Annotated in this window: 428 protein-coding genes, 2 tRNA genes, 1 pseudogene, 1 CRISPR repeat array and 1 riboswitch (2 of these 433 only partly in view); of the genes and pseudogenes, 209 read left to right on the top strand and 222 right to left on the bottom strand. The window is 66.6% G+C overall.

Annotated features, from left to right (window positions below):
• The 3 genes in view from QO033_RS02390 to QO033_RS02380 are tightly spaced (at most 12 nt apart) and all read right to left on the bottom strand, a layout consistent with a single transcriptional unit that may run on beyond the window.
• Positions 1–1,232, bottom strand: partial view of a xanthine dehydrogenase family protein molybdopterin-binding subunit gene (locus tag QO033_RS02390; RefSeq protein WP_284479317.1) — the 5' portion only. Its footprint begins 1,096 nt before the window's first position; 1,232 of the gene's 2,328 nt are visible here — the first part of the coding sequence; it begins with the start codon at positions 1,230–1,232; the stop codon falls past the left edge of the window.
• Positions 1,225–1,698 (bottom strand): (2Fe-2S)-binding protein, encoded by a 474-nt coding sequence (locus tag QO033_RS02385; RefSeq protein ID WP_284479316.1) that lies wholly within the window; start codon positions 1,696–1,698, stop codon positions 1,225–1,227. Before QO033_RS02385 ends, QO033_RS02390 begins: the two co-directional genes overlap by 8 nt.
• A 12-nt stretch (positions 1,699–1,710) precedes the next feature.
• Positions 1,711–3,015: a cytochrome c gene (locus QO033_RS02380; RefSeq protein ID WP_284479315.1), complete on the bottom strand. Its 1,305-nt coding sequence runs from the start codon at positions 3,013–3,015 to the stop codon at positions 1,711–1,713.
• Between the two features lie 285 nt (positions 3,016–3,300).
• On the opposite strand from QO033_RS02380, the gene QO033_RS02375 reads away from it, so the two are divergent.
• The 6 genes from QO033_RS02375 (at position 3,301) to QO033_RS02350 (ending at position 10,064) form a co-directional block, all read left to right on the top strand.
• Positions 3,301–4,290 (top strand): helix-turn-helix domain-containing protein, encoded by a 990-nt coding sequence (locus QO033_RS02375; protein WP_284479314.1) that lies wholly within the window; start codon positions 3,301–3,303, stop codon positions 4,288–4,290.
• A gap of 159 nt (positions 4,291–4,449) precedes the next feature.
• A complete protein-coding gene (locus tag QO033_RS02370) occupies positions 4,450–6,540 on the top strand; it encodes an extracellular solute-binding protein (RefSeq protein ID WP_284479313.1) in 2,091 nt (696 codons plus the stop codon).
• Positions 6,541–6,620: 80 nt separating this feature from the next.
• Complete coding sequence (locus QO033_RS02365) at positions 6,621–7,424, top strand: ABC transporter permease (RefSeq protein WP_284479312.1); 804 nt, start codon at positions 6,621–6,623, stop codon at positions 7,422–7,424.
• Between the two features lies 1 nt (position 7,425).
• Positions 7,426–8,217 carry an ABC transporter permease gene (locus QO033_RS02360; RefSeq protein ID WP_284479311.1) on the top strand — a complete coding sequence of 264 codons (792 nt, stop codon included), beginning with the start codon at positions 7,426–7,428 and terminating at the stop codon, positions 8,215–8,217.
• Positions 8,214–9,248 (top strand): ABC transporter ATP-binding protein, encoded by a 1,035-nt coding sequence (locus QO033_RS02355; RefSeq protein WP_284479310.1) that lies wholly within the window; start codon positions 8,214–8,216, stop codon positions 9,246–9,248. Before QO033_RS02360 ends, QO033_RS02355 begins: the two co-directional genes overlap by 4 nt.
• Complete coding sequence (locus QO033_RS02350; RefSeq protein ID WP_284479309.1) at positions 9,249–10,064, top strand: phosphodiesterase; 816 nt, start codon at positions 9,249–9,251, stop codon at positions 10,062–10,064.
• Here the strand turns inward: QO033_RS02350 and QO033_RS02345 are convergent, their stop codons facing one another.
• The 8 genes from QO033_RS02345 to QO033_RS02310 all read right to left on the bottom strand — a co-directional run bounded on the left by QO033_RS02345 (position 10,065) and on the right by QO033_RS02310 (position 20,308).
• Positions 10,065–11,006: an ABC transporter permease gene (locus tag QO033_RS02345; protein ID WP_284479308.1), complete on the bottom strand. Its 942-nt coding sequence runs from the start codon at positions 11,004–11,006 to the stop codon at positions 10,065–10,067.
• Complete coding sequence (locus QO033_RS02340) at positions 11,003–12,055, bottom strand: ABC transporter permease (protein WP_284479307.1); 1,053 nt, start codon at positions 12,053–12,055, stop codon at positions 11,003–11,005. The genes QO033_RS02345 and QO033_RS02340 overlap by 4 nt, the downstream gene beginning before the upstream one ends.
• Positions 12,052–13,590, bottom strand: a complete 1,539-nt coding sequence (locus QO033_RS02335) for an ABC transporter ATP-binding protein (RefSeq protein ID WP_284479306.1) — start codon at positions 13,588–13,590, stop codon at positions 12,052–12,054. Before QO033_RS02335 ends, QO033_RS02340 begins: the two co-directional genes overlap by 4 nt.
• Entirely contained in the window at positions 13,587–15,053 is a 1,467-nt protein-coding gene (locus QO033_RS02330; protein WP_284479305.1) for an amidase, read from the bottom strand. The genes QO033_RS02335 and QO033_RS02330 overlap by 4 nt, the downstream gene beginning before the upstream one ends.
• 4 nt (positions 15,054–15,057) lie before the next feature.
• A complete protein-coding gene (locus QO033_RS02325; RefSeq protein WP_284479304.1) occupies positions 15,058–16,047 on the bottom strand; it encodes a BMP family protein in 990 nt (329 codons plus the stop codon).
• A gap of 175 nt (positions 16,048–16,222) precedes the next feature.
• Entirely contained in the window at positions 16,223–17,515 is a 1,293-nt protein-coding gene (locus tag QO033_RS02320) for an amidohydrolase family protein (RefSeq protein WP_284479303.1), read from the bottom strand.
• A gap of 58 nt (positions 17,516–17,573) precedes the next feature.
• A complete protein-coding gene (locus QO033_RS02315; RefSeq protein WP_284479302.1) occupies positions 17,574–18,398 on the bottom strand; it encodes a putative nucleotide-diphospho-sugar transferase in 825 nt (274 codons plus the stop codon).
• A complete protein-coding gene (locus QO033_RS02310; RefSeq protein ID WP_284479301.1) occupies positions 18,395–20,308 on the bottom strand; it encodes a class I SAM-dependent methyltransferase in 1,914 nt (637 codons plus the stop codon). Before QO033_RS02310 ends, QO033_RS02315 begins: the two co-directional genes overlap by 4 nt.
• A gap of 199 nt (positions 20,309–20,507) precedes the next feature.
• Here QO033_RS02310 and QO033_RS02305 point away from each other — a divergent pair, with 199 nt between their 5' ends.
• Positions 20,508–22,154 (top strand): tetratricopeptide repeat protein, encoded by a 1,647-nt coding sequence (locus QO033_RS02305; RefSeq protein WP_284479300.1) that lies wholly within the window; start codon positions 20,508–20,510, stop codon positions 22,152–22,154.
• Between the two features lie 57 nt (positions 22,155–22,211).
• Here the strand turns inward: QO033_RS02305 and QO033_RS02300 are convergent, their stop codons facing one another.
• Positions 22,212–22,721 carry a PaaI family thioesterase gene (locus tag QO033_RS02300; protein WP_284479299.1) on the bottom strand — a complete coding sequence of 170 codons (510 nt, stop codon included), beginning with the start codon at positions 22,719–22,721 and terminating at the stop codon, positions 22,212–22,214.
• Entirely contained in the window at positions 22,718–23,914 is a 1,197-nt protein-coding gene (locus tag QO033_RS02295; protein WP_407682082.1) for an acetyl-CoA C-acyltransferase, read from the bottom strand. Before QO033_RS02295 ends, QO033_RS02300 begins: the two co-directional genes overlap by 4 nt.
• A 107-nt stretch (positions 23,915–24,021) precedes the next feature.
• Here QO033_RS02295 and QO033_RS02290 point away from each other — a divergent pair, with 107 nt between their 5' ends.
• Complete coding sequence (locus QO033_RS02290) at positions 24,022–24,585, top strand: TetR/AcrR family transcriptional regulator (RefSeq protein WP_284479298.1); 564 nt, start codon at positions 24,022–24,024, stop codon at positions 24,583–24,585.
• Between the two features lie 48 nt (positions 24,586–24,633).
• On the opposite strand, the gene QO033_RS02285 is transcribed toward QO033_RS02290, so the two are convergent.
• Together QO033_RS02285 and QO033_RS02280 are read right to left on the bottom strand one after the other, a co-directional pair.
• The gene (locus QO033_RS02285) at positions 24,634–25,227 is read right to left on the bottom strand and encodes a 2-hydroxychromene-2-carboxylate isomerase (RefSeq protein WP_284479297.1); all 594 of its coding nucleotides are present in this window, start codon (positions 25,225–25,227) and stop codon (positions 24,634–24,636) included.
• A 119-nt stretch (positions 25,228–25,346) separates the two neighbouring features.
• Positions 25,347–26,126: a phosphodiesterase gene (locus QO033_RS02280; protein WP_284479296.1), complete on the bottom strand. Its 780-nt coding sequence runs from the start codon at positions 26,124–26,126 to the stop codon at positions 25,347–25,349.
• 327 nt (positions 26,127–26,453) lie between these two features.
• Here QO033_RS02280 and QO033_RS02275 point away from each other — a divergent pair, with 327 nt between their 5' ends.
• From QO033_RS02275 to hisN, 6 genes are all read left to right on the top strand, one after another.
• Complete coding sequence (locus QO033_RS02275) at positions 26,454–27,758, top strand: ABC transporter substrate-binding protein (RefSeq protein WP_284479295.1); 1,305 nt, start codon at positions 26,454–26,456, stop codon at positions 27,756–27,758.
• A gap of 72 nt (positions 27,759–27,830) precedes the next feature.
• Positions 27,831–28,733, top strand: coding sequence for a carbohydrate ABC transporter permease (locus QO033_RS02270; RefSeq protein WP_284479294.1), 903 nt, complete (start codon positions 27,831–27,833; stop codon positions 28,731–28,733).
• Entirely contained in the window at positions 28,733–29,614 is an 882-nt protein-coding gene (locus QO033_RS02265) for a carbohydrate ABC transporter permease (protein WP_284479293.1), read from the top strand. The genes QO033_RS02270 and QO033_RS02265 overlap by 1 nt, the downstream gene beginning before the upstream one ends.
• Before the next feature lie 22 nt (positions 29,615–29,636).
• Positions 29,637–30,698, top strand: a complete 1,062-nt coding sequence (locus tag QO033_RS02260; RefSeq protein WP_284479292.1) for an ABC transporter ATP-binding protein — start codon at positions 29,637–29,639, stop codon at positions 30,696–30,698.
• An 11-nt stretch (positions 30,699–30,709) separates the two neighbouring features.
• On the top strand, positions 30,710–31,495 hold the full coding sequence (locus QO033_RS02255) for a DeoR/GlpR family DNA-binding transcription regulator (RefSeq protein ID WP_284479291.1): 786 nt from the start codon (positions 30,710–30,712) through the stop codon (positions 31,493–31,495).
• The gene (gene hisN, locus QO033_RS02250) at positions 31,492–32,277 is read left to right on the top strand and encodes a histidinol-phosphatase (RefSeq protein ID WP_284479290.1); all 786 of its coding nucleotides are present in this window, start codon (positions 31,492–31,494) and stop codon (positions 32,275–32,277) included. The genes QO033_RS02255 and hisN overlap by 4 nt, the downstream gene beginning before the upstream one ends.
• A gap of 26 nt (positions 32,278–32,303) precedes the next feature.
• Here the strand turns inward: hisN and QO033_RS02245 are convergent, their stop codons facing one another.
• The 13 genes from QO033_RS02245 to QO033_RS02185 form a co-directional block, all read right to left on the bottom strand.
• Complete coding sequence (locus QO033_RS02245; protein WP_284479289.1) at positions 32,304–32,987, bottom strand: gamma-glutamylcyclotransferase; 684 nt, start codon at positions 32,985–32,987, stop codon at positions 32,304–32,306.
• 201 nt (positions 32,988–33,188) lie between these two features.
• Positions 33,189–33,827: a CRISPR direct-repeat array (repeat unit 29 nt; unit sequence GGGTCTATCCCCGCGTGTGCGGGGGAGCC).
• 64 nt (positions 33,828–33,891) lie between these two features.
• Positions 33,892–34,185 (bottom strand): type I-E CRISPR-associated endoribonuclease Cas2e, encoded by a 294-nt coding sequence (cas2e, locus tag QO033_RS02240; RefSeq protein WP_284479288.1) that lies wholly within the window; start codon positions 34,183–34,185, stop codon positions 33,892–33,894.
• Entirely contained in the window at positions 34,185–35,060 is an 876-nt protein-coding gene (gene cas1e / locus QO033_RS02235; RefSeq protein WP_284479287.1) for a type I-E CRISPR-associated endonuclease Cas1e, read from the bottom strand. Before cas1e ends, cas2e begins: the two co-directional genes overlap by 1 nt.
• A 3-nt stretch (positions 35,061–35,063) precedes the next feature.
• Positions 35,064–35,798 carry a type I-E CRISPR-associated protein Cas6/Cse3/CasE gene (locus tag QO033_RS02230; RefSeq protein ID WP_284479286.1) on the bottom strand — a complete coding sequence of 245 codons (735 nt, stop codon included), beginning with the start codon at positions 35,796–35,798 and terminating at the stop codon, positions 35,064–35,066.
• Entirely contained in the window at positions 35,795–36,484 is a 690-nt protein-coding gene (cas5e, locus tag QO033_RS02225) for a type I-E CRISPR-associated protein Cas5/CasD (RefSeq protein ID WP_284479285.1), read from the bottom strand. The genes QO033_RS02230 and cas5e overlap by 4 nt, the downstream gene beginning before the upstream one ends.
• Entirely contained in the window at positions 36,481–37,620 is a 1,140-nt protein-coding gene (gene cas7e, locus QO033_RS02220) for a type I-E CRISPR-associated protein Cas7/Cse4/CasC (protein WP_284479284.1), read from the bottom strand. Before cas7e ends, cas5e begins: the two co-directional genes overlap by 4 nt.
• Positions 37,613–38,152 carry a type I-E CRISPR-associated protein Cse2/CasB gene (locus tag QO033_RS02215; RefSeq protein WP_284479283.1) on the bottom strand — a complete coding sequence of 180 codons (540 nt, stop codon included), beginning with the start codon at positions 38,150–38,152 and terminating at the stop codon, positions 37,613–37,615. The genes cas7e and QO033_RS02215 overlap by 8 nt, the downstream gene beginning before the upstream one ends.
• Positions 38,145–39,650 carry a hypothetical protein gene (locus QO033_RS02210; RefSeq protein ID WP_284479282.1) on the bottom strand — a complete coding sequence of 502 codons (1,506 nt, stop codon included), beginning with the start codon at positions 39,648–39,650 and terminating at the stop codon, positions 38,145–38,147. Before QO033_RS02210 ends, QO033_RS02215 begins: the two co-directional genes overlap by 8 nt.
• Positions 39,650–42,151, bottom strand: a complete 2,502-nt coding sequence (cas3, locus tag QO033_RS02205) for a CRISPR-associated helicase Cas3' (protein WP_284479281.1) — start codon at positions 42,149–42,151, stop codon at positions 39,650–39,652. Before cas3 ends, QO033_RS02210 begins: the two co-directional genes overlap by 1 nt.
• A 514-nt stretch (positions 42,152–42,665) precedes the next feature.
• Complete coding sequence (locus tag QO033_RS02200) at positions 42,666–43,541, bottom strand: efflux RND transporter periplasmic adaptor subunit (RefSeq protein ID WP_284479280.1); 876 nt, start codon at positions 43,539–43,541, stop codon at positions 42,666–42,668.
• Between the two features lie 8 nt (positions 43,542–43,549).
• Positions 43,550–43,759, bottom strand: coding sequence for a DUF1656 domain-containing protein (locus QO033_RS02195; RefSeq protein WP_284479279.1), 210 nt, complete (start codon positions 43,757–43,759; stop codon positions 43,550–43,552).
• Positions 43,756–45,807 (bottom strand): FUSC family protein, encoded by a 2,052-nt coding sequence (locus QO033_RS02190; RefSeq protein WP_284479278.1) that lies wholly within the window; start codon positions 45,805–45,807, stop codon positions 43,756–43,758. Before QO033_RS02190 ends, QO033_RS02195 begins: the two co-directional genes overlap by 4 nt.
• Before the next feature lie 17 nt (positions 45,808–45,824).
• Entirely contained in the window at positions 45,825–46,286 is a 462-nt protein-coding gene (locus QO033_RS02185; RefSeq protein ID WP_284479277.1) for a MarR family winged helix-turn-helix transcriptional regulator, read from the bottom strand.
• A 1,238-nt stretch (positions 46,287–47,524) separates the two neighbouring features.
• On the opposite strand from QO033_RS02185, the gene QO033_RS02180 reads away from it, so the two are divergent.
• Positions 47,525–49,612: a calcium-binding protein gene (locus tag QO033_RS02180; protein ID WP_284479276.1), complete on the top strand. Its 2,088-nt coding sequence runs from the start codon at positions 47,525–47,527 to the stop codon at positions 49,610–49,612.
• A 364-nt stretch (positions 49,613–49,976) separates the two neighbouring features.
• Here the strand turns inward: QO033_RS02180 and QO033_RS02175 are convergent, their stop codons facing one another.
• Positions 49,977–50,564, bottom strand: coding sequence for an HNH endonuclease (locus tag QO033_RS02175; protein ID WP_284479275.1), 588 nt, complete (start codon positions 50,562–50,564; stop codon positions 49,977–49,979).
• A gap of 214 nt (positions 50,565–50,778) precedes the next feature.
• Here QO033_RS02175 and QO033_RS02170 point away from each other — a divergent pair, with 214 nt between their 5' ends.
• Together QO033_RS02170 and QO033_RS02165 are read left to right on the top strand one after the other, a co-directional pair.
• Positions 50,779–51,378: a pseudouridine synthase gene (locus QO033_RS02170; RefSeq protein ID WP_284479274.1), complete on the top strand. Its 600-nt coding sequence runs from the start codon at positions 50,779–50,781 to the stop codon at positions 51,376–51,378.
• A gap of 12 nt (positions 51,379–51,390) precedes the next feature.
• The gene (locus QO033_RS02165; protein ID WP_284479273.1) at positions 51,391–51,843 is read left to right on the top strand and encodes a VOC family protein; all 453 of its coding nucleotides are present in this window, start codon (positions 51,391–51,393) and stop codon (positions 51,841–51,843) included.
• Between the two features lie 37 nt (positions 51,844–51,880).
• On the opposite strand, the gene QO033_RS02160 is transcribed toward QO033_RS02165, so the two are convergent.
• On the bottom strand, positions 51,881–52,546 hold the full coding sequence (locus QO033_RS02160) for an alpha/beta hydrolase (protein ID WP_284479272.1): 666 nt from the start codon (positions 52,544–52,546) through the stop codon (positions 51,881–51,883).
• Positions 52,543–53,175, bottom strand: a complete 633-nt coding sequence (locus tag QO033_RS02155; RefSeq protein ID WP_284479271.1) for a DNA-3-methyladenine glycosylase family protein — start codon at positions 53,173–53,175, stop codon at positions 52,543–52,545. Before QO033_RS02155 ends, QO033_RS02160 begins: the two co-directional genes overlap by 4 nt.
• Before the next feature lie 76 nt (positions 53,176–53,251).
• On the opposite strand from QO033_RS02155, the gene QO033_RS02150 reads away from it, so the two are divergent.
• Complete coding sequence (locus tag QO033_RS02150) at positions 53,252–54,490, top strand: MFS transporter (RefSeq protein ID WP_284479270.1); 1,239 nt, start codon at positions 53,252–53,254, stop codon at positions 54,488–54,490.
• A 116-nt stretch (positions 54,491–54,606) separates the two neighbouring features.
• On the opposite strand, the gene QO033_RS02145 is transcribed toward QO033_RS02150, so the two are convergent.
• From QO033_RS02145 to cysS, 3 genes are all read right to left on the bottom strand, one after another.
• A complete protein-coding gene (locus tag QO033_RS02145; protein ID WP_284479269.1) occupies positions 54,607–55,407 on the bottom strand; it encodes a squalene/phytoene synthase family protein in 801 nt (266 codons plus the stop codon).
• A 3-nt stretch (positions 55,408–55,410) separates the two neighbouring features.
• On the bottom strand, positions 55,411–57,063 hold the full coding sequence (cimA, locus tag QO033_RS02140) for a citramalate synthase (RefSeq protein WP_284479268.1): 1,653 nt from the start codon (positions 57,061–57,063) through the stop codon (positions 55,411–55,413).
• A 196-nt stretch (positions 57,064–57,259) separates the two neighbouring features.
• The gene (gene cysS, locus QO033_RS02135) at positions 57,260–58,747 is read right to left on the bottom strand and encodes a cysteine--tRNA ligase (RefSeq protein WP_284479267.1); all 1,488 of its coding nucleotides are present in this window, start codon (positions 58,745–58,747) and stop codon (positions 57,260–57,262) included.
• Between the two features lie 405 nt (positions 58,748–59,152).
• On the opposite strand from cysS, the gene QO033_RS02130 reads away from it, so the two are divergent.
• The gene (locus tag QO033_RS02130) at positions 59,153–60,334 is read left to right on the top strand and encodes a pyridoxal phosphate-dependent aminotransferase (RefSeq protein WP_284479266.1); all 1,182 of its coding nucleotides are present in this window, start codon (positions 59,153–59,155) and stop codon (positions 60,332–60,334) included.
• Positions 60,335–60,507: 173 nt separating this feature from the next.
• On the opposite strand, the gene QO033_RS02125 is transcribed toward QO033_RS02130, so the two are convergent.
• The 8 genes from QO033_RS02125 to pdxH form a co-directional block, all read right to left on the bottom strand.
• A complete protein-coding gene (locus tag QO033_RS02125) occupies positions 60,508–60,759 on the bottom strand; it encodes an EF-hand domain-containing protein (protein WP_284479265.1) in 252 nt (83 codons plus the stop codon).
• 3 nt (positions 60,760–60,762) lie between these two features.
• Entirely contained in the window at positions 60,763–61,035 is a 273-nt protein-coding gene (locus tag QO033_RS02120; protein WP_284479264.1) for an EF-hand domain-containing protein, read from the bottom strand.
• A 90-nt stretch (positions 61,036–61,125) separates the two neighbouring features.
• Positions 61,126–61,374: an EF-hand domain-containing protein gene (locus QO033_RS02115; protein ID WP_284479263.1), complete on the bottom strand. Its 249-nt coding sequence runs from the start codon at positions 61,372–61,374 to the stop codon at positions 61,126–61,128.
• Positions 61,375–62,026: 652 nt separating this feature from the next.
• On the bottom strand, positions 62,027–65,674 hold the full coding sequence (locus QO033_RS02110) for a vitamin B12-dependent ribonucleotide reductase (RefSeq protein WP_284479262.1): 3,648 nt from the start codon (positions 65,672–65,674) through the stop codon (positions 62,027–62,029).
• Between the two features lie 555 nt (positions 65,675–66,229).
• A tRNA-Pro gene (locus QO033_RS02105) sits at positions 66,230–66,306 on the bottom strand.
• A 43-nt stretch (positions 66,307–66,349) separates the two neighbouring features.
• Positions 66,350–66,817, bottom strand: a complete 468-nt coding sequence (locus tag QO033_RS02100; RefSeq protein ID WP_284479261.1) for a DUF192 domain-containing protein — start codon at positions 66,815–66,817, stop codon at positions 66,350–66,352.
• Positions 66,814–67,380, bottom strand: coding sequence for a cold-shock protein (locus QO033_RS02095; RefSeq protein ID WP_284479260.1), 567 nt, complete (start codon positions 67,378–67,380; stop codon positions 66,814–66,816). Before QO033_RS02095 ends, QO033_RS02100 begins: the two co-directional genes overlap by 4 nt.
• A gap of 152 nt (positions 67,381–67,532) precedes the next feature.
• On the bottom strand, positions 67,533–68,138 hold the full coding sequence (gene pdxH, locus QO033_RS02090; RefSeq protein WP_284479259.1) for a pyridoxamine 5'-phosphate oxidase: 606 nt from the start codon (positions 68,136–68,138) through the stop codon (positions 67,533–67,535).
• A 226-nt stretch (positions 68,139–68,364) separates the two neighbouring features.
• Here pdxH and fabI point away from each other — a divergent pair, with 226 nt between their 5' ends.
• From fabI to trpE, 5 genes are all read left to right on the top strand, one after another.
• Entirely contained in the window at positions 68,365–69,171 is an 807-nt protein-coding gene (fabI, locus tag QO033_RS02085) for an enoyl-ACP reductase FabI (RefSeq protein ID WP_284479258.1), read from the top strand.
• A gap of 39 nt (positions 69,172–69,210) precedes the next feature.
• Complete coding sequence (gpt, locus tag QO033_RS02080) at positions 69,211–69,711, top strand: xanthine phosphoribosyltransferase (RefSeq protein WP_284479257.1); 501 nt, start codon at positions 69,211–69,213, stop codon at positions 69,709–69,711.
• Between the two features lie 169 nt (positions 69,712–69,880).
• Positions 69,881–71,077, top strand: coding sequence for an aminotransferase (locus tag QO033_RS02075; protein WP_284479256.1), 1,197 nt, complete (start codon positions 69,881–69,883; stop codon positions 71,075–71,077).
• An 83-nt stretch (positions 71,078–71,160) separates the two neighbouring features.
• Positions 71,161–73,005: a peptidylprolyl isomerase gene (locus QO033_RS02070; RefSeq protein WP_284479255.1), complete on the top strand. Its 1,845-nt coding sequence runs from the start codon at positions 71,161–71,163 to the stop codon at positions 73,003–73,005.
• Between the two features lie 22 nt (positions 73,006–73,027).
• On the top strand, positions 73,028–74,539 hold the full coding sequence (gene trpE, locus QO033_RS02065; protein ID WP_284479254.1) for an anthranilate synthase component I: 1,512 nt from the start codon (positions 73,028–73,030) through the stop codon (positions 74,537–74,539).
• 108 nt (positions 74,540–74,647) lie between these two features.
• Here trpE and QO033_RS02060 read toward each other — a convergent pair whose 3' ends face one another.
• A complete protein-coding gene (locus tag QO033_RS02060) occupies positions 74,648–75,598 on the bottom strand; it encodes a PLP-dependent cysteine synthase family protein (RefSeq protein WP_284479253.1) in 951 nt (316 codons plus the stop codon).
• A gap of 84 nt (positions 75,599–75,682) precedes the next feature.
• Here QO033_RS02060 and QO033_RS02055 point away from each other — a divergent pair, with 84 nt between their 5' ends.
• The 5 genes from QO033_RS02055 (at position 75,683) to QO033_RS02035 (ending at position 79,967) form a co-directional block, all read left to right on the top strand.
• On the top strand, positions 75,683–76,060 hold the full coding sequence (locus QO033_RS02055; protein WP_284479252.1) for a winged helix-turn-helix transcriptional regulator: 378 nt from the start codon (positions 75,683–75,685) through the stop codon (positions 76,058–76,060).
• Positions 76,061–76,427: 367 nt separating this feature from the next.
• Positions 76,428–76,769: a DMT family transporter gene (locus QO033_RS02050; RefSeq protein ID WP_284479251.1), complete on the top strand. Its 342-nt coding sequence runs from the start codon at positions 76,428–76,430 to the stop codon at positions 76,767–76,769.
• Positions 76,770–76,999: 230 nt separating this feature from the next.
• The gene (locus tag QO033_RS02045; protein WP_284479377.1) at positions 77,000–77,806 is read left to right on the top strand and encodes a glycoside hydrolase family 25 protein; all 807 of its coding nucleotides are present in this window, start codon (positions 77,000–77,002) and stop codon (positions 77,804–77,806) included.
• Between the two features lie 97 nt (positions 77,807–77,903).
• The gene (locus QO033_RS02040) at positions 77,904–78,383 is read left to right on the top strand and encodes an NUDIX hydrolase (RefSeq protein WP_284479250.1); all 480 of its coding nucleotides are present in this window, start codon (positions 77,904–77,906) and stop codon (positions 78,381–78,383) included.
• Positions 78,384–78,488: 105 nt separating this feature from the next.
• Complete coding sequence (locus tag QO033_RS02035; RefSeq protein ID WP_284479249.1) at positions 78,489–79,967, top strand: inorganic phosphate transporter; 1,479 nt, start codon at positions 78,489–78,491, stop codon at positions 79,965–79,967.
• Between the two features lie 52 nt (positions 79,968–80,019).
• Here QO033_RS02035 and QO033_RS02030 read toward each other — a convergent pair whose 3' ends face one another.
• From QO033_RS02030 to QO033_RS02020, 3 genes are all read right to left on the bottom strand, one after another.
• Positions 80,020–80,568, bottom strand: a complete 549-nt coding sequence (locus QO033_RS02030; RefSeq protein WP_284479248.1) for a YbhB/YbcL family Raf kinase inhibitor-like protein — start codon at positions 80,566–80,568, stop codon at positions 80,020–80,022.
• Positions 80,569–80,665: 97 nt separating this feature from the next.
• Positions 80,666–81,487 (bottom strand): helix-turn-helix transcriptional regulator, encoded by an 822-nt coding sequence (locus QO033_RS02025; RefSeq protein WP_284479247.1) that lies wholly within the window; start codon positions 81,485–81,487, stop codon positions 80,666–80,668.
• Positions 81,488–81,514: 27 nt separating this feature from the next.
• Positions 81,515–82,915 (bottom strand): polysaccharide deacteylase family 2 protein, encoded by a 1,401-nt coding sequence (locus tag QO033_RS02020; protein ID WP_284479246.1) that lies wholly within the window; start codon positions 82,913–82,915, stop codon positions 81,515–81,517.
• 244 nt (positions 82,916–83,159) lie between these two features.
• On the opposite strand from QO033_RS02020, the gene QO033_RS02015 reads away from it, so the two are divergent.
• The 7 genes from QO033_RS02015 (at position 83,160) to lexA (ending at position 88,668) form a co-directional block, all read left to right on the top strand.
• Positions 83,160–83,741, top strand: coding sequence for an anthranilate synthase component II (locus tag QO033_RS02015; protein WP_284479245.1), 582 nt, complete (start codon positions 83,160–83,162; stop codon positions 83,739–83,741).
• Positions 83,738–84,760: an anthranilate phosphoribosyltransferase gene (gene trpD, locus QO033_RS02010; RefSeq protein ID WP_284479244.1), complete on the top strand. Its 1,023-nt coding sequence runs from the start codon at positions 83,738–83,740 to the stop codon at positions 84,758–84,760. Before QO033_RS02015 ends, trpD begins: the two co-directional genes overlap by 4 nt.
• Positions 84,757–85,422: a uracil-DNA glycosylase gene (locus QO033_RS02005; protein ID WP_284479243.1), complete on the top strand. Its 666-nt coding sequence runs from the start codon at positions 84,757–84,759 to the stop codon at positions 85,420–85,422. The genes trpD and QO033_RS02005 overlap by 4 nt, the downstream gene beginning before the upstream one ends.
• The gene (trpC, locus tag QO033_RS02000) at positions 85,419–86,237 is read left to right on the top strand and encodes an indole-3-glycerol phosphate synthase TrpC (RefSeq protein WP_284479242.1); all 819 of its coding nucleotides are present in this window, start codon (positions 85,419–85,421) and stop codon (positions 86,235–86,237) included. Before QO033_RS02005 ends, trpC begins: the two co-directional genes overlap by 4 nt.
• Entirely contained in the window at positions 86,234–86,710 is a 477-nt protein-coding gene (gene moaC, locus QO033_RS01995) for a cyclic pyranopterin monophosphate synthase MoaC (RefSeq protein ID WP_284479241.1), read from the top strand. The genes trpC and moaC overlap by 4 nt, the downstream gene beginning before the upstream one ends.
• Positions 86,707–87,882 carry a molybdopterin molybdotransferase MoeA gene (locus QO033_RS01990; RefSeq protein ID WP_284479240.1) on the top strand — a complete coding sequence of 392 codons (1,176 nt, stop codon included), beginning with the start codon at positions 86,707–86,709 and terminating at the stop codon, positions 87,880–87,882. Before moaC ends, QO033_RS01990 begins: the two co-directional genes overlap by 4 nt.
• 81 nt (positions 87,883–87,963) lie before the next feature.
• Positions 87,964–88,668, top strand: coding sequence for a transcriptional repressor LexA (gene lexA, locus QO033_RS01985; RefSeq protein WP_284479239.1), 705 nt, complete (start codon positions 87,964–87,966; stop codon positions 88,666–88,668).
• Here the strand turns inward: lexA and QO033_RS01980 are convergent.
• Entirely contained in the window at positions 88,662–90,764 is a 2,103-nt protein-coding gene (locus QO033_RS01980) for a ComEC/Rec2 family competence protein (RefSeq protein WP_284479238.1), read from the bottom strand. The two genes, lexA and QO033_RS01980, sit on opposite strands and share 7 nt — an antisense overlap.
• Positions 90,765–90,843: 79 nt before the next feature.
• Here QO033_RS01980 and gltX point away from each other — a divergent pair, with 79 nt between their 5' ends.
• A complete protein-coding gene (gene gltX, locus QO033_RS01975; RefSeq protein WP_284479237.1) occupies positions 90,844–92,262 on the top strand; it encodes a glutamate--tRNA ligase in 1,419 nt (472 codons plus the stop codon).
• 107 nt (positions 92,263–92,369) lie between these two features.
• The gene (gene gltA, locus QO033_RS01970; RefSeq protein WP_284479236.1) at positions 92,370–93,665 is read left to right on the top strand and encodes a citrate synthase; all 1,296 of its coding nucleotides are present in this window, start codon (positions 92,370–92,372) and stop codon (positions 93,663–93,665) included.
• A 114-nt stretch (positions 93,666–93,779) separates the two neighbouring features.
• On the opposite strand, the gene QO033_RS01965 is transcribed toward gltA, so the two are convergent.
• Complete coding sequence (locus QO033_RS01965; RefSeq protein ID WP_284479235.1) at positions 93,780–94,754, bottom strand: DUF808 domain-containing protein; 975 nt, start codon at positions 94,752–94,754, stop codon at positions 93,780–93,782.
• A gap of 188 nt (positions 94,755–94,942) precedes the next feature.
• Here QO033_RS01965 and gap point away from each other — a divergent pair, with 188 nt between their 5' ends.
• Together gap and QO033_RS01955 are read left to right on the top strand one after the other, a co-directional pair.
• On the top strand, positions 94,943–95,944 hold the full coding sequence (gene gap, locus QO033_RS01960; protein WP_284479234.1) for a type I glyceraldehyde-3-phosphate dehydrogenase: 1,002 nt from the start codon (positions 94,943–94,945) through the stop codon (positions 95,942–95,944).
• A gap of 109 nt (positions 95,945–96,053) precedes the next feature.
• Positions 96,054–96,197, top strand: coding sequence for a hypothetical protein (locus QO033_RS01955; RefSeq protein WP_284479233.1), 144 nt, complete (start codon positions 96,054–96,056; stop codon positions 96,195–96,197).
• A 106-nt stretch (positions 96,198–96,303) separates the two neighbouring features.
• Here the strand turns inward: QO033_RS01955 and coaD are convergent, their stop codons facing one another.
• The 3 genes from coaD to QO033_RS01940 form a co-directional block, all read right to left on the bottom strand.
• A complete protein-coding gene (gene coaD, locus QO033_RS01950; RefSeq protein ID WP_284479232.1) occupies positions 96,304–96,801 on the bottom strand; it encodes a pantetheine-phosphate adenylyltransferase in 498 nt (165 codons plus the stop codon).
• A gap of 108 nt (positions 96,802–96,909) precedes the next feature.
• Positions 96,910–97,344 carry a CBS domain-containing protein gene (locus tag QO033_RS01945; protein ID WP_284479231.1) on the bottom strand — a complete coding sequence of 145 codons (435 nt, stop codon included), beginning with the start codon at positions 97,342–97,344 and terminating at the stop codon, positions 96,910–96,912.
• 107 nt (positions 97,345–97,451) lie between these two features.
• A complete protein-coding gene (locus QO033_RS01940; RefSeq protein WP_284479230.1) occupies positions 97,452–98,348 on the bottom strand; it encodes a LysR family transcriptional regulator in 897 nt (298 codons plus the stop codon).
• Between the two features lie 110 nt (positions 98,349–98,458).
• Between QO033_RS01940 and QO033_RS01935 the strand changes: the two genes are divergently transcribed.
• The 3 genes from QO033_RS01935 (at position 98,459) to QO033_RS01925 (ending at position 101,241) form a co-directional block, all read left to right on the top strand.
• Positions 98,459–99,958, top strand: coding sequence for a CoA-acylating methylmalonate-semialdehyde dehydrogenase (locus QO033_RS01935; protein ID WP_284479229.1), 1,500 nt, complete (start codon positions 98,459–98,461; stop codon positions 99,956–99,958).
• Positions 99,959–100,039: 81 nt separating this feature from the next.
• Positions 100,040–100,465, top strand: a complete 426-nt coding sequence (locus QO033_RS01930; RefSeq protein WP_284479228.1) for a hypothetical protein — start codon at positions 100,040–100,042, stop codon at positions 100,463–100,465.
• 176 nt (positions 100,466–100,641) lie between these two features.
• Entirely contained in the window at positions 100,642–101,241 is a 600-nt protein-coding gene (locus QO033_RS01925) for a L,D-transpeptidase (protein ID WP_284479227.1), read from the top strand.
• 142 nt (positions 101,242–101,383) lie between these two features.
• On the opposite strand, the gene QO033_RS01920 is transcribed toward QO033_RS01925, so the two are convergent.
• Positions 101,384–102,244 carry a class I SAM-dependent methyltransferase gene (locus QO033_RS01920; protein WP_284479226.1) on the bottom strand — a complete coding sequence of 287 codons (861 nt, stop codon included), beginning with the start codon at positions 102,242–102,244 and terminating at the stop codon, positions 101,384–101,386.
• A 231-nt stretch (positions 102,245–102,475) separates the two neighbouring features.
• Between QO033_RS01920 and QO033_RS01915 the strand changes: the two genes are divergently transcribed.
• The 6 genes and pseudogenes from QO033_RS01915 to QO033_RS01895 all read left to right on the top strand — a co-directional run bounded on the left by QO033_RS01915 (position 102,476) and on the right by QO033_RS01895 (position 107,808).
• A complete protein-coding gene (locus QO033_RS01915; RefSeq protein ID WP_284479225.1) occupies positions 102,476–103,591 on the top strand; it encodes a carboxylate-amine ligase in 1,116 nt (371 codons plus the stop codon).
• A 221-nt stretch (positions 103,592–103,812) separates the two neighbouring features.
• Entirely contained in the window at positions 103,813–104,955 is a 1,143-nt protein-coding gene (locus QO033_RS01910; protein WP_284479224.1) for an acyl-CoA dehydrogenase family protein, read from the top strand.
• 14 nt (positions 104,956–104,969) lie between these two features.
• Positions 104,970–105,917, top strand: a pseudogene (locus QO033_RS25240) (enoyl-CoA hydratase/isomerase family protein); the annotation flags it as partial.
• A gap of 102 nt (positions 105,918–106,019) precedes the next feature.
• Positions 106,020–106,892: a 3-hydroxyisobutyrate dehydrogenase gene (gene mmsB, locus QO033_RS25235; RefSeq protein ID WP_321170039.1), complete on the top strand. Its 873-nt coding sequence runs from the start codon at positions 106,020–106,022 to the stop codon at positions 106,890–106,892.
• Positions 106,893–107,092: 200 nt separating this feature from the next.
• Positions 107,093–107,464 (top strand): excinuclease ABC subunit A, encoded by a 372-nt coding sequence (locus tag QO033_RS01900; protein WP_284479222.1) that lies wholly within the window; start codon positions 107,093–107,095, stop codon positions 107,462–107,464.
• Positions 107,465–107,607: 143 nt separating this feature from the next.
• The gene (locus QO033_RS01895) at positions 107,608–107,808 is read left to right on the top strand and encodes a YgaP family membrane protein (RefSeq protein WP_284479221.1); all 201 of its coding nucleotides are present in this window, start codon (positions 107,608–107,610) and stop codon (positions 107,806–107,808) included.
• Between the two features lie 52 nt (positions 107,809–107,860).
• Here the strand turns inward: QO033_RS01895 and QO033_RS01890 are convergent, their stop codons facing one another.
• Together QO033_RS01890 and uvrA are read right to left on the bottom strand one after the other, a co-directional pair.
• The gene (locus tag QO033_RS01890; RefSeq protein WP_284479220.1) at positions 107,861–108,757 is read right to left on the bottom strand and encodes a patatin-like phospholipase family protein; all 897 of its coding nucleotides are present in this window, start codon (positions 108,755–108,757) and stop codon (positions 107,861–107,863) included.
• A complete protein-coding gene (gene uvrA, locus QO033_RS01885; protein WP_284479219.1) occupies positions 108,754–111,618 on the bottom strand; it encodes an excinuclease ABC subunit UvrA in 2,865 nt (954 codons plus the stop codon). Before uvrA ends, QO033_RS01890 begins: the two co-directional genes overlap by 4 nt.
• Before the next feature lie 184 nt (positions 111,619–111,802).
• Here uvrA and QO033_RS01880 point away from each other — a divergent pair, with 184 nt between their 5' ends.
• Positions 111,803–112,162 carry a rhodanese-like domain-containing protein gene (locus tag QO033_RS01880; protein ID WP_284479218.1) on the top strand — a complete coding sequence of 120 codons (360 nt, stop codon included), beginning with the start codon at positions 111,803–111,805 and terminating at the stop codon, positions 112,160–112,162.
• A gap of 159 nt (positions 112,163–112,321) precedes the next feature.
• Here the strand turns inward: QO033_RS01880 and lpdA are convergent, their stop codons facing one another.
• Positions 112,322–113,716: a dihydrolipoyl dehydrogenase gene (lpdA, locus tag QO033_RS01875; RefSeq protein WP_284479217.1), complete on the bottom strand. Its 1,395-nt coding sequence runs from the start codon at positions 113,714–113,716 to the stop codon at positions 112,322–112,324.
• A 277-nt stretch (positions 113,717–113,993) separates the two neighbouring features.
• Here lpdA and QO033_RS01870 point away from each other — a divergent pair, with 277 nt between their 5' ends.
• Positions 113,994–114,431 carry a hypothetical protein gene (locus QO033_RS01870; RefSeq protein ID WP_284479216.1) on the top strand — a complete coding sequence of 146 codons (438 nt, stop codon included), beginning with the start codon at positions 113,994–113,996 and terminating at the stop codon, positions 114,429–114,431.
• A 10-nt stretch (positions 114,432–114,441) separates the two neighbouring features.
• On the opposite strand, the gene QO033_RS01865 is transcribed toward QO033_RS01870, so the two are convergent.
• The 4 genes from QO033_RS01865 to QO033_RS01850 all read right to left on the bottom strand — a co-directional run bounded on the left by QO033_RS01865 (position 114,442) and on the right by QO033_RS01850 (position 121,092).
• Positions 114,442–115,020: a DUF924 family protein gene (locus QO033_RS01865; RefSeq protein ID WP_284479215.1), complete on the bottom strand. Its 579-nt coding sequence runs from the start codon at positions 115,018–115,020 to the stop codon at positions 114,442–114,444.
• A gap of 110 nt (positions 115,021–115,130) precedes the next feature.
• Positions 115,131–116,402, bottom strand: coding sequence for an MFS transporter (locus QO033_RS01860; RefSeq protein WP_284479214.1), 1,272 nt, complete (start codon positions 116,400–116,402; stop codon positions 115,131–115,133).
• Between the two features lie 148 nt (positions 116,403–116,550).
• The gene (gene queA / locus QO033_RS01855; protein ID WP_284479213.1) at positions 116,551–117,642 is read right to left on the bottom strand and encodes a tRNA preQ1(34) S-adenosylmethionine ribosyltransferase-isomerase QueA; all 1,092 of its coding nucleotides are present in this window, start codon (positions 117,640–117,642) and stop codon (positions 116,551–116,553) included.
• 42 nt (positions 117,643–117,684) lie between these two features.
• On the bottom strand, positions 117,685–121,092 hold the full coding sequence (locus QO033_RS01850) for an AsmA family protein (RefSeq protein ID WP_284479212.1): 3,408 nt from the start codon (positions 121,090–121,092) through the stop codon (positions 117,685–117,687).
• 101 nt (positions 121,093–121,193) lie between these two features.
• Between QO033_RS01850 and QO033_RS01845 the strand changes: the two genes are divergently transcribed.
• From QO033_RS01845 to QO033_RS01830, 4 genes are all read left to right on the top strand, one after another.
• Positions 121,194–121,673 carry a peroxiredoxin gene (locus QO033_RS01845; RefSeq protein WP_284479211.1) on the top strand — a complete coding sequence of 160 codons (480 nt, stop codon included), beginning with the start codon at positions 121,194–121,196 and terminating at the stop codon, positions 121,671–121,673.
• Between the two features lie 102 nt (positions 121,674–121,775).
• Positions 121,776–122,621, top strand: a complete 846-nt coding sequence (locus QO033_RS01840) for a ferritin-like domain-containing protein (protein ID WP_284479210.1) — start codon at positions 121,776–121,778, stop codon at positions 122,619–122,621.
• 228 nt (positions 122,622–122,849) lie between these two features.
• On the top strand, positions 122,850–124,175 hold the full coding sequence (locus tag QO033_RS01835) for a M23 family metallopeptidase (protein WP_284479209.1): 1,326 nt from the start codon (positions 122,850–122,852) through the stop codon (positions 124,173–124,175).
• On the top strand, positions 124,165–124,662 hold the full coding sequence (locus tag QO033_RS01830; RefSeq protein WP_284479208.1) for a bactofilin family protein: 498 nt from the start codon (positions 124,165–124,167) through the stop codon (positions 124,660–124,662). The genes QO033_RS01835 and QO033_RS01830 overlap by 11 nt, the downstream gene beginning before the upstream one ends.
• Positions 124,663–124,782: 120 nt before the next feature.
• Here the strand turns inward: QO033_RS01830 and QO033_RS01825 are convergent, their stop codons facing one another.
• Genes QO033_RS01825 through QO033_RS01815 form a run of 3 tightly spaced genes read right to left on the bottom strand, consistent with a single transcriptional unit; the run spans position 124,783 to position 126,594 of the window.
• Positions 124,783–125,532, bottom strand: coding sequence for a DUF4336 domain-containing protein (locus QO033_RS01825; protein WP_284479207.1), 750 nt, complete (start codon positions 125,530–125,532; stop codon positions 124,783–124,785).
• On the bottom strand, positions 125,529–126,086 hold the full coding sequence (locus QO033_RS01820; protein WP_284479376.1) for a peptidylprolyl isomerase: 558 nt from the start codon (positions 126,084–126,086) through the stop codon (positions 125,529–125,531). The genes QO033_RS01825 and QO033_RS01820 overlap by 4 nt, the downstream gene beginning before the upstream one ends.
• Positions 126,079–126,594 (bottom strand): peptidylprolyl isomerase, encoded by a 516-nt coding sequence (locus QO033_RS01815; protein ID WP_284479206.1) that lies wholly within the window; start codon positions 126,592–126,594, stop codon positions 126,079–126,081. The genes QO033_RS01820 and QO033_RS01815 overlap by 8 nt, the downstream gene beginning before the upstream one ends.
• A gap of 132 nt (positions 126,595–126,726) precedes the next feature.
• On the opposite strand from QO033_RS01815, the gene QO033_RS01810 reads away from it, so the two are divergent.
• The 3 genes from QO033_RS01810 (at position 126,727) to QO033_RS01800 (ending at position 129,747) form a co-directional block, all read left to right on the top strand.
• Entirely contained in the window at positions 126,727–127,920 is a 1,194-nt protein-coding gene (locus QO033_RS01810) for a phosphoglycerate kinase (RefSeq protein WP_284479205.1), read from the top strand.
• Between the two features lie 212 nt (positions 127,921–128,132).
• Entirely contained in the window at positions 128,133–129,026 is an 894-nt protein-coding gene (locus QO033_RS01805; RefSeq protein WP_284479204.1) for a fructose bisphosphate aldolase, read from the top strand.
• A gap of 139 nt (positions 129,027–129,165) precedes the next feature.
• On the top strand, positions 129,166–129,747 hold the full coding sequence (locus QO033_RS01800) for a retropepsin-like aspartic protease family protein (RefSeq protein ID WP_284479203.1): 582 nt from the start codon (positions 129,166–129,168) through the stop codon (positions 129,745–129,747).
• A gap of 385 nt (positions 129,748–130,132) precedes the next feature.
• Here the strand turns inward: QO033_RS01800 and QO033_RS01795 are convergent, their stop codons facing one another.
• Positions 130,133–130,594 carry a DNA polymerase III subunit chi gene (locus QO033_RS01795; RefSeq protein ID WP_284479202.1) on the bottom strand — a complete coding sequence of 154 codons (462 nt, stop codon included), beginning with the start codon at positions 130,592–130,594 and terminating at the stop codon, positions 130,133–130,135.
• Between the two features lie 4 nt (positions 130,595–130,598).
• On the bottom strand, positions 130,599–132,077 hold the full coding sequence (locus QO033_RS01790; RefSeq protein ID WP_284479201.1) for a leucyl aminopeptidase: 1,479 nt from the start codon (positions 132,075–132,077) through the stop codon (positions 130,599–130,601).
• Positions 132,078–132,342: 265 nt separating this feature from the next.
• Here QO033_RS01790 and lptG point away from each other — a divergent pair, with 265 nt between their 5' ends.
• The 5 genes from lptG (at position 132,343) to rsmA (ending at position 138,778) form a co-directional block, all read left to right on the top strand.
• Positions 132,343–133,443 carry an LPS export ABC transporter permease LptG gene (lptG, locus tag QO033_RS01785; protein ID WP_284479200.1) on the top strand — a complete coding sequence of 367 codons (1,101 nt, stop codon included), beginning with the start codon at positions 132,343–132,345 and terminating at the stop codon, positions 133,441–133,443.
• Positions 133,440–135,611, top strand: coding sequence for an LPS-assembly protein LptD (locus QO033_RS01780; RefSeq protein ID WP_284479199.1), 2,172 nt, complete (start codon positions 133,440–133,442; stop codon positions 135,609–135,611). Before lptG ends, QO033_RS01780 begins: the two co-directional genes overlap by 4 nt.
• Positions 135,596–136,861, top strand: a complete 1,266-nt coding sequence (locus QO033_RS01775) for a peptidylprolyl isomerase (RefSeq protein WP_284479198.1) — start codon at positions 135,596–135,598, stop codon at positions 136,859–136,861. The genes QO033_RS01780 and QO033_RS01775 overlap by 16 nt, the downstream gene beginning before the upstream one ends.
• The gene (gene pdxA / locus QO033_RS01770; protein ID WP_284479197.1) at positions 136,858–137,826 is read left to right on the top strand and encodes a 4-hydroxythreonine-4-phosphate dehydrogenase PdxA; all 969 of its coding nucleotides are present in this window, start codon (positions 136,858–136,860) and stop codon (positions 137,824–137,826) included. The genes QO033_RS01775 and pdxA overlap by 4 nt, the downstream gene beginning before the upstream one ends.
• 109 nt (positions 137,827–137,935) lie before the next feature.
• Positions 137,936–138,778 (top strand): 16S rRNA (adenine(1518)-N(6)/adenine(1519)-N(6))-dimethyltransferase RsmA, encoded by an 843-nt coding sequence (gene rsmA, locus QO033_RS01765; RefSeq protein ID WP_284479196.1) that lies wholly within the window; start codon positions 137,936–137,938, stop codon positions 138,776–138,778.
• Between the two features lie 100 nt (positions 138,779–138,878).
• Here rsmA and QO033_RS01760 read toward each other — a convergent pair whose 3' ends face one another.
• From QO033_RS01760 to prfA, 3 genes are all read right to left on the bottom strand, one after another.
• Positions 138,879–139,544 (bottom strand): DUF4167 domain-containing protein, encoded by a 666-nt coding sequence (locus QO033_RS01760; protein WP_284479195.1) that lies wholly within the window; start codon positions 139,542–139,544, stop codon positions 138,879–138,881.
• Positions 139,545–139,782: 238 nt separating this feature from the next.
• Positions 139,783–140,625, bottom strand: a complete 843-nt coding sequence (gene prmC / locus QO033_RS01755; protein WP_284479194.1) for a peptide chain release factor N(5)-glutamine methyltransferase — start codon at positions 140,623–140,625, stop codon at positions 139,783–139,785.
• Entirely contained in the window at positions 140,622–141,674 is a 1,053-nt protein-coding gene (prfA, locus tag QO033_RS01750; RefSeq protein WP_284479193.1) for a peptide chain release factor 1, read from the bottom strand. Before prfA ends, prmC begins: the two co-directional genes overlap by 4 nt.
• Before the next feature lie 77 nt (positions 141,675–141,751).
• On the opposite strand from prfA, the gene QO033_RS01745 reads away from it, so the two are divergent.
• Positions 141,752–142,069, top strand: coding sequence for a hypothetical protein (locus QO033_RS01745; RefSeq protein WP_284479192.1), 318 nt, complete (start codon positions 141,752–141,754; stop codon positions 142,067–142,069).
• Here the strand turns inward: QO033_RS01745 and QO033_RS01740 are convergent.
• From QO033_RS01740 to QO033_RS01730, 3 genes are read right to left on the bottom strand one after another with little or no spacing between them, the layout of a single operon-like run.
• Positions 142,010–142,423 carry a DUF1499 domain-containing protein gene (locus tag QO033_RS01740; protein ID WP_284479191.1) on the bottom strand — a complete coding sequence of 138 codons (414 nt, stop codon included), beginning with the start codon at positions 142,421–142,423 and terminating at the stop codon, positions 142,010–142,012. The two genes, QO033_RS01745 and QO033_RS01740, sit on opposite strands and share 60 nt — an antisense overlap.
• 54 nt (positions 142,424–142,477) lie before the next feature.
• Positions 142,478–143,440, bottom strand: coding sequence for an agmatinase (gene speB, locus QO033_RS01735; RefSeq protein ID WP_284479190.1), 963 nt, complete (start codon positions 143,438–143,440; stop codon positions 142,478–142,480).
• A 27-nt stretch (positions 143,441–143,467) separates the two neighbouring features.
• Positions 143,468–144,634 (bottom strand): M20 aminoacylase family protein, encoded by a 1,167-nt coding sequence (locus QO033_RS01730; RefSeq protein WP_284479189.1) that lies wholly within the window; start codon positions 144,632–144,634, stop codon positions 143,468–143,470.
• Positions 144,635–144,698: 64 nt separating this feature from the next.
• On the opposite strand from QO033_RS01730, the gene mazG reads away from it, so the two are divergent.
• From mazG to QO033_RS01715, 3 genes are all read left to right on the top strand, one after another.
• On the top strand, positions 144,699–145,529 hold the full coding sequence (gene mazG / locus QO033_RS01725; protein ID WP_284479188.1) for a nucleoside triphosphate pyrophosphohydrolase: 831 nt from the start codon (positions 144,699–144,701) through the stop codon (positions 145,527–145,529).
• Positions 145,530–145,703: 174 nt separating this feature from the next.
• A complete protein-coding gene (locus QO033_RS01720; protein WP_284479187.1) occupies positions 145,704–146,645 on the top strand; it encodes a nucleoside hydrolase in 942 nt (313 codons plus the stop codon).
• On the top strand, positions 146,642–147,091 hold the full coding sequence (locus QO033_RS01715; RefSeq protein ID WP_284479186.1) for a GNAT family N-acetyltransferase: 450 nt from the start codon (positions 146,642–146,644) through the stop codon (positions 147,089–147,091). The genes QO033_RS01720 and QO033_RS01715 overlap by 4 nt, the downstream gene beginning before the upstream one ends.
• Here QO033_RS01715 and QO033_RS01710 read toward each other — a convergent pair.
• The gene (locus QO033_RS01710; protein WP_284479185.1) at positions 147,088–147,600 is read right to left on the bottom strand and encodes a GNAT family N-acetyltransferase; all 513 of its coding nucleotides are present in this window, start codon (positions 147,598–147,600) and stop codon (positions 147,088–147,090) included. The two genes, QO033_RS01715 and QO033_RS01710, sit on opposite strands and share 4 nt — an antisense overlap.
• Positions 147,601–147,784: 184 nt before the next feature.
• Here QO033_RS01710 and QO033_RS01705 point away from each other — a divergent pair, with 184 nt between their 5' ends.
• On the top strand, positions 147,785–148,303 hold the full coding sequence (locus tag QO033_RS01705) for an SRPBCC family protein (RefSeq protein ID WP_284479184.1): 519 nt from the start codon (positions 147,785–147,787) through the stop codon (positions 148,301–148,303).
• 223 nt (positions 148,304–148,526) lie between these two features.
• Here QO033_RS01705 and eno read toward each other — a convergent pair whose 3' ends face one another.
• Positions 148,527–149,804 (bottom strand): phosphopyruvate hydratase, encoded by a 1,278-nt coding sequence (gene eno, locus QO033_RS01700; protein ID WP_284479183.1) that lies wholly within the window; start codon positions 149,802–149,804, stop codon positions 148,527–148,529.
• Positions 149,805–149,871: 67 nt separating this feature from the next.
• Positions 149,872–150,741: a DMT family transporter gene (locus tag QO033_RS01695; protein WP_284479182.1), complete on the bottom strand. Its 870-nt coding sequence runs from the start codon at positions 150,739–150,741 to the stop codon at positions 149,872–149,874.
• A 185-nt stretch (positions 150,742–150,926) separates the two neighbouring features.
• Between QO033_RS01695 and QO033_RS01690 the strand changes: the two genes are divergently transcribed.
• The gene (locus tag QO033_RS01690; protein WP_284479181.1) at positions 150,927–151,979 is read left to right on the top strand and encodes an AbrB family transcriptional regulator; all 1,053 of its coding nucleotides are present in this window, start codon (positions 150,927–150,929) and stop codon (positions 151,977–151,979) included.
• Here the strand turns inward: QO033_RS01690 and QO033_RS01685 are convergent.
• Positions 151,885–153,315: a DEAD/DEAH box helicase gene (locus tag QO033_RS01685; protein ID WP_407682081.1), complete on the bottom strand. Its 1,431-nt coding sequence runs from the start codon at positions 153,313–153,315 to the stop codon at positions 151,885–151,887. The two genes, QO033_RS01690 and QO033_RS01685, sit on opposite strands and share 95 nt — an antisense overlap.
• Before the next feature lie 392 nt (positions 153,316–153,707).
• On the opposite strand from QO033_RS01685, the gene QO033_RS01680 reads away from it, so the two are divergent.
• Positions 153,708–154,130 (top strand): Fur family transcriptional regulator, encoded by a 423-nt coding sequence (locus tag QO033_RS01680; protein WP_284479180.1) that lies wholly within the window; start codon positions 153,708–153,710, stop codon positions 154,128–154,130.
• A 108-nt stretch (positions 154,131–154,238) separates the two neighbouring features.
• On the opposite strand, the gene QO033_RS01675 is transcribed toward QO033_RS01680, so the two are convergent.
• Positions 154,239–154,964 (bottom strand): endonuclease/exonuclease/phosphatase family protein, encoded by a 726-nt coding sequence (locus QO033_RS01675; RefSeq protein WP_284479179.1) that lies wholly within the window; start codon positions 154,962–154,964, stop codon positions 154,239–154,241.
• Positions 154,965–155,128: 164 nt separating this feature from the next.
• Between QO033_RS01675 and QO033_RS01670 the strand changes: the two genes are divergently transcribed.
• Positions 155,129–156,022 carry a DMT family transporter gene (locus QO033_RS01670; protein WP_284479178.1) on the top strand — a complete coding sequence of 298 codons (894 nt, stop codon included), beginning with the start codon at positions 155,129–155,131 and terminating at the stop codon, positions 156,020–156,022.
• An 80-nt stretch (positions 156,023–156,102) separates the two neighbouring features.
• Here the strand turns inward: QO033_RS01670 and QO033_RS01665 are convergent, their stop codons facing one another.
• Entirely contained in the window at positions 156,103–157,521 is a 1,419-nt protein-coding gene (locus QO033_RS01665) for a protein adenylyltransferase SelO (protein ID WP_284479177.1), read from the bottom strand.
• A 70-nt stretch (positions 157,522–157,591) separates the two neighbouring features.
• Between QO033_RS01665 and QO033_RS01660 the strand changes: the two genes are divergently transcribed.
• Positions 157,592–158,014 (top strand): cupin domain-containing protein, encoded by a 423-nt coding sequence (locus QO033_RS01660; RefSeq protein WP_284479176.1) that lies wholly within the window; start codon positions 157,592–157,594, stop codon positions 158,012–158,014.
• A 167-nt stretch (positions 158,015–158,181) separates the two neighbouring features.
• On the opposite strand, the gene QO033_RS01655 is transcribed toward QO033_RS01660, so the two are convergent.
• On the bottom strand, positions 158,182–159,294 hold the full coding sequence (locus QO033_RS01655) for an anhydro-N-acetylmuramic acid kinase (RefSeq protein ID WP_284479175.1): 1,113 nt from the start codon (positions 159,292–159,294) through the stop codon (positions 158,182–158,184).
• Positions 159,295–159,356: 62 nt separating this feature from the next.
• On the opposite strand from QO033_RS01655, the gene tyrS reads away from it, so the two are divergent.
• The 3 genes from tyrS to QO033_RS01640 all read left to right on the top strand — a co-directional run bounded on the left by tyrS (position 159,357) and on the right by QO033_RS01640 (position 163,001).
• Positions 159,357–160,613 (top strand): tyrosine--tRNA ligase, encoded by a 1,257-nt coding sequence (gene tyrS, locus QO033_RS01650; RefSeq protein WP_284479174.1) that lies wholly within the window; start codon positions 159,357–159,359, stop codon positions 160,611–160,613.
• A 255-nt stretch (positions 160,614–160,868) separates the two neighbouring features.
• Positions 160,869–161,624, top strand: a complete 756-nt coding sequence (locus tag QO033_RS01645) for an SDR family NAD(P)-dependent oxidoreductase (RefSeq protein WP_284479173.1) — start codon at positions 160,869–160,871, stop codon at positions 161,622–161,624.
• Positions 161,625–161,789: 165 nt separating this feature from the next.
• Positions 161,790–163,001, top strand: a complete 1,212-nt coding sequence (locus QO033_RS01640; protein ID WP_284479172.1) for an MFS transporter — start codon at positions 161,790–161,792, stop codon at positions 162,999–163,001.
• Positions 163,002–163,016: 15 nt separating this feature from the next.
• On the opposite strand, the gene QO033_RS01635 is transcribed toward QO033_RS01640, so the two are convergent.
• The 3 genes from QO033_RS01635 to QO033_RS01625 all read right to left on the bottom strand — a co-directional run bounded on the left by QO033_RS01635 (position 163,017) and on the right by QO033_RS01625 (position 166,252).
• Entirely contained in the window at positions 163,017–164,825 is a 1,809-nt protein-coding gene (locus tag QO033_RS01635) for an ABC-F family ATP-binding cassette domain-containing protein (RefSeq protein ID WP_284479171.1), read from the bottom strand.
• Between the two features lie 62 nt (positions 164,826–164,887).
• Positions 164,888–165,616, bottom strand: coding sequence for a GNAT family N-acetyltransferase (locus QO033_RS01630; RefSeq protein ID WP_284479170.1), 729 nt, complete (start codon positions 165,614–165,616; stop codon positions 164,888–164,890).
• A gap of 165 nt (positions 165,617–165,781) precedes the next feature.
• Positions 165,782–166,252: an outer membrane protein assembly factor BamE gene (locus tag QO033_RS01625; RefSeq protein WP_284479169.1), complete on the bottom strand. Its 471-nt coding sequence runs from the start codon at positions 166,250–166,252 to the stop codon at positions 165,782–165,784.
• A 110-nt stretch (positions 166,253–166,362) separates the two neighbouring features.
• On the opposite strand from QO033_RS01625, the gene QO033_RS01620 reads away from it, so the two are divergent.
• The 8 genes from QO033_RS01620 to QO033_RS01585 all read left to right on the top strand — a co-directional run bounded on the left by QO033_RS01620 (position 166,363) and on the right by QO033_RS01585 (position 172,184).
• Positions 166,363–166,899: a YceD family protein gene (locus tag QO033_RS01620; protein WP_284479168.1), complete on the top strand. Its 537-nt coding sequence runs from the start codon at positions 166,363–166,365 to the stop codon at positions 166,897–166,899.
• A 272-nt stretch (positions 166,900–167,171) separates the two neighbouring features.
• Complete coding sequence (gene rpmF / locus QO033_RS01615) at positions 167,172–167,378, top strand: 50S ribosomal protein L32 (protein ID WP_284479167.1); 207 nt, start codon at positions 167,172–167,174, stop codon at positions 167,376–167,378.
• A gap of 22 nt (positions 167,379–167,400) precedes the next feature.
• Positions 167,401–168,540, top strand: a complete 1,140-nt coding sequence (plsX, locus tag QO033_RS01610) for a phosphate acyltransferase PlsX (RefSeq protein WP_284479166.1) — start codon at positions 167,401–167,403, stop codon at positions 168,538–168,540.
• 3 nt (positions 168,541–168,543) lie between these two features.
• Positions 168,544–169,515, top strand: coding sequence for a beta-ketoacyl-ACP synthase III (locus QO033_RS01605; RefSeq protein WP_284479165.1), 972 nt, complete (start codon positions 168,544–168,546; stop codon positions 169,513–169,515).
• A 111-nt stretch (positions 169,516–169,626) separates the two neighbouring features.
• Entirely contained in the window at positions 169,627–169,929 is a 303-nt protein-coding gene (gene ihfA, locus QO033_RS01600; protein ID WP_284479164.1) for an integration host factor subunit alpha, read from the top strand.
• 15 nt (positions 169,930–169,944) lie between these two features.
• Positions 169,945–170,916, top strand: coding sequence for a MerR family transcriptional regulator (locus tag QO033_RS01595; protein WP_284479163.1), 972 nt, complete (start codon positions 169,945–169,947; stop codon positions 170,914–170,916).
• A 59-nt stretch (positions 170,917–170,975) separates the two neighbouring features.
• Positions 170,976–171,052 (top strand) — tRNA-Pro (locus QO033_RS01590).
• A gap of 55 nt (positions 171,053–171,107) precedes the next feature.
• Positions 171,108–172,184, top strand: a complete 1,077-nt coding sequence (locus QO033_RS01585; protein ID WP_284479162.1) for a 2'-deoxycytidine 5'-triphosphate deaminase — start codon at positions 171,108–171,110, stop codon at positions 172,182–172,184.
• Between the two features lie 87 nt (positions 172,185–172,271).
• On the opposite strand, the gene QO033_RS01580 is transcribed toward QO033_RS01585, so the two are convergent.
• From QO033_RS01580 to QO033_RS01545, 8 genes are all read right to left on the bottom strand, one after another.
• Positions 172,272–172,538, bottom strand: a complete 267-nt coding sequence (locus tag QO033_RS01580; RefSeq protein ID WP_284479161.1) for a hypothetical protein — start codon at positions 172,536–172,538, stop codon at positions 172,272–172,274.
• Between the two features lie 82 nt (positions 172,539–172,620).
• The gene (scpB, locus tag QO033_RS01575) at positions 172,621–173,235 is read right to left on the bottom strand and encodes an SMC-Scp complex subunit ScpB (protein WP_284479374.1); all 615 of its coding nucleotides are present in this window, start codon (positions 173,233–173,235) and stop codon (positions 172,621–172,623) included.
• Between the two features lie 56 nt (positions 173,236–173,291).
• Complete coding sequence (locus tag QO033_RS01570) at positions 173,292–174,086, bottom strand: segregation and condensation protein A (protein WP_284479160.1); 795 nt, start codon at positions 174,084–174,086, stop codon at positions 173,292–173,294.
• A complete protein-coding gene (nagZ, locus tag QO033_RS01565) occupies positions 174,076–175,083 on the bottom strand; it encodes a beta-N-acetylhexosaminidase (RefSeq protein ID WP_284479159.1) in 1,008 nt (335 codons plus the stop codon). The genes QO033_RS01570 and nagZ overlap by 11 nt, the downstream gene beginning before the upstream one ends.
• A complete protein-coding gene (locus QO033_RS01560; protein WP_284479158.1) occupies positions 175,080–176,126 on the bottom strand; it encodes an SPOR domain-containing protein in 1,047 nt (348 codons plus the stop codon). The genes nagZ and QO033_RS01560 overlap by 4 nt, the downstream gene beginning before the upstream one ends.
• Positions 176,127–176,213: 87 nt before the next feature.
• The gene (gene argS, locus QO033_RS01555; RefSeq protein ID WP_284479157.1) at positions 176,214–177,959 is read right to left on the bottom strand and encodes an arginine--tRNA ligase; all 1,746 of its coding nucleotides are present in this window, start codon (positions 177,957–177,959) and stop codon (positions 176,214–176,216) included.
• Between the two features lie 72 nt (positions 177,960–178,031).
• Complete coding sequence (locus QO033_RS01550) at positions 178,032–179,951, bottom strand: cation:proton antiporter (RefSeq protein WP_284479156.1); 1,920 nt, start codon at positions 179,949–179,951, stop codon at positions 178,032–178,034.
• A gap of 17 nt (positions 179,952–179,968) precedes the next feature.
• Entirely contained in the window at positions 179,969–181,111 is a 1,143-nt protein-coding gene (locus QO033_RS01545) for a deoxyguanosinetriphosphate triphosphohydrolase (RefSeq protein ID WP_284479155.1), read from the bottom strand.
• Positions 181,112–181,190: 79 nt separating this feature from the next.
• Between QO033_RS01545 and QO033_RS01540 the strand changes: the two genes are divergently transcribed.
• Positions 181,191–181,514 (top strand): HesB/IscA family protein, encoded by a 324-nt coding sequence (locus QO033_RS01540; RefSeq protein ID WP_284479154.1) that lies wholly within the window; start codon positions 181,191–181,193, stop codon positions 181,512–181,514.
• Positions 181,515–181,607: 93 nt separating this feature from the next.
• On the opposite strand, the gene QO033_RS01535 is transcribed toward QO033_RS01540, so the two are convergent.
• The 3 genes from QO033_RS01535 to QO033_RS01525 form a co-directional block, all read right to left on the bottom strand.
• Positions 181,608–182,510, bottom strand: a complete 903-nt coding sequence (locus QO033_RS01535; RefSeq protein WP_284479153.1) for a DMT family transporter — start codon at positions 182,508–182,510, stop codon at positions 181,608–181,610.
• Complete coding sequence (locus QO033_RS01530) at positions 182,507–183,586, bottom strand: DUF6902 family protein (RefSeq protein WP_284479152.1); 1,080 nt, start codon at positions 183,584–183,586, stop codon at positions 182,507–182,509. The genes QO033_RS01535 and QO033_RS01530 overlap by 4 nt, the downstream gene beginning before the upstream one ends.
• A gap of 106 nt (positions 183,587–183,692) precedes the next feature.
• Positions 183,693–183,980 (bottom strand): DUF6749 domain-containing protein, encoded by a 288-nt coding sequence (locus QO033_RS01525; protein ID WP_284479151.1) that lies wholly within the window; start codon positions 183,978–183,980, stop codon positions 183,693–183,695.
• A gap of 326 nt (positions 183,981–184,306) precedes the next feature.
• On the opposite strand from QO033_RS01525, the gene xth reads away from it, so the two are divergent.
• A complete protein-coding gene (gene xth, locus QO033_RS01520) occupies positions 184,307–185,089 on the top strand; it encodes an exodeoxyribonuclease III (protein WP_284479150.1) in 783 nt (260 codons plus the stop codon).
• Between the two features lie 36 nt (positions 185,090–185,125).
• Here xth and QO033_RS01515 read toward each other — a convergent pair whose 3' ends face one another.
• Complete coding sequence (locus tag QO033_RS01515) at positions 185,126–186,298, bottom strand: FAD-dependent monooxygenase (RefSeq protein WP_284479149.1); 1,173 nt, start codon at positions 186,296–186,298, stop codon at positions 185,126–185,128.
• A gap of 126 nt (positions 186,299–186,424) precedes the next feature.
• Positions 186,425–186,847 carry an RNA polymerase-binding protein DksA gene (gene dksA / locus QO033_RS01510; protein ID WP_284479148.1) on the bottom strand — a complete coding sequence of 141 codons (423 nt, stop codon included), beginning with the start codon at positions 186,845–186,847 and terminating at the stop codon, positions 186,425–186,427.
• Positions 186,848–187,506: 659 nt separating this feature from the next.
• On the opposite strand from dksA, the gene QO033_RS01505 reads away from it, so the two are divergent.
• The 6 genes from QO033_RS01505 (at position 187,507) to QO033_RS01480 (ending at position 193,277) form a co-directional block, all read left to right on the top strand.
• Entirely contained in the window at positions 187,507–188,355 is an 849-nt protein-coding gene (locus QO033_RS01505) for an AAA family ATPase (protein WP_284479147.1), read from the top strand.
• 277 nt (positions 188,356–188,632) lie between these two features.
• Positions 188,633–190,000, top strand: a complete 1,368-nt coding sequence (locus tag QO033_RS01500; protein ID WP_284479146.1) for a DUF2927 domain-containing protein — start codon at positions 188,633–188,635, stop codon at positions 189,998–190,000.
• A gap of 4 nt (positions 190,001–190,004) precedes the next feature.
• Positions 190,005–190,172, top strand: a complete 168-nt coding sequence (locus QO033_RS01495; RefSeq protein WP_284479145.1) for an apolipoprotein acyltransferase — start codon at positions 190,005–190,007, stop codon at positions 190,170–190,172.
• A gap of 6 nt (positions 190,173–190,178) precedes the next feature.
• Positions 190,179–191,363: a vWA domain-containing protein gene (locus QO033_RS01490; protein ID WP_284479144.1), complete on the top strand. Its 1,185-nt coding sequence runs from the start codon at positions 190,179–190,181 to the stop codon at positions 191,361–191,363.
• A 200-nt stretch (positions 191,364–191,563) separates the two neighbouring features.
• Complete coding sequence (locus QO033_RS01485; protein WP_284479143.1) at positions 191,564–192,253, top strand: M48 family metallopeptidase; 690 nt, start codon at positions 191,564–191,566, stop codon at positions 192,251–192,253.
• A 25-nt stretch (positions 192,254–192,278) separates the two neighbouring features.
• Positions 192,279–193,277 (top strand): LLM class flavin-dependent oxidoreductase, encoded by a 999-nt coding sequence (locus QO033_RS01480; protein WP_284479142.1) that lies wholly within the window; start codon positions 192,279–192,281, stop codon positions 193,275–193,277.
• A 22-nt stretch (positions 193,278–193,299) separates the two neighbouring features.
• Here the strand turns inward: QO033_RS01480 and QO033_RS01475 are convergent, their stop codons facing one another.
• From QO033_RS01475 to QO033_RS01460, 4 genes are all read right to left on the bottom strand, one after another.
• Positions 193,300–193,842, bottom strand: coding sequence for an RSP_2648 family PIN domain-containing protein (locus tag QO033_RS01475; protein WP_284479141.1), 543 nt, complete (start codon positions 193,840–193,842; stop codon positions 193,300–193,302).
• Positions 193,839–195,035, bottom strand: a complete 1,197-nt coding sequence (locus QO033_RS01470) for an RSP_2647 family RNA methyltransferase (RefSeq protein WP_284479140.1) — start codon at positions 195,033–195,035, stop codon at positions 193,839–193,841. Before QO033_RS01470 ends, QO033_RS01475 begins: the two co-directional genes overlap by 4 nt.
• A gap of 155 nt (positions 195,036–195,190) precedes the next feature.
• Entirely contained in the window at positions 195,191–195,463 is a 273-nt protein-coding gene (locus QO033_RS01465; protein WP_284479139.1) for a hypothetical protein, read from the bottom strand.
• Positions 195,460–198,246, bottom strand: a complete 2,787-nt coding sequence (locus QO033_RS01460; RefSeq protein WP_284479138.1) for a [protein-PII] uridylyltransferase family protein — start codon at positions 198,244–198,246, stop codon at positions 195,460–195,462. Before QO033_RS01460 ends, QO033_RS01465 begins: the two co-directional genes overlap by 4 nt.
• A gap of 97 nt (positions 198,247–198,343) precedes the next feature.
• Between QO033_RS01460 and QO033_RS01455 the strand changes: the two genes are divergently transcribed.
• The 5 genes from QO033_RS01455 (at position 198,344) to QO033_RS01435 (ending at position 202,632) form a co-directional block, all read left to right on the top strand.
• Positions 198,344–198,814: a YbaK/EbsC family protein gene (locus QO033_RS01455; protein WP_284479137.1), complete on the top strand. Its 471-nt coding sequence runs from the start codon at positions 198,344–198,346 to the stop codon at positions 198,812–198,814.
• Positions 198,815–198,910: 96 nt separating this feature from the next.
• On the top strand, positions 198,911–200,506 hold the full coding sequence (locus QO033_RS01450) for a serine hydrolase (RefSeq protein ID WP_284479136.1): 1,596 nt from the start codon (positions 198,911–198,913) through the stop codon (positions 200,504–200,506).
• A 139-nt stretch (positions 200,507–200,645) separates the two neighbouring features.
• Entirely contained in the window at positions 200,646–201,152 is a 507-nt protein-coding gene (locus QO033_RS01445; protein WP_284479135.1) for a DUF2852 domain-containing protein, read from the top strand.
• 127 nt (positions 201,153–201,279) lie between these two features.
• On the top strand, positions 201,280–201,717 hold the full coding sequence (locus QO033_RS01440; protein ID WP_284479373.1) for an RDD family protein: 438 nt from the start codon (positions 201,280–201,282) through the stop codon (positions 201,715–201,717).
• A gap of 93 nt (positions 201,718–201,810) precedes the next feature.
• Positions 201,811–202,632 carry an arginyltransferase gene (locus QO033_RS01435; protein ID WP_284479134.1) on the top strand — a complete coding sequence of 274 codons (822 nt, stop codon included), beginning with the start codon at positions 201,811–201,813 and terminating at the stop codon, positions 202,630–202,632.
• A gap of 189 nt (positions 202,633–202,821) precedes the next feature.
• On the opposite strand, the gene QO033_RS01430 is transcribed toward QO033_RS01435, so the two are convergent.
• The 3 genes from QO033_RS01430 to QO033_RS01420 all read right to left on the bottom strand — a co-directional run bounded on the left by QO033_RS01430 (position 202,822) and on the right by QO033_RS01420 (position 207,374).
• A complete protein-coding gene (locus QO033_RS01430) occupies positions 202,822–205,176 on the bottom strand; it encodes a TRAP transporter large permease (protein ID WP_284479133.1) in 2,355 nt (784 codons plus the stop codon).
• 18 nt (positions 205,177–205,194) lie between these two features.
• Positions 205,195–206,130, bottom strand: coding sequence for a TRAP transporter small permease subunit (locus tag QO033_RS01425; RefSeq protein WP_284479132.1), 936 nt, complete (start codon positions 206,128–206,130; stop codon positions 205,195–205,197).
• Between the two features lie 155 nt (positions 206,131–206,285).
• Positions 206,286–207,374, bottom strand: coding sequence for a TRAP transporter substrate-binding protein (locus QO033_RS01420; RefSeq protein ID WP_284479131.1), 1,089 nt, complete (start codon positions 207,372–207,374; stop codon positions 206,286–206,288).
• 235 nt (positions 207,375–207,609) lie between these two features.
• Between QO033_RS01420 and QO033_RS01415 the strand changes: the two genes are divergently transcribed.
• From QO033_RS01415 to ilvN, 4 genes are all read left to right on the top strand, one after another.
• Positions 207,610–209,058 carry a cache domain-containing protein gene (locus QO033_RS01415; protein WP_284479130.1) on the top strand — a complete coding sequence of 483 codons (1,449 nt, stop codon included), beginning with the start codon at positions 207,610–207,612 and terminating at the stop codon, positions 209,056–209,058.
• 13 nt (positions 209,059–209,071) lie between these two features.
• On the top strand, positions 209,072–209,719 hold the full coding sequence (locus QO033_RS01410; protein ID WP_284479129.1) for a response regulator transcription factor: 648 nt from the start codon (positions 209,072–209,074) through the stop codon (positions 209,717–209,719).
• A gap of 326 nt (positions 209,720–210,045) precedes the next feature.
• Positions 210,046–211,797 carry an acetolactate synthase 3 large subunit gene (locus tag QO033_RS01405; RefSeq protein ID WP_284479128.1) on the top strand — a complete coding sequence of 584 codons (1,752 nt, stop codon included), beginning with the start codon at positions 210,046–210,048 and terminating at the stop codon, positions 211,795–211,797.
• 75 nt (positions 211,798–211,872) lie between these two features.
• The gene (gene ilvN / locus QO033_RS01400; RefSeq protein WP_284479127.1) at positions 211,873–212,433 is read left to right on the top strand and encodes an acetolactate synthase small subunit; all 561 of its coding nucleotides are present in this window, start codon (positions 211,873–211,875) and stop codon (positions 212,431–212,433) included.
• A gap of 246 nt (positions 212,434–212,679) precedes the next feature.
• On the opposite strand, the gene QO033_RS01395 is transcribed toward ilvN, so the two are convergent.
• Entirely contained in the window at positions 212,680–213,012 is a 333-nt protein-coding gene (locus QO033_RS01395; protein ID WP_284479126.1) for a hypothetical protein, read from the bottom strand.
• Positions 213,013–213,343: 331 nt separating this feature from the next.
• Here QO033_RS01395 and QO033_RS01390 point away from each other — a divergent pair, with 331 nt between their 5' ends.
• From QO033_RS01390 to QO033_RS01380, 3 genes are all read left to right on the top strand, one after another.
• Positions 213,344–214,102 (top strand): helix-turn-helix domain-containing protein, encoded by a 759-nt coding sequence (locus QO033_RS01390; protein WP_284479125.1) that lies wholly within the window; start codon positions 213,344–213,346, stop codon positions 214,100–214,102.
• Positions 214,103–214,200: 98 nt separating this feature from the next.
• Positions 214,201–215,373 (top strand): aromatic ring-hydroxylating oxygenase subunit alpha, encoded by a 1,173-nt coding sequence (locus QO033_RS01385; protein WP_284479124.1) that lies wholly within the window; start codon positions 214,201–214,203, stop codon positions 215,371–215,373.
• Positions 215,370–215,618, top strand: a complete 249-nt coding sequence (locus tag QO033_RS01380; protein WP_284479123.1) for a hypothetical protein — start codon at positions 215,370–215,372, stop codon at positions 215,616–215,618. Before QO033_RS01385 ends, QO033_RS01380 begins: the two co-directional genes overlap by 4 nt.
• Positions 215,619–215,658: 40 nt before the next feature.
• Here the strand turns inward: QO033_RS01380 and QO033_RS01375 are convergent, their stop codons facing one another.
• The 9 genes from QO033_RS01375 to QO033_RS01335 all read right to left on the bottom strand — a co-directional run bounded on the left by QO033_RS01375 (position 215,659) and on the right by QO033_RS01335 (position 229,797).
• On the bottom strand, positions 215,659–216,465 hold the full coding sequence (locus QO033_RS01375) for a DUF2189 domain-containing protein (protein ID WP_284479122.1): 807 nt from the start codon (positions 216,463–216,465) through the stop codon (positions 215,659–215,661).
• Positions 216,466–216,496: 31 nt separating this feature from the next.
• On the bottom strand, positions 216,497–217,903 hold the full coding sequence (locus QO033_RS01370; protein WP_284479121.1) for an amidase: 1,407 nt from the start codon (positions 217,901–217,903) through the stop codon (positions 216,497–216,499).
• A 104-nt stretch (positions 217,904–218,007) separates the two neighbouring features.
• Complete coding sequence (locus tag QO033_RS01365) at positions 218,008–219,363, bottom strand: calcium-binding protein (protein WP_284479120.1); 1,356 nt, start codon at positions 219,361–219,363, stop codon at positions 218,008–218,010.
• 144 nt (positions 219,364–219,507) lie between these two features.
• Positions 219,508–220,632 (bottom strand): peptide chain release factor 2, encoded by a 1,125-nt coding sequence (gene prfB, locus QO033_RS01360; RefSeq protein WP_284479119.1) that lies wholly within the window; start codon positions 220,630–220,632, stop codon positions 219,508–219,510.
• 139 nt (positions 220,633–220,771) lie between these two features.
• Entirely contained in the window at positions 220,772–222,823 is a 2,052-nt protein-coding gene (locus tag QO033_RS01355; RefSeq protein ID WP_284479118.1) for a calcium-binding protein, read from the bottom strand.
• A 128-nt stretch (positions 222,824–222,951) separates the two neighbouring features.
• Positions 222,952–225,504, bottom strand: coding sequence for a penicillin-binding protein 1A (locus QO033_RS01350; protein ID WP_284479117.1), 2,553 nt, complete (start codon positions 225,502–225,504; stop codon positions 222,952–222,954).
• A 110-nt stretch (positions 225,505–225,614) separates the two neighbouring features.
• Entirely contained in the window at positions 225,615–227,150 is a 1,536-nt protein-coding gene (locus QO033_RS25230) for a sulfotransferase (protein ID WP_321170038.1), read from the bottom strand.
• Between the two features lie 9 nt (positions 227,151–227,159).
• Positions 227,160–228,416: an N-acetylmuramoyl-L-alanine amidase gene (locus tag QO033_RS01340; protein ID WP_284479116.1), complete on the bottom strand. Its 1,257-nt coding sequence runs from the start codon at positions 228,414–228,416 to the stop codon at positions 227,160–227,162.
• Between the two features lie 235 nt (positions 228,417–228,651).
• A complete protein-coding gene (locus QO033_RS01335; RefSeq protein WP_284479115.1) occupies positions 228,652–229,797 on the bottom strand; it encodes a pyridoxal phosphate-dependent aminotransferase in 1,146 nt (381 codons plus the stop codon).
• Here QO033_RS01335 and QO033_RS01330 point away from each other — a divergent pair.
• Together QO033_RS01330 and QO033_RS01325 are read left to right on the top strand one after the other, a co-directional pair.
• Entirely contained in the window at positions 229,796–231,166 is a 1,371-nt protein-coding gene (locus QO033_RS01330) for a M48 family metalloprotease (protein WP_407682080.1), read from the top strand. The genes QO033_RS01335 and QO033_RS01330 overlap by 2 nt on opposite strands.
• Positions 231,163–231,921 carry a DsbA family protein gene (locus tag QO033_RS01325; protein ID WP_284479113.1) on the top strand — a complete coding sequence of 253 codons (759 nt, stop codon included), beginning with the start codon at positions 231,163–231,165 and terminating at the stop codon, positions 231,919–231,921. Before QO033_RS01330 ends, QO033_RS01325 begins: the two co-directional genes overlap by 4 nt.
• 280 nt (positions 231,922–232,201) lie before the next feature.
• Here the strand turns inward: QO033_RS01325 and QO033_RS01320 are convergent, their stop codons facing one another.
• The 8 genes from QO033_RS01320 to QO033_RS01285 form a co-directional block, all read right to left on the bottom strand.
• Complete coding sequence (locus tag QO033_RS01320; protein ID WP_284479112.1) at positions 232,202–233,194, bottom strand: ABC transporter substrate-binding protein; 993 nt, start codon at positions 233,192–233,194, stop codon at positions 232,202–232,204.
• A gap of 202 nt (positions 233,195–233,396) precedes the next feature.
• On the bottom strand, positions 233,397–234,242 hold the full coding sequence (locus QO033_RS01315; RefSeq protein WP_284479111.1) for an ABC transporter permease: 846 nt from the start codon (positions 234,240–234,242) through the stop codon (positions 233,397–233,399).
• Positions 234,243–234,300: 58 nt separating this feature from the next.
• Positions 234,301–235,215: an ABC transporter permease gene (locus tag QO033_RS01310; protein ID WP_284479110.1), complete on the bottom strand. Its 915-nt coding sequence runs from the start codon at positions 235,213–235,215 to the stop codon at positions 234,301–234,303.
• A 27-nt stretch (positions 235,216–235,242) separates the two neighbouring features.
• On the bottom strand, positions 235,243–236,028 hold the full coding sequence (locus QO033_RS01305; protein ID WP_284479109.1) for an ABC transporter ATP-binding protein: 786 nt from the start codon (positions 236,026–236,028) through the stop codon (positions 235,243–235,245).
• The gene (locus tag QO033_RS01300) at positions 236,025–236,729 is read right to left on the bottom strand and encodes an SDR family oxidoreductase (RefSeq protein ID WP_284479372.1); all 705 of its coding nucleotides are present in this window, start codon (positions 236,727–236,729) and stop codon (positions 236,025–236,027) included. Before QO033_RS01300 ends, QO033_RS01305 begins: the two co-directional genes overlap by 4 nt.
• Positions 236,729–238,183, bottom strand: coding sequence for a dihydropyrimidinase (gene hydA / locus QO033_RS01295; RefSeq protein WP_284479108.1), 1,455 nt, complete (start codon positions 238,181–238,183; stop codon positions 236,729–236,731). The genes QO033_RS01300 and hydA overlap by 1 nt, the downstream gene beginning before the upstream one ends.
• Positions 238,184–238,208: 25 nt before the next feature.
• On the bottom strand, positions 238,209–238,532 hold the full coding sequence (locus QO033_RS01290; RefSeq protein ID WP_284479107.1) for a hypothetical protein: 324 nt from the start codon (positions 238,530–238,532) through the stop codon (positions 238,209–238,211).
• Between the two features lie 146 nt (positions 238,533–238,678).
• A complete protein-coding gene (locus QO033_RS01285) occupies positions 238,679–239,929 on the bottom strand; it encodes a Zn-dependent hydrolase (protein ID WP_284479106.1) in 1,251 nt (416 codons plus the stop codon).
• A gap of 189 nt (positions 239,930–240,118) precedes the next feature.
• On the opposite strand from QO033_RS01285, the gene QO033_RS01280 reads away from it, so the two are divergent.
• Positions 240,119–240,730 carry a TetR family transcriptional regulator C-terminal domain-containing protein gene (locus QO033_RS01280; protein ID WP_284479105.1) on the top strand — a complete coding sequence of 204 codons (612 nt, stop codon included), beginning with the start codon at positions 240,119–240,121 and terminating at the stop codon, positions 240,728–240,730.
• A gap of 53 nt (positions 240,731–240,783) precedes the next feature.
• On the opposite strand, the gene QO033_RS01275 is transcribed toward QO033_RS01280, so the two are convergent.
• From QO033_RS01275 to QO033_RS01265, 3 genes are all read right to left on the bottom strand, one after another.
• Positions 240,784–242,172, bottom strand: a complete 1,389-nt coding sequence (locus QO033_RS01275) for an MFS transporter (RefSeq protein ID WP_284479104.1) — start codon at positions 242,170–242,172, stop codon at positions 240,784–240,786.
• A 122-nt stretch (positions 242,173–242,294) separates the two neighbouring features.
• A complete protein-coding gene (gene mfd / locus QO033_RS01270; protein WP_284479103.1) occupies positions 242,295–245,756 on the bottom strand; it encodes a transcription-repair coupling factor in 3,462 nt (1,153 codons plus the stop codon).
• 30 nt (positions 245,757–245,786) lie between these two features.
• On the bottom strand, positions 245,787–246,311 hold the full coding sequence (locus QO033_RS01265; RefSeq protein ID WP_284479102.1) for a component of SufBCD complex: 525 nt from the start codon (positions 246,309–246,311) through the stop codon (positions 245,787–245,789).
• A gap of 118 nt (positions 246,312–246,429) precedes the next feature.
• Between QO033_RS01265 and hemB the strand changes: the two genes are divergently transcribed.
• From hemB to QO033_RS01250, 3 genes are all read left to right on the top strand, one after another.
• A complete protein-coding gene (hemB, locus tag QO033_RS01260; RefSeq protein ID WP_284479101.1) occupies positions 246,430–247,428 on the top strand; it encodes a porphobilinogen synthase in 999 nt (332 codons plus the stop codon).
• A 225-nt stretch (positions 247,429–247,653) separates the two neighbouring features.
• Entirely contained in the window at positions 247,654–248,229 is a 576-nt protein-coding gene (locus QO033_RS01255) for a lipid-binding SYLF domain-containing protein (protein WP_284479100.1), read from the top strand.
• Between the two features lie 147 nt (positions 248,230–248,376).
• Positions 248,377–250,851 (top strand): penicillin acylase family protein, encoded by a 2,475-nt coding sequence (locus QO033_RS01250; protein WP_284479099.1) that lies wholly within the window; start codon positions 248,377–248,379, stop codon positions 250,849–250,851.
• A 61-nt stretch (positions 250,852–250,912) separates the two neighbouring features.
• Here the strand turns inward: QO033_RS01250 and hflX are convergent, their stop codons facing one another.
• The 4 genes from hflX to trkA all read right to left on the bottom strand — a co-directional run bounded on the left by hflX (position 250,913) and on the right by trkA (position 255,469).
• Positions 250,913–252,184, bottom strand: coding sequence for a GTPase HflX (gene hflX, locus QO033_RS01245; protein WP_284479098.1), 1,272 nt, complete (start codon positions 252,182–252,184; stop codon positions 250,913–250,915).
• On the bottom strand, positions 252,184–252,423 hold the full coding sequence (gene hfq, locus QO033_RS01240; RefSeq protein ID WP_008204623.1) for an RNA chaperone Hfq: 240 nt from the start codon (positions 252,421–252,423) through the stop codon (positions 252,184–252,186). Before hfq ends, hflX begins: the two co-directional genes overlap by 1 nt.
• A 134-nt stretch (positions 252,424–252,557) precedes the next feature.
• Positions 252,558–254,060, bottom strand: coding sequence for a TrkH family potassium uptake protein (locus tag QO033_RS01235; RefSeq protein ID WP_284479097.1), 1,503 nt, complete (start codon positions 254,058–254,060; stop codon positions 252,558–252,560).
• 32 nt (positions 254,061–254,092) lie between these two features.
• On the bottom strand, positions 254,093–255,469 hold the full coding sequence (gene trkA, locus QO033_RS01230) for a Trk system potassium transporter TrkA (protein ID WP_284479096.1): 1,377 nt from the start codon (positions 255,467–255,469) through the stop codon (positions 254,093–254,095).
• 124 nt (positions 255,470–255,593) lie between these two features.
• Between trkA and QO033_RS01225 the strand changes: the two genes are divergently transcribed.
• Positions 255,594–256,061: a hypothetical protein gene (locus QO033_RS01225; protein ID WP_284479095.1), complete on the top strand. Its 468-nt coding sequence runs from the start codon at positions 255,594–255,596 to the stop codon at positions 256,059–256,061.
• 37 nt (positions 256,062–256,098) lie between these two features.
• Here the strand turns inward: QO033_RS01225 and ntrX are convergent, their stop codons facing one another.
• The 5 genes from ntrX to dusB all read right to left on the bottom strand — a co-directional run bounded on the left by ntrX (position 256,099) and on the right by dusB (position 263,330).
• Positions 256,099–257,526 carry a nitrogen assimilation response regulator NtrX gene (gene ntrX, locus QO033_RS01220; RefSeq protein ID WP_284479094.1) on the bottom strand — a complete coding sequence of 476 codons (1,428 nt, stop codon included), beginning with the start codon at positions 257,524–257,526 and terminating at the stop codon, positions 256,099–256,101.
• Positions 257,523–259,808 (bottom strand): sensor histidine kinase NtrY-like, encoded by a 2,286-nt coding sequence (locus QO033_RS01215; RefSeq protein WP_284479093.1) that lies wholly within the window; start codon positions 259,806–259,808, stop codon positions 257,523–257,525. The genes ntrX and QO033_RS01215 overlap by 4 nt, the downstream gene beginning before the upstream one ends.
• Before the next feature lie 110 nt (positions 259,809–259,918).
• Positions 259,919–261,289 carry a response regulator gene (locus tag QO033_RS01210; RefSeq protein WP_284479092.1) on the bottom strand — a complete coding sequence of 457 codons (1,371 nt, stop codon included), beginning with the start codon at positions 261,287–261,289 and terminating at the stop codon, positions 259,919–259,921.
• Positions 261,289–262,374, bottom strand: a complete 1,086-nt coding sequence (locus QO033_RS01205) for a two-component system sensor histidine kinase NtrB (RefSeq protein ID WP_284479091.1) — start codon at positions 262,372–262,374, stop codon at positions 261,289–261,291. The genes QO033_RS01210 and QO033_RS01205 overlap by 1 nt, the downstream gene beginning before the upstream one ends.
• On the bottom strand, positions 262,371–263,330 hold the full coding sequence (gene dusB / locus QO033_RS01200) for a tRNA dihydrouridine synthase DusB (RefSeq protein WP_407682079.1): 960 nt from the start codon (positions 263,328–263,330) through the stop codon (positions 262,371–262,373). The genes QO033_RS01205 and dusB overlap by 4 nt, the downstream gene beginning before the upstream one ends.
• 251 nt (positions 263,331–263,581) lie before the next feature.
• Here dusB and QO033_RS01195 point away from each other — a divergent pair, with 251 nt between their 5' ends.
• From QO033_RS01195 to QO033_RS01185, 3 genes are read left to right on the top strand one after another with little or no spacing between them, the layout of a single operon-like run.
• Positions 263,582–264,721, top strand: a complete 1,140-nt coding sequence (locus QO033_RS01195) for a bifunctional 2-C-methyl-D-erythritol 4-phosphate cytidylyltransferase/2-C-methyl-D-erythritol 2,4-cyclodiphosphate synthase (RefSeq protein ID WP_284479089.1) — start codon at positions 263,582–263,584, stop codon at positions 264,719–264,721.
• 4 nt (positions 264,722–264,725) lie between these two features.
• A complete protein-coding gene (locus QO033_RS01190; RefSeq protein WP_284479088.1) occupies positions 264,726–265,211 on the top strand; it encodes a phosphatidylglycerophosphatase A family protein in 486 nt (161 codons plus the stop codon).
• 5 nt (positions 265,212–265,216) lie between these two features.
• Positions 265,217–265,687: a CinA family protein gene (locus QO033_RS01185; protein WP_284479371.1), complete on the top strand. Its 471-nt coding sequence runs from the start codon at positions 265,217–265,219 to the stop codon at positions 265,685–265,687.
• On the opposite strand, the gene QO033_RS01180 is transcribed toward QO033_RS01185, so the two are convergent.
• Positions 265,684–266,139: a type II toxin-antitoxin system RatA family toxin gene (locus tag QO033_RS01180; protein ID WP_284479087.1), complete on the bottom strand. Its 456-nt coding sequence runs from the start codon at positions 266,137–266,139 to the stop codon at positions 265,684–265,686. The two genes, QO033_RS01185 and QO033_RS01180, sit on opposite strands and share 4 nt — an antisense overlap.
• 73 nt (positions 266,140–266,212) lie before the next feature.
• Here QO033_RS01180 and hpt point away from each other — a divergent pair, with 73 nt between their 5' ends.
• The 4 genes from hpt (at position 266,213) to QO033_RS01160 (ending at position 268,395) form a co-directional block, all read left to right on the top strand.
• Positions 266,213–266,752, top strand: a complete 540-nt coding sequence (gene hpt, locus QO033_RS01175) for a hypoxanthine phosphoribosyltransferase (protein WP_284479086.1) — start codon at positions 266,213–266,215, stop codon at positions 266,750–266,752.
• Positions 266,749–266,934, top strand: a complete 186-nt coding sequence (locus QO033_RS01170) for a hypothetical protein (RefSeq protein WP_284479085.1) — start codon at positions 266,749–266,751, stop codon at positions 266,932–266,934. The genes hpt and QO033_RS01170 overlap by 4 nt, the downstream gene beginning before the upstream one ends.
• Before the next feature lie 102 nt (positions 266,935–267,036).
• A complete protein-coding gene (locus tag QO033_RS01165) occupies positions 267,037–267,489 on the top strand; it encodes a c-type cytochrome (RefSeq protein ID WP_284479084.1) in 453 nt (150 codons plus the stop codon).
• Positions 267,490–267,504: 15 nt separating this feature from the next.
• Positions 267,505–268,395: a cytochrome c gene (locus tag QO033_RS01160; protein WP_284479083.1), complete on the top strand. Its 891-nt coding sequence runs from the start codon at positions 267,505–267,507 to the stop codon at positions 268,393–268,395.
• Between the two features lie 11 nt (positions 268,396–268,406).
• Here the strand turns inward: QO033_RS01160 and QO033_RS01155 are convergent, their stop codons facing one another.
• From QO033_RS01155 to QO033_RS01125, 7 genes are all read right to left on the bottom strand, one after another.
• Positions 268,407–269,429: a molybdopterin-binding protein gene (locus QO033_RS01155; protein ID WP_284479082.1), complete on the bottom strand. Its 1,023-nt coding sequence runs from the start codon at positions 269,427–269,429 to the stop codon at positions 268,407–268,409.
• Positions 269,426–270,400, bottom strand: coding sequence for an XdhC family protein (locus QO033_RS01150; protein ID WP_284479081.1), 975 nt, complete (start codon positions 270,398–270,400; stop codon positions 269,426–269,428). Before QO033_RS01150 ends, QO033_RS01155 begins: the two co-directional genes overlap by 4 nt.
• Positions 270,397–270,867, bottom strand: a complete 471-nt coding sequence (locus QO033_RS01145; protein WP_284479080.1) for a DUF1203 domain-containing protein — start codon at positions 270,865–270,867, stop codon at positions 270,397–270,399. The genes QO033_RS01150 and QO033_RS01145 overlap by 4 nt, the downstream gene beginning before the upstream one ends.
• 255 nt (positions 270,868–271,122) lie before the next feature.
• Positions 271,123–271,716: a DUF6691 family protein gene (locus tag QO033_RS01140; RefSeq protein WP_284479079.1), complete on the bottom strand. Its 594-nt coding sequence runs from the start codon at positions 271,714–271,716 to the stop codon at positions 271,123–271,125.
• Between the two features lie 3 nt (positions 271,717–271,719).
• On the bottom strand, positions 271,720–272,271 hold the full coding sequence (locus QO033_RS01135; RefSeq protein ID WP_407682078.1) for a YeeE/YedE thiosulfate transporter family protein: 552 nt from the start codon (positions 272,269–272,271) through the stop codon (positions 271,720–271,722).
• Positions 272,272–272,561: 290 nt separating this feature from the next.
• On the bottom strand, positions 272,562–273,818 hold the full coding sequence (locus QO033_RS01130; RefSeq protein ID WP_284479077.1) for a vWA domain-containing protein: 1,257 nt from the start codon (positions 273,816–273,818) through the stop codon (positions 272,562–272,564).
• A 177-nt stretch (positions 273,819–273,995) separates the two neighbouring features.
• Complete coding sequence (locus tag QO033_RS01125; RefSeq protein WP_284479076.1) at positions 273,996–274,904, bottom strand: AAA family ATPase; 909 nt, start codon at positions 274,902–274,904, stop codon at positions 273,996–273,998.
• A gap of 209 nt (positions 274,905–275,113) precedes the next feature.
• Here QO033_RS01125 and QO033_RS01120 point away from each other — a divergent pair, with 209 nt between their 5' ends.
• Genes QO033_RS01120 through QO033_RS01105 form a run of 4 tightly spaced genes read left to right on the top strand, consistent with a single transcriptional unit; the run spans position 275,114 to position 280,309 of the window.
• Positions 275,114–276,142, top strand: a complete 1,029-nt coding sequence (locus tag QO033_RS01120) for a glycosyltransferase family 2 protein (RefSeq protein ID WP_284479075.1) — start codon at positions 275,114–275,116, stop codon at positions 276,140–276,142.
• The gene (locus tag QO033_RS01115; RefSeq protein ID WP_284479074.1) at positions 276,142–278,505 is read left to right on the top strand and encodes a glycosyltransferase family 2 protein; all 2,364 of its coding nucleotides are present in this window, start codon (positions 276,142–276,144) and stop codon (positions 278,503–278,505) included. The genes QO033_RS01120 and QO033_RS01115 overlap by 1 nt, the downstream gene beginning before the upstream one ends.
• 15 nt (positions 278,506–278,520) lie before the next feature.
• Entirely contained in the window at positions 278,521–279,252 is a 732-nt protein-coding gene (locus tag QO033_RS01110; RefSeq protein ID WP_284479073.1) for an FkbM family methyltransferase, read from the top strand.
• A 1-nt stretch (position 279,253) separates the two neighbouring features.
• On the top strand, positions 279,254–280,309 hold the full coding sequence (locus tag QO033_RS01105) for a glycosyltransferase family 2 protein (protein ID WP_284479072.1): 1,056 nt from the start codon (positions 279,254–279,256) through the stop codon (positions 280,307–280,309).
• Positions 280,310–280,368: 59 nt separating this feature from the next.
• Here the strand turns inward: QO033_RS01105 and QO033_RS01100 are convergent, their stop codons facing one another.
• Positions 280,369–282,441 (bottom strand): TonB-dependent receptor domain-containing protein, encoded by a 2,073-nt coding sequence (locus tag QO033_RS01100; protein ID WP_284479071.1) that lies wholly within the window; start codon positions 282,439–282,441, stop codon positions 280,369–280,371.
• A 101-nt stretch (positions 282,442–282,542) separates the two neighbouring features.
• A complete protein-coding gene (locus tag QO033_RS01095; RefSeq protein ID WP_284479070.1) occupies positions 282,543–282,950 on the bottom strand; it encodes a hypothetical protein in 408 nt (135 codons plus the stop codon).
• Between the two features lie 167 nt (positions 282,951–283,117).
• On the opposite strand from QO033_RS01095, the gene QO033_RS01090 reads away from it, so the two are divergent.
• The 23 genes from QO033_RS01090 to QO033_RS00980 all read left to right on the top strand — a co-directional run bounded on the left by QO033_RS01090 (position 283,118) and on the right by QO033_RS00980 (position 304,716).
• Entirely contained in the window at positions 283,118–283,756 is a 639-nt protein-coding gene (locus QO033_RS01090) for a TetR/AcrR family transcriptional regulator (protein WP_284479069.1), read from the top strand.
• 45 nt (positions 283,757–283,801) lie between these two features.
• Positions 283,802–284,662: a 3-hydroxyacyl-CoA dehydrogenase gene (locus tag QO033_RS01085; RefSeq protein WP_284479068.1), complete on the top strand. Its 861-nt coding sequence runs from the start codon at positions 283,802–283,804 to the stop codon at positions 284,660–284,662.
• Positions 284,663–284,834: 172 nt separating this feature from the next.
• Complete coding sequence (locus QO033_RS01080; protein WP_284479067.1) at positions 284,835–285,020, top strand: hypothetical protein; 186 nt, start codon at positions 284,835–284,837, stop codon at positions 285,018–285,020.
• A 427-nt stretch (positions 285,021–285,447) separates the two neighbouring features.
• Positions 285,448–286,410 carry a phosphoadenosine phosphosulfate reductase gene (locus tag QO033_RS01075; protein ID WP_284479370.1) on the top strand — a complete coding sequence of 321 codons (963 nt, stop codon included), beginning with the start codon at positions 285,448–285,450 and terminating at the stop codon, positions 286,408–286,410.
• Between the two features lie 59 nt (positions 286,411–286,469).
• Positions 286,470–287,507 (top strand): dihydroorotase, encoded by a 1,038-nt coding sequence (pyrC, locus tag QO033_RS01070; RefSeq protein WP_284479066.1) that lies wholly within the window; start codon positions 286,470–286,472, stop codon positions 287,505–287,507.
• A gap of 207 nt (positions 287,508–287,714) precedes the next feature.
• Positions 287,715–289,295, top strand: coding sequence for a calcium-binding protein (locus tag QO033_RS01065; protein WP_284479065.1), 1,581 nt, complete (start codon positions 287,715–287,717; stop codon positions 289,293–289,295).
• A 142-nt stretch (positions 289,296–289,437) separates the two neighbouring features.
• Positions 289,438–290,115 carry an orotate phosphoribosyltransferase gene (locus QO033_RS01060; protein WP_284479064.1) on the top strand — a complete coding sequence of 226 codons (678 nt, stop codon included), beginning with the start codon at positions 289,438–289,440 and terminating at the stop codon, positions 290,113–290,115.
• Between the two features lie 303 nt (positions 290,116–290,418).
• Positions 290,419–291,909: a replicative DNA helicase gene (locus QO033_RS01055; RefSeq protein ID WP_284479063.1), complete on the top strand. Its 1,491-nt coding sequence runs from the start codon at positions 290,419–290,421 to the stop codon at positions 291,907–291,909.
• A gap of 27 nt (positions 291,910–291,936) precedes the next feature.
• Positions 291,937–292,365 carry a nuclear transport factor 2 family protein gene (locus QO033_RS01050; RefSeq protein ID WP_284479062.1) on the top strand — a complete coding sequence of 143 codons (429 nt, stop codon included), beginning with the start codon at positions 291,937–291,939 and terminating at the stop codon, positions 292,363–292,365.
• Positions 292,366–292,445: 80 nt separating this feature from the next.
• Positions 292,446–293,486, top strand: a complete 1,041-nt coding sequence (alr, locus tag QO033_RS01045; RefSeq protein ID WP_284479061.1) for an alanine racemase — start codon at positions 292,446–292,448, stop codon at positions 293,484–293,486.
• Complete coding sequence (locus QO033_RS01040; RefSeq protein ID WP_284479060.1) at positions 293,483–294,268, top strand: MlaE family ABC transporter permease; 786 nt, start codon at positions 293,483–293,485, stop codon at positions 294,266–294,268. Before alr ends, QO033_RS01040 begins: the two co-directional genes overlap by 4 nt.
• On the top strand, positions 294,265–295,011 hold the full coding sequence (locus QO033_RS01035) for an ABC transporter ATP-binding protein (protein ID WP_284479059.1): 747 nt from the start codon (positions 294,265–294,267) through the stop codon (positions 295,009–295,011). The genes QO033_RS01040 and QO033_RS01035 overlap by 4 nt, the downstream gene beginning before the upstream one ends.
• 112 nt (positions 295,012–295,123) lie before the next feature.
• A complete protein-coding gene (locus QO033_RS01030; protein ID WP_284479058.1) occupies positions 295,124–295,594 on the top strand; it encodes a paraquat-inducible protein A in 471 nt (156 codons plus the stop codon).
• Positions 295,595–295,597: 3 nt separating this feature from the next.
• Positions 295,598–296,962, top strand: a complete 1,365-nt coding sequence (gene radA / locus QO033_RS01025; protein ID WP_284479057.1) for a DNA repair protein RadA — start codon at positions 295,598–295,600, stop codon at positions 296,960–296,962.
• 27 nt (positions 296,963–296,989) lie between these two features.
• Entirely contained in the window at positions 296,990–297,550 is a 561-nt protein-coding gene (locus tag QO033_RS01020; protein WP_284479056.1) for a CvpA family protein, read from the top strand.
• Positions 297,551–297,779: 229 nt separating this feature from the next.
• A complete protein-coding gene (locus QO033_RS01015; RefSeq protein WP_284479055.1) occupies positions 297,780–298,607 on the top strand; it encodes a Hint domain-containing protein in 828 nt (275 codons plus the stop codon).
• Between the two features lie 143 nt (positions 298,608–298,750).
• On the top strand, positions 298,751–300,223 hold the full coding sequence (gene purF, locus QO033_RS01010; RefSeq protein WP_284479054.1) for an amidophosphoribosyltransferase: 1,473 nt from the start codon (positions 298,751–298,753) through the stop codon (positions 300,221–300,223).
• Positions 300,224–300,359: 136 nt separating this feature from the next.
• Positions 300,360–300,635 (top strand): hypothetical protein, encoded by a 276-nt coding sequence (locus QO033_RS01005; RefSeq protein ID WP_284479053.1) that lies wholly within the window; start codon positions 300,360–300,362, stop codon positions 300,633–300,635.
• Positions 300,636–300,772: 137 nt separating this feature from the next.
• Positions 300,773–301,408 carry an SDR family NAD(P)-dependent oxidoreductase gene (locus QO033_RS01000; RefSeq protein WP_284479052.1) on the top strand — a complete coding sequence of 212 codons (636 nt, stop codon included), beginning with the start codon at positions 300,773–300,775 and terminating at the stop codon, positions 301,406–301,408.
• Positions 301,409–301,561: 153 nt separating this feature from the next.
• A complete protein-coding gene (surE, locus tag QO033_RS00995; protein ID WP_284479051.1) occupies positions 301,562–302,344 on the top strand; it encodes a 5'/3'-nucleotidase SurE in 783 nt (260 codons plus the stop codon).
• On the top strand, positions 302,341–302,988 hold the full coding sequence (locus QO033_RS00990) for a protein-L-isoaspartate(D-aspartate) O-methyltransferase (protein ID WP_284479050.1): 648 nt from the start codon (positions 302,341–302,343) through the stop codon (positions 302,986–302,988). Before surE ends, QO033_RS00990 begins: the two co-directional genes overlap by 4 nt.
• A 59-nt stretch (positions 302,989–303,047) precedes the next feature.
• Entirely contained in the window at positions 303,048–304,253 is a 1,206-nt protein-coding gene (locus tag QO033_RS00985; RefSeq protein WP_284479049.1) for a LysM peptidoglycan-binding domain-containing protein, read from the top strand.
• Between the two features lie 70 nt (positions 304,254–304,323).
• On the top strand, positions 304,324–304,716 hold the full coding sequence (locus tag QO033_RS00980) for a hypothetical protein (protein ID WP_284479048.1): 393 nt from the start codon (positions 304,324–304,326) through the stop codon (positions 304,714–304,716).
• Positions 304,717–304,731: 15 nt separating this feature from the next.
• On the opposite strand, the gene QO033_RS00975 is transcribed toward QO033_RS00980, so the two are convergent.
• The 4 genes from QO033_RS00975 to QO033_RS00960 form a co-directional block, all read right to left on the bottom strand.
• On the bottom strand, positions 304,732–305,571 hold the full coding sequence (locus QO033_RS00975) for an ATP-binding protein (protein ID WP_284479369.1): 840 nt from the start codon (positions 305,569–305,571) through the stop codon (positions 304,732–304,734).
• A 142-nt stretch (positions 305,572–305,713) separates the two neighbouring features.
• A complete protein-coding gene (tatC, locus tag QO033_RS00970) occupies positions 305,714–306,610 on the bottom strand; it encodes a twin-arginine translocase subunit TatC (RefSeq protein WP_284479047.1) in 897 nt (298 codons plus the stop codon).
• Positions 306,607–307,083: a Sec-independent protein translocase protein TatB gene (gene tatB / locus QO033_RS00965; protein WP_284479046.1), complete on the bottom strand. Its 477-nt coding sequence runs from the start codon at positions 307,081–307,083 to the stop codon at positions 306,607–306,609. Before tatB ends, tatC begins: the two co-directional genes overlap by 4 nt.
• 6 nt (positions 307,084–307,089) lie before the next feature.
• A complete protein-coding gene (locus QO033_RS00960; protein ID WP_284479045.1) occupies positions 307,090–307,311 on the bottom strand; it encodes a twin-arginine translocase TatA/TatE family subunit in 222 nt (73 codons plus the stop codon).
• 216 nt (positions 307,312–307,527) lie between these two features.
• Between QO033_RS00960 and QO033_RS00955 the strand changes: the two genes are divergently transcribed.
• Complete coding sequence (locus tag QO033_RS00955) at positions 307,528–308,199, top strand: helix-turn-helix transcriptional regulator (protein ID WP_284479044.1); 672 nt, start codon at positions 307,528–307,530, stop codon at positions 308,197–308,199.
• A gap of 245 nt (positions 308,200–308,444) precedes the next feature.
• Here QO033_RS00955 and QO033_RS00950 read toward each other — a convergent pair whose 3' ends face one another.
• The 4 genes from QO033_RS00950 to QO033_RS00935 form a co-directional block, all read right to left on the bottom strand.
• Entirely contained in the window at positions 308,445–309,284 is an 840-nt protein-coding gene (locus QO033_RS00950) for a GNAT family N-acetyltransferase (protein WP_284479043.1), read from the bottom strand.
• 82 nt (positions 309,285–309,366) lie between these two features.
• Positions 309,367–310,455: an ABC transporter ATP-binding protein gene (locus tag QO033_RS00945; RefSeq protein ID WP_284479042.1), complete on the bottom strand. Its 1,089-nt coding sequence runs from the start codon at positions 310,453–310,455 to the stop codon at positions 309,367–309,369.
• A 78-nt stretch (positions 310,456–310,533) separates the two neighbouring features.
• A complete protein-coding gene (locus QO033_RS00940) occupies positions 310,534–311,592 on the bottom strand; it encodes a methyltransferase domain-containing protein (protein ID WP_284479041.1) in 1,059 nt (352 codons plus the stop codon).
• A 53-nt stretch (positions 311,593–311,645) separates the two neighbouring features.
• Positions 311,646–312,425 carry an SDR family oxidoreductase gene (locus QO033_RS00935; protein WP_284479040.1) on the bottom strand — a complete coding sequence of 260 codons (780 nt, stop codon included), beginning with the start codon at positions 312,423–312,425 and terminating at the stop codon, positions 311,646–311,648.
• A gap of 206 nt (positions 312,426–312,631) precedes the next feature.
• Here QO033_RS00935 and QO033_RS00930 point away from each other — a divergent pair, with 206 nt between their 5' ends.
• From QO033_RS00930 to QO033_RS00905, 6 genes are all read left to right on the top strand, one after another.
• On the top strand, positions 312,632–313,642 hold the full coding sequence (locus QO033_RS00930) for a Hint domain-containing protein (protein ID WP_284479039.1): 1,011 nt from the start codon (positions 312,632–312,634) through the stop codon (positions 313,640–313,642).
• 48 nt (positions 313,643–313,690) lie between these two features.
• Positions 313,691–315,298 carry a peptide chain release factor 3 gene (locus tag QO033_RS00925; RefSeq protein ID WP_284479038.1) on the top strand — a complete coding sequence of 536 codons (1,608 nt, stop codon included), beginning with the start codon at positions 313,691–313,693 and terminating at the stop codon, positions 315,296–315,298.
• A gap of 6 nt (positions 315,299–315,304) precedes the next feature.
• A complete protein-coding gene (locus QO033_RS00920) occupies positions 315,305–316,297 on the top strand; it encodes a glycosyltransferase family 2 protein (protein ID WP_284479037.1) in 993 nt (330 codons plus the stop codon).
• A 145-nt stretch (positions 316,298–316,442) separates the two neighbouring features.
• Positions 316,443–317,390, top strand: coding sequence for a glycosyltransferase family 2 protein (locus QO033_RS00915; protein WP_284479036.1), 948 nt, complete (start codon positions 316,443–316,445; stop codon positions 317,388–317,390).
• A 187-nt stretch (positions 317,391–317,577) separates the two neighbouring features.
• On the top strand, positions 317,578–319,008 hold the full coding sequence (locus QO033_RS00910) for a DEAD/DEAH box helicase (protein ID WP_284479035.1): 1,431 nt from the start codon (positions 317,578–317,580) through the stop codon (positions 319,006–319,008).
• 132 nt (positions 319,009–319,140) lie between these two features.
• On the top strand, positions 319,141–320,343 hold the full coding sequence (locus QO033_RS00905) for an oxidoreductase (protein WP_284479034.1): 1,203 nt from the start codon (positions 319,141–319,143) through the stop codon (positions 320,341–320,343).
• A 30-nt stretch (positions 320,344–320,373) separates the two neighbouring features.
• Here QO033_RS00905 and QO033_RS00900 read toward each other — a convergent pair whose 3' ends face one another.
• The 24 genes from QO033_RS00900 to QO033_RS00785 all read right to left on the bottom strand — a co-directional run bounded on the left by QO033_RS00900 (position 320,374) and on the right by QO033_RS00785 (position 341,849).
• Entirely contained in the window at positions 320,374–322,041 is a 1,668-nt protein-coding gene (locus QO033_RS00900; protein WP_284479033.1) for a ribonuclease J, read from the bottom strand.
• A complete protein-coding gene (locus QO033_RS00895) occupies positions 322,038–322,817 on the bottom strand; it encodes a type III pantothenate kinase (protein ID WP_284479032.1) in 780 nt (259 codons plus the stop codon). Before QO033_RS00895 ends, QO033_RS00900 begins: the two co-directional genes overlap by 4 nt.
• 22 nt (positions 322,818–322,839) lie before the next feature.
• Positions 322,840–323,589 (bottom strand): biotin--[acetyl-CoA-carboxylase] ligase, encoded by a 750-nt coding sequence (locus tag QO033_RS00890; RefSeq protein ID WP_284479031.1) that lies wholly within the window; start codon positions 323,587–323,589, stop codon positions 322,840–322,842.
• Between the two features lie 67 nt (positions 323,590–323,656).
• The gene (gene nuoN / locus QO033_RS00885) at positions 323,657–325,096 is read right to left on the bottom strand and encodes an NADH-quinone oxidoreductase subunit NuoN (RefSeq protein ID WP_284479030.1); all 1,440 of its coding nucleotides are present in this window, start codon (positions 325,094–325,096) and stop codon (positions 323,657–323,659) included.
• A 13-nt stretch (positions 325,097–325,109) separates the two neighbouring features.
• On the bottom strand, positions 325,110–326,651 hold the full coding sequence (locus QO033_RS00880; RefSeq protein ID WP_284479029.1) for an NADH-quinone oxidoreductase subunit M: 1,542 nt from the start codon (positions 326,649–326,651) through the stop codon (positions 325,110–325,112).
• Complete coding sequence (gene nuoL, locus QO033_RS00875; protein ID WP_284479028.1) at positions 326,651–328,786, bottom strand: NADH-quinone oxidoreductase subunit L; 2,136 nt, start codon at positions 328,784–328,786, stop codon at positions 326,651–326,653. The genes QO033_RS00880 and nuoL overlap by 1 nt, the downstream gene beginning before the upstream one ends.
• Positions 328,787–328,793: 7 nt before the next feature.
• Entirely contained in the window at positions 328,794–329,099 is a 306-nt protein-coding gene (nuoK, locus tag QO033_RS00870) for an NADH-quinone oxidoreductase subunit NuoK (RefSeq protein ID WP_284479027.1), read from the bottom strand.
• A gap of 89 nt (positions 329,100–329,188) precedes the next feature.
• Entirely contained in the window at positions 329,189–329,326 is a 138-nt protein-coding gene (locus QO033_RS00865) for a hypothetical protein (protein ID WP_284479026.1), read from the bottom strand.
• A 3-nt stretch (positions 329,327–329,329) separates the two neighbouring features.
• Positions 329,330–329,932, bottom strand: coding sequence for an NADH-quinone oxidoreductase subunit J (locus tag QO033_RS00860; protein ID WP_284479025.1), 603 nt, complete (start codon positions 329,930–329,932; stop codon positions 329,330–329,332).
• Positions 329,929–330,342: a carboxymuconolactone decarboxylase family protein gene (locus QO033_RS00855; protein WP_284479024.1), complete on the bottom strand. Its 414-nt coding sequence runs from the start codon at positions 330,340–330,342 to the stop codon at positions 329,929–329,931. Before QO033_RS00855 ends, QO033_RS00860 begins: the two co-directional genes overlap by 4 nt.
• Entirely contained in the window at positions 330,339–330,833 is a 495-nt protein-coding gene (gene nuoI, locus QO033_RS00850) for an NADH-quinone oxidoreductase subunit NuoI (RefSeq protein ID WP_284479023.1), read from the bottom strand. The genes QO033_RS00855 and nuoI overlap by 4 nt, the downstream gene beginning before the upstream one ends.
• A gap of 58 nt (positions 330,834–330,891) precedes the next feature.
• On the bottom strand, positions 330,892–331,923 hold the full coding sequence (gene nuoH, locus QO033_RS00845; protein ID WP_284479022.1) for an NADH-quinone oxidoreductase subunit NuoH: 1,032 nt from the start codon (positions 331,921–331,923) through the stop codon (positions 330,892–330,894).
• 6 nt (positions 331,924–331,929) lie between these two features.
• Positions 331,930–332,319, bottom strand: coding sequence for a hypothetical protein (locus tag QO033_RS00840; RefSeq protein ID WP_284479021.1), 390 nt, complete (start codon positions 332,317–332,319; stop codon positions 331,930–331,932).
• Positions 332,316–334,328, bottom strand: a complete 2,013-nt coding sequence (nuoG, locus tag QO033_RS00835; RefSeq protein WP_284479020.1) for an NADH-quinone oxidoreductase subunit NuoG — start codon at positions 334,326–334,328, stop codon at positions 332,316–332,318. Before nuoG ends, QO033_RS00840 begins: the two co-directional genes overlap by 4 nt.
• 3 nt (positions 334,329–334,331) lie before the next feature.
• Positions 334,332–334,751 carry a DUF5333 domain-containing protein gene (locus QO033_RS00830; RefSeq protein ID WP_284479019.1) on the bottom strand — a complete coding sequence of 140 codons (420 nt, stop codon included), beginning with the start codon at positions 334,749–334,751 and terminating at the stop codon, positions 334,332–334,334.
• Between the two features lie 56 nt (positions 334,752–334,807).
• Positions 334,808–335,173, bottom strand: a complete 366-nt coding sequence (locus tag QO033_RS00825; RefSeq protein WP_284479018.1) for a hypothetical protein — start codon at positions 335,171–335,173, stop codon at positions 334,808–334,810.
• Between the two features lie 8 nt (positions 335,174–335,181).
• Positions 335,182–336,477 (bottom strand): NADH-quinone oxidoreductase subunit NuoF, encoded by a 1,296-nt coding sequence (nuoF, locus tag QO033_RS00820; protein ID WP_284479017.1) that lies wholly within the window; start codon positions 336,475–336,477, stop codon positions 335,182–335,184.
• Positions 336,478–336,482: 5 nt separating this feature from the next.
• Entirely contained in the window at positions 336,483–336,707 is a 225-nt protein-coding gene (locus QO033_RS00815; RefSeq protein ID WP_284479016.1) for a DUF5337 domain-containing protein, read from the bottom strand.
• A gap of 45 nt (positions 336,708–336,752) precedes the next feature.
• The gene (gene nuoE / locus QO033_RS00810; RefSeq protein ID WP_284479015.1) at positions 336,753–337,787 is read right to left on the bottom strand and encodes an NADH-quinone oxidoreductase subunit NuoE; all 1,035 of its coding nucleotides are present in this window, start codon (positions 337,785–337,787) and stop codon (positions 336,753–336,755) included.
• A gap of 85 nt (positions 337,788–337,872) precedes the next feature.
• On the bottom strand, positions 337,873–339,102 hold the full coding sequence (locus QO033_RS00805) for an NADH-quinone oxidoreductase subunit D (protein WP_284479014.1): 1,230 nt from the start codon (positions 339,100–339,102) through the stop codon (positions 337,873–337,875).
• Positions 339,102–339,707, bottom strand: coding sequence for an NADH-quinone oxidoreductase subunit C (locus QO033_RS00800; RefSeq protein ID WP_284479013.1), 606 nt, complete (start codon positions 339,705–339,707; stop codon positions 339,102–339,104). Before QO033_RS00800 ends, QO033_RS00805 begins: the two co-directional genes overlap by 1 nt.
• Before the next feature lie 25 nt (positions 339,708–339,732).
• The gene (locus tag QO033_RS00795; protein WP_284479012.1) at positions 339,733–340,266 is read right to left on the bottom strand and encodes a NuoB/complex I 20 kDa subunit family protein; all 534 of its coding nucleotides are present in this window, start codon (positions 340,264–340,266) and stop codon (positions 339,733–339,735) included.
• The gene (locus QO033_RS00790; RefSeq protein ID WP_284479011.1) at positions 340,257–340,622 is read right to left on the bottom strand and encodes an NADH-quinone oxidoreductase subunit A; all 366 of its coding nucleotides are present in this window, start codon (positions 340,620–340,622) and stop codon (positions 340,257–340,259) included. The genes QO033_RS00795 and QO033_RS00790 overlap by 10 nt, the downstream gene beginning before the upstream one ends.
• 333 nt (positions 340,623–340,955) lie before the next feature.
• Positions 340,956–341,849 carry a LysR substrate-binding domain-containing protein gene (locus QO033_RS00785; RefSeq protein WP_284479010.1) on the bottom strand — a complete coding sequence of 298 codons (894 nt, stop codon included), beginning with the start codon at positions 341,847–341,849 and terminating at the stop codon, positions 340,956–340,958.
• Positions 341,850–341,947: 98 nt separating this feature from the next.
• On the opposite strand from QO033_RS00785, the gene QO033_RS00780 reads away from it, so the two are divergent.
• On the top strand, positions 341,948–342,181 hold the full coding sequence (locus QO033_RS00780) for a hypothetical protein (RefSeq protein WP_284479009.1): 234 nt from the start codon (positions 341,948–341,950) through the stop codon (positions 342,179–342,181).
• 2 nt (positions 342,182–342,183) lie between these two features.
• Here the strand turns inward: QO033_RS00780 and QO033_RS00775 are convergent, their stop codons facing one another.
• The 4 genes from QO033_RS00775 to QO033_RS00760 all read right to left on the bottom strand — a co-directional run bounded on the left by QO033_RS00775 (position 342,184) and on the right by QO033_RS00760 (position 347,659).
• Positions 342,184–342,969, bottom strand: coding sequence for a crotonase/enoyl-CoA hydratase family protein (locus QO033_RS00775; RefSeq protein ID WP_284479008.1), 786 nt, complete (start codon positions 342,967–342,969; stop codon positions 342,184–342,186).
• A 3-nt stretch (positions 342,970–342,972) separates the two neighbouring features.
• Positions 342,973–343,836, bottom strand: coding sequence for a hydroxymethylglutaryl-CoA lyase (locus QO033_RS00770; protein WP_284479007.1), 864 nt, complete (start codon positions 343,834–343,836; stop codon positions 342,973–342,975).
• A 150-nt stretch (positions 343,837–343,986) separates the two neighbouring features.
• Positions 343,987–345,927 (bottom strand): acetyl/propionyl/methylcrotonyl-CoA carboxylase subunit alpha, encoded by a 1,941-nt coding sequence (locus QO033_RS00765; RefSeq protein WP_284479006.1) that lies wholly within the window; start codon positions 345,925–345,927, stop codon positions 343,987–343,989.
• A 127-nt stretch (positions 345,928–346,054) separates the two neighbouring features.
• Positions 346,055–347,659, bottom strand: a complete 1,605-nt coding sequence (locus QO033_RS00760; protein WP_284479005.1) for a carboxyl transferase domain-containing protein — start codon at positions 347,657–347,659, stop codon at positions 346,055–346,057.
• Positions 347,660–347,949: 290 nt separating this feature from the next.
• On the opposite strand from QO033_RS00760, the gene QO033_RS00755 reads away from it, so the two are divergent.
• Positions 347,950–348,555, top strand: coding sequence for an OmpW/AlkL family protein (locus tag QO033_RS00755; RefSeq protein ID WP_284479004.1), 606 nt, complete (start codon positions 347,950–347,952; stop codon positions 348,553–348,555).
• A 102-nt stretch (positions 348,556–348,657) separates the two neighbouring features.
• Here QO033_RS00755 and QO033_RS00750 read toward each other — a convergent pair whose 3' ends face one another.
• The 3 genes from QO033_RS00750 to QO033_RS00740 all read right to left on the bottom strand — a co-directional run bounded on the left by QO033_RS00750 (position 348,658) and on the right by QO033_RS00740 (position 352,904).
• Positions 348,658–349,821, bottom strand: coding sequence for an isovaleryl-CoA dehydrogenase (locus QO033_RS00750; protein ID WP_284479003.1), 1,164 nt, complete (start codon positions 349,819–349,821; stop codon positions 348,658–348,660).
• Positions 349,822–349,963: 142 nt separating this feature from the next.
• Positions 349,964–351,469 carry a PAS domain-containing sensor histidine kinase gene (locus tag QO033_RS00745; protein WP_284479002.1) on the bottom strand — a complete coding sequence of 502 codons (1,506 nt, stop codon included), beginning with the start codon at positions 351,467–351,469 and terminating at the stop codon, positions 349,964–349,966.
• Positions 351,470–351,698: 229 nt separating this feature from the next.
• On the bottom strand, positions 351,699–352,904 hold the full coding sequence (locus QO033_RS00740; RefSeq protein WP_284479001.1) for a DegT/DnrJ/EryC1/StrS family aminotransferase: 1,206 nt from the start codon (positions 352,902–352,904) through the stop codon (positions 351,699–351,701).
• A 167-nt stretch (positions 352,905–353,071) separates the two neighbouring features.
• Between QO033_RS00740 and QO033_RS00735 the strand changes: the two genes are divergently transcribed.
• Positions 353,072–354,376: an MmgE/PrpD family protein gene (locus tag QO033_RS00735; protein ID WP_284479000.1), complete on the top strand. Its 1,305-nt coding sequence runs from the start codon at positions 353,072–353,074 to the stop codon at positions 354,374–354,376.
• Here QO033_RS00735 and QO033_RS00730 read toward each other — a convergent pair.
• Positions 354,352–355,023: an HAD-IA family hydrolase gene (locus QO033_RS00730; protein ID WP_284478999.1), complete on the bottom strand. Its 672-nt coding sequence runs from the start codon at positions 355,021–355,023 to the stop codon at positions 354,352–354,354. The genes QO033_RS00735 and QO033_RS00730 overlap by 25 nt on opposite strands.
• Before the next feature lie 145 nt (positions 355,024–355,168).
• Here QO033_RS00730 and glmU point away from each other — a divergent pair, with 145 nt between their 5' ends.
• The 4 genes from glmU to QO033_RS00710 all read left to right on the top strand — a co-directional run bounded on the left by glmU (position 355,169) and on the right by QO033_RS00710 (position 359,744).
• The gene (glmU, locus tag QO033_RS00725; protein ID WP_284478998.1) at positions 355,169–356,524 is read left to right on the top strand and encodes a bifunctional UDP-N-acetylglucosamine diphosphorylase/glucosamine-1-phosphate N-acetyltransferase GlmU; all 1,356 of its coding nucleotides are present in this window, start codon (positions 355,169–355,171) and stop codon (positions 356,522–356,524) included.
• Entirely contained in the window at positions 356,524–358,347 is a 1,824-nt protein-coding gene (gene glmS / locus QO033_RS00720; protein ID WP_284478997.1) for a glutamine--fructose-6-phosphate transaminase (isomerizing), read from the top strand. Before glmU ends, glmS begins: the two co-directional genes overlap by 1 nt.
• A 162-nt stretch (positions 358,348–358,509) precedes the next feature.
• Positions 358,510–359,061: a pyridoxamine 5'-phosphate oxidase family protein gene (locus QO033_RS00715; RefSeq protein WP_284478996.1), complete on the top strand. Its 552-nt coding sequence runs from the start codon at positions 358,510–358,512 to the stop codon at positions 359,059–359,061.
• On the top strand, positions 359,058–359,744 hold the full coding sequence (locus QO033_RS00710; RefSeq protein WP_284478995.1) for a DNA alkylation repair protein: 687 nt from the start codon (positions 359,058–359,060) through the stop codon (positions 359,742–359,744). Before QO033_RS00715 ends, QO033_RS00710 begins: the two co-directional genes overlap by 4 nt.
• Positions 359,745–359,781: 37 nt before the next feature.
• Here the strand turns inward: QO033_RS00710 and QO033_RS00705 are convergent, their stop codons facing one another.
• Entirely contained in the window at positions 359,782–360,279 is a 498-nt protein-coding gene (locus QO033_RS00705; protein ID WP_284478994.1) for a hypothetical protein, read from the bottom strand.
• 113 nt (positions 360,280–360,392) lie between these two features.
• On the opposite strand from QO033_RS00705, the gene moaA reads away from it, so the two are divergent.
• The 3 genes from moaA to QO033_RS00690 are packed head-to-tail and all read left to right on the top strand — an operon-like array spanning position 360,393 to position 363,802.
• Positions 360,393–361,400, top strand: coding sequence for a GTP 3',8-cyclase MoaA (gene moaA, locus QO033_RS00700; protein ID WP_284478993.1), 1,008 nt, complete (start codon positions 360,393–360,395; stop codon positions 361,398–361,400).
• Between the two features lie 2 nt (positions 361,401–361,402).
• Entirely contained in the window at positions 361,403–362,725 is a 1,323-nt protein-coding gene (locus QO033_RS00695; protein WP_284478992.1) for a 3-deoxy-D-manno-octulosonic acid transferase, read from the top strand.
• Between the two features lie 6 nt (positions 362,726–362,731).
• Positions 362,732–363,802 (top strand): glycosyltransferase family 4 protein, encoded by a 1,071-nt coding sequence (locus QO033_RS00690; RefSeq protein ID WP_284478991.1) that lies wholly within the window; start codon positions 362,732–362,734, stop codon positions 363,800–363,802.
• A 39-nt stretch (positions 363,803–363,841) separates the two neighbouring features.
• Here the strand turns inward: QO033_RS00690 and QO033_RS00685 are convergent, their stop codons facing one another.
• The 4 genes from QO033_RS00685 to QO033_RS00670 form a co-directional block, all read right to left on the bottom strand.
• Complete coding sequence (locus QO033_RS00685; RefSeq protein WP_284478990.1) at positions 363,842–365,005, bottom strand: M20 aminoacylase family protein; 1,164 nt, start codon at positions 365,003–365,005, stop codon at positions 363,842–363,844.
• 113 nt (positions 365,006–365,118) lie between these two features.
• Entirely contained in the window at positions 365,119–366,285 is a 1,167-nt protein-coding gene (locus tag QO033_RS00680) for a M20 aminoacylase family protein (RefSeq protein WP_284478989.1), read from the bottom strand.
• A gap of 3 nt (positions 366,286–366,288) precedes the next feature.
• Positions 366,289–367,455: an acetylornithine deacetylase gene (argE, locus tag QO033_RS00675; RefSeq protein WP_284478988.1), complete on the bottom strand. Its 1,167-nt coding sequence runs from the start codon at positions 367,453–367,455 to the stop codon at positions 366,289–366,291.
• Positions 367,456–367,591: 136 nt separating this feature from the next.
• Positions 367,592–369,412, bottom strand: coding sequence for an ABC transporter ATP-binding protein (locus tag QO033_RS00670; RefSeq protein WP_284478987.1), 1,821 nt, complete (start codon positions 369,410–369,412; stop codon positions 367,592–367,594).
• A 284-nt stretch (positions 369,413–369,696) separates the two neighbouring features.
• Between QO033_RS00670 and QO033_RS00665 the strand changes: the two genes are divergently transcribed.
• The 4 genes from QO033_RS00665 to QO033_RS00650 all read left to right on the top strand — a co-directional run bounded on the left by QO033_RS00665 (position 369,697) and on the right by QO033_RS00650 (position 374,772).
• Positions 369,697–371,397, top strand: coding sequence for a peptide ABC transporter substrate-binding protein (locus QO033_RS00665; protein WP_284478986.1), 1,701 nt, complete (start codon positions 369,697–369,699; stop codon positions 371,395–371,397).
• A 107-nt stretch (positions 371,398–371,504) separates the two neighbouring features.
• The gene (locus QO033_RS00660) at positions 371,505–372,512 is read left to right on the top strand and encodes an ABC transporter permease (RefSeq protein ID WP_284478985.1); all 1,008 of its coding nucleotides are present in this window, start codon (positions 371,505–371,507) and stop codon (positions 372,510–372,512) included.
• Positions 372,505–373,479, top strand: coding sequence for an ABC transporter permease (locus tag QO033_RS00655; protein WP_284478984.1), 975 nt, complete (start codon positions 372,505–372,507; stop codon positions 373,477–373,479). The genes QO033_RS00660 and QO033_RS00655 overlap by 8 nt, the downstream gene beginning before the upstream one ends.
• A gap of 219 nt (positions 373,480–373,698) precedes the next feature.
• Complete coding sequence (locus QO033_RS00650) at positions 373,699–374,772, top strand: YeeE/YedE family protein (protein WP_284478983.1); 1,074 nt, start codon at positions 373,699–373,701, stop codon at positions 374,770–374,772.
• On the opposite strand, the gene QO033_RS00645 is transcribed toward QO033_RS00650, so the two are convergent.
• Positions 374,696–375,988, bottom strand: coding sequence for a DUF3422 family protein (locus QO033_RS00645; protein WP_284478982.1), 1,293 nt, complete (start codon positions 375,986–375,988; stop codon positions 374,696–374,698). The two genes, QO033_RS00650 and QO033_RS00645, sit on opposite strands and share 77 nt — an antisense overlap.
• A 412-nt stretch (positions 375,989–376,400) precedes the next feature.
• On the opposite strand from QO033_RS00645, the gene QO033_RS00640 reads away from it, so the two are divergent.
• The 5 genes from QO033_RS00640 to QO033_RS00620 are packed head-to-tail and all read left to right on the top strand — an operon-like array spanning position 376,401 to position 378,598.
• Positions 376,401–376,838 carry an EF-hand domain-containing protein gene (locus QO033_RS00640; RefSeq protein WP_284478981.1) on the top strand — a complete coding sequence of 146 codons (438 nt, stop codon included), beginning with the start codon at positions 376,401–376,403 and terminating at the stop codon, positions 376,836–376,838.
• 40 nt (positions 376,839–376,878) lie between these two features.
• The gene (locus QO033_RS00635; protein ID WP_284478980.1) at positions 376,879–377,178 is read left to right on the top strand and encodes a hypothetical protein; all 300 of its coding nucleotides are present in this window, start codon (positions 376,879–376,881) and stop codon (positions 377,176–377,178) included.
• Between the two features lie 39 nt (positions 377,179–377,217).
• Positions 377,218–377,838, top strand: a complete 621-nt coding sequence (locus tag QO033_RS00630) for an RNA polymerase sigma factor (RefSeq protein WP_284478979.1) — start codon at positions 377,218–377,220, stop codon at positions 377,836–377,838.
• Entirely contained in the window at positions 377,835–378,182 is a 348-nt protein-coding gene (locus QO033_RS00625) for a hypothetical protein (protein ID WP_284478978.1), read from the top strand. Before QO033_RS00630 ends, QO033_RS00625 begins: the two co-directional genes overlap by 4 nt.
• Positions 378,179–378,598 (top strand): hypothetical protein, encoded by a 420-nt coding sequence (locus tag QO033_RS00620; RefSeq protein ID WP_284478977.1) that lies wholly within the window; start codon positions 378,179–378,181, stop codon positions 378,596–378,598. Before QO033_RS00625 ends, QO033_RS00620 begins: the two co-directional genes overlap by 4 nt.
• A 4-nt stretch (positions 378,599–378,602) precedes the next feature.
• On the opposite strand, the gene QO033_RS00615 is transcribed toward QO033_RS00620, so the two are convergent.
• From QO033_RS00615 to QO033_RS00600, 4 genes are all read right to left on the bottom strand, one after another.
• A complete protein-coding gene (locus QO033_RS00615; RefSeq protein ID WP_284478976.1) occupies positions 378,603–380,036 on the bottom strand; it encodes an NAD(P)(+) transhydrogenase (Re/Si-specific) subunit beta in 1,434 nt (477 codons plus the stop codon).
• Between the two features lie 13 nt (positions 380,037–380,049).
• Positions 380,050–381,621 carry a Re/Si-specific NAD(P)(+) transhydrogenase subunit alpha gene (locus tag QO033_RS00610; RefSeq protein WP_284478975.1) on the bottom strand — a complete coding sequence of 524 codons (1,572 nt, stop codon included), beginning with the start codon at positions 381,619–381,621 and terminating at the stop codon, positions 380,050–380,052.
• Between the two features lie 130 nt (positions 381,622–381,751).
• The gene (locus QO033_RS00605) at positions 381,752–382,201 is read right to left on the bottom strand and encodes a methyltransferase family protein (protein WP_284478974.1); all 450 of its coding nucleotides are present in this window, start codon (positions 382,199–382,201) and stop codon (positions 381,752–381,754) included.
• A 74-nt stretch (positions 382,202–382,275) separates the two neighbouring features.
• Positions 382,276–383,262, bottom strand: a complete 987-nt coding sequence (locus QO033_RS00600; protein ID WP_284478973.1) for an MBL fold metallo-hydrolase — start codon at positions 383,260–383,262, stop codon at positions 382,276–382,278.
• Positions 383,263–383,458: 196 nt separating this feature from the next.
• Here QO033_RS00600 and QO033_RS00595 point away from each other — a divergent pair, with 196 nt between their 5' ends.
• Entirely contained in the window at positions 383,459–384,211 is a 753-nt protein-coding gene (locus QO033_RS00595; RefSeq protein ID WP_284478972.1) for an SDR family NAD(P)-dependent oxidoreductase, read from the top strand.
• A gap of 98 nt (positions 384,212–384,309) precedes the next feature.
• On the opposite strand, the gene QO033_RS00590 is transcribed toward QO033_RS00595, so the two are convergent.
• The gene (locus tag QO033_RS00590) at positions 384,310–384,888 is read right to left on the bottom strand and encodes a TetR/AcrR family transcriptional regulator (protein WP_284478971.1); all 579 of its coding nucleotides are present in this window, start codon (positions 384,886–384,888) and stop codon (positions 384,310–384,312) included.
• 100 nt (positions 384,889–384,988) lie between these two features.
• Between QO033_RS00590 and QO033_RS00585 the strand changes: the two genes are divergently transcribed.
• Complete coding sequence (locus QO033_RS00585) at positions 384,989–385,453, top strand: (2Fe-2S)-binding protein (RefSeq protein ID WP_284478970.1); 465 nt, start codon at positions 384,989–384,991, stop codon at positions 385,451–385,453.
• A 4-nt stretch (positions 385,454–385,457) separates the two neighbouring features.
• Positions 385,458–387,698, top strand: a complete 2,241-nt coding sequence (locus tag QO033_RS00580; RefSeq protein WP_284478969.1) for a xanthine dehydrogenase family protein molybdopterin-binding subunit — start codon at positions 385,458–385,460, stop codon at positions 387,696–387,698.
• A gap of 14 nt (positions 387,699–387,712) precedes the next feature.
• Here QO033_RS00580 and QO033_RS00575 read toward each other — a convergent pair whose 3' ends face one another.
• The 4 genes from QO033_RS00575 to QO033_RS00560 all read right to left on the bottom strand — a co-directional run bounded on the left by QO033_RS00575 (position 387,713) and on the right by QO033_RS00560 (position 391,933).
• Entirely contained in the window at positions 387,713–388,246 is a 534-nt protein-coding gene (locus tag QO033_RS00575) for a flavodoxin domain-containing protein (protein WP_284478968.1), read from the bottom strand.
• A gap of 32 nt (positions 388,247–388,278) precedes the next feature.
• Entirely contained in the window at positions 388,279–389,058 is a 780-nt protein-coding gene (locus QO033_RS00570) for a gamma-glutamyl-gamma-aminobutyrate hydrolase family protein (RefSeq protein ID WP_284478967.1), read from the bottom strand.
• A gap of 121 nt (positions 389,059–389,179) precedes the next feature.
• A complete protein-coding gene (locus QO033_RS00565) occupies positions 389,180–389,605 on the bottom strand; it encodes a GlcG/HbpS family heme-binding protein (protein WP_284478966.1) in 426 nt (141 codons plus the stop codon).
• A gap of 174 nt (positions 389,606–389,779) precedes the next feature.
• Positions 389,780–391,933 (bottom strand): malate synthase G, encoded by a 2,154-nt coding sequence (locus QO033_RS00560; protein WP_284478965.1) that lies wholly within the window; start codon positions 391,931–391,933, stop codon positions 389,780–389,782.
• A 216-nt stretch (positions 391,934–392,149) separates the two neighbouring features.
• Here QO033_RS00560 and pepN point away from each other — a divergent pair, with 216 nt between their 5' ends.
• From pepN to gatB, 5 genes are all read left to right on the top strand, one after another.
• The gene (gene pepN / locus QO033_RS00555; protein WP_284478964.1) at positions 392,150–394,702 is read left to right on the top strand and encodes an aminopeptidase N; all 2,553 of its coding nucleotides are present in this window, start codon (positions 392,150–392,152) and stop codon (positions 394,700–394,702) included.
• Between the two features lie 3 nt (positions 394,703–394,705).
• The gene (locus QO033_RS00550) at positions 394,706–395,449 is read left to right on the top strand and encodes an SDR family oxidoreductase (protein ID WP_284478963.1); all 744 of its coding nucleotides are present in this window, start codon (positions 394,706–394,708) and stop codon (positions 395,447–395,449) included.
• The gene (locus tag QO033_RS00545; protein ID WP_284478962.1) at positions 395,430–395,873 is read left to right on the top strand and encodes a hypothetical protein; all 444 of its coding nucleotides are present in this window, start codon (positions 395,430–395,432) and stop codon (positions 395,871–395,873) included. Before QO033_RS00550 ends, QO033_RS00545 begins: the two co-directional genes overlap by 20 nt.
• A gap of 230 nt (positions 395,874–396,103) precedes the next feature.
• A complete protein-coding gene (locus QO033_RS00540; RefSeq protein ID WP_284478961.1) occupies positions 396,104–397,396 on the top strand; it encodes a hypothetical protein in 1,293 nt (430 codons plus the stop codon).
• Between the two features lie 75 nt (positions 397,397–397,471).
• Positions 397,472–398,983 (top strand): Asp-tRNA(Asn)/Glu-tRNA(Gln) amidotransferase subunit GatB, encoded by a 1,512-nt coding sequence (gene gatB / locus QO033_RS00535; protein WP_284478960.1) that lies wholly within the window; start codon positions 397,472–397,474, stop codon positions 398,981–398,983.
• Between the two features lie 138 nt (positions 398,984–399,121).
• Here the strand turns inward: gatB and QO033_RS00530 are convergent, their stop codons facing one another.
• The 5 genes from QO033_RS00530 to metZ form a co-directional block, all read right to left on the bottom strand.
• Complete coding sequence (locus tag QO033_RS00530) at positions 399,122–400,570, bottom strand: TrkH family potassium uptake protein (RefSeq protein ID WP_284478959.1); 1,449 nt, start codon at positions 400,568–400,570, stop codon at positions 399,122–399,124.
• 95 nt (positions 400,571–400,665) lie between these two features.
• Entirely contained in the window at positions 400,666–401,394 is a 729-nt protein-coding gene (locus QO033_RS00525; protein WP_284478958.1) for a hypothetical protein, read from the bottom strand.
• Complete coding sequence (locus QO033_RS00520) at positions 401,391–401,804, bottom strand: hypothetical protein (RefSeq protein WP_284478957.1); 414 nt, start codon at positions 401,802–401,804, stop codon at positions 401,391–401,393. Before QO033_RS00520 ends, QO033_RS00525 begins: the two co-directional genes overlap by 4 nt.
• 150 nt (positions 401,805–401,954) lie before the next feature.
• A complete protein-coding gene (gene folE2, locus QO033_RS00515; protein ID WP_284478956.1) occupies positions 401,955–403,058 on the bottom strand; it encodes a GTP cyclohydrolase FolE2 in 1,104 nt (367 codons plus the stop codon).
• A gap of 128 nt (positions 403,059–403,186) precedes the next feature.
• On the bottom strand, positions 403,187–404,374 hold the full coding sequence (gene metZ / locus QO033_RS00510) for an O-succinylhomoserine sulfhydrylase (protein WP_284478955.1): 1,188 nt from the start codon (positions 404,372–404,374) through the stop codon (positions 403,187–403,189).
• Positions 404,375–404,441: 67 nt separating this feature from the next.
• A riboswitch (SAM riboswitch) is annotated at positions 404,442–404,519 on the bottom strand.
• Positions 404,520–404,659: 140 nt separating this feature from the next.
• Here metZ and QO033_RS00505 point away from each other — a divergent pair.
• Both QO033_RS00505 and QO033_RS00500 read left to right on the top strand, forming a co-directional pair.
• Entirely contained in the window at positions 404,660–405,595 is a 936-nt protein-coding gene (locus tag QO033_RS00505; RefSeq protein WP_284478954.1) for an esterase/lipase family protein, read from the top strand.
• A gap of 21 nt (positions 405,596–405,616) precedes the next feature.
• Complete coding sequence (locus tag QO033_RS00500; RefSeq protein WP_284478953.1) at positions 405,617–406,318, top strand: glutathione S-transferase N-terminal domain-containing protein; 702 nt, start codon at positions 405,617–405,619, stop codon at positions 406,316–406,318.
• Positions 406,319–406,415: 97 nt separating this feature from the next.
• Here the strand turns inward: QO033_RS00500 and QO033_RS00495 are convergent, their stop codons facing one another.
• Positions 406,416–406,937 carry a peptidoglycan-binding domain-containing protein gene (locus QO033_RS00495; protein WP_284478952.1) on the bottom strand — a complete coding sequence of 174 codons (522 nt, stop codon included), beginning with the start codon at positions 406,935–406,937 and terminating at the stop codon, positions 406,416–406,418.
• A gap of 214 nt (positions 406,938–407,151) precedes the next feature.
• Here QO033_RS00495 and QO033_RS00490 point away from each other — a divergent pair, with 214 nt between their 5' ends.
• A complete protein-coding gene (locus QO033_RS00490) occupies positions 407,152–407,475 on the top strand; it encodes a 2Fe-2S iron-sulfur cluster-binding protein (protein WP_284478951.1) in 324 nt (107 codons plus the stop codon).
• Positions 407,475–408,224, top strand: a complete 750-nt coding sequence (locus tag QO033_RS00485; protein WP_284478950.1) for an FG-GAP repeat domain-containing protein — start codon at positions 407,475–407,477, stop codon at positions 408,222–408,224. Before QO033_RS00490 ends, QO033_RS00485 begins: the two co-directional genes overlap by 1 nt.
• Here the strand turns inward: QO033_RS00485 and QO033_RS00480 are convergent.
• The 3 genes from QO033_RS00480 to purD form a co-directional block, all read right to left on the bottom strand.
• A complete protein-coding gene (locus tag QO033_RS00480; protein ID WP_284478949.1) occupies positions 408,208–408,684 on the bottom strand; it encodes a GNAT family N-acetyltransferase in 477 nt (158 codons plus the stop codon). The genes QO033_RS00485 and QO033_RS00480 overlap by 17 nt on opposite strands.
• 1 nt (position 408,685) lies before the next feature.
• Entirely contained in the window at positions 408,686–409,291 is a 606-nt protein-coding gene (locus QO033_RS00475) for a LuxR C-terminal-related transcriptional regulator (RefSeq protein ID WP_284478948.1), read from the bottom strand.
• Positions 409,292–409,447: 156 nt separating this feature from the next.
• Entirely contained in the window at positions 409,448–410,719 is a 1,272-nt protein-coding gene (gene purD, locus QO033_RS00470; RefSeq protein WP_284478947.1) for a phosphoribosylamine--glycine ligase, read from the bottom strand.
• Positions 410,720–410,806: 87 nt separating this feature from the next.
• Here purD and xseA point away from each other — a divergent pair, with 87 nt between their 5' ends.
• Positions 410,807–412,312 (top strand): exodeoxyribonuclease VII large subunit, encoded by a 1,506-nt coding sequence (gene xseA / locus QO033_RS00465; RefSeq protein WP_284478946.1) that lies wholly within the window; start codon positions 410,807–410,809, stop codon positions 412,310–412,312.
• 171 nt (positions 412,313–412,483) lie between these two features.
• Here the strand turns inward: xseA and QO033_RS00460 are convergent, their stop codons facing one another.
• Together QO033_RS00460 and QO033_RS00455 are read right to left on the bottom strand one after the other, a co-directional pair.
• Positions 412,484–412,879, bottom strand: coding sequence for a hypothetical protein (locus QO033_RS00460; RefSeq protein WP_284478945.1), 396 nt, complete (start codon positions 412,877–412,879; stop codon positions 412,484–412,486).
• Positions 412,880–412,922: 43 nt separating this feature from the next.
• The gene (locus QO033_RS00455) at positions 412,923–413,972 is read right to left on the bottom strand and encodes an alkane 1-monooxygenase (RefSeq protein ID WP_284478944.1); all 1,050 of its coding nucleotides are present in this window, start codon (positions 413,970–413,972) and stop codon (positions 412,923–412,925) included.
• Between the two features lie 140 nt (positions 413,973–414,112).
• On the opposite strand from QO033_RS00455, the gene QO033_RS00450 reads away from it, so the two are divergent.
• From QO033_RS00450 to QO033_RS00430, 5 genes are all read left to right on the top strand, one after another.
• Positions 414,113–414,772 carry a lysoplasmalogenase family protein gene (locus QO033_RS00450; protein ID WP_284478943.1) on the top strand — a complete coding sequence of 220 codons (660 nt, stop codon included), beginning with the start codon at positions 414,113–414,115 and terminating at the stop codon, positions 414,770–414,772.
• A 66-nt stretch (positions 414,773–414,838) separates the two neighbouring features.
• A complete protein-coding gene (gene ftsY, locus QO033_RS00445) occupies positions 414,839–416,098 on the top strand; it encodes a signal recognition particle-docking protein FtsY (RefSeq protein WP_284478942.1) in 1,260 nt (419 codons plus the stop codon).
• Positions 416,099–416,198: 100 nt separating this feature from the next.
• Positions 416,199–417,101 (top strand): EamA family transporter, encoded by a 903-nt coding sequence (locus tag QO033_RS00440; RefSeq protein WP_284478941.1) that lies wholly within the window; start codon positions 416,199–416,201, stop codon positions 417,099–417,101.
• Positions 417,102–417,144: 43 nt separating this feature from the next.
• On the top strand, positions 417,145–417,756 hold the full coding sequence (locus QO033_RS00435) for an inner membrane-spanning protein YciB (protein ID WP_284478940.1): 612 nt from the start codon (positions 417,145–417,147) through the stop codon (positions 417,754–417,756).
• Between the two features lie 98 nt (positions 417,757–417,854).
• The gene (locus QO033_RS00430) at positions 417,855–418,529 is read left to right on the top strand and encodes a Crp/Fnr family transcriptional regulator (protein WP_284478939.1); all 675 of its coding nucleotides are present in this window, start codon (positions 417,855–417,857) and stop codon (positions 418,527–418,529) included.
• A gap of 323 nt (positions 418,530–418,852) precedes the next feature.
• On the opposite strand, the gene QO033_RS00425 is transcribed toward QO033_RS00430, so the two are convergent.
• Positions 418,853–419,491, bottom strand: coding sequence for a glutathione S-transferase family protein (locus QO033_RS00425; protein ID WP_284478938.1), 639 nt, complete (start codon positions 419,489–419,491; stop codon positions 418,853–418,855).
• A 93-nt stretch (positions 419,492–419,584) separates the two neighbouring features.
• On the bottom strand, positions 419,585–421,063 hold the full coding sequence (locus QO033_RS00420; RefSeq protein ID WP_407682077.1) for a DegQ family serine endoprotease: 1,479 nt from the start codon (positions 421,061–421,063) through the stop codon (positions 419,585–419,587).
• A 260-nt stretch (positions 421,064–421,323) separates the two neighbouring features.
• Here QO033_RS00420 and QO033_RS00415 point away from each other — a divergent pair, with 260 nt between their 5' ends.
• On the top strand, positions 421,324–421,935 hold the full coding sequence (locus tag QO033_RS00415) for a histidine phosphatase family protein (RefSeq protein WP_284478937.1): 612 nt from the start codon (positions 421,324–421,326) through the stop codon (positions 421,933–421,935).
• 9 nt (positions 421,936–421,944) lie between these two features.
• On the opposite strand, the gene QO033_RS00410 is transcribed toward QO033_RS00415, so the two are convergent.
• The 7 genes from QO033_RS00410 to QO033_RS00380 form a co-directional block, all read right to left on the bottom strand.
• Positions 421,945–422,151: a DUF2065 domain-containing protein gene (locus QO033_RS00410; RefSeq protein ID WP_284478936.1), complete on the bottom strand. Its 207-nt coding sequence runs from the start codon at positions 422,149–422,151 to the stop codon at positions 421,945–421,947.
• Positions 422,151–423,035 (bottom strand): protease modulator HflC, encoded by an 885-nt coding sequence (hflC, locus tag QO033_RS00405; protein WP_284478935.1) that lies wholly within the window; start codon positions 423,033–423,035, stop codon positions 422,151–422,153. The genes QO033_RS00410 and hflC overlap by 1 nt, the downstream gene beginning before the upstream one ends.
• Positions 423,035–424,201 (bottom strand): FtsH protease activity modulator HflK, encoded by a 1,167-nt coding sequence (gene hflK / locus QO033_RS00400; protein WP_284478934.1) that lies wholly within the window; start codon positions 424,199–424,201, stop codon positions 423,035–423,037. Before hflK ends, hflC begins: the two co-directional genes overlap by 1 nt.
• 87 nt (positions 424,202–424,288) lie before the next feature.
• Positions 424,289–425,647 carry a glutathione-disulfide reductase gene (gene gor, locus QO033_RS00395; protein ID WP_284478933.1) on the bottom strand — a complete coding sequence of 453 codons (1,359 nt, stop codon included), beginning with the start codon at positions 425,645–425,647 and terminating at the stop codon, positions 424,289–424,291.
• 308 nt (positions 425,648–425,955) lie between these two features.
• The gene (locus tag QO033_RS00390) at positions 425,956–427,017 is read right to left on the bottom strand and encodes a hypothetical protein (protein ID WP_284478932.1); all 1,062 of its coding nucleotides are present in this window, start codon (positions 427,015–427,017) and stop codon (positions 425,956–425,958) included.
• Between the two features lie 214 nt (positions 427,018–427,231).
• A complete protein-coding gene (gene rpiA / locus QO033_RS00385) occupies positions 427,232–428,020 on the bottom strand; it encodes a ribose-5-phosphate isomerase RpiA (protein WP_284478931.1) in 789 nt (262 codons plus the stop codon).
• Positions 428,021–428,081: 61 nt separating this feature from the next.
• A complete protein-coding gene (locus QO033_RS00380) occupies positions 428,082–428,555 on the bottom strand; it encodes a MarR family winged helix-turn-helix transcriptional regulator (RefSeq protein ID WP_321170037.1) in 474 nt (157 codons plus the stop codon).
• Positions 428,556–428,631: 76 nt separating this feature from the next.
• Here QO033_RS00380 and QO033_RS00375 point away from each other — a divergent pair, with 76 nt between their 5' ends.
• A complete protein-coding gene (locus tag QO033_RS00375; RefSeq protein WP_284478930.1) occupies positions 428,632–429,078 on the top strand; it encodes a hypothetical protein in 447 nt (148 codons plus the stop codon).
• 70 nt (positions 429,079–429,148) lie between these two features.
• Here the strand turns inward: QO033_RS00375 and QO033_RS00370 are convergent, their stop codons facing one another.
• On the bottom strand, positions 429,149–430,294 hold the full coding sequence (locus tag QO033_RS00370; protein ID WP_284478929.1) for an NADH:flavin oxidoreductase/NADH oxidase: 1,146 nt from the start codon (positions 430,292–430,294) through the stop codon (positions 429,149–429,151).
• 175 nt (positions 430,295–430,469) lie between these two features.
• Here QO033_RS00370 and QO033_RS00365 point away from each other — a divergent pair, with 175 nt between their 5' ends.
• The 4 genes from QO033_RS00365 to QO033_RS00350 all read left to right on the top strand — a co-directional run bounded on the left by QO033_RS00365 (position 430,470) and on the right by QO033_RS00350 (position 434,128).
• The gene (locus QO033_RS00365; protein ID WP_284478928.1) at positions 430,470–431,162 is read left to right on the top strand and encodes a glutathione S-transferase family protein; all 693 of its coding nucleotides are present in this window, start codon (positions 430,470–430,472) and stop codon (positions 431,160–431,162) included.
• Complete coding sequence (locus tag QO033_RS00360; protein WP_284478927.1) at positions 431,162–432,535, top strand: L-serine ammonia-lyase; 1,374 nt, start codon at positions 431,162–431,164, stop codon at positions 432,533–432,535. The genes QO033_RS00365 and QO033_RS00360 overlap by 1 nt, the downstream gene beginning before the upstream one ends.
• Before the next feature lie 249 nt (positions 432,536–432,784).
• Positions 432,785–433,045: a YjhX family toxin gene (locus tag QO033_RS00355; protein WP_284478926.1), complete on the top strand. Its 261-nt coding sequence runs from the start codon at positions 432,785–432,787 to the stop codon at positions 433,043–433,045.
• 159 nt (positions 433,046–433,204) lie between these two features.
• Positions 433,205–434,128, top strand: a complete 924-nt coding sequence (locus QO033_RS00350) for a DMT family transporter (RefSeq protein WP_284478925.1) — start codon at positions 433,205–433,207, stop codon at positions 434,126–434,128.
• On the opposite strand, the gene QO033_RS00345 is transcribed toward QO033_RS00350, so the two are convergent.
• Positions 434,112–434,777 carry a thiamine diphosphokinase gene (locus QO033_RS00345; protein ID WP_284478924.1) on the bottom strand — a complete coding sequence of 222 codons (666 nt, stop codon included), beginning with the start codon at positions 434,775–434,777 and terminating at the stop codon, positions 434,112–434,114. The two genes, QO033_RS00350 and QO033_RS00345, sit on opposite strands and share 17 nt — an antisense overlap.
• Positions 434,778–434,915: 138 nt before the next feature.
• On the opposite strand from QO033_RS00345, the gene QO033_RS00340 reads away from it, so the two are divergent.
• Positions 434,916–437,054 (top strand): coiled-coil domain-containing protein, encoded by a 2,139-nt coding sequence (locus tag QO033_RS00340; RefSeq protein ID WP_284478923.1) that lies wholly within the window; start codon positions 434,916–434,918, stop codon positions 437,052–437,054.
• Between the two features lie 192 nt (positions 437,055–437,246).
• A complete protein-coding gene (locus tag QO033_RS00335) occupies positions 437,247–437,717 on the top strand; it encodes a GNAT family N-acetyltransferase (RefSeq protein WP_284478922.1) in 471 nt (156 codons plus the stop codon).
• Positions 437,718–437,720: 3 nt separating this feature from the next.
• On the opposite strand, the gene QO033_RS00330 is transcribed toward QO033_RS00335, so the two are convergent.
• Positions 437,721–437,978 carry a DUF2842 domain-containing protein gene (locus tag QO033_RS00330; RefSeq protein WP_284478921.1) on the bottom strand — a complete coding sequence of 86 codons (258 nt, stop codon included), beginning with the start codon at positions 437,976–437,978 and terminating at the stop codon, positions 437,721–437,723.
• Positions 437,979–437,986: 8 nt separating this feature from the next.
• On the bottom strand, positions 437,987–439,282 hold the full coding sequence (locus QO033_RS00325; protein WP_284478920.1) for an adenylosuccinate synthase: 1,296 nt from the start codon (positions 439,280–439,282) through the stop codon (positions 437,987–437,989).
• Between the two features lie 161 nt (positions 439,283–439,443).
• Here QO033_RS00325 and QO033_RS00320 point away from each other — a divergent pair, with 161 nt between their 5' ends.
• Positions 439,444–439,842 (top strand): DUF6524 family protein, encoded by a 399-nt coding sequence (locus QO033_RS00320; protein ID WP_284478919.1) that lies wholly within the window; start codon positions 439,444–439,446, stop codon positions 439,840–439,842.
• Positions 439,843–439,876: 34 nt separating this feature from the next.
• Here QO033_RS00320 and QO033_RS00315 read toward each other — a convergent pair whose 3' ends face one another.
• Genes QO033_RS00315 through nthA form a run of 3 tightly spaced genes read right to left on the bottom strand, consistent with a single transcriptional unit; the run spans position 439,877 to position 441,497 of the window.
• Positions 439,877–440,203, bottom strand: a complete 327-nt coding sequence (locus tag QO033_RS00315; protein WP_284478918.1) for a nitrile hydratase accessory protein — start codon at positions 440,201–440,203, stop codon at positions 439,877–439,879.
• On the bottom strand, positions 440,200–440,877 hold the full coding sequence (gene nthB, locus QO033_RS00310; protein WP_284478917.1) for a nitrile hydratase subunit beta: 678 nt from the start codon (positions 440,875–440,877) through the stop codon (positions 440,200–440,202). The genes QO033_RS00315 and nthB overlap by 4 nt, the downstream gene beginning before the upstream one ends.
• Positions 440,874–441,497: a nitrile hydratase subunit alpha gene (nthA, locus tag QO033_RS00305; RefSeq protein ID WP_284478916.1), complete on the bottom strand. Its 624-nt coding sequence runs from the start codon at positions 441,495–441,497 to the stop codon at positions 440,874–440,876. The genes nthB and nthA overlap by 4 nt, the downstream gene beginning before the upstream one ends.
• Before the next feature lie 193 nt (positions 441,498–441,690).
• Here nthA and secG point away from each other — a divergent pair, with 193 nt between their 5' ends.
• The 12 genes from secG to QO033_RS00245 all read left to right on the top strand — a co-directional run.
• The gene (gene secG, locus QO033_RS00300) at positions 441,691–442,068 is read left to right on the top strand and encodes a preprotein translocase subunit SecG (RefSeq protein ID WP_284478915.1); all 378 of its coding nucleotides are present in this window, start codon (positions 441,691–441,693) and stop codon (positions 442,066–442,068) included.
• Positions 442,069–442,226: 158 nt separating this feature from the next.
• Positions 442,227–443,870 (top strand): CTP synthase, encoded by a 1,644-nt coding sequence (locus tag QO033_RS00295; protein WP_284478914.1) that lies wholly within the window; start codon positions 442,227–442,229, stop codon positions 443,868–443,870.
• A gap of 85 nt (positions 443,871–443,955) precedes the next feature.
• A complete protein-coding gene (locus tag QO033_RS00290; RefSeq protein ID WP_284478913.1) occupies positions 443,956–444,396 on the top strand; it encodes a tellurite resistance TerB family protein in 441 nt (146 codons plus the stop codon).
• Positions 444,397–444,439: 43 nt separating this feature from the next.
• Entirely contained in the window at positions 444,440–444,877 is a 438-nt protein-coding gene (locus QO033_RS00285) for a tellurite resistance TerB family protein (protein ID WP_284478912.1), read from the top strand.
• Complete coding sequence (locus QO033_RS00280) at positions 444,874–445,611, top strand: phosphate/phosphite/phosphonate ABC transporter substrate-binding protein (RefSeq protein ID WP_284478911.1); 738 nt, start codon at positions 444,874–444,876, stop codon at positions 445,609–445,611. The genes QO033_RS00285 and QO033_RS00280 overlap by 4 nt, the downstream gene beginning before the upstream one ends.
• A 172-nt stretch (positions 445,612–445,783) precedes the next feature.
• Positions 445,784–446,560 (top strand): ABC transporter ATP-binding protein, encoded by a 777-nt coding sequence (locus tag QO033_RS00275; RefSeq protein ID WP_284478910.1) that lies wholly within the window; start codon positions 445,784–445,786, stop codon positions 446,558–446,560.
• Between the two features lie 36 nt (positions 446,561–446,596).
• Positions 446,597–447,319, top strand: coding sequence for a transporter substrate-binding domain-containing protein (locus QO033_RS00270; protein ID WP_284478909.1), 723 nt, complete (start codon positions 446,597–446,599; stop codon positions 447,317–447,319).
• A 45-nt stretch (positions 447,320–447,364) separates the two neighbouring features.
• Complete coding sequence (locus QO033_RS00265) at positions 447,365–448,258, top strand: ABC transporter permease (protein ID WP_284478908.1); 894 nt, start codon at positions 447,365–447,367, stop codon at positions 448,256–448,258.
• Entirely contained in the window at positions 448,255–449,061 is an 807-nt protein-coding gene (locus QO033_RS00260; RefSeq protein ID WP_284478907.1) for an ABC transporter permease, read from the top strand. Before QO033_RS00265 ends, QO033_RS00260 begins: the two co-directional genes overlap by 4 nt.
• Before the next feature lie 184 nt (positions 449,062–449,245).
• Entirely contained in the window at positions 449,246–450,580 is a 1,335-nt protein-coding gene (locus tag QO033_RS00255) for a glutamine synthetase family protein (protein WP_284479366.1), read from the top strand.
• A gap of 71 nt (positions 450,581–450,651) precedes the next feature.
• Positions 450,652–451,332, top strand: a complete 681-nt coding sequence (locus tag QO033_RS00250; RefSeq protein WP_284478906.1) for a type 1 glutamine amidotransferase — start codon at positions 450,652–450,654, stop codon at positions 451,330–451,332.
• Positions 451,332–451,350: the 5' portion of a glutamine synthetase family protein gene (locus QO033_RS00245; RefSeq protein WP_284478905.1), read on the top strand. 1,343 nt of this gene lie beyond the right edge of the window; only the first 19 of its 1,362 coding nucleotides appear in the window; it begins with the start codon at positions 451,332–451,334; its stop codon lies off the right edge, out of view. The genes QO033_RS00250 and QO033_RS00245 overlap by 1 nt, the downstream gene beginning before the upstream one ends.

Here is a 451,350-nt window from a genome sequence, read left to right as displayed (position 1 = left end):
CGCATGATCACCTCGCCGTCGCCGACGCCGAGCGCGGTCTGGATCCACGGCAGGCAGAGCGATTGCCACTGGTTGCCGGTATGGACCTGCCAGACCCCGTCGTCGCCGAGAAACACCAGCGCGTTCAGCGGCTCCAGCTGGAAGTGCAGCACGGTCTGGGTGGCGTATTCCGCCTCAAAGGTATCCGCCGCCGCGGCAAAGACCGGATCGACATCGGTGTTGCCGGTATCGAGGATCGAACCGGTGGCCGGATCGTCGATCAGGCGCCTGTTCTCTGCCTGCAGCTCGGCCTCGCTAGCGCGGGCGGCGGCGCTGGTGTCATAGCTGACCCGGACCAGCCGGGCGGCCTTTTCCGCCGCCCAGTGGCTGTCGGCGATCACCATGACCCAGCCGGGCGCGGTGCCCGAGGGATCCTCCAGCACCAGGCTCTGGCGATAGCCTTTGACCGCCTTGGCGCCGCTGTCGTCGACGCCGGTGACCTTGCAGCCATAGCGGTAGGGCGGCAGGATCGGGGCGCCATGCAGCATCCCCTCGACCCGGGCATCGATGCCGTAGACGGTCTGACCGCTGGTCTTGCCGGCGATGTCGAGCGCCTTCAGCTCGCGCCCCAGCAGCGTCAGCTCCCCATGCGGTTTCAGCGGCAGCGCCGCCAGCTCGTCCTCGGTAAAGCTGCGGCTGATGCCGGCGCTGACCAGCTCGCCGAAACCGGCGCTTCTCTCGCCGGCGGTGACCCTGCCGTTGCCGACGGTGACCTCCTCGACCGTCACGCCCCAGAGCGCGGCGGCGGTCTCGGCCAGGGCGATGCGGCCGGCGGCCCCGGCCTGACGATAGACCGGCCAGCTCATCCACACCGACCAGCTGCCGCCGGTGACCATGAGGCCCCATTTGGGATCGGTATCGACATGGGTGATGTGGACGTCGTCCCAGTTCGCCCCCAGTTCATCGGCCAGAATCCGGGCGATGGCGGTGCCCACGTGCTGGCCCATCTCCGCACGGATGATGTTGACGTTGACCTTGCCGGCGCCGTCGATCCAGTACCAGATCGCCGGCTCGTATCTGGCGCCGGCGGCCTCCACCGGCACCCCGCCGGCCACGGCCGGATCCATCGCCGCCTGCCCCGATCTGGGGAAGCCGAAGACGGCGCCCGAGGCGCACATCGAAATCAGGAACCCGCGACGGCTGAGCTGCGGCAGCGGCGCCTTGTGCGGCGGAAAACGGCGATGCTCAGTCATGGGTCACCTCTTTGCGCAGGGTGGCGGCGGCCTCGCGCACGGCGGCGCGGATCCGGTTATAGGTCATGCAGCGGCAGAGGTTGCCGGTCATCACCGCGTCGATATCGGCATCGGTGGGATCGGGGATGTCGCGCAGCATGGCGGCGGCGGTCATGATCTGGCCCGATTGACAATAGCCGCATTGCGGCACCTGCAGCGCCTGCCAGGCCTGTTGCACCGGGTGCTGACCCTCCGGGTCGAGCCCCTCGATGGTGGTGATCTCGGCGCCGGCGACATCCTTCAGCGGCGTGATGCAGCTGCGGGTCGGACGGCCGCCGACGTGAACGGTGCAGGCACCACACATGCCGATGCCGCAGCCGTATTTGGTGCCGATCAGTCCGATTTCGTCACGGATCGCCCAGAGCAGCGGCATATCCGGATCGGCGTCGAGGCTGACCTGGCGTCCGTTGATGGTAAGCTCGATCATTTCTTAGTCCTCTCAATGGGTTCCGACATGGGCGCGGGTTTCTGCCACGGCCTTGTCGAGATCCGGCCAGGCCGGCAGATCGGTGCGGCTGGCGCGCAAATAGGCGGCGATGGCGGCGATCTGATCGTCGCTGAGCGCCTCGCGATAGGCGGGCATCACCACCCCCGCCGCCCCTTCGTCCGCGGCGACACCGTCCAGGATCACGTGGATCAGGTTCGACGGGTCCTCCATCCGGATGGCGGAGTTGATGCCAAGCTCCGGCCGCTCCGCCGACAGCGTCGAGGCGGAGGCGTTGTAATGGCAGGATGCGCAACTGGAGGCATAGAGCCGTTCGCCCAGATCGCGGCGATAGAGCGGATCGGGCGCCCCGGCCTTCAGGCTCGCCGCCAGAACCGGGCTCGTCGCCGGATCGCTGTCGGGCGCGCCGACGAGGTCGCCCAGGTAGGTGCCGATGGCGGCGATATCGTCCTGAGGCAGTTCGCGGATGCCGGCATGGACCACTGGCCCCATCGGACCGGCGGCCACGCCGTGATAGAGGCCGGCGCCAGCTGTCAGATAGCGGGTGAATTCCGCCGCCGTCCAGGGCAGCCCGGAGGGGTTCTCGGCGGTCAGCGCCGGCGCGGTCCAGGCATCGATGCTGGCGCCGGCGTAGTGCTGGCTGGCGATCTCCGCCCCGACGCGGTTGCGCGGCGTGTGACAGGCGCCGCAGTGGGCCACGCCCTCGGCCAGATAGGCGCCGCGGTTCCACGCCTCGGATTTCGACGGATCGGGCTCATAGCGGCCGAAATCGACGAAGATCAGCGCCCAGCCCGCCTGCAGGATCCGCTGGTTCAGCGGGAAGGGAATGGTCGGCTCGCGGGTCGCTTCGCGCACCGGCGCCACCTCGGACATCAGATAGGCATAGATCGCATCCACGTCCGCATCCGTCATCTTGGTGAAATGGTCGAAGGGGAAGGCCGGGAACAGATGGCGTCCCGCGCGATCGACCCCCTCCTGCATGGCGCGGCGGAAGGCCGTCGGCGACCAGCGCCCGATCCCGGTCTCCGCGTCCGGCGTCAGGTTCGAGGCATAGATGGTTCCGAAATCAGTCACCACGGGGTAGTTCCCCGCATAGGGCGCACCATCCTTGGCGGTGTGGCAGGTGGCACAATAGCCGGCCGCAGCCAGCACACGGCCCTTTTCGATGATCTCCGGGGGGAAGGCCGGTCGGTCGGCGGCGGCCATCTCCGGCAAGGGACTGCGATAGGCATAAACGCCGAACGCCCCCGCCACGACCACCGCTGCCAGGCCGAGAGCAGCGAGTTTGGATTTTAGCATGTGGCATCAATCTCTTCTGAACGTGTGAGCCTTTGGAACAGGCGATCCGTTCTGATGCGCGCCACCGGGGCGGGAAAACAACCGCGCCCCGGGCGGGGCCGCGAACTGTCGCAGAAGCACTGTATCACAAATGAGACGTTTTCGCGATGTTTCTCAACGGTGCCGCTTTTCCGCCGGCCCGCGCGGTGGAAATCCCGCCGCATTCACGCCAGATACCCCGGATAGAGATGACCGCGGGCGCGCGCCGCCTGGCGGAGCCGGCACCGGGGTTGGAGAACGAGGGTCATGGCACAGTTGCTTCTGGGATCGCCCGCTCAGCACGCCGAGATGATCGAAGAGGCCGCACGCTCGTCGCAGCCGGGCCGCTCTGTCATCGCCGCCTCCTGGCGGCGCTCGCTGCTGCACCACCGGCTGGACCCAAAGACCCTGACCCGCCCGCCGCGTCTGGAACAGCCGCTGATCCGCCAGCACCGCGACCGCGCCGAGGCGCTGTTGCAGGCCAGCCTGCCGGTGATGGACCGGCTCGCCGGCGGTATCCTCGATACCGGCAGCTCGCTGCTGCTGGCCGACCGCCACGGGCTGATCCTGGAACAGCGCACCCGCGCCGCAGACGGAGAGCTGTTCGGCCTGGCCGGCTTGTCGGTCGGCGCCGACTGGTCCGAGGCCGCCGAGGGCACCAATGCGATCGGCACCTGCCTGGCCGATGGCCGCGCCACGGTGATCTGGCGCGATCAGCATTTCTTTGCCCGCAACCTGCCGCTGATCTGCATCGGCGCGCCGGTCGAGGCCGCCGATGGCAGCCTGGCGGGGGTGCTGAACATCTCCTCCTCGCGCGAGGATCTCAGCGATGTGCAGGCCCGGCTGATGGCGCTGGCAATTCAGGACGCCGCAGTGCAGGCCAGCACCGCGCTGTTTCACACTGCGTTTTCCGGCGCCCGGATCGTCACGCTGGGGACCGAGCCGGGCAGCGGCCCCAGCCTGCTGGCGGTGGACCGCGACGATCTGGTGATCGGGGCCAACCGCGCCGCGCGCCGGGCGCTGAAGCTCTCCGCCGCCGATCTGGACGACCGCCAGCCGCTCACCGATCTGATGGCCGACCTGCTGGGCGACAGCGCCGATCGCGGCGCCGACCTGGACCGCGCCCTGCGGTCGGAGGTGACCCGCGCGCTGCATCGCGCCCATGGCAATGTGACCCGGGCCGCAGCGGCACTGGGGATCAGCCGTGCCACGCTCTATCGCAAGATGAAGACGCTGGGGATCGCACGGCGCGGCTGAGCCGTCCCGGGGCGCCTCTCTCTGCCTGTGCGGCATCCCGGCCGCGCGGTGCTCATGCCGGGCCCATCCCCGGTGTCGCGGCGATTTCCCCTGAGTGTCACATCCCTGTTTCGAATCGCTGTTATCTCCGCCTGGAAACGTTTCCAAGCAGGCGACCCGATGTCTCAGCCCCCGAAAGTCACCATCAAGGATGTCGCCCGTGCCGCCGGCTGCGGCATCTCGACGGCGAGTCGAGTGCTGAACAATTCCGGCCCTGCCAGCGCCGAGATCCGCGACCGGGTGGAACGGGCCGCGCGCGAGATGGGGTTTTCGTTTTCGGCCATCGGCCGCGCCCTGCAGAGCCGCCGGTCGATGACCGTCGGCTGCCTGGTCCCCTCGCTCGCCAATCCCGTCTTCGCCGAGGCGGTTCAGGGCGCGCAGGAGGATCTGCAGGCGGCCGGCTATCAGCTGCTGGTCGCCAGTTCGAACTACGATGCCGACCGGGACGAGGATCTGCTGCGGATGCTCCTGGGCAAGGAGGTCGACGGGCTGATCGCCACCGTCGCCAGCCCCGCTGCCAACCCGGCGCTGGCACAGGCCCGGGCCCGCGCCCTGCCGGTGGCGCTGATGTTTCACGATCCGCTGCCGGGCTTCGCTTCCGCCTATGTCGACAACCGCGCCGCCGCGCGCGAGGTCGCCCGGCAATTCGCCGCGCTCGGCCATCGCCGCACCGGCTTTCTGGCGCTGCGGTTCTCCAGCTCGGACCGGTCGCGCAACCGCTATGACGGCTTCCGCGCCGAATGCCGGGCCCGCGGCCTGGCCGATCCGGTACTGATCGAGCTGAGCGAAAGCGATGCCGCCCGGCCTGAGGCGCTGGCCCGGACGCTGGCGGCGGAAACCGGGCTGACGGCGATCTTCGCCTCCAACGATTTTCTCGCCATCGCGGTACAGCAGGCGGCCCGGCACCTGGGCTGGCGGGTGCCGCAGGATCTTTCGGTCGCGGGGTTCGACGGCATCGGCATCGGCCGGCTGCTGGAACGCCCGCTGGCCACCATCGAGACCGATCCCGAAGCGATGGGCCGTCAGGCGGCCGCGACGCTTCTGAACGCCATGCAGGGTGGCGAGCTGCAGCAGCAGCCGCCCCTGCCCTTCACTTTTCGCGCCGGCGGCACCCTCGCGCCGCCGCCCGTGGAAAGAAAGGACGACGGCCGGGAGGCCCCCCCGACCGCCGTCTGTTCCCCCCGCCCAAGCCAAAACTCAACCGAGGAAGACCCGATGAAACATACGCTTTTCGCCACCGCCATCGCAACCGCGATCGCCGGTCCGGCCCTGGCTGAAGATGCCATCTGCTACAACTGCCCGCCGCAATGGGCCGATTGGGCCTCGATGCTGCAGGCCATCGACACCGAGATCGGCGTGCGCATGCCGCATGACAACAAGAACTCCGGCCAGACCTTCGCCCAGCTGGTCGCCGAGAAGGCAAGCCCGGTGGCCGACGTCGCCTACTACGGTGTCACCACCGGTATCAAGGCCGGCAAGGAAGGCCTGGTCGAAGCCTATAAGCCCGAAGGCTTCGATGACATCCCCGAAGGTCTGAAGGATCCGGAAGGCAAATGGTTCGCCGTCCATTACGGCACCATCGGCTTCTTCGTGAATGTCGATGCGCTGGCCGGCGCCCCGGTGCCACAGTGTTTCGCCGATCTGACCAAACCCGAGTACAAGGGCATGGTCGGCTATCTCGATCCCTCCTCGGCCTTCGTCGGCTATGCCGGTGCGGTCGGCGCCAACCTCGCCTTCGGCGGCACCCTGGAGAATTTCGACCCGGCCATCGACTATTTCAAGACCCTGGCCGAAAACGATCCGATCGTGCCCAAGCAGACCTCCTTCGCGCGCGTCGTCTCGGGCGAGATCCCGATCCTCTTCGACTATGATTTCAACGCCTATCGCGCCAAATACGAAGAAGACGGCAACTTCGAATTCGTGCTGCCTTGCGAAGGCTCGGTCCGGGTGCCCTATGTGATGAGCCTGGTGAAGAACGCCCCGCATGCCGAGACCGGCAAGAAGGTGCTGGACTTCATCCTGTCGGACGAGGGTCAGGCGATCTGGACCAACGCCTATCTGCAACCCGCCCGCCCGGTCGAATTGCCGGCCGAAGTGGCCGCCAAATTCCTGCCCGCCAGCGATTATGCCCGCGCCCAGGCGGTGAATTACGCCGAAATGGAAAAGGCCCAGTCGGGCTTCGGCGAACGCTACCTCTCCGAGGTGAAGTAACTCTCGCTCTCCCCCATGAGCGATCCGGAGGGGCGATGCGGATGCGTGTCGCCCCTCCCCCCGACAAGGACCTGATTTCCGTGACATCCCGACAGTTCACGCTTCTCTGCCTGCTGCCGCTGGCGATCTTCACGCTGGCCTTTCTGGCGCTGCCGCTGGTGCGGCTGTTTCTCGGCTCCGGCGCCGGAGAGACCGGCTGGGGCATCTATCTGACCATCCTGCGCACGCCGCGCTATCTCTCGACGCTGGCGCAGACCGTCGGCGTGTCGCTGGCGGTGACGGTGGCGGCGCTGGCGATCTCGACCACCGCGGCGCTGTTTCTGGTGCGCAACCGCTTCCCCGGGCGCGACACGCTGCTGGCGGTGTTGACCCTGCCGCTGGCCTTTCCCGGTGTCGTCGTCGGTTTCATGATCATCCTGCTGGGCGGGCGTCAGGGGCTGGTGAACCAGCTGCTGCCCGGTCATGTGGTCTTCGCCTATTCGATCTTCGGGCTGTTTCTGGGTTATCTCTATTTCTCCATCCCGCGAGTGCTGCTGACGGTGATGGCGGCGGCGGAAAAGATCGATCCGGCGCTGGAGGAGGCGGCCCGCAGCCTCGGCGCGCCGCCGCACCGGATCGTGATCGACGTGCTGCTGCCGGCGCTCGGTCCGGCGATGATCGCCGCCGGTGCCATCGCCTTCGCCACCGCCATGGGCGCCTTCGGCACCGCCTTCACCCTGGCCACCGATATCGATGTGCTGCCGATGGTGATCTATACCGAATTCACCCTGTCGGCCAATTTCGCCATGGCCTCGGCGCTCTCCATCCTGCTCGGTCTGGTGACCTGGGGCATTCTGTTGATCGGCCGCAGCCTGTCCGGCGGCACTGTCGCGGCAGGAGGCTGAGATGCTGAAATCACCCGCCAAACTCCTGCAGCTGCTGGTGACGCTGCTGGCCTGTGCCTTTCTCTTCGTCCCGACGGTGCAATCGGTGCTGGCCGGGGTCACCGCGAACTACTTCCGCGGCCTGTCCTCCGGTCTGACGCTGAAATGGATCGGCGAGGTCTGGACGCTCTATTCCGCGTCGATCTTCCTGTCGATCTGGATCGCGCTGGCCTGCCTGGTGGTGACGCTGATCATCGGGGTGCCGGCGGCCTATGCGCTGGCGCGCAATCCCGGCCGGCTGTCGCGGGTGCTGGAGGAATTCATCTCTCTGCCCCTCGCGGTGCCGGGTCTGGCGCTGGCACTGGCGCTGCTGCAGCTCTATGGCGGCTATACCGAGTTCCGCACCAGCTGGGCCTTCATCCTGGTCGGCCACGTGCTCTACACCCTGCCCTTCATGCTGCGGGCCGTGCTGGCGGTGCTGGCCGCCATCGACCTGAAAACGCTTGAGGAAGGCGCCGCCTCGCTCGGTGCCGGCCCGGCGCGGCGCTTCGTCGATGTGGTGGTGCCCAATGCGCTGCCCGGCATCCTCGCCGGCGCGCTGACGGTGGTGACCCTGTCGATCGGCGAATTCAACCTGACCTGGATGCTGCAAACCCCCTTCACCAAGACCCTGCCGGTGGGGCTGGCCGACAGCTATGCCTCGATGCGGCTGGAAATCGCCTCCGCCTATACGCTGGTCTTCTTCGTGATGATCGTGCCGCTGCTGGTGGCCATGCAATGGGCCACCGCCCGCGCCCAGAGGATCCTGCAATGACCCTTACCCTCCGCTCCATCGCCAAGACATTTGCCGGCGGCACCCGGGCGCTGCTGCCCACCGATCTGCAGATCGAACAGGGCGAGATCGTCTCGCTGCTCGGCCCCTCGGGCTGCGGCAAGACCACGCTCTTGCGCATCATCGCCGGGCTGGAAACCCCCGATCCCGGAGCGACGGTCCGTTTCGACGGCGAGGATGTGACCGCGCTGCCGGTCGAGAAACGCCAGGTCGGCATGGTGTTTCAGTCCTATGCGCTCTTTCCCAACATGTCGGTGCGCAAGAACATCGGCTACGGGCTGAAGATGCAGAATCTGCCGAAGGCCGAGATCGCCGCCCGGGTCGAGGAGGTGATCGCGCTCTGCCGGCTGGAGCCCTATGCCGACCGCCCGGTCACCGCCCTCTCCGGCGGTCAGCGGCAGCGGGTGGCACTGGCCCGAGCGGTGGCGCCGCGACCCCGGCTGCTGCTGCTGGACGAGCCGCTCTCGGCGCTCGACGCGGCCCTGCGCGGCCAGCTGCGCGACGAACTGGCGCTGTTGCTGCGCAGCTTCGGCATCACCGCGATCTTCGTCACCCACGATCAGGATGAGGCGATGGCGATCGCCGACCGCGTCGCGGTGATGAGCCATGGCCGCGTCGTCCAGATCGGCACGCCGGAGGCGCTCTACCGCAACCCGGCGACCGCCTTTGTCGCCCGCTTCGTCGGGGCTGCCATGCCGCTCGGCGGCCGGATCGAGGACGACCGGCTGCACCTGCCCGGCGGTGCGCTACCGCTCGCCTCCGCGACCGTCGGTCATCAGGCCTTCGTGCGGGCCGAGGACGTGCGCCTCGATCCCGACGGCGCGCTGGCGGCGCGGGTCGAAACTGTGACCTTCCTCGGCACCCACTACCGCGTCGCGCTTTCCGGCGCGACGGAGCAGCCGCTCTTTGCCCTGCACAGCGGGCTGAGCGCGCCGGCGCCGGGCGACAGCGTTCGCCTCTCCATCGCCCCCGGGGCGATCCTCACCCTGCCCACCGAAGACCGGATTGCCTGAATGCCCAGTTTCCTCCAGATCACCGACACCCATATCGTTGCCGACGGCACCCTCGCCTATGGCCGGTCCGACACCGCCGCGGCGCTGGAGCGCGCGGTGGAGACGATCAACGCCCGGCTGCCGCTGCTCGGCGGCGTAGAATGCGCCATCGTCACCGGCGATCTCACCGATCACGGCAGCGAAGAGGAATACGACCGGTTCAAGGCGATCATGTCGCGGCTGCAGCTGCCCTATCTCGCCATCCCCGGCAATCACGACCTGCGCGGCCCGATGCGGGTGGCTTTCGCCGGAGAGGATTGGATGCCGATGCAGGGCCCGATCCAGTGGCGGCGCGACATCGGCGCCCTGACCGTGATCGGCCTCGACACCCTGCTGGAGGGCGCCCATTACGGCCATCTCTCCGACGCAGGTTTCGCCTTTCTCGACAGCACGCTCAGCAGTCTGGGGCCCCGTCCGGCGGTGATCGCCACCCATCACCCCTGGATGCTGTCGGGCATCGACGCGATGGATCAGGACAATCTGCGCAACGGCGCCCGGCTGATCGAGCGGCTGCAGGCCCATCCCGGACCGGTGCGGATGATCTCGGGCCATGTGCATCGGGCGATCACCGGACAGATCGGCAAGGTCACCTGCCAGATCGGCCCGGCGCCCTGCCACGCGGTGCATCTGGATCATCGCCGGCAGGCGGAGAACGCCCTGATCCTGGAGCCGGGCGCGGTTACCGTCTATTGCCAGCCGGCGACGCAGCCGGGGCTGCTGATCTCGGACCTGCTGCCGGTCGGCAGCTTCGCCGGGCCCTGGCCGTTCTTTCCCTGATCACCGCTCGCCGCGCCGATAGGGCTGCATCAGCGCCTGCGGCACCCGGGCGCGGCGGGCCATGGCGATCAGCGCCAGGATCGAAAGCACGTAAGGCAGCATCAGGAACAGCTGATAGGGCACCCCGTCGACCACCGTCTGCAGCCTGAGCTGGAAAGCGTCGAAGAAGGCGAAGAGCAGCGCCCCCAGCAGCGCCCGGCCCGGCCGCCACAGCGCGAAGACCACCAGCGCCACGCAGATCCAGCCGCGCCCCTGCACCATCGTCGGGAAGAAGGAGTTGAAGGCCGCCAGCGTCAGGAAGGCGCCGCCCATGCCCATCAGCGCCGAGCCCGCCATGATGGTGCCGATCCTCAGCCGGATCGGATCGATCCCCTGCGCGTCCACCGCATGCGGGTTTTCCCCGGTCATCCGCATCGCCAGCCCCAGCGGCGTACGATAGAGCCCATAGGCCAGCACCGCCACCAGCGCCAGCGCCAGATAGGTCGGCGCGGTCTGGGTGAAGAGGATCGGCCCCAGAACCGGGATCTCGGACAGGCCCGGCACCGGATAGGCGCGGAACGGCTCCACCGTCGGGGGGGAGGAAGAGGTCGGCACCGCCAACCGGAACACATAATAGGAGAAGCTGGAGGCAAAGAGCGTGATGCCCAGACCGGTGACATGCTGGCTGAGCCCGAAGACCACCGTCAGCACCGCGTGCAACAGCCCGAAGACCGCGCCCCCCAGCGCCGCCGCCAGCATCCCCAGCCACAGATCGCCACCGGAATAGACCGTCAGCCAGCCCACCATGGCCCCGAAGGTCATGATCCCCTCGATCCCGAGGTTCAGCACCCCCACCCGTTCGCACAGCAGCACACCCAGGGTGCCGAAGATCAGCGGCGTGGCGATGCGCAGCACCGCCTCCCACATGCCGACAGAGCCGAGAATATCGAGAAGAACGCTCATCTGCGGATCCTGTATTGGGTGAGAAACAACGCCACCAGCATGGTCAGAAGCGACAGCGCCACGGTGACATCAGCGATATAGCTGGGGATCCCCAGCGCCCGGGACATCGAATCCGCGCCGACGAACATCACCGCCGAGAACAGCGCCGCGCCGATCACCCCGATCGGGTTCAGGTTGGCCAGCATGGCGATGACGATGCCGGAGTAGCCATAGCTGGGCGACAGATCGGTGGTGACATAGCCCTTGACCCCCATCACCTCGATGGCGCCGGCCAGCCCGGCCAGCCCGCCCGAGAGGCAGGCCACCGCCACCAGCGTCCGGCCCAGCGGCACCCCGGCGAAGGCGGCAGCACGCGGGTTAAGCCCGGCGGCACGCGACCGCAGGCCGAAGACGGTGCGCGCCTGCAGCCACCAGACCGCCAGCGCCATGACCACGGCAATCACCAGACCGGCATGCAGCCGGGTCCGCGCCATCAGCTTGGGCAGCTCCGCCTCGCGCGGCACCGGCACCGATTGCGGCCAGCCGAAGGCCAGCGGATCCTTCATCACCCCTTCGATCATCAGCGACACGAAGAGCACGGCGACAAAGTTCAGAAGCAGCGTGGTCACCACCTCGTCCACCCCGAATTTCAGCCGGAGCCCCAGCGGCAACAGCAACAGGATCATCCCCGCAACCGCGCCCGCGATCAGGCAGAGCAGTATGACCAGCGGCGCCGGCAGCCCGGCCAGCGCCGGGATCATCCCGAAGCCCGCCACCGCCAGCGCGCCCATATAGAATTGCCCCTCGCCGCCGATGTTCCACAGCCGGGCGCGAAAGGCCACCGCCGCGGCCAGCCCGGTCAGGATCAGGGGCGTCGCCCGCGTCAGCGTCTCGGAAAACCCCAACCGTGAACCGAAGGCGCCCTTCAGGATCAGCCCATAGGCCTCAAACACATTGGCGCCGGCGATGGCGATCAGCAGCCCGGCGACGACCAATGCGGCCAGCACCGCGCCAATGGGCGCCAGCAGGGTCAAACTGGCGGAGGGATGCTCGCGTCGTTCAAATCTCATTTCGCTTCGCCTTCCGCCTCGATCCGTTCCGCCGCCGTCCAGTCCCCCGCCATCATCAGCCCCAGCAGTTGCGCATCGGCGCGCTCCGCCGGGATCGCCGGCGACAGCCGGCCGCCGACGATGGCGCGGATCCGGTCGGAGAGTCCGATCACCTCGTCCAGGTCTTCCGAGATCAGCAGCACGCCGGCACCGCGCCCGCGTGCCTCAAGCAGCCGTTCGTGCACCCCGGCAATGGCGCCTTCGTCCAGGCCGCGGCTGGGCTGGGCGGCGATCAGGATGTCGGGCCCGGCGGTCAGCACCCGGCCCAGGATCAGCTTTTGCATGTTACCGCCCGACAACAGCCGGATGCGGCCATCGACACTGGCGCCGCGCACGTCGTAATCGCGGATGATCGCCTCGGTCGCGGCCCGCGCCGCGGCGCGGCGAACCATGCCGCCAGAGGAGAACTCCGGCGCCCAGATGCGTTCCAGCACCGCGTTTTCCCAGGTGCTCATGTCGCCGATGGTGCCCTCGGCATTGCGATCCTCGGGGATGCGGCCGATACCGGCGGCGATGGCGTGGGGCACATCGTAGCGCGCGGGCGCGTGTCCCTTGATCAGCAGCGCGCCGGCGTCCGGCGCATAGAGGCCCGAGACCAGACCGGCCAGCGTCGTCTGGCCGTTGCCGGAAACGCCGATGATCCCCAGCGTCTCACCCGCGTGTAGCCGGAAGCTCACCCCGCGGAGCGAGGCAGCGCCCTTACCGCCCAGGCTCACATCCACCGCCTCCAGCAGTACCGCGCCGGGTCTCGCCGGCAGACGCTCGGGGCGCTGGACGGCGCGCCCCACCATCAGCTCGGCCAGCTCCTCCTTCGAGGTCTCGGCCGTCTCCCGTTCCGCCACCACCCGGCCCCGCCGCAGCACGACAACCCGGTCAGAGGCCGACATCACCTCATGCAGCTTGTGGCTGATGAAGATCAGCGACAGCCCCTTGGCCGCCATCTCGCGCAGGGTGGCGAACAGGCTCTCGGCCTCCTGTGCGGTCAGGACGGCGGTGGGTTCGTCGAGGATCAGCACCTCGGCATCGTTGTAAAGCGCCTTGAGGATCTCCACCCGCTGGCATTCGCCCACCGACAGATCGGCAACCCGCGCCTCAGGATCGACCTTGAGACCGAAGCGCTGCGACAGCTCCATCAGCTTGGCGCGGCCGGCGGCACGATCCGAGCGCAGCTTCCACAGGCTTTCGGTGCCGGTCATCACGTTTTCCAGCACCGTCAGGTTGGGTGCCAGGGCGAAATGCTGGTGCACCATGCCGACACCGGCGCGGATGGCGGCGCGCGATTTCCCGGGCGGCAGCGCCTGCCCCTTGACCCGCACACTGCCCTCATCAGCGGTGTAATGACCGAAGAGGATCGACATCAGCGTGGTCTTGCCGGCGCCGTTCTCACCCAGCAGCGCGACGATCTCACCCTTCTCCAGATGCAGCGAGACATCCTCGTTGGCGGTGACGGCTCCGAAGCGCTTGGTGATGTGATCGAGTTCCAGAACCCGGGTCATGCGTCCTCTCCGAACAGGGGGATCGGGTGGGTCCAGCGGCCGGCACGCTCCAGCGTGGCGCCAAGCGCCAGCAGGCGCAGGTCGCCGCCGATGGGGGCGATCATCTGCACCGGCAGCGGCAGGCCGTCGGCATCGGCGCCAAAGGGCAGCGTCAGCGCCGGCGCGCCAGTGATATTGGCCAGGGCCGCATAGGGGGCGAAGGCCTCCATCCGCGCCAGCTGTGCCTCCGGGTCGCGGTGATCGGTCGGAAAGGTCCCGAGCGGCGGCGGCGCGGTCGAGAGCATCGGCAACAGCAGCACATCGACCTCGTCGAACATCCGCCACAGCCGGTGGGCAGCCGCCACCCCGGCCTCCAGCGCCGCCCAGAGATCAGTGGCCGAGAGCCTGCTCCCCCGCCCGGCGAAGGCCTGGGTCAGCGGTTCGCAGCGGGCGATGTCGAGCCCGCCGGCCGCGAGGGTCGCCAGATTGGCCGACACGATGCGGTCGAAGCCTCGCGCGCTGATCCGACGGATCTCCGCCAACGCTGCCACCGGGATCGGGGCCAACCGGTGACCGGCGGCCTCCAGCTCCTGGCCCGCCGCCTCGATCGCGCCGGCGCGGGCCGGATCGACGCCCTCCCCCCCGGAGATCAGGCCGATGGTCAGCGGTCCCTCCGCGGGCAGCGGTGCGGCATCGGCGAAGGGGCCGCGCGCGGCGCCGGTCAGCAACGGCCAGAGCGCGCGGGCATCGCGGATGCTGCGGGTTACGGCGAATTCGCTGGCGATCCCGCCCAGATGGTTGCCGAAGCCCGGCCCGCCGGGAATGGCCCCGCGCGACGGCTTCAGCCCGATCAGGCCGCAAGCCGCCGCCGGCACCCGGATCGAGCCGCCGGCGTCCGTGGCATGGGCCAGCGGCACTATGCCGGCCGCCACTGCCGCGGCGCTGCCCCCGGAGGAGCCCCCGGCGCTGCGCGTCGGATCGAGCGGATTGCGGCAGAGCGGCCCCACCGCCGGTTCGGATGACAGCGACAGGCCGAATTCCGGCACCGTGGTGGCGCCGAAGGGGCGAAAGCCGGCGGCGCGGAACCGCCGGGCCAGATCGCTGTCTGCGACGCCCTTCTTCTCCGCCAGTGCGGCGGAGCCCGCCCGCATCGGGATGCCTGCAAAGGGTCCGCCCAGATCCTTGACCAGCAGCGGCACCCCGGCGAAGGGGCCATCCGGGGCACCTTGAGGCAGCGACGCCGTCTCCGGCGCCAGCCAGCTGACCGCACCGAGTTCGGCCACCTCGGCGGCGCGGGCCCGGGCGCGGACCATTGCCGCAGCCGGGCTCAGCGCACCGTCGGCGATGGCACGGGCTAGCCCCGTGGCGTCGCCCATCGCCACGGCAACCGGGCTGCTGTCGTCTGTCGGGTGCGGGAAAAGCGGTGGCGTCATGTCGTCGGACATGCCGCGCGCCGAAACGCGCGGCACGATGATGTCGGACACCGGATCAGGCCGGCTCGGCGAAGTTGCGCGGCACTTCGAACTCGCCCGCCATAATGGCGGCGCGGGTTTCCAGCATCGCCTTGACGGCGGCCTCGGGGGCGGCGCCTTCCACGTATTTGATGTCGCTGCCGCCATCCTTCATCAGGCTGAGCGGCGTGTAATTCTTGCCCACCGGCTTGCCCGAAGTGGCATCGGCCAGCGCCGCGTCCAGCAGCGGCCGGAACGACCACATGGCATTGGCAAAGACGGTCTCCGGGTAGCGCGGGGTATAGTCGATCAGCGAACCGATCGCCTTGATGCCACGCTCCTGCGCCGCATCGGCGGTACCGATGCGTTCGCCGAAGAGGATATCGGCGCCGCTGTCGATCTGGGCCAGACCGGCCTCGCGCGCTTTCGGCGGATCGAAGAAGGTGCCGATGAAGCTGACCAGATGCTTGGCCTCCGGGTTCACCGCCTTCACGCCCTCGGCAAAACCGTTGATCAGCATGTTGACCTCGGGGATCGGGATCGCGCCGACCGAGCCAACGGTGCCGGTCTCGGTCATGGCGCCGGCCAGCATGCCGCAGAGATAGGCAGCCTCCCAGTTCCAGGTGCCGTAGACGCCGAAGTTGTCGCCCGAGGCTTCGCCGGAGGAGCCCATCAGGAAGGCGGTGTCGGGGTAATCGGCGGCGACGGTGCGCGCCTCGCGTTCCACCGCGTAGGATTCGCCGACGATCAGCACGTTGCCGGCCTCGGCATATTCGCGCATGGCGCGGGGATAGTCGGTACCTGACACCCCTTCGGAGAAGGTATATTCGATCACCCCCTCTTCATCGGCGGCCAGCATCGCCGCATGCAGGACCGAGTTCCAGGCGTTCTCCACCGGCGAGGCGTGGATGCCGGCCACCTTGACCGGAGCCGCCTGCGCCCGCAGCCCCGGAGCGAAGAGCGTCGAGGCGCCGAGCGCCGCGCCGGTGCCCAGAAGGCGGCGGCGGTTCATCAGAATACGTGTCATGGCATGTCTCCCGTTTCGGCCCGATCCCTCTGTGCCGGGCGCATTGTTATCGCCGCGAGGCGGCAGTGCTGTCAGTCGGCGCGCAGCGCGGCCGCCCTGTCAAGGGCGGCCATGGCCGAGGCTCAGGCTCCGGGCCGCGTTCTGCCGCCGAAATGGGCGATTTCTGACCAAATAGTCAAGACGCGTGACGCGGCGCATAATCCGCCGGATCCACCGTCGACGGGCGGCCGTCCAGCGCCAGCCGGCTGACCTCCGGCGCGGTTTCCGCCAGCACCTTGCCGCGACGGATCACCTTCAGGCGGTTGGGGCGCAACCGGATCGCCTCGGCCGGGTCCTTGGCCTGCAGGATCACCATATCGGCATTGCAACCCGGCGCGATGCCATAGCCCTCAAGCCCCATGATCTTCGCCGAATTCACCGTCACCGCATCGAAGAGCGCGCGTTTGTCGACGCCCGAGCCCATCTGGGTCACATGCAGCGCCATATGCGCCACATCGAGCAGATCGCCGGTGCCCATCGAATACCAGGGGTCGAGCACGCAGTCCTGACCGAACCCGACGGTCAGCCCCGCCTCCATCAACTGCGGGATACGGGTGTGGCCGCGCCGCTTGGGATAGCTGTCGTGCCGGCCCTGCAGCATGATGTTGATCAGCGGATTGGGGATCACCCGCAGATCGGCCTCCGCCATCAGCGGGATCAGCTTGGAGACATAGTAATTGTCCATCGAATGCATCGAGGTCAGATGCGATCCCGCCACCCGGCCCTGCAGCCCGAAGCGCACCGTCTCCGCCGCCAGGGTTTCGACATGGCGCGACATCGGATCGTCGCTTTCGTCGCAATGCATGTCGACCATCAGACCGCGATCCGCCGCGATCCGGCACAGCGCCGCGACCGACCGGGCGCCATCCTCCATGGTGCGTTCGAAATGCGGGATGCCGCCGACGATATCGACGCCCATGTCGAGCGCCCGGGTCAGCGCCGCCTCCGCCTCAGGGCAGCGGTAATAGCCGTCCTGCGGAAAGGCGACCAGCTGCAGGTCGATATAAGGCGCCACCTTCTCGCGCACCTCCAGCAGCGCCTCGGCGGTGACCAGCCGGGGATCGGAGACATCGACATGGCTGCGGATCGCCAGAAGCCCCTTCGACACCGCCAGATCGCAATAGCGGATGGCGCGCTCCACCAGCGCCTCCCGGGTCAGGGTCGGACGCAGCTCGCCCCAGAGCGCGATCCCCTCCAGCAGCGTGCCGGAGACATTCATCCGCGGCAGCCCCAGCGACAGGGTGGCATCCATGTGGAAATGCGGATCGACAAAGGGCGGGCTGACCAGCAGGCCGCCGGCGTCGATCACCTCGGCCGCATCCGCGGTGATGGCGGGCTCCACCGCGGCGATCCTGCCGGCGCTGACCGCGATATCGAGACCACTCCGCCCGTCGGGAAGCGTTGCGTTGCGAATGAGAAGATCGAACATCCTGAGCCCTTTACCTGAGTCTGCGCCGGGCCGACCCTAGGCAGGACCCAGGCGAATGTCACGCGGCGCCCTGCCCAGCGCCGCCCTCCCGATCCGGCTCAGCCGACGAATGCGGGTCGGGATCGGAGCGCGCGTCCCAGATCCCCAACCCGGAGAGACAGACGCGTTTCTCGTCGCAGGTCTTGCCCGAGACCGGATGGGCGACGACCATGTCCGGCGCCAGCCGCTCGACCAGCCGCGGAAAGGCGTGATGCGGCAGCACCGCGATCGAGGGGACATCCTGACGGCCAGCGCGGGGCACCGCCCGGATCGGCGCGCGGGAGGCGACAAAGGTCTTGCCGCGGAACGCGATGTCGTAGGGGTCATCGATCTGCCAGCTGTCGATCATCGCCGAGACGACGCGGTTTACCGCGGCCTGATCGTCCTGATCGGCCTCGATCCGCGCGGCGACCTGATCGATAAAGCTCAGGATCCGCGGGCTGGGCGCCAGGCTGAAGAACCCGCAGCACAGGACCAGCCGCAGACGGTCATGCACATCGGGCGGCCAGATCGTCCCCTGCGAGAACACCGCCTCCGCCTCGCAGGCGGCGAGATGCGGGCGCGGATCGGCCAGCCAGACCGCGTCCGCATCGGAGTGGATGAAGCCGGTGCCGCCCTGCAGCAGTTCGCGGAACACGGCGACGCGATGCAGCCACAGCCCCTCAAGCCCGTCGCCGGCATAGGGCCGGTGCAACACCCGCTCCGGCGGAAAGGCGGCGCGGGTCTCCTCGTCCAGCGTCACCAGCCGGGCCTGATCCTCCAGCCCGATGGCCCGCAAGGCCAGCAGCCAGTTGCGCGCCACCGGGATATAGGCGGCATTGGCGAAGGCGATGATCAGGCTCATTTGCGCCACCCGATGCAGGAGTAGTCGATCTTCTCGCCCGGTGTCGCCATGCCCCGTGCCGCGAAGAAATCGTCGACCGCCCTCGCACATCCGGTCCAATGCCCGTAGCCGTCGATGATGACATAGCCGCCCGGTTCGACCAGATCGTAGAGCCGCGCCAGCGCCGCATCGGTGGGCGCGAAGAGATCGGCATCGATCCGCAGGATGGCGATCTTCTCCGGCGCGATGCCGGGGACCGTCTGCTCCGCCGGCCCTTCGATCAGGAAGAGGTGGTCCGGCGCCACTCCCGCAGCCTCCACACGGCTGCGCACTTCCGGCGCCGAACAGGTCTCCGCCTTGTACTTGCGCAGATCATAGGCCCCGATGGCGACCCCGTTCAGATCGACCTCATCGGGCAGGCCGGGAAGGAACCCGGCAAACGTGTCGTAGAGATAGAAATCCCGGGGGAACTGCCGCGAGGCGGAGAGCCCGGCGATCACGCACGAATGGCCAGCGGCGACGCCGACCTCGACAAAGGCGCCGCTGAGCCCCTGCGCCTCGACATCGCGCATCGCCCGGATCAGATAGTCCGCGCGGCCGGCTCCCTCGGCGCTGCCATCAGTATAGATCGACGGATGGTTCACCCTCGCGTAGATGCGCCGCATCTCAGCCAGAACCTTGCCATTGCGGTCCTGCTCCTCGACACCATAGCGCGCGATCGCGTGGGTCCAGCGGGCACGATGCGACGCAGCGATCATCTCTTCGAACCCGCCGGTCTCAAGCCGGCCGGCTGCGATCCAGCGGTTCACTTCCGCATTCAGCGCCGCGTTCTGGGTATCGTCGATGCAGAGAACATGATCCCGGGCGACCAGCGGCCTCAGCAGCTCCAGATCCGCGGCGATGGTCTTTTCCTTGCCCCCGTCCAGATGGACTAGATCATATTTCTCCTTCGGCAGCCTCGGCAGCACATCGGTGGAGTATCCCTCGATCAGCTCAAGCCGCCCCGGGAACATCGCGTCGAGGTATTTGAAACAGGCGCGGGTATGCACGAATTCCAGCGGATCAACGATCGTTAGCCGCGAAGTCGGATTGGCCAGCAGCATCAGCAGCGCCGAATGCCCCGCGGCAAAGCCCACTTCGAGGATTTCCCCGGCATCGGCGGCGAGCCGTCGCAGATTCTCCCGCTTCCAGTGCAGCGAATGTTCCGGTCGGCCGGCACAAGCCGCCTTGAGCGCGACATAGAACAGGTTGCCGGTGAACTGCTTGCCCATCCGCAGCACGATGGACAGAAGATCCTGCAGATAGGGGCGCGCACGTTCCTCCAGCGCCAGCAGTTCGGCGGAGCGCTCCGGCGCGTGAAACACCTGAAGGTTCCGGCGATGGTTGATGTTGCGCCGGTTGCTCATGTTCCGCGCCAGCAGGGTCAGATGCGGATCGAACCGGCAGCCGCGACGGGTGAACTCCCCGCGCCATTCCAGTTCCGGGCGTTCGGCGACATGGCCGTGTCCGCCCTGCCCGGGCCGGGCCGCGGAAAAGACGATCAGCCGCCCGGCACGGGCGACCAGGAAATCGAAAAGCGCCTCATGCAGGTCGGCCGGCACATGTTCCGCCACCTCGATCGACAGCACCATGTCGAACAGCTGATCCAGCACCCGGGGGGGCGGATCGGTGAGCACGTTGACGTTCAGAAGGTTCAGGTTGTTGTCCAGCGGCGTCTCAAGCACGACATCGGGCTCCAGACAATAGGACGGCTCCAGCGGCACCTGATCCGAGACATACTTGGCAAGCGCGCAGATCCCCGATCCGAATTCCAGCATGTTCCTGGGTTGCACGTGACGGGCAATGAAATCTCCCAGCCCCGAATTCAGGTTTTGACCATACAGCTTTTCATGGGTCTGACGATCCCAGCTGCCGCCTTCCTGCCCTTTCATGAACGTTCCACTTCGCCTTGCAAGATGTCGCCAAAGAATGTGCGCGCACTATCGGGATCGTGCCGCCGAAAGGCAACCGCCGAACCGGTTGCGGAACACAGACGATATTGAGCGCCGGATGTGTTACTCTCCGCCGGGACTCCTCGCGACCGCAACATCCAGCATGCCGGCTGCATGCCCCTAAACGAGAGGACTTCTGATGACACCGACCTTCGATCTGGGCCGCTATTCACGTCCAATCACAACATCCGTGCCGGAGACGCAGGCGCATTTCGACCAAGGGCTGATCTGGCTCTATGGCTACAATCACGAAGCCGCCGCCGAGGCCTTCGCAGCCGGGGCGGCGGCGGATCCCTCCTGCGGGGCGGCGCACTGGGGCCTCGCCCATGCGATCGGGCCCAATTACAACAAGCCTTGGGAATTCTTCGACGCGGAGGAACGGCAGCAGACACTGGCCCGGGCGCATCGCGCACTCGATCAGGCGAGGGCGCTGCGCGACCAGCTCAGCCCGGTGGAGAACGATCTGATCGAGGCGCTCGCAGCGCGCTATCCCGACGATCCCAGCATCGAGGATTACGGCCCCTGGAACGACGGATTCTCGGAGGCGATGCGCCGGGTCTATGCCGCCCATCCCGGGGATCTGGATGTCGTCGCGCTCTTTGCCGAGGCGCTGATGAACAGGACCCCCTGGCTGCTCTGGGATCTGCAGACCGGCGCCCCGCGCGAGGGGGCCTCGACCCGCGAGGCGCAAGCGGCGCTGGAAACCGCCTTCGACCATCTGCCCGGCGCCTGGGACCATCCCGGGCTTCTGCACATGTACATCCACCTGATGGAAATGTCGCCAACGCCGGAAAAGGCGCTGCGGCACGGCGACCGGCTGACCGATCTCGTGCCGGACAGCGGCCATCTGGTGCATATGGCGACCCATATCGACGTGCTGTGCGGCGACTATCACAACGTGGTCACCCGCAACCGCGCGGCGGCGGAGATCGACCGCAAGTACGAGGCCCACGCCGGCGCGCAGAACTTCTATACCGTCTACCGCATCCATAACGTGCATTTCGAAGCCTACGGCGCGATGTTCCTCGGTCAGCCCGAGGTCGCCCTCGCCGCCTCCGACCGGCTCAAGGAGATGCTGCCCGAAGAGGTGCTGCGCTTCATGCCGGAGCTGTTCGAGAGCTTCTATGGCAAGAAGATCCACGTCATGGTCCGCTTTGGCCAGTGGCAGGCCATTCTGGACGAACCGATGCCGGGCGATCCCGCTCTCTACCGCTATACAACTGCCGCCATCCATCAGGCCCGCGCCATCGCCTTCGCCAATCTCGGCCGCCATGTCGAGGCCGCCGCCGCCCGGGCCGAAGCGGTCGCCGCCCGCCAGAGCATCCCCGACGACTGGATGGTCTTCAACAACACCGCCGAAGATGTGCTGCAGGTCGGCGAGGCGATGATGGACGGAGAAATCGCCTTCAAGGCCGGCCGGCAGGAGGAAGGGCTCGACCATCTGCGCCGCTCGGTCGAGCTCGACGACAACCTGCTCTATGACGAACCCTGGGGCTGGATGCAGCCCGCGCGGCACGCGCTCGGCGCGCTATTGATGGAGGCGCAGCATTATGACGAGGCCGAGGCCGTCTATCGGGCCGATCTCGGGCTCGACGATACGCTGCCACGGCCCTGCCAGCACCCGCGCAATATCTGGAGCCTGCATGGCCTGCACGAATGCCTGGTCCGCCGCGGCGCCCTGACTGAGGCCCGGCATCTGAAAATGCCGCTCGATCAGGCGATCGCCCGGGCCACCGTGCCGATCCGGGCCTCCTGCTATTGCCGGCGCCACACGCAGGCCGCCTGAGCCGGACCTGACGGCCAGACGCGGCAACACCCCTGCGCCGCCGCGGGTCCGCCGTTGTCAGCCCACCTGCCGGATGAAACAGGTGGTGGTGCCGGTGGCGAGAATGCGCCCCTCGCGGTCTTCGACCCGGCCGGAGGCGGTGGCGGTGTTGCGCCCCCGGCTCTGCACCTCGGCCAGACAGCGGACCTGCCCGGTGGCGGCCAGCACGGGGCGGATGAATTTCACTTCCGTCCCAAGCGAGGCATAGGTCTCCCCCGGCGCCAGCGTCGTCTGCACCGCGCAGCCCAGGGCGGAATCCAGCAGCGTCATGGTCCAGCCGCCATGCACCAGGCCCATCGGGTTCAGATATTGCGCCGACGGGTTGCCGAGAAACACCATCCGCCCCTCGGCGATCTCATGGATCCACTGATGCATCACGGCGACGATGGGCGGCGCCGGAAACTGCCCTGCCACCACGGCCTGCATCTGTTCCAGACCGCTCATCCCGGCGGCCTGTTTCGGATCGGCAAGACCGAAGCGCAGTTCCGGCATCGGGATCTCGGCGGCAATCGGGGTCTGGTCGGTCATGCCGGCACCTCCACCGCGATGGCCGTGGCCTCACCTCCACCGATGCAGAGACAGGCGATCCCGCGCCGCAGCCCGCGCGCCCGCAGCGCGTGGATCAGGGTGACCAGGATCCGGGCCCCGGTCGCGCCGATGGGATGCCCCAGCGCGCAGGCGCCGCCATTGACGTTCAGCCGGTCACGCGGGATGCCGATGTCCTTGGCCGCCGCCATCGCGACCACCGCGAAGGCTTCGTTGATTTCGTAGAGATCGACGTCCTCCGCCTGCCAGCCGACCTGATCCAGCAGCTTGCGGATCGCCGGGATCGGGGCGGTGGTAAACCAGGCCGGATCCTGGGAATGGGTGGCATGACCCAGAATCCGCGCCAGAACCGGCACCCCTTCCGCCTCCGCCCGGCTCTGCGCCGCCAGCACCAGCGCCGCCGCCCCATCGGCATTTGCCGAGGAACTGGCCGCAGTGATCGTGCCGCCGGCTCCGAAGGCGCTGCGCAGGGTCGGGATCCGCCCGGGGTCGATCTGCTCCGGCCGCTCGTCCCGGGCGATCTCCACCGCGCCCCGGCGAGTGGTCAGGGTGATCGGGGTGGTCTCCGCGTCGAAGGCGCCGGAGGTCACCGCCGCCCGCGCCCGCTCCAGCGTCTCGATGGCATAGGCGTCCTGATCGGCGCGGGTGAACTGATAGCGCTCCGCCGTCGCCTCGCCGAAAGCACCCATCGGCCGGCCACGGTCATAGGCGTCCTCCAGCCCATCGTTCATCATGTGGTCGAGCACCTCGGCGCTGCCCGCCTTGCGGCCGCGGCGCATCTCCGGCAGCAGGAAGGGGGCGGAGGACATCGCCTCCATGCCGCCAGCGACGACGATGCCGGCACTGCCGGCGCGGATCAGGTCGTGGCCCAGCATTACCGCCTTCATCCCCGAACCGCAGACCTTGTTGATCGTGGTGGCGCCCACCGCATCGTCCAGCCCGGCGGCCCGCGCCGCCTGTCGCGCCGGGGCCTGGCCCTGCCCGGCCGGCAGGACGCAGCCCATCAGCACCTCCGACACATCGGAGCCCCCCAGGCCGGCATCGGCAAGGGCGGCCCTGATCGCCGCGGTTCCCAGCGCGGTGGCCGGGGTCTGGGCCAGAGCGCCCATGAAGGCCCCCAGCGGCGTGCGCCGCGCGGCGAGCACGGCAATGGGATCGGTTTCAATGACAGTCATCGTCTTCCTCCTGATGTCCCATTTAGAGTATGACCATAATCCAACTTGTCAACAAAAAGCGCATGACTATAATCCAAACGCGAGAACCGGGAGGGATGAGCATGCGGATGAGCCGGCAGGACGCGGCCCGGAACCGGGACCGCGTCATCACCACAGCAAGCAGGATGTTCCGCGAAGACGGCTATGACGGGGTCGGCATTGCCGCGCTGATGCAGGCGGCCGGGCTGACCAACGGCGCCTTCTACAAGCAGTTCGAGAGCAAGGAGGCGCTGATCGCCGAGGCGACCGCCCATGCGCTGAGCCGCAATGCCGAGGCCTGGAAAGCCGTTCTGGACAGCGCCGGCGGCGATCCGCTGGAGGCCATCGCGCAATGGTATCTGTCGGCGCCGCATGTGCAGCACCGCGGGCTGGGCTGCACCTTCGCGACGCTGGCGGCCGAAGCTCCGCGCCACGACCCGCCGCTGCGCCAGGTCTTCGACACCGGGCTGCGCACCGCCATCCGCCAGATCGTCGCCGCCGGCCAGAACCCCGACGATCCCGACCGCGAGGCGAAGGCGATCCGGTTGCTGAGCCGGCTGGTCGGCGCCCTGACGCTGGCCCGCGCCACCTCGGACCCGGAGCTGGCGGCCCGTATCCTGAGTGCAAACGGCGCCACCGACGCCACCGGCTGAGGCCGACGCCCCGGTGCAGATCGACGGCGGGGCAGCAGGCGAACCGGCTCAGACGCCGCGGCCAGCCCAGGCGATGGCATCCTCCAGCCGGTCATCGCCCCAGAAGATCTCTCCCCCGACCGCAAAGCTCGGCGATCCGAAGACGCCCAGAGCCATCGCCTCCGCCGTGGCATCGGCCAGCGTCGCGACGATCTCCTCCGACCGGGCCACCGCGATCACCCGCGCCGGATCCTGGCCGATCGCGACAAGGCTCTCGCTCAGATTGGGGTCCTCGCCGGCCGGCTCGGCCGCTTCGAACCAGCGCCGGTAGGTCTCACGGGTATAGGCCTCGCCCCAGCCCTCCCGGCCCCCCAGAACCGCTACCTGATTGGCCAGCTCCAGCCCGGCCAGCGGATAGGGCGCCGGAATCTCGGGGGCCAGCCCGTAGCCTTCGGCCCGACGGGCGATATCGCGCCACATGTAGGCGGTCTTCACCGGCTTATCCTTGAAGGGGATGTTGTTCTGGGCGATCATCACGTGACGCACGTTGAACGGTCGCCATCGGAAGTGGGCGCCGGTCTCTGCCGCCACGCCGGGCAATCGCATCACGGTGAGATAGCTGTAGGTGCTGCCGATGGAATACCAGAAATCAATCGCCGTCATATCGGAAATCCGTCTCAAGAGAAAATTGACCGGCGCCGGCGGCCCGCCATGGCGCGCCCCGGCCCGTGGATCACCCTAGCACAGATTGCCGGTCCGGTCGCTCTTGCCGGCGCGGCCGGTCACGCCCCGGTCCCGACCGGAACGATATGGCTGACGATAGGCGTCCCCGGCTGCAGCAGATGCATCATGTATTGCGGCGGCTCATCGGAGAAGGCGAAAGAGGTGCCCTCGCGCAGATCGAAGGCGATCTGATGCGAGGCGGAGGGCGCGACCCGCACCGGTACCCCGCCGCAGGTGCCGAGGATGGCGCGATGCATATGACCGCAGAGGATCGCCTTGACCCGCCCATGCGCCGCCACCAGCCGCGCCAGCTCCTCTCGCCCGCGCAGCAGGCCCATGGAATCCATGTCCTGCATCCCGGTGGTGATTGGCGGGTGATGCATGAAGATCAGCACCTCGCGATCGGCGCAGTGCTGCAGTGTCTCCGACAGCCAGGCCAGACGCTCGGCGCAAAGCTCGCCATGCGGGGCACCCTCCACCAGGGTATCGAGCCCGACGACAGCGATGTCGAACCGGGTATCGCAGAGGCAGAGATGCCCGGCGGGGGTGCGGCCCAGAAACTCCGGCAGGCAGGCCAGCATCGGCGCCCGGGCGTCGTGATTGCCGGGTACCGCCAGCACCGGGCGTCCGAGCCGCCCGAGCCCCGCGGCGACATGACGGTATTCCTCTTCCGTGGCGTCCTCCCCCAGATCGCCTGAGAACAGGATCAGGTCGGGCTGCACCGGCTGCCGGGCCAGACTGTCGATCAGCCGGTCGAAGGCCGCGCCGGTATCGAACCGGCCGGCCAGCCGCTTGCCACCGGCAAGAACGTGGGAATCACTGATTTGAGCGATCAGCATATGTGGCTCTCCTGGATATCTTGCGGGGGCATCCCCCGTTTCCCCGCAGAGTAACGCGGCATTGTCACGAGTTTATGCAAAATTCTCGGGCAAAGACCATATTCCGCCCTGCCAAATGTGTGATTTTACTTTCAATATCCACAATACGCCCAAAGCATACCCACACGACCATCAAGGAGCCGGTCCTCCGCAGTCCCTCGGGTAAAGCTTCATATCACTGTGACTTTTCATCTTTAATTGGTGATTCATGGTCTCACGCCGCAATCCAGGCGCGGCACAGGACACATGACACGCACCTCAAAACCCACACACGGGAGATACAGCCACATGAAATCCACAAAATCCAACATCACACGCCGCCGTCTGCTGGCCTCGGGGCTCGCCGCGCCCTTCGTCAGCATGATGCCGGGTGTGCTGACCCCCGCCCGCGCGAATGAGACGGTGAAGCTGCAGTTCATGTATCCGGTCGGTGTCTCCGGCGACATCAACACCATCATCTCGGGCATGATCGCCGACTTCAACGCCACCCACGACGGCATCGAGGTCGAGGCGATCTATGCCGGCTCCTACGACAACACCGAGCAGAAGGTGATCACCGCGCTCGGCGTGGGCGAGCCGCCGGCGCTGTGGCTGCCGATCAACTCCTCGCTGCAGACCTTCCTCGGGCTCGACGCGCTGGAAGATGTGACCGAACAGGCCAAGTCCGACGACATTTACGACGATTTCATCGGTGGCTTCCTCGATACCGCGGTCTCCGACGGCCGGCTCTACGGTCTGTCCTATCAGCCCTCGACCCCGGTGCTCTATTACAACAAGGACGCCTATGCCCAGGCCGGTATCGACAAGGCGCCGGAAACCTGGGACGAACTGCTGGAAACCGCCAAGGCGCTGACCATCCGCGACGGCGACGAGCTGAAGCGCTGGGGCCTGATCATCGGCGGCGGCTGGCACGACTGGATGTTCGAAGGCTATTGCCGCCAGAACGGCCTGGTGCCGTGGGAAAAGGACAAGGTGCTGTGGGATCGCCCCGAAGCGATCGAGGCGCTGAGCTTCTGGAAAACCATGGTGGACGCGGGCTGCATGGCGCCGGCCTCGACCTGGCAGGGTTCCGCCAACGACTTCATGGCCGGCTCCACCGCGATGCTCTACCACTCGACCGGGTCGCTGACCAACCTGCGCAAGTCCTCTCCCTTCGAGGTCGGCGTCGCCTTCATGCCGAAGAAGAAGCAGTTCGGCGCCTCGCAGGGCGGTGGCCCCATCATGATCGCCAAGAACCAGTCGGACGCCAAGAAAGAGGCCGCCTGGACCTTTGCCCGCTGGATGACCAACACCGAGAACCAGGCCGCCTGGAGCCGCGCCACCGGCTATCTGGCGGTGCGCAAGTCCTCCTGGCAGCAGCCCGAGATGGTCGACTACCTCAAGGAGGTGCCGCAGGCCGAAGTGGCGATGAAGCAGGCCGAATTCTCCGGCGCCTTCCTGCAGGTGCCGGCCTATTCCCGCGCCCGTGACTCGCTGAAAAGCGCCATCGACCGCACCCTGGCCGGCGAGATCGCGCCCGAGGCGGCGCTGACCGACGCCACCGCCGAGGTCAACCGCGAGATCGCCCGCGTTCTGCGCCGTCAGAAGAGCTGATCACCACTGCTTACGGGGGGGACGCGGGCCGGCGCCGGCTCGCGTCCCCTGACGCTTTCACGGGAATTCCTCATGTCGCCAAGTTTCGCCCGCGCGCGCCGCAAAGAGATGCTGCTGGCCTATGCGCTGCTGCTGCCGTCGCTCGTCTTTCTTGCCATCTTCACCTATTGGCCGATCCTGCGATCGGTCTGGTTCAGCCTGCATGACGTGCTGCTGGGCGATCCCGACATCTACTGGCTGGGGGCGGAGAACTATCTACGGCTGCTGGATGACCGGCTGTTCTGGAAAGTGCTGGGCAACACCGCCTTTTATACGCTGACGACGATCCCGCTGTCGATCGCCGTGGCGCTGCTGCTGGCGGTAGCGCTGGACAGCAAGCTGCGCGGCATGGCGATCTATCGCTCGGCCTTCTTCTATCCGGTGATGATCCCCTCGGTCGCTGCCGGCATGGTCTGGGTGTTCCTCTATGCCCCCGGCTACGGCCCGATCAACGAGGCGCTGACCACCCTGGGGCTGCCGCGGCTCGACTGGCTCTATGACAGCCAATGGGCGCTGCCCGCCATCGTCATCATGAGCATCTGGAAATACTCCGGCTACTTCATGCTGATCCTGCTGGCGGCGCTGAAGCTGGTGCCCTCCGATCTCTATGAGGCCGCCCGGCTCGATGGCGTCAGCGGCTGGCACCGGCTGCTGCACATCACCATTCCGCTGGTCTCCCCCACGCTCTATTTCGTCATCATCATCGGCACGCTGCACAGCTACCAGATCTTCGACTACGTCTACGTGATGACCCAGGGCGGCCCCGCCGACAGCACCAATGTGCTGACCTTCTACATCTATCAGAACGGCTTTCAGTATCAGGACATCGGCTATGCCTCGGCGCTGGCCAATGCGCTGCTGGTCTTCGTCCTCGGCCTGATCGGCCTGGTGGCGCTGACGCTGGGCCGCAAGGTCCATTACCTGGGAGAACGCTGATGACCGACGTGATCCAAACCGCCGCGATGCCGGACACCGCCACCGCCCGCCGCCCGCGCTGGAGAAAACAGCTGCGCGAAAACGGCCTGCATCTGATCATGCTGCCGCTGGCGCTGCTCTGGCTCAGCCCGCTGATCTGGATCCTGATCACCTCGCTCAAGACCAATGCCGAGGTGTTCGACCAGGCCGCCGGATTCTGGCCGGACAAGCTCAATTTCTCCAACTATCCCAGCACCCTGTCGGTGGCGCCCTTCGGGACCTATCTGATCAACTCGGTCATCGTCACCACCACCATCCTCGCCGGTCAGTTGATCACCATCACCCTGGCCGCCTATGCCTTTGCGCGGCTGACGTTTCCGGGCAAGAACCTGCTCTTCACCCTGTTCCTGCTGCAGGTGATGTTCCCGATCTACGCGATCTTCCTCACCAACTTCGTCACCCTGCGCGAGATGGGGCTGATCAACACCATCCCGGCGATGATCGTGCCCTTCGTCGCCTCCGGCTACGGCACCTTCATGCTGCGGCAGAGCTTCCGCCAGGTGCCGTCCGAGCTGTCCGACGCCGCGCGGCTCGACGGCTGCGGCCATATGTCGATCCTGTGGCACGTCTATCTGCCGCTGGTGAAGCCGACGCTGATCGCCTTCGGCATCATCTCGGTGGTGACCCACTGGAACGATTACATGTGGCCGCTGCTGGTGACCAACTCGGAAAGCATCCGCACCCTGCCGATCGGGCTCGGGCTATTGGCCAAGGCCGACAGCGGCGCCGACTGGCCGCGGCTGATGGCAGGCACCACCATCGTCGTCTCGCCGCTGCTGCTGCTCTTCGTGATCTTCCAGCGCCGTTTCATCGACAGTTTCATGCACACCGGCGTCAAGTGACGCCACAGACCGGAGACCCAGAATGGCGACCGTCCAACTCAGAAAAGTCAGCAAATCCTACGGCGACCGCAAGACCGTGCATGACATCGACCTAACCATCGAGGACCGCGAGTTCATGGTGATGGTGGGCCCCTCGGGCTGCGGCAAGTCCACGACGCTGCGGATGATCGCGGGGCTGGAGGAGATCACCTCGGGCCAGCTGCTGATCGATGGCCAGGACGTCACCGACGCCCAGCCGCAGAAGCGCGATATCGCGATGGTGTTCCAGTCATATGCGCTCTACCCGCATATGACCGCCTACAAGAACATGGCTTTCGGCCTGATGAAGACGACGAAACTGTCGAAGGCCGAGATTGACGCCCGCATCCGCGAGGCGGCGGAGATCCTGCATATCACCGACCTGCTCGACCGGCGGCCGAAGGAGCTGTCGGGCGGCGAACGCCAGCGCGTTGCCATCGGCCGCGCCCTGGTGCGCCAGCCCAAGGTGTTCCTGTTCGACGAACCGCTGTCGAACCTCGACGCCAAGCTGCGCAACCGGATGCGGGCGGAGCTGAAGCGGCTGCACAGCGAACTGGGGCTGACGGTGATCTATGTCACCCATGACCAGATCGAGGCGATGACGCTCGGCACCCGCGTGGCGATGATGTCCAAGGGCCATCTGCAACAGGTCGGCGCGCCGATGGACATCTACATGAAACCGTCGAACACCTTCGTCGCCACCTTCATTGGCACGCCGGAAATGGCGCTGATCCCCTGCCGGACGGAGAAGGGCGCGGTGGGTCACGCCAGCTTTACCGGCACCCTCGCCCTGCCCGGCAGCCTGCCCCGCGACGTGCTGATCGGCCTGCGCCCGGAGGAGGTGACGCTGTCCTCCGCCGGCATGGCCCGCGGCCGGGTGGCCCGGACCGAGCTGATCGGCGCCGAGGCGCTGGTGGAGGTCGTGCTGGGTGACGACCGCATGGTGGTGAAAAGCCCGGTTCTGGGCGCGCCGGAGGCCGGTGACGAGGTCGGGCTCGACTTCGATCTGGACCGCCTCCGAGTCTTCGATTCCGCCTCCGGGCGCGCTATCGTGGCGCGAGCCTGACGGGAGGGGACATGGCACGCAGTCACAGACAGGATCAGATCCTCGCGCTGCTCAAGGCGCGGGGCAAGGCGGCAATCACCTTTCTGGCGGAGGAGTTCGACGTCTCGGACGAGACCATCCGGCGCGATCTGAAGAGCCTGTCAGGCGACGGGCTGGTGGAGAAATTCCATGGCGGCGTCCGGCTGTCGATGCCACGCTCCGAACCCCCCTTCGAACGCCGGCTGTCGGAGAACGCCGCCGCCAAGGCCGCCATCGCGGCGCGGACCGCCAGCCATATCCGCGAGGGAGCGACGCTGCTGCTGGACAATTCCACCACCGCCTGTTTCCTCGCCCGCGAGCTGACCCGGCGCGAACCGATGACGATCCTGACCATCTCGCTGGAAATCGCGCAGATCCTGAATGCCGGCGGCGGCCAGCACCGGGTGATCCTGCCCGGCGGCGAGCTGCGCAAGGCCGACCGCACCCTGACCGGCGCCGGCACGATCAGCTATCTCTCCGGCTTCTCGCCCAGCTATTTCGTGATGTCGGTGGTCGCCGGATCGGCCCGGGGCTGTCAGGATTTCGACCTGTTCGAAGTCGAGTTCAAACGCGCCATGATCGCGCGCGCCGATGAGACCATCCTGATGATGGATCACGGCAAATTCAGCAAATCCGGCCTGATCCATGTCTGCGACTGGTCCGATGTCGACGTTCTGGTCACCGACGGCGCACCGCCGGAAATCGCCGAGCAGATCGACCATGGACATCTGCTGCTGACCGGCGATCCCGCCGAGCCCCTGGCCGGAGACCGGACATGAACGCGCCCGCCACCCCCGAAGCCTTCGAAGCGATCGCCCTGAGACTGGTCGAAGCCGCGCGGCCGCTGGCCCGCGCCCATTTCCGCGCCCCCCTGACGGTGGAGCGCAAGGCGGATCACAGCCCCGTCACCGAGGCCGACCGCGCCATCGAAAAGGGCATGAAGGCGGTGCTGGAAACCGCCTGCCCCGGTCACGGCATCCTGGGTGAGGAATTCGGCCTCAGCGGTCAGGACGCCCGCCATATCTGGGTGCTGGACCCGATCGACGGCACCAAGAGCTTCATCTCCGGGGTGCCGCTGTTCGGCACGCTGGTGGCGCTGCTGGAGGATGGCGCCCCGATCCTCGGGGTGATCGACATGCCGCTGCTGCAGGAAACCTGGATCGGCCGCGCCGGCGCCGCCACCCGGCTGAACGGAGAGACCTGCCACAGCGCCCGCCGCACCCGGCTGGAGGAGGCGATCCTGTTCGCCACCTCGCCCGATCAGTTCACGCCGCAGGAATTCGCCTGTTTCGAGGCACTCAGCCAGGCCTGCGCCGCGCGGCGCTTCGGCGGCGACTGCTACAGCTACGGGCTGCTGGCCTCGGGCCATGTCGACCTGATCCTGGAGGCCGAGCTGCAGCCCTACGACTACATGGCGCTGGTGCCCGTGGTCACCGGAGCCGGCGGGGTGATCACCGACTGGTCCGGGGCGCCGCTGACGCTCGCCTCCTCAGGTCAGGTGCTGGCCGCCGCGACGCCGGAGCTGCATCGCGCCGCGCTCGACCGTCTCGCCCGGGTCTGAGACCGCCGGCACCGGCACCGGCGGGGTCACCCTCCGTCAGACGGCGGCAACTGGGCCAGGCGGGCGGCGACCAGCGCCTGCAGATGCCACAGATGCGCGTCATGAACCCCGGCGCGGTCCAGTTCGGTCACGGTGTTGAGCAGATACTCCGCCATGGTGCCGACATGGCCGACCGCCGAGGCGAGTATATCCGCCAGCGCCTCCGGTTCCGGCTCCGGCACATAGAGCGGCCAGGACCGCTCGATGGCGAAAACGATGGCGCGCACCGGCCCGTCCACCGTCTCCGCCTCGACCCAGACCGGCGGCAGCGGCGGCTCCGTCTCCAGCAGCGCGACCAGCGCGGCGGAGAGATCGTCGGGTGCCATCCGCAACACCATGCCGGTACAGGCGCCGCCGCGATCCAGCGACATCATCAGCCCCGGCGCCGAAGGGCTGCCGCGAAACCGCTGATCGCTGATGCAAAAGGACCGCTGCCACCCCCGCACATGGGCGGCGCGGCGTTCGGCGACCTCGAACCGCGGGTTCCAGATCAGCGATCCGGCGGCGAAGATCCACAGCGGACCGGACCCGTCGCTCTGTGCCAGGATCGCCTCGGCCATGCGCTCGTGATAACCGGGCTCGGGCTGATGCAGCTTCACCGGACCGCGTTCGTCGGTGCGCGGCGGCAGCCGGTCGACCAGCGCACGGGTCAGGCACAGCGGATCGGTCATGACGGGGCACTCCTTGCAGGGCGGCGGACCCTTCGCCCGCCGCGCCGGACCCTATCACGAAACCGGACCGCCGGCCCATGGTTTATGCCCACCCCCGGTCATCTGGCGCACCAGTTTCAACCGGCGCAGAGCGTGCGGCATCCCCAGCCCCTCCGGCGGCAGCCCAGCACAGCAGCAGCCCCCGACCGTTGACTGCATTCAGCCCTTATCCCCGCGTGTGCGGGGGAGCCGGCGTTGAGGCCATCACGGCCCGGCGTCTTCAAGGTCTATCCCCGCGTGTGCGGGGGAGCCAGGGCGAGGTCTTCGATCGGGCTCAGGCCAATGGGTCTATCCCCGCGTGTGCGGGGGAGCCCGCGGCAGCCTGTTGAAGGCGCCCATATCGTCGGGTCTATCCCCGCGTGTGCGGGGGAGCCGCAAACGGAACCTACGGAAACAGCAACAGTAAGGGTCTATCCCCGCGTGTGCGGGGGAGCCGCCCGTCCTGTTGCCGCAGGGCGGGCTTTTTCGGGTCTATCCCCGCGTGTGCGGGGGAGCCATATCGCATCGACACGCAGATCCATGATCAAGAGGTCTATCCCCGCGTGTGCGGGGGAGCCCACACCACCACCCACGGCAACAGCGCCGGGGCGGGTCTATCCCCGCGTGTGCGGGGGAGCCTCTCGCCGACGTCCATCGTGGGCAGCATTGGCGGGTCTATCCCCGCGTGTGCGGGGGAGCCCTTGGCGACCTGAACCTGATCCTTCTCCGGGAGGGTCTATCCCCGCGTGTGCGGGGGAGCCACCCGCTGCCGGAAAGCAGCGTGACGCAGATCGGGTCTATCCCCGCGTGTGCGGGGGAGCCTCTTGGGCCTAGCGCATTGATCTTATTCAATTGTCAAAGAACGTCGAGGCGAAAGAATCCCCTTTTATTCCCGTTTAACGAGCAAAACCCCATCCGCGTCAACAATCGTTTTCGGGGGATCTCCCAGGGTTTCGATCCTGAGGTGCCCGGTTGCCGAGGGGTCGCGCCACACCAGGACCAGCGAGCCGCGCCCCAAAGTCTGCCACCACGTGCCCAACACCGTCCAGACCCGGCGCCTGACCCCGGCGGACATGTCCGGGGCGACATAGACGCCGGCCGAGATCTCCAGCATCACCGAGGTCAGAAAGCCGCGATAGCGGGCCTCGACATCGCGGGTGACGATCATCGTCAGCGGCATCAGTCTCGCCCCTCGATCAGCGCTTTGATCCGCTCGATCATCGACGGGATCACCTGCTCCTGCGACAGCGCCCGGCCGGTCAGCTGCCGCGTCAGCCGCTCGATATTCTCGACAGGATGTTCGATCGCCCGGCGCGCCGCCCTGAAGGCACAGGGGATGGTGATGCTGTCGCGGAAGAGATCGGCGATATCGAGAACGAAGGACTGCCCCGGATCCTCGTGAATGAAGCCGAGCTGCGGGATCGTCGCGGTGGCGGTCACGGCGATGGCGGCGGCGGCCTCCACCGCGCTGGCGGCATGGTTCAGCGCCTGGTTAGGCAGATCGGCGGCCATCGGGGCGCCGCGATCGTAATGCCGGCCGCGCCAGTCGATGCCGATCCGCCCGGCCCAGAGCGCATAGGTCTCCTTCATCCGGGCCCCCTCGATCCCGCGCAGCACGTCCAGATCGCGGTGCGGCAAGACCTCCCCCAGGCGCAGGGCGTACATGCGCCGGGCGGTCATCAGCCGCAGTTCCTCATCCGCCCAGAGCCGTGCCTGCACCCGGGCGAGGCCCGATCGATCCGGCATCTGCGGCGGTGCTGTATACATGCGCACCCCATCTTCGCCCACTGCCGCCAGCGCGGTACCGGCATGGGCCAGAAGCCGCAGCGCATCGTGGCTGACGGTCGATCCCGGCCCCAGCAGGATGATCGAGACCGCCTGCAGGGGAATGGCATAGTCCCCCGGGCTCAGCGCGTCGGCCGCCGTCGCCGTGCCCTGCCGAAAGGCCAGCGTCCCGTCCCGCGCGGACAGCGCCCCGCGCGCCAGATAGAGACAGCCGGCGCGATCCGTGTGCGGGACCCTGGCGCTGTCGAGACCGAGCCGCCCCTTCAGCATGGCTCAGTTCCGCCGCTGCGGCGGCCGCAGCAGCAACATGCCGTAGCCATAGGCGCGGTGCCGCCCGACCCCGCGCGCCAGCAGGTCGGCGAAGCCGGCCGGATCGGCGATACGCAGCGTACCATGCACGGTGATTTCCGGCCCCTCGACCCGCTTGCCGCCGCGTCGGCTGCGTAACCGGCGGAAGGACGCCATCCGGCTGGTCTCAGGCTCCAGCTCCGCGACCCCCGCCAGGCGCGCCGACAGCCAGTCAAGATAGACCGTCTCACGCGGGCGGGCCGTCCCCAGACGCAGGGTCTCGGCGAGAAAGGCATCGAGTTCGGCACCCTTGGCGAAGCCGGCCCCCTCCCCCCCGATCGCCGAAGCCAGACGCACCACGGGACGCAACCGCACGTCGAACCCCAGCCGCATCCCTTCGGACCAGGTCGCGGCAGGGCGCGGCACGGATCGCAGACGGTCGAGCCGGATCACCCCGGCCTCGGACGGGCCGATCACCGGAGCGGCGGCGCTGCGCAGACCATCGGCGCCCCGGTCGGCATAGCCGTAGAGTGTGCCGCTGCGGGCCCGCGGTGCCACCATCAGCCGAAAGGGCTGCAGCACGGCGGGGCCGAAGACCTCCCCCAGCAGGTGATGCAGCGCCAGCCCCTCGTCGAACCCCTGCCGCCCGATGCCCCGCGCGCCGGCCCAGCGGTTGAGCGCGGCCAGATCCAAAGGGAGTTCGATCAGATGCAGGCTCATGCCAGCTCCCCCTCATAGACGATGCGACTGCCCCCATGCAGACCGCTCTGCCAGTTGCGCAGGTCGGCCAGGTCATAGCGCAGCGCGCCGGGATACGCCCCTCCCTCATCCGGCCAGAGCGCACGGCCCCGGATTCCCAGGGCGGCAAGGGCGTCATGCACGCTGACGCCGCCGACCCAGCCGACGAAGAGGCGAGAGGTCGGCAGGCAGGGCTTGCGTCCGATGAAAAGCGGCCGCGCCGGGCGGTCGAGAGCCGCCGCCAGTTCCTCCAGCCCCGGCCCGTTGCCGTCGCTCAGGCGCAGCACCACCCGGGTTTCGTGATCGGCCAGATAGTCGCGGCGACGCCGGTGGGGGCTGTCATAGGTCGCGCCCGCGCGTCCCTCCGGTTGCCCCCAGGTGGTCCAGCCGCGATCGGATTTTTCCAGCTTGGCATTTTGGGTGTCGGTCACCACCAATGGCACCGTCTCCCCCTTCGGCAGCACCGACAATGCGCCGAAGACCAACCTGTCCTGCAACGCCTGATGCTTTGCGCGATCCTGCCGCCGCCAACCCAGCGCATTGGCGAAAAGCCCGGTGAGCGCAGAGGCCGACGGATACTCCCGCGTCGGCCCGACATGATCGATCGCCACGCCGCCGAAGGCCATCAGCGGCGCGGCGAGCCGCAGGTGCAGCCAACGGTGGGTCATGCCGCAGGAACCACGGCCATTTGCCCCGGCAGCCCCTTGGCGAAGCCTGCCAGATCGGCCAGGGATCCGCGCTCTGCCGCCGGAATATCGGCATTGGCCAACGACATCACCCGCCGCGCCTCTCCGGTCGCATAGGCGGCATCGAGCGCGGCAAGATGGGTGGAGAGCGCCGCCACCGCCTGGCCGGTCTCGGGCGCGGTCGGAACGCGGAACGCCTCGGCCAGCGAGCGCGGCTGGCGGTCGCCCGCCTCCAGCAGCAGCATCGAGGCGCGGCTGTAGGGCGCGGTGGACCCCAGCTTGGCGCCGGGCGAGACCTCGGCGATCAGATAGATCAGATTGTGCAGCACCTCGCCCGCCAATTCCGCATCGCCGCCGAGGTTGGACAAAAGCCCCGGCAGATCGACGACGACATATCCATAGAACAGCCCGGAGGTCAGCTCGGTCTCCTGAATGGTATCGGCACCGGTGTCCTCCTCGCGCGCCAGATCATCGGCTGCGATGAAATAATCGCTCTCTGCCTCCTCGGCATGAACGGTGAAGGCATGGGCGACATGGACAGCGGCGTCGATATTGGCCCGCGGGTCGGAGGTGACCATCCGGCCGAACAGCGCCCCCGTCAGGCCGCCGGGAAGTTTTGCCCCCTCGCTCAGCGCCTTGAGGTTACCCTTGTGTTCCTTGAGCCAGGCCGCGGCGAGGTCCTTTGCCGCTTTTTTGTCGCCGGCGGCCCCGGCCACCAGTGTCTTGGCGGCTTCGGTCAGATAGGCGATCTCGACCGCGCCCAGCAGCAGGGTCTGGCGGGATTTCTTGTCGCCGCCCTTGTCCCCGTAGACCACCTTCAGCAGAGCCTCCTTCACCTCCATGGCGATTTCCTCGTCGACGCCCTCGGCCCAATCGCCGAACACCTTGTGATCGACGATCTCGCGCGAACGCCAGGCCGCGTCGGCACCGTCGATATTGGCCAGCGCATGGGGATCCTCGGCCAGCCGCCAGTGACGTTTCAGACATTGCGAGCTGACCCTTGTCCGCAGGCTGCCGCCATAGGGCAACCGTTTGGCCAGCCCGGCATCGTCCCGGTTCAACAGCGCCGCGGTATAGGGAGCGAGGAAATGGATTTGCAGGAAACGGGGATCAGACATCGGATTTTTCCTCCTGAGGGATATCTTGGCGGCGGTCGAGCCGGGCGTAATAGGCCCGCGCGATGGCGCGCCCGTCTTCGTTCAGAACGGCCCAGGCAAGGCTGGGCACATCGAGTTTCGGGTGGTTGCGCGCCAGCGCGCGAACGGCGCGCTCCAGCGCCTCGAGCCGGGCCGGACCACGGGAAGCCAGCAGCCGCGCCAGGCGTTGCTCAGACAGAACTGGCTGGGTCAAATGCGCCCGGGCGTCGCCGCCGTCGGCCAGCACCGCACCAAAGGGGCGGCCATCGTCATGCAGACTTTGGCTCGCGCTGGCCGGCGTCAGCAGCGCCAGCATCTTGGTGATGCGGCGCCATTTCTCCTCCTCTTGCGCTGCGATGTCATAGCGCGCCACGATGCGCCAGAACAGCGGCGCAGCGCCGGCATCCATCCGTCGGGCCGCAGCCCGTTCACCGGCATCGGCCCGCAGCAGTTCCGCCGCAATTCCCAGGGCGCGCCGGCCCACTTCTGTTCCGTCTGTGCGCGGATCAGACATGTTCCGCCTCCCTTTCGCCCATCTCTCTGAATATCCGCGCCAGCCCGGCCTCCAGCGCCTGTCGCCCGCGCACCTCGGCCCGGGGCCGCATGATCCCAGTACAGGGAATACCCGGCGCGGCGCGGAGGAATTCGGCGCGGGCGGCCCTGGACAGATGCCGTGCAAAATCCAGCTGCGCGGCAACGATGCCTGCCTTGCCGCTGGCCTCCAGCTTGGCCCAGAGCGCGGGGAAAAAAGCCGCATCTGCCACCCGCTGCAACATCGCCCGCGCCGGCTGGCTGCGCGCATATTGCGCCCGTCCGAGCTTGTCACGATCCCCCTCCGCCGCGATCAGGGCCAGCCCGTTGCGCAACGCCTTGTCGACGTCTGAGATCAGCGCAACCTGACCGCGTGCCAGATCCACCGCTCGGGTGGTGAACATCTGTCTCACCGCCGCTTTCGGCACCGGGATCACCCGGGATTTGAAGCCATCGGTCTTCGAGTTGCCGCGGGCAAAGGCCTCGGCGATCAGCAGCATCGGGTCCGTCACTTCCTCCGGTGCGGCTTTCGCCAGGACCGGCATCTCCCAATCCCCCCCGTACAGCAGGGATTCGAGCAGATCGTAGCTCCAGTTCCGTTCTCCCAGCGTCAGCGTCTTGGTCTCGCCCAGATGAACCGGCGCCCAGGGATCGCCGGTGACGCCCCTGGCCTCCTTGGCTTCGATCCGCGCCGCCTTGGAGGTCGCCCGTATCGCCGCCAGCCCCTGCGGCGCCTCGATCAGCCGGACCCGGCGGCACACTTCGATAAACAGCGGATCGAGCCGGTCAAGCGACAGCGCCTGTTTCTCCGGCCAGGGCAGACACCAAAGGAGCGCCGCGCCGCCGTTCCCCTGCCGCCCGGCCAGCAACCGCGTCACGTCACGCCGCCACCAGGCCGAGGGGTCGACCACCCGGCCGCCCTGCGCCGCGGGCGCCAATGCGATCATCGCCCGGGATGACGAGCCGCCATTCATCCGCGCGATGCCGTAGTTACCGGCCCCGCCGAAGCCCTCCATCGTCTGCAGGCTGACGAGGGCGAAGATCCAATCTTGTGGCGTCGCCTGGTGGGCGATCTCACGCTTCAGATCATGGTTGCGCGAGGTGATCACCATATCCAGCAGATCCGGCGTTTCCACCCTGCTCCATTTCACCCCGCCGGGATCGGGCGGCTGCAGGAAGGCGGGGGTGCCGGCGTCCTCGACCACCAGATGCCAGGGAGCATCCTCGGGGAAATCCGGGGTCAGACGACGCAGAGCGGCGCGCCAGTCGTCCTCGGTCTCCGGGATCTCTGCCAGATCGGCGGCAGACAGCGCCAACACCCCGAGCTGAGCCAGAAACATGTGCCACGCCGGGCGCTGATGCGGCCTGAGCGCAGGGAAAGAGGCAACCTCCCCCCGCGCCAGCGCCGCCATCAGCCCCGGCAGGCTGTGCCCGCCGCGATCGGTCTCGATCAGCGGATCGGTCAACACGTTGTATCGCATCACTCCTCCTCCCGCCGCAGGCCGGCGGCATCGTAGAAAAACACCCTGTCACCGACCCGCAGGGTCAACCCCTCGGCGCCGGCATCCACCTGGACCTCTTCCTCTCCTGTCAGCCCGTGCGACCACTGCACCGGCAGGGCCAAGGTTCTGATCGGCGCCCCGAAGGGCCCGAGAGTGCCCTCGGGCAAGGTCAGGACAACACCGAATTCCCCCAGCCGGGTGCGGATCACCTCATCCTCCGGGAACCGGTCAGGGAACGGCGCTGAACGGTCCAGAAGCACCAGCCGCGCCCCCTGCGTTTCTGCAATCGCCTTGCCGCCGACCCGCTGGCGATAGCCCCGCCAGCCCCGCGCCTCGGCGATCAGGTCCAGTGCCTCGGGATGGGTCGCCGCCTCGACCAGCGCCCGGTTCATCGCCGGGATAGACCAGACCGGTTCCGCGACGATCCTCTCCAGCGTCGCGGCCAGCGCAGGCACGTCCAGATAGACGCCGGACAGCGAGGCGGTGCGGCCATAGTTCCCCAGCCCGTTCTCCGCCGTCCGGGTCAGCGGATCGAGGCCTTCGGGCGGGCAGAGAACGACCGACTGCGCCTCTCCATATCCCGCCGGCCGGGCGCGGGTGTGGCGGTGCAGCCGACCGATCCGCTGCAACAGAACATCCATCGGGCAGAGATCGGTGATCAGGTAATCGGCGTCGATATCCAGAGATTGCTCCAGCGTCTGGGTGCCGATCACGAGACAGCCGCCGCCGGTCCCGCCCAGCACCTGTTCGACACGCGCATCGAGGCGCGCGCGATCCTCGGCGGCGAACCGGCTGTGGTGCAGTGTCGCCACCCCGTTGACCGAGAAAACCAGATCAGGCGCCACGGCACGACAGTTGGCAAATGTTTCCTGCGCGCGGGCGACCGTGTTTCGGATCACCAGCACCCGCGCCCCTTCCCGTGCCGCCGCCACGGCCAGACCCGCGGCATCTTCACCGCGCCACCCCTCGTGCAGGGTCAAGCGCACGTCCTTGCCGCGGCTGGCCGCCCCGGTCACGGGAAAACAGCCCGTCCCGGTCCAGACCGCCGGATAGGGCGCGGCCTGCGCCCCGGGCAGATCGGGCAGCGCCTCTCCGCGCCAGGCGGACCGCGCCACCGCACCGAGCGTCGCCGACATCAGCATCGCATGGCCGCCAAGCCGCAGATGAGAGTCGACCAGGGATCGCTGGATTTCCGTCATCCAGGCATCGGAGGCGTGCACCTCGTCAATCACCAGCAGCGACCGGGACAGCGCGCTGCCGCGCAGATGCGCGTGTTTGACCTTCAGACCTCCCAACATCACCTGATCGACGGTTCCCACCGCGATCTGCGCTGCGAGGAAGCGGGTGGCATGTTCCGCCGCCCAGCGGCGGGGCGGCTCAGTGGTGGTATCGTCCCAGCGCATACGGAAATCCGGCAGCCGGACACCATGCGCCTCGCCCGCCAGCGCCTGCCCGGGAATCGCAAGGATCACCTCCGGCGCCGAGGCCCCGAACATCCGGCGCATCGCCTGTTGCACCCGCACCTGCAGCTGTCGCGCCGCCGCCCGGGTTGGCACCGCAAAATAGAGCGCATCAACCAGACCGGCCTGATAGAGCCGGGCGAACCGCCAAAGCGCGGCTTCGGTCTTGCCGGCGCCGGTTTCTGCCTCCAGGATCACCAGAGGGTCGGCCAGCGGCACATCCGCGACCACCTGCTGCGCCGGACGCGGCTGCGGATGGTCCGATAACAGCGCCCAATCTGGCGCCCCCGCGAGAGAGACACCGGAACGGTCCAGGCCGATCTCGCGAAGCCGTCGGCGGGCGTTTTGACGGGCCTGCTGCCAATAGGTTTCCTGGAATTCCCCGACAAAAGGAAACGCCCGGCGATCGGACCCGATCCAATCGGACAACGCGAGAAGCCCTGCGAAGAAATGGGAAAACTCAGGAGAAAGCCGTGGCGGACAAGCGCTGCGGATTTCGGGAAACCAATTCACGAGCGCATTTCCCATGACAGTTTCCTGCGCAGCCGGATCGTATCCCTGTCGCGGTAGAAAGGCGTCCTGCCCCCAGGTCAGGTCGGGAACGGGCACCGGACGGCCATGATGGGCAAACAGGACCTGAAACCAGCCCTGAATCTGATCCCATCTTCCGATCAGCGGTGCATTCCCCGCCAATGCGCTCTCGGCCTCCCCCTGTGCCAGCCATGCCCAGCCGCACTGCACATGTCCACGCGGCGTGATCCCGGCCCCCTCCGGCCAGGCCTTGGCCTGAAAGCCGGTGGCAAGCTTCCCGATATCATGCAGAAAAGCCAACGCAGCCAGACAGGTGACTTGCCCGGGCGTGATGGGATGGCCTGCGGCTGCGTCCGCCCGGGCACGAAAAACCGGGAGATCAAGCAGCTCCATCACCACCGCGGAGACATCTGCACTGTGATGCGCCAGATGATGCCATGCGCCCGTTTCAGGATCGGCTTTCCCCCAAGCCGCTGAAAAAGATGTCATGCGCCCGCTCTAAAAGGAATCCCGTTCTCAGGAAAGCCGTTTACGGCAAGGTGGGCAATAGACTTAATCTATTTCGCATTTGGATTTCGTGAAATTGCGCTCCAACCCCTCGGTCTGTCCATGTCCTCCGAGATATCGCCCAAACCCCGGTTGGAAGATATTCAGAAAGCCGACAGGGGTCGTGGCCCCGATGATGGAAAAACAGACGCCGATCCACTTCTGTTTCCGGCGTTCTTTCACGTCCCAGGTCAGAGGAACGCCGGCTGACCGAGGGGGGCGGACGCTTTTCTATCCAGCGCTAATTTCGCCGCCTCGTCGCCGAGGGATGGCTCGACGAGTGAGAGTCGCCTCCGAGCACAGCCTGCGCGAACCTGAAGATCGCCGCCTGTCGAGACCGAACAGGGCCAAGAACCGAGGCATTCAGACCGCCAAGCAATGCGGGAGGTTCGGGTCGGGGATGCTCAGATCGCGGGCGGACGACATATCTGCCCGGTCGCTGGCGACAGAGCCGGCCCTACTCCCCGCCCGAGGTTTCCTCCACTTCGATACTGGCGGTCATGCCGGCTGCCAGTTCGACCCCCTGCGGGACGGCGTCGAGTCCGATCCGGACCGGGATGCGCTGCGCCAGGCGGACCCAGCTGAACACCGGCTCCACCGCGGGAAGGCCCAGAGCGTCGTTGGACAGGTTGCGGTCGGCGATCCCGCGCCCGAAGCTCTCGACATGTCCCGACAAATCCTCCCTGACCCCCATCAGACCGATGCGGACGGGATCGCCGGCCGCGATCCGGGCCAGCTGCGTTTCGCGGAAATAGCCGGTCACCCGAAAGCTCTCTGCATCGAGGAGCGAAACCGAGGCGTTGCCGGCAACCGCATAATCGCCCTTCCGCAGATGAAGGTTGGTGACATAGCCATCCACCGGCGCCCGCACCGAGGCGCGTTCGAGGTTCAGCCTGGCAAGCTCCAGCGCCACTTCGGCGCTGCGATACTCGGCCCGGGCGGCGGCGGCTTCCTGGTCGGCCTGCTCCGCCGCCTCCTGACTGATCGAGCCCTTTTTCTCCAGCGTCGCATTCCGCGCCGCTCTGGACACCCTGAACTTCATCGTCTCCCGGGTGTTGTCCAGATCCGCCTGCGCCGCCTCCACCGCCAGTTGGAACCGTTCGGCCGATATGTCGAACAGGACGTCGCCTGCGCGCACGAACTGGTTGTCGGTCACATGGACGGTTTCGATCGGGCCGGAGACTTCGGGGGCGACGCGCACCACATCGGCGGTGACTCTGCCATCCCGGGTCCAGGGCGCGTTGACGTAATAGTCCCACAGATGATGCCCCAGCACCAGCGCGCAGACGACCAGCGCAGCCGTCAGGGTGACCCCTCCGGCATTGCGTTTCATTTGAGAAATCATGGTTTTAGTTGCTCCAGGCAAAACACGGCGGCGCCGAGGACCGTAAAATAGAGGGCGACGTCGAAAAGGGCGGGATGCCAGACGCGCCGATAGAGACCGAGGCGCGCCAGCCCGAGATGCAGCAGGCGATAGGCGACGTAGCAGGCCAGCGCGAGGATCAGCAGCGTCGGAACGAAGACGCCGAACAGGTCGATATCCGGTTTCATGCCGAAACCCTCCAGTCAGGAAACGCGAAGGCCGGCGGGGTCTCTCCGGGACAGGCGCCGCCGCGCAGGCCGACGAGCGCATCGCGCAGACGACGCTGGGGCGTTCCGGCGTCGCTCAGCACATCGCCCAGGCACCGGTCGAGACTGCTGGCCAGGGCGCGCCTGCGCTCTGCCGTCCCGGCGGCACCGCTTCGGTAGAGCGTGGCGATCTGGCGCAGCAGGTCGTCGAGCGGCCGTTGCTCCGCCGCCGGCAGCTCCCGCCGGATGCGCTGCAGTTCGAGGATGTTGAGCCCGACCCGAAGATCGCGCAGGATATCGCCTTCCAGCACGGCCGACTCCGGCGGCAGCATGGCCAGACGCGGTGCGATCAGGCCCAGCCGATCTGTCATCCGCCCGGCGATCAACTCGGGATCGATGCGGCGGGACCCGGCGGCGACCTCGGAGACCGCGCGCCAGCCGGACCGCAGCAGCCGGGTGGCGCTCCGCTCGGCACTCACCGCCCGCACCGTGGCGATGGTGATCATCGCCAGGGCAAGCCCCCCGAACGTTGCCAGGCTCGCATTGGCGAAGGCGCTGAAGTCGGTTGAGACCTGATTGTCCAGCATCAGCATGTAGATCAGGTTGACGCTGATCTGGAAGCCCATCAGCCAGGTCGCCGGCACCGCCAGAAGCACCCCGGCCGGAAGCAGCACCAGCCCCAGCGCCGCGACCAGCGCATAGAAGCTTCCGATCAGCGGCATGAGCGCGAATTTGTAGAGAAACGCCGCCGCCAGGGCGAACAACATCAGCGACAGCACCTTGCGCAGCACCGGGGTCGCATTGTCCATGGCCGCCAGGACACAGCACAGGATGGCCCCGATCTGGGCGATCCCGGCACCATAGGACCAGCCGGACCAGATCCAGAAGGCGCAGCCCACCAGGACGACGATGACCACCGACAGCGCCGAGCGCAGCGCCATGCCGTAATCGACATGCAGCGCACGCGCCTGGCGGTGCCGGGTTGCCAGCTCCCGGCGCAGCGCATGGGTTTCCCCCGATGAGATATCCGACCGCAACACCTGGCAATCGGCCCAGACTTCCACGAGCTCCCCCAGCCGTCCGGCCAGGCGCAGCGCCAGCAGATCGTCCCAACTGTGGGCGCTGTCGTCGAGCCTTTGCCTGAGGCGGGCGATCTCGGCGAGAAGCGCGTCGGCCTCGCCCTGCGCCTCGGCTGCGTCATCGGCATCGAAGGCAAGCCATTCCAACACCCGCTCGGTCAGCGGCGCGTGGCTGCCGCCGCGCCCCAGCGCGCCCAGAAGGTCCTCGATCTCGGACAGCAGCGGTAGTACCGCGATCATGCGCTGCTGCAGCGCCCGCATGCGTTCGGCCAGCCCCCGCCCGTGGGCGCCCTCATAGGCGACCTGATCGGTAAACCCGCGCAGGCTCACCGCATCCGCCGCCAGCTTGTGGCGTTCGTTCCGCAGAACCGCGCTCTCGCTGCGGCCCGTCAGGACGTCGCGCGTCAGCGTCGCCGCATTCTGCAACCAGCCCTCAACCCGATGCGCCAGGACCGGACCGGCATGCTGCGGGAACACCACCCGCGAGACGACCGCTGCACAGAGGATGCCGATGGCGATCTCCTCCACCCGCGACACGGCGACATCGAAACTGGTGCCCGGCACATTCACCAGCGTGAAACCGGTGAGCGCGACGGTATAGCCGGCCAACATGAAGACATAGCTGCGCGGTGACCGGTCAAGCAGGCTGACGAAAAGGCAAAACCCGCACCAGAGCGCGATGGCCAGGCTCAGCAACAGCGGGGAAAAGACCAGGTTGGGCACCAGGACAACGATCATCACCGCCCCCAGCGCCGTCCCCGCCAGGCGATAGACCGCCCTGGATGTGGTTCCCCCGGCCAAGGGGTTGACGATGATATAGACGGTTCCGACCGCCCAATAGGGATTGGGCAGACCGCTTTGCAGGGCGATCCAATATGCCAGCATCGCCGCGCCGAATGTCTTCAGGGAAAAGAGCACATGCTCGAACCTGATGCCGCCGGGAACCATCATTTGTCTGCGCGCCCGACCTAGCAGGTTTCCAACACGGCGGAGAGCTTGTGAAGCAGCCGCATCGTCAGGGTCAGCTCCTCCGCCGTCACCTCCGCCAGCAGCTCCCGCCGCAACGCACGGGCTATGCGATCCGCCCGCGCCCCCAGGGCGATGCCGTCATCCGTCAGTTCCAGAAGCTTGGCCCGACGATCGGTGGGGTCCTCGATGCGACGCACCAGCCCCCGGGTCGCCAACGTATCGAGCAGGCGGACAACACCCGAGGTTTCAAGGCCGAGCTGTTGTGCCAGTTCGTTCTGGCGCATGGGGATGTCCTGCGCCCGCCACAGCACCAGAATCGGCATCGCCGTGGCGTCCGACAGGCCTTCGTTGCTCAGCCGCTGGCCAAGGACACGGCGCCAGGACTGGCCGACCGCCGGAATCAGGCGCCCGAGATCGTCGCTCCCCGCCACCTCTAAGCTGTCGTGTTCCCGATCCTGCATCGTTGCTGTCCTGTCCCCTGTCCGAAAACCCGGACTGCCCGGCGCATCTGCCGGGCGATCTGAGTCTGCCCATATTCATGATGTGTCATCGAATGATGTATCATCATTTTCAGGAGAGACAAGTCCCTGCATGCCGCGCTGCGCCCAACCTTGTCAGGAAACACGGAAACCGGCGGACGTGACCGGAAGATTTCCAAACGCTTATCGCCGACAACCAGCCGCATCGCGCAGAACTCGGCTGGACGCGAAGCCCAGTTCTTCAATTTCCAGGAAGGATGTTGACCTCCTATCGCCTTGCCGTCGCAGCCAACGTCAGGCGGGATGGTGCGCGGCCGGTGTTGTCTCTCCGTCGCACTCGCCGGGCCCCGCGCCTCGCGCAAAGCCCCTGTAACGCCCTTCCGCAATTGAGAAATATTCCGCCCGCCGCCTATCACCGGACCCACGAATTCCAGATAGGCACGCTTCCTGCGGATTTTGTGCGCCATCCAATCCGCATCCGCTCCCGCCACAACGCCTGTCTCGCGCAGCTGGCCACATCGAGCGCCTTCGGATGAATGGCCATGAAGAGTGCCCCTGCCCGCGCACGATATCGCGCAAATCACAGAACCGTCATCTCCTCCCGGATCGAGGTCGGCCGCCTGCGCAAAACCGTGGCCATGGCTTTGCCGCGCGATATCTGGTCATGACACTCACGGTCTCACCCGGCAGAGAATTGGGGCAGAAGACACGCTGAAGGCCGCGCTGGAAGCATGCCGACGCGCTGTGCTTGCACCCGATGGAAGGATCGCGGCCGGACTGCGACCGTGGTGAGCCGGATAGGCAAGATTTTTCACCAAAAGCACCGTAGAAGGGATATGGTCGTCTCTGGTCGGCGGACATGCGGGTGGTCTGCAGAGCCGATAGGGCGCAAGAGCAAATCACTTCCCGGGCAGAAAGGAATCGCCTTAGGATCTCATATTCAAAGCTTTGTGGCCCTGTGATGGGTCGCTCTCTGATCGCGGCGCTGCCGAGGGTGCGGGATTGTCTCGCCCCCATGCGTTGGTTCGAGAAGGCCTGATGAACCCGCCGCGGCTCACGTCATGTGCGTCTCTGCAGTCAGTCCCGTGGAGGCGATCAGTCACGCAGGAAATGCGGGCCAGTCGATCACCATACGGCCTTTTGGCAAACCATTCCCCCCGATTAGCCCAACGCGACCAGCCCCACAGGCTATATTTAATTTCTACAAAAGGTAAATAACAATGGCTACTTTTTATCTGTTCAACAATTCACAAGCACAGCAGACACTTGGAGCTGGCGAAGTGGGTTTCATCGCTGAAGGTGCAACCCTCGCGCTTCAGGACGATGCAATTGTCGTGAATGGAAATGCGGACCTCTCGATATTGGGCACAGTCTTCAGCGGAGACGACAACGGCATCAATCAGCAGTCTGCTCAATTCCGCCTGACGATTGGCGCTTCGGGTCAACTCGTATCACAATCGCTTTATGGCCTCTATTCCAGATTCACATCGCTCCTCACCATCGACAATGCAGGATACGTGAGCGGCTACTACTACGGTCTATATGGACGAGTTACCGACGATTTTGGGAACGCCTATGTGACCAACACTGGCACGATTTCCTCGGTGGTCGGAAGTGCCGTTCGCCTTCAGCCTGGAACCGCGAGCGCGTACATAAGCAACTCCGGAACCATCATGGGCTATTCGGGGATTCAGATCGTTGGTTCTTCTTCTCAAATCACCAACAGCGGGACCATCATCGCAGTGGACGAACCAACTGGACTCGGGTGGGCTATTTCCGGGGGCACTGCGCGCGACGCGATTACGAACACAGGTACTATTGTCGGCCAGATCAGCACGAACGATGGCAACGACATTGTCAAGAATTCCGGTAACGTCGGCTCACTCGATCTTGGAACCGGGGATGACACCTATAACGGTCGCCATGGCATCGCTACCGGCTCTGTACTGGGGGGGACCGGAAACGATGTACTGATCGGTGGCGTGGGCGAAGACGATCTTCACGGCGGTGCAGATGATGACACCCTGAAAGGCAAGAACGACGATGACACCCTGGCAGGCGACGATGGCAACGACTTGCTGAACGGCGGCGCCGGGGACGATACGCTGCTGGGTGGGGCTGGTGCTGACACCCTCCGTGGCGGCGCCGGGGACGATACGCTGGATGGCGGCGCCGGCGACGACACGCTTCACGGCGGCCGCGGCGAGGATACCCTGACCGGCGGCACCGGGGATGACACCTATATCGTCAACGACACCGAAGATGACATCATCGAGACCAGCGGTGGCGGCTACGACACGGTGATGACCCGCCTCGCCACTTTTGCCCTGACCTATGACAACGTGGAGCGCCTCTTCGGCACCTCGGACGCGGGTCAGACCCTCACCGGTAACGCGCTGGACAACGTGATCGTCGGAGCCGGCGGCAATGATACGCTCTTCGGTGCGGCCGGGAATGACCAGCTCAACGGCGGGGCCGGGATCGACATCATGGATGGTGGAGCTGGAGATGACGTCTATTTCGTCGACAATGCTGGCGATGTCGTCATCGAGACTGTCGGCAACGGCTATGACTTCGTTGCGACCGGCCTCGCCACGTTCGCCTTGACCTACGACAATGTGGAGGCCCTTCAGGGCCTATCGAACACGGGCCAAACCCTCTCTGGAAACTCGCTCGACAACGCAATCTACGGGAACTCTGGAAACGACAAACTTTATGGCGGCTTCGGCAACGATTACCTCGACGGCGGCACCGGCGCCGACACGATGAACGGGGGGTTTGGCGACGATACCTATATTGCCGACGAGGTCGGCGATGTGGTCACCGAGGCTGTCGGTGCTGGTATCGATACGGTGTGGACCGCGCTGTCGTCCTACAGCCTGGGAACCGTCGCCAATGTCGAAAATCTGACCGGCATTTCCGCAGGCGGTCAGGTGCTGGCCGGCAACACGCTGAACAACACGGTCACAGGCAACGCCGGCAACGATGCGCTCTATGGCGGGCTCGGCGACGACACGCTGCGGGGCAATAGCGGCAATGACACCATGAATGGCGGCGGCGGCAGCGATACCTTCATCTTCGCCGCCAGCTTCGGGCACGACACCATCAATGGCTTCCATGCCGGGACGACCGGGGATGCCGATGTAATCTCGATCGCCAGCGGGCTGATCGCCGATTTCGCCGATCTGCTGAGCCATACCGCCGATGTCGGCGCCAACACCGTGATCACGGTGGACGCGTCCAACACCATCACCCTGCTGGGCGTGCACAAGGCCGATCTGGACGTCTCGGACTTCTCTTTCTTCTAAGCCGACAGTCCCTGCCGACACCGAGTGAAAATGTTGGGGCTGGTGAGAGACCGCAGAAGAAGGGCAAAGGCCCCCAAGACCTCTCATCAGCCCCCCAACAGACCGATCTACCAAGCAGGATTACATCGGACTAGCTCTTCAAGCCCGCCAACCGGCAGTGTCGGACAGCATCGGTTGCGATCCAGATCGACGCCCTCCGCCCATTGCGGAATACTTCCCCATGCCACGTGTCTCCGCACCGTCTGATGCTCGCCATGCGTAATCCGTGCGTCGTGCACATCGCGTTTTCTGACGTCATGGCGCTCGGTCTTGATAGTGCCTCTCGCAGGTATCCAACATGATAACGCCACATGTTGCTGCGACGTTACCCCGCGTCGAGCTCTGCATCCCAGTAGAGGAAATCCATCCAGCTTTCGTGCAGATAGTTGGGCGGGAACTTGCGGCCGGTGTTGCGCAATTCTCCGGCGCCGGGGCGGCGCGGCGGCCGGCGCAGCGCCATGCCCGCCTTGCGCAGGGATTTCGACCCTTTCTTGAGATTGCAAGGCGAACAGGCCGCGACCACGTTTTCCCAGCTGGTCACGCCGCCGGCGGCGCGCGGCACCACGTGATCGAAGGTCAGGTCGCCCTTGGCGCCGCAGTACTGGCAGCGGAATTCGTCCCGCAAGAAAAGATTAAAGCGCGTGAAGGCCACGCGCTTTTGAGGTTTCACATAATCTTTCAGGACCACGACGCTCGGCATCTTTATCCTGGTGGTGGGGCTTCGGACGTATTCGTCGTACTCGGCGACGATGTCCACCCGGTCCAGCCAGGCCGCCTTCACCGCCTCCTGCCAGGACCACAGCGAAAGCGGGTAATAGGAGAGCGGCCGATAATCCGCGTTGAGCACCAGGGCCGGGTGCTGCTTCAGCGCCCCCGGCTCGCGTACAAATTCAGTTCTGAAATCGCCATCCATCGCGTGAGTCACCCCTTGCCCTGACTGCCGGACCCGGCCCCAGGGCGGGGAACCCGCCCCTGCCTGATTTGACTATATCTCGTGGTCGAACTCTGGCAAGCCCATATGATACACCAGATATCGCGGAACCGATACGCCGCTTACGTGACAGGCAGATGACGTTATCCACAAGCCTGCCGGTTCCCTTCGCCGCGGCTTTGGGCTAGGGGGCGATATGGCCCGGCTGATCCGCTTCAACAAACCCTATGACGTGCTGCCGCAGTTCACCGACCGCGGCACCGAAGGCTCTGCCCGCCGCACCCTGTCGGAGTTCATCGACATCCCCCGGGTCTATCCCTGTGGCCGGCTCGATCGCGATAGCGAGGGGCTGATGCTGCTGACCGACGACGGCCAGCTGCAGGCGCGGATCGCGGACCCCAAGCACAAGATGGAAAAGACCTACCTGGTGCAGGTGGAGGGAATTCCCGATGCCGCCGCGCTGACCGCGCTGGCCGAGGGTGTCGATCTGAAGGATGGCCGCACCCGCCCGGCCCGCGCCCGGCGGATTGACGCCCCCGCGGACCTGTGGCCGAGGACTCCGCCGATCCGGGTGCGGAAATCCGTTCCCGATGCCTGGATCGAGCTGACCATTCGCGAAGGCAAGAACCGCCAGGTGCGCCGGATGACCGCCGCGGTGGGCCATCCGACGTTGCGGCTGATCCGCTGGCGCATCGGCGACTGGAGCCTGGACGGGCTGGCGCCGGGCACTTGGCAGGATCTGGCGCTGCCCGTCCGCCCCTCGGGTCCGAGACCTGACAGACGCCCGCGCCGGTGATAGGATCGGGCCATGAGCGATCTGCCCCACCCCTCCGCGCCGCCGCGCGAAGCGGCCCCGGTTCCCGGCGCCATCCTGGAAACCGCGCTCTATGCCCGCGATCTCGACGCGGCGGAGGGCTTCTATGGCGGGGTCATCGGGCTGGAGAAGGCGATGCGGCTGGGCAACCGGCATTTGTTCTTCCGCATCGGCGCGGCCATGCTGCTGATCTTCAACCCGGAGGAGACCGTCCGGCCGCCGCAGGATCCGGCCCTGCCGGTGCCGCCGCATGGGGCCACCGGTGCCGGCCATGTCTGTTTCGCCCTGAGCCGGGACGAAATCGCCCGGATGCGCCGCCGGCTGGTCGACGCCGGCCAGGAGATCGAGGCGGAGTTCGACTGGCCCAATGGCGCCCGCTCGCTCTATCTCCGCGATCCGGCCGGGAACTCGGTGGAATTCGCCGAACCGCGGCTGTGGCAGGGCTGAGCGCCCTGCCCCCTTGCCGCAGAGCGACGCCGCCCGGTCAGAAGCCGAGCTTGTCGCGCAGGAAGGCCAGCGCCACCCCCAGACCGTCCGGCGCGATGCCATGGCCCATGCCCTTGGAGATATGGGCGTAGACTTCCTTGAATCCCGCCTGCTGCAGCGCCTCCGCCGCCTCCGGCAGCGATTGCGGCGGCACCACATCGTCCTGATCGCCATGGATCAGCAGCACCGGCATGCGGCTGACCACCTCGTCCTTCAGCGTCTCCGGGTTCAGCAGCCGGCCGGAGAAGCCGACAATGCCGGCCACCGGGTCCTCGCGCCGCGGGGCGACATGCAGGCTCATCATCGTGCCCTGCGAGAAGCCGATCAGAGCCACCTGTTCGGGCAGCAGATCCTCATCGACCATCAGCGCATCGAGAAAGGCGTTGATATCGGCGACGGCGGCCTGCATGCCCCGCTCTGCCGCCTCGTCCGAGGACCCGTCGAGCCAGGGAATCGGGAACCACTGGAACCCCATCGGCGAGCCGGCGCAGTTCTCCGGCGCATCGGGGGCGACGAACAGCGTGTCGGGCAGATGTTCGCCCAGCGGGTCGGCCAGCCCCAGCAGATCGGCGCCATTGGCGCCATAGCCATGCAGAAACACCACCGCCGAGCGGGTGTCGCCCGAAACCGGGCCCTTGCGGCCGGCGTTCAAAACTCGAGTCATCTGATCCCTTCCCTGTCCTTTGCCACCCGGTAATAGGCCCAGAGCAGCCGCGCGGCAACTGACCGCCAGGGCGCCCAGTCCTCCGCCATCTGCCGCAGGGCCCGCTCGCGCGGGCGCTCCGGAAGATCGAAGAGGATCCGAGCCGCCTCCTGCAAGGCCAGATCGCCCGGTGCGAAGACATCCGCCCGCCCGAGCGAGAACATGGCGTAAATCTCCGCCGTCCAGACCCCGATGCCTGGCACTTCGGTCAGGGTGGCGACCACCTCTTCGGTCGGCGCCTTCCGCAGCGCGCCATAGTCGATCCGCGCCCCGGCCAGGGCGCGGGCATAGCGGATCTTCTGCCGGCTGAGGCCGGCGGCGCGCAGATCGTCGTCGCTGGCCCAGAGGATCTTTCGCGGGCCGGTCAGCCGCGCCTCCCTCATCCGGCCCCAGATCGCATTGGCCGAGGCGACGGAGACCTGCTGGCTGACGATGGCGGAGAGCAGCTGGGCAAAACCGTCGGGCCGGCGGCGCAGCGGCAAGGGGCCCGTCTGCGCCAGAGCCGAGGCCAGCCGGCCATCGCGCGCGGCCAGCCAGGCCGCGCCCTCGGCCACGCAGTCGGGTGTTTCGATGAGACGGCCCACGGTCATGGCCCGCACCATAGGAAATGTACCGATACAGGCAAGCCGTCTTGTCGTGAGACACATTCACAGATAGGCAAGCGTCATGCATGAGATTGACGACAGCAAGGCCCGGCGCAACGTGGCCGTCTTGGTTGCCGCCCAGGCCTTTTTGGGCGCGCAGATGCCGATGATTTTCACCGTGGGCGGGCTGGCCGGCCAGTCGCTGGCCTCGAACGCCTGCCTGGCGACGCTGCCGATCTCGCTGATCGTGCTGGGATCGATGCTGGCCGCCACCCCGATTTCCGCGATCATGCAGAAATGGGGCCGCCGCGCCGGCTTTCTGATCGGCGCCACCGGCGGCGCCCTCGGCGGCGGCATCGGCGCGCTGGGGCTGTATCTGGGCTCCTTCCCGATCTTCCTGCTCGGGTCCTTCTTCACCGGCTTCTACATGAGCGCGCAGGGCTTCTTCCGCTTCGCCGCCGCCGATACCGCCTCTGACGCGTTCCGACCCAAGGCGATTTCCTACGTGATGGCGGGCGGGCTGCTCTCCGCCATCATCGGGCCACAGCTGGTCAAGGCCACCAACGGCATGATCGAATCCCCCGATGCCCGGGTCGCCGCCTTTCTCGGCGCCTATCTGGCGGTGGTGGCGATCAACCTGATCGGCTCCTTCCTCTTCGTCTTCCTCGATATTCCCCGGCCCCGACCGCCCGCCGCCGACGCCCCGCGCGGCCGTACCCGGTGGGAGCTGATCACCACCCCCAGGATCGCGGTGGCGGTGATCTGCGCCATGGTCTCCTACGCGCTGATGAACCTGGTGATGACCTCGACCCCGCTGGCGGTGGTGGGCTGCGGCTTCGATCAGGGGGATGCGGCCAATGTGGTGACCAGCCACGTGCTGGCGATGTATATCCCCTCCTTCTTCACCGGCCACCTGATCGCCCGCTTCGGGGTGGAAAAGGTCGTCGCCGCCGGCCTGTCGATCCTGGCCGGCGCCGGTGCGGTGGCGCTGAGCGGTGTGCAGCTGGAACATTTCTTCGTCGCGCTGGTGCTGCTCGGGCTCGGCTGGAACTTCGGCTTCGTCGGCGCCACCACCATGCTCGCCAGTGCGCATGAGCCGCACGAGCGCGGCCGGATGCAGGGCCTGAACGACCTGCTGGTCTTCGGCGGCGTCACCATGGCCTCGCTCTCTTCCGGCGGGCTGATGAACTGCTCCGGCGGCACCGCGCAGGAAGGCTGGAGCGCGGTGAACATGGCGATGGCGCCCTTCCTGGTGCTGGCCGGCGGCGCGCTGCTGTGGCTGGTGTTCCAGCCCGAAGAGGGCCGCCGCGATCCGATCTGATCCGCGCCCGTTTCCCGGATACAAGAACGGCGGCCCCTCGGCCGCCGTTTGCACATTCGGGGAACCGTTCCGATGAGGCGGGTAGGCAAGCGTGCCCCGGTCTCACCCCTTTCGGGTTACCAGCGGCCGGAGGCGGCCCGTGCCATCAGGCTCAGCCGCTTGCGTGCCTCGCTCTGGCCAAGGCTGCCGGCCCCGACACGCGCCGGTTCCGCCTGCACCTGCCGCAGGATCGTGCCGGCCTGCCAGCCCGCCAGCAGCGCCGGCCGCGCCGCGCGGCTGGCGCCGCCGCGCCGGGCGCGGGCGTCCGACAGCCGGTCCAGCGCCTTTTCCGCCAGCGCCTTCAGCCCGGCGTGGCTGCCGTCGATCAGCGGAATCCGGCCGCGCGCCTCCAGATCGGGCACCGCGCGCAGCCAGTTGGCCACCCCCATGGCATAGCCCAGGTCGCGCAGCACCGGTTCCTCCGCCGCGCCCAGGGCCGAGGCCGCCGCCCAGAGCAGGCTGGCCGCGCTCCGGTCGATATAGCGGTCGAACTCCGCTTCATCCTCGAACGGATCGCGGTAGATGTCCCATTGCCGCACCGCGACATAGTCGTCGAGCGCCGCCGCCTGCGGTGCCGGCAGCACATCGGCCAGCGGCGTCACCACCTCGTGCCGGCGCACCGCGCCACCGGCGGCGATCTCCTCCAGCGCGTCGCGCCACCATTGCAGCCGCATCTCGGCGATGATCGCCTCCTGCGTCACCCAAGGCGCCCGCGACACCTCGACATTCATCGCATAGAGCGGGAACAGCACCCGGCGCGCCGCCACCGGCGCCGCCATCGCCGCCAGAAAACGGTCGGGATCGCCGCGCCGCACCAGATCGGCGCAGGCGTTCAGGTCGGCCCCAGCGGCCCGCGGGTCGGTTACTGCGTCTGCCATCGCTCAGACCGCCTCTGCCGGGGTCTCCTCGGCACTCTGTAGCGTCGCGCCGGTGTCGCGCACCAGCTTCCAGCGGATCGCATCCAGCAGCGCCTCGAACGAGGCATCGACTATGTTCGGGCTGACGCCGACGGTGGACCAGCGCCGGCCCTGATTGTCGATGCTGTCGATGATCACTCGGGTCACCGCCTCGGTGCCGCCCTGGGTGATCCGCACCTTGAAATCGACCAGCCGCATATCGTCGATTATGGCGGAGTACCGCCCCAGGTCCTTGGCCAGCGCCTTCGACAGCGCATTGACCGGGCCGCGGTCAGAGCCGCTGGCATCGACGCTGTCGGAGATCGACATGTGTTTCTGCCCGTCGACCTTGATCACCACCACCGCCTCGGAAAAGCTGACCATCTGGTTGCGCTTGTTCTTCCGCCGCTCGACGGTGACACGATAGCGTTTGACCTCGAAGAACTCCGGCATCAGCCCCAGTTCCTCCCGCGCCAGCAGCTCGAAGCTCGCCTGCGCGGTGTCATAGGCATAGCCTTCGTCCTCGCGCGCCTTGATGCGGTCGAGGATACGGCCAAGCGCCGGATCTCCGGGCGCCACCTCAAGTCCGGCTTCGGCCAGGCGGCGGCGCAGGTTCGACTGGCCGGCCTGGTTCGACATCGGGATGATGCGGGTATTGCCGACCTCGCCCGGATCGATGTGTTCGTAGGTGCTCGGGTCCTTGAGGATGGCGCTGGCATGCAGCCCGGCCTTATGGGCGAAGGCGGAGGCCCCGACATAGGGCGCCTGTTTCATCGGCACCCGGTTCAGGATGTCGTCGAGCGTCCGTGAAATCCGCGTCAGCCCCTGCAGCGCCTCATGGCTGATGCCGGTGTCGAAGCCGCTGGCGAAGGGTTCCTTCAACAACAGCGTCGGGATGATCGAGGTCAGGTTGGCATTGCCGCAGCGCTCGCCCAGCCCGTTCAGCGTGCCCTGCACCTGCCGCACCCCGGCCTCGATCGCGGCGAGCGATCCGGCGACGGCGTTTTCGGTGTCGTTATGGGTGTGGATGCCGAGGTTTGCGCCCGGGATCCCGGCGGCGATCACCGCGCGGACGATGCTGGCGATCTCTTCCGGCAAGGTGCCGCCGTTGGTGTCGCAGAGCACGATCCAGCGGGCGCCGGCCTGATGCGCGGCCTTGAGGCAGCGGATCGCATACTCAGGATTGGCCTTGTAGCCGTCGAAGAAATGCTCCGCATCGAACAGCGCCTCGCGGCCTTGGGCGACGAGATGGGCGATGGAGGCGGCGATATTCTCGAGGTTCTCCTCCAGCGTGATGCCGAGCGCGGCGGTGACATGGAAATCATGGGTCTTGCCGACCAGGCAGACCGCACCGGTGCCGGCGTTCATCACCGCCGCCAGAACATCGTCATTCTCGGCGGAGCGGCCGGCGCGCTTGGTCATGCCGAAGGCGGTCAGCCGCGCGCGGGTTTTCGGGGCGGCCTCGAAAAACGCGCTGTCGGTGGGGTTCGCTCCGGGCCAGCCACCTTCGATGTAATCGACGCCGAGACTGTCGAGCGCCTCGGCGATGCGGATTTTCTCCGGCGTCGAGAATTGCACCCCCTGAGTCTGCTGGCCGTCGCGCAGCGTGGTGTCGTAGATGTAGAGGCGTTCTCTCATTTTCCCCTCCCTTGGACCATGAGTGAGAAGGGCCGCGCCCGACCCTGGGTGGGCGCAGTCCCCATCCATTCAGCCCGCAACGTCGACGCGCTCACCACATCCGTTCGGTGCATGACGCCAACGCTTGCGCCCTCCCTCGGGGAGGGTCGGGCGCGGCCCGGCCTGCGGCCGGGCGAAACGCTTTGATGGACGTGCATCATTCCAGCCCCTCCAGCTTGGCGGCATCGAACCCCGCGCCGGGAACCAGCTCCACCCCCGCCTTGCTCATCCGCACTTCGAGACCTGCGTCAACAAGATTGGCCTTAAGCGCATCGACCTTAGAATAATCCTTCGTGCGCATTGCATCGTCACGCAAATTCCAAAGCTTTTGTTCCCACGACGCCAGCAAAGGGTCTTTGCCTTTGTGCATGACCTCTGAAATGATCCCGAGGTTCGCATCAATGCGCTCCGCCTTATCTTTCGCGGCTTGGTGTGCCTTTAGATCGAAGCCCAACAGCTTCTGCGAGGCATACAGCCCTCCAAGCCATTCGATCTGATTTTCAAGGGATTGCGTTGTGTCCGGTTTCAGGGAACGGACCTTGGTGATCGCCAAGTGAGTGTTGAGATCGTCCGCCAGCGCCTCGACAACTTCCGGAAACGGCTCTTTGGCAGTCAAGCTTTCCAATGCGTCAGTTCCATACTGGCCCAGAGCCGAGGCCATTTCTCTCACGGCCTTTCTTGCTTCGATGGCTTTGCGTCGGGTCCAGTCCATCGGCTTGCGGTAATGGGTCGAGAGAAACACAAAACGGATCACCTCGCCCGGCACCGGCGGCTCGCCGTCATGGCCCGCCAGCAGGTCGTGGACGGTGAAGAAATTGCCCAGGGACTTGGACATCTTCTTGCCCTCGACCTGCAGCATCTCGTTGTGCAGCCAGTAATTGGCGAAATGTCCTTCGGGATGGGCGCAGCAGCTTTGCGCGATCTCGTTCTCATGGTGCGGGAACATCAGATCGTTGCCGCCGCCATGGATGTCGAAGGAGGCGCCCAACAGCTCATAGGACATCGCCGAGCATTCGATATGCCAGCCGGGCCGGCCACGGCCCCAGGGGCTGTCCCAGCCGGGTTCGTCGTCCTTCGCCGGTTTCCACAGCACGAAATCCATCGGGTCGCGCTTGTAGGGTGCGACCTCGACCCTGGCGCCGGCGATCATGTCCTCGACCGAGCGGCCGGAGAGCGCGCCATAGGTCTTGTAGCTGTCGACCGAGAACAGCACATGGCCCTCCGCCGCATAGGCGTGGCCGCCGGCGATCAGCTCTTCGATCATCGCGATCATCTGCGGGATGTATTGCGTCGCCCGTGGCATGGCGTCGGGCTCCAACGCCCCGAGTGCGCCCATGTCGTCCAGGAACCATTGCGTCGTCTCGGTGGTAATGTCCGAGATCGGCCGGCCGCTCTCCTCCGCGCGCGCGATGATCTTGTCGTCGACATCGGTGAAGTTGCGGACATAGGTGACATGATCGGGCCCGTAGACCTGCCGCAGCAACCGGTAGAGCACATCGAAGACCACGACGGGCCGCGCATTGCCCAGATGCGCCCGGTCGTAGACGGTCGGCCCGCAGACATACATACGCACATTGTCGGCATCGATCGGCGTGAAGACCTCTTTCTTACGGGTCTTCGTATTGTGCAGTTTGATCGTCGTCATGACGGACTCCTCACAGGCGCGGCGCTCGGCGCGGGCTTAGCAACTTGTCTCGGAGATGAAAACGACAGAAACCGGCCCGCTGCAGAGATCAGCAGGGAATAATGCAGCAGCAAATGGTGCAGCGGATGCGGTTCATGGGTCCCTGCTAGCATGGCCGCGCCCCCGGGGGAAGCCGGAAAGCGCGGAGGCCTGGGCAGGGTGGCTGAGGGGCGGAGACGGCGAGGCAAGGCGATCAGGGGGCTCTGTCCCCGGCCAGCGGCCTCCCCCGGGATATTTGCGGCCAGAAAAAGAAGCCGGCGGGCGCGCGGGGTCGAAGTCGCGCAGGGTCGCGGACCGGCAGCTGTTGACAATCCCGCCGGCCTCTGCCCCCTTCGCGCCGAGGTTGACTATTCAAGAGGTGCCCCAATGCAGCTGTCCCATCGGATCGAGACCCTGACCCCCGGCGGGTCGAATGGATGGGAGATCTTCCTGAAGGCCAAGGCGATGATCGCCGCCGGCCAGCCGGTGATCGAACTGACCATCGGGGAGCATGACATCCGCACCGATACCGCCATCCTGGGCGCCATGGACCGAAGCGCGCGCGGCGGGCACACCGGCTATGCCGAGATCCCCGGCGTCGCGGCGCTGCGCGATGCGGTGGCGGCGCGGATCACCGAACGCACCGGGGTGGCCACCGGGCGCGACAACGTGCTGATCACCCCGGGCGGTCAGGCCGGGCTGTTCTCCGCCCATTGCGCCACCTGCGATGCCGGCGATGCGGCGCTGTTCATCGATCCCTATTACGTCACCTACCCCGGCACCGTGCGGGCGGCGGGCGCGCGCCCGGTCACCGTGCCGGCCCGCCCCGAGGACGGATTCCGCCCGCGCGGGGCCGATATCCTGGCCGCCGCCGGTGCGGACGCCAAATCGCTGCTGATCAACACCCCCAACAACCCCACCGGCGCCGTCTATGACCGCGAGACGCTGGAAGGGATCGGCCGGGCGGTTCTGGAGCGCGATCTCTGGCTGCTCTCGGACGAGGTCTATGACACCCAGCTGTGGGACGGCAGCCACCTGTCGCCCCGCGCGCTGCCGGAGCTGACCGATCGGACGCTGGTGATCGGGTCGATGTCGAAATCCCATGCGATGACCGGGTCGCGCTGCGGCTGGATCGTCGGGCCGGAGGAGGCGATCGCGCATCTGATCAACCTGGCCACCCATACCACCTATGGGGTGCCGGGCTTCGTGCAGGATGCCGCACTCTTCGCGCTGGAACAGGGCGATGCGCTGGAGGCGGAGGTCGCCGCACCGTTCCGTCGCCGCCGGGCGCTGGCGCTGGAGATCCTGAACCGGCAGAACGTGTTGCGGCTGCTGCCGCCGCAGGGGGCGATGTATGTGATGCTGGATGTGCGCGCCACCGGGATGACCGGGCTGGAATTTGCCGAGGCGCTGCTGGAACAACACCGGATCGCGGTGATGCCGGGGGCGAGTTTCGGGGCCGCCGCCGCCGGTCATATCCGGGTGGCGATGACGGTGGAGGACAGCGCCTTTGCCGCCGCGCTGGAAACGCTCTGCCGCTTCGCGGCCTCCTGCTGCGCCCCGGCGTAAGCGATCCGCCGCAACTGAAACGGCCCGGCCGCCACAGCGGCGACCGGACCTTGTCCGTCTCTGCCCTGCCCGCGCGCGTCCTGGGGTGAAACCGGCCGCCGCGAGGAGACGACCGGCAGGGCCCGGGCGGGCCCCGCGCAGCAGGTGGGATCAGCAGACGGGATCGGCGGCGTCTATCCCCCCGCCGGAGTGAAGAGACCGGCGCGACGGGCGGCGGCGACTTCCTCCGCATCGAGGGTGCCATCGGCATTGGCGTCGAGTTCCAGGAACACCTCCGCAGTGATTTGCGGCGCCACCACCTGAACCTCCGCCAGGTCGAGCACACCGTCGCCATTGGTATCCGCGGGGCCGGCGGCGGCCGCCATCCCGGGCAGCGCCAGCAGGCAGACCAGCGCTGCGGCTCGCAGGGGCATCGTCATCCGCATGGCTCAGCTCCCCGTTTTCGGGGCCGGCGGCAGCAGGCCGTCTTCGCGGGCGACGGTGATCTCATCAGCATCGAGCAGGCCGTCGGCGTTGACGTCGAGTTTCTTGAAGGTTTCCTCGCTGATCTCCGGATGTGCCGCCTGCAGTTCCAGCAAGTTCAGCATGCCGTCATCGTTGCGGTCGGCCTCGGTCGCAGCCATCAGCGCCGCAGGCAAGGCGATGGCGGCGCTGGCCACGAGCAGGGTCACTTTGCGGTCGGGCAGGATATGGGAAAGCATCTTGGCTCCTTTCAAAGGGGGCGGGAGGGAAAAGGCAGACAGATGCCGGGCACACCGCGTGGCGGCGCGGCGCGCCCGGCCCGCTCAACCTCAGCTCTCGTTCGAGGGCAGCTGGCCCGCCAGCTGGGCGGCGGCGATCTCATCGGCGTCGAGCCCGCCATCGGCGTTCAGGTCCATCTTTTCGAACTGGGTTTCCGTCAGATCCGGAAACACCGCCTGAAGCTCTGCTACATCGACCAGCCCGTCGCCATCGGTGTCGGCCTCGCTCAGCGCCCAGAGCATGCCCGGGGCGGCGATGGCGGCTGCGGCGGCAATCAGGGTCAGCGTGTTGGGTTTCATTTTGTGATCCTCCTGGTTTCAGGTCCGTCCGCCCGTTGCGGACCCCCTCAACAAAGACACCCGGCGCGGCGCTGTCACCGGCCCCGGCGCCGCAGTGCGGTTTCCGGCGAAGCGCCGCGGATTTCCGGGTCTGACACTCGCGGGTTTCCGCCCGTGCAACAGCGCGAAAATCCGCTCGGCGATATCTCCCCACCCGGAACCGGGCCGGATGGCGGCCAGCCGCCGGTTTCGCCGCGTATCGCCGGCCGGCGGTTTTCAGCCCGCCGGCCAGAACCGGACATCGGCCACGCCGATATTGATCTCCACGCTCGCCGGAACATCATCTCTGCCGCCGCCGACGCACCGGTCGCCACCAGTGCCACCGATCTGCCATGCAAGGGAGACGCGCAGAACAAAAGACGGGGGGCCGAAGCCCCCCGTTCCAGTTTCGACACTCAGGCTCATCTCGTTGACCGCCCAAAGTCTTTCTGCCTGCGGCCTGAGGTCGTCAGGGGCGAGCGCACCCGCCCCGCGACAGCTTGGGAAGACCCGGAGACCCGGTGCCGCCCAGAGAGGGGGAAAGCAGCACGGAACGCCCTGCCCTCCGATTTCGTCGGGGACGCAAAACCATATGGCTTTCCAATCCCCTACACGTCATTTCTGACGCGATGGATCAACTGCAGCCGCTGGTCGCGCCACAGGTGTTGCACTTCATGCAGGTGCCGTTGCGCACCAGCGTGTAATTTCCGCATTCACCGCAGGCCTCGCCCTCATAGCCCTGCATGCGCGCCTTGGTTCGGGCATCCATCGACACCGTGCCGCTGGCAACCGCAGTGGTGGTCGTCGCGGTCAGAACCGCGGCTTCTGTCGAACCGGTTCCGGCCCTCACCGGGGCACCGGTCGGCAGGCCACCGCCCTGGAACACCATCAGTTCCTGCGGCAGACGCTTGCGCAGATAGCCGGTGGAGCTGATCTGTTTCAGCACCTCCAGCGACCGCGAAGCAGCGCTTTCGCTCAGCTCGCTGACATTCGACACGCCTTCGTTTTCGGCGCCATGACCGAGATCGTCAAAGGTGGTGCCCTCCGGTTTCACATGCGCCAGATCGGTGCGGTCCAGATAGCTCACCGCCAGTTCGCGGAAGATGTAGTCGAGGATCGAGGTGGCGTTCTTGATGCTGTCATTGCCCTGCACCATGCCCGCCGGCTCGAACTTGGTGAAAGTGAAGGCATCGACGAATTCTTCAAGCGGAACACCATATTGCAGGCCGACGCTCACCGCGATTGCGAAGTTGTTCATCATCGCCCGGAAGCCAGCGCCTTCCTTGTGCATGTCGATGAAGATCTCGCCCAGAGAGCCGTCTTCGTATTCCCCGGTCCTAAGATAGACCTTGTGGCCGCCGACGATGGATTTCTGGGTATAGCCCTTGCGGCGCGATGGCATCTTCTGCCGGCCACGGGCGACCTCCTTGATCACCAGCTTCTCGACGATCTTCTCCGCCAGCACCTGGGCCTTTTCCGCCGGGGCGCCGGTTTCCAGCACTTCGGCGGCCTCGTCGTCATCCTCGACCAGCGCGGCAGCCAAGGGTTGGCTGAGCTTGGAGCCGTCGCGATAAAGCGCGTTGGCCTTCACCCCCAGCGACCAGCTGAGTTCATAGGCCTTCTGGCAATCCTCGATGGTGGCATCGTTGGGCATGTTGATGGTCTTGGAAATGGCGCCGGAGATAAAGCTCTGCGCCGCGGCCATCATGGTGATGTGGCTGTTGACCGACAGGAACCGCTTGCCCTTCTTGCCGCAGGGATTGGCGCAGTCGAAGATATGGTAATGCTCTTCGCGCAGATGCGGCGCGCCCTCCAGCGTCATCGTCCCGCAGACGTGATCGTTGGCCGCCTCGATGTCGGCGCGGGAATATCCCAGGTGCCGCAGCAGGTCGAAGGTGGGATCGGTCAGCTTTTCGGGCGCGATCTTCAGCACATTGGTGCAGAATTCCTCTCCTAGCGTCCATTGGTTGAAGACGAAGCGGATGTCGAAGGCGCTTTCCAGCGCGGCGTCGATCTTAGCGAGTTCGTTTTCGCCGAAGCCATGGCCCGCCAGCGTGGTGTGGTTGATCGCCGGCGCATTGCCGATGCTGCCATGGCCCACCGCGAAGGAGACGATCTCCTCGATCTCGGCCGAGGAATAGCCGAGGTTCTCCAGCGCCGCCGGCACCGAGCGATTGATGATCTTGAAATATCCGCCACCGGCGAGCTTCTTGAACTTCACCAGCGCGAAGTCCGGCTCGATCCCGGTGGTGTCGCAATCCATCACCAAACCGATGGTGCCGGTGGGAGCGATCACGCTGGTCTGGGCGTTGCGGAAGCCGTGCCGTTCGCCCAGCTCCAGCGCCTCGTCCCAGGCGGCCATGGCCAGATCGACCAGCCGGCGATCCGGACAGTTGGCGTGATCCAGCGGCACCGGCGGCACCGCCAGCCCGTCGTACCCCGCCGCCTTGCCCTGGGCGGCAGTGCGGTGATTGCGGATCACCCGCAGCATCTGATCAGCGTTGCGGGCATATCCGTCAAAGGCGCCCAGTTCACTGGCGATCTCGGCGCTGGTAGCATAGGCCACCCCGGTCATCAGCGCCGTCAGCGTGCCACAGAGCGCACGGCCCGCGTCGCTGTCATAGCCCAGCCCCATGTTCATCAGCAGGCCGCCGATATTGGCATATCCCAGGCCCAGGGTGCGGAAATCATAGGACAGCTGCGCGATTTCCTTCGACGGGAATTGCGCCATCATCACGCTGATCTCCAGCGTCAGCGTCCACAGCCGGGTGGCATGCATATAGGCCTCGGCCTCGAACTCGCCGTCCTTCAGGAAGGTCAGGAGGTTCATCGAGGCGAGGTTGCAGGCGGTATCGTCCAGGAACATATATTCCGAACAGGGGTTCGAGCCGCGGATCGGACCATCGGCCGGGCAGGTGTGCCAGGCGTTGATGGTGTCGTGGAACTGGATGCCCGGATCGGCGCAGGCCCAGGCGGCATGGCCGACCTTCTCCCACAGATCGCGCGCTTTCACCGTCTTGGCGACGCTGCCATCGACCCGGTTGATCAACTCCCAGTCGGCATCCTCGCGCACCGCCTGCAGAAAGGCATCGGTGACGCGGATGGAGTTGTTGGAGTTCTGGCCGGAGACCGAGCTGTAAGCATCGGAATCCCAGTCGGTGTCATAGGTGGGGAATTCGATGCTGGTATAGCCCTGCTTGGCGTAATCCAGCACCCGCTTCACATACGTCTCCGGGATCGCGGATTTCTTGGCGTCGCGGATCGCCGATTTCAGCCCCGGGTTGGTGGCAGGATCACAGGCGTCCTCGACGCTGCCATCCCAGGATTTGATCGCAGCGAAGATCGCGTTCAGCTTCTGCTCGTGCATCTTGGAGCCGGCGACGATGGAGGCGACCTTCTGCTCCTCGATCACCTTCCAGTCGATGAACTGCTCGATATCGGGGTGATCGGCGTCGACAATCACCATCTTGGCGGCGCGCCTTGTGGTGCCGCCCGATTTGATGGCGCCGGCAGCGCGGTCGCCGATCTTGAGGAACCCCATCAGACCGGAGGATTTACCGCCGCCCGACAGCCGCTCGCCCTCGGCCCGCAGGTGGCTGAAGTTGGTGCCGGTGCCCGAGCCGTATTTGAACAGCCGCGCCTCGCGCACCCAGAGATCCATGATGCCGCCCTCGGTCACCAGATCGTCGGCCACCGACTGGATGAAACAGGCGTGCGGCTGGGGGTGCTCATAGGCGGATTTCGATTTGGTCAGCTTGCCGGTCTTGTAGTCGACATAGAAGTGCCCCTGGCTCGGCCCGTCGATGCCATAGGCCCAATGCAGCCCGGTGTTGAACCACTGCGGCGAATTCGGCGCGGCCATCTGCGTCGCCAGCATGTAGCGCATTTCGTCGTAATAGGCCCGCGCGTCCTCCTCGGTGGAGAAATAGCCGCCCTTCCAGCCCCAGTAGGCCCAGGCCCCGGCCAAACGATCAAACACCTGCTTCGAGGAGGTTTCTCCCGCGGTCTCGGTCTCTTCCGTCGCCGGAACCGAGCGCCAGAGGAAATCGGGCACATCCTTTTCGCGCACCTTCTTCAGGGCGACCGGCACCCCGGCCTTGCGGAAATACTTCTGCGCGATCACGTCGCTCGCCACCTGGCTCCAGCCGGCGGGGATCTCGATACCCTCCAGCCGGAAAACGATGGTGCCGTCGGGGTTGCGGATCTCCGACGTCGCTGTCACGAACTCCAGTTCGGCATAGGCGTCCTGCCCGGCTCTGGTGAATTTTCTTTCGATCTTCATCTGCCTCTGACCTTCCAAGCGTTCCGTTCGCGCCCTGTTCTCCGGGCCGTTCACCCCCCACGGGGTCCCTCGTTCCGGCGGCGCCTCGGCACAGAGCATCCGCCTGCCGCAAAGCCGTGAAGGGGCCCTGCGTCCGGTCCCGAAATCAGACGCTGTACACTGGTTTTTCTGCCGCTCGCTCCCGCCACGAGCCCTAGTGGAGTACACCAGATTTAGTGGGCTTTAGGCTGGCCCACACAATCTGGAGCAAGCCTGCGGCGGGGGTCAACGATTTTATTTCCACCGGTCCGCGAGATTCCCGGTTGACCCGCAAGCGCTCCACAGGCGGGTCACGATTCTTCCACAGGATGCCGCAGAGCAGCACTTCGCGCAGGGCCTGAACCACCGCTGCGAAGCGCTGATTTCCCAAGGCAAAACCCCGCCCCGCCCGGGCCGGCGACTCGGCAGCGCAGCAAGGCGGGTCAATTTATGGGCACTCCCCTGGACCCGGGCACAGATTGCCGGACAGGAACCGCCGCCCCGGCGGCAGGAGTGCAAAAATAGAAGGGAAGAAGATGGTCGGGGCGGCGAGATTCGAACTCACGACCCCCTGTACCCAAAACAGGTGCGCTACCAGACTGCGCCACGCCCCGGACCGTGCGCCTGTCTAGCGACCGGTCAGTGATTTGAAAAGCCCTAACAGGGCCAGGCGGCGGGCCCGCCTGCAAAAACCGGGTGACGCATCACCGTGCCCGGCCCGATGCCGTAGCGGCGGGCGAGCTCGCCATTGATTTCCAGAACCGCAAAGACGCCGTCACCGCCGTCGATCGCAGTCAGATCGCCGGGAATGGCGCCGACATGGACACGCGTCACCACCCCGGTGCGATCGAGAAAGATCATGTCGAGCGGAATCCGCGTGTTCTTCATCCAGAAGGCGACGCGCTGAGGATGGTCGTAGACGAAGAGCATGCCGGCACCGCGCGGCAGGCTATCCCGGAACATCAGCCCGCGGGCGCGTTCCTGTTCGTCATCGGCGACTTCGACGGAAAACCGCGCCTGCCCCCAATCGCCCCTGAGCTCGACCAGATCGGCCCGGCAGACCTCTGCCCGCGCCGCCGTGGCGGCCAGCAACAGCAGCAGGGCGGCGGCAATCCGGCGGATCATGTTTCGGCGGACAGGTCCGCTGCCGGGCGGCGCTCCGTCTCGTCGACGGCGGCCTCCCAGGCCAGCACCTCCGCGGCCATGCGGCCACGGCGCCCGTCGATCACCCGCATCGCCAGGGCTTCGCCCGGCTGCAGATCGGCGAGACCGGACTGGCGCAGCACCTCGATATGCAGGAAAATGTCGTCGTCGCTGCCGAAGACATTGGCGAAGCCAAACCCCTTCGCCTTGTCGAACCACTTCACCCGGGCCGGTTCCAGCGGGTGCCGGCTGATCTCTTCCGGGTCCAGATGGCTGAAATCGGACAGCACCGGGCCTTCGTTGCGCGGCGGCGGTGTGATCGAAATCACCTCGACTGCCTGCACACCGCGATCGGTGCGGTGGGTAATCACCTCAATCCGGGATCCGTCAGCGACCGAGCTCTGACCGAAGTTCCGCAGCACGTTGACGTGCAACAGGATATCCGGGCCGCCCTGATCCGACACGACGAAGCCATAGCCTTTGGCCGGATCGAACCACTTAACCTGACCTTCCACTTGGGACATGCTGCTCAGATCTTCCGCCACTTCTCTTCGTTCCGCGTTCTTGCGTGTTTGCGCGTGTTGGGATTTGCCTGACTGTCTGCGCTGAATCTCAGAGAGGTTTCAAGCAGAAAACATCAAAATGGGCAAAAATCCGCGCTAAATTTCAAGGCCTTGCATTTCACGTGACGTGAATGTCAGGGGTTCAGACGTTGAATTTCCCAAGTGGATTCCGTGTCTTGGCGGCGCCAGACGAACCGATCGTGCAGTCGGAACGCGCCATCTGCCCAAAGCTCGATCTGCACCGGCGTCAGACGGTATCCCCCCCAGAACGGCGGCCGCGGCGGGTTGGTGCCATAGCGCGCGGTGATCTTGGCGACCTCAGCCATCAGCGCCGGGCGGCTCTCCAGCGGCTGGCTCTGTTGCGACGCCCAGGCGCCCAGACGGCTCTTCAGCGACCGCGACGCATAATAGGTGTCCGCCTGCTCGCCGTCTTCCCGGGTGATCAGCCCCCGCACCCGCACCTGCCGGCGCAGCGATTTCCAGTGCATGACGAACGCGGCCTTGCCCGCCTGGTCCAGCTCCTGCGCCTTCGCACTGTTGTAATTGGTGTAGAAGACGAAGGCGTTGTCCTCGATCTCCTTTAGCAGGACCATCCGCACATCCGGCAGCCCGTCCGCATCGACGGTCGCAATCGCGATCGCGTTCGGATCATTTACTTCGCTTGCCTCAGCTTCGGCCAGCCACCTCCGGACGATGACAAACGGGTCATCGCCGGCAAAAATTCCACTTCTGTCGCCCATGGTATCCCCATCATGGTATATATTCGGACCCTAGAGCGGCAGATGCGCCCAAGCAAGCCCGCGCGGGCGTCCGACGCCGCAATTCCCGGCCCCTGCCCGATCCCTCCCGCCGGCGGCGGTCTGGGGCGTGACTTGAGGACAGCGCAGAGGGCTGCATGTACTTGAAGCGGTGATGGCAATCGCCTAAAGGACAGCTTCAGACCGTTCAGACAGGCGGAGGATCTCAATGTCGCAACAGCTGTTGGCCGGAAAACGTGGCCTGATCATGGGCCTGGCCAATGACAAATCCATCGCCTGGGGCATCGCCAAGGCGCTTTCGGGCGCCGGTGCCGAACTGGCCTTCTCTTACATGGGCGACGCGCTGAAGAAGCGGGTGCTGCCTCTGGCCGAAGAACTGGGCAGCGAAATCGTCCTGCCCTGCGACGTCGGTGACGAAGACTCGATCGACGCGCTGTTCGAGGCGCTGAAGGAGAAATGGGGCAAGCTGGACTTCATCGTCCACGCCATCGGTTTCTCCGACAAGAACGAGCTGCGTGGCCGCTATGTCGACACCAGCCGCGCCAATTTCCAGATGAGCATGGATATCTCGGTCTACTCCTTCACCGCGGTGGTGCGGCGGGCCGAGAAGCTGATGTCCGAAGGCAGCACCGCGCTGACGCTGACCTATTACGGCGCCGAGAAGGTGATGCCGCATTACAACGTGATGGGCGTGGCCAAGGCGGCGCTGGAGGCCAGCGTGCGCTATCTGGCCGAGGATCTGGGCAAGGACGGCATCCGCGTCAATGCGATCTCGGCGGGGCCGATCAAGACGCTGGCCGCCTCTGGCATCGGCGATTTCCGCTACATCATGAAGTGGAACGAATACAACTCGCCGCTGCGTCGCAACGTGTCCATCGACGATGTCGGCAACTCGGCGCTGTATCTGCTGTCCGACCTGGGCGCTGGCGTCACCGGCGAGGTGCTGCACGTCGATGCCGGCTATCATGCCATCGGCATGAAGGCCGTCGACGCCCCCGATATCGCCAAGAGCTGAGACCGCATACCGCCACAGCCCGCCTGAGGAGCTTTCGCCATGACCGACCGTCTGCCGCATGAAAAAGGCTTTCTTGTCAGCTGGGACCAGTTGCACCGCGATGCGCGGGCGCTGGCCTGGCGGCTGCAGGGCGAAGCGCCGGAGGACGGCTGGCATGCGGTGGTGGCGATCACCCGCGGCGGCATGGCCCCGGCGATGATCATCGCCCGCGAGCTGGACATTCGCACCGTCGACACCATCAGCGTCAAATCCTACGATCACCAGACCCAGAGCGAGCCGGTGGTGATCAAATCGCCCGATATGGAAATCGTCGGCGAGGGCGAGGGCGTGCTGATCATCGACGACCTGGTCGATACCGGCCGCACGCTGGAAGTGGTGCGCAAGCTGATGCCCAAGGCGCATGTCGCCACCGTCTACGCCAAGCCCAAAGGCCGGGCACAGGTGGACAGCTACATCACCGAAGTGAGCCAGGACACCTGGATCTTCTTCCCCTGGGACACCGCCCTGCAGTACGTCAAACCCTATCGCGCGATGGACTGAGACGCCATCGGGCGGGTCCCGGCCTGCCCGGGGCCGGTCCCGGACCGGGCGGCGGACCTTGAGTATTTGAACAGAGAAGAAGGGGCGCGGGCGGTCCCGGGCCCCGGACGGCGCGGTCGCACCGACGATCCGGATCCCGCAGAAGGTCTACAAAAGGAAGGCGCAGCCGATGACGCAGCCGAAATCCCCGCCCCACCTGTCGCGCACAGACGCCACGTTTTCCGCCCCCATCGTCACCTCGCGCCGCTGGATCGAAGGGGTCAGCTTCCCCGCCGGGCGGCCGCTGATCAACCTCAGCCAGGCCGCGCCGGTCGAGGCGCCGCCCGAAAGCCTGCGTCAGGCGATGGCGGAGTATCTGCTGAGCACACCGCAGGCGCATCTCTACGGCCCGGTGCTGGGCATGCCCGAGCTGCGCGAGGAACTCGCCGCGGAGATCGCTACGCGCTATGACGGCAGCGTCGGCGCGGCGCAGGTCGCCATCACCTCCGGCTGCAACCAGGCCTTCGCCGCGGCAATGGCGGCGCTGACCGGCGAGGGCGACGAGGTGATCCTGCCGACGCCCTGGTATTTCAACCACAAGATGTGGCTGGATATGTCGGGGGTGCGGGCGGTACCGCTGCCGACCGATGCCGCCATGCTGCCCGATCCCGATCAGGCCGCGGCGCTGATCACCCCGCGTACCCGCGCCATCGTGCTGATCACCCCCAACAACCCCAGCGGCGCCGAATATCCCGGCGGGCTGGTACGTGCCTTCTACGAGCTGGCCAAATCGCGCGGGCTGAAGCTGATCGTCGACGAGACCTATCGCGATTTCGACAGCCGCGAGGGGCGGCCGCACGATCTGTTCTCCGATCCCGACTGGGACCGTACCTTCATCCACCTCTATTCCTTCTCCAAGGCCTATCGGCTGACCGGCCACCGGGTCGGCGCCATGGTCACCGCGCCCGAGCTGCTGCTGGGGGTGGAGAAATTCATCGACACCGTCACCATCTGCCCCAGCCAGATCGGCCAGTTCGCGGCGCTGACCGGGATCCGGACGCTGGGCGACTGGGTCCGCGGCGAGCGGGACGAGATTCTGGCCCGCCGCGACGCCCTGGCCGAGGGATTCGGGCGGCTCGCCAATCTGGGCTGGAAGCTCAAGGGGCTCGGCGCCTATTTCGCCTATGTCGAACACCCGTTCGCCGAGGACGCGCAGAGCCTGGCGCAGCGGCTGGTGCACGATGCCTCGCTGCTGACGCTGCCGGCCAGCATGTTCGTGCCGCAGGGCGATCCCACCGGTGCGCGGCATCTGCGGCTCGCCTTCGCCAATACCGACAGCGCCGGTCTCGCAGAGGTGATCGACCGGCTCGCCGCGCTGCCGGTCTGAGCCTGTCTTCGGACCTTGCCCCCTAGGGGCCTGCATCGTATTGAGGGCGCCGGAGCAACGGCATTGCCAGAAGAGGGGGCGCCATGGCCGCTCGGATCAAGAAGCTATCGAAATCCTTTGTCTGGATCCTGATGGGTCTGCTGGTCGCAGGTCTGGCGGGGTTCGGCGCCACCAATCTGACCGGCAACGCCCATACCGTCGCCACGGTGGGGGATCAGACCATCAGCACCGAGGCCTATGCGCGGGAGCTGCAACGCGAGATTCGCGCCATCGAGGCGCAGCGCGGCTCTGCACTGCCGATGACCGAGGTTCAGGCCATGGGGCTGGATCAGCAGGTGCTGGGCCAGCTGATCGCCATTGCCTCCCTCGACAATGAGGTCGACCATCTGGGGCTGTCGATCGGCGATGAGAACCTGCAGAAGGAAATCATCGCCATTCCCGCCTTTCAGGGCGCCGATGGCAAATTCGATCGCGAGGCCTATCGCTATCAGCTGGATCAGGCTGGCCTGAAAGAGGCGGAGTTCGAGGCCGATCTGCGCCGCGAGGCCGCCCGCACGCTGGTACAGAGCGCCATCATCAACGGGGTTTCCATGCCCGACACGCTGACCGACACGCTGACCCATTACATCGCCGCCCGGCGCAGCTTCAGCTTCGCCACCCTGCGGCCCGCAGATCTGACCGCCCCGGTCGAGACCCCGGACGAAGCGGCGCTGAAGGCCTTCTACGATGCCCATCCCGCGCAGTTCACCCTGCCCGAGACCAAGAGCCTGACCTATGCGCTGCTGACACCGGAGATGATCCTCGATCAGGTCGAGGTCGACGAGGCGTCGATCCGCCGGCTCTATGAGGAGCGCGCGGCGGAATACAACGTGCCCGAACGCCGGCTGGTCGAACGCCTGGTCTTTGCCAACGAACAGGCCGCGCAGGAGGCGATGGCGCAGATCGAGGTCGGCGGCACCACCTTCGAGGCGCTGGTCGATGACCGCGGGCTGGCGATGTCCGATGTCGATCTGGGCGATCTGGCCGCCGACGATCTGGGCGCTGCCGCCGATGCCGTCTTCGCCGCCGCCGTGGGCGATGTGGTCGGCCCCCTGCCCTCCGACCTCGGCCCGGCGCTCTACCGGGTAAACGGCACGCTGGAAGCGCAAACCACCCCCTATGAGGAGGCCCGCGACGAGCTGCGCGACGAGCTTGCCTCAGAACGCGCCCGCCGCCTGATCGAGACCCAGGCAGAGACCATCAACGATCTTCTGGCCGGCGGCGCCACGCTGGAAGAGCTCGCCGACGAGACCGACATGACCCTGGGACAGATCGACTGGACCGCCGACAGCGCCGAAGGGGTCGCCGCCTATGACGCCTTCCGCGAGGCCGCCTCGAAGGTCACCGAGGGCGATTTCCCGGAAGCCACCTTCCTCGAGGATGGCGGCATCTTCGCCCTGCGGCTCGATACCCTGCTGGCGCCGCGTCCCGAGCCCTTCGAGGAGGCCCGTCCGCGGGTGGTGACCGGCTGGATCGCCCAGGCCACCAACGAGGCGCTGGTCAAACAGGCCGAGGCGATGGTGGCCGGGATCGGCCAGGACGAGGGACTGGAGGCCACCGGGCTCGACATCCGCAAGGAAGAGGGGCTGACCCGCACCGCATTCCTGGACGATGTGCCGCATGATTTCATGACCGAGGTGTTCCGGATGGAACCCGGCGAAATCCGTATCGTTCCCGGCGATCAGCAGGTCGAGATCGTGCATCTCGACACCACGCTGCCGCCCGAGGAAAGCCCCGACCTGACCGCGATGCGCCGCGCCTTCTCGCAGCAGCTAGACCAGTCGCTGGCGCAGCAGCTGTTCGACGCCTATGTGCGCGACGCCCAGATGCGGGCGCATCCGATGCTGGACCAGCAGGCGCTGAACGCGGTTCAGTCGAACTTCCGCTAACAGACGACAGCTGGACAAGACGATGGCACTGACCCCCGATTTCGAAACCTTCGCCCGCGCCTATGAGGCCGGGCGCAACCAGGTCGTCTACACCCGGCTCGCCGCCGACCTCGACACTCCGGTGTCGCTGATGCTGAAGCTGACCGGCGCCCAGAAGGACGCCTTCATGCTGGAATCGGTGACCGGCGGCGAGGTGCGCGGACGCTATTCGATCATCGGGATGAAACCGGATCTGGTCTGGCGCTGTCACGGCGAAACCGCGGCGCTGAACCGGCAGGCGCGGTTCGATCCCGAAGGGTTCGTGCCGGCTGAGACCGATCCGCTGACCAGCCTGCGGGCGCTGATCGAGGAAAGCCGGATCGACCTGCCCGAGGATCTGCCGCAGGCGGCGGCGGGGCTCTTCGGCTATCTCGGCTATGACATGGTGCGGCTGATCGAATATCTGCCGAACGTGAACCCCGACCCGCTGGGCCTGCCCGATGCGCTGCTGGTGCGGCCCTCGGTGGTGGCCGTGCTCGACGGGGTGAAGGGCGAGGTCACCGTGGTCTCCCCCGCCTGGGTCAATGACGGTCTGTCGGCGCGCGCCGCATATGCCCAGGCCGCCGAACGGGTGATGGATGCAGTCCGCGATCTGGATCGCGGCATGCCGTCGGAATCCCGCGATCTGGGCGAGGCGCAGGAAACCGGCGAACCGACCTCGAACTTCACCCGCGAGAGCTACAAGGCGGCGGTGGAAACCGCCAAGGACTACATCCGCGCCGGCGATATCTTTCAGGTGGTGCCGGCGCAGCGCTGGACCCAAGATTTCCCGCTGCCGCCCTTCGCGCTCTACCGCTCGCTGCGGCGCACCAACCCGTCGCCCTTCATGTTCTATTTCAACTTCGGCGGCTTCCATGTGGTCGGCGCCAGCCCGGAGATCCTGGTCCGCGTCTTCGGTCGCGAGGTGACCATCCGCCCGATCGCCGGCACCCGTCCCCGCGGCGCCACGCCGGAGGAGGATCGCGCGCTGGAAGCCGATCTGCTGGCCGATCAGAAGGAACTGGCCGAACACCTGATGCTGCTCGATCTGGGGCGTAACGATGTGGGGCGCGTCGCCAAGATCGGCACCGTGCGCCCGACAGAGAAATTCATCATCGAACGCTATTCCCACGTCATGCACATCGTGTCGAACGTGGTGGGCGAGCTGGCCGAAGACAAGGACGCCCTCGACGCCTTCTTCGCAGGCATGCCCGCCGGCACCGTCTCGGGTGCGCCGAAGGTGCGGGCGATGGAGATCATCGACGAGCTGGAACCTGAGAAACGCGGCCTTTACGGCGGCGGCGTCGGCTATTTCAGCGCCGGCGGCGACATGGACATGTGCATCGCGCTGCGCACCGCCATCGTCAAGGATCGCAAGCTATATATCCAGGCCGGCGGCGGTGTCGTCTATGACAGCGATCCCGACAGCGAATATATGGAAACCGTCCATAAATCGAACGCCATCCGCCGCGCCGCGGCCGATGCCGCGCGGTTCTCGGGCGGCGGCAACAGCTGAGGCCCCCCGCCTCAGCGGCGGACCGGCCCTACGCTCAGCCCCGCATACCGCGCCGATGCGGCTGGCAGCTTTTCAGCCGATGCAGTCGCCAGCGGGATCGGCCCCCGGCTACCGATACAGGTCATCATTCAGATAGCGCAGGCCGGTGTCGACGATCACGGTCACGACCCGCTTGCCCGGCCCCAGCTCTCTGGCCTTCTGCAGGGCCGCCCAGACATTCGCTCCTGAGGTCACGCCGCCCAGCAGCCCCTCTTGCCGGGCCAGCGACCGGGCGCCCCAATAGGCGTCCTCGTCCTTCACCGGGATCACCGTGTCGATCAGGTCCAGCCGCAGGATCTTCGGCACGAAGGACAGGCCGATCCCTTCCAGCCTATGCGTGCCGCTGGTGTCGCCGCCGGAGACATTGCGCACATAATAGGGTTCCACGGCGACGATCTCGGTCTCGGGGTTGTGCGCCTTTAGCACCTCCGCATTGCCGGAGATACAGCCGCCGCCGCCCGCGGCCATCACAAAAGCATCCACCGAAACGTCCAACTGTCCAAGGATTTCCTGCGCCATGCCGTGATAGCCCAGCTTGTTGTCCATGTTGTTCACCTGATCGGGCCAGAAAGTACCCGGTTCCCCGGTCAGCTCCCGCGCGCGGGCGATCATCCGGTTGATCACATCGGCGGTCAGCACCCCGCCCTCGGCATGAACGATCTCGACCTCCGCCCCGAAGGCGCGCATGGTTTGCAGCTTCTCCGCGGAAAACCCGTTCGACGACACGAAATGGGCCTTATAGCCGCGAGTGGCGCAGACCATCGCCAGCGAGCTGCCGGTGCTGCCGCCGGTGTATTCCACCACCCGTCCGCCGGGCTTCAGCTCACCGCGCCGCTCCGCGCCCTCGATCATCGACAGCGCCATGCGGTCCTTCATGCTGCCGGTGGGGTTCGCCCCCTCCCATTTCACATAGATGTCGGCGTGATCCGGTCCGGTGAGACGGGACAGTTTGACAAGGGGCGTGTTGCCGATGGCGATCATGATACGGGCCTTTCGCTTGGCTGTGCGAGTCACTTCCATAAATTAAGTGGCCTCCTCAGTCAAACTTCCATTTCTTAAGTCACTAAGGTAAACTGCCTGAACCGCACCGACCGAGAGAGTGAAATGACCCAGCCAGAGCATGAATTCCGGTCCCGCTGTTCGATTGCGCGCAGCCTTGAAATCCTTGGGGACAAATGGACCCTGCTGGTGGTGCGCGACCTGATGTGGCACGGCAGGCATACCTTTCAGGAACTGCAGAACAGCGAGGAACACCTGCCGCCAAACCTGCTGTCACAGCGATTGAAGCGACTGATGGACTGGGGGTTGGTCGAAAGGGAAGCCTATCAGGACCGACCGGTGCGCTATCGCTATTCCCTGACCGCGCGGGGGCGCGCGCTTGAACCGGTACTCCTGCAGATCATGGGCTGGGGGCACAGGCATCTGGGCGGCGGCCTCTACGATCCGGAAGCGGGGAAAACGGTCGCCGACGCCACGGGCTGAGGTTTCCCAAATCCCGATTGAGGGCCATGTCGGCCCCGCCCGCCGACGGGGGATGATAACCCACACTCAGGCGCGATGCGGCCGCGTCCCATGCCGGATGCGATTGGCTGCTTTGCGGGCCGAAGCAGACTGCGGGCAAGGGATGCTCTTTCACCCAATGTTGAAAATGTAATGTCCCGCAACTATCCATGCGTTGCCGGTAATAGAGTCGCAGGGTGGTGTCTCCTGCGCCCGTTCTCAACGGGTTCTTCCCAGCCACGGCGTCAAACCTGATCTGGTCAGGAGGGCGCACTGTCTTTGAAGCCGGCCTTCCCGATCACCACCCTCTGGCGGACCGCCATCGAGCGACCGGGAAAGCGTAATCGTCATGCAACTGCATATAGTTTCATATCTTGCCCTCGCCGGGGCGTTCATCTGCGAGGTGACAGGCACGGCGTATCTGCAAAAGTCCGTACAGTTCACCAAATTCGCTCCCACGGCGATCATGGCAGTGTTCTACGTCCTGTCGTTCTATTTGCTGTCGGTCGCACTTCGGACGCTACCACTCGGTGTCGCCTATGCCGTCTGGGGTGGCCTTGGCATTGTCGTGACGGCGATCATCAGCGTCGTCATTTTCCGGCAATCGCTCGACGCGATGGCTATTTTCGGGATTGCAATGATCGTCGGCGGAGTTGTCATCGTAAACGCATTTTCAAACGCGTCTCACTGAAAACCTAAGCGATCCAGAGCGGGCGTAAACATCCGCTCTGGACTCCTTTCAGACCTTCGCAGCAACCGTCGAATGACCGGCCCTCCCCTCGTTTCCCACGTCACCAGCGCCCTCGCAGCCCTTCCCCAAGCGATGCTCCGCGCAGAGGCACCGCAACCGATTGCCAAATCGGCCGGGGCATGAGTTAATCGGCCCATGGTATTTGTGTCTGTTCCAAGGTGTGGCCCGTGCTGAGGCCTCTTGTTCTGTCTTTCTGCACTGCGCTGGCGCTTGCCGCCTGCGGATCCGGTGTGCCGGACTCCGCCCCCGATCCGCGACGGGTAAACAGCGCGCCGCAGACCACGCATCTCAGCTTTCTGTCGCCGCCGCGCTTCGACGATCTCGATCCGCACGACTGGGCCGGCACCACCCCCGCCGCCTATGGGGTGCATGGCATCGACGTCTCCCGCTATCAGGGAGAGATCGACTGGCCGCGGGTGCGGCGCTCCGGCGTCTCCTTCGTCTATATCAAGGCGACGGAGGGCGGCGATCACGACGATCCGAAGTTCCGCGACAACTGGCTCGGTGCCGGGCGCGCCGGGCTGCGGCGCGGTGCCTATCACTATTTCTATTTCTGCCGCCCGGCCGAGGAACAGGCGCGCTGGTTCATCCGCCATGTGCCGCGCGATCCGAATGCCCTGCCGCATGTGCTGGACATGGAATGGAACCACCGGTCGCGCACCTGCCCGGCCCGGCCCGGCGGCGCCCATGTCCGGGCCGAGGCACGCAAGTTCCTGGATATCCTGGAGCGCCACTACGGCAAGCGTCCGGTGATCTACACCACCCCGGATTTCTATCGCGACACCGGCATCGGCCGGCTGCACGGCACCCAGTTCTGGCTGCGGTCGGTCGCCGGCCACCCGTCGGAAACCTACCCCGGGGCGCGCTGGACCTTCTGGCAATATACCGGCACCGGCGTGGTGCCCGGGGTCGACGGGCCGGTGGACATCAATGTCTTCGCCCATCCGCCTGAAATCTGGGCATCCTGGCGCGGATAACCGTGGGTTGAACCGCGCAGATAGGATGACCATTTGTCCATCGCGACAATTTGTCATAATGTCCCCTGACGAACGAGCAGCAAGGCCAAGAAAAAGAATGATCCCCCGCTCCCTCCAGTGGCTGGAAAACGTGAAACTCATGCTCAGCCGCCCCGAACCGGTGCAGCTGGCTGCGCTGTGCTATCGCGTCCGCCCTGGCAAGGGGACAGAGGTTCTTCTGGTGACCAGTTCGCGTGGCCGCTGGCTGTTGCCCAAGGGCTGGCCGATCACCGGGCTCGACAGCTGGGAAACCGCCCTGCAGGAGGCCTGGGAAGAGGCCGGCGTGCGCAGCGGCACCCCCTGGCGCGAGCCGCTCACCAGCTTCAGCACCATCAAGCGCCACGACAACGGCATCGAACAGCGCTGCACCGTCTCGGTCTATCCGGTCGAGGTGCGGGAAATGCGCGAGGACTACCCGGAAGCCGACCGCCGCGAGCGGGCCTGGCTCGGCCTCGCCGAGGCCTGCGAGACCGTCGGAGAGCCCGCCCTGCGTGAGGTTCTGCAACAGTTCGAACAGGAACGCGCAGCGCGCGCTTGATCTGCGGGTCATTCCATCCTATCCGCCGCCCTGATGTAACAGTTTGACGACAGCGCTGCGCCGCCCTTGGGCTGGTGACGCGCGGCGGAAGGAGCCGGAGCCCCCATGCCCGAGGACAGCCACCTCCCCCCCGGCCGGCAGTGGAAGACACTGGACAAGGACCTGGGCCGGATCAGCCAGCTCGAACTTGCCGCGCAATATGTCTCCCGGCCGATGGTGGGCCTGGGCGTTGCGCTCGCCTTCATGGTGATCGTCGGCCTGACCGCCGCGATGCTGACCGGCAGCGGCGCCACCTCGGTGGTGATCGTGGCCGCCGCCGTGCTCGGCGCCTATATGGCGATCAACATCGGTGCCAACGATGTCGCCAACAACATGGGCCCGGCGGTGGGCGCCAACGCCCTGACCATGGGCGGTGCCATCGTCATCGCCGCGCTCTGTGAAAGCGCCGGGGCGCTGCTGGCCGGGGGCGATGTTGTCTCGACCATCTCCAAGGGCATCATCGCCCCCGAGAGCGTCGCCGATCCGCATATCTTCATCTGGGCGATGATGGCGGCACTGACCTCCTCGGCGCTCTGGGTCAATCTGGCGACCTGGATCGGCGCGCCGGTCTCCACCACCCATTCGGTGGTCGGCGGCGTGATGGGCGCCGGTATCGCGGCGGCGGGCTTCGGCGCGGTCAACTGGTCCGGCATGGGGGCGATCGCGCTCAGCTGGGTGGTCTCGCCGGTTCTGGGCGGCGTGGTCGCCGCCGGGTTCCTGGCCTTTATCAAGGCCTATATCATCTATCAGGACGACAAGATCGCCGCCGCGCGCCGCTGGGTGCCGGTTCTGGTCGGCATCATGGCCGGCAGCTTCGCTGCCTATCTGGCGCTGAAGGGGCTGAAAAAGGTCGTGCATATCGACATGGGCAGCGCCATCCTGATCGGCGTCGTCACCGGCGCCTTCAGCTATGCCGCCTCTGCCCCCTATGTGCGGCGCCGTTCCGAAGGGATGGAGAACCGCAACAAGTCGCTGAAGGCACTGTTCGCGCTGCCACTGGTGATCTCCGCCGCGCTGCTGTCCTTTGCCCATGGCGCCAACGACGTCGCCAATGCGGTGGGACCGCTGGCCGCCATCGTGCATGCGGTCGATGCCGGGTCTTTCGCCGGCAAGGTGTCGATCCCGACCTGGGTGATGATCATCGGTGCCTTCGGGATCTCCTTCGGTCTGGTGCTGTTCGGCCCGAAGCTGATCCGCATGGTCGGCAGCCAGATCACCAAGCTGAACCCGATGCGCGCCTTCTGCGTCGCGCTGTCGGCGGCGATCACCGTCATCGTGGCCAGCGCCCTCGGGCTGCCAGTCTCCTCCACCCATATCGCCGTCGGCGCGATCTTCGGTGTCGGCTTCTTCCGCGAGTGGTACAGCGAACGCCGCCGCCCCAAACCCGTCGGCGGGCGCAAGCTGGCGGTCGAGGAGCGCCGCCGCCGCAAACTGGTGCGGCGATCGCATTTCCTGACCATCGTCGCCGCCTGGGTGATCACCGTGCCGGCAGCGGCGCTGATGTCCGCTCTGGTCTTCCTGTTGCTGAACGCGATCTTCGTCTGATCCGGGAAGGGCACGGCAACCGGTCGCGCCGGCTGCCGCGCCAGGTCCCGCCTCAGCGGGTATAGACCGCGGTGATCCGCGCCCGACCGAGCTCTGCGGCATTGACCATGAAGCCGACCAGCGCCGGGCTGGCGGTCTCCGGCAGCTCCAGCGTCTCCACCGGCAGGGCGTGGATGGTGAAGACATAGCGATGCACCTCACCCGGCGGCGGGCAGGCGCCGCCGAAACTGCTCACCCCGTAATCGTTGACGATCTCCCGCGCGCCCGCCGGCATCGCGGCAGTGCCGCTGGCACCCGGCTCCAGCGCGGTCACATCGGCCGGGATATTCACCACCGACCAGTGCCACCAACCCGAGCCGGTGGGGGCATCCGGATCATAGGCGCTGAGGGCAAAGCTCTTGGTGCCTTCCGGTGCGTCGGACCAGCTGAGCTGCGGCGAGAGATTGCCACCGCTGCAGCCGAAGCCGGCAAAGACCTGATCCCGGCCCATCTGGACGCCCTCGGCGATGGTGCTGCTGGACAGGCGGAACGGCGCGGCCCCGGCGGCGGAAGCCATGGCCCCGACGAGCGCCAGGCCCGCGATCAGAGATGTGCGGCGCATGATGATGTCCTTTCTTCAAAGCGTGCTCATGCCCTGGAAATACGCCGACATCGCCGTCTCCGCTTCCGGTCTGCCGTCAAAAACTATCGAAATTCGCTCAAACAGCGGCGGTTCGGATGGCCCGTGGCCGAATCCCGAAACGATGACGGAACGCATCCGAGAAATGCGACGGTGTCTTGAAGCCGCAGTCCAGCGCCACGTCGGAGATCGGCCGCTCCGTGGTCTGCAGCAGCGACAGCCCCAGTTCCAGCCGGGTGTTGAGCAGCAGTCTGGCGAAGCCCTGCCCCGCCTCCGTCAGGCGACGGCGCAACGTGGCCTCGCTCATCGCCAGATGCGCCGCCACCTCGCCGATCCGCCAGGGGTGCGCCGGGTCCGTCTCGATCAGCCCCCGCACACGGTTGAGCGGGGCGTCCTGTTCCAGCCGCGGCAGGTGGACCCCGTGACCGCGCAGCCAGATCAGCGGCTCCAGCAGGCGATGGGACCGGATCTCCGGCGGCAGCGCCGGGTTCGACAGCGTCTCCCGGATCAGGTCCAGCATCTCGGCCGGGCGGTCGGGCTTCGCCCGCAGCAGCTGGATGCCGGGCGCTCTGCGCTCCGCCCCGCACCCGGCGAAGACGGCGTCGATCAGATCATGCGACAGGCACAGACCGGTGGCCCGATAGCTGTCGTTCAGCACCGGTCGGTTCTCCAGCGTCACAAACGACCCCGGCGGAAAGATCATCAGATCGCCCGCGGCGCCGATCAGCTCGCCATTCCGGGGGCAGACCACCCGTTTGGTGCCGGTCTGCACGAAGACCAGAAGCGCCAGCCGCAGGTAGAGATCGGTAAAGGTGACGGCCGTCGCCTGGGTGATCGGCAGCAACCGCACCTCGGGCAGCGCCGCCGTAGCGGCCGGCGCCTCTGTCACCCGCTGATCCATCCGCCTGTCTCCCGCCGCGGCCCTGCGCTATTCGTCGGCCGCCGGAGCCGGCACATGGGTCAGCACCGCCGAGACCGGCGCCAGCGCCACCCGCTGGGCGCGGTCCTGCAGTCCCCAGAGCAGCAGCGCGCTGATGGTGTCGGGCCGCACCCGGCCCAGCATGATCACCGCCCCCTCCTGACCGGCGCGGAACGCCGCCTGGTCAAGGAACCGGCGCATCACCGTCGGGGTCTGCCCGGCGCCGTCGAAATCGCGGAACACCACGGCCGAGGGCACCCCTTCGCGCGCGGCGAGCTTCTGCACGGTGTTGAGCCCCTTCGACTGGGTGATCAGACCCAGTCCCGCCGCCTGGGCGATGGCGGTCACCTGATCCGACAACGCCCGGTTGCCCTGAAACCCGGTGCCGGTGCCTTCGAGGATGGCCACCGCCTCGGGCACCTCGGCACGCCAGACCGACATCGACACTTCGGCATCCTGGGCGGTGGCGGCGGCCGGCAGATCGGCCAGCAGCACCACTTCGAACCCGGCGGCGCGATAGCGTGCCATCTTTTCCGTCGCGTCGGGGGCGGAGGGATCGATGGCGAAGGTCAGCGGATAGGGAAAATCGGCCAGCGCCTCGGCGCCGATGGACCGGGCATCGTCGATCAACAGGATCGACATCAGCGGCCGCGCCTCCGGGTTGGTGAAGGGGGTGGCGTAATCCTCCAGCGGCGTGGTGCCGGCCGGAACCGCCGCCGGCGCCGGATCGATCAGCGGCGTGCCCGGCGTGCCGATGCTGGGCGCCGGCGCCGTGGCGCCGCTGTCGCCGGCCCCGACCTGCGGCAGGGCGGCGATGCGCGGCGCGGTTTCCTCGACCGCCGGCGGGGCTGAGGCCACCGCCATATCGCCGCTGGCAGACGCCTCTGCCGGCGCGTCTTCCTGCGTCTCCTCCGTCATGGCGCCGAAGCCCGAATCCGTCTCGGGCACCGCCGGAGCCATCGGCTGCGCCGGATCGGTGGTGATCGAGACCGTCTCTTCCGCGCCCGGCGCATCCGGTGCCGCCGCCGGCACCTTCGGCAGATCGGTGCTGTCCGCCCCGGTGCTGACCTCGGGCAACGGCGCGGTTTCCGTCGGCCCGGCAAGCATATCGGTCACCGCGCCGACACTGGGTTTCTCCGCCGGGGCGGTATCGGCGTTTTCCATCGGGCCGAGATCGTCGGCGCTGGCCGTTTCGGGATCCGGTGCCTTCGGCATCGCCTCGACCAGATCGGCATCGCCGGTGGCGGTTTCCACCCCGGCATCGGCAGCGGGACCCGCCCCGGTGGCGGCCTGCGCCGGCTCATGCCCGATCTCCGGCCGCTGCGGCAATGGCAGCAGCAGCGACAACGCCGCCCCGCCGGCGACAACGACCACCGCGCCCAGACCGAAACCCCTGATAAATCCGCCCATTGCCGCTCTGCCTCTCTCGTCCTCGATCGGCCGCCTGCGCGGCCCTGTTGCCTGCCCTTTGCGAGCCTGTCCCTTGGCCCTGTCCGTCCACGACCGGCCGCGGACGACCGGAAAGCCCCCACCCGCTACCAGATGTCCCGGCCACTGGCCCTTGACGCTGCCCGCCATCCCTGAGCATGTATGTCGCGACCATTATAATGCTGGCTGTGGCCTCGTCACCAGCCCTCAATCCGCTCCGGACGCCATGCTTCTGCTGATCGACAACTACGACTCCTTCACCTACAACCTCGTGCAATATCTGGGCGATCTCGGCGCCGAGATGGAGATCTGGCGCAACGACGCGCTGGATGTGGAGGCGGCGCTGGCGATGAATCCCGCCGGCATCCTGTTGTCGCCCGGCCCTTGCGATCCCGACCGCGCCGGCATCTGCCTGCCGCTGACGCTCGCCGCGGCAGAGCGCGGCATCCCGCTGCTGGGCGTGTGCCTGGGCCATCAGACCATCGGCCAGGCCTTCGGCGGCAAGGTGGTGCGCGCCAGCGAGATCGTGCATGGCAAGATGGGCCGCATCGAACACAGCGGCAAGGGCGTCTTCGCCGGGCTGCCGTCGCCGTTTCAGGCCACCCGCTATCACTCTCTGGTGGTCGACCGCGACAGCCTGCCCGACTGCCTTGAAATCACCGCCTGGCTGGAGGACGGCACCATCATGGGGCTGCAGCACCGGACGCTGCCGATCCACGGGGTGCAGTTCCACCCCGAGTCGATCGCCTCGGAACACGGCCACGCGCTGCTGAAGAACTTCCTGAACGACATGAAGGTGCCCGCATGAGCGACAGACTGAAACCGCTGATCGGAGCCGCCGCTGACCGCCCCCTCACCCCCGAGGAGGCAGAGACCGCCTTTACCATCCTGTTCGAGGGCGAGGCGACGCCGGCCCAGATCGGCGGGCTGCTGATGGCACTGCGCACCCGGGGCGAAACCGTCGACGAATATACCGCCGCTGCCCGGGCGATGCGCGCCAAATGCCACATGTCCCGGGCGCCAGAGGGGGCAATGGACATCGTCGGCACCGGCGGCGACGGCAAGGGCACGCTGAATATCTCCACCGCCACCGCCTTCGTGGTGGCCGGCGCCGGGGTGCCGGTGGCCAAGCACGGCAACCGCAACCTGTCGTCGAAATCCGGCTCTGCCGACGCGCTGAGCGAGATGGGTATCAAGACCATGGTCGGCCCCGAGGTGGTGGACCGTGCCCTGGCCGAGGCCGGCATCGGCTTCATGATGGCGCCGATGCATCACCCGGCGATGGCCCATGTCGGCCCCGCGCGCACCGAGCTTGGCACCCGGACGATCTTCAACATCCTCGGGCCGCTGACCAACCCTGCCGGCGTCAAACGCCAGCTGACCGGCGCATTTTCCCGCGCCCTGATCCGGCCGATGGCCGAGACGCTGGGCCGGCTCGGGTCCGAACGCGCCTGGCTGGTGCATGGCTCCGACGGCACCGATGAGCTGACGATCACCGGCATCAGCTGGATCGCCGCGCTGGAGGAGGATGGCAGCATCCGCGAGGCCGAGCTGCACCCCGAGGACGCCGGCCTGCCGGTGCATCCCTTCGAGGCGATCGTCGGCGGCACCCCGAAGGAAAATGCCCGCGCCTTCGCCGCCCTGCTGGCGGGCGAGACGTCGGCCTATCGCGATGCGGTGCTCCTGAACGCCGCCGCGGCCCTGGTGATCTCCGGCAAGACCGACGATCTGCGCCAGGCCAGAGAGATCGCCGCCGCAAGCATCGACAGCGGTGCCGCGGCGCGCAAGGTCGAGCAGCTGGCCCGCATCACCCAAGCGGCGGGATGAGCCTCGATCTGACCCGGCTGGGCGGCTGGGCCGATCTGCCGTTCTTCACCCGGGATCTGCCGGCGGTCGAAACCCGGCTGGCGGCGGAGACGGACCCAGTGTTTCCGCCGGCGGAACGCATCTTCGCGGCGCTGGAACGAACCCAACCCGAGGCGGTCAAGGTGCTGATCCTCGGACAGGATCCCTATCACACCGCCGGCAAGGCCGATGGGCTGGCCTTCTCGATCCCTGCGGACTTCGGCGGCCCGCTCGACAGCCTCGGAAATATTTTCAAGGAGTTGGAGAGCGATCTTGGTGCAAAGCGCGAGATCAGCGACCTCTCTGACTGGGCCGATCAGGGGGGGCTGCTGCTCAACACCGCGCTCAGCGTGCCGCAGGGCCGCGCCCATGGTCACAAATCCATCGGCTGGACGCCCTTGATCCACCAGATCCTCGACCGCCTCGATCAGCGCCCGCGGGCGCTGCTGCTCTGGGGCAAGCCGGCGCAGAAACTGGGCGGGCGGATGACCAATCCGGACCACCTCAGGATCGAAACGCCGCATCCTTCGCCACTCTCAGCCTATCGCGGCTTCTTCGGCTCGCGTCCGTTCAGCCGGGTCAATGCATGGTTGCAGGCGCGCGGCGAGACCGCCATAAACTGGGTCAACCAGGAGGGACCATGACCGAAACCGTTCTCGACCGCATCAAGGCCTACAAGCTGGACGAAGTGGCCGCCGACAAGGAGGCCTGTCCGCTCGAAGAGATCGAGGCCGAGGCCCGCGCCGCCAGCCCGGTGCGCCCCTTCGCCGAGGCGCTGCAGATGGCCAGCCGCACCGGCTATGGGCTGATCGCCGAGATCAAGAAGGCCAGCCCCTCCAAAGGGCTGATCCGTCCGGATTTCGATCCGCCGGCGCTGGCCGCCGCCTATGAGACCGGCGGCGCCACCTGCCTGTCGATCTTGACCGACACGCCCAGCTTTCAGGGTGACAAGAGCTTTCTGACAGCGGCCCGCGCCGCCTGTGCGCTGCCGGCGCTGCGCAAGGATTTCATGTACGACCCCTATCAGGTGATCGAGGCCCGCGCGCTTGGCGCCGACTGCATCCTGATCATCATGGCCTCGGTCTCCGACGCCCAGGCGGTGGAACTGGAACAGACCGCGATGGACTGGGGCATGAGCGTGCTGATTGAGGTGCATGACGAGGCCGAGCTGGAGCGCGCCACCCTGCTGAAGAGCCCGCTGATCGGCATCAACAACCGTAACCTGCACACCTTCGAAACCACGCTCGACACCTCGCGCAGATTGTCGAAACTGGTGCCGGCGGATCGCACCATCGTGTCGGAAAGCGGCCTGAACAGCCCCGAGGATCTGGCCGAAATGGCCCGGTACGGCGCCCGCTGCTTCCTGATCGGCGAAAGCCTGATGCGGCAGGAGGATGTGGCCGATGCCACCCGCCACCTGCTGGCCAATCCGCTGACCGCGCCCGGAGGGATGATGTGAGCGGCCTGACCCATTTCGACGCCTCGGGCAACGCCCATATGGTCGATGTCTCTGACAAGCCCGAGACCGCCCGTGTCGCCAGCGCCGAAGGCCACATCAGGATGTCGCCGCAAACCCTTGATCTGATTACAGAAGGTCGTGCAAAGAAGGGCGATGTCATCGGCGTCGCCCAACTGGCCGGCATCATGGGCGCCAAGAAAACGCCGGAACTGATCCCGCTCTGCCACCCGCTGCCGGTCTCCAAGGTCGCGGTGGAGCTTGAGGCCGACCCCGACCTGCCCGGGCTGCGCATTCTCGCCACCGTCAAGACCACCGGCCGCACCGGAGTGGAGATGGAGGCGCTGACCGCCGTCAGCACCGCCGCGCTCACCGTCTATGACATGGTCAAGGCGGTGGATAAGGAGATGCAGATCGGCGGCATTCGCGTCATCCTGAAAGATGGCGGAAAATCAGGACGATACGAGGCAAAATGATCACCGTAGACGAAGCCCGCGCCAAGCTGTTCGACCTGGCCGCGCCGCTGGACGAGGAAGAGGTGCCGCTGACCGAGGCCGCCGGCCGCGTGCTGGCCCGCCCGGTCGCGGCCCGCCGCGATCAGCCGCCCTTCGCGGCCTCCTCGATGGACGGCTACGCGGTCAAGACCACCGAAGTGCAGCTGCATGCGATGTTCAAGGTCATCGGCGAGGCTGCCGCCGGGCGCCGCTTCGACGGCGCCGTCCATGCCGGGCAAGCGGTGCGTATCTTTACCGGCGCGCCCCTGCCTGAGGGCGCGGATTTCGTTGTCATTCAGGAAGATATCAGCCGGACCGGAGATCTGATCACCATCGTCAACGAGCCCGGGAGCAATGACAACGTGCGGCCGCTGGGGGGTGATTTCCGTGCCGGTCTGACGGTGGAGGCCCCGCGCCTGCTGCGCCCCGCCGATCTGGCCCTGCTGGCGGCGATGAACATCGACAGGGTGCCGGTGGTGCGCAAACCCACTGTCGCGCTGATCTCCACCGGCGACGAGCTGGTGATGCCGGGAGAGGCACCCGGACAGGATCAGATCATCGCTTCCAACACCTTCGGGCTGAAGGCAATGCTGGAGGAGAGTGGCGCCGAGGCGCGTATCCTGCCGATCGCACGGGACAGCCATGCCTCGCTCGCCATGGCCTTCGATCTGGCCCGCGGTGCCGATCTGGTGGTGACCATCGGCGGTGCCTCGGTCGGCGATCACGATCTGGTGGGCCAGGTTGCCGAAACGCTGGGGATGGAGCGCTCCTTCTACAAGGTGCTGATGCGACCGGGCAAACCGTTGATGGCCGGACGCTTGCGGGGTGCCGCAATGGTCGGCCTGCCGGGAAATCCCGTTTCCGCAATGGTTTGCGGCCATGTCTTCGTGTTGCCGATGATCCGCGCGATGCTGGGTCTGGGCGCTGCGGCACCGGGGCTGAAACGCGCCGAACTGGCCCGCGACCTGCCTGCCAACGGGCCGCGCGAACACTACATGCGCGCCAGCGTAAACGCACAGGGCTGGCTGACCCCCGCCGACACCCAGGACAGCTCGTTCCTCTCCATCCTCGCCGGCTCCAACGCGCTGCTGCGCCGCCCCATCGGCGACCCGGCCCGCGCCGCCGGTGAAGTTGTGGAATATCTATCTGTTTGAGGGTTTTGCCCACCGCAGCGTTGACACAAAACGAGAACATGCATAGAACAAAACGAAACGCATGTTTGGGAGCTGCCGCCGATGTTGACCCGGAAACAATTGGATCTGCTGGAGTTCATCCACAAACGCGTTCAGCGCGACGGGGTGCCGCCCAGTTTCGATGAAATGAAGGTGGCGCTGGATCTGCGGTCGAAATCGGGCATCCACCGGCTGATCACCGCGCTGGAGGAACGCGGCTTCATCCGCCGGCTGGCGCATCGGGCCCGCGCCATCGAGATCGTCAAGCTGCCCGACAGCTTGGGTGGCGACGCGGCGATGACCGCCGGCTTTACCCCGCGGGTGATCGACGGCGACAGGCAGAGTGCGCCGCGCGCCGCCAATGCCGAACCGGTCGATCACTACGCGGTGGAACTGCCGCTGATGGGCCGGATCGCCGCCGGTGTCCCGATCGAGGCGATCAGCCATGTCACCCAGCAGGTGGCAGTGCCCAGCACCATGCTGTCGCCGCAGGGGGAGCATTACGCACTGGAGGTGAAGGGCGACTCGATGATCGAGGCCGGGATCAACGACGGCGATGTGGTGATCATCCGTGAAACCGCCGCCGCCGATAACGGCGATATCGTGGTGGCGCTGGTGGAGGATCACGAGGCGACGCTGAAACGTTTCTTCCGCCATGGCAAGTCTATCGCGCTGGAGGCCGCCAACCCGGTCTATGAAACCCGCGTCTTTCCCGAAGAGCTGGTCAAGGTGCAGGGCCGTCTGGTGGGACTGATCCGCACTTACTGACCGCCCCTGCCCGGCACCGGCGACCAGAGCCTGCGACCCCCGGAAACCTCGGCCCGGCGCAGCCGCCCCCCGGGTCCCAGCGCCACCGCCCCCAACGCCCGCAGCCGGGGCGGATCGTACACCTGGCAGGGTCCGTCGACCGGCAGCGGCACATTGGCGATCAGCAGATCGGCCCCGGCGCAATCGTCGATCTTCTCGGCGCCGCGCGTGCCGATCACCTGCAACAGCTTCCCGCCGGACCAGGCAGCGCGGCGCAAGCCCGGCGCCGGTTCCCCTTGCGGCCAGCGGCCCGCGGCCGCCGCCTGGTCCGCCCCGTCGCCATCGTTCTCCAGCCAGATGCCGGCCACGAAGCCCGCGCCGCTGGCCCGGCTCAGCGCCCGGCCCTCTGGTGTCATCACCCCGACCAGCGCCCCGTCTTCGGAAATCAGCACCTCCGGACGCTCCGCCCCGGCCCAGAGCGTCAGCGCCACGGCCATCGGCAAAAGCCCGACGCAGCGCCCCCATCCTTGCCAGAGGCAGAGGATCAGCCCGCCCAGGGCCAGCAGCGGCAGCACCGCCGACCCCGGGCTGACCACATGGCCCTGCGCCCCCGACAGCCCCGCCACCCATTGCGCCACCCAGAGGATCCAGCGCAGCCCCAGCCCCATCAGCCGCAGGCCCCAGTCCTCGAGCCCGACCAGCGCCAGCACCGCTGACAGCACCGCACCGGGGATCACCACCAGCCCCATCGCCGGCACCGCCAGCAGATTGGCGATCAGCCCGTACCGTGACAGCGTGTTGAAATGCGCCGCCCCCACCGGCGCGGTCGCCAATCCCGCCACGGCGGAGGAGATCACCAGCCCCGCCAGCGGCGCCAGCCAGCGCAGTCGCCAGCTGCCGCCACGATCCTTGAGCGCGCCGAACACCGCGATCAGCGCGGTGGTGGCGGCAAAGGACATTTGGAACCCCGGCCCCAGCAGGCTTTCCGGCCTGAGAGCCAGCACGATCAGCGCCGCAACCGCCACCGCCCGCAGCGAAAACGCCCGCCGGTCCAGCATCAGCCCGCCCAGCACCACCGCCGTCATCACGAAGGCGCGTTCGGTGGCGACATTGCCGCCCGAGAGCGCCAGATAGACGCTCGCCGCCGCCAGCGCCCCCACCGACGACAGCCGCCGCACCGGCAGCCGCAGCGCCAAGGGCGGCACCAGCGCCAAGGCCAATCTCAGGGCGCCGAAGACGAAACCGGACAGCAGCCCCATATGCAACCCTGAGATCGCCAGCAGATGCGCCAGGTTGCTGGCCCGCAGATCGTCCAGTGTCGCCTGCGCCACGCCGCTGCGGTCCCCGGTCGTCACCGCCGCGGCGAACCCGCCCGCCGGACCCGGCAGCGCTGCCCGCAGCCGGGCCGCCAACCGCAGCCGCAACCCAAGCCACCAGCGCCCCTCGGGCGCCGCGATGGCCAGAACCGGCACCCGGGAGTAGCCCAGACCGCCCAGCCGCAGGAACCAGGCATGGCGACGGAAATCGAAGCCGCCGGGCTCCGCCGCGCCCCCCGGCGGCGCCAGATGCGCGGTGGTCATCACCCGGCCCCCCGGCACCGGCGGCGGCCCCTCGGCGGCGGCACCATGCAGGGCGATCCGCACCCGCGCCGGCACCGCATCGGGCGGCCGCCCGATCAGCCGCACCCGATCCAGCGTCAGCCGAAGCGCATCCGATGCCGATCGGTCGATCGCCACCACCCGGCCTTCGACCGGTCCATAATATCGCCCGCCGAGCACCGGGGCCGCGACCAGATGCGCCCGCAGACCGGCGAGCGCCATGCCGAGCGCGAAGAGCGTGACCGCCCATGCCAGCGCCGGCGTCGCCTCCGGCCGGCGCAGCGCCCGGACCGTCGCCACGCCCCCCAACGCGCAGACCACCATCCAGATCGCCGCCGACGGCTCTCCCGGCCAGAGGAAATAGCCACCGATCCCGGTCCCCAACAGCACCGGCGCCCAGGGAAACAGATGCCCCCTTTGCGCCTCCAGCCCGAGGGCCGGCGGCCACCGCAGCCGCGCGGCCCGGCCCGGCCCACCGCGCCCGGCCCGTTCTGCCGCCGATCTGGCCGGAACGCCCATGCTTGCCCCCCGCCGCCCCTGCCGTTAGACAGGCGGCAACACGCTACCCCCCTTAAGGTTACCAAAAGGTAAACGTCCTATGTCCTCCGATCAGGTCGTCACCCGCTTCGCTCCCTCTCCCACCGGCTTTCTGCATATCGGTGGCGCCCGCACCGCGCTGTTCAACTGGCTCTATGCCCGTGGCCGCGGCGGTAAGTTCCTGCTGCGGATCGAGGATACCGACCGCGAACGCTCCACCCCCGAAGCGACCGCCGCCATCCTGCAGGGTCTGACCTGGCTCGGGCTCGACTGGGACGATGAGCCGATCAGCCAATTCGAACGGGCGCCCCGCCATGCCGAAGTGGCGCAACAGCTGCTGGCCGAGGGCAAGGCCTACAAGTGCTTCTCCACCCAGGAGGAGATCGCCGCCTTTCGCGAGGCGGCCCGGGCCGAGGGCAAGAGCACACTGTTCCGCAGCCCCTGGCGCGACGCCGATCCGGCGACCTATCCGGATGCCCCCTATGTCATCCGCATCAGGGCGCCGCAGGCGGGCAGCACGGTGATCCGCGACCGGGTGCAGGGCGAGGTCACGATTCGCAACGACCAGCTGGACGACATGATCCTGCTGCGCTCCGACGGCACCCCGGTCTATATGCTGGCGGTGGTGGTCGACGATCACGACATGGGGGTGACCCATGTGATCCGCGGCGACGATCACCTGAACAACGCCGCCCGCCAGATGATGATCTACGAGGCGATGGGCTGGGACGTGCCGGTCTGGGCACATATCCCGCTGATCCACGGGCCCGACGGCAAGAAGCTGTCGAAACGCCATGGCGCCTTGGGGGCACAGGAATATCAGGCCATGGGCTTCCCGGCCGCCGGCATGCGCAACTATCTGGCGCGCCTGGGCTGGAGCCATGGCGACGACGAATTCTTTACCGACGATCAGGCCAAGGCCTGGTTCGACCTCGACGGTATCGGCAAGAGCCCGGCGCGGTTCGATATGAAGAAGCTGGAGAATCTCTGCGGCCAACACATTTCCGTTAGCGATGACGCCGCGCTGCGGCAGGAAGCCGAGGCCTACCTGGCCGCGGCCGGCCTGCCGGCCCTGACGGAAGCGCAGGGCAAAGCCTTGGAAACAGCGATGTTTTGCCTCAAGGAGCGGGCCCGTACCTTCCCGGAACTGTTGGAAAAAGCGCATTTTGCCCTGGTCAGCCGGCCGGTTGAGCCGGACGAGAAAGCGGCCAAGGCGCTGGAAACGGTATCCAATGGTATACTGTCCGAATTGACGCCGCAGTTGCAAAGTGCTAGCTGGACGCGAAACGATCTGGAGGCGACTCTGGGCGCTTTCGCCGAAAACCAGGGCACCAAATTCGGCAAGCTGGCAGGCCCCCTCAGGGCCGCTCTGGCCGGCCGCGCGGTGACCCCTTCGGTGTTCGACATGATGCTTGTTCTGGGCCGGGACGAAACCCTGGCCCGTCTCAGGGATGCTGCCGGACGCGTCGGGTCGAACTGACCGGCTCTTCCGCAGCGAATGAAGATCGGCTCTGCACCCGTGGTGCAGAATCCGCTCGCGCGGGGTCTGCGGTTTGCGACCCGTGCCTATAAGAGGAAGGGACTTCAATGACCGAAGAGAAGAAAACCGCCACGCTGACTCTGGAAGGCAATTCCTACGAGTTGCCGGTCCTGTCACCGACGGTTGGCCCTGATGTGCTCGACATCCGCAAGCTCTATGCCCAGGCGGGTGTGTTCACCTACGATCCCGGCTACACCTCGACCGCAAGCTGCGACAGCACCATCACCTTCATTGATGGCGACAAGGGCGAGCTGCTGCACCGCGGCTATCCGATCGACCAGCTGGCCGAGAAATCGCATTATCTCGAAGTCTGCTATCTGCTGCTCTACGGCGAACTGCCGACCGCGACCCAGCTGGAAGATTTCGAAACCCGCGTGACCCGTCACACGATGGTGCACGAGCAGATGCACCGGTTCTTCACCGGCTTCCGCCGCGATGCCCACCCGATGGCGATCATGGTCGGTGTGGTTGGCGCCATGTCCGCCTTCTACCACGACTCGACCGACATCAACGATCCCTGGCAGCGCGAGGTCGCCTCGATCCGCCTGATCGCCAAGATGCCGACGATCGCGGCCATGGCCTACAAATACACCATCGGCCAGCCCTTCGTGTATCCGCGCAACGACATCGACTATGCCTCGAACTTCCTGCGCATGTGCTTCGCCGTGCCGGCCGAGGAATATGAAGTCAACCCGATCCTGGCCCGCGCCATGGACCGGATCTTCACCCTGCATGCGGACCACGAACAGAACGCCTCGACCTCGACCGTGCGTCTGGCGTCCTCTTCCGGGGCAAACCCCTTCGCCTGTATCGCAGCCGGCATCGCCTGTCTCTGGGGTCCGGCCCACGGCGGCGCCAACCAGGCCTGCCTGGAGATGCTGAAGGAAATCGGCAGCGTCGACCGCATTCCGGAATTCATCGCCCGCGCCAAGGACAAGAACGATCCGTTCCGTCTGATGGGCTTCGGCCACCGGGTCTATAAGAACTTCGACCCGCGCGCGAAGGTGATGAAACAGTCCGCCGACGAGGTTCTGGATCTGCTGGGGATCGAAAACAACCCGATCCTGCAGGTCGCCAAGGAACTGGAAAAACAGGCGCTGGAAGATCCGTATTTCGCCGAGAAGAAACTGTTCCCGAACGTCGACTTCTACTCGGGCATCATCCTCGAGGCGATGGGCTTCCCGACCGCGATGTTCACCCCGATCTTCGCGCTGTCGCGCACCGTCGGCTGGATCTCGCAGTGGAAAGAGCAGTTCTCCGATCCGCAGCACAAGATCGGTCGTCCGCGTCAGCTCTATCTGGGCGAGACCATGCGCGACTACGTGGATATCGAAAACCGCTGATTGCGGCTTCGATCCGGATACAGAAAACGCCCCGCGATCTCGCGGGGCGTTTTTCGTTGGCAGTCAGGATGATAAGCGCCCCGGCAGGCGCGCCCGGGATCAATGCGCCCCGGATCAATGCGCAGCAGATTTGCCACCGCTGACACGCCGCCAGAGCGGCGCGATCACCCCGGTCGCCACCGGCAGCAGGACATACCCGAGCGCCAGCCCCAACACCCCGTCGATCGCCGCCTTGACGATCCATTCCACCGCGCCGACCGCCGCCGCCGGGACCAGATGGCCTGCCGCCACGGCGGCCTGATGGATCAGCTCCTCGGGCAGGTGCCAGCCCAGCTCCCCCACCCCGTGCACGATGATCGACCCGCCGACCCAGAGCATCGCCGCAGTGCCGACGGTGCTGAGCAGTTTCATGAACCCCGGCATGCCCCGCACCAGCCCGCGCCCGACCGCCCGGGTCAGACCCAGCCGTCCCATTGCCGCCAGGTGCAGCCCGACGTCGTCGGCCTTCACGATCAGCGCCACCGCGCCATAGACCACCGCGGTGATGCCCACCGCGACCACCGCCAGCGCCGCCGCCTCCGTCGCCAGACCGGCCTGCGGGATTTCCGACAGCGCGATGGTCATGATCTCGGCCGAGAGGATGAAATCCGTCTTGATGGCGCCCTGCGCCTTGGCCTCTTCCAGATGCGCGGGATCGGCGGGCTCCTCCGTCGTCGCGCCGGCGGCCTCGGCGTGGGGACGCAGCGCATGGAGGATCTTTTCCGCCCCCTCGAAGCAGAGATAGCCGCCGCCCAGCATCAGCAGCGGCGCGATCGCCCCGGGTGCGAAGCTCGACAGCGCCAGCGCCGCCGGCAGCAGAAACACCAGCTTGTTCCTCAGCGATCCCTTGGTGATGCGCCAGATGATCGGCAGCTCGCGGCTGGCCTCGAACCCATGCACGTATTTCGGCGTCACCGCGGCATCGTCGATCACTGCGCCGGCCGCCTTGGCCCCGGCCTTGGAGGCATAGGCCGCCACATCGTCGACCGAGGCCGCCGCCACCTTGGCCAGTGCCGCCACATCGTCCAGCAATGCCAGAAGTCCGCTCATCCCGCTTTCCCGTTCCTGCCTGTTTCCCGGAAAGCCTAACTTAATGCCATTGCGCTGCAAGCGTTAGCGCCACCGTGGCGGAACCCGGCCGGTTTTGCGCTAACAGTCTCGAATTCCGCCATATTCCCCCTTTTGGGCCCGCCCCCCGGCAGCTATAGCACGGCCGAGAATTTTCAGTGGAGCTTGTCATGACCATCAAAGTCGGGATCAACGGGTTCGGCCGTATCGGCCGTTGTACCCTGTCGCATATCGCAGCCTCGGGCCGCGACGACATCGAAGTGATCAAGGTGAACGCCACCGGCCCGCTGGACACGGCAGCCCACCTGATCAAATACGACAGCGTGCATGGCCGCTTCCCCGGTGAGATCACCCTGGGCGACGGCACCATGGATCTGGGCCGTGGCCCGATGCAGATGTATTCGACCTACGACATGAACGAGCTCGACTGGGACGGCTGTGACGTCGTGCTGGAATGCACCGGCAAGTTCAACGATGGCGAGAAGGCCAAGACCCACCTGGAGCGCGGCGCCAAGAAAGTGCTGCTGTCGGCCCCGGGCAAGAACGTCGACAAGACCATCGTCTTCGGGGTCAACGACGCCGAGCTGACCGCCGGTGACCTGATGGTGTCGAACGGCTCCTGCACCACCAACTGCCTGGCGCCTCTGGCCAAGGTGCTGGACGAGGGTGTCGGCATCGAAAGCGGCATCATGACCACGATCCACGCCTATACCGGCGACCAGCCGACGCTGGACCGCCGCCACAAGGACCTCTATCGCGCCCGTGCCGCGGCGATGTCGATCATCCCGACCTCGACCGGCGCCGCCAAGGCCCTGGGCGAGGTGCTGCCCAACATGAAGGGCAAGCTGGATGGCTCCGCCCTGCGGGTGCCGGTGCCGAATGTCTCCGCCGTCGACCTGACCTTCCGCGCCGGCCGCGACGTCACCGCCGAAGAGATCAACGAGATCATGAAGGCCGCTGCCGAAGGCCCGATGAAGGGTGTCCTGGGCTATGAGCCGGCGCCGCTGGTCTCCACCGATTTCAACCACAGCTCCGAAAGCTCGATCTTCGCACCGGACCAGACCCGCGTGGTTGGCGGCCGGATGGTGCGCGTGCTCAGCTGGTACGACAACGAATGGGGCTTCTCGGTGCGTATGGCCGATGTGGCCGTCGCCATGGGCAAACTGGGCTGAGCCCCCGGGCCAAGCACACCCCGCGCCTGGACGCCCGCGCCTAGACGCTTGTATGACAGCACCCGGTCAGGCATATCTGACCGGGTGCAGTTCATTTGACGGATCAGCCATGACGGATAAAATCGCCCTGGTGCTGGGCCTGATCATCGTGGCCGCGCTGGTGGTCGACATCTCCGTCTTTGGCACCGTCCACCTGGTGTTTCTGGCCAAGAAATTCGCCGACATGCTGGAGTGGATGGCCTTCTGGCGCTGAGTCCCCGGCACATGCGAAAAGCGGCCCCACGGGGCCGCCTGACGTCTGCATCTGACATCTGCATCTGCACGATGATGAGCCCGGAGCGGGCCCGGGCCCGAAGGGCTCAGACCTTGCCGAGCCGCTTCATCAGCGCATCGTTCACCCGGGGGGTGACGAATTTCGACACGTCGCCGTCGAGCCGGGCGATTTCCTTCACCAGTTTCGAGGCGATCGCCTGACGCCGGGCATCGGCCATCAGAAAGACGGTTTCGACACTGGCATCCAGCGCCCGGTTCATGCCGACCATCTGGAATTCATATTCGAAATCCGCCACCGCGCGCAGCCCCCGCACGATCAGCTGCGCCCCCACATCATGGGCGCAGTCGATCAGCAGGTTTTCAAAGGGATGGACGACGATCTGCGTGCCGGTCTTTTCGGACAGCGCCACGCATTCGTATTCGACCATCTCCACGCGCTCTTCCAGCGTGAAGAGCGGGCCCTTGTCCCGGTTGATCGCAACACCGATCACCAGCTTGTCGACCATCACCGCCGCCCGGCTGATGATGTCGATATGCCCCAAGGTGACCGGGTCGAAGGTTCCCGGATAGAGCGCTACGCGCATGGCGTCCTCCTGCCTTTTTGCTCCTGCAGCGCAAGCAACACGACAGAGCAACAATTTGCAAGGGCGCTCCGGCCCGGTCGCAACAGAATTACCTTCTGTCCACCCCGATCAATGACCCATGATCATGCCCTCAAGGGCGGTTTTCTCCATCGCCAGTTCGGACAGCTGTGCCTTGACCAGGTCGCCGATGGTGACGATGCCGACCAGGGTGCCGTCCTCGACCACCGGCATGTGGCGGAACCGGCCGTCGGTCATCCGCTGCATCACCTCCTCGACGCTGCACTGGCTGGTGCAGGTGACCAGCTTGCGGGTCATGTAGGTGCCCACATCGGCGGTCAGACAGCCGCTGCCGACCCGGGCCAGTTCGCGGACGATATCGCGTTCCGACAGGATCCCCAGCAGCGTGTTGCCGTCATCCGACACCACCACCGAACCGATGTGGTTTTCCGCCAGAAGCTTGGCCGCATCGGACACGCTGGCGTCGGAGCGGATGGACACCACATCGGCGGTGGCCTTGTTCTTGAGGATGGTTTGAACGAGCATTTCCGGCGCCTCCTCTCGCTAGATAATGGTCTATCTGCAAGCGTTGCCGCACAATGAGGTTCTGTCAAGCCGCCGATTACAGACAGGTTTCCACAGCTGCCCCCGGCTCAGCCCCTGCCCTCCAGCCGGGCAACCTCGGCTTTCACCTCCTCGCGCAGCAGCTGGGCGAAGCGGGTCAGCCGGGCGCTGCGTTCCGCCCCCTGATGACGCACCAGATAGAACGCGCGGTCCAGCCCGACCTGATCGGCCAGCACCCGCCGCAGGCCGGGATGGAACGGCAGGCAGAACTCATGCACCACGCTCAGCCCGGCGCCGAGCTCGGTCATCCGGGCCTGAACCGGCACCGAATTGGAGGCCAGCGGCACCCGGCTCACCCCCAGATCGGAGAGGTAGTCCAGCTCTTCGTCAAAAATCATCTCGGGCACGTAGCCAATCATCCGCGCGCTCTTCAGATCGGCGACATCGCGCGGCGCCGGATGATCCGCCAGCCAACGCTCCGAGGCGACCATGATCAGCCGGTAGTCGGTGATCTTCTGCACCAGCAATTGCCCGGCGGTCGGGGCGCTGACGGTAATCGCCATATCGGCCTCGCGCCGCGACAGGTTCACCACCCGCGGCAGCGCCACGATCTGGATATCCAGATCGGGATGCGCGGCGCCGATCCGGGCGCAGACCTGCGGCAGGATGTAGTTGGCACAACCGTCCGGCGCGCCGATCCGCACCTGCCCCGACAGGCTGTCCTCCGGGCCGGCCAGCGCGTCGGTGGCCATGCGCATCGCGGTTTCCACCGCCTCGCCATGACCCATCAGCCGTTCGCCGGCTGCCGTCAGCGTGTAGCCCTGCGGCGATTTGACGAAGAGCGTCGCCCCCAGCGCCTGCTCCAGCCGCGCCACCCGGCGCCCCACCGTGGCCGGGTCGAGCTTCAGCACCCGCCCGGCGCCCGACAGGCTTTCCTCGCGCGCCACCGCCAGAAACACCTTCATATCGTTCCACTGGGGGTCCATCCGCGCTGCCTTCTCTTGCAGAACTGCAAAGCCTTTTTGGCTTCTTGCCCCTGTTCAAGGGATTTTTGCAAGCCTATCTTGCCGCCAGTCTGATACGGAGGAGAGGTCCGATGCAGGAACTCACACATTATATCAACGGCGCCCACGTCAAAGGTCAGTCCGGCCGGTTCGCCGATGTCTTCAACCCCGCCACCGGCGAAGTTCAGGCAAAGGCCCCGCTGGCCAACGTCGAGGAACTGGCCCTGGCCGTCAGCATCGCCGCCGATGCGCAAAAGGGCTGGGCCGCGACCAACCCGCAGCGCCGCGCCCGCGTACTGATGAAATTCGTCGACCTGCTGAACCGCGACATGGACAAGCTGGCCGAAGCGCTGTCGCGCGAACACGGCAAGACCATCCCCGACGCCAAGGGCGACGTGCAGCGCGGTCTGGAAGTGGTCGAATACTGCATCGGCGCACCGCAGATGCTGAAGGGTGAATTCACCGATGGCGCCGGCCCCGGCATCGACATGTATTCGATGCGCCAGCCGCTCGGCGTCTCCGCCGGCATCACCCCGTTCAACTTCCCCGCCATGATCCCGATGTGGATGTTCGCCCCGGCCATCGCCTGCGGCAACGCCTTCATCCTAAAGCCCTCCGAACGCGCGCCCTCGGTGCCGCTGATGCTGGCCGAACTGCTGGAAGAAGCCGGCCTGCCCAAGGGCATCCTGCAGGTGGTCAACGGCGACAAGGAAGCGGTCGACGCGATCCTCGATCACCCGGTGATCCAGTCGGTGGGCTTCGTCGGCTCCACCCCGATCGCCGAATACATCTATGGCCGCGGCTGCTCCAACGGCAAGCGGGTGCAATGCTTCGGCGGCGCCAAGAACCACATGATCATCATGCCCGACGCCGATATGGACCAGGCCGCCGATGCGCTGGTCGGGGCCGGTTACGGTGCCGCTGGCGAACGCTGCATGGCGATCTCGGTCGCGGTGCCGGTGGGCGATGAAACCGCCGACCGCCTGATCGAGAAACTGGTGCCCCGCATCGAGAAGCTGAAAGTCGGCCCCTACACCGCCGGTGACGATGTCGATTATGGCCCGGTGGTGACCGCCGCCGCCAAGGAGAAAATCCTCGGCCTCGTCAACGCCGGCGTTGAGCAAGGCGCGGAACTGGTCGTCGACGGCCGCGATTTCGCGCTGCAGGGCTATGAGGACGGCTTCTTCGTCGGCCCGCACCTGTTCGACAAGGTGACCCCCGACATGGACATCTACAAGCAGGAGATCTTCGGCCCGGTGCTGTCGACCGTCCGCGCCCAGTCCTATGAGGAAGCGCTGAAGCTGGCGATGGATCACGAGATGGGCAACGGCACCGCGATCTTCACCCGCGACGGCGACACCGCCCGCGACTTCGCCAGCCGGATCAACATCGGCATGGTGGGCATCAACGTGCCGATCCCGGTGCCGCTGGCCTATCACACCTTCGGCGGCTGGAAGAAATCTGCCTTCGGCGACCTGAACCAGCATGGCCCCGACGCCTTCAAATTCTACACCCGCACCAAAACGGTCACCGCGCGCTGGCCGAGCGGTCTGAAAGAAGGTGGCGAATTCCACTTCAAGGCGATGGACTGATCTGCGCCATTGACCGGTTGGTCAAACCGTGATTTCTGAAAAGGCCGGCTCTGCCGGCCTTTTTTACGTTCTGGTGTTGCGATGTCCGTTTCGTTCCGCATCTTCCCGGATCGCGGTCTGGTCTATGTCCGCTATTCCGGTTTTGCCCGCCTCGATGAAACGCTCGAGGCTTTCGCCCGATATGCCGCCCTGCCCGACACCCGCCCGGGCCAGAAACAGCTGGTCGATCTGGGGTCGGTGACCGGGTTCGAACAGGATTTCGCCAAGCTGATGCAGGTTCAGGCGCAGAAGGCCGATGTCTTCGCCGCCAATGGCACGCAGACGCTGATGGTCTATTACGCCCCGACGCCGCTGGCGCGCGATTTCGCCCTGCTGGCGCTGCGCTCCTGGGAGCCCTTCGATTCGATGATCGCGCTGATTCAGGACGACGAGGCCCAGGCGCTGGAGCTGCTGGGCCAGCCCGAACGCCGCTTCGCCGACCTGCTGGCGCTGCCGGTTCGCAAGTAACCGTGGCCACCGGCCAGGGCGCGAGAGGGCCGGCCCTGCGAAAACCGGCGGCATTCTGCGCACACAGGCCCTAACAAAGGCGTGAGAACCCGGCGCAGACGCCGCTCGCCTCTGGCCTGCATCGGGGAAATTGAATACATCTTTGCCCGTAACACTATTTCTTGAGGTTCGAGCCCATGTCCAGTTCCCGCATGACCCGCCGCAGCGCGCTGCTCGGCGCCGCCGTGACCCTGGCGACCCCGGCCCTGCTGCGCGCCCAATCCTCCGACGCCTTCCCGCAGGACGAACCTGCGATCCGGGACAAATTCCCGGTACGGCGCAATATCTCCTCCTTCCGCGAACAGCATTGGGAGGATCACTTCGACAGCCTCGGCGTCGGCTGCCTACTGGCCGATATCGACAGCCGCGCGGTGCATTACTGGGGCCCCGATGGCGAGACCTATCGCCTCTACCCCTCCTCCGTGCCGCTGAGCGAAGAGCTGACCCGCCGCGGCTATACCAAGGTCGTGCGCAAGGCCGAGAACCCGGGCTGGACCCCGACGCCATCGATGCGCGAACGCGATCCCAGCCTTCCCGCCCATATGAAGGGCGGCCCCGGCAACCCGCTGGGTACCCGCGCGATGTACCTGGACTGGCCGGCCTATCTGGTGCACGGCACCCATGATACCCGCAAGATCGGCCGCCAGAGCTCGTCCGGCTGCATCGGGCTTTACAACCAGCATGTCGAGGCGCTCTATCCGTTGGTGCAGATCGGCACCCAGGTGCGGCTGCTGTAAGCGCCAGACCCTTTGCGAGAGACGTCGGGGCGGTCCATCGGGCCGCCCTTTGTCTTGCTGGTGCAGCCGCAGAGCCCGACCGGTTCGAATGCGCCTGCGGCGCGTGCCTCCGGCAGGGACATTTACGGCCAGAAAAAGACCCCTACCGCTTGCGCATCCAGAAGCTCTGCGCCCGCCCCTCGGCGAGGAAGGGCAGTGCCGCCACCGCCGCGGCATCGGCCTGTTGCAGGTAATAGCCCGGCCAGAGAATCTCGTATCCGCCGCCCTGCAGCACCCCGTGCAGCATGTATTGCTCCCCCCAGGAAGGGCAGTCGTAGAAGAACCGCTTGGGGTATTCATAGGGCAGGAAGACATCGTGGACGTGGATCACCACCCCCGGTGCCAGCGCCGGCAGGATACGGCAGAAGAGATGCGCCACATCGTTGCCGATCCGCAGCTGGTGGCTGGAATCGATGAACAGGACATCGCCAGCGCCGAGTGCCGCGAAGATCTCCGGATCGGCGGTTTCGACCGGGCTCTGTTCGAAGCGGTCGACCGCATCGGCGATATCGGCGCGCGGCCAGGGGTCGATGGCCAAAAGCTCGGTCTCCAGCCCGCCATCGCGGATCGCCTGGCGGGTGATGCGGGTGGAATGGCCGCAGCCGACCTCCACCACCCGCGTCGGGGCAAAGCGGCGGATCATCAGATAGAGCGCCTCGGCATCCGGCCGGTCGAAATAGCCGTTGCCGGCGCGATAGCCGCTCTCGCTGCCCGCCGCGTCCATCAGCCCCGCCAGCGCCGCGGCATGGGTCCGCGCGCCGGCGATCATCGGCGCCAGATCGACCTCCGCCATGCCCGGTGACAGCGCATAGGCCGGACGGTCGAGCCCGCCGGCAGCCTCGAAGGCGCGCAACCGGGCCTGTTCGGTCTCGGCCTCGGCCAGCGAGCGCGCCAGCCGGCGCCGCCGCGCCGGGTCCAGACGGTCGATCAGCGGACCGATCTCAGGGGGCTGGGGCTTGGGCATGGCTCGGGCTCTCCGTGGTTCCTGCGTCTTTGCCGCGACACTGCCGCGCGGGGGCAGCCATCTGGCCCCGGCTGCTTAGCCTTCCCCGCCCCGGGGCCGCAACCGCCGATGCCGCGCCGCCAGGCTTTTCACCCGGCTTTTCGCTTGGCTTTCGGGCCCGCGCGCGGTTCACTGGATCCGGATCACGGGGTCCCCGAGGACCGCGACCGCAGAGAGGAGCGCCGCGTCCACATGCAGACGAGCTATACCCTGGGCATCGAAGAGGAATACCTGCTGGTCGACCGCGACAGCCTGGATCTGGCCGAGGCGCCCGAGGCGCTGATGCGAGCCTGCCAGGACGATATGGAGGGCCAGGTCAGCCCCGAGTTCCTGCAATGCCAGATCGAGGTCGGCACACGGGTCTGCACCAGTATCGCCGAGGCGCGCGAGGACCTGCGCCGCCTGCGCGCCACCGTGGCGAAACGTGCCGCCGAACACAATCTGGCGCCGCTGGCGGTCAGCTGCCACCCTTTCGCCGACTGGAAGGCGCAGCATCACACCCGCAAGGATCGCTATGACAGCCTTCAGGATGCGCTGGGGGGCGTCGCCCGGCGGATGCTGATCTGCGGCATGCATGTGCATGTGGGGATCGAGGATCCGGCGCTGCGGGTGGCGCTGATGCCGCAGCTCAGCTATTTCCTGCCGCATCTCCTCGCGCTGTCCACCTCGTCGCCGTTCTGGCAGGGGGAGGATACCGGCCTTGCCTCCTACCGGCTGTCGGTCTTCGACAACCTGCCGCGCACCGGCCTGCCACCGCGTTTCGCCAGCTGGGCCGATTACGAGAGCACCACCGGCGCGCTGATCGACCTCGGGGTGATCGAGGATACCACCAAGATCTGGTGGGATCTGCGCCCCTCGCACCGGTTTCCGACGCTTGAGACCCGGATCATGGATGTCTCGCCCCGGCTGGAGGATGCGCTGGCGCTGGCGGCGCTGACCCAGGCGCTGATCCGGATGCTGATGCGGCTGCGGGCGCGCAACGTCGGCTGGCGTGAGTTCGACCGCTTCCTGATCGCGGAAAACCGTTGGCGGGCACAGCGCTATGGCACCAGCGAGGGGCTGATCGATTTCGGCGAACGGCAGATCAAGCCGATGCTGCAGACGATCGAGGAGCTGAGCGGGCTTCTGGCCGAGGATGCCGAGGCGCTGGGAACCCATGCCGAGATCGCCGGGCTGCGCCGGCTGGCCGAAGGTGGCACCAGCGCCGCCCGGCAGCGCCGGGTCCATGCCGAGGCGGCGGCGCGCGGCGCCGATCCGGCCCGGGCCGTGGTGCGCCATCTGATCGAGGAATTCCACGCCGACCTGTGATCCGCGCCCCGGCTGCGCCGCGCCGACGTCAAGTCCCGGGTCGTCAGGAACAACCTTGGCAGCAGTTTTCGACCTTTGCCGCGCCGGCGCTCTGGGTCATGCTGCCGGCGTCGCGACAATTCTGCAAAGGCAATTTGCGGGAATGAGACTTGATGCGGCATTCCTGCAAGAGGTAGGAATAAAACGACCGTTCAATTCACACGACCGAGGGGAGGCGTAGCGTGGATTTTGCACTGACCGAGGAACAGACCGCGATCTTCGACATGGCCCATGCGTTCGGGCAGGAGAAGATTGCACCCTTCGCCCGTGACTGGGAAGCCCAGGGCACGATTCCGAAACAGCTCTGGCCCGAGGTCGGCGAGCTCGGCTTCGGCGGGCTCTATGTCAGCGAGGACGGCGGCGGCGCCGGGCTCAGCCGGCTGGACGCGACGCTGGTGTTCGAGGCGCTCAGCATGGCTTGCCCCTCGGTGGCGGCCTTCCTGTCGATCCACAACATGTGCGCCAAGATGATCGACAGCTTCGCCAGCGAGGCGCTGAAGGCGCGGGTGATGCCCGATGTGCTCAGCCTCAACACGGTGCTGTCCTACTGCCTGACCGAACCGGGATCGGGCTCCGACGCGGCGGCGCTGAAGACCCGGGCGGAGGAGACCAACGAAGGCTATGTGCTCAACGGCACCAAGGCCTTCATCTCCGGCGGCGGCTATTCCGATGCCTATGTCTGCATGGTGCGCACCGGCGGCGACGGTCCCAAGGGGATCTCCAGCCTCTATGTCGAGGACGGCACCCCCGGGCTCAGCTTCGGCGGTCTTGAGGACAAGATGGGATGGCGCAGCCAACCCACCGCCCAAGTGCAGTTCGACGATTGCAAGGTGGCGGCCGACAATCTGATCGGAACCGAGGGCGACGGCTTCAAATACGCGATGATGGGGCTCGACGGTGGCCGGCTCAATATCGCCTCCTGTTCGCTGGGGGCGGCGCAGACCGCGCTGAACCTGACGCTGCAGTACATGTCCGAGCGCAAGGCCTTCGGCCAGCCCATCGATCAGTTCCAGGCGCTGCAGTTCCGGCTGGCGGATATGGAGATCGAGCTGCAGGCCGCCCGCACCTTCCTGCGACAGGCCGCCTGGAAACTGGATCAGGGCACGGCCGACGCCAGCAAATTCTGCGCCATGGCGAAGAAATTCGTCACCGAGGCCGGGTCGAAGGTGGTCGATCAGTGCCTGCAGCTGCACGGTGGCTATGGCTATCTCGCCGACTACGGGATCGAGAAGCTGGTGCGCGATCTTCGGGTCCACCAGATCCTCGAAGGCACCAATGAAATCATGCGCGTGATCGTCGCGCGCCATATGCTGGCCAACCGCTGAAAGGCGCCACTGTCATGAGCAGCGATATCGACATCCGCGTCACCGGCCGCGCCGGGCGCATCACCTTCACCCGTCCGCAGGCGCTGAATGCGCTGAACTACGACATGTGCCTGGCCATCGATGCGGCGATGCGGCAGTGGGAAAGCGACGACGATATCGCCCTGGTGGTGATCGATGCCGAGGGCGACCGGGCGTTCTGCGCCGGCGGCGATGTCGCCGCGCTCTATCGCAGCGGCACCATGGGCAACTACCGCGACGGGCGCGACTTCTGGCGCGACGAATACCGGCTGAACGCCTATATCGCCGAATACCCCAAGCCGGTGGTCAGCCTGATGCAGGGCTTCACCATGGGCGGCGGCGTCGGCATCGGCTGTCACGGCGGTCACCGGGTGGTGTGCGAAACCAGCCAGATCGCCATGCCCGAGGCCGGGATCGGCCTGATCCCCGATGTCGGCGGCACCTATCTGCTGTCGCGGGCGCCGGGGCGGCTGGGCGAATACCTCGGGCTGACGGCGGCCCGGATGGGCCCCGGTGATACGATCCTGGCAGGCTTCGCCGACCACTACATCCCGCGCGACCGCTGGGCCGATCTGATTGAACTGCTCGAAGCCTCCGGCGACGTGGCGCAGGTCGCCGCCCATGCCGAGCCCGCGCCCGCCGCGCCGCTGGCAGAGGCCCGGGACGAGATCGACAGGCTGTTCGCCGCCGAGACGCTGGACGAGGTGCGCGCCACGCTGGAGGCCGCCGACAGCGAGCTGGCGACCAGCGCGCTGAAGGCGGTGCGGCGCAATTCGCCGCTGTCCATGGCCTGCACCCTGGAGATGCTGCGGCGGCTGCGCGCCGAGGCGGCGACGATCCGTCAGGCGCTGGAGCTGGAATACCGCTTCACCTGGCGGTCGATGGAGGATGGCGATTTTCTCGAAGGGGTGCGCGCCCAGCTGATCGACAAGGACCGCAACCCGCAATGGAAACACGCCGATGGCATCCTGCCCGATGCCGCCGTGCGCCACATGCTTGCCCCGCTGGGCGAGGACGGGCTGACTTTCGAAGGGGAGGAGAGAGTGATGAGGATCGGGTTTATCGGTCTGGGCAACATGGGCGCGCCGATGGCTGCCAATCTGGCCACCCCCGGCCATGAGGTGATCGGCTTCGACATGGCGCCGGTAGAGATTGACGGCGTGCAGATGGCCGCCACCGCGGCCGAGGCGGCGACCGGCGCCGATGTGGTGATCACCATGCTGCCGAACGGGCAGATCCTGCGCGATGTGGCCGCTCAGGTGATCCCGGCGATGAAGCCTGGCGCCTGCTTCGCCGATTGCTCCACCGTCGATGTGGACAGCGCCCGCGCCGTCGCGGCCGAGGCCGAGGCCGCCGGGTTGCTGGCGGTGGATGCGCCGGTGTCCGGCGGCGTCGGCGGCGCCCAGGCCGGCACGCTGACCTTCATGGCCGGCGGCTCTGCCCCCGCCTTTGCCGTCGTCAAGCCGCTGTTCGACATCATGGGGCAGAAGGCCGTGCATTGCGGCGGTCCCGGCGCCGGTCAGGCCGCCAAGATCTGCAACAACATGATCCTCGGCGTCACCATGATCGCCACCTGCGAGGCTTTCGCGCTGGCCGACAAGCTGGGCCTCGACCGCGAGAAGATGTTCGATGTGGTCTCCACCTCCTCCGGCTACAGCTGGACGATGAACGCCTATTGCCCGGCCCCCGGAGTCGGCCCCACGAGCCCGGCGGACAACGATTACAAGCCCGGCTTCGCCGCCGAGCTGATGCTGAAGGACCTGCGGCTGAGCCAGCAGGCCGCCGGCAGCGCCGATGCCGACACGCCGATGGGGCAGCTGGCCGAAGCGCTCTATGCCACCTTCGTCGAGGAGGAAGATGGCAGGGGCATGGATTTCAGCGCCATGCTGCCGCGGTTCGAGAAACGTCACCGCAGCTGATCCACGCATCGGGCGGCGACCGGCCGCCCGGCCTGCTCCTCACGGGGTCGTGATCGCCGCCGCGTCCGGGCGGCGGCATTTCGCCGGACCCGCCGCCGGTTTCCGGCGACAGGCCGCGCGTTTGTCTCTATCCCTGCGGCTCGGCTTGGCATCCCCCGCCACTGCCCTCACATCCCAGACAGGCAAAAGGAGGTGCAGCTATGCGCAACAAGTTCCTGATGACCCCGATCCTGGCAGCGGCCACCGCATTGGCCCTGTCCCCCGCCGTGATGCCAGCCGCCGCCCTGGCCGGCGGCCCCAAGGGCTGCCCGCCGGGCCTAGCCAAGAAAGGCAACGGCTGCCAGCCGCCGGGGCACGCAAAACAGCGGTATGATGATGATTACGATCACCATCATGTCTACACCCGCGGCGACTACCTGCGCGGCGACTATATCCTGATCGAACGGCCCGATCGCTACGGCCTCGATCCACGCCAGACCTACTATCGTTCCGGCGACTATATCTATCTGGTCGACCGCGACACCATGAAGGTACTGAACCTGATCGGGGCCGTGGCCGCGATCCTGAACTGACGGCGGCGGGATGATCCGCCCCCGCCCCGGCATGTCGTGAGAATTGTCGCGATTTAGATGAAGGCCCCATGCGGGCCTTCATTCTTCGTTAAGCCGGCCGCCGCCAAGCTGACCCGAGGCAAAGCCAGGCGACGAGGAAACTCATGTTCAACAGTAATCTTGGAAATATCGACCGCATCGGGCGCATCCTGCTGGGGGCCGCGATGCTGATTGCCTATACCGTCTTCTCCGGCACGTCCTACGGCTGGATCTTTCTGCTGGGCCTGCTGCCGATGGCCTCCGGCCTGCTGGGCACCTGCCCGATCTATTCGATGCTGAACGTCAGCACCAACGAGGCCGACTGAGGCCATCACCACCCCCCAGGGACAGAGCGCGCCTGCCTGCAGGACGCCTGCGCTATGGTCCCGCCAGTTCGGCAATCCGGTCGCGCGCCGCTCGGGCGATCCGGTTGCCTTCTGAGATCGCATGACCGGCGCGGTAGAACTCCAGCGTCGACATATCCGTCAGATCCGCCGCCAGCGCCAGATCGGCGGGATCGGCGGCCTCGCGGCTCTTGCGTAGGAACTCGGTGAGCACGTCGATCGAGGTGGAGACCACATCGAAATAATCCGGCTCCTCCGGCCCCTTGTCGGCCTCCGGCAGCCAGCGGCGCAGCGGATCGGGCAGTTTCTCCAACAGTTCCGGCGCCCGCAACGCCGACCACATCCGCCCCTCCGACGGGGTCCAGAGCGGCCCGCCCGCCTTGTCGTTGGGGTTGACCGACAGGATCCGCCGCGCCCCCAGCGCCCGCGCCGCGGACACCGGCACCGGGTTGATCAGCCCGCCATCGAGCAGCCAGCGCCCATCCACCCGATGTGGCCGAAAAATCGCCGGCAACGAAATCGACGCGCGCACCGCATCCACCAACGGCCCTTCGCGCAGCCAGACCTCGCGCCCGGTCTCCATATCGGTAGCGACAGCGGCAAAGGGCACCTCCAGCTCCTCGATGGTCTCGGGCAGCCCCAGATCGCGCAGCAGATCCATGATCGCCGCCCCGCGCATCAGGCCACTGCGGTCGAGCCTGAGATCGATCATCGACATGAAGCTGGTGCTGGTCAGCCCCCGCGCCCAGTCCTCCAGCGCATCGAGCTGCCCGGCCGCCCAGGCGGCCCCCACCAGCGCCCCCATCGAACACCCCGCCACCATCCCGGGACGCACGCCCTGCGCCTCCAGCGCGCGCAGGACGCCGATATGGCACCAGCCGCGGGCCCCGCCCGAGCCGAGCGCCAGCCCCAGGCTGCCGCGATCGCTCATTCCGCCGCCGTGCGTTTCGGATCGAGCAGCGGCTTCAGATAGCGCCCGGTATGACTGCGCGGGTTCTCCGCCACCTGTTCCGGCGTGCCGGTGGCCACGATCTCCCCGCCGCCATCGCCGCCCTCGGGCCCGATATCGATGATATGATCGGCCGTCTTGATGACGTCGAGGTTATGTTCGATCACCACCACCGTATTGCCCTGATCGACCAGCTCGTGCAGCACTTCGAGCAGCTTTTTCACATCCTCGAAATGCAGCCCCGTGGTCGGTTCGTCGAGGATATAGAGGGTGCGGCCGGTTGACCGCCGGCTCAGCTCTTTCGACAGTTTCACCCGCTGCGCCTCGCCCCCCGACAGCGTCGTCGCCTGCTGGCCGACCTTGACGTAATCCAGCCCGACACGCTGCAGAGCATCCATCTTCTCGCGGATCGAGGGCACCGCCTTGAAGAAGGTCTGCGCCTCTTCAACCGTCATATCAAGAACATCGGCGATGCTCTTGCCTTTGAACTGAATTTCCAGGGTTTCCCGGTTATACCGCTTGCCCTTGCAGGTCTCGCAGGTGACATAGACATCGGGCAGGAAGTGCATCTCGATCTTGATCACCCCGTCGCCCTGGCAAGCCTCGCAGCGACCACCCTTGACGTTGAAGCTGAACCGCCCGGGCTTATAGCCACGCGCTTTCGCTTCCGGCAGGCCGGCGAACCAATCGCGGATCGGGGTGAAGGCGCCGGTATAGGTCGCCGGGTTCGACCGTGGCGTCCGCCCGATCGGCCGCTGGTCGATATCGATCACCTTGTCGAGCAGCTCCAGCCCCTTGATCGTCTCGCAGGGCGCCGGCGTCTGGCGGGCGCCGTTCAGCCGCATCGAGGCGGTCTTGAACAACGTCTCCAGCGTCAGCGTCGACTTGCCGCCGCCCGACACGCCGGTGACGCAGACGAATTGCCCCAGCGGGAAATCGGCGGTGACATTCTTCAGGTTGTTGCCGGTGGCCTTGACCACGGTGATCGCCTTGCCGTTGCCCGGGCGCCGCTCTGTTGGCACGGCGATCTCCCGCGCGCCGGACAGATATTGCCCGGTGATCGAGGCCGCATCGGCGGCGATCTGCTGCGGCGTACCATGGGCAACCACCTGGCCGCCATGCACCCCCGCCCCCGGGCCGATGTCGAAGACATAATCCGATTGCCGGATCATATCCTCGTCATGTTCCACCACGATCACCGTATTGCCCTGATCGCGCAGGTTCTTCAGCGTTTCGATCAGCCGGTCGTTATCGCGCTGATGCAGCCCGATGGAGGGTTCGTCCAGCACATAGAGCACCCCGGTCAGACCAGAGCCGATCTGGCTGGCCAGCCGGATCCTCTGGCTTTCGCCGCCCGACAGCGTGCCGGCATTGCGGCTGAGCGTCAGGTAATCCAGCCCGACGTTGTTCAGGAACCCCAGCCGTTCGCGGATTTCCTTCAGGATCGCGCGGGCGATCTCGTTCTTCTGCGCCGACAGGCTCTCCGGCACGGTATCGACCCAGGCCAGCGCCTGCTTGATCGACATCTCCACCACCTGGCCGACATGCAGCCCGCCGATCTTCACCGCCAGCGCCTCCGGCTTCAGCCGGTAGCCACCGCAGCTGTGACAGGGGCGGTTGTTCTGATAGCGTTCGAATTCCTCGCGCACCCAGTTGGAATCGGTCTCGCGATAGCGCCGTTCCATATTGGGGATGACCCCTTCGAACACCCGCGACACCTGATAGACCCGGCCGCCCTCGTCATAGCGGAAGGCGATCTCCTCCTCATCGGAGCCGTAGAGGAACACCTTCTGCACCTTCTTCGGCAGATCCTTCCAGCGGGCGTTCTTGTCGAAACCGTAATGCTTGGCGATCGCCTCGATGGTCTGCAGGAAATAGGGCGACTTGCCCTTGCGCCAGGGCGCCAGCGCACCGTCGGCGACCTTCAGCGTCTGATCCGGCACCACCAGCCGCTCGTCGAAGAACAGCTCCACCCCCAGCCCGTCGCAGTCGGGACAGGCGCCATAGGGGGCGTTGAAGGAAAACAGCCGCGGCTCGATCTCCGGAATGGTGAAGCCGCTGACCGGACAGGCGAAATTCTCGGAAAAAGTGATCCGCTCCGGATCCCCCTCGCCGTCGCGCGGCGCGGTTTCCAGAATGGCGATGCCATCGGCCAGATCCAGAGCGGTGCGGAAACTGTCGGCCAGCCGGGTCTCCATCCCCTCGCGCACGACGATGCGGTCGACCACCACATCGATGTCATGGCGGAACTTCTTGTCCAGCGTCGGCGGTTCGTCCAGCTCATAGAACGCGCCATCCACCTTGACCCGCTGGACCCCCTGTTTCCGCAGCTCCAGGAACTCTTTCTTGTACTCGCCCTTGCGGTCGCGGACGATCGGCGCCAGCAGATAGCCACGGGTGCCCTCCTCCAGCCCCATCGCCCGGTCGACCATGTCCTGCACCTGCTGCGCCTCGATCGGCAGGCCGGTGGCCGGGCTATAGGGGGTGCCGGCGCGGGCGAAGAGCAACCGCAAGTAATCGTAAATCTCGGTCACCGTGCCGACGGTCGAGCGCGGGTTCTTGCTGGTGGTCTTCTGTTCGATGGAGATCGCCGGGGACAGGCCGCTGATATGATCCACATCGGGCTTCTCCATCATGTCGAGGAACTGCCGCGCATAGGCACTGAGGCTCTCGACATAGCGGCGCTGGCCTTCCGCATAGATGGTATCGAAGGCGAGCGAGGATTTGCCCGAGCCCGACAGGCCGGTGATCACCACCAGCTCGTCGCGCGGAATATCCACGTCGATGCTCTTGAGGTTGTGTTCGCGCGCGCCGCGCACTTCGATGTTCTTCAGCTCGGCCATGACATCCCCGCCTAGATTGCCCCACAGATAGGCGAGCGAGCGCGAGTCTCCAACCGAAAAGAGCGAACGAAGAGGGAACGAAAGCGTTTTTGCCGGCTCCCCCATTTGTATTCACTTTTCAGAATGTTATATCATGGGCACCCGGCCGCCCCGGCGACCGTGCATCTTCACGAAAGGCAGGAACATGATGTTTTTCAGACAGGCCCGCACCCCCGGGCTGAGCGCAGAAGAGGCCGTGGCGGCGGCAGCGGCGGGCGATGTGATCGTCATTGATGTGCGCGACCATGCCGAGGTTGCCGCCTCCGGCAAGGCGAAGGGCGCGCTGCACATCCCGCTGATGCGGCTGCAGGATCTCTGCGATCCGCGCCACCCGGAGTTCTGCGGCAAGCTGACACCGGAGAGCCGGATCGCCTGCTACTGCGCCAGCGGCGGCCGGTCGGGCCGCGCCGCGGCGCTGCTGGAAAAGCTCGGCTACAAGGATGTCCACAATATCGGCGGGCTCGGCCATTGGATCCGCGCCGGCGGCCAGATCGAAAAGCTCTGATCGCCGCGCCCGACCCCTTCTCTCCGCGCCGGTCTTTTTCTGGCTGAAAATATCCCCGCCGGAGGCACGCGCCCCGCAAGGGGCCCGTTCATATCCCAGCCGCCACCGCCGATCGGAACCGATTGGCGAAGGCGGCTGCCACGGATCAGAGATTACCGATCAGAAGTGGATCGCCCGCCCGTAGGCGTCCAGAACCGCTTCATGCATCGCCTCGCTCAGCGTCGGATGCGGGAAGACGGTGTTCATCAGATCTTCTTCCGTCGTCTCCAGCTGCCGCCCCACGACATAGCCCTGGATCATCTCGGTCACCTCGGCACCGACCATATGGGCGCCCAGAAGCTCCCCGGTCTTGGCGTCGAAGACGGTCTTGATCATCCCCTCGGGTTCGCCGAGCGCGATGGCCTTGCCGTTGCCGATGAAGGGGAAGCGGCCGACCTTGACGTCATAGCCCAGTTCCTTCGCCTTCGCCTCGGTATAGCCGACCGAGGCCACCTGCGGGTGGCAATAGGTGCAGCCGGCGATGCTTTCGGGCCGGACCGCATGCGGATGGCCGCCGGCGATCAGCTCGGCCACCATCACGCCTTCATGGCTGGCCTTATGCGCCAGCCAGGGCGCGCCGGCGATATCGCCGATGGCAAAGAGCCCCTCGACCCCGGTACGGCAGTATTCATCGACCACCACATGGGTGCGGTCGATCTTCACCCCGAGCGCCTCCAGCCCAAGGTTCTCGACATTGCCGACGATCCCCACGGCCGAGATCACGGTATCGAACTCCTGTTTCTCGACCTTGCCGCCGGTCTCGATATGGGCGGTCACCTTGCCCTGCCCGCGGTCCAGCTGCTTGACCATGGATTTCTCCATGATGGTCATGCCCTGCTTGACGAACTGCTTCTTGGCGAAGGCGGAGATCTCCGCGTCCTCCACCGGCAGCACCCGGTCCATCACCTCGACCACCGTGGTCTCGGCCCCCAGCGTGTGGAAGAAGCTGGCGAATTCGATGCCGATCGCGCCGGAGCCGATCACCAGCAGCTTCTGCGGCATTCGCGGCGGGTTCAACGCGTGCTTGTAGGTCCAGACCAGATCGCCGTCGGCCTCCAGCCCCGGCAGGGTGCGGGCCCGGGCGCCAGTGGCAAGGATGATGTTCTTCGCCTCCAGCTCCTCGCTGCCCTTGTCGGTCTTGACGCTGACCTTGCCCTTGGCCGTCAGCGTCGCCTCGCCCATGAGGACGGTGACCTTGTTCTTCTTCAGCAGATGGCCGACGCCGCCGGACAGCTGCTTCGCCACCCCGCGCGACCGTTTCACCACCGCGTCCAGATCGTAACCGATCTTCTCCGCCGACAGGCCGAACTCCTTGGCGCGCTCCATCAGATGGAACACCTCGGCCGAGCGCAGCAGCGCCTTGGTCGGAATGCAGCCCCAGTTCAGGCAGATGCCGCCGAGGTGTTCACGCTCCACCACGGCCACCTTCAGCCCCAGCTGCGCACCGCGGATCGCGGCGACATAGCCGCCCGGTCCGGCACCGATAACGATAAGATCAAAAGTTTTCGCGGCCATGGCATCCCCCCGGCGCAGAAGCGTTCCAGAACTAGTTTAACATTAAACTACATCTTCAGGCGCCGCAACCGCCCTACGCGCCGATGCGGCGATGCCATCCGGGGACCGCGCAGCCGATCCCGCATTGATCCGGTTCTGCAACGCTCAGAACGCCTTACCCGGCGGGGCGGCTGATTTTTCTTCCCCTTGCCCCCGCGATCTGAAACCATTCCGACAATCCTCCGCCCATCCCGCCCACCGGGAGGCGACCAAGTCTTTTCGATTTTAAGAGAGTACCATGGCCCGAATCCTCAAAGACCTTCTGCTTGCCCTGCTCAACGCGACCCTGATCCTGGCGGCGGTCTGTCTCTTCCTGTTCTGGAAGGCCTCGGGCACGGCGCGATCGGTGATGGAGGATTTCGTCGGCACCGAACAGATCGTCGGGCCGCTGCGCGACGATCTGAGAACCCTGAACCAGGAACTGGAGGATCTGCGCGCCACCCTCGCCCGGCTGGAATGGGACGAGACCGAGGATCGCCCCGCAGCCCTGTTGCGGCTGGATCAGCGGCTCGCGACACTGGATGCGCGGATGGAGGTCGCCCAGACCCGGCTGACCACGCTGGCCAACATGCCGACCCGGATGATGGATCGCGCGGTGGAAACCGGCGTCGACCGGTTCATGGACCGGGCCGACGCCTGGCGCAGCTGTCCGCAGCCCGGGCAGAGCGGGAACTGAGGCCCGGACCTCAGCCCGCCGCCTGCAGCGCCCGCACCGTCTCGCCATAGCCGCCGGCGGAGAGATAGGCCTCTTCCTGCCGGGTAGCGGGCCGGTTCAGCGCCGCATTGCGATAGGGGAACCGGCCAAAGCTGCGGATCACCTCGCGATGGGCACGCGCGTGCAGCATGTTGCTGGCGCCGGTCTCGGGCATCCGCTCCAGCATCAGCCGGACGCAGCGGTCCTGATCACACAGGCTCTCCGAATGCATCAGCGGCAGATAGAAGAACTGCCGCGCCGGCTCGTCGATCTTCATGTCCCAGCCCTTGGAAATCGCCACCTTGGCCGCGGCCAGCGCGGCGCGGTCGGTGGCATAGGACCGGCTGTCCCCCCGGAACATGTTGCGGGGAAACTGATCGGTGAGGATGATATAGGCCAGCATGCCGCTGGGATAGGTCAGCCAGAGCGAAAAGCGCCCGGCGCGCGCCCCCTCCCAGGTGTCGAAGAACCGCGTGCGGATGTCTTCGTCGAAGCCATCGTCCTGCAAATACCATTTCGCCGGACCGGCGTCATCGAGCCAGAATTTGAGAATTTCTGCGGGCGTCTCCATGGCTCCTCCTCCTCCGAGGGGCTGTTTCTGAGGTCTGTCCCATATTCTGGACACAGCTTGTCGTCACAGAACAGTCACAAAATACGACATCGGCAACATTCCGTGTTGTTTCAGGCCGCTTCGGCATCATCCTGCGCATCCTGCTCGGCCTCGATGGCGTATTCCTGGGCCACCTCGACGGCGACCGGCGTCGAGGATGGCGACATCGGCGCATAGGTCCCGGTCTCTTCCACCGGCACCGAGGGGCGCTGGGTCATGCGATAGAGAGCGTAGGCCGCCAGCAGGAACAGCAGCGCCGCCATCACCAGGAAGAAGCCCGGCGCGCCGAAGACATCGTCGCCCATCAGCCAGCCGGTCACCAGCGGCCCGGCGACGGCGCCGAGCCCGTTGATGAAGATCAGCCCGCCGGAGGCGGCCGCCATGTCGTCATGCTCGAGATAATCGTTGGTATAGGCGATCAGCAGCGAATAGAGCGGGTTGGTCATGCCACCGATCACGAAGGCGGCGACCAGCAGGAAGCCGTAGACGCCCCCCAGCGCCATGCCCAGCACCGCGCCGAAGCCGCCACCGGCCGCCACCAGCAGGATCAGGATCCGCCGGTCCATCCGGTCCGACAGCCAGCCCAGCGGATATTGCAGCAGCACCGCGCCGACATAGAAGGTGGCGACGAAGCCGGAAATCTCGGCCACGGTCAGCCCGACCCGGGCGCCATAGACCGCGCTCATCCCGAATTGCGCGGCAAAGACGCCTCCCATCAGGAACATGCCGACGCAGCCCAGCGGCGAGGTCTGCATCAGCTTCTTCAGGCTCATCGGCTTGGTGGTGGCGAAGGCCGGCGTCGGGCTGATCGACAGCAGGATCGGCGCGAAGGAGATCGACACCAGCACCGAGGCCAGGACGAAGGTGTCATAGCCAGCCGGATCTCCCAGCAGCATCATTGCCTGCGCCACCACGATCCCGGCCATCTGGACGATCATGTAGAGCGACAGCGCCTTGCCGCGGTTCTCGTTGTTCGAGGCGTTGTTCAGCCAGCTCTCCGCGGTCACATACACGCCGGAGAAACAGAAGCCGATCACCACCCGGCCCAGCGCCCAGGCAATCGGATGCGCGAAGGTCGGATAAAGGATCATCACCGCCGAGATGAAAGAAGCCAGCGCAGCGAACACCCGGACGTGACCGACCCGCCGGATCATCTCCGGCGCCATGCGGGAACCGCCGAGGAAGCCGAGGAAATAGGCCGACATCACCACCGACATCTGAAAGGTCGAGAACCCTTCGATCTCACCGCGCACACCCAGCAACGTGCCCTGCAGGCCGTTGCCGATCATCAGCATGCCCATGCCGAGAAGCAGCGCCCAGGCGCTGGAGAGAACTTGATGCATCGGGGCCTCCGTCTGTCACCCGTGTTTCGTTCCGCCAGGCCTTCGCGCCCTGCCGCCCTTCATCCCGTGCTAGGCGTCGCCCCGGCAGGGCGTCCGTTCTGCCTGCGACGTGACGGGTCGCTTTTGCGCCGCGCGCCCGATCCGATGCCTACCCCAGGGGGTCCGGATCGTGCAACCGTTGCGCAGAGGCCGGTGGGATCAGCAGCGAGGCATCGCCATAGGAGAAAAAGCGATACCCCTCCGCCACCGCGTGCGCATAGATGTCGCGGATGCTCTGCTGCCCCATCAGGGCGGACACCAGCATCAGCAGGGTGGATTTGGGCAAATGGAAATTGGTCATCAGCGCGTCGGTCACCCGGAAGTCGAACCCGGGGTAGATGAAGATGTCTGTCTCTCCCCGCCAGGGCGCGATGGCGCCACTGGCCCGCGCCGCGCTTTCGATCAGCCGCAGCGCCGTGGTGCCGACCGGCACGATGCGGCCGCCGGCAGCCCGGGAGGCCGCGATCTCGGCGGCGGCCTCGGGGGTCACCTCGCCCCATTCGGCATGCATCTTGTGGGTGGTCACATCCTCGACCTTCACCGGCAGGAAGGTTCCGGCTCCCACATGCAGCGTGACGAAGGTGATCCCGACCCCCATGTCGCGCAGCCGCGCCAGCAGCGGTTCATCGAAATGCAGCGACGCGGTGGGCGCCGCCACCGCGCCCGAGGTGCGGGCCCAGACGGTCTGGTAATCGGTCTTATCCTGCTCGTCCGCCGGCCGCTTGGCGGCGATATAAGGCGGCAGCGGCATGGCACCGGCCTCTGCCAGGGCGGCGTCGAAATCCTCCCCCGTCAGGTTGAAGCGCAGATGGCCCTGCCCTTCCGCAACGCCCTCCAGCGTGGCAGAGAGCCTTTCGGAAAACACGATCTCCTCGCCGGCGCGGATCTTCTTCAGCGGTTTCAGCAGTGCTGCCCAGCTGCCATCGGCGCGCGGTTCCAGCAGCGTCGCCTCGATCCGCGCCGCCGTCTCGCCCTGGGCGCCGCTGCGATGGCGCAGCCCGCTCAGCCGCGCCGGGATCACCCGCGTGTCGTTCAGGACCAGCCGGTCGCCGGGCCGCAACCAGCCCGGCAGATCGAAGACATGGGCATCGTGGATCGTTCCCCCCTCGGCCACCAGCAACCGGGCAGAGCTGCGCGGATGGGCGGGACGGGTGGCAATCAGGGACTCGGGCAGGTCGAAATCGAAATCGCTCAGTTTCATGGGGCGCGCTATAGGCCTCTCGTCAGGGATTGACCATGGGCTTCACCGGTCGCCGCCATGTGGCCTGAACCGCTCTGGCGACGGCTCCGGCGGCACGGGGGCGGTATCGGGCTGATCGCCGGTCGTCCCCGGCGTCTCCTCCGGCGCGGCCTCCACCGTGGGACGTTCGCCGCGAAACAGATCGCGCAGCATCGCCGGGGCCAGACCGCTCAGCGGATTGACCTGAACCGAAGGGTCGGAGGCCGGTCCGGTCAGGGTGTAATTGAAGCCGATCATCCCCTCGCCCTTGCGCGTCAGCAGGCTGCCGATGGCATTGATCATATAGACCGGAGAGATCACCCCGCGCATGTTCAGCCTGGCATTCTTCAGATCGTAGTAGCCATCCATCGACAGGCCGATGGAGGGGCCGACCGCGCTGCTTTCCAGCACCACCAGCCGGTCGGGTTCCAGCCGGAACCGCGCCTCCACCTCGGAGAACTGGATACCCTGCCCCGACATCTCGTCCAGCAGCCCCACCACGCTCACCGCATTCAGCAGCGCGGCGATGGCGGGGGCGTCCTTCACCCGGGTGCCGGTGACCTTCAGGTGCCCGTCGTAATACCCTTCCGCCTCACCCACCGGGGTCAGCACCAGCGAAAAGGCACCGCCATGCGCCTGATCGAGAACCCCGGCGGAGCGGAACACACCGCCGCCGTCCTCAGAGGTGACGGTAATGACGCTGCGCGCGCCCTTCGGCTGCAGGCTGCCGGACACCGCGGTCTGGCCGTTGAGCCGACCGGTGAAATTGCCCTGCAGCCCGCCGGTGGTGGTGAAGGCGCCGCGAAAATCGGTCAGCGCCAGCCCGTCGCTGATCTGCAGCCGATCCAGCGCCACGTTCAGCGCGCTGCTGCCGCCCGTCGCGCCGCCACTGCTGCCGAATTGCGCCCCCTGCAGGTCCAGCCGCCCCGACAGCACGTTGATATCGGGGGCCGCCTTGCCACGGCCGACCAGATCGACCGCGCCGCTCAGCCAGTTGCCGAGCGTGACGGTGGGGAACCGGGCCCGGTCCAGCGTACCGTCGGCGCGGGTGGTCAGGCTGCCTGTGGCCTCAAGTCCGGCCGCCTGCAGGGTCATGCGGTCGACCCTGGGCCGCTCGCCCAGCTCGCCCTCCAGCGTGAACGCCCCGCTGGCGGCGGCGGGCTTGCTCCAGCCCAGCGGCGGGATCGCCAGACCGACGCCGCGCAGATCGGAGCGCAGCGTCAGATGCGGCAGCGCCCCACCGCCCAGATCGAGCCCGAAGCGGCCGGTGCCCTGACCGCTGACGCTACCCTTGGGCAGTCCGATCCCGAAGGTGTCGAGCAGCTTCTGCGACAGCTCCACCTGCCCCTCCACCCGGCTGGTCTTCGCCGCCCCCGGCCCCAGCGCCTGCTGCCAGCGCAGCACCACCGGCAGATCGCCGATATGGGCGGTGCCGGAAAGCTGCACATGGTCCTGGTCGGTCTCCAGCCACAGCGCGGTGGCCGAGACATGCTGCCCCGGCACCAGCACGTCGCTGCTGACCTCCTGCAACAGGCCGCGGGCGAAAAAGCGCATCTCCTCGTATTGCGCGTCCTTCTTCATCGGAAACGCCAGCCGCCCCTCGACCGCGGCGCTGCCCTGTGCCATGTCGACCGGCAGCGTGGTGTCGCGCAAGGCGCGGATCGGCGGCCCGGCCAGCACCGACATCACCGACGTGATGGTGCCCTGGCTGCGCAGGTTCAGCACCGCCGGCGTATCGGGCCGCACCCCGATATCGGGAATGATGAAGGAGGTTCCGGCGATCTCCATCGGTCCGCCCTGCTCCGGCGTGATCCGGCCGCTGTCGGCGCTGACGACAAACCGGTTACGCTCCAGCGTGACCTGCCCGGTGACATCCTCGGCCAGCGGCAGAAAGCGGTTGTAGCGCACCTTGCCGCCGGTGAATTCGAAATCGCCGTAGATCTCGGGCGCCTCGCCCTCCGTCAGCCGCAGCGCCAGGTCGATGTCGGACATATCCCCGGCCAGGATATTCTCCTCGACCCAGGCGCGCGGCTTCGGCGCCACCGTCGCCGGCCAGAGCGCCAAGAGCCGCTCCGGGCTCATCTTGTCGACGGCGCCATCGACGGCCAGCCGCCAACCGCTGCCGCCAGCCTCCAGCTGCCCGGAGAGATGCACGCCGCTCTGCCCGTCGGAGACATACATCTGCCCGAGCGTGACCCGGAACGGGTTCAGCTCCAACCGGAAATCCATCAGCGCGCTGTCCAGCCGCAGCGGCGTCGGATACAGCCCGGCGGGGTTGATCTCCATGCGGTTGACGGTGAACTGCCCGACCAGCCCGGTCAGCCGGCCCTGATCGATACCGTCGAGCTGCGCCCGCCCCTCGCCGGAGGACCTGCCCCAGGCGCTGTCCACCGACAATTCGTCGAAGATCAGTTCCTGCGTATCCGGACGATAGGTGAAATAGCTGCGCGCATCCGAGAACCGGATCGGCCGGGTCGCCTGGTTCGGCTGCAACGCACCCGGACCGATCTGCAGCGTCGCCGACAGCGGGCCGAGCACGCCGGTGTCGTCGACACTGCCGCGCAACGCCCCGGAGATCGGCGCCTGCAGCACATCGAGCCAGGCCAGCGCCACGATCTGAGACGCGATATCGGTGGCGGCGACGTCGCGGACCGAAACACCGAAATCGGCGCTCTTGGCACCGATCCGGGTGGTATAGTTCGCCTCCATCGTGCTGGCGTAATCGCGCCCGCTCAGCACCGCGATGCTGGAGGCGATGCGCAGTTCCTCCCCGGTCCGGTCCAGCCGCAGCTGGCCGTCGTCCAGGGTCCAGACCTTGCCGCTGCGCCCGTCCTCATAGCGCAGGGTGACCGCGTCGATATCGACCGAGACCAGCGCCGCCAGCTGCGGATTGGCCAGCGTCCCGGTCCAGCCCGCGATCAGTTCCGACAGGCTTTGGGCGGTGCGGGTTCTGGCGCTTTCACCGGCCAGCATCAGGCTCAGCGCGCCGTCCTTGTCGCGCCGGAGCACGCCGCGCAATCCGCTCAGCGCGATCCGCTTGGGCTGCACCTGCCCGCGCAGAAGCGGCCTGAGCGCCAGGCTCGCCTCGGCATTGGACAACTGCGCCACCACCTGGCCGTCAGGATCCGACAGCACCACATCGCGCAGCCGCAGTCGCGGCCGCCAGCCCTTGCGGATCACCATCTCGATATCGCCGAAGCTGATCTGCAGACCATTCAGGCTGCGTTCGATCCGCGCCTCGACCCGGTCACGCATCCAATGCGGCGGGTGCAGGCTGGTGCCGACGATCAGATAGATCGCCAGCCCGCCGAAGATCACCGCGACCAGCGTACCGCGCAGGGTCCAGACCCCGGCCCGGCGCACGTGATGCAGCCGGCGCCGCGACGGCTCCCCGGTCTCCCGGTCCGGTCGCACCGGATCAGGCCGCGTCACCGCACCGCCCCGTCCGTGCCACGGGGTCCGGGGTTTCCGGTTGCCTGCGGCGGCCTATTATGGAACCCATCAGTTCAGTCATGTTTCAGCGGAGATGCCCGATGCCCGATCAATCGCCCGTTCTGTCCGACACCGCCCCCGATTTCACCCTGCCCCGCGATGGCGGCGGCGAAGTGAGCCTGTCGGGCCTGCGCGGCAGTCTCGTCGTGCTCTATTTCTACCCGCGCGATGATACCCCGGGCTGCACCAAGGAATCCATCGGCTTTTCCGAGCAATTGCAAGCCTTCGCCGATGCCGGCGCCCAGGTCTTCGGCATCTCCCGCGACACCGTTGCCAAGCACGACAAATTCGTCGCCAAGCACGGTCTGACCGTGCCGCTGCTGTCGGATGAGGACGGCAAGGTCTGCGAGGCCTATGGCGTCTGGGTCGAAAAGAACATGTACGGCCGCAAGTCCATGGGGATCGAACGCTCGACCTTCGTGATCGACACCGAAGGCAAGATCGCCGGCCTGTGGCGCAAGGTGAAGGTCCCCGGCCATGTCGAGGCGGTGCTGGACACCGTCAAAGAACTGGCCGGCTGAGCCCCGGGTTCCCCCCGCCTCTCAGGGGTGGCGCCCGCGGCGCCGCCCACTCCTCCCGACCAGCGCCCTTCCGACCCGCGTCTTCCGATCAGAGTATCCCCGATGTCCGCCCCCCTGACCCTCGCCCAGCGTGCCGAGGAGGTGCTGCGCACCGCCGACGGCCGCGAAAAGACCGCCCTGTCGCGCGCCCATGCCGCAGCCTGGTTCGCCTCCCGCGCAGAGGGAGCCACCCCGATGGCCGTGGGCACCGCCACGCCGCCGCTGCATCCGGCGCGCCCCAACGCGCCCGAGCTGCTGTCGCCACGCGACGTGCCCAAGCGCAAGCCCGGATCTCCGGCCGGACGGATCGCGCTGCTGCACGCGGTCGCGCATATCGAGCTGAACGCCGTCGATCTGCACTGGGACATCATCGCCCGCTTCGGCCATGTGCCGATGCCACCGGGGTTCTATGACGACTGGGTGAAATCGGCCGATGAGGAGAGCAAGCATTTCAACCTGGTCTGCGATTGTCTCGAAAGCCTCGGCAGCCATTACGGCGCCCTGCCCGCCCATGCCGGCATGTGGCGGGCTGCCGAGGATACCGCAGAGGATCTGATGGGCCGGCTTGCCGTGGTGCCGATGGTGCTGGAGGCGCGCGGCCTCGATGTCACCCCCGGCATGATCGGCATTTTCCGCAAAGCGCAAAACGACCAGGCGGTGAAGGCACTGGAAACCATCTATGCCGAGGAAGTCGGCCATGTCGCCTATGGTTCGAAGTGGTTCCATTTCCTCTGCGGCCGGGAAAACGCCGACCCCAAGGAGGTGTTTCACGCTTTGGTGCGCAAATATTTCCACGGCGCGCTGAAGCCGCCGTTCAACGAGGAAAAGCGCGCCGAGGCCGGGCTGCCGCCGGATTTCTACTGGCCGCTGGCCGATCAGATCCCGCCCAAGGCCAGCCCCGCGGGCTGAGCCTCTGCCCGGGCGCGCCACCGGAGGTAAACGCCGGGTGAACGCCAAGCCCTTGAAGTCGGCGGATTTTCGCCCATTCGGCCATATCCCGCCCCGGTTCCGGCTCAGTCACGTCAACAAACTTGCCCAATCCACAGGCGGCGGCTATGCACTCGGGCCATGGGATCGACCGCCCCTCTGGGGCGGTTGCCGGGCACTGCGCCCCGGGGATGGGACAAGGACGACGGTTTGCGCACAAGACTCGCAATCAAAGTGCATTCACTGCTGGCACGGATGTTCCCCGAACGCCGTGTCTTTCTGAAATCCGACAGCGACACCCGGTTCATCCGGCTGCGACCGGGCACCCAGCTGATCGCGCTCGGTGGTGCCAGCGTCATCGTCGCCTGGGCGATCATCGCCAGCGCCATCCTGATGATGGACAGCATCGGCTCCGGGAACTTCCGCGATCAGGCCAAACGCGACCAGCGGCTGTACCAGACCCGGCTGAACCAGCTTTCCGCCGAACGCGACGCCCGCGCCGAAGAGGCGCTGGCCGCCCAGGCCCGGTTCAACAGCGCGCTGCGGCAGATTTCGGCGATGCAGTCGGAGCTTCTGGCCTCGGAAACCCGCCGGAGCGAGCTGGAGACCGGGATCGAGGTGATCCAGACCACCCTGCGCCAGACCATGCGCGACCGCGAAACCGCACGCAAGGCACTGGCCGCGCTGAAGGCCGAGAGCAGCAGCCAGTCGACGCTGACCTCCGCCCCGATGGCCGCGGCGCAGATGGATTTCATGACCGCCGCGCTCAGCGACGTGGCCCGTGAGCGCGACCAGATCCGCGCCGACGCCCATGCCGCGCTGGAGGACCGCGACTCTCTCGAGCTCGAGCTCGACCTGATGCGCGAGCGCAACGATCAGATTTTCCGCCAGCTGGAAGAGGCGATGGCGATCTCGGTCGAGCCGCTGGACAAGATGTTCCGCCAGGCCGGCATGGCGCCCGACCGCATTCTGGAGCAGGTCCGCCGCGGCTATGACGGTCAGGGCGGTCCGCTGACCCCGATCACCTTTTCCACCCGTGGGGCGGAACCCTCCGCCGACGAGTTGCGCGCCAGCAAGATCCTGTTCCAGATGGATCAGCTGAACCTCTACCGGCTGGCGGCGCAAAAGGCGCCCTTCGCCAAGCCGGTCCATGCCTCCGTCCGTTTCACCAGCCCCTTCGGCTATCGCCGCGATCCCAAGACCGGCGGCCGGCGCATGCATAACGGCGCCGATTTCGCCGGCCCCTACGGCACCAAGATCTACGCCACCGCGGATGGTGTCGTCACCCGGGCCGGCTGGATGTCCGGTTACGGGCGGGTGGTGACAATTCAACATGCCTTCGGGATCGAGACCCGTTACGCCCATACCTCCCGCATGCATGTGAAGGTCGGCCAAAGGGTCTCGCGCGGGGACTACATTGCTGATATGGGTAACTCCGGACGGTCCACCGGCACCCATCTGCATTACGAAGTCCGGGTGAACGGAAGGCCGGTGAATCCCATGACATACATCAAGGCTGCGAGAAATGTTTTCTAAGAGCAAAATCAACGAACCCGGCTCCAAATCGTCCGAGACGTCGAGCTCCTCGGCTCAGACGACCGCTCCGGCCGCTCCGGCTCCGAGCGACTTCAAATCCACCGCACCGAAGGCGAAACCGCCGGCATCGGTGCTGTCCTCGGACCTGCATGTCAGCGGCAACCTGAAGACCACCGGCGATATCCAGGTGGAGGGCACCGTCGAGGGCGACATCCGCGCCCACCTGCTGACCGTCGGCGAAACCGCCACCATCAAGGGCGAAGTCTCCGCCGATGACGTGGTGATCAACGGCCGGATCGTCGGTCGGGTGCGCGGGCTTAAGGTCCGGCTGACCTCCACCGCCCGGGTGGAAGGCGACATCATCCACAAGACCATCGCGATCGAGAGCGGCGCCCATTTCGAAGGCTCCGTGCAGCGCCAGGACGATCCGCTCAGCGCCGGGGCAAAACCCGCGCCGAAGCCGGCGGCACCGGCTACCGACGCCTGATCTAGGGACATCTGATCCCGGGACGGCTGAGCCCCGTGATTGTCCCAAGCTGTCGAAGCGCCCCGCCCGGGGCGCTTTTTCTTTGCGGGTCGGAAAGATCGGAACGCGGGCCGCGCCAGATCAGCGCAGCGCCGACCGGAAGGCGCGGCGCAGCTCTGCCGCGGCATTGTCGCGATACCAGGCGCCATGGGCCAGGATCAGCCGCTCCGGCCCCCAGTCCAGCATTGTCCGGATCGAGCCGCCCAGGGCCGCCTTGTCGAAGGTGGCGCGCATATCCGGCGGCATATGCCCGTGCGGTGCGCTGATCCCGGCCAGCCGGACCAGCGGGCGCATCCACCAGGGCAGCTTGCGGGTCTCGAAGTTCTCGATCAGGTCGGTCAGGATCAGGCTGCGGCTGGCGCGGTGGAAAAACACCGCCTCGCGGTGCACGCGGCTGCCCTTGACCACCAGCTGGTCGATCTGCCCGGCCCAGGCCTCCGGCGCCTCATCCCCCAGCAGATGATCGAACCGCAGGGACATGCCACGCGACCGGGCGCGCTCCGTCACCCCCGGCGCGGCCCAGCTTTCCGCCTGCGGAAAGGCCGCCTGCCATTCTGCGACAAAGGCATAGTGAATCCAGTTGGGCGCCACCAGATGCCGGACCGGCCCCAGCGCCTCGATCGCCGCGCGCAGCGGATCGGTCAGCCGGATCGGCGAATGCACCCAGAGCCCGCCATCTGCCAGCCGGATCACCGTCGACCGGGTCGGGAACGGCAGATGGTAGAAGCTGATCGCCGGGCCGTCGATCAGCCAGATATCGTCACTGATGTCCGGGGCCACCGGCTTGAGCACGTCGAGCGGCGCATAACCGGTGGCCCCGGCGGGGTTCATTCGCTCACCGTGACTTTCTTCATCACGTCGGGCTGACCGATCACGGCGCCGTTCTGGCCCTTGCCGCGCTTGATCTTGTCGACCACGTCCATGCCTTTCACCACATGGCCAACCACCGTGTACTGGCCATTCAGGAAGGGGCCCGGGGCGAACATGATGAAGAACTGCGAATTGGCGCTGTCGGGGTTCTGCGCCCGCGCCATGCCGACGACACCGCGTTCGAACGGCACATCCGAGAACTCCGCCTTCAGGTCGGGCAGCTCCGAGCCGCCCATGCCGGCACGGCGCATATCGCCGCCCAGCTTGCCGAACTGCACATCGCCGGTTTGCGCCATGAAGCCGTCGATCACCCGGTGAAAGACGACGCCGTCATAGGCCCCCTCTTTCGCCAGCCGGGCGATCTGGGCCACATGGTTGGGCGCGACATCGTCGGCCATGTCGATGACGATGGTGCCATTGGCACCCTCGCCCTCGACCTCGATGGTCAGCTCGGTGGCCAGCGCCGGTCCCGCGACCAGCGCCGCCAGAACGGCGGAGAGCGCCAGCTTACGCATCGGCGACATCCGCGGCGACCTTGACGCTGATCATGCGGTCGGGCTGCGCCGGCGGCTCGCCGCGCAGGATCGCATCGACGAAGTCCATGCCCGAAATCACCCGGCCGTAGACGGTGTACTGACCGTTCAGGAAATGGTTGTCCTTGAAGTTGATGAAGAACTGCGAATTCGCCGAATTCGGGTTCTGGCTGCGCGCCGCGCCCAGGGTGCCACGGTCATGCGGCAGGCGGGAGAATTCCGCCGGCAGATCCGGCAGGTCGGAACCGCCGGTGCCGGCCATGCGCAGGTTGAAGTCCTTCTCCATATTGCCGTTCTTCACGTCGCCGGTCTGCGCCATGAAGCCATCGATCACCCGGTGAAAGGCGACGTTGTCATAGGCGCCGGCGCGCGCCAGTTCCTTCATCCGCGCGCTGTGCTCCGGTGCCACGTCGGGCAGGAGTTCGATCACCACGGTGCCATCCTTAAGTTCCATCAGGATGGTGTTTTCGGGATCCTTGATTTCGGCCATTTTTCGCTCCTCGATAAGCATTTGTCCCGATACCTAAGCGCGACGGGCGCGAAAGCCAAGTGACGCATTGACGAAGCGGTCAAATGCAGGGAAACAACCCGGGATTACAACCAACCTATTTTGGGATGTGAGATGCGCTGGAATACACTGGATGACATGGAGCTGGACGGCAAACGCGTGCTGGTCCGGGTCGATATCAACGTGCCCATCGAAGACGGCACCGTCACCGACGACACGAGGATCCGCCGGCTGACCCCGACGCTGCAGGATATCCTGAAAGCCGGGGGCAAACCCATCCTTCTGGCCCATTTCGGCCGTCCCAAGGGCAAGCATGTACCGGAGATGTCGCTGCTGCATCTGATCCCGGCGCTGGAACAGGCCTTCGATCTGCCGGTGGCCTTCTGCGCCGACTGTCGCGGCCCCGCCGCCCGCGCCGCCGTGGCCGCGCTGGATGCCGGCGCGTTGCTGATCCTGGAAAACACCCGGTTCCATCCCGGCGAGGAAGAGAACTGCCCGGGCCTGGCCGCCGAACTGGCCGAGCTCGGCGATGTCTTCTGCAACGATGCCTTCTCCGCCGCCCACCGCGCCCATGCCTCGACCGAGGGCGTGGCGCAGCTGATGCCCTCCTGCGCCGGCCGGCTGATGCAGGCCGAGCTCGAGGCGCTGGAAGCCGCGCTAGGAGAGCCCGAACGCCCGCTGGTCGCCGTGGTCGGCGGCGCCAAGGTCTCAACCAAGCTGGCGCTGCTGGAAAACCTGATCGAGAAGGTCGATCACCTGATCATCGGCGGCGGCATGGCCAATACCTTCCTCGCCGCCCAGGGAATCGACGTCGGCAAATCGCTCTGCGAGACCGAGATGCTCGACACCGCGCGGCGGATCCTCGCCAAGGCAACGGAGACCGGCTGCCATATCCTGCTGCCCAGCGATGTGGTCGTGGCGCGCGAGTTCAAGGCCGGCGCCGCGCATGAGACCGTGGCCGCCGACGCCTGCCCCGCCGATGCGATGATCCTCGATGCCGGCCCGGCCACCGTGGCCGAGATCACCAAGGTGCTGGAAGAGGCCAAGACGCTGATCTGGAACGGCCCGATGGGAGCCTTCGAGATCGACCCCTTCGATGCCGCCACCAATGCCGCCGCCCAGAAGGCCGCCGCACTGACCCGCGCCGGGGCGCTGATCTCGGTCGCCGGTGGCGGCGATACCGTCGCGGCGCTGAACCAGGCCGGCGCCGGCGCCGATTTCACCTATATCTCCACCGCCGGCGGTGCCTTCCTCGAATGGATGGAGGGCAAGGAACTGCCCGGCGTCGCGGCGCTGCAACCGGCCTGAACCGGCCTGAGCCGGACCGACCGGGGTACCGGACCGAGACAGACCCCGGGGGCAGTGCCCAGCCGCTGCCCCCGCCCGGCGCCGCCGCCGCGGATCGCCGCCGAGTTATCGCTAACGAGATTGCAACCCCCGGGCCTGTTGCCTATGCACGGGGACAAGGGGCCGGTTGTCCCACCTCACCTGAACCACAGTCAATTTGGGCGGAAATCCATATGTCGAAACAAAAGCAAACCGAACAGATCCGTGCAGCCAAAGGCTTCATCGCCGCCCTCGACCAAAGCGGCGGCTCCACGCCCAAGGCGCTCAAGCTCTATGGCGTCGAGGAGGATGCCTATGGCTCCGAGGCGGAGATGTTCGACCTGATCCACGAGATGCGCTCGCGCATCATCAAATCCCCCGCCTTCACCGGCGAGAAGATCATCGGTGCCATCCTGTTCGAGATGACCATGGACCGCGAGATCGACGGCATCCCCACCGCCACCTACCTGTGGGAAGAACGCGGCGTCGTCCCCTTCCTGAAGGTCGACAAGGGGCTGGCCGATGATGTCGACGGCGTCAAGCTGATGAAGCCGATGCCCGACCTGGACGCGCTGCTGGAAAAGGCCGTCGCCAAGGGCATCTTCGGCACCAAGATGCGCTCGGTCATCGACGCCGCCTCGCCCAGCGGCATCAAGGCCGTGGTCGACCAGCAGTTCGAGATCGGCAAGAAGATCCTCTCCTACGGCCTGACCCCGATCATCGAACCGGAAGTGACCATCTCCATCGCCGACAAGGCCGAGGCCGAGGAGATCCTGCTGGCCGAGATCAAGGCGCACCTCGACGCGCTGGAGCCCGATCAGAAGGTCATGCTGAAGCTGACCCTGCCGGAAAAGGCCAACCTCTACAAACCGCTGGTCGATCATCCGCAGGTGCTCTGCGTGGTGGCCCTGTCGGGCGGCTATTCGCGGGCCGAGGCCAACGACCGGCTGTCGAAGAACACCGGCATGATCGCCTCCTTCTCGCGCGCCCTGACCGAGGGGCTGAGCGCACAGCAATCGGCCACCGACTTCGACGGCACCCTGGCCGGCACGGTCGAGGCGATCTTCGAGGCATCGGTCGCCGGCTGATCCGGCCGCATCCGATCCCGCACTTCCGACAGGCCCGGGACCGTCCCGGGCCTGTCGCGTTTTGCCACCCGCCCCCCGGATCTGGCATCCGGCCCCGCCCCGCCCTACATATCTGATCAGGCACAACTGGATTTCGGCGATGGATACTTGGGATATCGGCAACCTGGCCTATCTGGGCCTGCTCGGGGTGGTTCTGATCCTCTGGCTGGTCATGCACAACCGGCTGTCCCTGGGCCGCACCCTGCAGCAGGCCGCCGGCTGGGCGTTGATCTTCATCGGCGTGATCGCCGCCGTCGGGCTCTGGGACGATATCCGCCGCGAGGTTCTGCCCGGCCGCGCCGCCGTGGCGACCGAAGGCCGGATCGAGGTGCCCCGCGCCCCCGATGGCCATTTCTACCTGACGCTGCTGGTCAACGACGCGCCGGTGAAATTCATGATCGACACCGGTGCCACCGGCGTCGTGCTCAGCCGCAAGGATGCCGAACGCGCCGGTATCGCTGCCGCCGATCTCGCCTTCACCACCCGCGCCAGCACCGCCAACGGCAAGGTGCGCACCGCGCCGGTGCGGATCGACCGTATCTCGCTCGGCCCGGTCGAGGATCGCAAGGTGCGCGGCTGGGTCAATGACGGCGAGATGGATCAGTCGCTGCTCGGCATGACCTATCTCGACCGCTGGGGCCGGATCGAGATCGCGCGCGGCACGCTGGTGCTGGAACGCTGACCGGGAAAGCCCGGGGCAGAACCGCGCGCCTTCGAGAGCGCACCCGAGAACCAGACGAGGGCAGCGCACGGTCGCGGAAGACCTGACGCGATCCGAGCCCCCCTCGGGAGAGGCCGATCCCGAACCGCCGGGTCCCGGCGCGCGTCCGTTTCGCGTCGGAGCAAGACGAACCAGCAACCGCGCGGGGAGCGCGTTTTCCGGCGGAACGGTCCACCGGTGCGTTCGTCTCCCGTGCCCCCCCGGAGCGCCGCCCGGGCGCGGCTCAAAACGGGCCACTGGACCGTTTGCCCCTGCGCCGCTCACGCCCCCTTTTTCTGGCCTTAAATATCCCGGGGGAGTCTCCGCAGGAGACGGGGGCAGCGCCCCCTGCCACGACCGGACAGGCTCAGCGCTCTGCCTTCTTCTCCCAGCGCCCGGACTCTTCCGACCAGTATTGTGCCGAACATCCCGCCGCGGTCAGCGCCTTCCACTGCGCCCGCGCCCGCTGCAGCGCCTCCTCGTCGAGCCCGTCGAACAGGATGCAGACCCGTTCCAGCGCCTGCACCTCTTCCGGTGTCACTTCAGCCCCGTCCAGCGTCATCAGGCAGGCCGGATCGTTGGCCGCCGGCCCCGCCCCCACGGTCAGCAGGATCGGCTGATCGGCGTCATGGGCGCCGCCGGCCACCCCGTGCGGCAGGAACCCCTCTTCGGGGCCCAGCCACAGCTTCTCGTCCAGCCAGTCCATCCGCCCGGGGTCGGTGCCGCGCACCACGATGCGCCAGCCGGCGCCCCGCGCCTTCTCCAGCAGCTGCGGCAGCGCCACCTCCACCGGGCGCCGGGTCAGATGGTAGAAGACCGCAGCCCCCATCAGGTCACTCTGCCTCGAACCGGTCCCGCACCAGGCGATCCAGCGCCATCACCCCCCAGCCGGTGGCCCCGGCAGGCGCGAAGGCGGTGGATTCCTTGACCGAGGCCACCCCGGCGATGTCGAGGTGAATCCAAGGCGTGCCCTCCTTGATGAAGCGCTGCAGGAACTGCGCCGCGGTGATCGACCCGGCCGGCCGGCCGCCGACGTTCTTCATGTCGGCGATCCGTGACTTCAGCTGCCGGTCATAGGCCGCCCCCAGCGGCATCCGCCAGGCGCCCTCGCCCTCGGCCTCCGCCGCCTTGAGAAAGCCGTTGCACAGGGTATCGTCGTTGGAGAACACGCCGGCGTTCTGATGACCGAGCCCGATGATGATCGCCCCGGTCAGCGTCGCAAGGTCGATCACCCCGGCCGGGGCGAAGCGCTCCTGCGCGTACCAGAGCACATCACAGAGCACCAGCCGCCCTTCGGCATCGGTATTGATGATCTCCACCGTGTCGCCTTTCATCGAGGTGACGACATCGCCGGGGCGCGTCGCCTCGCCGGAGGGCATGTTCTCCACCAGCCCGACCAGGCCCACGACATTGGCCCGCGCCTTGCGCAGCGCCAGCGCCTTCATGGTGCCCGCCACGGTGCCCGCACCGCCCATGTCCATGGTCATGTCTTCCATTCCGCCGGCGGGCTTCAGGCTGATGCCGCCAGTGTCGAAGACCACCCCCTTGCCGACCAGTGCCAGCGGCGCCGCGCCCTCTTCGCCGCCTTTCCACTGCATCACCACCACCTTGGACGGGCTGGCGGAGCCCTGACCGACGCTCAGCAGCGTGCGCATGCCGAGCTCTTCCAGCGCTGGTTCCTCCAGCACCTCGACCTCCAATCCGAGCGCCCGCAGCTCTTCCAGCCGGAGGGCGAATTCGGTGGTGGTCAGCACGTTGGAGGGTTCGTTGATCAGATCGCGGGTCAGATGCACGCCTTCGGCGACGGCGAGCGCGGCGGTCGCCTCGGCCTCGGTCGCAGCGCCATCGCGCACCATAAGCGTCACCTCGCCGAAACGCTCCGCCGCCGCCTCGCCGGTCTTGTGGGCGGTGAAGCGGTAGCGGCGCAGGGCGATGCCCATCGCCAGCTCCGCCGCGCGACGATGACTACCGGCGGCCAGCAGCAGCGCCGCGGTGCCGGCGGCGGCAGCCAGGGCGGCACCGGCCTTGCGCGCCTCCACCGCGGTGGCGCGTTTCGACAGCACCAGCACATCGACGGCCTCGGCGGCGACGCCAGCGGGCCAGGCCAGGCTGACGACCTCGCCGCTCTTCATCTTGGCGAAGCGCTCGCTCTCCACCAGCCGCTTGAGCGCACCCCGGGTCAGACGGTTGATGCGGCGTGCGGCGGGATCCAGGGTGCCTTCGGGCGGCAGAACCACCGCGACGCGGCCCGGGGCCTCGGCCAGACGGTCCAGATCGAGGTCGGCGAAGCGGATCGGGGTCAGCGATGACATATGGTTCTCCTGCGATATCAGTTGCTTTTCGAAAGCTCCTCCCATGGGTAGCGCGGTGGCCCGCGCTTGACCAGATAGCAGTTTTCCCCGCCAGACAATTGCATTAAGGTCCGCCGAAAGACCAAGGCCGCTCCGGGGGGATTGCAGTGCCTACACGTGATTTCGGCCGCGTCCGGTCGATTCTGCTGCCTGTTGTGCCGGCATTCCCGCCGGCCGCCCATCCGGGCCATCCGCATATCTCCGCACCGGTCCCGGGGCGGCGCGGATGATCCTCGACCGCTACTTTGCCCGGCGTTTTCTGCAGGCGTTCGGCATGATCGGGGGCATTTTCCTGGCCCTGATGATGCTGATCGACCTGATCGAACAGTTGCGCCGGTTCGAAGGGCTGGACGTGAGCCTGGGACAGCTGCTGCATCTGTCGCTGCTGAACGCCCCCGGCGCGATGAGCGAAATTCTCCCTCTGATCATGATCCTGTCGGCGGTGGTGCTTTTCGTCAGCCTGGCCCGCAGCTCGGAACTGGTGGTGACCCGCGCCACCGGCCGCTCCGGCATCCGGGCGCTGGCCGCGCCCTCGGTGGTGGCGGTGGTGATCGGGGTGCTGGCGGTGGCACTGCTGAACCCGATCGTGGCGGCGACCTCGAAACGCTATGCGACGCTCTCGGAACAGTTCCGCGGCCAGAACGGCGCCTCGATCCTGTCGGTCTCGGGCGAAGGGCTGTGGCTGCGGCAGGGCAGCGCCCGCGGCCAATCGGTAATCCATGCCGACAGCCACGGCGCCGATGCCGCCACGCTTTTCGGCGTGACGATCCTGACCTATTCCCCCGACGGCATCCCGGTGCGCCGCATCCTGGCAGACAAGGCCCAGCTGGAGCCCGACGCCTGGGTCCTGACCAAGGCCAAGGTCTGGCCGTTGAGCGCCGGCACCAATCCCGAAGGATCCGCCGTGGAGCATGACACCATGCGGATCTCCACCACGCTGACCCGCAACCGCATCCGCGAAAGCCTGGGCCGGCCGTCTGGCGTGTCGATCTACGAACTGCCGGCGACCATCCGCCAACTGGATCAGGCCGGGTTTTCCACCCGCCGGCACCGGGTCTGGTATCAGGTCGCGCTGGCGCGGCCGCTGTTTCTGGTGGCCATGGTGCTGGTCGGTGCTGCCTTCACCATGCGCCACACCCGCTTCGGCGGCACCGGCGGCGCCGTGCTAACCGCGGTGCTGCTGGGCTTCGCGCTCTACTTCGTGCGCAACTTCGCGCAAATCCTGGGAGAGAACGGCCAGATCCCCGTGGCGCTTTCGGCCTGGGCGCCACCGCTGGCGGCGCTGTTTCTCTCTCTCGGCCTGCTTCTGCATGCGGAGGACGGATGAACCTGAACGGACTGATCCCGCTGGCCCTGATCGCGGCCCTGAGCCCGGCGCTGCCGGCGCGGCTCGCGGCGCAGAGCCTGCCACCGGCACCGGCCATCGCCAGCGAAACCGAGGTGACGCCGGCCATGCTGGTGGCCGACAGCGTCTTCATCACCCCGGAACGGCGGCTGGTAGCCGAAGGCCATGTCGAGGCCTTCCAGGGCGACACCCGGCTGTCGGCCTCGAAGATCACCTTCGACCGCGAAACCGGCCGGCTCGACATCGAAGGCCCGATCCGCATCGATCAGGGCGACAACATGACGGTTCTGGCCGATGCCGCCGAGCTGGACCGCGAATTGCAGAACGGGCTGTTGCAGGGCGCGCGCATGGTCTTCGACCAGCAGGTCCAGCTGGCGTCGCTGCAGATGATGCGGGTCGGCGGCCGCTATACCCAGCTTTACAAGACCACCGTGACCTCCTGCCATGTCTGCGGCGACGGCCGGCCGCCGCTGTGGCAGATCCGCGCCCAGAGCGTGACCCACGACCAGCAGGAGCGGCAGCTCTATTTCAAGGGCGCGCAGCTTCGCGTGCTCGATGTGCCGGTGTTCTATTTCCCGGCGATGCGGCTGCCCGATCCGTCGCTGGATCGCGCCACCGGCTTCCTGATCCCGTCGATCCGCACCACCTCGCAGCTCGGCACCGGGATCAAGGTGCCCTATTTCTTCCGGATCGGCGACAGCCGCGACCTGACGGTCACCCCCTATCTCTCGCCCAAGACCGAAACGCTGGGGCTGCGCTATCGTCAGGCCTTCCGCCACGGCCGGATCGAGGTCGAGGGCGCCTATACCCGGGACGATCTGCTGCCCGATGAATCGCGCGGCTATATGTTCGCCACCGGCGAATTCGACCTCGGCAACCGGTTCAAGCTGAACTTCGATCTCAAGACCGCCTCGGACAACGCCTATCTGGTCGATTACGGGCTGCACGATTACGACCGGCTGCGCAGCCAGGTGGAGCTGAGCCGCGCCACCCGCGACAGCCTGCTGCGTGCCGCGGCGATCCATTACGATTCGCTGCGCGACGGCGAGGACGAGGCGCTGATCCCCACCCGGATCGCCGATTTCTCCTATCAGCACCGGCTGTTCCCGCAGGCCCTGGGCGGCGAATTGCGGCTGGGGCTGGACAGCCGCGCCTATCAGCGCACCTCGCCCGCCAATATCACCGGCCGCGATGTCGCCCGGATCACCGCCGACGCGGAATGGCGACGCAGCTGGATCTTCAACAACGGGCTGCGCGCCGACTGGCGCATGGGGTTCTCCGCCGACCGCTTCAACATCTCCGACGACACCACCTACGGCAACGAGATCACCCGCACCACGCCACGGGCGGCTCTGACGCTGCGCTATCCGATGACGCTGACCAACAGCGGCGGGGTGACGCATTTCCTGGAACCGCTGATGCAGCTCGGCTGGACCGATGTGAACGGTCCCGCCGCGCCGATCGACGAAAGCCGCTTCGTCGAATTCGACCAGGGCAACCTGCTGTCGCTGTCGCGCTTCCCCTCGGGCGACGCGCGCGAGGATGGCACCACCCTGGTGATGGGGGTGAACTGGGCCCGCTACGCCCCCGCCGGCTGGCAGGCCGCCGCCACCGTGGCCCAGGTGTTCCGCGGCACGGCGGATGCGAATTTCTCCACCACCTCCGGCCTGGCGGACGGCAGTTCCGACGTGCTGCTGGCCGGCCAGCTCAGGACCCAGACCGGGCTGGCGCTGACCGCCCGCGGGCTGCTGGACGATTCTTTCAGCTTCTCGAAGATGGAGCTGCGCGGCGACTGGGCCGGCAAGCGCATCGCGCTGCGCGGCTCTTACCTCTGGCTTGGCACCGATACCGCCGAGGGGCGCAGCGAGGATCTCTCCGAACTCTGGTTCGACGGCAGTTATCAGGTGACCCAGAATTGGACCGCCAGCGCCAATCTGCGCTATGACATCGCCTCGGACAATGCCACATACGCGGGTGTCGGCCTGATCTACCGCAACGAATGCGTAACGGTCGACCTTTCGGTCAACCGGCGCTATACCTCGTCCTCGAGTGTTGAGCCTTCGACCGATTTCGGCTTTACCATCGCGCTCAGCGGCTTCGCCGTGGAGAGCGGAACAGTGAAATACAGGCGATCATGCGGAAAATCCTGACCCCCCTGCTGCACACCCTGAGCCGGAGCACCGGTGCGATTTGCCTGGCGGCGAGCCTCGGGCTTGTCCCGATGGCCGGGCTGGCCCCCGCCCCGGTGGCGGCACAGGGGCTTTTCGCCCCGGCGATCACCGTCAACGGCGATGTGGTCACCCAGTTCGAACTGGAACAGCGGATCCAGCTGCTGCGGCTGCTGAACGCGCCCGGCGATCAGGTCAAGCTGGCGCGTGAGGCGCTGATCGAGGACCGCCTGAAAACCCAGGCCGCAAAGACGCTGGATGTCACCGTCGCCCCCGAGGACGTGCAGGCCGGGATCGACGAGATGGCCCGCCGCGCCAATATGTCCACCGATGAATTCATCCAGGCGCTGAAACAGGGCGGCGTTTCGCAGGAAACCGTGCGCGATTTCGTCAAATCCAGCCTGCTGTGGCGCGACTATATCGGCACCCGCTATGGCGCCCGCGCCCGTCCCACCCCGGCCGAAATCGACCGCGCTCTGGGTCAGGCCGGACGCGGTGGCGGCCTGCAGGTGCTGCTGTCGGAGGTGATCATCCCGGTGACGCCGCAGACGCTGGACCAGGTCGACGCGCTGGCCGCCGATATAGCCGATTTGCAGACCTATGAGGCCTTCTCCTCGGCGGCGGCGCAATATTCGGCCAGCAACAGCCGCGTCAACGGCGGCCGGCTCGACTGGATGCCGCTGTCGCGGCTGCCGGGCGCGCTGCAGCCGGTGATCCTCGGCCTGAAGAAGGGCGAGATCTCCACCCCGCTGATGCTGCCCAATGCCGTGGCGCTGTTCCAGATGCGCGGCGTGCGCGAAGGCAGCGTGGTCGAACCGCGCTATGCCAAGATCGACTATGCCGCCTATTACATCCCAGGCGGCCGCGGCCCCGAAGGTCTGGCCGCCGCGCAGCAGGTGCTGAACCGGGTCGATACCTGTGACGATCTCTATGGCGTCGCCAAGGGTCAGCCGCCCGAGGTGCTGGAGCGCAAATCGGTGGCACCTGCCGAGATCCCGCGCGACGTGGCGCTGGAGCTATCCAAGCTCGACAAGGGCGAAACCTCCATCGCGCTGACCCGCAACAACGGCCAGACGCTGGTGCTGCTGATGCTCTGCGGCCGAACCGCCGACGTGGCCGCCGATGCCACCCGCGAACAGATCTCGCAGGGGCTGGTGGAACAGCGGCTGAAAAGCTACGCCGAAAGCCTTCTGGCCCAGCTCAAGGCCGACGCGCTGATCGAGGACCAATGACCACCGCCCCCATCGCGCTGAGCTGCGGCGAACCCGCCGGCATCGGCCCGGAACTGGCGGTCAAGGCCTGGCAGGCGCTGGGGGCCGATTGCCCCTTCGTCTGGATCGGCGATCCGCGCCACCTGCCCGAGGGCACGCCTGTGGCCACGATCGACGATCCGGCCAAGGCAGCCACCGCCGCCGCCCGGGCGCTGCCGGTGCTGCCACTGGATTTCGCCGCCCCCTGCACCCCCGGCCAGGCCGATCCGGCCAATGCCCGGGGCACCATCGCGGCGATCGAAAAGGCGGTGGAACTGGTGCAACAGGGCCGGGCCAGCGCCGTTTGCACCGCACCGATCCACAAGAAGGCGCTGATCGACGGCGCCGGCTTCGCCTATCCCGGCCATACCGAATTCCTCGCCGCGCTGGCGGGGGTCGAGCGGGTGGTGATGATGCTCGCCTCCGACCGGCTGCGGGTGGTGCCCACCACCATCCACATCGCCCTGTCGGAGGTGCCGAAACGGCTGACCCCGACGCTCCTGCGCGAGACCATCGAGATAACCGCGCGCGACCTGCGCCAGCGCTTCGGCATCGCCTGCCCGCGCCTCGCGGTGGCCGGTCTCAATCCCCATGCCGGCGAAGGCGGCGCCATGGGGCGGGAGGAACTGGACTGGATCGCGCCGCTGCTGGCCGAGATCGCGCAGGACGGCTTTACCCTCAGCGGTCCGCACCCCGCCGATACGATGTTCCATGCCGCCGCCCGCGCCCGCTATGACGCGGCGATCTGCATGTATCACGATCAGGCGCTGATCCCGATCAAGACCCTGGATTTCGATCAGGGGGTGAATGTGACGCTGGGGCTGCCCTTCGTGCGCACCTCGCCCGATCACGGCACCGCCTTCGATATCGCCGGCAAGGGCATCGCCAATCCGGCCAGCCTGATCGCCGCCCTGAAGCTGGCCCGGAAAATGGGGGCCGGGGCATGAGCTGCGGCCTTTCTCCGGCTGGATATATTCCCACCGACGGCATGACATGTTTCGACGCCGGGATCGGAGTTTCCGAATCCGGCGGGGATATTTGGGGCCAGAAAAAGACATGAGCGCCATCGACACGCTTCCGCCGCTGCGCCAGGTGATCGCCGATCACGGATTGTCGGCGCGCAAGGCGCTGGGGCAGAACTTCCTGCTTGATCTCAACCTGACAGCCAAGATCGCACGGCAGGCCGGCGACCTGGCCACCTGCGACGTGCTGGAGATCGGGCCGGGCCCCGGCGGGCTGACCCGCGGGCTGCTGGCCGAGGGCGCCCGCCATGTGCTGGCCATCGAGAAGGACAGCCGCTGCATCCCGGCGCTAGAGGAGGTGGCGGCCGCCTATCCCGGCCGGCTGCAGGTAATCAACGGCGATGCGCTGGAGATCGACCCGTTGGCCCATCTGACGCCGCCGATCCGGGTCGCCGCCAACCTGCCCTATAACATCGGCACGGAACTGCTGGTGCGTTGGCTGACGCCGAAGGACTGGCCGCCGTTCTGGCAGAGCCTGACGCTGATGTTCCAGCGCGAGGTGGCCGAGCGCATCGTCGCCGCCCCCGGATCGAAAGCCTATGGCCGGCTCGCGATCCTGGCGCAATGGCGCGCCTCGGCCCGTATCGTGATGAGCCTGCCGCCCGGCGCCTTCACCCCGCCGCCGAAAGTGTCGAGCGCCGTGGTCCATCTGGAGGCGCTGCCGGAGCCGCGTTATCCTGCCGATGCCGCCACCCTGTCGCGGGTGGTCGCCGCCGCCTTCAACCAACGGCGCAAGATGCTGCGCGCGGCGCTGAAGGGGCTGGCCCCCGATATCGAGGACCGGCTGATCGCCGCCGGCATCGCCCCGACAGAGCGCGCCGAACAGGTGGAGCTGGAACAGTTCTGCGCCCTGGCGCGGGCGCTGAAGCCGGCTTAGGACCCACCGCGACAGCCGCAGCGTCGGAAACAGAAAAAGGCCGGGAGGGATCGCCCCTGCCCGGCCTTTTTCTATCCTGCGATCCCCTGTCTCGGCGGGTTTATTCCGCTGCGGTGGGGGAGCTGTCGCTGTCCGCTGCCGGTTCTGCCGCGGCCGGCTCCTCCGCATCGGCGGATTTCTTCGCGGTGGTCTTGCGGCTGGTGGGCGGTTTCTTCGCCGCCGGGGCCTTCTTCGCGGTGCTGCTGCGCGGTTTACGCGGGGCGGCGGGTTTCTTCGGCTTGTCTTCCGGGGTCTCGACCAGGCCGCTGCTTTCGCCATCGGAGAGATCGACAGCTTCCATCGCCGGCAGATCCGGCTGGGCCGGTTCCGGCGCCCCGATCTCGGGCTGCGGCGCCTCGGCCGGGTCGCTGGCGGGCTTGGCGCCGGACTCGCGTTCCTGCCGTTCGGCGCGCTCGCGATCGCGTTCGGCCTGGCGTTCGCGGTTCTGCCGCTCCTGCTCTTCGCGGCGCTGGTCCTGCTCGCGCTGCGCTTCGCTCAACAGACGCAGGTAATGCTCCGCATGTTGCTGGAAGTTCTCGGCCGCCACACGGTCATTCGAGAGCTGCGCATCGCGGGCCAGCTGATTGTATTTATCGATGATCTGTTGCGGCGTGCCACGCACCTTGCCCTCGGGACCGGAGCTGTCGAACACACGGTTGACAACGTTTCCGCCAGAGGGACGACTGCGGCTCGATTTGGACCGCGAACGGGATTTGGACGATCTCATGTACCTAACGTCAGCCTTGTAATTATTGTCGTATGATCCTGGCTGCGCGTCTTGCGCCTTGTGTCACTTGGCCGGAGCTACGACTTTTGGGGCTTGGCGTTGCAGGGAAGCAGCGGGTGCCTCGTCCTGAACAACGCTGTTGAGTAAACATGTCCTGAGCGGTCAGACAAGAGGCCCAAGGAAAAAAAACGCATTTTTCGACCGAAGCCGCCGATCTGTTGCCTCGGCTCCCCGGTTGTTAGCGCAACCGGGCGCTGACCACCCGGTCGCGACCGTCGAGATCGGGAACCACGTTCAGATCGCTCAGCCCCGCCTGCGAAAAGATGCCGCAGACCGCCGCCGCCTGGGTCGGGCCGATTTCCACCAGCAGCCGCCCGCCCGGCCGCAGATGCCCGGCCACCCCCGCCGCGATGCGGCGATAGGCCCCGAGCCCGTCGCCACCGTCGGTGAGCGCCAGATGCGGCTCATGGCGGCGCACCTCCTCGGAGAGGCCCGCCATCTCATCCGCGGCGATATAGGGCGGGTTGGAAACGATCAGGTCGAATGTCCCCGTGACCGCATCGAACCAGTCGGACTGGCGGATATCGGCGCGTGGCGTCACCCGGTGCAGCACCGCATTGGCGCTGGCCTGCAGGCAAGCGGCTTCGGACAGATCGACGCCGAGACCGGTGGCGCCGGGGCGTTCGGCCAGCAGCGTGACCAGGATGCAGCCGGAGCCGACACCGAGATCCAGCAGCCGTTCAAAGGGTTCGGCCAGCGCCGCCTCGATCAGCGTCTCGGTCTCCGGCCGCGGGTCCAGCACCTCGCCAGAGACCTTGAACCGGCGGCCGTAGAAATCGCGCTCCCCGATCAGATGCGACACCGGCACCCGGATGGCGCGCAGCGCGATCAGCTGTTCATAGCGGTCGGCCACGTCGTGATCCAGTTCCTCGGGGGCGATCAGGGTGACGCGGGCGGCCTCGATCCGGGCGGCATGGGCCAGCAGCACCCGGGCATCGCGGGCCGGGCTGTCGACGCCGGCGGCGCGCAGCCGGGCGGCGGCGGCGGCCATCGCCTGGGCGGCCGTCAGCGCCCCGGTCATTGCCCCATCTCGGCGAGCATGCGGGCTTGATCGTCGGCGGTGAGCGCATCGATCACCTCGTCCAGATCGCCCTGCATCACCTGATCCAGTTTATAGAGCGTCAGGTTGATGCGGTGATCGGTCATCCGGCCCTGCGGGAAGTTATAGGTGCGGATGCGTTCGCTGCGGTCGCCGGAGCCGACCTGGCTCTTGCGCGCCTCGGAGCGGGCATCATGCGCCTTCTGCCGTTCCATGTCATAGAGCCGGGTCCGCAGCACCTGCAGGGCGATCTCGCGGTTGCGGTGTTGCGACTTCTCCGAGGAGGTCACCACGATACCGGTCGGCAAATGGGTGATGCGCACCGCGGAATCGGTGGTGTTCACATGCTGGCCACCGGCACCGGAGCTGCGCATGGTGTCGATGCGCAGATCGTTCGGATCGATCCTGATGTCGACGTCCTGCGCCTCCGGCAGCACGGCCACGGTGGCGGCAGAGGTGTGGATGCGCCCGCCGCTTTCGGTCGCCGGCACCCGCTGCACCCGGTGCACGCCGGATTCGTATTTCAGCCGGGCGAAGACGTTTTCGCCGTCGATCCGCACCACCGCCTCTTTCACACCGCCGAGCTCGGTCTCCTGCAGCTCGATCACCTCCCAGCGCCAGCCGCGACCCTCGGCATAGCGCTGATACATGCGCAGCAGGTCGCCGGCGAACAGCGCCGCCTCGTCACCGCCGGTGCCGGGGCGGATTTCCAGAACCGCGGCGCGGCTGTCGGCCTCGTCGCGCGGCAGCAGCGCCAGCTGCAAGGCATGTTCCGCCTCGGGCAGCCGCGCCCGCAGGCCCGGCAGCTCCTCTTCCGCCAGTTCGCGCATGTCGGGATCGGCCAGCATCGCCTCGGCCTCGGCCAGATCGGCGCAGAGCGCGCGCCAGCTGTCGATCTGCTCGACCACGGGTTTCAGATCGGAATATTCCTTGGCCAGCGCGGCGATATCGCCGCCGGCGGCATCGGCCATCGCGGCTTCGAGGTACTGAAACCTCTGGCTGATCTGTTCAAGGCGTTCTTCGGGAACCATTGGCGCGGTGTCCTCCATCCCGAGGCTTTGGTCAAGAGGGCGGAGATGCTATGCTGAGGCCGAGGAGGAGTGGACCCATGCCCGCACCAGCCCGGCCCTTGTCGGCCCGGCGTTTACCGGCCCCGCTTTTCGGTGTCTTCCTGCTGGCCGCCCTGCCCGCCGCGGCGGCGCCGGCCCGCAAGGCACCGGACTGTTACTGCAGCGACCGCCACGGCGCCCGGATCGAGCTGGGTGAAACCCTCTGTCTCGAGGTCGACGGCCGCCGCTTCACCGCGCAGTGCCAGATGTCGCTGAACGTGCCGATGTGGCGCGAACTGTTCCCCGGCTGTCTCAGCTCACGGTTGGAAGGTCTGCAGCCAGCGCTCCACCCGCGCCCGGTTCACACCGAAATCTGACCGGCCGAACCGCAGCCGACCGTAGATTTCCAGCACATCGCCGTTGCGATAGACGGTGGTGTAATCGGGAAAGCCAAAGACGCAGGACCGGGTGACATAGGTGATCATCCCCTCCGGCACCGATCCCGCCAGAACCTCGGTCCGCGGGGTGGCGCGGATGATCGCGTCCAGCCGCTGTAGCCCCAGCGCGTCGGTCTCGATCCGCCGCTTGACGCCACCGTCCAGATCGGAATTGCGCTGCACCTCCGGCGGCAGATGCCAGTCTGACGGATTGTCGGGAGCCAGCCGGACATAGCCAAAGCCGATCACCACCAGCGTCAGCGCGATCCATAGGCCCATGATAATCCGTTTCATGCCTGGCTCCTTGCGTCCGGTGCGGACGTCTTCGCTCCCCTCAGGCCAGATGAATCACATCAGAAGTGTCCATCCCAGCAGACAAATGATCGCGGTCGCCACATGGGCGCCGGCGACCGAGGTGATACCGGAGGGATCGAAGGGCGGGGAGACCTCGACCACGTCGCCGCCCTTGATGTTGATCCCGCCGAGCCCGCGCAGCATCGCCGCCGCCTGGGCCGAACTGAGCCCGCCCCAGACCGGCGTGCCGGTGCCCGGGGCGAAGGCCGGATCGAGCCCGTCGATATCGAAAGTCAGATAGGTGGGATGATCGCCGATGATCTCGCGGATCTTGGCCACCACCGCCTTGGGTCCGATCTCATGCACCTCCGCCGCGTCGATGATATTCACCCCCAGCGTGTCGTCGTTATGGGTGCGGATGCCGACCTGAACCGAGCGCGCCGGATCCACCAGCCCCTCTTTCACCGCCTTGTAGAACATGGTGCCGTGGTCGATCCGGTCGGGATCGTCATCGGCCCAGGTGTCGGTATGGGCATCGAACTGCAGCAGCGACATCGGCCCGTATTTCTCGGCGAAGGCCTTGAGGATCGGATAGGTGATGTAGTGATCGCCGCCCAGCGTCACCGGCGCCACGCCGGCGGCGAGGATGCCGGCGATATGCGCGGTCAGCGCCGCCGGGAAGGCCGGGATATTGGCGTAATCATAGGCGAGATCGCCATAATCGACGATGGCCAGATCGCTCAGCGCCCGGAACGGCCAGCCATAGGGCTCGTCATAGGGCTGATAGCTCGACGCCTCGCGGATGCCGCGCGGCCCCAGACGGGTGCCCGGCCGGTTCGACACCGCCAGATCGAAGGGCACCCCGGTCACCGCGATCTGCGCCCCGGTCAGATCCTTGGTATAGCGCCGCTTCAGAAAGGACGGCGCGCCGCCATAGGCGGCTTCCAGATTGGTGCCGCGCAGATCGTTCCGCGTGAAAGCCGCATCGATCTGGTTTTCTACATCGCTCATCGCCATCGTGGCATCTCCCCTGTCTTGTTGATCCTATTTCGCCACCGGCTGGGCCCGTTCGACCAGCCGCGCGAAAAAGGAGGCGCCCGCCGGCGCGATCTCGTCATTGAAGTTGTAATCGGGCTGATGCAGCCCCGCCGTCTCGCCCTGACCGATGAACAGATAGGCGCCGGGACGTTCCTGCAACATGAAGGCGAAATCCTCCGCCCCCATCTCGCGTCCGACATCGCCCAGCACGTTGTCGGCCCCGGCGATCTCTTCGGCCACCTCCACTGCGAAGCGGGTCTTGTCGGCATCGTTGATGGTGGCGGGATAGCCCTTTTCGTAGTCCAGCCGCGCCTCCACCTCGAAGCTCATCGCCTGGCCGGCGACGATGGCCTCCATCCTCTCGATCACCATCTGCTGCACCCTGGGATCGAAGGTGCGCACCGTGCCGTTCAGATAGGCGGCCTCCGGGATCACATTGTCGGTGGTGCCGGTGTGGATCTGGGTCAGCGAGATCACCAGATCGTCGAGCGCGTAATTGTTGCGGCTGACGATGGTCTGCAGCGCCTGCCCGATGGACAGCGCCGCGACCACCGGATCGCGGGTCTCATGCGGCATCGCGCCATGGCCGCCCACCCCCTTGATATGGATGTGGAACTGGTCGACCGCCGCCATCAACGGCCCCGGCGTGGTGTAAAATCCCCCCGCCGTGAAGCCCGGCGCATTGTGCAGCGCATAGACCTGGCCGATATCGAACCGGTCGAGCGCGCCTTCCTGCACCATCACCTCGCCGCCGCCGCCATCCTCCTCCGCCGGCTGGAAGATCAGCGCCACGCGGCCGGCGAAATTGCGCGTCTCGGCCAGGTATTTAGCCGCGCCCAGCAGCATGGCGGTATGGCCGTCATGGCCGCAGGCATGCATCCTCCCCGGCGTTTGCGAGGCATAGTCGAGCCCGGTGGTCTCGGCGATCGGCAGCGCGTCGAAATCCGCCCTGAGCCCGATGGTCGGCCCCGGCCCCTGCCCCTCGATCAGCGCCACGATGCCGGTACGGGCGATGCCCTCATGCAGTTCGTCGACGCCGAATTCGCGCAGCCGCGCGGCGATGAAGGCGGCGGTTTCCGGGCAATCGAACCCCAGTTCGGGATGCTGATGCAGATGCCGGCGCCAGGCCGTCATCTCGGCGGCGTAATCGGCGATGCGGTTCACGACGGGCATGGGGTGGACTCCTGTGGGCACATCCGGGACAGATGCATCTGACACCGGATAAGGAGGCGCTGCAATGCCCGATCAGGACCCGATCTACGAGCTGCCGGAGGGAATCGGACGGCTGCTGGAAATCATGCGCCGGCTGCGCGATCCCGACACCGGCTGCCCCTGGGATCTGGAACAGGATTTCGCCTCGATCGCGCCCTATACCATCGAAGAGGGCTATGAAGTCGCCGACGCCATCGAGCGCCAGGCCTGGGACGAGCTGGAAGGCGAGCTGGGCGATCTGCTGTTCCAGACCGTCTATCACACCCAGATGGGCGCGGAGGCGGGGCTGTTCAGCTTCGACAGCGTGGTCAGGACGATCTCCGACAAGATGATCGCGCGCCACCCGCATGTCTTCGGCAACGAGAGCCGCGACAAGAGCGCCGAACAGCAGACCGCCGACTGGGAGGCGATCAAGGCCGCCGAACGCGCCGGCAAGGAACAGCAGGGCGCGCTCGAAGGGCTGACGGCCAATCTGCCGGCGCTGCTGCGCGCCTACAAGCTGCAGAAGCGCGCCGCCCGGGTCGGCTTCGACTGGCCCGATGCCGGCGACGTGCTGGCCAAGATCGCCGAGGAGGCCAATGAGCTGACCGAGGCGTGCGACAGTCTGGGCGCCGACGAGATCGAGGAGGAATTCGGCGATCTGCTCTTCGTCATGGTCAACCTCGGCCGTCACCTGGGCGTGGAACCGGAGGCGGCGCTGCGCCGCGCCAATGGCAAGTTCACCCGCCGCTTCCGCGGGGTCGAACAGGCGCTGGCGGCACGCGGCCGACGCCCGGAAGAAAGCGATCTGGCGGAGATGGACGCGCTCTGGGATGCCGTGAAGGCGGCGGAAAAGGCGGCGAAGACCCAAGGCTGAGCGGGCGACGTCGGGGCTGGGAGGGGGGCGCTGCCCCCCGGCCTGCGGCCGCCCCCCCGGAGTATTTCGACAGAGAAGAAGACAGCGGGGCGCGGGCCCTCGCCGAGACGGTCGCAGGGCGCTGGACATTGTGCCTGCGCCCTGCGACCTTCGCCGCGAAACCAAGGGGGCAGCATGAGCGCGCGCAAGATCATCATCGACACCGACCCGGGCCAGGACGACGCAGTCGCCATTCTGCTGGCGCTTGCCAGCCCCGAGGAGATCGAGGTTCTGGGGATCACCGCCGTGGCCGGCAACGTGCCGCTGGCGCTGACCGCCAAGAATGCGCGCATCGTCTGCGAACTGGCGGGGCGGCCGGATGTGCCGGTCTATGCCGGCTGCGACGCGCCGCTGTCCCGGCCGCTGGTCACCGCCGAACATGTGCATGGCAAGACCGGTCTCGACGGGCCGAAACTGCCCGACCCGGCGATGGAGCTGCAACCGCAGCATGCGGTGGCCTTCCTGATCGAGACGCTGCGGCGCGCGCCGGCGGGCACCGTCACCCTCTGCCCGCTGGGGCCGCTGACCAATATCGCGAGGGCGTTTCAGGAGGCGCCCGACATCATCCCCCGGGTGCGCGAGGTGGTGCTGATGGGCGGGGCCTATTTCGAGGTCGGCAATATTACCCCCGCGGCCGAGTTCAACATTTACGTCGACCCGGAAGCCGCCGATATCGTGTTCAAATCCGGCGTGCCGCTGGTGGTGATGCCGCTCGATGTGACGCATGGGGCGCTGGTGACCAAGGCGCGCAACGATGCCTTCCGCGCGCTGGGAACCCCGGTGGGGCTGGCGGTGGCCGAGATGACCGATTTCTTCGAGCGGTTCGACAAGGAGAAATACGGCAGCGCCGGCGCGCCGCTGCACGATCCCACCGTCATCGCCTATCTGATCCGGCCAGAGCTGTTTTCCGGGCGCTACATCAATGTCGAGATCGAGACCCGGTCGCCGTTGACGCTGGGCATGACGGTCGCCGACTGGTGGCGGGTCACCGACCGGCGACCCAACGCGATGTTCATGGGCGATGTCGTCGCCGAAGCGTTCTTTTCGCTGCTGACCGAACGGCTGGGGCGGCTATGAGCGCGGCGCTGCATCTGGCCAGGCCCGCCGATCTGGACCGGCTGCTGGCGCTGTCGGCGGCCTGTCATGCCGAGTTGGGGATCGACCGCGCGGCGGAGCAGCAGCGCGACGGAATCGCGCCGCTCCTGGAGGGACTGCCGCAGGGGGCGATCTATCTGATCGGACCGGCGCGCGCGCCGCTCGGCTATATCGTGCTGAGCTTCGGCTGGTCGCTGCCGCTGGCCGGGCTGGAGGCGCGGATCGAAGAGCTTTACATCCGGCCACCGGTGCGCGGCCGCGGCATCGCCACCGAGGTGCTGGGCAGCCTGCCCCGCGCCCTCGGCGCGGCCGGGGTCAAGGCGATCCAGCTGCATCTTGACAGCGCCGCCGACCGCAACCGCGACCTGTTCGCCCGCGCCCGGTTCCGCGAGGAGGAAGGCACCCGGGTGATGAGCCGCAAGCTCTAGAGATCGCGACCGAAGAACAGCAGGTTCTCGGCGAAATCCTCCGGCGGATCGTAGAACGGGGCGATCGGCGCGAATCCCAGCCGCTGGTACAGCGCGATCGCCTCGGTCAGCCGCGTGGTGGTGTCGAGCACCATGCGCTCATAGCCATCCCCCCGCGCCCGCTCCATCGCCGCCTGGCAAATCCGCCGCCCGGCGCCATGGCCGCGCGCCGCCTCGGTGACGAAGACGCGCTTGATCTCGGACACCCCGGCGGCGATCTCATGCGTCATGCCGCAGCCGACGATCCGCCCGCCCAGATCGGCAACGAAGATCTCCCCCCGCGGCGGCCGGTGCAGCTCCGGCAGCCGGGCCAGCAGCCCCTCGAACTCCGCGGTGTTGTAGTACCGGGCCAGGAATTGCGGGTGATCGGGCCAGCGGGCATCCAGATCGGCACGGTAGGCGCGACAGAGCGCGCGCACGGCGAAGAGATCGGCAGCGCCCCGGGCGGGACGAACGACAAGCTGGGACATCGGGGGCCTCCTTGCGAGCGGAGCCTAGCGCCGGAGCGGATGCGGGAGAAGAGGCAAGCGCGCCGCCGCCCCCCCAACCTGCGTGCGGCCGACGACGGAATGGCCGCGGTGCGGCACTGTCGCGACGGGTTTCGCCCCGAGGCGCCGATTCACCGCCGCAGTCGCTTGCGGCAGCGGAGCGGTCATGACAAATTCGACGCCGGCAGCCCGCGTGACTGAGAGCTGCCCGGTCAACCCTGGAGCCCCAATGAAATTTGCCGGAAAAGAGATCATCAACGCGCCCATCGACACCGTCTGGACCGTGCTCATCGACAAATCCAATCTGGAAAGTTGGGCGAACGATCACGGCCTGCCGCTGACGCGCGCGGAGGGCGAGGACGCCATCGGCGTCGGGACCTCCTGGACCGGCACTTTTTCGGTCAGCCTGCTGAGCGGCAAGGTGGTGATCAAGGCGGTCGAGAGCGATGTCCCCAATCGGCTGGCGTTCGAAACCAAGATCGCGGGCATCACCGCAGCGACCAAGATCGTGCTCAAGCAGAAGACGGAAAACTCCACCGTTATTCGCGCGGTCACCACCCTCGCGGCGTCATCGCCGAAGGGGCATCTCGCCATGGCGGGCATCCGGCTGAAGAAGAATTCGGCGGAGGCGCATTACAAGACCCATATCAAGGACTTCTTCAGGAAGATCAGACAGGCCGCCTAGGTCCCGGAATTTTCCAGGCGTCGTTTGCCCCGCAACGGCCGCGTTTTCACCCGGCGCTTTGGACGCGGCTTTTGCGGCCCCGCGATCGCCTGTCAACGCCTGCGCGTCTGACCGGCCGTTCTGATCGGCGCCACCCTGCCCCTTGCACAAGGCGCACGGAAAACCCCCGCCGCCTTTCGGCAGCGGGGGCGTTTTCTCAACCGGGAAACCGGGCTCTGGCGGATCAGCCGCGCAGGATCGAACGACCGGCGTATTCGGCCACGTCGCCCAGCATTTCCTCGATACGGATCAACTGGTTGTATTTCGCCAGCCGGTCGGAGCGGGCCAGCGAGCCGGTCTTGATCTGGCCGCAGTTGGTGGCGACCGCCAGATCGGCGATGGTGGCATCCTCAGTCTCGCCCGAGCGGTGCGACATCACGTTGGTGTAACGCGCGCGATGGGCCATATCGACCGCCTGCAGCGTCTCGGTCAGCGAGCCGATCTGGTTCACCTTCACCAGCATGGAATTGGCGACACCGGCCTGAATGCCTTCGGCCAGGCGCTTGGGGTTGGTCACGAACAGGTCGTCCCCGACCAGTTGCACCTTGCCGCCCAGCTTGTCGGTGAGGATCTTCCAGCCTTCCCAGTCGTCCTCGGCACAGCCATCCTCGATCGACAGGATCGGATAGGCGGCGACCAGATCGGCCAGATAGGCCACGTTCTCTTCGGCGCTGAGGATCTTGCCCTCGCCCTTCATGTTGTATTTGCCGCCCTCGAAATACTCGGTCGAGGCGCAGTCGAGGGCCAGGTAGATGTCTTCGCCCGGCTTGTAGCCGGCCTTCTCGATCGACTTCAGCACGAAATCCAGCGCGTCGCGGGTCGAGGCCAGCTCGGGTGCGAAACCGCCCTCATCGCCCAGACCGGTGGACATGCCGGCGGCCGAGAGTTCCTTTTTCAGGGTGTGGAAGACTTCGGAGCCCATGCGCACGGCGTCGCGGATGTTTTCCGCTGCCACCGGCATGATCATGAATTCCTGGATGTCGATCGGGTTGTCGGCATGTTCGCCGCCGTTGATGATGTTCATCATCGGCACCGGCAGGACCCGGGCCGAGGTGCCGCCGACATAGCGATAGAGCGGCTGCGAGGTGAAATCGGCCGCGGCCTTGGCCACTGCCAGCGACACGCCCAGGATCGCGTTGGCGCCCAGCCGGCCCTTGTTGTCGGTGCCGTCCAGTTCGATCATCGCCTGGTCGATGCCGACCTGCTCCAGCGCGTCGAAGCCCACCAGCTCTTCGGCGATCTCGCCGTTGACGGCGGCGACGGCTTCCAGCACCCCCTTGCCCATGTAGCGCGACGTGTCGCCGTCACGCTTTTCCACCGCCTCATAGGCGCCGGTCGAAGCCCCCGAAGGCACGGCGGCGCGGCCCATGGTGCCGTCTTCCAGGATCACGTCGACCTCGACGGTCGGATTGCCCCGGCTGTCGAGAATTTCGCGCGCGTGAATGTCGATAATCGTGCTCATGTCGTAAACCCCGATAAATTGGTCGCCTGCCTCATACCGGGCCGGTGGCGGCAGGGAAAGGGGGCTGTCAGGGCTTGGGCCGATGTTTGCGCTCACGCCAGAGCGTATAGATGCCGGAGGCGACAATCACCGCGGTTCCGACCAGCATCAGGGCGTTGGGACGCTCGTTGAAGACGGCCAGGGCGAAGACCAGCGCGAAGATGATCCGGGTGTAGCGGAACGGCGTCACGAAGGAGACCTCGCCCACACGCATCGCCGCGGTCAGCGCGTAATAGGCCCCCGCCCCCAGCGCGATCACCCCGAGAAACCGCAGCCCCTCGGTCGGCCCCGGCATCACCATCGGCTCTCCGGTGACCATGCGCAGCACCAGCGCGGTGGGGATCTGGATCACGAAGGCCAGGAAACTGAGCTGAGCAGAGGTGGTTTCGCGCGGCACCACCCGGGTGGCCACGTCGCGCATGCCGAGCCCGACCACCGCCAACAGCGCGAACAGCGCCATCGGATCGAAGCCGGCGCCGCCCGGCTGGATCACCAGCATGACACCGAGAAAGCCCACGATCACCGCGCCCCAGCGGCGCCAGCCCACCGGTTCCTTCAGAAACAGCGCCGCCCCCAGCGTCACCAGCAGCGGGCTGGCCTGCAGGATGGCCGAGACCGCCGCCAGCGGCGCCAACGCCAGCGCCGTCACCATGCCGACGGTGCCGCAGATCTCACCCAGGTTGCGGATCATCACCGGCCGGGTCAGATAGGCACGGGTCCACAGCGGCCGCCCCGCCGCCCTGGTCAGCAGCGCGAAGACCAGCGATATCCCGGTGCCAAGGATCAGGATGATCTCCCAGCTCGGCAGGCTGCCGGCCAGCAGCTTGATCAGCATGTCCTCGGCCGCAAAGCCGAGCATGGCCACCGTCATCAGGGCGGCACCGCGCAGGTTGTCCATCGGGATCGATCCGTCGAAAGAGAAAGGTGCCGGAGGGCACCCGCCCGCCATGACCGAATTTCGGGCAGGCTGCAAGCGGTGCCGCGCCGCCGGCCCCGCCCGACCGGCGGTGGCGATGGGCCGGACACAACGGGAGATTATGGCGGGAGATTGTGGCCGCCCCACAGCGGTGATAGGGCCGGAGCATGACCCGCCTTCCCGCCCTCTTGTGGACCAATGCCCGCGCGCTCGGCCTCGGCGCGCTGGGGGCCGCGCTGGCCTATCTGGCCGCCCTGCCCGCAGCCTTGCTGATCGGCCCGGCGCTGGTGGTGTCTCTGGCCGGGCTGGCCGGTGCCCGGCTGTCGGTCTCGCCGCGGCTGATGCAGATATGCCTGGTGGTGCTCGGCCTCGGGGTCGGCAGCGGATTTTCGGCCGAAGCCGGCCGGGCGGTACTGCACTGGCCGCTGGCCTTCGCCGTCCTCGGGCTGGCGCTGGTGGCGATCCTCTGGTCCGGCCAGCAGGTGCTGATGCGGCTGTTTCACTTCGACCCGGTCAGCGCCAGCCTGGCCTCCGCCCCCGGGCACCTGAGCTTCGTCCTCGCCTCCGCCGCCGATACCGGCAGCGATGTGGCGCGGATCGCCGTGGCGCAGACCCTGCGGGTACTGGTGCTGACGCTGAGCGTGCCCTTCGTCGCCCTGGCGCTGGGGGTGCGGATGGCGCCCGGGGTGCTGCCACAAGGGGTGCCGATGCCGCCCCTGCAGCTGATCGTGCTGGCGCTGGTCGGGGTGGCGCTGGGGGTGCTGTTCCGCCGGCTGAAATTTCCCGCGCCGCTCCTGCTCGGACCGATGGTCGCCTCCGCCGGCGGCCATGTCACCGGGCTCAGCACCGGCAGCCTGCCGCTCTGGCTCAGCATGCCGGCGTTTCTGGTGATGGGCACGGTGATCGGCACCCGGTTTTCCGGCGTGTCCCTGGCGCTGTTGCGCTCGGCGCTGATGGCCGGGCTGGCAGTGACCGCGATCAGCGTCGCGGTGATGACCCTGGCCGCTTTTCCGGTGGCGCTGGCGCTGGCGATGCCCACCGCCCATGTGCTGACCGGCTTCGCCCCCGGCGGGCTGGAGACGATGATCGCACTCGGTGCAGCGATGGGGGCCAACCCAGGTTTCATCACCGCCTGCCACGTCCTGCGACTGCTGATCCTGAGCGCGCTGATCCCGCTGACCCTGCGGCGGGCCCGCCGCGCCGCGCAGCCCGCCCGTTGACAGGAAAACGCCCCCGGGCCGAGGCACGGGGGCGTCCGATCATCCGATCGCGGCCGCGTCGGGCCGCCTTGCTGGGCCGGCGACCGCCGCCGCCACCGCCACCACCGCGGCGCCGCCGACGCGGCCCACCGGCCTGACCCGGCTTGCCGGACCCGCCGCGCCGCCCGCCGGGGCCGGATTTCGGCGCCGTGGGGTCTTCCATCACCTCCCAGGGGCGGCCAGAGGCCACCGGGATCGACATCTTCATCACCTTCTGGATCGCCTTCAGCTCGCCCATCTCGTCAGGCGCGCAGAATGCGATGGCAGAACCGTCCTTGCCGGCCCGCGCGGTGCGGCCGATCCGGTGCACATAGGCATCCGGCACATTCGGCAGATCGTAGTTGTAGACGTGTTTGACGTCGGGGATATCGAGCCCCCGGGCCGCCACGTCGGTGGCCACCAGCACCAGGATTTCCCCCGCCTTGAAGGCCGCCAGCGCCCGGTCGCGCTGTCCCTGGCTCTTGTTGCCGTGGATCGCCGCCGTGGCATAGCCGGCCCGGTCCAGCGCCTTCATCAGCCGGTCGGAGCCGTGCTTGGTGCGGGCGAAGACCAGCGCCAGCTCGTCGCGGTGGGTATCGAGCAATTCGATCAGCAGGCCGGTCTTTTCCGCCTTGGCGATGAAATGCACCGATTGGGTGATCTTGTCGGCGGCCTTGCCCGGCGGGGTGACCTCGACCCGCATCGGATTGTTCAGATAGCTCTGGGCGATCTCGTTCATCTGCTTCGGCATGGTGGCCGAGAACAGCAGCGTCTGACGCTCCTCCGGCAGCAGCGCCGCGATCTTGCGCAGCGCGTGGATGAAGCCGAGATCGAGCATCTGGTCGGCTTCGTCCAGCACCAGGAAATCGCAATCCTCCAGGGTGAGCGCCCGGCGGTCCAGCAGATCCAGCAGCCGGCCCGGGGTGGCGACCAGAATATCGGTGCCGCGCTCCAGCCGCTTGATCTGGGCGTTGATCGACTGGCCGCCGACCACATAGCCCACCTTCAGCGGCGTACCCTCGACCAGCGCCCGCAGGGTGTCGCAAATCTGGTTGGCGAGTTCGCGGGTCGGCGCCAGCACCAGCCCGCGGACGGTCTTCTGCGCCGGCTTGCGGCCGTATTCCAGCATCTTGGCGACCAGCGGCAGGCCAAAGGCGGCGGTCTTGCCGGTGCCGGTCTGGGCCAGGCCCATCACATCGCGGCCGTCCAGCGCATGCGGGATCGCCCGAGACTGGATCGGGGTCGGTTCGCTCAGCCCCATGGCGGCCAGGCGGGTGAGCAGGTGAGCCGGCAGGCCCATCATCTCGAATTGGTTCAAAACATATCCTTTCGGCCCCGCGGGACGGACCACGGACAGGGCGCGGGTTCAGCCGCCCGCGCAGGCGGGCGACAGTGGGGCGCGGACCTCTGCCCCCCGGCCGAATGCCAGGGAACCGGCCAAACGCATCGGCCCCACGCGTGATCTTGGGAACGGTCGGCACCGACCCGGTCTTCCCCACCCTTGCCCAGGCCTTTCGCCGTGGGCCGGGCTGCGATATGCTCGCGCCCCTGGGTCATCTGCTCACGCGGCAGAGGTCAGTGCCTGATCGCCAGATGGACGCCCGGCGCGCCGATGTCAACCACCCGCCGCGGTTTCTGCGGCGCAAAAGCCGGTAGCCGCAGCGAAAAACAGGCGTTAAACCCAAAGCCCGAGACAGAATGGAACCGCCGATGACCGAAACCATCCTTGCCCGCTGCGAGGCCAGGGGGCTGCGCATGACCGGACCGCGCCGCACCATCGCCCGCGTGCTGGAGGAAAGCGACGACCACCCCGATGCCGAGGAGCTGCACGCCCGCGCCAGCGCCATCGACCCCGGCATCTCGATCGCCACCGTCTACCGGACGGTGAAGCTGTTCGAGGAATCGGGGATACTGGAGCGGCTGGAATTCGGCGATGGCCGGGCCCGCTATGAGGATGCCGAACGCGATCATCACGACCACCTGATCGACCTGAGCACCGGCGAGGTGATCGAATTCGTCGACCCCGAGATCGAGGCGCTGCAGGAGAAGATCGCCGCCAAGCTCGGCTATGAGCTGCGCGGTCACCGCATGGAGCTTTACGGCGTGCCGCGAAAGACGACGCCGAAGCCCTGAGCCGCGCCGTCCCGAGAGGTGACGATGGGGATCGGGGGCGCTGCCCCCGGCTCCTGCGGAGCCTCCCCCGGGATATTTGCAGCCGGAAAAACGCCCTCTCGGCTGCGGCTAGCCGGCGCTGCCCAGATCGGCCCGATCGCACAGCAGATCGGCCCAGATCGGCAGGTGATCCGAGGCGATCCGCGCCGGCTGATCCTCATAGAGCCCATGCGCCGCCGCCCGCAGCCCCGGGCCCAGGGCGATCCGGTCGAGCGGGCCCAGCGGGCGTGGCGCCGGGAAGCTCGGGCGCGGAGGCAGGAACCGCATCTGCGGCGCGATCCGGTCCAGCACCGGCTGGGTCGACCATTCGTTGAAATCGCCGGCCCAGACCGTGGGCATCGCCGGCATGCGGGCGCAGTCCTGCAGCACCTGCTGCACTTGCCGGTAGCGATAGCGGGCGACCAGCCCCAGATGCATCCCAACCACCCGCAGCGGTCCGAAGGGGCCGTCGAAACTGACCCAGACCGCGCCGCGCGGCTCCAGCCCCGGAAGCGGCAAATGCCCCTTGCCGGTCAGCCGCAGCCCGCTGCCGCGCCAGATGATCGCATTGCCGTGCCAGCCCAGCGATCCGGCGCCGCCGAGATCGGCAATCTGCCAGCCGGCCTCCTCCAGCACGAAATGCGGCAGCGCGGCGGGACGCGGCGGCAGGCGCTTGTCGGCCTCCTGCAGCACCACGATGTCGGCGCCCAGCCGGTCGACCACCTGCAGGGTGCGGCGCGGCAGCCGGCGCAGATCGAGGCCGACGCATTTCTGGATGTTGTAGCTGGCCAGGCGCAGCTTGACGGGATCGGGCATGGAACCGGCAGTGAGAAGTGGCGCGTTGCCTGCGATTGTGCCGATGCTGCGGCGCGGCGCAAGCCCCGCGTGCGATCCTTTGCCGAGAGCCCGTGACCGGGAGCCGCGCCGCGCCGATGCGACAGACCTTGACAAAGCCGGCCGCGCTGGATCGAGTGCGCGGCATGGGAGACAAACGTGCAATCGATCCGCTCGGGGCGGCGACCCTGACCGGGTTCGCCCTGCTGCTCGCCTTCAACCAGGTGGTGATCAAGGTCACCTCGGGCGGACTCGCCCCGGTGTTCCAGGCCGGCCTGCGGTCGGCGATCGCGGCCATGGTGCTGCTGATCTGGATCGTACTGCGCCGGGTGCCGCTGCGCCTGCCGCGCGGTGCCCTGCTCTGGGGTCTGATCAGCGGCGCCGTCTTCGGTTTCGAGTTCATGGCGCTGTTCGTCGCGCTGGATCACACCACGGTGTCGCGCGCCTCGGTCATCTTCTACTCGATGCCGGTCTGGCTCGGGCTTGCCGCGCACCTCTGGCTGCCGGGCGAGCGGCTGAGCGGAGCGCGGATGGCCGGCATGGCGCTGGCGCTGGCCGGGGTGGCGCTGGCCATGGCCGACCGCAGCCAGGGTGCGGCCAGCCTGCTGGGCGACAGCCTGGCACTGGCGGCGACACTGGGCTGGGCGGCGATCGTGATGATCACCCGGGCGACGCCGCTGGCGCAGGTCTCGCCCTCGGTCCAGCTGTTCTTTCAGGTCGCCGTCTCCGCGCCGGTGATGCTGATCGCCGCCGCCCTGATCGGCGAGGGGCTGCGGGCACCGACGGCGCTGCATTGGGCCGGGCTGTGGTTTCAGGGGATCTGCGTCGTCAGCCTGGGCTTTCTGCTCTGGTTTCACCTGCTGACGATCTACACCGCCTCGGCGGTGGCCTCCTTCAGCTTTCTGTCGCCGGTCTTCGCCGTTGCCCTCGGCTGGCTTCTGCTGGGCGAACAGGTCGGGCCCGGCATCTGGGGGGCGCTGGCGCTGGTGGCCACCGGGATCGTGCTGATCAACCGGGTGCCGGCGGCGCGGCCGGGATAGGGGGGGCGCTGCCCCCGGGTGTGCTCCGCACGCCCTCCCCCGGGATATTTTTGCCAGATCGAAGGGCGTGCCACGCGGGATCAGGTGCCGCAGAAGGTCGCCTCCACCACCTCGTCCGGCAGCGGCGGGCGGCACAGATCCGCGGCCCCCGGCTGATCGTCGAAGGGGGTGGAGAGCGCCGTGGAGAGCCGCGCGAAGGGGGCGTAATCGCCCGCCACCGCCGCCTCGATCATCTGTTCGATGCGGTGGTTGCGCGGGATGATGGCGGGATTGGCCGCCGCGATCAGCGGCAACGGGTCGGGCTGTCCCCGGCGGCGAGCGCGCCACTCGGCCTCCCAGGTGTCATAGGCGGTGGGGTCGGTGAACTGATCGCGCGCCTCCGGCCTGCCCAAGGCGCGGAAACTGTTGGTGAAATCCGCCTGGTTGGCGGCCATCCGCGCCAGCAGTTCAGAAATCAGCGCCGCGTCCCCCTCCTGCGCGTCGGCGAGCGCCAGCTTGGCCCGGAACCGGGTGAGCCATGCGGCATGGATCTGCGTCGGCATCGCGTGGACGATCTCGGTCGCCTCCTCCACCGCCGCCTCGCGATCCTCCATCTGCTGCAACAGCGCGGTGGCGAGCTGCGCCATGTTCCAGACCGCGATATCGGGCTGGCGGTCATAGGCATAGCGACCATAGCGGTCGATCGAGCTGTAGACCGTCTGCGGATGATAGGTGTCGAGAAAGGCGCAGGGCCCGTAATCGATGGTCTCGCCGGAGATCGCGGCATTGTCGGTGTTCATCACCCCGTGGATGAAGCCCACCGCCATCCACTGTGCCACCAAACCGGCCTGGGCCGCGCAGACCGCCCGCAACAGCCCCATCGGCCCCGCCGCCCCGGGATAATGCCGGGCGATGGCATAGTCGGTCAGCCGGGACAGGCTGTCGAGATCGCCGCGCGCGGCGAAGAACTGGAAGCTGCCCACCCGCAGGTGACTGGCCGCGACCCGGGTCAGCACCGCACCGGGCCTTGGCCCGTCGCGCAGGATGATCTCTCCGGTCTCCACCGCGGCGAGCGCGCGGGTGGTGGGGATGCCCAGAGCATGCATGGCTTCGGAGACGACATATTCGCGCAGCACCGGCCCCAGCCAGGCGCGGCCGTCGCCGCCCCGGGAATAGGGCGTCCGCCCCGCCCCCTTCAACTGAATATCGCGGCGGGTCCCGTCCCGGTCCACCACCTCGCCCAGCAGAACCGCACGGCCGTCGCCCAGCTGCGGGTTATACTGGCCGAATTGATGCCCGGCATAGACCTGCGCCAGCGGCGCCGCCCCCTCGGGCAGCCGGTTGCCGGCGAAGACCTCGGCTTGCTCCTCCGCCGTGCCGGGATCGATCCCCAGCAGCCGCGCCAGATCGGTATTGAAGGCGACCAGCCGCGGCGCCGCCACCGGCTGCGGCCGCTGGGCGGTGAAAAACGTGCCCGGCAACCGGGCGAAACTGTTGTCGAAGGGGATATGCAGGCTCATGTCCCCTAGATAACCCGCGCTGGCCAGATTGCCATAGCCTCCGCAGCGCGGCCCGGGCATAATCGGCGCCATGACCGCGGACGATATCATCAGAGAGCTGGCGCTGGAGCGCCATCCCGAGGGCGGCTGGTTCCGCGAAACCTGGCGCGCCGCGACGCCAGAGGGACGCGGCAGCGGCACCTGCATCTACTTTCTGCTGGCGGAGGGCGAGGCCAGCCACTGGCACCGGGTCGATGCCACCGAGATCTGGCATTACCACAGAGGCGCACCGCTGGTGCTGTCGATCAGCCCGGATGAAACCGGCCCGGCGCGCGACCATCTGCTCAGCCCCGATCTGACCGAGGGCCGACCGCATCTGATCGTGCCGGAGCATCACTGGCAGGCGGCCCGCAGCACCGGGGCCTATACGCTGGTCTCCTGCACCGTGTCCCCCGGCTTCGACTTCGCCGGCTTCACCCTCGCGGCGCCAGAGTTCGACATCCCGCGCGGCTGATCCCCCGGCCTTTCCGGGATGTGTCCGGTCGGCGCCGCGCCGGGGATGTGTCCGATCGCGGCTGAAACGATCCACTGGACTGTTTGTTCCTGCGCCGCTCACCCCGGCTCTTGTCCTGGCTCCGAACATCCCGGGGGCGTCTCAGCAGGAGGCGGGGGCAGCACCCCCTAATCCCGCTCCGGCCGGCTCAGCACACCGCCGCCAACCAGCGCGCGCACCCCGGTGGTACCGGGGCAGGAGGTCGCCATGCCATAGGCCACCCGCACCGCGAGATAGGCGAACGCCTGGGCTTCCAGCATGTCGCCGTCGAGCCCGACGGTCTCCACCGGATCCACCGGGCAATCGAGCGCCACCTGCAGCATCTCCATCAACACCGGGTTGTGACGGCCGCCGCCGGTGACCAACAGCCGTGCCGGCGGGCGCGGACAATGTTCCATGCCCTGCAACACCCCGGCGGCGCACATGCCGGTCAGGGTCGCCACCGCATCGGCATCGCTCAGTTCGCCGACGAGGCCGATCATCTCGGCGAAATCGTTGCGATCGAGCGATTTGGGTGGCATGCGGGCGAAATAGGGTTCGGCCAGGAACAGCTCCAGCGCGCCCTCCTCCACCTGCCCCCGGGCGGCGAGCCGTCCGCCCTCGTCCATCGCCAGCCCGAGACGCGCCTGCATCAGATCGTTGATCGGCGCATTGGCCGGGCCGGTATCGAAGGCCAGCAACGCCCCCGCCTCCTCCGGCGCCTCGAAGGCGGGATCGACATAGGTGATATTGCCCACCCCGCCGAGGTTGAGAAAGCAGAGCGGCTCCGTCGCGCCGATCCACTTGGCGCAGGCGAAATGGAAAAACGGGGCCAGCGGCGCCCCTTCGCCCCCCAGCGCCACGTCGTCTGAGCGGAAGTCCCAGACCACCGGCACACCCAGGGCCTCGGCCAGCGCGGCGCCGTCGCCGACCTGGCAGGTGCCGCGCCCCTTCGGTTCATGCGCCAGGGTCTGGCCGTGATAACCGACGATATCGACGCCCTCGAACTCCGCCAGCAGCGCGGCATGGGCGGCATCGACAACGCGCCCCGCCGCCTCGGCCGCAGGCCCCGCCCAGTGGCCGAGCCCGGCGTGCAGCACCGCCCGCTCCGCCTCGGAATAGGGCCGATAGCCGGTCTGGCCGAACCCCAGGATCCGCCGTCCGTCGGTCTCCACCACCGCCGCATCCACACCGTCGAGAGAGGTTCCGCTCATCGCCCCAAGCGCCCGCATCGGGGCGCCTGTCCTGCCGGCCTTATTCATGGCCTTTTCCTTTGTGTCACTGCCGCCTATACACTCCCCGCAAATCAACCCCGAGGCAAGCCATGACATACCATCCCAAATCCGACTTCCTGCAGGTGATGATGGAACGCGGCTATCTGGCCGACTGCACCGATTACGAGGGGCTCGATGACGCGCTGACCTCGGGCGTGGTGACGGCCTATATCGGGTATGACGCCACGGCGCAGTCGCTGCACGTGGGCCATCTGCTGAACATCATGATGCTGCGCTGGCTGCAGAAGACCGGGCATCGGCCGATCACCCTGATGGGCGGCGGCACCACCAAGGTCGGCGACCCGAGCTTCCGCTCGGACGAGCGGCCTCTGCTGAGCCCGGAGCAGATCGACGCCAATATCAGCGGCATGAAGCAGGTCTTCGCCAAATACCTCTCCTATGGCGACGGGCCGAATGGCGCGATGATGCTGAACAACGCCGAATGGCTGGACGACCTGAACTATCTGGAGTTCCTGCGCGACATCGGCCGCCACTTCAGCGTCAACCGGATGCTGAGCTTCGAGAGCGTGAAATCGCGGCTCGACCGCGAACAGTCGCTGTCCTTCCTCGAATTCAACTACATGATCCTGCAGGCCTATGACTTCCTGGAGCTGAACCGCCGCTACGGCTGCGTGCTGCAGATGGGCGGGTCGGACCAATGGGGCAATATCGTCAACGGCATCGACCTGACGCGCCGGGTGCTGGACAATACCATCTTTGGGCTGACCTCGCCGCTTCTGACCACTTCGGACGGGCGCAAGATGGGCAAGAGCCAGGGCGGTGCCATGTGGCTGAACGCCGAGATGCTGAGCCCCTATGAGTTCTGGCAGTTCTGGCGCAATACCACCGATGCCGACGTCGGCCGGTTCATGAAGCTCTATACCGAGCTGCCGGTGGCGGAATGCGACCGGCTGGGTGCGCTGGAAGGCTCCGAGATCAACGCCGCCAAGATCATCCTGGCCAATGAGGTGACGAGCCTGCTGCACGGTGCCGAAGCAGCGGCGGCGGCAGAAGCCACCGCGCGGGAGGTCTTCGAAAAGGGCGGCGTGGGCGACGACCTGCCGACGCTGGAGCTGAGCGCGGATGAGATCGCCGACGGCGGCATTTCCATCGTGCAGGTGATCGTGAAGGCGGGTCTGGCAAAATCCGGCAAGGAGGCCAAGCGGCTGATCGCCGAGAACGGCGCCCGCATCGACGATGCGCCGCTGACCGATGCCGGGCTGATGCTGGATGCCGCCGCGCTGGCCAGCCCGGTCAAGCTCTCGGCCGGCAAGAAACGCCATGCGCTGGTGCAGCTCAAGGGCTGATGCCGGCCCGAGACAGCGACAGTCTGCAACGCCCCGGCCCCCAGGTCGGGGCGTTTCGCGGTTAGGGGGATGAGCCGCGCGGTTGCGCCCGGTCCGGTGCGCCTTGCCGAAGGTGTCCCCTGCGGGAGCCTCCGGCGGGAGTATTTGCACAGAGAAGAAGCGGCGCGCCGTGGCGTATGCGATTTGCGGGCTGGATCCCGGCCCCTCGGCGCTGTTATCTGAACATATGTTCATATCGAGGGGGAGGAACCCGCAATGAAACTCAGTGAAACCGCCGCGGTCATCACCGGTGGCGCCTCCGGTCTGGGCGAGGCCACCGCGCGCCATTTCGCCTCTCAGGGCGCTCAGGTCACCCTGTTCGACCGCGATGCCGAGCGCGGCGAGAAGGTTGCCGCCGAGATCGGCGGGCATTTCGTGCAGACCGATGTGACCAGCGACGAGTCGGTGGCCAAGGCCATCGCCCATGCGGTCGAGAAGATGGGCAAGATCACCGCCGCGGTGAACTGCGCCGGTATCGGTACCGTCGGCAAGACGCTGGGCAAGGAAGGACCGCTGCCGCTGTCCACCTTCCAGATCACCGTGGACGTGAACCTGGTGGGCAGCTTCAACGTCGCCCGTCTGGCCGCCGCCGAGATGGCGAAGAACGCACCCGACGCCGATGGCGAGCGCGGGGTGATCATCAACACCGCCTCGATCGCCGCCTTCGACGGGCAGAAGGGCCAGGTGCCCTATGCCGCCTCCAAGGGCGGCATCGTCGGCATGACCCTGCCGATGGCCCGTGACCTGTCGCGCGACAGCATCCGGGTGATGGCGATCGCGCCGGGCATCTTCCTGACGCCGATGCTGATGGGCCTGCCGGAGACGGCCCAGCAGCAGCTGGCCGCCGATGTGCCGAACCCGCCGCGGCTGGGCCGACCGGAGGAATACGGCCGCCTCGCCGCCTTCATCGTCGAGATGGGCTATCTCAACGGTGAGGTGATCCGCATCGACGGCGCGCTGCGAATGCGCTGAATCCCGCGCGGCCCCGCCACCGGGGCTGCGTCCCTGCCCGCCGCGGAGGCACCGGTCGCGGCCTGGCAATCACATCTTCGCGCCCGGCGCCGGCGCGGCTGGCGCCCGGCGCAGCGGCGATCTAGGGTCATGGACGTGACCCCCTGGACCGGACCGCTGCCCGTGATGACGGATCCCCTGCCTGAGGCCGCACGGCGGCCGGCCATTCCCCGCACCATCTGGGCGCTCGGCCTGGTGAGCCTGTTCATGGACATCTCCTCAGAGATGATCCACGCGCTTCTGCCGCTGTTTCTGACCACGACGCTGGGCGCCAGCGTGGTCTTCGTCGGTATCCTCGAAGGCGTGGCGGAGGCAACGGCGGCGCTGGTCAAGGTGTTCTCCGGCTATCTCTCCGACCGGATCGGCCGGCGCAAACCGCTGATTCTGATCGGCTATGGGATGGGGGCGCTGTCGAAACCCTTCTTCGCCCTGGCCGCCGCCCCGGCGCCGGTTCTGGCCGCCCGCTTCGTCGACCGGATCGGCAAGGGCATTCGCGGCGCGCCGCGCGACGCGCTGATCGCCGATGTGGTGGCGCCGGAGATTCGCGGCCGCGCCTACGGGCTGCGCCAGGGGATGGACACTGCCGGCGCCTTTCTCGGGCCACTGCTGGCGATCGCGCTGATGGCGCTGTTTTCAGACAACATGCGCGCGGTCTTCTGGGTCGCCATCCTGCCCGGGCTGATCGCCGTCGCCTGTGTGCTGCTGGGGGTGGAGGACCGTGCCGCGGGACCGCAGGCCGAGCGCCGAGCGCCGCCGATCCGGCTGGCCGATATCCGCCGCTTCGGCCCCGCCTTCTGGGGGCTGGTGCTGATCGGGGTGCTCTTCACCCTCGCCCGGTTCAGCGAGGCGTTTCTGGTCCTGAAGGCGCATGACCAGGGGCTGCCCTTGATGCTGGCGCCGCTGGTGCTGGTGACGATGAATGTGGTCTATGCGCTCGGCGCCTATCCGGCCGGGGCCTGGTCCGACAGCGCCGCGCCCACGACATTGTTGCTGACCGGCCTGGCCGCGCTGCTGGGCGCCGATCTGCTGCTGGCCTTCGCCCCCGGCCTGATCTGGACCTTCGTCGGGCTCGGGCTCTGGGGGGTGCATATGGCGCTGACCCAGGGGCTGATGTCGAAGCTGGTGGCGCAGCATGCGCCCGAAACGCTGCGGGGGTCGGCCTTCGGGCTGTATAATTCCGCCACCGGCGGCGCGATGCTGGCGGCCAGCGTGATCGCCGGGCTGTTGTGGGACCGGCTCGGCCCCTCGGCCACCTTTCTGGCCGGGGCCGGATTCGCGGTGGCGACCGCGCTGGTCATCGTCCTGCGGGGCCGGCCGGGCGGCGCCCGGCAGGGCTGAACCGGGCCGGCGGGATCAGCCGGCGGCGGCCTTCTCCTCCAGCTCCAGCCATTCCTCCTCGGCGGCGGACAGTTTCTGCTGCCGCTGCACCAGCGCTTCGGTCGCTTTCTGGAACTTGACCGGCTCGCGGCTGTAGAGCTCGGGATCGGCCATCAGCTCTTCGAGCTTGGCGATCTCCGCCTCCAGCCGTTCTATCTCCGCCGGCAAGGCGTCCAGTCGGTGCTTCTCGGTGAAGGAAAGCCCCGCCTTCGGCTTGACCTCCTGCTTGATCTTCGCCGCCTTGACCTTTGCTTTCTCAGCCTTTTCCGGCGCGCTATCGGGCCTTTGCGCCTGATAGTCCGACCAGCCGCCGGCGTAGATGGTGGCGCGCCCGTCGCCTTCCATCGCCACCGTGGTCGCCGCCACCCGGTCGAGGAAATCACGGTCGTGGCTGACCAGCAGAACGGTGCCGTCGTAGTCGTCCAGGAGCTCCTGCAGCAGGTCCAGCGTCTCCACATCCAGATCGTTCGTCGGTTCGTCCAGCACCAGCAGGTTCGAGCTCTGCGCCATCAGCCGCGCCAGCAGCAGACGCGCCTTCTCCCCGCCCGAGAGCGAGCGCACCGGCGCCCGCGCCTGGCGTTCGTCGAACAGGAAATCCTTGAGATAGGCCACCACATGTTTCGGCACGCCGCGCACCATCACCTGATCGGATTTTCCGGCCACGCGCATCGCCGGATCGCCGGTCAGGCTTTCCCACAGCGTTGCGTCGGGGTCGAGCTGGGCGCGCGCCTGATCGAAGACCGCGATCTCCAGATTGGTGCCGAGTTTCACGCTGCCGCTGTCCGGCGTGACCTCGCCCAGCAGCAGTTTCAGCAGCGTCGTCTTGCCCGCGCCATTGGGGCCGACAAAAGCCACCCGGTCGCCGCGCTGAATCTGGATCGAGAAGTCGCGCAGAATGATCTTTTCGCCGTAAGTCTTTGAAATATTGTCAGCCTCAATGACCTTGCGGCCGGATTTCGGACCCGCCTCCAGCGCCATGGCCGCGGTGCCCTGGCGTTTGATCTGCGCCGCCCGCTCGGCCCGGAGCGCCTGCAGCGCCCGCACCCGGCCCTGGTTGCGCTTGCGCCGGGCGCTGATGCCCTCGACGGCCCAGCGACCCTCGGACTTGATCAGCCGGTCCAGCTTGTGGCGCTGCATGTCCTCTTCGTCCCAGAGCGCGTCGCGCCAGGCCTCGAAATGCTCGAACCCCTTCTCCTGCCGCCGCACCTGCCCCCGGTCGATCCACAGCGTCGCGCGGGTCAGGTTGCGCAGGAATGCGCGGTCGTGGCTGATCAGCACGAAGCCGGCGCGGGTGGCGGCCAGTTCGCGTTCCAGCCAGCCGATCGCCTCGATATCCAGGTGGTTGGTCGGCTCGTCCAGCAGCATCAGCTCCGGCGCCTCTGCCATCAGCCGCGCCAGCGCCGCGCGCCGCCGCTCCCCGCCCGAGGCGGTTCCCACCGGACGGGCAGGATCGAATTTCAGCCCCTCGCCGGCGCGTTCGACCTTGTAGAGATCGCCCGGCGCCAGCCCGGCGCTGGCGAAATCGCCCAGCGTGGCATAGCCGGCCATGTCCGGGTCCTGTTCCATATAGCCGACCGACACACCGGGGCCGACGATCACCTCGCCCTGATCGGGCTCCACCAACCCGGCCATCACCTTCATCAGGGTGGATTTCCCCGATCCGTTGCGCCCGACCAGCGCCACCCGGTCGCTGGGCTGCACCACCAGGTCGAGGTCTGAGAACACCGGCTCCCCGCCGAAGGTCAGGGAGATGTCGTTGAGCTGAAGAAGAGGTATACGTGCCATATCTGCCAGCTATCCGCGCCGGCGGGCGCCGTCAATCTCCTGCCGCGCTATCCGGAACGGCCTCAGCCGGCGACGGCGCGCAACAGCCGCTTGCGGGCGGGGGGAATCGCCCCGATCTCCAGCCCGGTGAAGACATGCAGCGTGTTCATCTGCCGGTCGACCACCGCGTGATCGCTGACCCAGCCCCCCATCAGCAGATAGGTGCGCAGCAAGGGCGGCATCCTGAGCATCGCCTTTTTCGCATCCGGCTTGCGCCTGAGCCGAGCGGCGAAGCGAAAGACATCCGGCGCCTTGACCCGCGGCAACCAGCGTTTCGGCCCCAGATGACGGTGTTTCAGCATCGCGAAGGCATCGAGGTAGTCGTCTGTCTCGGTCCCGGCAAAGGAGGAACAGCCGAACAGCATCTCCACCCCTTCCGCATCGACGAAGCGGGTCATCGCCCCCCAGGCCACCCGCAGGATATCGGGATCGTGCCGTTCCGGGTCGATGCAGAATCGCCCCATCTCGACCATCCGGCCGGGAAAGCTGCGCAGCCCCTCAAGCTCGTAGAACTGGGCGGAGTAGCTGCGGTCCAGATCGCCGCCACCTTCCAGCACCAGCATGCGGAAACAGCAGACCAGCGCGCCGCTGCGCTGATCGCGGACCAGCACATGATGGCAGATGTCGTCGAATCCGTCACGATCTGGTGCCGCCGTCCGGAACGCCCGGGTGCGCAGGGCCTGAGCCTCGGCGATCTCCTCGGCGCGGGTGGCCAGGCTGGCCCGGTATCGGCCTTTGGTCAAAAGGGACATTGCGCTCTCCGCAAGCTCACGCCGGGAAGGTAGACGCGCCGCCCTTAGCACACAAGGTGTGACAGCGCGGTGACGCGCCCGGAGAGGCGCGTCGCTCCGGCTCGGGATCGCCGCTTCAGATCACCGCCGACCGGCCCGCACCGGAACCGTCGGCGCCGATGCGGATCACTCTTCCAGCATGTTGCCCGGGTTGAACCGGCCGAGGTTGCCCAGCAGCTGACGCAGGAAGGTCTTGTCTTCGACGCTGGAGCTGGTCACCCGCCGCTGCAGCGGCACCACCTTGCCGTCTTCGAGGCCATAGCGCTCGATCCCGCTGACCGTGCCGCGCGCGTCGAAACTCACCGCCACGACTTCCCGCGACACCACCTTGGGGGCGGTGGCACCGTAGTGGCGCATCCGGCTTTCGACATAATAGAGCGCGCTGTCCTTCAGCACCCCGGTCGAGGTCGGCGGCCCCAGCTTCTCCAGCACCGCGTCGCGGCTGTCGGCACCGAGGCGGATGCTGTCCAGCTCGTCCTGCGGCGGCACGTAACCGTGGTTGCGATAGATCGCAACGCAGCCAGCCATGCCCAGCATCGCCGCTCCGACCAGCGTCGCACGCAGGCCCGTCTTGAGCTGTGGGAAAAATGCGGTCATGACTGCCCTCTCGCCTTGGCTTTAATGTGCCTGCTCCTCCGATTATATAAACTGCGCACGTGGTTCAAGTTCATGTGCCACCTCCCTTCTACGAAGCCCGAGAGACGACGATGACCCAGTCCCATGCCCTGCGGGTGGCCGATCTGCCCCAGAACGCCGCCACAGCCTTCGATCTGACGCCCGATGAGGACGCCCGCCGGGCGCTGGCGGAGGAACTGGGGATCAGCGCGGTGCGCAAATTGCACTTCTCTGGACGGGTCGCCGCCCAGGGCAAGCGCGACTGGAAGCTGGTCGGCAAGCTGGGTGCCACGGTGGTCCAGCCCTGCGTGGTCACGCTGGAGCCGGTCACCACCCGGATCGACAGCGAGGTCGAGCGGCGGTTTGTCGCCGACCTGCCCGATCCCGATGGCGCCGAGGTGGAGATGCCCGAGGACGACAACACCGAACTTCTGGGCGCGACCATCGATCCCTGGACGGTGATGACCGAGGCGCTGGCGCTGGCGCTGCCGCTCTATCCCCGCAAGGAGGGTGCCGAACTGGGCGAAGCTGTCTATACCGCGCCGGGCCAGGTGCCGATGCGCGACGAGGACACCCGCCCCTTCGCCGGCCTCGCCGGGCTGCGCGACGCGCTGAAGGGCGAGGAGTGACGCCTTCGGGCTGCGTCTCCGTCCCCGCCACCGCCGCAGGCAACCCGATCCGACCGGCCCCGACGGCAGCACCGCCGCGGCGGGATTTCCCCCTCCATTCCCCGAAAAACCGCTTGCGCCGGCAGGAATTCGCAGTATTTTCGCCCGCTCATCGGATTTAGGGTTGGACAAGCCGCAGGCCCCGGCCTAAACGCACGTCACGCCGTATCACACGGAATCGAAACACGGCTCGCGAGACCGCTCGGAGCCCCAGATCAGACAAGGGTTGAGACATGGCTGTCCAACAGAACAAAGTTTCCAAGTCGCGCCGCAACAACCGCCGTGCGCATGACGCTCTGGTTGCTGCAAACCCCAACGAGTGCTCCAACTGTGGCGAGCTGAAGCGTCCGCACCACGTGTGCCCGTCCTGCGGCCATTACGACGACCGTGAAGTCGTCGCCATGACCGACGAGATCGAGCTGGACGAAGACGCGGCTTGAGCCACACCAGACGTTGCCGCGCATGACCTCCATGCCCGACCAGATGTCTGAAACGTCCAGCCAGCCGGCCGGACGAATCGTCATATCGGTCGATGCCATGGGGGGCGATGCCGGCCCTGGAGTGGTCGTGGCGGGGATGGATCTCTCCGCCCGCAAGAACCCGGATATAGGCTTCATCCTGCATGGGCCCGAAGACCAGCTGAAACCGCTGGTCGCCAAGCGTCGGTCCCTGACCGGGCGCGTGGCCTTTCATGACGTGACCGATGTGGTCACCATGGAGGACAAGCCCAGCCATATCATGCGGCACGGCCGCGGCACCTCGATGTGGGCCGCGGTCGAAGCCGTGCGCGACGGCGACGCCCATGGCGCGGTGTCCTGCGGCAATACCGGTGCGCTGATGGCGCTGAGCATGCTCTGCCTGCGCCGCCTGCCCGGCATCTCCCGTCCCGCCATCGCGATTCACTGGCCATCCCGCAACCCGCAGGGGTTCAACCTGATGCTGGATGTCGGCGCCGATGTGCGTGCCGATGCCCGCGACCTGCTGCAATATGCGATGATGGGCGCCTCCTACGCCCGCAACGGGATGAATCTGCGGCGCCCGCGCATCGGCCTGCTGAACGTCGGCACCGAGGAACACAAGGGCCGGCCCGAGCTGAAAGAGGCGCATGCGCTGATCACCCAGTTCGCCGACAAGGCCAGCTTCGATTTCGTCGGCTTCGTCGAAGGCAGCGATATTCCCGGCGATGTGGCCGATGTGATCGTGACCGACGGCTTTACCGGCAATGTCGCGATCAAGACCGGCGAAGGCACCGCCAGCATGATCGGCCAGGCCCTGCGCGAGGCGTTCCGCTATTCGCTGCTGTCGCGGCTGGCCTCTGTCCTGGCGATCACCTCGCTGCAGCGGCTGAAGAAACGTATCGACCCGCGGCGTGCCAATGGCGGCGTGTTCCTCGGGCTGAACGGCACGGTGGTCAAGTCCCACGGCGGCTCGGATGCCACCAGCGTCTCCGCCGCGATCAAGATGGCCTTCCAGCTGGCGCAGTCCGGCTTTGCCGAAAAGCTCGCGGCACGGGTTGCATCCGCGGCAGAGCTTACCCAAGATGCAGAAGGACGTAGCGTCAAGGACGCTGCCGAAGAAAAAGACGGCGAAGGGCAGGCATAGACTATGGTGAAACGTTCCGTGGTAATCGGGGTCGGACATTATCTCCCCGAGCGCGTCGTTCCCAATTCGGAATTCGAAAAGACCCTCGATACCTCGGACGAATGGATTCGCACCCGCTCCGGGATCGAGCGCCGCCATTTTGCCGCCGAGGACGAGACCACCTCGGATCTGGCCACCCATGCCGCCGAGGCGGCGCTGACCGATGCCGGGCTGAAGGCCACGGATATCGACGCGGTGATCGTGGCCACCTCCACCCCGGACCTGACCTTTCCCTCGGTCGCGACCATGGTGCAGGCGCGGCTGGAGCTGACCCATGGCTTCGCCTTCGACGTGCAGGCGGTCTGTGCCGGCTTCATCTATGCGCTGTCGACCGCCAATGCGATGATCCTGACCGGTCAGGCGCAGCGGATCCTGGTGATTGGGGCCGAGACATTCTCGCGCATCATGGACTGGACTGACCGCTCCACCTGCGTTCTGTTCGGCGATGGCGCCGGCGCGGTGATCCTTGAGGCCCGGGTGGGCGGCGGCACCCCGGACGATCGCGGCATTCTGGCCGTCGATCTGAATTCCGACGGCCGCTACAAGGACCTGCTCTATGTCGATGGCGGCGTGTCGACCGGCACCTCCGGCCACCTGCGTATGCAGGGCAACCAGGTGTTCCGCCATGCGGTCGCCAAACTGGCCCAGACCGCCGAGACCGCGCTGACCAGTGCCGGGCTCAGCGCCGCGGACGTCGACTGGATCGTGCCGCATCAGGCCAATATCCGGATCATCCAGGGCACCGCCAAGAAAATGGGCCTGTCGATGGACAATGTCGTTGTCACTGTTCAGGACCATGGCAATACCTCCGCGGCCTCGATCCCTCTGGCGCTGTCGGTGGGCAAGGCGCGCGGCCAGATCAAACCGGGCGACCTGCTGGTGACCGAGGCCATCGGTGGCGGGCTGGCCTGGGGCGCGGTGGTTCTGCGCTGGTAAGCCCGGTCTCGGCCCAGCTTGCCGCTCCGCCGAAGCTCGCCCCTGCAATTCATTGATATTGACAGGGAAAATGCCCTGCCCCTATGCTCAAGAAACATTACGGGGGACGGTATGAGCTCTAAGACTTTGACAAGGATGGACCTGAGCGAAGCAGTGTTTCGCGAAGTCGGCCTGTCCCGTAACGAAAGCGCGCAGCTTGTCGAAAGCATGCTGGAACATATTTCCGATGCGCTGGTGCGGGGCGAACAGGTGAAGATCTCTTCATTTGGTACTTTCAGCGTGCGGGAAAAATCTGCGCGCATCGGACGAAACCCCAAAACCGGTGAGGAAGTGCCGATTCAGCCGCGCCGCGTGCTGACCTTCCGCCCGTCGCATCTGATGAAAGACCGCGTCGCCGCCGGGAACCGGGACTAAACGGATTCTGAAACGATGGCGAAGTCCCCCGATGCCTTTCGCACCATCAGCGAAGTCGCGACCTGGCTGGGGGTGCAGGCGCATGTCCTGCGGTTCTGGGAAAGCAAGTTCACCCAGGTGAAACCGGTCAAGCGGGCCGGCGGGCGGCGCTATTACCGGCCGTCCGACATGCGGCTGATCGGTGGCATCAAGACGCTGCTGCACGACGATGGAATGACCATCAAGGGTGTACAGAAAATCCTGAGAGAGCAAGGGGTTGCCCATGTAAGCAGCCTCTCTCCCCCGCTCGATGGCGAGGCGGTTGAAGATGCCTTCGCACTGGATGTGACGCCGCCGCAGGAAGAGCGCGGCACCGTGGTGGCCTTCAAGGCCAAGCCGATCGCCGATGCGGCCGTCAGCCGACCGCGGGCCCCGGCCGAACAGCCGCCCTCAGCGCAGCAGATGTTGCCGCTGGACGATCCCGCCCCGGCGCAGGAAAGCGATTCTCCCGGTGAGGAGATCACATCGGCGACACCAGAGGCTGGAGGCCTTCCCCCGGTGGAGACCATGCCGGAGCGCGAATCGCTCACGACGGAAGAGGCCGCGACCGCGGAGCCGGCACCGGCAACGCCCGAGCCTGCCCCTGAGGCCCAGAGCCCCGCAGCAGCCAAGGCCCCGGACGACCCGGTAGAAGTGTCTGCGGAAGGCTCCGTCACGCCGGCGCCGGAGGACACCCCGACCGCCGCCCCCCTGCCCGGATTTCTCAACCCCGACCGGCCGGCCTCTCCGATGGCGACACCGCCACAGGCCCCCGAACAGACCCCGTCGCTGCGCGTTGTCGCCATCGCCGATCCGCTGCATGAGGACGCCCAGTCCTATACCCCCGGGCTGCTCGGCCACCTCGCCGGGATCGACCGCCTGAGCCGTCTTCAGGCGGCCCGGATCGCCCCCTTCGTGCGGGCGCTGCGCGACTGGTACGAGCGTCAGGAAAAAGCGACCCGGGGATGATAATTCTGCATGTTACCCCCTTGCCCCTGCCCACAAAAACGGTATGAAGACCCCCACGTCGGGCTATGGCGCAGCCTGGTAGCGCGTCCGTCTGGGGGACGGAAGGTCGCAGGTTCGAGTCCTGCTAGCCCGACCATTATCACCGTGCGTTACCGTTTCAGCCGCCTTCCACAACAGGACAGGACAGGCCTATGACTGGCGTTTGCCCCGATCATCAGATTCGCCACATGCTGGACAGCGGCACTATCGCTGCCACACTGCCCGTGCTGGAAGAACAGATTCAGCCAGCCAGCCTCGATCTGCGGCTGGGCACGGTTGCCTATCGCATCCGCGCCTCCTTCCTCGCCGGCCAGGGCCGCAGTGTCGAGGACCGGCTGAGCGAATTCGAAATGCACCGCATCGACCTGACCAATGGCGCGGTGCTGGAAAAGGGCTGCGTCTATCTGGTGCCGCTGGCCGAATCCCTTGCCCTGCCGGGCGACATCAGCGCCGTCGCCAATGCCAAGAGCTCGACCGGGCGGCTCGATCTGCTGACCCGCACGATCATCGACGAGGGCACCGAGTTCGACCGCATTCCCGCCGGCTACGCCGGCCCGCTCTATGCCGAGATCTGCCCGCGCAGCTTTTCGGTACTGGTGCGGCCGGGCATGCGGCTCAACCAGATCCGCTTCCGTCGCGGACAGGCCACGCTGAGCGACGCCGAACTGAAGGCGCTGCACGCGCAGACACCGCTCGTCGATGGCGAAGCGGTAATCGAGCAGGGCCTGGGATTCTCGGTCGATCTGCACCCCCGGGGGTCCGATCTGGTCGGCTACCGCGCCAAGCCCCATACCGGGGTGATCGATCTCGACCGGATCGGCGCCTATGACCCGCGCGAATTCTGGGAAGAGATTCGCACCACCGACGGCCATATCATCCTGGACCCGGGCGCCTTCTATATCCTGGTCAGCCGCGAGGCGGTGCATATCCCGCCCGACTATGCCGCCGAGATGGCGCCCTATCTGGCCATGGTCGGGGAATTCCGGGTGCATTACGCCGGCTTCTTCGACCCCGGGTTCGGCCATGCCGGCGCCGGTGGCGAGGGCGCTCGCGGCGTGCTCGAGGTCCGCTGCCACGAGGCGCCCTTCGTGCTGGAACACGGCCAGATCGTCGGCCGGCTGGTCTATGAACGCATGGCAGAGCCGCCCACCCGCCTCTATGGCGCCGGGATCGCGTCGAATTACCAAGGCCAGGGGCTGAAGCTCGCCAAGCACTTCCGCGCCGGCTGACCCCGTCGCGGCACGAGCATCCCGCCAAGGGGCTCGACCCCGATCAGAGACATGTCAGAGACGTCGGACGTCAGCTCCGGCCAGCGCTCAGTTCTTGCCGGCGCGGGCGGCGCGGCGGGCCTGGCGGATTTGCCGGACCCGCTCCCGCTCCTCCGCCTGTTTGCGCTGCGTCTCCATCTCCGCCTCTGTCTCCGCATCGGCGCCCATGCCATAGCGGTCCGCCGCGCCGCGCGCCGGCGGCTTGCGGGGCTTGCCCAGATTGGCGGCCGCATCGATGCTCTTGTTCACCCCGGTGTGGATGAGGCGCCGCAGAACGGTCCGCAGCACCATGTTGATGATCTGGTTCAGGTTCATCTCGGGTGTCCTTCGCTGCTTGCCCTCTACCTAGGGGGAAAATGCGAAGATTTCAGGGCGCGGGAGGAAGTTTCCTGAAAAATCAATCTTCGAAAAGCTCGGTCTGACCGGATTCCGGGCTGTTGAGCTCGTCTTCGTCCTCATCGCGCTGGCCCAGCGGGATGGTGCCCGGCGGCGGCCGGTTCTCCAGCAGGCCGGCGGCGCGCAGCTCCTTCAGCCCCGGCAGATCGCGGGCGGTCTCCAGCCCGAAGTGATCCAGGAAGGTCTCCGTCACCACGAAGGTCACCGGCCGACCCGGAGTCATCTTGCGGCGGCCGAAGCGGATCCACTCCATCTCCAGCAGCTGGTCGATGGTGCCGCGGCTGACCGAAACGCCACGGATCTCCTCGATCTCGGCGCGGGTGCAGGGCTGATGATAGGCGATGATCGCCAGCGTTTCGATGGCAGCGCGCGACAACTTGCGCACCTCGACGGTTTCCTTCTGCATCAGAAACCCCAGATCGGGCGCCGTGCGGATCGCCCAGGCGTCCCCCACCCGCACCACGCGGACGCCGCGCCCCTCGTAGCGTTTGCGCAGATGCGCCAGAGCCTCCGCCGGATCGCAGCCATGCGGCATCCGCGCCTCCAGTTCCCGCACGGTGACCGGCTCGGCGCTGGCGAACAGCACCGCCTCGACCATGCGTTCCTGTTCACCCATCGGCGGTGCCTCGAACAGGCTCTCTTCCTGCGGCGTGTCCTCTGCCTGCTCTTCACTCACTCTCTCTGGTCCTTCCTGCGCAGCTGGATCGGGGCGAAGGTCTCGCTCTGGCGGATTTCCATATGGCCCTCCTTGACCAGCTCGAGCGAGGCGGCGAAGGTCGCCGCCGTGGCCGAGCGACGGCGCACCGGATCGGTTTCCCAGCCGTCGGGCAGATAGCTGGTGATATCGGTCCAGTCGCCGGCAAAGCCGATCAAGGGGCGCATCCGGTCCAGCGCCTGTTCCATGGTAAAGACGTTGTGGCGGTCCATCACGAAGGGGCGGAATTCGTCCCGCGTGCGGACCCGGGCATAGCCCTGCATCAGGTCGAGCAGCGTCGCCGAATAGGTGACGGTGCGGATGCGCATCACATCCTCCGCCTGGCCGCGCGCGAAGAAATCGCGCCCCTTCTGATCCCGCGCCATCAGCCGAGCGGCGACATCTCGCATCGCCTGCAGCCGTTCCAGCTGGAAGGCCAGATGCGCGGCCAGTTCCTCGCCCGAGGGCCCCTCTTCGGTCGGATCGGGGGGCAGCAGCAGCCGCGACTTCAGGAACGCCAGCCAGGCCGCCATCACCAGATAGTCGGCCGCCAGCTCGATCCTGAGCGCCTTGGCCTTCTCGACGAAGGTCAGATATTGCTGCGCCAGGTGCAGAACCGAGATCTTGCGCAGATCGACTTTCTGTGTGCGCGACAGCATCAGCAGCACGTCCAACGGGCCTTCGAACCCGTCGACATCCACAATCAGCGCCTCCGCCGCGAGGCGCTCGGTCACCGAAAGCGTGTCTTCCTCGAAAAGATCTCTATCCGCCATAGACCTGCCCGCCCATAAGGCGGGAAAGCTCGTCTTCGGCGGCCGAAATGTCAAGCGGTTCGGGCGCCTGGCGCTGGGACAGAGCCGCCTCAGCCCGGGTTTGCGCGGCCTCGGTCATCTCACCGGCGGCCTCGGCCACCGCCCGCCGCTCGGCCAGCGTGGCATTGCACAGCAGCACCACATCGCAGCCCGCGACCAGCGAGGCGCGCGCCAGATCGGCCAGATCGCCCTGCAGCGCCTTCATCGAGATATCGTCGGTCATGATTAGCCCGTCGAAGCCGATGTCGTCGCGGATGCGCGCCATCACCGGCGGCGACAACGTCGCCGGGCGATCATCGATGGCGTCATAGACCAGATGCGCGGTCATCCCCATCGGCAGATCGTTCAGCATGCGGAAGGCCGCGAAATCGGTCAGCGTCAGCTCGGCCTCCGGCGCCGCCACATGGGGCAGATCGAAATGGCTGTCCTGCGTCGCCCGGCCATGGCCCGGGATATGCTTCAACACCGGCAACACACCGCCGGCCATCAGCCCATCGGACACCGCGCGGGCCAGCCGCGCCACCGTCTCTGGATCGGAGCCATAACAGCGGTTCTTCAGAAAAGGATGCGTCGCCGCACCGGCCAGATCGGCCATCGGCGCGCAATCGCTGTCGATCCCCAGATCGCGCAGCTCCGCCGCGATCAGCCGATAGCGCAGGAACATCGCCCGTTCGGCATCGACGCCGGCGCCGGCGACGTGATCGAGCGGCGGCAGCCACTCGCGCCACAGCGGCGCGCGCAGCCGCTGGACCCGGCCGCCCTCCTGATCGATCAGGATCGGCGCCTCGCGCCCGACCGCCGCGCGCATGTCATCGCAGAGCGCGCGGATCTGATCTGGCGTGTCGATATTGCGCGCGAACAGGATGAACCCGAAGGGATCGGTGTCGCGAAACAGGGCAATCTCGTCCGCCGTCAGCCGCAGCCCCTCGGCATCGAGGATGGTGGCGCCGAAGCTCACCGCACGGTCACCGGAATACAGTCGGCATTCTCGGCCACCAGGGCCGAGCAGAACCGCCGTGCGTCGCTCAGATCGTCGAAACCCATGGCGCGCAACCGATAGAAGGTGCGCCCGCCGCTGCTGGCCTTCTGGATCACCCGTTTCTTGCCTTCCATGTAATCCCCGAAGCGGGAGAACAGCTTGCTCCACTCCTCGCGCGCCACATCGGGGCTGTCATAGGCGCCGAGCTGGGCCAGACGGGTGCCGGCGCTGAGCGAACCGGCGTCGACCTCGACATCGGCGGCGGAGGCCATCACGTTCTGGGCGCCGTTCAGCGCCTCGGCCACATCGGCACGGGCAACGGCCTGTTTCAGTTCCGCCGGTCGCGACATCGGCCGCAGCGAGATTTTCAAACCGGGGGCGGCCAGAACCGCCGGATCGATCGCCGCCATCTCGACGGCGCTGTCGCTGTCGTCCTCCAGCGCGCCGGGCCGAACCCCGTCGCTGGCGATCTCGGTTTCGGTGTCAGAAAGCGGATCGACCCCGTCGGTCAACTGCCGTACCAGCGCGTCGATGGAGCCATCGCGGAATTTCTCGACCGCATCGGGATCGACCGGCGCGCCGGCTGCCAGCGTGGTATCGGCGCCATCGGTACCGGAGAGTTCGCCCATCGGCATGTCTTCGTCGGTCAGCCCTACCGCGCGCGGCGCCAGCGCCAGACGTTCAGGCGGGGCCTCGGCGGTACCACCGGCGGCAACCGCATTGACCGCCAACCCCTGATGGTCGGCCAGCTGGCCGCCCGGGTCCTCGGGCGTCACCCGCATCGGCCCTTCCAGAGCGCGCACCACCGGCACCCCGCTGACATCGCGTACCATCAGCTTGTAGCCCCAGACACCGACCCCCGCGACCAGCGCGACCGAGGCCACCGCGCCAACGATATTGACGATCCGGGACAGCGCCCCGCCGTCCCGCGCGCGCGCCGCATCCTCGCCCTGCTGCTGCGGCTCAGCCTCAGCATAGAGCTCTTCCCCATACACGTCGTAGGTGTACTCGATATCCGCCATGTCCGCCTCACTGCCCATCGGCGCGGGTATGGTCCCACGCTCGGGTTCACTTGCAACTGCCTCGGGCCGGCGGTTCGGGCGGTTTTGTTACCGCATCTCCTGCGCCGGCGTTACGCCAAGAATACCAAGACCGGCGGAAATAACAACGGATACGGCACGTGCGAGGGCCATTTTTGCCTGACTGCCCGCCACATCCCCGTCCTGGATGAAGCGCAGCTCGGGCAAATCGTTGCCGCGATTCCACAGCGCATGAAAATCGCCGGCCAGTTCATAGAGGTAGAAAGCCACGCGATGCGGCTCATGGGCGCGGGCGGCGGTTTCCACCAGACGCGGCCATTCGGCCAGCTTCTTGGCGACCGTCAGCTCGGCCTCATGGCCGATGCCAGAGAGATCGGCGGCCCCCAGCGCGGCGTCATCGGCGGCGATGCCGGCCTCCGCGGCCTTGCGCAGCACGCTCATCACCCGGGCGTGGGCATATTGCACGTAGAACACCGGGTTCTCACGGCTCTGCTCCAGCACCTTGTCGAAATCGAAGTCGAGGGGCGCATCGTTCTTGCGGGTCAACATGACGAAACGGGTCACGTCGGGGCCGACCTGATCGACCACATCGCGCAGGGTAACGAAGTTGCCGGCCCGCTTCGACATCTTGAAGGGCTCGCCGTTCTTCCACAGCTTCACCAGCTGGGTCAGCTTGATATCGACCGGCACCTTGCCTTCGGAGAGCGCCGAAACCGCCGCCTTCATCCGTTTGACATAGCCGCCATGGTCGGCGCCGAAGATATCGATCAGCTCGTCAAAGCCGCGGCTGACCTTGTCGTAGTGATAGGCGATATCGGGAGCGAAATAGGTCCAGCTGCCGTCCGACTTCATGATCGGCCGGTCGACATCGTCGCCATGGGCGGTGGATTTGAACAGCGTCTGCTCGCGCGGCTCCCAGTCTTCCGGCGTCTTGCCCTTCGGCGGTTCCAGCACGCCGCGATAGATCAGCCCCTTGGCCCGCAGATGTTCGATCGCATCCTCGATCCGGCCGGTGCCGTAGAGCGATTTCTCCGAGAAGAACACATCCATGGTGACGCCGAGCGCCTTCAGATCCTCGCGGATCAGCGCCATCATCTTGTCGGTGGCATAATCGCGCAGCTCTTCCAGCCAGACCGATTCCGGTTGATCGACATAGCGATTGCCGATCTCCTCAGCCAGGGTCTTGCCGACCTCGATCAGATATTCGCCGGGATAGGTGCCATCGGGGAAATCGACCTCGGTCCCCAGCGCCTCAAGATAACGCAGATAGACCGAGCGGGCCAGCACATCGACCTGGGCGCCGCCGTCGTTGATGTAATATTCGCGGGTGACGTCGTGGCCGGAGTAATCCAGCAGGCTCGCCAGCGCATCGCCGAAGACGGCACCGCGGGTGTGGCCCACATGCAGCGGTCCGGTCGGGTTGGCCGAGACATATTCGACGTTGATCTTGCGCCCATGCCCCATGTCGGAGCGGCCGTAATCGGCCCCCAGCGCCAGCACCTGGCCGATCAGCCCCTGCCACAACCCCGGGTCGAGCCGCAGGTTCAGAAAGCCGGGACCTGCGACCTCGGCGCTGGTGATACGGTCATCGGCGGCCAGCCGGCCCGCCAGCGTCTCGGCGATATCGCGGGGTTTCATCTTCGCCGGCTTGGCCAGCACCATGGCGGCATTGGTCGCCATATCCCCATGCGCCGCGTCTCGCGGCGGCTCCACCGTGACATTATCGAACGACAGCCCCTCGGGCAGCAGCCCTTCGGCGGTCATTGCGGCCAGAGTGTCGAGCACGAGCGCCCGGATATCGGCAAAGATGTTCATACCATGGTTTCCTTCACGGAGCGGTCTTGGTGGAGCGGGCCGGGTCTAGCAGCTTTGCCACCAAGGTCAATGCTAGGCAGAATCGGCGGGCCCCGTCCCGGAGGACGGCGCCGTTTTCGCAGCGGTTTCCGAGGGGGTTTCTGCGGCCTTTTCCGGCCTCCTTTCCGGCGCCTTCTCCGGGGCTGGTTCCGGCGGCGCCAGGTGGATCACCTGCGCCCCGGTGGTCAGCTTCGGGTCGCTGTCGTCCGCACGCGGTTCGAACAGGCGCAGATCGCCCTTCTCCGGCAGCTCGCCGACCAGCACGCTATCGGGGAACGTCTCACGGAAGGCGCGATAGCCGAATTCGGCGCTCAGCCGGGTAGCGCGCAGCTGCCAGCCCTGATGCATCCGCCGGCTCAGCTCGCCATAGGTCAACCCACCGGCGATCCGCCGCCCGCCCAGGGTGCTGGGCAGCGTGTGGCGACGGGTGTCGAGCGTCTCGCGCCGCAACTGGAACACATTGGCGCGGCCGTATTCCGGCGCCAGATCGGTGGTCACCAGCGTGTTGTAGGCATCGTTCTCGCTAAGCGCGACGATCCGGTCGTAGCCGATCAGATCCAGCCCGAACTCGGCGCTTTCCGACAGGATGTCGCCATAGAAGGTCTGCAGCCCGGCATTTCGCGCGCCGCGCAGCCGGATGATATTGGTATCGCAAACCAGCACCGGCACCCCGAGCTTTTCCAGCACCTCCCCCAGCGCGGTGGAGAAGCCGGAGCCGCCGACCAGAATCACCCCGGCGCGGCCCTTGGCGGTCAGCCCCAGCAGCCGCGCCACCGGTGCCAGGGTGAAGCCATGCAGCACCACGGTGGCGGCGACGATGACGAAGGCCAGCGGTGCGATCCGGGCCGCATCCTCCAGCCCCAGCGCCACCAGCCGTTCGCCGAACAGCCCGGCGACCGCCACCAGCACCACGCCGCGCGGTCCGGTCAACGCCACCAGCAGCCGTTCGCGAAACGGCACTTTGGTGCCCGCCAGCGCCAGCAGCACCGGCAGCGGCCGGGCGATCAGGATCAGCGCCGCGACGAAGGCCGCCGCGCGCCAGTCCAGCATCGACAGCGTATCCAGGTTCATGCCGGCGGCCAGCAGGATGAACACGCCGGAGACCAGAAGGATGGTGGCATGTTCCTTGAACCGCCGCATCTCCTCGTAAGATGGCAGGCCGGCATTGGCGATCCAGATGCCCATGATGGTCACCGTCAGCAGCCCGCTTTCGTGCAACAGCGCATCGGCCAGCGCAAAGCCCGCCAACAGCGCCGCGAACAGCACCGGCACCTTCATGTATTCGGCGACCTGACCGCGGTCGAAGGCGCGGGAGATGCCCCAGCCGCCGAAGACACCGACCAGCGCCGCGAAACCGATGCCGCGCAGCAGCTCCCACACCGCATGGGCGGCGCTGGTGTCGGCATGCACCACCACCACGACCTCGAAGGCCAGCACCGCCGCCAGCGCCCCCACCGGATCGTTGACGATCGCCTCCCACTGCAGCAGCGCCGAGGGGCGTTTCTGCAGCCGGGCGGTGCGCAGCAGCGGCGCGATCACCGTCGGCCCGGTGACGATCAGGATGCCACCGAAAACCGCGGCGCTTTCCCAGCCGAGCCCGGCGACGAAATGCAGCGCCAGCGTGGCGCTGAGCCAGCCCAGCGGCGCCCCCAGCACCACCAGCCGACGCACGCCTTCGGCCGCGCCCGCCAACGAATGGAAATTCAGGGTCAGCCCGCCCTCGAACAGGATGATCGCCACCGCGATGGAGATCATCGGCCCCATCAGATCGCCGATATCGCGGGCCGGATCGAACACCCCCAGCACCGGGCCGATCACGATCCCCGCCAGCAACATCAACACGATGGCCGGCAGCCGCAGCTTCCAGGCCAGCCATTGCGACCCGACGCCGAGCGCTCCGACCAGGGCGAAGGCGGTGACCGGCGTCAGCGCGCCATCGACGGGGGTGACCATGGCGGCGCCCTCCTCTGTCAGGGTTTCATCAGCCGTTCGTGTTCGTGCAGCGCGAACCGGTCGGTCATCCCGGCGATGTAATCCGAGATGATCCGGGCCACCGCGGTCTCATCCCCTTCGGCCCGGGCCAGATCGTGCAGCCAGCGCTCCGGCAACAGCCCGGGGTCGCGCAGAAACAGATCGAACAGCTCCTCCACCACCACGGCGACCTGTTTGCGGATCACCATCACGCTGGGCGCGCGATACATCCGGCGGAACAGGAAGTCGCGGATCTGCTTCAGATCGGTCCAGAGTTCTGGGGAGAATTGCACCACCGGCCGGCCGAGCGCGCGGATCTCCTCGACCGAGCCGGCACCGCTCTCTGTCAGCCGCGCGCGAGAGGTGTCGATGACATCGGAGACCATCACCCCGAACACCCGGCGCAGCGCCTCGTGCCGACGCCGGTTCCAGTCGAGACCGGGGTATCTGGCGTCGACCTCGGCATAGGCATCGCCGATGATCGGCAGCGCCGTGATCTCTTCATCGGTGAACAACCCGGCGCGCAGCCCGTCGTGCAGGTCGTGGTTGTTATAGGCGATATCGTCGGCCAGCGCCGCCACCTGCGCCTCGGCGCTGGCATGGGTGTGCAGCTCCAGATCGATGGCGGCGTTGCATTCGGCCAGCGCCCAGGGCAGCTCTCCGGTCACCGGGCCGTTATGCTTGGCGATCGCCTCCAGCGTCTCCCAGGTCAGGTTCAGCCCGTCGAATTCGGCGTAATGGCGTTCCAGGCTGGTGACGATGCGGATCGCCTGGGCGTTATGATCGAACCCGCCATAGGGCGCCATCAGCGCGTGCAGCGCATCCTCTCCGGTGTGGCCGAAGGGGGTGTGCCCCAGATCGTGGGCCAGCGCCACCGCCTCGGTCAGCTCCTGGTTCAGGCCGAGGGCGCCGGCCACGGTGCGGGCCACCTGCCCCACCTCGATCGAATGGGTCAGCCGGGTGCGGTAATTGTCGCCTTCGTGTTCGACGAAGACCTGGGTTTTATGTTTCAGCCGGCGGAAGGCGCTGGCATGGATGATCCGGTCCCGGTCGCGCTGAAACGGCGAGCGAAAACTGCTTTCCTCTTCCCGAACCAGCCGCCCGCGGCTTTTTCCGGGATCCGAGGCATAGGGGGCGCGCATCTGCGGTCCTTGTTCTTGTCCCTGTCCTTGAGCCCTCTATATTGGACTGCAAAGGGAATTCAAACCGCCGGAGTGATCCATGAACCTGCCCCCGAAAGTGACCGAGCGTGCCTTTGCCCGCCTGTCAGAGATCGGTGCCGCCCAACAGGGCAAGGCGCTGCGCGTGGCGGTCGAGGGCGGCGGCTGCTCCGGGTTTCAGTACGATATCGCGCTGGACGCCCCGGCCGAGGACGATCTGATCCTCGAAGGCCAGGGCGAAAAGGTGGTCGTCGACTCCGTGTCGCTGCCGTTTCTGGCCAATGCCACCATCGATTTCACCGAGGAGCTGATCGGCGCCCGTTTCGTCATCGACAATCCGAACGCCACCTCCTCCTGCGGCTGCGGCACGTCGTTTTCGATGTAAGCGGGCGCATTGGCGGCCGAAAATGGCGCAGATGGCCCCGAAACGCCCCTGTCTTGGGGCGTTTTTCTTTTCCCGACGGCCCGTTACGGCCTTTTACGGATCGGTTCTCAGGTCCGGCGACAGCCGCTCCTGCGGCGCGATCTGGTCCCACACCAGATAGAGCCCGCTGCCCACCACGATCACCGCCCCCAGCACGGTGCTGAGCGTCGGCAACTCTCCGAAGGCCAGCGCGCCGATTGCCACCATCCAGATGAACTGCAGGTTCATCAGCGGCGTCACCGCATAGGCCGCGAGCAGTCGCAGCGCCACCACCGACACCCAGCGCGCGGCGAAGAGCAGCCCGGCATAGGCGGCGATCCAGCCCAGATCGGCCAGCGACATCGGCCGCCAGACGAACGGCAGTGCCGCACTCATCGTCAGACAGAGCGCCAGGTTGGGATAGAAGACCTGGGCCAGCGCATTCTGCTCCGTCCGCCCGATCAACCGGGCCATCAGCATGGAGAACGTGCCGCTGACCGCCGCCAGCCCGGCCCAGAGATGGCCGGAACCGACGCCATGCAGCCCCTCCGGAAACAGGCAGACCACCCCCGCCACCCCGGCCGCCAGCGCCACCCAGGCCGCCGGCCGCACATATTCGCCCAGGATCGGCCCGGACATCAGCGCCGCCAGGATCGGCATCAGCGCGATGAACAGGAAGACATCGGTGAAGGGCAGCAGCCGGAAGGCCTGAAAGAAGGCCACCGCCGCCACCACCGTCGCCGCCGATCTGAGCGCCATCGCCCCCGGCCGGCGGGTCCTGAGCCCCTTGCCCTGCGACGGGTGCCGGTCGGCCAGAACACTGAGCGCGATCACCAGCGCACCGGAGATCGCGAACATCTGCGGCGCCGCATAGCCGCCCGCGACAAGCTTGGTGATGCCGTCGGCGCCGGCGATCAGCCCGGTATAGAGCGCCGTCAGCCCGGCCCCGGCCAGCGCCGCCCGGCGCGCCGCGCTCATGATGCCACCCCGGTGATCAGAGCCGGCCGGGCGAAGCCGCGGAAGAACTCCGCAAAGCGTGGGCTGCTGGCCTCGGCCTCGGCCAGGATATCCTGTGCCGGCCGGCTCAGCGCGTCGTGCAGATGCGGCCGCATCGCCGGCCAGTCGCCGCTGCGCTCGCCCGCCAGGCGGAACATGCATTCCGACATCTGCCGCAGCGGCGCCCCGGCCTGCCGCGGCCCGCGCCAGAAGGCCATCCGCCCCCCCGGCAGCGGCTGCGGCACACCGCTGCCGCCACGCAGCCGGTCGAGCCAGCCGCACATCAGGTAGCAATGATAATCGTCAGCCACCGGCCCCTCCTGCACCGTCGCGACGGCGAACCCCGCCAGTTCCCGCGCCAACCAGTCTTCCCAGATCGGCGACGGGATCACACCGGCAAAGCGCAGCGCGATGCAGATTTCCGCCAGCAGATCGGCATCCTGATCCAGAAACGCGAGGATCCCCGCATAGTCCAGGCTGGCCACCGCCGCCGACGCCAGTTCCGGATCGCGCCGACCGTATTCGCTGAGATAGAAGACGATATGGGTCAGCTCGTAGGCGGCCTTGCGGTTCGGCATGGCGAAGGTCTCGGTCCGGGCGATGAAGCCGCGCAGCCGGTCCTCCAGCCCGCGATCCTCCGGCAGCGGATCGATCCCACGCCGCTGCATCAGCCGCCGCGCCTCCGCCCGCTGCAGATCGGACAATTCCGCCGCCGCCAGCCCCTGATCGGCGGCCCAGGCACAGAGCCCCTCGGCCTTGTCGCCGGCCATCCCCAGCGCCTCCAGGTCGAGACAGATCGACAGGATGAAGCGGTAGTATTGCGGAAAGAAGCTCAGCCGCGCCTCGGCGGTGGCATAGAAGGCCCCCAGCGGCTCCAGCGCCGCGGCGCCGGGCCGCGCGCCAGTGCTTTCGAGAATGTTGAGAAGCTCGGCATTCTCCTTCAGCCAGAAGACGTCCCCGTCGCCGCGACGCGCCCCGGCGAAGCCGGAGAGCAGGGCAGCCTCGGCCGCGGCGCCCTGAAACCGGGCCGGACCCCTGAGCTGGATCACATTCGACATCGGTTCGCCTTTCTGTCCTGGCGGGATCGCCCGCCTGTTCGGGGCCCCGGCGTCGCCGGGCCTGTGGCGCGGCGCCCCCCGGAAGGGGCGCCTGCGGTGGTCTGTCTCAGCTGCCCGACGGGAACAGCCGGGTGCCTTCGCCGGCGATCATGGTCGCACCGGCCTCGGGCGCCGAGCCCGACGGGAACAGCGACACCGCCTCACCGCCGAGCATGTCGCCACCGGCGCAGGGGGCGGAGCCCGACGGAAACAGCGACACCGCCTCGCCGCTCAGCATCTCGCCGCTCATCTCCGGCGCGGAGCCCGACGGGAACAGCCCGGTGGCGGCGCCATCGAACAGGCTGGCGGTTTCCACGGAAGTCTCATTCAGGTGCAGTTTACGCAGTGCGGTCATATCGGTTCCCCCTTTATTGCACTGTTGAAAGCCACATCAGGCTTGCACCGGAACCTCCTGCGACAAAGGGATTTTTTACCACCATACCGCGACATGGCACAGTTGTTCACATCAATTACGTGCATCAATATTCTCCGCCTCAATTGAAAGACAAAGTTAATCCACAGGATAAAATTTCTTTTCCACAGCTCTGATTTTACGTTATTTTTGATCAAATATTACGAGATTCACCCAAATCCGATGCCACCCGACAGGCGAATCGTCCGCCGCTTGCCCTGCCCGCCGCGATCGGCGATAGAGCGTGGAACCGCGGAAGGAGCAGCAGAATGAAAATCGCCACCTTCAACATCAACGGGATCAAGGCCCGCGCCCAGGCGCTGACCGACTGGCTCGACACCGCCCAGCCGGATGTGGCGCTGCTGCAGGAAATCAAATCCGTCGACGAGGCCTTCCCCCGCGAGCTGTTCGAAGAGCGCGGCTATAACGTCGAGACCCACGGGCAGAAGAGCTTCAACGGCGTGGCGATCCTCTCGAAACTGCCGCTGGAGGACGTCCGGCGCGGCCTGCCCGGCGATGACACCGACGAACAGGCCCGCTGGATTGAGGCGACGGTGGTTGGGCGGCAGGCGATCCGGCTTTGCGGTCTCTATCTGCCGAACGGCAACCCGGCGCCGGGGCCGAAATACGATTACAAGCTCGCCTGGATGGACCGGCTGCGCGCCCGCGCCGCCGATCTCCTGGCCAGCGAGGAGCCGGCGATGATGGCGGGCGATTACAACATCATCCCGCAGCCGGTCGATGCCGCCAAACCCGAGGCCTGGGTGGAGGACGCGCTGTTTCGCCCCGAAAGCCGCGCCGCCTTCCAGCGGATCACCAACCTCGGCTTCACCGAGGCGATCCGCAGCCGCCATCCGCAGCAGGCCGGGCTCTATTCCTTCTGGGACTATCAGGCCGGCGCCTGGCAGCGGAACAACGGCATCCGCATCGATCACATCCTGCTGACGCCGCAAGCGGCCGACCTGATGACCGATTGCGGGATCGACAAGGAGATCCGCGGCTTCGAGAAACCCTCGGATCACGTGCCGGTCTGGGTCGAGCTCGACCTCTGACCCGACCGACACCGCCGCGCCGGCCCTGCGCCGGGCTCAGCCCTGCGTCACGTCGTGGGTGTAAATCCAGTCGAACTGCCGCACTGCCTGGGCCGGGGCCAGCGATCCGCCTAGCCGCAGGGCCAGATGGCCCAGTTCGCGGAACGGCGACAGCCGGAAATGGTATTTCCAGGCGTTGGCATTGGCGGCTGCGATCACCCGCACCGCCCGATCGCGCCGGCGCGCCTGATACAGCCCGAGGGCCGCGACCTGATCGGCCTCACGATCGAGGCAATCGGCCAGCACCCAGGCGTCCTCCAGCGCCAGATTGGCGCCCTGGGCCAGAAACGGCAGCGTCGGATGCGCCGCATCGCCCAGCAGCGCGACGTTGCCGCCCTGCCATTTCGGCGCCACCGGATGCCGGAACAACCCCCAGAGCCCGACCTGATCGACCCGCTGCAACAGTGCCGCCGGCACCCCCTGAAACTCGTGGAACGCTGCCCTCAGATGCGCCGGATCGTCGGTATGGGACCAGCCCTCATCCGCCCAGGCGCGGCGCTCCTGCACCGCGACGATATTCACGATCTCGCCCTCGCGCAGCGGGTAGCAGACCAGATGCCGCCCCGGGGCGACGTAGATGCTGGCCTCGGCCGGGAGGTTCAGATCGTTGGGCACCACGGCCCGCCAGGCCACCTGACCGGTGAAAAACGGTTTGTCGGCACCATTGAGCGCCGTGCGCGCCCGCGATTTCAGCCCGTCAGCGCCGACCACCAGATCGGCCCGCGCCTGGGCGCCATTGCACAGATGCACCACCGGTTGCGGCCCCGGTTCGACCCGGTCGACCCGCTGCAGCAGCCGCAGATGCACCCCGGCCCCGCGCGCCGCGGTGGCCAGCAGACCGATCAGATCGGCGCGATGCAACAGGTAGAAGTCCTGATCCGGTGCGTGCCGATCCAGATCGAGCCGCAACAGGTCGCCGGCACGGCGATAATCCCGCAGCACCACCGCGTGCGACCGCAGCCCGAACCGCTCCAGCGCCGGCCCCAGGCCGAGCGCTTTCAGCACGGCGACGCCATTGGGGCTGATCTGCAGCCCGGCGCCGACTTCGGCGATCTCGCCAGCCTGCTCCAGCACCGTCACCTCGGCCCCGCGCGCCCTGAGCGCCAGCGCCGCGGCCAGCCCGGCGATCCCCGCCCCTGCCACGACGATATGACGGCCCGTCAGTGCCATATGTCCCTTTCCGCCCACTGCGGGTCCGCTCTGTCGCCGGACTTGCCGCAGCTCATGCCTCTCAATGAAAAACGCCAGGGCGCGGGCCCCGGCGTTTGCCGTTCCGCAACGGATTGTCCGCCGCGATCAGTCGTCGCGATGAACCTTTTCGCGGCGCTCGTGGCGCTCCTGCGCCTCAAGGCTCAGCGTCGTGGTCGGACGCGCCACCAGCCGTTTCAGGGAAATCGGCTCACCGGTCTCGTGGCAATAGCCGAACTCACCCTCGTCGATCCGCCGCAGCGCAGAATCAATCTTGGCCACCAGCTTGCGCTGACGGTCGCGGATACGCAGTTCCAGCGCGCGATCGGTCTCTTCGCTGGCGCGGTCGGCGACATCGGGGATGTTGCGCGTTCCGCTCTGCAGTCCGGCGATGGTGGATTTGCTTTCGTTCAGCAGTTCAGCCTTCTGGCGCAGCAATTCGCGGCGAAACCATTCCAGCTGACGTTCGTTCATGAACGGTTCGTCTTCGGCCGGTCGGTAATCCTCCGGCAGGAAAACTTCGGCTTTCATACCATCTCCTTCCGACCCGAGTCTGTCTGTAAGTGTCACGTCATTCACCCGTGCTCTCATGCGGCTGCGTTTAGCCGAAGGTCGCCGGGTTGTCACTACACAAATGTCCTATCTCACCAAGGATTTCCCCGGACCGCCCGGCATGGCGGCAGCCGCTCTGCCAGCCGCGAAAGCCCCCGTGCGGATCGCCGCCGCCCCGGCCTGCCGGGTCCTGCCGGCGTGAGCGACTGCGCCCCATGATCCACCCGTTTGCGGCGAAAATCAAAACAAGATCGGGTAATTAGGGAATTCGATTACAATATTAGGGATTAGGCGGATATTTCCGAAACAATCCCTTCTGCGCCGGCCACACAATTGCGAAATCCGCGCCCGGAGAGGCCCGGCGGGGCGACTCCCAGCGCCCCAAAGATGCCCTTACGTCACCCTCATTTCCCGCCACTCCGTGCCGAACCCCACCGCCCTCTCCGCCGCCCTCTCCGCCGCCCGGACGCGGCAATGCAGCTGCAGCAGGCAGCCTGCCCCACAGCCCGCGCAAGGCTCCATGCCTGCACAGAAACCCCGCGCCCGCCCCTGCGGAACCCAACGGCACAGGCGGCGGCGCTTGCAATGGTGCCCGGCCCTGAGTATCCCCGATCCTTGGGCACAGGAGGGAGAGCCAGATGACCGCACGTTTCGAAAGCACCAAGGATTACGTCGCCACCGACGACCTGACTGTCGCGGTGAACGCCGCCGTCACGCTGGAACGGCCGCTGCTGGTCAAGGGCGAACCGGGCACCGGCAAGACCGAGCTGGCCAAGCAGGTCGCCGCCTCTCTCGGGCTGAAGATGATCGAGTGGAACGTGAAATCCACCACCCGCGCCCAGCAGGGTCTTTACGAATACGACGCCGTCAGCCGGCTGCGCGACAGCCAGCTGGGCGACGAGCGGGTCTATGACGTCAAAAACTACATCAAGAAGGGCAAGCTCTGGCAGGCCTTCGAGGCCGACGAAAAGGTCGTCCTGCTGATCGACGAGATCGACAAGGCGGATATCGAATTCCCCAACGACCTGCTGCAGGAACTCGATAAGATGGAGTTTTTCGTCTACGAGACCGGCGAGACCATCAAGGCCAAGCAGCGCCCGATCGTCATCATCACCTCGAACAACGAGAAGGAACTGCCCGACGCCTTCCTGCGCCGCTGTTTCTTCCATTATATCCGCTTCCCCGACGAGCCGATCCTGCGCAAGATCGTCGAGGTGCATCACCCCGGCATCAAGGGCAGCCTGCTGACCGCGGCGCTCACCCAGTTCTACGAGCTGCGCGAAACCGCCGGGCTGAAGAAGAAGCCCTCCACCTCGGAGGTGCTGGACTGGCTGAAGCTGCTGCTGGCCGAGGATATGGATGCCGAGGATCTGAAGCGCGACGGCGTCAATGCGCTGCCGAAGCTGCATGGCGCGCTGCTGAAGAACGAACAGGACGTGCATCTGTTCGAACGCCTCGCCTTCATGGCCCGCAAGCAGCAGCGCTGAGCTGCTCCCGGCCCGAACTAGGGCGCGCCCGCACCTGCAACCTGCACCGGACGCCCGGGGGCAGCCCGGCAGCAGCGCGCCATTGCGGCAGCGCCCATTCGGGCCTAACGTGACCTTGTAAAGGTGCCTCGCCCCGTGCCCTCCGGTGATCCAATCGTCGGCGGCCCCACGGGCAGGAAAAGTGATTTCGACCGGATTGGTGAGCTTAGCGCATGTCTGTTCCGCCCCTTTTTCCCGCCGCCCTGCCCCGGCCGGCCATTGCCGGAGCCCGGAGCAGATGATCCGTGCCGCGCTCCTGACTGTGGCGCTGGCGCTGACCGGCTGCGCCACCGTTCCGATGGCGGACCTGCCCAGCCGCGCCCAGATCGCCGACAGCACCCTGCCGCCGATGAAGGCGTTTTCGACCCCGCATCCCAGCGCCCCGAGCCGGTCCAACGCCAATATCGCCGCCGATTTCCTCGACCTGCATTTCGAGCTGGAGAGCGGCCGACGGCTGGAATTCATGACCCGCTTCGAAACCCCGATCACCATCCGGGTGGTGGGCAATGCGCCAGCCTCGCTCAGCCCCGATCTGCGCCGCCTGCTCAGCCGGTTACGGCGCGAGGCGGGCATCGACATCCATCAGGTGCGCCGCGGCGCCGCCAATATCACCATCGAGCCGGTCAGTCGCGCCGAAATCCGCCGGGCGCTGCCGCAGGCGGCCTGTTTCGTCGTCCCCAACGTCTCCAGCTTCGATGAATTCCGCCGCGACCGCCGCAAGCCCAAGACCAGCTGGTCGGCGCTGCACGATCGCAGCCGGATGGGCATTTTCGTGCCCTATGACAGCACACCGCAGGAGCTGCGCGATTGCCTGCACGAAGAGCTGGCGCAGGCGCTGGGGCCGCTCAACGATCTGTACCGGCTGCCGGATTCCGTCTTCAACGACGATAACGTGCATACCGTCCTGACCGGTTTCGATATGCTGATCCTGCGCGCCACCTATGCGCCCGAGCTGCGCAGCGGCATGACCCGGGCCGAGGTTGCCAGCCGGTTGCCGGCGATCCTGTCGCGGATGAATCCGGGCGGCGACAGCATCCCGCAGACCCCGGTCAGCGCCACGCCGCGCAACTGGATCGACGCGGTTCAGACCTCGCTGGGGCCGAATGTCCCGACCCCGGCGCGCCGCGGCGCCGCCGCCACCGCCACCCGCATCGCCCAGAGCCTGGGCTGGAGCGATCACCGGCTGGCCTTCAACTACTACATGCAGGGGCGGCTGCTGCAGCTGACCGATCCCGACGCCGCCCAGACCCAGTTCCGGGCCGCGCTGGATATCCTCAACCGCAGACCGGAGACCCGGCTGCATGCCGCCCAGGTCGTGACCCAGACCGCGGCCTATGCCATCGCCACCGGCCACCCCGACCCGGCGCTGAGCCAAATTGAACCGATGCTGGACATCGCCCAGCGGTCGGAAAACGCCGCCCTGCTGGCGACGCTGATGATGCTGAAGGCCGAGGCGCTGGACATGCAGGGCCAGTCCAAGCAGGCCGAATCCGTACGGCTCGACAGTCTCGGCTGGGCCCGCTACGGCTTCGGCTCGGATTGGGCCGTGCGGGCCAAAATGCGCGAGATCGCCGCGCTCAATCCCCAGAACAGAGAGCGTGGATAGACCCATGATCGTGATCCTGTCGGCGCTGGTTGGCGCCCTTCTCGGCGGGCTGACAGCCCGGAAACGTGGCGGCACAGCGGCCGATATCGCCCAATATGCGGCTGGCTATGCCATCGCTTTTGCTATTGTCGGGGTTCTCGCCACCATCATCATCCACCGTGCAGCGCTCTGAGGTCCGATGTTTCTTCCCTTCTTCGAAAACCTTCGAACCGCCGGCATCCCTGTCTCGCTCCGCGAGTATCTGACCTTTCTCGAAGGCATGAAACAGGGGCTGGCCACCTATGATGTCGAGGCGTTCTATTACCTCGCCCGGGTGTCGATGGTGAAGGACGAACGCCACCTGGACAAATTCGACCGCGCCTTTGCCGCCACCTTCCAGGGGCTGGAACAGATCAGCTTCGATCAGGTGCTGGAGGCCGTCGACCTGCCCGCCGACTGGCTGACCCGGATGGCGGAAAAGCACCTGAGCGAAGAGGAAAAGGCCGAGATCGAGGCCCTGGGCGGGTTCGACAAGCTGATGGAGACGCTGAAGGAGCGTCTGAAGGAGCAGCAGGGCCGGCACCAGGGCGGCAACAAGTGGATCGGCACCGCCGGCACCTCGCCGTTCGGCGCCTATGGCTACAACCCCGAAGGCGTGCGCATCGGCCAGGACAAGAGCCGCCACCAGCGCGCGGTGAAGGTCTGGGACAAGCGCGAGTTCAAGAACCTCGACGATACGGTCGAGCTCGGCACCCGCAACATCAAGGTGGCGCTGAAACGGCTGCGCCGCTGGGCCCGCGAGGGCGCGCATGAAGAGCTCGACCTCGACGGCACCATCCGGGCGACCGCCGAACACGGCTACCTGGATGTGAAGACCCGGCCCGAACGGCACAACGCCGTCAAGGTGCTGCTGTTTCTCGATGTCGGCGGTTCGATGGACCCGCATATCAAGGTGGTGGAAGAGCTGTTCTCGGCCGCGCGAACCGAATTCAAGCATCTGGAATATTACTACTTCCACAATTGCCTCTATGAAGGGGTCTGGCGTGACAACCGCCGCCGCTGGGATCAGCAGACCCCCACCTGGGAGGTGCTGCGGACCTATGGCCCGGACTATAAGTGCATCTTCGTCGGCGATGCCTCGATGTCGCCCTACGAGATCGCCTATCCCGGCGGCGCCAACGAGCATTGGAATGCAGAGGCCGGCCAGGTCTGGCTGGCCCGCGCCCGCGAGCAGTGGAAAGACAACCTCTGGATCAACCCGGTGCCGGAGAAATACTGGGAATACACCCATTCGATCCAGATGATCCGCGAGGTCTTCGACAACCGCATGGTGCCGATGACACTCGCCGGGCTGGAAAAGGGCATGAAAGAACTGACCCGCTGACCGGATCGCGCGATGGAAAGGGCGCTCCGCGCCCTGCCTCTGGCGGGGATATTCGGGGCCAGAAAAAGACCTCTCAACGCCCGGACCACACCACGGGGTCGGCCAGCCGCAGGCCCGGGGAGCACCCTGCCTGAGACCGGGACGGCACGTCGGGTCCCTGCGCGCTTGCCGCCGCCGCACCCGCGCCCCATATTCCCCTCATGATCCGTTTCACCCCCATCCTGCTGGCCATCCTCTATGCGCTGGTGATGTACCGCCTGTCGGTCTGGCGCACCCATCGCGAGCTCGACGCCAAGTCGACGGAGCTGGCCGATCCCGGGCTGAAGGCGATCACCGACCGGCTGGCCGCGGCGCTCGGGCTGGCGCGGATCCCGGTCTATATCTACGAGATCGACCCGGTGAACGGGCTGGCCGCGGCCGACGGGCGCATCTTCATCACCCGGGGATTTTACCGCAAATACCGCAATGGCGAGGTTTCCGGCGAGGAGATGGCCAGCGTCATCGCCCATGAGCTGGGCCATGTGGCGCTGGGGCATGCGCGCCGCCGGATGCTGGATTTCTCCGGCCAGAACGCGCTGAGAACGGCGCTGATCATGGTGCTGGGCCGGATCATCCCCTTTGCCGGGGTTTGGATCGCCAATCTGCTGACCGGGCTGCTGGCGGCGCGGCTGTCGCGCGGCGACGAATATGAGGCCGACGAATATGCTGCCGCGCTGCTGACCAAGGCCGGGATCGGCATCGCCCCGCAGAAATCGCTCTTTGCCAAGCTCGATGCGCTGACGCGCTCGCGCGCCGGCGTCGCCCCCGCCTGGCTGATGAGCCATCCGAAAACCGCCGAGCGCATCGCCGCGCTGGAACGGCTGGAGACCCGCTGGCAGACCGCCCGCTGAGACAAGACAGACCGAAGGACACATCATGCGCTATTCCCTGCTCGACCTCGCCCCGATTCCGGAGGGAGCCGACGCCGCCCAGTCGATCCGCAATTCGGTGGCCCTGGCCCGCGCGGCGGAGCGGTTCGGCTATCACCGCTACTGGCTGGCGGAACATCACAACATGCCGGGCATCGCCTCCTCCGCCACGGCGGTGATGATCGGCCATATCGCCGCCCAGACCAGCCGCCTGCGGGTGGGATCGGGCGGCGTGATGCTGCCCAACCATTCGCCGCTGGTGATCGCCGAACAGTTCGGCACCCTTGCCACCATCCATGGCCCGCGGATCGATCTCGGCCTCGGGCGCGCGCCCGGCACCGATATGGAAACCGCCCGCGCGCTCCGGCGCAACATGGCGGCCCAGGACACCTTCCCGCAGGATGTGCTGGAGCTGATGGCCTATCTCGGCGATCCCGAACCGGGGCAGAAACTGCATGCGATCCCCGGCGAGGGCACCAAGGTGCCGGTCTGGATCCTCGGCTCCTCGCTCTACGGCGCGCAGCTCGCGGCGCATCTGGGGCTGCCCTACGCCTTCGCCTCGCATTTCGCCCCCGACATGCTGGGCCAGGCGGCCGAGGTCTACCGGCGCGGCTTCAAACCCTCCGAGGAGCTGGAGAAGCCGCATTTCATGATGGCGATGAACATCTTCGCCGCCGAGACCACGGCCGAGGCGGTGCGGCTGAAAACGTCGATGCAACAGGCCTTCATCCGCCTGCGCTCCGGCCAGCCCAGCAAGCTGCCGCGCCCGGTGGAGCGGATCGAGGACGTGGCCCCCGCCGGCTGGATCGCGCGGGTCGATCACGCCCTTTCGGTCAGCGCCACTGGCGACGCCGAGGCGGTGCGGGCCCAGACCGCGCGGCTGATCGAGACCTACCGGCCGGACGAGGTGATGATCTCCGGCCAGATCCACGATCCCGACGCGCGCATCCGCTCGTTCGAGATCGCCGCGGAGGTGATGCAGAGCCTGGCGGCGGAAACCGTCTGAGGCGGAGCGCCTGTCGGCCCGGCTAGCCCGCCAGCGCCTTGCCCAGGCGCGGCAGCCGGGCCTTTTTCATCAGACCGCGGATATCCCAGCCGCCCGGCGCCATCGCATTGGCCTGCGCCAGCACCCGGGCACCGACCCCTGCCAGCCCCTGCGGATCGCGGCGCCACAGATCGTGGAGAAAGCCGTCTGGCTCCAGCCGGTCCAGCCCCTCTTCCGCCAGGATGTTCTTGGGGAAATCCTGCCGGTTCACCGTCAGGATCGCATCGGCGGACCCCGCCACCGCAACCGCCAGCACATGCAGATCGGCCGGATCGGGCAGCCACAGCCGCGCCTCCATCCCCGGGGCGGCGGGCAGCTCCGCTGCCGGCCAGTGGGCCCGCAGCAGCGCGATCTCTCCCCGCGCCTGCGCCTCGCCCGCCGGCCCCAGCTTGATCGCCGCGCGCGCCCATTCCTCAAGGATACGCGCCGACCATAGCGGGGTGAAATGCCCCAGCCGGGCGGCGCCCAGCAGCATCTCGCGCATCACCGTGGGGTAGAGCACGCAGGTATCGAGCACGATCCTCACAGCCGGAAGAACAGCGCCTTGAGATAGGCGGTCTCCGCCAGCTGCGGCAATTGCGGATGATCGGGGCCGGCAAAGCCGCTGTGCAACAGCTGTGCCTGCCGCCCGGCCTTGCCGATACCACGGGCGGAGGCGCCGCGGAACTTCGACAGATCGGCGGCATGCGAACAGGAACACAGGCCCAGATAACCGCCTGGCGCCACCAGCGCCGCCGCCAGCCGCGCCACCCGCTCATAGGCGCGCAGGCCGGCTTCCAGCGCCTGCTTGTTCGGGGCGAAGGCCGGCGGATCGCAGATCACCACATCGAATTCGGCGCCCTCGGCGGCCAGCGCCGTCATCACCTCGAAGGCATCGCCCTGCCGGGTCTGGAACCGCTCTGCCGTGCCGGCTGCCGCCGCCCCGGCCTCCGCCAGAGCCAGCGCCGGGACAGAGCCATCGACCGACAGCGCCCGGCCGGCACCGGCCGCCAGCATCGCCAGGGCAAAGCCGCCGACATGGGAAAACACATCCAGCACCCGTGCCCCGGGCGTCACCAGACGCGCCGCAAATGCATGGTTCGGCCGCTGATCGTAGAACAGACCGGTCTTCTGCCCACCGGTCAGATCGGCCATGTAGGTGGCCCCGTTCATCGGCACCGGCACCGGCCCATCGGGCGCGGTGCCGACCAGCACCGCGCTGGCATCGTCCAGCCCCTCCAGCGCCCGGGTCCGGCCAGAGGCGTTCTTCAGCACCGTGCGCACCCCGGTGACCTCGACCAGCGCCGCCGCCAGTTCCTCGACCAGCGCCTCCGCCCAGGCGGCATTGGGCTGGATCACCGCCGCGTCGCCAAACCGATCGATCACCACCCCCGGCAGCCCGTCGGCCTCGGCATGGACCAGCCGGTAGAACGGCTGATCGTAGAGCCGGGCACGCAGCGCCAGCGCCCGGGAGATCCGCGCCGCGAACCAGCTCTGATCCACCGCCGCCGCCGGATTGCGGTCCAGCATCCGGCAGATGATGCGCGAGGCCGGATTGACCGCCACCAGCCCCATCTCGACCCGGCCGCTGTCCTCCAGCACCGCCAGGCTGCCCGGCGCCAGCGCCCGGGTGCGCCGGTCGGTCACCAGCTCGTTGGCATAGATCCAGGGAAATCCATGGCGGATCGCCCGGGCATTGGCCTTGGGCATCAGTCGGACGCGGGGAAGATCATCTGTCATCATGCCGCCCTCATAGGCGCAATCGCGACGGCTGGGAAGAGCCCGCGCGTCACCGGCGCCACTGCCGGGATCCGGCGCGCCGGGGCGGTCTTATTCTGGCCGGAAGTATCCCGGGGGAAAGGCCGCAGGCCTTGGAAGCAGCGCCCCCGCCGCGCTCAGCCCTCCCGCCGACCCCGCCAGCCGCCGCGCCGCCGCGGTTGTCCCGCCGAAGCCAGCCCCTGCCGTAGCACCGCGGTCATCGGATGCTCGGGCGCGCCAGTGCCGTAGAGCTCCAGCAACGCCTGCAGCGCCACCGCCTGGTCCAGTTCCTCCGGCAGCGCCAGAGCCCAGTCGAGAAAGATGCTGCGGCATTCCGCGGCGGTGATCCCCTCGATCCGATAGGCTTCGCGGATCAGCCCCTTGCGGTCGCTCTCATGCTCACCCTTCATGCCACCTCCCGTCGTGTCAGAGCCTCGTCGATCAGCGCCGCCGCGGTGGCATAGCTTTCGCTCATCCGCGCCCGCAGCGCCGCGATATCCGGCATCCCGGAGGTCCGGCAAAGAACCCCCGCCGCCCCCTCGCTCAGCGCCTCGTCGCTGAGCCCGGTGGCCGAAATCAACCGCGCCGCGGTATGCACCGCCCAATAGAGCTCATAGGCGGCGCTCAGCGTCTCTGCCTCCGCCGCGCTGAGCCAGCCGGCACCGACACCGCCCTGCAGCCCGGCGGCCACGTCGCGCGCCACTGTCCCGCTCAGCAGCGCGCCGGTCTGCGCCGCCAGTTCGATGTCCAGCATCCGCCCCGCCCCAGTCTTGGCGTCCCAGAGCCCGCGCGGCGTCTTCGCCGCCGCCAGCCGGTCGCGCATTTCGGCGACATCCTGCAGCACCTTGCCACGGTCCTGTGGCGCGGTCACGATCTCGCGGCGGAACGCCTCGATATCCGCGGCCAGGCTGTCCTCGCCCACCACCACCCGCGCCCGGGTCAATGCCAGGTGTTCCCAGGTCCAGGCCTCATGCCGCTGATAATGAGTGAAGCTCGCCCAGCTGGTGGCGACCGGCCCCTGGCTGCCCGAGGGGCGCAACCGCATGTCGACCTCGTAAAGCCGCCCCTCCGCCATCGGCGCGGTCAGCGCGGTGACCAGCGCCTGGGTCAGCCGGGCGTAATAGGGGCGCACCGCCAACGGCCGCGGCCCGTCAGAGCTCTCCGCAGTGCCGGGGTCGTAGACCACGATCAGATCGAGGTCGGAGCCCGCGTTCAGCCGCTGGGCGCCGAGCGATCCCATCCCCAGAACCACGGCGCCGCGCCCCGGCGGCGCGCCGTGCTTGGCCTCGAACTGCGCCCGGACCAGGGGCGCCACCGCCGCGATCACCGCCCCGGCGAGTTCGGCATAGTGCCGCCCGGCGATATCGGCCGGGATCAGCCCGCGCAGCAGGTGCACGCCGATGCGGAAATGCCATTCCTTCATCCAGCGCCGCGCCATATCCAGCTGGGTCTCGTAATCCGGCTCGGCTGCCAGCCGCGCCGCGATCTCGCTCCGCAGCGCCGCCTCCCCCGGCCAGGGGGCGAAGAAGTCGCCGCCGATCACCGCATCGAAGACGCCGGCATTGCGCGACAGATATTGCGCCAGCGCATGCGAAGTGCCGGCAATATCGACCAGCAGATCGATCAGCTGCGGATTGGCCTCGAACAGGGAAAACAGCTGCACCCCCGCCGGCAGGCCGGAGAGAAAGCCATCAAGCGCCAGCAGCGCCTCGTCCGGCTTCTCGGTCCGGGCCAGCCGGGTCAGCAACTCCGGCTTCAGCCGCTCGAAGATGCGCTGCGCCCGCTGCGACCGCAGCGCCGGATAGCTGGGCCAGCGCGCCAGGATCGAGGCGTCGAGGCCCACCGCCTCCGGAGCCGGCGGTGGCGGCGCCGCATCGGGGGCGAAGAAATCTTCGGTCAGCTCATGCACTTCGGTCAGTCGCCGGGTCAGCTCCCGGGTCAGCTCGGCGCTGGAGGTGCCCATCAGGCAGGCGATCCGCTCGATCCCGTCCTCGGTCCCCGGCACCCGGTGGGTCTGGGCGTCGTGGATCATCTGGATGCGGTGCTCCACCTCGCGATGGGCGCGGTAGTGATCGGTCAGCCGGCTGGCCGCCTCCTCCGGAACCCAGCCCTTGGCCGCAAGCGCCGCCAGCCCCTCGACGGTGCCGCGCAGCCGCAGGTCCGGGTCGCGGCCGCCGGCGATCAGCTGCCGGGTCTGGGTGAAAAACTCGATCTCGCGGATACCGCCGCGGCCCAGTTTCATATCGTGCCCCGGCACGGTGATCGGCCCGCCGGTGCCCTTGTTCTCGCGGATGCGCAACCGGATGTCATGGGCATCCTGAATCGCCGCGAAATCCAGATGCCGGCGCCAGACGAAGGGGCGCAGCGTCTGCAGAAACCGCCAGCCGGCCTCGATATCGCCGGCACAGGGCCGCGCCTTGATATAGGCGGCGCGTTCCCAGGTGCGGCCCAGGCTTTCGTAGTAGGTCTCCGCCGCCGCCATCGAGATGCAGACCGGCGTCACCGCCGGATCCGGCCTGAGCCGCAGATCGGTGCGGAACACATAGCCGTCCGCCGTCTTCTCCGACAAAAGCGACGCCATGTTGCGGGTGGCGCGGATCAGGCCGGCGCGCGCCTCCTGATAGCTGTCGGCATCATAGCGGGTCTCGTCGAAGAGGCAGATCAGGTCGATGTCGGAGCTGTAGTTCAGCTCATGCGCCCCCATCTTGCCCATCGCCAACACGCAAAGGCCGGCGGCCTCGGCCACATCCCCGGCCGACTGGCCCGGCAGCTTGCCGCGGCGGACCAGCGTGGCGATCTCCGACTTCAGCGCCAGATCGCAGGCCTCGCCGGCGAAATCCGACAGAATCCCGGTCACCTTCTCCAGCGGCCAGGCGCCGCAGATATCGGCCAGCGCGGTGATCAGGGCAATCCGCCGCTTGGCCTGGCGCAGCCCCGGTTTCAGCTGGTCCGGCGCCAGAGCGCGGCAGGCTTCGAACACGCCGGCAACGGCGGCGTCGGGATCGTCCAGCGCCGGGGCCAGCCAGGAGGTTTCCTGCAGGATCAAGCCCTTGAGATAGGGGCTGGTACCGCCCACACCGGCAATCAGCTGGCCATGATCCGCGCTCAGCTGCGGCAGGGCGGCACGGGTTTCCTCCCCCAGCGCGGGGTCGAAGGGGCGCGGCAGGCGCGCAATCGTCAAAGGCGTCGTCATGGCCGCAGGTTGCGCAGGCCGGGCGCCGGCGTCAATGCAGGAAACGGCGATCATCGCCCCCTTGCGCTCGCGCCGCCGTCCCGGCAAAGCTCGGCCCATGAGCAAGAGCATGAAACGCGTCCGCGCCGCCCTGGAGGCCGCCGGGCTTGACCCGCAGATCCGCGAAACCGACCTGGCCCGAACCGCCGCCGATGCCGCCACGGCGGTCGGCTGCGAGGTCGACCAGATCGCCAAGTCCATCATCTTCCGCGGCGAGGACAGCGGGGCCGCGATCCTGTTCCTGACCGCCGGCGGCAATCAGGTCGATCCGCAGAAAGCCGCCGAGATCGCCGGCGAACCCCTGGGCAAGGCCGATGCCGCGCTGGTGCGGTCGCAGACCGGCTTCGCCATCGGCGGCGTCTCTCCGGTCGGGCATCTGAACCCGATCCGCGCCTTTCTCGATCCCCGGCTGACCGAATTCAATCTGGTCTGGGCCGCCGCCGGCACGCCGCATCACGTGTTCCCGATCGCCCCCGCCGATCTGGAGCGGCTGACCGGCGCCCGGACGGCGGCGTTTACCAGCGGCTAACAGTAAGCCACGCTGCGGGCTTGGAGCTCTCTGCCGCTGTCGCTAGGGTGCCGGCGGCGCGCCTTTTTGCGCGCCCACCCTACGAAGGACAAGACATTGTATTTGAACCGTTTCAGCGCCCCCGCGGCGCTCGCCCTGGTGCTGGGGCTGACCGCGCCCCTGCAGGCCGGACCCGACCTTCCCCCGCTGGCCCTGCCCGATCCGATGCCCGCGCCGGCCCAGACCGTGCTGTTGCCGGTGCCGGAGACGCGAATCGACGCGGCCATCGCCACGCTCGACGATCTCGGCGCCGATGTTCTGGCCCGCAGCGGCATCCCCGGCCTCGCCATCGCGGTGGTGCATGGCGGTCAGACCGTCTATGCCCGCGGCTTCGGCCAGCGCGCCGTCGACCGCCCCGATCCGGTCGATGCCGATACCGTCTTCCTGCTCGCCTCGCTGTCGAAATCGGTGGGGGCGACGGTGATCGCCTCCCAGGTCAGCGCCGGACGGGTCGGCTGGACCAGCCTGGTGCAAAGCTACCTGCCCGAATTCGATCTGGGCGATCCCTGGGTCAGCGCCCATGTCACGGTCGGCGATCTCTATGCCCATCGCTCCGGCCTGCCCGATCATGCCGGCGACGATCTCGAGGATCTGGGTTATGACCGCGACACCGTGCTGTCGCGGCTGGGGATGCTGCCGCAGGCGCCGTTCCGTGCCCATTACGCCTATACCAACTTCGGTCTGACCGCCGCCGCGCTGGCGGTCGCCACCGCCACCGGCACCGACTGGGCCAGCCTGTCCGAACGGGCGCTCTACGCCCCGCTCGGCATGGCTTCGACCAGCTCGCGCTATGACGATTACCGCGCCCGCGACAACCGCGCCGCCAGCCATATACGCAACGGTGACAGCTTCGTGGTGGCCGACCTGCGTCAGCCCGACGCCCAGAGCCCGGCCGGCGGCGTCAGCTCCAGCGTCCACGATATGGCGCGCTGGATGGCGATGGTGCTGGCCGGCGGCGGCGATCTGATCGACGTGGAAGCGCTGCGCCCGGCGCTGGCGCCGCAGATGACCGACGGGCTGCCGCTGACGATAGACGCCCGCGCCGGCACCTATGGCTATGGCTTCGGCGTCGGTGTCCGCCCCTCCGGCCGCGTCACCTTCAGCCATTCCGGCGCCTTCGCGCTCGGCGCCTCCACCACCTATCTGATGATCCCCGATCTCGACCTCGGCATCGTGGTGCTGACCAACGCCCTGCCCACCGGCGCTGCCGAGGCGATTGCCGCCAGCTTCGCCGACCGGGTGGAACTGGGCCTGGACAGCCGCGACTGGCTGGCCGGCTACGCCGCGCTGATGGCGCCGGTCTCCGCCCCTGTCGGCAGCCTGGTCGGCGTGCCACGCCCAACCGCTCCAGCCCCCGCGCAACCGGACTCGGTCTATGTCGGGCGCTACGGCAACGGCTATTTCGGTCCCGCCATCGTCACCGCCCGCGACGGCGGCCTGCGGCTGCACCTCGGCCCGCAGGATCACGGACAGGATCTGGCGATGGAGCATTGGGATGGCGATACCTTCATCGTCCACCCGTTCACCGAGAACCAGCCGGCCGGCTCCATCTCGCGGATCGACTTCCTGCCCGATGGCACCGGCGCGTTGTCGGTGCTGCGGATCGAGCATCTCGACGACCTGAACCTGGGTCTATTCGAGCGCGAGGAATAACCCGCAAGCCGCTGGTTTCAAAGTGAGAACCAAAATAATGTAAAAAACATTCACATCCCCTCTTGCAAAGCGGCGGCTGCATTCCGATCTTCGGTAATGTGAAAAGCATTCACATTGCATCTGATCTGGAGACACCGACATGACCACCCTCACCGACCCGGCCCCCGGCTATGCCCGTTACGGCTGGCTTTCCCGGGCCGAAGACTGGCTGGACAGCAAGGGCAAAGGCGCCTGGATCGCTGTCATGGTGCTGGGCTTCGTCTTTTTCTGGCCCGTCGGGCTTGCCACTCTCTTCTACATGATCTGGAGTAAACGCATGTTCACCTCGTCCTGCAGCCGCCGCCACGCCCGCCACCGCCACGGCTTCGGTCACCGCTCCATGGGCCGCTGCGGCATGGGGCCGATGGCCTCCACCGGCAACAGCGCCTTCGACGCCTACAAGGAAGAAACCCTGCGCCGGCTGGAGCAGGAACAGGGCGATTTCGAAGCCTTCCTGGAACGTCTGCGCGAGGCCAAGGACAAGGCCGAATTCGACCAGTTCATGGACGATCGCGCCCGCCGCGCCGCCACCGCCGCCGACGCGGCTGAGGATGACGCCCTGCGCGACAGCGACGACAGGCGCGACGACAGGCCCGCGGGTCTCTGACCCCGCCGGACGTCCCCGGACGCCCCCGCCCCAGGGGACGTCCCTCTTACCCAAGCCAGCCCCGGGTCTCCCGGGGCTTCGGCCGGACCACCAACCGGTTTCAGGACCCACAGGACCCTTTGTGACGATGTCTTACTTGCCCGATCCCGACCGCCAGCCGCAGTTCTACCAGTCGGTCCCCGCGAAACGGCTGATCGCCTGGGTGATCGATACCGCGGTCACCCTGCTGCTTTGCGCCGGCGGCGTTCTGCTGACCGCCTTTGTCGGACTGCTGATCTGGCCGCTGCTGTTTCTCGCCCTCGGCTTCGCCTACCGGGTGGTGACACTGGCCAACGGCTCGGCCACTTGGGGCATGCGCTTCGCCGGGATCGAGATGCGCGACGCCGGCGGCGCCCGTTTCGACCTGGGGCTGGCAGTGCTGCACACGCTGGGCTTCAGCCTCTGCATGGCGCTGCCGCTGCTGCAGCTGATCTCCATCGTGATGATGCTGACCGGCGCCCGAGGCCAGGGCCTGCCCGACATCGTCCTGAACACCGTCGCCCTGAACCGCCGCGCCCGGGTCTGACCCGGGCCACCGCGCCACCCGCCCGCCGCAATCGCCCCTTGGCGGGTAGGGAATCGCTTGTTATCATCCCGTTACACGAGACGCGGGAGACCCATGCGCCACACGCTTCCGATTGCACCGCAGTTCTATGTGACGGCCCCGCAACCCTGCCCCTATCTGGCCGACCGGATGGAACGCAAGCTGTTCACCGCGCTTCAGGGCGAAGGCGCGGATCGTCTGAACAATGCGCTGTCGCAACAGGGCTTCCGGCGTTCGCAGAACGTACTCTACCGCCCCTCCTGCACCGATTGCTCCGCCTGCCTGTCGGCACGGATCGACGTCCGGGCGTTTCAGGCCTCCAAGACGCAGAAGCGGATCGCCAAGCGCAACGCCCATCTGGCGCGCCGGGCCACCTCCCCCTGGGCGACCGAGGATCAGTACGACCTGTTCCGCCGCTATCTCGACACCCGCCACGCCGATGGCGGCATGGCCGACATGGACGTGTTCGAATTCGCCGCGATGATCGAGGAAACGCCGATCCGGTCGCGGGTGGTGGAATACAGCGATCCCGCCACGCGGGAACTGATCGCGGTCAGCCTGACGGATGTGCTCGATGACGGCGTCAGCATGGTCTATTCCTTCTACACGCCGGAGCTGCCGCGCGCCTCTCTCGGCACCTGGATGATCCTCGATCATATCGAGATCGCCCGCGAAAACGACCTTCCCTACGTCTATCTCGGCTATTGGGTGCCGGGCAGCCCGAAGATGGGCTACAAGGCGAATTTCTCCGGGCTTGAGGTCTATTACGGCGGCCGCTGGCAGAAGATGACCGATCCTGAGGCCTTCTCCGCCACCACCCATCCGCTCTCGACCGATCCGATCGCCGAGCAGGTCGCCAATATCTCCCTGCCCGACCGCCGCCCCACCGGCGGCTGAACCTCTCTCACCTGATCGCGCCCCCGATCGCGCCAGCGCCGCCCCCGTTCCCCGGGGGCTTTTTCTGGCTGCAAGTATCCCGGGGTGAATGCGCAGCCAGGCGCAGCGGGGCAGCGCCCTTGCCCCCATCCCCGGCATAAGAAAAGGGGCCCCGCAGGGCCCCTCTCCGATCCGGTCGGACCGTTCCGATTACTTCGGCATCAGGTCCGGTACGATGGTCACGATGCCGGGGAAGAACCACAGCAGCGCCAGCCCGGCCACCTGGATTAGCACGAAGGGCAGGATCCCGCGGTAGATATGGCCGGTGGTCACCTCCGGCGGCGCCACCCCGCGCAGATAGAACAGCGCGAAGCCGAAGGGCGGGGTTAGGAAGGAGGTCTGCAGGTTCACCGCCACCATGATCGTCACCCATTTGGGATCGAAGGAGCCGCCGTAGATCACCGGCCCGACGATCGGGATGACGATGTAGATGATCTCCAGGAAGTCGAGCACGAAGCCCAGCACGAAGAGCACCAGCATCACGATCAGGAAGACCGTGAACTCGTTGTCGAAGCTCTTCAGGAACTGCTGGATGTAATGCTCGCCACCGAAGGAGATCACCACCAGGTTCAGCAGCTGCGAGCCGATCAGGATGGTGAAGACCATCGACGACACCTTGGCCGTCTCCCGCACCACCGGTGTCAGCACACCACCCGCATAGAGCACCCAGCAGCCGTAAAGCAGCCCGAACATGGCATAGAGATAGGTGCCATAGGCGGCGAAGAAGGCGATCCAGCTTTCGACACCGGCATCTTGCTGGTTGATCCGCAGGTCGAAGTTCACCCCGATCAGCACGCAGATGATGATGGCGAAGGTCGACCAGATGATCACCCGGCCCGACCGGCCCTCGTCCTGCAGCCTGCGATAGGCAGCCAGCATGATGGCCCCGCCCGCCCCCAGCGCCGCGGCCGGCGTCGGGTTGGTGATGCCGCCCAGGATCGAGCCCAGCACCGCGACGATCAGCACCAGCGGCGGAAACACCACCCGGATCAGATCGTTCTGGCCCAGCCGCGCCGCGCCGTGTTTGGCACCGTAAAGCGCCAGCGCGAAGGGCAGGATCATCAGCAGCACCGTCACCCCGGAGGAGGTCGTCGGCGCCACCAGCGTCACATCGACCAGCGCGGCCAGCAACAGCCCCACCGCGCCGATGATCAGCGGCTTGGGATCGGCGCTCGGCGAGATGCCGCGCGCCAGCGCCAGCACCAGGCCCAGCATCACGATCAGAACGGCGATACCGGTGCCGATCGGCGCCGCGTTGGCGATCTTGTCGGCGCGGGCCTGAACCAGTTCCTTGTCGGTCAGCTTGTGGCTTTCCAGGCTGCCGCCGGAGGCGTCGATCACCTTCTGCTCCTCGACGGCCTTGTCCCAGGCCGACTGGCCGTGCAGCTCGATCATCGAGGCCTTGCACTCCGCCGACACATTGGTGCGCAGGCTCGCCGCCTCACCGACGTTGGAGTAGCTCGACACCGTCAGATCCTGGCTGCCCACCAGCCCGACATTGGCCAGCAGGATCGCGCCGCCGATCAGCCCGATGGGGGCCGCCAGGAACCAGCCCAGGGCCTCGGCCCGGGTGATCGGTTCGTTCTGCCCGCCCTCCAGCGACACCGCCGGGGCCTTGTGCGGGTTCAGCAGCGCATAGCCGAAGGCATAGAGCGCATAGAGCAGCGCCAGCAGGATGCCCGGCAGCAGCGCCGCCTGGAACAGGGTGCCAACCGAGACCACCGCCGGCTCGCCCAGATAGGTGAGCGCGTCGGTACAGCCGGCTAGGTTCGCCCGGGTCTCCTGCGCGGTGGCATAGAGATCGCCGGCCAGGGTGCCCAGCAGCACGATGACGATGGAGGGTGGAATGATCTGCCCCAGCGTCCCCGAAGCCGCGATAACCCCCGTCGCCAGTTCCGGCGAGTAGTTGTTGCGGAGCATCGTCGGCAGCGCCAGCAGCCCCATGGTCACCACCGTCGCGCCGACGATCCCGGTCGAGGCGGCGAGGAAAGCCCCCACCACAACGATCGACACCGCCAGACCGCCCGGCAGCGGGCCGAACACCCGCGCCATGGTGGTCAGAAGATCGTTGGCGATCTTCGAGCGTTCCAGGGTGATCCCCATCAGCACGAACATCAGCACCGCCAGCAGCGTCTCGATCGACTGGCCGGCCAGCACGCGTTCGTTCATGCGGTTGACGATAAAAGAGATGTTGCGATCCATCGCCTGCTGCCAGCCGCCGGTAAAGACCGGCTCGGCGATCCTTGGCAAGTCCGGGTATCGGAACACCGATATCGCATCGGGTCGCACCCCGGCGCCGATCAGATCGTGATAAGCCTGCGAGCCGGTATCGATCGCCTGGTGGATCAGCAGCCCGGCGCTGTCCAGCGCGGCGATGATCGCAAAGGAGATGACCCCGGCGCCGCCGATGGCGAAGGCCACCGGAAAGCCGGACAGGATGCCTCCGAAGAGGCAGAGAAACAGGATGATCAGGCCGAGTTCGACGCCATCAAGACCGAATAGCATTTTGACTGCCCCTTAGCTCTAATGCGCGCCTTCATAGGCTTCTTCGCCCTCGCCAAGACTATCCTTGTCGAGGAATTTGTTTTCGCTCTCCGGCCCCTCTCGGAATTCGAGGAACGCCCGGTAGAACACGGCGATCGCATGCAGGAAGACCATGCCGGCAAAGGCGCAGAGCAGGATCTTGAACAGGAAGTAGCCGTTGAATCCGTTCGGGCTGAAGCCGATGGTCTCCACGTTCCAGCGCAGCGCCCGCGACTTCATCAGCAGACGGTCGAGCTGATCGCTGGCCGAGGGTTTCGGCACGATCAGATGCCGCCACAGGAAGAACCAGCCGTACATCCAGACCAGAACCGCCATCGGCATCATGAAGATCAGCGCGCCGATCATGTCGATGATCCGCTTGGTGCGGTAGCTGACCACGGAATAGAACAGGTCGACCCGCACATGGGCCCCCTGCACGAAGGCATAGGCAACGCAGAGCGTCACCACCATCGCGTTGTAAAGCTTCAGTTCTTCGGCGAACCAGCTGATGTCCATCTGCAGCGGAATGCCCAGGCCGATGGCGATATCGGGCCGGGCGAAGATACGCTGGACGAAGACGATCAGGATTTGCTGCAGCACCATCAGCAGCCCAGCCCAGGCGAAGAACCGGCCCACCGTATTGGCAAAGCCCTCCAGCACCCGGACACTGCCCCACATCGCCGGCCGCCAGAGCAGACCGACCAGCGTGAGCAGCAAGAAGGCGGTGAACACAACGAAAAAGAACTCAACCGATCCGCCGTAATAGACAAAGCGCATGATCGCCTGTTTGTCGGACCAGTCCAGCCACAGCGCCGGATGCGTCACCGCATAGCCGAAGTTGTAGAAGGACATGGCGATATTCTGAACCAGCAACAGCACCCCGTTGCCGAGCGCAGCAAGTACGTCAACAAGGCCTACGGCCTCACCCTCCTGCATGGGTTCTCTCCCCGTCGTGTTGGTCGGATGTCCCGGCCGGTCCCCCTGCGGGGCCGCTGCGGTTTGATGTCCGGGTCTTTTGCCCGGTCACCGCTCTCGGGACCAAAAAGGTCCCCACCTCCCGGCGGGGACCCGAAACGTCGCCCGGGACGCGCTTACATGGCGGCCAGAACGCGGTTACGCTGCTGGGTGTAGGCGCCTTCCGAACGCTGGATCCAGTCGGCCGAGGACTTCATCCACTTCATGTAGCTTTCGTGGATCTCGGCATACATCGGATCGTCCATATGCTCGGCGATCACCTCGACCGAGGCCTTGCCGAAGGCATCCCAGACCGAATCCGGGAATTCCATGATCTTCACGCCCGAGGCCTGCAGGCGCTGCAGCGCCGCACCGTTGTTGGCCATGAACAGCGACATGGTCCAGATGTTCGAGGCCGCGGCGGTCTGCGCCACGATCTGCTGCTGCGACGGCGTCAGCGAGTCATAGACATCGCGGTTCAGCGTCAGCGACAGGTTCGGACCCGATTCATGGAAACCTGCGGTGTAGTAGATCTTGGTGATCTCCTGGAAGCCGGCCTTTTCGTCCGCCCAGGGACCGATCCACTCGGTACCGTCGATCGCGCCCGAGGACAGCGCCTGATACACTTCCGAGCCCGGCAGGTTCTGAACGCTGGCGCCCAGTTTGCCCAGCACAAGGCCGCCCTGGCCCGGCATGCGGAACTTCAGGCCCTGGAAGTCTTCCGGCCCGTGGATTTCCTTGCGGAACCAGCCACCGGACTGCGGGCCGGTGTTGCCGGCTGCAAAGGCCTTGAGACCGAAGATCTCATAGACGCCATCCTGCAGGCCCTGGCCACCGCCGTGGTAGTACCAGTTGCTGAATTCCTGGAAGGTCATCCCGAAGGGCACGTTGGCGAAGAACGACAGCGCCGGGTGCTGACCCAGGAAGTAATAGTCGACCGCGTGATACATGTCGGCCTGACCCGAGGAAACGGCGTCGAACACTTCGAAAGCGCCCACCAGTTCGCCGGCGGCCTTTAGGTCGACGGTCAGCTGGCCATCGGTCATCGAGGTGATCATGTCGGCGCAATACTGCGCGCTGTCATGCACCCCGGCGAGCCCGCGGCCCCAGGTGGTGACCATGGTCAGCGTCCGCTTGCCCTGCGCATAGGCCGGCGCGGCCAGACCAGTGGCGGCGGCGGCAGAGCCACCCAGTGCGGACGTCTTCAGAAAAGAACGGCGATCCATTTCGGTTTTCCTCCCCTTAAAAACAGATCTCGGCCCCGCTGGCGGGACAGATGGAGGCAAGTTAGCCGCAGTCCGGCAGGCGCGGAATACCTAGTTGTACGTAGTCGGCGCAGAAAACTGGCAGGAAAATGGCGATTTTGACGAGTTTTCACGCAGAATCGAATCACCCGTGCGACGCCGCATTGCAGCATCCTAAGCCATTGATTCGCGCCGTCGGCCAGGCAATGGTGCGGCCATGGATCGCCTGCGCCCCCTACTCCGCCCCAGTTACCGCCAGAAGCTGCTGCTGGCCGCGGCGCTGCCGCTGATTCTGGCGGCCAGCGCCATTGCCGTCCTGGTCGCCGGCCAGGCCCGGCAGCTGGCGGAAAGCGAGATCAAGTCACTGGAAACCAAGCTGATCGAGGCGAAGAAGCAGGAGCTGCGCAATTACGTCACCCAGGCGCGCAACGCCTTCTACTTCGTCTATGGCCCGGCCGCGCCCGATGACGAACGCTCCAAGGAACGGGTGCTGCAAATCCTCGCCGCGATGATCTATGGCGAGGAAGGGTTCTTTTTCGTCTACGACTATGACGGCAACAATCTGGTCTCGCCGCGCCAGACCGATTTCATCAACCGCAACTGGGCCGGGCTGACCGACAGCGAAGGCACCCCCACCGTCGACGCCTTCATCCGCATCGCCCGGCAGGGCGCCGGCTGGCACGAACATCTCTGGCCGAAGCCCTCCACCGGCCAGGAGGCGCGGATGATCACCTATGTGCTGGGGCTGCAGGACTGGCAATGGGCGGTGGGTACCGGCGTTTTCATCGACGACGTCCTGGCCTCGGTCGCCGCCGCCCGCGCCGAGGTCGAGGCCAGAATCCGGCGCACATTTCTCTATATCGGCGGCATCACCCTGGCGGCGCTGTTTCTGGTCTTCGGCTCCGGCATGGCGCTGAACATCCACGAACGCCGGCTGGCGGACGCCAAGCTGAAGAAACTGACGCAACGGGTGTTCGACGCGCAGGAGGAGGAACGCGGCCGGGTCGCCCGCGAGCTGCACGACGGGATCAGCCAGATCCTGGTCGGCGTGCGCTATGCGCTCGACAATGCCCGCCGCCGGCTGTCGCGGGGCGAGACGGCGGCTGCGGAACAAACGCTCGACAAGGGGATCGACTATCTCGGCAGCGCCATTTCCGAGGTGCGCCGCATCAGCCGCGATCTCAGGCCCGGTGCGCTCGACGATCTCGGGCTCGGCCCGGCGTTGAAGGCCCTGACCGAGACCTTTCAGGAGCGCACCGGCATCACCGTCGATTTCACCACCGTCGTTTTCCGCAACCGGCTGGATCAGGAAGCCAAGATCGCGCTCTACCGGATCGCGCAGGAGGCGCTCACCAATATCGAGCGGCACGCCGGCGCCACCCTGGTCCGGATGGATCTGCGCGGCCACAAACAGGGGGTGACGCTGCGGATTTCCGACAATGGCCGCGGCCTGCCTGCCCAGGCAGACCGCAGTGGCCCCGGTCTGGGGCTGCGCAACATGCAGGAACGGATCGATCAGCTTGACGGAACCCTCAGGCTTCTGTCATCACGCGGCGCGGAAAACGGCACCACCATCGTCGCCAGCCTGCCGCTGAGCCATCTGCTGCCGCCAGAGGAAACAACCGCGCCGCAGAGCCCGGCGCCCACAACGGATCCCGTTTCATGACCAAGGCCGTTTCATGACCAAGCCTGTGCGCATATTGATCGTGGACGATCACCCGATGGTGGTCGAGGGTCTTGAGTCCATCCTCGAAAGCTATGACGACATCGAGGTGGTCGGCGCGCTCTGCGACGGCCGCGCCGCGGTGGAACAGGCCGGCACGCTCTGCCCCGACGTGATCCTGATGGATCTGAACATGCCAAAGCTCGGCGGGCTCAGCGCCACCGAAATGCTGTTGGAACGGGCGCCGGACGCGCGGGTGCTGATCCTGTCGATGCACGACAGCCCGGAATATATCTCCTCCGCGCTCGGCCATGGGGCGATGGGCTATCTGCTCAAGGACGTCCCCACCGAAGAGATCAAACAGGCCATCGACGCGGTGATGCGCGGCGAGCGCTACCTGTGTACCGGGGCACGCGGATCGCTGACCCCCGACGAAAGCGCCGGGCGCGAGCCGCTGACCGGCCGGGAACAGACCATCCTGCTGCAACTGGCCCAGGGCAAGTCCAACAAGGAAGTGGCCCAGGCGCTGGAGATCTCGGTGCGTACGGTGGAAACCCACCGCAAGAACATCAAGCGCAAGCTCGGCATCTCCTCGACCGCGGGACTCACCCGCTATGCGCTGGAGCACGGGGTGCTACAGGGCACCGGCGCCCTCCGACTCTGAGCCGCCGGAGCCGCCCCGATTGCGCGAGATTGCGCCGCCGCGCCGGTTTGCCGCAACAAAGTATCGCATTTCCCTGCCGCGAAGACAGATTCAGCCGCATTTTGCAGGTTGACGCCCCTTTGCGCCGCTCCTAAGTTGCGACCCATCGTAAAAGGAGCCCGTGGCAATGGCCGCACTAATCGTAATCGTAGGACACACGCGCATGGGCCGGTAACGGTAGACCATAATCTGACCCATGCGCCCTCGTTGAAACGGGGGCTTTTTTTTGCGCTGATCCCAGCGCAGCACGGACCAAGACAAGCGATGTCGCGGATGGAGCAAAGCAGATGACACGTGAGATGACCGGAGCAAAGATGGTGGTTCAGGCCCTGAAGGATCAGGGTGTGGACACGGTATTCGGCTACCCCGGCGGCGCGGTGCTGCCGATTTATGACGAGATCTTCCTGCAGAACGACATCCGCCACATTCTGGTGCGTCACGAACAGGGCGCGGTGCATGCCGCCGAGGGCTATGCCCGCTCGACCGGCAAGCCGGGCGTCGTTCTCGTCACCTCCGGCCCCGGGGCGACCAATGCCGTCACCGGGCTGACCGACGCGCTGCTGGATTCGATCCCGATCATCGTCCTGACCGGCCAGGTGCCGACCTTCATGATCGGCTCCGACGCCTTTCAGGAGGCCGATACCGTCGGCATCACCCGCCCCTGTACCAAGCACAACTGGCTGGTGAAGGACACCGATGCGCTGCCGGGCGTCATTCACGAGGCATTTCATGTCGCCACCGCCGGCCGTCCCGGCCCGGTGCTGATCGACATTCCCAAGGACGTGCAATTCGCCAACGGCACCTATCAGCCGCCGAAACGGTCGACCTCGCACTACCAGCCGCAGGTCAAGGGCGATCTGGAAGAGATCACCGAACTGGTCGCCGCGATGGAAACCGCCAAGCGCCCGGTGTTCTATACCGGTGGCGGCGTCATCAATTCCGGCCCGGCGGCCAGCCAGCTGCTGCGCGAACTGGTCGACGCCACCGGCTTTCCCATCACCTCGACGCTGATGGGGCTCGGCGCCTATCCGGCGTCCGGTCCGAACTGGCTGGGCATGCTGGGGATGCACGGGCTTTACGAGGCGAATATGGCGATGCACGACTGCGATCTGATGATCGCCATCGGCTCCCGGTTCGATGACCGGATCACCGGCCGCACCGACGCCTTCAGCCCGAAATCGAAGAAAGCGCACATCGACATCGACCCCTCCTCGATCAACAAGATCATCCGGGTCGATATCCCGATCGTCGGCGATGTCGGCCATGTGCTGGAAGACATCCTGAAAGTCTGGAAGGCGCGCGGGCGGAAAACCAATGTCGAGGCGGTCAGGGGCTGGCAAGCGCAGATCGAAAAGTGGCGCAAGGTCAACTGCCTGGCCTACAAGCCCAGCGAAAAGACCATCAAGCCGCAATATGCGCTGCAGCGGCTGGAGGCGCTGACCAAGGATCACGACCGCTATATCACCACCGAAGTCGGCCAGCACCAGATGTGGGCGGCGCAGTTCCTGAATTTCGAGGATCCGAACCGCTGGATGACCTCCGGCGGCCTCGGCACCATGGGCTATGGCTTCCCGGCCTCGATCGGGGTGCAGATCGCCCATCCGGACGCGCTGGTGATCAACGTCGCCGGCGAGGCCTCGTGGCTGATGAACATGCAGGAGCTCGGCACCGCGGCCCAGTTCCGCCTGCCGGTGAAGCAGTTCATCCTGAACAACGAGCGGCTCGGCATGGTGCGGCAATGGCAGGAACTGCTGCATGGCTCGCGCTATTCCCACAGCTGGTCCGAGGCGCTGCCCGATTTCGTCAAGCTGGCGGAAGCCTTCGGCGCCAAGGGGATCCTCTGTTCCGATCCGGCCGATCTGGACGATGCCATCATGGAGATGATCAATCACGACGGGCCGGTCCTGTTCGACTGCCTGGTCGAGAAGCATGAAAACTGTTTCCCGATGATCCCCTCCGGCAAGGCCCATAACGAAATGCTCCTGGGCGAAGCCGAAACCCATGGCGTCATCGACGCCGCGGGCGCAACGATGGTGTAAGCAAAATTCTTCGAAGAATTTCGCCAAGAAACTTCGAATTCTCTTGGCAGTCGACGAGACAGAGAAAGGGACGAGATGTCTGCCCTACATATCAAGAAAGGCGCGAGCAAGCATTCCGCCTATAACCTGCGCCCGACCTTCTCGGATGTGATGGAGCGTCACACCCTGGCCGTGGTGGTGGAAAACGAACCCGGCGTGCTGGCCCGTGTCATCGGCCTGTTCTCCGGGCGCGGCTATAACATCGAAAGCCTGACCGTGGCCGAGGTCGATCACACCGGCCACCGGTCGCGGATCACCATCGTCACCACCGGCACCCCGCAGGTGATCGAACAGATCAAGGCGCAGCTGGGCCGGATCGTGTCAGTGCATGAGGTGCATGACCTGACCGTCGAAGGCCCCTCGGTCGAGCGCGAACTGGCGATCCTCAAGGTGGTGGGCCAGGGCGACAAGCGCGTCGAAGCGCTGCGGCTGGCGGATATCTTCCGCGCCAATGTGGTCGACAGCACTCTGAACAGCTTCATCTTCGAGATCACCGGCGCGCCGGAGAAGATCGAGGCGTTTTCCGATCTGATGCGCCCCCTGGGGCTGACCGAAGTGGCGCGTACCGGCGTCGCCGCCCTGCTGCGCGGCGACTGAGCGCCCCGCAGACCGCCAGACAGACGGCCCCGGCACAGCGCGTGCCACGCGGGCCGTCGACCTGACCGCTGCTCTCGCCAGAGTTTGCAGCCAGAAAACTGCCCCGAGCCGCCGGTGCCGACGGCACCTTGGCCCAGGTCTGCCGGGCGCCCGCCGGTCCTGATCCCCGCCTCTCGGTATTGCGTCCGGGGGCTCCTCTTCCCCGAACGTCACCGTCCCCTTTGCGTTTTCAGGACCGGCTGCGGCTCAGACCCAGCTCAGTTCCGGCTTACCGGCTTTTGTCCGGCGCTTTTTTGCCGGGGAAAATCGGATGATTTCCGCCCCCTCGGCCTGGGCCGGACAGGCCACCTGCGTATGCCCCGGCGCCATTTCCCGTGCCGGGCCGGCCGGACGGCCCAGGGACTGCGCCAGACCGTCGAACACGCCTTCGGCCACCAGACGCGGATTATGCGCATAGCGCATCTTTCGCTCCGTCGTGACATCGAACTGCACCCAGTCACCGGCATCCAAGGAGACGGATTTCTCCGCCCCGCTCTGTCGGTAATAGGCCAGTTCCCCGTGATCCTCACACCAGATCACGGCCTTGTCTTCATTGGAGTCACACCAAAGAACTACACCAAACATCGTCCAGACCCCGCTCCGCACATGGGATAAGTTTGGGCCGAAACGGGGCGGACACAATATGGCAAATCCTGTGTCTCACGCGGTGAATTTGTGTCAACAGAGGTCAATTTTGACACTACTTAGCGTCAACCTGACAGGGAACGTGTCGACCCCTGCCGTGAACTGTGATATCGGAAGACGAGAACGCTACATCTTTAGCTGGTTTCCTATACACAAGAAACATCTTTAACGAACGTTCGACCCGGTCATGCAAAAGACATCGCGCTCCCCCGCCGAGCTGAGAAACATGTTCGGGTCCAATCTCAGGGCCCTCGCCAAGCAGTACAGCTCGATCTCCGATCTGGCCCGCAAGCTCGACATCAACCGGACCCAGTTCAACCGCTACCTCTCCGGCGAGAGCTTTCCGCGCCCCGATGTGCTCGACCGGATCTGCCGATTCTTCGATGTCGACGCCCGCATCCTGCTGGAACCGGTCGAACGGCTCACCGAGAACACCCAGCTGCTGGGCAGCCCGTTTCTGGCCGAGTTCATGGGCAAATCCTCGGTCCTCATTCCCGAATCCCAGTTTCCTTCCGGCTTCTACCGGTTCTCGCGGCGCAGCTTTACCGATCAGTCGCTGTTCGTCGTGGGGGTGATGTATGCCCTGCGCGAAGGCGGGCTGACCGTGGTGCGCGGGTTCGAGGCGAAAGAGGCGATGCGTGCCCAGGGCCTGCCGGTGGACGCCCGCACGCGGGAATTCCGCGGCTATATCTCACAGCAGGAAGACGGTCTGGCGATGATGCTGTCGCGACGCAACAGCCTCACCGGCTCCTACAACTACATGTCGAGGGTCTCCTCCTTCGAAAACAATTTCTGGGTCGGCTACACCACCCGCAGCATGCGGGAATCGCTGACCGCGACACGGATCACCCGGATGGTGTTCGAACACCTGGGCCGCGACACCGGCACCATTCTGGCCGCCGCCCGCGGCACCGGCTTTCGCAGCGCCGATGAGCTCCTGCCCTTCCACAGAAGGCTCCTGCAGATCGACGCAGCCTTCCGCTGAGCCGCCCGGCGCCCGTTTGCGACCTTTGCTGTCGCATGCGGGACGGACGCGGCAGAGGGTTTCGCGCTGCACTGGTCTCCGACAGAGAGGAGACCCCGATGCAGGACACCCCGACCCAGCCGCTTTCCGATCTCTCGACCGTGCGGCGGCCGCTGGCGCAGGCGAACGGTCTGCCGAATGCCCACTACACCGATGCCCGGCTCTTTGCCGAGGAAGGCGCCGCCCTGCTCTGCCGGCAATGGGCCGGTCTGGCGGTCGCCGCCGATGTGCCGCAGCCGGGCGATGCGCTGCCCCTGAGCTTTCTGGGCATGCCGCTGCTGCTGTTGCGCGACCGGCAGGGACGCGTGCGTGTGTTCCAGAACATCTGCCGGCATCGCGGCATGATCCTGGTGTCCGAACCGCGCCGAATCGAAGGCGCGATCCGCTGCCCCTATCATTCCTGGTGCTACGGCACCGACGGGCGGCTGGTCAGCACCCCGCATGTCGGCGGGCCGGGCCAGAACACCCATGAGGACATCGACAAATCCACCCTGGGGCTGGTCGAAGTGCGCAGCCATATCTGGCGCGATGTCGTCTGGATCAACGTCAGCGGCGATGCCCCCGCTTTCGAGGAGGCCCAGGCCGATCTGATCGGCCGCTGGGCGGATTTCGACCGGCCGCTGTTCCACGGAGGGGCGGAGAGCCGTTTCGAACTGACGGTCGCGGCAAACTGGAAGCTTGCGGTGGAAAACTACTGCGAAAGCTATCACCTGCCCTGGGTCCATCCCGGGTTGAACAGCTATTCGCGACTGGAGGACCACTATCACATCGAAGTGGCGGGCCGGTATTCCGGTCAGGGCACCCGGGTCTATCGCCAGCTGACCGGCGCGGAGGGGGCGCAGTTTCCCGACTTTGCCGCCTTGCCGGCGAAATGGGACACGGCGGCGGAATATGCCTCGGTCTTCCCGAACGTACTGCTCGGGGTCCATCGCGATCATGCCTTCGCCATCGTGCTGCGGCCCGAGGCGCTGGACCGGACGGTGGAGCAGGTGCATCTCTATTACGCCGCCCCCGAGACGGACGCAGAGCTGCGGGCCCGCAACGCCGCCCTGTGGAAGACCGTGTTCGAGGAGGACATCTTCGTGGTCGAGGGCATGCAGCGCGGCCGCCATGCGCCGGGTTTCGACGGCGGACGGTTCTCTCCGGCGATGGACGGGCCGACGCATCTGTTCCACGACTGGGTCGCCATGCAGATGGAGGCCTATCGCGCGCTCGACCGGGCGGCGGAGTGAGTGCCACGACGCCCGCCCCCCTCTCTCCCGAGCGCGCCGCCCTCGAGGACCAGCTGCTCGCAGCCCATACGGCCGGGGACAAGGGCCGGCTGATCGGCCTTTATTGCGACGCCGCGCACGGCGCCGCGACAGAGGACGAGCGCTGGTTCTTCCTCACCCAGGCCTATGTCTTCGCGCTGGACAAGGGCGACGCCCGCGCCGCATCGCTGCAACGGCAGCTCGCGGCGGCCGGGCGGGAAAGCTGATCTGCCACCCGGCGACCGCGGGACATCTCCGCCGGCATCCTCAGGCGATCTCCACCTCGCCCGTCATCTCCGCGGCCTCCGCCTCCGGCAATCGCGCCAGACGATAGACATGCCAGGTCGCATGCCCCAGCAACGGCAGCACCACCAGCAACCCCAGGAACGCCGGCAGCATTGCCGCGAAGGTGATCACCGCGATGAACACCCCCCAGGCCAGCATCGGCAGCGGGTTCTGCTGCACGTAGGAAAAGCTGGTGATCATGGCCGTGACGAAATCGACCTCACGATCCAGCAGAAGCGGCAGCGCCAGCACGGTGATCATATAGAGCAGCAGGGCGAAAAGCGCACCCACCAGCGACCCGAAGGCCAGCATCTTGATCCCCTCGAAGGTCAGGAACACCTCAAACGACGAGGAGATATTGGTCATCGTCGACAGCCCGAGGAACAGCGCGAAGATCATGTGCCCCAGAAAGAACCAGAACAGAAAGACCACCACGATGATGGCGCAGATCGATGGCAGCTGCCGCCGGCTCTGATGCAGGACCACCCCCATCACCGCCCCGAGCTGCAGTGGCAGGCCGCGTTCCAGCCGGTGCGAGATTTCATAAAGCCCCACCGCCGCGAAGGGGCCGATCAGCGGAAAGCCGATCGCCGCCAGCACCAGCCAGAAGGTGGTCTGGGTGGAATAGGTGATCAGTGCCATCGTCCACCCGGCCAGAACGTAGAAGGCCGAAAACATCAGCCCGCACAGCGGCGCGCGGCGAAAATCCCGCCAACCGCAGCTCAGCGCTTCGCCAAGCATGGCAAAGCTCATCGGCCGCAGCGGCGGCACCCCCAGTTCTTTCTCCATCCCTTTGGGTCCTCCTCCCTTGGGTCAGTCGCTACATGGCGGGCCTCTTCTGCGGCCATTGCGTGGCCGCGTGATAGGCCGCACCGATTGCCAGCATCTGCCGGTCCGCCCCACGGCGGCCGAAGATCTGGATGCCCATCGGCAATCCCTGCGCCCCGAAGCCGCCCGGCACCGCCAGCGCCGGCAGGCCGATCAGGCTGATCGGGATCACCACCTCCATCCAGCGGTGATAGGTGTCCATCGGCCGGCCGGCGATGGCGGCGGGCCAGGGCTGATCGACATCGAAGGGCCAGGCCTGCGCGGTCGGCAGGATCAGCGCATCGTAATCCTCGAACAGGGCCGCGGCCTTGCGGAACCATTCCGAGCGGGTGACGCTGGCGCGGTGCACCTCTGCCGCGCTCATCGCCAGGCCGCGTTCGGTCTCCCAGATGGCGCTGTCCTTCAACTTGGCGCGCTGCGCCGGCTGCTCCATCAGCGGCGCCAGCCCCATGCCGACCTGCCAGGACCGCAGGGTGATCCAGGAGTCCCAGAGCGCGGCGGAGGAGAACGGCGGCGTCAGCTCCTCGACATGGGCGCCGAGCTCTTCGAAGACCTTCACCGCCCCGTCGCAGAGATCGAGAATGCCGGCCTCCATCGCATAGGCGCCGCCCCAGTCGCCCAGCCAGCCGATCCGGAGCCCCTTCAGCGTCGCAGGTTCCAGCGGCGCGATGGGCTGATGCGGCACCCCATGCGGCTGGCGCGGATCGGGGCCGGCGATGACATCCAGCAGCACCGCGATATCTTCGGGGCTGCGCGCCATCGGCCCCAGCGTCGCCAGCTGGTGCAGGAAGGTATCGCCGCGCGGCTCGGAGGGCACCAGCCCCCAGCTCGGGCGATAGCCGTAGACGTTGTTCCAGGCGGCCGGGTTGCGCAGGCTCCCCATCATGTCGGAGCCGTCGGCCAGCGCCGTCATGCCGGTGGCCAGCGCAACCGCCGCCCCGCCGGAGGACCCGCCGCAGCTGAGCGAGGTGTCATAAGGGTTCACCGTGGCGCCATAGACCGGATTGAAAGTATGTGACCCCAGGCCGAATTCCGGCACGTTGGTCTTACCGATCAGGATGGCGCCGGCGGCCCGCAGCCGGGCGGCGAGGATGTCATCCGCCTTCGGCACGAAATTGGCCAGGTTCGGCGAGCCGTGCGACGACACGATGCCGGCCACGTCGACCAGATCCTTCACCGCGATGGGCAGGCCATGCAGCGGGCCACGGCGCGGCGCCTGATCGGCCGCGCGGGCCTCGGCCATCAGATCGTCGCGGTCGCGCAGCGCCACGATGGCGTTCACGGCGGGGTTCACCGCATCGATGCGCGCCAGCGTCGCCTCCATCAGCTCGGCGGCCGACAGGCGATGCGCGGCCAGATCGGCCAGCAGACGGGTTGCGCTTTCTCGGGTCAGGGTCATTCTCTTCGGCTCACTTGGGGGACTTCGGGGGACTCGCCTCACCGTAGAACCAGCGCAGGGGCAAGAAAACCCTCCGCGTGTCCGCGCGCGCCATGCAGACCAGATCAGATGAAATCGAAATCCGCAGCGCCCAAATCCAGACCGGCCCGACCGCTCAGCAGGATGACGCCGCCGTCATAGGCGATGCGCAGATCCTCCCCCTGATCGCCGATCGTCAGCGTATCGAAGCCGCCGGCATGATCGGCGATCTGCAACCGGTCGGCAGAGCGGAGGTAATCCCTGACCCGGTCGGTGCCGCCATCGGCGCCGAAGATGAAGCGGTCGCTGCCGCCGCCGCCGATCAGCACATCATCCGCAGCGCCGCCCGCCAGAACGTCGTTGCCCCGGCGCCCGTTGAGAAGATTGCCCGCCTCATCGCCGGTGAGCCGGTCGGCCTTGTTGCTGCCGGTCAGGTTTTCCACCGAGGTTTCCCGGACATAGCCCTGCCCGCCCAGCGACAGGCTGCCGCCCCGCGCCGCCGGGTTCTGCCAGGCGCCATCGCTGTCGAGGGTGAAGACGATGCCGTGGCGAAACTTGGAGAAATCGAGCGTATCGCTGCCACCGTCGCCCATCACCGTCACCGCCGCCTCCGGCGCCATGGGTTTCAGCTGCAATTTGTCATCGCCTTCGCCCAGCTGGATCAGACCCGCGCCGCCCTTGCCCACACGCAGGGTATCGTCACCACTGCCGCTGGAGATCAGATCGACCCAGGCGCCGCCGGTGGCGACGACATCCGCCCCCGCGCCGGTCTTGATCGTCCCCACGCCGCCAAGCGCGGTCACCTTATCATTGCCGTCGCCGGTGTGAACGATCTCGACAAAGCCGCCGCCGGTCTTGACGGTGTCCTTGCCGTCATGGGTCCAGATCGCACCGACATACCCGCTGCCGGTGACGACGCGATCCGCCCCGTCGCCGGTGTCCACCGTCCCGGCGCCACCGCTGCCGATGCGGATGCTGTCGCCGATCGCCCCGGGGCCGCCGGTATCCAGGCTCTGCACCCAGGCATTGCCGGTGGTCACGACGTTTTCCCGCGCATAGAGGTTGATGCTGCTGACCGATCCCGCCTGCTTGTCGCCCAGCACCAGAACATGCTTGTCGCCGTCCCAGCCCATCACATAGCGCACCCGGGTGGAGATCAGTTCCACATCCGAATTATAGCCGAGTTCGAGCAAGTCGATCCTGCGATCGCTGCCGTCATCGGCATCGCGGATGATGGTTTCATTGCTGCTGGTGGCGCCGAAGCGCAGGGTCTTGACCGTCCAGTCACTGCCGCTCAACGTGACCCGGGCGCGGAACAGGTCGTCCTCCACCCCGTGAAACACGCTGTAGTAGCCCAGAAACCCGTCGAACCACTCCCTGCTGTCCCCCAGCGTTTCAACCGGTGTGCTGCCGTCGAAGACCGCCGTCAAAGTCGTCGTCATAAAGTCCCCCTCCCGAAAAAGCCGGCCTGCGCCGTTTCAAATAAGGGAAGGCTACCACAGACGGTGGCCGCAACGAAGAAAATGGAAAACGCCGCCCGCGAAAACGGACGGCGCCAGCACTGTCAGGATGTGAAAAGCGGCCGCTCAGACCTCGCCACGGGCCTCGGCCCGGCTCTTGCCGGTGGCGTCCATCGCCAGCGTCGCCGCCATGAACCCGTCGAGATCGCCGTCGAGCACCCCCTTGGTATCGGAGGTCTCGTGTTCGGTTCGCAGGTCCTTCACCATCTGGTAGGGCTGCAGCACATAGGAGCGGATCTGGTTGCCCCAGCCGGCCGAGCCCTTGTTTTCATGGGCCTCGTTGATCGCCGCGTTCCGCTTGTCGAGCTCGAGCTGATAGAGCCGCGATTTCAGTGCCTTCATGGCGATGTCACGGTTCTGGTGCTGCGATTTCTCAGAGCTGGTCACCACGATGCCGGTCGGGTGGTGGGTGATCCGCACCGCGGAGTCGGTGGTGTTGACGTGCTGGCCGCCGGCACCGGAAGAACGGTAGGTGTCGATGCGGATATCGGCCGGGTTCACCTCGATCTCGATATTGTCGTCGACCACCGGATAGACCCAGACAGAGGCAAAGGAGGTCTCGCGCGTGCCCTTGCCGAAGGGCGAGATCCGGACCAGCCGGTGCACGCCGGATTCCGATTTCAGCCAGCCATAGGCATTGTGGCCGCTGATCTTGTAGGCGCATGACTTGATCCCCGCCTCGGCGCCCGGTTCCTCGGACTGCAGCTCGACCTTATATCCGTGTTTCTCGGCCCAGCGGACATACATCCGCTGCAGCATCGAGGCCCAGTCGCAGGCCTCGGTGCCACCGGCGCCGGCGTTGATTTCCAGGAAGGTGTCATTGGCGTCGGCCTCGCCGTCCAGCAGCGCCTCCAGCTCCTTCTGACCGGCCTTGTCGCGCAGCGCCTTCAGCGCCTCCTCGGCCTCCTTGACGACCTCGTCGTCCTCTTCCATCTCGCCCAGCTCGATCAGCTCGACATTGTCCGACAGCTCCTGCTGGATCCCGTCATAGGTGGCCATCGCATCGACCAGCAGCTGACGGTCGCGCATCAGCTTCTGCGCCGCCTCGGGATCGTCCCAGAGGTTGGGATCCTCGACCCGCGCGTTGAACTCTTCCAGCCGGTGCGGTGCGGTCTCGCGGTTCATCCGCTGGCCCAGAAGGTTCAGCGATTTCTCGATCTCGGCAACGATGTTCTGCGTCTCGGCGCGCATGGGAGGTCCTGCGATACTCAATGAATTGAGAGAGGGTGATAGACCAGCGCAGGAGCACGGGCAAGGTGGCTGGCCCCGAAAAGGCGCAAACGGCCACCGCCCGCAGGCGATGGCCGCTCGACCGGTCCCGATGGTCCGGTCAGAACAGGAAGTCGTCCGCCGTCAGATCGGCGACTTCGACCCCGATCAGCTGGATCATCTTGCCCTCGGTCAGGATGAACGCCCCGTCGCTGTCCTCCTCCAGAACCTCTCTGACCTGGCTGAAACGGGCCAGCGTCGCGAGCCCCGACAGGTCGATCCTGTCCTCTCCCGGCGTGAAGTCGCGCAACCTGAGGTAGAGGCTGTCGTCATCGAAGACGAAGGTGTCCGCGCCGGCGCCGCCCTTCGCAGTGTCGAAGCCGGAGCCGGACATGATGATGTCGTCGCCGCTGCCGCCGAACAAGAGATCGCCGCCATCGAACCCATCCTCCTTGCCGCCGATCAGCACATCGTTCCCGGCACCCCCCTCGAGCCGGTCCCGCCCGGCCCCCGCCGACAGGATATCGTCACCGGCGCCGCCCAGCAGCAGATCCTTACCGCCGCCGCCGTCGAGGTGATCATTCCCACGCAGGCCATCCAGAACATCGCGGCCGCGGCCGCCCACAAGACTGTTCGCCCCGTCGGTTCCGGTCAGCACATCGTCGTAATCCGAGCCGATCAGGTTTTCGACCGACCGCAGGACGTCCCCCCGCGCATCCCCCCCCGTTCCAAGCCCGGTGGTCAGGTTCACCCCGACCCCCGCCGCAGACCCCTCATAGCTGGCGGTATCCCGGCCGGCATCCCCGACCAGCCGGTCGGCCCCCTTGCCGCCCTGCAGAAGATCGTTCCCCTTGCCGCCGAACAGCCGGTCCGCCCCATCGCCGCCGCTGAGGTCGTCAGCCCGGGCCCCGCCCTTGAGCACGTCGCGCCCGATGCCGCCTTTCAGCAGGTCCTCGCCCCCCAGGCCGACCAGACGATCATCGCCCGCAAGCCCCAGCAGAACGTCATTGCCGGCTCCGCCCTTCAGCAGATCATCGCCACCGCCAATTTCCATCGAGAACATGGCGAGATCTTCGTGCGGCCAGCTCCCACCGTCTCCCAGCAGGAAATAGTGACCGTCCACCTCGGCGAAGGCCAGACCGTTGGCGGCGGCGCCCAGTGTCTCATCCACCACCTCCTGCACCAGAGACACCCCACCGTCGGCGTCGAGACCGTAAAGCCGCAGCTCATCGCGGTCACCGTCGATCACCGCCAGCATCTGAATTCCGTCGAGTTCGATCACCTCGACGGTCCGCAGATTGAAGAAACCATAGTCCAGATCGAACGAGGACACCTCGGCCAGCACGCCCCCGGCATCGCTGCGGTAAACGAGGAACCGGTCCTTCAGGTTGTCGTAGCCGACCAGATAGTCCGAGCCCCCCGCCGACACCGCAAAGAGATCGTCGAGCGCGCTGATGCCGGAGATTTCCATCTTCGACTGCAGGTTGAGAGTGCCGTCCGCATCCACCGCGAAGCTGACAATACCGCTGGTTGAGTTCAGCCGGGGATCCCCGCTCACCCAATGCGCGAAAAGCATCGTCTGGTCGCCGATCTGCAGCGTCGTCGAATCCTCGATCTGCTCGATCTCGGGCACCTCGGAGGGCCCGACACTGGCGACAAAGGTCATGTCGCCATCATACTCCAGCCTGAAAACCGACAGGGCATCGAGCTCCGCCACGGCGAAATACTGGCTGAATCCGATCTTGAACGGCACCACATTGTCAGTCGCATCGAACCAATAGCCATCCTTGTTCCCGACCAGATCGGCGAACCGCAACTCCCCCGCATTGTCGCCCGACCTGACAATCCGATAGGAGGCGACCCAGGAGCTGCGGGGATCGGCCATCAGCAGAAAGCTCTTCCCCTGATGCGAAATCAGCGTCGACAGGCCTTCGACATTGGGCATGCCGTCGGTCACGTCCCCGATGGCGCTAAATTGGCCATTCGCGTCCAGTTCAAAGATCGGCGTACCGCCAACCGTCGTGCCACTGAGGTAAACCAGCGTCCTGCCGTCCACCTCCGCCACGGCGGCATTGCGATACGGCAGGGTCGAGGTCAGGAGATATCCTTCGAGCATATCGGAGAGGTCGAGGGGGCCGACAGAAATCATCTGGTACATCCGCTTCATCAGCATTGCAGTCGCCCCGACCCTACAGAGCCGGCTGCGACAGAAACAAGCCTAAAGCCTTGAAACGGATCGCTTATGCGCCCGAAGAGGCACAGGCTGCCCGCCCCGACACGGGGCGGGCAGGATCACCCTCATCAGTAAAGCCCGCCCGAGCTCACCGTGCCGAAATCGGCCTTGGGGCCCACCACGGTGGTTTCGCCGGTGGAGGTGGTGACCTGACGCCCGCCGGAGGTGACCTCTTCGAACAACGGCAGATTCGACCCCATGGCGAAGCCGCCATCGTAAGTCAGCCCGAAGATCGGCTCCTCGCCATCGCGGAAGTATTCCGCCACCACCGCCGCGCCGCTGGCGTCGTCGGGAAGCCGGGCACCGGTATAGCGGTCGATCTTGATGAAATGGCCACCCGGGGGCACCTCGAACGGGCCGCCGCCGAATTTCTTCACCGCCTTTTCCATGAACCGCTGGAACACCGGACCGCACATCGAGGCACCATAGGCCCCCCGGCCCAGCGGCCGCGGCGTGTCGTAGCCGATATAGCAGCCCGCCACCACGTTGGAGGTGAAGCCGATGAACCAGACATCGCGCGCCTCGTTGGTGGTGCCGGTCTTGCCGGCGGTGGGCACCGGCAGGTTCACCACGCCAGAGGCGGTGCCGCGATCGACCACGCCCTTCATCATCGAGGTCAGCTGATAGGCGGTGATCGCATCCATAACCCGGCTGCGGTTCGACACGATATGCGGCCCCTCGCCCGTCGGCAGATTGCGCATCTCGCAATCGACGCAGTCGCGCTTGTCGTGGCGGTAGATGGTCTTGCCGTAACGGTCCTGCACCCGGTCGACCAGCGTCGGTTCGACCCGTTCACCGCCGTTGGCGAACATCGCATAGGCCGCGACCATGCGGTAGAGCGTGGTCTCCTCGGCGCCGAGCGAGTTGGCCAGATAGGGGCCCATCTCGTCATAGACACCGAACCGTTCGGCATAGCTGGCGACCACCGGCATGCCGACCTCCTGGGCCAGACGGATGGTCATCAGGTTCCGGCTCATCTCGATCCCGGTCCTCAGCGGTGTCGGGCCGTAGAACTTGTTCGACGAGTTGCGCGGCCGCCACAGACCCTGCGGCGTATTGATCTCGATCGGGGCGTCGACCACGATGGTCGCCGGGCTGTAGCCGCTGTCCAGCGCCGCCGCATAGACGAAGGGCTTGAACGAGGATCCCGGCTGGCGCATCGCCTGGGTGGCGCGGTTGAAGACCGAGGCCTGATAGGAGAATCCGCCCTGCATGGCGATCACCCGGCCGGTGTTCACATCCATCGCCATGAAGCCGCCCTCGACCTCCGGCACCTGGCGCAGGGTCCAGCGGATAAAGCTGCCGTCCTTGTCGTTGGTCATCCTGCGGACCAGCACCACATCGCCGACCGACAGCAGATCGCCTGCCACCCGTGCCTTGCGCGCCAGCTTGCCATCGGCCAGGCGCTTGCGCGCCCATTGCACGTCCTTGGCCGGGATCCAGTGGCCGTCGGCATCCTCCGGCACGTCCTCGATGCCGATGCGGGCGTCCTGGGCGCCGACCTGCAGCACCACGGCGGGATACCAGTGGCTGTCCAGATCGACGTCGCGCGGCACTTCGATCGCCGCCAGCGCCGCGCGCCAGCTCTCTTCGCTGGTCAGCGCCTCGGCGGGAATGCTGTGGCCGGTGCCACGCCAGATGCCACGGTTGCGGTCGTATTTCTCCAGCTGCTCCTGCAGCGAGGCAGCGGCCTCCACCTGCATGTCCTTGTCGACCGTGGCGCGCACGGTGAAACCACCGGTGAAGAATTCGCCCTCGCCGAAATCCTGGCTCAGCTGGCGGCGGATTTCATCGGTGAAATAATCGCGCGGCGGCAGGGTGCTCTTGAAGCTCTCGAAATCGCCGTTCTGCACCGAGCGCACCGGCTGGGCGACCTCATGTTCATAGGTCGCCTCGTCGATATAGCCGTTCTCGCGCATCTCGCGCAGCACGTAGTCGCGCCGCTGCTGCAGCCGTTTCTTGTTGCGGACGGGGTGGAAATCCGACGGCGCCTTGGGCATCGAGGCGAGGAAGGCCGCCTCATGCGGCTCAAGCTCCGCCAGCGTCTTGTTGAAATAGGTCTGCGCCGCGGCAGTGACCCCATAGGAGTTCTGCCCGAGGAAGATCTCGTTCAAATACAGCTCCAGGATCTGGTCCTTGCTCAGCGCATGTTCCACCTTGGCGGCAAGGATGATCTCCTTGATCTTGCGCTCGGCCTGACGGTCGCCCGACAGCAGGAAATTCTTCATCACCTGCTGGGTGATGGTGGAAGCGCCGCGCACGGTCTTGCCGCGCGAGCGAATCGCCTCGATCCCGGCGGCGGCGATGCCGCGCAGGTCATACCCCTTGTGCTGGTAGAAATTCTTGTCCTCGGCCGAGATGAAGGCCTCTTTCACCAGATCGGGAATTTCGTCCGAAGGGGTGAACAGGCGCCGCTCCTGCGCAAATTCGTCGATCAACTGCCCCTCGCCGGAGTAGATCCGGCTGATCGTCGGCGGCTTGTACTGGGCCAGAGCGGCATAGCTGGGCAGATCACGGGCATACATCCAGAAGATGCCGCCGACCAGCAGCGCCACCATGAAGATGCTCAGCGTCACAAGGCTGAAGATCGCCCCGAAAAAGGAGAGGATGAACCGAAGCACTATGAAGCCTTTTCTCGCGCGGGTGCCCCTATATAGGCACGCAGCGCTCTGGGGTCAAAACCGGAACCGGCCATCGGCGTCCCATGGCTGAGCCGCCGGCGGGCGGTCGCTCAGCCACGCACAAGCGCGATATCGGGCATCGCCGCGATGCGGTCAAGATGGGCGGCGTAGCGATCCTGCCAGGCCCGGGCCTCGGCGGCGGGGAAATCGGCGACCCCGCGTGATCTAGTGTCCCCTGCCCCGGCGGCGATCAGCGCCGCGATCTCCTCCCGCGTGGGGGGCCGCTCCTGCGCCAGACGGCTCTGGATCGCCTCCAGGGCGGCATCGGTGGGCAGGCTCTCGGGCGCCGCCTCTGCGCCGGCGCCGGCGGCGCCGATCTCGGGCAGCACCGCGGCCCAGTCGGGGGTGTCATCGCCCGACGGCGCGATCACCGTGACCCGCGCCGGCCGCAGCGCCGCCTGCAGCACCGCGACCAGCTCCGGCCAACCGCGATCGAGCTCGGCCAGACGGGCGCGCAGGGCGGCAAAGGGCGGCACCGGCCGCTCCGCCGCGCGCCGGCGATGCACCTCCGCGAAGTAGCGGTCATAGGGGCGCAGTGCGAAGATCAGATGATCCACAACACTGCCGGTGCGGTCCAGCGCCCGGGCCAGCGCCTCCGCCCGCAGCTCCGCCGCCGGGAAGAACCGGCCGCCATAAAGATGCACCACCCGTCCGGGAATGGTCTCCTCCGACAGGATCAGGCGGTCCTGCCCCCCGGCGAGCCGGTCGATCTCCTGCGCAGCGCGGTCGGTCAGGCGCTGCACCTCTGTCTGATCGTGGCGCGGCTCCGGCAGCTTCAGCCGCAGCGTCGCCTCGTCCTCGCCGCCCGGGCAGGCCACGGCGATCCCGGCGCCGGCCAGATCGGCGGCGCCAGCACGCAACAGCCGCTGCAACGCCTCGCTCCCGGTCCGCGGCGCGCCGGCGTGCAGGATCACCCGGCGCGGACGTGCCCCCCGGCGCGGCGCCGGATCGGTCGCAGCCTCCGCCACCTCGGTCTTGGCATTGGCCCGGCCCCACCAGGGCAGCGCGATGCCGAGAAAGGCGCTGATCTTCTGCGGCGCCTCCGGATCGCCCAGATCGTATTCCAGGAAATCCGGATCGTCGCGAAACACCCGCCGACAGAAGGCATAATGCCCCTCGATCCAGCGCAGCAGATGGTCCGGGCTGCTGCCATAGCCCGCCGGCAGCCCCGGCACGTTCTGTTGCGGCAGCCGCGACGAGCCGAGGTTCGACCAGCCCAGCATGGATTTGACCAGCGCCTGCGGATCGCGATGGCTGAGGATGAACTTGGTATTGGGATGATGCGTCCGGATCGCCTGCAACAGCCCCCAGTCCATCTGCGGCCAGAGCGAATGCCCGTGCGAGGCGACGCTCATCTCGGTCACCGCATCGAACTCTGCCAGCCGCGCCAGCGGATCGCCGGTTTCGTAGTAGCCCCGATAGAGGTGGTCGCCGACGAAACCGAAGAGGATGTCGCGATCCTCGGTCTGGCCCTTGCGGATCCGCCAGTCGGCGACCCGCATCCCGGCCCGGGTCAGCGCAACCCCGAGCGTGGTGGTGCCCGATTTCGGCAGCCCGAGGTTGATGATGCGCAGCCTGTCGTCCATCGCCGCCCCCTATTGCCGCACCAGCGGCCGGCGCGCCTGATCGGACTTGCGCCAGTTGACCAGCCCGTTGCGGATGCCGCGGGCGATGCCGGCGCGCCATTCCGGGTCCTTGAGGTTCTTCAGATCGCGCGGGCTGGACAGAAAGCCGACCTCGATCAGCACCGAGGGGATATCCGCCGCCTTCAGCACCGAGAAGGAGGCCGAGCGCAGCGGCCGCCGGTTCATCGGCCCGCCGACATTGGTGATGCCGGAGATCAGCGCCCGCGCCAGCGCCTCGGTCCGTGGCCGGGTCTCCTGCCGGGCGAGATCGAGCATGATATCGGTCACCTCGTCATCGGCCTGGCTGAGATCGGCGCCCGACAGCAGATTGGCGCGGTCGTGGCGTTCGGCCAGCAGCGCGCTGGCGACGTCGGAAGCGTCGCGCGACAGCATGTAGACGGTGGCGCCATGGGCCAGCCCTTCGGAGAGGGAATCGGCATGCAGCGAGATGAAGACATCCGCCGCCGCCTGATGGGTCAGCGTCACCCGCCGTTCCAGCGACACGAAATGATCGTCGTCCCGGGTCATCACCACGTCGAAGCCGCCGGAGCGCAGCAGCACCTCGCGCAGCTCCCGCCCGAGGGTCAGCATCAGGTCCTTTTCGGTGGCCTCTCCGGCCTCCGCCCCCGGATCGATGCCACCATGTCCGGGATCGATCACCACCCGCAGCGGCGCCTCCGGGTCGCGCGCGGCGGGACGATCCACCACCGCCGGTTCCGGCAGATCCCAGCGCGGATCATAGGGGGCGCCGGACTGTTCGGCAAAGCTCTCCGCACTGACCGGAGCGAGGTCGAGCGACAGATGCGCGGCGGCGGTTTCGGGATCGATGGTCAGCCCCGCGCGGGTCACCTGCATCGGCGCCGCGAGCTCCAGCACCATCCGCGACCAGCCCGGCACATAGGCGCCGAACTGCGCCTGCAGGACACGGTCAGTCTGCACCAGCCGCTCGGACCGGAGCCCGGTCCAGTCGATCTCCTGGAAATCGAGGATCAGCCGGTCCGGATCGGTCAGGGTGAAGAGCCGATAGGGCACCCCCTGGCTGAGGCCGAGATCGATGCGCAGGTTGTGCCGCCCCTCGGCTGTGATCCGGCTCTGGTCCGGATCGATCCGCGCCAGCGCCGAGAACCGATCCGGCGACTGTTGCGCCAGACCCGGCGCCGCCGCCAGCACCATCAGACCGGCGGTCAGGCCGACGATCAGCGAAAAAACCGCAAGAAACCTGCCCAACACCCGCTCCGCCCGCTGCCTGTGATCATTCGGATGCGGCCTTCTGTCCGGCCGCTTGGCGTCAGGATAGCCCAGCCGGCGGGGGTTGGAAATGTCGGATTTCGGCGCCTGCCCCGAGTGTCGCACGGGAGGCTGTCTGCCCCCCACCCCCCAGGGTATTTCCGGCCAGAAAAAGACGGGGGACGACGCCCCCGGAGGACGGCAGCGGCCGCCGGGGCCGCTGCGCTCCTGCCGATCAGCCGCGCGCGGCCATGAAGCGCACCAGCCGCGCCAGCCCCTCTTCGATATCGGCGGTGGACCGGGCGTAGGAGAAGCGCAGCGTGGTGGCCCCGCGTTCGGGATCGAAATCCAGCCCCGGGGTGACCGCGACACCGGCTTTGTCGAGGATCTCGGCGGCGAAGGCACGGCTGTCCCCGGTCAGTTCGGAAACATCGGCATAGATGTAGAAGGCGCCATCGGGCGGCGCGATCCGGTCGAATCCGGCCTTCGGCAGGCCTTCGAGCATCAGCGCACGGTTCCTGGCATAGACCGCGAGGTTGGCCTGCAGCTCCTCGGTGCAATCCATCGCCGCCAGCGCCGCCACCTGGCTGGCATGCGGGGCGCAGATGAACATGTTCTGGGCGATGCGTTCCAGCGTGCGGACATGATCCTCCGGCACCACCAGCCAGCCGGCGCGCCAGCCGGTCATCGAGAAGTATTTCGAGAAGGAGTTGATGACATAGACGTCATCGGAAAGCTCCAGCGCGGTGACCGCCTTGGCCTCATATTCCAGGCCATGGTAGATTTCGTCGCTGATGAAGGACGCCCCCTGGCCCTGCGCCGCCTCGATCAGCGCGCCGAGCGCGGCGTGATCCAGCATGGTGCCGGTGGGGTTGGCCGGCGAGGCGACCATCAGGCCGGCCAGATCCAGACCGGCGAAATCGGCGGCGACCGGCTGATAGCGGTTTTCCGGGGCTGCCGGCAGATCGACCGGTGTCATTCCCAGCGCCTTGAGGATCTGGCGATAGGAGGGATAGCCCGGGGCGCCGATACCGACGCGATCGCCGGTGTCGAAGAGCGCGGTGAAGGCGAGGATGAAGCCCCCCGAGGAGCCCGGGGTGATCACCACCCGTTCCGGGTTCAGATCGACATCGTACCATTCGCCATAGAGCCGGGCGATCCGCTGGCGCAGCGCCGGCAGACCCAGCGCCACGGTATAGCCCAGCGTATAGTCATCGAGCGCGCGCTTCAGCGCCTCGGTCGCGCCCTTCGGGGCACCGGTGCTGGGCTGGCCCACCTCCATGTGAATGATGTGACGGCCGGCGGCCTCGGCCTGGCGGGCGGCTTCCATCACATCCATCACAATGAAGGGATCGACCTGGGATCGGGTTGAGTTTCGCATGATCTGCTCCCATGGTTGCGGCATGGTTATTGCCTGCACCCGACGGCTGGCGTCAATCCCGGCCCTGCTGTTCTGCGCGCTGCTGGCACTGGCGGCGCCGCGTCCCGTGGCCGCCCTGACCCTGCTGCGCGATGCCGACATCGAACACGGGCTGACCGAGCTGTCGTTTCCGATCCTGCGGGCCGCCGGGCTGAACCCGCGCACGGTGCGGGTGATGGTGGTGGACGACGACACATTCAACGCCTTCGTGCTGGATCACCGCACCATCTATCTGCACTACGGGCTGATCCAGTCGGTCGACAGCGCCCGCATGCTGCAGGCGGTGATCGCGCATGAGGCCGCCCATATCACCAATGGCCATATCGCCCGGCGCATGGGCAATATGCAAAGCGCCCGCACCGCGGCAGGGCTGGGTGCGGCACTGGCGGCGATGGCCGCGGTGGCCGGCAACGGCGAGGCGGCGGTGGGGCTGGCGGCCGGCACCCAGAGCGCGGCGCTGCGCGGATTTCTCGCCCATACCCGCGCCGAGGAGGCGGCGGCCGACCGCGCCGCCGCAGGGTTTCTGACCTACGCCGGGATCGATCCCCGCGGGCTGGTGGAGCTGCACCGGGCCTTTGCCGGGCAGGAACTGCTGAGCGTGTCGAACCAGGACGTCTACATGCAGTCGCATCCGCTGACCCGGGACCGGCTGCGCGCGGCGCAGGATTATGTCGAGGCTTTCGGGCGCGAGCTGCCCGCCGATCCGCTGCACCAATATTGGTTCGACCGGGTCCGCGGCAAATTGTCCGCCTTCACCCGGGCGCCCGACTGGACGTTGCGGCGCGCCCCGGAAGAGGCCAATGCCGATATCCGGCTGATGCGGCAAGCGGTGGCCTATCACCGGCTGGGCCGGCTGGACGCGGCGCTGCGGGCGATCGACGGCGCCATCGCCCTGCGGCCCGAGGACGCCTATTATTACGATCTGCGCGGCCAGTTCCTGATGGAGACCCGCAATTGGGCCGGCGCGGTGGCCGCCTATGACACCGCCAACCGGCTGGCCCCGAACGAGCCGCTGATCCTGGCCGGTCTCGGCCGGGCGCAGCGCGCCGCCGGTCAGGGCGCTGCCGGGCTCGACAGCCTGGAACAAGCACGGTCGCGGGATTTCCGCGACGCCCGGCTGCTCCACGATCTGGCGCTGGCCTATGCGCAGGACGGCCGCCCCGGCATGGCCGCCCTGGTCACCGCCGAACGCTATGCGCTGGAGGGCCGGCTGGAAGACGCCGGCCCCCACGCCCGCCGTGCCGCGATGCAGCTGCCGCGCGGTTCGCCGCCTTGGCAACGCGCTCAAGATGTGCTGAGTGCTTCTGAAAAGCTCCAGAAAAGGAAATGACCATGACCCGACTTGCCGTCCCGGCGATCACCGCGCTGGCCCTGCTGGCCGGTCAGGCCCAGGCCACCGATCTGACCCAGATGACCGACGACGAACGCGCCGCCTTCCGGATCGAGGTGCGCGAATATCTGATGGACCACCCCGAGGTGATCCTGGAGGCCGTCACCCTGCTGGAACAGCGCCAGGCCGAGGCCGCCGAACAGGCCGATCTGGATCTGGTACAGGCCAATCACGACGCCATCTTCAACGACGGCTATTCCTGGGTCGGCGGCAACCCCGAGGGCGATATCACCCTGGTCGAATTCATGGATTACCGCTGCGGCTATTGCCGCAAGGCGGTGCCCGAGATCGACACGCTGCTGAAGCAGGACGGCAATATCCGGCTGATCGTGAAGGAATTCCCGATCCTGGGCGAGGCCTCCGTGATCTCGTCGCGCTTTGCCATCGCCACCCGGATGGTGGCCGGCAACGACGCCTATGCCGAGGTGCATGACGCGCTGATGTCGATGCAGGGCGATGTCAGCGAGGTGGTGCTGCGGCGGATGGCAGAGGGGCTGGGGCTGGATGCCGAGGCGATCCTGGCCGAGATGAACAGCGACGCGGTCAATGACGAGCTGAGCCGCAATCATATGCTGGCGCAGCGGCTGAAGATCTCCGGCACGCCGACCTTCGTGCTGGAAGACGAGATGCTGCGCGGCTATCTGCCGGCGGCGCAGATGGCCCGGATCGTCGCCGAGAAGCGGCAGGACGGGTAAGCGCGTCCAGCTTCGCCCAAGGCGCGGCGCCGACCGGCGGGGATGGGGGATGCGGCAGCGGATCGAGACGGGGGGCAGACAGCCCCCCGCACCCCCCGAGGATATTTCCGGCCAGAAAACCTCAGGCCCGGGAGCGTGGCGCGCGGCGTATCTTTGGCGCCGGACAGGCCGGCGCGCGCGCCCCTTTGACGCAAAACGCGAAACCGCCCACCCCGGCGAAACGGGATGGGCGGCAGAACAAGCGAGGGACCGGGCGCGGAGGCGCCCGCCCGAGACAGGATCAGTTCAGGGCCTTGTCGGTGATCGCATGGGTCCAGGCGCCCTCGGGCTCCTTGGTGATCACCGGGTCGGAGCCGCCGGCCAGCAGGGTTTTCACCGTGCGTTCGTAATCGGCCGGGTCCAGCGCCCCGTTCGACCCGGCGGTCAGCTTGGCGACCTCGCCCATCATGCGTTTCTGATGCTTTTCGGTCTGGGCGCCGGTGGCGTCGTTTTCCAGCACGATATCGGCCGCCTCGTCGGGGTTTTCCTCGGCGTATTTCCAGCCCTTCATCGAGGCGCGCACGAAGCGGACCATCTTATCCTCGAACGCCGGGTCGGCCAGCTTGTCTTCCAGCACATAGAGGCCGTCTTCCAGCGTGGCGACACCCTGATCCTCGTATTTGAAGGTGATCAGCTCCTCAGGGCTGACGCCGGCGTCGATGACCTGCCAGTATTCATTATAGGTCATGGTCGAGATGCAGTCGGCCTGGCGCTGCAGCAGCGGATCGACGTTGAAGCCCTGTTTCAGCACTTCGACGCTGTCGGGACCCTTGCCGTCGGTCTTGATGCCCAGATGCGCCATCCAGCTGAGGAACGGGTATTCGTTGCCGTAGAACCAGACACCCAGGGTGCGGTTGACCAGATCGGCGGGTTTCTCGATCCCGGCGTCTTTCCAGCAGGTCAGCATCATGCCGGAATGCTTGTAGGGCTGGGCGATATTGACCAGCGGCAGGCCCTTTTCCCGCGCCGCCAGGGCCGAAGGCATCCAGTCGATCATCACGTCGGCACCGCCGCCGGCGACGACCTGGGTCGGCGCGATGTCGGGGCCGCCGGGCAGGATGGTGACGTCGAGGTCCTCATCGCTGTAGAACCCCTTGTCCTTGGCCACATAGTAGCCGGCGAACTGCGCCTGGGTGACCCATTTCAGCTGCAGCTTCACCTCATCCGCGGCCATCGCCGCCGAGGCCGCCATCGCCAGCCCGACGGCCAGGGCGCTTTTCACCAAGATCTTCATCTGTACACTCCTTGTTGGTCGTTTGATTTTCGTTGACCTGCCAGCAACATGGCCGAAGCCCCATCGCCGCGCAAGATCGTGTCGCACCGATGCCCCGCGGGCATCGACCGCCGGTCCGGCCGCAGCCGGATTGCCGTTTTTCCGGGCGCCCGAAGATGGCTCCCGGTGCGGCCCGGGCCGGAGGGGATATGTCCCACCGGTCTCATCCACGCTGCGACGGATGCCAGAAGGTGACGCCCTTCTCGATCAGCGCCAGCAGGCCGTAGAACAGGGTCCCCGCCAGCGCAGCCACCACGATTTCGGCCCAGACCATGTCCAGCGACAGCTGCCCGACCGAGGTCGAGATGCGGAACCCCATCCCCACCGTCGGCGAGCCGAAGAACTCCGCCACGATGGCGCCGATCAGGGCGAGGGTCGAGGACACCTTGAGACCGTTGAAGATGAAGGGCATCGCCGCCGGCAGCCGCAGCTTGAAGAAACTTTGCCAGTAGCCGGCCGCATAGGTGCGCATCAGGTCGCGCTGCATGGCGGTGGTCTGGGCCAGACCGGCTACCGCGTTCACCAGCATCGGGAAGAACACCGAGACCACGACCACCGCCGCCTTCGACTGCCAGTCGAAACCGAACCACATCACCAGGATAGGCGCGGTGCCGACGATCGGCAGAGCCGCGACCAGATTGCCCACCGGCAGCAGGCCCCGGCGCAGGAAATCGCTGCGATCGATCAGCACCGCCACCAGCAACGCCGCGCCGCAGCCCATGATATAGCCCGACAGCGCCCCCTTCAGGATGGTCTGGCGGAAATCGACCCAGAGCACCGGCAGGCTGGTGACGAAGCGGGTAGCGATCAGCGACGGCGCCGGCAGGATCACCATCGGCACGTTCAGCCCGCGCACCAGCAGCTCCCAGACCAGCAGCACGGTGACGCCGAAGATCACCGGCACCGCCAGCCGGACCAGCGGCGCGCCGGCATTGGGCCCCTCGGCGAGCCGGACATTCAGCCACCAGCCAAAGGCCCAGAGGATCAGGGCCAGGATCACCAGGATCATCGCGGCGCCCTCCCCGTCTTCTTCTCTGCAAAAATACTCACGATCCCGACGCCCGCCATCATGCCATCCCCATCCGTTTCAGGGTGATCCGCTCGATCACGCCCAGGATGCCGACGAGGATCGCCGCCAGCAGCCCGGCGGCAAAGAGCGCCGACCAGATCTGCACCGTCTGCCCGTAATAGCTGCCCGCCAGCAGCCGCGCCCCCAGCCCGGAGACCGCGCCGGTGGGCAGCTCGCCCACGATGGCCCCGACCAGAGAGGCGGCGATGCCGATCTTCAGCGACGCGAAGAGATAGGGCATCGACGACGGCAGCCGCAGCTTCCAGAACCCCTGGCTGGCGCTGGCGTTATAGGTCCTGAGCAGATCGAGCTGCATGTGATCGGGGCTTCTCAGTCCCTTGACCATGCCGACGACCACCGGGAAAAAGCTGAGATAGGCAGAAATGATCGCCTTCGGCAGCATCCCCTGCACCCCGATCGAATAGAGCACCACGATGATCATCGGCGCCAGCGCGATGATCGGGATGGTCTGGCTGACGATGGCCCAGGGCATCACCGACATGTCCATCACCCGCGAATGCACGATCCCCACCGCCAGCACCACGCCGAGGCCGGTGCCGATGGCAAAGCCCAGAAGCGTCGCGCTCAGCGTCACCCAGCCGTGAAAGATGAGGCTGCGTTTCGAGGTGATCTTCTTCATCACCGTGGTCTGCCACAGCTCTACCGCCACCTGATGCGGCGCCGGCAGACGCGGGCGCTCCTGTGCCCAGGTTGCGGGAATGGCAAAGCTGTTGGCCACGACCAGCCCGATGGCGCTCATGTCGCGACGGGTCGGGGCCCCCTCAGGCACCACCTGCGCGCCACCGCGTTCCAGTTCGGTCAGCACCCCCTTGATATTCATGGGAGCGCAGGCGGCATACCAGATCGCCACGATGGCGGCGACCACGGTCAGAACGGCCAGAACGGATTTCATGCCCGGCCCTCCCCGAGCTGGCGCGGATCATTCGTCATAGGAATGCCCCGCCCGCAGCCCTTCGCGCACGCGATGGGCGATTTCGATGAATTCCGGCGTGTCGCGGATCTCCAGTGGCCGCTCCCTCGGCAGCGGGCTTTCGATCACATCCGCGATCCGCCCCGGCCGCGGGCTCATCACCACGATCTTGGTCGAGAGATAGACCGCCTCCGGGATCGAATGGGTGACGAAGCCGATGGTCTTGCCGGTCCGCGCCCAGAGCGCCAGGAGCTGTTCGTTCAGGTGATCGCGCACGATCTCGTCCAGCGCCCCGAAGGGTTCGTCCATCAGCAGGATATCCGCATCGAAGGCCAGCGCCCGCGCGATCGAGGCGCGCTGCTGCATGCCCCCCGACAGCTGCCAGGGATACTTGCCGCCGAAGCCCTCCAGATCGACGAGCTTCAGCACCGCCTCGACCCGCGCGTTCTGATCGGCCTTGGAATAGCCCATGATTTCCAGCGGCAGCTTGATGTTCTTGGCGATGGTGCGCCAGGGATAGAGCCCTGCGGCCTGAAACACATAGCCATAGGCCCGCTTGCGCCGCGCCTCGTCCGGGGTCATCCCGTTGACGGTGATGGTGCCGCCGGTGGGCTGCTCCAGCGCCGCCATCACCCGCAGAAAGGTGGTCTTGCCGCAGCCGGACGGGCCGATGAAACTGACGAAATCGCCCTTCTCCACCGTCAGGTTCACGTCTTTCAGCGCATGCACCGGACCGTCATTGGTGTGAAACACCAGATTGAGGTCGCGGGCTTCGATTACAGCTTGTCCCGTCATAGAGATCGCGTTGCTCCACCGTCTATTCTTATGTTTTGCCCGGTAATATAGCCGGCCCCGGGAGAAGCCAGAAAACTCAGCGTGGCCGAAACCTCTTCCATCCGCCCGTAACGGGCGAGCGGCACTTCCTTGCTGCGGGCGGGGTCAATCGGCAGGCTGTCGATGAAGCCCGGCAGCACGTTGTTCATCCGTACGTTGTCCGGCCCGTAGCGGTCGGAATAGAGCTTGGTGAAACTCGCCAGCCCGGCGCGGAACACATTCGACACCGCGAACCGCAGCTGCGGCTCCAGCGCCGCGAAGGTCGAGATATTGAGGATCACCCCATCCTTCTGTGCCACCATGATCGGCGTCACCAGCCGTGCCACCCGGATCACGTTCATCAGGAAGATGTCGAGCCCGGCGTGCCAGTCCTCGTCCGGCACCTCCAGCAGATCGCCACTCGGCCCGTGACCGGCTGAATTCACCACCACATCGATGCGGCCCCAGCGCGCCAGCGCCGCATCGACAAAGGCCTTCAGATCGGCAGGCTCCAGGTTGGAGCCGGTAAAGCCCAGCCCGCCCAGCTCCTCGGCCAGCGCCGCCCCCTTGCCCGAGGAGGAGAGGATCCCCACCTCGAAGCCATCGGCATGCAGCCGGCGGGCGGCATCCGCCCCCATGCCGCTGCCACCGGCGAAGATCAGAGCGACGCGGGCCACCCGGATCAAACCCCGGTCGCCGGAATGCCGGCGCGCGCCACCGGGCGCGGCGCGGTCAGTTCCTTCCACTTGGACAGCGCCTTGTTCACCGTGGCATTGGGATCGCGGGCGACGAATTCGCCGTGGCCTTCCTTGGCCTTCAGCTCGCCATTCTCCACCGCCACATACCCGCGGCTCAGCACATAGCGCGGCAGCGCCTTGACCTCGATCCCCTCGAAAACGTTGTAATCGATGGAAGAGGCCTGGGTGTCGGCCGAGATGGTCTTGCCCATGCCCGGGTCCATCACCACGATATCGGCGTCGGCGCCCACCAGGATCGCCCCCTTCTGCGGATAGCAGTTGAGGATCTTGGCGATATTGGTCGAGGTGACGGCGACGAATTCGTTCATGGTGATGCGACCGGTTTCCACCCCATAGGTCCACAGAACCGGCATCCGGTCCTCCAGCCCGCCGGTGCCGTTCGGGATCTTGGAAAAATCGCCGACGCCATAGCGTTTCTGCTCGGTGGTGAAGGCGCAGTGATCGGTGGCGACGCAGCTGAGCGTCCCCGACGCCAGCCCGGCCCAGAGGCTGTCCTGATGCTTCTTGTTGCGGAACGGCGGCGACATCACCCGGCGGGCGGCGTGGTCCCAGTCCTCGTTGAAATACTCGCTCTCATCCAGCACCAGATGCTGGATCAGCGGTTCGCCCCAGACCCGCTTGCCGTTCATCTTGGCCCGGCGGATCGCCTCATGCGCCTCCTCGCAGGAGGTATGCACGACATAGAGCGGCGCGCCGGCCATATCGGCGATCATGATGGCGCGGTTGGTGGCCTCGCCCTCGACCTGGGAGGGACGGCTGTAGGCATGGGCCTCCGGCCCGGTATTGCCCTCGGCCAGGAGCTTGGCGGTCATCTCGGCGACCAGATCGCCGTTCTCGGCATGCACCAGCGGCGTCGCCCCCAGCTCGGCGCAGCGCTTGAAGCTGGCAAACATCTCGTCGTCGTTCACCATCAGGCTGCCCTTGTAGGCCATGAAATGCTTGAAGGTGTTGATGCCCTTCTCCTGCGCGATGATCTTCATCTCGTCGAAGACCTGCTCGCCCCACCAGGTGATCGCCATGTGGAAGGAGTAATCGCAGCAGGCCCGGGCGGATTTGTTGTCCCAGACCTTGATCGCATCCAGCAGCGACTGCCCCGGATCGGGCAGCGCGAAATCCACCACCATGGTGGTGCCGCCAGCCAGCGCCGCGCGGGTGCCGGCATAGAAGTCATCGCTGGAATGGGTCCCCATGAAGGGCATTTCCAGGTGGGTGTGCGGATCGATCCCGCCCGGCATCACATAGCAGCCGGAGGCATCCAGCACCTCGTCGCCCTGCAGATCGGGGCCGATCTCGACGATCTTGCCGTCCTCGATCTTCACATCGGCCTGATAGGTCAGATCCGCGGTGACGACGGTGCCGCCCTTGATCACTTTGCTCATCATTCAAACTCCCAGTTTCGTCTTGTCAGACCGAGGCGTAGCACCCGATCGCATCCCCATGCACCCCGATGTCCAGCGGCCCGAAGACGCTCTCGACACAGAGCGAGAAATAGCCCGCCGTCGGCAGGTAGATTACCTGATAATCGCCATCCGTGCGCGTCACCGACCAACAGGTCTGGGTGATCCCGCCGGAGAAATTCACCGTGATCGGCCGGGGCGCATGCCGGGCGGCACGAAAGGCCGCCAGCGTCGCCGCCGCTCCGGGCGCCGTGCCGTCGTAACCGGCGATCTCGCGCGCGATCAGCGCCTCGATCTCTCCCGGTACTGACGACCGCCCGGCCCTGTCCATCTCGGTTCTCCCCGTCGCCCGACCGGTGTTGCAACGCCCCGGTCTGTTGCTGGCGTCTCTGTCTCTGATTTCTGTTTTTCTGGCCTTAAATATCCCGGGAGGCTGGGGGCAGCGCCCCCAGCCCGACGGTGGCGATCACACCGCCGTCACCCGACGATTTCAGCCGTTTCCAGCACCGCATGCAACAGAACATCGGTCCCGGCCGCGGCCCAATCCTTGGAAATCTCTTCCGCCTCATTGTGGCTCAGCCCGTCGACGCAGGGGCACATGACCATGGTGGTCGGGGCCATCTTGGCCGCCCAGCAGGCGTCGTGACCGGCGCCCGAGATAATGTCCATGTGGCTGTAGCCCAGACGCTCCGCGGCATTGCGCACATTGGTGACCAGCTCCGGGGTGAAGGTGACGGGGTCGAAATGCCCCACCGGCTCCACCGCGCAGTCGACCCCCAGCTCGTCGCAGATCCTGGCCGCTTCCGCCTCGATCTTGGCGCGCATACCGTCCAGCTTGGCCTGATCCGGGGTGCGGATGTCGACGGTGAAAACCACCTTCTCCGGCAGCACGTTGCGCGAATTCGGGGTGAAGGTCATCTGGCCGACGCCGCCCACCGCGTTGGGCTGGTTCTCCATCGCCACCGCCTGCACCATCTCCAGGATCCGGCTCATGGCGAGGCCGGCGTTGACCCGCATCGGCATCGGCGTGGAGCCGGTATGGGCCGCCTTGCCGGTCAGGGTGAATTCCAGCCACCACAGCCCCTGGCAATGGGTGACGACGCCGATGTCCTTGCCCTCGGACTCGAGGATCGGACCCTGTTCGATGTGCAGCTCATAATAGGCGTGCATCTTGCGAGCGCCGACCTCTTCGTCGCCCTGCCAGCCGATGCGCTTCAGTTCCTCGCCATAGGTCTTGCCCTCAAGGTCGCTGCGCTCATAGGCGTAGTCCAGCGAATGCACCCCGGCGAAGACGCCCGAGGCCAGCATCGCGGGGGCGAAGCGGGCGCCCTCCTCGTTGGCCCAGTTGGTGACCACGATCGGGTGTTTGGTCTTCAACCCCAGATCGTTCATCGTGCGCACCGCCTCCAGCGCGCCCAGCACGCCGAGGACACCGTCGTATTTGCCGCCGGTCGGCTGGGTGTCGAGGTGGCTGCCGACATAGACCGGCAGTGCCTCGGGGTCCTCGCCGGCGCGGGTCATGAACATGGTGCCCATCTTGTCGACCCCCATGGTCATGCCGGCCGCTTCGCACCATTTCTGGAACAGCGCCCGTCCTTCGGCATCCTCATCCGTCAGGGTCTGGCGGTTGTTGCCGCCTGCCACGCCGGGACCGATCTTGGCCATTTCCATCAGGCTGTCCCAGAGACGGTCTGCGTTGATTTTCAGATTTTGTGCCGGAGCGGACATGGCTGCTACTGGCTCCCCGTGTAATTCATGTGTCCTGGATCTTTGATTTGACCAAAAGGTCAAAGTCACGCTAACACGGGTTGCGCTTCAGTCAAGAAATTGCCGTAATCGGCACCGCAAAACCCCGCCACGTGCCGGGGCAAAGACAATAATTCAGGCAACAGACCAATCAGGGAGATCGCTCCGCCGATGCCAAAGGATCGCGCCCCGACCCGAATTCAGCGCAAGAACCGCGCCGCCATCCTCGACGCCGCGTTGGAGGTTTTCTCTGCTCAGGGGTTTCGCGGCGCCACGGTGGATCAGATCGCCAGTGCCGCGGGGCTGAGCAAACCCAATCTTCTGTACTATTTCCCCTCCAAGGAAGCCATGCACGAGGCGGTGCTGTCGCAGCTTCTCGACACCTGGCTGGACCCGCTGCGTGCGCTCGACCCGATTGGCGACCCGATCGAGGAAATTCTGGGCTACGTGCGCCGCAAGCTGGAGATGAGCCGCGATTTTCCCCGGGAAAGCCGGCTTTTCGCCAATGAGATCGTGCAGGGCGCCCCCCGGATTCACGAGGTGCTCTCGACCGATCTGAAAGCGCTGGTCGATGAAAAGACCGCGGTGATCCAGGGCTGGATCGATGAGGGCCGGCTGGCCGAGGTGCATCCCTATCACCTGATTTTCTCGATCTGGTCGCTGACCCAGCATTACGCCGATTTCGACGTGCAGGTGCGCGCGGTCCTGGGCAAGGAAGACCCGTTCGACGCGGCGCCGGAATTTCTCGAAACTCTCTATCGCCGGATGCTTCGCCCGGCCTGATCCGGGGGCGAGAGCGACCTGAAACCGGCCCCGCATCCGCGCGCGACCCCATCTCAATCGTCGCGCGGTGGCACCGGCTTCGGCATCTCTGCCCCGGTCTCTTCGGTCTCTGGGGCCGGGGGGGATGCCGCAACGGGGGCCTCTTCCGTCTCCTCGCTGCCCAATTCCTGTGCAAGCGCCTGCTCAGCCTGTGCAATTTCTTCTTCCGCCTCCTCGGCGGTGGCGGCAAGAACCGCGGTTTCCGGGGTCGAAACCCGGCCCGGCGGCACCGAAACGAAGCTGGCCTTGTCTTCCTCGACCACCGGCGCGCGCATCGCGATCCGCAGGACCGCGAAGAGGATGATCAGCAGATGCGCCACGGCCGAGGTCAGAAACAGCGCCGGCTCGCCCAGCCGCGCCATGCCGAAGCCGGCCGCCAGCGGCCCGGCGATCGATCCCAGCCCGAAGGTCATCAGCAGCCCGCCGCTGACCTGGATGAAGCTGCCCTCCTCGGCGTGGTCGTTGGCATGGGCGATGATCACCGGATACATCGCATAGATCGCCGCCCCGAACAGCGCCGCCAGCCCGAGGTTGATCATCCGGTCCTCCGGCCGCAGCAGCAGAAAGGCCAGATCGGTGGCCAGTGCCAGCACCGCCACCCCGACCAGCACCATGCGCCGGTCGGTCCGGTCCGAGGCCATGCCGATCGGGATCTGGCTGAGCGCCCCGGCCAGCACCGGCAGGCTGGCGAACAGCGTGACCGAGGCCAGCTGCAGCCCCACCCCGCTGGCATAGACCGCCGACAGTGTCCCGAAGGCGCTGTTGGAAATGCCGACGCAGAACACCGCGAAGACCGCCACCGGAGAGTTGCGCCAGAGCGCCCGCATGTCGAGCGAGACCCGCACCAGCGGTCGCGGGCTGGCAGAGGAGGAAATCGCCGTCGGCACCAGCGCCAGGCAATAGAAGATCGCCGGCAGCACGAAGAACAACGCCCCCGAGGCATCGCCCAGCGTCAGCACCATCTGCCCGGCGGTGGAGGCGCCGAGGTTGACCATCGAATAGATGCCGAAGATGCGGCCGCGGGTGCTGGGCTCGGCCCGTTCGCCCAGCCAGCTTTCGACGATCATCGCCGCCCCGGCGAAACAGAACCCCGAGATCGCGCGCAGCGGCACCCAGGCCCAGGGGCTCAGCAGCAGCAGCGACAGCAGCACGGCGACGGCGGCGAAGGCCGCCATCACGCTGAACGACCGGATATGACCGACCCGCCCCACCAGCCGCGCCATCATCAGGCAGCCCAGCACATAGCCGACCGCCCAGCCCGAGCCGAGCAGGCCCAGCGAGCTGGCGCTGAAGCCTTCGATGGTGCCCCGCACCGGCAGGATCAGCCCGTTCATGCCACCGGCGAACAGCAGCAGGGCAGAGCCCAGAAGCAGGGCGGAAATCGGAAGAATCTGTCGTACCATCAAGCCGTCCAAGTCGCGGGTTTCCCCGACCCTGCCCGCCCGCGCTGCGACTTTCAATGGCCGGTTTCAGCCCGGGCGGACAATCTCTGCCACAGCCCGCGCACCGCCCATGGCCCGGTCACTCAGGCCTTTGCGGCCGTCTTTTTCCGCTCTGCCGCGACCTTTTCGGCCAGATCGCGGGCGATGGCGAAGGCGCCCTTGATCTTGTCGCTGTCCTTCTTCCAGTCCCGCCGCACCACGATCTTGTTGTCCTTGATCTTGGCCAGCCCGTTCTGCCCCTGGACGAAGTCCACCAGCCCCTGCGGCGAGGCGAACTTGTCGTTGTGGAACTGGATCGTCGCCCCCTTCGGCCCGCCGTCCAGCTTGGCGATCCCGGCGCGTTTGCACATCGCCTTGATGCGCACCACCAGCAGCAGCGTGTTGACCTCTTTCGGCAGCTTGCCGAAACGGTCGATCAACTCGGCGGCGAAGCCCTCCAGCTCGACCTTGGTGGAAAGGTTGCTGAGCCGGCGATAGAGCCCCAGCCGCACGTCCAGATCGGGAACGTAGTCCTCGGGGATCAGCACCGGCACGCCGAGGTTGATCTGCGGCGCCCATTGATCGTCCGCCTCGGTCAGCCCCTCCATCTCGCCGGCCTTGATCTTGGCGATCGCCTCTTCCAGCATCTGCTGATAGAGTTCATAGCCCACATCGCGCATCTGGCCCGACTGTTCCTCGCCCAGCAGATTGCCGGCGCCGCGAATGTCGAGATCCTGGCTGGCGAGGGTGAAGCCCGCCCCCAACGTGTCGAGACTGCCCAGCACCCGCAGCCGTTTCTCGGCCGCCGGCGTCAGCCTGGCCCGCGGCTTGGTGGTCAGATAGGCATAGGCACGGGTCTTGGAGCGGCCGACACGACCGCGGATCTGATAGAGCTGCGCCAGCCCGAACATATCGGCGCGATGCACGATCATCGTGTTAGCGGTGGGGATGTCGAGCCCGCTTTCCACGATGGTGGTGGCCAGCAACACATCGTATTTGCCGTCGTAGAAAGCGTTCATCCGGTCGTCGAGCTCTCCCGCAGCCATCTGCCCGTGGGCGGTGACGAAGGTCAGCTCGGGCAGCTGATCGCGCAGGAACTCCTCGATCTCCGGCAGATCGGAGAGCCGCGGCACCACATAGAAGCTCTGACCGCCGCGATAATGTTCGCGCAGCAGCGCCTCGCGGATGGTGACCGCGTCGAATTCGCTGACATAGGTGCGGATCGCCAACCGGTCGACCGGCGGGGTGCCGATGATCGACAGGTCCCGAACGCCGGACAGCGACAGCTGCAGCGTCCGCGGGATCGGTGTCGCGGTCAGCGTCAGCACATGGATGTCGGAGCGCAGCTGTTTCAGCCGTTCCTTGTGGGCGACACCGAAATGCTGTTCCTCGTCGATGATCAGCAGGCCGAGGTTGTGGAACCGGATACCCTTGGCCAGCAGCGCATGGGTGCCCACCACGATATCGACGGTGCCGCGCGCCAGCCCTTCGCGGGTCTTCGCCGCCTCCGCCGAGGTGACGAAGCGCGACAGCTGATGCACCTGCACCGGAAAGCCGCGGAACCGTTCGGCGAAGCTGGCGTAATGCTGCCGCGCCAGCAGCGTGGTCGGCGCCACCACCGCCACCTGCACCCCCGACATGGCGGCGGCGAAGGCCGCGCGCATCGCCACCTCGGTCTTGCCGAAACCAACATCGCCGCAGATCAGCCGGTCCATCGGCTGGCCGCTGGTCAGATCGCCCAGCACATCGGAAATCGCCCGCAGCTGATCGTCGGTCTCCTGATAGGGAAAACGGGCGCAGAAGGCCTCCCAGGCGTGATGCTCGGGCTCCAGCGGCGGCGCCCTGCGCAGCGCCCGTTCGGCGGCCACCCGGATCAGCCGGTCGGCCATCTCACGGATACGTTCCTTGAGTTTGGCCTTCTTGGCCTGCCAGGCGCCGCCGCCCAGCCTGTCCAGCAGCCCCTCGTCATGGCCGTATTTCGACAGCAGCTCGATATTCTCGACCGGCAGGTAGAGCTTGGCCGCCTCGGCATATTCCAGCAGCAGGCATTCATGCGCCGCACCGGCGGCGGTGATCACCTCCATCCCCTGATAGCGGCCGATGCCGTGATCGACATGCACCACTAGGTCGCCGGGAGACAGCGATTGCGTCTCGGTCAGGAAATTCTCCGCCTTGCGGCGTTTCTTCGGCGCCCGGATCAGCCGGTCGCCCAGCACGTCCTGTTCCGCGATCACCGTCAGATCGGCGGTCTCGAACCCCGCCTCCAGTGCCCAGACCGCCAGATGCAGCCCGCGCTTGCCGATCCGGGTGCCATTGCGCACCTCGATGATCTCGGCCAGCCCCTCGTCCTCGATCAGCCCGGCCAGACGCTCCCGCGCCCCCTCGGAATAAGAGGCGACCAGCACCGGCCCCTTGTCCAGCTTCTTGGTGATATGATCGGCCAGCGCGCCGAACAGGCTGATGTTCTCCTGCTGCCGCTCGGGGGCGAAGTTGCGGCCGATGCGACCGCCGGCATCGATCACCCCGGGGCCTGTGGCCTGCGGCAGCGGATGGAACTGCATCGTCCGGCGGCCCGCGACCGCCACCTCCCAGGCAGCATCGTCGACAAACATCAGCCCCGGCGGGATCGGCTTGTAGACGGTATCAAGCCGCGATTTGGCCTGCATCGCCAGCCGCCGGGTCTCATACTGATCGGCGACGCTGTCCCAGCGCGCCAGCCGCGCCGGCGTGACCTGATCGTCCAGCGTGATGGTGGCCCCCGGCAGATAGTCGAACAGGGTTTCCAGCTTCTCATGGAAGAACGGCAGCCAATGTTCGATGCCCTGGTGCTTGCGCCCGGCGCTGACCGCCTCATAGAGCGGATCGTCGGTGCCGGCGGCGCCGAATTCCAGCCGGTAGTTCTGCCGGAACCGGGTGATCGCCGCCTCGTCCAGGATCACCTCGGACACCGGGGCGAGTTCGACCGTCTCCAGTGTGTCGGTCGTCCGCTGGCTGGCCGGATCGAACCGCCGTGCCCCGTCCAGCACATCGCCGAAGAAATCCAGCCGCACCGGCCCCGCCTCTCCCGGCGGGAAGATATCGATGATGCCGCCGCGGATGGCGTAGTCGCCCGGCTCCATCACCGTGGGGCTTTGCGAGAACCCCATGCGGACGAGAAAGCCCCGCAACGCCTCCTCATCAACCCGCTGGCCGACACGGGCGGAGAACGCCGCATCGCGCAGCACCTCGCGCGCCGGGATCCGCTGAGTGGCGGCGTTCAGCGTGGTCAGCAGCACGAATTGCGCCGGCATCTGATGCACCAGCGCTGCCAGCGTCGCCATCCGCTGCGCCGAAATGCTGGCATTGGGCGACACCCGGTCATAGGGCAGACAGTCCCAGCCCGGAAAGGTGATCACCGGCATCTCCGGGGCGAAGAAGGCCAACGCGGCACGCATCGCCTCCATCCGCTTGTCGTCGCGCGCCACATGCAGCACCGGCGCCGCGGTCCGGCCGATCTCTCGCAGGATCAGCTGGGCGTCAAACCCCTCGGGGGCGCCGCCCACGGTGATGTGGCTGGCCTCGGTCATCGCATTCGTGCCTTTCGCGGTTTCCTTGCGCTAGCCCAACACGCCCAGCGACAGGTTTTGGTACATCCCCCAGAGCGCGGTGACGAAGATCGAGACGACGCCGATCATCTGGGTATAGAGCCGGCAGCGGATCAGCCGCTTGCGCAGCTGTTCGCCCTGGGCACGCTCGCGATGGATCAGATGGGCGGTATGGACCGACAGTACCCCGACCAGCGACATCGGACAGCCCAGCAGGAACAGCGCCTGAGAGAATTCGACGCCATAGACGAAGCCGGTCATCGCCAGCGAGGTCAGCAGAAAGAACCCGATCCCCACCAGCCAGGGCCCCGACACCCGCGCGATATAGAGCAGCCGGTTGACATGGATGCGCGCCAGATCGTCCAGGTCCTGCGCCGCCGGGCCGCCGACCCGCCGCGCCCGCAGCACCAGGTCATAGGGCACGCCCAGCACCCAGTGGCTGGCCGAAGACCAGGCGACCGCCAGGGCGATCCAGAACCAGAGGTTCGAGAAGGACCGCATGTCGATCATCTCGAAGACCGTGGTATACAAGTCCAATCGCCTGCCCTTTTTTCGCCGCGCCCGCCGACGTCCAGGCCGAACGCGGCTTCAGATGCACTTGTGAGTGGTTGCTTTCCATGCCACCCAATGGACGATTGATCAAGGAGTCCGCGCCATGAAACCGACCATCGCCCCCTTTCCCGCTGCCCGTCCGCGCCGCGCGCGGCAATCGCCCGCGATCCGCGGCCTGGTCCGGGAAAACACCCTGACTGCCGATGATCTGATCTGGCCGGTCTTCGTGCGCGAGGGCACCAATCAGGAAGAACCGGTGCCGTCGATGCCCGGGGTGATGCGTCGCAGCGTCGATCTGACCGTCAAGGCCGCGAAAGAGGCCTGGGACCTGGGCGTCCCCGCCATCTGCATCTTTCCCTATACCGATCCCAGCCTGAAGACCGAGGACTGCGCCGAGGCCTGGAACCCCGACAACATCTCCAACCGGGCGATCCGCGCGATCAAGGACGCGGTGCCGGAGATGGCGGTGATGACCGATGTGGCGCTCGATCCCTATAACATCAACGGCCACGACGGCTATGTCGAGAACGGCGAGATCGTCAACGACCGCACGGTGGAGGCGCTGGTGAAGATGACCCTGGCCCAGGCCGAGGCCGGCGCCGACATCATCGGGCCGTCGGACATGATGGACGGCCGGATCGGCGCCATGCGCAGCGCGCTCGAGGCCGAAGGTCACCAGAATGTGATGATCCTCTCCTATGCGGCGAAATACGCCAGCGCCTGCTATGGCCCCTTCCGCGATGCGGTGGGTGCCTCCGGCGCGCTGACCGGCGACAAGAAGACCTATCAGATGGACCCGGCCAATTCCGACGAGGCCATGCGGCTGATCGAACGCGACCTGAACGAGGGCGCCGATATGGTGATGATCAAGCCCGGCCTGCCCTATCTGGACATGTGCCGTCGCGCCAAGGAGACCTTCGGCGTGCCGACCTTCGCCTATCAGGTGTCGGGCGAATACGCGATGATCCAGGCCGCCGCGCTGAATGGCTGGATCGACGGCGAAAAGATCATGCTGGAAAGCCTGTTGTGCTTCAAACGCGCCGGCTGCGACGGCATCCTGACCTACTTCGCGCCAGAGGTGGCGAAACGCCTGAACGGCTGATCCGGTCGGCGCCAACCGGGTCCGGGCGCCGGTGACCCGCCCCGCCCGGTCCCGCGTCACCGGAGGGGCGAGAACCCGCCGCACGGACTGTTCCCCGGCCCTTGTCGGGTGACAGCCCGGGCGCGAACGCGTATAAATCGCGCCAATGCCGGAACAACCGGCCTGAGCAGACTTAAGATCCGACCAGTTACGATCAGACACGAACAGTCAGAAAACAGGCAAACGATGGACAATCCGATTTCTTACCGCCTGACGCGGCGTGGTTTCACTCTGGCGGCGCTTGCCGCGATGGGGGCGACCGCGGCCTGCGGCAATGGCGTCGGCAACAATAGTGCCGCCAAAATCGACGCGCGCGTCGACGCGACGCTGAACAAGATGTACGCCACCTATCCCAACACCGTGACGCTGGCCGAGAAATCCACCGGCATGCTGGTGATGCCGCTGATGACCGAGGCCGGCCTCGGTCTGGGCGGCGGCTATGGCCGCGGCGCATTGCGGGTCAATGGGGTGACGGTGGATTACTACTCTGCCGTCAAGGGCAGCGCCGGGCTGCAGATCGGCGCCCAGCAATATGCCCATGTGCTGTTCTTCATGACCGAAGACGCGCTGATGGACTTCCGCCGCTCCTCCGGCTGGGCCGCCGGCGCCGACATGGAATATGTCTTCCGCGACGAGGGCGACTCCGTCGCGGCCGATACCAACACGCTGCGCTCGCCGATCCTGGCCGCCGTCTTCGGCCAGGCCGGTCTGCGCATCGGCGCCTCGCTCGAAGGCACCAAGTATACCCGCATCATCCCCTGATCCGCGGACAGGACGATCCCCGCCCCCGGCTTTTCCTGCGGGGCGGAATCGCCTAGGTTGGCGGCGGACAGACCGCCAGGCAGACAGGCAGGGCCACTCCGGGCCGCGGTGCAAGACGGCCCGGGCGGACAGGATACGGGGACAGGGATGGGACAGGTATTTCGCTGGCTGCTGCGGATCGCGGCAGGGCTGGTCGGTTTGGTGGTGCTGGCGGTCGGGCTGATCTACTTTCTCGCCAATCAGTCGCTGCCCGATTACGACCAGACCGAGACGGTGACCGGGCTGACCGCCCCGGTCGAGATCATCCGCGACAATGCCGACGTGCCGCATATCTTCGGACGGGACGATCCCGACGTCTTCTTCGGCCTGGGTTATGCCCATGCGCAGGACCGGCTGTGGCAGATGACCACCATGCGCCGCACCGTCCAGGGCCGCCTGTCCGAGGTCTTCGGCCAGCGCACCCTGCGGATCGACCGGCTGCTGCGCCGGCTCGACCTCTATCGCCTGGCCCAGACCTCCTTCGAGGCGCAGGACGAGTACACCAAGGCCGCGCTCAGGGCCTATGCCGCCGGCGTCAATGCCCGGCTGGCCGAGATCAACGACGAGGCGCTCGGCCGCGGCGCCCCCGAGATGTTCCTGTTCAACGCCCCCGTCGCCCCCTGGCAACCCGCCGATTCCATCGCGCTGCTGAAGCTGGTGGCGCTGCAGCTGAGCGGGCATCTGGAAAACGAGGTGCTGCGTGCCCGCACCGCGCTGATGCTGGACGACACCGACCGGCTGAAGGACATCCTGCCCGACGCCCCCGGCACCGGCGTCGCCGCGCTGCCGGAATACGCCCAGCTGTTCCCCGGTCTGCCGCGCTATGCCGCCGGCACGCCGATGCCCGACGATCCGCTGTCGCCCTTCCCCAAACACGACATGGCCGGCGCCTCCAACGCCTGGGCGGCGGCACCGTCGCGCTCCGCCTCCGGGGGCACGCTCCTGGCCAACGACCCGCATCTGGGCTTCACCGCTCCCTCCACCTGGTATCTGGCGCGGATCGAACTGCAGTCCGGCGGGGTGATCGGCGCCACCATTCCCGGGATCCCGGCGATCATGTCCGGGCGCAGCCGGCAGATGGGCTGGGGCATCACCTCCTCCTATCTCGACGATCAGGACGTGTTCATCGAGAAGCTGAACCCCGACAACCCGGAGGAATACCTGACGCCGCAGGGCTACAAGCCGTTCGAGAGCCGCCCCTCGATCATCCAGATCAAGGATGCGCCGCCGATCACCCTGACCCTGCGCTGGACCGAGAACGGCCCGGTGCTGCCGGGCAGCCATTATCATCTGGACGCGGTGACGCCGCCGGGCCATGTCGCGGCGCTGAGCTGGACCGCCCTGGACGGGCAGGACACCACGATGACCGCCGCCATGGGCATCATGCATGCCACCACCGTCCAGCAGGCCATCGATGCCGGCGAGAAGTTCATCGCGCCGTCGCAGAACCTGATGCTGATCGACAGCGACACCATCGCGATGAAGACCGTGGGCGCCATGCCCCGCCGCGACCCCCGACACCAGAGCCAGGGCCGGCTGCCGTCGCAGGGCTGGCGCGCCGAAAACCGCTGGGAGGGCCGGCTGCCCTATGCCGCCAACCCGGAATTCGTCAGCCCGCGCGGCGGCATCCTCGGCAATACCAACAACAAGATCCTGGAACGCCCCTTCCCCAACCATGTCTCCTTCCTCTGGGGCGATACTCAGCGGGTCAACCGCTGGCAGCGACTGATGCAGGCGCGCCAGGTCCATACCCGCGAAAGCTTCATCGAAGCGCAGCTCGACACCGTCAGCTTCACCGCCCGCTCGCTGCTGCCGCTGATCGGCGCCGATCTGTGGTTCACCGGCGAGGCCGCGCCCGAAGGCACGCCGCAACGACAGCGCCAGATCGCCCTGCAGCTGCTGGCCGAGTGGAACGGCGAGATGAACGAGCATATGCCCGAACCGCTGATCTATGCCGCCTGGCTACGGGCACTGCAGAAACGGCTGATCGAGGATGAGCTGGGCCCGCTGGCCGATGAGTTCAAACATGTCGACCCGGTGTTCATCGAACGGGTCTATCGCAACATCGACGGCGCCGCGGTCTGGTGCGATGTCCGGCAGAGCGCCCCGAAAGAGACCTGCACCGATATGGCGCGGCTGGCGCTGGACGATGCGCTGGTCTGGATCGGCGAGAAATACGGCACTTCGCTGGAGAGCCTGCGCTGGGGCGACGCCCATCAGGCGACCCACGACCACCCGGTGCTGGGCGAGGTGCCGGTGCTGCGCTTCTTCGTCAACATCCGCCAGTCGACCAGCGGCGGCGACAACACCCTGGAACGCGGGCTGACCTCGGGCGAGGATCCCGATCCCTTCCTCAACGTGCATGGGGCGGGCTATCGCGGGGTCTACGATCTGGCCGATCCCGACAGCTCCGTCTTCATCATCTCCACCGGTCAGTCCGGCCATTTCCTGTCGCGCCATTACGACGATCTGGCCCAGCTGTGGCGCCGCGGCGAATATATCCCGATGTCGCTCGATGTGAATCTGGCGCGCGCCGCTGCCGTCGGCGTCACCCATCTGATCCCTCAGGGCTGGAAAGACTAGGCGCGGCAACCGCAGTCGCCGCGCCTGTCTGAAAGATCGTTCCGAGGAGCACTCAGCCGCCTCAGAGGGCGGCGAATTGCGCTTCCTGCTTCGGGGTCCAGAACACCGTCAGTTCGAACCCGTCTTCGGTCTGGCGCTCTTCGATCACCACGTCCTGGGCAAAGAGCCAGGCGCGTTTGCGGCCCTCGGAGAACGGCAGCGTGATCACCGCCTCGTGGCGCACGCCCTGCAACTGCTCGGCAATCGCGGCCAGCAAGGTATCGAGCCCCTCGCCGCTCCAGGCGGAGATGGCGAAGACCTCCGGCGTGCGCGCGGCGCGGGCCAGCACCGCGTCATGCTCGGCCTCGGGCAGCAGGTCGATCTTGTTCCAGACCTCGATCTGGGCGCGGTTCTCATCGACGCCGAGAGAGGTCAGAATCGCTTCCACATCCTCGGCCTGTTCCTCGGTGCTCGGGTGCGAGATATCGCGCACATGCACGATCAGATCGGCGGCCAGCACCTCCTCCAGCGTGGCGCGGAAGGCGGCGACCAGCTCCGTCGGCAGATCCGAGATGAATCCCACCGTGTCGGACAGGATCACCTCCGGCCCGTCGGGCAGCTGCACCCGCCGCATGGTCGGGTCGAGCGTGGCAAAGAGCATGTCCTTGGCCATCACATCCGCCCCGGTCAGCCGGTTGAACAGCGTCGACTTGCCGGCGTTGGTATAGCCAACGAGGGCAACAATGGGATAGGGCACCTTGGCCCGCGCCTTGCGGTGAAGCTCGCGCGTCTTGACCACCTTGTCGAGCTGCCGGCGCAGCCGCACCAGCTGTTCGTCGATGGCACGCCGGTCGGCCTCGATCTGGGTCTCGCCAGGGCCGCCGACGAAGCCGAGCCCCCCACGCTGGCGTTCCAGGTGGGTCCAGGCCCGGACCAGCCGGGTCCGCTGATAGGAGAGCGCGGCCATTTCGACCTGCAGCACCCCTTCACGGGTGCGGGCACGGTCAGAGAAGATCTCAAGGATCAGCCCGGTGCGGTCGAGAATCTTGACCTTCCACGCCTTTTCCAGATTGCGCTGCTGCACCGGGGTCACCGGGCCATCGATCAGCACAAGCTCGATCTCATGCGCCTTGAAGCGTTCGCCCAGCTCTTCGATCTTGCCCGACCCGAACAGATAGCCCGGCTGCGGCCGCGGCAGGCGCACGATGTCGGAACCGATCACGTCAAGACCGGGCAAAGCCGCGGCCAGGGCCACGGCTTCCTCTACCGCCGGACCGGGGTCGCGACGATCTTCGTCGGATTTAATCTCGGGATGCAGCACCCAGGCGCTGGTGACATCCCCACCATGTTCCATCAAGAGGCGTCTTCGCCCTCATAAAGGCTGATCGGCTGGGCCGGCATGATAGTGGAAATCGCATGCTTGTATACCAGCTGCGACTGGCCGTCCCGGCGGAGCAACACGCAGAAATTGTCAAACCAGGTGATCACACCCTGCAGTTTCACCCCGTTGATAAGAAAGATCGTCACCGGAACCTTGGTTTTTCTGACGTGGTTCAGGAACGCGTCCTGCAGGTTCTGTCTGTCCGAAGCCATTTCTTCTTATATCTCGCTTTTTCTTGTCACGCGCTGGGTCGCACAACACGCTCTTCACCAACAAGTATGGAGTGAGCTGTGGGGATATTCCACCCGAAAAAACAAGATCGTTTCGCAGTGACCTGAAAACTCGCTCAATTGCGCCACAGATCCGGCGTGATCAGCGCAATGATTGCCAGCGTTTCCAGCCGTCCCAGCACCATCGTGGCCGACAGCACCATCTTCGCCGCGCCGCTCAGTTCGGCCAGATGGATGGGGGTATCGGCCGCCACATGGATCAGCGGCCCGGTGGTCGAGAGTGTCGCGATCGACAGCACGATGGCCTGATCGAAGCTGAGACCCAGGGCTGCGAGAATCACGCAGACCAGCGTCAGAGACAGGGCGAACATCATGAAGAAGACCCAGGCGATAAAGGCGCCGTCCTTCTGAATCCGCCGCACGCCGCCGCCCTCGTTGCTGACCGAACTGGGATGGACCAGCCGTTCCATCTCGCGCAGGCCGTTGAGATAGAGCGCATAGACCCTCAGCAGCTTCACCCCGCCGGCGGTGGTTGCCACCCCGCCGCCGATCACCGCCAGCCCGGCCAGGATCAGCCCCGGTGTGCCCAGGCCAGACCATTGCCGCGCCTCGTCCCAATAGACGCTCTCGAACCCGGTGGTGGTGAGAAAGGAGGTCACCGTGAAGAGCGCGCCCCAAAGCGCCTCCAGCGCCAGCAGCGGGTCCTCCAGCGGCTGCACCTCCAGCGCCGCCAGCCAGTGGCGCAGGAACAGCAGCACCGGAATCGACACGATGATCAGAAGACCGGTGCGGAATTCCGGGTCCTTGTCCAGCCGCGCCTGCCCGGTGGCGGAGGTGTCCGAGGAGAAGGTCAGCCGCGACAGCGCGAAGAACATGAAGAGAAACAGGATCACCTCACCGACGATCCCGGCCTGGCTGCCGGCCATGCCCCCAACCGGCGACAGGCCCGAGGTCGCCATCACCGACATCGCGTGGCAGAGCGCGGTCAGCCCCTCCTCCCCCGCGATCAGCAGCGCCACCCAGACCACCATGGTCAGCCCGGTATAGACCGGCACCAGCGTCCGGGTCACCCGCAGCAGCCGCCGGCGCGGATCGGCCCGGGCGCTGAGGTCGGGCGAGGCGACGGCGCGGCCGGGCTGGCCGCGGGCGGTGATCTCGAACCCGCCCAGCGACAGCGGCGCCAAGATCGAGGAAGCCGCGACCCACATCAGCAGACCGCCCATCCAGCCGACCTGCGCCCGCCACAGATGCAGCGCCGGGTCGAGCCGTGCCGGATCGGCGAAGATGTCGGCGCCGGTGGTGGTGATGGCGCTGACCATGTCGAAATAGGCGTTAAGATAGCTGGTAGTCTTCAGCCCGTCATAAAGCGGCAGCGCCAGAAACACCGGCAGCAGCGCAAAGGTCGCCAGCAGGGCCAGCAGCTGGCCCAGAATACCGTGCTTGGGTGGCCGCGTGCCGCGCGCCAGCGCGATCATCGTCAGCCCCACCAGCCCCAGCAACCCGCTGAAGAAGAAGGCCTGAGACACCGGGTGGATGCCCCGGATCTCGGCATGGATCGCCGGAACCCACATCGACAGCGACGCGATCGCCCAGATCTGCAGAAACAGGGGCAATCGCATGAACAGCCCGTATTGTTCCGCCGCCCGCATGATCAGAAGAAATCGATCGAGACCTGGAGCAGACGCTCGACCTCGGGCACATCCGCGGCCATGGCGAAGATCGCAACGACGTCGCCCTCCTCGATCCTCAGCTCGCCCGCCGGCCGCATCACCTTGCCATCCTTCAGCACCGCGCCCAGCAGCACCCCTTCGGGGAAATCGATATCGCGCAGCCGCTGCCCCGCCATCGGCGAGGTCGACAGTACCTCGGCCTCGATCACCTCGGCCTCGGCATCGCCGATGGAATAGACCTGCCGCACCCGTCCGTGGCGGATATGGCGCAGGATCGAGCTGACGGTGGTGGCGCGCGGGTTGATATAGGCGTCGATGCCCAGAGGCTCCATCAGCGGCACCAGGGTGGGATCGTTGATCAGCGCGATCGCCAGCGGACAGCCCTCGGCCTTGGCGCGCACCGCCGACAGCATGTTGGTCTTGTCGTCGTCGGTGATCGCCAGCATCGCATCGGCCCGGGCGATCCCGGCCTCCTTCAGCAGCGCCGCATCCAGCCCGTCGCCGTTCAGCACGATGGTCCGTTCCAGCGCCTCCGCCGCGCGTTCGGCCTGGGCACGGTTGCGCTCGATCATCTTGGCACGAGTCCGGGTCTTGCGGCTTTCCAGCGCGCGGGCGACCTCCAGACCGACGTTACCGCCGCCGACGATGACGACCCGGTCCTGGGTCTTCTGGGTCTTGCCGAAGACCTCCATGGTGCGGTCGACATCGTCGACATGGCAAAAGACATAGCAGCTGTCGCCGGCGAAGATCTGGTCGTCCGGTTCCGGTGCGAACAGCGTCCCCTCGCGCCGGACCCCCACCACGATGGCGCGCAGGGTCGAGAACAGATCGGTCAGCTGGCGTAGCGGCGTGTTGATGATCGGGCAGCTTTCCTCCACCGCGATGCCCAGCAGCTGCGCCTTGCCGCCCATGAAGGTCTCGGTATCGAAGGCCGCCGGCGCCGAAAGCCGCTGCATCGCCGCCGCCGCCACCTCGCGCTCGGGCGAGATCACCACATCGATGGGCAGGTGATCGCGGCGGTAGAGATCGGAATAGATCGCCGTCAGATAGGATTGCGCCCGGAGCCGCGCGATCTTGCGCTGGATCGAGAACACCGAATGGGCCACCTGGCAGGTGACCATGTTGACCTCGTCCGAATGGGTGGCGGCGATCAGCATGTCGGCGTCATTGGCGCCGGCCCGCTCCAGCACGTCGGGGTAGCTGGCGAAGCCCGCGATCCCCTGCACATCCAGCGTATCGGTGGCGCGCCGGACCAGATCGGGGTTGTTGTCCACGACGGTCACGTCGTTGTGCTCTCCGGACAGGTGCCGGGCGATCTGCCAACCCACCTGCCCCGCACCGCAAATGATGACTTTCATCGCTTCCGTGCCTCTGCCGATCCTGTCTCAGTCAGACTGTTTTGCCAGAGTGCTTTGAATGACAGATGGTCCCGGGGCGGTCAATTCAATTGTACCGGCGCCGGCGTTGCGGCATGCTGCGGCCATGAAACGGAACCTTGCCCCGATCGCCCTGACCCTGCTGCTGGCCGCCTGCGCGCCGATGTCGATCTATTATCGGCCCGGCGCCCCGGTGGCGCAGATGGAAAAGGACACCACCCTGTGCGAGATTCAGGCGCTGAAACAGGCCCCCGTCGCCACCCAGATCCGGCAGATGCCGCCGGTCTACGTGCCCGGCCGGCGGGTCTGCGATGCACAGGGCAATTGCTGGGTCCGCCCCGGCTTCTGGCGCCAGGGGGAGATCTATACCGTCGATGCCAACGCCAGTCTGCGCGCCCGGGCCAAGAGCCTATGCATGGCCGAGAAGGGCTATAGCCCGGTCAGCCTGCCGCCCTGCCCGCCCGAGGTGAAATCGGCCACCCCGCCGGGCGTGACCACGGTGCTGCCGCAGCTGACCCAGAACGCCTGCGTGATCCGCAACAAGGGCGGCAGCTGGCAGATCGTCACCCGCTGAGCCCGGCCCGCCGCACTCCGCCGGCCCCGCACCGGCTTCAGTCGACGGCCTCGTCGACAGTCTCATCGACAGTCTCATCGACACGGGCCACCCTGGCGCCGGATTTCGTCGTCGTCACCACGCCCAGCGACTTCAGCTTGCGGTGCAGCGCGCTGCGCTCCATGCCGACGAAGCTGGCAGTGCGGCTGATATTGCCGCCGAAGCGGTTGATCTGGGTCAGCAGATATTCGCGTTCGAAGGCCTCGCGGGCCTCGCGCAGCGGCAGCGTCGCCAGCGCGCCGGAGAGCACGACACGGCCATCGTCGGCGGCCTTTTCCTCATCGCTCGGCAGCTCGCGCGCCTCGATCGGACCGGTGCCCTCGCCCAGAATCAGCACCCGTTCGATCAGGTTCTTCAGCTGGCGCACATTGCCGGGCCAGACCATGGTCTGCATCAGCGCCGCCGCCTCTTCGGTCAGCTCGCGCAGCGGCAGCCCCTGGCTGGCATGGCAACTTTCGATGAAATGCCCTGCCAGGAGCGGGATATCCTCACGCCGGTCCTCCAGCGAGGGCACCGCGATCGGCACCACGTTCAGCCGGTGATAGAGCTCTTCGCGGAACCGGCCGGCGGCGATTTCCATCTCCAGGTCCCGGTTGGTCGAGGAGATCACACGGAGATCGACCCGCACCTTGTCGGTGGCGCCGACCCGCTGGAACTGCTGATCGACCAGCACCCGCAGGATTTTCGATTGCGTCCCCGGCGGCATATCCGCCACCTCGTCGAAGAAGATCACACCGCCATGCGCCTCTTCCAGCAGGCCGGGCTCCACCCCACGCTCCTGGGTTTCGCGGCCGAACAGGACCTCTTCCATCCGCTCGGGCTCGATACTGGCGCAGTTGACGCTGACGAAGGGCGCGGTCGCCCGGCTCGAATTGGCGTGGATATAGCGCGCGGCGATCTCCTTGCCCGAGCCCGCCGGCCCGGTCAGCATCACCCGCCCGTTGGATTTCGTCACCTTGTCGAGCTGCCCCATCAGTGCCCGGAAGGCGGCGCTGTGGCCGATCATCTCTGTCGTGGTCACCTCGCGCCGCTTCAGCGCACTGTTTTCCCGGCGCAGGCGCGAGGCCTCCATCGCGCGGCGGATCACCACCATAAGCTGATCGATGTTGAACGGCTTCTCGATGAAATCGTAGGCGCCCTGCTTGATCGCCGCCACCGCGATTTCGATATTGCCATGCCCCGAGATGATCACCACCGGCACATCGGGATTGTCCCGCTTGACGGTCTTGAGGATATCGATGCCGTCCATCCGGCTGTCCTTCAGCCAGATGTCCAGGATCAGAAGCGCCGGCGCCTCGATGTTGATCGCGGCCATGCATTCGTCGGAACTGCCCGCCTTGCGGGTGGCATAGCCTTCGTCTTCGAGGATATCCGAGATCAGTTCCCGGATATCGCGCTCATCATCCACAATCAGAATATCACTCATGTCAGACCTGCTATAATATTATTTTTTCCCTGCTGCCCCGTCCGTCCCGAACTGCCCTGCGGCTGCCCGGTCGGCAGGTGGATGACGGCCATCGCGCCAAGGCGCGCGGCGCCGTCGAACGGCGGCGCGTCCTCCAGCGTGAGGCTGCCGCCATGTTCCTCGATAATCTTCTTCACGATCGGCAGGCCCAGGCCGGTGCCCTCGTCCCGCGTCGTCACATAGGGTTCGAACAGCCGCGAACGGTCCTCCGGCAGGCCGATGCCATTGTCGGCGACCGTGATCTCGCACCCGTCCTGCTGCGCCGTCAACCGCACCCGGATCTCCGGCTGAAAGCCCTCGGGCGGGCCCGCCCGGCGCAGGCTCTCGATCGCCTCGCCGGCATTCTTGATCAGGTTGGTCAGCGCCTGCGACAGCATGGTGGCATCGACCTCCGCCATCAGCGGCGCATCCGGCAGATCGGCCTTCAGCGTCACGTCGGGCTGGCCGGTCTGCTGCAGCAGCACCGCATCGCGCACGATCTTGACCATGTCCTCCTCGCGCCGGTCGGGTTCCGGCATCCGCGCGAATTTGGAAAACTCGTCGACGATGCGGCGCAGATCGTTGGTCTGGCGCACGATCACATCGGTCATCGACTGCAGCTGATCGCAGTCGGTCTCGGACAGTTTCGGCGCGAACTTGCGCTTGATCCGCTCCGCGCTCAGCTGGATCGGCGTCAGCGGGTTCTTGATCTCATGGGCGATCCGGCGGGCGACATCACCCCAGGCGGCCATCCGCTGGGCGCTGACCAGATCGGTCACATCGTCGAAGGCCACCACATAGCCCTCCAGCCCGCCATCGGCGCTCGACCGTGTCGACATCCGCACCAGCAGATGTTCCAGCTGCCCCTGCCGGCTGACCTTGACCTCGCCCTGGGCGATGCCGTTGGCGGCGGCGCGCAACCGGTCGAACAGCGGGCCGAACTCGGGCACCACCACCTCCAGCGCCAGGGCTGTTTCATCGCCGGACCAGCCCAGCAGCCGTTCGGCCGAGCGGTTGACGAAGGTCACCCGCCCCTCGGCGTCGAGCCCCACCACCCCCGATGTCACCGAGGACAGCACGGAATCGAACAGCCGGCGCCGCACCTCGATCTGCCGGGTGTTGGCCAGAAGCGTCTGGCGCTGGCCCTTGAGCTGCCGGGTCATCTGGTTGAAGTAGCGGCCGAGCATGGCGATTTCATCGTCGCCCTCTTCCTCCAGCACCTGCACATCGAGATCACCGGCCCCGACCCGCTGCGCCGCTGTGGTCAGCCGCCCCACCGGCCGCGACAGCCGCTCGGCGAACCACAGCCCCAGCCAGACCGCCGCCAGGATCAGGATCACCGCAAAGCCGATATAGAGCAGGCCGAATTCGAACAGCACCCTGCCCCGCTCACTCTCCAGTTGCTGGTAGAAAACCGCGGTCTGCTTGGTGTCGTCCAGCAGGTTCAGGATATCGCCATCCACGTCGCGGCTGACATACAGGAACCGGTCGACGAAGCCATTGAGCCGCACCAGCGCCCGGAATTCATTGTTGTCCCAGTCCTGGATGATCACCAGACCGGTCTGGTCGGCCTCGGCGATCTGCTCCGGCGAGGGCTTTTCGAAGTCGAAGAGATAGGACCGTTCGCCCCGGGCGCGAATCTCGCCGGTGCCGTCGATCACATAGGCCTCGCGCAGGCCGCGCTGGATCTGGCTCTGGCCCTGCGCCAGCATCTGGCGCAATTCGGCATCGTTGACGAAGAAGACCACGTTGCGGCTGCTGTCGAGGAACCGCCCCAGCGCCCGGGCGTCTTCCTCCAGCGCCTGGCGATGTTCGGTCTCATAGGCCTCCGCCGCGTCGAGCGAGGTGCCCACCACCTGCCGCACCCGGTCGGAGAACCAGCCCTCCAGCCCGATGTTCACCGTCAACGTGGCGAAGACCGCGACGATCACGGTCGGCACCAGCGCCAGGAAGGTGAAGACCCCGATCAGCCGCAGGTGCAGGCGGGATCCCGCCGATTTCGCCCGCCGCGCCACGATCAGCCGGCCCAGCTGCCCCAGCACCAGCGCCGCGACCACCAGCACATAGACCAGATCGATCAGCAGGATGACCCGCAGTTCCGGCGAGGAGGCACCCTGATCCAGCGGGCCCAGCACCATGAAGGTGGCCATCGCCAGCGCCGGCCCCAGAAGCACCAGGCCAAGCGTTCCGATGTTGCGTGCCCGCCGGGTGCGCCGCCATCGGTTCACCGCCGGGAACAGCCCGTATTGTGACCGGCTTGTCACCTGCCGCCCTCATCAAGATGTGCCGCTTGCGCGGCCAACCGCCAAATCTCGTGGTCTATTCCGGTCCCGGCACGACACTGGGACCAGACTGCCACGGTTCTGTGGCGATTTTACATCAACTTTCGGCGGCGTGTCACCTGAATATCAAGGTCGGTGATTTTCTTTCGCAGCGTATTCCGGTTGATCCCCAGAAGTTCGGCACATTTCGCCTGGTTTCCACCGGTCGCCTCCAGCGCGATTTCGATCAGCGGGATCTCCACCTCACGCAGGATGCGGGCATAGAGCCCCGGCGGCGGCAGCATATCGCCATGCAGGTCGAAATAGCGCCGCAGATGCCGCGCGACCGAAGCCGAGAGTTTCTCCGACCCGCCGCCGTCCAGCACCGGTTCCATCTCTGGCTGGCGGCCCAGAACGGTTTCCACCTCGGCGCGGGCAATCTCCTCGGCACGACCGGTCAGCACCAGCCGGCGCACGGCGTTTTCCAGCTGCCGCACGTTGCCGGGCCAGGAATAGGCACGGATCAGCGCCTCGGCCTCTTCGCCCAGGTGCCGCTTGGGGGCGCCTTCGCGTTCGGCGCGCGACAGGAAATGCGCCGCCAGCAGCGGGATATCGTCGACCCGTTCGCGCAGCGCCGGCACGTGGATCGTCGCGCCGCTGAGCCGGTAATAGAGATCCTGGCGCAGCCGGCCGTCCTCCATCGCGGTGGACAGATCGTGCTGGCTCGTCGCCATGAACCGCGGCTGGTGATCGCCCGGCGCATCCATCATCCGCACGATGCGGGCCTGAATCTCATCCTCCAGATCGCCGATCTCGTCGATCAGCAGCGTGCCGCCCTTGACCCGCGCCATCACCCGCGCCGGTCCCTCCAAATCCAGAAGATCGGCACCGGAGACGGTGACGAAGGGCAAGGTGCGGCGGTCGGAGAAATCGTGAATCGCCCGCGCGATCAGCGACTTGCCGGTGCCGCTTTCGCCGGTGATCAGCACCGGCAGATCGGTGTTCATCACCCGCGCAACCAGACGATAGAGCGCCTGCATCACCTGAGTGCGGCCCACCAGGGGCAGCTCGTCCGGACGCTCGGGGGCCTCTTCCTCGATCTGGCGCGACGGGGCGCGGCGTTTCTGTTCCAGCGCCCGGGCGGTGCGCTTCATCAGATCGGGCAGATCGAAGGGCTTGGGCAGGTAATCATAGGCCTCGGCCTCGGCCGCCTGGATCGCCGTCATGATGGTGTTCTGCGCCGAGATCACGATCACCGGCAGACCGGGCCGGTCCTGGGCGATCTTCGGCAGCATCTCCAGCCCGTTGCCGTCGGGCATGATCACGTCGGAGATCACCACGTCGCCCTTGCCCTCGCCGACCCAGCGCATCAGCGTGGTCAGCGACGAGGTGGCGTGAACCTTGCAGCCCGCGCGCGTCAGCGCCTGGGTCAGGACCGTTCGGATTGTACGGTCGTCATCCGCGACCAGAACCGTTCCATCCATCAGCTCTTCTCCTTGCTTTCATAGTCCCTGGGCACCCGCGCCAGAGACAGCCGGAACACCGTGCGCCCGGGCACCGATGTCACCGAAATCCACCCTCCGTGATCCGAAACGATCTTACTCACCAACGCCAGACCAAGTCCCGTGCCATTCTCCCGCCCCGACACGAAGGGGTCGAAGATGTCGCCCCTGATGTCTTCGGGCAGACCGGGGCCATCGTCTATAATCTCCACCTGCAGCGGCAGGGACTGACCGGTCCCATCGCTGCGCCGCAGCCGGAAGGAATGTTCGAAATAGGTATGCAGCCGAATGGTTCCACCTTTGGGATCAGCGGCTTCGGAGGCATTCTTCAACAAGTTCAGGATGACCTGCAAGAGCTGGTCCGGATCGCCCCAGGCCAGCGGCAGAGAGGGGTCGTAGTCCTCGATTATCTTCATGTGGGCGCCGAAGCCCAGCAGCGCCGAGCGGCGCGCCCGGTCCAGCACATCGTGGATATTGACCGGCTTCAGATCAGGCGGGCTGAGATTGCCGAACTGCTCCACCTGCTCCAGCAGCTTCACGATGCGGCGGCTTTCCGCCACGATCAGGTCGGTCAGCTCCAGATCCTCCTGGCTGAGGTTCATGCTCAGCAGCTGCGCCGCGCCGGTGATGCCGGCCAGCGGGTTCTTGATCTCATGCGCCAGCATCTCGGCCATGCCGATGGCCGATTGCGCCGCCGATTTCACCGAATGGCTCTGGGTCATCCGCCCGGCCAGCTCACGCGGGGAGATCAGCATGATCATCTCGCCCGGCCGGCCCGACAGCGGCGCGATCTGCAGCGCGCATTGCAGCGGCGCCCGATTGCCCGAACCGACGTCGATATCGTTGACGAACAGCGGCGTCCCGTTGGTCCGGGCGCGGTCGAAGGCATCCTCGATCGGCGCGTCGATGGCGATCATGTCCCAGATCGGCACCCCGATGACAGATTTGCTCGAGGCGTTCAGGAACCCTTCGCCGGCGGAGTTGACGTCTAGGATGCGATCGTCGGCGCCGATCAGGAAGGCCGGAACCGGAAGCGAGGCCCAGATGGTATTGTCGACGGTGTTCATGCCGCGTACCCCACCGATCGCGGATCGTCCTGCCCTGCCGCCAGCGCCTGCGGCAGCAGCCGCAGCACTTCGACCGGATCGCGGGCGGTCAGCACCGCGCGGCGCAGCGCCACGCCGGTGCCGGCGTGATCCATGTACCAGCCCAGATGCTTGCGCGCCACGCGCAGCCCCAGATCGCGGCCATAGAAGGCCAGGATCGCCTGATAATGTCCCGCCACCAGATCGGCCAGCGCCGCGCCGTCCGGCACCTCCGGCGCCGCGGCGCCATAGAGGCGATGGGCGATCTCGGCCAGCAGCCAGGGCCGCCCCTGCGCCCCACGGCCCACCATCACCCCATCGGCGCCGGACAGTTCCAGCGCGCGGAGCGCATCGTCGGCGTCGCAGATATCGCCATTGGCCACCACCGGGATGCTCACCGCCTGCTTCACCCCCGCGATCGCAGCCCAGTCGGCCTGCCCCTTGTAGAACTGGCAACGGGTGCGGCCGTGGATGGTGATCATCCGGATCCCCGCAGCCTCGGCCCGGCGCGCCAGCTCCGGCGCGTTCAGAAGATTATCGTCCCAGCCCAGCCGGGTCTTCAGGGTCACCGGCACATCCACGGCGCCGACGACCGCCTCGATCAGCGTCAGCGCGTGATCGAGGTCCTTCATCAGCGCCGAACCGCTGGCACCGGCGCCGCTGGCGCTGGTGACCTTCTTGGCCGGGCAGCCCATGTTGATATCGATTGCCGCAGCGCCCCGGTCGGCGACCTGACGGGCGGCCTCGGCCATCCAATGCGCCTCGCGGCCGGCAAGCTGCACGGCGGTATTTTCTACGTCCATTCCCAATTCGGCCTTTTCGCGCACGCCCGGTTTGGCCTGAACCATCTCCTGACTGGCGACCATTTCGCTCACCACCAGTCCGGCACCGAAGCGCATCACCAGATCACGGAACGGCCTGTCCGTGATTCCGGCCATCGGTGCCAGCGCCACGGGGGGCGAAAACGGGAGCCTGTCGAGGAAGATCGTCAATTGCCCAATCCTTGTGCATATGCCGACTACTTATGGGAGCTCAGGCGGCGCTACAATGTATCGCGGCGCCTCAAAGCCCAAGAATGGAACAGACGCCCAATTATTGGGCAGATTCCCAGCGGTCATTGCTTCGCCCTGCATCAGCCCATAAACAGCGGGATGAGCAGCGGCCGGCTGCACGGATCGGAGCGGAACAGATGACCACAGCGGCGCTTCTGGTGGCGGCGGGACGCGGACAGCGCGCGGGCGGCGGCCTGCCGAAGCAATGGCGCCCGCTGGCCGGACGGCGGGTTGCCGACTGGACGCTGTCGCAATTCCGCGCCCTGCCAGAGATCGGTCCCATCGTGCTGGTCCTCTCTGCCGAGGACACCGCCGCCTGGGACGAATTCGCACAAGACCCGCGGCTGATCCTGGCTGCCGGGGGCGACGACCGCGCCGGATCGGTACGCAACGGGCTGGCCGCGCTTGAAGACAGCGGCGCCGACAGGGTGCTGATCCACGATATCGCCCGCCCCTGCGTCTCCGCCCGGCTGATCCGCGACGTGATCGCCGCGCTCGACCACTCCGCCGCCGCCGCGCCCGGGCTGGCGGTGACCGATGCGCTCTGGACCGGGGCGGAGGGGCGGGTCACAGGGGTGCAGGACCGCAGCGGTCTCTTCGCCGCGCAAACGCCGCAAGGGTTTCATTTCGACGCCATCCGCGCCGCCCATGCCGCCCACCCTGGCAGCGCCGCCGACGATGTCGAGGTGGTGCGCGCGGCGGGCCTTACAGTCACCATCGTGCCGGGCGATCCCGACAATCTGAAAATCACCACGCCCGGCGATTTCGCCCGGGCCGAACGCATATTAGGACAGACAATGGATATACGGCTTGGCAACGGATACGACGTGCACCGGTTCGGACCGGGGGATCACGTCACCCTCTGCGGTGTCACCGTCCCGCACAGCCACGGGCTGGTCGGCCATTCCGATGCCGATGTCGGCATGCATGCGGTGACCGATGCGATCTATGGCGCCCTGGCGCAGGGCGATATCGGCCGCCATTTCCCGCCCTCCGACCCGCAGTGGAAGGGCGCCGACAGCGCCATCTTCCTGCGCCACGCGGGCGATCTGTCGCGGCAGATGGGCTATCGGATTTCCAACGTCGATTGTACGCTGGTCTGCGAACGCCCGAAGATCGGGCCCCATGCATTGGCGATGGCAGAGGCGATGGCCGCGATCCTGCAAATCCCGGCCGACCGGATTTCGGTCAAGGCGACCACCTCGGAGCGGCTGGGCTTCACCGGCCGCGAGGAAGGCATTGCCGCGCTGGCCACCGTCGCCCTGATCGGAGAGTAAACCCATGCTGCGCGCCATCAACACCTTCGGCTTCGTCGGCCTGCTGCGTCCGGCCCCCGGCACCTGGGGATCGCTGGTGGCGGTCCTGCTGGGCTGGGCCATCGAACACTGGCTGGGTTTCATCCCGCTGCTGGTGGCCTTCGTCGCGGTGACGGTGCTGGGCTTTGCCACTGTCGGCGCGGCGCTGAAGGACCGGCCCGGAGAGGACCCCTCCGAGATCGTCATCGACGAGGTGGCAGGCCAATGGTTGGCGTTGCTGTTCCCGGCCATGGGTTTCTGGATGCGCGATTTCCCGATGGTCTGGCCGGGGCCGGTGGCGGCCTTCCTGCTGTTTCGCCTGTTCGACATCTGGAAACCCTGGCTGGTCGGCCGCGCTGACCGTCGCCACGATGCCGCCGGCGTCATGCTGGACGATCTCTGGGCCGGCATCTTCGCCGGGATCGTCAGCATCTTCCTCGCCGGGCTCTACCACGGGGTGATGATGCGATGAGCGGGATCGACGTCGCCGCCCTGCTCGACCGCGCCCGCCGCGCCGGGCTGCATGTTGCCACCGCGGAAAGCTGCACTGGCGGTATGGTTGCCGCGGCGCTGACCGATATCCCCGGCTCCTCCGACGTGGTGGAGCGCGGCTTTGTCACCTATACCAACCGCGCCAAGGAAGAGATGCTGGGCGTCACCCGCGCCAGTCTCGACACCTTCGGAGCCGTGTCCGAACAGGTGGCGCGAGAGATGGCCGAGGGCGCGTTGGCCCATTCGCCCGCCGATCTGGCGGTGTCGATCACCGGCATCGCCGGCCCCGGTGGATCGGAGTTCAAACCGGAGGGGCGGGTCTGCTTCGGCCTGGCCATAAGGGGCGGCGCGACCGTGACCGAAACGGTGGAGTTCGGCGCGCGTGGCCGGGCCAATGTCCGGGCGGCCTCCCGCGATCACGCGCTGGGGCTGCTCATCGGCGCGCTGCCGGCTTAGGCCCGGGTCCCGTAGAGCGCGGCGGCCCGGTTTTCGAACGCCTTGACGATCCGCTGCATCGCCTCGTTGAAGACGACGCCGATCACCTTCTGCAGCACCACGTTCTTGAATTCGAAATCGACGAAGAAGGCGACATCGCAACCGCCCTCGGGGCGGTCGGTGAATTTCCACTGAGACTTGAGGAACTTGAACGGCCCGTCCAGATATTCGGTGTCGATCACCAGATCAGCCGGCCAGAGCGTGACCCGGCTGCCGAATTTCTCGCGGAACACCTTGAAGGAGATCACCAGATCGGCCTCCATCACCTCGGCCGCGCCCTCAGCATAGGTCCGCCGGATCCGTGCCGCGGCGCACCAGGGCAGGAACTGGGGGTATTTCGCCACATCGGCCACCAGATCGTACATCTCGCGGGCCGAATAGGGCAGTTGGCGGGTTTCAGAGTGGGTGGGCATCCTGACGCATGGTTTCCTGGGTGACAGTGGCGCCCCATGTCGTATGGTTGGGCGCGAAGATCAAGGGGAAGCCATGACACAGCGGCCATATGTCATCGACGAAATGATTTCTGCCAAAGCAATCGCCGCCCGGATCGAAGTTCTGGCGCGCGAGATCGAGGCGGAATTCGCCGATACCGACAAGCTGGTGGTGGTCGGGCTGCTGCGCGGCTCCTTCGTGTTCATCGCCGATCTGGTGCGCGATCTCGATCTGCCCATCGAAGTCGACTTTCTCGAGGCCTCCTCTTACGGCGATTCCACCGAAAGCAGCCGCGAAGTGCGCATTCTCAAGGATCTGCGCGGCGCCATCGAGGGCCGCGACGTGCTGGTGGTGGAGGATATCGTCGACACCGGCTTCACGCTCTCCCATGTCATCAGCCTGCTGAAAAGCCGCAAACCCGCCCGGATGAGGGTGATCGCGCTGCTCGACAAACCCTCGCGCCGGGAAATCACCGTGCATGCCGACTGGATCGGCTTCGAGATCCCCGATGAATTCGTCGTCGGTTACGGCATCGATTTCGCCCAGAGGAACCGCAACCTGCCCTTTATCGGCAAGGTGCGGTTCAACGATTGAATTTCTTCTGGCTGCTGCGGATGAAACGGTGGGCGCAGCACCCGCCGTCCAGGAACCGTGTGCTGCTGGTGCTCGCCGTCATCGCCATCTGCCTGCTGCTCTACGGGATCGAACACTGGTTCGGCTGGCCCGAGGCGCTGACGCCGGCCGGCAGCGGCCGGCGCGGCCCGCTGCTGCGGTAAAACATCACAGCCCCGTGAGGTCGCCCCGAAATCTTTTGGCGCGGGCACAACCTCCGCGATAGCCTACCCCCGCACGTCTGTTTTGTTCATTTCGAGGTCGCCATGAAGACGAAGATTTTCGCTATCGCCACCGCAACCGCCCTGCTGGCCAGTACCGCCGTTGCACAGGATTTCTCCGCCCCGCTCAAGGCCCGCCAGGGGCAGTTCCGCATCATCGCGCTGAACCTCGGGATCCTGGGCGGCATGGCCCAGGGCAAGATCGCCTATGATGCCGATGCGGCGCAGCGGGCCGCCGACAGCCTGGCGGCGGTGTCGCAGATCGATCCGGCGCCGCTCTGGCCCGAGGACTCAGACAACGAGATGACCGAAGGCACCCGCGCGCTGCCGGCGATCTGGACCGATCACGACGGCTTCCTGGACAAATGGGCCACCTTCGGCACCGCCGCCGCCGGAATGCAGAGCGTTGCGGCCAACGGCCAGGAGGCGCTGGGGCCGGCCATGGGACCGCTGGGCGCCAGCTGCAAAGGCTGCCACGCGACCTATCGCGCCAAATAAGCTTCGCCTGACAGCATGCTGTTTCTCCGCATCTTTTTCATCGTCGCCCTGCTGGCCGGGGCGGCGGCTTGGTGGCTGACCCGGGCGGTGCCGCTGCCGCCCACGGCGATGGCCTATCTCGAAGGCGACGCCGTGCAGGGTGAGGCGGTGTTCCTCGCCGCCGGCTGCGCCTCCTGCCACAGCGCAGCGGGATCGGAAGACAAGCGCCTGCTGTCGGGCGGTCAGCGGTTCACGTCGGAGTTCGGCACTTTCGTGGCCCCCAATATCTCCCCCGACCCACTGCACGGGCTGGGCGGCTGGACGCTGGATCAGTTCGCCTCCGCCGTCAAACGCGGCGTCTCGCCCGATGGCCGGCATTATTACCCCGCGTTTCCCTATGCCGCCTATATCCGGATGACGGATCAGGATGTCGCCGATCTCTGGGCGTTCTGGCAGGGACTGCCGCACAGCGCCGAGCCGAGCCAGCCGCACGATCTGGTCTTTCCCTTCTCGATCCGCCGTAGCGCCGGCATCTGGAAACTGCTTTTCCTCAACGATGACTGGGTGATGCAGGGCGATCTTGATCCGCAGCTGCAGCGCGGCCGCTATCTGGTCGAGGCGCTGGCCCATTGCGGCGAATGCCACACCCCGCGCGGCCCGATGGGAGAGCTGACCACCAGCCGCTGGCTCGCCGGCGCCCCCAATCCCGCCGGTCCCGGCCGGGTGCCCGGGCTGACGCCCGGCCAGCTGGAGTGGAGCGCCGAGGAGATCGCCTATTACCTGGAGACCGGCTTTACCCCGGACTACGACAGCGCCGGCGGCCATATGGTCGATGTGATCGGCAATTTCGCCGCGCTGACCGCCGAGGATCGCGCCGCCGTCGCCGCCTATGTCAAGGCCGTGCCGCCGGTGGCCGGCCAGCCCTAGCGCTCCCGGCGCTAGCCGTCCACGGAGCGGTCGGGCCGCGGCGCCAGCGCCCGCGGCTGCGGCCGGGTCGGGATTTCCTTCAGCAATCCCCCCACCCCCATGCCGGCGATATCCGCGGCGCTGACCGGCAGGCCGCAGGCGACCCGCGCCAGCACCCAGTCGGCGCCGTTCAGCGCCGGCGAGCGGGCGCAGCCCGGCAGGCCGATCACCGGCCGCCCGACCAGATCGCCCAGGAACAGCAGGTTGCCCGGATCGACCGGCATGCCGAACCGCTCCACCCGGCCCCCGGCGCGGCGCAGTGCCATCGGCGCGACATCGTCGATGTCCATGGTGGCCGATCCGGTCAGGATCAGCGCCACATCGCCGGCCACCGCGCGCAGGGCGGCGGCCAGTTCGGCGGCCCGGTGCGGCACCTCGCGCACCTCCGCCAGTTCCATCCCCAGGGCCGCCAGGCGCGCCGCGATGATCCGCCGGCCCTTGCTGTCGTCCGGCCCGCCCGGCACCTGGGTGATCACCAGCCCGGCACTGCGATGCACGGGCCCGGCCAGCCGCAGCGCACCCGGCGCCAGCGCACAGGCCCGCTCCACATCCGCCCCCGACACCGCGAAGGAGATCACCTTGATGGTGGCGACCATGCCGCCCTCCGCCATCTGCTGAAATGGCGGCACGGTGGCGACGGTGATCATCGGCGCCACCGCGTTGAACGCCTCCAGCGCCGCGACGTCCAGCTCAACCACCCCCGGCCCCGCCGCCAGCACATTCACCCGGCCGGTGAAGGGCGCCGTCAGCTTCAGGCCGACCGCCGCCGGGTCCGGCACCAGCGCCGCCGCCAGCCGCGCCGCCGCCTCGTTCTCGTGCAGATCGCCAGGATCCAGCCGCGCGACGATCACCTCGGTCTCGCCGGCCGCGGCCAGCGCCTGCAGGTGCTCCGCCTCCAGCCGCAGCCCCTTGCGCAGCCGCCGGTCGCCGCAGGCCACCGAATGGGCCAGCAGCGCGCCCTCCGCCTCGGTCAGCGGGACTGGGCCGAACCTCATGCCGCCTTGCAGCGCAGAACCGCTGTCATCTCCGCCAGGATCGACACCGCGATCTCCGCCGGGCTGGCGGCGCCGATATCGAGACCGACCGGCCCGTGAATCCGGCCGATCTGCTCGTCGTCGAAACCCGCCGCCTGCATCCGCGCCACCCGCTTGGCGTGCGTCCGGGTCGACCCTAGCGCACCGATATAGAAACAACGCGCCCTCAGCCCGGCCTCCAGCGCCGGATCGTCCAGCTTGGGATCGTGGGTCAGCAGTACCAGCGCAGTCCGGGAATCGAGCCCGAGAGCCGCCACCGCCTCGTCCGGCCACTCATGCGACAGCACGGTATCGGGAAACCGCTCGGACGAGGCGAAGGTTTCGCGCGGGTCGATCACCGCCGGGTCGTAGCCGGCGATCCGGGCCATCGGCACCAGCGCCTGGGCGATGTGCACGGCACCGACCACGATCAGCCGCAGCGGCGGGTTGTGAACGGCGACAAAGGTCTCGCCATCCTCCTCGAACCCCGAACGATCCAGCCGCATCCGGTCGGGATAGCTGTCGCGCAGCAGCCGCCGCCCGCCGGTCTGCAGGTTGACCTCATAGGCCACCGGCTCCCGCGCGGCGCGGGCGGCGACCAGATCGGCCAGCAGCGCCTCGGGCAGGACCGCCCCCACCGGCTCCACCAGCACCCGGATAGTGCCCCCGCAGGCCAGCCCGACGGCAAAGGCATCCTCATCGCTGACCCCAAAGGTCAGCAGCCGATGTTCCCCCGCCGCCAGCGCATCCTGCGCCTCGACGATCACCGCGCCTTCGACACAGCCGCCCGACACCGAACCCTCGATCCGGCCGTCACCGGAGATCGCCAGCTGGGCGCCGATCCGGCGCGGGGCGCTGCCCCAGGTTTCCACCACGGTGGCGAGCGCGGCCCCCGCTCCCGCCCGGTGCCAGGCCAGGGCGGTTTCGGGAATGGTATCGAAGGATTGGGTCATGGTCGCTCCGTGATGCGGGCCAGAAAGCAATTGTTGCGCGCCGAACGCACATCAACATAGGCGATGCGCGGGTCTTCCAGCAAGCGCGCCGCAAAAGCCGGCAGCTCCCCCACCGGCACCACCCGCCCGGGTCCATACACGATCCGGTGATCGGCGCTGTAGCCCTTGAGCAGATAGTCCGGCGCCCCGGTCAGGATCTCCGGCACGCCGTCGCCGTGGAAGGGCGCGCACTCTCCAGCGCAGAGAAAGATCGGCCCGGTCTCGGCATAGGGTTGCAGCGCCGGAAATGGCCGCGCCGCCAGGATCAGCATCGGCGCCCCCTCGGGGATGTAGCGCAGGCAATGGCGGCAGGGGGACAGACCGGCGCCGGCAAGGCACCGTTCCGCCGGCAGACCATAGGCATCGCCGCCGCCACCGCGCACATGGGCCACGAAATCCCTGTCATAGGGGTGAACCTGAATCGTCATCGCATCATCCTCTCTGTCACATGATGCGGCAGGGATAGACGACGGGACATTCGGGCGGCGATCCGCTTCCTGCGCATTGGGGCCCGGGCGGGCGATGGAGGCGCGGCGAACAAAAAGGCCCCCCGGCAACAGGCCGGGGGGCAATCGGGGCAGAAACGGCCCGGCAGGAACACGGGAACCGGGCCGCTTCCGCATGGCCGGTTGCCCGGCCACTCTCCGGGGCCCGCCAGCCCCGGAATCTCTTTCAGTCCCGGATCACTCCGCCGGCTGAGGCTGCCCGGCGGGCCGATGCACGATCCGCTCCGGCAGGGCGAAGGCCAGCGCTATGAACCCCAGCCCCAGGACGATGCCCAGAATGTCGCCCGGCAGACCGGTCAGCCCGTCGAATTTCGAACCCGGCACGGTGCCCAGCGTCACCTTGCCGCCGGCGATATCGTCAAGCAGGCCGGAGGCCTTCCACGCCGGGTAGGTGACCATATAGGCCGCCGCCCCCAGCAACCCGCCGGCGACGTAGAAGACCGCGTCGCGCCGCCCGGCCCCCAGAGCCACCACCGCAGTGCCGGGGCAGAAGCCCGCCAGCGCCCAGCCGGCGCCCAGCAGCAGCCCGCCAAGGAAGACGCCGACATAGGCCGCCTTGACCGACATATGGCCCACATCCACCAGCCCGAGCATCTGGCCGGCGAACATCAGCACCGATCCGACGCCAATCGCCAGCAGGATGGATTTGGCAAGGTTGAGATTGGTCAGATTCAGCATCCGCCCGATGACCGAGGGGTTGCTCGCCCCCACCCGGTCCAGCACGAAGCCGAAGGCGAACCCGATCACGATGGCCAGAACGATGGTCGTCATGGCTCAGCCCTCCTTCCGATAAAGCATCAGGGCCACAGGCACCGCTGCCAGAAAGGCGCCGGCGGCGAAGATATAGCCCGAGAGGGCGGTCTGCATCATGCCCGACATCATATGACCGGAGGTGCAGCCACCAGCGAGCCGGGCACCATAGAGCACCACGAACCCGCCCACGAAGGCCGCCGCGTAGCGTTTCACCGGACTGGAGCCGAAATTCGCGGCCCACAGGGCGGGGATGCGGCTGTCGCCACTGCCGAAGCCGCCCCGCGCCATGACCGAGGCGAAGCCGCCGGCGATCATCGCGATCACGAAGACGAAGCTGTAGTTCAGCGGGTTGGCTACGGATTTGGCGTATTTGCCATGAGATTTCGCCAGATAGGCGTTGCCGGAGGTATATCCCCCGTCAGTCTGCGTCACCAGATCGGGGCTGACCGCATCCGCGATGATTCCGTCGAGGATGACAAATTGCGTCGATACCCCGATCGGCTTGACCAGCAGCACCGCCGCGAAGAACACCAGCCCGAGAAGCAGCCCCCCGGCCTTCCAGTTGAGTGTCATGCCTTTTCCCCTCTCCCAGGTCGAACTGGAAATCAGCATAGGGGTCACATTCCATTTCCAGAATGATTTAGATCAAATGGCCGCCGCCGCGCCTCACTTTCACCGCCTGCGCAGCCCTGCGGACCGGAGGGGCGCTGCCCCGGGGCGGCCTGCGCCCGCCCTCCCCAGGATATTTCGGGCCAGAAAAGCACCCTCGCTCTGGCAAGAGGCTGCAGCCGGTGCCTTCTTCTCTGCCCAAATACTCCCGCCGGAGGCGCCCGAAGGCTGCGGTGGGCACCGCGACCCGACGATCAGAGCCGCCCCGTCAGCCGCGCCTTCTGACCCGGATCGTCGGGCCGCGACAGGGCAGCGGCGAGATCTTCGAGCGCGGCGATATTGTGACCGGCGCGGAAACTGTCGACATGCGGCAACATGGCGGCGATGCCGCGGGCCTTCGGCGCGAAACCGTCCCAGCGCAGCAGCGGGTTCAGCCAGATCAGCCGCCGCGCCGAGAGCTGCAGCCGCTCGATCTCGCGGGCGAGCCGATCGGGATCATCGCGGTCGAGCCCGTCGGTGATCAGCAGCACCACCGCGCCCTGCCCCATTACCCGCCGCGACCAGTCGCGGTTGAAGCTCTCCAGACAGGCGCCGATCCGGGTGCCGCCCTGCCAGTCCTGCGCCTCCGCCCCCGCCGCGGCCAGCGCGGCATCGACATCGCGGCCGCGCAGGTGTCGAGTGATATTGGTGAGCCGCGTGCCGAAGGTGAAGGCATGCACCCTGGCCCAGCCCTGGCCCTCGGCATTGGAGACCGCATGCAGGAAATGCAGCACCATGCGGCTGTAGGCGCTCATCGAGCCGGAGATATCGCAGAGCGCGACCAGATTGGGCCAGCGCGGTCGCGGCGCCACCCGGGTCAACTGGCTCAGTTCGCCGCCCCGGCGCATCGCCGCGCGCAGGCTGCGCCGGGCGTCATAGCGCCGCCCGGTCGGGCTGGTCTGCAGCCGGCGCGACAGGATCGGCGGCACCGGCAGCCGCAGCCGGGCCAGCATGCGCTTGGCCCGCGCGATCTCCTCCGTGCTCATCTGTTCGAAATCGAGGGATCTGAGCCGCTCCTCGTCAGAGAGGGTGCGGGCAGCATCGATCTCGATCTTCACCTCGTCGTCTGCGCCGCCATCGTCGGGCTCTGGCAGCTCCGGCGTCGCGCCGTCGAGCAGCGCCTCGGCGGCGCGTTTCTCCGCCGCCTCTGCCTGGCGCTCCTCCTGCACGCCGCGCACCGCCGGCAGCATCAGCGCCATCATATGTTCCATGTAGCGCGGATCGCGCCAGTAGAGCCGGAAGACCTGGGCGAAGATCTGTGCCTCTTCCGGACGGGCCGTGAAGACCGCACTCAGGGTGTAGAAGAAATCGGGTTTGGAGCTGAAGCCCACCGCCTCGACCGCGCGGATCGCCTCGATCACCTTGCCGGGGCCGATCGGCAGCCCGGCCTTGCGCAGCGCCCGGGCGAACCAGGCGATGTTCTGGGTCAGCTTCGGATCGTCGGGCAGATCGAGGGCGGGAAACTCAACCATGGCGGCGGCCCCTGCGCCTGAGAGACCAGCGGCCGGAGGCACCGGGGCCGGCAGCGCCACGGGTGCAAGCCGGGGTCCAGACCGGCAGCCACGGGCCCGGGCGGCCGCGGCGCAGCGGGGGTTTTGCCCCCCCGCACCGCCGCAGGATATTTTCCGCCAGAAAAAGACCCATGCGCCTCAGCCCGGGGTGAGATTGGCGCGCAGGTCATCCAGGATGCGGCTGGTCTCCGCCCCCTGCAGGCGCTGGATATCGTCCTGATACTTGAGGATCGCCCCCAGCGTATCGGCGATCACCTGCGGGCTGAGCGCGATCACGTCGAGCGCCAGCAGGCATTTCGCCCAGTCGATGGTTTCCGCCACCCCGGGTTTCTTAAACAGATCCTCCGTGCGCAGCCGCTGGACGAACCCGACCACCTCGCGGCTGAGCGCCTCCGCCGCCTCCGGCACCCGGGCATGCAGGATGTCGATCTCGCGGTCGAAACCGGGGTAGTCGACCCAATGGTAGAGGCAGCGGCGTTTCAGCGCATCATGCACCTCGCGGGTGCGGTTGGAGGTGAGGACGACGATCGGCGGCTCCGGTGCGACGATGGGGCCGAGCTCGGGGATGGTGACCTGATAATCGGAGAGCGCTTCGAGCAGGAAGGCCTCGAACGGCTCGTCGGTGCGGTCGATCTCGTCGATCAGCAGCACCGGGGCGCCGTGTTCGTCAGGGCGCATCGCCTGCAGCAGCGGCCGTTCGATCAGGAAATCCGGGCCGAACAGCTCGCGTTGCAGGCTGTCGCGATCGGCATTGCCCTCGGCCTCGGCGGTGCGGATGGCGATCATCTGGGCCGGGAAATTCCATTCGTAGACGGCGCTGGCGGCATCGAGCCCCTCGTAGCATTGCAGCCGGATCAGCCGCCGGTTCAGGCCGCGGGCCAGCGCCTTGGCGATCTCGGTCTTGCCGGTGCCGGGCTCGCCTTCCAGAAACAGCGGCCGGCCCAGGGTCAGCGCCAGATAGGCCACCGTGCCCAGCGCCCGGTCACAGACATAGCGCTGCGCCGCCAGCAGGCTTTGCAGGGCCGCGATGGAGGTCGGTTTGTGCATGCTCTCTCTCCCTGCCCCAAGGAAGGCCGAAGTCGGCGCCCGGGTCAAGCCACCCGTTCCCCCCGGCACCGGCCGTTGACGCCCTGCCCCCGGGATGCGATGGTTTCGCCAAGCAGAAAGCGACGATGACCGGGGCCAACCCCGGCGGGTAGAGAGTGAGCAGCGGCAGCGCCCGGACCCCGGGTGGCGGGGCCAGTAAAGGAGGCGACATGCGGATCACCGCGGTGACCTGCGTGAAGAACGAAGGGCCGTTCCTGCTGGAATGGATCGCCTTCAACCGGCTGATCGGGGTGACCGATCACCTGTTTTATTCCAACGACTGCACGGATGGCACCGATGCGCTGCTGGACGCGCTGGCCGAACGCGGGCTGGTGACCCATCTGCCGAACCCGGCCGAGGGGCGCAATTACCAGATGGAGGCGCTGAAACATGCCGCCTCGATGCCGCTGGCGCGCGATGCCGACTGGGTCTGGATCGCCGATGTCGACGAATTCCTGAACATCCATGTCGGCGATCATACCATCCCGGCGCTGATCGCTGCCTGCGGCGACCCCCAGGCGATTTCCATCACCTTCCAGTTCTTCGCCAATGACGGGATCGAGGATTTCGTGGACACGCCGGTGATCGGGCAATTCACCCGCAGCCACAACCCCGATATCTGGTGCGATCAGACCGCACAGGAGGTCAAGACGCTGATCCGGCGTGATTTCCCGCTGCAGTATTACGGCGCCCACCGGCCGTTCTTCAAACGCCGGCTGACCGCCGGGGAGCGCCCCGCCTGGACCGATGGATCGGGCCGGCCGGTGCAGCACAAATTCCTGGTCGCCGCCAATCCCAACCGCATCCGCAAGTTCCCTGCCAGGGGCGCGCGGAACTTCGCCACGCTCAATCACTATGCGCTGCGCTCGCTCGACAGCTATCTGGTCAAGAACGACCGCGGCGATGTGAACCGCGAGAACCGGGCCTTCGACGACAGCTACTGGCGCGAACGCAACGATCCGGCCTGGCAGGATCTGTCGATCCGCCGCTATCTGCCCGACCTGCAGACGGCGCTGGCCGATCTGAAGGCCGATCCGGAGATCGCCGCGCTGCACGACAGGGCGGTGGCGCTGCACCGGGCGAAACGCGACGAACTGCTGGCGCGGCCGGCCTATCGCCGGATGCGAGCGCAGCTGCGGGCCGCCCCCGCCCTGCCGCCGCAGGAAGAGGCGCTGTTGAAACGACTGGGGGTCGCGTGATGCGTCTCTATCTGCATATCGGACCGCAGCACATGGGCGCCCACCGGCTGCAGGCGCTGCTGAGCCATCACCGCAAGGCGCTGAAGGCGCAGGGCGTGCTGATGCCGCTGGCGCCGGGGGACAAGAACCACACCCGGCTTTATATGGCGGTTACCGATCCCGACCATGTCGACCCGCTGCGCTTCAACCGCGGTCTGATCTCGGCGGAGAAGCAGGACCACATGTATCGCATGCTGGCCCGCACCCTGGCCGAGGATATCGCCCGCGAACAGCCCCGGGCGATGATCCTGACGGCGACGCAGCTGGGCAGCTCGCTCTGCCGGGTGTCAGAGCTGGAGCGACTGCGCGATCTGCTGGTGCCGCTCTCCGACGATATCCGCATCCTCGCCCATGTGGAGGATCCGGCCCGGGTGCTGGCGCGGACCTATGCCGGCCAGGTGATGGAGGGGCGCGCGCTGCCGCTCGATCACGACCTGGCCCTGGCGCGGTCGGGGGAGGACTGGTGGCAGGGCTGTCTGGACGCGGCGCCCGGGATCGATGCCGCCGCTGGCCGGTTCATCGAGACTCAGGCAGCGCCGTTCTGGCTGGATTACACCGCGCTGACCGCCTTCTGGGAAGGCACCTTCGGCAGCGGCAGCGTCACCCTGCGCCCCTATGATGCGGCGCGCTTCCATGGTCCGGACCTGGCCCAGGAGCTGGCCGACAGTTTTGATCTGGCGCCGCTGATCGGCCACCCGCAGGATATCCCCGGTATGGAACAGCCCGCTGCCGCCTGGGTGGCACGGGCACGGCAGCTGAATGCGCTGTTGCTGAAACGGCTCGACCAGCCCGGCACGGTGCTGCCGCGGCCGCTGTGGCACAGTTTCCTGAAGGAGATCGCCATCGAGGGCGCGCCGATCGCCCCGGGCGCGCTCTCTGCCGTCTCCGACCGGTTCGCGGCGGCCAATGCCGCGCTGGCGGACCGGTTCCCGGCGCTGGCCGGCCCCGCCTTCGTCCCCGATGCGCCACTGCCCGACTGGCAGGAAGCCGACCCGGAGCGCGGCTATCGCGCCTCGCAATACCTGCTGGTCTTCGACGGGCGGATCGACAAGGCTTCCAAGGCCGAGGCCGCAGGGAAAGAGGCTGCCCTCGCCGCCGTTTCCGCACCGGTGGAGACCGCCGCCCCGTCTGACGACGGGCTGAGCGAGACCGCGCGGCGCATCCTGCCGCCGCTGGCGCAGGAGAAATTCGCCCACCTGAAGACCTCCGCCTATGCGCCGCACGACCGTATCGGCAGCGTTGCGGAAGAGGAGGCCTTGCCGCCCTATGCACCGCTGCCGGACCGGACCCTGCCCGACGGCTCCACCGGCACTGTGATCGTCGGCTGCATGAAGAACGAGGCGCCCTATATCGTCGAATGGGTCGCCTATCACCGCGCCATCGGCGTCGACAATTTCCTGATCTACACCAACGACTGCACCGACGGCACCGACGAGATCCTCGGCCGGCTGCAGGAGATGGGCGTGCTCCAGCATCGCAACAACGACGACTGGAAGGGCAAGTCGCCGCAGCAACACGCGCTGAACCGGTCGCTGAAGGAACCGGTGGTGCAGCAGTCGGACTGGCTCCTGCACATCGACGTCGACGAGTTCGTCAACGTGCGCTGCGGCAATGGGACCCTGCCCGACTTCTTCGCCGCGGTGCCGGAGGCCACCAATGTGGCGATGACCTGGCGGCTGTTCGGCCACAGCGGGGTGACCCGGCTGGAGGACCGCTTCGTGATCGAGCAGTTCGACCGCTGCGCCCCGAAATACTGCCCCAAGCCGCATACGGTCTGGGGTTTCAAGACGATGTTCCGCAACATCGGCGCCTATCAGAAGATGTCCTGCCACCGCCCCAACAAGCTGGAGGAGGACAAGCGCGATCAGGTGCTCTGGGTCAACGGCTCCGGCCGCGACATGACCAGGGAGGCGATCGACAACGGCTGGCGCAGTTCCAAATCGTCGATCGGCTATGACCTGCTGCAGCTCAACCACTATGCGCTGCGCTCGGCCGAGAGCTTTCTGATCAAGCGTCAGCGCGGCCGCGCCCTGCATGTCGACCGCTCCATCGGGCTGAACTACTGGATCCGGATGGACTGGGACGATGCCCGCGACATCACCATCCAGCGCAACCTGCCGCGGCTGCGGGCCGAATACGACCGGCTGATGGCGGATGACAAACTGGCGGCGCTGCATCGTGCCGGTCTGGAATGGCACCGTGCCAAGGCGGCGGAGCTTCAGGCCACGCCGGAGTTCCGCACGCTCTACGATCAGGCGCTGGAGATCAGGCTGAACGGGACGGAGCGCGCCGCCTATGCGCTCGCGCTCGATCTGGAAAGCTAGGCAGAGGATATGCCCATGGACGCCCCCCGGACGACTGACCCCGCCGCGACCGAGGCGGCCGATAGCAAACCGAAGTTCATCCGCTCACGCGGGTTGCGGTTCCCCTATGACACCCGGATCATCAACCGAAAGCGCCGCGCACTTCTGCACAGCGACACCTATGAGCTAAAGGAATCCGAGGCAGTGCTGAGCCAGATCCGCCCCGACGACCGGGTGATCGAGCTGGGTGCCGGCATGGGCTATATGTCCACCCTGATGGCGCGGCACCTGAAGGTGCGCGACATTCATGCCTTCGAGGCCAACCCGGCGATGATCCCCTATATCCGTGCGGTGCATGCCTTCAACGGCGTCGACACCGTCCGGGTACATAACGCGCTGCTGGGCGAAACCGCCGGAGAGGTCACCTTCTATGTCCGCGGCGATTTCGTCGCCTCTTCCATGGCCGACAATCTCGGCGACAAGCACGGCGGCGTCATCGCCCGCGAAACCGTGCCTGTGCGCCCGGTGGCAGAGGCCTTCACCGAGATCCGGCCCACCGCGCTGGTCTGCGATATCGAAGGGGCGGAACAGCATCTGATCCCGCTGATGGATCTGTCCATGCTACGGGTGGCGATCCTGGAGCTGCACCCGCAGGTCTTCGGCCAGGACGGCACCCGGAGGGTGTTCGATGCCATGGCGGCGGCCGGTCTGACCTATTTCCCGCGCGCCTCGCAGGGCAAGGTCGTCACCTTCCGGCGCGGCTGGTAAGATGCGCGCGCTCGCCATCCTCACCCTGCGCAACGAGGCCGCCTTCCTGCTGGAATGGCTGGCGCATCACCGCGCCGTCGGCTTCACCGATTTCATCGTGCTGTCGAACGATTGCCAGGACGGCACCGACCGCATGCTGGACCGGCTGGAACAGATCGGCTGGCTGACCCATCTGCGCAACGACGGCCCCTATGACGACGGCGGCATCCAGTTCACCGGCCTGAAGAAGGCCGCCAAGCACAAGGCAATGCGCAAGGCGGACTGGATCCTGGCGCTGGATATCGACGAATTCGTCAACATCCATGTCGGCGATCACACCCTTTCGGCGCTGGTCGCCGCCCTGCCCGAGGCCACGGCGATCACCCTGACCTGGCGGCTGTTCGGCAATGCCGACACCATCCGCTATCGCGACCGGCCGGTGACCGAGACCTTCACCCGCTGCGCCCCGGAGGTGATCTACTGGCCGTGGCGCGCGGCGATGTTCAAGACCTTCTTCCGCAACGACGGCATCTATCGCAAGCTCGGGGTGCACCGGCCCCGTGCGCCCGACAAGGACCGGCTGGACGAGGCCCGCTGGTTCGACGGCGAGGGCCGCGAGCTGGGCGAACAGATGAAGACCACCCGGGTGTTCAGCAGCTACGGACGGCCGAATTTCAAACTGGCCCAGCTCAATCACTATCCGCTCGGCACGATGGAAAGCTTCGTGCTGAAGGCCGATCGCGGCCGGGCGGTGCATTCCGATCACATGCTGGATGTCGATTACTGGGTGGAGCGGAATTTCAACACCGACACCGATGTGACGATCCAGGCGCTCGCGCCCCAGAGCGCCGCGCTGCGGCAGGAGCTCCATGCCGATGAAGAACTGCACCGCCTGCATGTCGAGGCGGTGCAATGGCGCCAGCAGCGGTTCCTGGAGCTGATGGAGCAGGAACCCTATCGCGCGCTTTTCGCCCGGCTGCTGATGACGCCGCCGTCGCGGCCGATCTCGCAGAACTCCGCCCGCACCCTGACCGGCTTCGCCAATCTCGGACGGATGAAGGAAAAGGGCGAGGGCTGAGCCCCGGGTCGGGGGACGCCTGCCCCCCTTCCCTGCAAGCGCCTCAGGCGGGCCTGCCGTCAGAACTCCATGCGCAGCGCGACATAGAGGCTGCGCCCCGGTTCGTTGACCTGGGTGACCGTGGTGTCGAAGACATTGGCCCGGGCCAGATGCGTCGCATAGGTGCGGTCGAACAGGTTGTCGATGCCGGCCAACAGGGTGACGGCCTCGCGCAGCTGGTAACTGCCGAACAGATCGACCGTGCCATAGCCCGGCGTTGCCCCGGCATCGAGATTGGGATCGACCCGGGTCTGTGCCGCCGCCCAGTTCAGCCGCGCGCCCAGCTGCCAGACATCCGCGACATAGGTGGCGCTGAACATCCCCTGCAGCGGCGGGATCTGGCCCAGCGCACGATTGTCGCTGCGGTTCTCGCCATAGGTATAGGTCAGATCTCCGGCCAGTTGCACCTGTCCCAGCATCCAGGTCCCAGACAGTTCGATCCCCGCCAGCTCGGCCGAGACGTTGCGATAGATCGTGGTCGAGCCCATCATGCCGGGACGCACATCCTGCAGGATGAAATCGTCCACCCGGTCGTAGAAGGCGGCGGCGTTGAAGCTCCAGGTCTGCTGCACGGTCTCATATCCGAAATCGAGCTGATTGTGCTTCTCCGGCCGGATATCGGGGTTGCCGATCTGGACCGGCATGCCGCCCATGCCCCGCGCCATCGCCCGTTCGTTGGCATCCGCCGTGCGCACCGACCGCGAAAGTCCGGCGAAGATCTTGGAGCGGTCGGTCAGCTGATGCTCCAGCCGGATCAGCCCACCCCAGTTGTCCTCGGTCTTGTCGCCGTAATAGCCGATGCCATAGACCGCATTGTAATAGGCGTTGGGCGTGGTGCCGCTGTAATCCGCCCGCCCGTTGGCATCGCCGGCACTGGCGCGCACGTGATCATAGCGCAGCCCCAATTTCAGCGTCGTCGCCCCGTTCAGCGCGGTTTCGGTTTCGCCATAAAGGCCGGTCTGGGCGATGGTCACATCCGGCCAGCTCAGGGTGCTGGGGCTGCTCAGATCCAGCATCATACCCATATAGCCCACCGCGTTGCGGTTGTTGGACTGGTAATCCACCCCCACCCGCGCCGTGGTGGTGCCGAAATCGAACTGCGCCTCGATCTTGCCGCCATAGGTGTCGGAGGTGGTCGGCGACAACATCTTCATGCCGGTCGGCACCCGCAGCGAATAGTTGTCCATCGTGTGGTTCACATCGGAGCTGAACAGAACCCCCTCGACCCGGGTCAGCGCGCCAGCGTCCAGATCGATGCCGCCGCGCAGACGATAGGTGGTGGTTTCCGACAGCGGGCTGTCCATGCCGGCACCGGCGAATTTCACATCCTCGGCGCGGTCCTTCTCCACATCGAAGGCGATATCGATGCCGTTGGCGGCATAGCCAAGGGTCACGCCGGCGCTGCGCTGGGTGAAGCCGCTACGCACCTCGCGGCCGGAGCCGTCCTGATAATCCTTCGCCTGCTTGTTCTCGCCCGAGACCTGGATGTAGAACCCATGGCCCAGATCATAGGCCAGAGAGCCCGCGATCTCGGTGCCGTCGCCGTTCGAACGATAGCCGGTCGTCACGCTGCCGGAGAGCCGCTTGCCCGCCTCGAATTCCGGCGCGTGCCGAACCAGCCGAACGGTGCCGCCGGAGCCACCCGGACCGTTGGTCACGCTGGCATAGCCACGCTCGACGATCACCTCGTCGGCGCGATAGAAGGCGGCGATCGAGCTGGGAGGATCCATCCGGTTGGGGCAGCCGCCATAGGTGAAGCTGCCCGCGTCGATCACGTTCAGCTGGTTCTTCTGCATGCCCCGGATGATGATATCCAGCCCGTGGCCGCCCATTCGCCGTGCGGCAACACCCGGGACGCTGGCCAGAATCTCGCCTCCGTCCTGCGCCGGCGGCAGCGCCAGCACATGCGGATCGAAGACATAGGCGGTGGCCGTCGCCCCTGCATCGGAGTTCTGGAAATCGACCACGATCGGATCGAGGATCACCCCATCGCGCAGGGCGTCCGGATCGGCGGCCTGGGCCAGGGCGGTGGAAGAAATCGTGCCGAAAAGCAGCGCGGTCGCGCCGAGGCGCCGCGGAAAAAACACTGTCATTGTCGGTGTCCCGTCGTTCTGATTGATCTGTCTGTTGCCCGCGCGTGACCACCGCATGGCCTTGGCCGCGCCGGAGAGGGCCCTGTCGGGCCGATGCGAAATCAGACAGAGACGGGAGGCGCGCGGATGACCCGGCTGAAATCGCGCGCCGATCCGGCCCGGGCAAAGGAGCCGCCGGCCAGATACTGCGCCCGGTGAAAGCGGGCCGCGACCGGCACCACGACCGCCGCATCGACCAGCTGCACCATCCCGACGACGCAGAACGGACATTTCGGGGCATCGCCGCCCTCATCCACCGGCAGCTCGCGGGTCTCGCCGCTGCCGAGATCGTAGATGACGGTGCGAATCCCTGCCCCGTCGCAAATCTGCAGCCAGATTTCATTCTCGGAGAGCTGCGGCCGGCCGGTCCCGGGCTGGAAAGACAGCGCCAACTGCAGCGAAAACAGCACCGCCAGCCCCGCGGCAAGCAGGGGACGCAGAAGCTGTAAAGGGGCCGCAATCCAGGACATGCGCGCCATTTGAAAGAAAATCCCGCGCATTTCAACGGATTCCCGAAGAATTCCCGCATCGTTTCCCGATCCAGCGCTTCCCGCCACGTCACCGGGCCGTGGCGCGGGGGCGATCTTGACTCACCAGATATCAAGTGACATCTGAATTTCATCTGAGATTTTGACCCATGCGCCTGACCCGAAAACAGACCCAGGAACAGACCCGCGCCCGACTGCTCGACGCCGCGGCGGAGGCAGTTTTTGACGGCGGGATCGCCGCGATCTCGATCCGTGGCATCTGCGAGGCGGCGGGCTACAGCCAGGGCGCCTTCTATTCCAACTTCGCCGATCGCGACGATCTGCTGCTGGCGCTGATGCGTCGGCATATCGAGGAGGAGGCCGCCAACCTCGACCGGCTGATCGCCGACATGGGCCGCCCCCCCGAGGCGCGCCCGCTCGAGGACGATCTGCAGCGGATCGCCCGCTGGCTCAGCGATCATGGCGAAAGCGCCGACTGGTCGCGGCTGACCGCGGAATTCAAGCTCGAGGCGCAGCGCAACCCGGCCTTTGCCGCCGGCCATGCCACCGCGGCAGAGGCGTTTCACCACAGCTTCGCCCGGCTGATGAACGATCTGGTCACCCGCCACGGGCTGCGGCCAGTATTGCCGGCGCGCGATCTGTCGATCGGGCTCTATGCGCTGTGGAACGGCCTGGCGCTGCAGGCGGCCGTCGATCCGAAGCTGGAGCGCATGCCGCTCTATCTGGCGTTCTTCCGGGCCGTGACCGGGTCCCCGGCCCCGGCCACACCCGATCATCCCGCAACATGAAGACCGGCGGCGACCTCCCACCGCCGCCCCGAGAAAGGAACTCCCATGACCATCAAGACTGTCACCGTGCTTGGCACCGGGGTGCTGGGGGCGCAGATCGCCTTCCAGGCCGCCTATCACGGCTTCGCCGTGACCGCCTATGACATCGGCGAGGAGCAGATCGCCAAGGCGAAACAGACCATGGACTGGCTCGCCGGCCGTTACCTGGACGACCTGCCCGGTGCCGAACAGGCCGATGTGGCGCGCGCCCTGGCCAATCTCTCCTATGCCACCGATCTGGCCGAGGCGGTGAAAGACGCCGATCTGGTGATCGAGGCGGTGCCGGAAGCCATCGCGATCAAGAACGCCGTCTATGCCGATCTGGCCAAGGTGGCGCCGGAGAAGACCATCTTCGCCTCCAACTCCTCGACCCTGCTGCCCTCGGCCATGGCCGAGGCGACCGGTCGGCCCGAGCGGTTCACCTCGCTGCATTTCGCCAATGAGATCTGGACCCACAACATCGCCGAGATCATGGACCACCCCGGCACCGATCCGCAGGTGCATCAGGCGGTGGTCGATTTCGCCCGCGCCATCGGCATGGAACCGATCGAGGTGCTGAAGGAACAGCCCGGCTATGTGCTGAACTCGCTTCTGGTGCCGCTGCTGCGCGCCGCCGCCGGGCTCTATACCCAGGGCATCGCCAGCCCGGAGGATGTGGACAAGACCTGGCGCATCGCCACCGGCGCGCCCAAGGGGCCGTTCGAGATCTACGATATCGTCGGGCTGACCACTGCCTATAACATCTCGCGCATGTCGCAGGACGAGACCCAGCTAAAATTCGCCGCCATGCTGAAGGAAAACTTCCTCGACAAGGGCAAGCTGGGCGTGGCCACCGGCGAAGGCTTCTACAGCTACCCGCGCGACTGAGCCGCCGGCCCCTCTCTCCCCCTCGGCGCGGCCCGGAGCATGAAGATGCTCCGGGCCGTTTTCGTCATCGCCGCGCCCTGCCCCCTCTCCGAAAAAGATCGCCCGCGCAGGATATGCGACATTGTGTCGCTGCGATTCCGTGCTAGGCTCCTTCTCAGGGAGGACTGAAACCATGCTGTCATTCGTGATTGGCCTCTTTATCGGCCTGCTCATCATGGCGCCTGTGATCGCTCTGGTTCTGATTGCTAGAGCCGTGCAGAAGACCACGCCGCGCAACCGCAGCTTTGCAACGTCGGAACAATTCGCCCATGCCTTTGCCTCGCATCCCGCGCGGCTCGGCCGCGATCCTTCGTTCTGAGCCCTGAGGGACCGGCGGCACCGACGGGAGGCGGTGCCGCCGGTTTCCAGCCCATGCCCCGGTCTGACGGCAGGACTGGCGGGTCCCCCGTGGTCCACCGGGCGGGTGCAAAAGTTTTCCCCTCCGCCTGAACACCCGATCAGGGACAACCCCGCCTGTGTCGCGCCGGATCGGGCATCGGCGCCTCGACACCAAGAGGCATACCCGAGGCAGGTCACCACCTGAAACCTCCATATATTTCAGGCCACTATGCGACCCCTCCCGCACCCCGCGCCCGTCCTGCATCGGCGGATTGCTGCCCGGCTCCACAGAACCACCCGAAATCGATCTAATTTTAGCCGCATTCGCGCCCTAGCTAGGTCTTGCGCTAGACCGACCCACCGCAGGGCCGGCGACGATCGAGGACAGCAGTATGCAAGACGGCCCCATGCAGGACGAAGAGAACGGTATCGACAGCTCGCTCGCCGATCTGGACAAGGCAGCCTGGAGAGAGGCGCTGCTCGCCCAGGCGGAGGCCCATGGCATGGCCCAGGAGCTGGGCAAGCGCCACTTCGCCACCTTCATCGACAAGAAACCGATCCTTCTCGTCACCTTCGAGACCATTCAGGGCATCCGCGCCCTGTCGGAAACCGCGCAGCCCTTCGGCTTCGACATGGTCAAGGCACAGGGGTGGTCGCATCTCTGCGTCATCTCCGACGGCGATACCTGGTTCCGCGACGACGACGTCTATGGCTTTTTCGACCAGCTGATCGACGACGGCTTCTTCGAGGATTTCGAACGGGTGATCTTCTACGGCGCCGGTCCCTGCGGCTATGCCGCGGCGACCTATTCGGTGGCCTCCCCCGGCGCCACGGTGATCGCGGTACAGCCGCAGGCGACGCTGGAGCCGCGGATGACCGAATGGGACGACCGCTTCACCGAACTGCGGCGCACCGATTTCACCTCGCGCTATGGCTATGCGCCCGACATGCTGGATGCCGCCGGCCAGGCCTTCATCCTCTACGATCCGCGCCAGACGCTGGACGCCATGCATGCCACCCTCTTCGCCCGCGCCAATGTCACCCGGCTGCGGCTCCCCTTCATGGGCGGCGCGCTGCAGACCCAGCTGATGGAGATGAAGATCCTCTATCGCCTGCTGTCGCTGGCGGGGGCCGAGAAGCTGACCGAGAAGAAGTTCTTCGAGCTCTACCGGGCGCGGCGCGACCACATCGCCTATCTGCGCAACCTGATGAGCCATCTGGACCAGACCGAACGGCCCTATCTGAACATCCTGCTGTGTCGCAACGTCACCTCGCGCATGTGGGTGCGGCGGTTCCGCCGCCGGCTGGTGCAGCTGGAACAGCAGGCCGCCGAGGGCAGTTTCAAGGCACCGCCACCGCCGGCGGAGTGAACCGGGCGGCGGCACGCTTGGCACTGGTCCAGACCGCGCCGCTGTGCTAGCGGAAGCGCATGACCCAGACCCTCACGCTCCGCCGCCCCGACGACTGGCACCTGCATCTGCGCGATGGCGAGATGCTGAAGGCCGTCCTGCCCGAAACCGCGCGCCATTTCGCCCGCGCCATCATCATGCCCAATCTGGTGCCGCCGGTGGTAACCGGCGCCCAGGCCGCCGCCTATCGCGACCGTATCCTGGCGGCGCTGCCCGAAGACATGCGCTTCGAGCCGCTGATGACGCTCTATCTGACCGAGGACACCGATCCCGCCGATGTCGCCGCCGCGGCGGCAAGCGGCCTGATCAAGGCGGTGAAACTCTATCCCGCCGGGGCTACCACCAATTCCGCCTCCGGCGTGCGCGATTTCGACAAGGTGCGCGGCGTGCTGGAGAAGATGGCCGAGATCGGCCTGACCCTTTGCGTGCATGGCGAGGTCACCGACCCCGAGGTCGATATCTTCGACCGCGAAACCGTGTTCATCGACCGGGTGCTCGATCCCCTGCGACGGGTGACACCGGGGCTGCGGGTGGTGATGGAACATATCACCACCTCTGGCGCGGCCGACTACGTGCGCGGCTCCGACACCGATCTGGGCGCCACCATCACCGCGCATCACCTGATCATCAACCGCAACCATATCCTGGTCGGCGGCATCAAGCCGCATTACTACTGCCTGCCGGTCGCCAAGCGCGAGAGCCACCGCGTGGCGCTGGTCGGCGCCGCCACCTCGGGCGATGCGCGCTTCTTCCTCGGCACCGACAGCGCGCCCCACACCGACCCCAACAAGGAAAGCGCTTGCGGCTGCGCCGGCTGCTTCACCGCGACCAACACGATGTCGCTGGTGGCCGAGGTCTTCGACCACGAAGGCGCGCTGGACAAGCTGGAAGGCTTCTGTTCGCTGAACGGCCCGGCCTTCTACCGGCTGCCGGCGAACGAGGAGCGGATCACGCTGGAGAAGGGCGCACCGGTCAGCTACCCGGCCCATATCGTCAGCGGCGAGGGCCCGGTGACGGTATTCGACCCGGGCTTCCCGCTGCACTGGCGGGTCGCGTAAGGCGACATCACGGTTGAAAGGTCTGCCTTCAGCGAAGTCGGCCGGCCGATAGGTAGTGTTGATAGCTAATGTTACCGGGGGGCCTGGCTGATCAGCCGGCCTCCCATCTGTTTTTTCTTGCAGCTAAATAGCGCCATGCTCCATACAATGGCCTTCGAGCAAGCCGTCCGTGCTCGCCGGCAACAGGTCTAAATACGAGGAAATTCGATGACGACGTATACACTTGAAGGCGCACGCGCCGATTGGCGCGACAACGCCGACTGGACCGACATCGATTACACAGGCTTCAGCCCGAGCGCGACCTTCATCGTCACCACCACCCCTGACGGCGGCCTGACCTACAGCCTGCGGGCCCCGGAAGCCGACGGCGACGTCTGGGCCGACGAAACTCTGACCCAGACGTATTTCATCGGACTGGACAACGCGGTTCTCCTCCCCGATGCGATGAACAACGTTCTGGATGCGGAGTTCAATATCTCCGAGATCACCTGGAAGATCGGCGGTGTCGTCCACTCGACCACCCTGCTGGAATTCGCGGTGGAATGGGGCGACGATGCCACCGGCCACATGCTGGGCTCCGACTTCTTCTTTGTGATCGACGGCGACTCCCTGCCCAGCTTCTCGTCGTTGGCCGAGTTCGAGGCTTTCGCCAATTCCGACACCTATATCCTGTCGCAGGACGAGGTGACCGGCGCGTTCGCCGAGGGCGAATACATCCCCTGGAGCGCGCTGCAGGGCATCGAGGTGGCCACCGAGGACGATCAAATCTACGGCACCAGGGGCAAGGACGTTCTGATCGGCGGCATCGGCGAGGACGAGTTCTACAGCTCGAAAGGCGATGACACCTACGACGGTGGCGCCGATTTCGACGAATTGCATTATTCCGGCGACCCGGCCGGCGTCACTGTCGATCTGGGCACGGGCATCGCGACCGATGGCTGGGGCGACACCGACACCATCAGCAACATCGAGCTGGTGCGCGGGTCGCTCTTCGCCGACACCCTGATCGGCGGAGCGGCCGCAGACCAGTTCCGCGGCCTGGCCGGCGACGACCTGATCAAGGGTGGCAAGGGCGGCGATACCGTTCGCTACGACAAGGACGCCGACTATGCCGGCGGCGACAATGGCGTCAGCGTCAACCTGGGCACCGGAACCGCCACCGACGGGTTCGGGGACAAGGACAAGCTGGTGAGCATCGAGCATGTTAAAGGCTCGGACTTCAACGACACCATCATCGGCAACAAGGTCGCCAACCGGATCGACGGCAATGCCGGTGCCGACACCATCAAGGGCAAGGGCGGCAACGACACGCTCGACGGCAGCGGCGGCAACGACAAGATCTTCGGGGGCACCGGTCGCGATACGCTCAACGGCGATGCCGGCCGCGATACGCTGAAGGGCGAAGGCGGCAAGGACATCCTGTCCGGCGGCAGCGAGAACGATACGCTGCTGGGCGGCACCGGCAATGACAAGCTGCTGGGCGGCACCGGCAACGACAGGCTGGACGGCGGCGCCGATAACGACAGGCTGATCGGCGGCGGCGGTGCCGATACCTTCATCTTCTCTGGCAAGTTCGGCGACGACGTGATCACCGATTTCAACACCGTCGGCATCAAGGAGCGGATCGACCTCTCCGGCGTCAGCTCGATCACCGGGTTCCGGGATCTGGTCAACAATCACATCAGCGATGTCGGCGGCGACGCGGTGATCGACGACGGCAACGGCAACACGATCACCCTTCTCGACATCTCGGTCGACGATCTGGCCAAGAACGACTTCCTCTTCTGAGCCCGCCGTTCATCGCGCGTGCCCAGCCCGGCGCCCCCGCGCCGGGCTTTTTCGTGCCTGCCCGCCCTGCCTGCACTCTTCCCTTTTGGCCGGCTCTTCGCTAAGGCCGCTGCAACCCAGCCGCCAGATATGGAGACGCCCGATGATCCCCTCCTCCTACCCCTCGCCCGAAGAGATGGCCCGCCTCACTGCGCGGATGCTGCTTGAGATCGGCGCTGTGCATCTGAACGCGGCAGAGCCGTTCACCCTCGCCTCCGGCCTGCCGAGCCCGACCTATATCGACTGCCGCAAGCTGATCTCCTACCCGCGCATCCGCGCGACGCTGATGGATTTCCTCACCGTCACGGTGATGCGCAATGCCGGTTTCGAGGCCTTCGACAATATCGCCGGTGGCGAGACCGCCGGCATCCCCTTTGCCGCGCTGGTGGCCGAACGCATGGGCCTGCCGATGACCTATGTGCGCAAGAAGCCCAAGGGCTACGGCCGCAACGCCCGGATCGAGGGCGCGATGACCGAAGGCCAGCGGGTGCTGCTGGTCGAGGATCTGACCACCGACGGCGGATCGAAGCTGAGCTTCGTCGATGCCATCCGCGAGACCGGCGCCAGCTGCGCCCACACCGCGGTGATCTTCTACTACGGCATCTTCCCGGAGACCGAGAAGACGCTGGGCGATCACGGCGTCAGCCTGCATCACCTGTGCACCTGGTGGGACGTTCTGGCCGAAGCCAAGGCCTCCGGCGCCTTCGATCAGGCCACCATCGACGGGGTCGAGGCCTTCCTCAACGACCCGCGCAAATGGCAGGCAGAGCATAAGGCGTAATCCCGCCGCCCCCGGGGGATAACCTCGGGGAGGGAATGTGGACAAAAGCGGCGGCGGATCGATTCTCCGCCGCGCGCGTCGTCCATATTTTGCGGATGGGCCGCACCGTGCTACCATACCGTGACAAAAACACGCTCACCCGAGTCTGACACCCGCTTACCCACAGGCAATTCACAGGTAGTCCACAGGCTTGCCCGCAGAGTTTTGCAGATAGGGTGCGGCGTTGGAACCGGCTAGAACCTCCGGACCGCGGGCGCGATCGCCCGGCGCGAAGGTGAAAAAGACAGGCAGAACGGGACCAAGATGAACGAGATCACAACCGTCGCCCCGGCCACGCCCGAGACGGAACAGCCCGACACCATGCCCCACTCGATCGAGGCGGAGCAGCAGCTTCTGGGCGCGATCCTGACCAACAACGATGTCTACGACCGCATCGCCGCGATCATCGGGCCGCAGCATTTCTACGACCCGGTCCATGCCCGCATCTACGAGGTCGCCGCGGCCCGGATCGCCAAGAACGCGCTGGCCTCCCCGGTCACGTTGAAGGCCTTTCTGGAAAAGGACGAAGGGTTGAAGGAACTGGGCGGGCCGGCCTATCTGGCGCGTCTGGCGGGGGCGGCGATCTCCTCCTTCGCCGCCAGGGACTACGCCCAGATGATCTATGATCTGGCGATCCGCCGCGAGCTGATCTCGCTGGGGCAGGAAATCTCCAACAAGGCGGCCAAGGTCGATGTCGCCTCCGAGCCCAAGGAACAGATCGTCGAGGCGGAGCAGCGGCTCTACAAGCTGGGTGAACAGGGCCAGTCGGAAAGCGGCTTTCAGTCGTTCCTGCGCGCCGTCACCGATGCGGTCAACGTCGCCAACGCCGCCTATCAGCGGGGCGGCGGCATGGCGGGGATTTCCACCGGTCTGGTCGATCTCGACAAGAAGCTCGGCGGCCTGCACCCCTCTGACCTTCTGATCCTCGCCGGGCGGCCGTCGATGGGGAAAACCTCGCTGGCGACCAACATCGCCTTCAACGTCGCCAAGGCCTATCGTCGCGGGCTGAAGACCGACGGCACCGAAGGCGCGATCGACGGCGGCGTGGTCGGCTTCTTCAGCCTGGAGATGAGCGCCGAACAGCTGGCCGGCCGGATCCTGGCCGAGGCCGCCGAGATCTCCAGCCACAAGATCCGTCAAGGCGACATGACCGAAAGCGAATTCCGCCAGTTCGTCGAAGCGGCGAAGACGCTGGAATCCTGCCCCCTCTTCATCGACGACACACCGGCGCTGCCGATCTCGCAGCTGGCTGCCCGCGCCCGGCGGCTGAAACGGACCCATGGGCTCGATCTGCTGATCATCGACTACCTGCAACTCTGCCGCGGTACCGCCGACAACCGGGTCAACGAGATCGCCGAGATCTCGATGGGCATGAAGGCCATCGCCAAGGAGCTGAACATTCCGGTGATTGCCCTGTCGCAGCTGTCGCGCCAGGTGGAAAGCCGCGACGACAAACGGCCGCAGCTGTCCGACCTGCGGGAATCGGGCTCGATCGAACAGGACGCGGACTGTGTGCTCTTCGTCTATCGCGGCGAGTACTACAAGGAGCGGGAAAAGCCCGACGAGGCCGACCTGCCGGCCATGGAAAAATGGATGCAGGACATGGAACGCCTGCACGGCAAGGCCGAAGTGATCATCGGCAAGCAGCGCCACGGCCCGATCGGCACGGTGGAACTCTCCTTCGAGGCGCAGTTCACCCGCTTCGGCAACCTGGTGAAACCCTGGCAGCAGGACGGCGGCGGCGACGAGTTCTGAGCGCAACCCACCGGGGGAGGAGACCCGATGTCGATCACCGATTTCATGGCCGCCTACAAACGCGTGTGGGAGGGGCAGGATTCGCAGGGCTTTGCTGCCCTCTTCACTACCGAGGGGCGCTATCACAACACGCCGTTCCAGGTGCAGCAGGGCCCCGAGGCGCTGGCCGCCTACTGGGACCGGATCAAGTTGCAGCAGGAAATCACCCTGCGCTACGAGGTGCTGGGCGAAACCCCGGCGGGCGGCATCGCCCATTGGCATGTCAGCTATCAAGTCGCGTCGGAGGAGCTGTTCGCGATCTGGGCCAAATCCACGGGCACCGGCCTGCCCGACCGCGCCCCCGGCGATCCGCTGCCGCGGATGGAGCTGGACGGGGTGCTGGTGGCCGACTTCGCGGCCTCCGGACTTGCCCGCGAGGTGCGCATCTGGTGGCATTCGATGCCGCGCCCGGCCTGAATTTGCCGGCCCCGCCCGTCCCCCGGGGGGCGGCCGCGTTTTCCGCTTGACCCTCCCGTCCCCAGTGGCATGAACAGCGCATGAGCACCGGACATCTTACCATCGACCTTTCCGCACTCGCCGAGAACTGGCGCGCGCTGGACGCAATGACTGACGTTGAAACCGCCGCCGTGGTGAAAGCCAACGGCTACGGTATGGGATCGGGTGTGGTCGCACGCACCCTGGCGCGCGCGGGCGCGCGGCGGTTCTTCGTGGCCGTCGCCGAGGAAGGCGCCGCCGTGCGCGAGGCGCTCGGCCCGGGGCCGATGATCGCGGTGCTCTCGGGGCATATGGACGGCGACGCCGACCTGATCCGCGACCACGATCTGACGCCGATGCTGAATTCGGTCGATCAGGTGCTGCGCCATGTGGAATCGCTGCCGCGCCGGTCCTTCGGCATCCAGCTCGACACCGGGATGAACCGCCTGGGGCTGGAGCCCGACGAATGGGCGGCGCTGCGCGATGTTGCCCTGAAACAGATGCCGGTGCTGATCATGTCGCATCTGGCCTGCGCCGATGAGCCCGATCACTTCATGAACCAGCGCCAGCTGACCGCCTTTCTGGAGATGACCGCCGGCATCGATGTGCCGCGATCCCTGGCGGCAACCGGCGGACTGCTGCTGGGCAAGGACTATCATTTCGACGTGACCCGCCCGGGCATCGGCCTGTACGGCGGCCGGCCCTATGAGAATGCGAAACCGGTGGTCACGCTGGATCTGCCGGTGGCGCAGATCCGCGAGGTCGCCGCTGGCGAATCCGTCGGCTACGGCAACACCTGGACCGCCCAACGCCCGTCGCGCATCGCGACGCTGGCGGCCGGCTATGCCGACGGGCTGTTCCGGGCGCTGTCGCCGGGGATCAAGCTCTATGACGGCGAGACCCCCTATCCGATCGCCGGCCGCATTTCGATGGACCTGATCACCGTCGACGTCACCGAGATGGACCCCGAGCGCAAACCCGAGGTGCTGACGCTGATGAACGATATCCAGGGCGTCGACGCGCTGGCCGATGTCGCCGGCACCATCGGCTATGAACTGCTGACCCAGCTCAGCCAGCGCTACAAGCGCAGCTATATCGAATGACGGTTCTGCTCGACCCCATCGCCCATCTCGGGCGGGCGGTGCTCTCGGCGCTTGGCGCGATGGGGCGGGTGGCACTGTTCCTGCTGCTGGCGCTGCGGCACCTCTTCACGCCGCCCTTCTACCTGCGCGAGATTCTCACCGCGATGCTGAACATCGGCTGGCTGTCGCTGCCGGTGGTGGGGATGACGGCCGTGTTCACCGGCGGCGCGCTGGCGCTGCAGATCTATTCCGGCGGCGCCCGGTTCAGCGCCGAGGCGGTGGTGCCGCAAATCGTCGCCATCGGCATGGTGCGCGAACTGGGCCCGGTGATGGCCGGGCTGATGATCGCGGCGCGGGTCACCTCCTCCATCGCGGCGGAAATCGCCACCATGAAGGTGACCGAGCAGATCGATGCGCTGGTGACGCTGTCCACCAACCCGATGAAATATCTTACAGCGCCGCGCCTGCTGGCCGGGCTGATCACCGTGCCCATGCTGGTGGGCATCGGCGATATCCTCGGCATCGCCGGCGGCTATTTCGTCTCGACCCAGAGCCTCGGGTTCAACACCGCCGCCTATATCAAGAACACGGTCAACTTCCTCGAACCGCTCGACGTGATCTCCTCGCTGGTCAAGGGCTGCGTCTTCGGCGGCATCGCCACGCTGATGGGCTGCTACTACGGCATGAACTCGGGCCGGGGCGCCCAGGGCGTCGGCCGCGCCACCAAGAGCAGCGTCGAGGCCGCGGCGGTGCTGATCCTGGCTGCCAACTTCCTGATCACGGGGGTGTTTTTCTCGGTATGATCCGGCTTGAGGACGTCCATAAGAGCTTTGGCAACAACCGGGTGCTGCGCGGCCTGAACCTTGAGGTGCCAAAGGGCACCTCGATGGTGATCATCGGCGGCTCCGGCACCGGCAAATCGGTGGCGCTGAAATGCATCCTGGGGCTGGTGACGCCGGATTCGGGGCGCATTCTGGTCGACGATCAGGATGCCACCCAAGGCGACCGGGATGCCTTTCTGGCCCGGTTCGGCATGCTGTTTCAGGGCGGCGCGCTGTTCGATTCCCTCTCGGTCTGGCAGAATGTCGCCTTCCGGCTGCTGCGCGGATCGCTGAAACGCCCGGCCGAAGAGGCCCGCGCCATCGCCATCGACAAGCTGCGCCGCGTCGGGCTGAAGCCCGAGGTCGCCGATCTGTTCCCGGCCGAACTGTCGGGCGGCATGCAGAAGCGCGTGGGCCTGGCCCGTGCCATCGCCGCCGATCCCGAGATCATTTTCTTCGACGAGCCGACCACCGGGCTCGACCCGATCATGTCCGGCGTCATCAACGAGCTGATCCGCGAAATCGTGGTGGAGATGGGCGCCACCGCACTGACCATCACCCACGACATGACCTCGGTGCGGGCGATCGCCGACAATGTGGCGATGCTGCACGACGGGGTGATCAAATGGACCGGCCCGGTGGCCGAGATGGACCATTCCGGCGATCCCTATCTGGACCAGTTCATCCATGGCCGCGCCGAGGGGCCGATCGAAGCGGTTCGCTGATCCCGGGCCCCGGAAAATTCGAATTTTCCGGGGCATTTTCTTCGGAGAAAATGCCGGCAACCGTCCAAAGGCCTGCATGTTCAAACCCCGCAGACTGGGCTAGGGCTGTTCCATGTTCCTTCTCCGCCTCGCCAATCTCGCCCTGCTGCTCCTCTACCCCGTTGCCTGGTTCGCGCCGCTGCTGCGGGCGGGGCTTTTGCCGGTCTTCGGCCTGTCGGAGATCTCCGTGGTCACCGGGCTGCAGTCGCTCTGGCGCACCGATATCGTGCTGGCGCTTCTGGTCACCGTCTTTGCCATCTTCGCGCCCTATCTCAAGACCATCGGCCTGGCGCTGGTACAGTGGCACCTGCTGGACCGGCGCGCCCTGCCCGCCCTGCATCTGCTGGGTAAGCTGGCGATGGCCGACATCTTCCTGTTCGCGCTCTATATCACCCTGGCCAAGGGCATCTCCTATGCGCGGATCGAGGTCGCCTGGGGGCTCTACCTCTTCAGCTTCTGCATTCTCGCCTCGCTCGGCCTCAGCCTGCTGACCGAAGCCCGGCTCAAGAGGGTTGAGCCCGCCGCCCGCCTCGGGCAGGAGTAATCCATGGCAAAATCCAAGACCTTCGTCTGTTCCTCCTGCGGTGCCAGCTTCTCGAAATGGTCGGGACGCTGCGAGGCCTGCGGCGAATGGAACACCATTTCCGAAGAAGTGCCGCTGTCCTCCGGGCCGGCCTCCAAATCGCTGGGCGCCCGACGGGGCAGTGCCGTCAAACTGACCGATCTGTCGACCCAGGAGGCACCGCCGCCGCGCGCCGCCTCCGGCCTCGATGAGCTGGACCGGGTATTGGGCGGCGGGCTGGTGCCGGCTTCGGCGATTCTGGTGGGGGGCGATCCCGGTATCGGCAAATCCACGCTGCTGCTGCAGGCCGCCGCCGCCTTTGCCCGCAAGGGGCTGAAGACCGTATATGTCTCCGGCGAGGAGGCCAGCGCCCAGGTCCGGATGCGGGCGCAACGGCTGGAGCTGGCGGATGCGCCGGTCAGGCTGGCGGCCGAGACCAATCTGCGCGACATCCTGACCACGCTGGAGGCGGAGAAGCCGCAGCTGGTGATCATCGATTCGATCCAGACCATGTGGGCCGACAATGTCGACAGCGCCCCGGGCAGCGTCACCCAGGTGCGCGCCACCGCGCATGAGCTGACCACCTTCGCCAAGCGCCACGGCGTCTCGGTGGTGATGGTGGGCCATGTCACCAAGGAAGGCCAGATCGCCGGCCCCCGGGTGGTGGAACATATGGTCGACACCGTGCTCTATTTCGAAGGCGAGCGTGGCCATCAGTTCCGCATCCTGCGCGCGGTCAAGAATCGCTTCGGCCCGGCCGATGAGATCGGCGTCTTCGAGATGACCGGCACCGGCCTGGCCGAGGTGGTCAACCCCTCTGCCCTGTTTCTATCCGAACGCGGCCAGCCGACGCCGGGATCGGTGGTCTTCGCCGGGATCGAGGGCACCCGCCCGGTGCTGGTGGAGCTGCAGGCGCTGGTCGCCCCCTCGCCGCATTCGCAACCGCGCCGCGCCGTGGTCGGCTGGGACAATGCGCGGCTGTCGATGATCCTTGCCGTGCTGGAGGCCCGCTGCGGCATCCCCTTCGCCGGGCTCGACGTTTACCTCAATGTCGCGGGCGGGCTGAAGATCAGCGAACCCGCCGCCGATCTGGCGGTGGCGGCGGCGCTGCTGAGCGCCCGGGAAGATGTTGCAATTCCGGCGGAAACAGTGGTTTTCGGGGAAATCAGCCTCTCCGGTGCCCTCCGCCCCGCGCCGCAGACCGAAAACAGGTTGAAAGAAGCCCGAAAACTTGGTTTCACCGCAGCAATCGTTCCGGCTGGCGGCAAGATCGGATCGGGTGGCGGCCTGCAACTGACCCGGCCCGCCGACCTGACCGGATTTGTCGGCGACATTTTCGGGGCCGGGTAACGCGCAGTGTAAGATCAGGCGAGGGACATGGAAGGTTTCACCATCATCGACGGGGTCGTGGCCCTGATCATCGTGGTTTCGGCACTGCTGGCCTATGCGCGCGGCTTCGTGCGCGAAGCCATGGCAATCGCCGGCTGGATCATCGCTGCCGTCCTGGCCTTCATCTTCGCCCCGCAGGTGGAGCCGCTGGTCAAGGAAATCCCGATGCTGGGCGACTATATCGCCGACAGCTGCGAGCTGAGCATCATCGCCGCCTTTGCCGCCGTCTTCGCGGTGGCGCTGATCGTGGTCTCTTTCTTCACGCCGCTGTTTTCCTCGCTGGTGCACCGCTCTGTGCTGGGCGGGCTGGACCAGGGCGCCGGCTTTCTCTTCGGCGTGGCGCGCGGGGTGTTGCTCGTGGCGATCGCTTTCCTGGTCTACGACACGGTGATGACCGGCCAGAGCTTCACCATCGTCGACGAAAGCCGCTCGGCCAAGGTGTTCTCGCGGCTGACCGGGCAGATCGAGAATCGGGACCCCGAACAGGCGCTCGGCTGGATCACTCAACAGTACGAAGGGCTGGTCGGCAGCTGCGGTGCCCCGAAATAAGGCATTCGTTCCGACATCTCGGAACCGGCAGTTTTCCCCGCCGCGGCCCCAGCCCGGCGGGGTTTTCTTTTTCAACCAGCCCTTTACCGGCACCGAGCGGGTGAAATCGCGTTTCACGCGGCTCCGCTCATCTCATTGTTGCCACATTTGGGTCATCACTCTGACCCGAGGGCAGTCGATCAATCCTACGTTGTTTCATTTTTACAGTTTCAGCGGGAAAGATACATCCATGGCCCTCGCCCAGTTCCCCGATCAGCTCGACGACACCGATCCATCCGACGCCGAAACCGCTTCCCGGGTCTCTCCCGGGTCCTGGACCGAACTGTTCGAGACCCGCCCCGGTCGCCGCCGCGATCGGCTGCAAAAGCGGCCGCAGCCCCCCCTACCCGCCGCACCGGCGCTGCCACCCCGCCCGGCCATGGCCCAGATGCCGCCCGCGGCCGCCGCCCAGGCACTGGCCCGGGCCGAACCCCGGTCCGCCTCGCCGCTCTCCGCCCAGGACCGTCCCGTCCGCGCCTTCGAACGCACCTTCGCGCCGGGCACCATGCTGGAGACGGAAACCGGCTGGCGCCCGGTCGAATCACTGCAACCCGGCGACCGGGTGCGCTGCCTGAACGGCATGGCCACCCTGCTGGAAGCCGGCCGCCAGCCGCCGGATCGCAGCCATATGCACTGGCAGGTCCCCGCCGGACGGCTGGGAAACTGTTCCGTGTTGCGCCTGAACGCCGGCCAGCGCGTTGCCCTGCTCAACCCCCTGTGCAAGCAGCTTTTCGGGGTGCCGCTGGTGCTGATCCCGGTGCCGACGATCACCGGCTATTGCGGCATCCGGATGATCAACGGCTTCAACCTGCGCAGCGGCATCACCCTTGGTTTCGCTGCGGAAGAGGTGGTTTTCGCCCATACCGGCACGCTTCTGCACGTCCCCGGCCCCGACGGCGATCTGCGCCACCGGCTGCTCAGCTATCGCGAAAGCCACCGGTTGCTGCGACAGATGTGCCAGGGCAATTTCCACGCCAGCAGCGCCGCCGGCGGGACCGTATCCGAGCAATCCGCCTGAAGGTGATGCAGCTTTGATCCTCTCGCAAGGGGAGTTTGCGTGCGATTCATGTGATCATTTCGTGACACTTCCCCATCATGGCATTATGTGGGGGCCATAGAAAGCCAACGGATTCGGAGCTGCCAGCCGTGCCGACGCCGCAAATGCCCCCCGCGCACCCCTTCGACGATGACAAGCTGCATGAAGAATGCGGCATTTTTGGCGTGCTCGGCGTCCAGGATGCCGCCAACTTCGTCGCGCTCGGTCTGCATGCCCTGCAGCACCGCGGACAGGAGGCCGGCGGTATCGTATCCCACGATCCCGAGCAGGGCTTCAACTCCGCCCGCCGCTTCGGCTACGTCCGGGACAATTTCACCTCCACCGACATCATGGAGACATTGCCTGGGCCGCTCGCCATCGGCCATGTGCGCTACTCCACCGCCGGCTCCAAGGGACAGACCGCGATCCGCGACGTCCAGCCCTTCTTCGGCGAATTCTCGATGGGCGGCGCCGCCATTGCGCATAACGGCAATATCACCAATGCCAATGCCCTGCGGCGCGAACTGATCGAGCGCGGCTCGATCTTCCAGTCCTCCTCGGACAGCGAATGCATCATCCATCTGATGGCGCGGTCGCTGCAGCGGGACATCCCCGCGCGGATGGAAGACGCGCTGCGCCGGGTCGAAGGCGCCTTCTCCGTCGTCGCCATGACCCGCACCAAGCTGATCGGCGTGCGCGACGCGCTCGGCGTGCGGCCGCTGGTGCTGGGCCGGATCGGTCCGGAGGAGAACAGCGGCTGGGTGCTCAGCTCGGAAACCTGCGCATTGGACATCATCGGCGCCGAATTCGTGCGGGAAATCGAGCCCGGCGAAATGGTGGTGATCTCGCAGGAAACCGGTGTCGAAAGCCGCCGTCCGTTCCGCCAGAAGAAACCCCGCTTCTGTATTTTCGAACAGGTCTACTTCTCCCGCCCCGATTCGATTCTCGGTGGCCGCTCGGTCTATGAGACCCGCCGCCAGATCGGCGTGGAGCTGGCCCGCGAGGCCCCGGTCGAGGCCGATCTGGTCTGCCCGGTCCCCGACAGCGGCACCCCCGCGGCCATCGGCTTCGCGCATGAAAGCGGCATCCCCTACGGCATGGGGATCATCCGCAACCAGTACATGGGCCGGACCTTCATCGAACCCACCGAACAGATCCGCAACATGGGCGTACGGCTGAAGCTGAACGTCAACCGCGCGCTGATCCGCGGCAAGCGGGTGATCCTGGTCGACGATTCGGTGGTGCGGGGCACCACCAGCCGCAAGATCAAGGAGATGATCCTCGACGCCGGCGCCGCCGAGGTGCACTTCCGCATCGCCAGCCCGCCCACCGCCTGGCCCTGTTTCTACGGCGTCGACACGCCGCAGAGGGAAAAACTGCTCGCCGCCACCATGTCCGAGGACGAGATGCGCGATTTCCTCGGCGTCGACAGCCTCAAGTTCATCTCGCTCGACGGGCTCTATCGCGCCGCTGGCGAGGCCGGCGGACGCAACAACAGCTGCCCGCAATATTGCGATGCCTGCTTCTCCGGCGAATACCCTGTGGAACCCGCCGACATGATCGAAAAGGGCTTCAAGCTGAAAACCGCCGCCGAATGACCCCGGCACCGGCGGGCTTTGGCCGGGTCTCCACGACCCCGCTTTCGCCCGCCCGCTCCCGGCGCTAGGAGACAGCCCGCCGCCCCGCCCCGGGGCGGCGCAATTGTCTCTGCCAGGACAGGACCCGACCGCAGATATGACCAGCATGAGCAAACCGGGCGTCACGCCCGACGCGGTGGCGCGCCTCGCCACCACCCCCAAGGCGATCGACGATCGCGGCCTCGCCCTGATCGGGCTGTCGGGCGGCGCCGGTGGCGGCTTTCGCGCACTGGTGCGCCTGCCCGGCGGCCGGATCAAAGAGGTCGAGGCCGGCAGCCGCCTGCCGCAGGGCCGGATCACCGCCATCGACGGCGACGGGCTGATCCTCGACCGCAACGGCAAGAGCCGTCGGCTCGGGCTGCCGGGCGGCTGAGTCCGCCTTCGACCTGGTTCAAATATCCTCGCCGAAGGCTGCGCCCCCATTGGGGGCGCATGGCGCCGCCGGCCCGGCGGCGGCCTCTCTGCCGTCCCCCCTTGACCTGACCAGGGAAAGACCGCACACCGCTTGGCATGACACGGATTGCCCTGATCACCGGCGCCTCCCGCGGCCTTGGTGCCGCCCTGGCCGAGGCGCTTTGCGAGACGCATCACATCGTCGCCGTGGGCCGCACCACCGGCGCGCTCGAGGACCTTGACGACCGCATCAAGGCCCGCGGCGGCAGCGCCACGCTGGCGCCGATGGATATCACCGTGCCGGAGGCGATGGCGACGCTCTGCCGCGGCATTCACGACCGCTGGGGTCACGCGGATATCTGGCTGCACACCGCCATCCATGCCGCCCCGCTCAGCCCGGCGCATTTCATCGATCCGAAGGACTGGGATAAATCCATCGCCGTCAACGCTTCGGCCACATCGTTGCTGATCAGCTATGTGGCGCCGCTGCTGGGCGAGCATGGCACCGCCGTCTTCTTCGACGACCCGCGCGCCGGCCAGAAGTTCTTCGGCGCCTACGGCGCCACCAAGGCGGCGCAGATCGCCCTGGCGCGCAGCTGGGCGGCGGAAACCCCGCGCACCGGACCGCATGTCCGCATCCTGGAGCCGCAGCCGATGGCCACTGCCCTGCGCGCACGCTTCTTTCCCGGCGAGGACCGCGCCCCGCTGGCCCGCCCTGCCGACGAGGCCGCCCGCCTGCTGGCCGATCTCTGACCCAGGCCGCCCTGGCGGCCCCTGCCGGCCGCCGCCCTGACCCCCGATGCGGCAGCTGCGCCGCGGCCCGGGTCTAATTCACATCACCGCGGTCCGCTTGCTTGCCCCCCGGGGCCGGCAGGTCTATCAACGAAACGCAAAGGGGCAGGTAACATGCGCATTCTTCTGACCAACGACGACGGTATCAACGCCCCGGGACTGGATGTGCTCGAGGCGATCGCAGAGGATCTGGCCGGCCCCGAGGGCGAGGTCTGGACCGTTGCCCCCGCCTTTGAACAATCGGGCGTCGCTCATTCGATCAGCTACACCCGGCCGATGATGATCGCCAAGCTCGGCCATCGTCGGTTCGCCGCCGAAGGCAGCCCGGCTGACTGCGTCATGGCAGGTCTGCACGACGTGCTGAAGGATTGCCGCCCCGATCTGGTGCTCTCGGGCGTCAACCGCGGCAACAATTCGGCCGAGAACGCGCTCTATTCCGGCACCCTCGGCGGCGCCATGGAGGCCGCCCTGCAGGGGCTGCCGGCGATGGCGCTGTCGCAGTACTTCGGCCCCGCCAACCTCGGGCTCGACAACCCGTTCGAGGCCGCCGCCCATCATGGCGCCGCGGTGATCCGCAAGGTGCTCGACGCCGGGCTCGATGCCGGCGAGGATTACCGGCTGTTCTACAACATCAACTTTCCGCCGGTCGCCGCCGCCGATGTGCGCGGCATCCGCGCCACGCCGCAGGGCTACCGGCGCAACACCCGCTTTTCGGTCGAACCGCACAGCTCCCCCTCGGGGCGGCGGTTCCTCTGGATCAAGGGCGGCAATCAGCATGAACCCACCCTCCCGGGCAGCGACGCGGCAGCCAATCTGGACGGCTTCATCTCGGTCACGCCGATGCGCGCCGATCTGACCGCCCATGATGCGCTGGAGGCGCTGAAGGCCATCGAATGACCGGACCCGCGCCAGAGACCAAGATGCAGTTTCTCTTCGCTCTCCGGTCCAAGGGGGTGACCGACCGTCGGGTGCTGAACGCGATGGAGGAGATCGACCGCGGCCCCTTCGTGCGCGGCATCTTCGCCGCCCGCGCCTATGAGGACATGCCGCTGCCGATCGCCTGCGGCCAGACCATCAGCCAACCCTCGGTGGTGGGGATCATGACCCAGGCGCTGCAGGTCAGCCCGCGCGACAAGGTGCTCGAGGTCGGCACCGGGTCCGGCTATCAGGCGGCGATCCTGTCCAAGCTGGCGCGGCGGGTCTATTCCGTCGACCGCCATGCCCGGCTGGTGCGCGAGGCGCGCGCCATCTTCGAGGCGCAGGGGCTGACCAATATCACCGCGATCACCGCCGACGGCAGCCACGGGCTGCCGGAACAGGCGCCCTTCGACCGCATCCTGGTCACCGCCGCGGCGGAGGATCCGCCCGGGCCGCTCTTGGCGCAACTGAAAATCGGCGGTATCATGGTGGTGCCGGTCGGTCAGTCCGACACCGTGCAGACCCTGATCCGGGTCCGCCGCGACGAAGACGGATTCGACTATGACGAAATCCGGCCGGTGCGCTTTGTCCCCTTGCTCGAAGGGCTGGGACAGGATGTGTGACAATATCAGGTGAACCGCAAAACCCCGGCCAACAGGGGGTGAGCATTGAGGACGACGAGATGTCATTTTTCTCCCCCAGCTGTGCTGGCATGACCCCGCGACGCCTGCTGCCGGCGACCGCCCTGCTGGCACTGCTGGCCGGCTGTTCCGATCCGATGGACTTCGACCTGCGCGGCAATCTCGGCGGCTTCAGCACCGCCGAGGCGGCCCGCGCTGCCGGCACCGCCCATCGGCCGGAGCCGGATGCGCGCGGCATCATCTCCTATCCCAGCTATCAGGTCGCGGTGTCGCGGCGCGGCGATACCGTCGCCTCGGTCGCCAGCCGCATCGGCGTCCCCGCCGGCGATCTGGCCCGGTTCAACGGCATGCAGCCACAGGACGCCCTGCGCCCCGGCGAGGTTCTGGCCCTGCCCGGCCGGGTATCGGAGCCGCCCGCCGGCAGCCCCGGGTCGATCGACATCGCCACGCTGGCCGGCAGCGCCATCGACGCCGCCCCAGACACCACGCCGCAGCAGGTGCAAACCGCCGCGCTGGAACCGGCGCAGAACAGCGCCGGCACGCCCGCAGCCAGCGCCCCGCCCGCCCGGGTCGAGCCGATCCGCCACAAGGTGGTGCGCGGCGAGACCGCCTATACCATCTCGCGGCTCTATCAGGTGCCGGTGAAGGCTCTGGCGGAATGGAACGGGCTCGGCGCCGATTTCGCCATCCGCGAAGGCCAGTACCTGCTGATCCCGGTCAAGGACCAGCCGGCGCCGCGCCGCGCCGCGCCGCAGACCTCGGTCACCCCGCCCGGGGTCGGCTCACCGACGCCGACGCCGCCCAGTGCGGTCGAGCCGCTGCCCGACGAGAAGATCTCCGCCACGCCGCCGGAGCCGCCGAAAGTCTCCGTCGGCAGCCCCAGCAAGGCCAGCGCCGCAGCGATGGGCATGCCGATCACCGGCGGCAAGATCATCCGCGCCTATTCCAAGGGCCGCAACGACGGCATCGATATCTCCGGCACGGCGGGCACCGCGGTGAAGGCGGCCCGCGAGGGCACCGTCGCCGCCATCACCCAGGACGCCGATCAGGTGCCGATCATCGTTGTGCGCCACGATGCCAACCTGCTGACCGTCTATGCCAATGTGACCGAAATCGCGGTGAACAAGGGCGACCGGGTGAAACGCGGCCAGACCCTGGCTCAGCTGCGCAGCGGCAGCGACGCCTATCTGCATTTCGAGGTCCGCGACGGGTTCGAAAGCGTCGATCCGGCGCCTTACCTGAAATAAGCTCTCGCTCTGACCTCCCCCCGGCTGGACCGGCGACCATCTTGGTCGCCTGTGTCAGCCGGCAGGCCCCATGCAGCAGCTGATTTCTGCTTCCGCCATTTCGTGCTATCATTTCGATGCGTGGGAACGGGAGGGAGGAATGCAACCGGGCCTCGTCATCGCAATCGTCTGGCTGACCTTTTCCGCCACGTTCAGTGCCGCCTGCCCCTGGGCGAACGGCACCTACCTCATCCGTGACCGTGCGCTGACGGTGACGCTGATCATCAACAGCGACTGCAGCAGACTGATCTGGCAGATCAAAGGGTTCGATCCCGTCCCCTATGCCCTCAGACCAGTCAAGAATGACTGGGTCACCCGCGACTCCATCTACGACCTGCACCTGCATGCCAACGGCAAGAATGTCACGATTATTGGCGCGGATGGCAGCGTAGTCCGCTTCCGTGCCCGTCGGCTCAACAAATGAAGCCGAGCCGCGACGCTACAGGCTCACCCCATGGCGGCCGGCCAGATCGGTGAAGAACTGCCAGGCGACCCGGCCCGAGCGGGACCCGCGGGTGGCCTGCCATTCGATCGCCTCTGCCCGCAGCACCTCCGGCTCGACCGTCACGTCGTAATGGGCGCAGTAGCGGCCGATCATCGCCAGATAGTCGTCCTGATTGCAGGGGTGGAAGCCCAGCCACAGACCGAAACGGTCGGAGAGCGAGACCTTCTCCTCCACCGCCTCGGAGGGGTTGATGGCGCTGGAGCGTTCGTTCTCGATCATGTCGCGCGGCATCAGGTGGCGCCGGTTCGAGGTGGCATAGAGCACCACATTCTCCGGCCTCCCCTCGATCCCGCCATCCAGCACCGCCTTGAGGCTCTTGTAATGCTGGTCGTCATGGCTGAACGACAGGTCGTCGCAGAACAGGATGAACCGCTGCGGCGCCGCCCGCAGATGGGTCAGCAGGCGGCCGACGCTGGGCAGATCCTCGCGCTGCAGTTCCACCAGTTTCAGATCGGGGTGGTCCGCGCTCACCTCGGCATGGATCGCCTTGACCAGGCTGGATTTCCCCATCCCCCGCGCGCCCCAGAGGAGCGCATTGTTGGCGCCGAAGCCCCGGGCGAAGCGGCGGGTGTTCTCCAGCAGCGTATCGCGTGACCGGTCGATCCCCACCAGCAGATCCATCCGCACCCGGTTGATCCGCGCCACCGGCTCCAGCCGGTCCGGCTCCACATGCCAGACAAAGCCCGGGGCCGCGGTGAAATCCGGGGCCGGCATCGGCGCCGGGGCCATCCGTTCCAGCGCCGCGGCAATCCGGCTGAGCGTGGGCTGATCCATCTGCATGCTGTCGTCCTCCAATCCGTCCTTGGGCGGTTCAAGCAGGAAAGCGCAGGCGCAACAAGAGGGCATAGGCCGAACAGGAAAAGGGGGCGCGCGGATCCCGCCGCACGCCCCCCCCGTGTCAGGTCAGCCCTCGGGCTCAGTCCGTCTTGGAACTCTCGTCCGCGTCGAACTCCGCCATCAGCGGATCGTCGATCTCTTCCTCGTCGTCGTAGTAGCCCTCGGCGCGCAGCTGTTCCTCGCGCTTGGCCTCGACCCGGCGCACCAGGAAGATCGAGATCTCATAGAGCCCGTAGACCACGGTGAAGAGGATGATCTGCGTCACCACATCCGGCGGCGTCACGATGGCGGCGAGGATCAGGATCGCCACCACGGCATATTTGCGCACCCCGGCCAGGCCGGCGGCGCTGACCAGCCCCGCCTTGCCCATCAGTGTCAGCAGCACCGGCAGCTGGAAGCAGAGGCCGAAGGCGACGATAAACTTGATCGTCAGGTTCAGATATTCCTGCGCCGAGCCCTGAAACACCACGCTGAGCGGCGCGGCGCCATCGGCCACCGCCGTGCCATCGGCGCCGAACTGCTGGAAGCCCAGGAAGAAATCATAGGCCAGCGGCGTCACCACGTAGAAGGCAAAACCCGCCCCCAGCAGGAACATGAAGGGCGAGGCGACCAGGAAGGGCAGAAACGCCCCCTTCTCGGACTTGTAGAGCCCCGGCGCCACGAACCGCCACATCTGATAGGCGATATAGGGGAACGACAGGATCAGCCCGCCCAGCAGCGACACCTTGATCGCCACGAAGAAGCCTTCCTGCGGGCTGATAAAGATCAGATCGCAGTCCTGGCCACGATCCGCCAGCACCTGACACAGCGGATTGGTCAGGAAATTGAAGATCGGCGTGGCCACCGTGAAGCAGATGATCATCCCCACCAGGAAAGCCACCACGGCGTGAATCAGCCGCGTTCGCAGCTCTGCCAGATGCTCGATCAGCGGGGCGGAGCTGTCGTCGATCTGGTCGTCGGTGTCGGTCTTGCTCATGTCTTGCTCTCAGGCTCCTCTGGCGCCGGATCGTTCAGCGCCTGCAGCTCGGCCTCGGCCTTGGCCAGGGCATCCTGCGCCTCGCGCGCCTTGCGCTCTGCCGCGGCCTTGGCGGTCGTGGCCTGGATCCGCTTGGCATCCTCGCTGCGCTTGGCCGCCAGCTTGCCGGTCTCGCTCTCGGGATCGTATTTGCCGCTGCCCATGCCCTCGGTCAGGCCGCGGGCGGCATCCTTGACCCCGTCCATCGCCGAGCCCAGCGGATTGGTCGCGGTCTTGAAGGTCTTGGCGACGTCACGCATGCCGGATTCGTCGGCCGCCTCGTTCATGGCGCGGCTGAATTCGCGCGCCATGCCGCGCGCCTTACCGACGAAACGGCCGACATTGCGGAACAGCACCGGCAGATCCTTCGGCCCCACGACGATCAGGGCGACGACGCCGACGACCAGCAGTTCGGACCAGCCCATGTCGAACATGGGTGGTTACGCCTTGTCTTTTTCGGCTTCGGTCTCCGGCGTCACGTCCTTGGCCGCCGTGGCCGCGTCTTCTTCCAGCTCCTTGGTGCCGTCGGTCACGCCCTTCTTGAAGGCGGTGATGCCCTTGCCCACCTCGCCCATGAGCGAGCTGATCTTGCCCCGCCCGAACAGGACCAGGACGACGACGGCGATCAGAAGCAGGCCGGGAAGGCCGATGTTGTTCAGCATGATGATATCTCCTTGCGTGGGCCCGGCGGCAGAGGATTCCCCGGGCGCTGTCCCCCTCTGGATAGCCGAGACGCCCGCCGCGCCGGAAGCGCGCACCGCCCTGCCCGGGCCGGATCAGGTGGCAAAATCGCCGCCCGCCGCGGCGCCCCGTCCACTCCTGACATGTTTTTGGCAGTTTTTCTGGGCAAAACCGACGAATCCCCCCATAACTGTGCCATGCCGCGCCAGGACCGCCTGTTCCAGCTCACCCGAATCCTTCGCGATGGTCAGTGCCACCGCGCCGAGGATCTGGCGCGCCGGCTCGACGTCTCGCTGCGCACGATCTACCGCGACATGGAGCGGCTGGCCGCGGCCGGCGTCCCGGTGACCGGCACCCGCGGCAGCGGCTACCGCGCAACCGGGACCACAGTGCTGCCGCCGCTCGCCCTCAGCCCGGAGGAGCTGGAAGTGTTGCACCTCGGTCTCGCCATCGTGGCCGAGGCCCCCGACCCCGGGTTCAAGAGCGCGGCGCAACGCCTCGCCGACAAGATCGACGCGCTGCTGCCGGAAACCGGCCTGCCCGAGGCCGAGGCGTGGAAATTCGCGCCAAGCCCCTTTGCCGATGCCGCCCGCGGCTTCTCCCATATGGCCGCCCTGCGCAGCGCCATCCGCGGCCGGCAGAAACTGCGGCTGCGCCACCGCCGCGCCGATGGCAGCATCGCCGAAGAAACGCTGCGGCCGCTTGAACTGGATCACTGGGGCCGCATCTGGACCCTCACCGGCTGGAGCGAGACCGCCGGCGATTTCCGCGAATGCCGGGTCGATCTGATCGAGGAGGCGCTGCCGCTGCCGGAGCTCTTCGTCGACGAGCCCGGAAAGCGCCTTGCCGACCTCCGGGCGCCGGGCTGACCCGGCCCTTCGACCTGGTCCAAATATCCCCGCCGGAGGCCCGCGCCCGCCCCGGGCGCGACAGCGGAATTTCCCCGAAATTCCGCAAAGGCAGGGACCTCGGGAAATCGCCTCTTGCTGACGTCAAACTGACGGGTCAGCGTTACACGCCTGGCCCCGCCCCCCTGTCTCCCTGGCGCGCCTGCCCCGGAGCTCCGCCCGTTCGGACCTGAAAAAGGTCCCCCGGACCTTTTTCCGGGCGCGCCTCACCCCAATTCGAAGGTGGTGACGCCGAAGACGCGGGAAAGATCGACGTGAGGCGCCGGGCCGCGATACATGCGGGCGGTCTCGAAGACCGGGCGCAGCCCCAACCCCTTGGCCATCACCACCGCCTCCACATTCGGTTCCGGCACGTCGAGGAAGACCTCCGCCCCGGCCGGCAGATCGCGGGTCAGTTCGCCCAGCACAGCGCGGGCCGCGCCCAGATCGCGGGCCACCAGTGGCCCGACCTTATAACCGGACTGACAGGCCCGCAGCGTACCGAAACCCGCCAGCGCCGCTCCGTCGAAGGCGGCGACCGAGCGGTGGCCCGGCGCGGTCAGCCAGGCCTCCCAGAAGGCGCTGCGGGTGGCGGGAAACACCTCTGCATCCATCCGCTCCAGCGCCGCGAAGGGCGCCGTCACCGGCCGCAGTTCCAGCCCCGGCTCCGGCGCCATCGGTCCGATCACGCCGCCGAACCGGATGTTGCGATAGGCCAGATCGAATCCCGACCGCTGGTAATTCGCCTGCTGCGCCACCACGCCGTCCAGCCCGACGACCCGGTCGCCGGCATGTTCCATCGCCGCCTGCCACAGCCTGAGCCCATGGCCCTGCCCGCGCAGCTCCGGCTGAACGATGTAGAATCCGAGAAAGGCGAAATCAGTGCCGTAGTTCACCACCGAGATCGAGGCGACCATTTCGCCTTTCCGGCGGCCGGCGAAAAACCCCTGCGGATCGACCCGGGCAAAACAGGCCATATCGCTGGCGCCGGGGTTCCAGCCCTCCGCCGCCGCCCAGTCGGAGACACGCGCGCGCTCCGCCTCTGTCATGATGCCGATGTCGTCCATATCCGGCCTCCCGTCCTGACGCCCCTCGCGGCAGAGTATTGCGCGGCGGTTGCGCCGGCGCCAGAGGTTTCCGCGCCGCGGCTCAGGCCGGGAAGACGAAGCAGCGGTCGCGGCGCACGGTCAGCCACATCACTCGGCCGGGCTGCGGCAGGAACACATTGGGAACCGTCGCCTTCAGCAGCGAGCCATCGTAATCCATGCGGAATTCCACCAGGCTCTCATGGCCCAGAAACCGCGCCCGTTCCACCACGCCGCGCGCCGCCACCCCTTCGGAGGGCGTCGGCAGCGGTCCCTGCCCGCCACGGTCGAAATCCAGCCGCACATGCTGCGGACGGAACACGATATCCACATCGGTGCCATCCGGCACCCCCGGCGCCAGAAACTGACCGAAGGGCGTTTCCGCCAGCGCCCCCTGCACCCGCGCCTGCAGCACGTTGGTATCGCTGAAAAACGCCACCGCCGCCAGATCGGCCGGGCGGGTGTAGACGTTATAGGGCGCGCCGCGCTGCACGATCCGACCGGCACGCATCAGGGCGATCTCGTCGGCCATGCGCATCGCTTCTTCCGGCTCATGCGTCACCAGCAGAACGGCGGTGTTCTCTTCCTTCAGCAGCGCCAGCGTCTCATCGCGGATCCCGTCGCGCAGCCGGTTGTCGAGCCCGGAGAAGGGTTCGTCCATCAGCATGATCTTCGGCCGCGGCGCCAGCGCCCGCGCCAACGCCACCCGCTGTTGTTCGCCGCCCGACAGCTGGTGCGGATAATCGTCGATATGGCCGATCAGATGCACCCGGGTCAGCAGTTCCTCGACCCGCGCACGTTTCTCCGCCTTGCTGCCCTGGCGCAGCCCGAAGGCGACGTTGTCGGCCACGCTCAGATGCGGGAACAAGGCGAAGTCCTGGAACATCAGCCCGATTTCGCGGCGTTCCGGCGGCACCCGGAAGATGGTGTCGCAGACCAGCTTGCCATCGACCCAGATCTCGCCCGAATCCTGCATCTCCACCCCGGCGATCATCCTGAGCGTGGTGGATTTGCCGCAGCCCGACGGGCCCAGCAGGCAGGTCACCTGGCCGGCACGGATGCTCAGCGACACGTCGTCGACCACCCGGCGGCCATCGAAGTGACGCACGAGGTTCCTGGTCTCAAGCCGGGGGGTGTCGTTCTCAGCGCTCAACAGCAGCCTCTTTGCCAAGCCCGGGGACAATCCGGGGTGCCGCCGGGCATAGCAATCCCCGGCGGCGGGAACAAGCGGTCAGCAGCACCCGCCGCTGCTGGCGGCCCCGCTGCCGGCGACGAGATCGTCAAACGGGCTGTCACCGCCGCAGCCGGCGAAGATGCCGTAGTGGGTCGAGAAATCGCCGATGAAGTCGAAATGCGGTGCCAGCCGAGTCTCGGCCAGCATCCGCCAGGTGTTGCCGCAGACCGGGAACACCCGTCCGGTTTCGATCACGTGGTGATCGTCGAGGCGCAGCGCATGCGGCGCTCCCGGCACCGTGCCCTTGTAGATCACCGCCTGGCCATAATCCTCGCAGGCCGGTTCCAGCCCCGGCAGGTTGAACAGACGGTAAGTGGCCGACAGGAAACGGATCGGCGCCACCCGCGCCTCCAGCGCCGGGTTCTCGATCGTCAGCGGCCGGTGCTCCACCCGCCGGGGATCGCCGAACCCCGCCGCCCGGGCCATGGTCAGGAAATCGTTCCAGTAAAGCGCCCCCGACAGGCATTCGCCATAGAGCACCTCGTCTTCGGCCAGCGCCGCCGGGATGCGGCGGTCGGCATAGACATCGGAGAAATACATCTCGCCGCCCGGGCGCAGCAGCCGCTGCGCCCCCCTGAGCACCGCCGCCTTGTCGGTGGCGAGGTTGAGCACGCAGTTCGACACGATGACATCGAAGGAGCCCGGCTCCAGATCGAGCGCGTCCAGCTTTTCGATGAACCCCTCGTGGAACTCCACATTCGAGCCGGCATGACCGAAGGCCTCGGCATGAAAGTCCTGATGGCGCCGCGCGACCTCCAGCTGGGCCGGCGTCATGTCGACGCCCACCACCCGGCCGCTTTCGCCGACCATGGCCGAGAGCGCATAGACATCGCGCCCGGCGCCGCAGCCCAGATCGAGGATCCGCATCCCCTCCAGCGCCTCGGGGGCGATCAGCCCGCAGCCGTAATAGCGGCTGAGCACCTCGTCGTGCAGCTTGGCCAGAATCGCCTTGAGATGATCGGGCACCGCACCGGCGGTGCAGCAGGCATTGGTCTGCAGATCGCCGCTGCCCTGCAGGGTTTCCCCGTAATAGGTCTGAACCGCTTCGTGTTTCATCGTGGCCTCCCCAAAGAAAGAGGCCGGGGCGCCCAGCCCCGGCCCGGCAGGGTTTACATGGTCAGGTTGGTGCCGCCGCCGTCCAGCAGAATATTCTGGCCGACGATAAAACCCGCGTGTTGCGAGCAGAGGAAGGCACAGGCGGCGCCGAATTCCTGCCGGGTGCCGTAGCGCCCCGCCGGGATCGAGGCGCAGCGCCGCGCGCGGGCCTCCTCGATGGTGATCCCCTGCTGCGCCGCCGCCGCGGTGTCGAGCGATTCCGCCCGGTCGGTGGCATGCAGCCCCGGCAACAGGTTGTTGATCGTCACGCCGGAGCCCGCCACCTGACGCGAGGTGCCGGCCACGTAGCCGGTCAGCCCGGTACGGGCCGAGTTCGACAGGCCCAGCACCGGGATCGGCGCGCGCACGGCCTGGCTGGTGATATTGACCACCCGGCCCCAGCCGCGATCCATCATCGCCGGCACCAGCGCCTTGATGAAGGCGATCGGCGTCAGCATGTTGGAATCGAGCGCCTTGATGAAATCCTCGCGCTCCCAGTCGGTCCACATCCCCGGGGGCGGACCGCCGGCGTTGTTGACCAGGATATCGACCCCCTCGGCCGCGGCCAGAACCGCCGCCTGGCCCTCGGGCGTGGTCACGTCGCAGGCCACCGTCACCACATCGACGCCATAGGTCGTGCGGATATCCTCGGCGCTGGCTTCCAGCGCCTCGGCACCGCGCGCGTTCATCACCAGATCGACGCCTTCGGCGGCCAGCGCCTCGGCACAACCGAGCCCCAACCCCTTGCTGCTGGCACAGACCAGCGCACGTTTTCCGGAAAGTCCAAGGTCCATCTTCACCTCTCCCCTGATCTAAAGCCCGGCCCCCGGGATGGCGCCGCGCCCGGGCGTCTGCCCGTATATCTCCCGCATCTCGGCCCGGATATGCCACAATTCAGGCCTAACCTAGCGTCAGCGGGGTTTCCGCTCTCACCGGTTCCGGGTCTCATCGACCCGGGACGCGCTGAGCCGTCTACGCCATTTGATAAAGGTCCCTGCCCGTGACCACAACAGACAGCCCGATTCAGGCGATCGCCGTCTATCCCGCCCGCAGCTTTCGCGTCACCGAAGGCGCCAATCTGGGCGATCCCATCGCCGACATGGACGATCTGATCCTCGACGACATCTATGAGCTGAGCCCGGAGGCGGAACCGCAGCGGCTGGTGCTGGAGGCGCTCGGCGACGGCGGCTTCCGCATCGCCGAGAACAGTGAGCGGGGCACCCCCGGCGCGCCGCTGCATCTGGACAGCGCGCTGCAGTTCATGTCCCCCGACGGCCAGATGACCGAGGCGCTGATCCTGGTCGAACTCGACCCCGAGGGGCTGATCGCCGGCCTGTCGCTGCTGCCGCTGAGCCCGCTGCGGCCGAAGACGGAATATCGCCTGGTCCGCGTCGACCGCGACAGCGCACGGGTGAAATTCGCCCAGATCGCCTGCGTGTCCTTCTCCCGCGGCACCCGGATCACCCTGGCGACCGGCGCCCAGGTCGCCATCGAGGATCTGAAGGTCGGCGATAGGGTGCTGACCCGCGACGACGGCCCGCAGGAGATTCGCTGGATCGGCCAGAGCACGGTGCGCGCCGCCGGCGCCTTCGCCCCCATCGTGATCACCGCCGGCACGCTGAACAATTCCGGCGATCTGGTGGTGAGCCCCGATCACCGTCTGTTCGTCTACCAGCGCAGCGACCGGCTGGGCGCCGGCCGGCCCGAACTTCTGGTCAAGGCGCGCCACCTGATCGACGGCGACAAGGTCTATGTCCAGACCGGCGGCTTCGTCGATTATTTCCAGCTGCTGTTCGACCGCCATCACATCATCTATGCCGAAGGCATCGCCGCCGAGAGCCTGCTGGTCGATCCGCGCACCCGCCCGGCGCTGCCGCCCGAACTTCTGGATCAGATCGGCGACGACCTGCCCGGTCATGCCCGTCAGGACGCCCATGGCGTCGACGTGCAGAAGGCGCTGCTCGACCGGCCGGACGCCATCGACCTGCTGCGCCGCGCCTCGACCGACTAGGCGCTGATTTCCTTGCCTCCGCCCCCGAGCGCGCCTATACGCGCGACCATGCTGGACACCGCCTCGAACAGACCCGCCGTGCCGCCGGAAATCGCCCGGCGCCGCACCTTTGCGATCATCTCTCACCCGGATGCGGGCAAGACCACGCTGACGGAGAAATTCCTCCTTTACGGGGGCGCCATCCAGATGGCCGGACAGGTGCGTGCCAAGGGCGAGGCCCGGCGGACCCGGTCGGACTTCATGCAGATGGAAAAGGACCGCGGCATCTCGGTCTCGGCCTCGGCGATGTCCTTCGACTATGGCAACTTCCGCTTCAACCTGGTCGATACCCCCGGCCACTCGGACTTTTCCGAGGACACCTATCGCACCCTGACGGCGGTGGACGCGGCGGTGATGGTGATCGACGGCGCCAAGGGGGTGGAAAGCCAGACCCAGAAGCTGTTCGAGGTCTGCCGCCTGCGCGATTTGCCGATCCTGACCTTCTGTAACAAGATGGACCGCGAGAGCCGCGACACCTTCGAGATCATCGACGAGATCCAGGAGATGCTGGCGATCGACGTGACCCCGGCCAGCTGGCCGATCGGTCAGGGCCGCGATTTCATCGGCTGCTACGACATCCTGCGCGACCGGCTGGAACTGATGGACCGCGCCGACCGCAACAAGATCGCGGAATCGATCAAGATCGAGGGGCTGGACGATCCCAAGCTGGCCGAACATGTCCCCGCCCATCTGCTGGACCAGCTGATGGAAGAGCTGGAGATGGCCCGCGAACTGCTGCCCAAGCTCGACCCGCAGGCGGTGCTCGAAGGTCACATGACGCCGATCTGGTTCGGCTCCGCCATCAACTCCTTCGGGGTGAAGGAACTGATGGACGGCATCGGCACCTACGGGCCGGAGCCGCAGCCACAACAGGCCAGCCCGCGCCAGATCCTGCCGGAGGAAACCAAGGTCGCCGGTTTCGTCTTCAAGGTTCAGGCCAATATGGACCCCAAGCACCGCGACCGGGTGGCCTTTGTCCGGCTGGCCTCGGGCCACTTCAAGCGCGGCATGAAGCTGCTGCACGTGCGATCGAAGAAACCGATGGCGGTGTCGAACCCGGTGCTGTTTCTCGCCTCCGACCGCGAACTGGCGGAAGAGGGCTGGGCCGGCGATATCATCGGCATCCCCAACCACGGCCAGCTGCGCATCGGCGACACGCTGACCGAGGGCGAGGCACTGCGGGTCACTGGCATCCCCTCCTTCGCGCCGGAACTGCTGCAGACGGTGCGCGCGGGCGACCCGATGAAGGCCAAGCACCTGGAAAAGGCGCTGATGCAATTCGCCGAGGAAGGCGCCGCCAAGGTGTTCAAACCCTCGATCGGCTCCGGCTTCATCGTCGGCGTCGTCGGCGCCCTGCAGTTCGAGGTTCTGGCCTCCCGGATCGAGATGGAATACGGCCTGCCGGTGCGCTTCGAGCCCAGCCAGTTCACCTCGGCCCGCTGGGTCAGCGGCGACAAGCTGGCGGTGGACAAATTCGTCAATGCCAACAAGCAGCATATCGCCCACGATCACGACGGCGACATCGTCTATCTGACCCGGCTGCAATGGGATATCGACCGGATCGAACGGGATTATCCCGACCTGACGCTGAGCGCGACCAAAGAGATGATGGTCTGAGCGCGGATGGCTGAGACGGCCAAGCCCGGCATCGCGCTGAAGGTGCCGCACCGCAAGCGCGAAACCGACCCCGACCGGCTGCGCTGGGGGACCGTCTCGACCATCAAGGCGCCGTTACAGGCGATCGCCCGGTTCGCGGCCTATCACCTCGATCTCGGGGCGGCGCTGGTCGATATCTACCTCGATGAGCCCGACCCGCAGGTGGTGGAGTTCTTCGCGCCGCACCCCCGGGTGCGGCTGACCCAATGCGATGATGCCTACTGGCAGGACAAGCCCGAGCGGGCGCGTAGTTCGCATCAGCTGCGCCAGGCCTTCAACGCCTCCCGCGCCTATCGCAAGAGCGACCTGCACTGGCTGACCCATATCGATGTCGACGAATTCCTGATCGCGCCGCGCCCGATGGCAGAGATTCTGGCCGCCGTCGCCCCAGAGGCCGCCTTTGCCCGCGTCCGCCCGGCAGAGCTGCTGGCCCAGCCCGATCCCTGGCGCGGTCCCTCGCACTTCAAGCTGACCCGGCGCGAACTGGGGCTGACCAAGGCCGAGCTGGTCCGCATCTACCCCGATTACGGTGCCTATGTGCCCGAGGGGTTCCTAGGCTACACCGGCGGCAAGAACATCGCCCGCACCGGCCTGCCGCAGATCCGGCTGGGCATCCATGCCGTGCTGCACAAGGGCCAGCCGATCACCAATTTCGAACGTCTGCCCGAGGTTCACCTGGGCCATGCCCATGCGCCCGACTGGACCCATTTCGAACGCCATCTGAAGTTCCGGATGAACAAGGGCTCTTATCGCGAAAAACTGCGCGATCGCATGCGGTTGCGCGACGTGATCGATATCGTGATCGAGGATTCCGGCACCGCCGGCCTGCGTCGGTTCTATGACGAGCTGAACGCCGCCACCCCGGAGCTGCTGGAGCGGCTGGCGGCCCATGGCATGTTGCTGACCGCGTCTCTCGATCTCGACGAGAAAGTCGCGCGCTGGTTCGGCGACCTGCCCTGACGCGCGCCTGGGTGCCGCACCACGGCTGAGATACCCACACCTCCCGCCCCCCCCTTCGCATGCCCTGAGGCCTGTGCTAGACCTCAGGGGCAACCGGAGCCCTGCCGCAGCGCTCCTTGGCTTGGGGCAATCGGGATACAGCGCAATGGAGCCAAAGCGATCCGAAGCCGGCATCAAATGGGGCATCGTCAGCACCATAAAGGCGGATGAGAGAGAGATTCTCGAATTCGCTGCCTATCACCTCGAACTCGGGGCGCATCGGCTCTACATCCATCTCGACGATCCTGAGCAGGAGACTTTCGACCGGCTCAAGGCACATCCGAAAATCCGCGTCTTCGCCTGTGACGAGGCCTACTGGCGCAAACGCGGCAAGCGGCCGGTCAAGCATCAGGCGCGGCAGACCGCCAATGCCACCCGGCTCTATCGTCGTGCCCGCGATGTCGACTGGCTGATTCACATCGACGTCGACGAATTCCTCTGGCCCGGGCCCCCGCTGGCCGATCAGCTGGCCGCCCTGCCCGCCGATATCCTCTGTGCCCGGGTCCGCCCGATCGAGGCGCTGGCCGGGCCGGAGCCGCTGTTCAAGGGGTTCATCCCCGCCGGCCCGGAACGAGAGGCGACGGTGGAACGGCTCTATCCCCGCTTCGGGGCCTTCGTGAAGGGCGGCTTTCTCAGCCATCTGGCCGGTAAGCTCTTCGTGCGCACCGGGCTGGGGCCGACAACGCTGAAGATCCACAATGTCTTTGTCGGCGATCAGATGAATCCCGGGGAGACCGAGCTGCGCGACACCCTGCTCTGTCACAACCACGCCAAGAACTGGGACGAGTGGATCGCCAGCTTTCAGTACCGGCTGTCGCAGGGCTCTTATCGCGCCGAACTGGCCCCTTCGCGGCCCCGCGAACACGGGGGGCTGACCCTGCACGAGGTTCTCAGCACCATTCACGACAGCGAGGGTGATGCCGGTCTGCGCGCCTTCTACGACGAGCTTTGCGCCGACACCCCCAGCCTGCGCGGGGCGCTGGAGCGCGAAGGCCTGTTGCATCGCTGCGAGCTCGATCTGACGGCGAAGTACCGGAAACAGTTCCACGGATAGCCGGAAACCGTTTCCAAAAGATCAGGGTTTGCAATGAATTTTCATGCTTTTGCAACTCTGTTTGACCCCATCCCCAGATTTTGCTATGCGGCTGCACGAGCCGGTATGCGAAAGTCGCAGCACCAACCGGGGCCGGCTCCTGATCAGATGCGCGGGCCAAGTCGATGTCCGCGAAATGCGGTAACATATGACGAAATTCACTGACCTGAATCTGAACCCCAAGGTTCTGAAAGCCATCGAAGAAGCCGGGTATGAAAGCCCGACCCCCATTCAAGCGGGCGCGATTCCGCCGGCGCTGCAGGGCCGCGACGTGCTGGGCATCGCCCAGACCGGCACCGGCAAGACCGCCAGCTTCACGCTGCCGATGATCACGCTGCTGGCGCGCGGCCGTGCCAGGGCGCGGATGCCGCGGTCGCTGGTTCTGTGCCCGACACGGGAACTGGCCGCCCAGGTGGCGGAAAACTTCGACACCTACACCAAGCACCTGAAGCTGACCAAGGCGCTGCTGATCGGCGGCGTCTCGTTCAAGGAGCAGGACGCGCTGATCGACAAGGGCGTCGACGTGCTGATCGCTACCCCGGGCCGGCTGCTGGATCACTTCGAACGCGGCAAGCTGTTGCTGACCGGCGTGCAGATCATGGTGGTGGACGAAGCCGACCGGATGCTGGACATGGGGTTCATCCCCGATATCGAACGCATCTTCTCGCTCACCCCCTTCACCCGCCAGACCCTGTTCTTCTCGGCCACCATGGCGCCGGAGATCGAGCGGATCACCAATACCTTCCTGTCGAATCCCGAACGGATCGAGATCGCCCGCCAGGCGACCGCCTCGGAGACCATCGAACAGGCGGTGGTGGAATTCAAAGCCTCGCGCCGCGACCGCGAGGGCAGCGAGAAACGCCACCTGCTGCGGGCGCTGATCGATGGCGAGGGCGACAAGCTGTCCAACGGCATCATCTTCTGCAACCGCAAGACCGATGTCGATATCGTCGCGAAATCGCTGAAGAAATACGGCTATGACGCGGCCCCGATCCACGGCGATCTGGACCAGAGCCAGCGGACCCGGACCCTCGATGGCTTCCGCGACGGCTCGCTGCGCATCCTCGTGGCCTCGGACGTCGCCGCCCGGGGGCTCGACGTGCCCAGCGTCAGCCATGTGTTCAACTTCGACGTGCCCAGCCATGCCGAGGACTATGTCCACCGCATCGGCCGCACCGGCCGCGCCGGGCGTGAGGGCAAGGCGATCACCATCTCCTCGACCCGCGACGAAAAGCTGCTCGACGCGGTAGAGCGGCTGCTGCAGAAGCAGATTCCGCGCCTGGAGAACCCGCTAAAATCCGCCCCGGTGGCGGAGGTGGCAGAGGCGCCCGAAGCCGACGCACCGCAAAGCGACGACAGCCGGAGCAGCGAACGGTCGCGGTCGAAACCCGCATCGAAACCGGCGCCGAAGGCCTCGGGCAGCAGTAGCAGCAGCAGCAGCCACAAATCCGGCGCGCCGAAATCCTCGAAATCGCGCAGCAGCAGCAGCCGTGGCCAGGACAGCAAGGTCGTCGGCATGGGCAATCACATGCCCAGCTTCATCGCGCTGAGCTTTGAAGAGCGCCGCGCCACCGCCTGAGGCGGCCTAAAACGGGAACATTCTGACACCCCGGCCAGTCCGGGGTGTTTTCATTTCCGTACTTCGGCTGGCCATCCCCTGTCCGCCATGATTAGTTCGCGCAGGCTCCTTGGGGCAGAGACGGAGGCCGAGATGACACTGAAGGCAGAGGCAGACCTGTTGTACCGGCCGCTCCCCCTGCCCTGCGGCGTCACGTTGAAGAACCGGATCGCCAAATCGGCGATGTCCGATGCTCTGGGCGATGGCTGCGGCGCCCCGACCGAAGCACAGATGCATCTTTATCGCCGCTGGGCCGATGGCGGGCTGGCCCTGTCGCTTGTGGGAGAGGTTCAGGGCAATCCGCATTTCGCCGAGAACCCCGGCAATCTCGTCCTGAACGACGCCTCAGATCCGGCTGGATTCGCGGCGTTGGCGCGGGCCGGCCAGCAGGACGGGACGCAGCTTTGGCTGCAACTGGGGCATGCTGGCGCATTGGCCTATGCCGCCACCAGCAGCCCCAGGGGTCCAAGTGCGCTCGATCTGCCCGGGCTGCACTGCGCCGGCCTCAGCCCGGATGACATCCGGGCGCTGCCGCCGCAGTTCGCCCGCACCGCCCGTCTGGCACAGGAGCTCGGTTTTGGCGGGGTCCAGGTTCACGCCGCACATGGCTTTCTGCTCAGCCAGTTTCTGTCACCGCTGTTCAACCGGCGCGGCGATGGCTATGGCGGCGACATAACCGGCCGGATGCGGATCGTGATCGAGGTTGTCGAGGCCGTGCGCCAGGCTGTCGGCCCGTCCTTCCCCATTGCGATCAAGCTGAACGCAACGGATCAGCTCGAAGGCGGGCTCACCGGGGCGGAGGCGCTCAGGGTCGTCGCCGCCCTCGACAAAACTGGTGTGGATCTGATCGAGATCAGCGGTGGCACCTATTTTCCCGGCGCCAGTTCCGCCTCCGACAATGCCGCGACAGAGGGCCCCTATTTCCTCGACTTTGCCCGCGCCGCCCGCCGGCAGACGAACAAGCCGCTGATGCTGACCGGCGGTTTCAAGACCCGGGCGCAGGCCCTGTCGGCCCTCGGCGAAGGGGCCGTCGACGTCATCGGGCTGGCACGCGCCTTCGTCCTCGATCCGCAGTTGCCGCGGAGCTGGCGCACGCCCTCCGGCCATGATCCAGGGTTTCCCCGCTTCACGACCCGGCCCGAAGGGGGTGTCACCGCATGGTACACCATGCGGCTGGCGGCGCTGGCCCAGAACCGGGAGACGGGAGAAGATATGGATGTCGATGCCGCACTGGCCGCCTCTGGCCGCCGCGACGCGATGCGGGCGGCCAGTTGGCGACAGCACTTCGGCCTCTGACAGCCGCCGCGGCCGCAGCCGCGACGGAGATCAGCCCAACCGGCTGATGACCACGGTCACCTCGGGCTTCTTGCCGATCTCGTTCATCGTGCTCTGACGCGCGACCCGGCGCAGCCCCTCTTCCAGCTTGTCGTCATCGGTCAGCGTCTTGCGGTTGGCGCGGCCCAGGAACTGGCTCAGATCCTCTTCCACCACCTCGACCAGGCCGGCATTGGAACTGCCCATCTCGGCCAACCCCTTGATGTCGACCCAAGCGCCGTCAATGGGATCATCGTCCTCATCGAGAACGACAGAGACCACCATATGACCGTTCAGCGCCATGCGGATGCGGTCGCGCACGATCCCGTCCAGCGCCCCAACCTTGACCGAGCCGTCCAGATAAGTGCGGCCGGTCTCGACATAGTCGGCCACCGTCGGCGCATTGCCGGAGAGATCCAGCATCATACCGTTGACCGCGATCACCGACTGGATGCCGCCGGCTTCGGCCAGCCGCGCATGTTCGCGCAGATGGCGGTGTTCGCCATGCATCGGGATCAGCATCTGCGGCCGCATGATCTCATGCATCCGCTGCAGGTCCGGGCGGTTGGCGTGGCCCGACACGTGATAAAGGCCGCCGTGATCGTCGACCACGTCGATGCCCTTCTCGCTCAGCTGGTTCATGATGCGGATGACGCCGCGTTCGTTGCCCGGGATGGTCTTCGAGGAAAACAGGAACATGTCGCCCTCCTTCAGCTCCAGCCCGCGGTACTTGCCGCGCGCGAGCTGGGCACTGGCGGCGCGCCGCTCGCCCTGGCTGCCGGTGACCAGCAACATCAGGTTCTCACGCGGGATGTCCTGCGCCTCTTCCGGGCTCACCACCTTGGGAAAGCTGCGCAGAACGCCGGTTTCCACCGCCGCCTCGACCATCCGGCGCATCGCCCGGCCCAGCAGAACAATGGACCGTCCGGCACGATCGCCGGCCTCGGCCAGCGTCTTCAACCGGGCCACATTGGAGGCGAAGGTGGTTGCCACCACCATGCCCTGGGCCGATAGGACCAGTTCCTCAATCGGTTTGCCCAGCTCGGATTCCGAGCGGCCCGGCTGCGGCGAGAACACATTGGTCGAATCGCAGACCAGCGCCCGCACCCCGGGTTTGGCCACCTCGGCCCAGAGTTCCGGATCGAAGGCCTCCCCCACCACCGGAGCGGGGTCGAGCTTGAAGTCGCCGCTGTGCACCACCCGGCCCGCCGGGCTGTCGATCACAAGCCCGGCACTCTCCGGGATGGAGTGCGAAATCGGCAGGAAACCGATGCTGAAGGGGCCCGCCTTCACCGTCTCCGGCCAGGCGGAGGCAGTGGTCACCGCCTCGTCCGGCAGGCCGTATTCCGACAGCTTGCCGCGGGCGATATTGGCGGTGAAGGCGCGCGCGTAGATCGGCGCCCCCAGTTCGTTGTAAAGATGCGACACCGCGCCGATGTGGTCTTCGTGCGCATGGGTGATGAAGACAGCCTCCAGCCTGTCCGTCCGCTCCTTCAGCCAGGCGATGTCGGGCATGATCAGATCGACCCCCGGGGTGCCGTCCATGTCCGGAAAGGCCACGCCCAGATCGACCAGGATCAGCCGCTCCTCTCCCGGCGCGCCGTAGCCGTAGACATAGGCATTCATGCCGATTTCGCCTGCGCCGCCAAGCGGCAGATAGATCAGTCTCTCGCTGCTCATATCACTCCGTTTTCTTTGTTATAGCGATGGATCACGGTCAGCCCGTGCATCGTGAGGTCGTCTTCGAAGCGGTCGAACAAATCTTCGCCCTGCTGAAACAGGGGCGCCAGACCGCCGGTCGAGATCACCTTCATCGGGCGGCCGTATTCAGCCTTGATGCGGTCGATGATCCCGGTAATCAGCCCGATATAGCCCCAGAACACGCCGGATTGAATACATTCAACCGTATTTGTGCCGATCACCTTGTCGGGCTGGCTGATATCCACATGCGGCAGCGCCGCCGCCCCCGAATGCAGCGCCTCCAGGCTCAGGTTCACCCCCGGCGCGATCACCCCGCCGACATAGGCGCCATCGGCCGCGACCACGTCGAAATTGGTGGCGGTGCCGAAATCGACCACCACCACATCGCCGCCGTGGCGGTCGAAGGCGCCGGCGGCATTGGCCAGCCGGTCGGGCCCGGGCCGCGTGCCCTCGTCGACGCGCGGGTCATGCGGCAGCAGACAGTCGGGTCGGCCCACCACCAGCGGCCGGCAGCCGAAGAAGCGGTCGGCGAAGATGCGCAGGTTGAAGACCACGCGCGGCACCGTCGAGGAGATGATCACATCGTTGATCTCCGCCTCGATCCCGTAGTGCTTCATCAGCGTCGAGAACCAGGTGAAATAGGCATCCGCCGTGCGCCCGTGGTGCGTCGAGGTGCGCAGGGTGCACAGGAACCGCTCTCCGTCCCAGACCGAGAACACGGTGTTGGTATTGCCGCAGTCGATGGCAAGAAGCATGGGGCCTCCCCTCCCGATGAAATCAGAAATAGACGTCCGCCGCCGGGATCCGCACGCGGCCAGAGGCGGTGGACAGAACCAGTTGGCCATCGGTGTCGATGGTTTCGAAGATCCCGACGGTTTCCGAGGTGCCGGTGCGCGCGACGATCTGCTCCCCCAGACGCGCGGCGCGGGCCAGCCAGGCGCTGCGGATCGGGGCGAACCCCTCGGTCGAAAGCTGCGCCTCGTAACGGTCGTAGGCCAACGCCAGTTCGATCAGGAAATCGTCCGGGGTTATCAGTACCCCTGTCTCTCCGGCCAGCGATACCGGGCGCACGGCCCCGGGCTCCACCGCCTCGACAGGCGGCGCATCGGCCAGGTTCACACCGATTCCCACGGCCAGATACAGCCTGTCGGGCCCCAGGCTGAGGCTCTCCAGCAGGATGCCGGCCAATTTGCCGCCGTTCAGCAGGACGTCGTTGGGCCATTTCAGCGCCAGCCCCTCGGCCCGGCCGATCACCGCGACGCAGGCATCGAACAGCGCCAGCGCGGCCACGAAACTGCGCAGCGCCGCCTGCTGCGGGCCGCAGCCGGGATTATAGACCAGTGTCGAGTAGAGATTGCCGCGCGGGCTGTCCCAGTTACGACCGCGTCGCGCACGGGCTGCGGTCTGCAACCGCGCCAGCATCCAGACCGGCCTGCTCACCCCCGGGGCGATCCGCGCCGCCTCGGCCAGGGTACTGTCGATTTCGTCGTAGATGCGGAGGTCATAGGCTTCGGGCCAAACGCTCATCCTGCGGACCTCCGGGGCAACTCTGTCGCCATACAGCGGGGCGCCCAGACCGGGCGCCCCGATTTGCTCAGTTCAGCAGCGTGGCGGCGGCAGCAGCGGCTGCCCCATCCACGCCGAACATGTTCACGATCCCGGCGACCATCACCACAGCGGAGGCGGTCAGCAGCAGCCACAGCACCGGCGAACGGTGGGTGTCGAGCTCTTCACCGTCCTTGCCGAAGTACATGAAGTACACGATCCGCAGGTAGTAGAAGGCCGCGATGACCGAGGCCACCACACCGGCGATCGCCAGCCAGGCCAGACCACCCTCATAGGCGGCGCGCAGCACGTAGAACTTCCCGAAGAAGCCCAGCATCGGCGGCACACCGGCCATGGAGAACATCAGCACCAGCATCGCCAGCGCCTTGCCCGGCTCGCGCTTGGAATACATGTTCAGCGCGTTGATATCGGTCACCGGCTTGCCGTCCTTCTCCATCATCAGGATGAAGGCGAAGGTGCCGATGTTCATGGTGACGTAGATCGCCATGTAGATCAGCATCGACTGCACACCGAAGACGGTGCCAGAAGCCAGACCCATCAGGGCGAAGCCCATATGGGTGATCGAAGAATAGGCCATCAGGCGCTTGATATCGCGCTGGCCGATGGCGGCGACCGAGCCGACGAACATCGACAGCAGCGACAGCACCGCGATCACCTGGCTCCAGTCCGGGATGGCATTGCCGAAGGCATCGAACAGCAGCCGCGCCAGCATGCCCATCGCAGCCATCTTCGGCGCAGTGGCAAAGAAGACGGTGACCGGGGTCGGCGAGCCTTCGTAGACGTCCGGCGTCCACATGTGGAACGGAACGGCGGAGACTTTGAAGGCCAGGCCCGAGATCAGGAACACCAGGCCGAACAGCAGGCCGATCGACACTTCGCCATGCTGTGCCGTCTGGATGATGCCGGAGAACAGCGTCGTGCCGGCATAGCCATAGACCAGCGAGGCGCCATAGAGCAGCAGGCCCGAGCTCAGCGCGCCGAGGACGAAGTATTTCAGGCCGGCTTCGGTCGACTTCACGCTGTCACGACGCAGCGCCGCGACGACGTAGAGCGCCAGCGATTGCAGCTCCAGCCCCATATAGAGGGTCATCAGGTCCCCGGCGGAGACCATGACCAACATGCCCACGACCCCCAGCGCCACCAGCACCGGATATTCGAACCGCAGGATGCCGCGGCGCGACATGTACTCCTGGCTCATCACCAGGACCAGCGCGGCGGAGAGCAGGATCACCACCTTGGCGAAACGGGCGAAGCCGTCGTTGATGAACATGCCACCGAAGGCTTCCTGGGTTCCGGCCGGCGCGGTGCCGATCCAGAGCCCCAGCAGCAGCATCAGCGCGGCGGTCACCCAGACCAGCGTCGGGCCCAGTTTGTCCTTGCCGGTGTAAACCGCCGCCACCAACGCCAGCAGGGCGAAGAGGGCCAGAACGATTTCCGGCAGGATTACAGTGAGATCAGCCTGGATCATCTGTCCGGTTCCCTTAGTTCGATGCGTGCTGCGTTGCGGCCTCGGCCGCAGCCAGCGCAGTGTCAAAATGCTCGACCAGCGCGGTGGTCGACGGGCTGATGATGTCGGTCACCAGCGCCGGGTAGAAGCCCAGGATCAGGGTCATCGCCACCAGCGGCGCGAAGATCCATTTCTCTCGCGCGCTCATGTCCTTGATGGTCTTCAGGCTCTCCTTGATCAGATCGCCGAACACCACCCGGCGATAGAGCCAGAGGCCATAGGCGGCGGACCAGATCACCCCGGTGGCGGCGACGGCGGCAACCCAGGTGTTGACCTTGAAGACGCCCATCATGGTGAGGAATTCACCGATGAAACCCGAGGTCCCCGGCAAGCCGATGTTGCCCATGGTGAAGAACATGAAGACCAGGGCATAGGCCGGCATCCGGTTCACCAGACCGCCATAGGCGGAGATTTCACGGGTGTGCATACGGTCATAGATCACCCCGACGCAGAGGAAGAGCGCGGCGGAGATGAACCCGTGGCTCAGCATCTGGAAGATGGCGCCGTCGATCCCCTGCTGGTTGGTGGCGAAGAGACCCATGGTCACGAAGCCCATGTGCGCAACCGAGGAATAGGCGATCAGCTTCTTCATGTCCTCCTGCACCAGTGCCACCAGCGAGGTATAGACAATGGCGATCGCCGACATCCACAGCACCAAGGGCGCCATCACGTCGGAGCCAACCGGGAACATCGGCAGGCTGAAGCGCAGGAAGCCGTAGCCGCCCATCTTCAGCATGATCGCCGCCAGCAGCACCGAGGCCGCGGTAGGCGCCTGAACGTGGGCGTCCGGCAGCCAGGTATGCACCGGCCACATCGGCATCTTCACCGCGAAGGAGGCGAAGAAGGCGAGGAACAGCATCGTCTGCATGCCCCCCAGCACGTGGATCCCCAGCACCGAGAAGCTCTCGGTCGCGAATTCGTGGGTCAGCAGCAGCTCGATATCCGTGGTGCCGGCATCGGCATACATCGCCACCATCGCCACCAGCATCAGAACCGAGCCGAGGAAGGTGTAGAGGAAGAACTTGAAGGAGGCATAGATGCGGTTGGCCCCGCCCCAGATGCCGATGATCAGGAACATCGGGATCAGACCGGCTTCGAAGAACAGGTAGAACAGCACCAGATCGAGCGCCATGAACACGCCGAGCATCAGGGTCTCGAGCATGAGGAAGGCGATCATATATTCCTTCACCCGGTCGGTGACATTCCAGCTGGCCAGAATGGTCAGCGGCATGATGAAGGTGGTCAGCAGCACGAAGAGCACGCTGATCCCGTCAACGCCCATCTTGTACTTCATCCCCATCAGCCATTCGCCCTCTTCCACGAACTGGAAGCCGGTGTTGGAGGGATCGAACTCGGTATAGAGCGCGATGGAGATCAGGAAGGTCACCGTGGTGGCGAAGAGCGCCACCCATTTGGCGTTGCGCTGCGCCGCAGCATCATCGCCGCGCAGGAACACCGCCAGGATCAGCGCCGCCAGTGCCGGCACGAAGGTGATAATGGAAAGCAGGTTGTCCATCAGTGTGCTCCTCCGCCGATCGACATCCAGGTAACGAGGGCAGCTATGCCCAGCACCATCCAGAAGGCGTAGGTGAAGATGTAGCCAGACTGCGCCCGGCCCGCGAGCCGGGTGAAGAACGGAACGACCCCCAGGGCGATCCCGTTCAGGAAACCGTCGATGGTCTTGCCATCGCCGCGTTTCCACAGCAGCCGGCCCAGAGCCACGATGGGCTTCACCAGAACGGCGTCATAAAGTTCGTCGAAGTACCACTTGTTCAGCAGGAACAGGTAGAGCGGGCGCTGGCTTTCGGCCAGCTTCTTGGGCAGCGCCGGGTTGACCAGGTAGAACCAGATCGCGACCAGCAGGCCCAGCACCATGGCGATGAAGGGCGAAACCTTGACCCAGGCGGGGGCCGCATGGGCAGCTTCCAGCACACGGTTGTCGGCCCCGATGTAGAGCGCCCCCTGGCCCGGCTCGCCGGCGAAGACCATATGGCCCCCACCCTCGGCCGCGTGGCCCTCGGTGGCAGTGTCGGCGGCGGCGGTCGTCTCGCCATGCGCTGCGGTGGTTTCACCATGCGCGGCGGTCTCGCCGTGGCCGGCGTCACCGTGCATCGTCGCCTCGGCAACCGGGATCCCGTAGAATTCACCCAGCTGGTCGGCGTGGCCGAAGAAGTTATTGTACCACAGCATCCCGGCGAAGACGGCGCCCAGGCTGAGAACGCCCAGCGGGATCAGCATGACCATCGGGCTTTCATGGGCATGATCATGCGCATGTTTGTCGCCGCGCGGCGTGCCGAAGAAGGTCAGGAAGATCAGACGCCAGGAGTAGAAGCTGGTGAAAGCGGCCGCGATGACCAGAGCCCAGAAGCCGAAGGTCGACCCGCCGGCCCAGGCGCTCTCGATGATGGCGTCCTTGGACAGGAAGCCGGCGAAGCCGAAGTGGGTCAGCGGAATGCCGACACCGGTGATCGCCAGCGTGCCAAGCACCATGGTCCAGAAGGTGAAGGGGATCTTCTTGCGCAGACCACCGTAGTTCCGCATGTCCTGCTCGTGATGCATCGCGTGGATGACCGAACCGGCGCAGAGGAACAGCAGCGCCTTGAAGAAAGCGTGCGTCAGCAGGTGGAACATTGCCGCGGAATAGACGCCGACACCGGCGGCCACGAACATGTAGCCCAGCTGCGAACAGGTCGAATAGGCGATCACCCGTTTGATGTCGGTCTGAACCAGGCCCACGGTCGCCGCGAAGAAGGCGGTGATGGCGCCCAGAATGGTGATGAAGCCCGTCGCGTAGGGGGCGAATTCCATCACCGGCGACATCCGGCAGACCAGGAAGACACCGGCGGTGACCATGGTCGCGGCGTGGATCAGCGCCGACACCGGGGTCGGGCCTTCCATCGCGTCCGGCAGCCAGGTGTGCAGCAGCAGCTGCGCCGATTTCCCCATCGCCCCGATGAAGAGCAGGATGGCGATCACTTCCGAAGCGGTCCATTCCCCCCAGAGGAAGGTCAGCTTGGTTTCCGCCAGCGTCGGCGCATAGGCGAAGACATCGTTGAAGTTGATGCTGTCGGACAGGAAGAACAGCGCGAACATTCCCAGCGAGAAGCCGAAGTCGCCGACCCGGTTGACCACGAAGGCCTTCATGGCGGCGGCGGAGGCCGAGGGCTTGCGATAATAGAAGCCGATCAGCAGGTAGGAGGCGAGACCCACGCCCTCCCAGCCGAAGAACATCTGCACCAGGTTGTCGGCGGTCACCAGCGACAGCATCGCGAAGGTGAAGAGCGACAGATAGGCGAAGAACCGCGGCTTGTAGCTTTCGCCGTCCTTGAAAGCCGGGTCATGCGCCATGTAGCCGAAGCTGTAGAGGTGCACGAAGGCGGAGACCGTGGTCACCACGATCAGCATGATCGCGGTCAGTCGGTCCAGCCGGATCGACCAGGAGGTCGACAGCGAGCCGCTTTCGATGAACCGCAGCACCTCGATATGCTGGGTGACACCGTCGAAGCTGAGGAAGACGACCCAGCTCAGTGCGCAGGAGAGGAACAGCAGGCCCGTGGTAACCCACATGGCTGCCGTCTCGCCGATGATTTTCCAGCCAAAGCCGGCCAGGATCGCACCGACGAGCGGGGCGAAGAGGATGATGGTTTCCATAGGTCTCTTACCCCTTCATCACATTGACGTCTTCGACCGCGATGGTGCCGCGGTTGCGGAAGAAACACACGAGGATGGCAAGCCCGATCGCGGCCTCGGCCGCGGCGACCGTCAGCACGAAGAGCGTGAAGACCTGCCCCGCCATATCGTGCAGAAAAGACGAGAAGGCGACGAAGTTGATGTTCACAGACAGCAGGATCAATTCGATGCTCATCAGCAGAATGATCACATTCTTGCGGTTCAGGAACAGCCCGAAGATCCCGATCACGAACAGCGTGGCTGCCACGGTTAGGTAATGCTCAAGTCCGATCATATCGTCCCTCTGGGCCTGGCCCATTCGTTCATTCTCTCGTTGCCCCGGTCGCCCGGGACTGCCGGACATCGCCCGGCCTAGACATCACGTCACCGCATTGCGGCGCGTTTCAGTTTCCACCAGCGGTACAGCAACCAGCTGACCGCGGCCTTCACCCCCCAGATCAGAGCGACCCCGATAATCCCAACCTTGCTGAACACCAGGTGGGCGAGGCCGATCCAGTCCATTGCTCAGAGCCCCTGCCCCGGCTTGACATCGCGCAGCTCCATCGCCTTGGCCGGATCGCGGTAAAGCTGGGCCAGAACGTTCTGCCGTTTGATGTCCTGCCTGTGGCGCAGCGTCAGGACGATCGCCCCGATCATCGCGACCAGCAGGATCAGCCCTGCCAGCTGGAACAGCAGGAAGTATTTGTCATAGAGCAGCGACGCGATCGCCTCGGTATTGGTGATATCGCTCGGCGTCGGTGCCGCGCGCAGCGTCTCGGCGGCGCCGTTGGCCTCCCAGGCGCCATAGGCAACGACGAATTGCATCAGGATGATCAGCCCGACCAGCAGCGCCAGCGGCAGGTACTTGGCCATCTCCGCCTTAAGCGCGGCGAAGTCGACATCCAGCATCATCACCACGAAGAGGAACAGAACCGCCACCGCGCCGACATAGACGATCACCAGCAGCATGGCGACGAATTCGGCTCCCAGCAGAACGAACAGCCCCGCCGAAGAGATGAAGGCCAGGATCAGCCAGAGCACCGAGTGAACCGGCTGTCGGCTGATCACGGTGAACAGCCCGCCCGCGAGGGCGCAAATCGCGAACAGGTAAAAGGCAAACACGCTCATGCTTCGTCATCCTCGTTGTCGCCGGCCATGGCCTCACGCGCCAGTTCCAGCGCCCGGGTCATCGCCGGAATGCCGGCGAAGACCGACATCTGGCCGATCGTTTCCACGATCTCCTGTTTCTTCGCGCCCGCCTCGATCGCGTGGCGCACGGTCTGACGCACGGCCGTATCGGCCTGCGCGCCCTGCATCGTCAGTCCCGCCAGCGTCAAGAGCAGCCGGGTCTTGGCATCGAGCCCTTCCTTGTTGAACGCATTGCCGAACATGAATTCCATGAAGTCCTTGGGCATGGTCGGCCAGAGCGCCTCGAACCCTTTCGGGCTGAAGCTCTCGAGCGCGGGATTGAAGGCACGCGCCATGTCATGGGCCTGCTTCATCATGGCCTCGAACGGATTCTTCGGCGTCTCGCTCATCGGTAGGGCGCATCCAGTTCCAGGTTACGGGCGATCTCGGCTTCCCAGCGGGCCCCGTTGTCCAGCAGCTTTTCCTTGTCGTAGAACAGCTCTTCGCGGGTCTCGGTGGAGAATTCGAAATTCGGTCCCTCGACGATCGCATCCACCGGGCAGGCTTCCTGACAGAATCCGCAGTAGATGCATTTCGTCATGTCGATGTCGTAACGCGTGGTGCGGCGGCTGCCGTCCTCGCGCGGTTCGGCGTCGATGGTGATGGCCTGGGCCGGACAGATCGCTTCGCACAGCTTGCAGGCGATGCAGCGTTCTTCCCCGTTGGGATACCGCCGCAGCGCATGTTCGCCCCGAAAACGCGGGCTGAGCGGCCCTTTTTCGTGCGGGTAGTTCACCGTCATCTTCGGTCCGAAGAAATACTTCAGGCCCAGCTTCATGCCGGTGAAGAAATCGGCGAGCAGGAAGTATTTCGCGGCGCGGGTATAGTCGATCTGCGTCATTTTGCTGAGCACTCCACTTGTGCGGGGCTTGTCTTAGTCTTGGTCACGCCCTGTCTCCTCAGCCCCAGCGCGCGAAGGCGCCCCAGAACCAGTCGAACCGTGCCGCGAAGGCCACGAAGACCACCCAGACCAGCGACATCGGCAGGAAAATTTTCCAACCCAAGCGCATCAGCTGGTCATAGCGGTAGCGGGGCGTGATGGCCTTCACCATGGCGAACATGAAGAAGACGAAAAGCATCTTGGCGATCATCCACAGCACGCCATCGGGCAGGCCCGGGATCGGCGACAGCCAGCCGCCGAAGAACAGCAGCGTCGTCAGCGCGCACATCAGGACCACCGCCGTCAGTTCACCGATCATGAACAGCAGGAAGGGGGTGGAGCTGTATTCGACCTGATAGCCGGCCACCAGTTCCGATTCCGCTTCCGGAAGGTCGAAGGGCGGGCGGTTGGTTTCGGCCAGCGCCGAGATGAAGAACAGGAACAGCATCGGCAGATGCGGCAGCCAGTACCAGCTGAACAGACCGAAGCGGCCGTCCTGGGCATGGACGATATCGGTCAGGTTCATCGACCCGGTGGAGATGATCACACCGATGATGATCAGACCGATCGACACCTCGTAGGAGATCATCTGCGCCGCAGAGCGCAGCGAGCCGAGGAAGGGGTATTTCGAGTTCGACGCCCAGCCGCCCATGATCACGCCGTAAACCTCGAGCGAGGAGATGGCGAAGACATAGAGGATCGCGACGTTGATGTTCGAGACCACCCAACCGTCGTTGAAGGGGATCACCGCCCAGGCGATCAGCGACATCACCAGGGTGATCATCGGCGCCAGGAGGAAGACGAAGCGGTCGGCCCCGGCAGGGAAGACCACCTCTTTCACCATGTATTTCAGGAAGTCGGCAAAGCTCTGGAGCAGCCCGTAGATGCCAACCACGTTGGGTCCGCGCCGCATCTGCACCGCGGCCCAGACCTTGCGGTCGGCATACATCAGGAACGCCAGCGCCACCAGCAGCGGCACCACAACCAGAAGCACCTGCCCGATCAGGACGAGGGCGATGCCCAGATAGGTGTTGGAAAAGAAGTCAGCCATAGGTCCTCACACCGTCGGTATTCCGTTCTCCGCGCAATGCGCAACTACGACCTCGGCGTCTAGCTTGCGCAGCCCACGGGGCAGCGATGGCGAGATGGTGTAAACAGCATCTGCCCGCCACACGCCACCCTCTTCATAAACATTTGTGCGCAGATGCCGCGCGAAACCGTATCCGCGGATCAGCGCATATTGCGCCGCCGCACATTCGGCATAGGCATCCACATCGGCCTGATCGCGCGCGCCGGTCATCGACACGTCGAACTGCACCAGATCGCCGTCCAGCAGACGGGTCTCCACACCCTGATAATCAGGAGCGAAACGCGTCACCTCGTCGCCGGTGGCCTGCACACCGCAGGCCCCCAGCAGCAGGGGCGATATGAGCGCCGCGCGGATCATTCCGCCGCGATTTTCCCGGATTTGCGCGCCGCCGCATTGGCGCTGAGCTCGGCCATCAGGGCCGAGGCGCGGGCAATCGGGTTGGTCAGGTAGAAGTCGCGGACCGCCGGATGGAACTTGCCGGGCTTCAGTGCCACGGTGTCCAGCGGCTGCCAGGCGTTCTCGATCACCTGATCGATCTGCGCCAGATGCGGCACCTCGGCGACCAGCGCCTGACGCAGCTGCGCCAGCGAATCGTAGGGCAGCGGGCTGCCCAGCTCACCGGACAGCGCCCGCAGGATCGCCCAGTTTTCCTTCGCCTCGCCCGGGGCGAACCCGGCGCGCAGAGCCAGCTGCGGACGGCCCTCGGTATTGACGAAAAGCCCGGCTTCCTCGGTATAGGCGGCTGCCGGCAGGATCACATCGGCGCGATGCGCGCCGCGGTCGCCATGGCTGCCCTGATAGATCACGAAGGGCCCAGCGGCGATCTCGACCTCATCGGCGCCCAGGCTGTAGACCACGTCGGCCCCCTCCAGCGCCTTGGTCATGCCACCTTCGGTGACAGCCCCCAGATCCATCGCGCCGACACGGGCTGCAGCGGTGTGCAGGACCAGCATCTTGCCGCCCAGCTTCTCGGTCAGCGCCATGGCCTGGCCCAGAACGGCGATGCCGTCGCCCTCGGTCAGGGCGCCCTGCCCAACGATGACCAGCGCCCCTTCGGAGGGTGCGGCCGCATCGACCAGCTGGTTCAGCGGGGCGCGGCCCGGGCCGACCCATTCGAAGTCATAGGTCAGATCCATATCCTTGGGACCGACCACATGCACGTTGGTGCCCTTGGTCCAGGCCTTGCGAATACGGGCGTTCAGCACCGGCGCCTCGTCGCGCGGGTTGGAGCCGATCAGATAGATGTCCTTGGCGGTATCGATATCCTCGATCGCCGCGGTGCCGACATAGGCCGAACGGTTGCCGGCGGGCAGAACCGCACCATCGGTGCGCGCCTCGATCTGACCGCCGAGGCCGGTGACCAGCTGTTTCAGCGCGAAGATCGCCTCGACCGGCGCCAGATCGCCGACCAGCGCCGCGACCTTGCCGCCCTTCATCGCGGCGGCGGCCTTCGACAGCGCCTCGCCCCAGGTGGCGGGACGCAGCTTGCCGTTCTCGCGGATATAGGGCTTGTCCAGCCGCTGACGGCGCAGGCCGTCCCAGACGAAGCGGGTCTTATCGGAAATCCATTCCTCGTTCACGCCGTCGTTGTTGCGCGGCATGATCCGCATCACTTCGCGCCCCTTGGTATCGACCCGGATGTTCGACCCGAGCGCATCCATCACGTCGATGGTCTCGGTCTTGGTCAGCTCCCACGGGCGGGCGGTAAAGGCATAGGGTTTCGATGTCAGCGCACCGACCGGGCACAGGTCGATGATGTTGCCCTGCATGTTCGAATCGAGCGTCTGGCCCAGATAGGAGGTGATCTCCGCATCCTCGCCGCGCCCGGTCTGGCCCATCTGGGTGATACCGGCCACCTCGGAGGTGAAACGCACACAGCGGGTGCAGGAGATGCAGCGGGTCATATGGGTCTCGACCAGCGGGCCCAGGTTCAGGTCGTCGCTGGCGCGCTTGGCCTCGCGGAAGCGGGAGAAGTCGACGCCATAGGCCATCGCCTGATCCTGCAGGTCGCATTCGCCGCCCTGGTCGCAAATCGGGCAATCCAGCGGGTGGTTGATCAGGAGAAACTCCATCACCCCCTCGCGGGCCTTCTTCACCATCGGCGAGTTGGTCTTGACCACCGGCGGCTGGCCTTCCGGCCCGGGCCGCAGGTCGCGGACCTGCATCGCGCAGGAGGCCGCCGGCTTGGGCGGGCCGCCCACGACCTCGACCAGACACATGCGGCAGTTGCCGGCGATCGACAGCCGTTCGTGATAGCAGAAGCGGGGAATTTCGACCCCGACCTGTTCACAGGCCTGGATCAGGGTCATCGCCCCGTCCACTTCGATCTCTTTTCCGTCGATGATGACTTTGCGGAGGTCAGACATGGTCTAATTCGCCCTCAGTAGCGCGCCGATTGCGCTGTTGTTCTTGATTTCCAACCGGCCCAGCCGGCACAGATCGCCCGGTTTGTCGTAGTCCAGCCCGAACTTGGCCATATAGGCCCGGCCTCGCGCGATCATCCGCGCCTTCTCGTCCTCGGAATCGAGCACGGCCTGAATCTCGGCATCCGAATAGCCAAGATCGTTGGCCCGCGCCTTGACCCGCTGGATTTCCGCAATCCCCCGGAACAGACGCGCGCTGATACCGTCGCATTTGCGGCGGATTTCATTGGCCAACACGATGGTAAAGATCCCGTCGGCAACCTCCGGCACCTCGCGCAGCGGCGGCTTCGCCTCTGCCGCCTGCGCCGGCAGGCCCAGCAGCAGCGTCGCCGCGACGGCGAGCGGCATCAGACCGGTCCGCAGCATCGCGGACAGTCCAGCACCGCTCAGCCCGCGGGGGCCGGGATATGCCAGCCCCACGGTCATGGTTTCTGACAGACCCCGCGCAGGATCAGGTCGCCCTTGTCGAACACCAGCGCCTCGGCCGCATCCTCTGGCCCGTTGATCCAGTGGATCACCGAAGAGCCGTAATTCTCGATGCAATAGCGCGTCGCCTCATAAGCGCCGGCCTGACGGGCACCGTCCAGCGACTTGCCGGCGTCTTTCACCTCGACCCGGAAGTCCGCGACCGACGCCTTGCGGTCGACCGCCTTGGCCTTGGTCTTGAAGTAGACCCCGTCGAAGGTCATCTCCTTGTCCTTCTCGGTGCAGCCCGCAAGCATCGCCAGGCACAGGACCGTCAGCGCCGCGCCGCGCACCAGAGCAGGAGTTGAGCCGAAGCCAGCCATCGTCCGGATCACTCCGCCGCCATGGCGCCCATGCGCCCGGTTTTCTTCGCCTTGATGCGGTCTTCGATTTCCTCGCGGAAGTGACGCACCAGACCCTGGATCGGCCAGGCCGCCGCATCGCCGAGCGCGCAGATGGTATGGCCTTCGACCTGCTTGGTCACCGACAGCAGCATGTCGATTTCCTCGACCTCGGCGTCGCCGGTCACCAGACGGTCCATCACCCGGCTCATCCAGCCGGTGCCCTCGCGGCAGGGGGTGCACTGGCCACAGCTTTCGTGCTTGAAGAACTTGGTGAGGCGCCAGACAGCTTTGACCACGTCGACGGAGTTGTCCATCACAATCATGCAGCCGGTGCCGAAGGAGCTCTTGTTCTCGCGCATCCAGTCGAAATCGAAGATCGCGTCTTCCAATGCCGATTTCGGCAGCACCGGACAGGAGGCGCCGCCGGGAATGATCGCCTTGAGATTGTCCCAGCCGCCACGGATGCCGCCGCCGTGATGCTCGATGATCTCGCGCACCGACATCGACATGCTTTCCTCGAAGACGCAGGGATTGTTGACGTGGCCAGTCAGCGCCATCAGCTTGGTGCCATGGTTGTTCGGCCGCCCGAAGGAGGAGAACCACTCAGGCCCGCGACGGATGATCGTCGGGGTGACGGCGATGGATTCCACGTTGTTCACCGTGGTCGGGCAGCCATAGAGACCGGCACCGGCCGGGAACGGCGGCTTCATCCGCGGCATCCCCTTCTTGCCTTCCAGACTTTCCAGCAGCGCGGTTTCCTCGCCGCAGATATAGGCCCCTGCGCCGTGGTGCAGGTAGACGTCGAAGTCGTAACCCGACTTGCAGGCGTTCTTGCCGATCAGCCCGGCGTCATAGGCCTCGTCGATGGCCGCCTGCAGCGCCTCACGCTCACGGATGTATTCGCCGCGGATATAGATATAGGCAGCGACCGCATTCATCGCGAAACCGGCGATCAGCGCGCCTTCGACCAGCGTATGCGGGTCGTGACGCATGATCTCGCGGTCCTTGCAGGTCGCTGGCTCGGATTCGTCGGCGTTGATCACCAGATAGGCCGGCCGCCCGTCGCTTTCCTTCGGCATGAAGGACCATTTCAGACCGGTCGGGAAGCCGGCGCCGCCACGGCCCCGCAGGCCGGAGTCCTTGACCTGCTGGATGATCCAGTCGCGCCCGTTGGCGAGGATCCCGGCGGTGCCGTCCCAATGGCCGCGGGCCATCGCGCCTTTCAGCGAACGGTCATGCATCCCGTAGAGGTTGGTAAAGATCCGGTCCTGGTCCTTGAGCATGCGTGCTACCCTTGGCTGTCCTGGCGCATCCGCCAGAGTTGATAGATGTTGACGAACGCCCAGACAAAGGCGGCCAGAGAGGCGAAGTAGATCAGCATCTCATGCCGAATACCCAGCCCCAGCAGCCCGGTGATCCAGGGCGCCAGCAGCGCGGCCAGAGCGGCACCGGCAATCACCAGCCCCGTCGTCCGGCCCTTCCGGGCCATCGCCCTGTCGCGCTCGTCGCTCATCGTGTTCCCATTTGGCTGTCCCCCGCGCCGCGACGCGGGAAACCGTCACTCGTAAATCTTGTCGTCTTTCGCCCGTTTGGCGAATTCGGTCTCTTCCCCTGCGGCCAGTTGCCGGGCCTGCTCGATCCAGCCGTCGCGCTCGATCCGGCCCTTGAAGGCCAGCCGGGCATCGACCCAGGCGATCTCGGCAGCGGTCCAGGCGGCGATCTGGTCATAGTGGTAGATGCCCAGATCGTTCAGCATGCCCTCAAGCTTCGGGCCAACACCCTTCAGCAGCTTCAGGTCGTCGGCCCCGCCGTCACGGGCGGCGCTGAGGATTTCCGGTTCCTGTTCATCGACCTCGGCCACGGCAACGTCACCGGCGGCTTCGGTCTTGCCCTGCCAGGGCGCGCGCAGCGGCACTTCGGTGCCGTCGATCCGCTTGATGGTGTCGCCGATCTCCACCGCGCGGGCGGCAGAGGCGTTATACTGGGTGCGGCCGCTTTCGAATTCGGTCAGCGCCACCAGCCCGGCCTTGGGCTCGGAGGAATAACGCCCGTTCTGCGGCCCCGGCACCGGTACCTCGCCGGCGGCGAGCTCATCGAGGATCTCGGCGAAGCGGTCCTTGGTCAGGTCCTCGTAGTAATCCTTGCCGATCTGCGCCATCGGCGCATTGGCGCAGGCGCCCAGGCACTCGACCTCTTCCCAGGAGAACTTGCCATCGGCGGACAGCTCATGCGGCTTCGGCGCGATCTTCTCGCGGCAGACGTCCATCAGGCTCTCGGCGCCGCAGATCATGCAGGTGGTGGTGCCGCAAACCTGAATATGCGCCACCGAGCCGACCGGCTGCAGCTGGAACATGAAGTAGAACGAGGCCACCTCGAGCACGCGGATATAGGCCATCCCGAGGAAATCGGCGACATATTCGATCGCCGGACGGGTCAGCCAGCCTTCCTGCTCCTGGGCGCGCCACAGCAGCGGGATGACCGCGCTGGCCTGACGGCCCTCGGGATATTTGGTGATCTGCGCCTCGGCCCAGGCCTGGTTGGCCGGGGTGAAGGCGAAGCTGTCGGGCTGGTCGTGATGCAAGCGGCGGAGCATTAGGCTGTCCCCTTGTGCGGGCCGCACCGGAGGGAGCCTCCGGCGGGAGTATTTTTACAGAGAAGAAGCAGGGCGGCGCGGGCCATCAGCGGTCCACCTCGCCGAACACGATGTCGAGCGTGCCGATGATGGCGGCGACGTCGGCCAGCTGGTGGCCCTTGGCGACATGGTCGATCGCCTGCAGGTGCAGATAGCCGGGCGCGCGCAGCTTGGCGCGATAGGGTTTGTTGGTGCCGTCGGCGACCAGATAGACCCCGAATTCACCTTTCGGCGCCTCGACCGCGGCATAGACTTCGCCGGCGGGCACGTGGAAGCCTTCGGTGTAGAGCTTGAAGTGGTGGATCAGGCTCTCCATCGAGGTCTTCATGTCGCGCCGCTTCGGCGGGGTCAGCTTGCCGCGCGCCAGGACGTCGCCCTGGTTTTCCGGCATCCGCAGTTTCTCGATCGCCTGCAGGATGATGCTGGTCGACTGCCGCATCTCCTCCATCCGGACGAGATAACGGTCATAGCAGTCGCCGTTCTTGCCGACCGGGATCTGGAAGTCGAATTCGTCGTAGCACTCGTAGGGCTGCGCGCGGCGCAGGTCCCAGGCGAGGCCGGAGCCGCGCACCATCACGCCTGAGAAACCCCATTGCTGGATCTCTTCCTCGTTGACGACGCCGATATCGACGTTGCGCTGCTTGAAGATGCGGTTCTCGCTCAGCAGCGCGTCGATGTCGTCGAGCACCTTCGGGAAGGCATGCGCCCAGGTCTCGATATCGTCGAGCAGTTCCGGCGGCAGATCCTGATGCACGCCGCCGGGGCGGAAATAGGCGGCGTGGAACCGGGCGCCGCAGGCGCGCTCGTAGAAGATGCAGAGTTTCTCACGTTCCTCGAAGCCCCAGAGCGGCGGCGTCAGCGCACCCACGTCCATGGCCTGGGTGGTGACGTTCAGCAGGTGGTTCAGCACCCGGCCGATTTCGGAATAGAGCACCCGGATCAGAGAGGCGCGACGCGGCACCTCAACCCCGGTCAGCTTTTCGATCGCCAGACACCAGGCATGTTCCTGGTTCATCGGCGCCACATAGTCGAGCCGGTCGAAATAGGGCAGGTTCTGCAGATAGGTGCGGCTTTCCATCAGCTTCTCGGTGCCGCGGTGCAGCAGGCCGATATGCGGATCGCAGCGCTCGACGATCTCGCCGTCGAGCTCCAGCACCAGGCGCAGCACGCCGTGGGCAGCAGGGTGCTGCGGGCCGAAGTTGATGTTAAAGTTGCGAATCTGCTGTTCGCCGCTCAGCGCATCGGTGCTGCCGTCGTCAAATTTGGAGCCGTCCATCACTTCGCCCCCTCTTTCTCGTCACCGGGGAGGATGTATTCGGCGCCTTCCCACGGGCTCATGAAATCAAACTGGCGATACTCGGCCACCAGGCTCACCGGCTCGTAGACCACGCGTTTCTCGACTTCGTCATAGCGCACCTCGGTATAGCCGGTGGTGGGGAAGTCCTTGCGCAGCGGGTAGCCGCGGAAGCCATAGTCGGTCAGGATGCGGCGCAGGTCCGGGTGCCCCGAGAACAGGATACCGAACATGTCGAAGGTTTCCCGCTCGAACCAGTTGGCCGAGGGGTGCACATCGATGATCGAGGGCACGATCTCATCCTCGCGGATGGACACCCGCAGGCGGATCCGCTGGTTCTGATACATCGACAGCAGGTGATAGACGACATCGAACCGCTTGGGTCGGGTCGGATAGTCCACCCCGGTGATATCCACCAGCGAGGAGAACTTGCAGGTCGCGTCGGTTTTCAGAAATTCGACAAAGGCGGGGATGCTGGCGGGAACCACGTCCACGTTCAGCTCGCCATAGGCGACGTCCCAGCCCAAGACGCAGTCGGGACGTTTCGCCTCGATATGCGCGCCCAGTTCCTTGAGTGCTTCGCTCATCGTGCTCTCTCCATCCTGGCGCGGCTCAGCGCACGAGTGTCCCGGTGCGGCGGATCTTGCGCTGCATCTGCATCAGGCCGTACATCAGCGCCTCAGCCGTCGGCGGGCAGCCCGGCACATAGACGTCGACCGGCACGATGCGGTCGCAGCCGCGCACCACCGAGTAGGAATAGTGATAATAGCCGCCGCCATTGGCGCAACTGCCCATCGACAGCACATAGCGCGGCTCGGGCATCTGGTCGTAAACCTTGCGCAACGCCGGGGCCATCTTGTTGGTCAGCGTGCCAGCCACGATCATCAGGTCGGACTGACGCGGGGAGGCGCGCGGCGCGATGCCGAAACGTTCAGCATCGTAGCGCGGCATCGAGGTATGCATCATCTCGACGGCGCAGCAGGCCAGACCGAAGGTCATCCAGTGCAGCGACCCGGTCCGGGCCCAGTTGATGATGTCTTCGGTCGAGGTCAACAGGAAGCCCTTGTCCTGCAGCTCGGCGTTCAGCGCCTGGGTTGCGACTTCCTTGTCGGCGCCGGCGGTGTTCGCTCCGGTCATCACTCCCATTCCAGCGCCCCTTTCTTCCATTCATAGGCAAAGCCAGCGGTCAGAATGCCAAGGAACACCATCATGCCCCAGAAGGCGACATCGCTGAGATCGGCAAAGCCCACCGCCCAGGGGAACAGCATGGCGATTTCCAGATCGAAGATGATGAACAGGATCGACACCAGATAGAAGCGCACATCGAACTTCATCCGGGCGTCGTCAAAGGCGTTGAAACCGCATTCGTAGGCGCTGACCTTTTCCGGGTCGGGGTTGCGCACGGCCAGAACGACAGCAGCGAGGATCAGGACCAGCCCAAGACCCACGGCAACCGCCAGAAACACCAGAATCGGGAGGTATTCCCGCAACAACTCTTCCACGAGTGGCTCCTTTCCCGCGCGCATCCGTGCGGCGCGCCGTCAATTGGCATGTTGACCTGCCGCCTCTCTACTCCCGCCGGACCAGAGCGTCAACCAAGGCCGGGGCATTCAAATCGCGGAGAAATGCCGCGGCCCGACAGCTTCATTATACTGAATGTGTTAGGAATTTCCCTGTTTTCACGGGATCACGCCGCAGTGCAGCAGCAGACCGGCCTCCCGCGACGGTAAGCAGCTGTTTCCGAAGTTTGCGAACCAAGCCGGGTTTTCAGGCAGCGGGTGAGTCCTTTTCCCCGAAACCGGCGCTGTCAGCCCCCGGTCTTGCCGGCCTTTCGCTCAGTCCCCCTGCCCCGCCGCCGTGCGCAGCCAATCGAGCAATGCGGCAACCGATCGCCGGTCGCGCGCCCGCGGCATCACCGCCGCCCGGAAACCGTCTGGCACGGTGACGAATCCGAAGGGGGCGGTCAGCCGGCCGGCGGCGAGATCGCCGGTCACCAGCCGGCGTTCGGCCAGCGCCACGCCCAGCCCCGCCACCGCGGCGCCAAGCGCCAGGAAGTGATGCGCATGCACCTCTTCGCGCCCGCTGCGCAGGGCGACGCCGCTGCGCTGCATCCATTCGCCCCAGGTCTGCAGCGCATTGGGCTGGGTCAATCGCACCGGTGCGCTCCACCCCTCCGGCCCCTGCTCCGGCGCCGCCTGTTCCAGCGGATAGCCCGGCGCGCAGACCAGCCCGTAGGCAGCCTGCCCCAACGGCCGCTGATCGGCCTCACGCAACCCGCCGCGCAACCGGTCATAACTGAGCAGCACGTCGAAATCGCTGTCGCGCAGCTGCTGCGGCCCCGACATCCGCAGCCGCAATTCGATATCGGGTTGGCGGGCATAGAACTCCGGCAGGCGCGGGATCAGCCAGCGGCTGGCCAGCGTGGCGCTGACCGCGAGATCGACGAACCGGTCGTCCTGTTCCGCACGCAACGCCTCGGCCACGGCGCCCAGTTCATCCAGCATGGCGGTGGCGCTGCGCCGCAACCGCTCCCCCCGCGGCGTCAGCCGCAGGCCGGTTCCGGCCTTTTCGAACAGATCGCCGCCCAGATCCTCGGACAGATGCCGGATCTGCTTGCTGACCGCGCTATGGGTGCGCCCCAGTTCCTCCGCCGCTGCGGTGACAGAGCCGCGCCGTGCCGTCGCCTCGAAGGCCGGCAGGGCGGAAAGCGGAGGCAAGCGGCGGCTCATATGTTCCCATTTCTCACAAAGACGGGGACAACTTCTCAATTTTTGCAGATCAGTACAAGGAATATACCATGCAAAAGTGGAACAGAGGAGAGAGGCAGATGGCCGTGATCGTTCCGTTTTCCCCGGCGCCGAAGGGGCACCTGCCCGCGCAGATCGTCCGAAACGCGTCCCCGTCCCGGCTGTCCCGGCTGATGCTGTGGCGGCAGCGCCGGGCGCAGCGCCTCATGCTGCGCGACGACCTGCTGCGCCAACCCGACAGCGTGCTGGCCGACGCCGGCTGGACCCGCGCCGCTGCCCGGGCCGAAGCCGCCAAACCGTTCTGGCGCGGCTGACCTCAGCCCGCCATCCAGCCCGGCTTGCCCTTGGCGAAGAAGGCAGCGATGCCCTCTTTCGCCTCTTCGCCCTCCCAGCACTCGACGAGGGCACGGATCGTATGGTCGATCACCTCATCGTCGATCCGGGGTCCGAGGGTGCGGGTCAGTCGCTTGGCCGCCGCCACCGCGCCGGGCGCGCAGGACAGATAGGGGAGAACCTCGGCCTCCGCCGCCGCCATCAGATCGTCGGCCGGAACGGCGCGGGCCAAGAGCCCCAGCTCCACCGCCTCGGCCGCATCGAACAACCGCCCGGACATGAACACCCGCCGCGCCCGCGCCTCCCCCATGCGAGCGACGACATAGGGGCCGATTGTGGCCGGGATCAGCCCCAGCCGCGTCTCGGTCAGCCCCATCTTCAGATGATCGGCCCCCAGCGTCACGTCACAGACCGAGGCCAGCCCGACACCGCCGCCGAAGGCATTGCCCTGCAGCGCCCCGATCACCGGTTTCGGCAGGGTGTTGAGCGCCTGCAGCGCCAGCGCCAGCTTGCGCGCCTCGATGAACCGGGTCTCCGGATCGGCGGCCATCTGATCCTGCATCCAGCCCAGATCGCCGCCGGCGCAGAATGTCTTGCCCGCCCCGGTCAGGATCACCGCGCGCACCCCTGGATCGGCGCCAAGCTGCTCTGCCGCGCGCGTCAGCTCGGCGATCATGGTCGCCGACATCGCATTATGCTTGTCGACCCGGCTCAGAGTCAGCGTCGCGACACCCCGGTCGTCACACGCGATTGTGATGGTCTCGAACATATTTTAGGCCCCCTCTCCCAGGCGCATCGCCCGCGCCATCTCCGCCGCGCGCTCGATCACCGCCAGATCGAGCCCGGTGTCATAGCCCGCCGCCGCCAGATGCGCGGCGACCCGCTCGGTCGCCACATTGCCGGCGGCCCCGGGTGCATAGGGGCAGCCCCCCAGCCCCCCGACCGCCGCATCGAACACCCTAAGCCCCAGCGCCAGAGAGGCATCGATATTGGCCAGCGCCCGGCCGGCGGTATCGTGATAATGCCCGGCCAGCCGGTCTGCTGGCACCTCCTCCAGCACCGCCCGCAGCATCGCGGTGATACTCTCCGGCGTCGCCTGGCCGATGGTGTCGCCCAGCGAAATTTCATAACATCCCATCGCCTGCAGCCGCGCCGCCACCTCGGCCACCTTTCCCGGGCGCGTCGGCCCGTCATAGGGGCAATCGGTCACGCAGGAGATATAGCCGCGCACCGGCAGGCCGATCTCGGCCGCTGCCGCCAGGATCGGCTCGAACCGGGCGATGCTCTCCTCGATGGTGGCGTTGATATTGGCCTTGGAAAACCCTTCCGAGGCGGCGGCGAAAATCGCCACCTCATCGGCCCCGGCCGCCACCGCATCCTGAAACCCGCGCAGATTCGGCGTCAGCGCCGCATAGCGGACCCCCGGCGCGCGCCGGATACCGGCCAGAACATCGGCGCTGCCGGCCATCTGCGGCACCCATTTCGGGCTGACGAAACTGGCGCATTCGATCCGGGCGAAACCGGCGCCGCTCAGGCAATCGACCAGCGCCACCTTCTCCGCCACCGGGATCGGCCGTTTCTCGTTCTGCAGCCCGTCGCGGGGCCCCACCTCGAAGATCTCGACACGCTCAGCCATGGCGCGCGTCTCCTCTCGGGCCCAGGCCTCGGTCGCACCGCCGCGCCCTCCCCCGCTCCGGCGCATCGTCGCCGATCACCAGGGCCGCGCCCCCTGCTTCTTCTCTGCGAAAATACTCACCGGCCCCACCGCCGGTCACGGGCGCGCCGCTCATGCCTCGTCCTCCTCCAGCCGCACCAGAGCGGCGCCGGCCTCGACCTGATCGCCGGCGGCAGCCAGCACCTCGGCCACCACGCCATCGCGCGCCGCCACCAGCGTATGCTCCATCTTCATCGCCTCGAGGATCGCCAGCCGCTGACCCTCTGCCACCGTCTCGCCGGCCGCAACGAAGACCGCCTTCACCAGACCAGGCATCGGCGCCTCGATCAGGTTGCCGCCGGCGGCATCGGCGCCGGCACGGTCCAGCGGATCGACCAGATCGAACACCGGCGCCGCCCCGGAAAACAGCGTGATCCGCGCGCCCGCCCGCGCCATCGGCACCGCCCGGGCGCCATCGAACCGCCAGCCCGAGGCATCGCGGCAGGCGATGACCGTCCGGTCCTCCACCACGATCTCCGCCCGGTCCGCCGCAGAGAGGCGCACCGTGACCTGCCGCGGCGCCTCGGCACAGAGCAGCGTCACGCTGCGCTCCAGCGACGCCCAGAGGGTGAAGCCCGCCATCGGCGCCGGTGCCGCCATCAGCCCCGACGCCGCCAGCGCCGCCTGCGCCACCAGCCGGGGCTCGGGCACGGGATCGGCGATCAGCCCGTCCAGATCGCGTTCGATCAGCCCGGTGTCGACATCGCCCGCCGCGAAGCCCGCATGCCGGGTCAGCGCCGCGAGAAAGGTCAGGTTGGTGACGGATCCGGCCACTTCCGACCGCTCCAGCGCCCGGGTCATCCGCGCCAGCGCGATCTCCCGCGTCGGACCATGGGTGATCACCTTGGCGATCATCGGATCGTAGAACGGGCTGATGGTGTCGCCCGCGCGCACGCCGCTGTCGATCCGGGCGCCGGTCGGAAATTCCAGATGAGTGAGCGTGCCGGTCGCGGGCAGGAATCCCTTCGGCACGTCCTCGGCATAAAGCCGCGCTTCGAAGGCATGGCCCTTGAGAGGGATTTGCACTTGCGTCATCGGCAGCGGCTCCCCGGCGGCGACGCGCAGCTGCCATTCGACCAGGTCGATGCCGGTCACCGCCTCGGTGACGGGATGTTCCACCTGCAGCCGGGTGTTCATCTCCATGAACCAGAAGCGATCGGCGCGCAGCCCGTCTGAAGCATCGACGATGAATTCGATGGTGCCGGCGCCTTTGTAGCCGATGGCCTTCGCCGCCCGCACCGCCGCCTCGCCCATCGCCGCGCGCATCTCGGCGGTCATGCCGGGCGCCGGGGCTTCCTCGATCACCTTCTGGTGACGGCGCTGCAGTGAGCAGTCGCGTTCGTATAGGTGAACCGCGTCCTGCCCGTCGCCAAAGACCTGCACTTCTATATGACGCGGTTTTTCGACGTATTTCTCGATCAGCACCGCATCGTTGCCGAAGGCGGTGCGCGCCTCGCCACGGGCCGAGTCGAGCGCGTCGGCGAAATCCTCTGCCCGCGCCACCCTGCGCATGCCCTTGCCGCCGCCGCCGGCGACCGCCTTGATCAGCACCGGATAGCCGATGGTATCGGCGGCCCCGGCCAGATGTTCGGGGTCCTGATTGTCGCCGTGATAGCCGGGAACCACCGGCACGCCGGCCTTTTCCATCAGCGCCTTCGCCGCGTCCTTCAGCCCCATCGCCCGGATCGCGGACGCCGAAGGGCCGATGAAGGTCAGCCCCGCCGCCTCCACCGCCTCGACGAAATCCGGGTTCTCGGACAGAAACCCGTAGCCCGGGTGGACCGCCTGCGCCCCGGCCTTGAGCGCCACCTCGATCAGGGTTTGCCCCTTGAGATAGCTTTCCGCAGGTTGCGGCGGACCGATCGGAAAGGCCTCATCGGCCAGCACGACATGTCGCGCCCCTGCATCGGCCTCGGAATAGACCGCCACCGTGCCCACCCCCATCGCACGGGCGGTTTCGATGATGCGGCAGGCGATTTCGCCACGGTTGGCGATCAGGATCTTCTTAAACATCTGTCTCTCCCTTGGTCGCCGGGGTCGGGGGCGCTGCCCCCGCTCCTGCGGAGCCCCCCCGGGATATTTCCGCCAGATCGAAGGCTTCGACCCGGTCCAAACATCCCCGCCAGAGGCATTGAGTTTGTCACATCCGGAACACGCCGAAGCGGGTGGGTTCGATCGGTGCGCAGAGGCTGGCAGACAGGCTCAGCGCCAGCACCTCGCGCGTCTTGCGGGGATCGACGATACCGTCGTCCCAGAGCCGGGCCGAGGCATAGAGCGGATGGCTCTGGCGTTCGAACATCTCCAGCGTCGGGCGCTTGAACTCCGCCTCCTCCTCGGCCGACCAGCTGCCGCCCTTGCGTTCGATCCCGTCGCGCTTGACGGTGGCCAGAACGCCCGCCGCCTGTTCGCCCCCCATCACCGAGATGCGGCTGTTGGGCCAGGTCCAGAGAAACCGGGGCGAATAAGCGCGGCCCGCCATCCCGTAGTTGCCGGCGCCGAAAGAGCCGCCGACCAGCATGGTGATCTTCGGCACATTGGTGGTGGCCACCGCCGTCACCATCTTGGCGCCATGCCGTGCGATGCCCTCGTTTTCGTATTTGCGCCCGACCATGAAGCCGGTGATGTTCTGCAGGAAGACCAGCGGGATATTGCGCTGCGAGCAGAGCTCGACGAAATGTGCCGCCTTCTGCGCGGCTTCCGAGAAGAGCACGCCGTTGTTGGCGACGATCCCCACCGGGCAGCCCATCACATGGGCGAAGCCGGTGACGATGGTCTCGCCGAACCGCGGCTTGAATTCGTCGAAGCGGGAGCCGTCGACGGTGCGCGCGATCACCTCGCGGATATCGTAGGGGGTGCGCAGATCGCCCGGCACGGCGCCAAGGATCTCCTCGGGGTCATAGGCGGGGTCCTCAGGCGACTGCCATTGTACCGTCTGCGGCTTGGCACGGTTCAGATGGCTGACGGCGCGGCGGGCCAGCGCCAGGGCGTGGGCGTCATCCTCGGCCAGGTAATCGGCAACCCCTGACAGGCGGGTGTGCACATCGCCACCGCCGAGATCCTCGGCCGAGACGACCTCGCCCGTCGCCGCCTTCACCAGCGGCGGGCCGGCGAGGAAGATGGTGCCCTGATCGCGCACGATGATGGTGACATCCGACATCGCCGGCACATAGGCGCCGCCGGCGGTGCACGAGCCCATCACCACGGCGATCTGCGGGATGCCGCGGGCCGACATGTTGGCCTGGTTGTAGAAGATGCGGCCGAAATGGTCGCGATCCGGGAACACCTCGTCCTGCTGCGGCAGGTTGGCGCCGCCCGAATCCACCAGATAGATGCAGGGCAGCGCGCATTGCGCCGCGATCTCCTGCGCGCGCAGGTGTTTCTTGACCGTCATCGGGTAATAGGTGCCGCCCTTCACGGTGGCGTCGTTGCAGACCACCATGACCTCTTGCCCCTCGACCCGGCCGATGCCGGCGATCACCCCGGCGGCCGGGGCGGCATTGTCGTACATGTCATGTGCGGCGGTGGCGCCGATTTCCAGAAACGGCGCGCCGGGGTCCAGCAGATTGGCAACCCTTTCGCGCGGCAGCATCTTGCCACGGGAGACATGGCGGGCGCGGGCTGCCTCGCCGCCGCCGCCTTCGGCCTGCTGCGCGGCGGCGCGCACGGTCTCCAGCGCGGCGAGATGGGCGGCGCGATTGGCCTGAAACGCCTCTGAGGACGGCAGGATACGGGATGTGAGTTTCACGACAGGGCCTCCTGTTCTGCCGCCATGCGGCCTTGTGCTTGCGGGCGGGACGATGCGGCGGCGCGGCGGCCGGCGGCCACGGCGGGACGCGCGGCGACCGACCTGCGCGTCTCCGGCATAGCCGCCATGCGCCTGCGCCAAACCGTCCCGTTTCTGGGGAGAAAGCCGCCATTCAGCGCGATCCGCGGACCAGCTGCCGTGACGGCAGCCACGGTTTCTTGATCCAGATCAGCGAATCCACCGGGGGCCGGCGCCACAAGGGCGCCATCAAGATATGAAAGGACAGACAAATGACACGCCAAGCCGCAGCATTGGTTTTCTCGACCGCTCTTGCCGCCGTTCTGGCTGGGCCGCTGGCCGCCCAATCGCAGGGTGACTGGACCCTGGGTTTCGGGCTCGGCTACGTCGATCCGAAATCCGACAATGGGACGCTGGCCGGGGCCAGCGCCGATGTCGGCGACAACGCGCAGCCGATCTTCACCGCCGAATACTTCTTCCGCGACAACTGGGGCGTCGAAATCCTCGCCGCCACCCCGTTCAAGCATAACGTCTTCGTCGGTGGCGGCTATGCCGCAACGGTGAAACAGCTGCCGCCGGTGGTTTCGGTCAACTATCACGTGCCGACGCAGACCGCGTTCAAGCCGTTCTTCGGGCTCGGGGTGAACTACACCACCTTCTTCGAGGAAAGCTCGCCGCTCGGCAATATCGAGCTGGACGATTCCTGGGGTGTCGCCGTGCAGGCCGGTCTGGACTACGAGATCAGCGACAAGAACGCGGTGCGGTTCAACGTGCGCTGGATCGACATCAACTCCGACGTGACGCTGAATGGCGCCAACATCGGCGAAGCCGAGATCGACCCCTGGGTCGTGGCCGTGTCCTACGTGCATCGGTTCTGATCCTCCTCTCGGCGCAGAGCCCGAACCGGGCCCTGCGCCATGGATCGGCCCCAAACGTCCCCTCGGTCGTTTGGGTGCCATGCGTCGATGGCCGTTCTCCTCTCAGGCCATCGACGCCATAAGTTCCCGCCCGATCAGCATCCGGCGGATTTCCGACGTGCCGGCGCCGATTTCCATCAGCTTGGCATCGCGGAACAGACGGCTGACAGCCGCGTCGGAGAGGAACCCAGCCCCGCCCATCGCCTGCACTGCCTGATGTGCCTGCACCATCGCCTGTTCGCTGGCATAGAGGCAGCAGGCCGCCGCGTCCTGGCGTGTCACCGTGCCGGCGTCGCAGGCCTTGGCGACCTCGTAGACATAAGCGCGGGCCGAGTTCATCGCCGTGTACATGTCGGCGATCTTGCCCTGCATCAGCTGGAAGTTCCCGATCGGCTGACCGAATTGCTTGCGCTCGGCCAGATAGGGCATGATCTCGTCGAGACAGGCGGCCATGATCCCCAGGCCGATGCCCGCCAGAACCACCCGTTCGTAATCGAGCCCGGACATCAGCACCCGGACGCCCCGGCCCTCTTCGCCCAGCACGTTTTCGAACGGCACCTCGACATCGTCGAAGATCAGCTCGGCGGTATTGGAGCCGCGCATCCCCAGCTTGTCGAAATGCGGGCTGGTGGAAAACCCCTTCATGGTCTTCTCGACGATGAAGGCGGTGATGCCTTTCGAGCCGCCCTCCGGGTCGGTCTTGGCATAGACCACCAGCGTATCGGCATCCGGCCCGTTGGTGATCCAGTATTTGTTGCCGTTCAGGACGTAATAGCCGTTCCGCTTCTCGGCGCGGAGCTTCATCGACACCACGTCCGATCCGGCTCCGGGCTCGCTCATCGCCAGGGCGCCGACGTGTTCGCCAGAAATCAACCCCGGCAGGTATTTGCGCTTCTGCTCTTCGCTGGCGTTCAACTTGATCTGGTTGACGCAGAGGTTGGAATGCGCGCCGTAGGACAGCGAGACCGAGGCCGAGGCGCGGGCGATCTCCTCCACCGCGACGGTATGGGCCAGATAGCTGAGACCAGTGCCACCGTATTCCTCGGACACGGTGATCCCGAGCAGGCCCATCTCCCCCAGCTCACGCCAGAGCGGCGCCGGGAAATCATTGCTGCTGTCGATCTCTGCGGCCATGGGCTTGATCCGCTCCTGGGCCCAGCGATGGACGCCGTCGCGCAGGGCATTCACGTCCTCCCCCAGATCGAATGTCATCGTCGCGTTGAACATGTCCTCTCCCCATGGATTTATTGAACGCACGTTCATTTACTACGCAGCCGAAGCGAGTCGCGTCAAGAGATTGCGACGCAACAAATGAAAAAGGGCGCGATCAGATCGCGCCCCGGGGTCGGTCCTGATTTGCTCGGGCGGATCAGTCCAGCCGCTCTCCCGGATAGGAAATCAGGTAGAAACCCACCTCGGTGCCCTGCCCCTCGGTGCTGTCGATCTCGATGGCGCCACCGTGCTCCTCGACGATCGAGCGCGCGATCGAAAGCCCGAGCCCGGCCCCTTCGGAGGGTGCCTGATCCGAAAACTCCGCCTGGGTGAACGGCTCAAACAGATACGGCTTGGCCGTCTCCGGGATCCCCACGCCCTGATCGCGGATCACGATGCCCACATGGGCACCGCTGCGCTCCACCGACACATCGACAACGCCGCCCGGATGGGAGAATTTGACGGCATTGGTCAGCAGGTTATGCAGCACCTTCACCAGGCTTTCCTCATCGCCCTTGACCCGAACCGGCGACTCCAGCCCCTGGCAGTGAAAGCGAATGGCCTTTTCCGGCTTGTAGCCGGCCATCTCCTCCAGCTGCTGCGCGATCAGCTCGCAGATATCGACCTTGCCGAGCTTGGCCACAAGACGGCCAGAGGCGATCCGCTCCATGTCGAGGAGATCCTCGATCAGATGTTCGAGCCGCTCGGTGTTCTTCAGCCCCATCGCCGCCAATTGTCCGGAGCGTTCCCGCGTCGCGCTGCAGAGGCCAGAGCGGATCAGCTCGAACGCACCCTTGATCGTGGTCAGCGGCGTGCGCAGCTCGTGGCTGACATTGGCGACGAACTGCTGCTTGGCGATTTCCGCCTGCTTGCGCTGGCTGATGTTGCGGATATGGGCGAGCAGCCGGCTGCGTTCGCCGTCCGGGGCGATCATCTGGATCGTCACCTCGACCGGGTTGCTGCGGCCATCGGCGCGGTGCTGGCTGGCCTCAAAGGTCACCCACTTGCGCACGCCCGCGCGCAGTGGCGCCAGCCGTGCCGCCAGCTCGTCCTCGCGCATGTTTTCCAGAAGCTCAGCCAGGTTCAGCCCGGCCATGCTCTGCCCCAGCGCCTTCAGGCGGGTGCGCGCGCTGCGGTTGGAATAGAACACCGTCAGCGTATCGGGCCACAGCAGATGGATCTCCTCGCGGATCAGATCGAAGGACAGTCGCTGCTGATGGATCGCCTCGTTCAGCTTGGTCTCGGTGATATCGGTGGAGACGGAGAGATATTTTTCCGCCTGACCGTCGGCACCGACATAGGGCACGATGGTGGTGCGGACCCAGAACGGCTCCCCCGTCTTGCGATAATTCTTGATCTCGCCATTCCAGGTGCGGCCGGCCACGATCGTCTCCCACATGTCGCGAAAGAAACCGGGGCTGTGTTCGTCGGATCGCATCGCGCGGAAGGATTCGCCCAGCAACTCCTCCCGGCAATAGCCGCTGATTTCGACGAATTTCCGGTTCACGTAGAGGATGCGCCCATGCGCATCGGCGACGCTGATCACCGCATGCTGGCCGAGGGCCTCGATCAGGAACCCCTCGTCATCGCCCATGCCGAACGCCAGCCGCCCCTGACCGGGGAACAGACTGGCCAGGTCCGGCTGGGCCGCAGTCGCGTTCATACGCATGTCCTTGTTTTTATCCTCGCATTTGCGAAATGCAGGGAGCTGCTCACGCCCCGTTTTCATAAGCTACGCAATTTATGAAGATAAAAATCAACCTAAAATTGCAGATGCCACGCAAAACAACGCGATTTCGCCCTATTCATGAGCAAAATGCATGACATTTCAGGACCCTAGACGTGTGTGATTTCGCAACTGCAGCGGCCCGCTCCGGGCCCTGGCCTTACGCTCAACCCGCCACCGCCTGCCCCTGGAACACTGCCCCCACCTCGGCCCGGATGATCCGGGCGATCAGCGCGCAATCCTCCAGGCTGAAGGTCAGCGGCACCCGCATGTCGACGATGCCGGCCAGCACCCGGTCGCTTTGCGGCATCGGCGCGGAGGGCGCATAGCGCCAGCTGTCGTAGCGCGAGGTGAATCCCACCGGCTCCGCCGCGCCGAACCATTTCAGCTCCACCCCCCGGGCGGCGCAGCGGCGCACCACGTCGGTCACCTTCTCCGCGGCCCAGTCGAGCAGCAGGAACTGGATCGACGAGCCGACATAGACCTCCTGCTCCGGGCGGTCGATCACCGTCAGGCCGGGGGTGCCCCGCAACCCCGCCTCGATCGCCCGATAGCGTTCGTTCCAGCGTGCAACCTGCTGATCCAGAACACGCAATTGTGGCCGCAGGATCGCCGCGCGCAGGTTGTCCATACGCCCCGAGATATTCGGCGTCTGGTATTTGATCCGCTCGAAGACCTCCGCCCCCGGCGCCGCCAGATGGCGTTCGAACAGCATGTAGGAGCCCGACAGCATCACCGCCCGCGCCGCGATCTCCTCGTCATCGGTGATCAGCAGCCCGCCCTCGCCGGAGTTCACATGCTTGTAGGTCTGGCAGGAATAACACCCCACCGCGCCGGACCGGCCCGAGGGCACCCCGTTCCACGAGGCTCCCATGGTATGGGCGCAATCCTCGATCACCGTCACCCCGGCAGCATCGCAGAGCGCCATCAGCCGCTCCATATCGCACAGATGCCCGCGCATATGGCTCAGCATCAGCACCTTGGCCTGATCCAACTTGGCCGCCAGATCGTCCAGATCGATCACCAGCTGTTCGGTCACCCCGACATAGACCGGTACCGCCCCGACCGAGGCGATAGACCCCGGCACCGGCGCCAGGGTGAAGGCGTTGGTCAGCACCCTGTCGCCCGGTTTGACCCCGACCGCGCGCAGCGCCGTGGCCAGCGCATAGCCGCCCGAGGCCACCGCCAGACAGTATTTCGCGCCCATCTGGGCGGCGAATTCCTGTTCCAGCAGCGCGGTTTCCCCCAGCTCTCCGGGGGCGGTGTTGTAGCGATGCAGACGGCCATGACGCAGCACCGCAACCGCCGCCTCGATCGCCTCTTCGGGGATCGGCTCCTGCTGGGTGAAACTGCCGGAAAATATCTCGTTCATGCGATGTTTTTGCGGCGCCGGCACAGCCCGGTCAAGAGCATGCCGCGAGAATTCATCAGACTGACATGATCGCGCCGAAGACGGTGGCCGCCCCACCCCGGCCAAACAGACAATTTCATGTCGGAAACGGCGCTGCCCCGCCTCCGGCAACGGCGCAGTCTGACCGTATGACACCGATAGAACTGATCCATGGCCTCAGATGGGCCGACCTGCCCGCCGCCGTACAGGCGCGGATCGAACTGACGCTGCTGGACCTGATCGGCATCGCCGCCGGCGGTCACGGCACCCGGCTGAGCCGGATCATCCGCGATCACGCCGCCGAGATGTTCGGCGGTGCGGCACCGATGATCTTCGATCACCGCACCGCCAGCCCCGCCGGCGTGGCGCTGGCCGGCGGCATGATGATCGACTCGCTCGACGGCCATGACGGCTACAACCCCGCCAAGGGCCATATCGGCTGCCCGCTGTTCCCCGCGGCGCTGAGCCTGGCGCATCTGCAGGGGGCGAGCGGCGTCGAATTCCTGACCACCCTGGTGATGGGCTATGAATTCGGCGCCCGCGCCTCGGAGGCGCAGCATGCCACCGTGCCGGAGTTCCACACCTCCGGCAGCTGGGGCGCGACCACCGCCGCCGCCGCCGGCGCCCGCCTGCTGGGGCTCGACACCGAGACCACGCGCCATGCCCTGGGGATCGCCGAATACCATGGGCCACGCAGCCAGATGATGCGCTGCATCGATCATCCCACCATGGTCAAGGATGGCTCCGGCTGGGGATCGATGGCGGGGGTTTCCGCGGTCTATCTCGCTCGCCAGGGCTTCACCGGCGCGCCGGCGGTGACAGTGGAACAGGCGCCGGAGGTCTGGGCCGATCTGGGCGACCGCTGGGCGCTGATGCAACAGTATTTCAAACCCTATCCGGTCTGCCGCTGGGCCCATGCGCCGGTGGAGGCGGTGCTGAGCCTGCGCGCCGCCCATGGGCTGAGCCCGGAGCAGGTGGAGCGGATCGAAGTCGAGACCTTCCATGAATCCGTCCGTCTGGCGATGAACGACCCCCGGCTGTCGGACGAGGCGCAATATTCCACCTCCTTCCCTGCCGCGCTGGCGATGGTGCACGGCACCATCCTGCCCGACCATCTGGCCGACGAGGCGCTGGATCAGCCAGAGGTGAAACGGCTGTCCCGGTCAATGGTGCTGCGCGAATCCGAGTATGCCAATGCGGCCTTTCCGCTGCGCCGCTTCGCCCGTGTCACGTTGCTGCTGCGGAACGGAGACCCGCTGCAAAGCGACTGGACGACACCGCGGTGGGATCACACTTCCCCGCCGACTGCCGCCGAATTGCGCAGCAAGTATCACGATCTGGCCGATCCGGTTCTGGGCCGTGATCGCGCCGATGCGATCGAGGCGGCGCTTGCCGATTTGCCGAAAACCGGGCTGGCGCCGCTGACCGATCAGCTGTTCGCGCCGATCAGCTGACCCACCAGCGCCGGCAGATCGGCGTAATCATCCAGCAGCGCCTCCGGCTGCAGCGCCGCCATATCGTCGCCCGACGGCCCGAAGGTGACCAGCACCGACGGCACGCCGGCCGCCCGCGCGGTGTTGCGGTCGGTGTCGGAGTCGCCCACCAGGACCGTCCTGGCCGGATCGCCCCCGGCCCGCCGCGCCGCCTCGCGCAGCGGTTCGGGATCGGGCTTGTGCACGGCCAGCGTGTCCGCCCCGACGAGAGAGGCGAATTTGTCCCTGACACCAAGGCTTTGCAGCAGCTGATCGGCCAGACGCTCAGGCTTGTTGGTGCAGATGCCAACGCCGTAGCCGGCCGCGCAGAGCTGCGCCACCGCCTCCATCGCGCCGGGATAAAGCACGGTGTGACGGTCGATCTGCTGCGCGTAAGCCTCTAGAAGAATGGGATAATATTGATCAACCACCGAGGGTTCGAACCGCTCCGCCCGCTGCAGGCCGAGGGTCAGCATCCGCCGCCCGCCGCGCAGCGCGGTGCCCTGATCGCGATCCGCATCCAGCATATCGCCCAGCCCCATCTGACGAAAGCAGGCATTCGCTGCCGCGATCAGATCGCCGGAGGTGTCGGCCAGCGTGCCATCCAGATCGAAGATCACCGTGCGCATGTCTATCATCCCCTCTTCGGCCCCATTTCGGCGTGTTTCCGCCCGCCCGTGTTGCAGCCCGCAACCTTGTTTGATCGGGCTCCCGGTTGCGCCTCTGCCTCCAGCCGATAAAACGGGCCAAGCGAAAACACAAAGAGAAAACGCGATGAGCATTGCCCTCGTCATCCTCGCCGCAGGCAAAGGCACCAGGATGAACTCAGATCTGCCGAAAGTTCTGCATCCGATCGCCCAGGCACCGATGCTGGCCCACGCGATGCAGAGCGCCGCCGCGCTCGATCCGGCGCGGACCGTCATCGTCGCCGGCCATGGCGCCGATCAGGTCGCCGCCGCGGTGGCGGAGCTGGACGAGACGGCCGAGGTCGTCCTGCAGGAGGACCAGCTGGGCACCGCCCACGCGGTGGATCAGGCCCGCGCCGCACTGGCCGGGTTCAGTGGCGATCTGGTCGTGCTCTACGGCGACACCCCCTTCGTCAGCCCCGAGACGCTGGAACGCATGGTCGCGGCCCGGCAGGCGAACGATCTGGTCATCCTCGGCTTTCATGCCGCCGATCCGGCCCGCTACGGCCGGCTGGTGATGGCGGGCGATCGGCTGGAACGGATCGTCGAATACAAGGATGCCACGGATGAGGAGCGCGCCATAAGCTTCTGCAACAGCGGGCTTATGGCCTGCGACGCCACGACGCTGTTCGATCTGATCGCGGCCGTCGGCAACGAAAATGCCGCCGGCGAATACTATCTGACCGATGTGGTCGAACTGGCCCGCGGTCGCGGCCTCTCCGTCACCGCGGTGGCCTGTGACGAGGCCGAGACCATGGGCATCAACTCCCGCGCCGATCTGGCGGCGGCAGAGGCGGTGTTCCAGGCCCGCGCCCGGGCCGAGCTGCTGGAGATCGGCGTCACCCTCACCGCGCCGGAGACGGTGTTTCTCAGCTTCGACACGGTGATCGGCCGCGACACGGTGATCGAGCCGAACGTGATCTTCGGCCCCGGCGTCACCGTTGAATCCGGCGCCACCCTGCGTGCCTTCAGCCATCTGGAGGGGTGCCATGTCAGCCGTGGCGCCATCGTCGGCCCCTTTGCCCGGCTGCGCCCCGGCGCCGAACTGGCCGAACACAGCCATGTGGGCAATTTCGTCGAGCTGAAGAACACCTATCTGGGCGAAGGCGCCAAGGCCAACCACCTGACCTATCTGGGCGATGCCAGCATCGGCGCCGGCAGCAACATCGGCGCCGGCACCATCACCTGCAATTACGACGGGGTGATGAAACATCATACCGAGATCGGCCGCGGCGCCTTCATCGGCTCCAACACCATGCTGGTGGCCCCGGTCACCCTGGGCGCAGGCGCCATGACCGCCAGCGGTTCGGTGATCACCCGCGATGTCGAGGCCGACGCGCTGGCGCTGGCCCGCGCCGATCAGGTCAACAAGCCGGGCCGCGCCCGACGATTGTTCGAAATGTTAAAGGCACGCAAAGCGAAACGCGATCTGGAGGCCGAATAATGTGTGGTATTGTCGGGGTACTGGGAAAGCATGAAGTCGCGCCGATCCTGGTTGAGGCGCTGAAACGTCTGGAATACCGCGGCTATGACAGCGCCGGGATCGCAACGGTCAACGACGGGGTCCTGGACCGCCGCCGCGCCGTCGGCAAGCTGGTCAACCTCTCGGACCTGCTGGTGCACGAACCGCTGACCGGCAAGACCGGGATCGGCCACACCCGCTGGGCCACCCACGGGGCCCCGACGGTGGCCAATGCCCATCCGCATCAGTCCGGCAGCGTCGCCGTGGTACATAACGGCATCATCGAGAATTACCGCGAGCTGCGCGCCGAACTGGCCGAATGCGGCGTCAACTTCCAGACCGACACCGACAGCGAGACGGTGGCGCTGCTGACCGAACGCTATCGCCGCGCCGGTGAAACCCCGGTCGAGGCCGCCTTTCACGCCATCGACCGGCTCAAGGGCGCCTTCGCGCTGGCTTTCCTCTTCGAGGGCGAGGAGGATCTGATCATCGCCGCCCGCAAGGGCTCGCCGCTGGCGATCGGCCATGGCGACGGCGAGATGTTCGTGGGCTCGGACGCCATCGCGCTGGCGCCGCTGACCGACAAGGTCACCTACCTGGAGGAAGGCGACCGCGCCGTCGTCACCCGCGCCGGGGTCCGCATCTTCGATGAAAGCAGCACCCCGGTCAGCCGGCCGATGAAGACCATCCAGGTCGACCGGGTCAGCATCGACAAGGCCGGCCACAAGCATTTCATGGCCAAGGAGATCGCCGAACAGCCCGCCGTGGTGGGCGAGGCCATTGCCCATTACCTGCCCGCTGGCGACGACACCGTTCGCCTGCCGGGCGAAGGCATCGATTTCTCCGGCGTCAGCCGACTGGTGCTGGTGGCCTGCGGCACCGCCTATTACGCCTGTCTGACCGCGAAATACTGGTTCGAACAGATCGCCCGCCTGCCGGTCGAGGTCGATGTCGCCAGCGAGTTCCGCTATCGCGAACCGCCGGTGCCGGCGGGCACGGTGGCGCTCTTCGTCAGCCAGTCGGGGGAGACCGCCGATACGCTGGCCGCGCTGCGCTATTGCCGCGGCAAGGCCGAGAAGATCCTCTCGGTGGTGAACGTGCCGGAAAGCTCGATCGCGCGGGAAAGCGATCTGGCGCTGCCGATCCATGCCGGGGTGGAGGTTGGCGTCGCCTCGACCAAGGCCTTTACCTGCCAACTGACCGTGCTGCTGATCCTGGCGCTGAAGGCCGCCGCCGACCGCGGCCAGATCAACGCCGAAACGCTGGCCGACCATATCGCCGCGATCCGCGGCCTGCCGCAGCTGATGAATGTCGCGCTGGACGATGGCGAGACCGTGCGCCGCGCCGCGCAATGGCTGGCCGACACCCGCGACGTGCTGTTCCTCGGCCGTGGCATGATGTATCCGCTGGCGCTGGAAGGCGCTCTCAAACTGAAGGAAATCAGCTATATCCACGCCGAAGCCTATGCCTCGGGCGAGTTGAAGCATGGCCCGATCGCGCTGATCGATCCGACCATGCCTGTGGTGGTGCTGGCGCCGATGGACCCGCTGTTCGACAAGACCGTGTCGAACATGCAGGAGGTGATGGCGCGCAAGGGAAAGGTGCTGCTGATCTCGGACGAGGCCGGGCTGGAGACCGCCCGGGACGGGGTCTGGGTCACCGTGAAGATGCCCGACGTCGCCCCGCTGCTGAGCCCGATCCTCTATGCGCTGCCGGCGCAGCTGCTGGCCTATCACACCGCGGTGGCCAAGGGCACAGATGTCGACCAGCCGCGCAACCTGGCGAAATCGGTGACGGTGGAATAACCCCGTCCGGTCCTGGCGGAACTCAAGGAGGAAACAGGGGAGGACGCTGACGCGTCCTGCCTCCGGCGGGGATATTTGCGACCAGGTCGAAGGCGGGCGCCGGCCCTGCCCCGGCTGGTCAAACCCCGGGCGCTGGGGTAGCCTGATCAGGGAGGACCGCGCATGGCCAAGCAATTCGACCGGATCGAGGACGATCACCGCCGCTTCATCGAAGCCCAGCATCTGTTCTTTGTCGGCAGCGCCGCTGCCGAAGGGCATGTGAACATCTCCCCCAAGGGCATGGACAGCCTGCGCGTTCTGGGGCCCAACCGGATCCTCTGGCGCAACCTGACCGGCAGCGGCAACGAGACCGCCGGCCACCTGCGGCAGGTCAACCGGATGACGCTGATGTGGTGCGGCTTTGAAAAGCGGCCGCTGATCCTGCGCGCCTATGGCCATGCCCGCACCCTGCATCCGCGCGATGCCGATTTCGCGGCGCTGGACGCCAGATTTGCGCCGAGCCCGGGGGCGCGGCAGCTCTATGACATGACGGTCGAGCTGGTGCAGACCTCCTGCGGCTATGCCGTGCCCTTCTTCGACTATGCCGGCGAGCGCGACGTGCTGGCAAAATGGGCCGAGACCAAGGGCCCGGCGGGCATCGCCGCCTACTGGGCCGAGCGCAACCAGACCACCCTCGACGGCATGGCCACCGGCATTCTGGGAGAGCCGTCGTGACGCTGGAGGAGGCGCTGGCCGGGCTGAAGGCGCATGTCGAGCCGGGGCGCGACGCGCAGATGGCCGCCTATCACAAGCAGAGCCGGCCAGTTCTGGGCATCGCCAATCCGGCGCTGAACGATCTGACCCGGACCTGGCGTCAGGCGCTGTCGGTCGAGGCGCGGGTGACACTCGCCGGGGCGCTCTGGCAAACCGATATCTTCGAGGCGCGGATCGCCGCCGCCAAGCTGCTGACCCAGGCCCGGATCCGCCCCGATGCGGCGGTCTGGACCCTGCTGCAAAGCTGGCTGCCGGACTTCGACAGCTGGGCCATCGCCGATCACGCCGCCATGGCGATGCAGAAACGTCTGGTGGCCGATCCCACCCGGCTGGATCAGGTCGAGACCTGGACCCGGAGCGATCACATGTGGACCCGGCGCGCCGCGCTGGTCGCCACCCTGCCCTGGACCAAGCAGAACCACCCGAAACCGGAGGAGCTGGCCGCCCGTGACCGCATCCTCGGCTGGGCGGCGGGCTATGTTCCCGACCGCGACTGGTTCATCCAGAAGGCCATCGCCTGGTGGCTGCGCGAGCTCAGCAAGCATGATCCGGAGCGGGTGCGCGGCTTTCTCGCCGCCCATGGCGCCGGGCTGAAGCCGTTTGCCGCCCGCGAGGCGGGGAAGTACCTCGCCGCCGCGGCCTGAGAGCCGTCAAGGTTAGGGGAATGGGATCGCTGCCGGCTCAGCCGCCGGCGTAGACCTCGACCTCGATCAGCTCGGTCAGCGGCGCGCCGAGCGCCTGGAAGGCCGCCAGCGACATCAGGCTGCCGGAGGTCACCGCGCCATCGGCGGGTTCCAGCGCCACCGCCACCCAGCGCCCGGAACTGGGCCAGACCACCCGCCCCTTGCCGCCGGCGCTGACCAGCGGGGTTTGCAGCCAGAGCCCCGGCTTGCCCGGATCGCCGAGACCCGCCACCGTGGTGCCGAGCCGGCCATTGGCCGCCTTCGGCACGGCGGCGACCGGGGCGTTGTCCGGCAAAGCTGCGACCGGCGCGCCGGCCGGCGCGTCAACGGGGACCTCCGCAGCCGGGTTCGCAACCGGTGCGGCGGCCTCTGCCCGCATATCGTTGCCCAGGCTCAGACCCAGGCCGGAGAGCCCGGTTCTGACACGGCCGGCTACATCGCCGACCTCGGCACAGCCCGCCAGACAGACGAGCGGAAGGATCGCAGCATATCTCATGGGGCGGACCATATCCCGCCCCCCGGTAGGCCGCCAGCGCCAAGACGCCGCCAGACATCCGATCGGCATCAATCCCCCTTGCCGCGTGGCGGGGGGCGCTTTACCTATGCCCTATGAGCGCCCCGCTAATCGATCCCTTCGCCCGCGCAATCACCTATCTGCGCGTCTCCGTCACCGACAGGTGCGACTTCCGCTGCGTCTATTGCATGTCGGAACACATGACCTTTCTGCCGAAGAAAGAGCTTCTGACGCTGGAGGAGCTGGACCGGATGTGTTCCACCTTCATCCACCTCGGGGTGCAGAAGCTGCGCATCACCGGCGGCGAGCCGCTGGTGCGCCGCGATATCATGACCTTTTTCCGCGCCATGAGCCGGCACCTGGACTCCGGCGCGCTGAAGGAGCTGACGGTCACCACCAACGGCTCGCAGCTGGAACGCTTCGCAGCCGATCTCTATGCCGCCGGCGTGCGGCGGGTGAACATCTCGCTCGACACGCTGGATCAGGACAAATTCGCCGCCATCACCCGCTGGGGCCGGCTGGATCAGGTCCTGCGCGGGGTCGATGCGGCGCAGAAGGCCGGGCTCCGGGTCAAGATCAATGCGGTGGCGCTGAAGGGCTTCAACGAAGACGAGCTGCCGGCGATCACCGACTGGTGCGGCCAGCGCGGCATGGACCTGACCTGGATCGAGGTCATGCCGATGGGCGATCTGGGCAATGAATCGCGGCTCGATCAATACTGGTCGCTGAAGGACGTGCGGGCGCGCTACGAGGATCATTACACCGTTACCGATCTGGCCGAGCGCACCGGCGGGCCGGCGCGCTATGTGCGGCTGGAAGAGACCGGCCAGAAGATCGGCTTCATCACGCCGCTCAGCCATAATTTCTGCGAAAGCTGCAACCGGGTGCGGCTGACCTGCACCGGCCAGCTGTTCATGTGCCTGGGCCAGGAGGACATGGCCGATCTGCGCGCGCCGCTGCGCGAACATCCGAACAGCGAGGTCCCCTTGGAGCACGCGATCCGCGCCGCCATCGCGCTGAAACCCGAGGGGCATGATTTCGACTATTCCCGCCAGCGCGCCGACGGGCAGATGTCGCGCCACATGAGCCATACGGGCGGCTGAGGATGGCACAGGCCCCGATGCTGGTGCGCCTCTACCGGGGGCTGACGCCGCTTCTTCTGCCGCTGGCCTGGCGATCGGTATCGCGCAAACTGACAGACCAGGGCGTGTCCGAGGCCCGGGCGCGGGAACGTCTGGGACAGGCGACGCTGCCGCGGCCGCAGGGGCGGCTGATCTGGTTCCATGCCGCCAGCGTCGGCGAAAGCCTGGCGGTTCTGCAACTGATCACCGCGCTGGGGGAGCATCTGCCGCAGACGGAATTCCTGATCACCTCCGGCACCGCCACCTCGGCCGAGCTGATCGCCAAGCGGATGCCGCCGCGCTGCCGCCACCAGTTCGCGCCGCTCGACGCCCCGGCGCCGGTGTGCCGGTTTCTCGACCACTGGCGGCCCGATGCGGCGCTTCTGGTGGAATCCGAGCTCTGGCCGTTGATGATCGTCGAGACCGCCGCGCGTGGCGCGCCCTTGGCGCTGGTCAATGCGCGGCTGTCGGCGAAATCGGTCGAGGGTTGGCGCAAATGGCCGCGAACCGCCGGCTATGTCCTGGGGCAATTCGCGCTGTTTCTCACCCAGAACCAGGCCGCCGCCGACAATCTTCTGTCACTGGGGGCCGATCCGGCGCGGGTGGTCACCGGCATCAACCTGAAATCCACCTCTGCCCCGCTGGCCGAGGATGCCGCCACGGTGGCGGAGCTGGCGGCGGCGCTCGGCGGCCGGCCGCTCTGGGCCGCCAGCTCGACCCATGCCGGAGAGGAGGAGATCATCCTCGCCGCCCACCGGCAGCTGCTGGAGCGGCACCCCGATCTCTGCCTGATGCTGATCCCCCGCCACCCCGATCGCGGCGCGGACATCGCTGCGATGATCCGGGCCACCGGAATGGCGCTGGCCCGTCGCAGCGCCGGCGAGATGCCCGGAGCCGGCCAGCAGGTGTTTCTGGCCGATACGCTGGGCGAACTCGGCAGCTGGTATGCCGTTGCCCCCATCGTCTTCATGGGCGGATCGCTGAAACCGATCGGCGGCCACAATCCATTTGAGCCCGCCGATTTCGGCGCCGCGCTGCTGACCGGCCCGCATGTGAGCAACTTCACCGAATCCTACGCGCCGCTCTTCGCGCTCGGCGCCGCGCGGGAGGTAGCGGACGCCCCGGAGATAGCCACCGCGGTCGATGACCTCCTGACCCGCCCCGAGCATCTGACCGCCATGCGCAGCGCCGCCCGCAGCTTTGCCGATCGGCGTCAGGCCTCGCTCGACGAGATGGTCGCCACCCTATCCACCGCGTTGTCGCTGCGCCCCGCCGCCCCGGCCGGGGCCGGCCCCGATCAGGTCTGAGGTCCCATGCCCAAGATCGCTTCCCGGCAGATCGACGTGATCGCCCCGAATTTCAAACGCCGCCTGTCCGGCGTGACCTCCACCATCATCCGGCTGGTGCCGATCCAGGCCCGTGACATCGCCATCGCCGCCACCGGCCCCGCCCTGCCCGACGACCTGCCGCAGATCCCGCTTTCCGCGCTGCTGACGATGTCGCGGCGCGGCCCTTCCGGCTGGCGGGTCTGGCATGCCCGCCGCAATGTCGAGATGCTGGCCGGGCTGGCGCTGCGCCGGCTGCTGGGCAAACGGCTGAAGCTGCTGTTCACCTCGGCCTCGCAACGCCAGCACAGCGGCTATACCAAATGGCTGATCGCGCAGATGGACGATGTCATCGCCACCTCGGCCCGGACCGCCGCCTATCTGGAGCGGCCGGCCCATGTGGTCCACCACGGCATCGATTGCGGCAGCTTCCACCCCGCCGCCGACAAGCCGGCGCTGCGGGCAGAGCTGGGTCTGCCGGTGACGGGGCCGCTGATCGGCTGTTTCGGCCGGATCCGGGCGCAGAAGGGCACCGATGTCTTCGTCGACGCGATGATCGACATCTGCCGGACCCAGCCGGATGTCACCGGCCTCGTCATGGGCGGCACCACCGACAGCCACAAGGCGTTTCTTGCCGGGCTGAAAAACAGGGTGGCAGAGGCCGGCCTGGACGGGCGCATCCTGTTCCTGCCTGAGGTGCCGGTCTGGGAAACCGCCCGCTTCTATCAGGTGCTCGACCTCTATGTGGCCCCGCAACGCTGGGAGGGGTTCGGTCTGACCCCGATCGAGGCGATGGCCTGCGCCGTACCGGTGGTGGCCACCCGTGTCGGCGCCTTCGAGGAACTGATCGTGGAGGGGGAAACCGGGCGGCTGGTGGCGGCGGACGATCTCCCGGCCCTGACCGCCGCCGTGGCCGATCTGCTGGTCGATCCCGATGCCCTGCCCCGCATGGCGCCCGCCGCGCGCACCCATGTCGAGGCGCAGTTCCGGATCGAGACCGAGGCTGCCCGGCTGAACGCGATCTATCGCCGGTTGCTGGGATCGGAGGCGCCGGCCTGAGCCGCCGCCTCCGCAAATCACAGAACGCGGGCCGGCGGATCAGGCCGCCGGCATCCGGCCCTCGACGATCTCCGCCCACCAGGAACAGCCGGCCGGGATCGCCTCGTCGTTGAAGTTGTATTCCGGGTGATGCACCATCGCGCCGGGCCCGTTGCCCACCAGGATATAGGCGCCGGGGCGTTCTTCCAGCATGAAGGCGAAATCCTCGCCGCCCATCACCATCGCCGCCTCGTCGCACTGGCCGGCCACCTTGCGGGCGACCTCTGCCGCGAAGTCGGTCTGTTCCTCGGAATTCACCATCACCGGGTAACCGCGGTAATAGAGCACCTCTGCGGTTCCGCCGAAGGTGGCCGCGACCCCGGCACAGATCGCCTTGATCCGGGTTTCGGCCAGCTCGCGCATCGACTTGCTCATGGTGCGCACAGTGCCCTTCAGCTTGACCTTCTGCGGGATCACGTTGAAGGCTGTCGAGGAGGTCTCGAACGAGGTCACCGACACCACAACCTGATCGATCGGGTCGGCGTTGCGGCTGGCGATGGTCTGCAGCGCGGTCACCGCCTGCGCCGCCATCACCGTGGTATCGACCGTCTCGTTCGGCTTGGCCGCATGGCCGCCGAGCCCTTCGAAGTTGATCTCGAACTGATCGGTGGCGGCAAAGAAAGCACCGGGGCGGATGGCAAACTGACCGGTCGGCAGACCCGGCCAGTTGTGCATGCCATAGACTTCCTGAATGCCCCAACGCTCCATCATGCCGTCATCGCACATCTCCTTGCCGCCGGCGCCGCCCTCTTCGGCGGGCTGAAAGATCAGCACCACGGTGCCGTCGAAATTGCGGGTCTCGGCCAGGTATTTGGCAGCCCCCAGCAGCATCGCGGTGTGGCCGTCATGGCCGCAGGCGTGCATCGCGCCCGGGGTCTTAGAGGCATAGTCGAGCCCGGTGGCCTCAAGGATCGGCAGGGCGTCCATGTCGGCGCGCAGCCCGATCACCTTGCCCGAGCCATTGGCCTTGCCCCGGATCACGCCGACGACGCCGGTACGGCCGATGCCGGTGACCACCTCGTCGCAGCCGAAAGCCTTGAGCTTTTCGGCCACCAGCGCGCTGGTGCGATGGGTATCATAGAGAATTTCGGGGTGTTCGTGCAGATCGCGCCGCCAGGCGGTGATTTCGGACTGCAGTTCGGCAAAACGGTTCTTGACCGGCATGATAACGCTCCTCTCGTCTTGGCACCCGGCCCGCCGCCTATCGGGCGCGGGCCGGAGATTGTTCAGGGCCGCTGCCTATCGAGCAAGGGCCGGGGATTGCTCCGGGCCGCCGATCAGGCGGCGGGCATACGGGTTTCGACCAGCTCGGCGAACCAGCTGCAGCCGGTCGGGATCACCGCGTCGTTGAAGTCGTACTTCGGGTGGTGGACCATCGGGGTGTCGCCATTACCGATGAAGACATAGGCACCCGGGCGTTCCTCCAGCATGAAGGAGAAATCCTCCCCCGCCATCACCGGCGGCGTGTTGCGGTCGACCTTCGGCGTCACCACCTCGGCCGCGTCGGCGGCGATCTCGGCGCTGTCCTCGGCATTGATGGTCACCGGGTAGTCGCGCAGATAATCGATACGGGCGACGCAGCCATAGGCCTCGGCGGTGGCGGCGACGATCTGCTTCAGCCGCTCCTCCGCCAGATCGCGGACCTTGTTCGACAGCGCTCGCACGGTGCCGCGCAGCAGCACGGTCTGCGGGATCACGTTGTTCGATTCATTGTCCGAGCGCAGCGTGCAGACCGAGACCACGACGTGATCCAGCGGGTCGACATTGCGCGAGGCGATGGATTGCAGCGCCACCACCACATGGGCCGCGGCCAGATTGGTATCGACCGCCTGATGCGGCGCCGCCGCATGGCCGCCCTTGCCGGTCAGCAGGATATCGAACTGATCTGCAGAGGCCATCAGCGGCCCGGAGCGCAGCGCGAAGGTACCCTCGGGGATCCCCGGCATGTTGTGCATGCCATAGACTTCCTGAATGCCCCAGCGGTCCATCAGCCCGTCACGGCACATCTCGCGGCCGCCGCCGCCGCCCTCTTCCGCCGGCTGGAAGATCAGCACCACGGTGCCGTCGAAATTACGGGTCTCGGCCAGGTATTTGGCGGCCCCCAGCAGCATCGCGGTATGGCCGTCATGACCGCAGGCATGCATCGCCCCCGGAGTCTTGGAGGCATAGTCGAGCCCGGTGGCCTCGTTGATCGGCAGCGCGTCCATGTCGGCGCGCAGCCCGATCACCCGGCCCGACGTATCGGTCTTGCCCTTGATGGTGGCGACAACGCCGGTCTTGCCGACACCGGTGGTGATATCGGTGATGCCGAAGTCGCGCAGCCGGTCGACGACAAAGGCGGCGGTGTTGTGGACGTTGAATTCCAGTTCGGGGTTTTCGTGCAGATATCGTCGCCAGCCGGTGATTTCGGCGTGCATCTCCGCCAGGCGGTTCTTGATCGGCATATTTCAGCCCTCCTGAAGTTGGGTGACAAGGCGGTCGGCAAAGGCTGCCCCGGCCTCGAATTGGGATACGGTGATGAATTCGTCGGGCTGATGCGCCTGGGCGATATCGCCCGGCCCGCAAACCACGGCGGAATAGCCGGCGGCCTGGAAATGTCCGGCCTCGGTCCCGTAGCTGACCACATGGGTGGCATTGTCGCCGGTGACCCGGCGCACGAAGGTTTCCGCGGCCCCGTCGGTTTCCGGACGCAGCCCCGGCACCGAGAACCGTTCGGTGAACTCGATCCGCGCCTCGGGGCAGACCGCCTGCATCTCTGTCTGGATCTCCGCCAGCCGCGCCTCGGCCCGCGCCTGCCACGCATCCAGGCTTTCGTCCGGCACCGCGCGGAAGCCGAAATCGAGCCGGCAATGCTTGGCGGTGATATTGGCGGCGGTGCCGCCTTCGATCAATCCGGTGTGCAACGTCGTCCAGGGCGGCGTGAACATGGCGGCGATGGGGCTGGGCGTGGCCGCCATCTGTTCCGCGTTCACCTCGTTTTCCCAGACCAGGAATTTCGCTGCCTCGAGGATCGCGTTGACACCGGTGTGCATGATCGAGCTGTGCACCTCGACGCCCCACACATCGACCCAATAGCCGCGCCCGGACTTGTGGCCGGTCACCGTCTTCATCATCGACGGCTCGCCGATGATCGCCGCCGTCCCCTTGGGCAGCACCCCCTGCATGGTCTCGATCATCGGTGCGGCACCGGTGCAGCCGACTTCCTCGTCATAGCTCAGCGCCAGTTGCAGCGGCCGGCGGACGCCGCGGGCCTGCGCCTCGACCAGCGCCCAGATCGCCAGCGCGTCAAAGGCCTTCATGTCGACCGCGCCGCGCCCGAACAGCTTGCCGTCGCGTTCCGTCAGCACCCAGGGGTCGGAGGTCCATTCCTGGCCGTCGACCGGCACCACATCGGTATGGCCGGAGAGCACCAGAGCGCCCTCTTCCCAGGGGCCCGCATGGGCGAAGAGCGCGGCCTTGTCGCCCTCTTCGTTGTAATGGCGGTGGCCAGTGATGCCGTGTTCGGCAAGATAACCTTCGACCCAGTCGATCAGGGGAAGATTGCTGTCGCGGCTGACAGAAGGAAAACTCACCAGCTTGGCGAGGATCTCACGCGGGGATAGTCGGGTCGGCATCAAAGCTCCGTTGGCAGGGCCAGGTTCGGGATCGCATCGGGGCGGTGCCGGCGGTGCCGGCAGCGTCCGGGTCGGGCCGGCCGCGCCTGTGGCGGGCGGGCCCTCTCCCTCGATCAACCGCCCGCCCCTGCGGAAGTCAATAGCCGCTGTCTGTCGTCAGCACGAAATGGCCCGGCGCGACCTCATTATATTCAGAGGGGGCGGGATTGTAATCAGGCGGATGGATCGGCGATGGGATCGGCTTGAAGTTCAGCTCGCGCTCGGCCTTGCGGCGATGGGGATCGGCGATCGGAACCGCCTTCATCAACGCCTGGGTGTAGGGGTGCTGCGGGCTCTCGAAAACGGCGGCGCGCGGCCCCATCTCGACAATCCGGCCCAGATACATCACGCCGACATGGTGGCTGACCCGCTCCACCACGGCCATGTCGTGGCTGATGAAGAGATAGGACAGCCCCAGTTCCGCCTGAAGCTCCATCATCAGGTTCAGAACCTGCGCCTGCACCGAGACGTCCAGCGCCGAGACCGCCTCATCCGCGACGATCAGCTTGGGGTTCAGCGCCAGCGCCCGGGCGATGGCGATCCGCTGACGCTGACCGCCCGACATCTCATGCGGGAAGCGGCGCATGAAGCTGCGCGGCAGCTGCACCCGGTCGAACAGCATCGCCACGCGATCCTGAATCTCCGAACCCGAGCCGATGCCGTAGTTGCGCATCGGTTCGGCGACCTGATCCATCAACTGCATCTGCGGGTTCAGCGAGGCGAAGGGATCCTGGAAGATCATCTGCATATCGAGCCGCGCCTTGCGCAGCGCACCCGGGTCGAGCGTCATGATATCGGTGCCGTCGAGGTTGATCTCTCCGGCCATCGGTTCCACCAGCCGCAGGATCGACCGGCCGCAGCTGGATTTGCCGCAGCCGGATTCGCCCACCAGGCTGAGGGTCTGGCCCTTGTTCAGGGTGAAGGAGACATCCTCGACCGCATGGACATTGGCCACGGTGCGGCGAAAGAACCCACCCTTGACCGGGAACCGCGTGGTCAGCCCCTTGACCGTCAGCAGCACCTCGTCGGTGCCGGGGATCGGTGCGATCTTCTGGTTTTCCACCCCGAGGAGCTTCATCGGCTCCGGCGCCGCCTTGCCGCGCATCTCGCCCAGTTTGGGGACCGCCGCCAGCAACGCCTTGGTGTAATCGTGCTTCGGATTCTCGAAGATCTGCTCGACCGGGCCTTCCTCGACCTTGTTGCCGCGGAACATCACCACCACGCGGTCGGCCATCTGCGCCACCACCGCCATGTCATGGGTGATGAACATCACCGCGGTGCCGGTTTCGCGTTTCAGCCGGTCCATCAGCGCCAGGATTTCCGCCTGGATCGTCACGTCGAGCGCGGTGGTCGGCTCATCGGCGATCAGCAGACGCGGCTCGCAGGCCATCGCCATGGCGATCACCACCCGCTGGCGCATGCCGCCAGACAGCTCGTGCGGGTATTGCCCCATCCGCCGTTCCGGCTCCGGGATACGCACCTCCCGCAACAGCTCCAGCGCCCGGTCCCGCGCCTCGTCCTTGCTCATGCCCTTGTGGACGCGCAGCCCCTCCGTCAGCTGCCGGCCGACAGTGAACACCGGGTTGAGCGCGGTCATCGGCTCCTGAAAAATCATCCCGATCTCATTGCCGCGGATATGGCGCATCAGGTCCTGATCGGCCTTTGCGAGATCGGTCTCTCCGCCGTCGCGGCGATCAAAAATTAGGCGCCCACCGGCGATTTCACCGCCGCCGAATTCCACCAGTCGCATCAGCGACAGCGACGACACCGACTTGCCCGAGCCGGATTCGCCGACGATGCAGACGGTTTCACCCGGCGCCACCGAAAACGAAACATTCTCGACCCCGACGACAGGCCCGTCCTTGGTTTCGAATTCGACACGCAGCCCTTCAATCCGGGCGATTGGGTGATCCAGCACGCTCTGACCCCTTTAATCCGTTTCCGAGACGCTAAGTCGGGCCGCGCGCCTAAGTCAAACCCCCACCGCGCAATTTCCTGCCCCGGAGGCTTGCTTTTTTCTCAAACTCTGTTTCGATGGGCCGGTAATCGCCGGATCGAGCCCACGAGAAGACCCAGAACCACACGATGTTTCTCTTTTCCTGCAACGGCTTGAACTACGTTACGAAACCAAAAGCCCCACCGCGCATGACGCGGACAAGACATGAAAACATGTCCAATAATCATGCCCAATAGGAGTGTAGCATGAAGATCAAATCCCTTTTGCTCGGCGCGATCGCTTCGTCCGCGCTGGCCACCACTGCGATGGCCGAGCGTGGCAGCGATGGCACCGTGAACATCATCTACTGGCAGGCCCCTTCGATCATGACGCCCTATTTGTCGGGCGGCACCAAGGACATCGAGGCCTCGTCGCTGGTTCTGGAACCGCTGGGCCGTTATGACCCGGAAGGCAACCTCGTCCCCTTCCTGGCGGAGGAAATCCCGACTGTCGAAAACGGCGGCGTCAGCGCCGACCTGACCTCGATCACCTGGAAGCTGAAGCCCGGCCTGAAATGGTCCGACGGCAGCCCGGTGACCTCGGCCGACCCGGTCTTCACCGCCGAATACTGCATGCATCCCGAGGGCGGCTGCGCCCAGCTGTCGAAATACGACGGCGTCAAATCGGTTGAAGCGCTGGACGATCTGACCGTGAAGGTCACCTTCGAACGTCCGATGCCGAATCCCTATGGCCCCTTCATGGGCGCACAGTCCCCGATTCTGCAAAAGGCGCAGTTCCAGAACTGCCTGGGCGCCAAGGCCCCGGAATGCACCGACGCCAACTTCGCCCCGATCGGCACCGGCCCCTTCATGGTCGATGAATTCCGTCCCAATGACGTGATCTCGCTGTCGGCCAACCCGAACTATCGCGATCCGGCCAAACCGGCCTTCGCCAAGGTCAACTTCAAGGGCGGCGGCGACGCCACCGCAGCCGGCCGCGCCGTGCTGGAAACCGGCGAATACGATTACGCCTGGAACCTGCAGCTGGCGCCCGAGGTGATCGCCCAGATGGCCGCCGCCGGCAAGGGCACCCCGGTTTCGGCCTTCGGCACCCTGGTCGAGCGGATCGAGATGAACCTGACCGACCCGTCGCCGTCGCTGCCCGACGACGTGCGCGCCACCCGCAAGGCGCCGCACCCGATCCTGAGCGATCTGCGCGTCCGCAAGGCGCTGTCGATGGCCATCGACCGCGAACTGCTGACCGAGATCGGCTATGGCCAGGCCGGTCGTCCGACCTGTAACCTGGTGCCGGCCCCGGCGCTCTACGCCTCGCCCAACACCGACTGTCTGACCCAGGACATCGAGGGCGCCAAGGCGCTGCTGGAGGAAGCCGGCTGGACCGTCGGCGCCGATGGCGTGCGTGAAAAGGACGGCATGAAGCTGAAGCTGCTCTATCAGACCTCGACCAACGCCGTGCGTCAGGACTTCCAGGCCCTGATCAAGCAGTGGTGGAGCGAAATCGGTGTCGAGACCGAGCTGCGCAACCTCTCCGGTTCGGTCTTCTTCGGTGGCGACCCGGGCTCGCCCGACACCTTCCAGAAGTTCTATGCCGACGTCGAGATGTACGCCAACAACTTCGACGGCACCGACCCGCAGGCCTATCTGTCGATGTACCGCTGCGGCAACGAGCCGAAGCCGTCCAGCCAGTGGCAGGGTGAGAACATCAACCGCTTCTGCGATCCGGAATACGACAAGCTTCTGGACGAACTGGCCCAGACCGGTGAACTGGCCAAACGTGGTGAAATCGCCATCCGTCTGAACGAAATGCTGACCAAAGACAGCTATACCATCGTTCCGCTGGTTGACCGCGGCCGCGTCTCGGCGCATTCCAACACCCTTGGCGGGGTCCGTCTGAATACCTGGGACTCCGAACTCTGGAATGCTGCGGACTGGTACCGCATCAAGTAACTCCGGCCACAGGCAGCCCCGGTTCGCCCGGGGCTGTCATATCTGACGATGGCCCCCGGCCGCGCCCGACCGGCGCCCGGGGCGCCTGAAATAAGGGTGTATTCCTCATGCTCACCTTTACCGTTCGGCGTCTGGTTCTGGCCGTACCGACGCTGTTGTTCATCAGCCTCGTGTTGTTTCTTCTGCTGGAACTCGCCCCCGGGGATCCGATGGCGCAGGTTCCGCTGACCGTTCCGCCGGAAGTCAAAGAAAAGATGCGCGAGGCGCTTGGGCTCGGCCAGCCAGGCTATGTGCGGTTCTGGAAATGGCTGGTTCAGTTCTTCTGGATCGAGCCGCAGGTGCTGATCGATCACTATCTCGGCACCAGCTTCTCCGAAGGCGATCTGCGGGTGATTTCCTGGCAGACCCGGAGCCCGGTGATGGATATCGTGATCCAGCGCATCCCGCAGACGCTGTGGGTGGTGGGCACCGCCTATGTCGTCGGCGTTCTGATCGCGCTGCCGATCGGGATTTACTCGGCCTACCGGCAGTATTCCTGGTTCGACCAGGCCGGGACCTTCGTGTCGATGATCGGCTTCTCGGTGCCGCCGTTCTTCTCCGGCGTGCTGGTGATCGTGATCTTCTCGGTCAATCTCGGCTGGTTCCCGTCGATCTACGACACCACCCACAAGGTGGTCGACTGGGACAGCTTCGTGATCCAGCTCAGGCAGATGATCATGCCGGTGATGGTGCTGGCGCTGCAGATCACCGCGCAGATCAGCCGCTTCATGCGCGCCTCGATGCTCGACAACCTCAATCAGGACTACGTGCGCACCGCCCGCGCCAAGGGCTTGGGCGAAAAGACCGTGGTGCTGGTGCATGTGCTGCGCAATTCGATGATCCCGGTGGTCACCGTGATCGCACTGGGGGTTCCGTCCATCTTCGGCGGCGCCATCATCACCGAGCAGGTGTTCAAGGTGAACGGCATCGGCCAGCTGCTGATCGGCGCCATCCAGGCCAACGATCTGCCGATGGTGCAGACGCTGACCTTCATCTTCGCGGTGCTGATCGTGCTGTTCAACCTGATCGCCGATGTGCTCTATGGCCTGCTTGACCCGAGGATCCGCTATGACTGACAAAGACCGTCTGGTTCCCGACGAAGGGCTTGCCCCTGCTTCCACCGTCCTGCCCGCCGCGGCCGGCCCGCTGGAGGAATTCACCCGGCCGCCGCGCAGCCAGTGGCGCGAGGTCTGGGGCCAGTTCAAGAGCCACAAGGGCGCGCTTTACGGTGGCATCCTGTTCGTGCTGATCATCGGCTGGGTCTATCTGGGACCGCTGCTGTGGCATCTGGATCCGACGCTGATCAACATCCGCGCCCGCAACCAGGGCCCGAGCCTGGCGCATCCCTTCGGCACCGATCAGCTGGGGCGGGACACCTTCGCGCGGATGATGGCCGGCGGCAAGACCTCGGTCTCGGTCGGCATCACCGCGATGCTGCTGGCGCTGGGGCTCGGCTCTCTCGTCGGGGTGCTCGCCGGCTTCTTCAAACGGCTCGACGGGCTGCTGATGCGGATGACCGATCTGTTTCTGGCGCTGCCGCTGCTACCGCTGCTGCTGGTGATGATGCTGCTGTTCCGCGAACCGCTGAACGCGGCTTTCGGGCCGGAACAGGGGATCTTCATCCTGATCGTGGTCTCGATCGGGGTGACCAGCTGGATGCCGACAGCGCGGATCGTGCGCGGCGACGTGCTGGCCATCAAGGAACGCGAATTCGTTCTGGCGGCCCGCTCCATCGGCACCCGCAACAGTATGATGATCCTGCGCCACATCCTGCCCAACGTGCTGTCGCCGATCATGGTCTCGGCCACGCTGGGGATCGCCACCGCGATCATCACCGAAAGCTCGCTGAGCTTCCTGGGCCTCGGCTTCCCGCCGGACTTTCCCACCTGGGGGCGGCTGCTGTTCGATGCCACCGACTATTTGCAGCAATATCCCGAGCGGGTGATCTGGCCCGGTCTGGCGATTTCGCTGACGGTGCTGAGCGTCAATTATCTGGGCGACGGGCTGCGCGACGCGCTCGATCCCCGGATCCGCGGGCGCTGAGCCCGGGAGCGGAAAATAAGAACAGAGCTCTGCCGCCGCCCTCCGGGGCGGCGGTTTCGTTTCCGGCGCTGGCACTGGCCCGGAACACCGGTGCGCGCGTCGGCGCGGCTTTGGAACTTTGTTCTGCCGCCCACTGGAGCCGGCCCCTCCAGCGCGCTTGATCGGAATCGAATACGACCCCTATTGGGAAAAAATTCCGTTTTCCCGGAGAATGGCGTCATGTTTGAGACATTCGGTTTCGAAACCACCACCGCGCGGGAGGCCAGCGTTCTTTTCGGCCTCGGACTTGGGCTGGCCTTCGGCATCCTCGCCCGGCTCACCCAGTTCTGCTTTCGCCGCGCCCTGGTCGGCACGGATCGCCGCGCCGCGCTGGGGGTCTGGATGACGGCGCTGGCCGTGGCCCTGGCCGGCACCCAGATCGCCGTCGGGCTGGGCTGGATCGGCTTCGCCGATCATCGCCTGCTGTCGCCCGATCTACCGGTTCTGGCCATCACCCTCGGCGGGCTGGCCTTCGGCGCCGGCATGGTGCTGACCCGGGGCTGCGTGTCGCGGCTGACGGTGCTGGCCGGCGGCGGCAATCTGCGTGCGCTGCTGGTGCTGCTGGTCTTCGCGCTGACCGCCCATGCCACGCTGAAGGGGGTGCTGGCGCCGCTGCGCAGCGGTCTGGGGACGGTGACCCTGCCGCTTGGCGACAGCGTCAGCCTCGCCGCGCTGCCCGGCGGACGGCCGCTCTGGACCGCCGCCCTGCTGGCGCTGGCCCTGATGCTGGTGGCCCGTGCCCGGCCCCGCCCCCGCCTGCTGCTGGGGGCGGCGCTGATCGGGCTACTGGTGCCGCTGGGCTGGGTCGGCACCGGGCTGGTGCTCTATGACGAGTTCGAACCGATCGCGATGGAGAGCCTCTCCTTCACCGCACCGATGGCCGAGACGCTGTTCTACACCGTCGCCTCCAGCGCCGTCAGCGCCGGCTTCGGCGTGGCACTGGTGGCAGGCGTGATCCTGGGCGCGCTGCTGGTCGCCCTCGCCCGCCGCGACTTCCGCTGGCAGAGCTTCGACAGCCCGCGCCAGACCGGCCGTTACATGGCCGGCGCGGTGCTGATGGGGATCGGCGGCGTTCTGGCCGGCGGCTGCACCCTGGGCGCCGGTCTGTCCGGCGTGCCGACGCTGAGCCTGGCGGCGCTTCTGGCGCTTGCCTCCATCGCTGCCGGGGCGCTCGGGCTCAATGCGGTTCTGTCTCCAGCTTCCGGCGAATCCGCCGGATCGCCCCCCAGACCCCAAGCACAACCGGCAGAGTAAGCACCGCCGACAACATCCCCTTGCTGTGGCCGGTCGCCGCCGCAAGGGGATAGAGCAGGTAGGAGGCGAGCGAGACCGCATAATAACTGATCGCCACCACCGACAGCCCCTCCACCGTGTGCTGCAACCGCAGCGACAGATCGGCGCGGCGGTCCATGCTCTCCAGCAGCGCCTGGTTCTGGGCACTGCGTTCCACATCCACCCGGGTCCGCAGCAGATCGCCCGCCCGCATCGCCCGATCCGCCAGCGCCTGCAACCGGCGTTCGGTGGATTTCACCGTGCGCATCGCCGGTTCATAGCGGCGGATCATGAAATCGGCGAAGGTCTGGCGGCCCTGGAACCGCGCCTCGCGCAGCGAGGCGATGCGCTGGGTCACGATCGCCTCATAGGCGCCGGTGGCCCCGAACCGAAAGGCGCTGCGGGCCACGAGCGCCTCCAGTTCCGCCGAAATCGACAGCAGCCCGCCCAGCGTCTGCTCGGCCGGGGTGTCGCCGTCGGTCATCTTGCTCATCAGCTCCGACAGCCGCCCGTCCAGCGCGCCGATCTCGGCCGAGAGGCCCCGGGCGCGGGAAAACCCCAGCATCGACATCGCCTTGTAGGTCTCGATCTCGCACAGCCGCTGCACCACCCGGCCGATGCGGCGCTGCCCGGTGCCGGCGGTGACAAACAGCGCGAACCGCATGTGCCCGGTGGGATCGATGCGGAAATCCCCCGCCGCGACGATGGCATCGTCCAGCACCGAGGCAGCCGCAGTGCTTTCGGCGACGAACCACTCCGCCAGCGCCGCGTTGATCCCGGCCTCATCCGGGCGGGCGCAGACCCTGAGCGAGATCGAGGTGATCCGCTGACCCGGCGCCCGATCCAGCCAGTCGTCGGGAAATACCGCGAAATCCGCCGGATCGAAGGCCCGGTCGCTGACCCCCTCCGAAATCGCCGTATAGGTGACGAATTCCGCGTGCTGTTCCCATTTCAGAACGTGCCGGCCGATGCGGCCGGAGTAATGCGTCGCCCCCGGCTGCGGATGCGGCGCGCCGTGGCGGTCCAGCAGCGCCGTCAGATGCGCCAGATCGGCCGCCCGGTCCCGGCCAGCTGCGCGCGAGGGCTGCTTGATCGCCAGATAGACCACGGTGGCCGGCTCCTGCATCGCCGGAAACGGCCGGGCGTGCAGCTCATTGGCCAGCGGATAGCGCAGCGGATGATCTACGATCGGAGGCATGGGGCGTTCCTTGACAGTGATCTCGCCCTTATACGTGACCGAGACCTCAATTAAAATCTTTTTATTTCAAACCTTTAACTGGATACCACTGCATACCGGAGAAGGTGGCGCATGCCGTGGGGCGCCGCGTTCATCCCGGTGATCGCCGCCGCCCCCCGCAGCGTCAGGTCGATCAGGCTGACTTTTCGGCCGCCCTCAACCTGTCTGAGCCCGGATCGGATTGCTCGCCTCTTTGAAAATTTCCGCCGCCCCGCCCTGCCCGAATTTCCCTGATACCGATTGAACTTACGCCGCGCGGCGCCTGCCGCCTCGTGCGATTTCCGCAGTGGCCGCGAAAAAAACCGACGGCCGCGCGTCAGGCCGCCGCAGCCCCTGCGTATAGACCTGCATAACCGAGTGACGAGAGGTTCACATGAGCAAGCGACTGACACCCCCGGCCCTGCCGCTCGCCCTGGCGCTGATCGGCCTGACGCCCCTGGCCGCGCCGCCGGCCCAAGCCCAGGCCCGCGCCCAGCAGGCCTTTGCCCGGATCGACGCCAATGGCGACGGCCAGATCAGCCAGGAGGAGTTTCTGGCGCTGCGGCGGCAGATGTTCGCGGCGATGGACGCCGACGGCAACGGCCAGCTGACCAAGGCCGAGATCGAATCCGCCCGCGCCCGCCAGGCCAATGGCCGGACACCGCGCAGCAACCAGATCTGGAAACAGGACAGCAATGGCGACGGTGTTCTGACACTGAGCGAATACACCGCCCAGACCCGCGGCTTCGCCTATGCCGACAGCAACAGCGACGGTGTGCTCAGCCAGCAGGAATTCACCCGGATCGCGCGCTTTCTGGCGCCGGCCCAATAACCCCTCACCCTGACCCATCCCCCCTGACAGGAGATTTCCAATGTCCACATCCCTTCGCCTGACCGCCGCGCTGTTCGCCCTCGCCATCGCGCTGCCCGCGGCTGCCCAATCCGTCACCGTCACCGGCAATAATGGCGGCACCATCCAGAAGAATCGCGAATGTCTGCGTGGCGCCGGCAGCGCCATGTGCCAAACCTCCGCCACCGCGACCACCGCGAACGGCCAAAGCGCCACGCGCAACCGCACCCGCGTGACCGGCGATGGCCAGTCGACCACCTCGGTGTCGCGGATGGGACCCAACGGGCAGACCGGCGGCCGCACCCGGCAGGTCACCCGCTGATCCGGGCGCACCGGGCGCCGCCAGGGTAATGGAGGACGAGTGAGCGATCTCTCCCCTCAGGACCACGCGCGCACCCTGGTGGCCGCCATGGCCGCCGGGGACCGGACGGCGCTGTCCGGGCTGATCCGCCTCTACGGCGGCGGCATTCAGGCCTTTGCCGGGCGCAGCCTGGGTAATGTCGCGGATGGCGAGGATATCGCGCAGGAGGTCTTCTTGCGGGCCTGGAAACAGGCGGCCCGCTACGACCCTCGCAAGGCGGCGGTGTCGACCTGGCTCTACCGCATCGCGGTGAACCTCTGTATCGATCAGCGACGCCGGCGCGGGGTGCGCCTGTTCCTCGGGCTGGAGACGCTGGAGGCGGCGGCCGAACCGCCCGATCCGGCGCCCGATGCAGCGCAGACGGTGGAGGCGCGCAACCAGCTGGCACGGCTGACACCCGTGCTCGAAGACCTGCCGGATCGCCAGCGGATGGCGATCCTGCTCAGGGCCGTGGCAGAGATGGACACGGCCGAAATCGCCCAGACGATGGGCACCAGCCCCGGCGCGGTGGAACAGCTGCTGGCCCGCGCCCGTAGCCGGCTGCGCCGCGATCTGCAGGAGGGTCCGCGGGGCCACCCCCGGGCTGACAGCGACACCAAGACAGGGAGCACATCCAGATGACAGACAGACAGCCCCCCGCCCCCCTTCCGCCGGTCGCGTCTCCGCCCGGGGACGACACCGAATTCGACCTGTGGCTGCGCCAGAGCCTGTCGGCCGCGCCGGAGGCCCGGGCCGATCCCGATGCGCTCAGCCGGGCGGTGCTGACCCGGCTGGTCACCCCGGCCGCCGCGTCCCACCGCCCCCGGCTGTCGCCCGGCGGGGTGCTGGCCGGCTATGGCACGCTTTTGTCGCTGGGGGTTCTGGCCGGATACATGGCGCTGCCGATGCTGGGAATTTCCAGCGAACTCGTGGTGCTGATCGGCACCGTCACCGATGGCCTGGGTCTGATGGGAGGACTGAGATGACCGGTATCGACACCCCGCCGCGCCGCCGCAGCAATCGCGGCCGGCTGATTCTGATCGGCGTGCTATCGGTCTCGCTGCTGGGCAATGCGGTCAGCGTCGGCACCCTGCTGCAGCTGAACCGGATGCGCAACCTGCTGCTGGGGCCCGACGCCCATCAGGCGCTGTTCCCGCGTGAATACCGCCGCGATTTCAACGCCGCGCTGTCTGAGCATCAGGAGGAGGTGCGCCAGGCCCTGCACCGCATCGTCGCCGCCCGGACCGCGCTGGTGGAAACGGCAATGGCCCGGCCTTTCGACCGGGCCATGACAGAGGCCGCGATGACCGGTTTCCGCACCGAGGTGACCCGGACGATCGCCACCGTGCAGGGGGTCCTGCTGGACGCGATCGAGGATCACGCCCGGCAGGACGACGGCTGAGCCGTCAGTCGATCAGCGGGATCAACTTGTCCAGGCTGTCCTTGGCATCGCCGTAGAACATCCGCGTATTCTCTTTGTAGAACAGCGGGTTCTCGATCCCGGAATAGCCAGTGCCCTGACCGCGCTTGGACACGAACACCTGTTTCGCCTTCCAGACTTCCAGCACCGGCATGCCGGCGATGGGCGAGTTCGGGTCTTCCTGCGCCGCCGGGTTCACGATGTCGTTCGACCCGATCACGATGACCACATCCGTCTCCGGGAAGTCATCGTTGATCTCGTCCATCTCCATCACGATGTCATAGGGCACCTTCGCCTCGGCCAGCAGCACGTTCATGTGCCCCGGCAGACGGCCCGCCACCGGGTGGATGGCGAAGCGGACGTTCTTGCCCTTGGAGCGCAGCTTGCGGGTCAGGTCGCTGACCGCGTTCTGCGCCTGCGCCACCGCCATGCCATAGCCCGGCACGATGATCACGCTGTCGGCATCGTTCAGCGCCGCGGCCACACCGTCGGCGTCGATCGCCACCTGTTCGCCCTCGACCTCCATCTGCGGACCGGCTGCGCCGCCGAAGCCGCCCAGGATCACCGAGACGAAGGAACGGTTCATCGCCTTGCACATGATGTAGGACAGGATTGCACCGGAGGAGCCGACCAACGCCCCGACCACGATCAGCAGATCGTTGCCCAGCGAGAAGCCGATCGCCGCCGCCGCCCAGCCCGAGTAGCTGTTCAGCATCGACACCACCACCGGCATGTCGGCGCCGCCGATGCCCATGATCAGGTGATAGCCGATGAAGAAGGCCAGCAGCGTCATCACCACCAGCGTCCAGCCGCCGGCGCCGCCCATGTAGAGAAAGAGCAGGATCAGCGACAGGATCGCCGCGCTGGCGTTCAGCATGTGGCCGCCCGGCAGTTTGGTGGCCTTCGAGGTCACCTTGCCCGCCAGCTTGCCGAAGGCGATCACCGAGCCGGTGAAGGTCACCGCACCGATGAAGATGCCCAGGAACAGCTCGACCTTCAGGATGTTCAGCTCAACCGGGGACTTATGCGCCAGCAGGGCGGCGAAACCGGTCAGCGCCTCGCGCGTCTCGGGGCTCATGGCCGCGACGCGGGCCGCTTCGATATGCGCGTTGAAGCCGACGAAGACCGCTGCCAGACCGACGAGGCTGTGCATTGCCGCGACCAGCTGCGGCATCTCGGTCATCTGCACCCGCTTGGCGACGAAATAGCCGATGATGCCACCGCCGGCGATCAGCACGACAGACAGCAGCCACAGGCCGGCACCGGGGCCGATCAGCGTTGCGACAACCGCCAGCGCCATGCCGGCGATGCCGTACCAGACCGCGCGCTTGGCGCTTTCCTGGCCCGACAGCCCGCCCAGCGACAGGATGAAGAGGACGGCGGAGACGACATAGGCCGCCGTGGTAAATCCGAATTCCATTATCCCCTACTCCTTACGATTTCTGGAACATGGCGAGCATGCGCCGGGTCACGAGGAAGCCGCCGAAGATGTTGATGCCGGCCATGAAGACCGACAGCGCGGCGAGCAGGATCACGAGCCAGGAGCCAGAGCCGATCTGCATCAGGGCGCCCAGAATGATGATCGACGAGATCGCGTTGGTCACGGCCATCAGCGGCGTGTGCAGCGAATGGCTGACGTTCCAGATCACCTGGAAGCCGACGAAGACGGCCAGCACGAAGACGATGAAGTGCTGCATAAAGCTGGCCGGAGCCACCAGGCCGACGCCCAGCAGCAGCACCGCACCGATCACCAGCAGGCTCACCTGGGTCTTGGTCTGCGCCTTGAAGGCGGCGACTTCCTGCGCCCGGATTTCCTCCGGCGTCAGTTCCTTCGGTTTTTCCTTCTTCTGCGCCGCGATGGCAGCCACTTTCGGCGGCGGCGGCGGGAAGGTGATTTCGCCCTCGAAGGTGACGGTGGCGCCCCGGATCACGTCGTCTTCCATGTTGTGCACGATCTTTCCGTCCTTCTCGGGCGTCAGATCGGTCATCATGTGACGGATGTTGGTGGCATAGAGCGTCGAGGCCTGCGCCGCCATCCGGCTGGGGAAATCGGTGTAGCCGATGATGGTGACACCGTTGTCGGTGACGATCTTCTCGTCCTTGACGGTCAGCTTGCAGTTGCCGCCCTTCTCGGCGGCGAGGTCGACGATCACCGATCCCGGTTTCATCGCCTGCACCATGTCCTCGGTCCAGAGCTCGGGGGCCTCGCGGTTCGGGATCAGCGCGGTGGTGATCACGATGTCCACCTCCGGCGCCAATTCGCGGAACTTGGCCAGCTGGGCTTCGCGGAACTCGGGGCTGGAGACGCTGGCATAGCCGCCGGTGGCGGCGCCGTCCTGCTGCTCTTCCTCGAAATCGAGATAGACGAACTCGGCGCCCATCGATTCGACCTGTTCGGCCACTTCCGGCCGCACGTCGAAGGCGTAAGTGATCGCCCCCAGCGAGGTCGCGGTGCCGATCGCGGCCAGACCCGCGACGCCGGCGCCGACGATCAGCACCTTGGCGGGGGGCACCTTGCCCGCGGCCGTCACCTGACCGGTGAAGAAACGGCCGAAGTTGTTGCCCGCCTCGATCACCGCGCGATAGCCGGCGATGTTGGCCATCGAGCTCAGCGCGTCCATCTTCTGGGCGCGACTGATCCGCGGCACCATTTCCATGGCGATGACCGCGGCGCCCTTCGATTTGGCCAGCTCCAGCCCCTCTTCGTTCCCGCCGGGATTGAAGAACGAGATCAGAGTCTTGTCCTGGGTCAGCCGCTTCAGCTCGGTGTCGTTCGGCTGACGCACCTTGGCGATGATGTCGGCCTCTTTCCACAGGGCGGCAGCGGTCTTGACGATCTCGACCCCAGCGGCCTCATAGGCGGCATCCGAAAACCCGGCCGCCGCACCGGCGCCGGTTTCGATGGCGCAGTCATACCCGAGTTTCTGCAGCTGCAGCGCAGAATCAGGCGTCATCGCGACGCGCGCTTCGCCGTCGTAGATTTCCTTCGGTGTCCCTATCTTCACCTATTCATTCCCCCTCTGACGCCCGTGGTCCGGACGAAATTCGGTACAGTTTGCAAATTACTCACCTATCCCGCGCAACAAAATTTCGCAAGCGCAGCAAGCGGGGCCTGCGTCAAATGATACATATGAGCTACACCCATCTGCGTACCTTCTGTTCGTAACGCGCGAAATCCGCGCGATATTTGCGTCGCATGCGATCTTCTTCCGGAACGATGAAGCGGCGCTCCAGCACCCAGGTCAGAATAGGTAGCAAAGGCAGTGCCAGAACCGCGTCGAAGCGCAGGATCAGGCCGCCCAACACCAGCACATCGCCCAGATAGATCGGGTTGCGGCTGCGGCTGTAGATGCCCGATTGCACCAGCCGGTCCGGCACCCGATGCGGCATGACGGTGGTGCGCTGGCGGCGCAGCTCGTAGACCGCCAGCAGCATCAGCAGCAGACCCGCCCCGACCAGAAGCCCGCCGAGGAACTGCGCCCAATCGCCGCCGAAGCTCAGCCCCAGCGACAGGTAACGGCCCTGCGCCCAGGCCAGCAGGGCGCTCCCCAGCAACCACAGCGGCGGCAGATCGATCCGTCGCATGGCTCAGCCCCGCACCGGGAAGGCTGCGAGATTTTTCCCAAAAATCTCGGCAAATTTCTTCGAAGAAATTTGGGTCATTCCCACTCCATCTCGGCGAAAACGCGGCCTGCGTTCTTCGTCGCCAGTTCCTCGAATGTATCCAGATGCGCCCATCTGGACTGGTCCACATAATAGGCCCCGGCCAGATCGCCGCCCTCTTCGATATGTGCGCCTATCTTTTCGCGCAGGTCCACCAGATAATCGTGGGTATAGCGCCGCACCTGGGCGAAATTCGTCGGATGCCCGTGCCCCGGGATCACATAGGTCGGCGCCAACGGCTCCAGCTTCTCGGTCCAGGTTTCCAGCCAGCAGCTGGTGCAGGTGTCCTCGAAGATCGGCAGCATCCGTTCGTGAAAGGCGATATCGCCGGTGATCATGATCTCCCACGCCGGGATCCAGACCTGCAGATCGCCCGGATCATGCGCCGGCCCCAGATGCAGCACCTTGATCTCCACCCCACCGAGGCTGAGGTCATAGCCCTCCTCGAAGGTCAGATTGGCATGTTCCACCCGGGTGCCTTCCGCCTTGTCGCGATTGTAGCGCTGCATCCCCTGCAGGATGAAATCGCCGTTCTCCTCGGTCTCGGCCACCGCATCGACATGGGCGAGGATATCGACCCCCTGATCGCGCCAATAGCTGTTGCCCAGCATCGCATGGCCCTGGCCGTTCTCGTTGATGACCAGAACCACCGGCTGATCGGTGACGCGCCGAATCTCCTCATGCAGCGCCGCGGCCAACCGGGCGGAGGCGCCGGCGTTGATCACCACCACGCCCTCGTCGGTGACAATGAAGGAGAGGTTGTTGTTGTGCCCGGCGTTCTCATAGGTCGGCGGCGCCGTCGCCCCGATGGCGGAGAAGACATGCGGGATCACCTCCACCGGTTTCGAATAGAGTTCCGATTGCGGATATTGATCGGCGATATCCTCGCTGGCCCCGACCGGCCCGGCGCAAAACGCCGCAAGACCGATCGACGCGGCTGCGATATGGTGGCGCCCGATGCGCGCGGTGATGACGTTGATCATGGTTCCTCCCTGACCCTCCGGTCTCCGGCCCTCCCCGGGGCCGCGAACACATTCGCAGTCATGAATGGGTAAGTAAAGTGACGGGACGGCGCGCTTGCCTGCCCGGCGCCGGCCGATAGGGTGAGCCGCGAGGAGACAGGCGACATGAGGGGCGCCTGGCGTGACGACAGACACGGGATACGAACGGGGGAGTTTCATGACAGTCGCAGGAAAACACGCGCTGGTGACCGGTGGCGGCACCGGCATCGGTCTGGCCATTGCCGAGGCATTGGCTGCGGCCGGCGCCCAGGTCACCATCACCGGTCGCCGGCAGGAGGTGCTGGACGCGGTCGCCGGCGTCAATATGACCGGGCTGGCGATGGATGTGCGGGACGAGGACGACGTGGTGACCAAGATCGCCGCCGCCACCGAGGCGCGCGGGCCGGTGCAGATCTGCGTCGCCAATGCCGGCATCGCCGAGGGGCGCGCGCTGCAAAAGACCTCTCTGGAGATGTGGCGCAATATCATGGCCACCAATCTGGACGGTGCCTTTCTGACCATCCGCGAATGCCTGCCCGGCATGGTTGCCAGCGGCTGGGGCCGGGTGATCACCATCGCCTCGATCGCCGGGCTGCACGGTCTCAAGGGCGCGGCGGGCTACTCTGCCTCGAAGCACGGGCTGATCGGTCTGACCCGATCGCTGTCAGAGGATTTCATGGGCAGCGCCCTGACCTTCAACGCCATCTGCCCGGGCTATGTCGACACGCCGATCGTGACCCGCAACACCGAAACCATCGCCCAGCGAACCGGGCTCAGCGCCGAACAGGCCCGCGCGATGATGGTGGAGGAGAACCGCCACAAACGGCTGATCGAACCCGAAGAGGTCGCCGCCGCGGCGATGTGGCTGGTCGGCCCCGGATCGCAGAGCATCAACGGCCAGTGTATCGAGATCGCCGGCGGCCAGATTTGAGCCGCGCGGCCCCTGAGGCCCGTGATGCCAGTCAGCTCAGTGAGTTCACTCCGGGGTCACGGGCGCCGGCACGGCGCCCCTGCCTCAGGGCCTGATCGCTATGCGGTCAGCCCGGCCCCGGCGAGGGCGGCGAATTGCGCCACCCGCGCCCGATAGGTCGGGTAATCCGGCACCACGCATTTGATGCCCTTGAGCACGGTGGTCAGCATCACCGCCACCTCTTCCGCCGGGCCGGTCAGCCGCACCTGCCCCGCCTCTGCGGCGCGGCTGAGCCAGAGCGCATAGACCACGCTCAGCCGTCCCTCGCCGGCCTTGACCAGATCGCCGGCGGTATCGGTCCCGGCATCGAGGATTTCCATCCCGTGCGGCGATGTCAGCATGATGCGCGCGACCTCGCCGCCCTGCGCCTCGAAGGCCGCGGCGAGCAGATCGCTGACACTGCCCTCGCCCTCCAGCGCCGCCGCCACCTCCTGAACCGCATGGGCATAATAATATTCCACAAGGGCGCGATAGATGTCGTCCTTGTTGCGGTAGTGCAGATAAAGCGCCGGGCGCGACATCCCTGCCCCGCGGGCAATATCGTCCATCGAGGTCTTGCGGAACCCATAGGTCGCAAAGGCCTGTTGCGCCGACAGCAGAATCGCCGCCTGCCGGGGATCGAAGTCTGACTCACTCATGCGGACGATTTGACAGAAGTTGACAAAATTGTCAATTGACAGACTGACAGTAAATACCCATTTTGTCACAAAGTCAGCGCCGCAGCCGGGGGAGCCTCCCATGCCAACCACAGTGACCGTCAACGGAACCCGCCACGATGTCGATTTGCCAGGCGACGTGCCCCTGCTGTGGGTGTTGCGCGACGAACTGGGGCTGACCGGCACCAAATACGGCTGCGGCGTCGCCGCCTGCGGCGCCTGCACCGTACAGATCGACGGCGAGGCGGTGCGCAGCTGCCAGGTCGCGCTGGCGGATGTCTGGGGCGCGGTCACCACTATCGAAGGGCTCGGCCGGCCTGGCGCGCTCTCGGCGCTGCAACAGGCCTGGCAGGATCACCAGGTGGCGCAATGCGGCTATTGCCAGTCCGGCCAGATCATGCAGGCCGCCGCGCTGCTGGAGACCACTCCGGCGCCGACCGATGCAGAGATCGACGAGGCGATGCAGGGCAATCTCTGCCGCTGCGGCACCTACCCCCGGATCCGCGCTGCCATTCACAGCGCCGCCCAGATGATCAAGGAGGGTTGAGCCGATGTCGCGTCTTGGCAAAATCACCCGCCGCAGTTTCCTGATCGGCTCCGTCGCGCTGGTCGGCGGTGTCGCGTTCGGCGTCTATGCCGTCTCCCGCCCGGCGCCCAATCCGCTGGACCCGGCCGAGGGCGGCGCCACGCTCAATCCCTTCGTGCTGATCAACCCCGATGGCATCACCCTGATCGCCCCCAAGGCGGAAATGGGCCAGGGCATTCACACCACCTGGGCGGCGCTGATCGCCGAGGAGCTGGATGTCGCGCTCGATCAGGTGCGGGTGTTGCACGGACCGCCGGCCGCCGCCTATTACAACAGCGTCGTGCTGGCCGAGGCGCTGCCGGACAAGGGCTATGACCGCTCCGACATGGCGCATGCCCTGGGGGAACAGCTGGGCAAGATCGGCAAGCTTCTGGACCTGCAGATCACCGGCGGCTCCACCTCGGTGCCCGACGGCTATGACCGCATGCGCGCCGCCGGCGCCAGCGCCCGGGAAACGCTGAAACAGGCCGCCGCCGAACGGCTACAGATCGACCGCGCCAGGCTTCGGACCGAGGCCGGCGCGGTGATCGCCCCGGACGGCAGCCGCCTGGCCTATACCGATCTGGCGGTCGCTGCCGCAGGGCTCGATCCGATCGAGGCGCCGCTCAGGCCGAAATCGGACTGGCGGCTGCTGGGCCGGACCCAGCCCCGCGTCGACATGCTGGCCAAGATCACCGGCACCGCCACCTTCAGCATCGACGTGCGGCGGCCGGGGATGAAATTCGCCGCCCTGCGCCGCAATCCGCATCTGGGCGGCCGCATGATCCGCTTCGACGACAGCGCCGCCCGCGCCATGCCCGGGGTCGACCGGGTGATCAACCTCGACGATGGCTTCGCCGTGGTCGCCTCAAACACCTGGCTGGCGATGCAGGCCGCCGACGCGGTGGAGGTCGAATGGGGCGGCGCGCCGCATCCCGCGACGCCGGAGGCCATCTTCGGCAAGATCGCCGAGGCCTTCGACGGGCGCGCCAATTCCACCCTGCGCGACGACGGCGATGTCAGCGCCCCGCCGCTCGGCACGGAAGAGATCAGCGCCGAATACCACCTGCCCTATCTGGCCCATGCCACGATGGAGCCGATGAATGCCACCGCGCTCTATTCCGGCATCAAGCTGGAGATCTGGAGCGGCAACCAGCTGCCGCTGATCATCCGCAACGCCTGCGCGCAGGCGGTCGGGCTGAAGCCCGAGGCGGTGGAACTGCACACAACCCTGATGGGCGGCGGCTTCGGCCGGCGGGCAGAGCCCGATTTCTCGGTCTATGCCGCCCGCGTCGCCCGCGAGATCGCCGACACCCCGGTCCAGCTGACCTGGAGCCGCGAAGAGGACATGAGCCACGATTATTACCGCCCCGGCGCCATCGCCCGCTATCGCGGCGGGGTCAAGGACGGCCGCGCCGTGATGATCGACGGGCAGATCGCCGCCCAGGGCGCGACGCCGCAGGCGATGGGCCGCTGGCTGGGTCTGCCGATCGCCGGCCCGGACAAGAGCACCGTCGACGGCGCCTATAACCAGCCCTATGCGATCCCGAATTACCGCATCCGCGGCTATCTGGCCGATCTCGACCTGCCGGTGGGCTTCTGGCGCTCGGTCGGGGCCTCGTTCAACGGCGTCGCCTTCGACTGGTTCCTCGACGAACTGGCCCATGCCGCCAAGGCCGATCCGCTGGCCTTCCGGCTTGCTGCGATGGGCGATACCTATGCCCCGGCCCGCCAGGTGCTGGAGGCGGTACGCGATCTCTCCGGCTGGGACGGCCCCCGGGCGGCGAACACCGGTCGCGGCGTCGGCTTCTGCTATTGCTTCGGCGTCCCCTGCGCCACGGTGATCGAGGTCGCCGAAGCGGATGGCGAAGTCTCCATCCCCCGGGCCTGGATCGCCGCCGATGTCGGCACCGCGCTCGACCCCGGCAATCTGGAACAGCAATTCACCGGCGCCCTGGCCTATGGGCTCTCCGCCGCCTGTTTCGAGGAGATCACCTTCACCGATGGCGCCGCCGATCAGCTGAACTTCCCCGATTACGAGGCCCTGCGCATCTCCACCATGCCCGAGGTCAGCCTGCGCATCCTGGAAAACCAGCCCCATATCGCCGGCGCGGGAGAGCCCGGCACGCCACCGGCGATGGCCGCGCTCGGCAACGCGCTCTTCGACCTTACCGGCACCCGCCCCCGCCGGCTGCCGCTGATGCATGATTTCCCGCTGAAGATCTGATCCAAGCCCCCGCCTCAGGCGCCCGGGCCGGCCCACTCTGCCAGCGCCTCGGCCAGCGCCGGCCAGTCGGTATATTCGCGGTCCTGATGCGGATCCACCTGCTGGCCGCGACGGCGCGCGATCCACCGCATCGCCAGTGACCGGAACACATCGTATTCTGAGAACCTGAACGCCCCGGCGACATGCAGGATCCGCCCCGGCCGCCAGCCGCCGCCGGCGCAGAACTCCGCCGCGATCCGGTCCAGTTCCGCCCGGTCCTCCGCCTCGCCCGAGGCGATGGCGAGAGAGACCACCAGGAACAGCGTCGGCAGCCGGTTCAGCGCCAGCGCATGATCGGCAGCGAACGCAGACAGCGGCGCCTGCAGCCGGCCCAGATGCACCGACCCGGCCAGGATCGCCGCATCGAACGGGGCCAGCGCGATCTCCCCCGCCTCCGCCACCGGCAGCATTTCCACACTATGTCCATGGGCGATCAGCTGCTCGGCGCAGAACCGGCAGATCTTGCGCGTCTGCCCCTCGGTGCTGGCATAGCAGATCAGAACCCGCATCACCCGGGCTCAGCCGCGGCAGCGCGCGCGGCTCAGGCGCTGCATTTCAGGGGTAGCGCCTGTTTCTGCGCCGCCCAGTCATGCACTGCCTGCCCGAAGGCCTGGAACAGCGGCCGCGACACCGGGTCATTGGCCGCATCCCATTCAGGGTGCCATTGCACCGACAGGGTGAAGCCCGGCGCATCCTTGACGCGAATCGCCTCCGGCGTGCCGTCCGGCGCCCAACCCTCGATCACGATACGGTCGCCCGGATGCTTGATGCCCTGCCCGTGCAGGGTATTGGTCATCACCTCGGGCGCGCCCATCAGCCGGTGGAACACGCCGCCTTCCAGCAGCCGCACCCGGTGGCGCAGGGCGAATTTCTCTTCCAGCGTCCCCTCCGGCGGCATCCGGTGGTTCATCCGCCCCGGCAGATCGCGGATCTCCGGATACAGCGACCCGCCCATGGCGACATTGACCTCCTGGAAACCGCGGCAGATGCCCATCACCGGCTGGCCGCGTTCGACACAGGCACGCACCAGCGGCAGGGCCACCGCATCGCGCAACCGGTCGAAGGTGCCATGCGCGGGGGTCTCTTCCTCGCCATATTCCTCGGGATGCACATTGGGCCGGCCACCGGTCAGCAAGAAGCCGTCGCAAATCTCCAGCAACTCCTCCACCGGGCAGAGCCGCGGATCGGCCGGCACCAGCATCGGCGCGCAGTCGGAGACATAGGCGATCGCCTCGGAGTTCATCGTTCCGCCGGCATGCGCCGGATAGCTGTCATTGATCAGGAAGGAATTGCTGATGATGCCGACAACCGGGCGGGCCATGAAAGATGTCTCCGTGTGCTTGCCGGAGAAGATATAGACCGCCCCGCCGCGCGGCAACACCCCGCCACCGCACGGTGACCGGACGGGATGTGCCCTGATGCACAAGAAATGGGCGCCGGCCTCAGTCCTCGCCGACCAGCCCCACCGCGGCGATGCCCGCCAGCGCCACCGCCGCGTCGTTGTCCGAGGTATCCCCGGTCACCCCCACCGCGCCGATGATCGCGCCGGTCTCGTCGCGCACCAGCACGCCGCCCGGCACCGGCACCATCTGGCCACCATAGACCCCGTTCAACGCCGCCATGAAATAGGGTTGCGCCTCGGCCCGCGACATCTGCTTGCGTCCGCCCATGCCGGTCATCGCCGCCCCGAAGGCCTTGCCCTGAGCAATCGCGAAGCGGCCCGGAGGCGCGCCGTCCTCGCGCTCGAAGGCGATGGGATGGCCGCCGGCGTCCAACACCGCCACCGACAGGGGCCGCATGTCGCGCGCCCGTCCCGCCGCCAGCGCGGCCTGAATGATGCCGCGCGCCTGTTCCAGTGAAAGTCCCATGAAAGCTCCTCTCCGTTTGGGTCCCTGTCGGGGCCCCTTGCCCGCCGGCCGCAGGCCTCACGCCGCCATCGGGGGGTTGTGATTTCAGCTGTCTTTTTCTGGCCCGAAATATCCTCGGGGGTGAACTGGCCGCAAGGCCAAGAGGGGGCAGACAGCCCCCTCCCCTGCTGTGCGCTAGCCGCGGTTGCGACGCGCCTTCAGCTCCAGCCGGCGCCGGTGCAAGACCGGTTCGGTATAGCCCGAAGGCTGCACCCTTCCCTTGAACACCAGATCGCAGGCGGCCTGAAAGGCGATGCCGTCGCAGCCCGGCGCCATCGGCACATAGGCAGGATCGCCGGCATTCTGGCGATCGACCACCGCGGCCATCTTGTGCATCGCCTGCATCACCTGATCCTCGCCGATCACCCCGTGATGCAGCCAGTTGGCCAGCGCCTGGCTGGAAATCCGGCAGGTGGCGCGATCCTCCATCAGTCCGATATCGTGGATATCGGGCACCTTGGAACAACCCACCCCCTGATCGATCCAGCGCACCACATAGCCGAGGATGCCCTGGGCGTTATTCTCGATCTCGCGGGCGATCTCCTCGGCGCTCAGGTTGCGGCCCTCCATCACCGGGATGGTCAGCAGGTTGCCCAGCGTGCCGCGGCTGCCGCCGGCGGCAATCTCGCTCTGCCGCGCGAAAACGTCGACCAGGTGATAATGCGTCGCGTGCAGCGTCGCCGCTGTCGGAGAGGGCACCCAGGCGCAGTTGGCCCCGGCCTGCGGGTGGCCGATCTTGGCGGTCAGCATATCGGCCATCCTGTCGGGCATCGCCCACATGCCCTTGCCGATCTGCGCCTTGCCCTGCAACCCGCAAGCCAGCCCGATATCAACGTTGCGATCCTCGTAAGAGGCGATCCAGGGGGTCGATTTCATCTCTCCCTTGGGCAACATCGGCCCGGCTTCCATGCTGGTGTGAATCTCGTCGCCGGTGCGATCGAGGAAACCGGTATTGATAAAGGCGACCCGCGATTTCGCCGCCCGAATACAGGCCTTGAGGTTGACGCTGGTGCGCCGTTCCTCGTCCATGATACCGAGCTTGACGGTGTTGCGCGGCAGCCCGAGGATATCCTCCACCCGATCGAAGATCTCCACCGCGAAGGCGACTTCCTCCGGCCCGTGCATCTTCGGCTTCACCACATAGACGGAGCCATGCACCGAATTGCCGCTGGGCTTGTGCAGATCGTGCATGGCGATCATCGTGGTGACCAGCGCGTCCATCAGCCCCTCGGGAATTTCACCGCCCGCATCATCCAGCACCGCCGGGTTGGTCATCAAATGGCCGACGTTGCGCACCAGCATCAGCGACCGGCCCTTCAGCCGGATCGGGGTGCCGTTGGGGGCGAGAAATTCCAGATCCGGCGCCAGCACCCGGTCGAAGGTGCGGCCCGCCTTGGTCACGCTTTCCTTCAGGTCGCCCTTCATCAGACCGAGCCAGTTGGAATAGGCCAGCACCTTATCCTCGGCATCGACGGCGGCGACGCTGTCCTCGCAATCCATGATGGTGGAGACGGCGGCTTCCAGGATCACATCGCTGATCCCGGCGGGATCATCGCGGCCCACCGGCGTTTCCGGGTCGATCACGACGCGGATATGCAGACCGTGGCAGGAGAACAGATATTCGTCGCCCGCGGCGCTGCGGCCCTCGTATTGCGCCGGTCTCTGCAACCGCAGCGGCCCCTGGGCGCTGGCGAAGATTGCGCCGCCCTGGTCCTGATCCAGCCCGGTGACATCGGCCCAGCTGCCGCCCGTCAGCGGCAACGCCTTGTCCAGATGCGCCTTGGCCCAGGTCACCACCCGGGCGCCCCGCGCCGGATCGTATCCCCCCGCCGCCGGCAGATCGCCCAGCGCATCGGTGCCGTAGAGCGCATCGTAGAGCGAGCCCCAGCGCGCGTTGGCCGCGTTCAGCGCAAAGCGCGCATTGGTGATCGGCACCACCAGCTGCGGCCCCGGAAGCAGGGCGATCTCCGGGTCCACCCCGGCGGTGTCGATCTGAAAGCTCTCCCCCTCGGGCAGCAGATAGCCGATCTCGCGCAGGAAACTGGCATAGGCCTCGGCGTCATGCGGCTGGCCGCGACGGGCCTGGTGCCAGGCGTCGATCCGGCCCTGCAGTTCTTCCCGCCGGTCGAGAAAGGCGCGGTTCTTCGGCCCGAGGTCCGCCACCATTCCGGCCAGCCCCTGCCAGAACTGGTCCGCCCCGACCCCGGTGCCAGGCAGCGCCCGGTCTTCGATGAATTCGGCCAGCTCCGCGGCCACCTGCAGCCCCTGCCGCTCCACTCTCCGTGTCATTGTCAAACGGTCCTCCTGCTGACGTCCCCCGGGGGTCTGTTCACGGTCTACGTCGAAAGTTTCCTATCGGCAACAAAAGTGGTCAGTCGATTTGACCGATTTTTCGCAAAGCAGTTTCAAGCCGAAGCCGCGAAATCGGCCCGCTCAGGCGGCACCGCTTGCGGCGCCGGGGTCCATTGCCTAACGTCGGCGCCAAGATATGACAGAGGAAGTGCCATGCGCGACGCCGAGCCGAAAACCATTTACCTCAAGGATTACAAGCCCTTCGGCTATCTGGTCGACTCCGTCGACCTGACCTTCGATCTCTCGCCCCATGCCACCCGGGTGACCAGCCGGATCGCCTTTCGCCCCAACCCGGAGGCCGAGGATCGAGAATTCTTCCTGCATGGCGAAAAACTGAAGCTGATCAGCGCCCGCATCGACGGCAACGAGATTACGCCAGAGGTCACCCCCGAGGGGCTGACCGCCGAGGCCCCCGATGCCCCCTTCGTCTGGGAGGCAGTGGTGGAGATCGACCCGGCCGGCAACACCGCGCTCGAAGGGCTCTATATGTCGAACGGCATGTATTGCACCCAATGCGAGGCCGAGGGCTTTCGCAAGATCACCTATTACCCCGACCGCCCCGACGTGATGTCGGTCTTCACCGTGCGCATCAACGGGACGCTGCCGGTGCTGCTGTCGAACGGCAACCCCAAGGGTAAGGGCGACGGCTGGGCCGAGTGGCACGATCCCTGGCCCAAGCCCGCCTACCTCTTCGCGCTGGTCGCCGGCGATCTGGTCGCCACCTCCGACAGTTTCGAAACCGTCTCCGGCAAGGAGGTGGCGCTGAACCTCTGGGTGCGGCCCGGCGACGAACACAAGACCGCCTTCGGCATGGAGGCACTGAAGAAGTCGATGAAGTGGGACGAGGACACCTATGGCCGCGAATACGACCTGAAGGTGTTCAACATCGTCGCTGTGGACGACTTCAACATGGGCGCGATGGAGAACAAGGGGCTGAACATCTTCAACTCCTCCTGCGTGCTCGCCTCTCCCGACACTTCGACCGACATGAACTTCGAACGGATCGAGGCGATCATCGCGCATGAGTATTTCCACAACTGGACCGGCAACCGGATCACCTGCCGCGACTGGTTCCAGCTCTGCCTGAAGGAGGGGCTGACGGTCTATCGCGACAGTCAGTTCACTTCCGACATGCGCTCCGCCCCGGTGAAGCGCATCCACGATGTGATCGACCTGCGCGCCCGCCAGTTCCCCGAGGACAACGGCCCGCTGTCGCATCCGGTGCGCCCCGAGAGTTTCCAGGAAATCAACAACTTCTATACAGCCACCGTCTATGAGAAAGGTGCCGAGGTCATCGGCATGCTGAAACGGCTGGTGGGCGATGCCGCCTATGCCGAGGCGCTCGATCTCTATTTCGCGCGTCATGACGGCGAGGCCTGCACCATCGAGGACTGGCTGAAGGTCTTCGAAGACGTTACCGGCCGCGATCTCAGCCAGTTCAAGCGCTGGTATGCGCAATCGGGCACGCCGCGCCTCAAGGTGACCGAGGACTGGGCCGACGGCAGCTATACGCTGCATTTCGAACAGACCACCCTGCCCACCCCCGGCCAGCCGGAGAAACTGCCGCAGGTGCTGCCCATCGCGGTGGGGCTGATCGGCCCCAATGGCGACGAGGTGCTGGAAACCAAGGTGCTGGAGATGACGGAAGCACAGCAGAGCTTCCGCTTCGACGGGCTGGCGGCGAAACCGGTGCCCTCGATCCTGCGCGGCTTCTCTGCGCCTGTGATCCTGGAGCGCGAGACCAGCAGCGCCGAACGCGCCTTTCTGCTGGCGCATGACACCGACCCCTTCAACCGCTGGGAGGCCGGCCGCAGCCTGGCCCGTGACAGCCTGCTGAAGATGGCGACCGAAGACGCCGCGCCCGATGCCGATTACCTCGACGGTCTGGTGCAGCTGCTGCGCGACGACACGCTCGATCCGGCCTATCGCGCGCTGATGCTGGGGCTGCCGGGGCAGTCCGAACTGGCCGGGGCGCTGGCCGAGGCCGGACAGACACCGGATCCCGACGCGCTCTGGCAGGCGGCGGAGCGGCTGCGTGCGGCACAGGCCGTCGCGCTTGGCGATCTGATGATGCCGCTTTACGACAGCTGCCGGATCGACGGCGCCTATGCCCCGGATGCAGAGCAATCGGGCAAGCGCGCGCTTGGTGCCGCGTTGCTGCGGCTGATCACCCGTCAGGACGACGGCGCGGTAGCGGCGGCGCAATATGCCGCCGCCGACAACATGACGCTGCAGCTTTCGGCACTGGCCTGCCTGCTGCAGGCGGGCAAGGGTCATGCCGAACTGGCCGCCTTCTACGATCAGTGGAAGTCCGACCGGCTGGTGATCGACAAGTGGTTCATGCTGCAGATTTCCGAGGCCGCGCCAGAGCAAGTGGCCGCCACCGCCACCGCCCTGACCGAACACCCCGATTTCAACTGGAAGAACCCGAACCGGTTCCGGGCGCTGTTCGGGGCGCTGGCCGGGCATCACGCGGGCTTCCATGCCGCGGGCGGCGGCGCCTATCGCCTTCTGGCCGACTGGCTGATCCGGCTCGACCCGGTGAACCCGCAGACCACGGCGCGCATGTGTTCGGCCTTCCAGACCTGGAAACGCTATGACTCCGATCGCCAGACTCTGATCGGGGCAGAGCTGGAGCGGATCGCCGCCACCCCCGATCTGTCGCGCGACACCGCCGAGATGATCGGCCGCATCCGGGGAGCCTGAGCCATGTCGCGACCGCATCTTCTGATCACCGGCGCCAGCACCGGGATCGGTGCCGCCACCGCCCGGATGGCGGCCGCGCGCGGCTATGATCTGGCGCTGAACTACCGCTCCGACCGCGAGGGGGTCGAGGCGGTGGCCGCCGAGGCCCGCGCCGCCGGGGCGCGCGTGCTGATCCTGCAGGCAGATCTGGCCGCCCCCGAGGCGATCGAGGCGATGTTCCAGCGCATCGACCGCGACCTCGGCCAGCTCGACGCGCTGGTGAACAATGCCGGCATCAACGAGCCCATCGCCCAGGTGGTGGAGATGGATCACGCCCGGCTGCGCCGTACCTTCGACATCAACGTGATCGCGCCCTTCCTGGTGGCGAAACAGGCGGTGCTGAGAATGCAGGCGCAGGGCGACGGCGGGGTGATCGTCAATGTCTCCTCGGTCGCGGCGCGGCTGGGATCGGCAAATACCTTTGTCGATTACGCCGCCTCCAAGGCCGCCATCGACATCTTCACCAAGGGGTTGGCCGAAGAGGTGGCGGGCGACGATATCCGTGTCAACGCGGTGCGCCCCGGGCTGATCGACACCGGGATCCACGCCAAGGCCGGCGATCCCACCCGCCCCGAACGGCTGAGCGGCGGGGTGCCGATGGCGCGCACCGGCTCGGCCGAGGAAGTGGCGGAGGCGATCCTCTATCTGCTGTCGGACCGGGCCTCCTATATCACCGGAACGACGCTAGATGTCTCCGGTGGACGCTGAGCCGTTTCATTTCCACCGCCGTGCCCGGTCGCTGCGGCTGGCGGCGCTGCTGGTGGCGATCTGGGCCGGGCTGCTGGCGATTGTCCTGCGACTCGACGCCGCCTGGTGGGTGGTCGGGCTCCTCGCCCTGCCCACCCTGCCCGCGCTGACCGATCTGATCCGCAACCCCGAAAGCGGCATCGACATCACCGCGGAGACGATCCGCTGGCATTCCGGCCGCCATCGGGGCCAGGTGGCGCTGACCGAAATCGACCACATCCGCATGGATACGCGCTGGGATTTCTCGGTCCGGGTGCGGCTGATGCTGCGCACGGGCCGGCGCCTGCAGCTTCCGCATGACGCGCTGCCACCGCACCGTCAACTGGAGGCGGCGCTGACCGCCCTTGGCCTGCGGGTGGAGCGGCACCACTTCACCACCTTCTGAGCAACTCTCCGGGAGTGTACGTCCTCGGCGATTTCACGCTCAAGCCCCCGGAAACAGTAAACAATCACCCGGCGATCCCCAATGAATGCGGGGAACCGGCGCAGCGGCGTAAACAATGCCGCCCAAATACCTCAAAAGGTGGCGGCAAACACCCAACGGACGCCATGATTGCGCCCCAATGCGCCCCCACAGTCGGCCTCGTTCCGCTGAATTGCTGCCCGGGATAGAAGATGCCGAAGACCCCCCGTTCCCTGCCCGCTCTGGCTCCCAGACTGCGCGCCCCGAAACTGCTGAGCGTGGCGCTGACCCGCCTTGGCCTGAGCGCCGGCACCGAAGGCGGCGCCACCGTGCCCCGGGAGGTGCCGGAGGAGCTGCTGGACATCCCCGTCCGCGAGCAGAGCGCCGAGGATCGCGCCGCCCGGGCCGCCCGCGACCGCGGCCTGTTCCTCGCCCGTCAGGACCGCTGGGAGGAGCTGTCGCAGGAGCTGCACGCCGCCGATCTGGCGCGCAGCCTGACCCCAGGCTGCACGCCGCTGGCCGATCACCTGTCCTTCGGCGCCCGGTCCGATGTCGTGCTCGCCGTCGAGGAGGCGCTGGCCGACGGCAAGGGCCGCAGCCGCTCCAACCGCAGCCTGCTGGACGGCATCATGGGGCTGGAGGCGATGCGGCAAGAGCATCGCCACGATCCCTATATCAATCTGGTGCTGGCGCAGGCGCATATGGACATTGCCTGGGCCTGGCGCGGCACCGCCGATCCGCAGACCCTGCCGAAGCTGAACCGCCACCGCTGCGCCGCCCATCTGGACCGCGCCGCGCATCTTCTGGCCCCTTTCGACGCCGCCGCCCTGTCGAGCCCGGCACTCGGTGCGGCGCAATGCACCCTGCTGGCCGACCGCCATGGCGAGGTGTCGCAGATCGCCGATGCCTATGCCGCGGTGATCGACCTCGACCCGCGCAATCTGCGGCTGATGCGCAGCCTCGGGCTGCATCTGCTGCCGCGACGCGGCGGCAGCCATGCCACGCTGGAGGTCGAGGCCCGGCGCACCGCCGCCCGCACCGCCGACATCTGGGGCGCCGGCGGCTACACTTGGGTGCTGTTCGACGCCATCGCCCGGGATCCCGGCGCCATGGCCCATGTGGATGTGGACTTCTTTACAGAGGGCCTGCGCGATATCCTCGCCACCCGGCCGGATCAGCCGATGGTCAACCTGCTGACCGCCTATTGCGCGCTCAGCCTGCGCGACCTGCCGGCAGAGGAAACCGCCCGGGAGCCGCAGCGCCGCATCGCCGCCAGCGCCGGCTGGCTGATCCGCGATCACCTGACCGAGCTTCACCCGCTGATCTGGGCCCATGCCGCCGAAGGCTTCGACAATGCCGCCTATGTCCGCTCCGCCCGCCGCTTTGCCGCGCGCGGCCGCGCCGACGGGTTGCGCGCGATTGCCGAGCAATTCCGCGACGATCTGGACCAGGGGCTGCGCATCACCTTCACCCCCGATGGCCCCGTGGTGGCTGGCACCCACTGAAACCCCGCCTCTGCCCTTGCTCCGCCCGGCGCTCTGCCCTAGAACGCAGACCGGTATTCTGCGGAGACGAGGCACATGCTGGATCTGACTTTCGAGGCGCCCAAACCCAAGGTGATCGCCGGGGCGAAATACGATTGGGAACTGGTGATCGGGATGGAAATCCACGCCCAGGTCAGCTCCAAATCGAAACTCTTCTCCGGCGCCTCGACCGAATTCGGCGCCGAGCCGAACTCGAACGTCGCCTTCGTCGACGCGGCGATGCCCGGCATGCTGCCGGTGATCAACGAATTCTGCGTCGAACAGGCGGTGCGCACCGGGCTGGGGCTGAAGGCCGAGATCAACCTGATGAGCGCCTTCGACCGCAAGAACTACTTCTACCCCGACCTGCCGCAGGGCTATCAGATCAGCCAGCTCTATCACCCCATCGTCGGTGAGGGCGAGGTGATCGTCGACATGGGCGCAGGCATCGCCCGAAAGGTGCGGATCGAACGCATCCACCTGGAGCAGGACGCCGGCAAGTCGATCCACGACATGGATCCGAATATGTCCTTCGTCGACCTGAACCGCACCGGTGTGGCGCTGATGGAAATCGTCAGCCGCCCCGACATCCGCGGCCCCGAGGAAGCGGCGGCCTATGTCGGCAAGCTGCGCCAGATCCTGCGCTATCTGGGCACCTGCGACGGCAACATGCAGAACGGCAACCTGCGCGCCGACGTCAACGTCTCGGTCTGCCGACCGGGCGATTACGAACGCTATCAGGAAACCCAGGATTTCAGCCACCTCGGCACCCGCTGCGAGATCAAGAACATGAACTCCATGCGGTTCATCCAGGCGGCGATCGAATACGAGGCGCGGCGCCAGATCAAGATCCTCGAAGAGGGCGGCAAGGTCGATCAGGAAACCCGTCTCTACGATCCGGACAAGAACGAGACCCGGTCGATGCGGTCGAAGGAAGAGGCGCATGATTACCGCTACTTCCCCGATCCCGACCTGCTGCCGCTGGAAATCGAACAGGCCTGGGTCGACGACATCAAGGCGACGCTGCCCGAGCTGCCGGACGAGAAGAAGGCACGGTTCATGTCGGCCTTCGGCCTGACCGATTACGATGCCAGCGTGCTGACCGCCGATGTGGAATCGGCCACGTATTTCGAGGCGGTGGCCGAGGGGCGCGACGGCAAGACCGCCGCCAACTGGGTGATCAACGAGCTGTTCGGCAGGCTGAAGAAGGACGATCACGATATCACCACCAGCCCGGTCAGCCCGGCGCAGCTGGGTGGCATCGTCGACCTGATCGCCAAGGGCGACATCTCCGGCAAGATCGCCAAGGATCTGTTCGAGATCGTCTACACCGAAGGTGGCGACCCGGCCGAGATCGTCGAGGCACGCGGCATGAAGCAAGTCACCGACACCGGCGCCATCGAGGCCGCGGTGGATGAGGTGATCGCCGCCAACCCGGCGCAGGTGGAAAAGGCCAAGGCCAATCCGAAGCTGGCCGGCTGGTTCGTCGGCCAGGTGATGAAGGCCACCGGCGGCAAGGCCAACCCGAAAGCGGTCAACGATCTGGTGAGCGCAAAACTGGGGCTGTAAACGGCCCCCTTTCACTCTGGACAGTGAAGACCCGCGAAGCCCCGGCCACCGTGCCGGGGCTTTTTCCGTTACGCCCCGGCGGCGGGATGGTCAGGTCGCACGAGAGACCTGTTCGCGGGATGCAGGCGCCCGGCCGGCTCAGGACTGCCAGAACCGCAGCGTCAGGATGGTATAGACCACCATCAGCTCCAGCCGCCCCACCAGCATCCCCACCGCCAGCATCCATTTGGCGGCATCGTTGAGACCGGCGAAATTCCCCGCGGGCCCGATCTGATCGCCCAGCCCCGGGCCGATGTTGGCGAGCGCCGTGGCCGCCCCCGAGACCGATGTGGTCATGTCGAGCCCGGTCATCGACAGCCCCCAGGACAGCATCCCCAGCGAGACCACGAAGAACATGAAGAAGGAGATCACTGAGCTCAGCACATCGGGACCGACGGGGCGCCCCTCGAACCGCGGCGTGAAGATACCGTGCGGGCTGCGGATGCGGCGGATCTGCACCACGATGGAGGAGAACAGCAGCTGATAGCGGAAGATCTTCACCGAACACGCGGTGGAGCCCGCGCAGCCGCCGATCAGACCGATGAAGAAGAACAGCATGATCAGGAAGCTGCCCCAGGCCATGTAATCGACGCTGGCATAGCCGGTGCCGGAGATGATCGAGGTGATGTTGAACAGGGCCTCGCGAAAGGCCTGCTCCCAATGGTGCGGAAAGATCGAGGTCAGCACCAGCGTCGTCACCCCCACGAGCACCGCGATAATCGCCAGAAAGGTCGCCACCTGGCTGTCGCGGAACAGCGGTTTCGCATCGCCGTTCAGCAGCTGCACATAGCGCACGAAGGGCAAGGCGGCGAGGATCATGAACAGCGAGGCGACATATTCCGCCGGCCCGGAGAATTGCGCGAAGGAACTGTCGTAATTGGCGAAACCACCGGTGGAACAGGTGGTCAGCGCATGCACCAGCGCATCGAAGAACGACATCCCCAGCCCGAGATAGGCCAGCATGCAGGCCACTGTCAGCCCGATGTAGATGGTCGAGATCTGGCCGGCGATGGCGGTGGCGCGCGGCAGGATCTTCCCCATCGTGTCGAAGGCCTCGGAGCGGAAGATCTGCATGCCGCCGACCCGCAGCTCGGGCAGGAAGACCATCGCCACCACGATGATGCCGACCCCGCCCAGCCATTGCAGGATACCGCGCCACAGCAGGATGCCCTTGGGCAGGGTCTCCAGCCCGGTGATCACGGTGGAGCCGGTGGTGGTCATCCCCGACATCGCCTCGAAAAAGGCGTCAACGAAGCGCAGCTCGGTCTCGCCCAGCATGAAGGGGATGGCGCCGAACAACGGCAGCGCCACCCAGACGCCGGTGGCGAGCAGGAAGGTCTGCTGGATCGTCAGCCCCTCGCGCACACCGTTGGAACAGCTCAGCGCCACCAGGCCGCCGGTCAGCATGGTCAGAAGCGCACTTTGCAGAAAGACATGCCATTCGCCCCGCCCCTCGACCAGGTCGGCGATCATCGGCAGGCTCATGGTGGCGCCCAGAATGGTCACCAACAGGCCGATCACATATCCCACGGGGCGCAGATCGAACATGCGCGCAGGCTTGGCGTGGCCGCTGCGGGCTGTCAAGCGTGACGCGGACCACAATGATCCGCGTCAGCAAACCGGGGCCTCAGGGCCGCAGCATGTCAGTCCTTGGACTCGGGCAGTTCCGGCGGTTTGGCCGGCGTGCGGGTGCGACGACGCGGCGCAGGTTTCGCCGTGGTCGCCGCCGCCTGCGGCGTGGGCGCCGGGGTCGCGGCGGCCGGTTTCGGGGCGGCCGGTTTGGCAGCCGCCGGTTTCGCCGCGGCACTGCGCCGCGCGGCCGGCTTGCGTGCCGGTGTCTTGGGGGCCGGTGTCTTGGGGGCCACGGGCTTGGCGGCGGCAGGTTTGGCCGTGGCCGCCTCTGCCTTGGGCGTCGTGGCCGTCGCCGCCTTGGCCGCGGTCGCGGGCTTGGCGGCAGCCGGTTTCGGTGCGGCGGGCTTCGGCGCTGCGGGTTTCTCAGCCACCGGCGTCGGCGCCGCTGTGGCAGTGGGTTTCGCGGCCGGAGCCGCTGCGGGCTTCGGCGCCGGAGCGGCAGCAGGCGTCGGGGCCGGTTTCTCAGCCGGCATCGGCGCCGCGGTCGTTACGGGCGCGGCGGCGGCTTTCGGAGCCATCGGCTTGAACCAGCTCTGCACCGGCAGGCTGCCCGGGAAGACCGCGCTGGGGATCTCCGGCGCCAGCGCCGTCGCCGCTTCGAACACCCGCGCCTGCAGCGCCGGGATCTGCAGCGCCGACCGGGTCATGGTCTGCATCAGGCGCATCTGGTTGCTGATCGCCAGGCCCGCCATCCGGCAGGCGGCGGCGTGGACCTGAAGCGGAATGGGTTTCGGGGTCATGATACTGTCGCTCCGTTCTGGGATTGCAGGTCGTTCCAAGGGTCGGATTCAGATGTCACTTCGAAGGTCTCGAAGATATCGAGAACCTCAAGCGCCAGCAGCCGCGGCCCCAGCCGCGCCAGCCGGCTTCGATTGGCCCGCGCGCGCGCCGAAATCGGCTCCACCGCGGCAAGCATCACCTGGTCCGGCCAGCGGCCGGCCCAGGCTGTCAGCGTGCCGGCGACAATCCCTTCGGTAAAGGCAGGCACTTTCTCTTGAATCATATCATGGGATTCGCCCTGTGGCACAGACCAGATTCCGGAGAATCCCATCAACCGCATGGCGACGACGTAGTTCGCATCTTCGACCAGGACCGCGACGCGCCACCACAGGCGGGTCATGTCACTGGCACAGTCGATGGCAGATTGCATCGTGGCTCGGCTCCGGTTCCTAGCCCGCGGGAGGAGGCGCAGGCGTGGTTCATCCGAGTCTAGCCGATTTCCCAAGCAGGCGCAGCAAAAAATGCTGCACTGCGGCAAATGACCGGTTTCCCGCCGATGCATCGCAACGGCGGCAGCCCGTCAGCCGCGATGGATCAGAGTGGAAAACAGTTGCGGATCAAGGCTTTCGGCGGCGAAAGTCTCACCCTCTATCAGCATGCTGACCGCATCGTGACTGTGCAGGCTTTCCTGATGGCTGGCGACCACGCGGAAATCGCCGATCCGCTGATCGGCCTGCAATTCGGCACAGAACAGCCGCACCGCATCCTCGACAAAGATCGGGTTGGCGGCGTTCAGCTCGGCAAAGGCCTGTTCGTCCTCGCGCTTGACCATCACCTGGGTCTCGGTCGGTACGGCGCGGCGGCAGGCCTCGATCAGATCCTCGAACCACAGGCAATCGGACTCGCAGTCCTGCGCCACCGAAATCCGCGCCACCGATCGCTGCGAATGCGGGGTTGCCAGCTGGCCACGCTGCGACCGGGCGTGTTCGCTCAGTTCCAGCGAGCAGGGGCAGGTCGAGGAGTAGACGTAATCGAGGTGCATGATCTTCTTGCGCACCCCGGCCGTCTCCACCAGTTCCAGCGCGATGTCGTAATACTGATATCCAGACAGGCCGGACCGCAGGCTGGCGACCCGCGCCGGGAAGGAAAAGCGCATCTGGATGCGGGCGTCGAAGCTCTCCAGATCGGCCTTGTAGTCATCCAGCGCGGCTTCCATCACCTCGAAGCTGAAGGTCCGCTCCGCATGGGCATAGAACGACCGCATGATCCGGGACATGTTGATGCCCTTCTTGTCGGCCTCTAGGCTGACGGTGCCGGTCACGCTGGTCTCCAGCGTCAGATCACCGTCGTCGCGGGTATGAAACCGGATCGGCAGGCGGAAGTTGGAGATCCCGACATGCTGAATCTGCTGTTTGGCCCCGCGGATCAGGCTGGACGGCCCGTTCTGCAGATCGGGCAGCGACGCCTTATAGGCCTCATCCACCGTGAAGTTCTCAGGGTAAACCCGCGACAAATCGGGATAATTTGACAGCGCGTGATCGGGGAGCAGGCGCGCGATGGCCGGATCGAGCTGGGCGACCTCGGTCGGGGTCGCCGTCTTCGCCCAGGCGCGCAGAACCTCCAGCGCGGCGCTGGCCTCATCGCGGTCAGGGGCGTGATCCAGCTTGGACATATGTAAATTCATCGCCGGTCCCTTTGCTGCCGATCGTCATGATCTGCCCGTCAATCCTAAGCACGCGGGCGGGGATTTCAAATTCTATCCGCCCGCGCATCAAAGTTACAGGTGCCGGATATCTTTTCCGGCCCGCCGGGTCAAACCGCCGCGTCCAGCGCCTGCAGCAGGTCGGCAACCAGATCCTCGCCGTCCTCGATCCCCAGCGATACCCGCACCAGCCCCGGGGTGATGCCCAGCGTCGCCTTCTGCTCGTCGCTCAACCGCTGATGGGTGGTGGTGGCGGGATGGGTGACGATGGTTTTGGCGTCGCCCAGGTTGTTGGAGATCAGCGCGATCTTCAGCGCGTTCAGGAACCGGAACGCCGCCTCCTGGCCGCCCTTCAGATCGATCGCCACCATGGTGCCGCCAGAGCCGCCCATCTGCGCCATCGCCAGATCGTGCTGCGGATGGCTGTCGAGCCCGGGATAGAGCACCCGGGCCAGCGCCGGATGGCCTTCGACCGCCCCGGCCACGGCAGCCGCATTGGCCGCCTGCGCCCGCACCCGCAGATCCAGCGTCTCCAGCCCCTTCAGCAACACCCAGGCGGTGAACGGGCTCATCGCCGCACCGGTGTGTTTCATATAGGGTTCGATGCGCTTGCGGATCAGCTCCTTGCTGCCCAGGATCACCCCGCCCAGCGTGCGGCCCTGCCCGTCGATATGCTTGGTGGCCGAATAGACCACCAGATCGGCGCCCTGCCCGATGGCGTCGGAAAACACCGGCGTGGCAAAGACGTTGTCGACCACCACCAGCGCGCCGGCGGCATGGGCCAGGTCGGCCACCGCCCGCAGGTCGGTGACCTCCAGCGTCGGGTTCGACACGGATTCGAAGAACACCAGCCTGGTGTCGGGGCGGATGGCGGCCCGCCACTGATCCAGATCGGTGCCGTCGACAAAGGTCACCTCGACCCCGTAGCGGCCCAGGACCTCTTCGAGGATGTAAAGACAGGAGCCGAACAGCGCCCGGGCGGAGACCACATGATCGCCGGCCTTCAACAGCGCCGTCAGCGCGCCCGAGACCGCCGCCATGCCCGATGCGGTGGCGAATGCGTCTTCCGCCCCCTCGAGCCCGGCGATGCGCTCTTCGAACATCCGCACGGTCGGGTTGCCATACCGGGCATAGATGAATTCATCCTCGCCCAATTCGATAAACCGCGCCTCTGCCGCCTCTGCCGTCTCATAGACAAAGCCCTGCGTCAGAAAGATCGCTTCGCTCATTTCGCCATACTGGCTGCGACGGATGCCGCCATGGACCGCCGCCGTGCGTGATTTCCAGCTCTCGCTCATGTTCCCTATCTCCCGCCCGTCCGTTCCTGAAGGGCACAAAAAAACCCCGATCGCGGCCAAGCGAAAGGGGTCTTTCATCCTGACCTTTTAGCGGCATTGTTTAACGTGGCCCGCAATCCGGTAACAAATCGCCACGGTGATGATGTGACGCAGGCCTTACGCCGCGTTGACCGTCCAGTCAAGCCCCGGCGGCCGCCCTTCACGAAGCTGTAATCCAACCGTCACGCCGCCGTCACAGCCCCGGTCCATAGCGTCAGGGACCGTATCAGGCATGGGATCTGGGCCATGGCACTCGTCAGGATCAACGCAGTCGGGAACGATCCGGTGCTGCACAACAGCCCGCTGCCGGTGGCGCGCGCGCTGGCCCGCGCCGATCGCGGCGACGGACCCGCGATGGTGATGATCCACGGCTTCAAATATCTGCCCGGCCATCCCCGCCATTGCCCGCATCGCCATATCCTGGCGCTGCATCCCGACGATCTGCCCTGGCGCTCGCCCTCCTGGCCGCGCCAGCTGGGCTTCGGCACCGGCCACCGCGACGAAGGCATTGCGGTGGCCTTCGGCTGGCAGGCGCGCGGCGCGCTGTGGCGGGCGCAGGCCCGCGCGGTCGAGGCCGGGCAGGCGCTGGCCCGTGTCATCGCGCAACTGCGGGCGCAGCGCCCCGACCGGCCGGTGCATGTCATCGCCCACTCGCTCGGCACCGAAGTGGCGCTGGAGGCGCTGCACCACCTGCCCCGGGGTGCCGTAGGGCGGCTGATCTCGCTCAGCGGAGCGGCCTTCCGCAGCCGCGCCGAACAGGCGCTGGCCACCGAGGCCGGCCGCGCTGCAGAGTTCTTCAACGTCACCAGCCGCGAAAACGATCCCTTCGATTTCCTGTTCGAACGGCTGATCGCGGCCCCCGCGCCCGGCGACCGCGCCATCGGCCACGGGATCGCGGCGCCGAATGCGCTGACGCTGCAGCTCGATTGCGCCGGAACCCTGGCGCATCTCGACAGGCTGGGCGCCGCCATCGCCGATCCGGCGCGCCGCATCTGCCACTGGTCGAGCTACACCCGCCCCGGCGCGCTGCAGTTCTACAAGGAGCTGATGCGCCGCCCCGCCAGCCTGCCGCTGAGCACCCTGCAGCGCGGCATGCCGGAGCAGCCGGCCCGGCGCTGGTCGCGGCTGGTGGCACCGCCGCAGCTGCCGCTGGCCTTGCCCTTCGTTCAGAAAGCGTCATGATCCCCCGAAAGGGAGGATGAGATGACCGCAGCGATCGACCTGTACTACTGGCCCACCCCCAACGGCTGGAAAATCTCCATCGCGTTGGAGGAGATGGGCCTGCCCTATGATCTGCATCTGGTGGATATCACCGCCGGCGCCCAGTTCGACCCGGATTTCCTGAAGATCGCACCGAACAAACGGATGCCGGCGATCGTCGATCCGGAGGGCCCGGACGGGGCGCCGGTGGCGATCTTCGAATCCGGCGCCATCCTGCAATATCTCGCCCGCAAGACCGGATGCTTCTACGGCAGCACGGAGCGGGACCGGATCGCCGTCGATCAATGGCTGATGTGGCAGATGGGCGGGGTCGGGCCGATGGCCGGACAGGCGCATCATTTCCTGCAATATGCCCCGGCGATGGATCCGCCGCAGGATCTGCCCTATGCCAAGGACCGCTACCGCGCCGAGGTCGCCCGGCTCTATGGCGTACTGGACCGACGCCTGGCCGAGAGCGCCTTTGTCGCCGGCGATTTCTATTCCATCGCCGATATGGCGATCTGGCCCTGGGCGCATCTGTGGAAACGGCAGGAGCAGCGGATCGACGACAAGCCGCATTTCGCCCGCTGGATCGAAACCGTCGGTGCCCGCCCTGCGGTGCAGCGCGGCCGCGCCCTGGCGGCTGAGAAACGCGGCAACATCCAGGACAACAAGGCGGCTCAGTCGCTGCTCTTCAAACGCTGACGCGCGGCGCCGCGTCGGCTGCGGGAGCCCTCCGGCGGGGATATTTTCAGCCGGGAAAAGACCCGCCGCAGGCGAGACAGGCCGAACCCGTGGCCCCTTACGGCGCCTGCCGGGCCACCGCCACCAACCCAAGCCGGCGCGCCGTCTCCAGCGACAGGATGGCGCTGTCGAGCCCGCGTTCGGCCTGATAGCGATGAACCGCCGTGCGGGTGGCGCGATCCATCCGCCCGGTGACCGGCCCGCTATAGAGATCGCGCGCCGCCAGTGCCCGCTGCAGGCTGGCGGTGAACTCGGCGGTCATCACCGCGTCGCAGGGCCGCTCGAACCAGGTCTCCACCCGTTCGCGGACGATCTTCTGCACGGTTTCGGTGCGGTAGAGCGCCGGCCGGATCAGAGTGCCCTCGGCATCGCGTTTCTCCGGCCGCGCCACCACCTGTTCGGTGACGGTCTCGATCACCGCAGGCGAGACATGGCGGCCCCAGCAGGTGCCAGGCGCAGCCCCCGGCGGCGCCTCTGCCTGGCTCTGGCGGCTGACGGCGGGGGCGCCGGCGCCCGGGGTCTCGCAGGCGGCCAGCCCGGCCAGGGCCAGCGCGCTCAGAACGATGCGGAATGACGTCATGCTCGGGCCTTCGCGGCAGGGTGTCGCTTTGCGCTCACCCTAGACGATAAGATTTGCCTGGCAAAGCGCCCTTCTGCGCCAGATCGCCGGCCCCGGCGGCAGGAACCGTCCCTGCGACCCGAATGGGACTGGAAACGACGCCATGGCTTGTCTAAGGACAGCTCTGAACACCGCGAGCCCGGCTCCGGAGGATCAGCGAGAAGGAACTGCCACGATGCCAAAGATCACCTATATCGAGCATAACGGGACCGAACATGTGGTCGACGTTCCCGTCGGTCTCACCGTGATGGAAGGCGCCCGCGACAACAACATTCCCGGCATCGAGGCCGATTGCGGCGGCGCCTGCGCCTGTTCGACCTGCCACGTGTATGTCCACCCCGACTGGGTCGCCAAGCTGCCGCCGAAGGAAGACATGGAAGAGGACATGCTGGATTTCGCCTTCGCGCCCGATGCCGAGCGCTCGCGGCTGACCTGCCAGATCAAGGTGACGCCCGAGCTGGAAGGGCTGGTCGTCGAAATGCCCGAAAAGCAGATCTGATGCGACGGGCCGCGCGTCTCGGCGCCGCGGCCCTTCTGGGGCTGGCAGGGCTGATCGCCGGCCCGGCCAGCGCCTGCGATGCCTCCATCGTCGCGGCGCGCTATCTGGCGCCGACCGATCGCTATCCGCATGGCGCGCTTGGCGATCCTTGGGAATGGGGCGCGCTGGAGGTCACCCTGGCCCTCTGCGACGGCATGGAACGAAGGTTGCGCCACGACCTGCCCCGCGCACTCGTCTTCGAGGATGTGCAGCCACGGCGCGTTGATCTCGACGCCGATGGAAGGCCCGAGCTGCTCACAGTCGAGAGCCATCGCCGCCTGGGTGCCCGGCTGGCGATCTGGGGGCAGCGCGACGGCCGGCTGACCCGTCTGGCCGCCACCCCGCACATCGGCCAGGCGAACCGCTGGCTGGCGCCCCTGGGCGCGGCCGATCTGGATGGCGACGGGCGGTTCGAGCTGGCCTATATCGACCGCCCGCATCTGGCACGCACCCTGCGGATCTGGCGGTACGCAGACGCCACCCTGACCCAGATCGCCACCGCTCCGGGCCTGACCAACCACCGCTTCGGCGACAAGGACATCGCCGGTGGCCTGCGCGATTGCGGCGCCGGGCCGGAGATCGTCACCGCCGATGCCGACTGGCAGCATCTGATCGCCAGCCGCCTGCGCGGCGGCACGATCGACAGCCGGGTGATCGGCCCGGACACCTCTGCCGCGGGCTTCGCCGCAGCGCTCAGCTGCGCGGAGTGACCGGACGGCGCAGGGTGACGGAGGTCGGGCGATCATAGCCCGGATGTGCGGTCCGGCCGGTTTCGACGAACCCGAGACGCGAGAACGCGGCCTGGTTTTCCCTGAGCTCCACCCGCACCTGCAACTCCACCGCCGGCAGGCCGAGCACCCGCGCCCGCGCTACGGCAAGATCGACCAGCTGCCGCGCCAGCCCCTGCCTGCGCGCAGCGGCCGCCACCGCAAGCTTGCCGAGATAGAGACACTCGGGCTTCGGCGTCAGTACCACGCAGGCCCGCACCGGCCGGCCCAGCCCCCAGATCTCCGCCGTCTGCGCCTGTTCGCGCAGCCCCTGCAGCGTCAGCCGGTGCATCGAGCTCGGCGGATCGATCCGCCCCTCCATGTAGGCGAAACTGTCGCGGATCAGCGCCAGCACCTCGGCCAGCTGCGGCGCATCCGGCCCGAGCCGCTCCGGCGCCTGCATCTCAGCCGCTCACCACGTGATCGCCACCGATATCGCCCAGCGACTGGAACAGGCCGGCGGTATTGCTGACCCCGAATTTCTTCAGCAACCGTGCCCGATGCACCTCCACCGTGCGATAGCTCAGCTCCAGCGTCCGGGCGATCTCCTTGCTGGTCTTGCCCTCGCCCAGCAGCGAAAACACCTCGCGCTCGCGCCGGGTCAGCGGCTGATAGGGGCGGGTGTCGGACAGATCGGCAAAGCTCCAGACCGCGCGGGTCAGCGGCGCGTCGGGGGTGAAGGTATGGCCCCGCACCCTGCACCAGAACAGCTCTCCGCCCTTGCGCATCATCACCCGCTCGTCCCAGTACTGGCCGCGCTCCTGCAGATCGCGCACCCCGCGATTGCGGATATTGGCGAATTCCTCCTGGCTCGGATAGAGAATCGCAAAGGTGCTGTCGCGCAGCGCCGCCCGGGAATAGCCGAACATCGCGGCGAAGGCATGGTTGCAGTCGCGGATCACCCGGCTCTCGGTCACCACCAGGCCCACCGGCGCATGGGTAAAGGCCAGTTCGGCCAGCTCGCGGCCGGCAAAGAGCCTGTCCAGAACCTCTTCGGTCAACGCGGTCATCTGCGCTCCCTCTTGCCCCCTCACGCTACCCGGGTGCCGCTGCGCATGCAATCGCCACGCCACCCGCCCGCTGGCCGGGATCCGTCGCCAGCTTCGACCTGGTCCCAAATATCCCGGGGGACGGCCGCAGGCCGGGGGGCAGCGCCCCCGCTGCGCTCAGACCTCCCCGAGCGCCCGCCAGCCGATGTCGCGCCGATAGAACCCCTCGGGCCAGTCGATCGCATCCGCCATGGCATAGGCCCGGGCGCGCGCCGCGGCCAGGCTGTCGCCCCGGGCAGTGACATTCAGGACCCGTCCGCCATTGGCCAGGATGCGGCCGTCCTTCTCCACCGTGCCGGCGTGAAAGCACATCTCCTCACTGGTCTCCGGCAGGCTGTCGAGCCCGCGAATCTCGCTGCCCTTCTCATAGGCACCGGGATAGCCGCGCGCCGCCAGCACCACCGTCATCGCATGATCCTCGGCCCAGTTGACCCGCATCCCGGCCAGCCGGCCCTCGGCCGCCGCCTGCATCAGGTCCAGCGCCTGGGCCCCCAGCCGCATCATCAGCACCTGGCATTCGGGGTCGCCGAAGCGCACGTTGTATTCCACCAGCCGCGGCTGGCCGTCCTTGATCATCAGCCCGACATAGAGAACGCCCTGATAGGGGGCGCCGCGCCGGGCCATCTCCGCCATGGTGGGCTTGACGATCTCTTCCAGCGCCTTCTCGGTCACTGCATCGGTCATCACCGGCGCCGGCGAATAGGCGCCCATACCGCCGGTATTGGGGCCGGTATCGCCCTCGCCCACCCGCTTGTGATCCTGGGCAGTGCCGATCGGCAGCACGGTTTCCCCGTCGCAGAGCACGAAGAAGGACGCCTCTTCGCCCTCCATGAATTCCTCGATCACCACCTCGGCGCCGGCGGCCCCGAATTCGCCGCCGAACATGTCGTCGATGGCGGCCAGCGCGGTGTCGACATCCATCGCCACGATCACGCCCTTGCCGGCGGCCAGCCCGTCGGCCTTGACCACGATCGGCGCGCCCTCGGCCCGGATGTACTCCTTGGCCGGCGCCGCTTCGGTGAAACGGGCATAGCCGGCGGTGGGGGCGCCCGCCGCATCGCAGATTTCCTTGGTGAAGCCCTTGGAGGCCTCCAGCCGCGCCGCCTCCAGGCTCGGACCGAAAACCAGAACGCCGGCATCGCGCAAGCGGTCGGCAACCCCGGCGGCCAGCGGCGCCTCCGGGCCGACGATGACGAAATCGATCGCGTTTTCCTCGACGAAGGCCACCGTCGCCGCGCCGTTCTCGATATCGAAACTGGCACATTCGGCGATCCGGGCGATCCCGGCATTGCCCGGCGCCACGATCAGCCGGTCGCATTTGGGGTTCTGCAGCACCGCCCAGGCCAGCGCATGTTCACGCCCGCCGCCGCCGAGGATAAGGATGTTCATCGCGCTTGGTCTCCGATCTGCTTGGCCTTGCCTGCGGCGCGTTCTATTCTGGGCAGCGCGCCAGAACAAGGAACAAGGTAACCTCCGATGTCCGACCTCCTCGACGATCCGACCCCGGGACAGAACCTGCCGGAATTCAGCGTGTCCGAGATCTCGGGCGAGATCAAACGCACGCTCGAGGGCGCCTTCGGCCGGGTCCGGGTGAAGGGCGAGGTCGGCCGGGTGTTCCGCGCCCGCTCCGGGCATCTCTATTTCGACATCAAGGACGATCGCAACGTGCTGGCCTGCACCACCTGGAAAGGCCAGGTCGCGGCGCTCTCCGTCGTGCCGGAAGAGGGGATGGAAGTCGTCGTCACCGGCCGGCTCACCGCTTTCGGCGGCCAGTCGAAATACAACCTCAACGTCGATGAGGTGGCGGTGGCGGGCCAGGGCGCGCTGATGGCGCTCCTGGAGCAACGCAAGAAACAGCTCGCCGCCGAGGGGCTGTTCGCGCCCGAGCGCAAGAAGCCCCTGCCCTATCTGCCCGGGATCGTCGGCGTCGTCACCTCGCCCTCCGGTGCGGTGATCCGCGATATCCTGCACCGGCTGCGCGACCGTTTCCCGCGCAAGGTGCTGATCTGGCCGGTGGCGGTCCAGGGCGCCAATTGCGCCCCCGAGGTCGCCCGGGCCATCGCCGGCTTCAACCGGCTCACCCCCGGCGGCGCCCTGCCGCGCCCCGATCTGATCATCGTCGCCCGCGGCGGTGGCTCGGTCGAGGATCTCTGGGGCTTCAACGAAGAGATCGTCGCCCGCGCGGCGGCGGCCTCCGACATCCCGCTGATCTCCGCCGTGGGCCATGAGACCGACACCACGCTGATCGACTATGTCGCCGACATGCGGGCGCCGACGCCGACGGCAGCGGCCGAACTGGCGGTGCCGGTGCGGCTGGAACTGATGGCCTGGGCCGACGGCATGGGCGCCCGGCTCTCCCGCGCGGCGACGCTCGGGATCACGCAACGGCGCCAGCGGCTCGGCGATCTCGGCCGCGCCCTGCCCCGCGGCGAGGCGCTGCTCGACAGCCCGCGCCAGCGGCTCGACTGGCTGGCCGACCGGCTGCCGCAGGCGCTGACCCACGGGGTGCAGCGGCGCCGGGTGCAGCTGTCCGAAACCGCCGGCGGGCTGCGTCCCTCGGCGCTGCGCGCGCTGCTCGCCCGTCGCCGCGACCGGCTGGCCGCGGCGCGGCTCAGCCTGATGCCGCTCAGCCGCGAAATCGCCCGGGGTCGCGACCGGATCGCGACGCTGTCGCAACGGCTCGACGCGGCGCAGGGCACACGGCTCGACCGGCTGCGCCGCCAGCTGGAGGCGACGGACCGGCTGCGCGAAACCCTGTCCTACAAGGCGACGCTGGAGCGCGGCTATGCGGTGGTGCGGGCCGGCGACCAGCTGATCACCGGCGCCACCGCCGCCCGGACCGCCGCCGCCCTGGAGATCGAATTCCACGATGGCCGGGTCCGCGCCCTGCCCGAGGGCGGCAGCGAGCCGGACGCCCCCGCAGCGCCGCGCAAGGCCGGCCGGCCAAAGACCCCGCCGCCCGAACAGGGCTCCCTGTTCTGACCGCAAAGGCCGCTGCGCGCCCTGCCTCCGGCGGGAGTATTTGCGACAGAGAAGAAGCCGGGAAAGAAGTCTGGCCGCGCGCCATTGCAGTCCCGTGGCAGCCGTCTCTTTCTGGCTGAAAATATCCCGGGGGAACGACTGCAGGCCCTTGCGGGCAGCGCCCCCTCCCTCTCAGACGCCGACCTCGGGCCCCTTGCAGATCATCTCTTCCCCGATGTCCTCGGCCTCGTAAAGCTCGGTCGCCTGCGGATCGTTCTCGAAACGGGCGATCAGGCCGTTCTGGCCCTGCGAGAAGGTCCAGCATTGTGGATCGAGCCGGTCTTCGTAGACGAAGCAGATCTGCCCCGCCTCCTCATACCATTGGCCATATTTGCAATTGCCGTCGAGGAAGGACCAGATCACCCGGCGCCCCTCGAGATAGCGTTCCACGCCGTAGGCGGCGCCGGCCTGGCCGTAGAACAGGGTCTTGCCACGGGTGTAGCGGTCGAATTCTTCCGCCGTCATCGGCGACTGGGCCAGCACCGGCGCGGCCAGAAGGCAGAGGGGAATCAGCAGGGAGATGCGCATGGGGCGACTCTGGCAGATCGGCGCCGCGCTTGCCAACGCCCGATCAGCCCCGCCCGCCGCGCGGCGGCGGCGCTTTGCCCATCGCCCAGGCACGGGCGCGGCGATCCATCATCCGCCGCCACAGCGGCGGCACCAGCGCCACCGCCGCCATCACCGGCATCGACCGTGGCAGGATCGGCATCCGCGCCGGATCCAGCCGCAATTCCGGATAGACCCGGGTGGGATGCTGGTGATGATCGGAATGGCGCGGCGCGTTCAGCATCAGCGCCGAGGAATACCATTGCGGCGCATTCCAGGAATGCTGCGGCCCCGCCGGCTCTGCCCGCCCCTCCGCCCCGATCCGCCGTCGCAGCCCGTAGTGTTGCACGTAATCGGCAAGCAGCAACTGCATCTGCGCATAGAGACAGAGGAGCAGCAGCGCCACAACGCCACCGCCCCCTGCCAGCGTCCAGGCCAACCCCAACGTCAGCGCCCCGCCGGCGACATAGACGACATAGGGATGCGGCCCGCGCGCCCGCGCCCCGGCCCGCTGCCGCGCCGCCGTCTCCGCCCGCATCCCCTGGACGAAGGACCCGATCCAGGCGCGCGGAAAGAACCGGTAGACGCTTTCCCCCATCCGCGCCGAATTCGGGTCGCGCGCCGTGGCGACATGGATGTGATGCACCTTCGGATGGGCCGAGGCATGCTGCCCGAAGAGCATCGAGACATAGACCGCCGTGCCCAGCCGCCGCAGCCCGCGTGGACTGCGGTGGATCAGCTCATGCGCGTTGGGATGCGATACCTGGCCCAGGAACATCCCCAGCGCCAGCCCGGTCAGAACACGCGCCGCCGGTGCCAGCCCCGAGGCGCCACCAACCGCCCAGACCCCCAGCGCCAGAAGCGCAAAGTGCAGCCCCCCCAGCAGCACCGACAGCCGGTTGGCCGCCGCGCCCGCCTCGGGCAGCTCCGGCAGCGCCTCCGGCCCCAGCCGGTCGGCCAGTGCCACGAAAACGGTCATGTAGATCAGGCTGAGCGCCGGCCAGGGTCCGCCCGACAGGCAGGCGAGCGCGATCAGCGCGACAGGGGTCAGCGTGGCGACGACGAAGCGGAGCATGCGGGCGGTCCCGAAGCGGCGCGGCAGCCCCGCGCGGGCAGCGGCAGCTTCTGCCGCTGGCGGGCCGGTGTCAAATGCGCCATGTTGCCCCGACCCTCACCTCGTCGCCCCCCAACCCCCGCCCCTGTCCGGAGCTTCCGATGTCCACCCTCAGCCTCGCCCCGGCACTTGTCGCCCTGCTCTCGGCCATCGCCTATCTGGCGCTGACCGCCCGGCCACCGAATGCGCTGCGTTCGGCGATCAAGACGCTGGCTGTGGCGCCGCTGGCGCTGTTGGCCGCGCTCTCCGGTGCGCCGGCGCTGCTGATCCTGGCGCTGACGCTCTGCACGCTGGGGGACCTCGCCCTGTCGCGCCCGGGAGACCGCGCCTTCCTCCTGGGCGGGCTGGCCTTCGCCGCCGGCCATCTGAGCTATGTCGCGCTGTTTCTCGGCCATCCTGCCGCCGCGCCGGCGCTGCTGGCCCAGCCAGAGCGGGTCGCCGCGCTGATCGCGCTCGCGGCCCTCGGCCTCGGGCTGGCGGCGATCCTGCTGCCGAGGGCCGGCGGCCTGCGGGCGCTGGTGGCGGTCTATATCCCGGTCATCCTGACGATGACGGCGGCCGCGCTCAGCCTGCCGGGCGATGGCAGGCTGACGCTGGTACTGCCGGCGGCGCTGGCCTTTCTGCTCTCCGACACGATCCTGGCGGCAGAGGTTTTCCTGATGTCGCCCGACCATCCCGGCCGCCGTTGGGCGCCCTATGCGATCTGGCCGCTGTACTGGGCCGCCCAGGCCGGTTTTCTGGCCGCATTCCTCCCCGGCTGAGCTCCTCGCCCTTTGCAACCCGCCCCATTCCGCATTAGGTGGGGGGAAGACTGCGCGGAGACCAGCATGGCGTTTTTCTCGAAACTCAAGGATCGGCTGTTCAAATCCTCCTCCAAACTGGAGGAAGGGCTCGACGCCATTGTCGAGGAGGGCGGCGAGGAAGAGCCGCTGATCGAGGAACCGACCGCGCCGGAGCCTGCCCCCGCACCTGAACCGACCCCCGAGCCCGAGCCGCCCCTCGAGCCAGCCCCGGTGCCGGAGGTCGAACCGACACCCGCCCCGACCCCGGCGCCCACCCCAACGGAAGTCCCGGCCGGGATCCCGGCGGAGGCCCCGGTCGCGCCGCCGGCGGAACCCCCGGCCCCGACGCCGGTCGAGCTGCCCGACAGCCCGCTGACCGAAGTGCCGGGCGACGCGCCCCCCGCCGAAACCGGCCCCGGCTTCTTCGGCCGTCTGCTCGGCCGTGGCGCGCCCGCGCGCAGCGTCACCCGCCGGGTGCTGGACGACGACATGCTCGAACAGCTCGAAGAGCTGCTGATCGCCTCGGACATGGGCGTCGATACCGCACTCAGGATCACCGCCAACCTGGCCGAGGGGCGATACGGCCGGAAGGTCTCCACCGAGGAGATCAAGAAGCTGCTCGCCGCCGAGATCACCCGCGTCATGGAACCGGTGGCGCGGCCGCTGCCGATCTATCCGAAACGGCCGCAGGTGGTACTGGTCGTCGGCGTCAACGGCTCCGGCAAGACCACCACGATCGGCAAGCTCGCCAGCCAGTTCAAGGCCGCCGGCAAGTCGGTGGTGATCGCCGCCGGCGATACCTTCCGTGCCGCGGCCGTCGAACAACTGCAGGTCTGGGGCGACCGCGCCGGGGTGCCGGTGCTGACCGCGCCCGAGGGATCTGACCCCGCCTCGCTCGCCTTCGATGCTATGACCCGGGCGCAGGAAGACGGCGCCGATCTGCTGATGATCGACACCGCCGGCCGGCTGCAGAACCGCGCCGACCTGATGGAGGAACTGGCCAAGATCGTCCGCGTCATCCGCAAGAAGGACGAAACCGCGCCGCACAACACGCTGCTGGTGCTGGATGCCACCACCGGGCAGAACGCGCTGAACCAGGTGGAAACCTTCAAGAAGATCTCCGATGTCTCGGGGCTGGTGATGACCAAGCTCGACGGCACCGCCAAGGGCGGCGTGCTGGTGGCGCTGGCGGACAAGTTCGGCCTGCCGATCCATGCCATCGGGGTGGGCGAACAGATCGACGATCTCGCTCCCTTCGACCCCGCCGATTTCGCCGCCGCCCTGACCGGGCTCGACCGCGGGTGAGCCTGGCAATGCGCCCCTGGCTTCTTCTCTGCCCAAATACTCGGATGTCCCACCCTCCCCGCCGCCACACCGCCGGCCGGCAGTCTGATCCGGCGGCGCCATGAGCCAGTTTCTCCTGTCTCTCGAAGGCACCGAGGCCGGCCATACCGCCGCGCTCTTCCTCGCCGTGCTGGCGGCCTTCCTGCATGCGGTCTTCGGCGCGCTGCAGAAGGGGCGGCACGATCCCTGGCTCAGCCGCGGCGCCATCGACGGGGCCTATTTCGTCATGGCCGCGCCCTTCGCGCTCTTCGTCGTGCCCTGGCCCGAGCCGCATATGTGGCCGATCTTCGCCGGCGCCTGGGTGATCCACGTGATCTACAAGCTGCTGCAGGCGCTGGCCTATACCAAGGGTGCCTATACCGTGGTCTACCCGGTGGTGCGCGGCACCGGGCCGCTCTTCGCGGTGATCGGCGCCGGCCTGCTCTTCGGCGAGCATTTCACGGCGGTGCAATGGCTCGGGGTGGCGGTGCTGCTGGCCGGGATCTTCGGCCTGGCGCTCTACAACCTGATCTATCTGCAGACTGCCCGCGACACGCTGGTTCCGGCGCTGCTGCTGGCGGTGGCGACCGGGCTCTTCGTGGCGCTCTACACCACCTATGACGCCTATGGCATCCGCTCCACCGCCGATCCCTTCACCTTTCTGGCCTGGTTCTTCACCTTTGACGGCATCGTGATGCCGGTGATCGCGCTGCTGCGCTATAGGACCATGGCAGAGCGGCCGGCGCTGGCGCCCCTGGCGCTGCGCGGCTTTTCCGGCGGCATCGTGGCCTTCTTCAGCTTCGGGGCCATCATGCTGGCGACCCGGCTCGACAAGGTCGGCGAGGCGGCGGTGCTGCGCGAGACTTCCACCGTCTTTGCCGCGCTGATCGGCTGGCTGGTGCTGAAGGAAACCGTCGGACCGCGGCGCATCGCGCTGATGTCTTTGATCGCGCTCGGCGCGGTGATAGTGGAACTGGGCAGCTGACCCTGCCGCCCCCGGCAGAACGCAAACAGGCGACGAGAGAGAGATGAGCGAGAAAAAAGACGTGAACCCGATCCTGCGGCAGGTGCTGGAACTGGGCCCGACGGTGATCTTCTTCCTGCTCTACATGAAGCTGAAGGAACAGAGCTTCGACATCGGCGGCACCGAATATTCCGGCTTCATCATCGCCACCGTGCTCTTCGTGCCGGTGCTGCTGGTCTCCATCGGCATCCTGTGGAAGCTGACCGGACAGCTCAGCCGGCTGCAGATCTTCACGGCCTTCGTGGTGATCTTCTTCGGGGCACTGACCGCCTGGTTCAACGACGAACGGTTCTTCAAGATGAAGACCACCATCGTCTACGGGTTCTTCGCCGCCATCCTCGGCACCGGGCTGCTGCAGGGCCGCTCCTATCTCGCCTATGTGCTGAACGAGATGCTGCCGATGGAAGAGACCGGCTGGATGATTCTCACCCGGCGGCTCTGTCTGGGCTTCACTGTTCTGGCCGGTGCCAACGAACTGGTGTGGCGCACGATGTCGACCGATCTCTGGGTCAAGATCGAGACCTTCGGATTTCCCATCCTGCTGTTTCTCTACCTCTGGTGGCAGGTGATGGCGTTGCAAAAATACCTGATCGACCCGGCCGACCGCGATCTTTGATCCACCGCGCCGCCGCCCGGACTTGTCCTTGCGGAAACCTCTGATACCCTTTGGAAAACGCGGGGCTTTTCCCTGCATCGTCTCCGAAGGAGCTGGCCATGACCGTCATCCCCCTGCCCGAGAGCGGCTTTCTGTCCGCCGCCTCGGACGATCTGAAACGGATGCTGGCGGCACAGGCCGTCGACCTGGCGCTGCAACCGGGAGAGGTGCTGTTCGAACAGGGAGAGCCGGGCGATTCCCTCTATGCGATCATCGAAGGGCAGCTCGAATTCTCCATCCTGGCGGCGGACGGGCGCAAGCTGTCGCTGGACATGATGGGCCCCGGCGCGGTTTTCGGAGAGATCACCCTGTTCGATCCCGGTCCGCGCACCGCGACGGTGACGGCGCTGATGCAGTGCCGGCTGCTGCGGGTGCGCCATGACGACGTGCTGGACAATATCCGCCGCAATCCCGATCTGGCCGAGGATCTGATTCATCTCGCCGGCCAGCGGATGCGCTGGATGGGGCGGCTTTTGAATGAACAGGTGTTCCTGCCGCTGCCGACCCGGCTGGCCCGCAAGCTGCTGCATCTGACCGAAGTTTCCGGCGGCGACGGCGCCGCTCTGGCCCTATCGCAGGCGGAGCTGGCGGAATTCGTCGGCGCCACCCGCGAGGCGGTGTCGAAAACCCTCTCGGCCTGGAAGAAATCCGGGGTCATCACCGCCGGGCGCGGCGGGCTGGTGATCGAGGATCGCATCACCCTGCGGACCCTGGCCGACCCTGACGCCATCTGAGCGGGATCAGCGCCCGCGGCCCTGCCCGGCGCGCCCTCCCCTCCTCCTCCTCCCCGATCCGGCACGACATTTCCTTGCGCCGGAAAGCGGGATTTGTTGCGAAAAACTGTACACTTGTGAACTGGATTACAGAGTGTTTCCGCGCAGAGCCCTAGAACTGGCCGCGGAAGTGCTCGCTGCCCCCACGGCGGGCGCGCTTCCCGGGGAAACGTACCCCGAGAGGCCGGTCCACCATCCCGTACCGTACCGGGCCGGTCTTGTTAGAGCCATGTGTCCCTGGGCACATGGCTCGCTTTTTCGGGGGCGTCAGGTTGCGCCGGCGCTCAGGCGCGCAGCTCGTCATAGGACAGCATCACATGCTCGCGATAGGCCGGGCGCCCGGTCAGCCGGGCATAATAGGCCGCCAGATGCGGCAGCTCCGCGCGGGCGATGTCGATGTCGTAATAGCGATAGAGCACATGGCCGAACTGGATGTCGGCCAGGGTGAACTCCGGCCCGGCCAAGAACCCCTCTGCCCCGATCTGCGCCTCGGCAATCGCCAGCTTGCGCTCCAGCGCCGCCACCGCCCGCGCGATCGCCGCCCCGTCACGCCGCCCGGCCGGGGTGCGCACCAGGCGCCCGAAGACCGGCCCGGTGAAGCCCATGGCAACGTTGATCTTGGCCCATTCCGCCCAGCGGTCGACCTCGGTCCGGGGCAGCAGCGCCTCCGGCCAGAACGGCCCCTTGCCGTAGCGGCTGGCGAGATAGCGCAGGATCGCGCCGGATTCCCATAGCGGCGGGTTGCCGCCATCCTGCAGCACAGGCACCGTGCGATTGGGATTCATCGCGATGAATTCGGCGGTATCGGTGCCACCGAAGCGGTGACCGACATCGTGACGGCGACAGGGCAGCCCCAGTTCGCCGATGCACCACATCACCGCCTGCACGTTGGAAGAGGTCCTGCGCCCCCAGACTGTCAGCATTTTCTGTCCGTCCCCTCCTGATCCGGCGCGGTCGCGCCACAACCGAAAAGGCCGGGCATCATGCCCGGCCTTCTCAAGTCTCTGCAACGACGCTTATTCGCTGTCATCGAGGCTCAGCGCCACGAACCGCGGGTCGCCGCCGCGACGGATCAGGAGCAGCAGCGACTTGCGCCCAGCCTCCTTCGCCTCGGCGACGCGGGCGTTCAGATCGGCGACCGAGGTCACCTTCTGCTGGCCCGCCTCGGTGATCAGGTCACCGGCGCGCAGCCCCTTTTCAAAGGCCTGCGACGCCTGATCGACATCGGTGACCACCAGCCCCTCGATGCCCTCGGGCAGGCCCAGTTCCTGGCGCATGTCGTCAGTCGGGGCGCTCAGCGTCATGCCGAGGATGTCTTTCTGCTCCGGAGCGGCCTCTTCGCCTTTCATGGCGGCCGGCACGGTGCGTTCGGCATCCTCGCGGCGGCCCAGCGTCACCAGCAGCGTCTTGGTGCCACCGTCACGGAAGACCACGACCCGCACGGTCTTGCCGACGGCGCTGTTGCCCACCAGCTTGACCAGTTCCCGGGTGTCCTTCACCTCGGTGCCGTCAAAGCTCATGATCACGTCGCGCTGTTCCAGGCCTGCCTCCTTGGCGGGGCCCTCGGGCACATCGGTCACCAGCGCGCCCTCGGGCTTGGTCAGACCGATGGCATCGGCGACATCCTCGGTCACGTCCTGGATGCGCACGCCCAGCCAGCCGCGACGGGTTTCGCCGAATTCCTTCAGCTGATCGACCACCTTGCTGACCACGTTGGAGGCCATCGAGAAGCCGATGCCGATCGACCCGCCGTTGGGCGACAGGATCGCGGTGTTCACACCGATGACCTCACCCTCCATGTTGAACAGCGGCCCGCCGGAGTTGCCGCGGTTGATGGCGGCATCGGTCTGGATGTAGTCGTCATAGGTGCCCGACAGCGCCCGGTTGCGGGCCGACACGATGCCAGCGGAGACCGAGAAGCCCTGCCCCAGCGGGTTGCCCATCGCCATCACCCAGTCGCCGACACGGGCGGTATCGCTGTCGCCGAAGCTCACGAAGGGCAGCGGCTGGCTGGCCTCGACCTTCAGCAGCGCGATATCCGTCTTCGGATCGGTGCCGACCACCTTGGCGTCCATCTCGTCGCCATCGAAGAATTCAATGCGAATTTCATCGGCGCCGTCGATGACGTGGTTGTTGGTGACGACATAGCCGTCCTCAGAGATCACGAAGCCCGAGCCGAGCGCGGTGGAGCGGCGCGGGCGATCCTTGTCACCGCGGTTGCGGTCCTGGAACTCCTTGAAGAAATCCTCGAAAGGGGAGCCTTCGGGGACGATGCCCTGCGGGCCGGTGCGGCCCTCGACCAGGGTGGTGGTGGTGATGTTCACCACGGCGGGGCTGACCTTTTCGGCCAGCGGCGCAAGGCTCTCCGGCCGCGCCTGCGCCAGCGCGGCCTGCGCCAGCACCAGAACGGTGGCCAGAACGGTCAGCCAGACGGCCCGGAATCGGACGATCGGGCCGGCCTGCCCGTTTGGAAAAGTGATTGCCTGTGGCTGCACTGGTTGCCTCCTTGTCAAAGCCAGAATGAACCGGAAACCCCGCCCCGCACGCGGACCCAAGGCTTTCCTACCCGGGCCGAAATGTAAGCGCTCTTCCTGCCCCTGCAACGAGTGTTGCACGTTTTCAACGGCTTGTGAAACGACCGTGACAACGCTTGACAGAAGGATCAGGCCCTGTCGGCGGAGGACCGCGGATGGCCCCCGCCAGACCCGGGTTCTGTCGCCGCTGCACGATGCCACGCGATGCCGCGCGATTGCACATGACGATACGTCACCGTCGTGCCATGCTCGTCCTCATGGGGCACCTGATCTTCATCACCCACCCCGAGGTGGTTGTCGATCCGCAGATCGATGTCCGGCGCTGGCGTCTCAGCGACCGGGGGCGCGCGCGTATGGAGCGGTTCGCCGAAAGCCTGGCCGTGGCCGAGGTAACTGCGGTCTGGTCGAGCGCGGAAACCAAGGCAACCGAGGCCGCCGCCATTCTCGCCGGGCGCCTCGGCCTCGGGGTGCAGATCGACGTCGACCTTGGCGAGAACGACCGCAGCGGCACCGGCTTCCTGCCCCCGAAGGAATTCGAGGCCACCGCTACCGCCTTTTTCGAAGCCCCCGAGCACAGCATTCGCGGCTGGGAACGCGCGGTGGACGCGCAACAGCGCATCCGCACCGCCGTCAACCGGATCGTCGCCGGCCATGGCCGCGGCGATCTGGCCATCGTGGCGCATGGCGCGGTCGGCAGCCTGCTGTTCTGCAGCCTGTCGAGCCAGCCGATCAGCCGCCGCGCGGATCAGCCGTTTCAGGGCCATTACTGGGTTGCCTCGCTGCCCGGACTGCAGCCAGTGCAGCCCTGGCGCCCGATCGCACCCCGGCGCTGAGGCGATGCCTCAGCCCGGACAGACGGCGCCGAACCGGGCGGCGATCCACAACAGGATCAGGCCGCTAATCACCGCAAGCGCGCCGATCTGCCGCCGCGCCGGCTGTGGCAGATCGCGCAGCAGATCCAGCATCCGTTCGATAAGCGAAGGGGCCAGCACCCAGGCCAGCCCCTCCACGATCAGCACCAGCCCGAGGGCCAGGATGACAAACCCCATCACTCCGCCTTGGGCGCAACGCCGGTCGGCGATTTGAGGTAGTTGAAGAATTCCGAGTCCGGCGTGATCACCATCGACGAATTGCTGCCCAGCAGCGACCGGCTGTAGGCGGTCAGCGACCGGTAGAACTCGAAGAACTCCGGATCCTTGCCGAAGGCCTCGGCATAGATGCCGCTGCGCTCGGCGTCGGCCTCACCGCGGATGATCTCGGCCTCGCGCTTGGCGTCCGACACCAGTTCGACCTTGGTCCGGTCGGCCTGGGCGCGGACCCGCTGTGCCGCCTCGTTGCCGCGGGCCCGTTCGTCGGTTGCCTCTCGCTCGCGTTCCGCCCGCATCCGGTCGAAGGTGGCGGCGAGGTTCTGCGACGGCAGATCGGTGGCTTTCAGCCGCACGTCGACGATGTCGAGCCCCAGCGCCTGCGCCTCGATCACGGCGCCGTTGCGGATCCGTGCCATCAGCGCCGCCCGGTCCGAGCTGAGGATATCGCCCGAGGTGACCGACCCCAGGATTTCCCGCGTTTTCGCCCGCAGGATCGAATCGAGCCGGGCCTCGGCCGCCGAAATGCCGCCGGCGCCGACGGCCTGCCGGAACCGGGTCACATCGACGATGCGATAGCGCGCGAAGGCATCGACCACCAGGCGGCGATCGTCGAGCGGCGTCACCTCCAGCGGCTGGACATCGCGGCTGAGGATCCGGTCGTCATAGCGCACGACCTGCTGGATCAACGGGATCTTGAAGGCGAGCCCGGGTTCTTCCTTGACCGAAACGACACGGCCGAACTGCAGCACCAGCGCCTTTTCCCGTTCATCGACGATGAACAGCGACGACATGCCCAGGGTCACCAGAACGACCACCACGGGCAGGATGAATGTGGATTTCCGCATCACTTGCTCTCCCCGTTGTCGGTGTTGCCACCGCGACGCAATTCATTCAGCGGCAGATAGGGCACCACGCCCTGCCCCTGCCCGCTGACACCTTCGTCCAGGATGATCTTGTCGATATCGCCCAGCACCTTTTCCATCGTTTCGATGTAGAGACGCTTGCGGGTGACCTCGGGGGCCTGCTCGTAGGATTCGCGCACGGCGGAGAAGCGGCTCGCCTCACCCTGCGCCTCGTTGACGACCTGCGCGCGATAGCCCTCGGCCTCTTCGAGGATCTGGGCGGCCTCACCGCGGGCCTCGGCCAGCACCCGGTTGGCATAGGCATCGGCGACGTTCTGCAGCCGGTCACGTTCCTGCTCGGCGGCCTGGACCTCGCGGAAGGCGTCGATCACCTGCTGCGGCGGGTCGGCCTTGTCGAAGTTGACGCGGACGATGTTGACGCCGCTGTCATAGCTGTCCAGCGTCGACTGGATCAGATCGTGCAGCCGGTCTGCGATCACGCCGCGGTCGCGGTTCAGGATCGGCGCCAGATCGGTCTGGGCGATGATTTCCCGCATCGCCGATTCCGACACCGCCCGGATGGTCATCCGCGGATCACGCACGTTGAACAGGAATTTCGCCGGATCGCTGATGTTCCAGATCACCTGAAAGTCGATATCGACGACGTTCTCGTCACCGGTCAGCATCAGCCCGGCGTCCTGGCCACGGCCGGTGCCGATATCCTCGCGCTGTTCGGTGGTCACCGGAATCACCTCTGCGGTGACCAGCGGCCAGGGCGCGAAGTTCAGACCGGGCTGACCGATGCTGGAGAACTTGCCGAGGAAAAGCTCGACCGACTGTTCTTCCGGGCGCACGGTGTAGAAGCTCGTCCACCCCCAGAGGAGGACCGCCGCTGCCACGCCCAGGCCGATGGTGCCCTTGGTGAAGAACGGCGCCCCGCCGCCACCGGGCCCGCCGGAGCCGCGCTTGCCGCCGCCAGAGCCGCCGCGTCCGCCCATCAGCACACGCAACTGTTCCTGGCCCTTTTTCACCAGCTCGTCGATTTCCGGGATCTGCGGTCCCTCATCCTCGGGACGACGACCACCGCCGCCGTTGTTGTTATTGCCCCGGTTGCCACCGCCCCCGGACGACCCGCCGCCGCCCCAGGGGCCACCGCTGTTGCCCGCCATTCGTGTTAATCCCCTCTCCTGCCGCCGAAGCGGCTTTCTATCCACTCAGATGTATCGATCACTAACCTGTGTTCGACTGTGTCGAATTCAAGCGCTGCGCACCGGCGACTTCATGGTCACGATTTCCTCGGCCATGGTCGGGTGCACCGCGACGGTGCGGTCGAAATCCTCTTTCGTCGCGCCCATCTTCACCGCGATGCCCGCCAGCTGGATCATCTCGCCGGCGCCCGGCGCGACAATATGACAGCCCAGAACCTTGCGGGTCGCCTTGCTGACCACCAGCTTCATCAGCACCCGGTCGGTGCGCTCGGCAAAGCCCATCTGCATCGGCCGGAAGCTGGTCGAATAGACCTCGATCGGCTCCTGCTTGGCCGCGTCCTCCTCGGACAGGCCGACCGTGCCCATCTCCGGCTGGGTGAAGATGGCGGTCGGGATCAGCTCATGGTCGACCGGCGTCGGATTGCCCTTGAAGACGGTTTCGACGAAAGCCATGCCCTCGCGGATCGCCACCGGAGTCAGGTTCACCCGGTCGGTCACATCGCCGATGGCATAGACCGACGGCACCGAGGTCTGGCTGTACTTGTCGACCAGGATCTCGCCCTTGCGGCCGCGTTCGATACCCAAGGCCTCCAGCCCCAGATCGTCGGCGTTGGGGTTGCGGCCGGTGGCAAACATCACCTGATCGAAGACCTTTTCGTCGCCGTTCGAGGCGGTGACGCGGATGCTGTCGCCCTCGCGGACCATCTCCATCACATTGGTGCCGAAATGCAGGTCGATGCCGTTCTTGCGCATCTCGTCGCTGACCAGCCCGCGCGCCTCGTCGTCGAAGCCGCGCAGGATCTGGGCGCCGCGATAGAATTGGGTCACCTCAACCCCGAGCCCGTTCATGATGCCGGCGAATTCGCAGGCGATATAGCCGCCGCCGACGATCAGGATCGATTTCGGCAGTTCCGGCAGGTGGAAAATCTCGTTCGAGGAAATGCCCAGCTCGGCGCCCGGCACATCCGGCATCACCGGCCGGCCGCCGGTGGCGATCAGGATGTGCTTGGCCGTCTTGCGGCTGCCGTCGGCCAGTTCGACCGTATGCGCATCCACCAGCCGCGCGCGCTGGTCGAAGGTCTCGACGCCGGAGTTCTTCAGCAGGTTGCGATAGATACCCTCCAGCCGGTCGAGCTCCGCGGCGAGCTTGCCGTGGAACTTGTCCCAGTCGAACGCCCCGGGGGTGATCGACCAGCCATAGGCCTGCGCATCGGAGACCATGCCGGAATATTCGCTGGCGAAGACCATCAGCTTCTTCGGGACGCAGCCGCGGATGACGCAGGTGCCGCCGTAGCGATCCTCCTCGGCGAGCGCGACACGCGCCCCGGCATCGCCGGCCGCAACCCGCGCGGCCCGCACCCCACCGGAGCCGCCCCCGATGACGAACAGATCGTAGTCAAAGCTCATCGCCTGCCTTCCTCTTCTATCGCCCCCCGTCTCGTCAGGAGCGACGCCTCATGTATTGCATCGGATGTGAGAGTCCAACCGGCACACGGGCGAAAACCCGATTTGCCGCGCCCGCGCGACCCTAGCCCCTGCGGTCCGGAGCGTCCAGCGACCCGGCAGCCCATTCGGCGGGCAGTCCCTGCACGACAGGCCACGGCCGGCACCGCCCCAGAGAGCAGGCCGGCGCGGGACCGGTCGATGATCAACGTGAAAGAACCGACCCGAGGGCAAGCCCGGCAGGACCAGCCCCTCCGGGCCCGATCACGCCCCTAATCGAGACGCGCCCCCACGGTTTTCGACAGGTTCTTCATCAGACTGCCGATATCTGTCATCGTAGCGTAGAAAATCTGCTGCGACGCTGCGCCGTTCTCGTAGTCGTTCAGTTCTTTTCTCTCAATCTCCGGCGCAGAAAACAGACCCTGGTTTTCCTGCGCCTTTTCAATCGCGGCGTAGGCTCGCGCAGTGATCTCCGTCGTTGACGAAAAGGAGTTTCGCGCCGATTCCAAAGTTCCCTTGAAACGCGCCTGCAAAGCAGCACTGATATCTGCATTCGTAAAATATGACAAATGCTGCGCGCCCATCGTCAGTGTCGCGATTTTGGTTCCATCGGGAAAATTCTTGAAATCGTCTTTGAACGTATCGACCCCGATCATAAGCTGGGACACGGTCAGCCCTGCCACGATGACCATGCCGCTTTGCGAGCGTGAGGCCTCCCCCCCACCCGAAAGCACATCGGCCAGCTTGACGGAACCACTTCCCTCGGCCTTTCCCGCCCAACGGAAGATGAAGAGGTTGCTCCGGGACAATGCCGCTGCCACTTCATTGGCCTTTTCTTTGACGGCATTGCTCGCCTGCGCGACGTTGACAGCCAGCTCCTCCAGATCGTCGGTTGAGGTGCCTCTTTTTGCCTGCGCTTCAGCCTGCGATGCTCTTGCCGCGACGAGCTCCACCACCAGAACATTCAGCTCCATCAATGCGGTTTTCACGGCTTGAATCGCCGCTTCTTCCGAAGCGTCACCTGCGGCTTTCTTGAACTTGAACGTCCTCGTCAGAACGTGAGTGCTGCCATCGCTACTGAAGCAGATGATCGAATTCGCCACCCGAAAGCTGCTGGCGAGGCAGGAGGCGCCCGGTGCAGGAACAGGCAACTGCCCGTTGACCGAGAGGAACCGGGATTGAAGCGGGTAATTGAAATTGACCGGTCTGGAAATTTCACCGTCGTTCCCGACGCTGATCGTCATATTGTCCAGCGTATTGACCGGTTGCGAGCTGCAGGACACCAGACCGGTGACCGCCCCCAAAAACAACAATCCCTTGAGAAAAGCAGACATTGAGATACCCCCTAAAGACCAGAAACAGGCTCTTCGGGAATCATCTTTTGAGTCAAGAATTCGAACGCGAATACCCCCCGAGGGATCGAAATATATGCATTCGTATAGAACGGAAGTCCAGACGACCGTTTCCAAGGACAATGACCCCGGAAACGGCGGTGGCCCAAGAGGCCGGCCGCGATACCGACACCGTCGTCCAAGCGCCGCGCGGGCGTCAGTCCGACAGATCGGTGAACAGGTTCTCGCTCTCCACGAAATCCAGCCTGTCGTGGGCGATCGTGCCCTCGTTTATATCGCGCAGTTCGACGCGGCCGTCGCCATAGCCGATCACGACGGTATCGCAGATATCGATGAACAGGCCGTTTTCCACCACCCCGGGCATCTGGTTCAGCACCAGCGCCATCTGCCGCGGGTTGCCGATGCGGTGCAGGTGAAGGTCGAGGATGAAATTGCCCTCATCGGTGACGAAGGGCGCCTCGCCGTTCATCCTCAGGGTTGCGTCACGGCCGAGCACGTCCATCGACACCAGAGTTTCCTCGATCAGCGCCTGGGTGGCGCTCCAGCCGAAGGGCACGATCTCCACCGGCAGCGGGAAGGCACCCAGCGTCTCCACCTGCTTGCCGACATCGGCGATCACCACCATCCGGTCCGAGGCGGTGGCGACGATCTTCTCCTGCAGGAGCGCGCCGCCGCCGCCCTTGATCAGGTTCAGATCGCCATCGAATTCATCGGCGCCGTCGATCGTCAGGTCGAGCCAGCGCGCCTCGTCCAGGCTGACCACCTCGATGCCCTGATCCCGGGCCAGTTCCGCCGTGCGGGTCGAGGTCGGCACGCCTTTGAACTTCAGGCCGTCCTCGCGCACCATCTCGCCCAGGCAGCGCACCAGCCAGGCGGCGGTGCTGCCGGTGCCCAGCCCGACGCGCATGCCGTCTTCGACAAAATCCGCGGCCCGGCGAGCAGCGACGAATTTGGCCTTGTCGATGGGCGACAGTTCTCCGGTCATGGCAGCCTCTTTGCGCTAGGGTCTGCCGAGTTATAGGCAATGGATCGCGGTTGGGCGAGCGTTATTCGGCGGCCCCGCCCGGGCCGGGGGACGCATCGCGGCGCTTTTGCATGGTGGCGATGACCGTTTTCATCAGCGCCAGGAACTGCGCCTGTTCTGCCGTGCTGAGACCTGCCAGCGCCTCGCTGTTCTGCGCCTGCGCGGCGGCGATCGCCTGCGGGCGCAGGGCCCGGGCGCGCGCGGTCAGACAGATCAGCCGGGCCCGGCGGTCGGTCGGGGACGGCTGTCGGTCGATCAGCCCGTCGCGTGCCATCCGCGCCAGCGTATTGGCCATGGTCGCCTGTTCCACATCCAGCCGCGCCACCAGATCGGCCTGCGACAGCCCGTCTTCCTCCCAAAGCTCCAGCAGCACCATGAACTGCGCGGGCGCCAGCCCCAGGGGTCGGATGCGCCGGCTGAGCCCGGCGAAGAACAGCCGGGCCATGTGGTTGGCCAGATAGCCGGCAGAGCGGTCTTTCGAAAAGGTCATGTCCATCGCTTATCTTTTGCATAGCACACTATGCAATCCTTATATACATAGCACGCTATATTTAACGAGTCGGGAGACCGCCATGACACACAGACTTCACGCCGCCAGCGGCGCCCTCGCCCTCTTGATGATCCTCGGGTTCTGGAGCGCCACCGCGCTCTCGGAACTGTTCGGCGGCCCGGAGCTGATCGCCCGGGTCAAGATGTCGATCCTCTACGGCATGCTGGTGATGGTGCCGGCCATGGCGCTGGCCGGGTCCACCGGTGCGCGGCTGGGCCGCGGCATGCGATTGCCGCAGGTCGGGATCAAGATGACGCGGATGAAGGTGATCGCCGCCAATGGTATCGCCGTGCTGCTGCCGAGCGCGGTCTTTCTGGCGCTGAAGGCGCAGGCCGGGCAGTTCGATACCCGGTTCGCCCTGGTGCAGGGGCTGGAATTGGTGGCCGGGGCCACCAACATCACGCTGCTGGCGCTGAACATGCGCGACGGGCTGCGGCTCGCCGCCCGACGGCAGCGCGCCCGGGCCTGAGCAGAGGCCCGCGCCCGCGCCTCTGCCGACGTCTCCGCCACGGGCCGCCCCCCGGCCTGTGGCCGCCCGGTCACTCCGGCCGGTAGAGGTCCGAGGTCTTGTCGCGCACCGCCAGCCACCAGCCCGATTGTGCCGGCCATGTACCGTAATCGGTATCGTGGCCCAGGGTCTGCGCCGCATGCAGCGCCCACATCGGATCGACCAGCGCCTCACGGCCGATGGCGATCAGATCGGCCTTGCCGGTGGCCAGGATCTCCTCGGCCTGCTCGGGATGGGTGATCAGGCCGACCGCCATGGTCGACAGCTCCGCCTCCTGCCGCACCGCCTCGGCGAAGGGCACCTGGAATCCCGGCTGGCGCTTGCCGCCGCCGGCGGCAGTGGCCGCCCCGGCGATGCCGGAGGAGGAACAATCCATCACATCGACGCCGAGCGCCTTCATCCGCTTCGCCAGTTCCACGGTATCGGGCAAGGTCCACCCCTGCGGATCGCCATCGACGGCGGAGATTCGGAAGAACACCGGCAGCTCCTCGGGCCAGGCCGCCCGCACCGCCTCGGCCACCTCCAGCGCCAGCCGCATCCGCCCCTCGCGGTCGCCGCCGTATCTGTCGGTCCGCTTGTTCGACAGCGGCGACAGGAAGGAATGCAGCAGATAGCCATGCGCGCCGTGCACCTCGACGATCTTGTAACCGGCGGCCCCTGCCCGGCGGGTGGCGGCAACGAAATCGGCGATCAGCGCGGCGATATCCTCTTCGGTCAGCGCATGCGGCACCGGCCAGCCCTCGGCCACCGGAATCTCCGAGGGACCTACCGGCCTCCAGGGCATGTCGCCACGGGCGAAATCGGCCTCGGTCAGCGGGCCATTGCCGAACCAGGGCCGCTGCATGCCCGACTTGCGCCCGGCATGACCCAGCTGTACCGCCGGGATCGCCCCATGCGCCAGCGCGAATTGCGCCACACGGGCATGCCCGATGATCTGACTGTCGGCCCAGAGCCCGGGGCAGCCATGGGTGATCCGCCCGTCCTTCTGCACCGCCGTCGCCTCGGTGAACACGATGCCGGCCCCGCCCATCGCGAACCGGCCGAGGTTGACCAGATGCCAATCCTCCAGATGCCCCTCATGCGCGGCGTATTGGCACATCGGAGAGATCACCACCCGGTTGCGGGCGGTGATCCCGCGCAGGGTGATTGGGCGGAAGAGACGCGGCGTATCGGTCAAGAGAAACCTCCGGAGGTCGGCTGGGGATCGAGTCGCGCGCAAGCTAGCGCGCGCATCCCGCCTCCGCAATCAAACGTCCGCGAGCCGCCCGAGCCCCCAGGACCGGTGACTTGTTTCCGATCGGAAATGTCGCTTTGGTGCGACCGAGATCACCGCCGCCCGGATAGGATGCCCCATGACCCAGCGCTATCGCCTGCATTATGCCCCCGACAATGCCTCGCTCGCCATCCGGCTGGCGCTGGAGACCTTGGGTCTGGCCTATGACACCGCCCTGATCGACCGCCGCAACGGCGCGCTGAACAGCCCCGCCTATCGGGCGCTCAATCCCGGCGGGCTGATCCCGGTGCTGGAGACCGCCCACGGCCCGATCTTCGAGACCGCCGCGATCCTTCTGTGGCTGGCGGACCGTCATGGCGGGCTGGGGCCGGCGCCCGCGGATCCGGCGCGCGGGACCTTCCTGAAATGGCTGTTCTTCACCTCGAACACGCTGCATGCGGATCTGCGCATGGTGTTCTACCCGGCCAAATACATCGGCCCCGACCCGCAGGATCAGGCGGCGCTGCGCCGTGGGCTGACCGCCCGGCTGCAGCAACATCTCACGATGCTGGACCGGGCCGTCGCCGCCCCCGACTGGCCCGGCGGCGCCACCGAGCTCTATCTGTGCTGCCTGCTGCGTTGGATGCCGCTCTATCCCGACGATCAGGACAACGGCTGGTTCGACCTGAGCCGTTATCCTGCGCTCGCCGCCCTCGCCACCCGGATCGAAGCGACGCCGGCCGCCGCCGCCGCCAGCGCCGCCGAGGGGCTGGGACCCACCCCCTTCACCGCGCCGCGCCCGGCCACCCCGCCAGAAGGATCGCCCACCTGATGTTCCTCTCCGTCTTCGACATGTTCAAAGTGGGCGTCGGCCCGTCCTCCTCTCATACCATGGGGCCGATGCTGGCCGCCGCCCGGTTCCTGGAGACGGTGCGCGGCGCGCCCTTCGGCGTTGTCGGGCTGCGTGCCTCGCTGCATGGATCGCTCGCCTTCACCGGTGTGGGCCATGCCACCGATCGCGCCACCGTCCTCGGCCTGGCCGGCTTTCGCCCCGACAGCTATGACCACGACAAGGCCGAGGCGGCGCTGGAGGCGATCCACCGGACCCATCGCATTCCCCACGCCGACCTGGGCGATCTGCGGTTCGATCCGAAACGGGATCTGATCTTCGACTACGATACCCAGCTGCCCGGCCATGCCAATGCGATGATCCTGATGGCGACCGACGCCCAGGGCGACGTGATCCTGCAGGAGACCTATTATTCCATCGGCGGCGGTTTCGTCCTGACCGAGGCGGAACTGGCCGAGGGGCGCGATACCGATGACGGTCCCGCCGTGCCCTTCCCCTTCCACTCCGCCGCGCAGATGCTGGAGATGGCCCGCGACAGCGGCAAGACGATCGCCGGGATGAAGCGCGACAACGAGATTTCCCGCGGCGGCCGCGACCGGCTCGCCTCCGGCACCGCCCGGATCTGGGAGGTGATGAACGCCTGTATCGACCGCGGCCTGACCACCGGCGGCACCCTGCCCGGCGGGCTCGGGGTGCGGCGCCGGGCCAAACCGATCCACGATGCGCTGCAGGCCGAACGCGGCATGAACCTCTCCGCGCCGCATGTGATCAACGACTGGATCAGCGTCTATGCCCTGGCGGTGAACGAGGAAAACGCCGCCGGCGGTCAGGTGGTCACCGCCCCCACCAACGGCGCGGCCGGCGTGGTCCCGGCGGTGATCCGCTACTGGCTGGATCATGTGCCGGGGGCCAGCCCCACGCGGGTGGAGGAATTTCTGCTGACCGCCGCCGCCATCGGCGGGCTGGTGAAATACAACGCCTCGATCTCCGGCGCCGAGGCCGGCTGCCAGGCCGAGGTCGGCTCCGCCGCCGCCATGGCCGCCGCCGGGCTCTGCGCGGTGCTGGGCGGCACCCCCGAACAGATCGAGAATGCCGCTGAAATCGCGCTGGAGCATCACCTTGGCATGACCTGCGACCCGGTGAAGGGGCTGGTGCAGGTGCCCTGTATCGAACGCAACGGGCTGGGCGCGATCAAGGCGGTCTCGGCGGCGAGCCTGGCGCTCAGGGGCGACGGCCAGCATTTCGTGCCGCTCGACGCCTGTATCGAGACCATGCGCCAGACCGGCCGCGACATGCACGAGCATTACAAGGAAACCTCGCTGGGCGGGCTGGCGGTCAACGTCCCCAACTGCTGAGGGCACCCCACGCCTGCGACAGGCGGCGGGACCGCATGCGGAAGAAAGCTATGCCGCCGGTTGCAACGGGCCTGTCCCCTGCCTAGATGATTGCGGAGCCGCTGGCGCAGCCGGCGGTTCGACCCATGGAGACTGGATGTCAGAGCTTGTGTGATAAGGCTCTCTGATCCTCAGAGAGCCGCGTGAAACCAAAGCTGCCCGACGCAGAGGCGTCCGGGCGTTTTTTCACGTCTGCCACGCAGGACTTCCATGAATATCTCAAGACCCGAACAACGTGCGCTGCACGTTCTGGCCCTTGGCGGCCGCATTCTGCACGAGCGCGAGGAGGGGGCCAAAGTCACCTCCGTCACCTGTGTCACCCGCGACGGGATGATCCTCGACGGTTTCGATCTGACCGTCTTCAACCGGTTGCGACGCAAGCGGCTGATCGAATCCCGCTCCGGCAGCCCCTATCGCATCTCGAAACTGGGCCGCCGGTCGGTGCGGGCGCAGCTCGACAACCAGGGGTGAGGCGCTCAGGCCAAACCAGGCGACGGGGCGAACAGCCCGCCCCGTCGCTGCCCTCCCGGCGCCTCCGGCCTCAGGCCACCGGCTGACGGCTAAAATCAATCCGAAATTCCATCACAACCACAGCTTGCATTGTACAGCATTGCCCCCTAGCGTGCCGCAATGACAGCCGACCGTCCCCTTCTGGGCATCTTGCTGATGCTGTGCTTCTGCCTGCTCGCCCCGATGGGTGACGCGGTGGCCAAGCTGCTGAGCGGTCATATCCCGCTGGGTCAGCTGCTGCTGGTCCGCTTCACCGTGCAGGCGGCGATCCTGATGCCGCTGGTGATCCGGCAGGGCGGCATCTGGCGGATGAGCCCGCGCCTGGTCTGGCTGACGACGCTGCGGACGCTGCTGCATATGGCGGGGATCGCCTTCATGTTCTCGGCGCTGAAATACCTGCCGCTGGCCGATGCCGTCGCCATCGCCTTCGTGATGCCCTTCATCATGCTGATGCTCGGCCGTTTCGTGCTGAAGGAAGAGGTCGGCTTTCGCCGCCTCGCCGCCTGCGCCGTGGGCTTCGCCGGTACGCTTCTGGTGATCCAGCCCAGCTTCGCCTCGGTCGGCTGGCCGGCGCTGCTGCCGCTGGGGGTCGCGGTGATCTTTGCCCTCTTCATGCTGGTGACCCGCCAGCTCGCCAAGGATATCGAGCCGGTGGCGCTGCAGGCGGTGAGCGGGGTGATCGCCACCGGCATGATGCTGCCGGTGCTGCTGGCCGGCACCCTTCTGAATCTTTCCGATCTGCACCTGCAGCTGCCCAACGGCCCGCAATGGGCACTGCTGGCCGCCATCGGCCTGCTCGGCACCGCGGCGCATCTGGTGATGACCTGGTCGCTGCGCTTCGCCCCGGCCTCCACCCTGGCACCGATGCAATATCTGGAGATCCCGGTGGCGACGCTGGTCGGCTGGATCGTGTTTCACGATCTGCCCAATGCCGAGGCGAGCCTGGGCATCTGCATCACCATTGCCGCCGGCCTCTATATCGTCGCGCGGGAGAATGCGATGGCACGGGCCGCGCGGCGCAAACCGCTCAAGACCCCGGCCTGAGCGCCACGATCAGCGCCTCCAGCCGGTCGCGCGGCAGAATCGCCAGCAGGCCCGGCCCGTCGGTTTCCAGCGTCACTGGCCCCAGCGCCCGGTTCGAGGTGCCGATCTGCCCGTCGGGGGTCAGCACCAGCCCGTCGATCGGCCACTCCAGCCCTTCGGACCGCCCGGTCACCCGGCCCATCGGGAACAGCGACACCACCTGCCCCGCCGCCATGTCCAGCACCAGCCGGCGCGGCGCGTGAAAGATCACCTCATGCACGCCGATCAGGATGCAGGCGCGATGGGCATGGCGGGTCAGCACGTTGAAGGCTGCCAGCTGATGATCGACCCGGTCGCCCAGAAACCCTACCGCCAGCACCAAGGGCGCCGCGACCGAGCGCAGCGCCTTGTCGAAATCGGTGCTTTCCTGTTCACGAATGGGAAACAGGCGATCCGCCGGGATCCCCGCCCGCGCCCGGGCCGAGAGGGAATCGAAATCGCCGATCACCGCCTGCGGCATCCGCCCGGCCGCCAGCGCCGCATCGGCGCCGCCATCCGCGGCCACCAGCACCGGCGCCAGCGCCAGCGCGGTCTCCAGATCGCTCGGGCCGAGCGCACCGCCGCCGATCAGCGTGACAGGGGTTTCAGATTGGACAATGGCTGAGGTCATGCGGCGATTTATGCGTTTTCTGGAAACAGATCACAATCTGGTCACAAAATGATACGGTGATGGGCACAGATTCGGGCCGAATTTGTCTCGTGCCGCCTGTTAGGTCAGTCCAACGATTTTGAAAAGGACGAGCAGCCTATGGTACATAGTAACAAGGTGTTGACCGTCTCCTACGGGACGTTCTCATGCACTCTGGAGGGCTTTGAGGATTCCTTCGACACGATGAAGGCGATTGCGGAGTATTTCCGCGATCTCGCTGCGGACGACCGCTATTTCGGCGCCGAACCGCCGCAGCCCGACGCGGAAATGCTGGCCCGGATCGCCCAGCGTGAGATCGCCCGCCAGGTCGAAGCCCGTCGCGAGGGCACCGGCTTCGTGCTGCGCGCCGCAGAGGCCGCCGACACCGCCCCCGTGACCGCGCCCGTCGCGCCGGCCGCAGAAGCTGCGCCCGCAGCGGGGCCCGCTGCGGGGATGGAGACAGCCCTGCCCTCGGCACAACCGGTCGAAGACGCGGTGGAGACCGTCGCGGAAGAGTCGGCGGCCGCCCAGCCGATCGCCGACGATGTGACCGCGCTGGTCGAGACCGCCGAGGAGGTCGCCGACGCCGAAGCCCCCGCCGAGAGCGTGGCGGAAGCGGCTGAAGAAGATGTGGCCGAGGCGTCGGAGACCCCCGAAGAAGGGGTCGCCGAGATGGCGGCAGAGGAAGAGGTGATGCCCATCGCCGAAACCGCCTTGCCCGAGGACGCCCCCGCCGAAGCCGCCGTCGCCGCCTTCATGGCCAGCACCGTCGAGGACGAAGACCCCGCACCTGTCGCCGAAATCATCGCCCCGGTCGCACCCGCTGCCGCGCCCTCGGCCGACAGCATCGCGGCCAAGCTGCAGCGCATCCGCGCCGTGGTCTCGCGCAACGAACAGGCCGCCGCCAGTGCCAGCTATGACGAGGATTACGCCGAGGATCAGCCCGCCGCCGGTTTCGCGACGGAGGAGACCCCCGATCTCTCCGGCATCCTGGAAGAGGTCGCAGCCGCCGAAGACGACACCCTGACGGAGGCGCGCGAACCGGAAACGCCCCAGGCAGAAGCATCTGAGGTCGAGCTCGCCGAAGTCGATCTGGCCGCGGCCGATCTGGCCGAAGGCGAGAACGAAGCGCTGTTCGACGATCTCGATGCGGATCTGGCCGAAGAGGATACGACGGAGGACGCCGTCGAGAACATCCTGCGCGACGCCGAAGAGGCCGAGGCGGTCGAAGCGGTCGAAGAGGCCGGTATCGAGGACGTCGCGGATGAGGATCTCGCGGCGGAAGCTCCTGAGGAGACCCTTGAGGAGGCCCTCGGGGAGGACACTGCCGCGGTGCTGCGTCAGCCCGCGACCCAGCTGCCCCCCGGGACATTGTCGCCGGAGGACGAGGCCGACCTGATCCGTGAGCTCGCCGAAGTCGAGGCCGAGCTGCGCGGCGATCACGCCGACCTGGAAGAGGATATCGCGGAAGAGGACGACACCGCCGAGGTCGCCCTTGCGGAAGAAGAGCCTCTTGACGCGGCAGAAGACGCGCCGCTGGTGCTCTCCACCCCGGAAGCGGGGAAACAACCGCAGTCCGACCTGTCCCGCCTGATGGCCGCCGCCGATGCCCGGCTGGACGATCCCGAAGCCACCAGCACCCGCGAGACCTATTCGCATCTGCGCGCCGCCGTCGCCGCGACCGAGGCCGAAAGCTCTGCCGGCGGCCTGGCCGCCGATCACCCCGACGCCGAGGCCTATCGCGACGATCTGGCCCGCGTGGTGCATCCGCGCCGCCCGGTGCTGAGCGGGGGCGACCGCCGCCGCCGCCCCGGCGGAGAAACCGGTCAGCGCCCGGCGCCGCTGAAACTGGTGGCCGAACAGCGGGTCGACGATATGGCCCCGGCCGCCGCCGAACGGCACGAAGGTCCGGTGCGCCCGCGCCGCGTCGCCGCCGCGCATGAGACCCCGCGCCCGGTGGCCAGCCCTACCGGCGGCTTCGCCCAGTTCGCCCATGACATGGGGGTGACCGAACTGCCTGAGCTGCTGGAAGCCGCCGCCGCCTACATGCAGTTCGTCGAAGGCCGCGAACAATTCACCCGGCCGCAGCTGATCCACAAGGCGCGCGAAGCCTCGGTCGAGGAATTCAACCGCGAGGACGGGCTGCGCAGCTTCGGCGTGCTGCTGCGCGAGGGCAAGATCGTCAAGAAGGATCCGGGCCGCTTCGTCGCCTCGGGCGAGATCGGGTTTCAGCCGGCCTCCTCCCGCGCCGCCGGCTGATCCGGGCCGTCACATCGCCGCGCGGCCCGCTTCGGTCGCGCGCACCTGGGGGAAAGGCAGGCCTTGCGCCTGCCTTTTCAGTTGCTTGCGCCTGCCTTTTCAGTTGTCCGTCCCCCGCGCCAGGGCCGCAGACCGTCGGCGCCCCGCCATGTCCCTGTTGCACCAGGCGCCGGCAACCGGCAGGGTCACGGCATGGACCATCACCGGCTTCAGATCCGCCCGGCGGAGCGTGGCGATCTCGGCGCCCTGCTCGACCTCTATCGCCACCTCGACCCCGAGGACGCCCGCCCGACGCCCGGACAGGCGGCGGCGATCCTCGAGCGGTTCCTGCGCTACCCCGGCAGCGTGATCCTTCTGGGGGAGGTCGATGGCCGGCCCGCCTGTTCCTGCACCCTGGTGGTCATCCCCAATCTGACGCGCGGCGGCCGCCCCTATGGGCTGATCGAGAATGTGGTGACCGATGCCACCTTTCGCCAGCGCGGCTATGGCCGGGCGCTCCTCGACGCCGCGACCGATGCCGCCTGGCGGCAAGACTGCTACAAGGTGATGCTGATGACCGGGTCGAAGACGCCCGCCACCCTCGCCTTCTATGCCGGCGCCGGGTTCGAGCCTTCGAAGACCGGATTTCAGAAACGGCGTCTGCCGGTGCGGAAAGAGCCCTAGGCGTTAGGGCTCCTCGCTGTCGGCCCCGTCTTCCGTCGCGTCGGGATCGGCCTGGCCGACCCCGCGGAAGACGAACTTGAAGGGCAGCGCCCAAAGGATGCCCAGCAGGATATAAACCCCGAGCTCGACCCACATCGGCGGCCGGTCGAGCCAGTTCATGACCGTCACCGCCACCACGATATAGGCCGGCATGCCGACCAGAAGGATCACCAGCGACCAGCGCCGGCGGGCCTTGTAACTGAGGGCGGGCTTGTCGGTCATGCGCGTGCTCAGTCCGCGAAGGGGTCAGTGACCAGGATGGTGTCGTCCCGTTCCGGCGAGGTCGACAGCAGCGCCACCGGGCAATCGATCAGCTCTTCGATATGGCGAACGTATTTGATCGCATTGGCCGGCAGATCGGCCCAACTGCGGGCGCCTTCCGTCGATTCCGACCAGCCCGGCATTTCCTCGTAGATCGGGGTGCAGCGGGCCTGCTGATCCGACGCGGTGGGCAGATAGTCCAGCCGCTCGCCGTCGAGCTCGTAGCCGACGCAGATTTTCAGCGTCTCGAAGCCGTCCAGCACGTCGAGCTTGGTCAGCGCGATGCCGTTGATGCCGGAGATGGCGCAGGTCTGGCGCACCAGGGCCGCGTCGAACCAGCCGCAGCGGCGTTTGCGGCCGGTCACGGTGCCGAACTCACGGCCCCGGGTGCCCAGGCGCTCGCCGGTCTCGTCTTCCAGTTCGGTCGGGAACGGGCCGGCCCCCACGCGGGTGGTATAGGCCTTGACGATGCCCAGCACGTAATCCACCGATCCCGGCCCGATGCCAACCCCGGTGGCCGCCTGCCCGGCGATCACATTCGACGAGGTGACAAAGGGATAGGTGCCGAAGTCGATGTCCAGCAGCGACCCCTGCGCGCCTTCGAACAGGATCCGTTTGCCGGCCTTGCGCTTCTCGGTCAGGACCTTCCAGACCGGAGCGGCATATTGCAGGATCTCGGGTGCGATCTCTTCCAGCTGGGCGATCAGACCATCGCGGTCGACCGGCTCCAGCCCCAGTCCGGCGCGCAGCGCGTTGTGATGGGTCAGCGCCCGGTCGACGCGGGCCTCCAGCGTGGCGCGGTCGGCCAGATCGGCGACGCGGATCGCGCGGCGGCCGACCTTGTCCTCATAGCACGGGCCGATGCCACGTCCGGTGGTGCCGATCTTGGTGCCGGTGGCGGCGGCCTCTTCGCGGGCGCGGTCCAGTTCGCCGTGGAACGGCAGGATCAGCGGCGTGTTCTCGGCGATCATCAGCGTCTCGGCGGAGATCTCCACCCCCTGCTCGCGGATCTTGGCGATCTCGCCGACCAGGTGCCAGGGGTCCAGAACCACCCCGTTGCCGATCACGCTGAGCTTGCCGCCCCGCACCACCCCCGAGGGCAGCGCGTTCAGCTTGTAGACCTGGCCGTCGATGACCAGCGTATGCCCGGCATTGTGCCCGCCCTGAAAGCGCGCGATCACATCGGCGCGCTCCGAAAGCCAGTCCACAATCTTGCCTTTTCCTTCGTCGCCCCATTGGGCGCCGACCACGACGACATTGGCCATAACAGGTCCTTTGCTGCGTTCAGTGTATTCAAACCCGAGCCCATATACCGGGACAGCGGCAGCAGGGAAACCGGAATCTCCCCCGCCATGCGCTCAGGGCTGGACAGGCTTGCAGCTTTGCGCGAACTTGCCCGGCAACCCGGATAGGACGGATTTTAACGATGGGCTTGTTCCTGCGCTGGCTATTTGCATTCCTGCTGCTCGCTCTGACCTATAATCCGACGCCGTGGAATTATGTCCGCTGGGTGGCGGAGCACTATCACCAGTATCTCTCCGTGGCGGTGTTCCTCGGCCTCGTCCTGATGATCGGCTATATCATCTATCTGCGCGCCACGCTGCGCTCGATCGGCGGCTTCGGCATGGGGCTGATTCTCGCGCTGGTGATGACGCTGCTCTGGGTGCTTTACGATTTCGGCCTGCTGTCGCTCGACAACGCCGATCAGAACACCTGGCTGGGGATTCTGGCGATGTCGGTCGTCCTCGGCATCGGGCTGAGCTGGAGCCACGTGCGCCGGCGGCTGTCCGGTCAGGCCGATATCGACGACGTCGACGAAGACTAGCGCGTCTATCCCACCGATGCGGGACGCGGCCGGGTCAGACGCCCTCGGGCAGATGCACCGGATCGCCGTGCGGCGTGCTCAGATAGGCCTGCTCCCAGGCGGCGCGCAGCTGTTCGACATCGACCGGCGCGGCCTCTCCGATCTCGGCCAGGAAGGCCTCCAGCGTCACCAGCCAGGCGGTGAAGTAATCGTCGCCGCCGTCCAGCGCCCGGGCCAGCCCATGAGCGGCCAGCGTCGCCGAAAACCGCGCCGTCCACTCCGGCCAGGCGAAATGCCCTGCCTCGTTCAGATGTACGGTCAGCGCGAAGACCTGGGCATGCCAGGGTTCGGTGAAAACCGGTTCGGGGATCTGATCGGTCATGCCGGCTCCAGATAGCTTTGCCACAGATCGAGGGTGATCTCATCCTCCGGGTTCTCGGGATGGGCCCAGAGCTCCGCCGCCGAGAACACCACGGTATAGAGCGGCTCCGGCGCCTCGCCCAGCCGGTGGGCATTGCTGTCGGGCAACACATGGGCCCCGTGACAACACAGGATGCGTCCGGTGGCGCCGGCGGCATAGGCCGGCAGGCGGGTGTGACCGCCGTCGACCAGCCGGTTGGCGGCAGGCCGCTGCGCCCGCACCCGGTCGCCGGGGCGATAGGCTGGCGGCGCGGTCATCGGCCGGTCGGCCGGGCCGCCCCGGGCCAGCGTCGCGGCGACCGCCTCAGCCTTCAGCGCCCGGTCGGCCAGCGGATGACGGCTGTCGTCGCCCTCCCCCCTCAGGTCGGCCTCGGTCAGCACGCCGGTCGAGACCAACAGATCGGCCACCGCCGAAATCCATTTTTCATAGTAGGAGAAATCCACGTAATCGCGCGGCGCCAGTGACTCGCGCGCATGGCGCGACATGTCCAGGTTCCACTGCCCCAGCGCCCCGGTCGCCAGCGTCACCGCCAGGGCCCGCGCGTGCCAGTCCTGCGCATAGACCGGGTCGTCGGGCTGGCCCGGATCGACAGGCCCGTCGCCGAACCGGCCGCCCATGTCGTGAACCCGGGTCACGCCCCCGGCTCCCGCGCGAGGCCGGTGCCGATCATGCTGTCGCGGGTGACCAGCGCCGCCAGGTCTTCCACCCCCAGCCCCTCGGTGCCGACGGGCCTTCGGGGAATCACCAGGTAGCGCACCTCCGCCGTCGAATCCCAGACCCGCACCCGGGTCGTCTCAGGCAGGGTGACGCCGAAATCCGCCAGCACGGCGCGCGGCTCGCGCACAGCGCGGGCCCGGTAGGCATCGGACTTGTACCAGCCCGGCGGGATCCCCAACAGCGGCCACGGGTAGCAGCTGCACAGGGTGCAAACGACCATGTTGTGGACGTCTTCGGTATTTTCGACCGCGACGATATGTTCGCCCTGCCGGCCGAAGAACCCCAGATCGGCAACCACCGGCGTCGCATCCTGCAGCAGCGCGGCGCGAAAGCCGGGGTCGGCCCAGGCCCGGGCCACCACCATGGCGCCGTTCTTGGGTCCGATACGGTTCTGATATGTGTCGATGATTTCGTCGAGCGCGCCGGGATCGATCAGCCCCTTGCGGGTCAGAAGCGTCTCCAGCGCCCGCACCCTGAGCGCCGGATCGGGCGGCAGCAGGGCATGGGCGTGATCGTGGTCGTGATGGTCATGTGGCATGGCGGCAGCTTGCGACCGGCCCCGCCGCTTGTCCAGTCCCGTCGCAGTCCCGGCGGCTAGTCTGCCGGCCGTGTTGTCACCGGCGCCCGGCAGATCGGCTCCCGCACCGGCGGGGAACCCAACTGATTGCTTGCCCCGCGCGGCAAACTTGCCTACATACCCCGCGACACCGAGCAAGCGCCGCAGGATCTTAATGGAAAACGTCGTCCTCATCATCCACCTCATTCTGGCCGTCGGCCTGATCGCCGTCGTGCTGCTGCAGCGCTCGGAAGGCGGCGGCCTTGGCATGGGCGGCGGTGGCGGTGGCGGCGTAATGAGCGGCCGCGCCGCGGCCACGGCGCTGGCCAAGGTGACCTGGGGGCTGGCTGCGGCCTTCATCATCACCTCGATCGCGCTGACCATCATCGCGGCCGAAAAATCCGCTGGCACCTCGGTCCTCGACCGGCTGGGGGGAAGCGCGACGGAAACCACCGGCGAGACGAGCGACAGCGCACCCACCGCGCCGGTCGGGTCCGACCTGCTGCCGCCGGCCGAAGGCGATAACGCGCCGTTGGTGCCGCGCGCCGATTAATCTACAACACCTTGAAGTCAGGATGAGAACCGCAACAGCATCTTGCGGTTCTCTTGCCATTGCTATGCGAATCCTGTAATCATGAAGTCCCGTGGTGCTGCGGTTTTCGAACCGCACGGGCACTGAAGTTACAGGCAAATCACGGGGGCTGCCGAACCATGGCGCGATTCATCTTCATTACCGGCGGTGTTGTTTCGTCTCTGGGCAAGGGGCTGGCTTCCGCCGCCCTCGGGTCGCTGCTGCAAGCGCGGGGCTTTTCGGTCCGGCTGCGCAAGCTCGACCCCTATCTGAACGTCGATCCCGGCACCATGTCGCCCTTCGAACACGGTGAGGTCTTCGTCACCGACGACGGCGCGGAAACCGATCTCGACCTCGGCCATTACGAACGCTTCACCGGCGTGGCGGCGCGCAAGACGGACTCGGTCAGCTCCGGCCGGATCTATTCCAACGTGCTGGAGAAAGAGCGCCGCGGCGATTATCTGGGCAAGACCATTCAGGTGATCCCCCACGTCACCAACGAGATCAAGGATTTCATCCGCATCGGCGAGGATGAGGTCGACTTCATGCTCTGCGAGATCGGCGGCACCGTCGGCGATATCGAGGGCCTGCCCTTCTTCGAGGCGATCCGCCAGTTCAGCCAGGAAAAACCGCGTGGGCAATGCCTGTTCATGCATCTGACGCTGTTGCCCTTCATCAAGGCCAGCGGCGAGCTGAAGACCAAGCCGACCCAGCACAGCGTGAAAGAGCTGCGCTCGATCGGGCTGGCCCCCGATATCCTGGTCTGCCGCTCCGAAGGGCCGATCCCGCAAAAGGAACGCGAGAAGCTGGCGCTGTTCTGCAACGTGCGCCCCGAGGCGGTGATCGCGGCACAGGATCTGAAATCCATCTACGAGGCCCCGCTGGCCTATCATGGCGAAGGTCTGGACCAGGCGGTTCTGGACGCCTTCCAGATCAGCCCGGCGCCGCGCCCCGACCTGACCCGCTGGGAAGATGTCGCCGACCGGATCGAGAATCCGGAAGGCGAGGTCCGGGTCGCCATCGTCGGCAAATACACCCAGCTGGAAGACGCCTATAAATCCATTGCCGAGGCGCTGACCCACGGCGGCATGGCCAATCGGGTCAAGGTGAAGATCGAATGGGTCGATGCCGAAATCTTCGATCACGAGGACCCGGCGCCCTATCTGGAGGGCTATGACGCCATCCTGGTGCCCGGCGGCTTCGGCGAACGCGGCACCGAAGGAAAGATCAAGGCGGCGCAATTCGCCCGAGAACACAAGGTGCCCTATCTTGGCATCTGCCTCGGCATGCAAATGGCGGTGATCGAGGCGGCGCGCAATGTCGCCGGTCTCACCACCGCAGGATCGGAGGAATTCGACCACGAGGCCGGCAAGAAGCGCTTCGAACCGGTGGTCTACCACCTCAAGGAATGGGTGCAGGGCAATTACAAGGTCAAGCGCGCGGTGGGTGACGACAAGGGCGGCACCATGCGTCTGGGCGCCTATGATGCGGTGCTCAAGGACGGCTCGCGGGTGGCCCAGGTCTATGGCACCCAGAACATCGAGGAGCGCCATCGCCACCGCTACGAAGTCGACATCAAGTACCGCGACAAGCTGGAAGACTGCGGGCTGGTGTTCTCCGGCATGTCGCCGGACGGCCGGCTGCCCGAGATCGTCGAATGGGCCGATCACCCCTGGTTCATCGGCGTCCAGTTCCATCCGGAGCTGAAATCGAAACCCTTCGATCCGCATCCGCTGTTCAAGGATTTCGTCCGCGCCGCAAAGGAGACCAGCAGGCTGGTATGAAGCGGCGGCAAGATCTGTCATATTCGATCCATTGCGGCCCGATCCCAGCTTGGTGTGAAGCATGAAACCGGCTAAATTGTCCCCGATGTTGAAGAAGCTCTTTCAGTCCTTCCGCCCGGCCGAAGCCGCGCCGCTGCCCGACCCGGATGCCGAACTGGCTCTGGGCGCGCTGCTGGTGCGGGTGGCACAGGCAGACCGCGATTATCAGGTCGAAGAGATCAGCCTGATCGACCGGATCCTGGCGCGGCTGTACGAGCACAACCCGATCGAGGCGGCAAAGGTCCGCGCGACCTGCGAAAAACTGCACGCCGCTGCCCCCGAGACCGACACCTTCGGCAAGCTGATCCGCGAAACCACCGGGCTGGAGAACCGCCTCGCCGCGCTGGAAGCGCTGTGGGAGGTGGTCCTGGCCGACGGATCGCAGAAAGAGGGCGAGCTGAAGATCGTCGACGATGCCCGCCGCGCCATGGGGCTCAGCATCGCCGACAATCAGGCCGCGCGCGAAAGGGTGATGGCCCGGCTCTGAACCGGGCCTTGGCCGCGGCGCCCGCCAGGTCTATATCCGTGTCATGATCCGCGATTTTCTCAGCCGGCTGATCCAGCCCGAGCCCGATCCCCTGACCGAAGCAGATGCCCGTCTGGCGCTGACGGCGCTCTTGGTGCGCATCGCGCGGTCCGACAACGATTACGCCCAGACCGAACGCGACCGCATCGACCGGGTGATCGCCGCCCGCTACGGGCTGTCGCCTTTCGAGGTGGCGCATCTGCGCGGCCAGGCCGAGGCGCTGGAGGCCGAGGCGCCCGACACCGTGCGCTTCACCCGCGCCATCAAGGAGGCGGTGCCCTACGAGGATCGCCGCGCGGTTCTGGAATCGGCTTGGTCGGTGGTGCTGGCCGACGGCACCCGCGCCAAGGAGGAGGATGCCCTGCTGCGGCTGGTGTCGAATCTTCTCGGCGTCAACGACCGCGATTCCGCGCTGGCCCGCCAGCGTGCGGCGCAGGGGTGATTGCCTGGCTGGGCATGTATGACTTCGGGCCGCTGCAGGCGGCCAACGACCGGTTCTGGCAGGCGCTGCGCCGCGCCCTGGGCGATGGGCCGGAGCGACTGAGCCGCGATCTCGATCCCTGGCAGGCCTGGACTGCCCCCGACCTTCTGCTGGCGCAGACCTGCGGCCTGCCGTTTCGCAGCCGGCTGCACGACAGGGTAACGCTGGTGGCGACACCGGATCACCGGCTGCCGGGCTGTCCGCCCGGCTACTACCGCTCTGTGCTGATCGCCCGCGCCGATGCGACGGCCCGGACCCTCGCCGATTTCGCCGGCGGGACCTTCGCCTATAACGATCCGCTGTCGCAGTCGGGCTGGGCCGCGCCGCTCCTTCAGGCGGAGCGTGACGGGGTCTGCTTCGGCGCGATGCTGGAAACCGGGGCCCATGTCGCCTCGGCCCGGGCGGTGGCGGATGGGGCCGCGGATGTCGCCGGGATCGACGCCCTGACCTGGCAGCTGCTGAAGGACCACGACCCGGCGCTGACCCGGCGGCTGACCCCCATCGGCGTGACTGTCCCGACCCCGGCGCTGCCCTATATCACCGCGCCCGGCGGCGATGCCCCGGCGCTGCGCCACGCGCTGGGGACCGCGATCGCGGCGCTGTCGCCGGCCGACCGCCAGAGCCTGCATCTGCATGGTGTGGTGGAGATCCCGGCGCACGCCTATCTCGCCCTGCCGATACCGCACCCGGTCTGACCCGCCCTGACCGGCCCACCCGTCGCGAGCTGCCGAGCCGCTGTGCCGGAATTTCAAGCACGCCCTATGGTCACTTCCCCGGATTCGCCCCGTGTTGCGGCGTTTTGAAGATTGCATTGATACGGATTATCCGCCCTAGTGGGGGCAGAACGGCGCAATCAACGGAGTACCCGTGTCCGACACCTCCCCGGTCATCGAAATTCGCAACCTGCACAAGAGCTATGGCGATCTTGAGGTGCTCAAGGGGGTCGATATCACCGCTCATCGCGGCGATGTGGTGTCGATGATCGGCTCTTCCGGCTCCGGCAAATCCACCCTTCTGCGTTGCGCCAACCTGCTGGAGGACAGCCAGCAGGGCGATATCCTGTTCAAGGGCGAACCGCTGCGGTGGAAGGGCGAAGGGCTGCACCGGCGCCCGGCCGATCCGAAACAGGTGCTGCGCATCCGCACCAACCTGTCGATGGTGTTCCAGCAGTTCAACCTCTGGGCCCATATGACCATCCTGCAGAACGTGATGGAGGCGCCGGTGACGGTGCTGGGCCGTGACCGAGCCGAGGTGGAGGGCGCCGCCCGGAAATATCTGACCAAGGTCGGCATCGGCGACAAATGCGATGCCTATCCCGCCCAGCTTTCCGGCGGTCAGCAACAGCGGGCGGCGATCGCCCGGGCGCTGTGCATGGAGCCCGAGGCGCTGCTGTTCGACGAACCGACCAGCGCGCTCGATCCCGAACTGGAGCAGGAGGTGGTCAAGGTGATCAAGGACCTCGCCCGCGAGGGGCGCACCATGATCATCGTGACCCATGACATGAAGATGGCCCATGATGTGTCGAGCCACGTGGTGTTCCTGCATCAAGGCCGGATCGAGGAAGAAGGCACCCCCGACGTCCTGTTCGGGGCGCCCAAATCGGAACGCCTGCAAGGCTTTCTGAAATCAACCACCCACGCATGAAGCGCGGGAAAAAACACTAATCTGGGAGTACTACAAATGAAAAAGCTTCTTCTCGGCACCGCCGCCCTGGCCTTCAGCGCCGGCATGGCCCTGGCCAGCGACGTCGTCCGCATGGGGACCGAGGGCGCCTACCCTCCGTATAACTTCATCAACGACGCCGGCGAAGTGGACGGGTTCGAGCGGGAAATGGGCGACGAGCTGTGCAAACGCGCCGAGCTGACCTGCGAATGGGTCACCAACGACTGGGATTCGATCATCCCCAACCTGGTGTCCGGCAACTACGACACCATCATCGCCGGCATGTCGATCAACGACGAACGCGAGAAGGTGATCGACTTCACCCAGGATTACATCCCGCCGGCGACCTCCTCCTATGTGGCGCTGTCCGAAGGCGCCGATCTGAAAGGCATCGTCGCGGCCCAGACCTCGACCCTGCAGGCGGGCTATATCACCGAGAGCGGCGCGACGCTCCTGGAGTTCTCCACCGCCGATGAGATCATCGCCGCGCTGAAAAGCGGTGAGGCCGATGCCGTCTTCTTCGACACCGACTATCTGGCGCCGATCGTCGAGGAATCGGGCGGCGAGCTGATGTTCGTCGGCGAGCAGGTGACCCTGGGCCGCGGCACCGGCATGGGCCTGCGCAAGAGCGACACCGAGCTGAAGGACAAGTTCAACGCCGCCATCACCTCGATGAAGGAAGACGGCACGCTGAACACCATGCTGGTGAAGTGGTTCGGCGAAGGCACCGATACCTACTGAAGGATCGGCGGCGGAGGGTGACCTCCGCCGCTGCCTGCCGCGCTCATGTTTTCCGTCTGCACCGACCCTTCGGTCCTCTCCGCCCCGGCCTGGTTTGCCTGCTATCTGACGACAGGCAAGCTGATGATGTTCTACGGCTCCTTCGGGGTCGTGCTGCTGCTGCTGGCGATCACGGCGCCGGCGGCGCTGCTGTTCGGCTTCGCGGCCGCGGCGGCGGCGCGGTCGCCGTTCGTGCCGCTCAGCTGGGCCGGCAAGGCCTATATCGCCATCGTGCGCGGGGTGCCGGATATCGCCTTCTTCCTGTTCTTCGTGATCGCGCTGGATCAGGGCTTCGAATGGGTGCGGCACAAGATCAAATGCCCCGACTGGGACCAGCCGATCCGCCAGGGCAACGATTTCGTCGTCTGCGCTGCGGCCAAGTTGCCGCTGTCGACCTCGCCGCAATGGGTGCATGAGACCTACGGCTTCTTCCTGGCCGTCCTGACCTTCGCCATCGTCTTCGGCGCCTTCGCCGGCAACGTGCTGTTCGGCGCCATGCGGGCGGTGCCCCGGGCACAGATGGAAACTGCCGAGGCCTATGGCATGAGTCACCGCCAGACCTTCTGGCGCATCCTGGTGCCGCAGATGTGGGTCTATGCCCTGCCCGGCCTGTCGAACCTGTGGATGGTGCTGATCAAGGCGACCCCGCTTCTGTTCCTGCTCGGGGTCGAGGATATCGTCTACTGGGCGCGGGAACTGGGCGGCGCCAAGACCGCGCGATTCACCGATTATCCCCATGGCGACTGGCGCATGTGGTATTTCCTGGCGCTGCTGATCTTCTACCTCGCCTTCACCAAACTGTCCGAAGTGGTGCTGAGCCGGATCATGCGGCGGCTGTCGCACGGTCAGGCCACCGCCGCCGGAGAGGCGCAGCGGCGCACCGCCGGAGGTCCGGCATGAGCTGTTGGGTCACTGTTCAGGACTATGCGCTGCGCTCGCTCGGCTTCGGCGAAAGACTGCTGCCGCGTGGCGATTTCACCCTCTGCCAGCAGTTCACCCTGATCGGGTCGGGGATGATCTGGAACGTCTATTTCGGGCTGCTGGCGCTGGTCACCGGCTTCTTCCTGGCCACCGCGCTGGCGGTCGGCAAGAACTCCGCCAATCCCTGGCTGCGCAAACCGGCGGAGTGGTTCATCTTCGTGTTCCGCGGCTCACCGCTCTTCATCCAGTTCTTCTTCGCCTATTTCCTGTTTCTCAGCCTCAAGGGGCTGTCGCCCTTCTTCAGCCCCTTCACCTCGGCCTGGCTCGGGGCGCTGGTGGTGCTGTTCTTCAATACCGCCGCCTATTCCGGCGAGATCTTCTATGGCGCGCTGCTGTCGATTCCGCGCGGCGATCTGGAGGCGGCGGATGCCTATGGCTTCTCCGGCTGGAGCAAATTCCGCAAGATCACCTGGCCCACCATGCTGCGGCTGGCCTGGCCGGCCTATACCAACGAGGCGATCTTTCTGTTTCACGCCACCACGCTGGTGTTCTTCTCCGGCTTTCCGGCGCTGCAGCAGCGGGGCGACGCGCTCTATTACGCGAATTACTTCGCTGACAAGACCTTCAACCCCTTCATCCCCTATCCGATCCTGGCGGTCTATTTCATCCTGCTGACCCTGACCGTGGTGGGGTTGTTCGGATGGGTTAACCGGCGGCTGAACCGGCACCTGCCGACCGAGCGCCGCACGCGGATGCGCATTCGTCCGAATCTGCTGCGCTGAGCCACCGCGCCCGGTCCCTCTCCCATCCGTATCGCCCCGGGGGCTGCGCATTTGCTGCGCGCCCCGCCCCCCGCCCAGCCGCTTTGCGGTACGGCAGGCCGGCTTTGGGGTTGCCAACCGGGGGGGCGGCTCGCTATCCATAATTTGATCAAATTACGGAAAACACAAAATGTCCGCGAATGCGATGAATTCCTGGCTGCGCAAGAATCCCCAGGTGCGCACCATCCGTGTGGCCGCTGCCGATCTGAACGGCCAGCCGCGCGGTAAACGTGTCCCCGCCCGTTTCGCCGACAAGGTGGTCAGCGACGGCACCCGCTTTCCCCTGTCGGTGATGAACCTCGACATCTGGGGCGAGGATGTGGACGACAGCCCGCTGGTGTTCGAAAGCGGCGACCGCGACGGCGTTCTGAAGCCGACCGAACGCGGCTTCGTGCCGATGCCCTGGCTGGAGGGGCAGACGGCGCTGCTGCCGATCTGGATGTATTACGACGACGGCCGTGCCTTTGACGGCGATCCGCGCCATGCGCTCTCCGCGGTACTGAAACGCTACAAGGCGCTGGGGCTGACCCCGGTGGTCGCGGTCGAGCTGGAATTCTTCCTGATCGACGACAGCGGCAAGTCGCTGCAAGTGCCTATCTCGCCCCGCTCGGGCAAGCGGCGCAAGGCGGCCGAGATCATGTCGATCCGCGCGCTCGACGCCTTCGACACCTTCTTCACCGATCTCTACGACGCCTGCGAGGCGATGGACATCCCGGCCGATACCGCGATTTCCGAAGCCGGCCTCGGCCAGTTCGAAATCAACCTGATGCATCAGGACGATGCGCTGCGCGCCGCCGACGACGCCTGGCTGTTCAAGATGCTGGTCAAGGGGATGGCACGGCGGCACGGGTTCGCCGCCTCCTTCATGGCCAAACCCTATGAGGATTACTCCGGCTCCGGCCTGCACATGCATTTCTCGATCCTCGATGAAAACGGCAAGAACATCTTCGACGACGGCGGCCCGCGTGGCACCGACGCGCTGCGCCACGCCGTGGGCGGCTGCCTGGCGGCGATGCATGATTCCACCCTGGTCTTTGCCCCCCATGCCAACAGCTACGACCGGCTGGTGCCCGGGGCGCATGCCCCCACCGGCATCTGCTGGGCCTATGAAAACCGGACCTCTGCCGTGCGCATCCCCTCCGGGGCCTCGGCCGCGCGGCGGATCGAACACCGGGTCGCCGGCGGCGACGTGAACCCCTATCTGACGGTCGCCGCGATTCTGGGGGCCGCGCTGGTCGGGATCGAGGACCGGATGGAGCCGCCGGCGCCGATCACCGGCAACGCCTATGACCTCGACCTGCCACAGGTGCCGACCGACTGGAACCAGGCGATCACCGCCTTCGAGAACAGCCCGCTGATTCCGCGCATCTTCCCGGCCGAGTTGATCCGCAATCTGACGCTGACAAAGAAGCAGGAGATGCTCTACATGGCCGAGCTTTCGCCGCATGAACAAGCGGAAATCTATCTCGACACGGTTTGACCCCGCAGGCGCGCCCCTTGTCTGGGGGCGCGGCCAGGCTTACTCTCTCCTCAGCCATGAACTGGTGATCCATGAAAATCGGCATTCTGCAAACCGGCCATTCCCCCGATCCGCTGATCGCGCCTCTGGGTGATTATGATCAGCTTTTCGAAACCCTTCTCGCCGGCAACGACTTCACCTTCGAGGTCTTTGCGGTGGTCGATGGCATCTTTCCCAGCGGGCCGGAGGATGCCGAGGGCTGGATCGTTACCGGCTCGCGCCACGGCGCCTATGAGGATCACCCCTGGATCCCGCCGCTGGAGCAGTTGATCCGCGACATCAAGGCCAGCGGCAAGCCGATGATCGGCGTCTGTTTCGGCCATCAGATCATCGCCCAGGCGCTTGGCGGCAAGGTCGAGAAATTCGCCGGCGGCTGGTCGGTTGGCCGGACCGAATACATGATGGACGGCGCCCCCGTCGCGCTGAACGCCTGGCATCAGGATCAGGTCACCGAACTGCCCGAAGACGCCCGGGTGCTGGCCGGCAACGAATTCTGCAAGAACGCCATCCTCGCCTATGGCGACACCGTCTGGACGGTGCAGCCGCATCCCGAATTCCAACCGAGTTTCATCAAGGGTCTGATCGACACCCGCGGCAAGGGGGTCGTGCCCGACCCGCTGCTGGAACGGGCCGAGGCGCAGCTGAGCGCGCCCGTCGATAACACCCGCATCGCCCGCCAGATGGCGGATTTTCTCAAACGAAAGAGGTCATAATGACCACCGATTGGCTGA

The organism is Pseudodonghicola flavimaris (assembly GCF_030164425.1).
GTDB lineage: Bacteria > Pseudomonadota > Alphaproteobacteria > Rhodobacterales > Rhodobacteraceae > Pseudodonghicola > Pseudodonghicola flavimaris.
The sequence above is the reverse complement of the archived record's forward strand: the minus strand, read 5'-3'. Positions and strand labels throughout refer to the sequence as shown.

Bases quoted from the DNA above. Each gene is read 5' to 3' on its own strand.
- QO033_RS02110 (WP_284479262.1), bottom strand. From the start codon at position 65,674: ATGAAGATCGAAAGAAAATTCACCAGAGCCGGGCAGGACGCCTATGCC.
- QO033_RS00345 (WP_284478924.1), bottom strand. From the start codon at position 434,777: ATGACCTCAGCCATTGTCCAATCTGAAACCCCTGTCACGCTGATCGGC.
- QO033_RS01990 (WP_284479240.1), top strand. From the start codon at position 86,707: ATGATCACCGTAGACGAAGCCCGCGCCAAGCTGTTCGACCTGGCCGCG.
- pdxH (WP_284479259.1), bottom strand. From the start codon at position 68,138: ATGGGCGACAGAAGTGGAATTTTTGCCGGCGATGACCCGTTTGTCATC.
- QO033_RS01895 (WP_284479221.1), top strand. From the start codon at position 107,608: ATGTTCAACAGTAATCTTGGAAATATCGACCGCATCGGGCGCATCCTG.
- QO033_RS00380 (WP_321170037.1), bottom strand. From the start codon at position 428,555: ATGGACATGACCTTTTCGAAAGACCGCTCTGCCGGCTATCTGGCCAAC.
- QO033_RS00940 (WP_284479041.1), bottom strand. From the start codon at position 311,592: ATGAAACACGAAGCGGTTCAGACCTATTACGGGGAAACCCTGCAGGGC.
- QO033_RS01390 (WP_284479125.1), top strand. From the start codon at position 213,344: ATGTTCGGGTCCAATCTCAGGGCCCTCGCCAAGCAGTACAGCTCGATC.
- QO033_RS00755 (WP_284479004.1), top strand. From the start codon at position 347,950: ATGACACGCCAAGCCGCAGCATTGGTTTTCTCGACCGCTCTTGCCGCC.
- cas3 (WP_284479281.1), bottom strand. From the start codon at position 42,151: ATGACATCTTTTTCAGCGGCTTGGGGGAAAGCCGATCCTGAAACGGGC.
- QO033_RS00335 (WP_284478922.1), top strand. From the start codon at position 437,247: ATGGACCATCACCGGCTTCAGATCCGCCCGGCGGAGCGTGGCGATCTC.
- QO033_RS02180 (WP_284479276.1), top strand. From the start codon at position 47,525: ATGGCTACTTTTTATCTGTTCAACAATTCACAAGCACAGCAGACACTT.
- QO033_RS01030 (WP_284479058.1), top strand. From the start codon at position 295,124: ATGTTCCTTCTCCGCCTCGCCAATCTCGCCCTGCTGCTCCTCTACCCC.
- QO033_RS01800 (WP_284479203.1), top strand. From the start codon at position 129,166: ATGGATACTTGGGATATCGGCAACCTGGCCTATCTGGGCCTGCTCGGG.
- lexA (WP_284479239.1), top strand. From the start codon at position 87,964: ATGTTGACCCGGAAACAATTGGATCTGCTGGAGTTCATCCACAAACGC.
- QO033_RS00255 (WP_284479366.1), top strand. From the start codon at position 449,246: ATGAATTCCTGGCTGCGCAAGAATCCCCAGGTGCGCACCATCCGTGTG.
- QO033_RS01210 (WP_284479092.1), bottom strand. From the start codon at position 261,289: ATGGATGGAACGGTTCTGGTCGCGGATGACGACCGTACAATCCGAACG.
- queA (WP_284479213.1), bottom strand. From the start codon at position 117,642: ATGAAACTGAGCGATTTCGATTTCGACCTGCCCGAGTCCCTGATTGCC.
- QO033_RS00440 (WP_284478941.1), top strand. From the start codon at position 416,199: ATGAGCCAGTTTCTCCTGTCTCTCGAAGGCACCGAGGCCGGCCATACC.
- QO033_RS01695 (WP_284479182.1), bottom strand. From the start codon at position 150,741: ATGGACAACCTGCGCGGTGCCGCCCTGATGACGGTGGCCATGCTCGGC.
- QO033_RS00865 (WP_284479026.1), bottom strand. From the start codon at position 329,326: ATGGACTGGATCGGCCTCGCCCACCTGGTGTTCAGCAAGGTTGGGATT.
- QO033_RS02210 (WP_284479282.1), bottom strand. From the start codon at position 39,650: ATGCGATACAACGTGTTGACCGATCCGCTGATCGAGACCGATCGCGGC.
- rsmA (WP_284479196.1), top strand. From the start codon at position 137,936: ATGAGCGCCATCGACACGCTTCCGCCGCTGCGCCAGGTGATCGCCGAT.
- hemB (WP_284479101.1), top strand. From the start codon at position 246,430: ATGAAACCGACCATCGCCCCCTTTCCCGCTGCCCGTCCGCGCCGCGCG.
- QO033_RS01115 (WP_284479074.1), top strand. From the start codon at position 276,142: ATGCGTCTCTATCTGCATATCGGACCGCAGCACATGGGCGCCCACCGG.
- QO033_RS02380 (WP_284479315.1), bottom strand. From the start codon at position 3,015: ATGCTAAAATCCAAACTCGCTGCTCTCGGCCTGGCAGCGGTGGTCGTG.
- gltA (WP_284479236.1), top strand. From the start codon at position 92,370: ATGACCGAAGAGAAGAAAACCGCCACGCTGACTCTGGAAGGCAATTCC.
- nthA (WP_284478916.1), bottom strand. From the start codon at position 441,497: ATGCCACATGACCATCACGACCACGATCACGCCCATGCCCTGCTGCCG.
- QO033_RS00640 (WP_284478981.1), top strand. From the start codon at position 376,401: ATGAGCAAGCGACTGACACCCCCGGCCCTGCCGCTCGCCCTGGCGCTG.
- QO033_RS01425 (WP_284479132.1), bottom strand. From the start codon at position 206,130: ATGCAGGAGGGTGAGGCCGTAGGCCTTGTTGACGTACTTGCTGCGCTC.
- QO033_RS02190 (WP_284479278.1), bottom strand. From the start codon at position 45,807: ATGATGGTTCCCGGCGGCATCAGGTTCGAGCATGTGCTCTTTTCCCTG.
- QO033_RS00485 (WP_284478950.1), top strand. From the start codon at position 407,475: ATGCGACGGGCCGCGCGTCTCGGCGCCGCGGCCCTTCTGGGGCTGGCA.
- QO033_RS00545 (WP_284478962.1), top strand. From the start codon at position 395,430: ATGTCTCCGGTGGACGCTGAGCCGTTTCATTTCCACCGCCGTGCCCGG.
- QO033_RS00355 (WP_284478926.1), top strand. From the start codon at position 432,785: ATGAATATCTCAAGACCCGAACAACGTGCGCTGCACGTTCTGGCCCTT.
- QO033_RS01355 (WP_284479118.1), bottom strand. From the start codon at position 222,823: ATGCTGATGAAGCGGATGTACCAGATGATTTCTGTCGGCCCCCTCGAC.
- QO033_RS00900 (WP_284479033.1), bottom strand. From the start codon at position 322,041: ATGAGCAGCGAGAGACTGATCTATCTGCCGCTTGGCGGCGCAGGCGAA.
- hflX (WP_284479098.1), bottom strand. From the start codon at position 252,184: ATGGAACATGGTGGGGATGTCACCAGCGCCTGGGTGCTGCATCCCGAG.
- QO033_RS02255 (WP_284479291.1), top strand. From the start codon at position 30,710: ATGGCACGCAGTCACAGACAGGATCAGATCCTCGCGCTGCTCAAGGCG.
- QO033_RS00530 (WP_284478959.1), bottom strand. From the start codon at position 400,570: ATGTTCGATCTGCGCCCCGTGGGATATGTGATCGGCCTGTTGGTGACC.
- QO033_RS01505 (WP_284479147.1), top strand. From the start codon at position 187,507: ATGACCGCACGTTTCGAAAGCACCAAGGATTACGTCGCCACCGACGAC.
- QO033_RS00645 (WP_284478982.1), bottom strand. From the start codon at position 375,988: ATGCCTCCGATCGTAGATCATCCGCTGCGCTATCCGCTGGCCAATGAG.
- QO033_RS00570 (WP_284478967.1), bottom strand. From the start codon at position 389,058: ATGGCCCGCCCGGTTGTCGGCATCATCAGCAATTCCTTCCTGATCAAT.
- QO033_RS00360 (WP_284478927.1), top strand. From the start codon at position 431,162: ATGTTCCTCTCCGTCTTCGACATGTTCAAAGTGGGCGTCGGCCCGTCC.
- QO033_RS02340 (WP_284479307.1), bottom strand. From the start codon at position 12,055: ATGAGATTTGAACGACGCGAGCATCCCTCCGCCAGTTTGACCCTGCTG.
- QO033_RS01080 (WP_284479067.1), top strand. From the start codon at position 284,835: ATGCTGTCATTCGTGATTGGCCTCTTTATCGGCCTGCTCATCATGGCG.
- QO033_RS01920 (WP_284479226.1), bottom strand. From the start codon at position 102,244: ATGCCCAAGCCCCAGCCCCCTGAGATCGGTCCGCTGATCGACCGTCTG.
- QO033_RS02265 (WP_284479293.1), top strand. From the start codon at position 28,733: ATGACCGACGTGATCCAAACCGCCGCGATGCCGGACACCGCCACCGCC.
- gor (WP_284478933.1), bottom strand. From the start codon at position 425,647: ATGAGCTTTGACTACGATCTGTTCGTCATCGGGGGCGGCTCCGGTGGG.
- QO033_RS00340 (WP_284478923.1), top strand. From the start codon at position 434,916: ATGGTACATAGTAACAAGGTGTTGACCGTCTCCTACGGGACGTTCTCA.
- QO033_RS01900 (WP_284479222.1), top strand. From the start codon at position 107,093: ATGCGCAACAAGTTCCTGATGACCCCGATCCTGGCAGCGGCCACCGCA.
- QO033_RS00695 (WP_284478992.1), top strand. From the start codon at position 361,403: ATGGCACAGGCCCCGATGCTGGTGCGCCTCTACCGGGGGCTGACGCCG.
- QO033_RS01980 (WP_284479238.1), bottom strand. From the start codon at position 90,764: ATGGGCGTTCCGGCCAGATCGGCGGCAGAACGGGCCGGGCGCGGTGGG.
- QO033_RS00745 (WP_284479002.1), bottom strand. From the start codon at position 351,469: ATGAACGCGACTGCGGCCCAGCCGGACCTGGCCAGTCTGTTCCCCGGT.
- QO033_RS01280 (WP_284479105.1), top strand. From the start codon at position 240,119: ATGCCAAAGGATCGCGCCCCGACCCGAATTCAGCGCAAGAACCGCGCC.
- nuoN (WP_284479030.1), bottom strand. From the start codon at position 325,096: ATGATCCAGGCTGATCTCACTGTAATCCTGCCGGAAATCGTTCTGGCC.
- QO033_RS01635 (WP_284479171.1), bottom strand. From the start codon at position 164,825: ATGGCACGTATACCTCTTCTTCAGCTCAACGACATCTCCCTGACCTTC.
- QO033_RS02170 (WP_284479274.1), top strand. From the start codon at position 50,779: ATGGCCCGGCTGATCCGCTTCAACAAACCCTATGACGTGCTGCCGCAG.
- QO033_RS00260 (WP_284478907.1), top strand. From the start codon at position 448,255: ATGAGCTGTTGGGTCACTGTTCAGGACTATGCGCTGCGCTCGCTCGGC.
- QO033_RS02295 (WP_407682082.1), bottom strand. From the start codon at position 23,914: ATGACTGTCATTGAAACCGATCCCATTGCCGTGCTCGCCGCGCGGCGC.
- QO033_RS00840 (WP_284479021.1), bottom strand. From the start codon at position 332,319: ATGATCCGCGCGGCGCTCATATCGCCCCTGCTGCTGGGGGCCTGCGGT.
- QO033_RS01000 (WP_284479052.1), top strand. From the start codon at position 300,773: ATGACACGGATTGCCCTGATCACCGGCGCCTCCCGCGGCCTTGGTGCC.
- plsX (WP_284479166.1), top strand. From the start codon at position 167,401: ATGACCTCCATGCCCGACCAGATGTCTGAAACGTCCAGCCAGCCGGCC.
- nuoG (WP_284479020.1), bottom strand. From the start codon at position 334,328: ATGTCTGACCTCCGCAAAGTCATCATCGACGGAAAAGAGATCGAAGTG.
- QO033_RS02280 (WP_284479296.1), bottom strand. From the start codon at position 26,126: ATGCTGATCGCTCAAATCAGTGATTCCCACGTTCTTGCCGGTGGCAAG.
- QO033_RS01660 (WP_284479176.1), top strand. From the start codon at position 157,592: ATGACCGCGGACGATATCATCAGAGAGCTGGCGCTGGAGCGCCATCCC.
- QO033_RS01930 (WP_284479228.1), top strand. From the start codon at position 100,040: ATGTCCGTTTCGTTCCGCATCTTCCCGGATCGCGGTCTGGTCTATGTC.
- QO033_RS02165 (WP_284479273.1), top strand. From the start codon at position 51,391: ATGAGCGATCTGCCCCACCCCTCCGCGCCGCCGCGCGAAGCGGCCCCG.
- QO033_RS02035 (WP_284479249.1), top strand. From the start codon at position 78,489: ATGCCCGAGGACAGCCACCTCCCCCCCGGCCGGCAGTGGAAGACACTG.
- QO033_RS01730 (WP_284479189.1), bottom strand. From the start codon at position 144,634: ATGCCCGTCGTGAACCGCATCGCCGATTACGCCGCCGAGATGACGGCC.
- QO033_RS01820 (WP_284479376.1), bottom strand. From the start codon at position 126,086: ATGCGTAAGCTGGCGCTCTCCGCCGTTCTGGCGGCGCTGGTCGCGGGA.
- mmsB (WP_321170039.1), top strand. From the start codon at position 106,020: ATGAGGATCGGGTTTATCGGTCTGGGCAACATGGGCGCGCCGATGGCT.
- cas1e (WP_284479287.1), bottom strand. From the start codon at position 35,060: ATGCTGAAGGGGCGGCTCGGTCTCGACAGCGCCAGGGTCCCGCACACG.
- QO033_RS00955 (WP_284479044.1), top strand. From the start codon at position 307,528: ATGCCGCGCCAGGACCGCCTGTTCCAGCTCACCCGAATCCTTCGCGAT.
- QO033_RS02270 (WP_284479294.1), top strand. From the start codon at position 27,831: ATGTCGCCAAGTTTCGCCCGCGCGCGCCGCAAAGAGATGCTGCTGGCC.
- QO033_RS02055 (WP_284479252.1), top strand. From the start codon at position 75,683: ATGACCCAGCCAGAGCATGAATTCCGGTCCCGCTGTTCGATTGCGCGC.
- QO033_RS01290 (WP_284479107.1), bottom strand. From the start codon at position 238,532: ATGGACAGGGCCGGGCGGTCGTCAGTACCGGGAGAGATCGAGGCGCTG.
- QO033_RS01180 (WP_284479087.1), bottom strand. From the start codon at position 266,139: ATGCCCACCCACTCTGAAACCCGCCAACTGCCCTATTCGGCCCGCGAG.
- QO033_RS02145 (WP_284479269.1), bottom strand. From the start codon at position 55,407: ATGGCAGACGCAGTAACCGACCCGCGGGCCGCTGGGGCCGACCTGAAC.
- QO033_RS00905 (WP_284479034.1), top strand. From the start codon at position 319,141: ATGACACTGAAGGCAGAGGCAGACCTGTTGTACCGGCCGCTCCCCCTG.
- QO033_RS01050 (WP_284479062.1), top strand. From the start codon at position 291,937: ATGTCGATCACCGATTTCATGGCCGCCTACAAACGCGTGTGGGAGGGG.
- QO033_RS01430 (WP_284479133.1), bottom strand. From the start codon at position 205,176: ATGCTATTCGGTCTTGATGGCGTCGAACTCGGCCTGATCATCCTGTTT.
- QO033_RS02160 (WP_284479272.1), bottom strand. From the start codon at position 52,546: ATGACTCGAGTTTTGAACGCCGGCCGCAAGGGCCCGGTTTCGGGCGAC.
- QO033_RS01410 (WP_284479129.1), top strand. From the start codon at position 209,072: ATGACCAAGCCTGTGCGCATATTGATCGTGGACGATCACCCGATGGTG.
- QO033_RS00680 (WP_284478989.1), bottom strand. From the start codon at position 366,285: ATGCCGATCAAGAACCGCCTGGCGGAGATGCACGCCGAAATCACCGGC.
- QO033_RS00685 (WP_284478990.1), bottom strand. From the start codon at position 365,005: ATGCCGGTCAAGAACCGTTTTGCCGAACTGCAGTCCGAAATCACCGCC.
- QO033_RS00690 (WP_284478991.1), top strand. From the start codon at position 362,732: ATGCCCAAGATCGCTTCCCGGCAGATCGACGTGATCGCCCCGAATTTC.
- hpt (WP_284479086.1), top strand. From the start codon at position 266,213: ATGACACAGCGGCCATATGTCATCGACGAAATGATTTCTGCCAAAGCA.
- QO033_RS01470 (WP_284479140.1), bottom strand. From the start codon at position 195,035: ATGACAGATGATCTTCCCCGCGTCCGACTGATGCCCAAGGCCAATGCC.
- QO033_RS00855 (WP_284479024.1), bottom strand. From the start codon at position 330,342: ATGAGCGAGACGCCGAAGAATCCGTTCGAGGCCATGATGAAGCAGGCC.
- QO033_RS01120 (WP_284479075.1), top strand. From the start codon at position 275,114: ATGCGGATCACCGCGGTGACCTGCGTGAAGAACGAAGGGCCGTTCCTG.
- QO033_RS02155 (WP_284479271.1), bottom strand. From the start codon at position 53,175: ATGACCGTGGGCCGTCTCATCGAAACACCCGACTGCGTGGCCGAGGGC.
- QO033_RS02025 (WP_284479247.1), bottom strand. From the start codon at position 81,487: ATGGATCAGCGGGTGACAGAGGCGCCGGCCGCTACGGCGGCGCTGCCC.
- purF (WP_284479054.1), top strand. From the start codon at position 298,751: ATGCCCCCCGCGCACCCCTTCGACGATGACAAGCTGCATGAAGAATGC.
- nuoH (WP_284479022.1), bottom strand. From the start codon at position 331,923: ATGGCTGACTTCTTTTCCAACACCTATCTGGGCATCGCCCTCGTCCTG.
- QO033_RS01485 (WP_284479143.1), top strand. From the start codon at position 191,564: ATGATCCGTTTCACCCCCATCCTGCTGGCCATCCTCTATGCGCTGGTG.
- lpdA (WP_284479217.1), bottom strand. From the start codon at position 113,716: ATGGCCGCGAAAACTTTTGATCTTATCGTTATCGGTGCCGGACCGGGC.
- QO033_RS00860 (WP_284479025.1), bottom strand. From the start codon at position 329,932: ATGAGCGTGTTTGCCTTTTACCTGTTCGCGATTTGCGCCCTCGCGGGC.
- prmC (WP_284479194.1), bottom strand. From the start codon at position 140,625: ATGACCGGGGCGCTGACGGCCGCCCAGGCGATGGCCGCCGCCGCCGCC.
- QO033_RS01405 (WP_284479128.1), top strand. From the start codon at position 210,046: ATGACACGTGAGATGACCGGAGCAAAGATGGTGGTTCAGGCCCTGAAG.
- QO033_RS01715 (WP_284479186.1), top strand. From the start codon at position 146,642: ATGAGCGCGGCGCTGCATCTGGCCAGGCCCGCCGATCTGGACCGGCTG.
- hfq (WP_008204623.1), bottom strand. From the start codon at position 252,423: ATGGCTTCGGACAGACAGAACCTGCAGGACGCGTTCCTGAACCACGTC.
- QO033_RS00320 (WP_284478919.1), top strand. From the start codon at position 439,444: ATGGGCTTGTTCCTGCGCTGGCTATTTGCATTCCTGCTGCTCGCTCTG.
- QO033_RS00920 (WP_284479037.1), top strand. From the start codon at position 315,305: ATGGCTGAGACGGCCAAGCCCGGCATCGCGCTGAAGGTGCCGCACCGC.
- tatC (WP_284479047.1), bottom strand. From the start codon at position 306,610: ATGAGCAAGACCGACACCGACGACCAGATCGACGACAGCTCCGCCCCG.
- QO033_RS01035 (WP_284479059.1), top strand. From the start codon at position 294,265: ATGATCCGGCTTGAGGACGTCCATAAGAGCTTTGGCAACAACCGGGTG.
- QO033_RS00490 (WP_284478951.1), top strand. From the start codon at position 407,152: ATGCCAAAGATCACCTATATCGAGCATAACGGGACCGAACATGTGGTC.
- QO033_RS01135 (WP_407682078.1), bottom strand. From the start codon at position 272,271: ATGACACTCAACTGGAAGGCCGGGGGGCTGCTTCTCGGGCTGGTGTTC.
- QO033_RS01320 (WP_284479112.1), bottom strand. From the start codon at position 233,194: ATGAAGATCTTGGTGAAAAGCGCCCTGGCCGTCGGGCTGGCGATGGCG.
- QO033_RS01830 (WP_284479208.1), top strand. From the start codon at position 124,165: ATGTTTTCTAAGAGCAAAATCAACGAACCCGGCTCCAAATCGTCCGAG.
- QO033_RS02185 (WP_284479277.1), bottom strand. From the start codon at position 46,286: ATGCAGGATCGGGAACACGACAGCTTAGAGGTGGCGGGGAGCGACGAT.
- QO033_RS01795 (WP_284479202.1), bottom strand. From the start codon at position 130,594: ATGGGGGCTGCGGTCTTCTACCATCTGACCCGGCGCCCGGTGGAGGTG.
- QO033_RS01665 (WP_284479177.1), bottom strand. From the start codon at position 157,521: ATGAGCCTGCATATCCCCTTCGACAACAGTTTCGCCCGGTTGCCGGGC.
- QO033_RS01620 (WP_284479168.1), top strand. From the start codon at position 166,363: ATGACCCAGTCCCATGCCCTGCGGGTGGCCGATCTGCCCCAGAACGCC.
- QO033_RS01090 (WP_284479069.1), top strand. From the start codon at position 283,118: ATGCGCCTGACCCGAAAACAGACCCAGGAACAGACCCGCGCCCGACTG.
- QO033_RS00595 (WP_284478972.1), top strand. From the start codon at position 383,459: ATGACAGTCGCAGGAAAACACGCGCTGGTGACCGGTGGCGGCACCGGC.
- QO033_RS00525 (WP_284478958.1), bottom strand. From the start codon at position 401,394: ATGACCCCGAAACCCATTCCGCTTCAGGTCCACGCCGCCGCCTGCCGG.
- QO033_RS00505 (WP_284478954.1), top strand. From the start codon at position 404,660: ATGGCACTCGTCAGGATCAACGCAGTCGGGAACGATCCGGTGCTGCAC.
- QO033_RS01150 (WP_284479081.1), bottom strand. From the start codon at position 270,400: ATGACCCAATCCTTCGATACCATTCCCGAAACCGCCCTGGCCTGGCAC.
- QO033_RS01455 (WP_284479137.1), top strand. From the start codon at position 198,344: ATGAGCAAGAGCATGAAACGCGTCCGCGCCGCCCTGGAGGCCGCCGGG.
- QO033_RS01085 (WP_284479068.1), top strand. From the start codon at position 283,802: ATGACCATCAAGACTGTCACCGTGCTTGGCACCGGGGTGCTGGGGGCG.
- dusB (WP_407682079.1), bottom strand. From the start codon at position 263,330: ATGGCCGGAATCACGGACAGGCCGTTCCGTGATCTGGTGATGCGCTTC.
- QO033_RS01740 (WP_284479191.1), bottom strand. From the start codon at position 142,423: ATGAAACGGATTATCATGGGCCTATGGATCGCGCTGACGCTGGTGGTG.
- QO033_RS01005 (WP_284479053.1), top strand. From the start codon at position 300,360: ATGACCAGCATGAGCAAACCGGGCGTCACGCCCGACGCGGTGGCGCGC.
- QO033_RS01165 (WP_284479084.1), top strand. From the start codon at position 267,037: ATGAAGACGAAGATTTTCGCTATCGCCACCGCAACCGCCCTGCTGGCC.
- coaD (WP_284479232.1), bottom strand. From the start codon at position 96,801: ATGCGCGTAGCGCTCTATCCGGGAACCTTCGACCCGGTCACCTTGGGG.
- QO033_RS00500 (WP_284478953.1), top strand. From the start codon at position 405,617: ATGACCGCAGCGATCGACCTGTACTACTGGCCCACCCCCAACGGCTGG.
- QO033_RS00425 (WP_284478938.1), bottom strand. From the start codon at position 419,491: ATGCTGACAGTCTGGGGGCGCAGGACCTCTTCCAACGTGCAGGCGGTG.
- QO033_RS00315 (WP_284478918.1), bottom strand. From the start codon at position 440,203: ATGACCGATCAGATCCCCGAACCGGTTTTCACCGAACCCTGGCATGCC.
- glmU (WP_284478998.1), top strand. From the start codon at position 355,169: ATGAGCATTGCCCTCGTCATCCTCGCCGCAGGCAAAGGCACCAGGATG.
- ihfA (WP_284479164.1), top strand. From the start codon at position 169,627: ATGAGCTCTAAGACTTTGACAAGGATGGACCTGAGCGAAGCAGTGTTT.
- QO033_RS01235 (WP_284479097.1), bottom strand. From the start codon at position 254,060: ATGCGATTGCCCCTGTTTCTGCAGATCTGGGCGATCGCGTCGCTGTCG.
- QO033_RS00285 (WP_284478912.1), top strand. From the start codon at position 444,440: ATGATCCGCGATTTTCTCAGCCGGCTGATCCAGCCCGAGCCCGATCCC.
- nuoE (WP_284479015.1), bottom strand. From the start codon at position 337,787: ATGCTCCGCCGCTTGCATCACGACCAGCCCGACAGCTTCGCCTTCACC.
- QO033_RS01540 (WP_284479154.1), top strand. From the start codon at position 181,191: ATGAACCTGCCCCCGAAAGTGACCGAGCGTGCCTTTGCCCGCCTGTCA.
- QO033_RS01460 (WP_284479138.1), bottom strand. From the start codon at position 198,246: ATGACGACGCCTTTGACGATTGCGCGCCTGCCGCGCCCCTTCGACCCC.
- QO033_RS01630 (WP_284479170.1), bottom strand. From the start codon at position 165,616: ATGTCCCTTTTGACCAAAGGCCGATACCGGGCCAGCCTGGCCACCCGC.
- uvrA (WP_284479219.1), bottom strand. From the start codon at position 111,618: ATGGCCGAGCTGAAGAACATCGAAGTGCGCGGCGCGCGCGAACACAAC.
- QO033_RS01810 (WP_284479205.1), top strand. From the start codon at position 126,727: ATGCGCTGGAATACACTGGATGACATGGAGCTGGACGGCAAACGCGTG.
- speB (WP_284479190.1), bottom strand. From the start codon at position 143,440: ATGGCGATGAGCGATGTAGAAAACCAGATCGATGCGGCTTTCACGCGG.
- glmS (WP_284478997.1), top strand. From the start codon at position 356,524: ATGTGTGGTATTGTCGGGGTACTGGGAAAGCATGAAGTCGCGCCGATC.
- pyrC (WP_284479066.1), top strand. From the start codon at position 286,470: ATGACCCAGACCCTCACGCTCCGCCGCCCCGACGACTGGCACCTGCAT.
- surE (WP_284479051.1), top strand. From the start codon at position 301,562: ATGCGCATTCTTCTGACCAACGACGACGGTATCAACGCCCCGGGACTG.
- QO033_RS00785 (WP_284479010.1), bottom strand. From the start codon at position 341,849: ATGAGCCGCCGCTTGCCTCCGCTTTCCGCCCTGCCGGCCTTCGAGGCG.
- QO033_RS00620 (WP_284478977.1), top strand. From the start codon at position 378,179: ATGACCGGTATCGACACCCCGCCGCGCCGCCGCAGCAATCGCGGCCGG.
- tatB (WP_284479046.1), bottom strand. From the start codon at position 307,083: ATGTTCGACATGGGCTGGTCCGAACTGCTGGTCGTCGGCGTCGTCGCC.
- gltX (WP_284479237.1), top strand. From the start codon at position 90,844: ATGTCCTCCGATCAGGTCGTCACCCGCTTCGCTCCCTCTCCCACCGGC.
- QO033_RS02115 (WP_284479263.1), bottom strand. From the start codon at position 61,374: ATGAAACCCAACACGCTGACCCTGATTGCCGCCGCAGCCGCCATCGCC.
- QO033_RS01925 (WP_284479227.1), top strand. From the start codon at position 100,642: ATGTCCAGTTCCCGCATGACCCGCCGCAGCGCGCTGCTCGGCGCCGCC.
- QO033_RS00550 (WP_284478963.1), top strand. From the start codon at position 394,706: ATGTCGCGACCGCATCTTCTGATCACCGGCGCCAGCACCGGGATCGGT.
- purD (WP_284478947.1), bottom strand. From the start codon at position 410,719: ATGAACATCCTTATCCTCGGCGGCGGCGGGCGTGAACATGCGCTGGCC.
- trpE (WP_284479254.1), top strand. From the start codon at position 73,028: ATGGCACTGACCCCCGATTTCGAAACCTTCGCCCGCGCCTATGAGGCC.
- QO033_RS01415 (WP_284479130.1), top strand. From the start codon at position 207,610: ATGGATCGCCTGCGCCCCCTACTCCGCCCCAGTTACCGCCAGAAGCTG.
- QO033_RS01890 (WP_284479220.1), bottom strand. From the start codon at position 108,757: ATGAGCGATCGCGGCAGCCTGGGGCTGGCGCTCGGCTCGGGCGGGGCC.
- eno (WP_284479183.1), bottom strand. From the start codon at position 149,804: ATGAGCACGATTATCGACATTCACGCGCGCGAAATTCTCGACAGCCGG.
- QO033_RS01375 (WP_284479122.1), bottom strand. From the start codon at position 216,465: ATGGAGAAAGAACTGGGGGTGCCGCCGCTGCGGCCGATGAGCTTTGCC.
- radA (WP_284479057.1), top strand. From the start codon at position 295,598: ATGGCAAAATCCAAGACCTTCGTCTGTTCCTCCTGCGGTGCCAGCTTC.
- trpD (WP_284479244.1), top strand. From the start codon at position 83,738: ATGAGCGACAGACTGAAACCGCTGATCGGAGCCGCCGCTGACCGCCCC.
- QO033_RS01155 (WP_284479082.1), bottom strand. From the start codon at position 269,429: ATGAGGTTCGGCCCAGTCCCGCTGACCGAGGCGGAGGGCGCGCTGCTG.
- QO033_RS02245 (WP_284479289.1), bottom strand. From the start codon at position 32,987: ATGACCGATCCGCTGTGCCTGACCCGTGCGCTGGTCGACCGGCTGCCG.
- QO033_RS02385 (WP_284479316.1), bottom strand. From the start codon at position 1,698: ATGATCGAGCTTACCATCAACGGACGCCAGGTCAGCCTCGACGCCGAT.
- QO033_RS01745 (WP_284479192.1), top strand. From the start codon at position 141,752: ATGCCCGCACCAGCCCGGCCCTTGTCGGCCCGGCGTTTACCGGCCCCG.
- hflK (WP_284478934.1), bottom strand. From the start codon at position 424,201: ATGGCGGGCAACAGCGGTGGCCCCTGGGGCGGCGGCGGGTCGTCCGGG.
- QO033_RS01525 (WP_284479151.1), bottom strand. From the start codon at position 183,980: ATGACCGCACTGCGTAAACTGCACCTGAATGAGACTTCCGTGGAAACC.
- QO033_RS00975 (WP_284479369.1), bottom strand. From the start codon at position 305,571: ATGGATCAGCCCACGCTCAGCCGGATTGCCGCGGCGCTGGAACGGATG.
- QO033_RS02315 (WP_284479302.1), bottom strand. From the start codon at position 18,398: ATGAGCCTGATCATCGCCTTCGCCAATGCCGCCTATATCCCGGTGGCG.
- QO033_RS02325 (WP_284479304.1), bottom strand. From the start codon at position 16,047: ATGACACGTATTCTGATGAACCGCCGCCGCCTTCTGGGCACCGGCGCG.
- secG (WP_284478915.1), top strand. From the start codon at position 441,691: ATGGAAAACGTCGTCCTCATCATCCACCTCATTCTGGCCGTCGGCCTG.
- QO033_RS01145 (WP_284479080.1), bottom strand. From the start codon at position 270,867: ATGACGATTCAGGTTCACCCCTATGACAGGGATTTCGTGGCCCATGTG.
- cas2e (WP_284479288.1), bottom strand. From the start codon at position 34,185: ATGCCGCTGACGATGATCGTCACCCGCGATGTCGAGGCCCGCTATCGC.
- QO033_RS00730 (WP_284478999.1), bottom strand. From the start codon at position 355,023: ATGCGCACGGTGATCTTCGATCTGGATGGCACGCTGGCCGACACCTCC.
- QO033_RS01040 (WP_284479060.1), top strand. From the start codon at position 293,483: ATGACGGTTCTGCTCGACCCCATCGCCCATCTCGGGCGGGCGGTGCTC.
- QO033_RS00665 (WP_284478986.1), top strand. From the start codon at position 369,697: ATGAAGATCAAATCCCTTTTGCTCGGCGCGATCGCTTCGTCCGCGCTG.
- QO033_RS01140 (WP_284479079.1), bottom strand. From the start codon at position 271,716: ATGACGACCATCGTTCTGGCCATCGTGATCGGGTTCGCCTTCGGCTTC.
- QO033_RS01760 (WP_284479195.1), bottom strand. From the start codon at position 139,544: ATGAGATCGTCCAAATCCCGTTCGCGGTCCAAATCGAGCCGCAGTCGT.
- QO033_RS00520 (WP_284478957.1), bottom strand. From the start codon at position 401,804: ATGCAATCTGCCATCGACTGTGCCAGTGACATGACCCGCCTGTGGTGG.
- argE (WP_284478988.1), bottom strand. From the start codon at position 367,455: ATGCCGACCCGACTATCCCCGCGTGAGATCCTCGCCAAGCTGGTGAGT.
- QO033_RS01315 (WP_284479111.1), bottom strand. From the start codon at position 234,242: ATGATCCTGGTGATCCTGGCCCTGATCCTCTGGGCCTTTGGCTGGTGG.
- QO033_RS01435 (WP_284479134.1), top strand. From the start codon at position 201,811: ATGCGCCACACGCTTCCGATTGCACCGCAGTTCTATGTGACGGCCCCG.
- QO033_RS00450 (WP_284478943.1), top strand. From the start codon at position 414,113: ATGTCCACCCTCAGCCTCGCCCCGGCACTTGTCGCCCTGCTCTCGGCC.
- QO033_RS00600 (WP_284478973.1), bottom strand. From the start codon at position 383,262: ATGATCAACGTCATCACCGCGCGCATCGGGCGCCACCATATCGCAGCC.
- gatB (WP_284478960.1), top strand. From the start codon at position 397,472: ATGCTGGATCTGACTTTCGAGGCGCCCAAACCCAAGGTGATCGCCGGG.
- QO033_RS01720 (WP_284479187.1), top strand. From the start codon at position 145,704: ATGAGCGCGCGCAAGATCATCATCGACACCGACCCGGGCCAGGACGAC.
- QO033_RS01560 (WP_284479158.1), bottom strand. From the start codon at position 176,126: ATGGCGGATATCGAGTACACCTACGACGTGTATGGGGAAGAGCTCTAT.
- QO033_RS02345 (WP_284479308.1), bottom strand. From the start codon at position 11,006: ATGAGCGTTCTTCTCGATATTCTCGGCTCTGTCGGCATGTGGGAGGCG.
- QO033_RS02070 (WP_284479255.1), top strand. From the start codon at position 71,161: ATGGCCGCTCGGATCAAGAAGCTATCGAAATCCTTTGTCTGGATCCTG.
- scpB (WP_284479374.1), bottom strand. From the start codon at position 173,235: ATGGGTGAACAGGAACGCATGGTCGAGGCGGTGCTGTTCGCCAGCGCC.
- QO033_RS02310 (WP_284479301.1), bottom strand. From the start codon at position 20,308: ATGAAAGGGCAGGAAGGCGGCAGCTGGGATCGTCAGACCCATGAAAAG.
- QO033_RS01465 (WP_284479139.1), bottom strand. From the start codon at position 195,463: ATGAAGGGTGAGCATGAGAGCGACCGCAAGGGGCTGATCCGCGAAGCC.
- metZ (WP_284478955.1), bottom strand. From the start codon at position 404,374: ATGAGCGAGAGCTGGAAATCACGCACGGCGGCGGTCCATGGCGGCATC.
- QO033_RS01130 (WP_284479077.1), bottom strand. From the start codon at position 273,818: ATGGTTGAGTTTCCCGCCCTCGATCTGCCCGACGATCCGAAGCTGACC.
- dksA (WP_284479148.1), bottom strand. From the start codon at position 186,847: ATGAAAGCCGAAGTTTTCCTGCCGGAGGATTACCGACCGGCCGAAGAC.
- QO033_RS01310 (WP_284479110.1), bottom strand. From the start codon at position 235,215: ATGAAATCCGTTCTGGCCGTTCTGACCGTGGTCGCCGCCATCGTGGCG.
- hisN (WP_284479290.1), top strand. From the start codon at position 31,492: ATGAACGCGCCCGCCACCCCCGAAGCCTTCGAAGCGATCGCCCTGAGA.
- cas7e (WP_284479284.1), bottom strand. From the start codon at position 37,620: ATGTCTGATCCCCGTTTCCTGCAAATCCATTTCCTCGCTCCCTATACC.
- QO033_RS01805 (WP_284479204.1), top strand. From the start codon at position 128,133: ATGTCGAAACAAAAGCAAACCGAACAGATCCGTGCAGCCAAAGGCTTC.
- QO033_RS00715 (WP_284478996.1), top strand. From the start codon at position 358,510: ATGGCCAAGCAATTCGACCGGATCGAGGACGATCACCGCCGCTTCATC.
- argS (WP_284479157.1), bottom strand. From the start codon at position 177,959: ATGAACATCTTTGCCGATATCCGGGCGCTCGTGCTCGACACTCTGGCC.
- QO033_RS00985 (WP_284479049.1), top strand. From the start codon at position 303,048: ATGTCATTTTTCTCCCCCAGCTGTGCTGGCATGACCCCGCGACGCCTG.
- QO033_RS00575 (WP_284478968.1), bottom strand. From the start codon at position 388,246: ATGCGGGTTCTGATCTGCTATGCCAGCACCGAGGGGCAGACGCGCAAG.
- QO033_RS01605 (WP_284479165.1), top strand. From the start codon at position 168,544: ATGGTGAAACGTTCCGTGGTAATCGGGGTCGGACATTATCTCCCCGAG.
- QO033_RS02020 (WP_284479246.1), bottom strand. From the start codon at position 82,915: ATGGGCGGATTTATCAGGGGTTTCGGTCTGGGCGCGGTGGTCGTTGTC.
- QO033_RS00365 (WP_284478928.1), top strand. From the start codon at position 430,470: ATGACCCAGCGCTATCGCCTGCATTATGCCCCCGACAATGCCTCGCTC.
- xth (WP_284479150.1), top strand. From the start codon at position 184,307: ATGAAAATCGCCACCTTCAACATCAACGGGATCAAGGCCCGCGCCCAG.
- QO033_RS01250 (WP_284479099.1), top strand. From the start codon at position 248,377: ATGGGACAGGTATTTCGCTGGCTGCTGCGGATCGCGGCAGGGCTGGTC.
- prfB (WP_284479119.1), bottom strand. From the start codon at position 220,632: ATGCGCGCCGAGACGCAGAACATCGTTGCCGAGATCGAGAAATCGCTG.
- QO033_RS01530 (WP_284479152.1), bottom strand. From the start codon at position 183,586: ATGTCGAATGTGATCCAGCTCAGGGGTCCGGCCCGGTTTCAGGGCGCC.
- QO033_RS01065 (WP_284479065.1), top strand. From the start codon at position 287,715: ATGACGACGTATACACTTGAAGGCGCACGCGCCGATTGGCGCGACAAC.
- QO033_RS00460 (WP_284478945.1), bottom strand. From the start codon at position 412,879: ATGCGCATCTCCCTGCTGATTCCCCTCTGCCTTCTGGCCGCGCCGGTG.
- QO033_RS02175 (WP_284479275.1), bottom strand. From the start codon at position 50,564: ATGGATGGCGATTTCAGAACTGAATTTGTACGCGAGCCGGGGGCGCTG.
- QO033_RS01655 (WP_284479175.1), bottom strand. From the start codon at position 159,294: ATGAATAAGGCCGGCAGGACAGGCGCCCCGATGCGGGCGCTTGGGGCG.
- QO033_RS01825 (WP_284479207.1), bottom strand. From the start codon at position 125,532: ATGAACCCCGCCGGGGCCACCGGTTATGCGCCGCTCGACGTGCTCAAG.
- mazG (WP_284479188.1), top strand. From the start codon at position 144,699: ATGCCCGATCAGGACCCGATCTACGAGCTGCCGGAGGGAATCGGACGG.
- QO033_RS00615 (WP_284478976.1), bottom strand. From the start codon at position 380,036: ATGGAATTCGGATTTACCACGGCGGCCTATGTCGTCTCCGCCGTCCTC.
- QO033_RS00580 (WP_284478969.1), top strand. From the start codon at position 385,458: ATGTCGCGTCTTGGCAAAATCACCCGCCGCAGTTTCCTGATCGGCTCC.
- trpC (WP_284479242.1), top strand. From the start codon at position 85,419: ATGACCGAAACCGTTCTCGACCGCATCAAGGCCTACAAGCTGGACGAA.
- QO033_RS00950 (WP_284479043.1), bottom strand. From the start codon at position 309,284: ATGGACGACATCGGCATCATGACAGAGGCGGAGCGCGCGCGTGTCTCC.
- QO033_RS00295 (WP_284478914.1), top strand. From the start codon at position 442,227: ATGGCGCGATTCATCTTCATTACCGGCGGTGTTGTTTCGTCTCTGGGC.
- QO033_RS01640 (WP_284479172.1), top strand. From the start codon at position 161,790: ATGACGGATCCCCTGCCTGAGGCCGCACGGCGGCCGGCCATTCCCCGC.
- QO033_RS01205 (WP_284479091.1), bottom strand. From the start codon at position 262,374: ATGAACACCGTCGACAATACCATCTGGGCCTCGCTTCCGGTTCCGGCC.
- QO033_RS01255 (WP_284479100.1), top strand. From the start codon at position 247,654: ATGGACAATCCGATTTCTTACCGCCTGACGCGGCGTGGTTTCACTCTG.
- QO033_RS00390 (WP_284478932.1), bottom strand. From the start codon at position 427,017: ATGTCTGCTTTTCTCAAGGGATTGTTGTTTTTGGGGGCGGTCACCGGT.
- QO033_RS01330 (WP_407682080.1), top strand. From the start codon at position 229,796: ATGATCTGCTCCCATGGTTGCGGCATGGTTATTGCCTGCACCCGACGG.
- QO033_RS02005 (WP_284479243.1), top strand. From the start codon at position 84,757: ATGAGCCTCGATCTGACCCGGCTGGGCGGCTGGGCCGATCTGCCGTTC.
- QO033_RS01870 (WP_284479216.1), top strand. From the start codon at position 113,994: ATGGCCCGAATCCTCAAAGACCTTCTGCTTGCCCTGCTCAACGCGACC.
- QO033_RS02075 (WP_284479256.1), top strand. From the start codon at position 69,881: ATGACGCAGCCGAAATCCCCGCCCCACCTGTCGCGCACAGACGCCACG.
- QO033_RS01195 (WP_284479089.1), top strand. From the start codon at position 263,582: ATGACCACAGCGGCGCTTCTGGTGGCGGCGGGACGCGGACAGCGCGCG.
- tyrS (WP_284479174.1), top strand. From the start codon at position 159,357: ATGACATACCATCCCAAATCCGACTTCCTGCAGGTGATGATGGAACGC.
- QO033_RS00990 (WP_284479050.1), top strand. From the start codon at position 302,341: ATGACCGGACCCGCGCCAGAGACCAAGATGCAGTTTCTCTTCGCTCTC.
- QO033_RS00960 (WP_284479045.1), bottom strand. From the start codon at position 307,311: ATGCTGAACAACATCGGCCTTCCCGGCCTGCTTCTGATCGCCGTCGTC.
- QO033_RS02215 (WP_284479283.1), bottom strand. From the start codon at position 38,152: ATGTCTGATCCGCGCACAGACGGAACAGAAGTGGGCCGGCGCGCCCTG.
- cimA (WP_284479268.1), bottom strand. From the start codon at position 57,063: ATGAGAGAACGCCTCTACATCTACGACACCACGCTGCGCGACGGCCAG.
- QO033_RS00435 (WP_284478940.1), top strand. From the start codon at position 417,145: ATGAGCGAGAAAAAAGACGTGAACCCGATCCTGCGGCAGGTGCTGGAA.
- QO033_RS00780 (WP_284479009.1), top strand. From the start codon at position 341,948: ATGGCCGTGATCGTTCCGTTTTCCCCGGCGCCGAAGGGGCACCTGCCC.
- QO033_RS01570 (WP_284479160.1), bottom strand. From the start codon at position 174,086: ATGGCGGATAGAGATCTTTTCGAGGAAGACACGCTTTCGGTGACCGAG.
- QO033_RS00795 (WP_284479012.1), bottom strand. From the start codon at position 340,266: ATGGGAGTGATGACCGGAGCGAACACCGCCGGCGCCGACAAGGAAGTC.
- QO033_RS01580 (WP_284479161.1), bottom strand. From the start codon at position 172,538: ATGAACCTGAACCAGATCATCAACATGGTGCTGCGGACCGTTCTGCGG.
- QO033_RS02050 (WP_284479251.1), top strand. From the start codon at position 76,428: ATGCAACTGCATATAGTTTCATATCTTGCCCTCGCCGGGGCGTTCATC.
- QO033_RS01060 (WP_284479064.1), top strand. From the start codon at position 289,438: ATGATCCCCTCCTCCTACCCCTCGCCCGAAGAGATGGCCCGCCTCACT.
- QO033_RS00590 (WP_284478971.1), bottom strand. From the start codon at position 384,888: ATGAGTGAGTCAGACTTCGATCCCCGGCAGGCGGCGATTCTGCTGTCG.
- QO033_RS01500 (WP_284479146.1), top strand. From the start codon at position 188,633: ATGATCCGTGCCGCGCTCCTGACTGTGGCGCTGGCGCTGACCGGCTGC.
- nuoL (WP_284479028.1), bottom strand. From the start codon at position 328,786: ATGGAAACCATCATCCTCTTCGCCCCGCTCGTCGGTGCGATCCTGGCC.
- QO033_RS01075 (WP_284479370.1), top strand. From the start codon at position 285,448: ATGCAGGACGAAGAGAACGGTATCGACAGCTCGCTCGCCGATCTGGAC.
- QO033_RS00800 (WP_284479013.1), bottom strand. From the start codon at position 339,707: ATGAGCGAAGCACTCAAGGAACTGGGCGCGCATATCGAGGCGAAACGT.
- QO033_RS01915 (WP_284479225.1), top strand. From the start codon at position 102,476: ATGCAGACGAGCTATACCCTGGGCATCGAAGAGGAATACCTGCTGGTC.
- QO033_RS01275 (WP_284479104.1), bottom strand. From the start codon at position 242,172: ATGGTACGACAGATTCTTCCGATTTCCGCCCTGCTTCTGGGCTCTGCC.
- QO033_RS01480 (WP_284479142.1), top strand. From the start codon at position 192,279: ATGCGCTATTCCCTGCTCGACCTCGCCCCGATTCCGGAGGGAGCCGAC.
- trkA (WP_284479096.1), bottom strand. From the start codon at position 255,469: ATGAAAGTCATCATTTGCGGTGCGGGGCAGGTGGGTTGGCAGATCGCC.
- QO033_RS25230 (WP_321170038.1), bottom strand. From the start codon at position 227,150: ATGGACGACAGGCTGCGCATCATCAACCTCGGGCTGCCGAAATCGGGC.
- QO033_RS01125 (WP_284479076.1), bottom strand. From the start codon at position 274,904: ATGCACAAACCGACCTCCATCGCGGCCCTGCAAAGCCTGCTGGCGGCG.
- QO033_RS01780 (WP_284479199.1), top strand. From the start codon at position 133,440: ATGAACCTGAACGGACTGATCCCGCTGGCCCTGATCGCGGCCCTGAGC.
- QO033_RS01935 (WP_284479229.1), top strand. From the start codon at position 98,459: ATGCAGGAACTCACACATTATATCAACGGCGCCCACGTCAAAGGTCAG.
- QO033_RS00770 (WP_284479007.1), bottom strand. From the start codon at position 343,836: ATGGCTGAGCGTGTCGAGATCTTCGAGGTGGGGCCCCGCGACGGGCTG.
- QO033_RS00560 (WP_284478965.1), bottom strand. From the start codon at position 391,933: ATGACACGGAGAGTGGAGCGGCAGGGGCTGCAGGTGGCCGCGGAGCTG.
- QO033_RS01955 (WP_284479233.1), top strand. From the start codon at position 96,054: ATGACGGATAAAATCGCCCTGGTGCTGGGCCTGATCATCGTGGCCGCG.
- QO033_RS01285 (WP_284479106.1), bottom strand. From the start codon at position 239,929: ATGTCCGCTCCGGCACAAAATCTGAAAATCAACGCAGACCGTCTCTGG.
- QO033_RS00455 (WP_284478944.1), bottom strand. From the start codon at position 413,972: ATGCTCCGCTTCGTCGTCGCCACGCTGACCCCTGTCGCGCTGATCGCG.
- hflC (WP_284478935.1), bottom strand. From the start codon at position 423,035: ATGCGGAAATCCACATTCATCCTGCCCGTGGTGGTCGTTCTGGTGACC.
- QO033_RS02305 (WP_284479300.1), top strand. From the start codon at position 20,508: ATGACACCGACCTTCGATCTGGGCCGCTATTCACGTCCAATCACAACA.
- QO033_RS00375 (WP_284478930.1), top strand. From the start codon at position 428,632: ATGACACACAGACTTCACGCCGCCAGCGGCGCCCTCGCCCTCTTGATG.
- QO033_RS00625 (WP_284478978.1), top strand. From the start codon at position 377,835: ATGACAGACAGACAGCCCCCCGCCCCCCTTCCGCCGGTCGCGTCTCCG.
- QO033_RS00415 (WP_284478937.1), top strand. From the start codon at position 421,324: ATGACGATACGTCACCGTCGTGCCATGCTCGTCCTCATGGGGCACCTG.
- QO033_RS01790 (WP_284479201.1), bottom strand. From the start codon at position 132,077: ATGTCATCGCTGACCCCGATCCGCTTCGCCGACCTCGATCTGGACCGT.
- folE2 (WP_284478956.1), bottom strand. From the start codon at position 403,058: ATGAATTTACATATGTCCAAGCTGGATCACGCCCCTGACCGCGATGAG.
- rpmF (WP_284479167.1), top strand. From the start codon at position 167,172: ATGGCTGTCCAACAGAACAAAGTTTCCAAGTCGCGCCGCAACAACCGC.
- QO033_RS01305 (WP_284479109.1), bottom strand. From the start codon at position 236,028: ATGACGGGACAAGCTGTAATCGAAGCCCGCGACCTCAATCTGGTGTTT.
- QO033_RS01945 (WP_284479231.1), bottom strand. From the start codon at position 97,344: ATGCTCGTTCAAACCATCCTCAAGAACAAGGCCACCGCCGATGTGGTG.
- QO033_RS02120 (WP_284479264.1), bottom strand. From the start codon at position 61,035: ATGCTTTCCCATATCCTGCCCGACCGCAAAGTGACCCTGCTCGTGGCC.
- QO033_RS02015 (WP_284479245.1), top strand. From the start codon at position 83,160: ATGCTTCTGCTGATCGACAACTACGACTCCTTCACCTACAACCTCGTG.
- rpiA (WP_284478931.1), bottom strand. From the start codon at position 428,020: ATGACCGGAGAACTGTCGCCCATCGACAAGGCCAAATTCGTCGCTGCT.
- QO033_RS00565 (WP_284478966.1), bottom strand. From the start codon at position 389,605: ATGGGACTTTCACTGGAACAGGCGCGCGGCATCATTCAGGCCGCGCTG.
- QO033_RS00250 (WP_284478906.1), top strand. From the start codon at position 450,652: ATGAAAATCGGCATTCTGCAAACCGGCCATTCCCCCGATCCGCTGATC.
- QO033_RS00655 (WP_284478984.1), top strand. From the start codon at position 372,505: ATGACTGACAAAGACCGTCTGGTTCCCGACGAAGGGCTTGCCCCTGCT.
- QO033_RS01095 (WP_284479070.1), bottom strand. From the start codon at position 282,950: ATGTCCTGGATTGCGGCCCCTTTACAGCTTCTGCGTCCCCTGCTTGCC.
- QO033_RS01365 (WP_284479120.1), bottom strand. From the start codon at position 219,363: ATGACGACGACTTTGACGGCGGTCTTCGACGGCAGCACACCGGTTGAA.
- lptG (WP_284479200.1), top strand. From the start codon at position 132,343: ATGATCCTCGACCGCTACTTTGCCCGGCGTTTTCTGCAGGCGTTCGGC.
- QO033_RS01680 (WP_284479180.1), top strand. From the start codon at position 153,708: ATGACCGAAACCATCCTTGCCCGCTGCGAGGCCAGGGGGCTGCGCATG.
- gap (WP_284479234.1), top strand. From the start codon at position 94,943: ATGACCATCAAAGTCGGGATCAACGGGTTCGGCCGTATCGGCCGTTGT.
- QO033_RS00350 (WP_284478925.1), top strand. From the start codon at position 433,205: ATGACAGCCGACCGTCCCCTTCTGGGCATCTTGCTGATGCTGTGCTTC.
- QO033_RS00605 (WP_284478974.1), bottom strand. From the start codon at position 382,201: ATGCGACGGATCGATCTGCCGCCGCTGTGGTTGCTGGGGAGCGCCCTG.
- QO033_RS00880 (WP_284479029.1), bottom strand. From the start codon at position 326,651: ATGGACAACCTGCTTTCCATTATCACCTTCGTGCCGGCACTGGCGGCG.
- cas5e (WP_284479285.1), bottom strand. From the start codon at position 36,484: ATGACCCACCGTTGGCTGCACCTGCGGCTCGCCGCGCCGCTGATGGCC.
- mfd (WP_284479103.1), bottom strand. From the start codon at position 245,756: ATGACCGAGGCCAGCCACATCACCGTGGGCGGCGCCCCCGAGGGGTTT.
- QO033_RS00735 (WP_284479000.1), top strand. From the start codon at position 353,072: ATGACACCGATAGAACTGATCCATGGCCTCAGATGGGCCGACCTGCCC.
- QO033_RS01225 (WP_284479095.1), top strand. From the start codon at position 255,594: ATGAAACGGAACCTTGCCCCGATCGCCCTGACCCTGCTGCTGGCCGCC.
- QO033_RS02030 (WP_284479248.1), bottom strand. From the start codon at position 80,568: ATGCGCCGCACATCTCTGATCGCGGGCCTGGCGCTCGTCGGGGCCATG.
- QO033_RS00495 (WP_284478952.1), bottom strand. From the start codon at position 406,937: ATGACGTCATTCCGCATCGTTCTGAGCGCGCTGGCCCTGGCCGGGCTG.
- QO033_RS00290 (WP_284478913.1), top strand. From the start codon at position 443,956: ATGTTGAAGAAGCTCTTTCAGTCCTTCCGCCCGGCCGAAGCCGCGCCG.
- QO033_RS02195 (WP_284479279.1), bottom strand. From the start codon at position 43,759: ATGAAACCGGATATCGACCTGTTCGGCGTCTTCGTTCCGACGCTGCTG.
- QO033_RS01325 (WP_284479113.1), top strand. From the start codon at position 231,163: ATGACCATGACCCGACTTGCCGTCCCGGCGATCACCGCGCTGGCCCTG.
- QO033_RS01490 (WP_284479144.1), top strand. From the start codon at position 190,179: ATGTTTCTTCCCTTCTTCGAAAACCTTCGAACCGCCGGCATCCCTGTC.
- QO033_RS02335 (WP_284479306.1), bottom strand. From the start codon at position 13,590: ATGACCCGGGTTCTGGAACTCGATCACATCACCAAGCGCTTCGGAGCC.
- QO033_RS01710 (WP_284479185.1), bottom strand. From the start codon at position 147,600: ATGTCCCAGCTTGTCGTTCGTCCCGCCCGGGGCGCTGCCGATCTCTTC.
- QO033_RS01445 (WP_284479135.1), top strand. From the start codon at position 200,646: ATGACCACCCTCACCGACCCGGCCCCCGGCTATGCCCGTTACGGCTGG.
- QO033_RS02290 (WP_284479298.1), top strand. From the start codon at position 24,022: ATGAGCCGGCAGGACGCGGCCCGGAACCGGGACCGCGTCATCACCACA.
- pdxA (WP_284479197.1), top strand. From the start codon at position 136,858: ATGACCACCGCCCCCATCGCGCTGAGCTGCGGCGAACCCGCCGGCATC.
- QO033_RS01705 (WP_284479184.1), top strand. From the start codon at position 147,785: ATGACAAATTCGACGCCGGCAGCCCGCGTGACTGAGAGCTGCCCGGTC.
- QO033_RS02350 (WP_284479309.1), top strand. From the start codon at position 9,249: ATGCCCAGTTTCCTCCAGATCACCGACACCCATATCGTTGCCGACGGC.
- QO033_RS02260 (WP_284479292.1), top strand. From the start codon at position 29,637: ATGGCGACCGTCCAACTCAGAAAAGTCAGCAAATCCTACGGCGACCGC.
- QO033_RS00660 (WP_284478985.1), top strand. From the start codon at position 371,505: ATGCTCACCTTTACCGTTCGGCGTCTGGTTCTGGCCGTACCGACGCTG.
- QO033_RS01690 (WP_284479181.1), top strand. From the start codon at position 150,927: ATGACCCGCCTTCCCGCCCTCTTGTGGACCAATGCCCGCGCGCTCGGC.
- QO033_RS00705 (WP_284478994.1), bottom strand. From the start codon at position 360,279: ATGAGATATGCTGCGATCCTTCCGCTCGTCTGTCTGGCGGGCTGTGCC.
- QO033_RS01865 (WP_284479215.1), bottom strand. From the start codon at position 115,020: ATGGAGACGCCCGCAGAAATTCTCAAATTCTGGCTCGATGACGCCGGT.
- QO033_RS00980 (WP_284479048.1), top strand. From the start codon at position 304,324: ATGCAGCAGCTGATTTCTGCTTCCGCCATTTCGTGCTATCATTTCGAT.
- QO033_RS01840 (WP_284479210.1), top strand. From the start codon at position 121,776: ATGTCCGCCCCCCTGACCCTCGCCCAGCGTGCCGAGGAGGTGCTGCGC.
- QO033_RS01940 (WP_284479230.1), bottom strand. From the start codon at position 98,348: ATGGACCCCCAGTGGAACGATATGAAGGTGTTTCTGGCGGTGGCGCGC.
- QO033_RS02370 (WP_284479313.1), top strand. From the start codon at position 4,450: ATGTCTCAGCCCCCGAAAGTCACCATCAAGGATGTCGCCCGTGCCGCC.
- QO033_RS00825 (WP_284479018.1), bottom strand. From the start codon at position 335,173: ATGGCTGGCTTCGGCTCAACTCCTGCTCTGGTGCGCGGCGCGGCGCTG.
- QO033_RS00775 (WP_284479008.1), bottom strand. From the start codon at position 342,969: ATGTTCGAGACCATCACAATCGCGTGTGACGACCGGGGTGTCGCGACG.
- QO033_RS01595 (WP_284479163.1), top strand. From the start codon at position 169,945: ATGGCGAAGTCCCCCGATGCCTTTCGCACCATCAGCGAAGTCGCGACC.
- QO033_RS00895 (WP_284479032.1), bottom strand. From the start codon at position 322,817: ATGCTTCTTGCCATCGACTGCGGCAATACCAACACCGTGTTCTCGGTC.
- fabI (WP_284479258.1), top strand. From the start codon at position 68,365: ATGTCGCAACAGCTGTTGGCCGGAAAACGTGGCCTGATCATGGGCCTG.
- QO033_RS01860 (WP_284479214.1), bottom strand. From the start codon at position 116,402: ATGCATCAAGTTCTCTCCAGCGCCTGGGCGCTGCTTCTCGGCATGGGC.
- hydA (WP_284479108.1), bottom strand. From the start codon at position 238,183: ATGAGCAAAGTGATCAAGGGCGGCACCGTCGTCACCGCGGATCTGACC.
- QO033_RS02130 (WP_284479266.1), top strand. From the start codon at position 59,153: ATGCAGCTGTCCCATCGGATCGAGACCCTGACCCCCGGCGGGTCGAAT.
- QO033_RS01675 (WP_284479179.1), bottom strand. From the start codon at position 154,964: ATGCCCGATCCCGTCAAGCTGCGCCTGGCCAGCTACAACATCCAGAAA.
- cysS (WP_284479267.1), bottom strand. From the start codon at position 58,747: ATGACGACGATCAAACTGCACAATACGAAGACCCGTAAGAAAGAGGTC.
- QO033_RS00410 (WP_284478936.1), bottom strand. From the start codon at position 422,151: ATGGGGTTTGTCATCCTGGCCCTCGGGCTGGTGCTGATCGTGGAGGGG.
- QO033_RS00830 (WP_284479019.1), bottom strand. From the start codon at position 334,751: ATGCTGCGGACCGGTCTGATGCCGCTCGCCGTCGCGGCGACGCTGCTG.
- QO033_RS02125 (WP_284479265.1), bottom strand. From the start codon at position 60,759: ATGCGGATGACGATGCCCCTGCGAGCCGCAGCGCTGGTCTGCCTGCTG.
- QO033_RS01880 (WP_284479218.1), top strand. From the start codon at position 111,803: ATGATGTTTTTCAGACAGGCCCGCACCCCCGGGCTGAGCGCAGAAGAG.
- gpt (WP_284479257.1), top strand. From the start codon at position 69,211: ATGACCGACCGTCTGCCGCATGAAAAAGGCTTTCTTGTCAGCTGGGAC.
- QO033_RS01335 (WP_284479115.1), bottom strand. From the start codon at position 229,797: ATGCGAAACTCAACCCGATCCCAGGTCGATCCCTTCATTGTGATGGAT.
- QO033_RS00325 (WP_284478920.1), bottom strand. From the start codon at position 439,282: ATGGCCAATGTCGTCGTGGTCGGCGCCCAATGGGGCGACGAAGGAAAA.
- QO033_RS01515 (WP_284479149.1), bottom strand. From the start codon at position 186,298: ATGGCACTGACGGGCCGTCATATCGTCGTGGCAGGGGCGGGGATCGCC.
- QO033_RS01105 (WP_284479072.1), top strand. From the start codon at position 279,254: ATGCGCGCGCTCGCCATCCTCACCCTGCGCAACGAGGCCGCCTTCCTG.
- nuoK (WP_284479027.1), bottom strand. From the start codon at position 329,099: ATGATCGGACTTGAGCATTACCTAACCGTGGCAGCCACGCTGTTCGTG.
- QO033_RS02275 (WP_284479295.1), top strand. From the start codon at position 26,454: ATGAAATCCACAAAATCCAACATCACACGCCGCCGTCTGCTGGCCTCG.
- QO033_RS00805 (WP_284479014.1), bottom strand. From the start codon at position 339,102: ATGGACGGCTCCAAATTTGACGACGGCAGCACCGATGCGCTGAGCGGC.
- QO033_RS01585 (WP_284479162.1), top strand. From the start codon at position 171,108: ATGACTGGCGTTTGCCCCGATCATCAGATTCGCCACATGCTGGACAGC.
- QO033_RS01420 (WP_284479131.1), bottom strand. From the start codon at position 207,374: ATGGATCGCCGTTCTTTTCTGAAGACGTCCGCACTGGGTGGCTCTGCC.
- QO033_RS01015 (WP_284479055.1), top strand. From the start codon at position 297,780: ATGGCCCTCGCCCAGTTCCCCGATCAGCTCGACGACACCGATCCATCC.
- QO033_RS01190 (WP_284479088.1), top strand. From the start codon at position 264,726: ATGCTGCGCGCCATCAACACCTTCGGCTTCGTCGGCCTGCTGCGTCCG.
- QO033_RS00330 (WP_284478921.1), bottom strand. From the start codon at position 437,978: ATGACCGACAAGCCCGCCCTCAGTTACAAGGCCCGCCGGCGCTGGTCG.
- QO033_RS00430 (WP_284478939.1), top strand. From the start codon at position 417,855: ATGACCGTCATCCCCCTGCCCGAGAGCGGCTTTCTGTCCGCCGCCTCG.
- QO033_RS01100 (WP_284479071.1), bottom strand. From the start codon at position 282,441: ATGACAGTGTTTTTTCCGCGGCGCCTCGGCGCGACCGCGCTGCTTTTC.
- QO033_RS00910 (WP_284479035.1), top strand. From the start codon at position 317,578: ATGACGAAATTCACTGACCTGAATCTGAACCCCAAGGTTCTGAAAGCC.
- QO033_RS01055 (WP_284479063.1), top strand. From the start codon at position 290,419: ATGAACGAGATCACAACCGTCGCCCCGGCCACGCCCGAGACGGAACAG.
- alr (WP_284479061.1), top strand. From the start codon at position 292,446: ATGAGCACCGGACATCTTACCATCGACCTTTCCGCACTCGCCGAGAAC.
- QO033_RS00740 (WP_284479001.1), bottom strand. From the start codon at position 352,904: ATGAACGAGATATTTTCCGGCAGTTTCACCCAGCAGGAGCCGATCCCC.
- moaA (WP_284478993.1), top strand. From the start codon at position 360,393: ATGAGCGCCCCGCTAATCGATCCCTTCGCCCGCGCAATCACCTATCTG.
- QO033_RS01965 (WP_284479235.1), bottom strand. From the start codon at position 94,754: ATGAGCGGACTTCTGGCATTGCTGGACGATGTGGCGGCACTGGCCAAG.
- QO033_RS00925 (WP_284479038.1), top strand. From the start codon at position 313,691: ATGCTGGACACCGCCTCGAACAGACCCGCCGTGCCGCCGGAAATCGCC.
- QO033_RS00270 (WP_284478909.1), top strand. From the start codon at position 446,597: ATGAAAAAGCTTCTTCTCGGCACCGCCGCCCTGGCCTTCAGCGCCGGC.
- QO033_RS01385 (WP_284479124.1), top strand. From the start codon at position 214,201: ATGCAGGACACCCCGACCCAGCCGCTTTCCGATCTCTCGACCGTGCGG.
- QO033_RS01625 (WP_284479169.1), bottom strand. From the start codon at position 166,252: ATGACCGCATTTTTCCCACAGCTCAAGACGGGCCTGCGTGCGACGCTG.
- QO033_RS00935 (WP_284479040.1), bottom strand. From the start codon at position 312,425: ATGGACCTTGGACTTTCCGGAAAACGTGCGCTGGTCTGTGCCAGCAGC.
- QO033_RS02360 (WP_284479311.1), top strand. From the start codon at position 7,426: ATGCTGAAATCACCCGCCAAACTCCTGCAGCTGCTGGTGACGCTGCTG.
- QO033_RS02200 (WP_284479280.1), bottom strand. From the start codon at position 43,541: ATGAAACGCAATGCCGGAGGGGTCACCCTGACGGCTGCGCTGGTCGTC.
- ntrX (WP_284479094.1), bottom strand. From the start codon at position 257,526: ATGAGTGATATTCTGATTGTGGATGATGAGCGCGATATCCGGGAACTG.
- QO033_RS00750 (WP_284479003.1), bottom strand. From the start codon at position 349,821: ATGTTCAACGCGACGATGACATTCGATCTGGGGGAGGACGTGAATGCC.
- QO033_RS00265 (WP_284478908.1), top strand. From the start codon at position 447,365: ATGTTTTCCGTCTGCACCGACCCTTCGGTCCTCTCCGCCCCGGCCTGG.
- QO033_RS02230 (WP_284479286.1), bottom strand. From the start codon at position 35,798: ATGAGCCTGCATCTGATCGAACTCCCTTTGGATCTGGCCGCGCTCAAC.
- QO033_RS02150 (WP_284479270.1), top strand. From the start codon at position 53,252: ATGCATGAGATTGACGACAGCAAGGCCCGGCGCAACGTGGCCGTCTTG.
- nuoI (WP_284479023.1), bottom strand. From the start codon at position 330,833: ATGACGCAGATCGACTATACCCGCGCCGCGAAATACTTCCTGCTCGCC.
- QO033_RS00480 (WP_284478949.1), bottom strand. From the start codon at position 408,684: ATGCAGGCGCCGGAGCGGCTCGGGCCGGATGCGCCGCAGCTGGCCGAG.
- pepN (WP_284478964.1), top strand. From the start codon at position 392,150: ATGCGCGACGCCGAGCCGAAAACCATTTACCTCAAGGATTACAAGCCC.
- QO033_RS00650 (WP_284478983.1), top strand. From the start codon at position 373,699: ATGTTTGAGACATTCGGTTTCGAAACCACCACCGCGCGGGAGGCCAGC.
- QO033_RS02375 (WP_284479314.1), top strand. From the start codon at position 3,301: ATGGCACAGTTGCTTCTGGGATCGCCCGCTCAGCACGCCGAGATGATC.
- QO033_RS01535 (WP_284479153.1), bottom strand. From the start codon at position 182,510: ATGAGCGCGGCGCGCCGGGCGGCGCTGGCCGGGGCCGGGCTGACGGCG.
- nuoF (WP_284479017.1), bottom strand. From the start codon at position 336,477: ATGCTCAAGGACCAGGACCGGATCTTTACCAACCTCTACGGGATGCAT.
- QO033_RS02060 (WP_284479253.1), bottom strand. From the start codon at position 75,598: ATGGAAGTGACTCGCACAGCCAAGCGAAAGGCCCGTATCATGATCGCC.
- QO033_RS01845 (WP_284479211.1), top strand. From the start codon at position 121,194: ATGCCCGATCAATCGCCCGTTCTGTCCGACACCGCCCCCGATTTCACC.
- QO033_RS01370 (WP_284479121.1), bottom strand. From the start codon at position 217,903: ATGACCCTGACCCGAGAAAGCGCAACCCGTCTGCTGGCCGATCTGGCC.
- ftsY (WP_284478942.1), top strand. From the start codon at position 414,839: ATGGCGTTTTTCTCGAAACTCAAGGATCGGCTGTTCAAATCCTCCTCC.
- QO033_RS00765 (WP_284479006.1), bottom strand. From the start codon at position 345,927: ATGTTTAAGAAGATCCTGATCGCCAACCGTGGCGAAATCGCCTGCCGC.
- QO033_RS00890 (WP_284479031.1), bottom strand. From the start codon at position 323,589: ATGAGCGTTTGGCCCGAAGCCTATGACCTCCGCATCTACGACGAAATC.
- prfA (WP_284479193.1), bottom strand. From the start codon at position 141,674: ATGGTTCCCGAAGAACGCCTTGAACAGATCAGCCAGAGGTTTCAGTAC.
- QO033_RS01020 (WP_284479056.1), top strand. From the start codon at position 296,990: ATGGAAGGTTTCACCATCATCGACGGGGTCGTGGCCCTGATCATCGTG.
- QO033_RS00475 (WP_284478948.1), bottom strand. From the start codon at position 409,291: ATGACCGCGTTGACCGAAGAGGTTCTGGACAGGCTCTTTGCCGGCCGC.
- QO033_RS01645 (WP_284479173.1), top strand. From the start codon at position 160,869: ATGAAACTCAGTGAAACCGCCGCGGTCATCACCGGTGGCGCCTCCGGT.
- QO033_RS02040 (WP_284479250.1), top strand. From the start codon at position 77,904: ATGATCCCCCGCTCCCTCCAGTGGCTGGAAAACGTGAAACTCATGCTC.
- QO033_RS01775 (WP_284479198.1), top strand. From the start codon at position 135,596: ATGCGGAAAATCCTGACCCCCCTGCTGCACACCCTGAGCCGGAGCACC.
- QO033_RS01550 (WP_284479156.1), bottom strand. From the start codon at position 179,951: ATGGTCACCCCCGTCGATGGCGCGCTGACGCCGGTCACCGCCTTCGCC.
- QO033_RS01440 (WP_284479373.1), top strand. From the start codon at position 201,280: ATGTCTTACTTGCCCGATCCCGACCGCCAGCCGCAGTTCTACCAGTCG.
- QO033_RS01545 (WP_284479155.1), bottom strand. From the start codon at position 181,111: ATGCGCGCCCCCTATGCCTCGGATCCCGGAAAAAGCCGCGGGCGGCTG.
- QO033_RS02320 (WP_284479303.1), bottom strand. From the start codon at position 17,515: ATGTTCGATCTTCTCATTCGCAACGCAACGCTTCCCGACGGGCGGAGT.
- QO033_RS01495 (WP_284479145.1), top strand. From the start codon at position 190,005: ATGATCGTGATCCTGTCGGCGCTGGTTGGCGCCCTTCTCGGCGGGCTG.
- QO033_RS02355 (WP_284479310.1), top strand. From the start codon at position 8,214: ATGACCCTTACCCTCCGCTCCATCGCCAAGACATTTGCCGGCGGCACC.
- QO033_RS00585 (WP_284478970.1), top strand. From the start codon at position 384,989: ATGCCAACCACAGTGACCGTCAACGGAACCCGCCACGATGTCGATTTG.
- QO033_RS02100 (WP_284479261.1), bottom strand. From the start codon at position 66,817: ATGATCCGCCGGATTGCCGCCGCCCTGCTGCTGTTGCTGGCCGCCACG.
- ilvN (WP_284479127.1), top strand. From the start codon at position 211,873: ATGTCTGCCCTACATATCAAGAAAGGCGCGAGCAAGCATTCCGCCTAT.
- QO033_RS00815 (WP_284479016.1), bottom strand. From the start codon at position 336,707: ATGAGCGACGAGCGCGACAGGGCGATGGCCCGGAAGGGCCGGACGACG.
- QO033_RS01815 (WP_284479206.1), bottom strand. From the start codon at position 126,594: ATGGCCGAAATCAAGGATCCCGAAAACACCATCCTGATGGAACTTAAG.
- QO033_RS02300 (WP_284479299.1), bottom strand. From the start codon at position 22,721: ATGACCGACCAGACCCCGATTGCCGCCGAGATCCCGATGCCGGAACTG.
- QO033_RS01670 (WP_284479178.1), top strand. From the start codon at position 155,129: ATGGGAGACAAACGTGCAATCGATCCGCTCGGGGCGGCGACCCTGACC.
- QO033_RS00915 (WP_284479036.1), top strand. From the start codon at position 316,443: ATGGAGCCAAAGCGATCCGAAGCCGGCATCAAATGGGGCATCGTCAGC.
- QO033_RS02285 (WP_284479297.1), bottom strand. From the start codon at position 25,227: ATGACGGCGATTGATTTCTGGTATTCCATCGGCAGCACCTACAGCTAT.
- xseA (WP_284478946.1), top strand. From the start codon at position 410,807: ATGTCCGACCTCCTCGACGATCCGACCCCGGGACAGAACCTGCCGGAA.
- QO033_RS01110 (WP_284479073.1), top strand. From the start codon at position 278,521: ATGGACGCCCCCCGGACGACTGACCCCGCCGCGACCGAGGCGGCCGAT.
- QO033_RS00635 (WP_284478980.1), top strand. From the start codon at position 376,879: ATGTCCACATCCCTTCGCCTGACCGCCGCGCTGTTCGCCCTCGCCATC.
- QO033_RS01160 (WP_284479083.1), top strand. From the start codon at position 267,505: ATGCTGTTTCTCCGCATCTTTTTCATCGTCGCCCTGCTGGCCGGGGCG.
- QO033_RS00540 (WP_284478961.1), top strand. From the start codon at position 396,104: ATGCCGAAGACCCCCCGTTCCCTGCCCGCTCTGGCTCCCAGACTGCGC.